General features: G+C 69.9%; 412 protein-coding genes, 1 tRNA gene, 1 other RNA gene, 10 pseudogenes and 1 riboswitch (2 of these 425 cut by a window edge). Of the genes and pseudogenes, 249 read left to right on the top strand and 175 right to left on the bottom strand.

The window, feature by feature from the left end:
* The 53 genes from HNR07_RS12330 to tnpC form a co-directional block, all read left to right on the top strand.
* Positions 1-87, top strand: partial view of an N-6 DNA methylase gene (locus HNR07_RS12330; RefSeq protein WP_184365098.1) — the final stretch only. 651 nt of this gene lie to the left of the window's left edge; the window shows 87 of its 738 coding nt (coding positions 652-738); its start codon lies beyond the left edge, outside the window; the stop codon is at positions 85-87.
* Positions 84-260: a hypothetical protein gene (locus HNR07_RS12325; RefSeq protein ID WP_184365097.1), complete on the top strand. Its 177-nt coding sequence runs from the start codon at positions 84-86 to the stop codon at positions 258-260. The genes HNR07_RS12330 and HNR07_RS12325 overlap by 4 nt, the downstream gene beginning before the upstream one ends.
* 200 nt (positions 261-460) lie before the next feature.
* Positions 461-937 carry a hypothetical protein gene (locus HNR07_RS12320; RefSeq protein WP_184365096.1) on the top strand — a complete coding sequence of 159 codons (477 nt, stop codon included), beginning with the start codon at positions 461-463 and terminating at the stop codon, positions 935-937.
* Positions 938-1,041: 104 nt separating this feature from the next.
* On the top strand, positions 1,042-1,500 hold the full coding sequence (locus HNR07_RS12315; protein WP_184365095.1) for a hypothetical protein: 459 nt from the start codon (positions 1,042-1,044) through the stop codon (positions 1,498-1,500).
* 231 nt (positions 1,501-1,731) lie between these two features.
* Complete coding sequence (locus HNR07_RS12310) at positions 1,732-2,295, top strand: GNAT family N-acetyltransferase (protein ID WP_184365094.1); 564 nt, start codon at positions 1,732-1,734, stop codon at positions 2,293-2,295.
* A 232-nt stretch (positions 2,296-2,527) separates the two neighbouring features.
* Positions 2,528-3,469, top strand: coding sequence for a DNA-processing protein DprA (locus HNR07_RS12305; protein WP_184365093.1), 942 nt, complete (start codon positions 2,528-2,530; stop codon positions 3,467-3,469).
* 37 nt (positions 3,470-3,506) lie between these two features.
* Positions 3,507-3,848: a hypothetical protein gene (locus HNR07_RS12300; RefSeq protein ID WP_184365092.1), complete on the top strand. Its 342-nt coding sequence runs from the start codon at positions 3,507-3,509 to the stop codon at positions 3,846-3,848.
* 139 nt (positions 3,849-3,987) lie between these two features.
* Positions 3,988-4,971 (top strand): PIN domain-containing protein, encoded by a 984-nt coding sequence (locus tag HNR07_RS12295; RefSeq protein WP_184365091.1) that lies wholly within the window; start codon positions 3,988-3,990, stop codon positions 4,969-4,971.
* A gap of 212 nt (positions 4,972-5,183) precedes the next feature.
* Complete coding sequence (locus HNR07_RS12290) at positions 5,184-5,480, top strand: hypothetical protein (protein WP_184365090.1); 297 nt, start codon at positions 5,184-5,186, stop codon at positions 5,478-5,480.
* Positions 5,471-5,878, top strand: a complete 408-nt coding sequence (locus HNR07_RS12285; RefSeq protein WP_184365089.1) for a transcriptional regulator — start codon at positions 5,471-5,473, stop codon at positions 5,876-5,878. The genes HNR07_RS12290 and HNR07_RS12285 overlap by 10 nt, the downstream gene beginning before the upstream one ends.
* Entirely contained in the window at positions 5,875-6,291 is a 417-nt protein-coding gene (locus tag HNR07_RS12280) for a hypothetical protein (protein WP_184365088.1), read from the top strand. The genes HNR07_RS12285 and HNR07_RS12280 overlap by 4 nt, the downstream gene beginning before the upstream one ends.
* Positions 6,288-7,382 carry a DUF6545 domain-containing protein gene (locus HNR07_RS12275; RefSeq protein WP_184365087.1) on the top strand — a complete coding sequence of 365 codons (1,095 nt, stop codon included), beginning with the start codon at positions 6,288-6,290 and terminating at the stop codon, positions 7,380-7,382. The genes HNR07_RS12280 and HNR07_RS12275 overlap by 4 nt, the downstream gene beginning before the upstream one ends.
* Before the next feature lie 69 nt (positions 7,383-7,451).
* The gene (locus HNR07_RS12270) at positions 7,452-7,979 is read left to right on the top strand and encodes a hypothetical protein (RefSeq protein ID WP_184365086.1); all 528 of its coding nucleotides are present in this window, start codon (positions 7,452-7,454) and stop codon (positions 7,977-7,979) included.
* 389 nt (positions 7,980-8,368) lie between these two features.
* Complete coding sequence (locus HNR07_RS12265) at positions 8,369-8,953, top strand: DUF4326 domain-containing protein (protein WP_184365085.1); 585 nt, start codon at positions 8,369-8,371, stop codon at positions 8,951-8,953.
* Positions 8,950-9,198, top strand: coding sequence for a hypothetical protein (locus tag HNR07_RS12260; protein ID WP_184365084.1), 249 nt, complete (start codon positions 8,950-8,952; stop codon positions 9,196-9,198). The genes HNR07_RS12265 and HNR07_RS12260 overlap by 4 nt, the downstream gene beginning before the upstream one ends.
* Before the next feature lie 3 nt (positions 9,199-9,201).
* Positions 9,202-9,492, top strand: a complete 291-nt coding sequence (locus HNR07_RS12255) for a hypothetical protein (RefSeq protein ID WP_184365083.1) — start codon at positions 9,202-9,204, stop codon at positions 9,490-9,492.
* A 97-nt stretch (positions 9,493-9,589) separates the two neighbouring features.
* Entirely contained in the window at positions 9,590-9,808 is a 219-nt protein-coding gene (locus HNR07_RS12250; RefSeq protein WP_184365082.1) for a hypothetical protein, read from the top strand.
* A gap of 194 nt (positions 9,809-10,002) precedes the next feature.
* On the top strand, positions 10,003-10,959 hold the full coding sequence (locus HNR07_RS12245) for a hypothetical protein (protein WP_184365081.1): 957 nt from the start codon (positions 10,003-10,005) through the stop codon (positions 10,957-10,959).
* Positions 10,960-11,059: 100 nt separating this feature from the next.
* On the top strand, positions 11,060-12,088 hold the full coding sequence (locus HNR07_RS12240; RefSeq protein ID WP_184365080.1) for a hypothetical protein: 1,029 nt from the start codon (positions 11,060-11,062) through the stop codon (positions 12,086-12,088).
* A 284-nt stretch (positions 12,089-12,372) separates the two neighbouring features.
* The gene (locus tag HNR07_RS12235) at positions 12,373-13,611 is read left to right on the top strand and encodes an AAA family ATPase (protein ID WP_184365079.1); all 1,239 of its coding nucleotides are present in this window, start codon (positions 12,373-12,375) and stop codon (positions 13,609-13,611) included.
* Between the two features lie 115 nt (positions 13,612-13,726).
* Positions 13,727-15,403: a hypothetical protein gene (locus HNR07_RS12230; RefSeq protein ID WP_184365078.1), complete on the top strand. Its 1,677-nt coding sequence runs from the start codon at positions 13,727-13,729 to the stop codon at positions 15,401-15,403.
* 159 nt (positions 15,404-15,562) lie between these two features.
* Entirely contained in the window at positions 15,563-17,485 is a 1,923-nt protein-coding gene (locus tag HNR07_RS12225; protein ID WP_184365077.1) for an AAA family ATPase, read from the top strand.
* Positions 17,482-17,685: a hypothetical protein gene (locus tag HNR07_RS12220; RefSeq protein WP_184365076.1), complete on the top strand. Its 204-nt coding sequence runs from the start codon at positions 17,482-17,484 to the stop codon at positions 17,683-17,685. Before HNR07_RS12225 ends, HNR07_RS12220 begins: the two co-directional genes overlap by 4 nt.
* A gap of 305 nt (positions 17,686-17,990) precedes the next feature.
* Positions 17,991-20,753: a UvrD-helicase domain-containing protein gene (locus HNR07_RS12215; protein ID WP_184365075.1), complete on the top strand. Its 2,763-nt coding sequence runs from the start codon at positions 17,991-17,993 to the stop codon at positions 20,751-20,753.
* 132 nt (positions 20,754-20,885) lie between these two features.
* Positions 20,886-21,122 carry a hypothetical protein gene (locus HNR07_RS12210; protein WP_184365074.1) on the top strand — a complete coding sequence of 79 codons (237 nt, stop codon included), beginning with the start codon at positions 20,886-20,888 and terminating at the stop codon, positions 21,120-21,122.
* Positions 21,123-21,488: 366 nt separating this feature from the next.
* Entirely contained in the window at positions 21,489-21,632 is a 144-nt protein-coding gene (locus tag HNR07_RS12205) for a hypothetical protein (RefSeq protein WP_184365073.1), read from the top strand.
* A complete protein-coding gene (locus tag HNR07_RS12200) occupies positions 21,629-21,778 on the top strand; it encodes a hypothetical protein (protein ID WP_184365072.1) in 150 nt (49 codons plus the stop codon). Before HNR07_RS12205 ends, HNR07_RS12200 begins: the two co-directional genes overlap by 4 nt.
* A gap of 229 nt (positions 21,779-22,007) precedes the next feature.
* Positions 22,008-23,111 carry an AAA family ATPase gene (locus HNR07_RS12195; RefSeq protein WP_184365071.1) on the top strand — a complete coding sequence of 368 codons (1,104 nt, stop codon included), beginning with the start codon at positions 22,008-22,010 and terminating at the stop codon, positions 23,109-23,111.
* Positions 23,112-23,173: 62 nt separating this feature from the next.
* Entirely contained in the window at positions 23,174-23,575 is a 402-nt protein-coding gene (locus HNR07_RS12190) for a DUF4314 domain-containing protein (protein WP_184365070.1), read from the top strand.
* Between the two features lie 237 nt (positions 23,576-23,812).
* Positions 23,813-25,024 (top strand): hypothetical protein, encoded by a 1,212-nt coding sequence (locus HNR07_RS12185; protein WP_184365069.1) that lies wholly within the window; start codon positions 23,813-23,815, stop codon positions 25,022-25,024.
* Positions 25,025-25,154: 130 nt separating this feature from the next.
* Positions 25,155-25,346: a hypothetical protein gene (locus HNR07_RS12180; protein WP_184365068.1), complete on the top strand. Its 192-nt coding sequence runs from the start codon at positions 25,155-25,157 to the stop codon at positions 25,344-25,346.
* A 62-nt stretch (positions 25,347-25,408) separates the two neighbouring features.
* Positions 25,409-25,861, top strand: a complete 453-nt coding sequence (locus HNR07_RS12175) for a hypothetical protein (RefSeq protein ID WP_184365067.1) — start codon at positions 25,409-25,411, stop codon at positions 25,859-25,861.
* A complete protein-coding gene (locus HNR07_RS12170; protein WP_184365066.1) occupies positions 25,854-26,285 on the top strand; it encodes a hypothetical protein in 432 nt (143 codons plus the stop codon). The genes HNR07_RS12175 and HNR07_RS12170 overlap by 8 nt, the downstream gene beginning before the upstream one ends.
* Positions 26,282-26,767, top strand: coding sequence for a hypothetical protein (locus HNR07_RS12165; protein ID WP_184365065.1), 486 nt, complete (start codon positions 26,282-26,284; stop codon positions 26,765-26,767). Before HNR07_RS12170 ends, HNR07_RS12165 begins: the two co-directional genes overlap by 4 nt.
* Positions 26,764-26,997, top strand: a complete 234-nt coding sequence (locus HNR07_RS12160) for a hypothetical protein (protein ID WP_184365064.1) — start codon at positions 26,764-26,766, stop codon at positions 26,995-26,997. Before HNR07_RS12165 ends, HNR07_RS12160 begins: the two co-directional genes overlap by 4 nt.
* 64 nt (positions 26,998-27,061) lie before the next feature.
* On the top strand, positions 27,062-27,190 hold the full coding sequence (locus HNR07_RS35565) for a hypothetical protein (protein ID WP_281386551.1): 129 nt from the start codon (positions 27,062-27,064) through the stop codon (positions 27,188-27,190).
* Positions 27,187-27,432 carry a hypothetical protein gene (locus HNR07_RS12155; protein ID WP_184365063.1) on the top strand — a complete coding sequence of 82 codons (246 nt, stop codon included), beginning with the start codon at positions 27,187-27,189 and terminating at the stop codon, positions 27,430-27,432. Before HNR07_RS35565 ends, HNR07_RS12155 begins: the two co-directional genes overlap by 4 nt.
* A 233-nt stretch (positions 27,433-27,665) precedes the next feature.
* The gene (locus tag HNR07_RS35900) at positions 27,666-28,040 is read left to right on the top strand and encodes an HNH endonuclease (protein ID WP_184365062.1); all 375 of its coding nucleotides are present in this window, start codon (positions 27,666-27,668) and stop codon (positions 28,038-28,040) included.
* Positions 28,037-28,432 carry a hypothetical protein gene (locus tag HNR07_RS12145; RefSeq protein ID WP_184365061.1) on the top strand — a complete coding sequence of 132 codons (396 nt, stop codon included), beginning with the start codon at positions 28,037-28,039 and terminating at the stop codon, positions 28,430-28,432. The genes HNR07_RS35900 and HNR07_RS12145 overlap by 4 nt, the downstream gene beginning before the upstream one ends.
* A 102-nt stretch (positions 28,433-28,534) precedes the next feature.
* Positions 28,535-28,768: a hypothetical protein gene (locus HNR07_RS12140; RefSeq protein ID WP_184365060.1), complete on the top strand. Its 234-nt coding sequence runs from the start codon at positions 28,535-28,537 to the stop codon at positions 28,766-28,768.
* Between the two features lie 100 nt (positions 28,769-28,868).
* Complete coding sequence (locus HNR07_RS12135; protein ID WP_184365059.1) at positions 28,869-29,558, top strand: hypothetical protein; 690 nt, start codon at positions 28,869-28,871, stop codon at positions 29,556-29,558.
* An 84-nt stretch (positions 29,559-29,642) separates the two neighbouring features.
* Positions 29,643-30,044, top strand: a complete 402-nt coding sequence (locus tag HNR07_RS12130; protein ID WP_184365058.1) for a hypothetical protein — start codon at positions 29,643-29,645, stop codon at positions 30,042-30,044.
* A gap of 224 nt (positions 30,045-30,268) precedes the next feature.
* A complete protein-coding gene (locus HNR07_RS12125; protein ID WP_184365057.1) occupies positions 30,269-30,520 on the top strand; it encodes a hypothetical protein in 252 nt (83 codons plus the stop codon).
* Between the two features lie 79 nt (positions 30,521-30,599).
* Complete coding sequence (locus HNR07_RS12120; protein WP_184365056.1) at positions 30,600-30,806, top strand: hypothetical protein; 207 nt, start codon at positions 30,600-30,602, stop codon at positions 30,804-30,806.
* Positions 30,807-30,872: 66 nt separating this feature from the next.
* Positions 30,873-31,214: a hypothetical protein gene (locus tag HNR07_RS12115; RefSeq protein ID WP_184365055.1), complete on the top strand. Its 342-nt coding sequence runs from the start codon at positions 30,873-30,875 to the stop codon at positions 31,212-31,214.
* A gap of 65 nt (positions 31,215-31,279) precedes the next feature.
* Positions 31,280-31,537 (top strand): hypothetical protein, encoded by a 258-nt coding sequence (locus HNR07_RS12110; RefSeq protein WP_184365054.1) that lies wholly within the window; start codon positions 31,280-31,282, stop codon positions 31,535-31,537.
* An 80-nt stretch (positions 31,538-31,617) separates the two neighbouring features.
* Positions 31,618-32,295 (top strand): hypothetical protein, encoded by a 678-nt coding sequence (locus HNR07_RS12105; RefSeq protein ID WP_184365053.1) that lies wholly within the window; start codon positions 31,618-31,620, stop codon positions 32,293-32,295.
* Between the two features lie 236 nt (positions 32,296-32,531).
* A complete protein-coding gene (locus HNR07_RS12100) occupies positions 32,532-33,365 on the top strand; it encodes a hypothetical protein (RefSeq protein ID WP_184365052.1) in 834 nt (277 codons plus the stop codon).
* A complete protein-coding gene (locus HNR07_RS12095; protein WP_184365051.1) occupies positions 33,362-33,709 on the top strand; it encodes a hypothetical protein in 348 nt (115 codons plus the stop codon). The genes HNR07_RS12100 and HNR07_RS12095 overlap by 4 nt, the downstream gene beginning before the upstream one ends.
* Complete coding sequence (locus HNR07_RS12090; protein WP_184365050.1) at positions 33,706-33,903, top strand: hypothetical protein; 198 nt, start codon at positions 33,706-33,708, stop codon at positions 33,901-33,903. Before HNR07_RS12095 ends, HNR07_RS12090 begins: the two co-directional genes overlap by 4 nt.
* Positions 33,896-35,374 (top strand): hypothetical protein, encoded by a 1,479-nt coding sequence (locus HNR07_RS12085; protein ID WP_184365049.1) that lies wholly within the window; start codon positions 33,896-33,898, stop codon positions 35,372-35,374. The genes HNR07_RS12090 and HNR07_RS12085 overlap by 8 nt, the downstream gene beginning before the upstream one ends.
* A gap of 37 nt (positions 35,375-35,411) precedes the next feature.
* Positions 35,412-35,861 (top strand): hypothetical protein, encoded by a 450-nt coding sequence (locus tag HNR07_RS12080; RefSeq protein WP_184365048.1) that lies wholly within the window; start codon positions 35,412-35,414, stop codon positions 35,859-35,861.
* 71 nt (positions 35,862-35,932) lie between these two features.
* A complete protein-coding gene (gene tnpC / locus HNR07_RS12075) occupies positions 35,933-37,372 on the top strand; it encodes an IS66 family transposase (protein ID WP_184360673.1) in 1,440 nt (479 codons plus the stop codon).
* Positions 37,373-37,379: 7 nt separating this feature from the next.
* On the opposite strand, the gene HNR07_RS12070 is transcribed toward tnpC, so the two are convergent.
* Positions 37,380-38,636 carry a pentapeptide repeat-containing protein gene (locus HNR07_RS12070; protein WP_184365047.1) on the bottom strand — a complete coding sequence of 419 codons (1,257 nt, stop codon included), beginning with the start codon at positions 38,634-38,636 and terminating at the stop codon, positions 37,380-37,382.
* A gap of 156 nt (positions 38,637-38,792) precedes the next feature.
* Between HNR07_RS12070 and HNR07_RS12065 the strand changes: the two genes are divergently transcribed.
* Positions 38,793-39,026, top strand: a complete 234-nt coding sequence (locus HNR07_RS12065; RefSeq protein ID WP_184365046.1) for a hypothetical protein — start codon at positions 38,793-38,795, stop codon at positions 39,024-39,026.
* 1 nt (position 39,027) lies between these two features.
* Entirely contained in the window at positions 39,028-39,828 is an 801-nt protein-coding gene (locus HNR07_RS12060; RefSeq protein ID WP_184365045.1) for a tyrosine-type recombinase/integrase, read from the top strand.
* A 78-nt stretch (positions 39,829-39,906) separates the two neighbouring features.
* Here HNR07_RS12060 and HNR07_RS12055 read toward each other — a convergent pair whose 3' ends face one another.
* Complete coding sequence (locus HNR07_RS12055; protein WP_184365044.1) at positions 39,907-40,779, bottom strand: methyl-accepting chemotaxis domain-containing protein; 873 nt, start codon at positions 40,777-40,779, stop codon at positions 39,907-39,909.
* Between the two features lie 445 nt (positions 40,780-41,224).
* Here HNR07_RS12055 and HNR07_RS12050 point away from each other — a divergent pair, with 445 nt between their 5' ends.
* The 5 genes from HNR07_RS12050 (at position 41,225) to HNR07_RS12030 (ending at position 43,332) form a co-directional block, all read left to right on the top strand.
* A complete protein-coding gene (locus HNR07_RS12050; protein ID WP_184365043.1) occupies positions 41,225-41,551 on the top strand; it encodes a hypothetical protein in 327 nt (108 codons plus the stop codon).
* A gap of 30 nt (positions 41,552-41,581) precedes the next feature.
* On the top strand, positions 41,582-41,803 hold the full coding sequence (locus HNR07_RS12045; RefSeq protein ID WP_184365042.1) for a hypothetical protein: 222 nt from the start codon (positions 41,582-41,584) through the stop codon (positions 41,801-41,803).
* A gap of 25 nt (positions 41,804-41,828) precedes the next feature.
* Positions 41,829-41,999 (top strand): hypothetical protein, encoded by a 171-nt coding sequence (locus tag HNR07_RS12040; RefSeq protein ID WP_184365041.1) that lies wholly within the window; start codon positions 41,829-41,831, stop codon positions 41,997-41,999.
* A 110-nt stretch (positions 42,000-42,109) separates the two neighbouring features.
* Positions 42,110-42,307 (top strand): hypothetical protein, encoded by a 198-nt coding sequence (locus tag HNR07_RS12035; protein WP_184365040.1) that lies wholly within the window; start codon positions 42,110-42,112, stop codon positions 42,305-42,307.
* A gap of 791 nt (positions 42,308-43,098) precedes the next feature.
* The gene (locus HNR07_RS12030) at positions 43,099-43,332 is read left to right on the top strand and encodes a hypothetical protein (protein ID WP_184365039.1); all 234 of its coding nucleotides are present in this window, start codon (positions 43,099-43,101) and stop codon (positions 43,330-43,332) included.
* A gap of 87 nt (positions 43,333-43,419) precedes the next feature.
* Here the strand turns inward: HNR07_RS12030 and HNR07_RS12025 are convergent, their stop codons facing one another.
* The 6 genes from HNR07_RS12025 to HNR07_RS12000 form a co-directional block, all read right to left on the bottom strand.
* Entirely contained in the window at positions 43,420-43,785 is a 366-nt protein-coding gene (locus HNR07_RS12025; protein WP_221318789.1) for an HU family DNA-binding protein, read from the bottom strand.
* Between the two features lie 84 nt (positions 43,786-43,869).
* Positions 43,870-44,217: a hypothetical protein gene (locus HNR07_RS12020; protein ID WP_184365038.1), complete on the bottom strand. Its 348-nt coding sequence runs from the start codon at positions 44,215-44,217 to the stop codon at positions 43,870-43,872.
* A gap of 38 nt (positions 44,218-44,255) precedes the next feature.
* The gene (locus HNR07_RS12015) at positions 44,256-46,031 is read right to left on the bottom strand and encodes a hypothetical protein (RefSeq protein WP_184365037.1); all 1,776 of its coding nucleotides are present in this window, start codon (positions 46,029-46,031) and stop codon (positions 44,256-44,258) included.
* Position 46,032: 1 nt separating this feature from the next.
* Positions 46,033-51,615: a hypothetical protein gene (locus HNR07_RS12010; protein ID WP_184365036.1), complete on the bottom strand. Its 5,583-nt coding sequence runs from the start codon at positions 51,613-51,615 to the stop codon at positions 46,033-46,035.
* Positions 51,616-51,805: 190 nt separating this feature from the next.
* Positions 51,806-55,846, bottom strand: coding sequence for a type IV secretory system conjugative DNA transfer family protein (locus tag HNR07_RS12005; RefSeq protein WP_184365035.1), 4,041 nt, complete (start codon positions 55,844-55,846; stop codon positions 51,806-51,808).
* A 115-nt stretch (positions 55,847-55,961) separates the two neighbouring features.
* Positions 55,962-58,052, bottom strand: a complete 2,091-nt coding sequence (locus tag HNR07_RS12000) for a coiled-coil domain-containing protein (protein WP_184365034.1) — start codon at positions 58,050-58,052, stop codon at positions 55,962-55,964.
* 442 nt (positions 58,053-58,494) lie between these two features.
* Here HNR07_RS12000 and HNR07_RS11995 point away from each other — a divergent pair, with 442 nt between their 5' ends.
* Entirely contained in the window at positions 58,495-58,704 is a 210-nt protein-coding gene (locus HNR07_RS11995; protein WP_184365033.1) for a hypothetical protein, read from the top strand.
* Between the two features lie 120 nt (positions 58,705-58,824).
* Here the strand turns inward: HNR07_RS11995 and HNR07_RS11990 are convergent, their stop codons facing one another.
* The 14 genes from HNR07_RS11990 to HNR07_RS11925 form a co-directional block, all read right to left on the bottom strand.
* On the bottom strand, positions 58,825-60,594 hold the full coding sequence (locus HNR07_RS11990; protein ID WP_184365032.1) for an AAA family ATPase: 1,770 nt from the start codon (positions 60,592-60,594) through the stop codon (positions 58,825-58,827).
* A gap of 284 nt (positions 60,595-60,878) precedes the next feature.
* Complete coding sequence (locus HNR07_RS11985) at positions 60,879-61,424, bottom strand: hypothetical protein (RefSeq protein ID WP_184365031.1); 546 nt, start codon at positions 61,422-61,424, stop codon at positions 60,879-60,881.
* A gap of 291 nt (positions 61,425-61,715) precedes the next feature.
* Positions 61,716-61,901: a hypothetical protein gene (locus HNR07_RS11980; protein WP_184365030.1), complete on the bottom strand. Its 186-nt coding sequence runs from the start codon at positions 61,899-61,901 to the stop codon at positions 61,716-61,718.
* 103 nt (positions 61,902-62,004) lie between these two features.
* A complete protein-coding gene (locus HNR07_RS11975) occupies positions 62,005-62,556 on the bottom strand; it encodes a hypothetical protein (RefSeq protein ID WP_184365029.1) in 552 nt (183 codons plus the stop codon).
* 135 nt (positions 62,557-62,691) lie between these two features.
* Positions 62,692-64,953, bottom strand: a complete 2,262-nt coding sequence (mobL, locus tag HNR07_RS11970) for a relaxase MobL (protein WP_184365028.1) — start codon at positions 64,951-64,953, stop codon at positions 62,692-62,694.
* Between the two features lie 96 nt (positions 64,954-65,049).
* Positions 65,050-66,087 (bottom strand): hypothetical protein, encoded by a 1,038-nt coding sequence (locus HNR07_RS11965; RefSeq protein ID WP_221318788.1) that lies wholly within the window; start codon positions 66,085-66,087, stop codon positions 65,050-65,052.
* Entirely contained in the window at positions 66,084-66,611 is a 528-nt protein-coding gene (locus tag HNR07_RS11960; RefSeq protein WP_184365026.1) for a hypothetical protein, read from the bottom strand. Before HNR07_RS11960 ends, HNR07_RS11965 begins: the two co-directional genes overlap by 4 nt.
* A gap of 46 nt (positions 66,612-66,657) precedes the next feature.
* Positions 66,658-67,368 carry a hypothetical protein gene (locus tag HNR07_RS11955; RefSeq protein WP_184365025.1) on the bottom strand — a complete coding sequence of 237 codons (711 nt, stop codon included), beginning with the start codon at positions 67,366-67,368 and terminating at the stop codon, positions 66,658-66,660.
* Positions 67,365-68,183: a hypothetical protein gene (locus tag HNR07_RS11950; RefSeq protein WP_184365024.1), complete on the bottom strand. Its 819-nt coding sequence runs from the start codon at positions 68,181-68,183 to the stop codon at positions 67,365-67,367. Before HNR07_RS11950 ends, HNR07_RS11955 begins: the two co-directional genes overlap by 4 nt.
* Before the next feature lie 77 nt (positions 68,184-68,260).
* Positions 68,261-68,947 (bottom strand): hypothetical protein, encoded by a 687-nt coding sequence (locus HNR07_RS11945; RefSeq protein ID WP_184365023.1) that lies wholly within the window; start codon positions 68,945-68,947, stop codon positions 68,261-68,263.
* Positions 68,931-69,908, bottom strand: coding sequence for a hypothetical protein (locus HNR07_RS11940; RefSeq protein ID WP_184365022.1), 978 nt, complete (start codon positions 69,906-69,908; stop codon positions 68,931-68,933). Before HNR07_RS11940 ends, HNR07_RS11945 begins: the two co-directional genes overlap by 17 nt.
* 159 nt (positions 69,909-70,067) lie before the next feature.
* Positions 70,068-72,425: a phage tail tip lysozyme gene (locus tag HNR07_RS34910; protein WP_184365021.1), complete on the bottom strand. Its 2,358-nt coding sequence runs from the start codon at positions 72,423-72,425 to the stop codon at positions 70,068-70,070.
* A 309-nt stretch (positions 72,426-72,734) separates the two neighbouring features.
* On the bottom strand, positions 72,735-74,036 hold the full coding sequence (locus HNR07_RS11930; protein ID WP_184365020.1) for a hypothetical protein: 1,302 nt from the start codon (positions 74,034-74,036) through the stop codon (positions 72,735-72,737).
* A 121-nt stretch (positions 74,037-74,157) separates the two neighbouring features.
* Positions 74,158-74,514: a hypothetical protein gene (locus HNR07_RS11925; RefSeq protein WP_184365019.1), complete on the bottom strand. Its 357-nt coding sequence runs from the start codon at positions 74,512-74,514 to the stop codon at positions 74,158-74,160.
* 415 nt (positions 74,515-74,929) lie between these two features.
* On the opposite strand from HNR07_RS11925, the gene HNR07_RS11920 reads away from it, so the two are divergent.
* Complete coding sequence (locus HNR07_RS11920) at positions 74,930-75,433, top strand: helix-turn-helix domain-containing protein (protein ID WP_184365018.1); 504 nt, start codon at positions 74,930-74,932, stop codon at positions 75,431-75,433.
* A gap of 247 nt (positions 75,434-75,680) precedes the next feature.
* Positions 75,681-75,872 carry a hypothetical protein gene (locus HNR07_RS11915; RefSeq protein ID WP_017611630.1) on the top strand — a complete coding sequence of 64 codons (192 nt, stop codon included), beginning with the start codon at positions 75,681-75,683 and terminating at the stop codon, positions 75,870-75,872.
* Between the two features lie 17 nt (positions 75,873-75,889).
* On the opposite strand, the gene HNR07_RS11910 is transcribed toward HNR07_RS11915, so the two are convergent.
* The gene (locus tag HNR07_RS11910; RefSeq protein ID WP_017611629.1) at positions 75,890-76,438 is read right to left on the bottom strand and encodes a hypothetical protein; all 549 of its coding nucleotides are present in this window, start codon (positions 76,436-76,438) and stop codon (positions 75,890-75,892) included.
* 258 nt (positions 76,439-76,696) lie between these two features.
* Here HNR07_RS11910 and HNR07_RS11905 point away from each other — a divergent pair, with 258 nt between their 5' ends.
* Positions 76,697-77,341 (top strand): recombinase family protein, encoded by a 645-nt coding sequence (locus HNR07_RS11905; RefSeq protein ID WP_017611628.1) that lies wholly within the window; start codon positions 76,697-76,699, stop codon positions 77,339-77,341.
* A gap of 77 nt (positions 77,342-77,418) precedes the next feature.
* Here the strand turns inward: HNR07_RS11905 and HNR07_RS11900 are convergent, their stop codons facing one another.
* The 3 genes from HNR07_RS11900 to merA all read right to left on the bottom strand — a co-directional run bounded on the left by HNR07_RS11900 (position 77,419) and on the right by merA (position 80,106).
* Positions 77,419-77,931 (bottom strand): hypothetical protein, encoded by a 513-nt coding sequence (locus tag HNR07_RS11900; protein WP_017611627.1) that lies wholly within the window; start codon positions 77,929-77,931, stop codon positions 77,419-77,421.
* A gap of 100 nt (positions 77,932-78,031) precedes the next feature.
* Positions 78,032-78,679: an organomercurial lyase MerB gene (gene merB / locus HNR07_RS11895; RefSeq protein WP_184365017.1), complete on the bottom strand. Its 648-nt coding sequence runs from the start codon at positions 78,677-78,679 to the stop codon at positions 78,032-78,034.
* Between the two features lie 26 nt (positions 78,680-78,705).
* The gene (gene merA / locus HNR07_RS11890; protein WP_184365016.1) at positions 78,706-80,106 is read right to left on the bottom strand and encodes a mercury(II) reductase; all 1,401 of its coding nucleotides are present in this window, start codon (positions 80,104-80,106) and stop codon (positions 78,706-78,708) included.
* A gap of 125 nt (positions 80,107-80,231) precedes the next feature.
* On the opposite strand from merA, the gene HNR07_RS11885 reads away from it, so the two are divergent.
* The 6 genes from HNR07_RS11885 (at position 80,232) to HNR07_RS11860 (ending at position 85,924) form a co-directional block, all read left to right on the top strand.
* A complete protein-coding gene (locus HNR07_RS11885) occupies positions 80,232-80,618 on the top strand; it encodes an ArsR/SmtB family transcription factor (protein ID WP_026118038.1) in 387 nt (128 codons plus the stop codon).
* 14 nt (positions 80,619-80,632) lie between these two features.
* A complete protein-coding gene (locus tag HNR07_RS11880; RefSeq protein WP_184365015.1) occupies positions 80,633-80,881 on the top strand; it encodes a hypothetical protein in 249 nt (82 codons plus the stop codon).
* On the top strand, positions 80,878-81,426 hold the full coding sequence (locus HNR07_RS35560) for a TlpA family protein disulfide reductase (protein WP_017611612.1): 549 nt from the start codon (positions 80,878-80,880) through the stop codon (positions 81,424-81,426). Before HNR07_RS11880 ends, HNR07_RS35560 begins: the two co-directional genes overlap by 4 nt.
* On the top strand, positions 81,426-82,319 hold the full coding sequence (locus HNR07_RS11870; protein WP_184365014.1) for a cytochrome c biogenesis CcdA family protein: 894 nt from the start codon (positions 81,426-81,428) through the stop codon (positions 82,317-82,319). The genes HNR07_RS35560 and HNR07_RS11870 overlap by 1 nt, the downstream gene beginning before the upstream one ends.
* Positions 82,320-82,504: 185 nt before the next feature.
* The gene (locus HNR07_RS11865) at positions 82,505-84,772 is read left to right on the top strand and encodes a Tn3 family transposase (RefSeq protein ID WP_184365013.1); all 2,268 of its coding nucleotides are present in this window, start codon (positions 82,505-82,507) and stop codon (positions 84,770-84,772) included.
* A gap of 105 nt (positions 84,773-84,877) precedes the next feature.
* Positions 84,878-85,924 (top strand): tyrosine-type recombinase/integrase, encoded by a 1,047-nt coding sequence (locus HNR07_RS11860; protein ID WP_061083622.1) that lies wholly within the window; start codon positions 84,878-84,880, stop codon positions 85,922-85,924.
* A 34-nt stretch (positions 85,925-85,958) separates the two neighbouring features.
* Here the strand turns inward: HNR07_RS11860 and HNR07_RS35555 are convergent, their stop codons facing one another.
* Genes HNR07_RS35555 through HNR07_RS11850 form a run of 3 tightly spaced genes read right to left on the bottom strand, consistent with a single transcriptional unit; the run spans position 85,959 to position 87,348 of the window.
* Positions 85,959-86,093 (bottom strand): hypothetical protein, encoded by a 135-nt coding sequence (locus HNR07_RS35555; RefSeq protein ID WP_017611624.1) that lies wholly within the window; start codon positions 86,091-86,093, stop codon positions 85,959-85,961.
* Positions 86,090-86,710 (bottom strand): methyltransferase family protein, encoded by a 621-nt coding sequence (locus HNR07_RS11855; protein ID WP_017611623.1) that lies wholly within the window; start codon positions 86,708-86,710, stop codon positions 86,090-86,092. The genes HNR07_RS35555 and HNR07_RS11855 overlap by 4 nt, the downstream gene beginning before the upstream one ends.
* A gap of 5 nt (positions 86,711-86,715) precedes the next feature.
* The gene (locus tag HNR07_RS11850) at positions 86,716-87,348 is read right to left on the bottom strand and encodes a class I SAM-dependent methyltransferase (protein ID WP_184365012.1); all 633 of its coding nucleotides are present in this window, start codon (positions 87,346-87,348) and stop codon (positions 86,716-86,718) included.
* Positions 87,349-87,391: 43 nt separating this feature from the next.
* On the opposite strand from HNR07_RS11850, the gene HNR07_RS11845 reads away from it, so the two are divergent.
* From HNR07_RS11845 to HNR07_RS11830, 4 genes are read left to right on the top strand one after another with little or no spacing between them, the layout of a single operon-like run.
* Positions 87,392-87,775 carry an ArsR/SmtB family transcription factor gene (locus HNR07_RS11845; protein ID WP_184365011.1) on the top strand — a complete coding sequence of 128 codons (384 nt, stop codon included), beginning with the start codon at positions 87,392-87,394 and terminating at the stop codon, positions 87,773-87,775.
* Positions 87,768-89,741, top strand: coding sequence for a heavy metal translocating P-type ATPase (locus tag HNR07_RS11840; RefSeq protein WP_184365010.1), 1,974 nt, complete (start codon positions 87,768-87,770; stop codon positions 89,739-89,741). The genes HNR07_RS11845 and HNR07_RS11840 overlap by 8 nt, the downstream gene beginning before the upstream one ends.
* The gene (locus HNR07_RS11835) at positions 89,738-90,253 is read left to right on the top strand and encodes a signal peptidase II (RefSeq protein WP_026118040.1); all 516 of its coding nucleotides are present in this window, start codon (positions 89,738-89,740) and stop codon (positions 90,251-90,253) included. The genes HNR07_RS11840 and HNR07_RS11835 overlap by 4 nt, the downstream gene beginning before the upstream one ends.
* Positions 90,244-90,834, top strand: a complete 591-nt coding sequence (locus HNR07_RS11830) for a cadmium resistance transporter (protein ID WP_184365009.1) — start codon at positions 90,244-90,246, stop codon at positions 90,832-90,834. The genes HNR07_RS11835 and HNR07_RS11830 overlap by 10 nt, the downstream gene beginning before the upstream one ends.
* A 112-nt stretch (positions 90,835-90,946) precedes the next feature.
* Here HNR07_RS11830 and HNR07_RS11825 read toward each other — a convergent pair.
* Positions 90,947-93,913: pseudogene (locus HNR07_RS11825) on the bottom strand (Tn3 family transposase); the annotation flags it as partial.
* Positions 93,914-94,057: 144 nt separating this feature from the next.
* Here HNR07_RS11825 and HNR07_RS11820 point away from each other — a divergent pair.
* Complete coding sequence (locus HNR07_RS11820; RefSeq protein ID WP_312894063.1) at positions 94,058-94,828, top strand: Tn3 family transposase; 771 nt, start codon at positions 94,058-94,060, stop codon at positions 94,826-94,828.
* A 6-nt stretch (positions 94,829-94,834) separates the two neighbouring features.
* On the opposite strand, the gene HNR07_RS11815 is transcribed toward HNR07_RS11820, so the two are convergent.
* On the bottom strand, positions 94,835-95,101 hold the full coding sequence (locus tag HNR07_RS11815) for a hypothetical protein (protein WP_017611609.1): 267 nt from the start codon (positions 95,099-95,101) through the stop codon (positions 94,835-94,837).
* A 122-nt stretch (positions 95,102-95,223) separates the two neighbouring features.
* The gene (locus tag HNR07_RS11810; RefSeq protein WP_184365004.1) at positions 95,224-95,541 is read right to left on the bottom strand and encodes a hypothetical protein; all 318 of its coding nucleotides are present in this window, start codon (positions 95,539-95,541) and stop codon (positions 95,224-95,226) included.
* A gap of 457 nt (positions 95,542-95,998) precedes the next feature.
* On the opposite strand from HNR07_RS11810, the gene HNR07_RS11805 reads away from it, so the two are divergent.
* Complete coding sequence (locus HNR07_RS11805; RefSeq protein WP_184365003.1) at positions 95,999-96,151, top strand: hypothetical protein; 153 nt, start codon at positions 95,999-96,001, stop codon at positions 96,149-96,151.
* 830 nt (positions 96,152-96,981) lie between these two features.
* A pseudogene (locus tag HNR07_RS11800) lies at positions 96,982-97,080 on the top strand (metal-sulfur cluster assembly factor); the annotation flags it as partial.
* A gap of 92 nt (positions 97,081-97,172) precedes the next feature.
* Here the strand turns inward: HNR07_RS11800 and HNR07_RS11795 are convergent.
* The 3 genes from HNR07_RS11795 to HNR07_RS11785 all read right to left on the bottom strand — a co-directional run bounded on the left by HNR07_RS11795 (position 97,173) and on the right by HNR07_RS11785 (position 100,621).
* Positions 97,173-97,880, bottom strand: a complete 708-nt coding sequence (locus HNR07_RS11795) for an MgtC/SapB family protein (RefSeq protein WP_184365002.1) — start codon at positions 97,878-97,880, stop codon at positions 97,173-97,175.
* Complete coding sequence (gene mgtE / locus HNR07_RS11790) at positions 97,881-99,278, bottom strand: magnesium transporter (RefSeq protein ID WP_312893763.1); 1,398 nt, start codon at positions 99,276-99,278, stop codon at positions 97,881-97,883.
* Positions 99,279-99,572: 294 nt separating this feature from the next.
* A riboswitch (M-box (ykoK) riboswitch) is annotated at positions 99,573-99,746 on the bottom strand.
* 116 nt (positions 99,747-99,862) lie between these two features.
* Entirely contained in the window at positions 99,863-100,621 is a 759-nt protein-coding gene (locus HNR07_RS11785; RefSeq protein WP_184365001.1) for a DUF2470 domain-containing protein, read from the bottom strand.
* Between the two features lie 408 nt (positions 100,622-101,029).
* On the opposite strand from HNR07_RS11785, the gene HNR07_RS34900 reads away from it, so the two are divergent.
* Positions 101,030-101,173 (top strand): hypothetical protein, encoded by a 144-nt coding sequence (locus HNR07_RS34900; RefSeq protein ID WP_246420274.1) that lies wholly within the window; start codon positions 101,030-101,032, stop codon positions 101,171-101,173.
* Positions 101,174-101,254: 81 nt separating this feature from the next.
* Positions 101,255-101,365: pseudogene (locus HNR07_RS35895) on the top strand (2,3-diaminopropionate biosynthesis protein SbnB); the annotation flags it as partial.
* On the opposite strand, the gene HNR07_RS34345 reads toward HNR07_RS35895, so the two are convergent.
* Entirely contained in the window at positions 101,344-101,538 is a 195-nt protein-coding gene (locus tag HNR07_RS34345; RefSeq protein ID WP_221320137.1) for a hypothetical protein, read from the bottom strand. The pseudogene HNR07_RS35895 and the gene HNR07_RS34345 sit on opposite strands and share 22 nt — an antisense overlap.
* 10 nt (positions 101,539-101,548) lie before the next feature.
* Between HNR07_RS34345 and HNR07_RS36295 the strand changes: the two are divergent.
* Positions 101,549-102,087 (top strand): annotated as a pseudogene (locus HNR07_RS36295) (IS1634 family transposase); the annotation flags it as partial.
* A pseudogene (locus HNR07_RS11770) lies at positions 102,087-102,339 on the top strand (IS30 family transposase); the annotation flags it as partial. The pseudogenes HNR07_RS36295 and HNR07_RS11770, both read left to right, overlap by 1 nt.
* A 68-nt stretch (positions 102,340-102,407) precedes the next feature.
* Here HNR07_RS11770 and HNR07_RS11765 read toward each other — a convergent pair.
* The gene (locus tag HNR07_RS11765) at positions 102,408-104,741 is read right to left on the bottom strand and encodes a hypothetical protein (protein ID WP_184365000.1); all 2,334 of its coding nucleotides are present in this window, start codon (positions 104,739-104,741) and stop codon (positions 102,408-102,410) included.
* A 689-nt stretch (positions 104,742-105,430) separates the two neighbouring features.
* Here HNR07_RS11765 and HNR07_RS11760 point away from each other — a divergent pair.
* Positions 105,431-106,372 (top strand): SGNH/GDSL hydrolase family protein, encoded by a 942-nt coding sequence (locus HNR07_RS11760; RefSeq protein ID WP_184364999.1) that lies wholly within the window; start codon positions 105,431-105,433, stop codon positions 106,370-106,372.
* Between the two features lie 249 nt (positions 106,373-106,621).
* Here HNR07_RS11760 and HNR07_RS11755 read toward each other — a convergent pair whose 3' ends face one another.
* The 6 genes from HNR07_RS11755 to HNR07_RS11730 form a co-directional block, all read right to left on the bottom strand.
* Complete coding sequence (locus tag HNR07_RS11755) at positions 106,622-108,289, bottom strand: IS4 family transposase (protein WP_184360216.1); 1,668 nt, start codon at positions 108,287-108,289, stop codon at positions 106,622-106,624.
* A gap of 1,237 nt (positions 108,290-109,526) precedes the next feature.
* Positions 109,527-110,699 carry an EAL domain-containing protein gene (locus HNR07_RS11750; RefSeq protein ID WP_376769976.1) on the bottom strand — a complete coding sequence of 391 codons (1,173 nt, stop codon included), beginning with the start codon at positions 110,697-110,699 and terminating at the stop codon, positions 109,527-109,529.
* Between the two features lie 205 nt (positions 110,700-110,904).
* Positions 110,905-112,143 carry a beta-ketoacyl-ACP synthase II gene (fabF, locus tag HNR07_RS11745; RefSeq protein WP_184364997.1) on the bottom strand — a complete coding sequence of 413 codons (1,239 nt, stop codon included), beginning with the start codon at positions 112,141-112,143 and terminating at the stop codon, positions 110,905-110,907.
* Positions 112,144-112,277: 134 nt separating this feature from the next.
* The gene (locus HNR07_RS11740) at positions 112,278-112,517 is read right to left on the bottom strand and encodes an acyl carrier protein (RefSeq protein ID WP_017582552.1); all 240 of its coding nucleotides are present in this window, start codon (positions 112,515-112,517) and stop codon (positions 112,278-112,280) included.
* Between the two features lie 82 nt (positions 112,518-112,599).
* On the bottom strand, positions 112,600-113,556 hold the full coding sequence (locus HNR07_RS11735; RefSeq protein ID WP_184364996.1) for a beta-ketoacyl-ACP synthase III: 957 nt from the start codon (positions 113,554-113,556) through the stop codon (positions 112,600-112,602).
* Between the two features lie 2 nt (positions 113,557-113,558).
* Positions 113,559-114,467, bottom strand: coding sequence for an ACP S-malonyltransferase (locus HNR07_RS11730; protein WP_221319391.1), 909 nt, complete (start codon positions 114,465-114,467; stop codon positions 113,559-113,561).
* Between the two features lie 331 nt (positions 114,468-114,798).
* Here HNR07_RS11730 and HNR07_RS11725 point away from each other — a divergent pair, with 331 nt between their 5' ends.
* Together HNR07_RS11725 and HNR07_RS11720 are read left to right on the top strand one after the other, a co-directional pair.
* Positions 114,799-116,100 carry a PucR family transcriptional regulator gene (locus HNR07_RS11725; protein ID WP_184364992.1) on the top strand — a complete coding sequence of 434 codons (1,302 nt, stop codon included), beginning with the start codon at positions 114,799-114,801 and terminating at the stop codon, positions 116,098-116,100.
* A gap of 302 nt (positions 116,101-116,402) precedes the next feature.
* Entirely contained in the window at positions 116,403-117,344 is a 942-nt protein-coding gene (locus tag HNR07_RS11720) for a hypothetical protein (protein WP_184364991.1), read from the top strand.
* Between the two features lie 234 nt (positions 117,345-117,578).
* Here HNR07_RS11720 and HNR07_RS11715 read toward each other — a convergent pair whose 3' ends face one another.
* A complete protein-coding gene (locus tag HNR07_RS11715; protein ID WP_184364989.1) occupies positions 117,579-119,279 on the bottom strand; it encodes an alkaline phosphatase D family protein in 1,701 nt (566 codons plus the stop codon).
* Positions 119,280-119,408: 129 nt separating this feature from the next.
* On the opposite strand from HNR07_RS11715, the gene HNR07_RS11710 reads away from it, so the two are divergent.
* From HNR07_RS11710 to HNR07_RS11670, 10 genes and pseudogenes are all read left to right on the top strand, one after another.
* Positions 119,409-119,819: a secondary thiamine-phosphate synthase enzyme YjbQ gene (locus tag HNR07_RS11710; RefSeq protein WP_184364987.1), complete on the top strand. Its 411-nt coding sequence runs from the start codon at positions 119,409-119,411 to the stop codon at positions 119,817-119,819.
* A 181-nt stretch (positions 119,820-120,000) separates the two neighbouring features.
* On the top strand, positions 120,001-120,426 hold the full coding sequence (locus tag HNR07_RS11705) for a DUF3052 domain-containing protein (RefSeq protein ID WP_017580909.1): 426 nt from the start codon (positions 120,001-120,003) through the stop codon (positions 120,424-120,426).
* Between the two features lie 134 nt (positions 120,427-120,560).
* Positions 120,561-121,028, top strand: a complete 468-nt coding sequence (locus HNR07_RS11700; protein WP_184364985.1) for a peroxiredoxin — start codon at positions 120,561-120,563, stop codon at positions 121,026-121,028.
* A 53-nt stretch (positions 121,029-121,081) separates the two neighbouring features.
* Positions 121,082-121,155, top strand: a tRNA-Val gene (locus HNR07_RS11695).
* Between the two features lie 337 nt (positions 121,156-121,492).
* Positions 121,493-121,720, top strand: a pseudogene (locus tag HNR07_RS36290) (DUF7662 domain-containing protein); the annotation flags it as partial.
* 93 nt (positions 121,721-121,813) lie between these two features.
* Entirely contained in the window at positions 121,814-122,422 is a 609-nt protein-coding gene (locus tag HNR07_RS11690; RefSeq protein WP_246420271.1) for a hypothetical protein, read from the top strand.
* Positions 122,419-123,123, top strand: coding sequence for a hypothetical protein (locus HNR07_RS11685; protein ID WP_221318786.1), 705 nt, complete (start codon positions 122,419-122,421; stop codon positions 123,121-123,123). The genes HNR07_RS11690 and HNR07_RS11685 overlap by 4 nt, the downstream gene beginning before the upstream one ends.
* Before the next feature lie 936 nt (positions 123,124-124,059).
* The gene (locus HNR07_RS11680; protein WP_312893760.1) at positions 124,060-125,019 is read left to right on the top strand and encodes an ABC transporter substrate-binding protein; all 960 of its coding nucleotides are present in this window, start codon (positions 124,060-124,062) and stop codon (positions 125,017-125,019) included.
* Entirely contained in the window at positions 125,016-126,086 is a 1,071-nt protein-coding gene (locus HNR07_RS11675; RefSeq protein ID WP_312893759.1) for a FecCD family ABC transporter permease, read from the top strand. Before HNR07_RS11680 ends, HNR07_RS11675 begins: the two co-directional genes overlap by 4 nt.
* Positions 126,083-126,877 carry an ABC transporter ATP-binding protein gene (locus tag HNR07_RS11670; RefSeq protein ID WP_184364979.1) on the top strand — a complete coding sequence of 265 codons (795 nt, stop codon included), beginning with the start codon at positions 126,083-126,085 and terminating at the stop codon, positions 126,875-126,877. The genes HNR07_RS11675 and HNR07_RS11670 overlap by 4 nt, the downstream gene beginning before the upstream one ends.
* Before the next feature lie 127 nt (positions 126,878-127,004).
* Here the strand turns inward: HNR07_RS11670 and HNR07_RS11665 are convergent, their stop codons facing one another.
* Positions 127,005-129,446: a M14 family metallopeptidase gene (locus HNR07_RS11665; protein WP_184364978.1), complete on the bottom strand. Its 2,442-nt coding sequence runs from the start codon at positions 129,444-129,446 to the stop codon at positions 127,005-127,007.
* A gap of 387 nt (positions 129,447-129,833) precedes the next feature.
* On the opposite strand from HNR07_RS11665, the gene HNR07_RS11660 reads away from it, so the two are divergent.
* Positions 129,834-130,454, top strand: coding sequence for a GyrI-like domain-containing protein (locus HNR07_RS11660; protein WP_184364976.1), 621 nt, complete (start codon positions 129,834-129,836; stop codon positions 130,452-130,454).
* A gap of 76 nt (positions 130,455-130,530) precedes the next feature.
* On the opposite strand, the gene HNR07_RS11655 is transcribed toward HNR07_RS11660, so the two are convergent.
* Positions 130,531-130,929 carry a VOC family protein gene (locus HNR07_RS11655; protein ID WP_184364974.1) on the bottom strand — a complete coding sequence of 133 codons (399 nt, stop codon included), beginning with the start codon at positions 130,927-130,929 and terminating at the stop codon, positions 130,531-130,533.
* Positions 130,930-131,528: 599 nt separating this feature from the next.
* On the opposite strand from HNR07_RS11655, the gene HNR07_RS11650 reads away from it, so the two are divergent.
* Complete coding sequence (locus HNR07_RS11650; protein WP_184364972.1) at positions 131,529-137,012, top strand: ATP-binding protein; 5,484 nt, start codon at positions 131,529-131,531, stop codon at positions 137,010-137,012.
* Positions 137,013-137,325: 313 nt separating this feature from the next.
* Here the strand turns inward: HNR07_RS11650 and HNR07_RS11645 are convergent, their stop codons facing one another.
* Both HNR07_RS11645 and HNR07_RS11640 read right to left on the bottom strand, forming a co-directional pair.
* A complete protein-coding gene (locus tag HNR07_RS11645; RefSeq protein ID WP_184364970.1) occupies positions 137,326-137,889 on the bottom strand; it encodes a dihydrofolate reductase family protein in 564 nt (187 codons plus the stop codon).
* Between the two features lie 182 nt (positions 137,890-138,071).
* A complete protein-coding gene (locus HNR07_RS11640; protein ID WP_184364968.1) occupies positions 138,072-138,992 on the bottom strand; it encodes a LysR family transcriptional regulator in 921 nt (306 codons plus the stop codon).
* A 150-nt stretch (positions 138,993-139,142) separates the two neighbouring features.
* Here HNR07_RS11640 and HNR07_RS11635 point away from each other — a divergent pair, with 150 nt between their 5' ends.
* Entirely contained in the window at positions 139,143-140,318 is a 1,176-nt protein-coding gene (locus tag HNR07_RS11635; protein ID WP_184364966.1) for an acyl-CoA dehydrogenase family protein, read from the top strand.
* Between the two features lie 228 nt (positions 140,319-140,546).
* Positions 140,547-141,764, top strand: coding sequence for an acetyl-CoA C-acetyltransferase (locus tag HNR07_RS11630; protein WP_184364965.1), 1,218 nt, complete (start codon positions 140,547-140,549; stop codon positions 141,762-141,764).
* 157 nt (positions 141,765-141,921) lie between these two features.
* On the opposite strand, the gene HNR07_RS11625 is transcribed toward HNR07_RS11630, so the two are convergent.
* The 3 genes from HNR07_RS11625 to HNR07_RS11615 all read right to left on the bottom strand — a co-directional run bounded on the left by HNR07_RS11625 (position 141,922) and on the right by HNR07_RS11615 (position 145,415).
* Positions 141,922-142,581: an SRPBCC family protein gene (locus HNR07_RS11625; RefSeq protein WP_184364963.1), complete on the bottom strand. Its 660-nt coding sequence runs from the start codon at positions 142,579-142,581 to the stop codon at positions 141,922-141,924.
* Between the two features lie 414 nt (positions 142,582-142,995).
* Positions 142,996-144,102 (bottom strand): cytochrome P450 family protein, encoded by a 1,107-nt coding sequence (locus HNR07_RS11620; RefSeq protein WP_184364961.1) that lies wholly within the window; start codon positions 144,100-144,102, stop codon positions 142,996-142,998.
* The gene (locus HNR07_RS11615) at positions 144,084-145,415 is read right to left on the bottom strand and encodes a cytochrome P450 (protein ID WP_184364959.1); all 1,332 of its coding nucleotides are present in this window, start codon (positions 145,413-145,415) and stop codon (positions 144,084-144,086) included. The genes HNR07_RS11620 and HNR07_RS11615 overlap by 19 nt, the downstream gene beginning before the upstream one ends.
* A gap of 520 nt (positions 145,416-145,935) precedes the next feature.
* Between HNR07_RS11615 and HNR07_RS11610 the strand changes: the two genes are divergently transcribed.
* The 4 genes from HNR07_RS11610 (at position 145,936) to HNR07_RS35890 (ending at position 150,670) form a co-directional block, all read left to right on the top strand.
* The gene (locus HNR07_RS11610; RefSeq protein WP_184364957.1) at positions 145,936-147,525 is read left to right on the top strand and encodes a flavin-containing monooxygenase; all 1,590 of its coding nucleotides are present in this window, start codon (positions 145,936-145,938) and stop codon (positions 147,523-147,525) included.
* Entirely contained in the window at positions 147,522-148,481 is a 960-nt protein-coding gene (locus tag HNR07_RS11605; RefSeq protein ID WP_184364955.1) for an alpha/beta fold hydrolase, read from the top strand. The genes HNR07_RS11610 and HNR07_RS11605 overlap by 4 nt, the downstream gene beginning before the upstream one ends.
* 51 nt (positions 148,482-148,532) lie before the next feature.
* Positions 148,533-149,375, top strand: a complete 843-nt coding sequence (locus HNR07_RS11600; protein WP_184364954.1) for an SDR family NAD(P)-dependent oxidoreductase — start codon at positions 148,533-148,535, stop codon at positions 149,373-149,375.
* Between the two features lie 68 nt (positions 149,376-149,443).
* Positions 149,444-150,670 carry a PucR family transcriptional regulator gene (locus HNR07_RS35890; RefSeq protein ID WP_184364952.1) on the top strand — a complete coding sequence of 409 codons (1,227 nt, stop codon included), beginning with the start codon at positions 149,444-149,446 and terminating at the stop codon, positions 150,668-150,670.
* Here HNR07_RS35890 and HNR07_RS11590 read toward each other — a convergent pair.
* The 3 genes from HNR07_RS11590 to HNR07_RS11580 form a co-directional block, all read right to left on the bottom strand.
* Entirely contained in the window at positions 150,618-151,022 is a 405-nt protein-coding gene (locus HNR07_RS11590) for a ParB N-terminal domain-containing protein (RefSeq protein ID WP_184364951.1), read from the bottom strand. The two genes, HNR07_RS35890 and HNR07_RS11590, sit on opposite strands and share 53 nt — an antisense overlap.
* Positions 151,023-151,135: 113 nt before the next feature.
* Positions 151,136-151,324 (bottom strand): DUF397 domain-containing protein, encoded by a 189-nt coding sequence (locus HNR07_RS11585; protein ID WP_184364949.1) that lies wholly within the window; start codon positions 151,322-151,324, stop codon positions 151,136-151,138.
* Positions 151,325-151,352: 28 nt separating this feature from the next.
* Positions 151,353-152,207, bottom strand: coding sequence for a helix-turn-helix domain-containing protein (locus HNR07_RS11580; RefSeq protein WP_184364947.1), 855 nt, complete (start codon positions 152,205-152,207; stop codon positions 151,353-151,355).
* Between the two features lie 259 nt (positions 152,208-152,466).
* On the opposite strand from HNR07_RS11580, the gene HNR07_RS11575 reads away from it, so the two are divergent.
* Entirely contained in the window at positions 152,467-152,907 is a 441-nt protein-coding gene (locus HNR07_RS11575; RefSeq protein ID WP_312893757.1) for an ATP-binding protein, read from the top strand.
* Between the two features lie 492 nt (positions 152,908-153,399).
* Here the strand turns inward: HNR07_RS11575 and HNR07_RS11570 are convergent, their stop codons facing one another.
* From HNR07_RS11570 to HNR07_RS11560, 3 genes are all read right to left on the bottom strand, one after another.
* Positions 153,400-154,353: an alpha/beta fold hydrolase gene (locus HNR07_RS11570; RefSeq protein WP_184364945.1), complete on the bottom strand. Its 954-nt coding sequence runs from the start codon at positions 154,351-154,353 to the stop codon at positions 153,400-153,402.
* Between the two features lie 246 nt (positions 154,354-154,599).
* Entirely contained in the window at positions 154,600-155,430 is an 831-nt protein-coding gene (locus HNR07_RS11565) for an ABC transporter permease (protein WP_246420269.1), read from the bottom strand.
* Positions 155,427-156,398, bottom strand: a complete 972-nt coding sequence (locus HNR07_RS11560; protein WP_184364943.1) for an ATP-binding cassette domain-containing protein — start codon at positions 156,396-156,398, stop codon at positions 155,427-155,429. Before HNR07_RS11560 ends, HNR07_RS11565 begins: the two co-directional genes overlap by 4 nt.
* Positions 156,399-156,511: 113 nt before the next feature.
* On the opposite strand from HNR07_RS11560, the gene HNR07_RS11555 reads away from it, so the two are divergent.
* Positions 156,512-157,624, top strand: a complete 1,113-nt coding sequence (locus HNR07_RS11555; protein ID WP_184364941.1) for a TetR/AcrR family transcriptional regulator — start codon at positions 156,512-156,514, stop codon at positions 157,622-157,624.
* A gap of 82 nt (positions 157,625-157,706) precedes the next feature.
* Here the strand turns inward: HNR07_RS11555 and HNR07_RS11550 are convergent, their stop codons facing one another.
* Positions 157,707-158,456 carry a serine/threonine-protein kinase gene (locus HNR07_RS11550; protein ID WP_184364939.1) on the bottom strand — a complete coding sequence of 250 codons (750 nt, stop codon included), beginning with the start codon at positions 158,454-158,456 and terminating at the stop codon, positions 157,707-157,709.
* 304 nt (positions 158,457-158,760) lie between these two features.
* On the opposite strand from HNR07_RS11550, the gene HNR07_RS11545 reads away from it, so the two are divergent.
* A complete protein-coding gene (locus HNR07_RS11545) occupies positions 158,761-159,981 on the top strand; it encodes a PP2C family protein-serine/threonine phosphatase (protein ID WP_184364937.1) in 1,221 nt (406 codons plus the stop codon).
* A 46-nt stretch (positions 159,982-160,027) separates the two neighbouring features.
* Here the strand turns inward: HNR07_RS11545 and HNR07_RS11540 are convergent, their stop codons facing one another.
* Complete coding sequence (locus HNR07_RS11540; RefSeq protein WP_184364935.1) at positions 160,028-160,828, bottom strand: cyclase family protein; 801 nt, start codon at positions 160,826-160,828, stop codon at positions 160,028-160,030.
* Positions 160,829-160,990: 162 nt separating this feature from the next.
* On the opposite strand from HNR07_RS11540, the gene HNR07_RS11535 reads away from it, so the two are divergent.
* The 6 genes from HNR07_RS11535 (at position 160,991) to HNR07_RS11510 (ending at position 168,270) form a co-directional block, all read left to right on the top strand.
* Positions 160,991-162,664 carry a glycoside hydrolase family 13 protein gene (locus HNR07_RS11535; RefSeq protein WP_184364933.1) on the top strand — a complete coding sequence of 558 codons (1,674 nt, stop codon included), beginning with the start codon at positions 160,991-160,993 and terminating at the stop codon, positions 162,662-162,664.
* A gap of 199 nt (positions 162,665-162,863) precedes the next feature.
* Positions 162,864-164,018 (top strand): FAD-dependent oxidoreductase, encoded by a 1,155-nt coding sequence (locus tag HNR07_RS11530; protein ID WP_184364931.1) that lies wholly within the window; start codon positions 162,864-162,866, stop codon positions 164,016-164,018.
* Positions 164,019-164,300: 282 nt separating this feature from the next.
* Positions 164,301-165,326 (top strand): iron-siderophore ABC transporter substrate-binding protein, encoded by a 1,026-nt coding sequence (locus HNR07_RS11525; protein ID WP_184371912.1) that lies wholly within the window; start codon positions 164,301-164,303, stop codon positions 165,324-165,326.
* 21 nt (positions 165,327-165,347) lie between these two features.
* A complete protein-coding gene (locus tag HNR07_RS11520; protein ID WP_184364929.1) occupies positions 165,348-166,364 on the top strand; it encodes a FecCD family ABC transporter permease in 1,017 nt (338 codons plus the stop codon).
* Complete coding sequence (locus tag HNR07_RS11515; protein WP_376769917.1) at positions 166,361-167,473, top strand: FecCD family ABC transporter permease; 1,113 nt, start codon at positions 166,361-166,363, stop codon at positions 167,471-167,473. Before HNR07_RS11520 ends, HNR07_RS11515 begins: the two co-directional genes overlap by 4 nt.
* Entirely contained in the window at positions 167,470-168,270 is an 801-nt protein-coding gene (locus tag HNR07_RS11510; protein WP_312893753.1) for an ABC transporter ATP-binding protein, read from the top strand. The genes HNR07_RS11515 and HNR07_RS11510 overlap by 4 nt, the downstream gene beginning before the upstream one ends.
* Before the next feature lie 23 nt (positions 168,271-168,293).
* Here HNR07_RS11510 and HNR07_RS11505 read toward each other — a convergent pair whose 3' ends face one another.
* From HNR07_RS11505 to HNR07_RS11495, 3 genes are read right to left on the bottom strand one after another with little or no spacing between them, the layout of a single operon-like run.
* Entirely contained in the window at positions 168,294-169,097 is an 804-nt protein-coding gene (locus HNR07_RS11505) for an SAM-dependent methyltransferase (RefSeq protein ID WP_184364926.1), read from the bottom strand.
* A gap of 58 nt (positions 169,098-169,155) precedes the next feature.
* On the bottom strand, positions 169,156-169,743 hold the full coding sequence (locus HNR07_RS11500; RefSeq protein ID WP_376769916.1) for a GbsR/MarR family transcriptional regulator: 588 nt from the start codon (positions 169,741-169,743) through the stop codon (positions 169,156-169,158).
* Between the two features lie 37 nt (positions 169,744-169,780).
* Entirely contained in the window at positions 169,781-170,413 is a 633-nt protein-coding gene (locus tag HNR07_RS11495) for a TetR/AcrR family transcriptional regulator (protein ID WP_184364924.1), read from the bottom strand.
* Positions 170,414-170,482: 69 nt separating this feature from the next.
* Between HNR07_RS11495 and HNR07_RS11490 the strand changes: the two genes are divergently transcribed.
* Positions 170,483-170,899 (top strand): VOC family protein, encoded by a 417-nt coding sequence (locus HNR07_RS11490; RefSeq protein WP_184364923.1) that lies wholly within the window; start codon positions 170,483-170,485, stop codon positions 170,897-170,899.
* Between the two features lie 189 nt (positions 170,900-171,088).
* The gene (locus tag HNR07_RS11485) at positions 171,089-171,703 is read left to right on the top strand and encodes a TetR/AcrR family transcriptional regulator (protein WP_184364921.1); all 615 of its coding nucleotides are present in this window, start codon (positions 171,089-171,091) and stop codon (positions 171,701-171,703) included.
* A 120-nt stretch (positions 171,704-171,823) separates the two neighbouring features.
* Here HNR07_RS11485 and HNR07_RS11480 read toward each other — a convergent pair whose 3' ends face one another.
* The 4 genes from HNR07_RS11480 to HNR07_RS11465 are packed head-to-tail and all read right to left on the bottom strand — an operon-like array spanning position 171,824 to position 175,655.
* Complete coding sequence (locus tag HNR07_RS11480) at positions 171,824-173,035, bottom strand: acyl-CoA dehydrogenase family protein (protein ID WP_184364919.1); 1,212 nt, start codon at positions 173,033-173,035, stop codon at positions 171,824-171,826.
* Positions 173,036-173,041: 6 nt separating this feature from the next.
* Positions 173,042-174,085 carry a phosphotransferase family protein gene (locus tag HNR07_RS11475; RefSeq protein ID WP_184364917.1) on the bottom strand — a complete coding sequence of 348 codons (1,044 nt, stop codon included), beginning with the start codon at positions 174,083-174,085 and terminating at the stop codon, positions 173,042-173,044.
* Positions 174,082-174,903: an SDR family oxidoreductase gene (locus HNR07_RS11470; RefSeq protein ID WP_184364915.1), complete on the bottom strand. Its 822-nt coding sequence runs from the start codon at positions 174,901-174,903 to the stop codon at positions 174,082-174,084. The genes HNR07_RS11475 and HNR07_RS11470 overlap by 4 nt, the downstream gene beginning before the upstream one ends.
* Positions 174,900-175,655, bottom strand: coding sequence for an SDR family oxidoreductase (locus HNR07_RS11465; RefSeq protein WP_017580973.1), 756 nt, complete (start codon positions 175,653-175,655; stop codon positions 174,900-174,902). Before HNR07_RS11465 ends, HNR07_RS11470 begins: the two co-directional genes overlap by 4 nt.
* Before the next feature lie 162 nt (positions 175,656-175,817).
* Between HNR07_RS11465 and HNR07_RS11460 the strand changes: the two genes are divergently transcribed.
* Both HNR07_RS11460 and HNR07_RS11455 read left to right on the top strand, forming a co-directional pair.
* Positions 175,818-176,099 (top strand): GNAT family N-acetyltransferase, encoded by a 282-nt coding sequence (locus tag HNR07_RS11460; RefSeq protein ID WP_184364913.1) that lies wholly within the window; start codon positions 175,818-175,820, stop codon positions 176,097-176,099.
* Positions 176,100-176,144: 45 nt separating this feature from the next.
* Positions 176,145-177,053: an LLM class flavin-dependent oxidoreductase gene (locus HNR07_RS11455; protein ID WP_312893750.1), complete on the top strand. Its 909-nt coding sequence runs from the start codon at positions 176,145-176,147 to the stop codon at positions 177,051-177,053.
* Between the two features lie 145 nt (positions 177,054-177,198).
* Here the strand turns inward: HNR07_RS11455 and HNR07_RS11450 are convergent, their stop codons facing one another.
* On the bottom strand, positions 177,199-178,158 hold the full coding sequence (locus HNR07_RS11450; RefSeq protein ID WP_184364911.1) for a quinone oxidoreductase family protein: 960 nt from the start codon (positions 178,156-178,158) through the stop codon (positions 177,199-177,201).
* A 157-nt stretch (positions 178,159-178,315) separates the two neighbouring features.
* On the bottom strand, positions 178,316-179,632 hold the full coding sequence (locus HNR07_RS11445) for an LURP-one-related/scramblase family protein (protein WP_184364909.1): 1,317 nt from the start codon (positions 179,630-179,632) through the stop codon (positions 178,316-178,318).
* Between the two features lie 272 nt (positions 179,633-179,904).
* Between HNR07_RS11445 and HNR07_RS11440 the strand changes: the two genes are divergently transcribed.
* Both HNR07_RS11440 and HNR07_RS11435 read left to right on the top strand, forming a co-directional pair.
* The gene (locus tag HNR07_RS11440) at positions 179,905-181,407 is read left to right on the top strand and encodes a carboxylesterase/lipase family protein (RefSeq protein ID WP_184364907.1); all 1,503 of its coding nucleotides are present in this window, start codon (positions 179,905-179,907) and stop codon (positions 181,405-181,407) included.
* A 209-nt stretch (positions 181,408-181,616) separates the two neighbouring features.
* A complete protein-coding gene (locus HNR07_RS11435; RefSeq protein ID WP_184371904.1) occupies positions 181,617-182,300 on the top strand; it encodes a GTP pyrophosphokinase in 684 nt (227 codons plus the stop codon).
* Here HNR07_RS11435 and HNR07_RS11430 read toward each other — a convergent pair.
* Genes HNR07_RS11430 through HNR07_RS11420 form a run of 3 tightly spaced genes read right to left on the bottom strand, consistent with a single transcriptional unit; the run spans position 182,278 to position 183,849 of the window.
* Positions 182,278-183,168, bottom strand: a complete 891-nt coding sequence (locus HNR07_RS11430) for an alpha/beta fold hydrolase (protein ID WP_184364905.1) — start codon at positions 183,166-183,168, stop codon at positions 182,278-182,280. The two genes, HNR07_RS11435 and HNR07_RS11430, sit on opposite strands and share 23 nt — an antisense overlap.
* The gene (locus HNR07_RS11425; RefSeq protein WP_184364904.1) at positions 183,165-183,638 is read right to left on the bottom strand and encodes a Clp protease N-terminal domain-containing protein; all 474 of its coding nucleotides are present in this window, start codon (positions 183,636-183,638) and stop codon (positions 183,165-183,167) included. Before HNR07_RS11425 ends, HNR07_RS11430 begins: the two co-directional genes overlap by 4 nt.
* Before the next feature lie 7 nt (positions 183,639-183,645).
* Positions 183,646-183,849, bottom strand: a complete 204-nt coding sequence (locus tag HNR07_RS11420) for a hypothetical protein (protein ID WP_184364902.1) — start codon at positions 183,847-183,849, stop codon at positions 183,646-183,648.
* A gap of 186 nt (positions 183,850-184,035) precedes the next feature.
* Here HNR07_RS11420 and HNR07_RS11415 point away from each other — a divergent pair, with 186 nt between their 5' ends.
* From HNR07_RS11415 to HNR07_RS11385, 8 genes are all read left to right on the top strand, one after another.
* Positions 184,036-184,539, top strand: a complete 504-nt coding sequence (locus HNR07_RS11415) for a 2Fe-2S iron-sulfur cluster-binding protein (protein ID WP_184364900.1) — start codon at positions 184,036-184,038, stop codon at positions 184,537-184,539.
* On the top strand, positions 184,536-185,525 hold the full coding sequence (locus tag HNR07_RS11410; RefSeq protein ID WP_184364898.1) for an FAD binding domain-containing protein: 990 nt from the start codon (positions 184,536-184,538) through the stop codon (positions 185,523-185,525). The genes HNR07_RS11415 and HNR07_RS11410 overlap by 4 nt, the downstream gene beginning before the upstream one ends.
* Positions 185,522-187,609, top strand: a complete 2,088-nt coding sequence (locus tag HNR07_RS11405) for a xanthine dehydrogenase family protein molybdopterin-binding subunit (protein ID WP_184364896.1) — start codon at positions 185,522-185,524, stop codon at positions 187,607-187,609. The genes HNR07_RS11410 and HNR07_RS11405 overlap by 4 nt, the downstream gene beginning before the upstream one ends.
* 64 nt (positions 187,610-187,673) lie before the next feature.
* On the top strand, positions 187,674-188,189 hold the full coding sequence (locus HNR07_RS34885) for an acyl-CoA dehydrogenase family protein (protein WP_246420268.1): 516 nt from the start codon (positions 187,674-187,676) through the stop codon (positions 188,187-188,189).
* 36 nt (positions 188,190-188,225) lie between these two features.
* The gene (locus tag HNR07_RS34880; protein ID WP_246420266.1) at positions 188,226-188,651 is read left to right on the top strand and encodes a hypothetical protein; all 426 of its coding nucleotides are present in this window, start codon (positions 188,226-188,228) and stop codon (positions 188,649-188,651) included.
* Positions 188,635-189,402 (top strand): PIG-L deacetylase family protein, encoded by a 768-nt coding sequence (locus HNR07_RS11395; protein WP_184364894.1) that lies wholly within the window; start codon positions 188,635-188,637, stop codon positions 189,400-189,402. The genes HNR07_RS34880 and HNR07_RS11395 overlap by 17 nt, the downstream gene beginning before the upstream one ends.
* Positions 189,399-190,010, top strand: a complete 612-nt coding sequence (locus tag HNR07_RS11390; RefSeq protein WP_184364892.1) for an SAM-dependent methyltransferase — start codon at positions 189,399-189,401, stop codon at positions 190,008-190,010. Before HNR07_RS11395 ends, HNR07_RS11390 begins: the two co-directional genes overlap by 4 nt.
* A complete protein-coding gene (locus tag HNR07_RS11385; protein WP_184364891.1) occupies positions 190,007-190,750 on the top strand; it encodes a glycosyltransferase in 744 nt (247 codons plus the stop codon). The genes HNR07_RS11390 and HNR07_RS11385 overlap by 4 nt, the downstream gene beginning before the upstream one ends.
* A gap of 184 nt (positions 190,751-190,934) precedes the next feature.
* Here the strand turns inward: HNR07_RS11385 and HNR07_RS11380 are convergent, their stop codons facing one another.
* Positions 190,935-193,355, bottom strand: a complete 2,421-nt coding sequence (locus tag HNR07_RS11380; RefSeq protein ID WP_184364889.1) for a Tex family protein — start codon at positions 193,353-193,355, stop codon at positions 190,935-190,937.
* A gap of 346 nt (positions 193,356-193,701) precedes the next feature.
* Positions 193,702-194,049 carry a hypothetical protein gene (locus HNR07_RS11375; RefSeq protein WP_184364887.1) on the bottom strand — a complete coding sequence of 116 codons (348 nt, stop codon included), beginning with the start codon at positions 194,047-194,049 and terminating at the stop codon, positions 193,702-193,704.
* 186 nt (positions 194,050-194,235) lie between these two features.
* Between HNR07_RS11375 and HNR07_RS11370 the strand changes: the two genes are divergently transcribed.
* Both HNR07_RS11370 and HNR07_RS11365 read left to right on the top strand, forming a co-directional pair.
* Positions 194,236-194,919 carry an ArsR/SmtB family transcription factor gene (locus HNR07_RS11370; protein WP_184364885.1) on the top strand — a complete coding sequence of 228 codons (684 nt, stop codon included), beginning with the start codon at positions 194,236-194,238 and terminating at the stop codon, positions 194,917-194,919.
* 37 nt (positions 194,920-194,956) lie between these two features.
* Positions 194,957-196,291, top strand: coding sequence for an MFS transporter (locus HNR07_RS11365; RefSeq protein ID WP_184364884.1), 1,335 nt, complete (start codon positions 194,957-194,959; stop codon positions 196,289-196,291).
* Between the two features lie 297 nt (positions 196,292-196,588).
* Here HNR07_RS11365 and HNR07_RS11360 read toward each other — a convergent pair whose 3' ends face one another.
* From HNR07_RS11360 to HNR07_RS11350, 3 genes are all read right to left on the bottom strand, one after another.
* The gene (locus tag HNR07_RS11360) at positions 196,589-197,452 is read right to left on the bottom strand and encodes a deoxyribonuclease IV (RefSeq protein ID WP_184364882.1); all 864 of its coding nucleotides are present in this window, start codon (positions 197,450-197,452) and stop codon (positions 196,589-196,591) included.
* A 60-nt stretch (positions 197,453-197,512) separates the two neighbouring features.
* On the bottom strand, positions 197,513-198,334 hold the full coding sequence (locus tag HNR07_RS11355; RefSeq protein WP_184364880.1) for an alpha/beta fold hydrolase: 822 nt from the start codon (positions 198,332-198,334) through the stop codon (positions 197,513-197,515).
* A gap of 181 nt (positions 198,335-198,515) precedes the next feature.
* The gene (locus HNR07_RS11350; RefSeq protein ID WP_246420265.1) at positions 198,516-199,919 is read right to left on the bottom strand and encodes an FAD-binding oxidoreductase; all 1,404 of its coding nucleotides are present in this window, start codon (positions 199,917-199,919) and stop codon (positions 198,516-198,518) included.
* Between the two features lie 62 nt (positions 199,920-199,981).
* Here HNR07_RS11350 and HNR07_RS11345 point away from each other — a divergent pair, with 62 nt between their 5' ends.
* From HNR07_RS11345 to HNR07_RS11320, 6 genes are all read left to right on the top strand, one after another.
* On the top strand, positions 199,982-200,956 hold the full coding sequence (locus tag HNR07_RS11345; protein ID WP_184364876.1) for a helix-turn-helix transcriptional regulator: 975 nt from the start codon (positions 199,982-199,984) through the stop codon (positions 200,954-200,956).
* A 4-nt stretch (positions 200,957-200,960) separates the two neighbouring features.
* Positions 200,961-201,833 (top strand): Nif3-like dinuclear metal center hexameric protein, encoded by an 873-nt coding sequence (locus HNR07_RS11340; protein ID WP_184364874.1) that lies wholly within the window; start codon positions 200,961-200,963, stop codon positions 201,831-201,833.
* Between the two features lie 112 nt (positions 201,834-201,945).
* Positions 201,946-202,707 carry a zinc ribbon domain-containing protein gene (locus tag HNR07_RS11335; protein ID WP_184364872.1) on the top strand — a complete coding sequence of 254 codons (762 nt, stop codon included), beginning with the start codon at positions 201,946-201,948 and terminating at the stop codon, positions 202,705-202,707.
* Positions 202,704-203,345 carry a histidine phosphatase family protein gene (locus HNR07_RS11330; protein ID WP_184364870.1) on the top strand — a complete coding sequence of 214 codons (642 nt, stop codon included), beginning with the start codon at positions 202,704-202,706 and terminating at the stop codon, positions 203,343-203,345. Before HNR07_RS11335 ends, HNR07_RS11330 begins: the two co-directional genes overlap by 4 nt.
* A gap of 54 nt (positions 203,346-203,399) precedes the next feature.
* Positions 203,400-203,783, top strand: an RNA gene (rnpB, locus tag HNR07_RS11325) — RNase P RNA component class A.
* Positions 203,784-204,191: 408 nt separating this feature from the next.
* On the top strand, positions 204,192-204,341 hold the full coding sequence (locus HNR07_RS11320; protein WP_184364868.1) for a hypothetical protein: 150 nt from the start codon (positions 204,192-204,194) through the stop codon (positions 204,339-204,341).
* Here the strand turns inward: HNR07_RS11320 and HNR07_RS11315 are convergent.
* The 3 genes from HNR07_RS11315 to HNR07_RS11305 form a co-directional block, all read right to left on the bottom strand.
* Positions 204,290-206,653 carry a SulP family inorganic anion transporter gene (locus HNR07_RS11315; RefSeq protein ID WP_184364866.1) on the bottom strand — a complete coding sequence of 788 codons (2,364 nt, stop codon included), beginning with the start codon at positions 206,651-206,653 and terminating at the stop codon, positions 204,290-204,292. The genes HNR07_RS11320 and HNR07_RS11315 overlap by 52 nt on opposite strands.
* Positions 206,654-206,977: 324 nt before the next feature.
* Positions 206,978-209,371: a hypothetical protein gene (locus tag HNR07_RS11310; protein WP_184364864.1), complete on the bottom strand. Its 2,394-nt coding sequence runs from the start codon at positions 209,369-209,371 to the stop codon at positions 206,978-206,980.
* A gap of 356 nt (positions 209,372-209,727) precedes the next feature.
* A complete protein-coding gene (locus tag HNR07_RS11305) occupies positions 209,728-210,321 on the bottom strand; it encodes a YbhB/YbcL family Raf kinase inhibitor-like protein (RefSeq protein ID WP_184364862.1) in 594 nt (197 codons plus the stop codon).
* Positions 210,322-210,609: 288 nt separating this feature from the next.
* Between HNR07_RS11305 and HNR07_RS11300 the strand changes: the two genes are divergently transcribed.
* Complete coding sequence (locus HNR07_RS11300; RefSeq protein ID WP_184364860.1) at positions 210,610-213,888, top strand: BTAD domain-containing putative transcriptional regulator; 3,279 nt, start codon at positions 210,610-210,612, stop codon at positions 213,886-213,888.
* Between the two features lie 59 nt (positions 213,889-213,947).
* Here HNR07_RS11300 and HNR07_RS11295 read toward each other — a convergent pair whose 3' ends face one another.
* Both HNR07_RS11295 and HNR07_RS11290 read right to left on the bottom strand, forming a co-directional pair.
* A complete protein-coding gene (locus HNR07_RS11295; protein ID WP_184364858.1) occupies positions 213,948-214,775 on the bottom strand; it encodes an ABC transporter permease in 828 nt (275 codons plus the stop codon).
* Positions 214,772-215,746: an ATP-binding cassette domain-containing protein gene (locus HNR07_RS11290; RefSeq protein ID WP_184364856.1), complete on the bottom strand. Its 975-nt coding sequence runs from the start codon at positions 215,744-215,746 to the stop codon at positions 214,772-214,774. Before HNR07_RS11290 ends, HNR07_RS11295 begins: the two co-directional genes overlap by 4 nt.
* A gap of 136 nt (positions 215,747-215,882) precedes the next feature.
* Here HNR07_RS11290 and HNR07_RS11285 point away from each other — a divergent pair, with 136 nt between their 5' ends.
* Together HNR07_RS11285 and HNR07_RS11280 are read left to right on the top strand one after the other, a co-directional pair.
* The gene (locus HNR07_RS11285; RefSeq protein WP_184371898.1) at positions 215,883-216,464 is read left to right on the top strand and encodes a PH domain-containing protein; all 582 of its coding nucleotides are present in this window, start codon (positions 215,883-215,885) and stop codon (positions 216,462-216,464) included.
* Positions 216,464-218,542, top strand: coding sequence for a PH domain-containing protein (locus HNR07_RS11280; RefSeq protein WP_246420263.1), 2,079 nt, complete (start codon positions 216,464-216,466; stop codon positions 218,540-218,542). Before HNR07_RS11285 ends, HNR07_RS11280 begins: the two co-directional genes overlap by 1 nt.
* 84 nt (positions 218,543-218,626) lie before the next feature.
* Here HNR07_RS11280 and sepH read toward each other — a convergent pair whose 3' ends face one another.
* Positions 218,627-220,087 (bottom strand): septation protein SepH, encoded by a 1,461-nt coding sequence (sepH, locus tag HNR07_RS11275; RefSeq protein WP_184364854.1) that lies wholly within the window; start codon positions 220,085-220,087, stop codon positions 218,627-218,629.
* Between the two features lie 572 nt (positions 220,088-220,659).
* Here sepH and HNR07_RS11270 point away from each other — a divergent pair.
* Positions 220,660-221,799 (top strand): hypothetical protein, encoded by a 1,140-nt coding sequence (locus HNR07_RS11270; RefSeq protein WP_184364852.1) that lies wholly within the window; start codon positions 220,660-220,662, stop codon positions 221,797-221,799.
* Positions 221,800-221,889: 90 nt separating this feature from the next.
* Here the strand turns inward: HNR07_RS11270 and HNR07_RS11265 are convergent, their stop codons facing one another.
* On the bottom strand, positions 221,890-223,188 hold the full coding sequence (locus HNR07_RS11265; protein ID WP_184364850.1) for a D-arabinono-1,4-lactone oxidase: 1,299 nt from the start codon (positions 223,186-223,188) through the stop codon (positions 221,890-221,892).
* A 132-nt stretch (positions 223,189-223,320) separates the two neighbouring features.
* Between HNR07_RS11265 and HNR07_RS11260 the strand changes: the two genes are divergently transcribed.
* The 3 genes from HNR07_RS11260 (at position 223,321) to HNR07_RS11250 (ending at position 227,740) form a co-directional block, all read left to right on the top strand.
* Entirely contained in the window at positions 223,321-224,352 is a 1,032-nt protein-coding gene (locus HNR07_RS11260) for a ferrochelatase (protein ID WP_184364848.1), read from the top strand.
* Between the two features lie 247 nt (positions 224,353-224,599).
* Positions 224,600-226,642: a S9 family peptidase gene (locus tag HNR07_RS11255; protein ID WP_184364846.1), complete on the top strand. Its 2,043-nt coding sequence runs from the start codon at positions 224,600-224,602 to the stop codon at positions 226,640-226,642.
* Positions 226,643-226,927: 285 nt separating this feature from the next.
* Positions 226,928-227,740, top strand: a complete 813-nt coding sequence (locus HNR07_RS11250; protein ID WP_184364844.1) for an inositol monophosphatase family protein — start codon at positions 226,928-226,930, stop codon at positions 227,738-227,740.
* 179 nt (positions 227,741-227,919) lie between these two features.
* Here HNR07_RS11250 and HNR07_RS11245 read toward each other — a convergent pair whose 3' ends face one another.
* Positions 227,920-228,084: a hypothetical protein gene (locus HNR07_RS11245; RefSeq protein WP_017581020.1), complete on the bottom strand. Its 165-nt coding sequence runs from the start codon at positions 228,082-228,084 to the stop codon at positions 227,920-227,922.
* Positions 228,085-228,777: 693 nt separating this feature from the next.
* Here HNR07_RS11245 and HNR07_RS11240 point away from each other — a divergent pair.
* From HNR07_RS11240 to HNR07_RS11230, 3 genes are all read left to right on the top strand, one after another.
* Positions 228,778-229,431 carry a response regulator transcription factor gene (locus tag HNR07_RS11240; RefSeq protein WP_184364842.1) on the top strand — a complete coding sequence of 218 codons (654 nt, stop codon included), beginning with the start codon at positions 228,778-228,780 and terminating at the stop codon, positions 229,429-229,431.
* Entirely contained in the window at positions 229,428-230,687 is a 1,260-nt protein-coding gene (locus tag HNR07_RS11235) for a sensor histidine kinase (RefSeq protein WP_184364840.1), read from the top strand. The genes HNR07_RS11240 and HNR07_RS11235 overlap by 4 nt, the downstream gene beginning before the upstream one ends.
* 520 nt (positions 230,688-231,207) lie before the next feature.
* Positions 231,208-231,504 carry a DUF4193 domain-containing protein gene (locus tag HNR07_RS11230; protein WP_013153901.1) on the top strand — a complete coding sequence of 99 codons (297 nt, stop codon included), beginning with the start codon at positions 231,208-231,210 and terminating at the stop codon, positions 231,502-231,504.
* A 320-nt stretch (positions 231,505-231,824) separates the two neighbouring features.
* Here HNR07_RS11230 and HNR07_RS11225 read toward each other — a convergent pair whose 3' ends face one another.
* Positions 231,825-232,100, bottom strand: a complete 276-nt coding sequence (locus HNR07_RS11225) for a DUF4235 domain-containing protein (RefSeq protein WP_184364838.1) — start codon at positions 232,098-232,100, stop codon at positions 231,825-231,827.
* Between the two features lie 217 nt (positions 232,101-232,317).
* On the opposite strand from HNR07_RS11225, the gene valS reads away from it, so the two are divergent.
* From valS to HNR07_RS11200, 5 genes are all read left to right on the top strand, one after another.
* On the top strand, positions 232,318-234,900 hold the full coding sequence (valS, locus tag HNR07_RS11220) for a valine--tRNA ligase (RefSeq protein WP_184364836.1): 2,583 nt from the start codon (positions 232,318-232,320) through the stop codon (positions 234,898-234,900).
* Positions 234,901-235,095: 195 nt separating this feature from the next.
* Positions 235,096-235,542: a dUTP diphosphatase gene (gene dut / locus HNR07_RS11215; RefSeq protein ID WP_221318784.1), complete on the top strand. Its 447-nt coding sequence runs from the start codon at positions 235,096-235,098 to the stop codon at positions 235,540-235,542.
* A gap of 60 nt (positions 235,543-235,602) precedes the next feature.
* The gene (locus HNR07_RS11210; RefSeq protein ID WP_184364832.1) at positions 235,603-236,430 is read left to right on the top strand and encodes a DUF3710 domain-containing protein; all 828 of its coding nucleotides are present in this window, start codon (positions 235,603-235,605) and stop codon (positions 236,428-236,430) included.
* 115 nt (positions 236,431-236,545) lie between these two features.
* Positions 236,546-237,286, top strand: coding sequence for a PIG-L deacetylase family protein (locus HNR07_RS11205; protein WP_184364830.1), 741 nt, complete (start codon positions 236,546-236,548; stop codon positions 237,284-237,286).
* 239 nt (positions 237,287-237,525) lie between these two features.
* Entirely contained in the window at positions 237,526-238,242 is a 717-nt protein-coding gene (locus tag HNR07_RS11200; RefSeq protein ID WP_184371895.1) for an alpha/beta hydrolase, read from the top strand.
* Between the two features lie 75 nt (positions 238,243-238,317).
* On the opposite strand, the gene HNR07_RS11195 is transcribed toward HNR07_RS11200, so the two are convergent.
* Complete coding sequence (locus tag HNR07_RS11195) at positions 238,318-239,478, bottom strand: serpin family protein (RefSeq protein WP_184364829.1); 1,161 nt, start codon at positions 239,476-239,478, stop codon at positions 238,318-238,320.
* Positions 239,479-239,725: 247 nt separating this feature from the next.
* Between HNR07_RS11195 and HNR07_RS11190 the strand changes: the two genes are divergently transcribed.
* The gene (locus HNR07_RS11190) at positions 239,726-240,541 is read left to right on the top strand and encodes a DUF3159 domain-containing protein (protein WP_184364827.1); all 816 of its coding nucleotides are present in this window, start codon (positions 239,726-239,728) and stop codon (positions 240,539-240,541) included.
* A gap of 10 nt (positions 240,542-240,551) precedes the next feature.
* Here the strand turns inward: HNR07_RS11190 and HNR07_RS11185 are convergent, their stop codons facing one another.
* Positions 240,552-241,301 (bottom strand): potassium channel family protein, encoded by a 750-nt coding sequence (locus tag HNR07_RS11185; protein WP_221319370.1) that lies wholly within the window; start codon positions 241,299-241,301, stop codon positions 240,552-240,554.
* A gap of 1 nt (position 241,302) precedes the next feature.
* Positions 241,303-241,989 (bottom strand): potassium channel family protein, encoded by a 687-nt coding sequence (locus HNR07_RS11180; protein ID WP_184364823.1) that lies wholly within the window; start codon positions 241,987-241,989, stop codon positions 241,303-241,305.
* Positions 241,990-242,218: 229 nt separating this feature from the next.
* Here HNR07_RS11180 and HNR07_RS11175 point away from each other — a divergent pair, with 229 nt between their 5' ends.
* On the top strand, positions 242,219-243,523 hold the full coding sequence (locus HNR07_RS11175; protein ID WP_184364821.1) for a class I SAM-dependent RNA methyltransferase: 1,305 nt from the start codon (positions 242,219-242,221) through the stop codon (positions 243,521-243,523).
* Positions 243,524-243,715: 192 nt separating this feature from the next.
* On the opposite strand, the gene HNR07_RS11170 is transcribed toward HNR07_RS11175, so the two are convergent.
* Entirely contained in the window at positions 243,716-243,904 is a 189-nt protein-coding gene (locus tag HNR07_RS11170) for a hypothetical protein (RefSeq protein WP_184364819.1), read from the bottom strand.
* Between HNR07_RS11170 and HNR07_RS11165 the strand changes: the two genes are divergently transcribed.
* Positions 243,888-244,340: a type I-E CRISPR-associated protein Cas6/Cse3/CasE gene (locus HNR07_RS11165; protein WP_184364817.1), complete on the top strand. Its 453-nt coding sequence runs from the start codon at positions 243,888-243,890 to the stop codon at positions 244,338-244,340. The two genes, HNR07_RS11170 and HNR07_RS11165, sit on opposite strands and share 17 nt — an antisense overlap.
* Here HNR07_RS11165 and HNR07_RS11160 read toward each other — a convergent pair.
* From HNR07_RS11160 to HNR07_RS11140, 5 genes are all read right to left on the bottom strand, one after another.
* Positions 244,310-245,317 (bottom strand): DMT family transporter, encoded by a 1,008-nt coding sequence (locus HNR07_RS11160; RefSeq protein ID WP_184364815.1) that lies wholly within the window; start codon positions 245,315-245,317, stop codon positions 244,310-244,312. The two genes, HNR07_RS11165 and HNR07_RS11160, sit on opposite strands and share 31 nt — an antisense overlap.
* Before the next feature lie 216 nt (positions 245,318-245,533).
* A complete protein-coding gene (locus HNR07_RS11155) occupies positions 245,534-246,997 on the bottom strand; it encodes a hypothetical protein (protein ID WP_221318782.1) in 1,464 nt (487 codons plus the stop codon).
* 47 nt (positions 246,998-247,044) lie between these two features.
* Positions 247,045-247,968, bottom strand: coding sequence for an ATP-binding cassette domain-containing protein (locus tag HNR07_RS11150; protein ID WP_312893746.1), 924 nt, complete (start codon positions 247,966-247,968; stop codon positions 247,045-247,047).
* Positions 247,965-248,771 (bottom strand): zf-HC2 domain-containing protein, encoded by an 807-nt coding sequence (locus tag HNR07_RS11145; protein ID WP_184364811.1) that lies wholly within the window; start codon positions 248,769-248,771, stop codon positions 247,965-247,967. Before HNR07_RS11145 ends, HNR07_RS11150 begins: the two co-directional genes overlap by 4 nt.
* Positions 248,768-249,358, bottom strand: coding sequence for an RNA polymerase sigma factor (locus HNR07_RS11140; RefSeq protein WP_184364809.1), 591 nt, complete (start codon positions 249,356-249,358; stop codon positions 248,768-248,770). Before HNR07_RS11140 ends, HNR07_RS11145 begins: the two co-directional genes overlap by 4 nt.
* A 203-nt stretch (positions 249,359-249,561) precedes the next feature.
* Between HNR07_RS11140 and HNR07_RS11135 the strand changes: the two genes are divergently transcribed.
* From HNR07_RS11135 to HNR07_RS11110, 6 genes are all read left to right on the top strand, one after another.
* Entirely contained in the window at positions 249,562-250,497 is a 936-nt protein-coding gene (locus HNR07_RS11135) for an LLM class F420-dependent oxidoreductase (RefSeq protein ID WP_184364808.1), read from the top strand.
* A gap of 364 nt (positions 250,498-250,861) precedes the next feature.
* Entirely contained in the window at positions 250,862-253,627 is a 2,766-nt protein-coding gene (gene acnA, locus HNR07_RS11130) for an aconitate hydratase AcnA (RefSeq protein ID WP_184364806.1), read from the top strand.
* Positions 253,628-254,626: 999 nt separating this feature from the next.
* Complete coding sequence (locus tag HNR07_RS11125) at positions 254,627-255,979, top strand: hypothetical protein (RefSeq protein ID WP_246420259.1); 1,353 nt, start codon at positions 254,627-254,629, stop codon at positions 255,977-255,979.
* A complete protein-coding gene (locus tag HNR07_RS11120) occupies positions 255,972-257,282 on the top strand; it encodes a hypothetical protein (protein WP_184364804.1) in 1,311 nt (436 codons plus the stop codon). The genes HNR07_RS11125 and HNR07_RS11120 overlap by 8 nt, the downstream gene beginning before the upstream one ends.
* A gap of 125 nt (positions 257,283-257,407) precedes the next feature.
* A complete protein-coding gene (locus HNR07_RS11115) occupies positions 257,408-259,651 on the top strand; it encodes a serine/threonine protein kinase (RefSeq protein WP_184364802.1) in 2,244 nt (747 codons plus the stop codon).
* Between the two features lie 54 nt (positions 259,652-259,705).
* Positions 259,706-261,841, top strand: a complete 2,136-nt coding sequence (locus HNR07_RS11110) for a serine/threonine protein kinase (protein WP_184364801.1) — start codon at positions 259,706-259,708, stop codon at positions 261,839-261,841.
* Between the two features lie 75 nt (positions 261,842-261,916).
* Here HNR07_RS11110 and HNR07_RS11105 read toward each other — a convergent pair whose 3' ends face one another.
* The 3 genes from HNR07_RS11105 to HNR07_RS11095 form a co-directional block, all read right to left on the bottom strand.
* On the bottom strand, positions 261,917-263,428 hold the full coding sequence (locus HNR07_RS11105; protein ID WP_184371889.1) for an AbgT family transporter: 1,512 nt from the start codon (positions 263,426-263,428) through the stop codon (positions 261,917-261,919).
* Between the two features lie 243 nt (positions 263,429-263,671).
* A complete protein-coding gene (locus HNR07_RS11100) occupies positions 263,672-264,262 on the bottom strand; it encodes a uridine kinase family protein (protein ID WP_184371886.1) in 591 nt (196 codons plus the stop codon).
* 171 nt (positions 264,263-264,433) lie between these two features.
* Positions 264,434-264,919, bottom strand: coding sequence for a hypothetical protein (locus HNR07_RS11095; RefSeq protein WP_184364799.1), 486 nt, complete (start codon positions 264,917-264,919; stop codon positions 264,434-264,436).
* A gap of 294 nt (positions 264,920-265,213) precedes the next feature.
* On the opposite strand from HNR07_RS11095, the gene HNR07_RS11090 reads away from it, so the two are divergent.
* The 8 genes from HNR07_RS11090 (at position 265,214) to HNR07_RS11055 (ending at position 276,261) form a co-directional block, all read left to right on the top strand.
* Entirely contained in the window at positions 265,214-266,389 is a 1,176-nt protein-coding gene (locus tag HNR07_RS11090; protein ID WP_184364797.1) for an ROK family transcriptional regulator, read from the top strand.
* Positions 266,390-266,666: 277 nt separating this feature from the next.
* Positions 266,667-267,812 (top strand): ABC transporter substrate-binding protein, encoded by a 1,146-nt coding sequence (locus HNR07_RS11085; RefSeq protein WP_184364795.1) that lies wholly within the window; start codon positions 266,667-266,669, stop codon positions 267,810-267,812.
* A gap of 131 nt (positions 267,813-267,943) precedes the next feature.
* Positions 267,944-268,744 carry an ATP-binding cassette domain-containing protein gene (locus tag HNR07_RS11080; RefSeq protein ID WP_184364793.1) on the top strand — a complete coding sequence of 267 codons (801 nt, stop codon included), beginning with the start codon at positions 267,944-267,946 and terminating at the stop codon, positions 268,742-268,744.
* Positions 268,741-270,018 (top strand): sugar ABC transporter permease, encoded by a 1,278-nt coding sequence (locus HNR07_RS11075; protein ID WP_184364792.1) that lies wholly within the window; start codon positions 268,741-268,743, stop codon positions 270,016-270,018. The genes HNR07_RS11080 and HNR07_RS11075 overlap by 4 nt, the downstream gene beginning before the upstream one ends.
* 441 nt (positions 270,019-270,459) lie before the next feature.
* The gene (locus HNR07_RS11070) at positions 270,460-271,725 is read left to right on the top strand and encodes a styrene monooxygenase/indole monooxygenase family protein (RefSeq protein ID WP_184364791.1); all 1,266 of its coding nucleotides are present in this window, start codon (positions 270,460-270,462) and stop codon (positions 271,723-271,725) included.
* Between the two features lie 39 nt (positions 271,726-271,764).
* Complete coding sequence (locus tag HNR07_RS11065; RefSeq protein WP_184364790.1) at positions 271,765-272,535, top strand: sulfite exporter TauE/SafE family protein; 771 nt, start codon at positions 271,765-271,767, stop codon at positions 272,533-272,535.
* Positions 272,536-272,821: 286 nt separating this feature from the next.
* On the top strand, positions 272,822-274,750 hold the full coding sequence (dxs, locus tag HNR07_RS11060) for a 1-deoxy-D-xylulose-5-phosphate synthase (protein ID WP_184364789.1): 1,929 nt from the start codon (positions 272,822-272,824) through the stop codon (positions 274,748-274,750).
* A gap of 65 nt (positions 274,751-274,815) precedes the next feature.
* Positions 274,816-276,261 (top strand): FAD-dependent oxidoreductase, encoded by a 1,446-nt coding sequence (locus HNR07_RS11055; protein WP_184364788.1) that lies wholly within the window; start codon positions 274,816-274,818, stop codon positions 276,259-276,261.
* 33 nt (positions 276,262-276,294) lie between these two features.
* Here HNR07_RS11055 and HNR07_RS11050 read toward each other — a convergent pair whose 3' ends face one another.
* Both HNR07_RS11050 and HNR07_RS11045 read right to left on the bottom strand, forming a co-directional pair.
* Complete coding sequence (locus tag HNR07_RS11050; protein ID WP_184371883.1) at positions 276,295-277,140, bottom strand: neutral zinc metallopeptidase; 846 nt, start codon at positions 277,138-277,140, stop codon at positions 276,295-276,297.
* Between the two features lie 618 nt (positions 277,141-277,758).
* Positions 277,759-278,532 (bottom strand): TetR/AcrR family transcriptional regulator, encoded by a 774-nt coding sequence (locus HNR07_RS11045; RefSeq protein WP_184364787.1) that lies wholly within the window; start codon positions 278,530-278,532, stop codon positions 277,759-277,761.
* 151 nt (positions 278,533-278,683) lie between these two features.
* On the opposite strand from HNR07_RS11045, the gene HNR07_RS11040 reads away from it, so the two are divergent.
* Together HNR07_RS11040 and HNR07_RS11035 are read left to right on the top strand one after the other, a co-directional pair.
* Positions 278,684-280,912 carry an MMPL family transporter gene (locus HNR07_RS11040; protein ID WP_184364786.1) on the top strand — a complete coding sequence of 743 codons (2,229 nt, stop codon included), beginning with the start codon at positions 278,684-278,686 and terminating at the stop codon, positions 280,910-280,912.
* 228 nt (positions 280,913-281,140) lie between these two features.
* Positions 281,141-283,360, top strand: coding sequence for an MMPL family transporter (locus HNR07_RS11035; protein WP_184364784.1), 2,220 nt, complete (start codon positions 281,141-281,143; stop codon positions 283,358-283,360).
* A gap of 9 nt (positions 283,361-283,369) precedes the next feature.
* Here HNR07_RS11035 and HNR07_RS11030 read toward each other — a convergent pair whose 3' ends face one another.
* From HNR07_RS11030 to HNR07_RS11020, 3 genes are all read right to left on the bottom strand, one after another.
* Complete coding sequence (locus HNR07_RS11030; protein WP_184364782.1) at positions 283,370-283,831, bottom strand: MarR family winged helix-turn-helix transcriptional regulator; 462 nt, start codon at positions 283,829-283,831, stop codon at positions 283,370-283,372.
* Positions 283,832-284,081: 250 nt separating this feature from the next.
* On the bottom strand, positions 284,082-286,175 hold the full coding sequence (locus HNR07_RS11025) for a 3-hydroxyacyl-CoA dehydrogenase NAD-binding domain-containing protein (protein ID WP_184364780.1): 2,094 nt from the start codon (positions 286,173-286,175) through the stop codon (positions 284,082-284,084).
* Positions 286,172-287,347: a thiolase family protein gene (locus tag HNR07_RS11020; protein ID WP_017581065.1), complete on the bottom strand. Its 1,176-nt coding sequence runs from the start codon at positions 287,345-287,347 to the stop codon at positions 286,172-286,174. The genes HNR07_RS11025 and HNR07_RS11020 overlap by 4 nt, the downstream gene beginning before the upstream one ends.
* A 217-nt stretch (positions 287,348-287,564) precedes the next feature.
* On the opposite strand from HNR07_RS11020, the gene HNR07_RS11015 reads away from it, so the two are divergent.
* Complete coding sequence (locus HNR07_RS11015; protein ID WP_246420253.1) at positions 287,565-289,370, top strand: ABC transporter ATP-binding protein; 1,806 nt, start codon at positions 287,565-287,567, stop codon at positions 289,368-289,370.
* 22 nt (positions 289,371-289,392) lie between these two features.
* Here HNR07_RS11015 and HNR07_RS11010 read toward each other — a convergent pair whose 3' ends face one another.
* The 4 genes from HNR07_RS11010 to HNR07_RS10995 all read right to left on the bottom strand — a co-directional run bounded on the left by HNR07_RS11010 (position 289,393) and on the right by HNR07_RS10995 (position 293,309).
* Positions 289,393-289,899 (bottom strand): FBP domain-containing protein, encoded by a 507-nt coding sequence (locus tag HNR07_RS11010; RefSeq protein WP_184364776.1) that lies wholly within the window; start codon positions 289,897-289,899, stop codon positions 289,393-289,395.
* Between the two features lie 164 nt (positions 289,900-290,063).
* Positions 290,064-291,086 carry a tetratricopeptide repeat protein gene (locus tag HNR07_RS11005; protein ID WP_184364774.1) on the bottom strand — a complete coding sequence of 341 codons (1,023 nt, stop codon included), beginning with the start codon at positions 291,084-291,086 and terminating at the stop codon, positions 290,064-290,066.
* Positions 291,087-291,299: 213 nt separating this feature from the next.
* Positions 291,300-292,550 (bottom strand): ribonuclease D, encoded by a 1,251-nt coding sequence (locus HNR07_RS11000; protein WP_221319358.1) that lies wholly within the window; start codon positions 292,548-292,550, stop codon positions 291,300-291,302.
* A 183-nt stretch (positions 292,551-292,733) separates the two neighbouring features.
* Positions 292,734-293,309 carry a DUF3000 domain-containing protein gene (locus HNR07_RS10995; RefSeq protein ID WP_184364770.1) on the bottom strand — a complete coding sequence of 192 codons (576 nt, stop codon included), beginning with the start codon at positions 293,307-293,309 and terminating at the stop codon, positions 292,734-292,736.
* A 348-nt stretch (positions 293,310-293,657) separates the two neighbouring features.
* Here HNR07_RS10995 and hemE point away from each other — a divergent pair, with 348 nt between their 5' ends.
* Positions 293,658-294,626, top strand: coding sequence for a uroporphyrinogen decarboxylase (gene hemE, locus HNR07_RS10990; protein WP_376769975.1), 969 nt, complete (start codon positions 293,658-293,660; stop codon positions 294,624-294,626).
* Positions 294,627-294,711: 85 nt separating this feature from the next.
* Here hemE and HNR07_RS10985 read toward each other — a convergent pair whose 3' ends face one another.
* Positions 294,712-295,755: a DUF4349 domain-containing protein gene (locus HNR07_RS10985; protein ID WP_184364767.1), complete on the bottom strand. Its 1,044-nt coding sequence runs from the start codon at positions 295,753-295,755 to the stop codon at positions 294,712-294,714.
* A 201-nt stretch (positions 295,756-295,956) separates the two neighbouring features.
* Between HNR07_RS10985 and hemG the strand changes: the two genes are divergently transcribed.
* Both hemG and hemQ read left to right on the top strand, forming a co-directional pair.
* Positions 295,957-297,456, top strand: coding sequence for a protoporphyrinogen oxidase (gene hemG / locus HNR07_RS10980; protein ID WP_184364765.1), 1,500 nt, complete (start codon positions 295,957-295,959; stop codon positions 297,454-297,456).
* Positions 297,453-298,166, top strand: coding sequence for a hydrogen peroxide-dependent heme synthase (gene hemQ, locus HNR07_RS10975; protein ID WP_184364763.1), 714 nt, complete (start codon positions 297,453-297,455; stop codon positions 298,164-298,166). The genes hemG and hemQ overlap by 4 nt, the downstream gene beginning before the upstream one ends.
* Positions 298,167-298,241: 75 nt before the next feature.
* On the opposite strand, the gene HNR07_RS10970 is transcribed toward hemQ, so the two are convergent.
* The 3 genes from HNR07_RS10970 to msrB form a co-directional block, all read right to left on the bottom strand.
* Positions 298,242-299,111: a CDP-alcohol phosphatidyltransferase family protein gene (locus tag HNR07_RS10970; RefSeq protein WP_184364761.1), complete on the bottom strand. Its 870-nt coding sequence runs from the start codon at positions 299,109-299,111 to the stop codon at positions 298,242-298,244.
* On the bottom strand, positions 299,098-299,766 hold the full coding sequence (locus HNR07_RS10965) for a phosphatidylserine decarboxylase (protein ID WP_184364759.1): 669 nt from the start codon (positions 299,764-299,766) through the stop codon (positions 299,098-299,100). The genes HNR07_RS10970 and HNR07_RS10965 overlap by 14 nt, the downstream gene beginning before the upstream one ends.
* 265 nt (positions 299,767-300,031) lie before the next feature.
* Positions 300,032-300,478, bottom strand: coding sequence for a peptide-methionine (R)-S-oxide reductase MsrB (msrB, locus tag HNR07_RS10960; protein ID WP_184364757.1), 447 nt, complete (start codon positions 300,476-300,478; stop codon positions 300,032-300,034).
* Positions 300,479-300,730: 252 nt separating this feature from the next.
* On the opposite strand from msrB, the gene HNR07_RS10955 reads away from it, so the two are divergent.
* The gene (locus HNR07_RS10955) at positions 300,731-301,144 is read left to right on the top strand and encodes a hypothetical protein (RefSeq protein WP_184371880.1); all 414 of its coding nucleotides are present in this window, start codon (positions 300,731-300,733) and stop codon (positions 301,142-301,144) included.
* Between the two features lie 146 nt (positions 301,145-301,290).
* Here HNR07_RS10955 and HNR07_RS10950 read toward each other — a convergent pair whose 3' ends face one another.
* From HNR07_RS10950 to HNR07_RS10925, 6 genes are all read right to left on the bottom strand, one after another.
* Positions 301,291-302,079, bottom strand: coding sequence for a GntR family transcriptional regulator (locus HNR07_RS10950; RefSeq protein WP_184364755.1), 789 nt, complete (start codon positions 302,077-302,079; stop codon positions 301,291-301,293).
* Positions 302,080-302,245: 166 nt separating this feature from the next.
* Positions 302,246-303,013: a pyrimidine reductase family protein gene (locus HNR07_RS10945; protein ID WP_184364753.1), complete on the bottom strand. Its 768-nt coding sequence runs from the start codon at positions 303,011-303,013 to the stop codon at positions 302,246-302,248.
* A gap of 122 nt (positions 303,014-303,135) precedes the next feature.
* On the bottom strand, positions 303,136-305,307 hold the full coding sequence (gene glgX, locus HNR07_RS10940) for a glycogen debranching protein GlgX (RefSeq protein WP_184364752.1): 2,172 nt from the start codon (positions 305,305-305,307) through the stop codon (positions 303,136-303,138).
* A gap of 240 nt (positions 305,308-305,547) precedes the next feature.
* Positions 305,548-306,288 carry a hypothetical protein gene (locus HNR07_RS10935; RefSeq protein WP_184364750.1) on the bottom strand — a complete coding sequence of 247 codons (741 nt, stop codon included), beginning with the start codon at positions 306,286-306,288 and terminating at the stop codon, positions 305,548-305,550.
* Positions 306,289-306,420: 132 nt separating this feature from the next.
* Positions 306,421-308,052: an acyl-CoA dehydrogenase family protein gene (locus HNR07_RS10930; protein ID WP_184364748.1), complete on the bottom strand. Its 1,632-nt coding sequence runs from the start codon at positions 308,050-308,052 to the stop codon at positions 306,421-306,423.
* 147 nt (positions 308,053-308,199) lie between these two features.
* Positions 308,200-308,868, bottom strand: a complete 669-nt coding sequence (locus HNR07_RS10925; RefSeq protein WP_184364745.1) for a pyridoxine/pyridoxamine 5'-phosphate oxidase — start codon at positions 308,866-308,868, stop codon at positions 308,200-308,202.
* A gap of 287 nt (positions 308,869-309,155) precedes the next feature.
* Between HNR07_RS10925 and HNR07_RS10920 the strand changes: the two genes are divergently transcribed.
* On the top strand, positions 309,156-310,337 hold the full coding sequence (locus HNR07_RS10920; RefSeq protein WP_184364743.1) for an MFS transporter: 1,182 nt from the start codon (positions 309,156-309,158) through the stop codon (positions 310,335-310,337).
* 60 nt (positions 310,338-310,397) lie between these two features.
* On the opposite strand, the gene HNR07_RS10915 is transcribed toward HNR07_RS10920, so the two are convergent.
* The 6 genes from HNR07_RS10915 to HNR07_RS36080 form a co-directional block, all read right to left on the bottom strand.
* Positions 310,398-310,850 carry an Hsp20/alpha crystallin family protein gene (locus HNR07_RS10915; RefSeq protein WP_184364741.1) on the bottom strand — a complete coding sequence of 151 codons (453 nt, stop codon included), beginning with the start codon at positions 310,848-310,850 and terminating at the stop codon, positions 310,398-310,400.
* Positions 310,851-311,032: 182 nt separating this feature from the next.
* Positions 311,033-311,815, bottom strand: a complete 783-nt coding sequence (locus tag HNR07_RS10910) for a sirohydrochlorin chelatase (protein WP_184364739.1) — start codon at positions 311,813-311,815, stop codon at positions 311,033-311,035.
* Positions 311,812-312,513 (bottom strand): phosphoadenylyl-sulfate reductase, encoded by a 702-nt coding sequence (locus tag HNR07_RS10905; RefSeq protein WP_184364737.1) that lies wholly within the window; start codon positions 312,511-312,513, stop codon positions 311,812-311,814. The genes HNR07_RS10910 and HNR07_RS10905 overlap by 4 nt, the downstream gene beginning before the upstream one ends.
* Positions 312,510-312,716: a hypothetical protein gene (locus HNR07_RS10900; protein ID WP_017545529.1), complete on the bottom strand. Its 207-nt coding sequence runs from the start codon at positions 312,714-312,716 to the stop codon at positions 312,510-312,512. The genes HNR07_RS10905 and HNR07_RS10900 overlap by 4 nt, the downstream gene beginning before the upstream one ends.
* Before the next feature lie 83 nt (positions 312,717-312,799).
* Entirely contained in the window at positions 312,800-314,497 is a 1,698-nt protein-coding gene (locus tag HNR07_RS10895) for a nitrite/sulfite reductase (RefSeq protein WP_184364735.1), read from the bottom strand.
* Between the two features lie 189 nt (positions 314,498-314,686).
* Positions 314,687-314,755: a putative leader peptide gene (locus HNR07_RS36080; protein ID WP_363319952.1), complete on the bottom strand. Its 69-nt coding sequence runs from the start codon at positions 314,753-314,755 to the stop codon at positions 314,687-314,689.
* A 137-nt stretch (positions 314,756-314,892) separates the two neighbouring features.
* Between HNR07_RS36080 and HNR07_RS10890 the strand changes: the two genes are divergently transcribed.
* The 3 genes from HNR07_RS10890 (at position 314,893) to HNR07_RS10880 (ending at position 319,292) form a co-directional block, all read left to right on the top strand.
* Positions 314,893-315,894: a YihY/virulence factor BrkB family protein gene (locus HNR07_RS10890; RefSeq protein WP_184364733.1), complete on the top strand. Its 1,002-nt coding sequence runs from the start codon at positions 314,893-314,895 to the stop codon at positions 315,892-315,894.
* 1,226 nt (positions 315,895-317,120) lie between these two features.
* Positions 317,121-318,572: a hypothetical protein gene (locus tag HNR07_RS10885; RefSeq protein WP_184364731.1), complete on the top strand. Its 1,452-nt coding sequence runs from the start codon at positions 317,121-317,123 to the stop codon at positions 318,570-318,572.
* A 30-nt stretch (positions 318,573-318,602) separates the two neighbouring features.
* Positions 318,603-319,292: a hypothetical protein gene (locus tag HNR07_RS10880; RefSeq protein ID WP_184364730.1), complete on the top strand. Its 690-nt coding sequence runs from the start codon at positions 318,603-318,605 to the stop codon at positions 319,290-319,292.
* 125 nt (positions 319,293-319,417) lie between these two features.
* Here HNR07_RS10880 and HNR07_RS10875 read toward each other — a convergent pair whose 3' ends face one another.
* Positions 319,418-320,617, bottom strand: coding sequence for an MFS transporter (locus tag HNR07_RS10875; RefSeq protein WP_184364729.1), 1,200 nt, complete (start codon positions 320,615-320,617; stop codon positions 319,418-319,420).
* Between the two features lie 295 nt (positions 320,618-320,912).
* On the opposite strand from HNR07_RS10875, the gene HNR07_RS10870 reads away from it, so the two are divergent.
* Together HNR07_RS10870 and HNR07_RS10865 are read left to right on the top strand one after the other, a co-directional pair.
* Positions 320,913-321,473: a GNAT family N-acetyltransferase gene (locus HNR07_RS10870; protein WP_026116601.1), complete on the top strand. Its 561-nt coding sequence runs from the start codon at positions 320,913-320,915 to the stop codon at positions 321,471-321,473.
* A 202-nt stretch (positions 321,474-321,675) separates the two neighbouring features.
* The gene (locus HNR07_RS10865; protein WP_184364728.1) at positions 321,676-322,992 is read left to right on the top strand and encodes a phosphoribosyltransferase; all 1,317 of its coding nucleotides are present in this window, start codon (positions 321,676-321,678) and stop codon (positions 322,990-322,992) included.
* Positions 322,993-323,187: 195 nt separating this feature from the next.
* Here the strand turns inward: HNR07_RS10865 and HNR07_RS10860 are convergent, their stop codons facing one another.
* On the bottom strand, positions 323,188-323,487 hold the full coding sequence (locus HNR07_RS10860) for a WhiB family transcriptional regulator (RefSeq protein WP_017588640.1): 300 nt from the start codon (positions 323,485-323,487) through the stop codon (positions 323,188-323,190).
* A gap of 827 nt (positions 323,488-324,314) precedes the next feature.
* Between HNR07_RS10860 and HNR07_RS10855 the strand changes: the two genes are divergently transcribed.
* From HNR07_RS10855 to HNR07_RS10835, 5 genes and pseudogenes are all read left to right on the top strand, one after another.
* Complete coding sequence (locus tag HNR07_RS10855) at positions 324,315-325,748, top strand: NF041680 family putative transposase (RefSeq protein WP_184360963.1); 1,434 nt, start codon at positions 324,315-324,317, stop codon at positions 325,746-325,748.
* A 75-nt stretch (positions 325,749-325,823) separates the two neighbouring features.
* Positions 325,824-326,719 (top strand): annotated as a pseudogene (locus HNR07_RS10850) (IS5 family transposase).
* Positions 326,720-326,933: 214 nt separating this feature from the next.
* Positions 326,934-327,335, top strand: a complete 402-nt coding sequence (locus HNR07_RS34335) for a hypothetical protein (RefSeq protein ID WP_221318780.1) — start codon at positions 326,934-326,936, stop codon at positions 327,333-327,335.
* Positions 327,336-327,369: 34 nt separating this feature from the next.
* Positions 327,370-328,794, top strand: a complete 1,425-nt coding sequence (locus tag HNR07_RS10840) for an IS1380 family transposase (RefSeq protein ID WP_312893591.1) — start codon at positions 327,370-327,372, stop codon at positions 328,792-328,794.
* A 150-nt stretch (positions 328,795-328,944) separates the two neighbouring features.
* Positions 328,945-329,901, top strand: a pseudogene (locus tag HNR07_RS10835) (IS3 family transposase); the annotation flags it as partial.
* 38 nt (positions 329,902-329,939) lie between these two features.
* Here HNR07_RS10835 and HNR07_RS34870 read toward each other — a convergent pair.
* Complete coding sequence (locus HNR07_RS34870) at positions 329,940-331,463, bottom strand: NF041680 family putative transposase (RefSeq protein WP_246420249.1); 1,524 nt, start codon at positions 331,461-331,463, stop codon at positions 329,940-329,942.
* 292 nt (positions 331,464-331,755) lie between these two features.
* On the opposite strand from HNR07_RS34870, the gene HNR07_RS10830 reads away from it, so the two are divergent.
* The 12 genes and pseudogenes from HNR07_RS10830 (at position 331,756) to HNR07_RS10775 (ending at position 346,534) form a co-directional block, all read left to right on the top strand.
* Complete coding sequence (locus HNR07_RS10830) at positions 331,756-332,163, top strand: YccF domain-containing protein (RefSeq protein WP_184364727.1); 408 nt, start codon at positions 331,756-331,758, stop codon at positions 332,161-332,163.
* A gap of 201 nt (positions 332,164-332,364) precedes the next feature.
* The gene (locus tag HNR07_RS10825; RefSeq protein ID WP_184371874.1) at positions 332,365-333,687 is read left to right on the top strand and encodes an AI-2E family transporter; all 1,323 of its coding nucleotides are present in this window, start codon (positions 332,365-332,367) and stop codon (positions 333,685-333,687) included.
* Between the two features lie 307 nt (positions 333,688-333,994).
* Positions 333,995-335,593, top strand: coding sequence for an ABC-F family ATP-binding cassette domain-containing protein (locus tag HNR07_RS10820; RefSeq protein WP_184364726.1), 1,599 nt, complete (start codon positions 333,995-333,997; stop codon positions 335,591-335,593).
* Between the two features lie 266 nt (positions 335,594-335,859).
* Positions 335,860-336,066, top strand: a complete 207-nt coding sequence (locus HNR07_RS10815) for a helix-turn-helix domain-containing protein (protein WP_026116603.1) — start codon at positions 335,860-335,862, stop codon at positions 336,064-336,066.
* Positions 336,067-336,136: 70 nt separating this feature from the next.
* Complete coding sequence (locus HNR07_RS10810; protein WP_184364725.1) at positions 336,137-336,979, top strand: enoyl-CoA hydratase/isomerase family protein; 843 nt, start codon at positions 336,137-336,139, stop codon at positions 336,977-336,979.
* A 401-nt stretch (positions 336,980-337,380) separates the two neighbouring features.
* Entirely contained in the window at positions 337,381-338,952 is a 1,572-nt protein-coding gene (locus tag HNR07_RS10805) for a DEAD/DEAH box helicase (protein ID WP_184364724.1), read from the top strand.
* 212 nt (positions 338,953-339,164) lie between these two features.
* Positions 339,165-340,772: an alanine/glycine:cation symporter family protein gene (locus HNR07_RS10800; protein WP_184364722.1), complete on the top strand. Its 1,608-nt coding sequence runs from the start codon at positions 339,165-339,167 to the stop codon at positions 340,770-340,772.
* 239 nt (positions 340,773-341,011) lie between these two features.
* Positions 341,012-342,094, top strand: a complete 1,083-nt coding sequence (locus HNR07_RS10795; RefSeq protein WP_184364721.1) for a permease — start codon at positions 341,012-341,014, stop codon at positions 342,092-342,094.
* Positions 342,091-342,969, top strand: a complete 879-nt coding sequence (locus HNR07_RS10790; protein ID WP_184364719.1) for a TIGR03943 family putative permease subunit — start codon at positions 342,091-342,093, stop codon at positions 342,967-342,969. The genes HNR07_RS10795 and HNR07_RS10790 overlap by 4 nt, the downstream gene beginning before the upstream one ends.
* A 230-nt stretch (positions 342,970-343,199) precedes the next feature.
* Entirely contained in the window at positions 343,200-344,630 is a 1,431-nt protein-coding gene (locus tag HNR07_RS10785; protein WP_184364718.1) for an ATP-binding protein, read from the top strand.
* Positions 344,627-345,643: pseudogene (locus tag HNR07_RS10780) on the top strand (AI-2E family transporter); the annotation flags it as partial. The gene HNR07_RS10785 and the pseudogene HNR07_RS10780, both read left to right, overlap by 4 nt.
* A 252-nt stretch (positions 345,644-345,895) precedes the next feature.
* Positions 345,896-346,534, top strand: a complete 639-nt coding sequence (locus HNR07_RS10775) for a TVP38/TMEM64 family protein (protein WP_184371871.1) — start codon at positions 345,896-345,898, stop codon at positions 346,532-346,534.
* Between the two features lie 56 nt (positions 346,535-346,590).
* On the opposite strand, the gene HNR07_RS10770 is transcribed toward HNR07_RS10775, so the two are convergent.
* The 3 genes from HNR07_RS10770 to HNR07_RS10760 all read right to left on the bottom strand — a co-directional run bounded on the left by HNR07_RS10770 (position 346,591) and on the right by HNR07_RS10760 (position 348,669).
* Positions 346,591-347,922, bottom strand: a complete 1,332-nt coding sequence (locus tag HNR07_RS10770) for an ABC transporter substrate-binding protein (protein ID WP_184364716.1) — start codon at positions 347,920-347,922, stop codon at positions 346,591-346,593.
* A 298-nt stretch (positions 347,923-348,220) separates the two neighbouring features.
* Entirely contained in the window at positions 348,221-348,436 is a 216-nt protein-coding gene (locus HNR07_RS10765; protein WP_246420243.1) for a helix-turn-helix domain-containing protein, read from the bottom strand.
* Complete coding sequence (locus tag HNR07_RS10760; RefSeq protein WP_184364714.1) at positions 348,436-348,669, bottom strand: hypothetical protein; 234 nt, start codon at positions 348,667-348,669, stop codon at positions 348,436-348,438. Before HNR07_RS10760 ends, HNR07_RS10765 begins: the two co-directional genes overlap by 1 nt.
* Before the next feature lie 153 nt (positions 348,670-348,822).
* Between HNR07_RS10760 and HNR07_RS10755 the strand changes: the two genes are divergently transcribed.
* Genes HNR07_RS10755 through HNR07_RS10745 form a run of 3 tightly spaced genes read left to right on the top strand, consistent with a single transcriptional unit; the run spans position 348,823 to position 349,939 of the window.
* Entirely contained in the window at positions 348,823-349,593 is a 771-nt protein-coding gene (locus tag HNR07_RS10755) for a helix-turn-helix domain-containing protein (RefSeq protein ID WP_184364711.1), read from the top strand.
* The gene (locus tag HNR07_RS10750) at positions 349,593-349,763 is read left to right on the top strand and encodes a DUF397 domain-containing protein (protein WP_184364710.1); all 171 of its coding nucleotides are present in this window, start codon (positions 349,593-349,595) and stop codon (positions 349,761-349,763) included. The genes HNR07_RS10755 and HNR07_RS10750 overlap by 1 nt, the downstream gene beginning before the upstream one ends.
* On the top strand, positions 349,760-349,939 hold the full coding sequence (locus HNR07_RS10745) for a DUF397 domain-containing protein (protein ID WP_184364708.1): 180 nt from the start codon (positions 349,760-349,762) through the stop codon (positions 349,937-349,939). The genes HNR07_RS10750 and HNR07_RS10745 overlap by 4 nt, the downstream gene beginning before the upstream one ends.
* Before the next feature lie 32 nt (positions 349,940-349,971).
* Here HNR07_RS10745 and HNR07_RS10740 read toward each other — a convergent pair whose 3' ends face one another.
* The gene (locus HNR07_RS10740) at positions 349,972-350,892 is read right to left on the bottom strand and encodes a LysR family transcriptional regulator (protein ID WP_184364706.1); all 921 of its coding nucleotides are present in this window, start codon (positions 350,890-350,892) and stop codon (positions 349,972-349,974) included.
* A gap of 268 nt (positions 350,893-351,160) precedes the next feature.
* On the opposite strand from HNR07_RS10740, the gene HNR07_RS10735 reads away from it, so the two are divergent.
* Positions 351,161-352,315 (top strand): acyl-CoA dehydrogenase family protein, encoded by a 1,155-nt coding sequence (locus HNR07_RS10735; protein ID WP_184364704.1) that lies wholly within the window; start codon positions 351,161-351,163, stop codon positions 352,313-352,315.
* Here HNR07_RS10735 and HNR07_RS10730 read toward each other — a convergent pair.
* Positions 352,312-353,106: a 4'-phosphopantetheinyl transferase family protein gene (locus tag HNR07_RS10730; RefSeq protein WP_184364702.1), complete on the bottom strand. Its 795-nt coding sequence runs from the start codon at positions 353,104-353,106 to the stop codon at positions 352,312-352,314. The two genes, HNR07_RS10735 and HNR07_RS10730, sit on opposite strands and share 4 nt — an antisense overlap.
* 102 nt (positions 353,107-353,208) lie before the next feature.
* Here HNR07_RS10730 and HNR07_RS35550 point away from each other — a divergent pair, with 102 nt between their 5' ends.
* The 5 genes from HNR07_RS35550 to HNR07_RS10710 all read left to right on the top strand — a co-directional run bounded on the left by HNR07_RS35550 (position 353,209) and on the right by HNR07_RS10710 (position 356,068).
* A complete protein-coding gene (locus HNR07_RS35550) occupies positions 353,209-353,343 on the top strand; it encodes a hypothetical protein (RefSeq protein WP_281386451.1) in 135 nt (44 codons plus the stop codon).
* A gap of 54 nt (positions 353,344-353,397) precedes the next feature.
* Positions 353,398-354,204, top strand: a complete 807-nt coding sequence (locus HNR07_RS10725; RefSeq protein WP_184364700.1) for a DeoR/GlpR family DNA-binding transcription regulator — start codon at positions 353,398-353,400, stop codon at positions 354,202-354,204.
* A 208-nt stretch (positions 354,205-354,412) separates the two neighbouring features.
* Complete coding sequence (locus HNR07_RS10720) at positions 354,413-355,231, top strand: polyprenol monophosphomannose synthase (protein ID WP_184364698.1); 819 nt, start codon at positions 354,413-354,415, stop codon at positions 355,229-355,231.
* A 113-nt stretch (positions 355,232-355,344) separates the two neighbouring features.
* A complete protein-coding gene (locus tag HNR07_RS10715) occupies positions 355,345-355,611 on the top strand; it encodes a hypothetical protein (protein WP_184364696.1) in 267 nt (88 codons plus the stop codon).
* A gap of 160 nt (positions 355,612-355,771) precedes the next feature.
* On the top strand, positions 355,772-356,068 hold the full coding sequence (locus HNR07_RS10710) for a hypothetical protein (RefSeq protein WP_184364694.1): 297 nt from the start codon (positions 355,772-355,774) through the stop codon (positions 356,066-356,068).
* A gap of 8 nt (positions 356,069-356,076) precedes the next feature.
* Here the strand turns inward: HNR07_RS10710 and HNR07_RS10705 are convergent, their stop codons facing one another.
* The 3 genes from HNR07_RS10705 to HNR07_RS10695 all read right to left on the bottom strand — a co-directional run bounded on the left by HNR07_RS10705 (position 356,077) and on the right by HNR07_RS10695 (position 361,295).
* A complete protein-coding gene (locus tag HNR07_RS10705) occupies positions 356,077-357,678 on the bottom strand; it encodes an MFS transporter (protein WP_184364692.1) in 1,602 nt (533 codons plus the stop codon).
* A 116-nt stretch (positions 357,679-357,794) separates the two neighbouring features.
* Positions 357,795-360,524, bottom strand: coding sequence for an ABC transporter permease (locus HNR07_RS10700; protein WP_184364690.1), 2,730 nt, complete (start codon positions 360,522-360,524; stop codon positions 357,795-357,797).
* A 6-nt stretch (positions 360,525-360,530) separates the two neighbouring features.
* Positions 360,531-361,295 (bottom strand): ABC transporter ATP-binding protein, encoded by a 765-nt coding sequence (locus HNR07_RS10695; protein WP_184364688.1) that lies wholly within the window; start codon positions 361,293-361,295, stop codon positions 360,531-360,533.
* Positions 361,296-361,638: 343 nt separating this feature from the next.
* On the opposite strand from HNR07_RS10695, the gene HNR07_RS10690 reads away from it, so the two are divergent.
* From HNR07_RS10690 to HNR07_RS10665, 6 genes are all read left to right on the top strand, one after another.
* Positions 361,639-362,964 carry a sensor histidine kinase gene (locus HNR07_RS10690; RefSeq protein WP_184364686.1) on the top strand — a complete coding sequence of 442 codons (1,326 nt, stop codon included), beginning with the start codon at positions 361,639-361,641 and terminating at the stop codon, positions 362,962-362,964.
* On the top strand, positions 362,939-363,598 hold the full coding sequence (locus HNR07_RS10685; protein ID WP_184364684.1) for a response regulator: 660 nt from the start codon (positions 362,939-362,941) through the stop codon (positions 363,596-363,598). The genes HNR07_RS10690 and HNR07_RS10685 overlap by 26 nt, the downstream gene beginning before the upstream one ends.
* Positions 363,599-363,705: 107 nt before the next feature.
* Entirely contained in the window at positions 363,706-364,155 is a 450-nt protein-coding gene (locus HNR07_RS10680; RefSeq protein WP_184364682.1) for a hypothetical protein, read from the top strand.
* Positions 364,156-364,405: 250 nt separating this feature from the next.
* Positions 364,406-365,110: a beta-ketoacyl-ACP reductase gene (fabG, locus tag HNR07_RS10675; RefSeq protein WP_184364680.1), complete on the top strand. Its 705-nt coding sequence runs from the start codon at positions 364,406-364,408 to the stop codon at positions 365,108-365,110.
* 58 nt (positions 365,111-365,168) lie between these two features.
* Positions 365,169-365,933 (top strand): enoyl-ACP reductase FabI, encoded by a 765-nt coding sequence (fabI, locus tag HNR07_RS10670; protein ID WP_017581126.1) that lies wholly within the window; start codon positions 365,169-365,171, stop codon positions 365,931-365,933.
* Positions 365,934-366,106: 173 nt separating this feature from the next.
* On the top strand, positions 366,107-366,868 hold the full coding sequence (locus HNR07_RS10665) for an SDR family NAD(P)-dependent oxidoreductase (protein ID WP_184364678.1): 762 nt from the start codon (positions 366,107-366,109) through the stop codon (positions 366,866-366,868).
* Between the two features lie 25 nt (positions 366,869-366,893).
* Here the strand turns inward: HNR07_RS10665 and HNR07_RS10660 are convergent, their stop codons facing one another.
* The 4 genes from HNR07_RS10660 to fxsT form a co-directional block, all read right to left on the bottom strand.
* Positions 366,894-367,286: a hypothetical protein gene (locus tag HNR07_RS10660; protein ID WP_246420240.1), complete on the bottom strand. Its 393-nt coding sequence runs from the start codon at positions 367,284-367,286 to the stop codon at positions 366,894-366,896.
* A 100-nt stretch (positions 367,287-367,386) separates the two neighbouring features.
* Complete coding sequence (locus HNR07_RS10655; protein WP_184364675.1) at positions 367,387-368,445, bottom strand: hypothetical protein; 1,059 nt, start codon at positions 368,443-368,445, stop codon at positions 367,387-367,389.
* A gap of 128 nt (positions 368,446-368,573) precedes the next feature.
* Complete coding sequence (locus HNR07_RS10650) at positions 368,574-369,881, bottom strand: CapA family protein (protein ID WP_246420238.1); 1,308 nt, start codon at positions 369,879-369,881, stop codon at positions 368,574-368,576.
* A gap of 329 nt (positions 369,882-370,210) precedes the next feature.
* Positions 370,211-372,805 carry an FxSxx-COOH system tetratricopeptide repeat protein gene (gene fxsT, locus HNR07_RS10645; RefSeq protein ID WP_184364673.1) on the bottom strand — a complete coding sequence of 865 codons (2,595 nt, stop codon included), beginning with the start codon at positions 372,803-372,805 and terminating at the stop codon, positions 370,211-370,213.
* Between the two features lie 473 nt (positions 372,806-373,278).
* On the opposite strand from fxsT, the gene HNR07_RS10640 reads away from it, so the two are divergent.
* The 3 genes from HNR07_RS10640 (at position 373,279) to HNR07_RS10630 (ending at position 376,107) form a co-directional block, all read left to right on the top strand.
* A complete protein-coding gene (locus HNR07_RS10640; protein ID WP_184364670.1) occupies positions 373,279-374,973 on the top strand; it encodes an nSTAND1 domain-containing NTPase in 1,695 nt (564 codons plus the stop codon).
* 42 nt (positions 374,974-375,015) lie between these two features.
* A complete protein-coding gene (locus HNR07_RS10635; RefSeq protein WP_184364668.1) occupies positions 375,016-375,573 on the top strand; it encodes a hypothetical protein in 558 nt (185 codons plus the stop codon).
* Positions 375,574-375,657: 84 nt separating this feature from the next.
* Positions 375,658-376,107 carry a pyridoxamine 5'-phosphate oxidase family protein gene (locus HNR07_RS10630; protein WP_184364666.1) on the top strand — a complete coding sequence of 150 codons (450 nt, stop codon included), beginning with the start codon at positions 375,658-375,660 and terminating at the stop codon, positions 376,105-376,107.
* On the opposite strand, the gene HNR07_RS10625 is transcribed toward HNR07_RS10630, so the two are convergent.
* The 4 genes from HNR07_RS10625 to HNR07_RS10610 form a co-directional block, all read right to left on the bottom strand.
* Positions 376,104-377,228 carry an AAA family ATPase gene (locus HNR07_RS10625; RefSeq protein ID WP_184364664.1) on the bottom strand — a complete coding sequence of 375 codons (1,125 nt, stop codon included), beginning with the start codon at positions 377,226-377,228 and terminating at the stop codon, positions 376,104-376,106. The two genes, HNR07_RS10630 and HNR07_RS10625, sit on opposite strands and share 4 nt — an antisense overlap.
* Entirely contained in the window at positions 377,212-378,000 is a 789-nt protein-coding gene (locus HNR07_RS10620) for an RNA ligase family protein (RefSeq protein WP_184364662.1), read from the bottom strand. Before HNR07_RS10620 ends, HNR07_RS10625 begins: the two co-directional genes overlap by 17 nt.
* Before the next feature lie 66 nt (positions 378,001-378,066).
* Entirely contained in the window at positions 378,067-379,350 is a 1,284-nt protein-coding gene (locus HNR07_RS10615) for a DUF2786 domain-containing protein (protein ID WP_254417169.1), read from the bottom strand.
* Between the two features lie 125 nt (positions 379,351-379,475).
* Complete coding sequence (locus HNR07_RS10610) at positions 379,476-380,273, bottom strand: SAM-dependent methyltransferase (protein WP_184364661.1); 798 nt, start codon at positions 380,271-380,273, stop codon at positions 379,476-379,478.
* Between the two features lie 274 nt (positions 380,274-380,547).
* On the opposite strand from HNR07_RS10610, the gene HNR07_RS10605 reads away from it, so the two are divergent.
* The gene (locus HNR07_RS10605) at positions 380,548-382,149 is read left to right on the top strand and encodes a cytochrome P450 (protein ID WP_184364659.1); all 1,602 of its coding nucleotides are present in this window, start codon (positions 380,548-380,550) and stop codon (positions 382,147-382,149) included.
* 11 nt (positions 382,150-382,160) lie between these two features.
* On the opposite strand, the gene HNR07_RS10600 is transcribed toward HNR07_RS10605, so the two are convergent.
* The 4 genes from HNR07_RS10600 to HNR07_RS10585 form a co-directional block, all read right to left on the bottom strand.
* Positions 382,161-383,348, bottom strand: a complete 1,188-nt coding sequence (locus HNR07_RS10600; protein ID WP_184364657.1) for an alpha/beta hydrolase family protein — start codon at positions 383,346-383,348, stop codon at positions 382,161-382,163.
* A gap of 176 nt (positions 383,349-383,524) precedes the next feature.
* On the bottom strand, positions 383,525-384,193 hold the full coding sequence (locus HNR07_RS10595) for a LutC/YkgG family protein (protein ID WP_221318777.1): 669 nt from the start codon (positions 384,191-384,193) through the stop codon (positions 383,525-383,527).
* A complete protein-coding gene (locus tag HNR07_RS10590) occupies positions 384,190-385,626 on the bottom strand; it encodes a lactate utilization protein B (RefSeq protein ID WP_184364655.1) in 1,437 nt (478 codons plus the stop codon). Before HNR07_RS10590 ends, HNR07_RS10595 begins: the two co-directional genes overlap by 4 nt.
* Positions 385,623-386,363: a (Fe-S)-binding protein gene (locus HNR07_RS10585; protein ID WP_184364653.1), complete on the bottom strand. Its 741-nt coding sequence runs from the start codon at positions 386,361-386,363 to the stop codon at positions 385,623-385,625. The genes HNR07_RS10590 and HNR07_RS10585 overlap by 4 nt, the downstream gene beginning before the upstream one ends.
* 165 nt (positions 386,364-386,528) lie before the next feature.
* Between HNR07_RS10585 and HNR07_RS10580 the strand changes: the two genes are divergently transcribed.
* A complete protein-coding gene (locus HNR07_RS10580; protein ID WP_184364651.1) occupies positions 386,529-387,233 on the top strand; it encodes a FadR/GntR family transcriptional regulator in 705 nt (234 codons plus the stop codon).
* On the opposite strand, the gene HNR07_RS10575 is transcribed toward HNR07_RS10580, so the two are convergent.
* Positions 387,211-387,522 carry a hypothetical protein gene (locus tag HNR07_RS10575; protein WP_184364649.1) on the bottom strand — a complete coding sequence of 104 codons (312 nt, stop codon included), beginning with the start codon at positions 387,520-387,522 and terminating at the stop codon, positions 387,211-387,213. The two genes, HNR07_RS10580 and HNR07_RS10575, sit on opposite strands and share 23 nt — an antisense overlap.
* A 163-nt stretch (positions 387,523-387,685) precedes the next feature.
* On the opposite strand from HNR07_RS10575, the gene HNR07_RS10570 reads away from it, so the two are divergent.
* The 5 genes from HNR07_RS10570 to HNR07_RS10550 all read left to right on the top strand — a co-directional run bounded on the left by HNR07_RS10570 (position 387,686) and on the right by HNR07_RS10550 (position 394,335).
* On the top strand, positions 387,686-388,531 hold the full coding sequence (locus HNR07_RS10570; protein WP_184364647.1) for an ion transporter: 846 nt from the start codon (positions 387,686-387,688) through the stop codon (positions 388,529-388,531).
* Positions 388,532-388,671: 140 nt separating this feature from the next.
* Complete coding sequence (gene pgi, locus HNR07_RS10565; protein WP_184364644.1) at positions 388,672-390,366, top strand: glucose-6-phosphate isomerase; 1,695 nt, start codon at positions 388,672-388,674, stop codon at positions 390,364-390,366.
* Between the two features lie 321 nt (positions 390,367-390,687).
* Positions 390,688-391,005: an SH3 domain-containing protein gene (locus HNR07_RS10560; protein ID WP_184364642.1), complete on the top strand. Its 318-nt coding sequence runs from the start codon at positions 390,688-390,690 to the stop codon at positions 391,003-391,005.
* A 428-nt stretch (positions 391,006-391,433) separates the two neighbouring features.
* Positions 391,434-392,453, top strand: a complete 1,020-nt coding sequence (locus HNR07_RS10555; protein WP_184364640.1) for an ABC transporter permease — start codon at positions 391,434-391,436, stop codon at positions 392,451-392,453.
* Positions 392,454-392,523: 70 nt separating this feature from the next.
* A complete protein-coding gene (locus HNR07_RS10550) occupies positions 392,524-394,335 on the top strand; it encodes an ABC transporter substrate-binding protein (RefSeq protein ID WP_184364638.1) in 1,812 nt (603 codons plus the stop codon).
* Positions 394,336-394,815: 480 nt separating this feature from the next.
* Here HNR07_RS10550 and HNR07_RS10545 read toward each other — a convergent pair whose 3' ends face one another.
* The 3 genes from HNR07_RS10545 to HNR07_RS10535 all read right to left on the bottom strand — a co-directional run bounded on the left by HNR07_RS10545 (position 394,816) and on the right by HNR07_RS10535 (position 397,858).
* Positions 394,816-395,340: a GNAT family protein gene (locus tag HNR07_RS10545; protein WP_184364636.1), complete on the bottom strand. Its 525-nt coding sequence runs from the start codon at positions 395,338-395,340 to the stop codon at positions 394,816-394,818.
* A gap of 9 nt (positions 395,341-395,349) precedes the next feature.
* Complete coding sequence (locus HNR07_RS10540) at positions 395,350-396,930, bottom strand: asparagine synthase-related protein (RefSeq protein ID WP_184364634.1); 1,581 nt, start codon at positions 396,928-396,930, stop codon at positions 395,350-395,352.
* Between the two features lie 514 nt (positions 396,931-397,444).
* Positions 397,445-397,858: a hypothetical protein gene (locus tag HNR07_RS10535; RefSeq protein WP_184364633.1), complete on the bottom strand. Its 414-nt coding sequence runs from the start codon at positions 397,856-397,858 to the stop codon at positions 397,445-397,447.
* A gap of 556 nt (positions 397,859-398,414) precedes the next feature.
* On the opposite strand from HNR07_RS10535, the gene HNR07_RS10530 reads away from it, so the two are divergent.
* Positions 398,415-399,560, top strand: a complete 1,146-nt coding sequence (locus tag HNR07_RS10530; protein WP_184364631.1) for a helix-turn-helix domain-containing protein — start codon at positions 398,415-398,417, stop codon at positions 399,558-399,560.
* 11 nt (positions 399,561-399,571) lie between these two features.
* The gene (locus tag HNR07_RS10525) at positions 399,572-400,156 is read left to right on the top strand and encodes an HD domain-containing protein (RefSeq protein WP_184364629.1); all 585 of its coding nucleotides are present in this window, start codon (positions 399,572-399,574) and stop codon (positions 400,154-400,156) included.
* Between the two features lie 188 nt (positions 400,157-400,344).
* Here HNR07_RS10525 and HNR07_RS10520 read toward each other — a convergent pair whose 3' ends face one another.
* The 5 genes and pseudogenes from HNR07_RS10520 to HNR07_RS10500 all read right to left on the bottom strand — a co-directional run bounded on the left by HNR07_RS10520 (position 400,345) and on the right by HNR07_RS10500 (position 405,107).
* Complete coding sequence (locus tag HNR07_RS10520; RefSeq protein ID WP_184364627.1) at positions 400,345-400,683, bottom strand: hypothetical protein; 339 nt, start codon at positions 400,681-400,683, stop codon at positions 400,345-400,347.
* Positions 400,684-400,711: 28 nt separating this feature from the next.
* On the bottom strand, positions 400,712-401,512 hold the full coding sequence (locus tag HNR07_RS10515) for a DUF2637 domain-containing protein (protein WP_184364626.1): 801 nt from the start codon (positions 401,510-401,512) through the stop codon (positions 400,712-400,714).
* Positions 401,500-401,937, bottom strand: a complete 438-nt coding sequence (locus HNR07_RS10510; protein ID WP_221318775.1) for a hypothetical protein — start codon at positions 401,935-401,937, stop codon at positions 401,500-401,502. The genes HNR07_RS10515 and HNR07_RS10510 overlap by 13 nt, the downstream gene beginning before the upstream one ends.
* 359 nt (positions 401,938-402,296) lie before the next feature.
* A pseudogene (locus HNR07_RS10505) lies at positions 402,297-402,494 on the bottom strand (leucine zipper domain-containing protein); the annotation flags it as partial.
* A 252-nt stretch (positions 402,495-402,746) separates the two neighbouring features.
* Positions 402,747-405,107 (bottom strand): TPR repeat region-containing protein, encoded by a 2,361-nt coding sequence (locus HNR07_RS10500; protein WP_184364622.1) that lies wholly within the window; start codon positions 405,105-405,107, stop codon positions 402,747-402,749.
* Positions 405,108-405,360: 253 nt separating this feature from the next.
* Between HNR07_RS10500 and HNR07_RS10495 the strand changes: the two genes are divergently transcribed.
* Positions 405,361-406,374, top strand: a complete 1,014-nt coding sequence (locus tag HNR07_RS10495; RefSeq protein WP_184364620.1) for an ABC transporter permease — start codon at positions 405,361-405,363, stop codon at positions 406,372-406,374.
* A 16-nt stretch (positions 406,375-406,390) separates the two neighbouring features.
* On the top strand, positions 406,391-408,289 hold the full coding sequence (locus tag HNR07_RS10490; RefSeq protein ID WP_184364619.1) for an ABC transporter ATP-binding protein: 1,899 nt from the start codon (positions 406,391-406,393) through the stop codon (positions 408,287-408,289).
* 32 nt (positions 408,290-408,321) lie between these two features.
* Here HNR07_RS10490 and HNR07_RS10485 read toward each other — a convergent pair whose 3' ends face one another.
* Positions 408,322-409,005 carry a TetR/AcrR family transcriptional regulator gene (locus HNR07_RS10485; RefSeq protein WP_184364618.1) on the bottom strand — a complete coding sequence of 228 codons (684 nt, stop codon included), beginning with the start codon at positions 409,003-409,005 and terminating at the stop codon, positions 408,322-408,324.
* Positions 409,006-409,163: 158 nt separating this feature from the next.
* Here HNR07_RS10485 and HNR07_RS10480 point away from each other — a divergent pair, with 158 nt between their 5' ends.
* The 4 genes from HNR07_RS10480 to HNR07_RS10465 all read left to right on the top strand — a co-directional run bounded on the left by HNR07_RS10480 (position 409,164) and on the right by HNR07_RS10465 (position 411,336).
* The gene (locus HNR07_RS10480) at positions 409,164-409,553 is read left to right on the top strand and encodes a hypothetical protein (protein ID WP_184364617.1); all 390 of its coding nucleotides are present in this window, start codon (positions 409,164-409,166) and stop codon (positions 409,551-409,553) included.
* 211 nt (positions 409,554-409,764) lie between these two features.
* Positions 409,765-410,127, top strand: coding sequence for a GntR family transcriptional regulator (locus HNR07_RS10475; protein WP_017581154.1), 363 nt, complete (start codon positions 409,765-409,767; stop codon positions 410,125-410,127).
* Between the two features lie 176 nt (positions 410,128-410,303).
* Positions 410,304-410,831 carry a hypothetical protein gene (locus HNR07_RS34865; protein ID WP_246420236.1) on the top strand — a complete coding sequence of 176 codons (528 nt, stop codon included), beginning with the start codon at positions 410,304-410,306 and terminating at the stop codon, positions 410,829-410,831.
* An 88-nt stretch (positions 410,832-410,919) separates the two neighbouring features.
* Positions 410,920-411,336 carry a hypothetical protein gene (locus HNR07_RS10465; protein WP_184364616.1) on the top strand — a complete coding sequence of 139 codons (417 nt, stop codon included), beginning with the start codon at positions 410,920-410,922 and terminating at the stop codon, positions 411,334-411,336.
* Between the two features lie 103 nt (positions 411,337-411,439).
* Here HNR07_RS10465 and HNR07_RS10460 read toward each other — a convergent pair whose 3' ends face one another.
* From HNR07_RS10460 to HNR07_RS10450, 3 genes are all read right to left on the bottom strand, one after another.
* The gene (locus tag HNR07_RS10460; protein ID WP_184364615.1) at positions 411,440-411,790 is read right to left on the bottom strand and encodes a hypothetical protein; all 351 of its coding nucleotides are present in this window, start codon (positions 411,788-411,790) and stop codon (positions 411,440-411,442) included.
* A 165-nt stretch (positions 411,791-411,955) separates the two neighbouring features.
* Positions 411,956-413,374, bottom strand: a complete 1,419-nt coding sequence (locus tag HNR07_RS10455; RefSeq protein ID WP_184364614.1) for an RNA polymerase sigma factor — start codon at positions 413,372-413,374, stop codon at positions 411,956-411,958.
* 527 nt (positions 413,375-413,901) lie between these two features.
* A complete protein-coding gene (locus HNR07_RS10450) occupies positions 413,902-415,206 on the bottom strand; it encodes an AMP-binding protein (RefSeq protein WP_184364613.1) in 1,305 nt (434 codons plus the stop codon).
* Positions 415,207-415,394: 188 nt separating this feature from the next.
* Between HNR07_RS10450 and menB the strand changes: the two genes are divergently transcribed.
* From menB to menD, 3 genes are all read left to right on the top strand, one after another.
* Positions 415,395-416,234 (top strand): 1,4-dihydroxy-2-naphthoyl-CoA synthase, encoded by an 840-nt coding sequence (gene menB / locus HNR07_RS10445; protein ID WP_017581160.1) that lies wholly within the window; start codon positions 415,395-415,397, stop codon positions 416,232-416,234.
* Positions 416,231-417,202: an o-succinylbenzoate synthase gene (locus tag HNR07_RS10440; RefSeq protein ID WP_184364612.1), complete on the top strand. Its 972-nt coding sequence runs from the start codon at positions 416,231-416,233 to the stop codon at positions 417,200-417,202. The genes menB and HNR07_RS10440 overlap by 4 nt, the downstream gene beginning before the upstream one ends.
* Positions 417,203-417,374: 172 nt before the next feature.
* Positions 417,375-419,093, top strand: a complete 1,719-nt coding sequence (gene menD, locus HNR07_RS10435; protein ID WP_184364611.1) for a 2-succinyl-5-enolpyruvyl-6-hydroxy-3-cyclohexene-1-carboxylic-acid synthase — start codon at positions 417,375-417,377, stop codon at positions 419,091-419,093.
* Positions 419,094-419,155: 62 nt separating this feature from the next.
* Here the strand turns inward: menD and HNR07_RS10430 are convergent, their stop codons facing one another.
* Both HNR07_RS10430 and HNR07_RS10425 read right to left on the bottom strand, forming a co-directional pair.
* Complete coding sequence (locus tag HNR07_RS10430; protein WP_184364610.1) at positions 419,156-419,773, bottom strand: Uma2 family endonuclease; 618 nt, start codon at positions 419,771-419,773, stop codon at positions 419,156-419,158.
* Between the two features lie 162 nt (positions 419,774-419,935).
* The gene (locus tag HNR07_RS10425; RefSeq protein WP_184364609.1) at positions 419,936-420,955 is read right to left on the bottom strand and encodes an ABC transporter substrate-binding protein; all 1,020 of its coding nucleotides are present in this window, start codon (positions 420,953-420,955) and stop codon (positions 419,936-419,938) included.
* Positions 420,956-421,155: 200 nt separating this feature from the next.
* Between HNR07_RS10425 and HNR07_RS10420 the strand changes: the two genes are divergently transcribed.
* The 3 genes from HNR07_RS10420 to HNR07_RS10410 are packed head-to-tail and all read left to right on the top strand — an operon-like array spanning position 421,156 to position 424,138.
* Positions 421,156-422,208 carry a FecCD family ABC transporter permease gene (locus tag HNR07_RS10420; RefSeq protein WP_254417149.1) on the top strand — a complete coding sequence of 351 codons (1,053 nt, stop codon included), beginning with the start codon at positions 421,156-421,158 and terminating at the stop codon, positions 422,206-422,208.
* Positions 422,205-423,302, top strand: a complete 1,098-nt coding sequence (locus HNR07_RS10415; RefSeq protein WP_184364607.1) for a FecCD family ABC transporter permease — start codon at positions 422,205-422,207, stop codon at positions 423,300-423,302. The genes HNR07_RS10420 and HNR07_RS10415 overlap by 4 nt, the downstream gene beginning before the upstream one ends.
* On the top strand, positions 423,299-424,138 hold the full coding sequence (locus HNR07_RS10410; RefSeq protein ID WP_184364605.1) for an ABC transporter ATP-binding protein: 840 nt from the start codon (positions 423,299-423,301) through the stop codon (positions 424,136-424,138). Before HNR07_RS10415 ends, HNR07_RS10410 begins: the two co-directional genes overlap by 4 nt.
* 82 nt (positions 424,139-424,220) lie before the next feature.
* Here HNR07_RS10410 and HNR07_RS10405 read toward each other — a convergent pair whose 3' ends face one another.
* Positions 424,221-425,201, bottom strand: a complete 981-nt coding sequence (locus HNR07_RS10405) for a glycerophosphodiester phosphodiesterase (RefSeq protein ID WP_254417148.1) — start codon at positions 425,199-425,201, stop codon at positions 424,221-424,223.
* Positions 425,202-426,073: 872 nt separating this feature from the next.
* Here HNR07_RS10405 and HNR07_RS10400 point away from each other — a divergent pair.
* Together HNR07_RS10400 and HNR07_RS10395 are read left to right on the top strand one after the other, a co-directional pair.
* Positions 426,074-428,095, top strand: a complete 2,022-nt coding sequence (locus HNR07_RS10400) for a PhoX family protein (RefSeq protein WP_184364604.1) — start codon at positions 426,074-426,076, stop codon at positions 428,093-428,095.
* 192 nt (positions 428,096-428,287) lie between these two features.
* A complete protein-coding gene (locus tag HNR07_RS10395) occupies positions 428,288-429,529 on the top strand; it encodes an IS701 family transposase (RefSeq protein ID WP_184364603.1) in 1,242 nt (413 codons plus the stop codon).
* Positions 429,530-429,649: 120 nt separating this feature from the next.
* On the opposite strand, the gene HNR07_RS10390 is transcribed toward HNR07_RS10395, so the two are convergent.
* Positions 429,650-430,099, bottom strand: coding sequence for a GNAT family N-acetyltransferase (locus tag HNR07_RS10390; RefSeq protein ID WP_184364602.1), 450 nt, complete (start codon positions 430,097-430,099; stop codon positions 429,650-429,652).
* Between the two features lie 79 nt (positions 430,100-430,178).
* Positions 430,179-431,462 (bottom strand): isochorismate synthase, encoded by a 1,284-nt coding sequence (locus HNR07_RS10385; protein WP_184364600.1) that lies wholly within the window; start codon positions 431,460-431,462, stop codon positions 430,179-430,181.
* Between the two features lie 350 nt (positions 431,463-431,812).
* Here HNR07_RS10385 and HNR07_RS10380 point away from each other — a divergent pair, with 350 nt between their 5' ends.
* The 6 genes from HNR07_RS10380 to HNR07_RS10355 all read left to right on the top strand — a co-directional run bounded on the left by HNR07_RS10380 (position 431,813) and on the right by HNR07_RS10355 (position 437,451).
* Complete coding sequence (locus HNR07_RS10380) at positions 431,813-433,444, top strand: glycoside hydrolase family 10 protein (protein WP_184364599.1); 1,632 nt, start codon at positions 431,813-431,815, stop codon at positions 433,442-433,444.
* 207 nt (positions 433,445-433,651) lie between these two features.
* The gene (locus HNR07_RS10375; RefSeq protein ID WP_184364598.1) at positions 433,652-434,053 is read left to right on the top strand and encodes a TOBE domain-containing protein; all 402 of its coding nucleotides are present in this window, start codon (positions 433,652-433,654) and stop codon (positions 434,051-434,053) included.
* Positions 434,046-434,915 carry a molybdate ABC transporter substrate-binding protein gene (gene modA, locus HNR07_RS10370; RefSeq protein ID WP_184364597.1) on the top strand — a complete coding sequence of 290 codons (870 nt, stop codon included), beginning with the start codon at positions 434,046-434,048 and terminating at the stop codon, positions 434,913-434,915. Before HNR07_RS10375 ends, modA begins: the two co-directional genes overlap by 8 nt.
* The gene (locus tag HNR07_RS10365; RefSeq protein ID WP_376769915.1) at positions 434,912-435,769 is read left to right on the top strand and encodes an ABC transporter permease; all 858 of its coding nucleotides are present in this window, start codon (positions 434,912-434,914) and stop codon (positions 435,767-435,769) included. The genes modA and HNR07_RS10365 overlap by 4 nt, the downstream gene beginning before the upstream one ends.
* On the top strand, positions 435,766-436,896 hold the full coding sequence (locus HNR07_RS10360) for an ABC transporter ATP-binding protein (protein WP_184364596.1): 1,131 nt from the start codon (positions 435,766-435,768) through the stop codon (positions 436,894-436,896). Before HNR07_RS10365 ends, HNR07_RS10360 begins: the two co-directional genes overlap by 4 nt.
* Positions 436,897-437,112: 216 nt before the next feature.
* Positions 437,113-437,451, top strand: coding sequence for a DUF3040 domain-containing protein (locus HNR07_RS10355; protein ID WP_184364595.1), 339 nt, complete (start codon positions 437,113-437,115; stop codon positions 437,449-437,451).
* 138 nt (positions 437,452-437,589) lie between these two features.
* Here HNR07_RS10355 and HNR07_RS34330 read toward each other — a convergent pair whose 3' ends face one another.
* The 5 genes from HNR07_RS34330 to HNR07_RS10335 form a co-directional block, all read right to left on the bottom strand.
* Positions 437,590-438,444, bottom strand: coding sequence for an IS3 family transposase (locus tag HNR07_RS34330; RefSeq protein WP_312893595.1), 855 nt, complete (start codon positions 438,442-438,444; stop codon positions 437,590-437,592).
* Positions 438,441-438,761, bottom strand: a complete 321-nt coding sequence (locus HNR07_RS34325; protein WP_221318717.1) for a helix-turn-helix domain-containing protein — start codon at positions 438,759-438,761, stop codon at positions 438,441-438,443. Before HNR07_RS34325 ends, HNR07_RS34330 begins: the two co-directional genes overlap by 4 nt.
* Before the next feature lie 264 nt (positions 438,762-439,025).
* Positions 439,026-441,725 carry a penicillin-binding transpeptidase domain-containing protein gene (locus HNR07_RS10345; protein ID WP_184364594.1) on the bottom strand — a complete coding sequence of 900 codons (2,700 nt, stop codon included), beginning with the start codon at positions 441,723-441,725 and terminating at the stop codon, positions 439,026-439,028.
* Positions 441,726-442,111: 386 nt separating this feature from the next.
* Positions 442,112-443,458 (bottom strand): FAD-dependent oxidoreductase, encoded by a 1,347-nt coding sequence (locus HNR07_RS10340; RefSeq protein WP_184371847.1) that lies wholly within the window; start codon positions 443,456-443,458, stop codon positions 442,112-442,114.
* Positions 443,459-443,736: 278 nt separating this feature from the next.
* Positions 443,737-444,420 carry a lysophospholipid acyltransferase family protein gene (locus HNR07_RS10335; RefSeq protein WP_184364593.1) on the bottom strand — a complete coding sequence of 228 codons (684 nt, stop codon included), beginning with the start codon at positions 444,418-444,420 and terminating at the stop codon, positions 443,737-443,739.
* 358 nt (positions 444,421-444,778) lie between these two features.
* Here HNR07_RS10335 and HNR07_RS10330 point away from each other — a divergent pair, with 358 nt between their 5' ends.
* On the top strand, positions 444,779-445,432 hold the full coding sequence (locus HNR07_RS10330) for a cyclase family protein (RefSeq protein ID WP_184364592.1): 654 nt from the start codon (positions 444,779-444,781) through the stop codon (positions 445,430-445,432).
* A gap of 12 nt (positions 445,433-445,444) precedes the next feature.
* On the opposite strand, the gene HNR07_RS10325 is transcribed toward HNR07_RS10330, so the two are convergent.
* From HNR07_RS10325 to HNR07_RS10315, 3 genes are all read right to left on the bottom strand, one after another.
* Positions 445,445-447,532: an FUSC family protein gene (locus tag HNR07_RS10325; protein WP_184371844.1), complete on the bottom strand. Its 2,088-nt coding sequence runs from the start codon at positions 447,530-447,532 to the stop codon at positions 445,445-445,447.
* A gap of 96 nt (positions 447,533-447,628) precedes the next feature.
* Complete coding sequence (locus tag HNR07_RS10320; protein WP_184364591.1) at positions 447,629-448,834, bottom strand: coiled-coil domain-containing protein; 1,206 nt, start codon at positions 448,832-448,834, stop codon at positions 447,629-447,631.
* Between the two features lie 188 nt (positions 448,835-449,022).
* Positions 449,023-449,565, bottom strand: coding sequence for a GNAT family N-acetyltransferase (locus HNR07_RS10315; RefSeq protein ID WP_184364589.1), 543 nt, complete (start codon positions 449,563-449,565; stop codon positions 449,023-449,025).
* Between the two features lie 316 nt (positions 449,566-449,881).
* Here HNR07_RS10315 and HNR07_RS10310 point away from each other — a divergent pair, with 316 nt between their 5' ends.
* Positions 449,882-450,811 (top strand): LysR family transcriptional regulator, encoded by a 930-nt coding sequence (locus HNR07_RS10310; protein ID WP_184364588.1) that lies wholly within the window; start codon positions 449,882-449,884, stop codon positions 450,809-450,811.
* 211 nt (positions 450,812-451,022) lie between these two features.
* Here HNR07_RS10310 and HNR07_RS10305 read toward each other — a convergent pair whose 3' ends face one another.
* Positions 451,023-451,943 (bottom strand): LysR family transcriptional regulator, encoded by a 921-nt coding sequence (locus tag HNR07_RS10305; RefSeq protein ID WP_184364587.1) that lies wholly within the window; start codon positions 451,941-451,943, stop codon positions 451,023-451,025.
* A gap of 71 nt (positions 451,944-452,014) precedes the next feature.
* Between HNR07_RS10305 and HNR07_RS10300 the strand changes: the two genes are divergently transcribed.
* The 3 genes from HNR07_RS10300 to HNR07_RS10290 all read left to right on the top strand — a co-directional run bounded on the left by HNR07_RS10300 (position 452,015) and on the right by HNR07_RS10290 (position 455,230).
* Positions 452,015-453,043, top strand: a complete 1,029-nt coding sequence (locus tag HNR07_RS10300; RefSeq protein ID WP_184364586.1) for an EamA family transporter — start codon at positions 452,015-452,017, stop codon at positions 453,041-453,043.
* A gap of 187 nt (positions 453,044-453,230) precedes the next feature.
* Complete coding sequence (locus HNR07_RS10295) at positions 453,231-454,466, top strand: serine hydrolase domain-containing protein (protein ID WP_246420234.1); 1,236 nt, start codon at positions 453,231-453,233, stop codon at positions 454,464-454,466.
* Positions 454,463-455,230 carry a TetR/AcrR family transcriptional regulator gene (locus tag HNR07_RS10290; RefSeq protein WP_184364585.1) on the top strand — a complete coding sequence of 256 codons (768 nt, stop codon included), beginning with the start codon at positions 454,463-454,465 and terminating at the stop codon, positions 455,228-455,230. The genes HNR07_RS10295 and HNR07_RS10290 overlap by 4 nt, the downstream gene beginning before the upstream one ends.
* A gap of 5 nt (positions 455,231-455,235) precedes the next feature.
* Here HNR07_RS10290 and HNR07_RS10285 read toward each other — a convergent pair whose 3' ends face one another.
* Together HNR07_RS10285 and HNR07_RS10280 are read right to left on the bottom strand one after the other, a co-directional pair.
* On the bottom strand, positions 455,236-455,556 hold the full coding sequence (locus HNR07_RS10285) for a transcriptional regulator (protein ID WP_184364584.1): 321 nt from the start codon (positions 455,554-455,556) through the stop codon (positions 455,236-455,238).
* Entirely contained in the window at positions 455,553-455,978 is a 426-nt protein-coding gene (locus HNR07_RS10280; RefSeq protein ID WP_184364582.1) for a hypothetical protein, read from the bottom strand. Before HNR07_RS10280 ends, HNR07_RS10285 begins: the two co-directional genes overlap by 4 nt.
* A gap of 296 nt (positions 455,979-456,274) precedes the next feature.
* Here HNR07_RS10280 and HNR07_RS10275 point away from each other — a divergent pair, with 296 nt between their 5' ends.
* Together HNR07_RS10275 and ltrA are read left to right on the top strand one after the other, a co-directional pair.
* Positions 456,275-457,168, top strand: coding sequence for a tyrosine-type recombinase/integrase (locus tag HNR07_RS10275; RefSeq protein ID WP_184364581.1), 894 nt, complete (start codon positions 456,275-456,277; stop codon positions 457,166-457,168).
* A gap of 640 nt (positions 457,169-457,808) precedes the next feature.
* Complete coding sequence (ltrA, locus tag HNR07_RS10270; protein ID WP_184361336.1) at positions 457,809-459,056, top strand: group II intron reverse transcriptase/maturase; 1,248 nt, start codon at positions 457,809-457,811, stop codon at positions 459,054-459,056.
* Positions 459,057-460,502: 1,446 nt separating this feature from the next.
* On the opposite strand, the gene HNR07_RS10265 is transcribed toward ltrA, so the two are convergent.
* A protein-coding gene (locus tag HNR07_RS10265) for a bifunctional DNA primase/polymerase (protein WP_184364580.1) crosses the window boundary here: on the bottom strand, positions 460,503-461,373 show its 3' end. Its footprint extends 1,307 nt past the window's final position; the window shows 871 of its 2,178 coding nt (coding positions 1,308-2,178); the start codon falls outside the window, past its right edge; its stop codon occupies positions 460,503-460,505.

Genomic DNA, 461,373 nt, shown 5'->3' with positions numbered 1-461,373 from the left:
GGATGGGGCCCACGGCTGCAACGCCGGTCCGACCTCAATACCAGCGCGGACACCGGCTCGACATCGCCGGCAGAGGAAGAGAAATGATAAAGCGCATCATCCTCACACGATCACAGCTTGAGGAGTGGGCCGGCCGCCCGCTCAGCGGTGGTGATCTCGACCGACTCGCTTCAGCGATCGTGCATTCGTCGATATCCGAAGTTATCAACGAGATCGTCGCAGGATTCGACGACGATGAAGGCTCTGATGAGCGTGGTTGAGAGGTGACGGGCCCGCCTAACGGCGGGCACGGGTCAGAGTCGATGGGATCGGGGCGCAGGGCGTTCCGATCCCATCGACTCTCGTTCGAGCGCACCCCAGCGAAAAATCCGCGCCCCAGTCGCGGGCTTCGCCGTTTCCCGATGGTCGTCGCTGAAAAACCTGACGATCAGCCCAATGATTTTTCGAAGGGGCGCCTACCATGCCTGGACCCACCTGCCTGAACTGCCTCAACCACCCCGGGTGGGCCGCCGACGCCCCCAGAGCCCGTGAGGAGCCCACTAACCACTGCCGGTCCTGCCTCGGCTCCGGCTGCGACCAGCGGTGCCCGCTGGTGCCTGAGGGCTTCTGGGCCCAGGTCGATCATCAGCTCGCTCGTATCCGCGGCCAGAGGGTATCCACCTTCGACCAGGTCCGCGCGGTGCTCCTCGACGAGTGCTACGACGCCATCATCGCCGAGGTCAACTGCAACTTCGTCCGCCGCTTCTCCACCGACCAGGCGTTCTTCGCCGGATCCGGGGGAGAGGAATCACTGCTCGAGACCCTCAGCGAAGCTGGCTGGGAGACGACCGCGGTCGAGGCCCCCTACCACTACGTGATGACCCACCCCGGCACCGACGAAACGCTCACGTACATCGAAGGGGATCTCGAGCGCGGCGGCGCCATGCTCCGCAGTTGATCAACCCATATAGCGCCAGGGAGGCAGTCCACCGACACGGTGTCGTTCCAATGTCTCTTCGACTGCACCCCGGCCCTCTCGCTCACTCCACGAAGGAATCAGCTGTGTCTCTCCACATCGATGCCGTCCACAATCCCAAGGTTTCGAAGACCACTGAAGAAGAGTTCGCCGAGGAGACCGGCGGCCAGTACGAAGGTGAAGGTGACGCCGAGATCCTCGTCCTCGAATACGACGAGGCCGTGACGATCGAGGGCGACCTTGAGCAGTTCGCCTGCAACGTCTGGGCCGCCGTCTTCGGCCAGCAGCCGAACCCGCCCCATGGGCATCTGCCCCTCGAACCCGCCGAACCGCATCCCTGCCCGGTCGAGTACGGCGTGACCTGGGCCATCCAGCAAGACGGCAACTCGCCGATCGAGGCCGCGATCGCCGTCTGGCAGAAGTACTTCCGCCGCGGCCCGCTCCAGCCCAGCGCTGACGAGGCCTGCGTGTTCACCGTCGTCGACGGTGACCGCCGGGTCGACATCGACCTCAGCGACGAGCGCTTCGCACCCTACTGCGACTGAAAGACATCTCACGTGCTTATACACCGCCTTCGACCGCCGAACTATCGGCACCAGCCCCAACGGACCCGTCTTCGAAGTGGTCCCCTTCAGTGACCCGTCCCCGGGCGTGATCAAGCTCTACGCCCTCACCCCCATCGATCCCCTGCTTACCCCGGCCGCCGTCTGGCTGGACGAGCACACCCAAGCCCCGCGGTGACCCCACCTGCACGCCGAAGGAAGGAAGGCCCCGTCATGGACCTGTACTTCGTGCACATCCCTGACACCGGTACCGGGCCCGACCAAACCCATGAACTGCTCGCACTGACCTGCGACGAACAGGGTCGCCCCGGGGCGGGGATCGTAATGACGATGAGCACGGCCGCTGCACGTCAGATCGTCGATGGGCAGATCGGCGCGATCCGCTGGCGCCAGGCCAGCGGGGAGGCCAGCGAGATCTATGTGAAACCGACGATGCGCCGCCAGGGGGTGGCGACCGCGCTGTGGAGAACCGCGCGCAACCTGCACCTCATGGCCACCGGCGGACGCCCCCTGCGGATCTCGGGGCGCCGTACGGTCCTGGGTGACCTGCTGGCCCAGCGGGTGGGCGACCCGCCGCCCCTGGACGAACTCGTCCTGCCCATGACCCCTCGCGAGGAGACCGCAGGCGCAGGGCAACACCAGCTGGCGCCCGACGACATCGCCGCAGCCGTGGACCGGTACCGCTATCTGGGTGTACCCGCGCGCCTGTTGCGCGCCTACTGCGCTCCGACTGCCGAACAGGCCTGGACCCAGCGCTCCCGCGCCCGACGCCGATAAGCCCGTCGCCTCTTCCCTGCCGTCCCTGCCCTTCTCCTCGGTGGAAGCGGCCATGCAGGTTCCCAAGCTCGCCGCCCGCCAGTACTGGAAGCGCACCCTGCACGCGGAAGCGGCTCCGTATCTGTAGATCCCACATCGACGAGCACGGCGACCAGGTCGACATCGACGACCCGGTCAAGATGAAGGCCGAGCGGCGCTGAGCAGACCCTTCCACCGACAAGGACTTCCACTCATGAGCACACCCTCCGACACCGTTGCCCGCGCGACGATTCTCCGGCTCGCGAGCTTCGACGAGGCCGGAATCATCGGCCAGGCGCTGACTCACACCGGCGGCTTCGACGTGGTGGCAAAGCTGTTGACCGCCGACGACCCTCAAAGGGTCCCAGTACACCTCCCGTACCCGATAGACAAGCAGGCCGTCGAGAAGCTGCGCTCGGCCTTCGCCCGCACGAACGGCTGGGACGCCGGCGCCGTCGACGTCGCGGCCATGGCCAAACACGACGCTCGACTCATTGCCTCCGACTCACCCGAGTACCCAGCACGGCTGAAGGACCTCGGAGCAGATGCGCCGATCGCGCTGTGGATGACCGGCCCTGGTCATCTCGCCGACGCCGTCGAGAAATCCGTTACGGTCACCGGAGCTCGCGCCTCGACCGCATACGGTGATCATGTGGCCGAAGAGTTGGCGCACAGTCTCGTCCGCTCGGGCACCGCCGTGACCTCATCGACCGGCTTCGGCATCGACGCCGCTGCGATGCGCGGAGCGCTGATGGCCACTGACTCCAGTAACGAGCTGCCGCGCGCACTCGCTGTCCTGCCCCAAGGCCTCGACATCATCTACCCGCAGGGCAACGCCTCGCTACACCATCAGATCACTGGCAGAGGAACGCTCGTGACCGAAGCCACGCCCGGCGCCCAACCGACGCGCACGATGTTCCTCCGCCGCGCACGGATCCTCGCCGCCCTCTCGGAGGCCTCGGTGATCGTCGAGGCAGGCTGGCGCTCGAGTGCCTTGGGAGTGGCCGCGCGAGCACACGAACTCGGCCGTGCCGTCGGCGCTGTGCCCGGTCCTACGACCTCGGCAGCATCAGCTGGCACGCATCGGTTGATCAAGCAGGGCACCGCCATGCTCGTGACTGATGCCGACGACGCCCTGGCGGCGATCGATCGATGATCACATCCGACCATTGAATCATGGGAGAATGGAGGGTATGGGAACCTACGATACCTTCCTCGATGCACCGAAGGGCGAGGAACACCAGAGCAAAGCCTTCGGTAAGGGGTTGCGGACATTCCGACCAGGTGACGCCGTCACCCCTCAACGAGCACCGCTGAGTAAGGAGGACTACGACGCCTGCAATGCCGGCGAATGGAACCCCGTCATTCTCGGCCTGAAGTCGACCACCCTCCAGTCACGCGTGGAGCACGCCACCAGCGAGAAGTACATCGACGTCGCGGAGGGCATCTACACCGGAATCAGCTCCGAGCGAGACATGAACATCCCACTCATCGACCATTACGGTCGGCTGATCGACAGCGGCTCTGTCGACTGAGACGCCAGGTGGGCCACGAAGCCCCAGTGCTCGACGATGCTAAGGCCACTTTATGCACCTAATGGCAATGGCATTGATGAGTAAATGAGTAATTTAAATAGAGGATAGAGCGGCGAGTCCTTGAAGGAGTGGGGTTACGATGACCAGCACGAATCGGAGCCCTGCGCAGGACTCGCCGACGAAGACACCTATCGTCTACGACGTCAACGTCCTCGTCGACGCCTACCTGCAAAACCCCGATCCCTACAACTGGCCGAGGCTGCCGCCCAAGACCCGGTCTGCGGCCGCCGACTGCGTCGGGGTCACGGACCAGAACGCCGGATTTAGCCTGTGGCTCTCGCCGCACATCCTCAACAACACCAGGCGCGTTCTCATCGACAAGGGGCGCGTCTCCGAACACAGGGCCGACGAGTACCTCGACGTCCTCGAGGAGATCGCCATCGCCTCCGGCGGAGATGTCGTCGAGCCTCGACCAGTGCCCGAGGAGAAGGTCCTCGACTGCACCGACCACGAGGACAACTACATCCTCGACCTCGCCCATCTGGCAGGAGCCGAGATCGTCGTCTCCCATGACGCCGATCTCACCTCAATGTCCGGCTGGCGGGGCACCCCGATCCTGCAGCCGCATGTATTCGCCTCGCACGTCGACGGCGCATGGCGTCTCAAGCAACATCAGCTGCCTGAGAAGACGATCACCGAGCGCATGCAGGAGCGTGACTACCGGCGGGCCACGCGCACGGCCAACACCACCGCCGCGATGCTCGACCATCACCCCAAGGAGTTCCACCGCGACCGCGAGCGTTTCGATGCCGACCTCGATCGGCTCGCCGAGATTGTCGACGGCTGGAACCCCGGCAGCGAGCAGATGAAGAAGCGCATCGCGGTCTGGGAGAAGAACATCACGACCTTCGAAAAACGTGTGGCCGACCTCGACGACATCGTCGAGGGTAAGCCCGAGATCGCTCACTCGGCGCTGGCCGACCTCGGTTCGAAACTTGACTTCGCCCTCGACCGCCTTGACCCGAAACGGCAGGCCCGGGGGCCTTCCCTCGTCGACGAGTACAAGTCCAGCCCCGATCCGCAGGCGCAGTCGGGAGATGACCAGCTCCAACCGGGGAGCTGACCCGCGCGCAGAGCGACGCCAGGTGCCGCCCCCACCGCCATTTCTGGAGGCTGGCACCCGGAGCCAACCGCGAGTCACGTGCCCCTGCTGTATCACCCTCGCTGAGCGCTACGGTCACGCCGAGGTAGTCGCGTGGGTCCTCGACCCGGCAAGCTGACGTTCCCCATCCTGCGCGTTCAGCACCACACCCCTGCCGATGAAGGAGTCGTCTCATGAACAACGACGACACTGAGACCGGCACCGCTTACACCCACGACGGGGTCGCCTACGAGATGGACCGTCTGGGCATCACCCACCCCGGCCAGTGCGGGGAGTGCGGCGAGTACGCGGTCTACGGCGACGGTCCGCGACTCGCGCGCAGGGTCGCAGCCAACTCAGCATGGCCGCGCTCCAGTCGGCCTTCTATCCCAATGGAATTATTTCCATTAGCATGGGTCCTCGTCGCTGTGTCATCCGATGCAGCGCGCGGCCCCGCGCAATTGACGAAGAAGGACGAATCGTGCCCCTGACCCTCGCGCACAGGCTTGAGAAGTTGTTCGCCGACACCGCTGGCGACAAAGGCCGACCCGTCACCCTCCAGGAGATCGTCGACAGGATGAAGGAGCGAGGCATAGCCCCGATGTCGCTGAGTTATCTGCAGCAGCTGCGCTCAGGACAGGCCACCAATCCGCGTGTCCAACACCTGCGCGCCCTTGCCGACGCATTCGGTGTTCCCCTGTCGTACTTTGTTGAGGAGGAAGAAAAGACTGATGCCGCCGAGGCCAAACTGACCGAGGCCGAGCGCAACATCGCTTTGAGGGTCCACGGTCTGAGCAGTGGGGCGCTCGCGTCCATCAGTTCGATCATCGACATCGCACGCCGCAGCGAGCAGCTCGACGATGTCCCGGGGGAAGAGGACGAGCCATGACAGACGACCCGCTGAGACTGATTACCTGGCCCGACCCGATCACGATCGAGTCCCTAGGCCAGGCCATCGGCGATCTCCACGGGCTGAGGGTCGTGGTCGAGCCGATCCCGTCGCGCCTGCGCCACGCCCAGGTCACGGGCCTGGTCGTCGTGGTGGGAGAGGTCGCGCACGTCTACTACGATGATGACCTCCCGCCGCTCAACCGGCTCCAGGCGGTCATGCATGAGTACGCGCACATTCTTCACCACGACGTCGTCGCCAGAGCCCCTGCGGTGTGCGCACGCACCACGTTCAGCGATCCCAAAGAGGCACGCGCCGAGGTCACAGGCATGGAACTGCTGGCCGAGGTGAGGTTGCGGCGCAAGAGGTTCGACGTCCTCGACTTTCTCGGCGGGGCCGACAGGCGTTCATGACCTCGGTCATCGTCCTGGCCTGTACGTTCAGTCTCGTCCTCGTTGTCCACCTCATCCATCGCCGACCGAGTCGGCCCGGACGGCTCCTGTGCTGCGGCAGCGGCATGCTGCTCGCCGCCACTGTTCTGCGGGAGATCGACGCCTTCGAGATATGGCTGACCGCTGACCTCATCATGCGCCTCCTGATCATCAGCCTTCAGCACGTCGCCGTCCTCCTCGTCCTCTCCTTTCGCGACGCTTCCTCCGAGAGCCGCTGGCCCTGGCTGGTCTACGCCTGCGCGGCACTTGCCAGCCTGTCCCAGATTGCCCTCTATTTCTCCCTTCCAGAGCCGGTCGACATCGCCATCCACGGCTTTCCCGAGCACGGAGGCGACGCCGTGACGATCGTCTACCACGGTCTTTACCTCGTGACGATGGTCGCCGCTGCGGTCATCACCCTCCATGCCTGCGCACGGGTAGCTCTGTCTTCCCGGCACCCGATCATGGCCAGGCTCGCCCTCGGCGTCGTCGGCTGCGGCATCGTCGTAGCCTGCGCCTTCGCTGTCCTCTCCTGCGCCCACCTCTTTGACCGTGAGATCGATAACGACACTCTGGTGCGTGACTGGCTGTATCGCCTCTCCGTCGTCATCATCCTCGCCGGGTTCGTCCTCGGTGGCATGCACAAGGGGCTGAGCAAGCTGCGCCATAAGGTCCTCGGACGTCTGGCCGACGAGGTGGTCGGCCCGCTCTGGGCGCAGGTGACCACGCTGCACCCGGACGTGGTGCTGCCCTTGCCCTGCGATCACCACGCCGACCCGCGGGCCAGGCTCACCCGCCTGATCATCGAGACCAACGACGGTCTGGGGCTTATTCGTAGAGACGAGGACGAGGCCCTGAGCGCCATCCACACCAGGCATCCCGAGGATCCGCGACTGTCGGCCGCCCTCCTCCTCCACCTCACCGGAACCGCCCCAGCGGAGCCGGTGAAGACCTCGACGTGGGCGATGCTACGCCTCGTGCTGCCCGCCGATCCGATGCTCAAGGATGCCGTCTTCGAGCTCTACGCCATCCGCGACAGCCTCGACACCAGCTCAGAGTGGCTCGCCGCCTGAAGGATAGGTTCTTAAAGGTGATTTTCCTCATGTGTGGAAAAGTTTCCACCTGTGTGAAAGTCTCGGATCATGACAGACCACCCCCCGACCCCCAACGGAGACGAGTTCGCCGGCTTCGCCGAGGCCAAGCGGCTCTTGTCATCTCACCACGGCCGGGCCCGCACGCTCGAGCGGCTTGCCACCACTGACTTCTTCGACGATGAGGCAGTCGTCGCCGTCCACGTCGACAACATCGCCCGCGCCGACAGGGTCTTCCTCACAGCTTTCGATGCCGAGGGGCAGCGAGTAGGTAGCGACGTCCTCTACACCGACGAGCCGGACCAGCACCTTGACCTCACCCCAGAGTTCGACCACCTCGTGACCGGGCTGGACATGCCCGCCGGTTCCGAGCTCGCCGCCCTCGCCGCCGCCGAGGATGGCTGGATCATCGACATGGAGGTCCTCCGCGGCTACGACCCCGTCGCCGACCGTCGCGGTACCCAGAAGGCCATGGTCCTCGCCCACCTCGCCGACATGCTCGACGCAGGTGAAGCCCGCGGCTTCATCCTCGGCTCTTCAGAGCCTCCGGATGAGGACCAGGGAACCCGTGACCCCTAGAAAACCCTGACCGGCTGTGTCCAGTGCTCGGCCACGAAGGGCCACCGGGGCGACAAAGGCGGGCTCAAGGAGGACGTGGACTACAAAGTCATCGACGTCTCTGTCGGCGATGCCGCTTATGACCACATCACGGCCGTCCCCGGGTTCTCTCAGACCCCCGTCATAGCACCGACCGTCAGGACCTGGCCGACTTCGCGACCCTCGCGTGAGCCCGGCCCTACTCCTGCAGACCTCGACCCCTGGAGCCACCGGCTCAGGGGTCGTCTTCGTCAAGGGGGTCGCCCACCTCGGCGCGCAGGAGCAGGACCGACTCACGTCGGTCCCGGGTGACGAGATGTTGGGGCGAGCCCCGACCGCTCGCCGCATTCCGTGATTGACCAGGAGGTCGCATGACCATCGCCCGTCTGCATGCGCCGGGCCGCCTCTGGCGGATCAAGGACCGCGACAGGCCCACCGACGCCGTCGACATCGGTCCCGGATCGCCATGGGCGACCCCGTTCAGGGCCCGGCGCGACGGCACGCGCCAAGACATCGTCGAGCAGTTCGACAAGTGGGTTCTCCACGCCCCGGACAAACGCGCGCGGTGGATCCGCGAGCACGTCGGTGAGCTCGCCGGCCGCGACCTGTTCTGCACCTGCCCCGCCGGGCACTGCCACGGGGGAGTGCTGCTCACCCTGGCCCACCTCAAGACCTGTCGCCCCGGCCACGTCCCGGCTGTCGACGCCCCCGGCCTCTGGCTTCGGGTGACCTTCTGGGACGACCAAGGGAGCCTCTGCCGGTTCCGCCTGCGGGTCACCGACCCCGGCCCCGCGGGCACTGTCCTGGAGGCGTCCGGCCCCATGCGCTGGATGGTCGGCAACTCCTGCGCTGTCATCGGCGACTGGATCCGCGCCCGCTCCGGCTCCGCCGTGCGCATGGCCGACGTCCACGCCCAGCTCGCCCCTGTTGTCAAGAAGAAGGCCCTCGCATCATGACCGGTGTCTTCGACCCTGAGCTCGTCGAGCTCACCATCGCCTATAGGCACGGCGAGGTCGGGGTCTACAAGATCGGCGGCGGCACCCTCGTCCGCTCCTACGGCGGCCTGTGGGGCTACCGGCTCACACGTGGCCCGAGCGCCGAGGTCGTCGCGTCCGGTGAGGACCTGCGCACCGGGGCGCCCAAGACCCACGACCAGGCGGCACGGATCGTCCTCGACATCTGCGACCGACAGGAGCAGTAGCCCATGGCCCTCCCTCTCCGCGCATCACAGGTGCCCGTCAAGTACGAACGGTCCCGCGAAGCGCACAGGCCCGGCCGGACCATCTACGAGGTCTCTGGGTCCGGCCTGTACCGGGTGACCGAGGCCAGCCGCGGTGAGTTCGACGTCGCCACGCTCACACAGTTCGGCTGGACCGATCTCATCCGCCTCGATGAGAGCGACGACGTCTCCACCGCCCTCGAGGCGATGCAGGCCTGGCTCGACATCCAGACCCCGACACTGCGGCCCGACGACGGGGACACCCCTCATGGATGAGCCCGATCTGGCCGTCTCCGCTGCCCAGGCCGTCATCACGGCGCACGCGCTCAAGTAGATCGACGACGAGTCGTCGCTGGAAGCGCTTGATCCGGCGATGGGGAAGCGTATCTCGCACAAGAAGGCTTGGCGCGAGATCCTCGCCGCCGCTCTCAGTATTGGCGGGGCCTTCGGCCTTGTCACCGCGAGGATCGAGCTGCTCGGTGACTCCCAGCTCGGCTCCCCGCAGGACTACTCGCCTGACGGCCTCGCCGCGATGAAAGTCGAGATCGAGCACCTCCGAACCCTGAGCGAAGTGCTCGGCGCACTGCGCTGAAGCCGCACTCCCATAATTGGATCCACCTCATCCATCGGCCGACCGGATCGCACAATCGCGATCCGGTCGGCCATTTTGCATCCACTCATGCACGATCAAATCTTGATAGAGTGGTTTATTAAATAATAATGCAATGATCATTAATTTCATTGAGCGCCTAACCACTGGCTACCCAGCAGAAAGTTGAATCGCACATGGCCAACAACACCATCCGCGCCGACCAGCTCACCGAGGGCTCTGTCGTCACCATCCGGGGCAAGCTCACCTTCGCCCGCCTCACCCGCCGCATCGAGGGGAAGGAGCTCGCGCTCGCCAACGCCCGCCGCCGCCAGGCCGGAATGAAGTACGACATCACCAGTCCGTACACCACCGCCACCATCGGTGGCGGAGTGCAGGTCATCTATGCCGACCCCAACAACCCGACTCTCGAGGAGCAGTACGTCGCCGAGCGCTGCTACATCTCGCAGAAGAAGCCCGAGGACGGCCTCAGCTACTCGATCGACTCCAAGGGCAACAACCTGCCCAGCATCGGGATCCCCGGTGAAGGTGGCTTCGTCCAGGACTTCAGCGGCCAGGAGCTCGCCCGCGGGCTCGACGTCACTCTCGTCCTGGAGGTGTACAAGGCCAGAGACCAGGAGAACCGCGGTCTGGGACTGACCCACGTGCTCGTCAACGAGGCCCCTCGCTACTACACCCCCGGCGGCGTCGACGAGGCTCAGCTGAAGGCGCGCGGCATTACCCTGGCCCAGCCGATGCAGGCCGTGCCGTCCAACGAAGCTACTCCTGTCGGTGAGGCCGAGCCCGTGGGCACCGAGGTCGACGAGGCCTCCGGTCTGTCCTTCCCTGCTCCTCAACCGGCCGGTCAGGTCCAGCAGACCCCGGCCCAGTCGGCTCCGTTTGCACAGCAGGTCGCTCCGGCCCCCGTCGCCCAGCCGCAGGTCCTCCAGCAGGCGCAGGCGCAGCCCGTCCCGGTCCAGGCCGAGGAGACCGCCGAGCAGAAGCTCGCCCGCATCGAGGCCGAGAACGCCAGGCTGCGCGCCGAGAACGAGGCGGCCAAGGACGTCGCCTCGGCCATTGGGACTCCGGACCCGAGCAACCCCTGGGCCCCGCAGCAGCCCCAGCCCCAGGCCGGGATCGCCTACAACGGCTGAGCGGACGCACCCATGACCGATCGACGAGGCCCCGTTTTGCACACCAGCGCGGGGTCTCGTCTTTTTTCCCCTGACCCACCGACACACGAAGGCAGTTGATGTGACCGTCGATCCGCTCGCGCTCTTCCCGGAGTTCTACGCCAACCCAACCATCCAGACCTTGGCCCCCGTTCGGCGCTGGACGGTGTCCGGGCAGCTCGGCGACGACCCCGCCTCCGGGCACAAGGCACCGATCGACGTCCGCCATCTCCTCGAGGGCTGCCGTCCCGAGTGCCGGCACGACGGCCCTCTGCGCGGGGCCTTCGCCCTCGACTCAACCTGCCTGATGAGCCTCGGCGAACTCGTCGCCGCCCTGCCCAAGGCGGCCAACCACGCCTACTACCTACAGTCGCACAGCGACGGTGTCGTCGTCGTCGACGTCGAGCCCGACTGCCCTTCCGACCTCGCGGCCGACCTGCTACGTCTGCCCGGCGTCCTCTGGGCCGAAACATCGATGTCGGGGCGCGGCTACCACTTGGTCATGCCGCGGCCGAAGAACCTCCACGACTTCCCGCACGCCGCCCACAAGCGCGTCCTGCGCCAGAGGAACGGATGGTTCGAGATCCTCCTCGACCACTGGATCACCTTCACCCGCAGGCCCGTGGAGACAGGGCGCGCGGGTGACGGGCCGCCAGCCCGTTTCGCCTCGCTCGAGGACCTCTACGCCGCCCTGGCCGAGAACGCCCGCGCCAGCGCTGCCGGGTCCGCCGGTGAGATCGTCACCGACGAGGAAATGCCCGACATCCCCGGCGCGCACGACATCGTCGCCGCGGCGATCGCCGGCTCCGAGGACCGGCGCAAGGACCTGTCCGACTTCGACCACGACCGCTCCCGCTGGGAGTTCTCCGTCCTCGGCACGCTCTACGCCGAGCAGGTCCAGGCGATGAACCTCCATGCCGGTATGAGGCAGAGGAGCTACTCGGCCAGAGACCAGACCTGGCTCCTCTACACCGCTGCCGTGGAGGTGCTGCCCAAGCGAGCGAAGCACACAGAGACGCGTAACGGGCGACCCTATTTGCTCGACCGCGCCGCCTCGCTGGTCGCCGATCGGCAGACGCGGGCGCAGGAGCGCTCCGTCGGAGATGTCTGAACGCTGCTGGCTCGGCTTTGCGCAGAGCAGGGGTTGGATCGCGAAACGCGATCCGGGGATGGAGGCGGTGCTGGGGCAGGACCGCACCGCCTCACGGTAAAGGTCTTCGTTCTCGACCACAGAGACGAACCCGTCATGAGCGGCTCCATGGCCTCCGCCAGCCCGCTGACGTGATCTGCGAACGGTACTCCGAGAACGCCCGTGCTCTGCCTCCGGCCCTTTGCCCGCGACGCCCGTCCCGATGGTCCAAGAAGCCCCTCTCCCCATGATCAAAGGAATGCACTGTGAAGTTCAACGACACCCTGGCCAAGCTCGTCCGGCAATCCCTCGAGGTCGGCGCGACGCCTGCACTGATGGGTGAGCCCGGCATCGGCAAGAGCTCTTTCGTCGAGGACCTCGCCTACAGCATGAACACCAAAGCCTTCGTCCTGCCCTGCAACCAGCTCGCTGACAAGGCCGACCTCACCGGCGCGCGCCTCGTGCCCTACGTCAAGGACGACGGTACCGACAGCTACAAGCAGGTTTTCTACCCCCACCAGGTCATCCAGGAGGCGATCGACTACGCCCAGGCCAACCCTCGCGAATGGCCGATCCTCTTCCTCGACGAGATCAACCGCACGACCTCGGACGTGACCTCTGGCGCGCTCACCCTGGTGACTTTGCGCCGCATGGGCCATGTCGAGCTCCCGAAGAACGTGCGCATCGTCGTCGCTGGCAACGACAAGGGCACCGTCACCACGTTGGACGAGGCGAGTCTGTCCCGGTTCGCCATCTTCCACGTGGAGCCCGACGCCTCGACCCTGATGTCTGTCGTTTCGAATCTGAACCCGTGGGTGAAGAAGGTGCTCACGCAGTACCCGGCGCTGGTTTTCCAGAAGTCCACGCCGAACGCGATCGTCGCCGATGGTCAGGACGAAGACGACGACGGCAACGTCACCATGGCCGAGCTGTTCGATGGCGGCGAGGAGATGAACCAGCTCACTACGCCTCGCACGATCGACTACCTGTCGAAGTGGCTGAACGCAGCCGACCGCCAGGACCTGGCCAGCCATCTGGCGACCCCAGTCCAGATCGGCGGGCGCGAGACCTCCGAGCTCAACGAGATCATCGAGGCCTACACCGGCGACACCATGTTCACCACCCAGGTGGTGGCCACCATCGCCGAGGACCTCGCCTCGAACTCGGGTCCGGCCGCCGCCAACAGGGTCAACGTCCCGAAGCCGAACTGCTACGCGGAGCTCAAGGCCGCGGGCACGGTCACGGATCTGGCCAAGAAGATCGCAGAGCTCACCGAGAAAGAGATCTCTGGCGCGTTGCTGTACGCCCTCAAGGAGAACTCGGACAATGCCCGCCTGATCGAGCAGCTGGCGCAGACCGCCACCCGGATCGAGCCGGAGCACACCCGCACCCTCATCGAGATGGTGACCAGCGATCAGGTCGACCGCCAGAATCTGGAGGCCTTCCTGGACATCGACGCGCCGCTCGCCAACGCGACCAAGCCCGTCCTGTCGGCATTCCTCTGATCGAGGCTGCACTGCGGAGCGGGGAGCGGCTTCAGCCGCTCCCCGCCCTCGCCGGCGGCCCGCAGAACCAGCCGCGCATCGCCGCAGCCCTTGACCTCAGAAGGAGACCACCACGATGACGATTACCGTCACCAACCAGAAGCCGGCCGTGCTCGACGCAGTCCACACGATCACGTGCACCGGCGACTACGACCCGATGCCCGCCCTCCAGGAGGCGCTGGTGGACCCGCTGCTCAAGCCGCTAAGCCCGCACGCGCCCGCCTCGATCGTCGACGGGTCCGGCACGGACCTGACCGACGGCGTCCCGGACATCCTCCTGTCTTGCTTCGGCGACAGCGTCAACACCAGCGCCGAGAAGGTCGCCAAGGAGCTGCTGGGCCAGACGATGGTCAACTACGATCAGGCCACGCCCCTGCCCGTCGGCGAGCTCTTCGCCGTCCAGGCGGGGCAGCGGAACAAGATGCCAGCACCCGGGCCCCGTGTGATCTACACCGCCCAGTCCGACGTGATCCCTGCGGCCAAGGGACTGCTCGCTGGCTCGGCCGACGAGAGCGAGTTCTTCGCCTCGCTGGCCTACGCCTTCCACCCGGAAACGCTCGGGTTCTGGTTCCAGTCCGCCGCTGCCTTCGACGGCTTCAAGGTCTGGCTGTCCACTCAGGCCCAAGCCCTGGGCGGCGTGAGCTCGCCGGTGCCGGCGAGAACCCTGAAGCTGGTCGGCGACTTCGCCAAGCTCTCGCTCCAAGGGCTCACCGAGTCCCTGCAGCTGCGCAAGGACGACTCTGACGGCAACGACGAGCTGTCCTTCCCGCGCTTGCTGATGCACATGCTGATGACCTACGTCGGCCAGCAGCGCGGCCAGACTCCCGACGTCGGAGTCCTGCCGTTCACGGTCGGCGAGCTGTTCTGCCCGAAGTCCGTGGTCCTGGTCAACGTCGAGGCGCACGCCCGCGCCTCCGCGTCCAAGGTCACGGGGGAGTGGAACCTCATCAACCAGTCGCTGGCCTCGCCGGTGAGGGTCGTCTCGAACTCCGCGCTGTCCAAGCTGACCTCGCTGCCGCGGGCCGCCGCCAAGGCCGCGGCGATGGGAGCGAACCAGCACCCGGGCCAGCCCGGCTCGCGCTCCGCGCAGGTGAAGTTCCGCAAGGCCCCACCCACGAGGCTGGACCTGTTCAAGGACATCACCCGCGTGCTGCGCCGCATGGGCAAGGTCAACAAGTCGCAGAACGTCTACCGCACCATGAAGACGACGTTCCTCAAGGCCAACCGCCGCGACCCGGACGACTTCAACAAGCCCGGCCGGATCAGCTCGGTGCAGTACATGCCCGACCTGCACGTCTACATCGACACCTCTGGGTCGATCTCCGAGGAGAACTACCAGGAGGCGGTGATGATGCTCATCCGCATCGCCAAGAAGCTCAACGTCAACCTGTACTTCAACTCGTTCAGCGACATCCTCTCGCAGGAGACGCTGCTCAGGGTGGAGAACAAGTCGCTGCGCCAGATCTGGAAGGAGTTCCGCCGGGTGCCCAAGGTCACCGGCGGCACCGAGTTCAAGCAGGTCTGGGACTACATCAAAGCCTCGACGACGCGCGAGCGTCGGTTGAGCCTGATGATCACCGACTTCGAGTGGCCGCCCCCGTCGGCCCGCGTCGACCACCCGGCGAACCTGTACTACGCACCGTGCTCGGCCAAGGACTGGACCCTCATGGTCCAGTCCGCCACGGATTTCGCCGACGGCATGCACCACATCGACCCGTCGATCCGCCAGAAGCTGCTGGGCATGGTGCTCTGACTGGCCCAGCGCACGGCTGCGGCCCGCAGCGCATCCTGATCCGGCAGGCAGCGCTGCGGGATCGGCCACCCCATTTCTCATCCGTCCGCACCCACCGCCTGGATCGCTCGCGCCCCTCAGCGCCACCTCGACCCGGCACCCACCGAAGGAGGCCCCGCCATGGGACTGTCCAACTTCACCCAGGGCAACGACGACGCGAACAGCAGCGGCCCACCGACCAGCGGCATCGGCGTCGGCATGGGCGGCCCTTTTGCCCCGGGCGGCCAGAGCGAGGACACCGCCGAGGAGCTGCTCGTCGACTACAACGAAAAGTTCAAGAACGCCGACCCGACGCTCTTCCGCGACACACTCATCGAGCAGACGCTGGCCACCCTCATCAGCAAGAACAAGCCCAACGTCCTGCTCAAGGGCTTAGCTGGCGTCGGCAAGACCAAAATCGTCGAGGATATCGCCCGCCGCATCGCCCTCGGCGACTCGCTCATCCCGGACCTGCTCAAGGACTGCACCATCTACGAGCTGCCGGTGACCAACATCGTCGCCGGCTCCGGCATCGTCGGTCAGCTGGAGGAGAGGGTCCAGGCCGTCGTCGACTTCGCCTCGGACCCGAAGAACAAGGCCCTCCTGTTCATCGACGAGATCCACCAGATCACCGGCGGATCGAGCTCGCACAGCGAGCCGACCAACCGCAAGATCAGCCAGATCCTCAAACCGGCGCTGGCCCGCGGGCAGATGAGCGTCATCGGCGCGACCACCTCGAACGAGTCGCGGGCCTTCGACGAGGATCCGGCCTTCGCCCGCCGCTTCACCCAGCTCATCGTCGACGAGTTGACCGTCGAGCAGACGCTCGCGGTCCTAGGTACCGTCCGGCCCGGCCTGATGGCGCACTACCGCCACCAGATCGCAGTCTCTGACGACGTGCTGGCCGAGACGGTCAAGATCGCCGAGGCGAACTCGAAGGCCAGCGCCCACCGGCCCGACAGCGCCATCACGCTGCTCGACCGTTCGATGGCCGACCGCGTGTTGGAGCAGAAGAAGCTCATCACCCAGGCCGAAGCCGCTGGCAACCGGGCCTTGGTGGCGACCCTGCGGGCGATTCCCCAGGTGCCTCTGACGGCCACGCGCGTCCTCGACGTCGCCAAGTCACTGATGACAGGCAACGCCCAACGCCCAGACTTCGACGCCGCGACGCTGCGCGCGACGCTGCTCGATCGGCTCCAGGGCCAGGACGAGGTCTTGGAGAAGGTCGCCGACCGCATCGCGCGCGAGGAGCTCGAGCTGTTCCCGACGAAGACCCCGCTCACGTTCCTGTTCGCTGGCACTTCGGGCTCGGGCAAGACCGAGACCGCGAAGATCCTCGCCGAACAGATGACCGGCCAGGAGCCGATCGTGCTCAACATGACGGAGTACCACACCCCGTCCTCGACCGCGAAGATTATCGGAGCGCCTCCGGGTTACATCGGGTCCGACTCCAATCAGGAGCTACCCTTCGACACGCTCGAGTCCAACCCACACCGCGTCGTCCTGCTCGACGAGTTCGAGAAGGCCGACATGGCTGTGCAGCGGCTGTTCCTCTCAGCTTTCGACGAGGGTTACATCCGCAATGCGCACGGGAAGCTGCTCGACTTCTCCAAGGCCGTCGTCATCGTCACGACCAATGCGGCCCGCGAAGCTCTCAGCAGCAGCTCGATCGGCTTCATCTCAGGCCCAAGGGTCATCTCGCAGCAGAACCTGAACACAGAGCTCGCCAAGCACTTCGAGCCCGAACTGCTGGGGCGGTTCTCGCTGATCGTGGGCTTCAACCAGATCGACAAGGTCGCGTTCCGGCAGATCATGGCCGCCGACTACGAGAGCCAAGTGGCACGGATCGTCGACGCCAAGCCAAGGCTCGCCCAGGCCCTGCCTGCTGCGATGCCCGACGATGAGCTGCGGGCCCTGGCCGAGACCGCCTACGTCGATTCCCAGGGAGCCCGGCCCGCCGGCAAGGCGGTCCGGACCTGGATCGAGGACCGGCTCATGGCAGCTCAGGCTGCGAAGACCCAGACCAGCGCGGCGATCGCCCGCACGATCGACCAACACGAGTGATCACGACTATCTCCACCGTCAAGTCCGAGGACAGGGTCAAGCAGATCGCCGAGGTCGGGCGCCGGAGTGTGTACTCCGGCGCCCACTGCGATGACTGCCACGAGCTGGGCCGCATGCTCGGCCTGCTGCGTACCGAGGCCTCGGGTCGCATCGCCAAGGCGATCCCCGAGCCGTTCGCCCTCGTCGACCGCCGCGACTGACGCCGCCGATCCGTCCTGCGGAGGGTAAGGCGGATCCACATGATCCCCATGCACTCGGGTGTGCACGGGACGGACAGGGGCCTTACGGCCCCTGCGGGTGGGTTGAGAGGAGCAGAGCCCAGGCTACCTGGCGGCCTGGGCTCTGCCTCTGACGTGCTCTTTCTCGCCACTCACTCTTCTCTGATGATTTATCTAATGCCTTTCTTTGTGCATTTATGGCCCCATCAAAATGATGAGTGCAATCATCTTTCCCTTTGGTCAACCCTCGCTGACCCACCCGCCGCGTTCACCTAAGGACGACCCCCATGCCTCTGCTGCTTGACGACCTCGACCTGACGAAGACCAAGAAGGTCGACGCGAAGTTCTTCAGCTCCAAGCTCAACGGCTCGGGCAAGAAGACCGGCCGCCTCCACCAGGGGCTGCGCCCCCTCGACACGACTAGCATCGAGACCCCGGCCCGGATCGAGCTCAAGACCACGACTACTCAGCACGACATCACTGTCGTGACCGTGCCGCTGGCCGGCATCACTCGCCGCGCGCTCGAAACCCTGCCCACCGCGACGCTGCCGACGCCTGACGTGGACGAGCGCTTCGTCGTCGAGACCGACTCCGACGACTGGGAGGCCGTGTTCGACATGACCCCCCAGGCGCTGGTGCTGCGCGAGGACAAGTCCTCCAAGCCGATCAAGCACGAGCTCACCATCCAATACCGCACCGAGCTCGTGCTCATGCGCGTCGGCATGATCGAGCCCGAGCGCGTCGTGCGCCTGACCGAGGACACCAACCTCGCCGTCACCGACGCCGCGGTGATCCTCGATTGGGACGCCAGCCCGATGGAGACGGCCGCTGGCGCGATCTCCCTGGCGCTGGGCCGCCTGGGCATCGCCGCGACGAACCTCAACGCCCTTGACGCGTGGATGAACGAGTACCCGATCCACGACCGGATCGTGCGCCTGGCCGAGACCTGGTCCTCGGAGGCCATCGCCGCCGAAGTCGACGCCTACATCGCCGACGTCACCTTCCCGGACAAGGAGGTGCTCAACGCGCTGGCCATCCAGCTGCGCTACCTCGAGAACTACAGCGTGCCGCTGGAGGCCTACGGTCGCATCCACCGGGCGCTGACTGCGGCCTTCGACTCCGACGTCGCCCAGGTTCTGGCCAAGCAGAACCTCAACTTGCTGATGAACCACACCTTGGCCGGACTCGACACGATCAAGCCGCAGCTGGCGCGCCTGGTCCCGCCCGACCCGCCTCCGGCCCTGCCGGAGTACCTGTCGCCGCAGCAGGTCGCCTGCGTTTCGACCACCGAACCGCTGGTGATGGTGCGTGCCGGCGCGGGCACCGGCAAGTCCTCGACGATCATCGAGCGCATCGCCCATCTCGTCGCCTGCGGTGTGAACCCGGTCGACATCACGGTCCTGTCGTTCACCAACGCCGCCGCCGACAACATCAAGGAGCGCAACCCCGATGTGGGGTCGATGACCATCGCGGCGATGATCAACGACATCTACCAGCTCAACCACTCCGGCCACGACATCTCGAGCATCGATACCATCATCAACTCGCTCGAGATCTTCTTCCCCACCGACCAGGTCGCCGCAGACTTCCGCGCGCGCCTGCTCGACGTGGACAAGAACAAGATCGGGGCAGCGACGTCGCTCAACACCTTCGTCGAGCGCCACTACGACCGGGTCATGGCCATGCTCGACGCCATCGGGCAGACCTCGCTGGAGCTGGAGATCATCATTTGCTACCAGCGCATCGACGAGATGGTCGAGCCCACCCACGTGGCCTGCCGCCACCTCATCATCGACGAGGTCCAGGACAACTCGGTCTTCGAGTTCATCTACATGCTCAAGTACGTGGCCAAGCACCTCCAGTCGCTGTACATCGTCGGCGACGCGAGCCAGACCCTGTTCGAGTTCCGCTCGGCCAACCCCCGGGCTCTGAACACGCTCGAAGGCTCGGGTGTGTTCGCCACCTACGAGCTGACGACGAACTACCGGAGCAACCAGGAGATCCTGGACTTCGCCAACGTCGTCCTCAGCGAGCTGGAGACCAACCAGCTCGCACAGATCCAGCTGCGGGCGAACTCGCTGGAGGCACCGACCAAAGCCTCGTTCGAGGAGAAGGTCAGGCTCGACTACGTGCACCTGCCCCAGATGCGCGGGTTTCTCTCCAACGAGCTCAGCCCGCTCCTGGCCAACCGGGTGCTGCCGCAGTACGTCGATCCCTGTCTGGCCCGCGGCGAGCAAGTCGTCTTCCTGGCGTTCTCCCGCCGTGAGGTCGCGCTCATGCAGGCGCTGCTCGAGTCTAGGTACCCGGACAGGCACGTCGCCTCACTGGTGTCCGAGCGCGTCTTCGCCACCGACATCTTCTCCAAGTACATCAAGTTCTTCTGGAACGACGTCCTGCAGGTGCCGCCGAACAACGCCACGTTCGTCGTCACCCAGGGCATCCGGGACAACATGGAGAAGCTGACGAAGAACGTCGGCAACCCGAAGGTCGAGCGCGCCGTGCTCGAGCTCGTCTCCAAGTGGTGGCTGGAGAACGGCGCCACCACTAACGCCTGGGTCAACCTGGTCCACCAGGGCTCCATGCCGTCCACCGAGTTCTTCACCCGCCTGCGCGACAACCTCCTGGCCTTCGAGATCGCCCAGAACGCGGTCAAGAAGTCGCTGACGGACGCCCGCAACCGGGCGCGCAAGGAGAAGAACCTGGGCGAGAAGGTCGACCTGGTCGTCTCGACGATCCACGGCGTCAAGGGACTCGAATTCGACAACGCCGTGATCCTGCACAAGGACGACAAGACGATGGCCCAGGACGTGCGCAGGCTCTACTACGTCGCCTTCACCCGGGCGAAGAAGACCGAGTACGTCCTGTCCTACGGCACCACGGACAAGCCCGTGATCGTGTCGACTCACGAGGCCATCGGCAACCTGCTCGTGGAACGGGAAGCTCAGGCCGCCGAGCGCGAGAAGCACGCTCGCGCCCTGGCACTGGGCATCGACCCTGACCTCGTCGACGACGAGGAGACCGCGGGCGTGCCCGTGCCGCAGTCGGTGTGATCCGCCGCCGACGAGCTGATCGTCCTCGCACGACAGGTCATCACCGAAGGCGGCTGACCCAACACGGGGGACGCCCTCAGATTGGTTGAGGGCGTCCCGCACCACCAGCCTGGCACACCACCGGAGGAGCTGATGGGCATCACCTACGACGCCACCCCCCGCGAAGCCTCCGAGCTCGACGCTCTCAGAAAAGACCGGGAGGATGGGGCCACCACCAGGTACGGGATCCTCCGACCCGGAACAACCCCGCACATCCTCGAGGGCGCCGTCGGGCTCGGTACCCGTTGCGGAGCCACCGTCGACTTGTACCTGCCCGCCCGTGACGCCACCAAAGTCTGCAAGAAGTGCACCAAGAGCGAGCCCCGATGACCAGCTTCGCCACCCTGCATCCCACCCCCGACCACAAAACCACGACCGCCCGGCAGGTTGCCGGATGGTACACCGCTGAGGCCCTGTGACTGCTTGGGTGTGCGGAGCGCCGTCGCGAGCTTCACGGCCCTGGTGACAGCCCTTACCTGCACCTGCTGTCCCTGTCCGTCGCGACCATCGACAAGGCCTACCTGCTCTATGCGCTCAGGCCAATGAACGCCGAGGAGGCAACACGCGAGGTGCTGAAGGCTGCCGGGTCTGGAGACGACTACGCCAACACTTCCTGGCGCGTTGCCGTCTGGACTGGCCACAACCCCAGCAAGGCCCGCCGTGCGGGCTACAAGTCTTGACCCGAGCGGGCCCCGGATGCGGCAGACACCCGGGGCCCGCACCCACCGTACCGAGCACAAGGAGTGCCCCGTGCACTGCGACCACTGCGACCACTGCGGCCTCGAAGGTCACACCCGGGACGCCCACGACTTGTTCGACCTCGAAGGGCGCGACGCATGAACCGCACCGGCCTCACCTGGCTGGCTGGCGCGGCTGCGGTCGGCATCGTCGCCGCGGTGATGACCGTCGCGCTCGCCACCAGCAGCATCTACATGTCCACCACGCACCATCCGGTACGCACCGGGCTCCCGGCGAGCCTGAACTAGGTCATCACCGATTAAGGCGACGGCCACGTCGTCGAGCACTTCCTGTCCCCGGCGGGGTGCCAGCAGTCCCTCGTCGAGCGCGCCAAGCAACTCTTCGGCTCCCCGGGCGACGTCCCGGCCATCATCCTCGACGAGCCCGACGGCGTCTACCCGCCCACCGGCCACCTCATGCCGGTGCGCTGAGCGTACGCCCTCCGAACACCCATACCTCCTGCGAAAGCGAGTACGTATGCCCGCCACCACGATCGTCTCCTCCGGAGGCGCTCTGCGCCTGTACGGCGACTCGGTCCAAACCTTCGACCGGCTCCCCGTCTCGACCTACACGATCCGATTCTCGGAAATGACCGGCTACAGCCTCCACAAGACCGAGCCTCTGTCCCCGGGCGACGAGGCCGTCTACGGCGGCCACGCCGCGCGCGTGAACCGCATCGCCGCCGGTTACGCCGCGATGGGCCGCTCGCTCGGCGTCATTCTCTCCGGCGACAAGGGCATGGGGAAGTCGCTGATGATCCGCATGCTCGCCGAGAAGATGCGCGAGGAGCACAAGCTGCCGACGGTCCTGGTCCAGCACTCGACGCCCGGCCTCGCCTCCTTCCTCGACGAGCTCGGCGAGTGCCTCGTCGTCTTCGACGAGTTCGAGAAGGTCTTCGCGCCGGTCGATGACGACGAGGCCGCGCAGAATCAGTTCCTCTCGCTCTTCGACGGCCTCTCGACGACGAAGCGCCTCTACGTCCTCTCGGTCAACTCGCTCCACCGCACGAGCGACTACCTACTCAACCGCCCGGGCCGGTTCCACTACCACATGCGCTTCGCCTACCCAGGGCCCGAGACCGTCGCCGAATACCTGCGCGACCAGGTGCCCGGGATCGCCGAGGCGGAGGTCTCTGCGGTCGTCGAGTTCTCGCGCAAGGTCGACCTCAACTTCGACCACCTGCGCGCCATCGCCTTCGAGCTGAGACTGGGGGAGGACTTCGCCGCGATCATCGGCGACCTCAACATCAAGCGCACCAGCCGCCGGGGCCAGGATCCCGTCCACGTGGTCATCTCCTGGCCCGACGGCGACACCGACGAGATCGTCGGAGAGCTCGACCTCTTTGACCGCGACGCGCTGCAGTCGATCGAGAGCTGGCGCTTGGACCTCGAACTGCGCTTGCGGATGCGTGACGCCCTTCCCACCCCGGACGGCTACGCACTGCCCGCCGGTGCCTTCGAGCTCATCGACAAGCGCACCGACCAGGAGCGTGCCGAGGCGGGAGAGGGCGACAAGGGGCCCGACCTCGCGGGTGCGTCGGTGTTGCTCCAGCGGCCGCCGAAGCATGCGATCGACTTCTAGTGCGCAGTCACTCAACTCGCCCAGTCCCTGCCTGCTCACGCCACTCACAACGAGGAGGACCCGTGTCTCCGAAACTTGTGCGGCCCGGCGATCGCGTCCGCCTCATCGGCATCGTGACTGAGGACACGAGATCGCTGCCGGTCGGCACTGTCGGCACGGTTCTCTCCGTCCATGCCGACGCTGGCCAGATCCACGTCGACTGGGACTCCGGCCGAGGCCTGAGCCTGCTCACCACCGGCCCCTACGAGATCGTCGATGACCGTCCGAACTGCCTCAACTGCAAGGGCACGGGCCGGTCCGAGCGCGGTTGGACCGGAGGTTCGTCGCCCGACGGCGAGACCTGCCCGGACTGCCGCGGCACCGGTGTCGATGCCACGCCCTACGGCGTCGGTTACGACCACTGCCCGCACTGCGGCGTGGACTGGAAGCAGTCCCATGACTCCGGTTGCCGGACCCTCCACTGAAAGAGCAGGTGCTTCATGCCGCGCCCCGTTAACCCCTACGCCCGGGCCTATGCTGACTTTCGCAGGAACACCGAGCACCACGAGCTCCACGTTCTCCATGACGACGGGCTGTATCGCCACCTACGCGTCCAGGGCCCCGGAACCCGGATGTGGTCCTGAGACGTCACGACCTGGCCGGGGCACCTGGCCACCTCCGGCGACATCGCCAACGGCCACGTCTTCGCCCGTGAGCCCGACATGCTGGAGTTCTTCTCGCACGCAGCCAAGAGCGAGGGTCACTACACCGACGGCGCGCCATCGATCAGCGTGGGCTACTGGGCGGAGAAGATCCAAGGTCACGGTCTCGTCGACGTCAAGACGTACGACCCCGACTCGTTCCTGCAGCAGGTGCGCGAGCACCTTGAGGGGCACGACGAGATCGGCAGCGAGGCTGGCGAGTTCCGCGACCGCCAGATCGCGTTGCTGACGCGCATCCACGAGCTGCGCGGCCTCGACGAGGACGCGCGGGCACAACTCTTCGACGCGCACTGGGCCGCCGAGGAGAGCTGTGCCGCCCTCGGCGGGCGTCGAATGACCAAGGTTGAAGGCTCGACGCTGCGGCAGGAGCGCCACGAGGCGGCCCGCTCCGCCCTGTCCGCCCTCTGGAGCGTCGACGGGATCGACGACGAGACTTTCGACGCCCTGGTCGAGGAGCACGACTACAGGGAGCTCGCCGACGTCGAGGTCCCGCGTCTGACGCCAGCCGAGCGACGAGAGGAGATCCTCGACGACGCCAGGCGGCACGCCGACAGCGAACCGGAAGCCCGCATGTGGCTCGCCGAGCATGAGGACGAGGTCGGCTCCGACACCTGGGAGTGGGACCTGCGCGAGTACGACCCTCACTTCCTGTTCGCCTGCTACGCGCTCGACCTCACGGCGCGCCTGTGGAACGAGCACGTCGAGCGCCGCGGTGTCAATGACACCTACGTGCTCGTCCGTAAGGACCGGGTGCAGAATCGCCCGGCTCAGCCGGTGATCGACGTAAGCGTCCTCGACCATGGAGTGCCCGACGCCTCGATGGTCGCTGACGCCCTTGATGCCCGCGAGCGGACCATGGCGGTGCCCCAGGCCCGCGAGGAGCTGCGCGTCACGGTCCACGAGCTCACCGAGCTCGTCCGGGAGCACGGCGACGAGAGCGCCCGTGCTCGCCTCGATCAGGCGATCGACCGAGAGATGGCCGCCTCCGAGCGGGCCCTTGACCACCGAGAGATTCTCGCCTACTGGGCCGCTGTGCGTTCCGAGCGCGAGGAACGGGCCCTGGCCCGGCCCTGGTCCGTCCCCGCTCACTCAGGAGCCACCAGGACCACCCTCCTCCGACGAATCCTCGACAGGCTCGGGCTGTGGCAGCCTCCCCCGGTCGAGTCAGTCGAGCAGCCCCCGACCCGCGATGCCGAGCGCGCGCAGGACTGACTGTGCCTCGGCGACCGCCTCCTCGATCCCAGGAGCTGCTCATGGCACCGAGTCCCGACGCGCTCATCGTCCTCGCGGCGATCCTGGACGGCCGCTACTCCCAGGTCCACCGGCAGTTGCGCGGTACCGGGTGATCGGTGCGCACGGCATCGCCGGTGAGATCGGCTTCCACGACTCCGTGGAGGACGCGGTCCTGCACGCCTTGGACTACCACTACCCGTCGCCCGAAGGGGCGACCACGGAACGCACTGACGCCGCTGGTCCCATCCTTCAACAGGACCAGCGGCGTCAGTGTCGACCGCCCAGGCCGGGAGCGAAGTAGAGACCCGTGCCCGGCCTGGGCGCGCTTGTCCCACCCGACGAGTCAGGAAGGCAGCAGTCCCAATGTACGAGAACAACCCGCTGTGCGAAACCACTTCGGTCCAGACGCAGCACGAGGAGCGGGGGTATGACTTCCTCCCGGCGAACCTCGCCGACATCCCCGGCAAGTTCGATCAGGAGGAGCTGGCCCAGGCCGAGACGGTCATCCACCTGCACTACTCGGCGTTCCTCGCCGACTGGTGGGTGGCCGAGGTCTGGCAGGACCGCGACACGCAGAAGTGGATGGCCTACGGATACTGGCGTCCGGCTCCCGACGCTGCGGCGCTGTGGGAGTGCTTCTGCCTCACCGATCTGGAGCGCCTGCTTATCCCCAGGACCGCCGACCCCGCCCTCCAGGTCGGCGATGTCAGCACCGGCACGGCCCCGCGGTTGATGGTGAGGCGCGACCTGGAGTGGACCCCCGCCCCCGCTCACGAGGTCGTCCCCGGTGTGGAGCTGGAGGAGCGCCGTGTCTGAGCTGACCCCTGCACACCTGCACGCCCCTGTACTGCCGCCGACCGTCTTCGGTGACGGACACGAGTGGATGGAGAACCTGCGCTTCGGTTGGAAGCCCGTCCCCGCCTGGGGGCTCGGCATGTGGGACCTCGGCAAGTGGCCGCTGGTCATCGTCGTCCACCTCAACGACAAGCAGAACGGCGTCTACGCGGTGGCTACCTACACCGAAGGCGACATCACCTGCCAGGTGTTCACCGACCGGGCCGAGCGCGACGCCGCGACCGACGAGATCGCGGCCGAGCACTGGAGGCTCACCGGGGAGGGCCCGTTCGACCTGCCCCCCGAGGGCAAGCCGTTGCTGTCCCACCACAGGGGTCTCTTCACCTGGGACCGCTACCACGCGGAGAAGGACCAGCTTCCTGAGCCGAAGGAGGGAGGCCAGTGAGCGAGCACCCCACGTCCGGTCTGGTCACCGTGTGCGCGACCTGCGGTGAGCGCATCACCACGATCGAATGGAAGCAGTGGGGTGAAACCTCCTGGGAGTGGCGTCACGGCAGCGACGCCGACCACGAGGCCGTCCCCGCCCCGGCCGACCTGTCCGAGGCGGTACGCCGGTGCGACTTCTGCTCCGGCCTCAACCCCCAGTGGGTCTTCGTCACGGCCCAGATGTTCGAGACCCTGCACCTGTTCGAGGACAGCTCAATCGTGGAACGGGACGACGGTGCCTGGTCCGCGTGCGTCGCGTGCAAGCGGCTGGTGGTCAAGCGCGACCTCGACCGCTTGGTCCACCGGGCAATGATCCTGATCCGCCGCTCCTTCCCCGACCAGGGGGAGGACTTCTACGCGAACGCGAAGAAGGAGCTGCGGGACTTCCACGGGGCGTTCCTCACAGCCGGTCCCGGCGAGCCCAAGAGGATCGACTCATGAAGGCCACAGCGGTGTCCAAGGTCCTCATCGACCATGCAACTGACCGGGTGACCCTCGGCCTCACCGGCGACGACGGTGACATCGAGATCACCGTCCCCCTGGCCAGGATCCCGACCCTGGCCGCTTCCCTCATCTACGACGGCGAGCTGGCCGTGCATGTGGACACCGACACTGCTGCCCTCGCGCTCGCGTGCCTGAACCGGGTGCGCGAGGTCCATGCCCAACTCTGACCCCGACCGACCCCGGTCACGTCGCGCGCGTGGCCGGGGCCACCCCACGAGGAGAAGGCACACCATGGTCAAGATCAACAACGACCAGCGCGTCGAGGGGGACGTCATCCTCGGCGCCTACGGCTCGCATCGTGAACGGGACATGGCCTTGGAGAACTACCACCTGTGGCAGATGGGCAGGAAGAACACGTGAGGCCCAAACGCATCCGCGTGGTGTTCACCGTCGAGGCTCCTACTGACCGTTGGCAGACCGAGGAACTGAAGACGCTGATCGCGGTGGCCATCACCGAATCCGTGCCCGAGGAAGTACCCGGAGCGAAGATCCGCTGGCACTCGCTCGGTGGTTCCAAGCCCGAAGTCGTTGAGACGGCTGAGATGCACGGGCGATCAGTTCGGCGTCAGATGGAGCTGGACGCGAACGACTACTGGGCCTAATGGGCCCGCTGGCCCCGTCCGCGAGGAGACCTCCTTGTCGGACGGGGCATCTCAGACCTGGCCCCTCTGACGGACCTTTGCCCATCACCGCCCCGGCTAATCCCGCGCGGTCCGTTCGGGGCCTGCTGGAGGTCAAGTCGAAGCAGCGCCTGGGGCCCACCGCAGGTCCGACCTTGCCGCAGAGAGTCGTCGACCACGTCACCGACCGCCCACCTCGATCCCAGGAGCCGCCCGTGGCACCGAGTCCCGACTCGCTCATCGTCATCGCGGCGATCATCCTCGTTTTCGTCCCGCTCGCCGTCATCGCCCGCGCGATCGGTCAGCGCCGCAGGTGGCGCGACCCCCATCGCCTGTTCACCTGGGAACAGAAGAAGATTCTCCTCACCCGAGCCCGCTGGCGCTGCGAGCACAAACACCCCCTGTGGTTGCGCTGCCGGGCGACGACCGGGCTCCAAGCCGATCACATCGTCCCGTGGAGCAGGGGAGGAGCAACCGCGATCGCGAACGGAGCCGCTCTCTGCCAGCGGCACAACGCCCGCAAGTCGAACCGCATGCCGTCACCTCTCTATCGGTGGCGGCTGCGCCAGCGAAGAAGGAAGTACTCATGACCGACGGAGACAACTCGCAGTTCATCAGGACGAGCAGAGCTCATAACTTCGCCCACATCGTCCACTCTGCAAGGGAGCGAATCACCGGCGAGCTCGACTACGCCACCAAGGCCTACGTCACCGATGGCGGAACGTACGTCATCTCCTCGACGACCATGATCAACGACGACGAGCGCCCCCACGACCTCGTCGCCGTCCTGCCGCTACCCATCGAGGACACCCGAGTCGTCGTCCTGCGTCCGACCGTCAACCCCGATCTCGTCGACGTGCTGCGCGAAGAGCTCGACCCGCAGGACGACGACTCGGGGACCAACACTCTCCGCCTTGAGTTCGAGGACCCCGAAGCGCTGAGGCACACCCTTGAGCACATCGGTGACCCCGACGCCCCGTGATGATCACTGCCAGCGTCGCCGTCGTCGATGGCCAGACCCACGAGTTGCGGGACCGCTTCGACGCCTCCCCGAGCTCGCCTCTCGCCAACAAGGAAGACTGACATGCCCGAGTCCACTGCGTACACCCACCACCAGATCTCCGCAGCCCTCAACCGAGCTGTCGAGGACATCTCCGATGCCGCGAGCCTGCCCGAGGAAGGCACGATCGACGCGCTCAACCTCCTGGTCAACGCCGCAATCCACTACCTCGAGCATCCCGACGACGGGCTCGCCCAGGTGGTCGAGGCGGGCTACGACGCCACTCCCGACGAGGTCATCGGCTGGATCTCGTCCTGATCGACCCAGCAGGCCCCCACAACTCGAGCGGGAATCACCACGATCGCCGATCCCCCACCGCCGCGCTTGCCTGCGCCTGCAGGTCACGAAGGAGGACACCGTGCCTGACTACACCGTCTACCTCTTGGACAGCCAGATCGCCGCCTCGCGCGTGCTGCGCGTGGGCGCGGCCGCCGACCGCATCGCACACGTGTGGACCAACACCACCGCGCACGAGGACATCACTGCTCACCCGACCTCCGCCATCACCCCGTTGCGAGCCCTGGTTCAGGTACTGGAGGAGCTGTGCTGGCCCGCCGAGAGCGCGGCGATTCTTTCGACCTCGTTTCCCACCATCACCCTGGAAGCCCAGGGTGTGGTGGCCAGCCCGCAGGTGGACCGCGCCCTGGTGGCCGAGTTGATCGCACGGACTTATGTCCTGGGTGCCCACAATCATCTGTACATGGCGGTGGGAGCCCGAGGCGTGATCGCCACCTACGGCAAGCGGACCCACGTCGAGGACGTGATCGAGGACAGCGGTGAGCAGCTCACGCTGATGTCGGCGTGCTCGATGGACAGGTATGACCCTCAGGCGCCTCTGGCCGAGCTGTGCGTGAGCACGCGCTTGATCGACCCTGCCACGGGCGAGCCCACCGATGAGCTGGTCGACGTCCTCCAGGACACGGCCGAGGTCGAACTCGGTCTACTGCCCCTGGGGCAGGCTTGGGACGCCGACCAGCGCTGGAAGCTGGTCGGCCCCTGCGGCATGTGCGCGGTGGAGTCCAACCCGCGCTGCCGGTTCTGCGCCTAGAACACCGACCACACGACAGAAAGAACACTGCAAAAGCGAAGAAAGCAGAAATGCCGCCCGCGAAACCGAGCGAAGGAGGATCCCATGTGCGACACCGAAGCCGTGGTGTGCAGCTGCGTCTACGAGTTCATCGAGGCCGGATTCGGTCCGCAGATGCCCGAGCCCCCCGCGCCGAAGCAGCGCCCCCTCGACATCCCTCGGCGCCTGATGGGCCTGGGCGACGTGCTCATCCTCGGCGACCCCTGGGGTGACAGCGGCCACGAGGAATGGGAGATCGTCCACACCACCCCCGACCACGCCTACTACGAGCACAGCGAGGTCAATTCGCAGGCGGACCTCAGCGACAACCACGTCCACCGGTTCCGCCGCGACGACCGCCCGATCCGCACGCTGAGCCCGAAACTCACCGGTCACTACAACATCCACGCCCCGGGCAATTCACTGGCCACCGAAGGCCTTGGGCACGCGCACTCCTCGCCTGAATAGGTGTGCGACGACCAGGACCGGCCCATGCGCCCACCTGTGAGCACCAGTCGTCACATCCACTTCCGCTGCCCCTCCCCCTGGTGGGGCTTCACGGCGGGGTTCGCCTCCCCAGGACTACCCCCGCGTTCTATGCGGAGTCCGCCTCGAACAGCTCGACATCCTCCACAACGCCGACTTCGTCACGCCCCCAGTCCTAAGAGTCCATCAGCCGAACGGAGATCCCTGTGAGTAACAAGACCGAGCGCACCGACCTGACCAACCTGGCCCTCAAGGAGTGGGGCACTGTCGTGGAGATCCTCGCCGAGCGAGGCGAGGTCTGGCCCAACACCGACTGCACCCGCTGGGGGCCGGGGTTGACCAGGGCGATGGATCGATCCCAAACCCTCACCGAGGCCTGCGCCATCATCGGCGCCGACGACGCCCGCGACCTCGGGCGCCTGTCCGACCTGTACGACCGCATTCACGGTCGCCTCTAAGCACCCACCCCCCTGATGTCGGGGCGCGTCCACCATCGCGCCCCGACACCGATCCCCTCCCTGACGAAAGGTCGATCCCATGTGCTCGGAGTACGTCGACACCCCCGAAGTTCGCTACCTGCCGGGCGACTTCCCCGGCGCAACCCCCCGCAAGGCCCACGTCGTTGAGGAGCGCGGAGACCGCACACTGATCTGCTGGATCTCCTACCCCGCCACCGGCGCTACTCAGGAAGTGAGCGCCTCCTCGGTGTACACCGACTTCGCCGCCGCCCGGCGTGCCGACTGATCCCTCGGGCAAACTCCCGACTCCCAAGGGGGCGCGCCCCATCCCAAACCAACACCAGAAGGCACCGTGGACACCACGCACAAGCGCAGCGAAACCGGACAACGGTTCGAGTGCAATGTCAGCCCCACCATCGGGTCCATCAGCTCAGACAGCCTCGACTCCGTCGACTGCGCCGACTGCCTGCGCCTCGTGGCCGTACGCGCAACGACCAACAACGTGGAGTTGGAGGCGAAGTACGAGCGCGCCCGCCAGGACCGTGAGCGCTACTGGAGCCAGCTCCTCGCTGCCCGCGCGCTTTCAGAGCAGCGTCGCTACGCGCTGCACTACGTCATCTACCCCGACGAGGGCCGCACCGTGCACCCCACCACGGGTCGCCTGCAAGAGCTCGCCGAGCCCGACGCGGAGTAACCCAGGGCTCCCGGGGCGGACCTGCGCCGTGAATAAATGCACAATCTGCACAAGAAAGAGCCGATGTGAGCACGTTCACCACCCCCCGTGACCTGATGTTTTCCCTGATCGCGCACCGGATGAGGACCAGCCTCGAAAACCGGTGGATGGACACCTCGATTCAGGACCTGCCCTGGTGCGGCCGCTGTCACATCGACATCGACCCCATCACCAGCCAGTGCGAGTGCTGGGACGACAACACCAACGCACCTCTCACCCACTGGCCCAGCCAGGCGAAGGGTGCCAACACCCCGCCTTACACCCAGCCCACGCAAGATCGCTGATTCCCGGCCACCGTCTCGCCCGGGGAGGGTGGCCGGGGGCCACCTCCACCACCCCACCAGGGCCGAACAGGAGACACGACATGGCTGACGCCGATTCCGAACTCGTCCACCGCATCAGCTTCGAGCTCGGGCTCGGGGCCGATCAGCTGACCCTGCTGACAATCCTGCTCGACCCCACCAACGACCCGTATGAGTCGGCGACGAGCGCCCAAGACATGCTCCACGAGTTTGAGGCCTTCACCGGCGACGATCTTTTGGAGGTGCACGCCGTCGCCGAGCGCCTGCGCGCTCACCAGGACCGCGCCCAGGGCCGGACGGGTGCCCTCGAGTTCGAGTTCTTTTGCGACGGCGAAGGAAGCATCAATGGTGTCAACATCATGACCGCGCTGGGCAGCTCCGGCACCTGGTTGGCTATCAGCAAAGATAGGGAGTCCCTCTTCGCCGACCGCTACGAGCTGCCCGGCCTGCCCGCTGCTCTCAAGCTCGCCGAGAACATCACCGACGAGTACGAGCGCCTGATGGAGATCGCCTCGCGCATCGTCCTCACCGAGGCACCCGGTCGGCCCACGGCCCTGTCTGAGCTGCCCGACGGCCTCTACGCCTCTGGCGAGCACACCTGGCAGAAGACCGGTGCTGACTGGACCCCTGTCCTGGAGCCCGGTCAGAGCCCGAACGACGTACCGGCCGGGCCGGATCCCCACGGTCTCAAGCGAGTCCAGTGGGCGCATTCACCGGTCAACGCCGTTGCCGACGACTGATCCATCGCCAAGAAGGGCCTGAATCCCGCCAACGATTTCGCGCTTGTGGCCGACCATCTGCCAGGGCGGTACCAACTCGGCGAAGTCCGCGATGAGACCGACGAGGTCAACGGTCGTATCACCGATCCGCAACAGATCAAGGCCGTCCAGTACGCCCGTACTCTTTCACCGACCGGGCCCAGACCTACGCCGACGTGGAGTGGCAAATCGGCGATCAGTTCAAGCCTCGACTGTCGATGCTCGAAGCCATCGCGAAGGTCAACAACACCCCCGTCGACCAGGCCCGCCTAGACCTGCTGCACCTGCGCACGAAGCACAACCGCAGCGCCTACCGGATCATGTCGGCCCTCAAGAAGCTCGGCCGCGATGACGCCCGACCCAACCTGCCCGAGCGCATCGCCGCCCTGCGCGCGAAGTGCCTCGACCTCCAGTCACAGTTGAGTGCCCCTGGCTACCACGGCGACCTAGACCGCTGGAACCTCGCGGCCTGCCCCCCGCCCGCCCCGCAGCACGGGGCGGGCCCACCCGCAGAGAAGACCTCCTGCCACACCGACCCCACTACGGGAGCCTGTCGTGCTCCGCTCCTGGGGGCCGGGAGACGTCCATCATCAAGCTCCCCTACCGGGACGACTGGGACTGCCCCGACACCGCGCCAACGAGAACTTGTCGAGCACCAACCTGCCCACCCTGCGCAAAACGATCGGAGACAGCCGATGATGACCGACCGCTGGCGCACAGGACGCCGCAACCCCCACGCCCTCGACCCGCACACACAATCTGACGGAACCCGGCCCCTCCTGGCCGACGACGGCGAACCCATCGCCCACGTCCGCTACTGGGCGGGCGGCCTGCACGACGACACTGGCAGCGCCGAACAGACCGGCCACCACCTCGTTCTGTGGACCCGCCGGGCCGCGTACACCACCGCGCGCCTGCTCGAATACACCGACCAGGCCATGGGGGACACGGCACCGTACCCGCGGCACACCCCGGACGGTGCCGTGTGGAACGAGACGGTAGCCCTGTGCCGGGCGCTCCTCAACGAACCCCGGCAGGAGAGCCGCCGGTGACCGACGAAGAAGTCCGCCAGCTCGTTGTCCACCCGGCCCTGTGGCCCACCCTCACCGACTGGCTGAACAGCAAGGGCCTGGACGTCACCCAGATCAGCCCGGCCGGTGAGGACCTGGCCACGTACACCGTCAGCCCCCGCACTCTCGGCCCGGCGGTGTGCCGGTCGCTCCGCTGTCCCCGGCCGGTGGTCAACTCCGCCGGGTTCTGCTGCCACGGCTGTGCCGCGCATTCCCGGTTCGGTGGGGAACTGCTGCACGGGGCCCGGTGCGATGACGCGAACCCCGCAGTGAAGGGTATCCCCGCCGACCGCGAGAACCGCGCTCCCCAGAAGGACATCCCTTGACGATCCCTGACCCCGCGAAGGTCGACGAGTACATGCGGACAGCCGAGCAACAGCTCCGCAACACCGACTTCCACCGCGGTGACGCCGCCGAACGCTCATCTGTGGCCCACGTCTGGCTGGACATGGCCAGACTCCAGCACGAGCGCGTCCGCGACTACGCGACCCTCACGAAGGAGACCTCGACCGATGTCTGACCCCACCGCCCCCAGTGACGAGGGCGCCCGCGCCGACATCCTCCGATGGGCCGCCCACCAACTCCGCCAGGTCCCCGTCGAGTGCACTGCCCTGACCGGCCCGGTCTGGTACGGGGCGGGGTGGAAGGACGCCACTGACCACCTGGAAGACCTGGCGGACGGGGAAGCCCACACCCCAGGTGATCATGACGAACGCTCCCCCCTGTACGAACGGATCGCCGCGGCCGTGCTCACCGTGCCCATCCGGCTCGGCCCGGCCACCATTCGCAACGCCCAGGCCGGGCAGAACGTCACCCGTCTGTCCGGCAGCGAGGCCGACCATGTCGCCCAGGTGGTGATGGACGTGCTCGCGAACAGGGCCGACACGCCGGGGGAGGGGCATGACCCGCGGACCGAGGTCGAAGCGCACTGGGGTGGTGAACCGGAACAGCTCATCGCCGCGTGGGAGGCCGACCGGGTTCAGTGGCGGTCCCTGGTTCGGGAACTGGAGGAAGAGAACCAGCGGCTCCGGAAGCAGTCCGCCCAGCGGTGGACGGCGTGGCGGTCCGCGTGCGCCCGCGCGAAAGAAGCCCGCGAGAACGAGCAGATGGAACGCTACTTCGCCCGCGAGTTCGGCGGGGACGTGATCCGGCTCCGCCGCCAGCTCACCCAAACCGGGGACTGGCGGGACGCCTACAACGAACTCTGCTCACGGCTCGCGTTCCACCTGGGCATGGTGAACCCCACTGGGGTGGGCGACCGCCAGGTGGAGGAACGAGTCCGGGACCTGAAAGCGGATGCCGCGACCGCCCGGGAAGCTGGCCGCCGGGAGGGCATGGCCGAGGTCGTCGCGCACCTGGACGACGTGGCTGCCGGTGCCCGCGCGGGGAAGGCCGCCGCCCACCCGGAACGCGCCGAACGAATGGGGCCCACCCGGTGGTGCCTGGTGACCGGCACAGCGCACTGGCTCGCAGCCCAGTACGCGCACGGGGAAGGGCTGCCGGTGCCTGACGCGACTGCCCGTGTGAAAGGGCTGGAGGCTGAGCTGCGCTGGGAACAGGGCCGCCACGCCTCGGAGGTGGTCAACCTCCGCGAGGAAGCAGCCGGGTGGAAACGCTGCTACGTCGCCCGGGAGCGGTGGGCCCACCAGCTTCAGCGTGAACTGTACGACCTGAAGATGACCAGCCGCCGCCGGGAGCTGACCCTGGTGGACCGGCTACGGCGCCGCGGTGAACACCTCAACCGGGTGCGGACCAACCACACACTTGCTGAGCTGGGGCTGGCACACCTGGCCGGTCTGCTGGACTGCGCTACCCGGTTTCAGGTCGGCTCGGCCGTCATCACCCCGCACAGGCAGGGGTGGCGGTGCGCGTGGCCGGACCCTGCCTGGCCCAGCGACCTTGACCAGGCCCCGGCCCTGACCGAGGACTTCCCGGATCTGCTGGGCGCGATCATCCACGCCGACAACCTCCAGGCGCCCGACCGGACTTGAGCAGATCGGCCTGGCACACCCGCAACTGTTGGTGTTCGTGGAGATGACGCTGCTTCTGGCCTCGGCGATGTCAGTGGTCGCCCGCATCAGCCGGGGCCTCAGTACCCGTTTCTTCTCCATTTTCGGTGGAGTTCGGTTGCCACCGATCAGGAAGTACGACGACTCCTGGCTTTCCGCTTGCAACCACTTCGAGCAGATTGGTGGGGCACACACCTACAGTGTGAAGGAAGCGCACCTCCCCGCGGATGAATCTCGCCTGGTCGAAGGACACCGTCCCGCTTCTGAACCCGGCCTGGTCGAAGGACACCGATCCGCCTCTGAACCCCGACCGGCGGAAGGAAACCGTTCCGGCGGCGAACTCGGCCCGGTCGAAGGACACCGTTCCGCTGGTGAATTTGGCTCCGTCGAAGGAAACCCTTCCTCCGGTGAATTTGACAACGTCAAGGGAAACTCTCCCTCCTGTGAACTCGGCGCTTTCGAAAGGTGACTGTTCAGGTCTCTCGGGCGGGTTGATCGGTTTGCCTGCGCGGCACGCGCCTAGCCTGTAACGATGAGCCCGTGACCTCCTCCGACCAGCCCGCGCCCTCCTACGAGGAGCTCGCCGCGCTGGTCGTTGAGCAGGCAGCCACGATCACCCAACTCCGCGCTGATCTGTCCCAAGCCAACGAGCGCATCGCCGAGCTTCAAGCCCGACTGGACAGCGACTCCACGAACTCCTCCAAGCCTTCCTCCACGGACCCCTTCGTCAAGCCGAAGCCGAAGTCCCAGCGCCGCCGCACCGGCCGCAAACCCGGCGGGCAACCCGGCCACCCAGGCCAAACGCGCGCCCAAACCCCGGACCCCGACCACGTGCTGGAACACCACCCCCACACCTGCGGTGGGTGCGGAGGAGACCTGGCCGGATCCGAGCAGACCGGGCTGGTGCGCCGCCAGGTCGTGGACCTGCCCCCCATCAAACCCACGGTGACCGAGCACCAGATGATCGAGCACACCTGCGCCTGCGGGGAGCGCACCCGAGCCAGCGCCCCCGAGGGGATCAACGCTCCGGTCCAGTTCGGAGCGAACGTGCGCGCGATGATCTGCTACCTGTACCTGGGCCAGTTCCTGTCCGCCAAGCGCACCGCCCAAGCCCTGTCGGACCTGGTGGGATGCCCCGTGTCGGCGGGCACAGTCGTGGACACCGCACGCCGGGCCGCCACCGCGTTGGAGGCCTTCACTCGCGCCGCCACCGAGGAGATCGCTTCCGCCCAGGTGGCGCACTTCGACGAGACCTCGCTGCGGGTGGGCGGGGGCCTGGTGTGGGTGCATTCGGCCTCCACCGGCAAGTGGAGCCTGCTGAGCGCCCACCCCAAACGCGGCACCGTGGGGATGGACGCCGCCGGGGTCCTGCCCGCCTTCGCTGGGTTGGCGGTCCATGACGCCTGGGCCCCCTATGACACCTATAAGGGTGTGGCCGCTCATGTGTTGTGCAACGCCCACCTGCTGCGCGAGTTGCAAGCGGTCCAGGACGCGGCTGGGGAGGGGGTGTGGTGCTGGGCCGGGCAGGCCGCTGACGCGCTGCGTCAGATGAAGCGCCTGGTCGATGCGCACCTGGCCACGGTCTCCTCGCTGGAGGGAATCGACACCGTGCGTTTGGACGGGCTGGGTCACCAGTGGCGCAGCGCGGTGGCCATCGGCCTGGCCCAGACTTCGGGCCGGGAGTCCAAGCTGGTGGCCAAGTTCCACGCGTTGGCCAGGCGGATGCGCGACCGGGAAGCGGATTACCTGCGGTTCACGGTCGATGAGCGGGCCCCGTTCGACAACAACGCGGCCGAGCGCGAGGTGCGGATGGTCAAGGTCCGCCAGAAGGTCTCGGGGTGCTTACGGTCCCTGGCCGGGGCCGAGTGGTTCTGCGCGGTGCGCTCCTATATCGCGACCGCCGCCAAGCACGGTATTGGCATGTTCGACGCCCTGGTCCACCTGGCCCAGGGCGAGTGCTGGATGCCCGAAACAGCTTGAGTCTTCTTCAGGACACCTGAACAGTCACTTCGAAAGAAACAACCCCGTCGGTGAATGCGGACCCGAAAAAGCCAACCTTCCCGCCTATGAACTCGGCTCGGATAAAGGACACCCTCCCTCCGACGAACTTAGTATTCCGGAAAGACACCGTTCCGCTGGTGAATTTGGCTCCGTCGAAGGAAACCCTTCCTCCGGTGAAATGAGCCCCGGACAGGTTGCCACCATCAAAGACAACACCGCTGAAGTCAAAGTTCTTGCCACGCCAGCGCGTGTCCTTCAGCAAGCGGTCACCGATGATCCGGATGACTGTGTGCCGCACCTCGCGCAGCCCGCTGAAAGCGAGGCGTTCGGCCCGGTTGTCCTTGACCTCCTGGAGTGAAGTGTTGCTCGGCAGGAGGGTTTCTCCAGTTGCTTCGGCTTCCGCGATGTCCTGTCCGTCTAGATCTCCCCTCCACCGTTTTGGAGGCGGGTCGTATGGCATGCGCAGGTAGGCGCACAGCACGTCGATGACCATCTGCACCAGGTCCTCGCGCCCCTCGGGGGCGTCGTCGGCCAGGTGGGCGAGGGCATGAACGCCAGCCAGGCGGACCGCTGCGTGTTCACTGCCTAGTTGCTCGCTGGCCGTGGTGAAGCGTTCGGTGAACAGCTTGGTGGTCTCGCGATCGGAGGCGCGTTCAGCGCGCACGTTGGCTGCTTCGGCGCGGACGGCGTCGGCTTCGGTGGTGCGCTGGCGCCGGTAGTGGATCACCAGCAGTGCTACACCGCCCAGGCCCGCCACCACGGCGAAGGCCCGGGTCGCGATCGAGTCCAAGGCCCTGGGCGGTAGCTGGTCTGGGGGAAGCGGGGTAGGCGCACCCATCACCCACCATGCCCCGGCGACGATCAGCGTCACCAAACCGATCGCCACCGCCCAGGCCACGCCAATCACCGACGCCAGTCGAGCCTCCTCGACCCACTTACGGAGCCCCAGGGGCATCCCATGCAGGATGGCCCAGATGATCCCGATCAGCGCGGCCGTGCACAGAGTGAGCCGCCCGGCGTGGGGGAGGGACCAGAACGCGTCCCACCCACGGGCGGCCAGCGGCCAGCCCGCCACCACGAAGACGACCAACCCTACGACGACCACAGAGCAGCGAACCGGGTTCTTCTGGACACGCGTGACCAGCGCGTCCCGTCTACGGGCGAACTCAGTCAGGGCGAGCCGGGGGCGGGTCCGCGCGAGGGGCGGAGGAGTGTCGGGTGAAGGCGGGGTCTCGGGGGGCATGACGGCACGGTAGCCAAACCCCCGCAGTCCTGGGGAGGTATCGCCGGAACTGGCCACCGAAGCTGGTAGGGGCAAGACGGCCTGTGAGAGCGAGGCCAACACCCCTCACCTGCGGATGTGCCGAGTGTGGGGTTACCGGCTGAAATTATCGAACGTATGGACGAAAAACCCCCGGAGTGCACCACGCTCACCCCTGGCCCTGTACCCGCCCGACTGCCCCAACCCAGCGGATTCATCCACAACCTCCGCCGGTTCACCGCGTGGCTGTTCGGCATGGTCGCCCTCACCCTGTGTGGAGCAGGCATCTGGCACGCCGACTGGACATACCTGTGGCTGCCCGTGCCCGCCATCGTCGCCGCCCTGGTCACCGACCCCGGAAAGGGCATGTGACATGGCCGGAGCACTCATCATCGGCGCCCCGATCCTCGCCGGTCTCGTCATCACCCTTGCCTTGTGGGGCCACCACACGAGCCGCGCCCGCGACCGTGGTACGGGCCTGCGCATCGAGTACTCCTCCGACACCCCCGGCGGGCCCCTGAGCTTCGCGAGCATCGCACCCCTGGGCGAAGCCACTGTACTCGTGGGACTGATCACTCAAGAGCGCCACGCCATGCTTGTGCGTATGGTGGAAGGCAGCGTTGATGAGACCGAAGCCAGGCCCTATACCGCCCCGACCAGGACGGATAACCCCATGACCACAGGCCACGAGGTCCCACAGGTCCGAGCACTCGCGCCCGATGAGATCGGCCGCTTCCTGAACGCCGTCTCACACCTGCCCCAGGCTCGGGACCGCGCTATCTGCCGCCTGCTCCTCCACGCCGGGCTGCGCACGAGCGAACTCATCGCCCTGAACACCCACCACGTCCATCAGAAGGTCGTCCATGTTCCCGCGGTCAAGACCCCCGCCAGGGTCGTGACGATCACCGACGAGGCGACCCTTACCGACCTCTCCGCCGTCTTGGACGAACGTGAACCCGACTCACGGATCATCCACCGCCTCTTCATCACCCACGCCGGAGAGCGGATGTCCGCAACCATGGTGGCGAACCTCATCCGCCGCACTGCCCAGCACGCAGGCCTCAAAGCAGGCCCGGCCACGCTGCGTCACACCTACAGGGAAACCCTGGTCCGCGGGGAAACTTCGCCGGACGTGGTGGCTGAGCGCATGGGGCACGCCCCGGCCCTGACCTGACAACCCCACGGAGGACACCAAAAGCCCGCAATGACCGGTGCCGCTCAGCGACCGTCCCGCTGAGCGCCACCTCTACGCCTACAACTCGCCACCCAGGTGGCCGAGCATCGGCGCCTCATCGTGGACCTTCTCGGTGCCCCGAGCGGTCTTCCACTGCACATACTCAACCACTCGCTCCATGATCATCCGGAACTGGTCGATCTGTCGGTCATCCGTGTAGTCGGATTGAACGCCCATGAAGTCATTGTTAGAAGCGAGCATGGGAAAACGCCTCGGTTCGGCACGGGCTCGCGCTCGATCCCGCTTCTGCTCCTGCAACAACGCGATGCCTGCCTTGCGTTCGTCGTATTCCTGCTTAGCGTCAGAGAACTCAAACTCCAGGAACCCGCCTCCGAGCACCTCATCCGCATTCACTCGACGCTCCTGCTCGTAGTACCTCACAGTGGCTTCCACCTTGTGAGCGGTGTGGTCGCCCTTGTTCGTCAGCCGGTACACACCCGGCTCCACGAACTCGCCTTCCCAGCGCACGTCGTGCCGCTCGGTTTCCCGCTCGTTTTGCTGCTTGAACAGGTCGTTGGCTTCCTTTGCGAGGTCGTTCGCTGCCCGAGCGATGTCGTTCGCCTCGATCGCTGCTTCCTTCGCTCCCTCGCCCGTGGTGAGCGCTCGCTCAGCGACCTCGTTCGCCTGCCGAGCGAGCGCTTCCATCCGCTCAGCGATCCCGTTCGCCTTCTCCGCGAGCGTGTTCGAGCCACGAGCGATCCGGTTCGCTTCCTCGGCCGCCGCCTTCGCGTCCTCAGCGACCTCCCGAGACGCCTTGTTCTGCTTGAGCACCCACAGCGACACCAGGATCGCAGCGAGGGGCATCAGGTCGGTCCATGTGAACGTCGACCTCGCCCGCCCCCACACCGTCACCGCAACGTCGCCCAGCCAGGCGAGCACATCCGCGCCCACAGCACCTCCACGTGTCCTATGCCCGCACTCCAGCAGGCCGAGCATCAGGCTAGAACGCCACGGTGACACCCCTACACATACTGCGCATTCCATGCGCCCCAGGGCATGACAACTGTGAACACGGTGTCCTATGGCTACTCTGAGGCCCCCTCACCCCCTTGGCGTGGCCGGACGGCACACGAAGCGAGGCCGGACCGGATGGGTCATACCGAGGAGAACGCCCTGGAAGACGCGATTGAGGAGGGTGAAGACGAAGAGGAGTAATGGAACACCTAGCCCACCCTCTGGCCCGCCCACCCGGCCGAAACTGGATCAACGAGGCGATCAATGAATGGGAGGACGGCGCCATCAGCATCCGAGCCGTCCTTACCGGTGCCTACCAGCAGTGGATCGGCAACGACTACCCCGCCCCTGACCCGATCGCACAAACCCTACGGAGACCCCAATGCCGCGCACCGTCGACCACATCGTCCACACCCACCAGATCGCCCGCCAACGCCTCGCCCAGGGTCTTCCTGTCTGGGCCCGCGACATCAACCTGCGCGACGTCTTCCATAACGAACGCCTCACCTTCGAGGAAGGCCGCGACGCCATCGTCAAGCGCCTCAAGAACACCCTCTTGTGCCAGCAGGCCGACGTCGCCGAGTTCAACGGCGTCTACGAAACCATCAACGACCTCGGCCACGCCGAAGACCAGGAAGAGTTCGACGGCTGGCGGGACGAGCTGTACGACCTCGCCGACACCGACCGCGTCAACATCCGCACCCGCTGACCCGCCTGACAACGACCCAAGGAGAACCCGATGCTGCGTAACACCGACCACATCCAGCCCGGCCGCGAATTCTACAACCTGCACCCGCTCGACCAGACCCACCTGCTGGTGGCCGCCTACGACGGCGGCGATCGTGTCGACGTCACCGACACCAATGGGAAGCGCCCCCGCAACATCCTCGCCTCCAGCCTCCGACCGGACACGACCAAGCCCAACGGCGAGCCGTACAAGACCGGCTACGCCCCCGCCTGACCGCCTGACCAACGAAGGAGACCGCATGGCACGCAACATCACCAGCGACGGTTACCGCTTCTACATCAACGGCGAACCCTCCAACGCCGTCGTCGCCCACAAGGCCCTCGTCGAGGACCTCGGCATGGCCGACCGGGCCGAGCGCATAGAACTCCTCGTATCCATCAAGCAGATCCCCCAGGAGACCCCTCGATGAGTGCCCGAACCGCAAGCGTCTGCATCCTCACCTGCGACCACCCCGGCTGCCCCCGGATGGTCGACCAGCCCGAAACATGACTACTGCCCCGAGCACGGGGAGGAGAAGCCGTGAACGCCTACACCCCGCAGGCTGGCGACCTCGTCCGTGACCACGACGGTGAAATCTGGTTCGTGTTCGCGTGCGAGGCGTACCCCGACAACCTGTACGGCATCAACGCCCACTACGACCCTGGACTGGCCGGACAACCCATCCACGCCTTGGAAACCAACTGGGGGCCGCTCCGCCTGGAACACAGGCCCACCTGACCTCGCCCACGACGAAGGCCTCCCCTGCGCTCATCAGCCACACCCGGCCCTGCCGGGCCACCTACCAACTTACGGAGCGCCACAGGTTTCGCCTTAGCGATCGTGTCCGCACCACCATCACCCTCACCTCCGCCCCGGGCTTCCCACCCGAGCACGCCATCCCTGCGGGCTCCCTCGTAACCATCACCAGCATCAACGACCGCGGCGAGTACATCGTCGTGATCGACGACCACGTCTACACCGAGGGTCTGAACTTCTCCGCGGGCGAGATTGAGGCCATCTGATGCCCATCTGCATCACTCCGTCCGGTCACACTTCACTGCCCCGGCGATCAGGGATGGGTATTACCCAGTGGTCACCCATGCCCTAGTTGCACTGCCCTGAAGCCCCGGTACCATTCACACCTCGTTGAGTCCATGGTTGATTCCTCTTCTATATAATGCCCATTTAGTGGATCATTGAATGTATGGAAGGATGGGTGATGAACCAGGATGAAATCGACGCCGACGGGGGAGGGGGCAGCCGAGCGGGCCGTCGGGCAGAGGAGCCCGAAGCAGCGGCTGCGCTGGCCGCTGGCCGCCATGATCGTCGTCGCGTTCGCGTGGCGTCTGCTACGTGGTGGTGCGCATCGACCTGCTCGCCCCACTCCTGGCCTAGGTCCCTTCGGTCAAGGCCTTCGTGGCCTGGTGCATCGAGGATCCCTGGTGCGATTGGAGGGCCGTCATCGTCTTTTTCCTGTCCAACCTCGGCATTTTCGCGATCCTCGAAGAGGACCTGGGGGTGAGGTTCTGATGCTCCGCAATTCCCGCTTCATCGTCGGCCTCTGTGTACTGGTTGGCGTCTCCATCGCAGGTGTGATCGCCTGGGTCACCGGCTTCTTCTCCCGCCTCGCCGCCGACGTCTGGGGCCGACTCCTGGACGCCATCGACGGCTTGAGCGCCAGCGGCCTCCTGGCCGCTGTCGGAGTCGGCGCCGCGATGCTCGCCATCGTCCTCATCGCCGTCATAGCCATCACGGACCACTGAGTCCGCTCAGAACAGGTAGGAGCCCCGAGGGATCGTTCCTCGGGGCTCCGTTTTTCTCTCTGTCGGTTGAGTGGCTCTCCGTGGCCCTCACACCACGGCGAACTCGCGCCGGGTCTCCGTGATTCCGTCGAGCACGCCGTGGCAGGCGTCGAGGCTGCGGTTGACGCTGCGCGAGGCGGAGAACTTCAGCACCGAGTAGTCGCTGACGCTCTCCTTGCCGAAGCGGACCTTGTGCCCCTTGTGGTCCTGCCTGTAGAACCGACCGAAGCCATTGAGCACGACCACGTCGCCTCCGGCCACGGAGTCGATGAGCTCACCCATGAGCGCTTGGTGGGCCTGGCTCATCGTCTTGATCGACAGCCCCGACCTCCTCGCCGCGCGTGAGATGAATTCGCGCTTGTTGATGCGCCGGCTCGTCCCTGTTTCCATGGCCTGCCCACTGCTCCTCGACATCGCATCCTTCCCTGAAAGCCAGTCTGTCCGACTCGAATGACGATGCGCAGGACCCCCAAAGTCCTGTTCATCGTCGATGAATAGTCATTCCATCTCCGGCCCCAAATCGCTGGACTGCTTGTCACGGTACGACACCGACTCGACCCGCACCTCGCCGTCATCTCCCGTGATCACGCGGTCCTTCCTGTTGTCGAAGGCCTCCTGCTCCTTGATTCGATGAGCGGCCTGGAGCCGGGCCTGCACATTCATCTGCCCGAACTCCATCATCGAGCTCAGCGACTGCTTTAACCCCGTCTTCATCACCCCCTGCCGCCGCTGCATCGCCTGGCGCTGCTGGGACCACCGGGCCCGGTCGTCAGGCTTGACGTAGCCGAACATCTCAGCGAACTTCGAGCCCCGCTCGTTGCGCTGCTGCATCGCGTCTTCCGACATCTCTCCTACCTCTCCTCTCGCGCTTCATCCCCGACCCCTCAGACCGGCTGGGGATCCTCATGGGCGGTGTCGTAGTCCCGAGCCGACTCATACGCCGGGCCCCCGTCGGCTCCGGCGTAGTACTGTCGCGGCTTCGCCTTCATCGCAACGATGAAGTCCCGCGGATTGTCCGCGGCGTCCTTGAGCACCGCCTTCCAGTCGGAGCCGAACCGCTTGTGCATGAGGTCCTTGACCTCCGGGCACTGCTCGGCGACCTCGTCCATGGCGTTGGCATAGGCCATCGAGTACGCCGCCCGCTGGGCCTCAGGTTCGACGCCGTCGACGGTCATCGTCGCCATCATCACCTCGGATTGCTCGACGGCCATGCGCACGCCGGCGGGGGCCCCGCGCAGGTCCATGCCCTGCATGCGTCCGGCAAAGCCAGCCATGTACCCGATGGTCATCTCCCGAAAGTGCTTGCCGTCGGCCCTGCCGTCCTTCATGTCCTTGCTCACCGCGTCGGCGAACGAGATCCGCATCGTCTCGGAGATCGCCGAGCTGTGCTCATCGCGCGTCATCGGCGGGCGCAGGGAGAAGGTCGCCTCACGCGGCATCCTGGCCCCGATGTGGTTCACCCAGCCCCCGCGCCACTGCTCATCCCGGACCCCGGTGGCTTCGTCGATGCGGTAGTCCTTGATGATTCGTCCATGGGCGGTGCCCTTGAACATCGTCCACAGCTCCGGCTCGTGCTCCATCCGCGCCCCGACCATCTTCTTGACCCGGTCGACGACGTCCTGGCGTTCGAGGCCGTCGTCCTCGAACTGGGCCCACAGGTGCGAGCGCAGCTCCTTGTAGGACTGGTAGATCTCCTGCGATTCCGTCTCCGGGTTCCGCATCTGGACGAAGGCGTTCTCCATCAGACCCAGCTCCGTCAGAGCCGCCGACTCCGGGGTGTAGAGCTGCCGCTGGCCGCGCTCACGATAAAGCAGGTCGTCGTAGCGCTTGCGCCACTTCCTCGACAGCTGGGCGCGCGCGTCGGTCGAGCCGACCAGCCGTGCCCTCTTCTCCTCGTCGACGACCCCGCTGAAGAAGTCCCGGCGGCGCTCGATGCCCTTCTCGACCGCGCCGACCCTCGAGCGGGTCTTGGTGTCGATGCGGTCCTGGATCTTCTCCCTGAGCCGGTCGACGTGCGGGCGGACCTGGTCGCGGAAGTCTTCAGACAGCAGCGCCATCGACATCATCATCCCCACGGCCTGGATGACCGAGTTGGTGTTGACCCCGCGCGAGAGCGGGCGCAGACAGCCCTGCACCATCATCTGCACGTAGACCTGCTGCATGGCGTCGAGCTGCTTGGCCGCCTTCTCCTCGGTGAAGCCGGGCACGAAGATCTGCGAGCGCCTGAGGGAGTCGAGGTACTCCTCTCCGGCCAGCCTCGCTTCGCTGCGCAGCTTGAACAACTGTTCGCGCTCGCTCGCCTTCGGGTCGTCGGTCGCCGCCCGTTCCTCGTCCCTGGCCCGCTGCTCCTCGTGAACAACGATCGTGGCCTGCACGCTCTCGCTGAAGAACTCTCGCGCCTTCCTCCTGCTCTCCTCCCAGGCGCGGCGGGCCCTCTGGCCGGTCGTCGGCCGCTCCTCGGTGGACTCGGCATCGATCGGTGCCTCGTCGGCCGGTCCCGGCCTTGGGGGGTAGACCGTTCCGGGGCCGGGGGGCGGCTGCGCCTGGGTCCTCTCGGCCGCCCACTCGTCGGCGTCGATCCGCCCCTGCCCGTCTACGGTCATAGGCGTGCGGCCCACCGGCACCGTTTCCACGTCTCCCAGGCGCTTGCGCTCGCTCATGTCACAACCCCATTCCTTCGTCGTGCTCGCCTGCCACGGGCTGCTTGATGTCGATCGAGGGTGTGTACTCCGGCCGGCCGCCGACGACCACGGCCTGGGCTGAGCGGCGATTCACCTGGCGTGTGCGCGCCTGGTCGACGCTGTCGGCGAGCACGTCGCGCTTGAGTATGGCTCTCTTCACCGCCGGTGCTTCGACGCCCGTCTCGGCCTCGGTCGACCAGGTCCGCGCTCGGGCCGTGGGGGCCGGGGCGAACTGCTCGTTACCCGGTCCGTCGTAGACGTTCTCCCGGGCTGCGGCCGCGGCCACAAGGGTCTCGAAGTCACCGCCGTAGGCCATACGGTCCATGACGGTGCCGACCAGCGATTTGTCTTCCTCGAGGTTGCGCACCAGGCCCGTGTCCGAGTCGGTGAGGGCCTCGGCCACCCGCTGGACGTACTCGGGGTTGACCCGCACGTTGAAGCCGTCGGGGGCTTCGTAGAAGGTCTGGAACTGTTCGGCCCACTCCGCGGTGCTCGCCCGCACCGGCTCGCCCTCGACGAACTCGGGCTTCCACTGCCCAACGCCGACGTGTTCGAGCTTTCGGCCCCGCCACAGATCGCGCCCCGGGCCCTGGAGCATCTCGTACTTGTGTCGAGCCTCGTCCGCGTCGTGCTTGGCCTGGAGAATCGACTGCGTCACCGGGTAGGTGACCTCGAGGACGGCCTTGAGGTCCTCCCCCCTCAGCGCGCGCACCGCCCGCTGGCTGTAGGATCCGCCGAGGCCGGTGCCGTGAGCCTTGATCGCCGTGGCGAACATCGATGCCTCTTGGTCGGCCTTCGTGATGCCCGGCTCCCCGTGGTCGACGTCGTGCCAGTCACCGGCGTCGTCGACCCGCAGGCCGAACTTCTCGGCGTAAGAAGCCAGTTTCCCGAGGCTGCCCTTGGCCCCGGTGTCGACGCAGACGGCCTTGACGCTCTCGACGTGGTTGTAGGCGCTGGAGAAGTCCAGGGCCGAGCCGAACTCGCGTGACTGGGCACTGCGGTAGAGGTTGGAGAGCTGTTCGGTGACGTCGAGGCGGCGGACGGCGATCGACTCGGCCGACTCTCCGCCGCGCTCGGCGGCCAGCAGCAGGTTCGCCTCCGACCTCAAGATGTTGAACTCCTCGGCCAATTCTGGGGCCTTCGACACCGCGACCTGGGTGTCGAGCGCGACGTGCATCGCCAGTGGGTGCGTCCCATCAGGGCCGACGACGCCGGTGTCAAGCAGGTTCGCCGACACCGAGAACTTGGCCATCGCCTCGTCCTTGGCCGCCTGTGAGTGGAGCTTGACCACCGCCACGGCGTCGCCGTCGAAGTCGCCGTCGAAGCATTTGTCCATCACCGGGTTGATCGCCGCGCCGGTCAGCCGCTCGTCGAGAGCCACGCGCAGGTAGCGCACGCCCGAGTCGCGCAGGACAGGGTCGCGCCAGACCAGGGCGTGATCGCCCTCTTCGAGGCCGAGCCGGGCTGCCTTGTCCGGCGACAGCGCCACCTGATCGATGTCCAGCCTGGGGTCGGCCGTCCACACCATCGTCGCCGAGTCCGACAGCCGCGAAGCCATCAGCCCGGTCTTGAAGACGTTGTTCTTGCCGGTGAGTACCCGCGAGGTCACATCGGTGGTGATCGCTTCGAAGGAACGCTGGGCCCGCTGGACAGTCGTTGACATGTCCGCCAATAGCTTCGAGCGCTTGTCGTTGGTGAGTTGCTCGTTCGCGAGCTTCTCCTGCATGAACCGGTACCGGCAGGACTCGACGAAAACCTGCTGGTAAGACCGGGTGTAGTCGTGCATCACCGAGGTTCCGTCATCGAACTCCTGGCCGCTGCGCAGGTGCGAGGAGAGCACGGGCAACTTCCAGCTGGTCACCGAGGCCTGTTCGGTCTGCTCGCCGGTGGGGAAGGTCAGGGCGAAAGGCAATTCGAGGTCGCCCCCGCGGTCGCCGATGAGGTCGCCGAAGGACTTGCGCATCGCTGCGGTGTTCAGCCCTGGCGTCCGGGTCGATCTGCCTGGCTTCGTGCGGACGAGCTCAGGCATCGGGATGAACCGGCGCGCCGGCGACTCCTCGCCGGGCTCGGCCTGGCCGACCACCCGCAGCGCTCCGTCGGCGTCCATGTCGAGGCCCGCCACCCGCAGGTACTCGCGCACGTTCGACTCCGGGCCGGTGTTGTGCCCGTAGAACTCCCGCATGATCGCCGGGCAGCCCTTCGACCCCAGCGCCCATGCGAGCTGACTCGAGGCTTTACGGCCGTGTCCGGCCTGGATCGCCTCGTCGTCGTAGATCTTCGTCTTTTCGTCGACGGCCATGTGGGTGACCACGAAGCGCATCTGGCCCACACCAGCCTTGGCCGCAACACTCGAAAACTCGCTGAGCCTCTTCCCGCGCATCGCCGGAGCCTTCAGGGTCTCGACGTCGCCGGCCATGAGCTCTCGGGCCGATCCTGCGTTGCGGCGCGAGATCAGCGAGAACGGGCTCATCACCACGTCCATCTGCGGGTTCTCGCGAAACCATGCGACCTCCTCGGCAATATCCTGTGCCTCGGCGTCCTCGATACTCATCGACCGATCGACGACGAGCGAGACCACGCCCTTGTTGCCGTGCAGGTCGGAGAGCTTGTCGCCGACAACGAGGGGGCGCAGCTGCCCTTTGGCGCCGCGGATCTGGTGGGCCGCGGCGAACTCCTTGGACACGACGATCGGGTCGTCGGCCGTCCAGCCGCCGAAGGTCATCATCGCCGTGCCCGCAGGCTCGGTCACCTTTGACGACTGCATGATCGTCGAGGCCGTCATCTGCTGACGGTCGAAGGGGTCGTAGGCCAAAGTCTCCAGCTCGGACCGGGTCATGAGTGGGGCGCGGGCACCGGTGAGGGTTTCTGGGTCGCCGGGTACGATCGAGCCGTCGGGGGAGACCTCAGCGTCGGTCGTGAGGTAGCGGACGATGCCCTGGTTGGTCGCCCCGCCGGTCATCACGGGGTCGAAGTAGCCCTTTGGTGCAGGGACGCGGTTAGCGCCGGTACCGGTGAGCACCGTCATGTTCCGCCCGCCGGTGAGTGCCCAGGCGTCGAAGTGGTTGTCGTCGGCCGGGTCGGTGCGGTCCCGCCCGGCCCGGTACTCGGCGTAGACGGTCGAGCCGGCCTTGACCTCATTGCTGTAGCGGATTCGTTTCGCCTCGGTCGACAGGATCGTCTCGATCCACGGGTCCACGCGGGAGCTGACCTCGCCAGTGGCGGGGTCGATGCTCAGCACGGTGGCTCGCTCGATGAAGTCGGTTGGGTACTTGGTGCCGTAGAGCTGCGAGTAGACACCGTTGAGACTCGATGGCTCGCCGACATCGCTGCGGGTGGCCACGAGGTCGCCGGCGATCTGGTGGGCGATGCGCTCGTGGACGAGCTGTTCGTAGCCGCGCAGCACTGTACGCTCCTCGACCGAGGTCGGCCGCTGCCCTGGCGTCGGGGCCCGAATCCGTGCCTGGTAACCAGGCACGATGAGCGCGTTCTCGCCGGAGGCGAACCGCGTGACGATCTCGCCGTGGTCACCGACGTCGAAGACCTGCCCGATCTGGCCCGACACCGGTACCCGCGACCCGCCGCGGCGCTGCTTCTCGGCGGTGTAGGAGATCACGCCCTTGTCGTCGATGAGGATCGGGCCGGGCGCAGTGCCCGAGCGGGCCAGCGAGTCGTGGACGGTCGTGCCGACGCGCTGGATGAACTCCGACGGGTGAGCCTCGATCGGCACGGCCGTCTCGGCGTTGAAACGGACCATCCGGTCTTTGAACCGCGTGGTCTGGAAGCCGGTACCCATCATCTCGGCCGGATCGACCTCGGCCCGGCGCAGCGCCGCGGCGAGGTTGTCGAGGTTCGACCACTGGCCGACCGAGCTGGTCATGTACTTGGCCACTCGGCTCGGGTCGAAGCGCTGGTCGACCCACTCACCGTCGATCTGGTGGGTCTCGGCCTCCCAAGTGCCGATGAGTTCGAAGGGCACGTCGGCCGCGTGGTCACGGATGACCTCCTCGGGCGAGCCACCGTAGACGAGGTTGCCCAGGCCAGCCTCGGCGGACTCGCCAATGGCCTCGAGCCTGTCGGCGTACATCTCCTCGGTCGCACCCGGTCGCAGCAGCGAGGTCTGCTCTCCGGTGAGCACGTCCCAGTAGGAGCGTTGGATCGCGGCGACCTCGGCGTCGGCTGAGTACTCCGGGGGTTCGAACTCGACGAGGTTGAGGCCTTGCGAGCGCTGGGCGTGGAACGAGTCGATGATGCCCTCGACGTCGAGGGCCGACTGGAGGTTCACCCGCGCCGACTCCACAGCCGCCCGGCCGTAGGCCTCGGCCGACTCGGTGTCGACGAAGTAGGTCGGCAGTGTCCGCGAGGTGTTCTCCCGCCGCAGCAGGACCTTCGAGCCTGAGCCGCGCGCGTAGTCGTCGACGACGAACATCGACTCCTTGTCGGTGTAGTAGGCATCGGGGACCTCGACAGGGCCCGAGCGGCTCGACTCGGTGTGCGTGGCGCCCAGCACCCCGACAGTTGCTCCCGGGATGTCTTTGCGCCCGACGGACTGCCCCTGGGCGAAGCGCAGTAGGGCAACGGCCTCGTCGGGGCTCGCCGAGTGCAGGGCCACGCCGCCCTTGACCCAGTGGTTGGTGCTGTAGCGCGAGACCAGGCCGTTGTCGTAGATGCGGGCCCCGGCGAAGTCCTCGGACTCTCGGGACTCGGTGAGGCGGATCTCCAGGCCCGTGTCCGCCAGGACGGCCTTGATCTGGCCGGGGTTGATGTCACGGACGACCTCGTAGGCGGTGCCCTGGGCCTTGAGCTCGTCGAGCACGGCCACGGAACGGGCCACGGCGGCCTGGGACATGAAGCGGTTGCGGTCGATGCGCCCGGTGTGCGGATCCCGTCCGCCGTCGAGGACCCAGCCGCGGACCTGGTTGTACTCGGCCTCGCTCATCTTGTCCATGAAGGCGGTCAGCCCCGAGGCGTCGTCGTAGATCATCGCCCGACCAGCCTCGACGGCCTTGCCATCATCGATGCGCCACAGCATCGCGTTGCCGTGCTGTGGGGCCGCGACCCGGCCGACCTCGCCGCCGGTCATCTTCGTCACGACCTCGTCGGGTAGATAGGACAGCGCGGTGCCCCCACGCTTGACCGTCGCCCGCTCGGCCCACTCGGGGTCGTAGGGGCTGATCGGCAGCCGCGCCGACTTCGGGTTCGTCTCACCGCCGACGCCGGTGGCCCGGCTGAAGTCCCGCTGCAGCGCTCGGTAGCGCTCGTCGGCAGCGGAATGGTTGCCGAACTGGGGCTCGTAGTCGCGCACCGACTCGCCCAGTGCCTGATCGATGGCGCTCAGGCAGTCCCGGATACCCAGCTTGGGATGGGCCAGGCGCTGTGCCGTCGCTGGCAGACCCTCTGCCTCAGGGATCTCCGGGAGCCCGGCGAGGATCCCGTCGACCCGGGACCGGATGGCTTTGGCCTGGGAGATCGGCACGATCTCCGACGTCTGCTCGCGAGCGTGGTCGATGGCCTGGTGGAAGACGAATTCGTAGAAGTACCTCCGCAGGCCGTGCGCAGACTTCATGTCTCTGCCTCCTCTGGGGCTACGGGTTACATGATCATGTATAGCCCATTCGACTGACCATTGACAATCATCGGTGACTGCTTTGAATAAGCATCTCAGTCACTATTGATCGCCGATCCCCCTAAGCCCCAGAGACGACCGAACGCCCCCGGCCGCGTCCAGCCCGGGAGCGCCCCTCATCGACACCGCGCTACGCCGGATGGGTCTCCTGGCGCATCTCAACGGCCATGGCCCGGTCGAACGCCCCCTCGGCGAGCACTTCCCACGACTCCAGTGAAGCGAGGTACTGGTAGAAGGCCGCGTGGATCTTCACTGTCGCCAGGCTGCGCAGGTCTTCCTCGGTCAGCTCCTGCTCGGCGAAGGCCCTGGAGTCCTTGTCATCGAGGTGCCCGTTGATCCGCTGGGCCGCCTCGGAGTACGTCGCCGAGCGCACCGGCGAGATGTAGGCCACCGACCCGTCGGCGCTGCGCAGCTCACCATCGCCGCCGACCGAGAAGTGCTCATCGTCGTGCTGCATCTCGAGCATCACGTGCTTGTAGGCCTCGGCCAGCGGCACGTCGAGCGTTTTGAGCTTGGCCGCGCCGTTGCGGTGTACGAGCATCCCCTTGCTCACCAGCCCCTCGGCGTAGATGAGCTCCTCACGCCTGGACTCGTCGGCCTCGAGGTCGTGGACCTCGGCGGCCAGCTCGACGTTCTCGATCCACTGGTCGTCGTCGGTCATGATCGAGGCCTCGTAGTCGTCCGGGTCCATCATCACCGCCGCATCGGGGTCCAGGCCCTCGTCCTTGGCCGCCAGGCCGCGGATGATCTCCATAACCTCGTCGGCGTAGAGGTCGGGATCGAGACGGGCGATCTCGATGTCCTCATAGCCGTAGGCGTCCTGGTACTGCTGCTTGGCCTCGGCGGCCCACATCGCCTGGGAGATCCGCTTGTCCAGCAGCTTCTTGAAGTCCGGCTGATTGAGCTTGACGTCGAAGTCGACGGCCGTCGACAGGGTCGGGATCGTCTGCAGTGTGTACTCGTCGTGGCCGGCGTGACGGATCGTGTTCTTGAACAGCCGCCAGCTCATCGGCAGTATCGTCTCGTTGCGGTTCCACACCGGCGCGTCGCCGGCGCGGAAGACGATGCTGTTGCGCTCGGGGATGAAGTACATGTCGTTGAACTTGATGAGCGGCTCCTCCTGTGCGCTCATCGTGTATGACACGGCCCCCTGCGTCTTGCCACCGATGACCTTGTTCATGTCCTGCGTGATCTGCTTGGAGTCGCGGTAGACCCGATGGGTCTTGCCGCTCATCTTCTCCAGGGTCTCGAGCATCGAGTCGTCGGTCGACTTGAGGAAGATGATGTTCGAGGTGTTGCCCTGGACGATCTTGTCCACGGAGTCCCCGTAGACGTCGCGCAGCTGCTGCAGGGTCTGAAGGATGAGCGTGAACTGTTGCTCTTGGCCGAGGCCGATGGACAACATCGTTTGGAAGCTCTGGATACCCTCGCCGTCACTGGACAGGTTGCCGAGTTCGTCGAGCATGAACCGGGTCTTGTACAGCGGCTTCTGGTTGCTCTTGGTCATGTAGCTCTTGTCGAAGTTGAGGTCGACGAGCTGTTTGATGAGGATGAGCACGATCTGGGCGTACTGGGTCAGGTGCGGCGGTGTCACCAGGAACACCGCCTTGGTCTTCTCCGAGTACCGCACCATCGTCTGCTGGATCGCCCGCGCCCTGCCCTGGACCCGCTCGGGCACGACCGAGTCGGCCAGATTGAGCTTGTCCTGCGGGTACGTCGTGTTCGACGGCTCGAACGACAGGATCGTCCCGTTGGCCTTGCCGCCCTCGCGTACCGGGCGCAGCTCGCGGATGACGCCGTCCTTGACGATCTTCTCGCCGGTGACCTGTTCCTTGACGAAGTGCCGGCCGTTGAGCGAAAGCTGGTAGCTCTTCTTGAAGTGGAAGTAGAAGGTGCGCACCAGCATCTGCTTCTGGGCGTCGACGAGCTCGAGCTTGACCCAGGCCTCGTCGGTGGGGAACTTTCCCTCGAAGTAGTACCGGGCCCAGCCCTCGGGGGTGACGACGTCCTGATGCTCGAAGTCCTTGCCCAGCGACTCGGAGAACATGGGGTCGGAATAGGCCGACCACTTCGCCAGCATCTCGCGCATGAGGTTGTCGCGTTTGAGGTAGTTCTGCGAGAACCGCACGCCCATCCGCCGCGGGAAGGACAGACTGCCGAGGTCGGTCGTCTGCGACGGCCGACCCGAGGTCAGGCGCGAGATCGTCGGGTCGGAGAAGAACGACATCGCGGTCAGGGCGATGCCGTAGACGCTCGCGATCATCTTCTCGGCTCCGGCCATCGCACGCAGCGCGTTGTCGGCGTTGCCGATGAGGGTGCGCACCGTGTTGGTTGGCAGGGCCGCCGTGGCGTTGAAGTACAGCGTGAGCATGTCCTGCTCGGGCTTGCCCTCCCACAGCGGCGACTGCGCCTCGACCCGGCGCTGTTCGGCCTGCAGGCCCTCCTCGTCGTTGTCGAACTCGCCCTTCTTCACCCGCTTCTCGAGCTCGACCTCCGGGTTCTTCATCTTCTTCGACGTCAGCTGGACGAACATCTGGTAGCAGTTGTAGAGCGTGACCTTGCCCCACATCTCGTCGAGGCGCTGCTCGAGGACCTCCGGGGGCATGTCGGTGGCCATGGTGAACTCGCGCAGCTCCCGCTCCTCCTCCATGTAGACGTCGATGAGGCCGTAGGCCGCGCGTTTGAATGAGTTTCCGGCGGCCTTGGGCCACACCGGATCCTCCCCGCCGGAGACGGGGAAGAAGACGTCGCTGATGTTCTCCACGTACTGGGCGCACTTGGTCGACTCGCCCTCTCGGGCGGCGTCGGCGGCCATGCCCAGCGGGTTGTTGATGTTCGTCTTCACCGGGTTGATGAGGTTGAACTGGACCGGCTCAAACCCGCGCATGACGAAGGGCACGTAGTTCTTGACCAACAGCTCGCCCTTGGGGTCATTGATGATCATGTTCGACGGCCGCTTCTCCCGGCTCCACATGTCCAGGGTCGGCTCGATGATCGTCTGGCCTTTGCCGCCTCGGGTGATCGCCAGGACCATGGTGTTCACCGGAGCGGTGTCGACAATGTAGGCCCCGGCCGGGCGCTGGACCTCGTAGTCGGGGAACGTCCAGTCGTCCTTGATCAGGTCGGCGACGGTCTTGTATTTCCCGAGTTTCTCCCGCGCCTTGCCGTCCGGGTTGTACGGGATGACGGTGGTGTCGAAGCGCTTCCGCAGCGGCTTGCCGTCGCCGCCCTTGACGTCGGGGACGCCGGATGCTTCGAACAGGGCCTCGCCGAAGTCTTCGTCGATGAGTGGGACGGTCCGGGTCTTGACGTTGCCGTCGGTGTCCTCAAGGGGGTCGCCGGCGTAGTAGAGGATCTCGCCGTCCTCGTCGATGATGTCGTCCTCGGCCCGCTCGACGAGATCAACGGTACCCAGGCCCTTCTTCTTGAGCATGGTGTGGCTGATGACTGACGAGACCTGCACGGCCGAATGCGCACCGGCGTCGGGGAAGTAGTCGAACTTCTCCATGATCTCTTCGGGCAGCGCGATGTGCTGGTCGTTCTGGTGCTGGTTGATGTCGTCGGTGTCGTGCATGAGGTTCTCGGCGCTGACCCGTCGGGTCACCAGGGTCGAGATGACCAGGGCCACGGCCAGTCCTGTGCCTACCGTCATGAACAGCTTGAAGCCGGTCACGGTTGCCAGCTGGGCCCCGACGGTCGTTGTCGCGGGCTCATCGGTGCCCCTCGTCTCGGACTCGCCCTGGTACGAGTCCGGCTTCGGCACCTCTTCGGCGCTGCCGTAGCACTTCCCGCCGGGGGCTGGCGATCCGGTCTCGTCGGTCTGCTTGTAGCAGGTCACCGACTTTCCGCCCTCGCTGACCTGGGTTTTGACGTAGTAGGGCTGTTCGGCCGGAGCGCCTATGCTGACCCCGCTCAGGGCGCCGGAGACGCTGATGAAGAGAGTGGCCAGGATCGAGTAGACCAGCCATGCCAGCGCGAAGACGGCGGTGCCGGTGATGGCCGCCCCGATGAATCCTGGGGTGCGCGAGCGCCGGGTGCCCAGTGTCGATCGGTCGAGCTGCTGGCCACCGTGTACGTCCCTGTTGCTCAGCGTCTCGTCCGGCCGTCTGGCCCTGATCTTTTCCCAGGTGGAGGCGGTGGGCCGCTTGGCCCGCAGTGCTTTCAGTCCCATGGCGTGCGAATCCTGTCCTGCGTTCTCGGATGCCCTTCTGATGCCGACGGCGGTGCTCCGGGTGGACCGGGCACCGCCGTGGCTTTCCGTCCCGTGTGCTTCGTTGCCCCTGCCCTCAGTTGGTCACGAGCGTCCCTGCGATGAATCCGACCCCCAGACCGAGGATCACGCCGCCGACGATGATGCTCAGGATGAGCCAGCTCGCGTGCCGCTGAAGCACCGCGAAGCGCTCGAGATTCTTGTCGGCGGCGTCCCGATCGGCCATGACTGCCTGCAGACGTCGCTCGGCGAACTCCGTGGCGCGGTTCTCGATCGCCGCGTTCTCCTCGCGCAGGGCCTGGACCTGCTTGGTCAACGTCTCGGTCTTGGCTCGCTCCACCGACAAGTCCTTGCCCCACTCGGCGTCGCGCTCCTTGATCTTCGTGATCGCCGCCTGGTGGGCGAGGTCGAGTTCTTCCTCGGTCCGGCGAATCCGGTCGGCGTGCTCGGCTCGTTGGGCCTCGAGCGCGGCGGCATGCTCGGACCGGGCCGCAGCCAGCTCGTCGGTGCGCGCCAGCTGCTCGGCCAGGGCTTCGGTCCGGGCGATGTCATCGCCGCGGTGATCGGCGACGATCCGGCCGATCTCGTCCTTCCAGCGGTCCAGACGATCCTGCTCGGCAGCGAGGTTCTCGTTCTGCCGCTCGGCGAGCACCTTGAAGATCTGCGTCTGGCCGACCTGGAGCTTGAGGCTGGCGTCGTTGCGCCGGATCCGCAGGATCTCCTGCAGATCGTGGGTGTAAGCGTTGCTCATCTCCCGATCGATCTCGACGACCGCATCGGCTTGCTGCCTCTCGACCCGGGTCTTGTTGCGTTCCCGGTAGTGGGCCTCGGCGTCCTTCGCGGCCTTCTCCGCGAGCACCTTCACGTGCTCCTCGTAGCCGGTGACGATCCGGGCCTTGGCCTTGCGGACCTTCTCGTCCTTCTCCGAGACCCTCTCGGCATGCTTGGCCTCGATGCTGTCCATGAGCTGCTTGTAGCGGCTGTCCTCGCGATCGGTGGCCACCACGCGGATGACCTGCTCGATGTGCGTGGACATGAGATTGACGTAGAGGGCTCGCAGCTCGTCCTCGTGCTGATAGCGCAGACCGGCCAGGTCGGCGTTGGCCTGCCGACTGAGCTGGGCGACCTGGTCGCCCAGCCACTCGCTCGCGCCCTCGGGCACCTCGAGCTGGACAGCCGGGGCCCCGATCGAGAACGTGCGGTTGAACTCGTCGAGTCGAATGCCCAGATCCAGGTCCTCGGGCAGGAAACGCCGAGCCAGACCGTCGCGGACGGTCTCCTGATCGTCGGCGTAGACGCCCTCGGTTGCCTCGGCAGACATCGGTTCGTCCACGGCGGTGTCGTCTTCGTCGATCTCTTCGATGCCGAAGCCCTCGTCCCCGGGGCCCTCCGTCGCCACGGAAGCTTCGGAGGCCGGTGCGGGCTCGCCGATCGGCTCCGGCTCGGGGACCTGGAAGTCGGGCTCTTCGTCGGTGTCCAGGTCGTCGAAGACCGGCGCATCATCATCGTTATCAGTGGGGGAGTCGTCCTCGTTCGGCGAAGCGAAGATCTCGTCGCTGTCCTCGTCCGCGGGCGTGTCCACGATGTCCGTCGCCTGCGTCGGATCAGAGGCCGGGGCATCGGCGGGGTTGGCGCCCGACAGCCCCGAATGGTCGGCCCAGGCCTGCCGTCCCACCGCCTGCTCGAGGCTGAGGGTGCCAGCGGCGATCTGCTGTGTCTGCGGGAAGGTCGCATCACCGACGAACTCGACGTGCAGGTCCCCCTCACCGGTCTCCCAGACCACGGCCCAGGAGTACTCAGCTTCTGTGAGCAGCGAGTACTCGTCCATCCGCTGGAGCGTGGAGACGGTTGGGATGACGCCGAAGACCTCTTCAGCGAGCATCTCTGCGGTGGCGACGGTCTCGATCGCGTCATTCTCGATGAGTTTGATGATCGAGCCCTTGGCCTCGTCTCGGCTCTGGCGGCGGCTGAGCCCGCCGACGGCCTCAGAGGACAGGCCGAGCATCACCCAAGCGGTCCCGGAGGGGAAAGCGAACTTCTCGTTCTTCTTGAGCAGGTCCACGACCCCCGCCGTCGCGGTCTCGTGTACGACCGAGGACAGCAGTTCGTCCGGCTTCTTCTTGCGCTCTTTCTTGCGTTTGGCCGCCGTCATGCCCGGAATGGCCATGGATGTCGATCCCCTCACTGGACGAAACATAGTACGACTGGTTGATTAACGATCCTATCGTTCGCGTCAGTCAATGGACAATGAAAGATCCATTGCATGGCGTCATGGGATGAGCGACGTTCTGCTGTGCGTGGCCCCGAGCCGCACCCTTGATGGATCGGTCAGCCACGCCTTGAACGGCCCCGCCCACACCCTGCATCTGCGCGAGAGCCAGCCGCCGAGGCCATCGCCCTGGCTGTCCACCGCGAGAATCCCTGCACCGCCGAACAGCACGGCTTCCTGTGGCACATCCACGACGCGTGCGACGACTTCACCATCGATCGCGAGTGGCTCAGGTCACGCTTGCGAGGTGTCACGAAGCACCGCTCTCAGGGGTCCCCCTTGGGGAGCCGTCCTCACCGAACGCTCCACAACCATGAGTGCCGACAAGGAAGGTAAAAGCATGAGTGCACTTGACGCCCACAGGCCGACCCAGAGGGAGATCGAGGCTCTCTACAGTCGAGCCGCTCGTGAGACAGGGGACAAGTGGGTGCGCCAGCTTGTGGGCGTCGACCGGCCGGTGTCCGAGCAGGAGGCTGAACAGGCCCTGGAAGATCTGTTTGCCCGCTGGGTGGGCCTGGCCCACGCTCACAGGCCCACCGGGGAGGGGTAGACCTCACACATGGGAACGACCTGCCCTCACGGTGCACACCGTGAGGGCAGGTCGTTTCACGCGGCACGACTACCTCGCCGGCCTCAGGTGAGAGGGAGGCAAGACGCCGACCTGCGAAATTCAGCCTCGATGGGCGCTGACGACGATGCGCGCATCGGACTTGAGTAGGTGCTTGTGGTCGCTAACGAGTTTTCCTGCGACCTCGACCCGGACCCGTCGTTCGGCGGGGTGCTCGTTGATGAACGTCGCGATGCTAGTGGTCACCTCGTCGGTGAGCTTGGCGACCGCGGCGCGTGCGCCGCCGGCGTCGGAGTCCGACTCGCCTTTGTCTTCGACGAGGTATTGCAGCACCTTCTTGGAGACGTCGACCCGCACGTTGTGCTTGACGGCGACCTCCTGGACGACCCCGCGCAACTTGCCAGCGACGATCTTCTTCTGGGTCTCCTCGGACAGCGGCTGGAAGGGCACGATCGCGTCAATGCGGCCCAGCAGCTCGGGTGGGAAACGGTTGCCTCCGGTCGTCTGCGAGATGGAGCGCCGGATGAGCTTCTGATACTCGACAAGGTTCTCGCCGGAGCCGGTGTCAGAGGAGGCGTAGTTGGCGATCGTCTTGTAGATCTCGGAGCCTGCGTTGGTGGTGAGCACGATGTAGGTGTTGAGGAAACTCACGGTCCGGTTGTTGTCGTCGGAGAGCCGACCGTCGTCGAGGACCTGGAGCAGGATGCGCGTGACGATCGAGTTCGCCTTCTCGATCTCGTCGAAGAGCAGCACGGAGTAGGGCCGGTCCCACACCCGCTTCGTCAGCTCCGAGCGGAATACCGCGTAGGACTCCTCGCTCGCGTACTCGGTCATGTCGAATCGGATGAGGTGTCGCTCGTCGTCGCCGAAGATGAGGTGCGCCAACTGCTTGACCGTTTCCGTCTTACCAGTGCCTGTACTCCCAGTGAACACAAAGGAAGCTCTCGGCTTGCTCTTGTCATTGAGGTCGGCCACCGACAGCTGCAGACGACGGGCGAGCATGCTCGTGGCAAGGTCCTGGCTAAACACCCGTTCGTCAAGCTCGGCCTTGATCCTCGCCCCGTCGACGCGGACGTCGACGTTGTTGCCCGTCGACTCCATGATCACGTCGGCGAGCAACTCGCGGTCCATGGCCCGACCGGTGATCCGGTGCCAGCCGACCATCGAGTCGAGCACAAGGATCGACTTGCGCGGCTGAGAGCTGGCCGGGACGTAGCGCTGGGTGTACTCGTAGATCTGCTGGAAGATGTGGTCGTCGTAGAACTGGTCGGCGACACCGTAGCGCCCGGCCATCCCCTTGAGGATCTTGACTGTCGTCGCCTGGTCCGGCTGGGAGAGGTTGATGCGCTGGAGGCGCTCGACGAGCGGCTGATTCGACGAGATGTGCTTGTGGAACTCCTCGTAGGTCGTCGCCGCGATGATCCGGATCCCGCGCGTTCCCGAGGCCGCCAGCACCGGTTTGATCGCCTCGGTCGCGGCGTCGGAGAGCTGGATGATCTGGTGGAACTCGTCGATGAAGAGCACGAGCTCTTCCTGTTCGACCCGGTGGAACTCCTCGGCCTCGTCGAAGAAGCGCTTGAGCAGGGCGGCCATCTGCTGGCCGTCGCCTGCCTCGGCGATCATCCGCGCGGGGTCGACTTCGAGGTAGCGGCGCTGCGAATCCTGGACCGACACCGCTTGGACGAGTGCGGTCTTGCCCGTGCCGGCCTCGGCCAGCAGCAGCACGTTCGACAGCTCGGGCCGCGCCATTCCCGCCATGACCTGCATCTGCTCCCGCTTGCGGCCGACGATCTCGCGCTCGGCCGGCTTGAACGGGTCCGACAGCTTCGACAGGGTCGGGTAAGCCGCATCACGCCTCTCGTCGTTGAACATCTACCGGATCGCCCCCGACCGTCTGACTGTCTTAATTGAAACACCAGTAAAAACACTATCGCAATAGACCATTAGGATGACTCTATAAAAGAATTCGTGGAGCGACTCCCCGGGGTCCTTTGGGTGGTCCCCAGTCCTGCGCCTCAGCCGCCGCACTCTCGGCCGAGGCCCTGCTGGCCCTGGCCCTCGAACCGGTAGTCTTACGTCTCCGAGACCGGCCGACCTGCCGATCGCGTCCGCGAAGCGGTGTCCGACAGCCACTCGTCGGTCGCTTCAGGCTCGGCCTAGGCGCGGGCCCGGTTCGCCATCTCCGCACGCACATCGCAGTAGGCGCCGGTGGCCGCTCCCTTTCTCGCCGCGGCGGCGCCCTTGGTCTGCGCATCGGAGGCACGCGCTCGGTCAGCGGCGGTAGCCGCGTCCCTAAAGCTCTCGGACTGGACCGGCTGGCCGACCTTCGAATCCTTGATCCGCTGGCTGACCGGCGGCTTCTTCGTCGGCACTTCCGCGCTGTCCGGCTGGGCCAGCCGCGCCTTGCCGCTCACCTCGGCCTGCTCGATCTCCCTGGCCGTCCGCACATCCTTGGCGAGCTTGGCGTTGACCGCGCCCCCGACGACTCCGCCCAGCGGCATCGCCGTGGCAAAGGCTCGACGCGGGTTCCCGGCCTTCCTCGCGGTATTGGCCTGGCTCACGCTCGCCCCGGCAGCCGCTCCGATCGCCGTTCCGGCTCCCGTGCCCAGGCCCGGCACGACCGATCCCGCCTTCGCCCCCAGCTTGCTGCCGGCGACCCCTCCCTTGAGGCCCGCCGACAGCATCTGCTTCTCGGTCTCCACCCGCTCGGTCCGCGACGGCTTCTGGGACCGGCCCCGTCCCGGAGCCGGGCCGTAGCCCGGCATGTCCCCGGCCCTCGCCCCTCGGTCCGCTCCCGCCCCGGAGCGTCCGTAGACAGGGACGTCGCCCGTCCTTTCCTCGCGCCTGGCTGCGCGCGCGGGCGGGGGAGCCCTCGCATCCGTACCGTAGATGGGCACGCTGCCGGTCTTGGTCTCATGGCGCGCCCCGGTCGCGGGTTCTCCGTAGATCGGCACGTCACCGGTGTCGATTCCTGCCATCGTCTCCACACTCCTTCACTCGCCGAGGCCCGGCCTGCGCTCGTTGGCCACCTGCTGAGGGGCGGTCTCGTCGATCTCGAACTTGTACGGGCAGGTCTCAGACACCAGGGCCTGCTCGGCTGACGTGGGATGCACCGAGTCGTCCAGTAAGACCTTCGCCGCGTCCATCAGTGACGGCATCTCGATCTGTTCGGGTCCCATGTCGTGTCTCCTCCCACAGGCATCAGCCCTTCGAAATGGGCGAAGACCCGCACCCCGGGAATGCACCCCGGTGCGAGCCTTCCGTTCGTGAGCCCGGTCCCGATCAGCCGATCGAGGGCTCCGGCTCAGCGACCGAGGCCGCGGGGGCCGGGATCGCTTCGGGCTGGGCGGTCTGCGCCTGCTGGGCCTCGGCGGCCTTCTCGGCCTGACGGGCCTGCTTGGCCGCCTTCATCGACTCGAACTGGTCGTTGAGGGTGTTCGGCTCCATCTTGAAGTCGGACTGGCCGATCTCCTTGTTGGTGTTGATAATCAGGCCGCCCTTGGCCGGCATGACGCTGGCCTTGACCGCGAAGGCCGCGCCGATCGGCTCGCCGTCCTTGTTGGTCACAGGCTCGACGTTGGGCCCGGCGGCGGCCTTGATCTTCTCGAACTGGTCCATCGAGTAGCCCGCGCCGTTGTTGTAATACGTCTTGCCGTCGCGCTCCTGCTTCCGCGAGACCAGGTGGAGGTTGCTCTGGCCGGGGCCGCGAGGGTCCCTGTGGTCGACCATCGCGTCGAGGAACTGGCTCTTGCCGTTCTTGGTGACGTTGTTGAAGTGGGTCTTGACGATGAGGTTGATGTTGGTCATCGCGCCTTCGCCCGGGAGGTAAGCCATGATCGTTCCCCTTTACGCCTGTCAACAGGTCGGTCGTGATCAGTGACGTCGTCCGAGTCGATCAACTGAGTCGCCATCGAACACTTGTCACGATAGTACTATGATAGATCATTGGCAACCATTGAATGATGACTTTTAGTCTTTCGTCGGGATCAATCTAGAGGAGTCGTGCTGACGATCCTGGTTGGCATCAGATGGTGCGGCACTCGCTTCGAGTACGGCCTGGTCCACCCGGGCAGTAACCCGCACCGCCAGCTCTGCATCGAGCGAGGACGCCTTCGACCGGCGTGCAGCCTCGGCCCCCTCCTGCTCCGCCCGCAGCTCGGCGATGCGCGAAGGTAGAACGAACCTGCCCCTCTCGGCCCGCCCCGCCGACAGCGCCCGCGCCGTGTGCGTCATCGCCGCCACGTCGTCGACAGGCAACTCGACGATCGTCGCCGACTGCCCCGAGCCCTCGAGGTAGTCCATCGCTGCCAAGACCAGCTGTCTCCGAGTCCGTGCCGCGGCCAGGAACGCCCGCCCGGCCCTTTGCCCGACCTCTACATCGGAGACGAAGTCGTAGCCGAGGTGATGGAGGTCAAGGGCCTTGACCTCCGCGAAGTCGTGGCTGGCCCCCTCGACGATGACCGCCTCGTCGGTGACGGCATCGGCCCTGGTCTCGTCGACGCCGATCTCAAGAACGAGACCCGAGCCCGACAACCGGCTGCGCAGATCGGCGACCCGCTCGTCGTAGACCCGCTTCATCGTCGCGATCCGGCCGTCGAGGACGGCCCGCCCAGCCCTGCCCTGGGTCAGGTGCCGACCCCCGGGCTGGTCATAGACCTGCCGGCCGATCTGCTCAGCCTCCTCGCCGTCCTTCATCCGCGCCAGCGAGGCGTCGGCACGCAGGCCCATCAAAGACAGGAGCCGGGCACCGTAGTCGGAGAGGGTCTGCTGCTCCTCGTGCCAGGCGCTGGAATCAGCGAGGAAGGGCAGGAAGTGCTGGTACTTGGCCATCACCTGCTCGTGCCAGCGCTGCTCGAAGCGGTAGTGGTCGTAGAGGGGGCGCGAGTGCGCTGCGGCGACGTCGATGGCGTCCGAGCGCTCCCAGCGCAGGGCGAGCCTGCGGTTGTGCTCGGCCTGGCGGCGGTGGTGGGCCAGGCGCGAGGAATAGCTGCGCAGACGGAAGCCGAAGGAGATGAGGTCGTCAGCCCTCTCGCCCTGGGCCTGCTCGTCGGCGGCAGCGACGGCCATGCGCTCGTAGTCCATCCCCATGAGCTCGAGCATCGGGGTGCGCACCGTCAGCTCCTCGGCGGACATAGCTCGCAACAGCTGGTAGACGCCGTTGACGGCGCGCTCGACGATCCGGGATCGGCCACGATTGATGAGCGCCTGCCACTGCTCGGTCGACAAGTCCTCGTTGGCCCGTCGGTTGTCGGCGTAGTCGCGAATGCGCTCCATGGCCGCTGGCATCGGCGAGCCGGGGCGGGCCAGCTGCTCGGTTACCAGTTCAGTCACCAGCGCATTGGCCTTGCGCATCGACGCCGCCCTCGACCCGGCTCGCCACAGGCTCCGGTCGACCGGCAGACAGGCGAAAACGAACTGCGGCAGGGCCTCGGACCGGATCCGATCGTGGGCCCAGCGCTTGATGTAGGTCGTGACATTGCGCCGCTCATAGCCGACCGCGCTGGACAGGTGGACCACGGGCTGCTTCTCGTCGAGCCAGGCGTCGATGCCCCGGCGCAGACGGGCCTTGTGCCGGTCGAGCAGCTTGCCTTTTTGCGTGCCGTCCTTGGCCCGCCGCCCCGGCCCGGCGTCGACCATGGCCAGGTGGCAGTGGACGTGCTCGGTATCGACCTGCACGACCCCGACGTAGCGGAGGTCGTCGTAGCCACCGGTGCCCGAGGCCATCCTCTCAAGCCCGTGCATGATCGCCATTCGCAGCTTCATCTGGTCGAGATGGCCGCGGTAGTCACCGGCCTTCTCACAGTGGAAGTCGGGATCCACGATGCCCTGGCGCTTGAGATAGGCCTCGTCGAAGGACAGCACGGTCTTCATCACCGTGTGCCCACCCTCGAAGAGGCGCTGGATGTCGGCGCTGGCGGACCCCAGCTGCTCGTCGGACAGGGACACCGAGCCGTGGCCGAAGGCCACACCCCCATTCCCCTGAGCTTGGCGCATCTCGTACTTCGCCTCCCGGCGCGAGGGCATCCGCTCCACCGCCGAGTCGCGTGCCATGTAGCGCAGAATGAAGTCGTCGGTGCGCAGACGCTGGATCGGTGCCAGGGACTCGGTCGCCCCTTCTCGGGCCATGTACCGGGTCACATACGCCCCCGGCGTCCCCCCGCGCGAGCCCTGGCCTCCGGGCAGGGGGACGCTGAACTCGTTGACCACGACGATGTCCGTCTTCAGTGACATGGCCCTAGTCCTCCCCTTGATAGGACCAGCCCCGGCCCACGAATGAAGTCCACGTGTTCCGGGGCTGGTCGGTCTGGTGTCGCGCCCGTGCGAACCTCAGTACTCCCGCCCGCCCTCGTTCGACGCCTGATCGAGCTCGGCGGCGCGGGCGGCGACCTCTGCCTTACGTCGCTCGAGCGAGGACGGGCCGGTCGCGGGGAAGACCTCGTCGCCGGAGCCGAAGTCGACGTCTCCCGGACCCGCCTCGATGACCGGCCCACGCACCGGCGACGGGACCATCCGCTCGGCCCTTTCCCGGTCGCCGTCCCTCTCGTCCCCGTCGCTCTCGACCAGTGAGGACGCCACCTGCTGGGCGTAAAGGTGCTCGGGCGTGCCCTCCTCTGCGGCCAGTCCGGCCTGGAACGCCTGGCGCTCGGCCTCGATGGCCTTCTCGATCTCCTGCCTACGCCCGGCGAACTCGTCCACGGCCGTGAACTCGGCGACAGCCTCACCGACCTCGCGGCCAGACTCGACGTCGTAGACGTCCTCGCCGAAAAGGCTGTCGAGCTCGCCGGAGCGGATGTCCACCGTGCGCTTGTCGGCGACCTCGACCCCAGAGCGGGAGAAGTCGTCGAAATAGGCGGCCAGGTCGTAGCCGGAGGTCTCCAGGCTGGCGGGCAGGTCGCCGCGGCGGTGGACGTGGGCGAAGACGACCGGCCACTGGCCGCCGTCGACACCGAGGTCGGGGGAGAGCACGACCGCGTCGATCTCAGCTGGCAGCTCCCATTCCACGCCGGTGACCCGTCCGTCAGGCACGCGGAAGCCGGGCTGGAAGTAGCCCTTCTGAGCCAGGTGGACGAGTTGGGCGTCGTCGAACTCATAGAACACGTCGATCTGCTCTGAGCCGACCGGATACGTCAGCTCGGTCAGCCCGTGGGGCATCCCCTCGGGCAGTGCGATGGTGCGGATCTCACCGATACCGTGTAGGTAGGGTCGGTATTTGTGGTCCGGGCCGTGGTGGGCCAGCTCGATCGTGTCGACGAGCACCCCGACCGTGGCCGGAATCCGCTCGAAGCGCTGGGTCTGGACCCCTCTCAGGTTGAGCACGCGCTCGGCCCACACGTCGGCCATCGTCAGCCCTGCAGTTCGCATCATTTCCTCCGCTTGCTTCCACTGCTCGTGGTGGTCTTCTCCCGCCCCGGGCGGGCACGCTCAGGACCGTCGCCCTCGGACTCCAGCTGCGCGCGCATCCGCTCGATCTTTCGTGTCCCGGCCCGCCACAGGGCCCGCATGATCGCGATCTCGCCGATCATGAGCATCCCGACGACGAACAACAGCGGCACCAGCCACACCGCAATGAGGCCGTCGACGCCCACGCCGGGCCCGGCCGCTCCCGACTCCATGTGCAACCACGCGCCCAGGGCGGGCACGAGCGAGGTGGCGGTCGTGAATATGAGCAGCCAGTCAAAGACGAGGATCGAGGCGCGGATGAACCCGGCCTTGGCCCAGTGCATCTTCTTTGTCGCCCGACCCTTGGGCTTGTTCGCCCCCTTGAGGTCGTCGAGCAGTCGCCTGCCCAGGCTCGGGCGGGGCTCTTTGTCCGGCAGTTCCGAGCGGGGTGTGTAGTCCGTCTCCTCGGTATCGGCGGTCGTCTCGGTGCGCGCGGCGGTCAGTGTCATCGCGTCCTCGCCCTTTTCGTTCTTTGTCGTCTTGGGTGGGCGTCCCTCAGTCCTCGCCGTGTCCTGCCGAGGGTTCGGTCGTCGGCTCAGCACTCTCGCCCTTCGTCGCCTGGTCTCCGTCCACAGCCTCGAGCCCCGCCCGGCTCGCGTTCGAGGCTCGGTAGGCCACGGCCTCGGTGAGCGCGCCATCCTGCTTGGTCGTCGCGGTCACAAAGACGAACTGGGCACCGCCCTGGCACGGCTCGAGCCGTGCCAGGGCGGTGTAGCTGTAGTCGAGGCCGCTGATGCCCGCGGCCCGGATGTCGAGGTCGGTCAACCGGAAGTGCCGACCCTCGCCCGTGGCCATCCACTCGGGCAAGAACTCGGTGAGTGTGCGCGAGTCCGGTCCGAGGACGTCCCAGCGGGCATCGAGGCTGATCTGTTCATCGCGCACCGACCTAGACGACGCCGGTGCCTCAGCCAGCGAAAGCACGAAGGTCCTGATAACCCTTTGATCGCGCTTGATCCTGTCCGCGTCGATCCCGCCGAGCTCAGCGAGCAGCTCGGAGTGCCTGGCAGCCAACTCGCGCTCGGCCCCCTCCTTGTCCTCGACCAGTCCGGCCTTGATACCTGCGGCCTGCTCGGTCGACGAGGCCTGGTCGCTGGGGCTCAGCGTCATGACCAGGCTGGCCGCGGACAGTGTCAGGAGGCCGGCGCAAATGCTGAGGAAGACGGTGTTGGCGTGCTTCTTCATCCAGGCGCCCAGGTTCTGCTTCATCCCTGCTTCACCTCCATGCTGCGGGCTGCGCCCTGGACCGTCATGCCGGTGCGGACCTCCGAGAAGGTCTGGCCGGTGAGGTCGTAGTCCGCCGACGCCCAGGCGAGCACCGCCGGGTCCTGGCCCTTGGCGGGGTGGCGCTCGATGGCCTGCCAGGTCACCGGGATCATCCCGTCGATCTCGACAGTGGCCGGGGTCGACGCGATCCACTTGAAGCCTGAGTCGAAGCTGGCGGGGATGCCCACGGCTTCCGGCACCGAGGCGTCGGAGGCGAGCAGGTACCAGGGGTCAAGCGCTGAGGCGTCGACCGAAGGTGTGAACAGGGGAGTGAGGTCGCGGCGGGTCGAGGCCACCAGCACGGGGTCGAGCACGCCGCCGGCGGCCTCGATCCGTGGTGTGAGCTGTCGGTAGTCGTTCTGTAGGGCCGCGACTCGGTCGGCCGAGGCCATTGCCTTGAGGAGTCCGCGCTCGGCGTCTCGGCCCTTGGGCAGCTCTTCAGCGCGGGCCTCGGCGAGGTGGATCTCCTCGCGCAGGTCGAAGATCTCCTTCGTGTCAGCTCTGCTCATTTCGGGACCGGTCGAGCCAGAGGAGCCGAAGGCGAGCACGCCAGCAACGAGGGCGATCACGACCATGATCACTCCGGCCACCACGGTGCGGGTGGCCAGCAGCTCTTCGTCGTCCTGCGAGCGTTTGTCTCCGTCCGACCCCGGCTTCGCCTTGACTTGCCTGTTAGCGGGCGTGATAAACGTCCGCCGCGGAGCGGCCTCGGCCAGGTCCTCATCGGCGGCGGTCTTCTTCGCCTTTGTTGACTCCATTTGTTCCTCGACTCACTTTTTCACTCATTTGCCAGGTTAATCGCATAGACATCAATCATTTAATGCTGGATGGCTGGTCATCGACTCGCCTGAGTTCTCTCCGAGGGAGGGGCGCTCGTGAGTGCGGTGACCTCTCCCTCGTTGTCGACGGTGATGCGCAAAAGCATCCGCCTCGCCTCGGTCGGCGTTGTGCCGTCGGAGCCAGGGCGCACGTTGCTCGAGCTCACGTCGATGTCGGCCACCACGGTGTACTCGTAATCCGTGCCGGTGACCCTCATCGGGTCGACGTTGACGTTCTTGCCGAGGGAGAAGACCAGGCCCACGGCGTCGATGTAGTACTGGCTCGTGCCGTCGACGACGGTGCGGGTTGCCGGCGGCATGAATTCGGTGAGGAAAGGGCCCTTCTCGTCGAGGCCGAAGCTGTCGACGAGGTTCGCCCGGGCCGCCTCATAGGACTCGCCGTCGTGCCAGGTGAAGGCTGTGGCGAGCACGTCGTCGATGACCGCACGGTCGGCGACCAGCCTCGACTTCGTCACTCCGAGGGCCTCGTAGGTGTTGGCCTCGGCGGCTTCGTCCTCGGCGGCCCGGGCCGTGGCCAGCTGCCTTTCGAGGCCAGCGATCTCCCCGGACTGGGCGTCGAGCTCGCGGCTGCGCTCCATCTGCTGCAGTCCCGCCCCGATGCACGCGGCCACGAGCACCGTGGCGGTTATGAGCACCCAGAGATTGCGCCGGAGGAACCCCGGTCGGTCAGTCGTCGGCCGCACGCTCACTTTGTCCCCCGTCCTTCCTCGGCGTGATGCTGGACTCGTCGGTGCTCAGGTGCTCGGCGCCGGCGGTGGTGACGACGAGAGCGAGATTGACGAACGTGCCCGTCTCGCCGTCGAAGTCGGCGCTCGCCCACGCCAGAATGTCCTCGGTCTTCGTGTCGGTACACGTCCACACCGCGTGGGCCAGGCTCTCCTCACCCACGACAGGCATCGCCGACTCCACGGCCCAGGTCGAGGCGGACTCCGGCGACGGAGTGCGCCCGTCATGGCGGACGTACCAGGCGTAGCGGGGATCGATCGTGCCCGGGCCGTGTGAGACGGCCGTTGACCACTGGTAGGCCTCGGCGTCGTCGAGGACGAGGGTCTCGTCGGCGAAATATGGTGCCAGCGCTCGGCGGTGCTCGGCCACCCCCTCCATCTCCGGACTCGGAGCGCCGTCGCCGGGTGTGGGGGCCGACGCGGCCCTGAGGTAGAGAGCGATGAAGCCCTGCTGTTCCTTTGCGACCGACTCGGCCTTCTCGGAAACGTCTGTGGCCAGGGCGGTGAGTGCGGCCTTGGACTCCTCGTCGTTCCGGGGCTCCTCGGCGTGGGCGACTTCCTGCGTCAGTGATGCGATCCGCTCGGAGTTTTCGGCCTGCTGGGCCCGGTAGCCCTCCTCGGACACGGCCGCGGCCGCGAGCAGGGTGAGGATCAGAGTGCCGATGGTGGCCACGCCTGCTTTGCGCAGGGCACGGGCGTTGTCCTCGGGCGTGCGCGCGGCCAGCTGCGCCCGCTTCTCGATGGCCCAACCGTCAAAGGTCGACTCCAGCTCTGCGCCGCTCACCCTCCGCACCGGCCTGCGGTTGGCCGCGATGGCCTTCAGTTTCGCCCTCACCGACAGGTCACGGTCTGAGAGGGCCCCCTCGCCCTCGCCCTCGCTCTCGTCCGGCTGCGGGTCGGCATCCCCGTCTCTACTCACACTCGATCCTCCATGACCATCCGTCCTCATTGAAAGATGACTTAATTATATCGTGAAAGATCATCAGAATCCGAGTGGTGCGATCATTCGGCATCGAGATGCGAAAGGGCCCGTGACCGCTCGAAGCGATCACGGGCCGAAGACACGGCCTGTACTCGATCAGACCTTCACCTCACCTCCCTCGATGCGGTCGGAGAGATCGGTGAACGACCAGCCGGCGTTCTTCCATTCGCTGGCCTCGACCCACCGGGCACGGCCGGGGAAGGCACAGTAGGCGGCCTCGCCGATAAGGATCCGATCGCCGTCGACGCCGAGGACAATGCCCGTGTGACCGGCAGTCGAAGAGTTACCGTGGGAGAAGACCGAGTACGGGGTCGGCGTGTTCGAGGCCTTCGTGCCCAGCAGCTGAGCCATGACACGGGCGGTGTCTTTGCCGTTGTTGCTCGCGTACCCCTTGTCCCACCGCGCGTACTTGTGCGCGAAGTACCACGAGAACGAGGTGCAGTTCTGCACGTAGGAACCGTTGCACTTGAACGGTCCGCCTCCACCGGCGAACACCTCGCCCAGGACCTCGTCGGCCTCCTCGATGTACAGCTCCATGAGCCTCTCGGCGTCCTTGAGGTCAATACCGCCGTCCTCAAGACCGACCGTGCCCCCGCCTCCGCCTTCGCCCTCGCCGTCGGAGTCCCCGCCGGAGCAGGAGACGGTCGAGACCGGGGCGACGTCGGTGACCGAGCCGGACGAGTTCCAACTCACATGCGGGTGGTCCATGTGGTTCTGCGTCGGAGAGCCGCGGTCCTCCATCGGCTGCCAGTCGGTGTCGCCCGCGCTGAGGTTCCAGATCCGCTGCTGCCAGATCACGTACCGGACGTTGCCGAGCTCCTCGTGGTTGTCGATGACGTACTGGGCCAGCGCGTCGCCGGTCTTCTTGCCTTCGCCATCGAGTGCGACCATGAAGTCCACGGCCAGTCCGACGTGGTGGCCGTGGGCGTCATCGTCGTACGAGCCTCCGCCGCTGCGGTAGCCGCCAGTGCTCTGGATGCCGGATCCCGGCCCGTCCTTGAACTTCGAGTAGATGAGGTCAGCGGCCTTCTGCACATGCGGCTTGACCGGACCGAAGTCGCGCTGCTCGGGGCTGTCGCTGACGGGCTCGACGTCGATCGAGTCGGATCCGGTGCCCTCCTCCCAACCATCCATGGCTTTGAACCACTTCTCGGCCGCCTCCTGGCGAGCGTCGAGGGCGGGCACGCCGGCCCGCTCCCACTCAGTGAGGAAGTACTCGGCCGCCTCCGAGGGCGAGCCCTTCTTCTCGGAGACCATGCCCTTGACAATCGCCACGTCCGAGGGGTTGTCGCCGTCGGGATCGGTCATGAACGACAGCTGGATCTCCATGTCGTACCACTGGCCGCCCGCCGCCTCGGCGTACTCCAGCAGCTTGGTGTGACGGTCGGCCGTCCACTGGCCCAGGCCGATCCCGTAGTTCGTCCCGCCGCCGTCGAGCTTGGCCTTCTTCTTCGGGCCTAGGTCGTAAGGCTCGTCATAGATACCCTCGACGCCGGTCGGGTCGAGCTCGGATTCGATTTCCCAGTTGCCAAGGATCCCGGCGATGTTCTCGTCGGGCATGCCCATACCCGAGAGCACCTTGTACACCGCCTGGGCGTGCGCCTCCTGGTCCGGGTCGATGTCGCCGACGCTGATCGGGCCTGACCCGGTGTTGACAATGCAACTGTGAGAGGAGCGCTCACCCCCGTCTCCGTGCGCCGCCGCCTGGGAGTCGATGACGGCGCTGGCGAGCATGCCCGCCACCAGCGCGATCGCCGCGACCACGGCCACCACTGCCGATGCGGTCGCCACTGCAGGGGCGATGGTGATACCCACGACCGTCACGACGACGCTGGCAATGGCCGAGCCGATCGCGCCGAAGACGCCGCCGATGACCGCTCCGATCATCTGCGGAACCGACAGCACCCAGGCCAGCACCGACTGCAGGAAGCCCAGCGCCGCCGCGGCCACCTGCATCGTCAGCATCTTCAGCCACTTGAGCAGGGACATGAGTGCGATGAGGGCCCCGGCCGGAGGAGCGGCGGCGATACCGCCCGCCACCGCGACACCCTTGGCGGCCTTCGAGCCCGGGGATTCCTGGTCCTGCTGCTCGCGGGCATAGCCGGTCCCGCCCGCGCCGAGGGCCTTCTTCCCACCCTTGATCACGTCCTTGCCGCCCTCGACCGCGACGCCCTTGGCCGCGCCGATGACAGCGCCGGGCAGCGCCCCGACGCCGCCTGCGGCCGCGCCCTTCTGGGCACCGCCGATCGCTCCGGAGACGGCCGAGCCGGCGTAGCGTCCCGCCGTCCTGCGCCCCTTGGAGTCGCCGTCACCCTCGATCGCCTTCTGCGCGGCCGATCCCGCGAGGTTGGCGCCAGCCCCGTCGAGACCCTTCGATGCCTTATCGGCCTTGCCCAACGCCTGAGCGCCATCGGCAGCCTTGGCCGCCGACGCACCCTCCCCCGCGGGCTTCACGCCGTTCGGGTCCCCATCTCCTGGCAAGGGCTTCGATCCGGCCCTGTCGGAGGGACCGGAGCCCCCGGTCGAGGCTGGGGCTGCTGGGGCGGGCCCGAGGCTCTTCGCTCCTCTCCCTGCTCCGCCGGACTGCGCCTGCTGAGGCCCCGATTCCGGCGACGTGCTCGACCGAGATCCCCTGGGCGAGGAGGGTGCGGGAGCCTTGCCGTCAGAAGCCGACGTATTCTGCCCTGGACCGTTCGCCTCGTCCGTGCCCTCCGGCCGCTGCGTGGCCATCGATGCTCCTTTCTGGCTCCGTCGGGCCGAGGGTCAGTAATTGATGAAGAAGAGCTCCTCGTCGCTGTTGACCGAGCTGTTCGACTGCACGTCGCGCAGGTCGATGTCGAGGGCCAGTAGGTCGAACAGGAGGCTCGACTGGTACTCGTTCTTGGCGGAGTAGTAGTCGGCGTAGGCCTGCGAGAGGTTGTTCATGACGTTGGTCAGCGGCCGCATGGTCACGTCCGAGGTGCGGTAGTCCTGCACCAACGAGGACCCGTCCGAGAGCGTCCACTCGATGTCGCCCACTCCGAAATCGCGCTCGTCCGTGCTCTCGACCGACTTCTGCGACAAGAACTCGCCATAGCTCTGACCGACCGGGACCAGGACGTCGAGGTAGCCGTCGTAGACATTGCCCGACCGCCAGTTGAAGTCGAACCCTCCGGGCACGACAGTCTTCGTCGTCAGCGCCAGGTTCGACTTGCCGTTCTCCGACTCGGACTTGGACTCACCGGTGACCGCGTCGCCAGCGATGAGGTCGGGCACCTGCGGCGGGCGCAGGAAGAGGCCGTCGACTTTCGTCGTCTCGAGGTCCGTGGTGTAGGAGTCGATGCGCGACAGTGCGGTGCGCATCTCGACGAGCTTGGAGTCCAGGGCTTCGCGCGCCGTCTGCTCGTCCGACTTCAGAACCACGTCGTAGAAGGCCCGGGCCGGGTCGAAGGTCGCCGCGTCGAGCGAAGCGATCGTCTCCGTCTTCCGCGCTCCGGGGTTGAAGAAGACCCGCCACTGATCGTGCTGGGCGAAGGAGTTGTCCCCGGCCAGCTCGTCGGCGGGCTTGTCGTCGGCCTCCCTGAACGACAGTTCCTGGTTGGCCCGCATCGTCAGGTTGAGCACCTGCTCGGCGAAGGGTTCGTCGGCCTCGAGGAGGACGCCGACGTAGCCGGTGGAGCCGAAGACGTGGAAGGACCAGGAGATACCCGGCGTCGAGACCGTCTCAGTGTTGAGATTCTCGTCCGAGCCCATGAGGAAGCCCTGGTAGTCGTCGGCGTTGTAGGAGATCTTCGCGCCCTTGTTGAAGTGCATGATCAACAAGGCCTTGTTTCCCAGCTCGTTCGTGTACACCCCGTCGACGTCGCCCTTGAGCTTCGTCTTCGACGTCGTGAACGTCGGGGTGTACAACGAGGTGTCGGTCAGGGCCTCCTTGCCGGAGTTCCAGGCGGCGAAGGCTGACCCGCCGAAGACGGCCACCGCCGTGACTGCGAAGATCCCGCACACCACACCGAAGCGCTCCATCGTGTGGTGCGAGTCGAGCTTGAACCTTTTGCCGAAGGCAATGATCGTGTCTTTGAACGCCATGTCCGTCTACACCCCTGCGCCGCTTTCCCTCTCGATGCGCGAATGACGGATCGAGTCGGCTGAGGCCGCATGGCCCCGACCGACCCGCCCCGATCACTGATGGCCTGTGTCGTGGTCCCGGTCAGTCCCAGGTGGAGATGATGACGGACCCGCCGCCGAGCTCCTCGATGGTTTGCTGGCCGCCGGACCCAACGGTCTGGACGATGTTGAAGCCGCCGGTGAAGAGAGCGCCGCCGACGAGTATCAGGAGCGCGATCTTGCCCCAGCCGGCTTGCTGCTGCTCCTTCTGCGGGCTGGCGATGAGTTTGAGGAGGAGCACTACGCCGCCCCAAATGAGCCCGATGCAGCCGAACAGGATCAGCACGGAGCCGCCCCAGCCCTGGATCGTGCCGGTCGCGTTCTCCAGAAAGCTGCCGATGTCCCAGGCCGCGCTCGGCAGCGGGATGGTGTGCACCCCCGCTTCGTTGATCGTCGTCATGACGTCTTCCTCTCGCCTTTCCGTCTCCGATGCACACCTGACAGGCCACCGACTGACATAGACGATTTACTCGCTTCATTGGCAAGCGTGTAATGACCACATGATCGCGTCTGTCTATCATTCGATTGGTCGAGGGCGGGTGGGTGCTCCTCGGCCACATCATCGGTCGTCTCGCTGTCATCCTCGTTCATGTGTGCGTTCTCAATCGCGAATCTACACCATTCGAATGGTGATCAATAGTCGATCTAGATGGTTCTGCCCAATCGGCAACATGTTGATCGAGGCGGTGGGGTCTGCTGGGTCGGTGTGGACGAGGTGGTAAATCAGTGCGATCGGCACACGAGAATGTGTGTACAGTGCGATTTGCTCACTGTCGTGCCGCCTACGCATCACCCTTGAAAGAGGCCATCAACCGATGACACCCATGCCGTCCGACTTCTTCGCCCGCCGCCTGCGCACTGAGCGCGAGCGCGCCGAGATCAGCCAGGCGGAGCTCGCCCGGCGCATGGCCGTGGTCCTCGGCACCAAGGTCGACCCCTCGGCCGTGACCCGCATCGAGCAGCAACAGAGGGCCGTGCGCCTCGACGAGGCCGTCGCCGCCGCCCAGGCCCTCGACTTGCCCCTGGTGATGCTCCTGGTCGAGGACCCAGCGGAGGAGAACCAGCGGCGTCTGCACGAGTACCTCACCGAGCTCGCCGCCGCAGAGGGCCAGTGGAGCCGCTCGCGGGCCGAGATCGACCGGCTCACCGTCGCCATTAAGGCGCTAACCGACGAGCGCATCCAGCTGGCCCGCGCCCAGCCGTCCACGCCCCCGCTCGACCCGGAGCTGGCCGAGGCCATCGATGCCCGCGTCCCCCTCGAGGAGAACGAGGGCCGCGGCTGGAAGCGTGAGGGGCCAACTTGGGGGGACGAGGACTGAGGCCTACAGCTCTAGTCTCATCACGGAGTTGCGCGCCACCGGGTTCAGCTCGCGGTCGTAGACGTCGACCGTCTCGGCCTTCTTCCATCTGTCGGCGGGCATAATTTGGGGTCCGAGTAGGAACGGAACGGTGAGTCCCGACAACTGTCACATCTGTTGACACTCGGTGGAATGGTCAAGTCGGTGGGGTAGGTAAGGGGGCGGATCTGGCGGGGGCAATGGGCTGGTCGGCGGGTAGGTAGAGGTCATGAGCAGGCACACCGAGATGGACAAGGACGCTGCCGCTCGCATCCAGTCCGCCGCGGCCAGGGAACCCGACAGCTCCTCGGCTCGCTCCGGGTTCGATGCCCGAGCCCAGTCGGCGGCCGACCGCCGACAGCACGAGCAGGGCGAGGACGACCACGAGGAGGCGCCGCCCCGCCGAGCCGCTGACTGCTGAATCCGCGCCTTCTGCTGCTACGCGCCGGTGTTCGTGGACTGGAGTTCGGCGTCGAGCCAGGTAATGAAGGAGAGCACGGAACCGCCGAAGTGCTCGCGTACCCGGGCCTGGATGGCGCGCAGCTCGTGGCCGGGGACGAAGTCGTGCGTGGTGCTCTGGTCGCACCCGCAGGCGCAGTCCCGGGTACGGAACTGCGCCTCCTCGGGCAGATCGCCGTAGGCGATGCTGTTGCGGGAGTCGTTGGCGAGCGGGTCGGGCTGGTTGATGTAGCGGTCGTACATCGGGTGCCCTGGACCGAGGAGATCCCCTTCGAGGGCCTTCTTCGGTCCGAGGCCGGTCATGTGGGCGGTCACGTCCGTGATCCCGGCGACAGCGCGAACGAGGTCCTGCCCCACGATGACCGCGAATCGTTCACGGCTCACCACTTTCAGGTTCAGCCGCCACAGCCCCCGGCCGGCCTCCCACGCCTCGGTCTCGGTCATGCGCGGGAAGTAACCGATCGCGTCGCGCCCGAGCGCATCGTCGGTCTGCCGCTCGTAGTCACCGAGCCTGATCCGGATCGCCATACCGCCTCTTAACTCTTGCATCCTGCTGCGAGCTACAACGGTTGTAACTATGCCGTGGCACCCATGCAAAGTAAAGATGCTTTCAGGAATCGACGGCAGGTAGACATTTCCGTCGCGTGGGGATGCCTTCAACAAACGATCGTTTTCTGAAGCCTGCGGCGGACGGGCGCCGAATGCCCCCACGGCCTTCAAAAACCCCTTCAGAAACCGAGGGGGTTCAACAACCTCCCCGGGCCGTTTTCTGAAAGGATCGCGGGCATGGACACCTCTCCGGACCTGTTCGCGGCCGAACCGGTCGTACTCACCGAGATCCGTATCGGCTACGCCCGTGTCTCCACCGGATCGCAGAAGCTCGACCGCCAGATGGACGCGCTCACTGCGGCCGGGTGTCGCCGGATCTTCGCCGACAAGAAGTCAGGGCGCACCGACGAGCGCCCCGAGCTGAAGGCGTGCCACGCCTTCCTCAACCCCGGTGACACCCTCGTCGTCCCTTCGCTGGACCGCTACGGCCGCTCCCTCCAGGACCTGGTGACCATGGTCGCCGAGCTGCGCACCCGCGAGATTGGGTTCACCTCCCTGCACGAGCGGCTCGACACCACCACCCCGGGCGGGCGGCTGGTCTTCCACGTCTTCGCCGCGCTGGCGGAGTTCATCCGCGAGCTGATCGTGGCCGGGACCCGCGAGGGTCTGGCCGCCGCACGGGCCCGGGGCCGGGTGGGTGGCCGACCGAGTGTGGTCGATGCCGACCTGATCCGCGCGGCCCGCGACATGCTGCCCAACCCCGAGTACTCGGTGACCTCCATCGCCCGCCTGCTCGGCGTCAGCCCGGGGACGCTGTACAACCACATCCCCGACCTGAAGGAACTGCGCGCCCAGAGCGCTCTGCGTACGGGTGGGAGCTGAAGCGGGGGTGCGCATCGCCGCCCTTCGGGCGGTTCATGTCCCGGGCGGGGGCGCCTGGCAGCGGGGCGTGGTGCCGATCAGGGCCGGCTGCGGGTCAGGCACCAGGCCGTCTCGGTGACGGCGGCCACGGCCAGGCCGAAGGCGAGGTGGGCGGCGAACCCGCGGGCATGGGTGATGAGCGGATAGTCGCGGTTGGGCGCGGAGAAGCCCAGTAGCGGGGTGAGCCCCTCGTCCACGATCAGTGACATGGCCGCACCCGAGGCCAGCCCGGCGCTGACCGGTCCGATCGGGGTGGTGCGGCGGATCAGGGCGTAGACGGGCGCCCAGGAGACGGCGAGCCCGTAGTGGAAGGCCATCCCCGCCCGCTCCTGCGCCTGGCCCTCCAAGTGGATACCGAACAGGGCCAGGGTCTTGTCGGCGGCGATGCCGAACGGCGGGCCGGGCCGCACCTCGTCCTCGCGCTGGCGGTCGGCGTCGCTCTCCCACTCGTACAGCTTCATGCTGACCGGTTCCATCACCTTGGTGGCCAGGTAGCCGGCCACCGGCGCGATGGCCAGGTCCTTGGCCAGCTCCGTGATGGGCTTCTTCATCGCTGTTCCTCCTGTTCCTGCTGCCGGATCGGACCGGGGAGTTCAAGGAGAGGGGTAGGCAGGGCCCGGCGGACGTGTGTTGCCGGGCCCGGGCCGGGTGTCAGCAGCAGCACCCGTCCTGGTCGGGGTCCTTCAAGGTGGTGGTGAACCGGAGGCCGAGCGCGAGGGCCTGCTCCACGGGTACGGCGGTGGCCTCGGGGTGCTCGGCCAACCACGGCCTGGTGGCCTCGGCGGAGGCGAAGAAGTGGACCTGGTCGCAGAAGGAGGAGCGCACGAAGGTCACGTCGTCGGGGACCAGGAGGGAGACCACCGCGGTGGCGGGCTCCACGCGGGTGATCCTGTCCGGTTCCACGGTCAGCTGTACCAGGGTGCCGGTGGCGTGGCAGGGGGAGGCCACGTGGGCGGTGCGGCCCAGGACGGCCGGGAACATCAGGGTGTCCAAAGCGCACCAGGTGTACAGATGCCGTCCGTCGACCTCGAAGCGGTGCGGAGTGGGGTTGAGAGTGAGGCCGCTGCCGACGATGCGGCCGGCGTCGTCGTACTCGGTGTCGGGCAGCGTGGCCAGCGCCTCACGCACCTCCTCTCTGGAGGCGTCGGTGGCGGCGGAGAGCTGGCCGGTGGTGACGGGTCGGCCCTGGCTGAGGAGCCGGAGCAGGGTAGACCACAGCCAGGGGCGGGCCCGTGCGTGGTCGGCGGTGCTGAAGGCGGTGGTGAGGCGGTCGGCGATCTGGTCGGACGTGGTGTCCATGACGGGGTGCCTTTCGTGGCCGCGCGTCAGGAGGCGCAGCAGGAGAGCAGGGCGACGTCGCGGGTGAAGGTCTGGGCGGCCAGCTTCAGCCCCTCGGCCATGGTCAGGTACGGGCACCACGTGTTGGCCATCTGCTCCACCGTCATCCCCGCCTGCACGGCGTAGACCGCCGCGGCGATCACATCGCCCGCTCCTTCGGCCACCGCGGTCACGCCCACCACACGGCCGGTGTGGCGCTCGGCCACGATCTTGACCAGGCCGCGGGTGTCGCGGTTGACGATCGCGCGGGGGACGTTCTCCAGGGGCAGGACCCGGCACTCGCAGTCCAGGCCCGCCTGCTCGGTCTGGGCGTCGGTCAGCCCGACACCGGCGATGGCGGGGCTGGTGAAGGTCACCCGCGGCAGGTGGCGGTAGCCCAGCACCCGGTCGGCGCCGTCCAGGGCGTTGTCGGCCACCACCGCCCCGTGCGCTCCGGCGACGTAGACGAACTGCGGGTGCCCGGTCACGTCCCCCGCCGCCCAGATGCGGGGGTGGGCGGTGCGCAGGTGGGCGTCGACCACGACCTCGCCGCGCTCGCCCACCCGCACACCGACTTCCTCCAGCCCCAGGCCGGTGGTGGCCGGGCGGCGGCCGGTGGCGATGAGCACCTCGCCGAACTCCGACTCCTGGCCGTCGATGGTCGCGATGACGCGGTCGCCGGTGCGGCGGATGGCGCTCACGGTGGCGCCGGTGCGCACGGTGATGCCCTCGTCGGCGAAGATGCCGGCGATGGCCTCACCGGCCTCGGGCTCCTCGCCTGGGGCCAGGCGCTCCATCATCTCCACCACGCTCACCTTGACTCCCAGGCGGGCGAAGAGCTGGGCCTGTTCCAGGCCGATGTAGTTGCCGCCCACCACCAGCAGCGAGGACGGCAGTGCCTCCAGTTCCATGGCGGTGGTGGAGGTCAGGTATCCCGCCTCTTCCAGGCCCTGGATCGGGGGTGCCCAGGGGGCCGAGCCGGTGGCGATGACGTAGTGGGCGGCCTCCACCCGCTGTGTTCCGCCGCCGGCCAGCTCCACTTCCAGTGCCGGGCCCTGGGTGAAGCGGGCGTGGCCGGCCACGATCTCCCAGCCGTACTCGGCGGCCAGGCCGGTGTACTTGTCGGCGCGCATGCCCTCCACCAGGGCGCGCTTGCCGCCGATCAGCTCGGCGAAGTCCACCTCCTCGGCGCTGGTACGGATGCCGGGGAACCGGCCTGAGGACAGGGCGACGTGGCGCGCCTCGGCGGCGGCCAGCAGTGCCTTGGAGGGCACGCACCCGGTGTTGACACAGGTCCCGCCGACAGTGCCGTGCTCGACCATCACCACCGAGCGGTCCTTGCGCCGCGCGGCGATCGCGGTCGCGAACGCCGCCCCGCCCGAACCGATGACCGCCAGATCAAAAGCCATGACCATGCCTCCCTGTACGTCGGCTACCCAGCCGACCTCGTCTTATTCGCTTTGACGGATGTATTCTGCCAGCATAGTATCCGCCCAAGCGAATAGATCAAACGATGTGGAGGGACGTGTCCCCCGTGGACGACACCACGACCCCGACCCAGGCACCGACCACACCACAGGCGCTCTTCCCCGACCCGGGCACGGGTGTGGAGGTGGTCGCGAAGTTCTTCCGAGCCCTGGGCGACCCCACCCGGCTGCGACTGCTGGAGTTCCTGCTGCACGACGAGCACACCGTCACCGAGTGCGTGGCCCACGTGGGCCTGTCCCAGGGCCGGGTCTCCGCCCACCTGGGATGCCTGGCCGACTGCGCATACGTGTCCGTCCGACGCCAGGGCCGCCGCGCCTACTACCGGGTCGCCGACCCCCGGGTGGCCGACCTGGTAGTACTCGCGCGCGCCCTGGCCGCCGACAACCGCACCGCCCTGGCGTGCTGCGAACGCATAGACGCCCACCACCACTAGCAAGGAGGCCGACCATGCGCTCCTACCTGGGAGTGATCGGCGCCGTCGCGGCCATGGCCCTGTGCTGCGCCGCTCCCGTGCTGATCGCCGCCGGAGGGCTCGGGCTGCTCGGCGCCGCGGCGGCCAACCCCTACCTCATCGGCGCCGCCCTGCTCACCCTTGCTGCTGGGGGCTGGTTCATCTGGAGCCGCCGCCGCAGAAGCGATGACGCCGACTGCTGCCAGCCCCCCTCCGCTCCGCACCGCAAGGACCCCTACCAGTGACGACACTTTCCTCCACGACACGTGGCCCGCGCCGCGCCGCCGCCACGATCGCGCTACTCACCGCTGTTCTTGTCGGCGCCGCCGCCTGCGCGACCTCGGAATCGGCCGGGTCCGACGGGCCCTCTGCTTCGCCGGCCCCAGCCCAAGCCGAGCCCGTCACCCTGGCCACCCTGGAGGGGGAGGAGGTCACCGTGCCCGCCGACAAGCCGGCCGTGATGTTCTTCTTCACCGTCAACTGCGGAAGCTGCGCCCAAGGCGCCGCAGCCCTGGGCGAGGCCCACGCCCAAGCCGCCGAGCAGGCCGATTTCCTGGCCGTGGACATCGACCCGAACGAGCCCGCCGAGTACATCACCGAACTCCTGGACACGGTCCAGGCCGCGGACGTGCCCGCCGCCACCGACACCGACGGCGCCCTGTCCAGCACCTACGAGGTCACCGCGCTGGGCACCCTGCTCATCGCCACCCCTGACGGGCAGGTCGCCTACCGGGCGACCGACCCCTCGGCCGAGCAGATCCTGGCCGCGCTCGAGGAGGTGGGCGCCTGATGGGTGCACTGCTGGCCCTGGCCTTCGGCGCGGGGGTGATCGCACCGCTCAACCCGTGCGGGATCGCGCTGCTGCCCGCCTACCTGACCTACCACCTGGACGTGGCCACCCGCTCCGGCCGCGGTGGCCCGCCCGCCGCCGGACTCAAGGCCGGGGCCGCCCTCACCGTCGGCTTCGCCGGAACCCTGGCCGTCCTGGCAGGGGCGGTCAGCCTGGGGGCCCGCTCCCTGCTCACCCTCGCCCCCTGGGCGGGCCTGGCCACCGGCACCGTGCTGGCCGTGCTCGGCGCCCTGATGCTGATCGGCATCCGCGTGCCGCTGCGCCTGCCCGGCCTCGCCGCAAAGAGCGGGAACGCCCCCGCCGGGACCGGCCGTCTGGCTTTGTTCGGCGTTGGTTACGCGGTCGCGTCCATGGCCTGCACCTTCGGGGTGCTGCTGGCCGTCATCGCCCAGGCCAGCGCCGTTTCCAGCATCACCGCCCTGCTGGGGGTGCTGGCCGCCTACGTCGCGGGGGCGGCCGTGCTGCTGATGCTGTTGGCGGTGTCGGTGGCCTCGGCCGGAAGTGCGCTCACCCGCCGCATCACCGGCCTGGCCCGCTACACCGGCCGCCTCAGCGGCGGTGTCCTGCTCCTGAGCGGCCTCTTCCTGGCCTACTACTGGTTCCCGGCCGCCACCGGGCGGCCGTCCAGCACCGGGCTCGGGGTCGAGCGGTGGGCAGCACAGCTGTCCGGCTGGGTCCAGGCCCACCAGACCGCCGTCGTCGTCCTGGCCGCCGTTGCCGTCGCCACCGCGGTGGCCTCGTCCTTGGTGACGCGTCTGCGTCACCGGAAACAGGGACCCGAGGACTGCTGCACACCCACCAACCCCGGCTCTGACGCCGAACAGCACCAGTAGTCCCCGGTCACCGGCAGCACGGCGACGCCGCCACCGAAAGGCCAAGGCGAGCTCTCCCGCGCCGCCCCCGTATCCGGCAGATCACGCCGAATCGGACCCAGACAGGTCCCGGCCTGGGACAATCCCCGTGCCGAGTCCGCCCGCCGCCCCACGGAGGTGGCCCGTTCCACGGAAGACACCCCCTCATGCCGGTCAACTTCCTCACCACCGCCCAGCGCGAGCGCTACGGCCGCTTCAACACCGTCCCCGACGAGTCCCAACTGGGCGCCTTCTTCCACCTGGACGCCGACGCGCGCCGCCTGGCGATGGGCGCCTACGGGCCGCGCAACCAGCTCGGCCTGGCCCTGCAACTGACCACCGTGCGTTTCCTTGGCACGTTCCTGGACGATCCCACCGAGGTGCCCACCGCCGTCGTGGACTTCGTCGCCGAACAACTCGGCCTGACCGCTGATCACCTCAAGGGGTACGGGGAGAAGAAGGGCCGCTGGGACCACCAGAAGCTGATCCGCGAACGCTACGGCTACACCCTCTTCGGCCCCCACCAGTGGCTGTTGCTGGGCATCTGGGCCTACCGGCGCTCCTGGTCGGGCAACGAGCGCCCCAGCGTGCTGTTCGACCTGGCCACCAACCGCCTGGTCGAGGCCAAGATCCTGCTGCCCGGCGTGACCACCCTGGAACGGCTCATCGCCGGTGTGCGCGAGCGCGTGGCCCTGCGCCAGTTCAAACTCCTGTCCGCCGCCCCCACACCCGAGCAGCGCACAACCCTTCAGGCCCTGGTCAACGTGGCCGAAGGAGGGCGCGTCTCCCAGCTGGACCGCTACCGCAAGAGCCCCACCGACATCAGCGGCAAGGGCGTCGTCAAAGCCCTGGACCGCTACGCCGCCATCCGCTCCCTGGGCGCCTCCGCCTGGGACCTGTCCTCGGTTCCACCGGGACGGATCGTGGCCCTGGCGCGCTTCGCCAAGGCCGCCCGCGCCCAAGCCGTCGCCCAACTCGCCGACGACCGCCAGATGGCGACCCTGGTCGCCTTCGCCGCCACCCTGGAACCCGCCGCGGCCGATGAGGCCGTGGAGGTGTTCGACCTGCTCATCGGCGATCTGATCCGTACCGCCGCCCACCGCGCCAACCGGGCCCGTATGCGCTCCATCAAGGACCTGGACGCCGCCGCCCTGGTGCTGCGCGAGGCCTGGCTCAAGGTCGTCGACTCCTTCAAGGACCCCGACAGCGACGTGCGAGCGATCGTGGCCTGCATGGACACCGCGCGCGTGGACAACGCCGCCACCACCGTCGGCGACCTGGCCCGCGAGCCCGACGAGGACGCCCAGGCCGAACTGATGGAGCGCGCCGCCACCATCCGCCGCTTCCTACCCAAGCTGCTGCGCACCCTGGATTTCGACCACGGCGAGAGCCCCGCCGGCGCCGACGTGATCGACGCCTTGGACTTCGTGCGGAGCCTGCCCCGGCGCCGCACTCGCGTCGACCCCACGATCGTGCCCACCAAGTTCCTCACCCCCGCCTGGCAGCGCCGCGTCTTCCCCACCAGCGGACCAGGCGCCGGTGAGTTCGACAAGGACGCCTACACCGTCGCCGTGGCCGAGCGGCTGCGCGAGTCGCTGCGCCGCCACGAGGTGTTCGTGCCCGGACTGGGCAAGTGGGGCGACCCCACCGCCGGGCTGCTGGCCGGATCCGCGTGGGAGGCCGCCCGGGACGGCCTGTGCCGCGACCTGGGCCTGGCACCCGAACCCGGTGTGGACCTTCACCGGTGGGCTGATCGGCTGGACGGCGCCTACCGCCAGCTCGCCGATGGCCTGGCGGCCAACCCCTCGGTGCGCATCGAGCAGCGCGAGGGCCGCGACCACCTCGTGCTGTCCGGCCTGGACGCCCTGGACGAGCCCGCCTCACTGACTGCCCTGAGAGAGAGCGTGGCTGCCCGCATCCCCGTCGTGGACTTCCCCGAGGTTTTGTTGGAGGTCCACTCCTGGACCGGGTGCCTGGACCGGTTCACCCACGTGGGCGGCCAGACACCCTCCCGCAAGGACGACATGATCACCTCCATCGCCGCCGTGCTGTGCGCCCAAGCCATGAACGTCGGCATGCGCCCGATGGTCTCCGAGGCCAGCGAAGCCCTCTCGCTGGACCGGCTGTTTTGGACCGAGCAGAACTACATCCGCGCCTCCACGCTCACCCCGGCCAACGCTGACCTGGTCGACTACCACTCACGTCTGGACATCGTGGCCGCCTGGGGCGGCGGCGAGCTGGCCTCCGCCGACGGGCTGCGCTTCATCGTCCCGGTCAAGACCATCAACGCCGGTCCCAACACCAAGTACTTCGGCAAGGGCAAGGGCGCCCGCGGGGTGACCTACTACAACTTCACCTCCGACCAGTTCACCGGCTTCCACGGCATCGTCATCCCCGGCACCCCCAAGGACTGGTACTACATGGGGTGTCGGTAAGGAGCGCGTCACCAAGTGCCAAGTAACCCGCGAGTAACTTAGTCGACGCTTGCGGCGGATGCCCGTACTTCTGGAAATCAGCGTTCCCGGAAGTAGCCTGAGGACATGATTTCTGGAAACACACCTCCTGTCGGAGGACAGCCCCCGGTTTCCACTTCTGGAAACACACGCACCGGCCGGCCGCGCCGAACCCTCGACCTGCCCGACGACCTGGCGGATGAACACCGCGCCTTCGGCGAGAAGCTGGCCGCCTCCACCGATTTGGGGACGGCCACCCGCGACAAGTACCGGCGCAACGCCGCCCACTTCCTGGCCTGGCTCGCCCAGGCGCGCGAGGCCGGCGCCCTGGACGGCGACCCGCTGTGCGATGCGGCCGCGCGGGACTGGGCGGTGCGCGACTACCGCCGCACGTTGAAGAACACCCGCACCGCCCGGGGAACCCACCTGTCGGCGGCCACCATCAACAACCGCCTCGCCGCCATCGACGCCTTCTTCGCCCTGCGCGGCTCGGGACGGCCCGACGTGGTCCGCGAGCACCTGGCCCGCCCCAGCGCTCCACGCGCGCTCGAGGCCCGCGCCAAGCTGAGGTTCCTGCGCACCGTGGCCCGCGACGCCTCCGCCCGGGACCGGGTGATCTGCCACCTGGCCTACTACACGGGGTTGCGCATCGCCGAGATCGTCGCCCTGGACGCGGCCGACATCCGCCTGTCCGCGCGCCGGGGCAGCGTGCGGGTGCGCGGCAAGGGACGGTTGGGCGGCAAGGACCGCACCGTCCCGCTGCACGCCGAGGCCCGCGCCTCCCTCGAACTCCTCCTGGACGAGCTCGGCCGCCCTGCTGCCGGTCCGCTGGTGCGCAACCGCGACGGCCAGGCGCTGTCGACGCGGGCGGCGAACGCGGTGGTGTGCGAGTTGGGGTCAGCGGCCGGAATCGGACCGGGCGACGACGGGGAGGCGTTCGGCCCACACGTGCTACGGCACACCTTCGGCACCGACCTGGTGCGCGGCTGCGGCGACCTGGCGAAGGAGCCGGTGGACCTGGTGACCGTGGCCGAGTTGATGGGGCACGCCGACATCAACACCACCCGCCGCTACGCTCTGCCCACCGAGGCCGACAAGGCCGCCGCCCTGGAGGTGCTCACCGTCGACCGGTGAGGCCCGCAGCGCCGCACGATGCCTCATGCGTGCCCTAGGACAGCAGGAAGGCGCCGACGACCACCAGGGTGGCGGCGCTGATGGCCACGACGAGGACCAGCGCGATCGTGCCGGTGCGCTCTTCTTCGGGGGTGGGGTCCTGGTCGCTCGGGGTGCAGCAGCCGCTCATCGGGGTCCCTTCGTGGTGGTGTGGTCGGTGAGGCGGCCGATCCCGGGCAGGAAACGGCCGGTGCGCGCGGCGTAACCGGAGTAGGCGGCGCCGTGGATGCGCCGCAGGTAGGGTTCCTCGATCGCCCTGACCTGCATTTGAACGCCGATGAGGACGGCGGCTGCGCCGAGTACGGCGATGGGGTTGGGGACCGTCAGGGCCAGGCCCAGCGACATCGCGGTGTAGGCGGTGTAGATGGGGTTGCGGGCGATGCGGAACGGGCCGCCGGTCACCAGGTGCGGGCGTTCGGTCTCATCGGGTGTGGTTCGCCAGGCCTGGCCCATGGCGAGCTGGGTGGCGAAGGTCCCCGCCACGCCCAGGGCGGCCAGGGCCGCGCCGGCGGTGCGCAGGGCGGGCTGGTCGAGGCCGGGCAGCGGCGTGAGGCCGGCCAGTTCGGCGATGGGTGCGGCGACGCCGGTGGCCAGGCTGCCCAGTGCGAGCGGGAGTCGGGCGGCCCAGGCCAGCGGGCTGGCCGGGCGTCGGATCCCGGTGTCGGTGCCGTGGCGTCGTTGGAGTTGCGTCTTGGTCGCGGTCAGGACGATGAAGACGCCGTAGAGCACCAGTGCGGTGATGGCCATCGTGCTCACCTGCCCTTTTGGGTGCGGGTGGCGACGCCGAGGAGGTAGTCGCTACCGATGCGGGTGCGCCAGTTCTCGCCGATGTGCAGGCCGTGGCGGGGCAGCTCGGCGAGGAACTCGCCCGCGCTGAACCGGTCGGCGGTGGGGTGGTCGAACAGGGCCTTGTAGGTGGGGCGGGCCAGGGCGGTGGCGGTGACCTCGTCGAAGAAGAACCGGCCACCCGGTGTGAGAACGCGGGCGACCTCGGCCAGGGCCTCTCTCCAGTTCGGGATGTGGTGGATGATCGCGAAGTCGAACACCGCGTCGTAGGAGGCGTCCTTTCCGCCGTCGATGGGGCCGAAGGCGGCGGCCAGGTCGGTGGCCGAGCCGCGCGCGAGGTAGACGCGCTCGCCGTGGCGCTGAAGGCGGCGCCGTGCTTTGGCCAGCATTTTGGGGTCCAGGTCCACGGCGTCCACGGACGCGGCGCCGAAGGTGTCCAGGATGAGTTTGGTGCCGTATCCGGGTCCGCATCCCAGCTCGGCGGTGTGGGCGCCTGGCGTGCGCCCGCCCAGTTCGACCAGCACTGCGGCCTCGTAGTGCTGGAGCAGGCGCCGGGGCGGTGAGTCGATCAGTGCCGACTCCACGCGGTTCATGAGCATGCCCACACCTTTCAACATCGCCAACATGGGATATGATCGCTATATGACGATGAATAGCACGGATGGATGCCAAGCCACAACCGCGGGCATAGGCGCCGCCGAGGCCCTCTTCCACAGTCTCTCCGACGGCACCCGGCTGGCCATCGTGCGCCGCCTGGCCCAGGGCGAGGCGCGGGTGTCCGACCTGGTGGAACAGTTGGGACTGGCCCAGTCCACGATCTCCAAGCACGTGGCGTGCCTGCGCGACTGCGGCCTTGTCGACGGGCGTCCCGAGGGGCGGCAGGTGTTCTACTCCCTGACCCGCCCCGAGCTGCTGGACCTGCTGGCCTCGGCCGAGATCCTGCTGGCCGCGACCGGCAGCGCGGTCGCACTGTGCCCCAACTACGGAACCGACAGCACGACGATGACGGAGGTGCGCGGTGAGTGACGCGTGCGGATGCGGTGGCGAGGAGCCCCGCGCAGGGGAAGCAGCCGAAGAGCACGAACCGGAGGCGTTGTGGCAGGTGAGCGAGATCCGCTTCGCCGCCGTCGCCGCGGCGCTGCTGCTGGCCGGGTACGGCGCGGGCTGGGTCGGCGCCGGCGACCTGGTGGGGTTGGTTCTCAAGGCCGCCGCGCTGGCGGTCGCGGGGTGGACGTTCGTCCCCTCCACCGTGCGCCGCCTGGCTAAGGGCAGGATCGGCGTGGGCACGCTGATGACCATCGCCGCCGTTGGCGCCGTGCTGTTGGGTGAGGTGGGCGAGGCCGCGATGCTGGCGGTGCTCTACACCATCGCCGAAGGGCTGGAGGAGTACTCCGTGGCCCGCACCCGCCGCGGCCTACGCGCCCTGCTGGACCTGGTCCCCGACCAGGCCAGAGTGCTGCGCGACGGAACCGAGCGCACCGTCGACCCGGCCGAGCTGGTCGTGGGCGACACGCTGGTGGTGCGCCCCGGGGAGCGCCTGGCCACCGACGGCCGTATCGCCTCCGGGCACACCAGCCTGGACACCTCGGCCATCACCGGCGAGTCCGTCCCCGTCGAGGCCGGACCCGGGAACGAGGTGTTCGCCGGCTCCATCAACGGCACCGGCGTCCTGGAGGTGACCGTCACCTCCACCGCGGCCGACAACTCCCTGGCCCGCATCGTCTCCATCGTGGAGGCCGAGCAGTCCCGCAAGGGCGCCGGACAGCGCCTGGCCGACAAGATCGCCAAACCGCTGGTGCCCGGGGTGATGATCGCCGCCGCCCTCATCGCCGCCCTCGGGGCGCTCTTCGGTGACCCGCTGATGTGGATCGAACGCGCCCTGGTCGTGCTGGTGGCCGCCTCCCCCTGCGCGCTGGCCATCTCCGTCCCGGTCACCGTGGTCGCCGCGATCGGCGCCGCCTCCAAGCACGGCACCCTGGTCAAGGGCGGCGCCGCCCTCGAAGCCATGGGCCGGGTCAAGACCGTCGCGTTGGACAAGACCGGCACCCTGACCCGCAACCGCCCGGCCGTCATCGAAACCGCCCCGGCGCCCGGCCACACCGCAGAGCAGGTACTGGCGGTGGCCGCCGCGCTGGAGGAGCGCAGCGAACACCCCCTCGCCCGCGCCATCCTGGCCGCCGCCCCCGCACCCCAGCGGGCCGAGCACGTGGAGGCGGTCACCGGAGCCGGGCTCACCGGAACCCTGAACGGCCGCAGTGTCCGGTTGGGCCGACCGGGCTGGATCGAGGCCGACCCACTGGCCGGGGACGTGAAGCGGATGCAGCACGCCGGGGCCACCGCCGTCCTGGTCGAGGACGACGGCGCGCTGCTGGGCGCCATCGCGGTGCGCGACGAGCTGCGCCCCGAGGCGGGCGAGGTCGTGGCCTCCCTGCGCGGTGCGGGCTACCGGGTGGTGATGCTCACCGGCGACAACCACGCCACCGCCACCACCCTGGCCGCCCAGGCGGGCATCGATCCGGGTGACGTGCACGCCGAGCTGCGCCCCGAGGACAAGTCCCGCATCGTCGGCCAGCTACGCGAACACGGCCCGGTGGCGATGGTCGGCGACGGCGTCAACGACGCACCCGCCCTGGCCACCGCCGACCTCGGGATCGCCATGGGCGCCATGGGCACCGACGTGGCCATCGAGACCGCCGACGTCGCTTTGATGGGCGAGGACCTGCGCCACCTGCCCCAGGTCCTGGGCCACGCCCGCCGCTCTCGGGTCATCATGTGGCAGAGCGTGGGACTGTCGCTGGCCATCATCATCGGCCTGATGCCCCTGGCCCTGTTCGGCATCCTGGGCCTGGCCGCGGTCGTGCTGGTGCACGAGGTGGCCGAGGTCGTGGTCATCGGCAACGGCATCCGCGCCGGACGCACCCGCCGCCTGGGACTGGCTCCCGGTGGTCCCGCCACCGCCGCACCACGCGAGCGTGCGGGGGCGACGGCGTGAGGCCGACGACACCGACTGCGGCCGGCACGCTCCCCCGTTGGGGCGTGCTGGCCGCCGCCCTCACACTCACAGCCGCCGACCTGGCCCTGAAGGCCCTAGCCGAAGACCGGCTGACCGGCGGGCCCGGACCACAACTCCTGGGGCTGCTGGAGTTGCGCCTGACCTACAACCCCGGCGTCGCTTTCAGCCTGGGCGCGAGCATGCCCACATGGGTCATCGTGGCCCTCACCGGGCTCATCACCGCCGCCGTGGCCGCCTACGCCTGGCGCACCGCCCCTACCACCCCGCTCGCGGGCCGCGTCGGTCTGGCCGGGATGTTGGGCGGTGCGCTGGCCAACCTCATCGATCGCGGCCTGGACGGTGTGGTCACCGACTACCTGCACAGCGGCTGGTGGCCCACCTTCAACCTCGCCGACGCCTTCATCGTCGCAGGGGCGGTACTGCTCGTGCTCACGTCCGCCCGCCAGGGCGCACCGGCACCGCCCGGTAAGGACTCCGACCCGTGGACCTGATCATCATCGCCCAGGCGGCCGGCCTGTTCGCCCTCACCAACATCGACGACATCGTGGTGCTCGCGCTGTTCTTCGCCCAAGGCGCAGGGCAGCGCGGGGCCACCGCCAAGATCGTGGCCGGGCAGTACCTGGGCTTCATCGCGATCCTGGTCACCGCGCTGGCCGCCACCTTCGGCGCGAGTTTCCTGCCCGAGGAGGTGCGCGCCTACTTCGGGCTGCTGCCGCTGCTGCTGGGCCTGCGCGCGGCCTGGAAACTGTGGCGCGGCGATGACGACGATGAGGCCCCCGACAGCGACAACGGCCCGGCCCTGCTCACCGTCGCCACCGTCACCTTCGCCAACGGCGGCGACAACATCGGCGTTTACGTCCCCGTCTTCGTCACCGTCGGCTACGCCAGTCTGGCCGTCTACGCGACGGTCTTTCTGATCCTGGTCGGTGTGCTGTGCGCGGCCGGCAAGTTCCTGGCCACCCGCGCCCCCATCGCCCGCGCGCTCAGCCGCTGGGGCCACATCCTGCTGCCCTTGGTCCTCATCGTCCTGGGCGTGATCATCCTCGTCGAGGGCGGCGCCTTCGGACTGTAGGCACGCCCGCCGACTCCCGCACCCGGTTCGGACGCCGTCCGCGCTGACGTGCAGGGTGGTTGCGCTCCTCCACCGGGCGAGCCCCCAGTGTCTCGCGGTCCTGGTCTCGGTCTCAGCCGCCCAGGGCCAGGCGGTTGCCCATGTTCAGGCGAATGTCGCCGTAGGGGTTCATGTTCGAGGAGAACAGCGGAGTGAGCCCGCGCCGGTCCTCGGCCGTCAGCGCGTTCTCCCATTCGGGTTCGGCCAGCACCTGTTGGAGCATCAGCGTGTTCACGTACACCAGGCACGATTGCAGGATGTGCAGGGCGAGCATGGTCAGCTCCTGCTCCTCGCGCCGGTTGGAGGACAGCTCACCGGTCTTGCCGTAGAGGATCTCGCCGTGGATGCCGTGGGAGTTCTCCACCACGTTCAGCCCCGACCCCACCTCGTACTGCACGTCGCGGTCGCGCAGGTAACGCGCGCAGAACGCGGTCTTTTCCGCCCGTCCCACCTCCAGCATCGCCGCGTAGGTGGGGTGGGAGGCGTTGCGGGTGAAGCGGCGCAGGATCGCCTCGGTGGAGGCGGTGCCCAGCCGGATCGCGGTGGCGTACTTGATCATCTGGTCGTACTGCTGGGCGATCAGGCCCCAGCGGATCGGCCGGGTCATCGCCGGACGCAACAGCGGGTAGGTTTCCAGGTCGCCGCGGTCGGGCTGGTAGAGCTTGACGCGGTTGATCTGCTTGATGCGCGGCAGCAGCTTGAACCCCAGCAGCCGGGTGATGCCGAACCCGATCTCGGACTGGCCATGGGAGTCGACGTAGTTGGCCTCCACGTTCATCGAGGTGCCGTGCCGCATCGCCCCCTCCACCATGGCGTGCACCTCCGAGGCCGAGCACGACAGCAACTGGGAGTGCACGGCCATCGACCTCTCCTCGATGTGCCAGTAGATGAGCACCCCCCGGCCCCCGTACCGCGAGTGCCACTCCGTGAACAGGTTCTGGTCGAACGCCTTGACATGCGTGGAGTCCGACCCCACCGCGGTCGACCCCTGCCCCCAGATCGCCTCCGAGCGGATGGCGAAGGTCGCGTTGGCGATCGCGCGGGCGGCGCCTCGGGCCCCCTCGATGGTGAAGTAGCGGCGCCGGATGTAGCGCAGGTCGTCCTCGGAGTAGGCGTGCTCGCCCGCGGCCGCCCGGCGCAGCCCGGTATTGGTGCCATAGGCGTAGATCACCAGGATCAGGCGCTCCCACAGCTCCTCAGTCGTGATGGCCTCGCGGGTGCCGACCCCGGTGAACGCCTCCAGCATCCCGGTGCGCAGCGCGGTCTCCTTGAGCATGTCCAGCAAAGGGACCACACCCCACTTGGCGCGCACCGCCTTCTTCAACCTGCGCAGGTTGCGCGGCTCGGCGCGCGCCTCCAACGGGGAGAGGCTGATCGCCCCCGTCTTGCGCTCGGCGACCTCTACCCAGCCCAGACGGGGCAGCGCGTCATTGAGCCCGGCCAGCTCGGTCACCATGTCGCCGTGCAGGCGGGAGATGAACTCATCCGGGTCCAGGGGCTGGTTGAGCTTGCGGTAGTTCTCCACGCGCTTGTCGGCGAAGTCGGCCGGGAGGTCCTCATCCGGGTTGCGCCACCGGTCCGCGCCCACCACCCAGATCTCCTTGCAGCGCAACTGCTCGCGCAGCCTCTGGAACACCCCGCACTCGTACACGGTGCGCAGCACCCGCGACCGGCCGCGCTGGTCGGTGCGGTGCAGCAGCTCGCGCAGCTCGAAGGGGATGACCCCGTCGACGGGGACGTGCTCACCGGCGTCGTAGTAGGGGCGGTTGTTGGCCACCTCCCGGTAGCGGCAGATCAGCTCCAGGGCCTTGACCAGCGGGCGGTGCACGTCGTTGGAGGAGTGGAACTCCAGCACGTCCAGGAGCTGGAGCAGCCCCACGCGGTAGTGGTTGGAGTAGGAGGACTTGAACACGCGCTGCTTGTGCTGGCGGTAGCTGGTGCCCTTGGACCGGAACTCGGCCAGCAGGTCCTTCAGCGTCTGCTCGCCGCCGGCGGCCGGGTAGACCACCTCGCGCACCAGCGACTCGGGCGAGCCCACGGAGGCCTCGGCGATGCGGAAGAGGATGTCCTCCTTGCCCGAGACCCGCTTGAGGTCGCGGACGAACTCTTCGGTCACGACCTTCTCCGCGCGGGCGTTGATCTTGTGCACGGTCGAGATCACCAGATCGACCAGGGTGTCGGTGATCTCCCGCTCGCGCGAGAACAGCAGCGCCCCCAGCAGGCACACCTTGATCTGGTGCGGGTGGCCGCGCAGGTGCGAGGGCGCCTCGGCCGCCGCCCGATCCCGCCACGCGGCCACCATCGTGGCCGGGAGGCGCGCGAAGGCCCGGTGCGGCACCCCGACAGCGCGCACCGCTTCCAGCTTCGTCTTCTCCGCGATCAGCGTCTTGAGGCTGACATTGCCCGGGGCGTCCTTGATCCGCGCATACACCTCGGGGCCCTCCCCTGCCGCCGGCGCCTCGTCGGGGTCGTCGCTGGCCTGACCGATCAGCGTGAGCATCCGCTCCACGACCTCGGCGGGCACCTCGCCCACCGCGCGGGCCATCATCTGATCCTCGGCCTGGCTCAGCGCCGAGCGCACGATCCGCTCGATGCGGGTCTTCTCCGGCGGCTCGATCAGCTCCTCTTTGCAGTGCTCCAGCAGGCGCTGGCGTACCCGGTCGGGGTTGCGCTCCTGGTCGCACACGTTCTCGGCCAACCACAGCGTGACCTTCTCGGCGTCGGGAACCGAGCACTCGCCGAAGCCGGTGAACTCGCGGATCTCGGTGCGGTTCCGCTTGGCCGAACGCCCCTGCCAGTCGTAGAAGGCGATCTCGGAAGGCTCGACCTTGACCTGCCTGGCCACGTGGACGACGGCGTTGTCGGGCACCTCACCGCGGCCGCGCGGGAACCGGCCGCGCCAGAGCAGGAAACGCAGGGTCAGCGCGAACCCGAGCCGGGTCGCCCCGGACTTGTTCCGCAGCAGCCTCAACTCGTCGGCGGTGAGGGTGAAGGCGTCGAGGAGTTCGTCCAGGTCCAGATCACGCGCCACCCGACCGTCCCCTGCCCGCTCGTGTCCCTGGCCGAGCGGTACGCCCGGCTATCCACGATCTTCCGGGGCGCTGGGGCTGGTTGTCCGGAGAACCCGTAAGTTACTCGCGGGTTACTTGGCACCTGGTGACACGCTCCTTACCGACACCCCTACATCCTCGAAGGGCTGCTGGAGCAGGAGACCTCGTTGCGCCCCACCGAGATCACCTCCGACACCGCCGGGGCCTCCGAGATCGCCTTCGGCATCTTCCGCCTCATGGGCTGGCAGTTCTCCCCCCGCTTGGCCGACGCCGGATCAGCGACGCTGTACCGCACCGACCCCGCGGCCGATTACGGCCCGCTCAACAACCTCACTCGCACCCGGATCAACACCGGCCTTATCACCGACTCCTGGGACGAACTGCTGCGGGTGGCGGCCTCCCTGCGCTCCGGGGCGGTCAAGGCCAGCGAACTGTTCCGCTACCTGGCCGGAGGCGGCACCCCCACCCCGATCGGCCGGGCCCTGATGGAGCTGGGACGCCTGGACCGCTCGATCTACCTGGCCTCCTACTTCGACGACGAACTCCTCAGGCGCCGGGTCAACACCCAGCTCAACCGGCAAGAATCCCGCCACACCCTGGCCCGTAAGATCTTCCACGGCCAAAAGGGCGAGCTGCGCCAGCGCTACCGTGAGGGCATGGAGGACCAGCTCGGCGCGCTCGGCTTCATGGTCAACGTCGTCATCTTGTGGAACACCGTCTACACCGCCCGCGCTATCGAGCAGATCCGTGCCGAGGGCACCCGGGTGCACGCCGCTGACATCGCCCGCCTCAGCCCTCTGGGCAGCGAACACCTCAACATGCTGGGCCGCTACAACTTCAAGCTCGCTCCCGAGATCGGTGCCGGGCGGCTGCGCCCGCTGCGCGCACCCCGCCCCGGCCAGTAGGGCCTCTCATCCCGCGGTGTTCTCGCCCGCTGCTGCGAGGGTGCGCCGTACCTGCTCGTGGGAGACGGACGAGAACGCCGCGATCCGGCGCAGCCCCCACCCTTCGGCCCGGGCGTCGCCCATCGCCGCGACCGTCGCCTGATCGAGGGCCCCATCCAGGGCGGCTCGCAGCTCGGCGAGCTTGCGCAACCGCACCGCCGGGGCCAGGTGGGCGAACTCCGCGCACACCCGTTCCACGTCGGCTCTGACGAAGGCCACCGCGTCACCGTCCATGCCGACAGGGTGGTGTGCCCCGCCACGGGTGTCAACAGATGTGACAGTTGCCGGGACTCACCGTTCCGTTCCTACTCGGACCCCAATTTCCTCCGGGCTCGCACCGTTGCGCCTGGCCTGGGTCACGTGCCCGGTTCGCAGGGAGTGGAAGTCGTAGACGTCCGGGTCCATGTCGGCCTCGGCGCTGCTGGTGCGCAGCACCTGTGCAGGGCTTCGCCGGTGATGCCGCGGCCGTGGATGGCCGCCGACCTCCGATTCCGGTAGGTCGCCCGCAGCAGGGGAGAGGACAAGGCCAGGTCCGCGTTGCTGAGGAGGCTTGGGCCGCCATCTCTGCCGTGCATGTGCTCGTCGAGTTGGTGGCCGAGCAGCAGCCGCATCGTTGCTCGCCGGGTGCCGTCGGCGACGAGCAGGGCGGCCCGGCCCAGCGGTGGAGCACGCACACCGCGCACGTGCTCTATGCGCTGCTGAAGGGAAGGACGACGACGTCGGGGTCGGGGTTGTCCTGGTCGGCCTGTGGCGCCCCCACCCTGTCGTGAACCCCCTCGCTTCGGTGGAGCTCGAGGCCTTTGGCCGCTAGGCCCGTGGCCTCTGACCGTCGCAGAGCGCTGGCGAAGTCGAGCCAGATTGCCAGGGCGTCGCGAACGGTCGATACGCTTGCCGGGTAGACGTCGTGGTGCATCGCGGCGATGACCCTCACGGCGTCGTCGAGCAGCAGCGGCCGTTTCCGCCTCGGTCACATCGCCCGCAGCTTCGCCAGGCCGCGGACCAGTCTGCTGACCCTGCGGTGGGCGGTCGGAGCGAGCACGCGCGAGCATAGAGCCGAAAACCACGCCCATGCCGACGAGGTCCTCGCCCAAGTCGCGGATGCGCTCGCAGAGTTCGGATAGCCTCGAAGGTATGGGATTCGACTGGGAAGGCATTCTCGGCGCGCACGGCGCGAGCCTGGCCGAGGCCTACGACGAGGCCACCTCCGCCGAGGTCTACGACGAGCCGATGGCCGAGTTTGAGGACTACGGCCCGATGCTCGTCGTCGGCGAGGACAACGCCTGACCCGGACCCCCTACATCGCGTCGAGCTTGCGCACCGAGTCGCGCAGGGCGTCCTCCCCGACGCGCACGTAGTGGTTGAGGACCGTGGCGAGCTTGTCCCTGAGGTACTGCGCGACGACCTCCCACGACTCCTCGAGCTCTTCGTGGAACCACTTCGTCGCTGCGTAGTGGCGCAGATTCCGATAGACGATTGTGCGCGGTCATGCATTCTCGGGATCGTTCTCGTCGACCCACTCGCGGATTCTGTGCCAGTAGAAGCAGCAGCTGCGCCGAGCGATGTTCGCCGCGGTCTTCATCGTCCCGACCAGCCACGGCGGCCTGAGCTTGAGTCGTCACCAAGCACTGAGACTGACCCCGACCGAGCTGAGTCGATCACGCACCGATGTCGGGGAGGCGACTGACCCGACCTCATACCCAGCATGCGCGGTCTGGCCCTGGCTCGATGTCGTCAGGACCAGCCACGGGTGATCACACAGCTCTGTCCGTGCCCTCGGTCACACAGCTCTGTCCGTGCCCTCGGTCATACACGAGATCATGATCATTGTCATGCCCGACCCGATCCGAACCCAGACTGGTGCATGTGCCGGGGCCTGCTGCTGGCCATCTATTGCTGGGGCTGATCGACCCGTACTTCCCGGATGCACACCCGCCATCGCTGTCCATGCGCCCTTGACTTCAGAATCGGACATCACCCGTGATCACCCATCATCTCCAGAGCGAACCACTCCGCGCATCGTTTCCGGGCACTGTGCGGGATCCTGTGCGGTATTTGGTCCACACCGGATCACCGTCACCACGTATGGTCAGGTAAGAGGCATATTGGGCGATCCCGAGGTCAAGATCAACTGGGTCTGGATGCCGCCGTGGGGTCCGGACAAGATCACCGACGACGGCCGGGACCAGCTGCGCATGCTGGGCTTCAACGTCTGACCTGATCAGCGTGGGTAAGGGCCGGGGCCCTGGGAAGACTCCCAGGGTCCCGGCCCTTCTTACCGGCCGCAGGTGCGCCAGAGGAGGCAACCTCAGAGGAAGGGCTCCTCGACGACCTTCCAGTGCACGGCGCTGACCCCGGGCTCCAGGCTCAGTCTGCTGATGGCCTGCTCCAGTACCGCGTCCTGCCGGCCGGTCGCGGTCAGGTCGGCCTGGACGGTGACCATGTGCCGGTCCTCCTCCAGATGGCGGCTGTCCAGGGAACGCAGGACGAATCCGCTGCCCGACAGGGCCTGGAGCAGCAGGGCCCGTACGTGCGCCTCCTGATCGTCCCTGCACACCACGCGCAGCCGGTATCCGGTCAGGACTTCGCTGGTGGCGTCGGCTGGACGGCTCTCCAGCCTGCGTGCGATCGGGCGGAGGACCACGTTGGCGGCCACCACCGCCAGCGCCCCCATGAACGCGCCCAGGTAGACGCCGCTTCCCGCCAGTACTCCGACCGCCGCGGCGCACCAGATCGTGGCCGCGGTGTTGATACCGCGTACGTTGATCCCGTCGCGCAGGATCACGCCCGCACCCAGGAACCCGATTCCCGAGACGACCTGGGCCGCGATGCGTGTCGGACTGACCTCGTCGACCGTGTTGACCGCGAGCAGCACGAACAGGGCTGATCCGACGGCCACCAGCGCGTTGGTGCGCAGCCCGGCCATCCGTGCGCGCCACTGCCTCTCGACTCCCACCAGGGCGCCCAGTATGAAGGCGCACCCCAGCCTGAGGGCGAACTCCCACCATTCCAGCATCTACCCCACCCCCAACAGGAGTCCGGCGAGTCCGAAGTAGACGGCCAGCCCGGTGAAGTCCTTGATCGTGGTGATGAAGGGGTCAGCTCCGGGAGCGTGGTCCAGTCCGAGCTTGAGCATCAGCCACGGTAGGGCGAAACCCAGGAACGTCGCCAGGGTGACCGAGGTGAACAGTGAGAGGCCAACGGCCACGCCGAGCATGGGGATGTCGTTGGGCGCCCCTTGCCAGAAGTAGGCGGCGGCGCCGCCGATGCAGGCGATGATCACCGCCATCACCAAACCCACGCGCACCTCGCGCAAGAGCTGGCGTCCGAACCGGGAGGGGTCGATGTGGCCCAGGGCCAGGCCGCGGGCGAAGATCGTGGTGGACTGGGTTCCGACGTTGCCGCCCATGTCCATGATCAGGGGCACGAAGATCGCCACCGCCACGACGGCGGCGAGCACGTCCTCGAACTGCTCGATCAGCCCGCCGACCGCGAGTCCTCCGGCCAGGGTGACCATGAGGAAGGTGATGCGCACCCGCACCGGGTAGAGGATGTTCCCGCTGGTGAGCCGTTCGCTGCGCAGCAGTTCCTTGGCGTGCGCGGGGTCGCCCATCCCGGCCTTGCGGTACATGATCTCGGAGGTGTCGTCGTCCAGGGCGTCCATCGCGTCGTCGAAGGTCAAGGAACCGACCAGCCGCTTCTCGGAGTCCAGGACCGGCAGCGCGCCCAGGTCGCGGCGCTGGAGCAGGCGCGCGGCGACCGCGGCGTCCTCGGTGGTGGACACCGACACCTCGGCCAGACGGGCCAGGGAGCCCACTTCGGCGTAGGGCTCGGCCTTGACCAGCTCGGCCACGCTGATCAGACCCAGGTAACGGCGGTCCGCCGTGGTGACGAAGACGGTGGTGACGTCCTCGGGCCCCAGCCGGGAGCGGCGGATCAGCCCCAGGGTTTCGTTGACCAGGGAGTACGGGCGCACGGCCAGGTAGGAGGGGTTGGCCATCCGGCCGGCACTGTCCTCGGGGTAGGCCAGCAGTACACCGACACGTGCGCGGTCGGTGGAGGTCATCGAGGCCAGCAGGCGGCGGGCCACGGCGGCGGGTGCCTCACCGATCAGGCGGGCCTGGTCGTCCACGTCCAGTTCGGCCAGGGTCGTGGCGGCCTCGGAGTCGGTCATGGCCTGGAGCAGGCGGACCTGCTCGTCCTCGCCCAGCAGGTCGAAGACCTCCACGGCCCGGTCCTTGTCCAGGAGCCGGAAGGCGAGAACGTGTTCGGTGGGGGGCAGCAGGCGCAGCATGACCACGACCTCGTCGGGGGTCAGATCGGCCAGGGCTTCCTTGGCCCTGGTGAGCTCGCGCTTGCGCAGGCGTTCGGTGAGCATGGTGTGCACGGGGTCGTTCCCTTCGGGTGAGGGCACACCGGCCCACCCGAAGGGCACGTCAGGGCAGCGTCGCCGCGTCTGTCGCGCAGGGCGTGGAGTACGTGATGTGTTCGGGTGGGGGCGTGCGCCGGATGGTTGCCGCCGGGGGTGTGGATCGGCCACGGTGGCGTTGCCCGGTACTGTGACCGGGCTCGGAATCGCCGCTGGTGGAATCGGGTTCTCGACCTGGCATCGCCCTCACCTCCCTACGCCGTCGTCCGTACACACGAAAAAGACCTCCCGACGGGAGGCCTGAGGGCTCGAGTGAGGGCACCGGGCAGCTACGCACCGGTACTTTCCCAATGTCGAGCTTCAGCACTGCGTGCCTAGGGGCCACCGGGGTGGTCCCGGTCCGCGTTAGGTCAAGCCTTGATTCGGCAGGACCAGTTGACCCATTGGGGTCTCTCGACCTTTTTGGGCAGCGGACGCATACGCACGCAGGAGCCTCACCTAACGGGACACCTGCTGTTGATGCGCCCCGAAGGTAACCGACTTTCCAGGAAAAGTCCAATGCGCGCCGGGCTCCACGACCACACCGCGCCTGTCTCGGGCCGGGTGCTCCAGGGCCTCCTCGCCCGTCATCAGTGCTGGCGCTGGTCGAGTCCGGCCATCTCCTGGACCTCGTGGGCGACGTCGTGCGGGGTGCGGGCGGGCCTGCGGAAGGGGATGCGGACGTCGTGGTCGCCGTCGGGGCCCTCCAGGCGCAGACGCAGGCCGTGGCGGTCCACGCCGAGCGGGCGGGGGCGGCCCGGGGGCAGCTGGGTGCCGCAGCGGGTGACCAGGGCCCACAGGACGTCGGGGTGGTCCTCCTCCAGGTGGCGCAGCCAGGGGCCCTCCCATCGTCCGAAGGGGTCGGCGGCGGCATCGGTGAACTCCTCCGGGTGCAGCAGGTGGCAGCCCTCCTGGTCGGAGTGGACCACCAGATGGGGGTTCATGACGACCATCGTGCGGCCGTGGCCCAGGTCCAGCAGGCGTTCGTCGGCGTCGTCGGCCAGGACCGAGAGCGCGCGGTCGCGGGCCTCCGAGAGCGGGGGGACGGACAGGTCGCCGCTGATCCACAGCAGGGAGCGGGTCGGGTCGCGCAGGTCCACCGGGGCGGTGTCGGTGAACTCGACGGTGGCCTCCAGGCTGCCCTCGCCGATCTCGGCCAGGACGCGGTGCTGGTCGGGGACCAACAGCGTGACCTCGCCCTCGAAGGTGGTGTGACAGACGGCCCCGGTCAGGTGCAGGGAGACCTCAGCGCTGGTCACCGTGGCCGGGTTGGGGCGGGAGAGCACGGAGCGCGCCCGTTCGGCGGGGGAGGGCGTGAGGGAGTTCGGGTACGGCAGCAGGAGGACCACCTCAATCTATTAGGTAAGCCTAACCTACATGATGGGTTGACCTGGGCAACAGTCCGGGGCGCGCAGAGTCGCCTTGGAGTGGGCTTTTCGGGTTCCCGGCGAAGGTCTCGGCGGAGGTGTCGGCGGAGGTGAAAGTACTCTCGAACGCGCTCGTCTTTGTTCCGTTCTTGGTTGATGGAGCGAATGTTCATCCAGATAGATAACTGTTGACAGTGTGTGGGTTGAAACCCTTGGGGTGGATGTGGAGCAAGGGGCAATTGTGGCCTATGTGTCGTCCCTTTTTGTTGGGGTCACCTGCTTTAGGGTGTCGACCGAACAAGTGTCTCCTCGCGCGGACCCGTCGTGCCGTCAGGACGCGGATGAGGGGGCGCGAACAAAACGCACCGGTTATACAGGGAGACCAGCTCGATGGTTCGCCTACCCGACTTCTCCGTCATCTCCGGCTCCGAAGTCGCCGAGGTCCTCGAAGGGGAGGAAGGGCTGGTCACCCGCACGGTGGAGAAGGGCTACCTCAGCCACGATGACGGGGACACCGTGAACCCGGACTCCTAATTCCTCCGGTTTCCCGCGCGGCCCCCGTCGCGGATTACCGCCCTCCCGGCATCGCTGTGAGGACAGGACCGCGTACACGGGATCAAGTGGATATCGAGTTTCCCGGAGAACGTCGGGAGCGGAATCCCCAGGGCATCAGCGGTACTGATCCTCAACGACGCCGAGACCGGTTACCCCTTCGCCTGCCTGGAGAGCTCGATCATCAGCGCGGCGCGCACGGCCGCCTCAGCGGCCCTGGCGGCCGTACGCCTGAGCGCCTCCTGGCGGACCCGGGTCGGGCGCGGGCGGCACTCGACGAACTCCGCTCCGCGGTGGCCGCCGAGCGCGAGCGTCAGGACGCGGCCCTTGAGGGGGTGGCGCGGCACTGCTCTCGACGGCAAGTCCAAGGACTCGCGCGATGACCTGCCGCAGATCGTCATCGGCATGGCGGTGACCCGGGAGGGAATCCCAGTGCGGATGTGGTGCTGGCCGGGCAACGCCTCCGACCAGACGCTGATCCGCCAGGTCGAGGACCAGATGCACGAGGCGACGCTGTCCAAGATCGTGTGGGTGACCGACCGCGGCTTCTCCTCCGAGGCCAACCGCCGCTACCCGCGCCAGGGCGATCACGCCTGCGTCATCGGTGAGAAGCTACGCTCCGGATCACCCGAGGTCAAGGCCGCCCTGTCGAGGCAGGGCCGCTACACCGAGATCGGGTAGAACATGCGGGTCAAGGAGGTGCGCATCAGCGACACCTACCGGTTCGTGATCTGCCGCAACCCCCCAGGCGGCCGAGCGTGATGCGCACATGCGCCAACAGCTCGTGACCCACCTTCAGGAGCTGATCGCCCGCAGCGATGCCCTCAGCGTTTCCAAGCGGGGGCGAGCTGCGCGGGAAGATCGCCGACAAGCCCGGTCTGAACCGCTACCCGCGCACCAGGCGTTCACCACTGCCACTGAACATCCCGGTCTACTTCTGCGATCCGGCCAGCCCTTGGCAGTGTGGTTCCAACGAGAACACCAACGGGCTACTCCGCCAGTACTTTCCCAAGAGCACTGATTTGTCGGTGCACACCAGCGGGCACCTGCAGGCCGTGGCCGTCCAGCTCAACGGGCGCCCGCGCAAGACGCCCGGCTGGGGTACCCCAGCCGGGCGTCTCGCTAAGCTGCTCTCGACGAGCAACTGACCTCACGTGTTGCGACGACTCCTGGAATCCACCACGTTCCGGTGCGGCCCCTCCGTGTGTCCGGCTGGCTAGTGCGTGGCGAACATGGCCGAGCGCAGTTCCCCGGCGATGTCGTCGTCCCCGCGCAGGGACAAGGCGTCCAACAGGGCCTGGGGGTCGGCCAGGGACTCGTCGCCGTTGTCGGTGATGCGCCTGGACAGGATCCGCAGCGCCTCGTCCGGGGCGGCCGGGGCGGTGTAGCCGATCAGGTGCAGGGCACGGGCGGCCGGCGGGTGCGCGCTGAGATCGCCCGCGGGCAGCTTGCGCGCGTCCAGACGGTCGCCGGAGACCGTGATGAACATGCGGTCGCCCGGCTGTGCGGCCTGGCGGCGCAGCAGCGGCCGCAGGGAGTCGAAGGCGGGCTGGTCACGCCAGACCAGGACCAGCAGGTCCGCGCCGGGCGCGGTCAGGCACAGCAGCCGACCGGGCTGGAGGCCCAGGTGGGTGGCGTAGCCGGTGGGCACGGCCACCGGTGCGCCGTTGAGGTGGTCGGCGGTGATGTCGATGCGGTGCCACCAGCGCCCGTCCGGGGCGCGGAAGCAGCGGGCCGACAGAGCCGGGTCGCTCGCTCCGGGGCGGGCCGGGGCCGGGTGCGCCATGGCCGGGACATGGGGCTGAGCCATCGGCGCGGGGGCGCGGCCGGGAGGGAAGGCACCCTGGCCGGGGCCGGGTCTTTGCTGGTGCCCCTGCGGTTCGAGGCCGGGCGCGGCGGGCTCCACGGGTGCGGGGCCCTGCGCCTCGGGGCGTTTGCGGATCGGCAGCCCGTTCTCGGTGGTGGCACCACCGAGCTCCTCAGGGGCATGGCCGCCGCTGGGCGCCTCCATGGGTACCGAGGTGTCCACGTACACGTGCCCGTCGCGCAGGCTCACCCCGGGGGTGCTCAGCAGCCAGGCGCGCAGCTCCTGCTGGCGGATGCCGATCCGGCTCAGCCGCAGGCCCGCCTCGGTGAGGTTGGGGGCGTCGCCGAGCAGCTCACGGGTCTGCCAGCGCAGCCGGTTGGGGTCGTCGGCGATGAGCCAGCCGTTGTGCATGCGCCGGTCGGTGAACAGGGTGATGATCACGCGCCACAGGGGGGTGTGCAGCGTGGGCACCTCCACCGGATGGTCCGGGTGCGCGTTGATGAGGCGGTCGATGGTGGTCGCCGAACCGAGCTGCTCGGACAGTTCCCGCAGGTGCTTGGTGACGGCGGCCCCTTCCGGGGAGCCCAGCCAGCGCAGCAGGCGCTCCTCCACCTTGCGCTGGGCGCCGCGGATCTCGGTCACGTCCACCGCGATCTGCTCGGAGAGCACGCGGATGCTGATCGGGTCCGTGGCGAAGAGCCGCTCGGCGGCCACCGTGCGCTCCAGGTCGGGCCAGGAACGGAACATCTCCTCGACCTGGTCCACCAGCGGGTGCTGGCCCAGGACCGGCGCGGGGCGCTCCTCCACCTGCTCCGGGGCGGGCGCCTTGGTCCGTTTGAAGCTGGGCCGGCGCAGGGTGCGGCCGGGGCCCAGGAGCGAGCTGCGGAACTGTGACCGCAGATCGCCCACTTCGCCGGACACGGCGCCTTGCGCCTGGTCGTTCGCGGTGTCGGCGCCCAGGGCCGTGCCCGGGAGCATCGCCGCGGAGCTGACCATGCCGCCGACCGCGGCGGAGGCCTCGGCCATGGGAGCGGCGGAGGGCGCGGGGAGCTGTTGCTCGGCCGAGGCCGGATCCTGGTCCCGCTGGGCGCGCAGGGCCCGCAGGGTCCGGATCGCGCGGGTGGCAGGGGTCTGTGGCGGGTTCGTGCCGTCCTCGGCAGGTTCGGCGAGGTCGGGCGAACCATTCGCCCCGGTCGCGGAGTTCAGGTAGTCCAGCGCGTTGCGGACGTGCTCGGGCGCGGACTCGGGGAGCCAGTGCGCGATGGTGCGCACGGCCTCGGTCATCAGCGCGGGGGAGGGGGTGGGACCGGAGGGCAGCTCACCGCAGGGCTGCAGGGCGCGCCAGGCGACCGTGCTGACGATGTCGAGGACACCGCAGTTCGGCAGGCGCCAGCCGTGCATCTCCTGGGGGCTGGCCGAGATCAGGCGATCCCAGTCCCCGGCGGTGGCGGCCACCGCGCCGCGGACCGGTTCGGCCAGGTCGGCACAGTCCACCGGCTGGGTGCGCAGGCTCGGCAGGAACTCGGAGAGGGCGATGTGCCCCCACTGTTCCACCGCGAGTCTGGCCAGACCGTTCGCCAGCCAGGGCGGTCCGGCGATGTCGAGGACACGGGCGACGGGCAGCGAGTGCCACCAGCCGTCGATCAGACGGTCATGGTGGAGCAGGGGTGCCACGTCCGGCGACCTCGACCACCGCAGCGCGGGTGCGAGGTCGACGAGGCAGATCGGAGAGACGGCGTTCATCCGCTGGGGACCTCGACCTCCTGGTGTCTGCACGTGAATTGGGGAGGAACCGCACGGGCCTTCGGTTCGATGCTCCACAGTACGCGCCCTTGACCCGGAGGAGGACAGGTCTTGAACCGACTCGGCTGATTCGTGTGGGGGCACGGCGGGCCGAGGGACAGGGGTGCCGTGAGCACTTCCCCGAGATCGTACGTGCCCCGGGCCCACATGGGTAGCCCCAGGCCCCCCGGTCCGCCGATACCTGGGGGTGACCTCACCGTGTGATCACCGTGACGGAGGAGATCTACGTCAAAAAACGGTCAAGAGTTGTGATCTACCTCATAGTAGACTTCTGGCTCATCAGGCCCGTGCCGGGCGTTGTTTCTGTCGGTGCCTCCCGCGGCACGACCCACCGCTGTTCCGGCGCGGTTCGTGGCGGGGGCTCCGGTGAGGAGGGGCGCCGGAGAGCTCCGACATACACAAACCCGGCGCGCTGATGTCGGTCGCGGGTATGCTGGATGGGCACTGTCCTCGCCCGAGCGACCCTCGTCCGGGTGGCCGCCGCGCGGCCGACCCCGGGGCCGACGGTGCTCGGACATTCGGGCCAGCGGACTCCGCGACCCGCCAAGACTTCCGTTCCCGCGCACCCCGGCGCTGTGCAGGCGTGGGACGGTCGATCCGGATGATTGGTTGACGTGACAGACCTTGAGATGAATCCCCCCGCCGCCGCGCCCGTGGGCAGACCGGAGCTGATCCGGTCCTACGTGGCGATCGGTGACAGCATCACCGAGGGGATGGAGGACGACAGCGGCCCCGGCGGCGAGTACCGGGGGTTCGCGGACCGTCTCGCGGACCACCTGGGCACGCTCTCCCCGGACTTCCGCTACGCCAACCTCGGCGTGCGCGGACGCCGGATGAAGCACATCTTCGGCGAGCAGCTCGAACAGACCCTCGCCTGGAAGCCCGACCTGGTGACCGTCCTCGGCGGCGGCAACGACGTCCTGCGCCCCGGGGGCGACCTGGACGAACTGGCCGAGACCTTCGAGTGGGGCGTGCGGCAGCTGCGCGACGCCGGTATCCGAGTCGTGATCCTGGCCGGGCACGACACCGGGTGGATCCCCGTACTGCGTCTGTACCGGGGACGCATCGCGGTGTTCAGCATGCACATGCGGGCCGTGGCCGAACGCACCGGAACCGAGATCGTCGACCTGTGGGCGCTCAACGCCCTCAACGACCCCCGGGCCTGGAGCGACGACCGGCTGCACCCCAACGGCGCCGGCCACCAGATCGTCGCTGCCCGGGTCGCCGACCTGCTCGGTCACCCGATGGGCCCGCCCGAGATCTGGGCCGACCCGTGGGCCACCCCGCCCCAGCAACTGCCCCGGATCCTGCGCCGCCGCGAGGGCCGCCGCTGGGCCCGTCAGTACCTCGTCCCGTGGCTGCGCCGCCGGGCGATGGGCCGCTCCTCCGGTGACGGTCTGCAGGCCCGGCGCCCCGTACTGGACTACCTCCACGACGAGGAGACCCGGGAGCAGCTCCGCGAGCAGCTGCGCGAGGTCGGCGCGGACACGCACTACAACGACTACTCCGCGGACGACACGCCCCCGACCAGCAGCCCGTCGGGCACCAAGGGCCCCGAGCCCCTGCGCTGACCGGCACGCCGCGAACGCGAACACCGCGAGGGGCCCGCACCTGACATCCGGATGCCGTTGGTTAACTCCGGTGTGGGGTCTGGGCGGGGGCTGGGGGTCTGTGTGGGGTCTGGGGCCGGTGATTCTGGTTGCCGTTCGGGTTGGGGTTGTGGTTGGGGTTCCCCCGTTTCCCGCCGCTTGATGGTGGCCGTCTACGCTGCGCGCGTCAAGGTCGTACGTCCTCGCTTCGCTGCGGGCAATGCCGTTTAGTTAAGGGACAGGCTGAGCTGTCAACCCCGAACTCGCCCACCGTGGCGCCAGGGTGTAACGGCCTCGAGCGATCCGTTGCAGGAACCCTTCCTGGACCCACACGCCCATCTGCGTGGCCAGACTCCGGTAATGGGGATAACCCAAAGCCCGAGCCACCTCGATCGGGCTCCAACCTCGGTCTGGACCAGAACCCAACAGGCGCATCGTGCGCTCCTTGGACCCACCAGGGCGGATTCCAGGTGCCAGCGGTTGAGCTGCGGACTGTTTGGGGCCCACCACGGCCCCAGGCGCAGGGGCCAAGATCTCCAACTCCACTTTCTGCACCTGGTGGGTGGCGAGCGGCCGCTCGGGATCGGCGTAGCCGTAACGCAACTGAGGACACTTGACCTTGCGCGCGCTGATCCGAGCACGGCGGGCCGGGAGCAGGTTGTCCAACACCGCCTGAACGATGCTTCCGCCCCGGCCGGGATCGTCATCGTCGGGCAGCACCTGCTGGGCAGTGATGACCTGACATCGGGCGGTGTTCAGGGCAGTGGTGAACCCAGCCCGATCGGCGTGGGTGCCCGGCCGGGACTCCACCGCCTCGACCATGGCCATGCGCAGCGCTTGGTAGAGCGCCAACAGGGCCCACACCTCCTGCTCCAGGCCGACCGGGTCCTGGGAGCGCAACACGCGACGGTGCAGCAGGGTATGGCGCAGGGAGTAGAAGGCCGATTCGATCTCCCAGCGTTCGTGGTAGAGGGCCAGCAGCTGTGGGGCGGGGTCGGTGCGGTGGTCGAGCAGGGTGGTGGCCAGCCGGTACACGCCCCTGGCCTGCTGCCCGTCCTGGGTGGTGGCGGTGATGCGGGCTTCGATGACGCGGAGTTTGAGCCCGTCCAGGTGGGTGAGGTAGGAGCCGTCCGGTAGCAGGGTTTCCACCCGGGGGCGGCGGCGTGGGTGCAAACGGATCAGGAGTTGGGCTCCGGTGGTGGCGAGCTCGCCCAGGAAGGTGTTGCCTTGGTAGGCCTGGTCGGCCAGGACCAGCATCTGGGGGGTGAGCAGGCCCAGCAGGGGGCGGGCCTGGTCGGGTTCGCCGCTGGGGGCTCGGGTCAGGGTGGCTCCCAGCAGGGAGCGGGTGCCGGTCTCGCACAGGGTGGTGATCTGCAGGCGGGGGTAGCCTTCCACGCCTTGCTGGTAGTGGATTTTGCGGAGCCAGGTGAGGTTGCGTTCGCTGTCAGGGGCTTTGATCGAGTGGCAGGCGTCAAAGGCCACGGTGCGCCAGTGCCGGTAGCGGGTGCCGGGGGTCGCGGGTTGGGCCAAAGGAACCGCGAGGGTCTCGAAGAGGGTTTTGAACGGGCCGGCTCCCAAACGTCGGCGTAGGTGGCTGAGGGCGGATTGGCTGGGGCGGGGCACGGGTAGGCCGTGCAGGCCTGCGACGAGGGTGTCCCAGACGCGGGCGTATCCCAGGTGGGGGAACAGGGTGAGGGCGAGCACGAAGTAGACGCCGACCCGTGAGGGCAGGCGGCGTAGTCGTTGTTGCTGGGTGCGGGTGTGTTCCAGGGCGGCGTCGATGAGGTCGAAGGGGAGGTAGCGGGTGAGCTCGCCCAGGTGGCCGGGGGCGTAGATTCCAGCGGCCACGGTGATCGTGCGGGTGGCAGAGGTTGTGGTGGTGGCATACTGGTCGGGCAACGGGGCCTCCGGGCGCAGGTGGATCTTGGTCGATTTCCTGCTTCTATCGGAGGTCCCGTTCTTTGTGCTGGGTGGTTGCGGGTGGTGTTACAGGCTTGACATCTGGCCTGAAGCGCTAACTAAACGGCATTGGTCGGAGCGCTTCGCTCTGTGGGGCGCTCCGCCTTGACCCGCTTCGCTGCGACGGCGTTTGGCGGCTATCGGGAAACGGGGGAGGAGTGGTCCGGGGTGGTAGACGGGCCCCAAAGGGGCCCAAGGGCCCAAGGGCCCAACTACCTCGGCCTTCGGCCGGTGCCTTCCCCAGCCCGGAGCGGATCGGATCGCGTGTCGCGGCCGGTCAAGGTCAGCGACGAAAAGCGGCAGCGAGCACGGCGGGATCCTCCGGCCCGCGCGGATCGGATCGCGTGTCGCGGCCGGTGACCCGTGCCAGCGAACACCGTGAGCGGCCCGCCAGGCCCCCCCGGGCACGGTTTCGGTCCCTTTTTCAAAGATGATCTTGCTACCAGTAGCAAGTTCGGCGCTGATTTCGCTTCTGGTAGCAAGATCATCGGGGATGAAGGGGTTTTGGAAGCAGCGGACACCCCCAGGCGCGGGTTACGGACACCCCAGCTTCCCCCGGAGCCGACACCACAGCGCTGACCCCAACCCTCTCCACCGGCTGGTCCGATGGCACGCATGACCGGCCGCGACACGCCTCGCCGGTCCGCGCAGAGGTGAGGAACCTGCTGCCTTCGCTGCCGCTTTTCCGTCCGGGCGCATGATCGGCCGCGACACGGCCAGGCGTTGTGCGCAGGGCTGGGGGAGGCACCGGCCGAAGGCCGGGGTAGTTGGGCCCTTGGGCCCCTTTGGGGGCCCGTTGGCCCCCCGGACCACTCCTCCCCCGTTTCCCGATAGCCGCCAACCGCCGTCGCAGCGAAGCGGGTCAAGGTGGAGCGCCCTGCGGGCGAAGCCCTTGACGCGACTACCTTGACGCGCGCAGCGGAGACGGCAACCATCAAGCGGCGGGAAACGGGGGAACCCCAACCCGAACCGCAACCCCAACCCCCGCCCCGGATGCTCTACCCAAGCCCGAGCCTGACACAGAGAAGCCTCCCCATGTCAGCTTCTCAGCTTCTCCGCTTCTCTGCTTCTCAGCTTCTCCACTTCTCCGGGCCCCGATGCTGCGGATTCGCCAACAGCATCCGATCCATCCGGTGCGGGCCCCGTCGTTTTCATGAGCCTGGGCGGAGGCCGTGGCTCACTGCCGGGACAGGGACTGGATGAGATCGCTGACGTGCACGATCCCCATGCACTGGCCGTACGGGTTGGTCACGATCAGGTCGTCGTAGACGCGTTCGCGGTCCTGCCCGGCCACCCGAAGCGCCGCGATGGCCGACATCCACGCCGGAACCGTCCGGGGTGACTCCGACAGCCGCAGCGCCGGGCGCTTGGCGTGCAGCGCGTGCCCGTAGCGGCCGGTCACCGAAAGCAGGAACCGGGTCCGGTCGATGACTCCTATCGGCCGTTCCCGGTGGTCGATGAGGACCACGCTGTTGAGCGCGGTGTCCCCGGTGAAGGCCTCCATGACGTGCTCGCCGGTGGACTCGGCGTCGAAGTCCAGCGGCGGCACCATGAACTCGGTGACCCGGGGGCCGGAATCGGTGTCGTCCAGGGAGGTGGCCGCCGGCTCGGGTACCGGCGTGATCTTCTCCCCGGGCTTCCAGGTGGGTTCGGTGAAGAACGCCCCGCTGCCCAGACGTACCCCGCACTCACGCAGCCGGACGATCTCCTCGGCCCGCGACACCCCCGCCGCCATCGCGTACACGCCGCTGCTGCGCCCGATCCGGGCCAGCCCTTCCACGATCCCGCCGTGTCGCTGGTCGCTGTCGACCCCCTTCACCAGGGCCGGGTCCAACCGGATCAGGAAGGGCGTGGCCTCAACGACCAGGTCCGGCCGGGCCATCGCGGTACCGAAACCGCACCGGAAGCCCAGTGCCCGCAGGTTGGCGACCCCGGCCAGTACGGTGGCCCTGGGCAGCTCCACCAGGTCGGGGGTGAGCATCAGGGTGACGTCGCGCGGGCGCCGACCGGCCCGGCGCAGCCCGCTCTCGACCAGCGCGGCCAGGTCCGCCCCGTCGACGAGTACGGACGAGGGCAGCGGCAGCACCAACGGCAGCAGGCTCTCGGCGCCGAACCCGGCACGTACCAGGGAGGCGAGCCATTCGGCGACGAGCACGGCCGTGCGGCCGCTTCCGTCCGGCAGCCCCAGGCCCTCGGGGACGGGGGAGACGACCTCCACGGCCACGACGGCACCGGAGTCCAGGTCCACGACGGGGCGGAAGGAGGGGCTCCGCCGTTTGCGCGGCCCGTCCTCGACGGCACCGGGGGCCGGGTGGGTGTGTGAGGGAGGAAGGGTGGGCACGGCACCCATGGTGACGCGTGGGCCCACGGAGCTGAAGCCCCGGGCGCGGCTGTTCAACCGTTGTTGAGCCGCGGGCCGCCGGACGTTCACGAGCCCACAACGGCCCTCACGCATACGACAGCGGGCGTCACCGTGCGGTGACGCCCACTGCGATGGAACCGGTGCCGCCCGTGCGCGGCTCAGGCGAAACTAAGGCATGCCCGGCGGACCCGCCCTAGGCGCGGCGGAAGGCCACGGCGATGTTGTGGCCGCCGAACCCGAAGGACTCGTTGATGGCGGCGACGTCTCCGGCGGGCATCTCCCGGGGCTTGTCGCGGACGATGTCCACGGCCACGTCGGGGTCGAGCTCGGAGATGTTGATGGTCGGCGGGATCAGGCCCTCGTGCAGGGCCAGGATCGTCGCGATCGACTCCACCGCGCCCGCGCCGCCCAGCAGGTGGCCGGTCATGGACTTGGTGGAGGTCACCGCGACCTGGTCCGCGGCGGCGTCGCCCAGGGCCGAACGGATCGCCCGGGTCTCCCCGACGTCCCCGGCGGGGGTGGACGTGGCGTGCGCGTTGACGTGCACGATGTCGCTGGGCTTGAGGTCGGCGTCGGCCAGGGCCTGTTCGATGGCGCGGGCCTGTCCGGCGCCCTCCGGGTCGGGCATCACGATGTCGTGGGCGTCGTCGGTGTAACCCACACCGGAGGCGTGGGCGTACACGCGCGCACCGCGCTTGGCGGCGTGCTCGGCCGACTCCAGGACGAGGATGCCCGCGCCCTCACCCATGACGAAGCCGTCGCGGTCCTTGTCCCAGGGACGGGACGCGGTCTGCGGGTCGTCGTTGCGGGTGGACAGGGCCCGCATGGACGCGAAGGACGCGATGTTGAGCGGGTGGATCGCGGCCTCGGTGCCGCCGGCGATCACCACGTCGGCCCGCCCGGCGCGGATCATGTCCACACCGTTGGCGATGGCCTCGGCGCTGGAGGCGCAGGCGCTGACCGGGGCGTGGGCCCCGGCGCGGGCGGTGAACTCCAGGGCCACGGCCGCGGCCGGGCTGTTGGGCATGAGCATGGGCACGGTGAACGGGGAGACCCGCTTCCAGCCCTTCTCCCGGAAGGTGTCGTACTGCTCCAGGATGGTGAGGATGCCACCGATCCCGCTGGAGACCACCACTCCCAGGCGCAGGGGGTCGATCTCGGGGGTGCCCGCGTCGGCCCATGCCTCCTGGGCGGCGATGAGGGCGAACTGCTGGGTCCGGTCGAGGCGGCGCAGCCGGGGGCGCGGGAGCTTCTCGGAGGGCTCCTGCGCGATCTGCCCGGCGAAGTGCACCGGAAGCTTCTCGTGCCAGTCCTCCGGCAGCATGCTGATCCCGGAGCGGCCGTCGAGGAGCGCGGACCATGTGGTCGCGACGTCACCCCCGAGGGGGGTGGTGGCGCCGAGGCCGGTGACGACGACATCGGTCTTGGACATGATCCGATCGCCCTTCTCGTGGGTCGTTCCCGGCGGTCGTGTGCCGGGAGGCGTGGCGGGTGGTTGGTGCGGGTGTCCGTGGTGGGGACGGGCGGGCCGCCGCGACCTGGTGGGTCGGCGACGGCCCGGACGCGCTACTTCTGGATGAAGTTGATGACGTCCTGGACCGTCTTGAGGTCCTTGAGCTGGTCGTCGGGGATCTCCACGCCGAACTTGTCCTGCGCGGCGACGGCGATCTCCACCATGGACAGCGAGTCGATGTCCAGGTCGTCCACGAAGCTCTTCTCGGGCGTGACATCGGCAGGCTCGGTGCCGACGATCTCTTCGACGATCTCGCCGAGGCCGGCCAGGATTTCCTGCTCGCTGAGGGCCATGTCTTGTTTCTCCTTGCTTGACGTGTGTGGTGTCGGGAAACGCTTCCGTGTGCGAAGTGCCCGGGCCTTGACGGAATTCGGATCAGGGGATGCGGATCACCTGTGCGGCGTAGACCAAGCCCGCGCCGAATCCCAGGGTGAGCACGGTGCTCCCCGACGGCAGTTCCCCGCGCTCGACCATGCGCGAGAGCGCGAGAGGGATCGAGGCGGAAGAGGTGTTGCCCGCGGTGACGATATCGCGCGCCACAAGCGCTTGGGGCGCCCCCAGCTTGCGCGCGATGGACTCGACGATCCGCAGGTTGGCCTGGTGGGGCACGAAGGCGGTGAGCTCGGAGGGCTCGACGCCGGCCCTCTCCAGGGCTTCCAGGGCCACCTTGTACAGCTCGGTGGTGGTCCACCGGAAGACGGCCTGGCCCTCCTGGTAGAGGTACTTGCCCTCACGGAGGTAGATCTTGTCGGCGCGCTCGCCCGAGGAACCCCACACGACCGGGCCGATCCCGTGGTCCTCGGCGGCCGAGACGACCGCGGCGCCGGCGCCGTCGGCGAAGATCACGCAGGTGGACCGGTCTTGCCAGTCGACGTAGTCGCTGAGCTTCTCCGAGCCGATCACCAGGACGTTGCGCGCGCTGCCGACCCGGACCGAGTCCGAGGCCAGGTTGAGGGCGTAGACGAACCCAGCGCAGGCGGCGTTGACGTCGAAGGCGCCCGGGGCGACGATGCCGAGCTTGGCGGCCACGGTGGCCGCGGTGTTGGGGATCTGGTCCTGCACGGTGCAGGTCGCCACGATCACCAGGTCGATGTCCTCGGGGGAGAGCCCGCCGGCGGCCAGAGCCTTGCCGCCCGCCGCCACGGCCATGCTCGCCACGGTGTCCTCGGGGCCCGCGATACGGCGCTCCTGGATGCCCACGCGGCTCTGGATCCACTCGTCGGTGGTCTCGACGCGGGCCTCCAGGTCGGCGTTGGTCACGACCCGCGACGGCTGGTACTCGCCGAAGGAGCGGATCGCGGCGCCGCCGGGGGCGCTCGGGGCGTTGAACATGGTCAGCCTTCCTGCTGGACGCTCGCGGAGGAGGTGGTCCCCGCGTGCTCCTTGATGAGGGCGCCTGCGCGCTCGAGGTCGTCGGGGGTCTTCACCGCGAGGAGCTCGATACCGCGCAGGGCGCGCTTGGCGAGGCCGGTGAGGGTACCCGCGGGGGTCAGCTCGATGAGCGCGGTCACCCCGAGGTCGGCGAGCGTCTGCGTGCAGGCGTCCCAACGGACCGGGGAGGAGATCTGGGCGACCAGCCGCTCCAGGTACTCCGAGCCGCTCTCGACCACGGCGCCGTCGGCGTTGGACAGCAGGCGCACGCTGGGATCGGCGGTGCTCAGCCCGTGGGCGGCCGTGCGCACCCGCTCCACGGCCGGGGCCATGTGCTCGGTGTGGAAGGCGCCCGCCACGGACAAGGGGCGCAGGCGGGCCCGCTCGGGCGGGTTCTCGGCGAACGCGGCCAGTTGGGCGGTGGTGCCCGCGGCCACGATCTGCCCGGAGCCGTTGTCGTTGGCGGGGGTCAGCCCGGCGGCCTCGATGGCGGCCAGGACGTCCTCGCGCTTGCCGCCCAGGACCGCGGTCATGCCGGTCTCGGTGCGGGCGGCGGCGTCGGCCATCCCGCGGCCGCGCTCGGCGACCAGCGCCAGCGCGTCCTTGGGGGAGAGCACGCCGGCGATCGCGGCGGCGGTGAACTCGCCGACGCTGTGCCCCGCGGTGGCGTCCACCAGCGTGGGGGAGGCGGGCAGCGGGGGCTCGGGCGCGGCCAGCGGACCGAGCACGGCGGAGGCCGCGGCCAGGCCGGCGCTGACCAGCAAGGGCTGGGCGACGGCGGTGTCACGGATCTCATCCGCGTCCGCGGTGGTGCCGTAGCGCACGAGGTCGAGACCGGTCACCTCGGACCACGCGGCGAACGTGTCGGCCATGCCGGGGAGTTCGAGCCACGGGGAGAGGAAACCGGGAACCTGGGCGCCTTGGCCGGGAGCAACGATTACAAGCACGACATCTACCTTGCCCTGTAGGAGATCACCAGTTGGATAGGGAGGGACACGAAGTTAGCGGGGTACCGTTTGTAGGTACTCCACAAAACGCTGTCCGTGGTGTGTCCACAAGCCCGAAACGGGTGGAGGAGATCACTTTCCGACGGTACGCGCAGCCCCGCGCGGGCGCTCCGCGGACCCCGGTCGACCTGCGGGGTGACGGCCGACACGGGGGTGAACCCCGGGCCCGGAGAGGCGGGGATGCGAACCTAGACGGGTGAACACCGAATCCCGACCGACCGAGGACGGCGCCAGTGCGCCGACCGGGTCCGAGACCCCACAGGACCAGATCCCACCGGAGCACACCCCGGCGGGGCAGACGCTGCCGGAGCAGGCCCCGCCCGAGCAGATCCGCGCCGAGACCGTCCGGCGTCTGGAACGCTCCATGGGGGTGCTCGGCACCGCCGCGGTCAGCCGCATGGAGGAGAAGCTCGGCTGGTTCCGCCGGATGTCGGCCCAGGACCGCTCCTGGATCGGCCTGGTGGCCCAGTCCGGGGTCGCCGCCTTCGTGGACTGGTTCCGCAACCCCGAGCGCGGCCGTCCGGCGATCACGGTGGAGGTCTTCGGCACCGCCCCGCGCGAACTCACCAGGTCGGTCTCCCTCCAGCAGACCGTCGACATGATCCGCGTGGTCATCGATGTGGTGGAGAGCCAGGTCGACGACCTCGCCGCACCCGGCGGCGCACAGCAGCTGCGCGAGGCGATGCTCCGTTACACCCGCGAGGTGGCCTTCAGCTCCGCCAAGGTCTACGCCCGCGCCGCCGAGGCCCGCGGGGCCTGGGACGCCCGGCTCGAAGCGCTGATCGTCGACGCCCTGCTGCACGGCGACCAGGTGGAGGGCCTGCAGACCTGGGGTTCGGCGCTGGGCTGGTCGCACACCCCGGTGATCGCCGTCGCCGGCGACCTCGGCGACGAGGGCGGGAACAAGGTCCTGGACGACCTGCGTTCGGCCGCGCGCCGCCTCGGCTACGACGTCCTGGCGGGCATGCAGGGACGCCGCGTGGTCGTGGTGATCGGGGTGGGTGACCGCTACCCGGCCGAGGAGCTCCCGGCCGCGGCCGCCGAACCCCTGGCCGGGCTCTTCGGGAGCGGGCCCGTGGTGGTCGGCCCGGCCGTGCCGGACCTGCACGCTGCGGGGACCTCGGTGCGCGCCGCGGTGAGCGGTCTGCGGGCCGCCGTGGCCTGGCCCGACGCGCCCAGGCCGGTGCTCGCCGACGACCTGCTGCCCGAGCGCGCGCTGGAGGGCGACACCGAGGCCCGCCAGCAGTTGGTGACGGAGGTGTACCTCCCCCTCCAGGGCGCGGGCTCCCCGCTCTTGGACACGTTGTCGGTCTACCTCGAACACGCCTCCTCGCTGGAAGCGACCGCGCGCATGCTCTTCGTGCACCCGAACACGGTGCGCTACCGCCTCAGCCGCATCTCCGAACTCACCGGGCACATCCCTTCGGACGGTCGCGGCTCGTTCGTGCTCCGGGTGGCGGTGGCACTGGGCAGGTTGTCCGAAACCCGAGGCGGATGACTCGGATGACCGTTATCGGCGTGAGTACTGGTGAGACCTCCGCCACGTCGTAATCTGATCGTTGCCTGTCATATGGGTTGCCTTATGGAAGTTTCACCAGCGTCGGGTATGTGTGTAACTGACCGTGTGCGCCCGGGGACTACGCGAAAAGGGATAGCTTTGATACGGGCGGGTTGCAGGTGGAGCCGGAAGACGACGAAAACCCTCGGGCGTCGCTCCCCGCACCGCTCCGTCACGACGTTCTTGGGGGGTCCAACGCTGTGGTCGAGCGACCGAGGAAGAGGTTCCGGATACTACGCCCGGTGATCGATTTCGTACTCCAGCCCACGCAGGAGGGAGAGCTGCGCAGGCGGGTGCTGTTCTGGCTCCCCGCGCCGCTCCCGGTGATCGGGTTGGTGTACCTGCTGGTGGGCGGGGCCTTCTCCGCCGCCGGGTGGACGATCCTGCTGGCGGCCAGCGTCGGTGTGGGAACACTGCTGCTGGCGATGATCGTGCAGCCCACGCCGCTGCCGGAGGGCCTCGCGCCACCGGTGTCGGCCCGGCGTTCCCTGCACCGCTTCCGCCAGTTCACCCAGCTGCGGGTGGCGTTGGCACTGGTGCCGATGGCCATCGGCGCGTGCGCCGCGGTCGCGGGCGGCGGCATGTACCCGCTGTTCGCCGCCCTGGCCCTGGCCTGGCCGCAGCTGCTACTGGCCATGCCCACCTTCTTCACCATCACCAAGGCGCGCCGAGCCATGGAGGCCTGGGGCACCACCGCCTACCTGTGGCACGCGCTGTCCCGCCCGGCCAAGGTCACCTGGCCGATCGCCACCCCGATGGCCCGCTCCTACCGGGCCTGGCGCACCGACCGGGCCCGCCGCCTGGCCCAGCAGAAGGAGCAGGACCAGCAGCAGGAGAAGGCGTGGAAGGAGGCCGTGGCGCAGGAGAAGCTCAACCCGACCGAGACGGCCGCCCCCGCCGAGGACGGGCACGGGACCGAGGACGGTCCGCAGCTTCAGCGCACCCGTAAGCTCCACGCGCTGCCGGAGGAGGTCGGGGACCAGGACAACGAGCCCACCGCGCTCATCCCCAAGCCGCCCGAACCGGCCGAGACCGAGGACGCCCCCTCGTCGGACTCCGGGCCCCGCGGCACCGTCAACCGGGCCGCCCGGCACATCCTGGACCAGGGCGGAGCGCTCGGGTTGAGCGTGCGCAACCGCCGCCGGGGCCACGCCAACCGCCGCCCGCCCTCGCACAAGCCCTAGGACCACGGGCCCGGACCCGTCCGTGCGCCCTGGAACCACCTGTGGCGGCGTTCCGACCCGGAACGCCGCCACAGGTGCGTCGGCCCGGATCAGTACCCGGGAAGCGCGCCCGGGGCTGCCCGCAGACCCACCCCCGCATCCCCGGTGATCCTGCTACCAGGAGCGCTGAGCCGCTGAAACCCGAGGCGCCGAACTTGCTCCTGGTAGCAAGATCATCTTCAGAAGGGGACCTGATCAGACCCGGACGCGGCGGCGGATCTCGGGGAGCGCTTCGCCACCGCCCTGGGGGCAGTGGTACCAGCGCGCCTCGGCCTCACGGCCGTCGAAGGCCACCTCGCCGATGGTGTTGCCGAAGTAGGGGCGCTCGGCCAGCCGCCAGGACAGCGGGCTGCGGCGCACCCCGGCCAGCCGGGTCATGATCTTCCCTGCCAGGTGGAAGGGCCAGCTCGCGGACAGCGCGGCCGCGCGGCGGAAGTTCGGCGGGAGCTGGTTGCACAGCGCGGAGGAGACCAGCTGGGTCACCCGGGAGGTCGTCTGCCCCTTCCGGGCCCGGGCGCGCGCCAGGTAGGAGAAGTGGACGTCCCCGCTGAGCAGCAGGACGGTGGCGGGGGCCGGGCCGCGTCCGCCGCGGGCCACCTCCAGCACGGCGTCGGCGAGCCGGTGGAAGGAGTACTGGAAGGCGCCCCAGTGCTCCAGGTCCAGGGCCTGGCGCAGCTTCTCCGCGGGGCCGCGCGCCGCCGCCCCCCAGGCGCCGCCGCAGACCGCCTCGTTCCAGGCCTCCAAGTGGTGCACGGAGGGCGGCAGCAGGATCGGGACCGTGGAGGCCACCACGAGGTGCTCGGGGCCGCCGGTGAGGTGCTGGTCGAGCCAGTCGTGCCCCTCCGGCCCCAGGATGGACCTGGAGCCGTCGTGGGGGTCTCCCTCGCCCAGGGCCCGCCCGCAGCGGGTGTCGGCCACCAGGACGCGTACGCCGCCGATGTCGTGGCGGTGGCTCCACCGGTAGGAGGCGGGGTCCTCGTGCGCCCGCCAGGCGAAGGAGTCCAGGGTGTCCCCGGCATCGCTACCGCGATCCCGGTGGTCGCGTACCACGGCCCACAGCGGGTCCTTGTCGCGTGCGTCGGGGGAGAGGTTTCCCACGTGCTGGTACACCCAGTAGGCGCCGAGTCCGCTGGTCATCCGGGTACGCCACCACGGGTGGTCGTCCATGGAGCGCCGCCAGGCGGCCGAGGTGTTCCAGTCGTCGCGGATGTCGTGGTCGTCGAAGACCATCAGGGTGGGGACGGTCGACAGCAGCCACCGCACCTGGGGGTCGGACCAGGCCTGCCGGTAGAGCTCGGCGTACTCGTCGTAGCGCACGACCTCGTCCTCGGGCGCGTCGTCCCCGGGACCCTCGCCGCGCACCCGCCCCAGCCGTGCCTGCCGGAGGAAGGCGCGCATGGGCTCCTGGAGTTCGTCGGCGTAGACCTGGTCGCCGATCAGCAACAGCGCCAGGTTCTCCCGGGCCTGGCCGTCCACGGCACCCAGACCCTCCCGGGCCAGTCGGCGCGCGGTGGCACGGAGCATGTCGGGACCGTAGCGCACCAGGCCCTCGGGTGTGTCGCCGGTGGGGGTGTGGCAGGAGCCGTACAGCAGGCGCGCGGGCGCGTCCGGGGCCAGAGTGCGCAGAACGCTCGGCGGCAGCGGGCTGTCGGGTTCGGGCCAGACCCGGTCCTCGGCGAGGAAAACCTCGTACGGAAGGACCGAACCGGGGGCCAGACCCTCGATTTCGCACACGGCGTAGTGGTGTCCGTGGACGGTGAAGGTCCGGGCGGCCGCGACCGCCACGCCGTCCACACGGATCCGTACGTCACAGGGCGCGTCAGTCTCCACCCACACCGTCGCCGTAGTGGGTCCCACATGCCGGAGCACCGGCCCCAGACGTAACGAGACAGTCACCCTTTTCCCTTCTTTGCACCAGTTTCACATACACCGACGACGAGTATGGCCGCTCCACGGCGCCCCCGACCATCTCCAAGCTGACCGGGGATGGTTGCACCGCGGGCCCGGCTGCGCGAAGGTGTCGCTATGCGGACACAGATCCTTGAGCTGCACACCGGCGGATCGGAGAGCATCACCGACATCACCGCGCAGTGCGGCGACTTCGTCGCCCGCAGCGGCGGCGACGGCCTACTCAACGTCTTCGTCCCGCACGCGACCGCGGGTGTGGCCATCATCGAGCTGGGAGCGGGGTCCGACGACGACCTCCTCGCCTCCCTCGACGACCTGCTACCGGCCGACGACCGGTGGCGCCACAAACACGGGTCCCAGGGGCACGGGCGTTCGCACGTCATGCCGGCGTTCGTCGCGCCACAGACCACGGTGCCCGTCCTGTCCGGCAGACTCGAACTGGGGACATGGCAGTCCATCGCTGTCGTGGACCTGAACGTGGACAACCCGGACCGACAGGTGCGGTTGTCCTTCCTAGGGTCCGGATGACGCGGATTCGACGCGTGCCGGGTTCGGCCGCGCGTTGACGGGAGATGCCACTAGCGTGTGAACTAGGCCATCAGCGATGGTTACGGACCCACGTGACGGGCGACGAAAAGGCCCGGCATCGTTGTGACAACTGCTTCGTGCAGGCAAGATTGAGAAAAACCATCTGTGGAGGAGAACTTTCGTGAGCGCGACCGCGGGCCAGGCACAAAGCGAACGCGGCTTGGCTGACCGACTCGGATTCAAGCCGGGTCAGGTGGTGCAGGAATTCGGCTTCGACGACGACGTCGACGAGGGGCTGCGCGCATCCATCGCCGAACTCACGGGCGAGGCGCTGGTCGACGAGGAGTACGACGGCGACGTCGACGCGGCACTGCTGTGGTGGCGGTCCGACGAAGAAGGCGACCTCACCGACGCTCTGATGGACACGGTGACGACCATCGCCGACGGGGGGACCATCCTGGTCCTGACCCCGAAGGCCGGCCGTGATCTGCACGTGTCCCCGAACGACGTCGCCGAGGCGGCCAACACATCGGGCCTTTCCCAGACCAGCGCGGTGAGCATCGGCGCGGACTGGTCGGGCACCCGCCTGGTCGTTCCCAAGCGGTGACGGACAGCACCCTCACCGGGTGAGACGTCCGGTGCCGCGCGCCCCAGCCAGAACGGGCGCGCGGCGCTGAAGGGCGCCCGCTGACCGGCGGGCGCCGACTCCGGCCTGTACAGCCGACGAACACGAACGCGAGCATGACCGACACCGCCACCGCGGGCAGCCGCGCGCCCGAGATCACACTCCAGGACCAGTACGGCCAGGACACCGTCCTGAGCTCCCTGCGGGGCGGCCCCGTGCTCGTGGTCTTCTACCCGCTGGCCTTCTCCGGCGTGTGCTCCGGCGAACTCGCCGACCTGCGCGAGCACCACGCCGAACTCAAGGCCCTGGACGTCACGGTCCTGGCGGTGTCCGTCGACTCCACCTTCGCCCTGCGCACCTGGTCCGACCGGGAGGGCTTTCCCTTCGCGCTGCTGTCCGACTTCTGGCCCCACGGCGCCGCCGCCCGGGCCTACGGGGTCTTCGACGACCAGCGCGGCGTGGCCCGCCGGGGCAGCTTCCTCATCGACGCCGAGGGCACCGTCCGCTGGACCGTCCACACCCCGGCCGGTCAGCCCAGGGACGTCGAGGAGTACATCGACCAGGCACGCCGCCTGGCCGGATAAGTCAGGCGCGAGTACCACCACAAAGCGGTATGATCGCTCGCGACGCACAAACGGGGCGCGTAGCTCAGTTGGTTAGAGCAATTGCCTTACAAGCAATAGGCCAGGGGTTCGAGTCCCTTCGCGCCCACTCCACTCCGGAACGATCCTGCTCGGGGGCCTTCGGCCGCCTCGCCGGGTCGTTCCGTCGTTTCCTCCGGGGGACGACCCCGGGCCCCCGGTGCGAGGCTTCGCCTCGCGGGTTGTAGTTGGCTTGCCCAGGGCCCACTCCTCACTTCGAAGCGCCCGCGAGGGCGCTTTCGTCGTTTCACGGTGCTGGCCATCACCAGCCGCCAGCCATTGGCCTCGATGGCGGTGGCGACCAGCTCCGGTAACCGTTCTGTGTAGTTCGCGCTGAATCGCCCTGCCCGGGGGCGATCTCCATCCACGATTGTCATGACCCGGCAGTCGGACCAGGAGCGCGACTCATGGCACAACGAGCGACGTATGCCCGGCTCACCGAGTACCTACGCGGCAGCGCGCGGGACGTGGTGACTGTGGCGTGGGACGAGCTGGACGAGGTCGTGGGCGGCCTTCCCGCCTCGGCCGTCAACCACTATCCGCGGTGGTGGCACGGTGATCGCTCACATACGCGGGCGTGGCGGCGTGCGGGATACGAGCTGGGCTTCGTGAAACCCGGGCATTCGGTGACCTTCCGAAGGAAGGGGAAGCCCCATGTTCCTCAGGGGCGGGGTTCCGCGCGATCGAGTCCGTGTGCGGCAAGTCGATCGAGTACAGAGCTGCCCCCGTTGGATCCCCGTAGTGCCTTGCTGGTCATCGCCTGTTCATCGGCCAAGGCCCCAGGAGGGCGCCCCCTCGCGGAGTTCGGCGGTGATGCCGGCTGGCCCCAGGAACTGATCGAGGCCCGTGCCCGTGTGCTCGCCCAGGCTGGAGCGGACGACGGCCGCCTTCTTCCCGCGTGGCGGCGCTATACCGGCCACTTCTACCAGCATGCCGGGCCCGCGTTGGCCGAGGCGGTCGCCAGTGGCCGGGTGCTGATCATCAGCGGCGGCTACGGCCTCGCACGGGCGGACGAGCCCATCGCGCGCTACGACCGCCCCTTGCGGCTGGCGGACTGGTCGCGGGGACTACTCGAACGAACCCTCGTCGCGGAGGCCCGCCGTGTCGGTGCGCGGTCCGTCGTCGGCTTTCTCGCAACCTCGAGCGACTACGCGAAGCTGTTCCGTCGTGTCGACTGGCGCGCGTCGGGCGCACAGGTGGTGCTGGCCACCGTCGAGGGAGTTCAGGACGGAGCGCAGGCGCGCGTGCCGCGGGCACTGGGCCAGGCCTTCTCCGCGTCCTGGCGAGAGGAACCCGGCGACCAGCCGGCCGGACTGACATGGGAGCCGCTGACGTGAGTACCACGCGACAACGCCACATCGACGAGTTCTACGCGCTGCTGGACGACCTCGCCCGCGTGGTTGGCGGCCCGCGCCTGCTGCGCGACTGCACCGGCCGCGATGCTTGGCCCAGCCACGGCGTCTACTTCTTCCTCGAGGAGGGCGAGCGGCTTCCCTCGGGCAAGCACCGAGTCGTCCGAGTCGGAACGCATGCGCTGACCCCCACCAGCCGGACCACCCTCTGGAAGCGGCTCGCCCAGCACCGGGGCAACCGTTCTGGCGGCGGAGACCACCGGGCGTCGATCTTTCGCCGCCATGTCGGGGCGGCGCTCATCGGCCGCGACGACAGCCATGACGGCCTCCTGGAGGCGTGGCTGGCCCCGTCCCGGAGTCCTGCGTGGACGAGCCACGAAGCCGAGGTCGAGCGGCGGGTCAGCGAATACGTCGGCCGCATGCCGTTCCTCTGGCTGCCGGTGCCCACGGGTGCCGACGGGAACAGTGACCGGGGTTTCGTCGAACGCAACTGCATCGCCCTGCTCTCTGGGGCCTCGGGCACGCTCAAAGCCCCGAGCCGGACATGGCTCGGGTACCACGCGGTCAGCCCCAAGGTGCGAGCCTCGGGGCTGTGGAACGTCAACCACGTCGAAGAGTCCTACGACCCCGCTGTCCTCGACCTCATCCGCGACCTGGTGCGCCGCTGCGGAGACCAAACCGAGTAGAGGCAAGGCAGCCGTTGGCACGCAGCCGGTCGACCGCTCCCGGAGAAGCCCGGGAGAACCGTCAGAGGCGAGGCCAGCGAGCAGACGCGGCCCTCGCCAGGCGGTCAGAGTGCAGGTCGGCAGGAGGCCGGTCCCGACGGTGGGACCTTCTCCTGCTCGGGCGCGGCAATCATGCGGGTGTCGGAGTAGGGGATGAAGACCTGATTTCTCCATACCTCGTTCGCGCAGCCTCTTGCGCACCGTTGCGGGTGTGGAGCTCAGCTCCCCGGCCTCCCCGCCCCGGATCTGCTTGGCGGTCTTCTTCCTGTCCCGCACGCGCACCCGCCCTGAGCCGTCGCAGAACCGCGCGGCCGGGCGGGAAAGCTCCAGTACCTGGCCTCGCCGGGGGTGTCGCCCCTTCTCGGCCGGAGCGCTCAGCGGTCCTTCCACGCCCGTTCCAGCAGGCGCTTGACCGTCGCAGGTCCCCCGCTCGGTGCGTCTGATCACGGCGCTGATCGCAGGGCGCAGCGGCCGGTCGCCCCCGCTCAGGGTCACCCGCTTGACAAGGTCCACCCGGCACGCGTTCGTGTCGGTCGGGGTCACCGGGCGGCTGCCCTCGGCGTTCGAGCCCTCGACGACCCGCCACGAGAACGAGTGCCCTCACGCGTCACCCGCGCGCGGTAAGCGCCCGGGTGTGACTGGAGATAATCCTTGCTTTTTTCTGTGTGTCCTTCCTCTTCGGGGCGTTCGTCACATTGACGGTGTTTGGCGCAGATAACGAACAATGAACTTGAGAAGGTTAGGCTAACCTAGCCCGCGTTGCGAGAAGCGGCTTGTCGGATCGGCGGGCCAGATCAAAGGGTGGGGCCAGTGAAAACTACGGTGCGAACACGATTCGCTACTTTTGGTGTCGTCGGTTCGCTGCTGGTCTCGGCTGGTTGCGGAGCCTCCGAACCCGTGCCCGAACACACCGCCCTCGCCGGTGAGAACGCCACGACATATCCCCTGGCCGTGGAGAACTGCGGTCAGGAAGTCACGTTCGACGCCGCTCCGCAGCGGGTCGTCTCCCTCGACCAGGGGTCGACCGAGATCCTGCTGTCCCTCGGGTTGGCGGAGCGCATGGTGGGGACGGCGTCGTGGACCGACCCCGTGCGCGAGAACCTCGCCCAGGCCAACGGCGAGGTGCCCAGACTGGCGGACGAGGCACCCACGTATGAAGTGACCCTGGACACCGACCCCGACTTCGTGACGGCGTCGTTCGGACGCCACTTCGCCCAGGGCGGAGTGGCCGAGCGCGGCCGGTTCGCCGAGGCGGAGATCCAGACGTACCTGTCGCCGACGGACTGCGACGGTGAGACGAGCATCAACGGCGGCGGCACCCGCACCAACCCGCTGACGCTCGACCCCCTCTACCAGGAGATCCGCGAACTCGCCCGGATCTTCGACGTGCCGAGCCGGGGCGAGGAACTGGTCGAGGAGTTGGAGACCCGGCGCCAGGCCGCGCTGGAGGACATCGGCGCCTCGGACCCGAGCGTGGTGTTCTGGTTCTCGGACCTGAAGACGCCCTACGTCGCCGGAGGGAGGGGGTCGGGGAACGTCCTGGCCGCCGAGGTCGGCGCCACGAACGCGTTCGCCGACCTCGACGACGACTGGCCGGCCACCACCTGGGAGGTCTTCGTCGACCGGGACCCCGACGTCATCGTCCTGGGTGACCTGAGCCGCGAGCGGGCCCCCGGTGACCAGCTGCAGGAGAAGATCGACTTCCTGCGGACCGATCCGGTCACGAAGGACCTCACCGCGGTCCGGGAGGAGCGGTTCGTCTCCCTGCGCGGAGCCGAGATGAATCCGTCGATCAGGATCATCGACGGGCTGGAGGGCCTCGCCGAAGGACTGCGTTCCCTTGAGGAGACCCGGTGACGCTCAGCCCCTCCCGGCCGGAGTCCGGCTCCCTTCCGACACTTCCCGACCGCTCGGTGCCGCGGTTCCTGGGGGTGGCCTCGGGAACGCTGGCGCTGCTGTTCGTGTCGGTCGGGGTGGCGATCACCCTGGGGCCCGCCGACGTGTCCCTGGTCAACGTGCGCGACATCGTGCTCAACCACCTCGGGATCACCGACGTCCCGGTCCGGGTGTCCAAGGACGCGATCGTGTGGAACGACCGCTTGCCCCGGTCCCTGGTGGCCGCCGCCTGCGGCGCCGGACTGGGTCTGTGCGGTGTGATCCTGCAGTCCCTGCTGCGCAACCCGCTGGCCGACCCCTACGTCCTGGGGATCTCCTCCGGGGCCTCCACCGGCGCCGTCGTCATCGGGATCCTGGGGATCGGCGGCACCGCGCTCGGTGTCTCCGGGGGTGCGTTCATCGGCTCGGTCACGGCCTTCACCATCGTCCTGCTGCTCGTGGGCATGACCGGCGGAGGCAACGACAAGGTGATCCTGGCCGGGATCGCCGTCACACAGCTGTTCTCCGCGCTGACCTCCTTCGTCGTCTTCGCCTTCGCCGACTCCGACCAGGCCCGGGGCGTGATGTTCTGGCTGCTCGGCTCCCTGGAGGGGGTGCGCTGGAACGACGTGGTGCTGTGCGGCCTCGTCGTCCTCGCCGGAACGGTCTTCTGCCTCCTGCGGGCTCCGGTCCTGGACGCGTTCGCGTTCGGAGACGACGTGGCCTCCTCCCTGGGCGTGTCCGTGCGACAGGCCCGCATCACCTTCATGACCCTCACGGCGCTGCTCACCGCGACGATGGTGAGCGTTGCCGGTGCCATCGGGTTCGTCGGTCTCGTGCTCCCGCACGCGGCCCGCTTCCTCACCGGCCCCCTCCACGCCCGCCTGGTGCCCGTGACCGCGCTGGCCGGAGCGGTCTTCATGGTGTGGGTCGACGCGGTCTCGAGGGTGGCCTTCGCCCCCTCACCGCTGCCCATCGGCGTCGGTACCGCCCTGGTCGGCGTGCCCGTCTTCATCGTCATCATGTTCCGTCGTAGGAGGACCCTGTGACACTCCGGACCCGAGAGGTCACGTGGAGCCGCGGCGGCCGGCTCGTCGTCGACGGCGTCACGCTGAGCCCGCGCCCGGGCGAGACCATCGGGCTGCTGGGCCCCAACGGCTCGGGCAAGTCCTCTCTGATCAGGCTGCTCTGCGGTGCGGTGCGGCCCACCTCCGGCGCGGTCGTACTCGACGGCACCCCGCTCACCGAACTAGCGCGGCGGGACGCGGCCCGTGCCATCGCCACCGTCACCCAGCACGCCGACACGGTCGTGGACATCGTGGTGCGGGACATCGTCGCCCTCGGCCGCATCCCCCACCGGGGCGCTTTCGGGGGCGACCGGCAACGGGACTCCGAGGCCGTGGCCGACGCGCTGGAGCGAACCGGGCTCACCCACAAGGCCGGGGAGCTGTGGCACCGGCTCTCCGGCGGCGAGAAGCAGCGCGTTCACATCGCCCGTGCGCTGGCCCAACAGCCTCGGGAACTGCTCCTCGACGAGCCCACGAACCACCTCGACATCCGCTACCAGCTCGATCTGCTCCAACTCCTCACCGAGCTGCCGGTCACCACCGTCGTCGCCCTCCACGACCTGAACCTCGCGGCGATGTTCTGCGACACGCTCATGGTGCTCAAGAACGGTCGCGTCGTCGCGGCCGGTCCCCCCGACGAGGTCCTGACACCGGAGCTCATCGCCGATGTCTACGAGGTCAACGCCGCCGTCCGGATCGATGACCAGACCAACCGTCCGCTGGTCACCTTCCGCCCGGGCCGGGTTCCCGGCGGGGCCCCGGCGCGCAGCTGACCCGGGGCGGCACGGCCCCCTACCCGGGGCGGTGTTCGGTCCCGGTGGGCTCCGTGCCGGCGCGGCAGGGCCCTGCCCGGGGCCTGGGAGTCCCGGGCAGGGCCGTATCCTCGCCGGTGCGGTCGGGTCAGTCGGTGATCGTCCAGGTCCCCCTGCGATGGTTGCGGGCGTTGCCGTCGGGGTCGTAGCCGCCCTCGGTGTTACCGGCGATGTCCACCACGAACCAGTGGACGGTGGTGGTCTCCTCGATCAGCAGGGTCTCCAGCTCCCCGCGCACGCCCGTGAGCTCCAGTTTGGGCGAATCGAAATCCGGACGGCTGCCGTCCAGGGTGTAGTGGATCTCCGCGGGCTCGTTCGTCTCGAACGCGACCTCCACCGGGCCGGAGTGCTCACCCGGGCGCGGCGAGACCGAAGAGCGCGGGCGGTACCGGTCGTTCTGGTACTCCAGCGCCACCTCCAGCATGGTGTACAGCCCGTTGGCGTACTCCATGCCCTGGGCGTGGGCCTCCTCCCACGGAGGTTGGAAGCCCGCCTGGCCCAGCTCGAAGTTCCAGGCGAAGACGCCGTTCTCGTACCAGAGGTGGTCGCCGGAGTTGCCCGCGGCCGAGTACAGCACGTCGATGATCGGGCCGGTACGGGCCGGGGTCACCACGGTGCCCCGGTGCTCCTTGATCGCGGTCAGGATGCTCGCCGAGGACTCCCAGAAGTAGGCCTCCTCCATCGCGGACGGCCGCGGCGTGGGGACGCGCCCCTGCGCGACGTAGGCACCCGGCGACCACATGAAGTAGTCGCCCGAGGAGTGGATGTTCATCGAGAAGTCGATGTTGTCGTGGGTGTCGACCAGCCATACCAGGTTCTGGTTCTCCGGCTGGGACAGCGGCCCCAGCTCCTCCGGCCCGGCGAACGTGGTGCTGGTGCAGTTGAAGGACGCTCCCGCGTAGCCGTCCCACAGGGTGTAGGCGCCGTAGTTGCGGTTGTTGTCCACACCCCACTGCGCGCCCCGCTCCACGGCCCACTGGTCGCGCGCGCCGTCGGTGTCGCAGTAGTTGGTCATGTTCTTGCGGTGCATCGGAACGTCGTAGAACGAGTAGTTGGCGCCGTCGGGGTTGAACGAGGGCATCAGGAAGATGTCCAGCTCGTCCACCAGCTCGGTGGTGGTGTCGTGGATGCCGTAGTTGCGCACCAGGCGCTCGGCTGTCTCGATGGTCACCAGCGGGGTCTGCCATTCCCGGGCGTGCTCCTGGGCGTAGCCGAGCACACCGGTCTTGGAGCCGTCCCGGGTGGCTCCGATGCGCAGTGCGTAGACCGGGGCGGGTTCACGGGAGACCTCGTCGGGGGCGTTGAGGAAGTCGCTGGCCCGCACCTGTTCGGCCCGCACCACCCCGTCCCCGGCGTTGCCCCGGAAGGTGAAGGCCCGGACCAGGTCACCGGCCCCGGCGTTGACCGCCTCCACGACCTCGGCCGCGGTCGTGGTGATCGCCCCGCCGCCGTCGGTGGCCAGGGACACGGCGATCTCGTCGCCCTCCACACCGACCGACAGCTCGGACCCGGGTTCGCCGGGGTCGAGCAGATCCACGACGAGGTCGTTGCCGCCCTCGTGACCGTAGGCGAGCGACTCCACGATCACACCGCGGTCGGCGTTGCGGCCGTTCACCTCCACCCCGAGGATCGCCTGGGCGTGGCGGCGGTAGCCGTTGGTCAGGTGCGGCAGCTCGATGACCTCGGCGATGTCCGGGTACTCGTCGGCGATCTGGTGGATGCGCTCGTACAGCTCACCCGGGGTCATGTAGGCGTTGAGGAAGTCCGTGTAGGGCAGCGGGTCCCCGGGCCGGTCAGGGTCGGGCAGCCACTCGTCGACCTCCGCGACCGTGGTGCCGCCGTGCGGGCTGGTGACCCGGATCCGGTCGGGCCTTTCCTGCACCGGCGCCTGACCGCGGTGGTACATGTACACCCCGACGTCGACGAAGGGGTTCAGGGTCTGCGTACCGCCGTCACCGATCTCGGTGCCGGGCCCGGCGTCGCGCTCCACGGTCAGCTGGAAGCTCCCGTCCTGCCCGAAACTGGAACCGACCTCCACGGACAGGAAGGAACCGTTGCGGCTCTCGAAGTAGTCCGCCCGTAGGATCCGCAGGTCGTCGGAGTCGGAACCGGATTCGGGGCTGGAGAACGTCCCGACCCCGCTCTCGGCCCGCAGCTCCTCGATGGCGGCTTCGCGCTCCTCGACGCGCTCCTGGGCGTCGGACTCGGTGTAGACGACGTCGCCGAAGGTGAACCCGGCGTCGTTGTAGGTGTCCAGGTCGAAGGGGCCGATCACGGCCTGTGCGACGAACCCGTGCTCACCGTCCGGGTCCAGTTGGGCGATGTCACCGCCCAGCTCCACGAGCTGGTCGAGTTGCTCGCGGTCGTTCAGGAAGACCTCCACCACGGAGACCTCGTCGAGTTCGAGAGTGGTCGCGCCGGGTTCGGCCGTCGCGGGCACCGGGGTCGGCAGCAGCAGTGCGAGAGCCGCTCCGACGACGATCCCGGTGCGTGCGCCGCGCCGCGACCGACTCCATGTCACGTGTCCCATCCAGGTCCTCTGCGCTCAGCGCGGAGCAGGCGGGTGGCCCGTCATCCGCGACAAGTGGCGCCACCGCCGGTCGGGCGGTGACGGACGGGCACGATCGGACCGGCCGCGGGACCACAGGGCAGCACTCACACCGTCGGGATCAACGTGTTCTACGCGGAGCTAGGGGAGGTGGGGGATAGGGGACACGGGGGAAGTGCCCGGGGTGGACGGCGCGGCCGCCGTCACGCACCCGAATCTGGCTGTCGGTCCGAGGCTGCCGTGGGGCCGGGGCCGCGTCAAGGACGGTAAAGCGAAAAATGTGAGCGGAGGGCTTGCACGGCTGGGAGCGGCCCCGTGAAACGATTGAGCGGCGGGCCGAGCGATGGACCGAGCGGGGGCGGGCGGCCGATGACCGACAAGATCGACTTCAAGAGGAGCCTTGACTCCTACCGGGCCAGACACGGCCAGTTCCGGATCCTGGAGGTCCCCGACCTCCAGTACCTCATGGTCGACGGCCACGGTGACCCGAACACCTCGGCGCTGTTCAGCGAGGGGATCGAGGCGCTCTACCCGGCGGCCTACAAACTGAAGTTCGCCAGCAAGCGCGAGCTCGGCCGCGACTACGTGGTCCCGCCCCTGGAGGGCCTGTGGTGGGCCCGGAACATGGACGCCTTCACGGCGTCGCGGGACAAGTCGAAGTGGGACTGGACGCTGATGCTGATGGTCCCGGACTGGATCGGCCCGGACATGTTCGCCGCCGCCGTCGAGCGGGCGGGGCGCGAGAACCGCCCGGCCCGGCTCGACGACGTCCGGCTGGAAGCGCTCTCCGAAGGCCGCTGCGTGCAGACGCTGCACCTGGGCCCCTTCGACGACGAGGCCGCCGTGCTCGCGCGCATGCATGAGGAGTTCATCCCGCAGAACGGGCTGCGCATGGTCGGCAGGCATCACGAGATCTACCTCAGCGACCCCCGCAGGACCGCGCCGGCCAAGCTCCGTACCATCCTTCGGCAACCGGTCACCGGACTCTGACCGGCGGGCAGGGGCCGGTATGACACCACCCGCCCCTTGCGCGCAGACGCGCGGGAACCGTTTCCTCGAACCGGCCTCAGGGGGCAACGGGAATATGTGCCACTTCGATTCTGATTCCGTCGGGGTCCTCCACGAAAACAGCGAAGTAACCTTCGCTGTACTCAGGGTATTCTCGTGGTTTGTGGACCACGGTCCAACCGCCGGCAACAACGGCTTCGTGCACCCTCAGGACGCTTTCTCTCCCCGCTACCGAGAAGGCGGCGTGGTGCCAGCCGGGGCGCCCGAGCGTGTGCGGTGAGGAGTCCTCTCCCTCGACCTCGAAGAGGAGGATCTCGGGATGGGGGCCGTGCCAGGTGCTGAGCTTGTCGTTGCAGGGGCCCCTCTCGTAGCCCAGCGGTAGCAGGACCGCGTCGTAGAACCGGCGGCTCTCGGTCATCCGGGAAGTGGTCAGAGCCAGGTGGTGCAGCATGGTCATGCTGCTAATTTAGCATGTTGATTCAATGATTCATGACAAATGTCTTTCCGTGGAATTCCCGAGGTTTTTATCGGAAGTCCCTTTTTTGGAAAAGGGGCCGGGGGAATCCCTGGCTCCGTGCTCGCCGACGCGCGACGTCCCCAGCCCCGGGCGGATCCACCGCAGCGGCCTTCGTGGCACGGTGTCCACGACACGAAGGCGCCTCGACGGTTCCGACCGTCGGGGCGGTGCGGGAACGGGTCCCGCTGCGGGTATCGGCGGCCAGGGCCCGGTCCGCGGTTCCAGGGCCTTCCTGGCGGGCGGGTGGCCGACGGCCCGTGGATATCGGTCTTCTCGAACCCGTCTTCCGGCTGCCCCTCCGGATGGGTCCCAGGCGCCCCCGCACCCGCCCGGTTGTGGCAAACCTCGCGTCCGCTGCCCGCCAGCGGCCCCTGGCCGGGGACTTTTTGTGGAGATCCCACAAAGCTGGGGCTCCGGCGTGAGCAATTCGGGACATTGGTGTACCTGGAGGTAATCCACCAAGCTGGAAGCAGGTGCAGGCGGCGCTCCGAGACCCGGAGGTCGCCTTCTGCGTGTTGGTACTTGGGAGGGGCATACCGGTGTTCAGTCGTGTCGCCATCGTCAACCGTGGAGAGGCCGCGATGCGGCTCATCCACGCCGTTCGGGATCTCTCGGCGGAAACCGGGGCCCGGATCGAGACGGTCGCCCTCTACACCGACGCCGACCGCAACTCGACCTTCGTCCGTGAGGCCGACGTCGCCTACGACCTGGGTCCGGCCTCGGCCCGGCCCTACCTCGACCTCGCCGTCCTCGAACGCGCCCTGCTGGAGACCGGGGCCGACGCCGCCTGGGTCGGTTGGGGCTTCGTCGCCGAGGACCCGGCCTTCGCCGAGCTGTGCGAGAAGATCGGCGTCACCTTCGTCGGTCCCAGCCCCGAAGCCATGCGCAAACTCGGCGACAAGATCGGCGCGAAGCTGATCGCCGAGGAGGTCGGTGTCCCCGTCGCCCCCTGGAGCCGCGGTGAGGTCTCCACCCTGGAGGACGCCCTGCGCGCCGGGGACGAGATCGGCTACCCGCTGATGCTCAAGGCGACCGCCGGCGGCGGCGGCCGCGGTATCCGCATGGTCGCCTCCTCCGAGGACCTGACCGACGCCTACGAGCGCACCAGCCAGGAGGCCCTGCGCGCCTTCGGCTCCGGCGTGGTCTTCCTGGAGCGCCTGGTCACCGGCGCCCGCCACGTCGAGGTTCAGGTCATCGCCGACGGCCAGGGCACCGCCTGGGCCCTGGGAGTGCGTGACTGCTCGGTGCAGCGCCGCAACCAGAAGATCATCGAGGAGTCCGCCTCCCCGGTCCTGGAGCCCGAGCAGGCCGCCGAGCTGAAGGCCTCCGCCGAGCGCCTCGCCGTGGCCGTCGGCTACCGGGGCGCCTGCACCGTCGAGTTCCTCTACCACCCCGGTGAGCGGCTCTTCGCCTTCCTCGAGGTCAACACCCGCCTCCAGGTCGAGCACCCCATCACCGAGAGCACCACCGGCACCGACCTGGTCCGCCTGCAGTTGCACGTGGCCGCCGGCGGCAGGCTCGAAGGCGCCCAGCCGGAGGAGTCCGGCCACGCCGTGGAGGCCCGGCTCAACGCCGAGGACCCCGACCGCGACTTCGCTCCCTCCCCGGGCCGCATCGCACGCCTGAACATGCCCGCCGGCCCCGGCATCCGGGTCGACACCGGCGTGCGAGAGGGCGACAGCATCCCCGCCGACTTCGACTCGATGATCGCGAAGATCATCGCCTACGGCCGCGACCGCGAGCAGGCGCTGGGCCGACTGCGCCGCGCCATGGCCGAGACCACCGTCATCATCGAGGGCGGCGCCACCAACAAGAGCTTCGTGCTCGACCTGCTCGACCAGCCCGAGGTGATCGACGGCAGCGCCGACACCGGCTGGATCGACCGGGTACGCGCCGAGGGCCGCCTGGTCACCCACCGCCACTCCGCCGTCGCCCTGGCCGCCGCCGCCATCGAGGCCTACCGCGACGAGGAGGAGGCCAGCCGCCAGCAGCTGCTGTCCACCGCACACGGCGGCCGCCCGCAGGTGCAGCACGACTCCGGCCGCCCCCTGGACCTCAAGCTCCGCGGGGTCGGTTACCGGGTGAGTGTGGCCCGGGTCGGGCACAACCGTTTCCGCGTCGGCGTCTCCGGCGGCGGCGACGTGTACCCGGCCGACGTCGAGATGGAGCGCTTCGACGCCCACAGCGGCCACATCGTCGTCAACGGCGTCCGGTTCCGGTTCGTGTCGGCCACGCACGGACCGGTCCACCTGGTCGAGATCGACGGCGTCACCCACCGGGTCAGCCGCGACGAGGGCGGCGTGGTCCGTTCCCCCGCTCCCGCGCTGGTGGTCGCCACCCCGCTGGCCGTCGGCGACGAGGTCGAGGCGGGCGCGCCCATCCTCGTGCTGGAGAGCATGAAGATGGAGACGGTGCTGCGCGCGCCGTTCCGCGCCCGCGTGCGTGAGTGCCCCGTGGCCGTGGGCGGCCAGGTCGAGACCGGCGCCCCGCTGATGCGCCTGGAGCCGCTCGGCGACGACGCCGCCGAGGACACCGGAACCCAGGCCGAGACGGTCGAGATCGACCTGCCCGCGCCGCTCCCGGCCGCCTCCGCCGCCCAGCGCGCCGACCAGGGTCTGAACGACCTACGCGGTCTGCTGCTCGGCTTCGACTTCGAACCCGACGAGCGCGAGCGTGTGCTCAAGGACTACCTCACCGCCCGCTCCGGGACCGGTGTGCAGCCGGTCGAGGGCGAACTGGACCTGCTCACCGTGTTCGCCGACCTGTCCGAGCTGAACCGCAACAAGCCCGGCGGCGGCGTCGACGCCGAGCAGGACAGCCGCGTGCACAGCCCGCGCGAGTACTTCCACAGCTACCTGCAGAGCCTGGACGTGGAGCGCGCCGGGGTCACCGAGGACTTCCAGGGCAAGCTCACCCGGGTCCTCGCCCACTACGGCGTCACCGGCCTGGACCGCACCCCGGAGCTGGAGGACGCGGTCTTCCGGATCTTCCTCGCCCAGCAGCGCATGGGCGGCTACGTCACGATCGTGTCGGAGCTGCTGCGCCGCTGGCTGGCCGACGCCCCGCCGCAGGAGGAGCTCGGCGAGCGCGCCGGTCTCGCCCTGGAGCACCTGGTCGAGGCCACCCAGGTGCGTTACCCCGCCCTGTCCGACCTGGCTCGCGGCGTGGTGTTCCGCTGGTTCACCCAGCCGCTGCTGCGCCGCAACCGCGCCAAGGTCTACGCCGCCGTCCGCGACGACCTGCGCCACCTGGACCGCGACCCGAACGCTCCGGACCGCGCCGAGCGGATCCAGTCCATGGTCGCCAGCTCCGAGCCGCTGGTCCGGATCATCGGGCAGCGGATCGGCCGCCCCGGCAAGGACCACGCGCCGCTGCTGGAGGTGCTGACCCGCCGCTACTACGGCAACCGCGGCCTGTCCGAGGTCACCGCTCGCCAGAGCGCGGGCTGCCAGGTGGTCACCACCGAGCACACCAACGGGCACGGGGTGACCCGCGTGGTCACCACCGCCGTGGACATCACCGCTCTGCCCGAGGCGCTCGGCGCGGTCGCCGAGCTCGCCGCCGACGCCGCCGAGCACAGTCTGGTCGCCGACCTGTACCTCACCTGGGAGGGCCAGCCGGACGCCGACGCCATGGCGGTGCGGCTCGGCCAGATCCTGGCCGAGAACCCGCTGCCCAAGGGCGTGCGCCGGGTGACCGCCACCGTGGCGGGGACCAGCGGTGCGGTCATGCACCACCACTTCACCTTCCGGCCCGAGGGCGGCTCCCTGGTCGAGGACCGGCTGATCCGCGGCCTGCACCCGCAGATCGCCCAGCGCCTGCAGCTGCAGCGGCTGCGGGAGTTCGACCTCACCCGACTGCCGTCCGCGGACGAGGAGGTCTACCTCTTCAAGGCCGTGGCGCGCAGCAACCCGTCCGACGAGCGCCTGATCGCGCTGGGCCAGGTCCGCGACCTGACCCCGCTGCGCGACCACGACGGTCGCCTGGTCGCCCTGCCCGCCGTGGAGGGCACGCTCGCCGCCTGCCTGGACGCCATCCGCAACATCCAGGCGCAGCGCCCGCACAACAAGCGCTTCGACACCAACCGCATCCTGATGTACGTGTGGCCGCCCACCGAGCTGAGCATCGACGAGCTCAACGCCCTGATGGAGCGTATCCTCCCGACCACCGACGGGGCCGGTCTCGAAGAGGTCCAGTTCGTGGCCCGCCAGCGCACCGACCAGGGCGAGCTCACCGAACTGGCCGTGCGGATCGGCCTGGACCCGGGCAACGGCGCCAGCGTGCGCGTCGAGGAGCCCTCCACCGAGCCGGTCCTGCCGCTGGACGACTACCGCCAGAAGGTGCTGCGCGCGGCCCGCCGCGGCACCACCTACCCCTACGAGCTGACCGGTATGCTCACCGGGCCCGACGGCAGTTTCGTCGAGCACGACCTGAACGAGGACAACATCCTCGTCCCGGTGGAGCGGCCCCGCGGGCAGAACTCCGCCGCCATCGTGGCCGGTGTGGTCACCACACCCACCGAACGCCACCCCGAGGGCGTCACCCGAGTCGTCCTGCTCGGCGACCCGACCAAGGCGCTGGGCGCGCTTTCGGAGCCCGAGTGCGCGCGGGTGATCGCCGCGATCAACCTGGCCGAGGACATGCGGGTTCCGCTGGAGTGGTTCGCGCTCTCCGCCGGTGCCCGGATCTCCATGACCTCCGGCACCGAGAACATGGACTGGGTCGCGGCCGCGCTCAAGCGGATCGTGGAGTTCACCCAGGACGGCGGCGAGATCAACATCGTCGTCGCGGGCATCACCGTCGGCGCCCAGCCCTACTGGAACGCCGAAGCCACCATGCTCATGCACACCAAGGGCATCCTGGTGATGACGCCGGACTCGGCGATGGTGCTCACCGGCAAGCAGTCGCTGGACTTCTCCGGCGGTGTGTCGGCCGAGGACAACTTCGGTATCGGCGGCTACGACCGGGTGATGGGCCCCAACGGCCAGGCCCAGTACTGGGCGCCGAACCTGCCCGCCGCCCGCGACGTGCTGATGGCGCACTACGACCACACCTACGTCCTGCCGGGCGAAGCGGCGCCGCGCAAGGCCCTCACCACCGACCCGGACGACCGCGACGTGTCGGACTTCCCGCACACCTTCGAGGGCAGTGACTTCACCACGGTCGGTGAGATCTTCTCGGTCGAGCACAACCCGGACCGCAAGAAGCCCTTCGACATCCGTACGGTGATGCGGGCCCTGGCCGACCAGGACCACGCGGTCCTGGAGCGCTGGGCGGGCATGGCCGACGCCGACACCTCCGCCGTCCAGGACGTGCACATCGGCGGCTGGCCGGTATGCCTGATCGGTATCGAGTCCCGCTCGGTCGCCCGTCGCGGCTTCCCGCCCACCGACGGCCCGGACACCTACACCGCGGGCACCCTGTTCCCGCGGTCGTCCAAGAAGACCGCACGGGCGATCAACGCCGCCTCCGGCAACCGACCCCTGGTCGTGCTGGCCAACCTCTCCGGCTTCGACGGCTCTCCGGAGTCGATGCGCAAGCTCCAGCTGGAGTACGGCGCGGAGATCGGCCGAGCCATCGTCAACTTCGAGGGCCCGATCGTCTTCTGCGTGATCTCCCGTTACCACGGCGGTGCGTTCGTGGTCTTCTCCAAGGCGCTGAACCCGAACATGACGGTCCTGGCCCTGGAGGGCTCCTTCGCCTCCGTCCTCGGCGGCGCCCCCGCCGCCGCGGTGGTCTTCGCGGGTGAGGTGAACAAGCGCACCGCCACCGACCCGCGTGTCACCGAACTCCAGACCCGGGTGTCGGAGGCCAGCACCAATGAGAGGGCCGAGCTCAGCGCAGAGCTCACCGAGGTCCAGTCCGCGGTGCGGGCGGAGAAGCTGAGCGAGGTCGCCACAGAGTTCGACGGCGTCCACAGCATCCAGCGCGCGGTCGAGGTCGGTTCGGTCGACGAGATCATCAGCGCCGCGGAGCTGCGCCCGAAGATCATCGAGGCCATCGCCAAGGGTATGAAGCGCTAATCCCGGACAGCGAATGTGAGTGGCCGGTCCCGAGCGGGACCGGCCGCTCACGTGGTTTCCAGGGGCCCGAAGCGGTCCTTGGTCTGTCATGATGTGCGCCTGGGGGCCAGAAACCATCGGGCCCGCAACAAGGTCACGCGGGGATAACGCTCCGCGTCGTCGCAGTTCGTTAAGTGTGAGCCCCGTGCATGCGGGGATGAACCGCCGTGACCTCCGAGACCAACAGCCACCTACACGTGAGCCCCCCGCGCGGGGACGATTCCCTAGCTGAGATTCAGGACTATCTCCGTAGAGGCCGGTGGTCGTCAGCCCCTCAGCGCAGGACGTCGAAGACCTGCTTCTGCACGCCGTTGGAGTACACCTCGTGCTCGACCAGCTTCAGCTTGGTCAGGTCCTTGTCGGCTTCGCTGAACAGGCGCTTCCCGGAGCCGAGGAGCAGCGGGAAGACCAGCAGGTGGTAACGGTCGACCAGCCCGGCGTCGGCTAGGCCCCGCGCGAGTTCGGCGCTGCCGTGCACGGAGATCGGCCCACCCTCGGTCTTCTTGAGCTCGGCGACCTCGTCGAGCGTGCGCAGGACGGTGGCGGGCCAGCGCGGGTCGTCTTCGGTGAGCTTGCTGGAGACCACGTAGCGGGGCATGGAGTTGTAACCCGCGAACTCCTCCATCGAAGGCCATACGGGGGCGAACGCTTCGTAGCTCCGACGCCCCAGGAGCAGCGCGGCGGCCTCCTCCTGTTCGCGGCTCTTGATCTCGTAGGCCGCCTCGTCCATCGGGACCGCGTTGAAGGTCCAGCCGGAGTTACGGTAGCCGGGCTCTCCGCCCGGTGCCTCCATGACGCCGTCGACGGACACGAAGGCGGTGATGATCAGGGTGCGCATGCTCGATTCCTCGCTGGTCGGTTGCCTGACATCCTCTCGTCGTACGGTGCGACCCGTATTCGACACCTCAAGCGGACTTTTTCGAAGTTTTCTTGTGGCACCGAGAATGGCACGGGCGGCGGTCCGGCCTCTGGCCGCTTCGGCCTGTTCAGGGCCGCTGCGGGCCGACGGTCCGGCCGCAGTCAGGGAACCTCCACGCCCACCAGGTGCTCCGGGGTGGGCAGGGCCTCCTCGGAGGCGAGCAGTACCTCGCGCAGGGCGGGGCTCACCGCGTCGCGGCGCCAGGCCAGACGCGCGTAGGAAGGGGTGAACTCCTCCGCCAGCCGCACCAGGCGGATCCGGTCCCGGGGCACGTTGGCGACCGCCGTGTCCAGGGTGAAGCTCAGCCCGACCCCTGCGCCCACCAGCGCCATCAGCGTCCACGAGTCCGACGCGACCTGGACGATGTCGGGGGAGAACCCCGCTTCGTAGGCGGCGCGGATGAACGTCTCGCGCACGATCGACCCGGGGGCCGCCGGCAGCGCCACGAAGGGTTCGTCCCGGCACTCGGCGATGCTCACCGTCTCCCGCTCGGCCAGCCGGTGGTGCTCCGGGACGACCAGCACGTAGTGCTCCTCGGCCACGACCCGCTGCGCGATCTCCGGCGGCCGCACGCTCCACCGCACCAGCGCCAGGTCCAGTTCGCCGTCGATCACCGAGCGCAGCGCCTCGTTGGCGTAGGTGGTGCTGCGCAGCCGGAGCTCGATCCCGGGGCGCCGCTGGCGGACCAGCCTGCTCAGGTCGCCCACCAGCAGATGCGAGGAAGGACCGGCGAAACCCAACCGCACCAGTCCGGTCTCACCTCTCCCGGCGGATCGGACCGCGCTGCGTGCCACCCGACAGCCCTCCAGCACGTCGTTGGCGGGTCCGATGAGTGCCTGCCCCGCCGTGGTCAGGTGCACCGAACGGGTGGTGCGCACGAACAGCTGGGCGCCCAGGTCGCGTTCGAGCTGCTTGATGGCGCGCGTCAACGGGGGTTGGGCCATGTGCAGGCGCTCGGCGGCACGGCCGAAGTGCAGTTCCTCGGCGACGGCGAGGAAGGCCTCCAGATGGTGCAGGTTCATGCAGGGCAACCTATGTCACGCGACCTGTGCCGCCGGGTGGCCCTCTTCACCCCGGAGGCTTCAACGCCTCCGGATTATTCCATCTGAAGCAACAATGCGGCGACATCAGGTATTGGACTCGTATGAGAACTGTCCGCCATCATCGTGGCCATGAGTTCCGAGACCGAGGTCACCGCCGAAGACTTCACCGACGTCCGCGCCCAGGTGCGCGACTTCGTCCGTACGAAGGTCGTCCCGCGTGAGAACGAGATCCTGGCGACCGACGCCATCCCCGAGGACATCCGCAAGGCCGCCGCGGACATGGGTCTGTTCGGGTACGCGATCCCCCAGCGCTGGGGCGGACTCGGTCTGAACCTCGTCCAGGACGTCGAGCTGGCCATGGAGTTCGGCTACACCTCGCTCGCCCTGCGATCGCTGTTCGGGACGAACAACGGCATCGCCGGGCAGGTGCTCGTCAACTTCGGCACCGACACCCAGCGAGAGCGCTGGCTGGAGGGCGTCGCCTCGGGGGAGGTGATCGCCTCCTTCGCCCTCACCGAACCCGGAGCGGGTTCCAACCCGGCGGGTCTGCGCACCAAGGCCGTGCGTGACGGCTCCGACTGGGTCATCGACGGCGGCAAGCAGTTCATCACCAACGCCCCGCTCGCCGGTCTGTTCGTCGTCTTCGCCCGCACCCGCGAGCCCGGCCCCGAAGGCAACGGCATCGCCGTGTTCCTCGTGCCCGCCGACGCCCCCGGCGTCACCGTGGGCCCCAAGGACGCCAAGATGGGCCAGGAGGGCGCCTGGACCGCCGACGTCACCTTCGACTCGGTGCGGGTGGGCGATGACGCGCTGGTCGGCGGGGACGAGAAGGTCGGCTACAAGGCCGCGATGAGCTCACTGGCCCGGGGCCGGGTGCACATCGCCGCGCTGTCGGTCGGCACCGCCCAGCGCGCCCTGGACGAGTCGGTGTCCTACGCGGCCGCCAACACCCAGGGCGGTGTGCCCATCGGTGACCACCAGCTGGTCCAGGCCATGCTCGCCGACCAGTACACCGGCGTGGAGACCGGGCGCGCGCTGGTCCGCGACGCCGCCGCCAAGTACGTGAGCGGCGAGGACCGCCGTATCGCACCGTCAGTGGCCAAGCTCTACTGCACCGAGATGGTCGGCAAGGTCGCCGACCTGGCCGTCCAGGTGCACGGCGGCGCCGGGTACATGCGCGAGGTGCCCGTGGAACGCATCTACCGCGAGGTGCGGTTGCTGCGCCTGTACGAGGGCACCAGCGAGATCCAGCGGCTCATCATCGGAGGCGGCCTGGTCCGCGGGGAGAAGGAGAGACTCCAGTGAGCACAGCGCCCCGGGCCCCGGACCGGGCTCCCGGGGCGCCGCCGTGGGGAGGGGTGCTGGTCTTCTGGCTCGAGAAGGCGGTGGCCGGAGCCCACCGGGCGGACGGACTGCTTGTTCCGGCTCCGACCGCTCCCGCGCCCCGGCCCGCTGTTCCGGCCCCGACCGCTCCCGCGCCCCGGCCCGCTCACCCCGAACCCCCGCCCTGTTCGAGAGAGAAAGGCGTGACCCATGCGTGAGGTCGTCATCTGCGAACCCGTCCGCACCCCCATCGGCCGTTACGGCGGGGTGTTCAAGACCGTCACCGCCGTGGACCTGGGCGCCCAGGCCCTGACCGGGCTCCTGGACCGTACCGGCATCGACCCCACCGTGATCGACGACGTCATCCTGGGCCACTGCAACGGCAACAGCGAGGCGCCCGCCATCGGCCGCGTCGTCGCCCTCGACGCCGGACTCCCGGTCACCGTTCCCGGCCAGCACCTGGACCGGCGCTGCGGCTCCGGCCTGCAATCGGTGGTCAACGCCGTCATGGGGGTGCTCAGCGGAGCCCAGGACCTGGTCGTGGCGGGCGGGGTGGAGAGCATGAGCAACGCCGTGTTCTACTCCACCGACATGCGCTGGGGCGGGGCCCGCGGCGGCATCACCGTCCACGACGGGCTGGTGCGCGCCCGCGAGACGGCGGGCGGTTCCCGTTACCCGGTGCCCGGCGGCATGATCGAGACCGCCGAGAACCTGCGCGCCGAGTACGGGATCACCCGCACCGAGCAGGACGAGCTCGCCGTCGCCTCGCACGCCCGCGCCGTCGCCGCCCAGAGCTCCGGGGTCTACGCCGAGGAGATCGTTCCGGTCACCGTCCGCGGACGCAGGGGCGAGAGAGTCATCGACACCGACGAGCACCCGCGCGCCGACACCAGCGTGGAGAGCCTGGCCGAGCTCAAACCTCTCATGGCGGCCCAGGACCCCGAGGCCACCGTCACGGCGGGCAACGCCAGTGGGCAGAACGACGCCGCCGCGCTGTGCGTGGTCACCACCCGGGACAAGGCCGAGGAGCTGGGACTGCGCCCGCTGGTGCGGTTGCGGACCTGGGCCGCGGCCGGGGTCGCGCCCAGGGTGATGGGCATCGGCCCGGTCCCCGCCACCGACCGCGCGCTCGAACAGGCCGGTCTCACCCTCGCCGACCTCGACGTCATCGAGTTGAACGAGGCCTTCGCCGCCCAGGCGCTCGCCGTCATGCGCGAGTGGAAGTTCACCGCCAAGGACCTGGAGCGCACCAACGTCCACGGGTCCGGGATCTCGCTGGGCCACCCGGTCGGCGCCACCGGCACCCGTATGATCGGCACGCTCGCCCGCGAACTCGACCGCAGCGGGGGCCGTTACGGGCTGGTCACCATGTGTGTCGGCGGCGGTCAGGGGCTGGCCGCGGTGTTCGAGGCGGTGGGGGACCGGTGACCCGCCACGTCACTGGCGTCACCGAGCGAGGTCCGGCGGCGGCCAGGGCCTCCGGCCACCGGCCGACGCCTGCCCGAGGACGCCGGGCTCCGACCCGACGCCCGTCTTCCACGCGGTCCTGGTCCGGCCCCGCCCCGCGGCGGCGCGGGGCGGGCGCTCACTCCTGTGCGGGCGGTTCCTGTCCGAGGTAGAAGGCTGTGGTCCGGTCCCTGGCCGCCTCGGCCTGCGCGCGCGGGGTACCGAACTCCGCGCTCACCTCGCCCCAGCGTTCACTGCTGGCGGTGACGAACCTGCGGCCCTCGTCCGTGGCCTCCCAGCCCTCCTCCTCCAGCGCCTCCGCCCCGGCGTGCAGGTGCTGGGCCAGTCCTAGGAAGGCCAGGTCCCAGCCCACGCCGGTCGCGCCCGGGCCGAACCGCTGCCAGAAGTCCGCCTCGGTGTCGGCGTGCTCGGTGTGCTTCAGTGTCAGCCTGGCCCCGTCGCCCTCGGGGTCCACCCGGACGGTGATCCAGCTTGTTTCCCCGTTGAACTCCCAGGTGGCGCCGAAGGAGTGGGGTGCCGTGCAGGCCTCGATCGTGCCGCTGGCGTTTCCCTCCACCTGGTAGTCCCCGCCCAGGCGGAGGTCGCCTGTGACCGGGGCGAACCAGAGGCGGAGGCGCTCGGCCGAGGTACACGCTTCCCACAGGTCCTCGACCGTGGTGTCGTATCGCTGGCTGAGCGTGGTCATCAGCGTCTGCTCCCCGTCACGCTTCCCGGTTCTCAGCCCTCGGGACACGGCTCCGATCTGCCCGTCCACGTCGACGGTTCCGCTTTCGCTCATTCTTCCTCCTGGACGCTTCGTCGCTGCTTCCCCGGCCGGTTCCGGGCTCCGGCGCGGTCAGGCACGGTGCCCGCGACCGGCGAACGGGCCCGGGAGCCCGTCCACCGGAGGCAGCGCCTGGGCGCCGATCCGGTGGAGGCGCCCCCTACCCCGTACCCCCGTGACCCCGGCGCGTGGTCGTGTGAACCCGCGTTCGGGTCCTACCCGGAGGCGGTGTGAATCAGCGGGCCTGTCGGCCCCGAATTGTTCGGGCCGATCACCGGGGGTTCTCCAACGTCGAAGCCGTGCGGGGTTGCGGGCCGGTGGCTGCCATTCGCGCAAGCGCGTGCGGGGCACCGCTCCAAGGCCGGGAACGGGAGCGCCCCGCGCACGCCCCCGGCCGGGGGCGTGCGCGGGGCGCTCCTGCGAAACGGCTCAGCCCAGGACCACTGGCAGCCGGGCAGCGCCGCGGGAGACGATGGACGGGGACTCGGGGACCTCCTCGCCCTCGGCCAGACGGATGTCCGGGAACCGGGAGAAGAGCGCCTCCAGGGCGGTGGTCCCCTCCAGTCGGGCCAGGCCCGCGCCCAGGCAGAAGTGCGGCCCGTGCGAGAAGGCCAGGTGCCCGCGCTGCTCACGGCGCAGGTTGAAGACGTGCGCGTCCCCGCCGTGCTGCTCGGGATCGCGGCCCGCCGCCCCGAAGCCCATGAGCAGGGCCTCACCCTTGGGCACGCGCACCCCGCCCAGGGTGACGTCCTCGGCGGTGTAGCGCAGCGGCAGGTACTGGATACTGGCGTCCCAGCGCAGGGTCTCCTCCACTACGTCGGCCCAGGACGCCTCGCCGCTCCGGACCAGCGCGAGCTGCTCCGGGTGGGTGAGCAGGGCGTGCGCCGCGTTGGCGATGAGGTTCATGGTGGTCTCGTAACCCGCGCCGATCATGAGGATCAGGGTCCACACGAGCTCGGTCTGTGAGAGCTTCTCGTCGCCCTCGGCACGCGCCTCCAGCAGGGCGCTGGTGAGGTCGTCGCCCGGGTTCTTCGCCTTCTCCTCGGCGAGCTCGGCCAGCAGGGCGAGCATGTCCGCGTTGGTCTGCGCGGCCACGTCCGGGGGCGTGGTGGTGTCGAAGACCCGGTGGATCAGCGTGTGCAGGGTGTCGCGGTGCTCGGCGCCGACCCCGAACAGCTCGGAGATCACCGTCATGGGCAGCGGCAGTGCCAGCGCGGCCTTGAGGTCGACCGGGTCGGTCCCGGCCCCGGAGTCCGCGGCGGCGTCCAGGAGCTCGGTGACGATCTCCTCGACGCGCGGACGCAGCAGCTCCACCCGGCGCGGGGTGAACGCCTGGGAGACCAGGGTGCGCAGGCGCCGGTGGCGGTCGCCGTCCGCGGTGAGCATGTTGTCCGGAGCCACCCAGGAGATGAGCGGCCAGTCCATGGGGATCTCACCCTGAGCCCAGGGGCGCCAGTGCCGTGCCTCCTTGCGCACGCCGGGGTGGGCCAGCGCCTCCATGATGACGTCGTGTCCGGTCAGCGCCCGAACAGCCACGCCACCAACGATCTCAACTTCGACGACGGGGCCTCGGCCGCGGAGCTCGGCTGTCTGTCGGTGGAGGTCGTAGGGGTGGAGGACGGGGATGTCTGTTGCCATGGAGGTGTGGTGCCTTTCGGGGAATCGGGGGTGAACGCGACCGGCAGCCGGGACAGCGCCAGTGCGAAGGGGGCGGGGCGCCGCTCGACGTCGTCCTGTGTCGCCCGCAGGCCGGAGAGCCGTTTGGTGAGGGTCTCCACCCCGACCTGGGCGATGGCGTAGGCGAAACCCTGGGCCGGGCAGCGGTGCGGGCCCGCGCCGAAGGCCAGGTGCGCGCGGTTGCCCTGCTCGATGTCGGGGCCGCCCCCGGACATCGAGGCGTGCGCGGCCGCGTACCCGAGCAGGATCGGCTCGCCCGCCTGGATCAGCGTTCCCGTACTGACCCGCACGTCCTTCACCGGGTACAGGACTGGGTAGTTGTTGACCGGCGGGTCGCGCCAGAGCACCTGGTCGATCGCCTCCCCGACCCCCACCCGGGCGCCGCGGAACGCTTTGCGCACCTCGTCGTCCACCAGGAGCGTGCGCACGGTCCCGGCGATCAGGTTGGCGGTGGGTTCGGCCCCGGCCCCGATCGTCACGACGAGCTGGGCCAGCAGCTCCTCGTCGCTGAGGCCGGCCCGGTGCTGGAGCATCCACGTGGTGATGTCGTCCGCGGGCTCGGCGTGCTTGACCGAGATCGCTTCGGACAGGGCGCGCTCGTACTCGCCGTTGGCCTTGACCGCGTCGATGCCGTCCCACAGGTCGCTGAGGGAGTTCAGCACGCGTTCGCCCACGTCGCGGGAGAAGCCGAAGAGCTCACACAGCACCAGCAGGGGCAGCAGGCGCGCGTACTCGGAGACGAGCTCGGCGTGGCCGCGCGCGACGAAGGCGTCGATGAGGGTGTCGGCGTGCCGACGCGTGATGTCCCCGACCCGGCTCTCGGGGACCTGGCCCAGGGAGTCGACCACCACGCGCTTGAGGCGGGCGTGCTCCTCGTCGTCGGAGAACAGCAGGTTGGGCCGGTGGGTCATCATCGCCACGACCGGGGCGTCGTCGGGGATGCGGCCCTCGCGCCAGTCGCGCCACAGGCGCGAGTCGCGGCGGAAGGTACGGGTGTCGCGGCACCAGGCGGTGATCAGCGCGTAGTCGGCGACGACCCAGGCCTTGATGCCGGGGAAGATCTCGGCTGGGAAGACGGGGCCGTGCTCCTGGACCATGCGCTGGTTGACCGCGTGCGGGTCGGCGTGGAAGTCGGCGGAGTGGAGTTCGGCGTACGGACAGCGGGGGGCCAAAGCGATCCTGTCATGGGAGGGTACGAGGCGCTCAGTCTAATATCCCAATGCGGACTTTCGGCATCTTGGGTCGCACCCGGAACACCTGCCCCGCAAGGATTCCAGGCCCCGGTGCCGGTCCGAGGCCCCCGTCGGCCCGGTCAAGCAGGGACGGCGCTGAGCGCTCCGGCCGTAGGGGAGCCGGGCAACACCCCTTCGGGGCCCTGGACGCGGTCCCGCGCCCCGAAGGGGTCCGGGCCGTCGGGGAGGCCTTCCCTGAGCTGGACGTCGTCGCCACTGGCGGCGTCGGCATCGCCGGCTCTGGTGCCCGACTCGACCCGGGCGCCGCCGTGGTCGCGCTCCCCTCTCCGCCCGCAGTGCCCGCACCTGGGACACCGAACGGACGGGGCGCAGGTTCATCCGTGTCTGCCCTGGTGCACAGAGCACCATGCAGAGCGCAATCTGGTGCGGATTGCCACTGGCTGCCCGGGTGTCCATGCTTCACGATGGTGAAGTCCGCACGCCGTCGCCTGGAGTCGCCATGTCCCCTGCCTCACCTGACCCGGACCCCGCCACCGCCGAACGCGCCGCCGAACACCTCGACGTCCTGATCGTCGGCGCCGGGATCTCCGGCATCGGGGCGGGTCGCTACCTCAGGGCAGAGCTCCCCTCGAAGTCCTTCGCGATCCTGGAGGCGCGGGCGGCCTCCGGCGGCACCTGGGACCTGTTCCGCTACCCGGGCATCCGCTCCGACTCGGATCTGCACACCTTCGGATACGAGTTCAAGCCTTGGCGGGACGAGGAGTCCATCGCCTCCGCGCCGCGGATCCTGGACTACCTGCGCGAGACCGTGGCCGAGAACGGCCTGGACCGCCACATCCGGTACCACCACAAGGTGATCTCGGCGTCCTGGTCGAGTGAGCAGGCGCGGTGGGCCGTCCTGGTCGAGCGCACCGACAGCGGCGAGCAGGCGACGCTGACCTGCTCGTGGCTCTTCGCGGCCGGCGGCTACTACCGCTACGACCAGGGTTTCACCCCGCGCTTCGAGGGTCGGGAACGCTTCCGGGGCGCGATCGTGCACCCGCAGCACTGGCCCGAGGACCTCGACTACGCGGGCAAACGGGTGGTGGTCATCGGCAGCGGAGCCACCGCCGTCACCCTGCTGCCCGCGATGGCCGAGACCGCCGCGCACGTGACGATGCTGCAGCGCACCCCCTCCTACATCATGGCGGTGCCCAAGAAGGACGCCATCGCCAACGCCCTGCGCAGGTTCCTCGGCCCCGAGCGCGCCTACGCGCTGACCCGGCGCAAGAACATCGCCCAGCAGCGCCTCGTCTGGTCCTTCTGCCAGCGCTACCCCAGGGCCGCGCGCCGGTTCATCCGGTGGGCCAACACCAGGCAGCTGCCTGAGGGCTATCCGGTCGACGAGCACTTCAACCCGCCCTACGACCCCTGGGACCAGCGCCTGTGCGCGGTGCCCGACGGGGACCTGTTCAAGGCCATCCGGGAGGGGAAGGCATCGGTCGTCACCGACCGGATCAGCACGTTCACCGAGAACGGGGTGCTCCTCGAATCCGGCCGCGAGCTGGCGGCCGACGTCATCGTCACCGCCACCGGCCTGAACGTGCAGGCGTTCGGCGGGATCGGGATCACCGTGGACGGCGAGCGGGTCCGCCTGCCCGACACCGTCGCCTACAAGGGCATGATGCTCTCCGGGGTGCCCAACCTGGCCTACGCGATCGGCTACACCAACAGCTCCTGGACCCTGAAAGTGGGCCTGTTGTGCGAGCACTTCTGCCGTCTGCTGGCGCACATGGACGCCCACGGCCACGACGTCTGCCGCCCGGAGGTCTCCGACCCGGCGATGCCGACCCGGCCCTTCCTCGACTTCGACGCGGGCTACGTCAAGCGGGCGATCGACCAGCTGCCCCGGCAGGGTGATCGGATGCCCTGGCTGACCTCGATGGACTACCGATCGGACGTCAAACTGCTGCGTGCCGACAGCGTCCTGGACCCGGAGCTGCACTTCGGCCGGGCGGGATCCGCGACTGACCCCGCGCACACCGACTCCGCGCACACCGACTCCGCGCGCACCGACTCCGCGCGCACCGAGACGGCGGCCACCCGATGAGCATCGAGAACTCTGAGCCGGTCCCCGCGGACTCCGCCGAGGACCGGTTCGTGGACCTGCCCGGCGGCATCCGGATCTGTTACCGAGTCGACGGCCCCGCCGACGGAATTCCGCTCCTGCTCATCGCGGGCCTGGCCCTGGACCTCACCTCCTGGCCCCAGCGCATGGTTCAGGGGTTCACCGACCGCGGGTTCCGGGTGATCCGCCTCGACAACCGCGACGCGGGCCGCTCCACCCGGATGGCCGCGCCGCCGCCGGGGCGGCTGCGCCAGCTGCTGGCCCGGCCCCGGGCGGACGCCTACGATCTCACCGACATGGCCGCCGACACCCACGGCCTCCTCGACCACCTCGGAATCGACCGCGTCCACCTGGTCGGCATGTCCATGGGCGGCATGATCGCGCAGACCCTCGCGGCCCGGCACCCCGACCGCGCCGCCACCCTGACCTCCATCTTCTCCACCACCGGCGACCGCCGGGTGGGCCAGCCCGCCCCCTCGACCCTGATCCGGATGGCCAGGCCCGCGGCCCGTACCGCCGAGGAGTCGGTGCAGCGGCACCTCTCCCTGCTCGCGCACATCGGTTCGAAGGCGCACCCGCCCGACGAGCACCTGGAGCGGACCTGGGCGCGCGCCGTCTGGGACCGCCGCGGCGGTCCCCGCAGCGGCGCGGAGGTGGCCCGACAGATCGGCGCCATCCAGGCGTCCGGCGACCGCACCGCGCAGGTGCGCCGGATCACCGCGCCCACCCTGGTCGTCCACGGCGACGCCGACCCCATGGTCCACCCCAGCGGCGGCCGCGCCACGGCCAGGGCGATCCCCGGGGCCCGGCACGTCCTCATCCCGGGCATGCGCCACCACCTGGCCCCCGGGGTCCTCGACCATCTGGTCGACCTCACCAGCGGCCTCGCCCGCAAGGAACGCGCCACCAGGGCCAAACGCGAAAGCCGTAAGAGCTGAGCGCTCCCAGCTCCCCGCACCTTCCGCATCCCCCGTCGAAGGAACCCCACCATGAAGAACCTCGCCAACAAGGTCGCCGCGGTCACCGGAGCCGGATCCGGGATCGGGCGCGCACTCGCGCTGGCCCTCGCCGCCCAGGGCTGTCACCTCGCCCTCTGCGACGTGGACGAGACGGGCCTGGACGAGACCGCCGCCCTGCTCGCCGGTTCCGGGGTCACCACCACGACCACCGTGCTCGACGTCGCCGACGAGCGGGGCGTGTACGCCTGGGCCGACCGGGTCGTCGCCGACCACGGACGGGTCAACCTCGTCTGCAACAACGCCGGAGTGGCGCTGTCCGGCACCGTCGGCGGGGTCGGTCTGGACGACTACCGCTGGATCATGGGCGTCAACTTCTGGGGCGTGGTCTACGGGACCAAGGCCTTCCTGCCCCACCTGGAGGCCTCGGGTCAGGGGCACGTCGTCAACGTCTCCAGTGTCTTCGGGCTGAGCTCCCAACCCCTGATGAGCGGGTACAACGCCAGCAAGTTCGCGGTGCGCGGGTTCACCGAGTCCCTGCGCCAGGACCTGAAGGTGGCTGGCTCCCCGGTCTCGGCGACCTGCGTGCACCCGGGCGGGATCAAGACCAACATCGCCAGGACGGCCCGCCACGACGACAGCGTCCGCGAACTCACCGGCAAGAGCGGCGCTGAGGCCGGGCGGGAGTTCGAGAAGCTCTTCATCACCTCACCGGAGAAGGCGGCCGCGGCCATCCTGCGCGGGGTGCGCCGGGACCGGCCCCGCGTGCTCATCGGCGCCGACGCCCGCGCCCTCGACGCCCTCGTCCGTCTCCTGCCCACCGGCTACCAGCGCCTCTTCACCGCCGCGGTGCGCTCGCGCCGCAGCAGGGGCTGACCAGCAGGAGCTGACCACAAGGGGCAGAACACCTCATCCAGGGCAAGAGGGCGGTATAAAATCCACCGGTGAAAGACGACTGGGAAACCCCCTCCCCACGGGCGCGCGAAGTCATTCGCAAGGGCGCCGAACAGGCGCTGGACCCGAAGGCGGAATGGCTCGACGAGCTGTTCGACGCGGTCCGGCACGCCAGCGGCACGTCGCCCGCGCACGTGGACCCGGTGCTGGAGGACGGCGCCCGCCGGGCCAACCTCTCCAACCTCCTGCACTGGGCGGCCGCCAACATCCAGCGCCCGGGGGCCCGGGTCAGCGCCAACCTGAGCCCTGAGCTATTGGAGTCCGTCCGGGACATGGTCCGCCGCGACCTGGACGAGAAGGCCCTCGACATCTGGCGGCTGGGCCAGAACGTCGCCTGGCGCCGCTGGATGGAGATCTGCTTCGGCCTCACCTCCGACGCCGGGGTCCTGCACGAGGTGCTCGCCCTCACCTCGCGGTCCATCTACACCTTCATCGACGACACCATCGACGCCGTCAGCGAGGTCATGCGCCAGGAGCGGCGGGAACTCAGCCAGGGCACCCACTCCGAACGGCTCACCACCGTGTCCCTGATCCTGGAAGGCGCACCGGTCTCCCGTTCCAGCGCCGAATCACGCCTGGGCTACCACCTGACCGGCAGCCACCTGGCCGCCATCATCTGGGGAAACGACGTCACCGGCGACCAGCTCGAACAGGCCGCCGAGCAGGTCCTGGCCGCCGCCGGAACAGCGAGGCGGCTCACCCTGCTCGCCACCGGTTCGTCGATGTGGCTGTGGCTCCCGGTCTCCACCGCGCCGCGCACCGAGGACCTGGAAGCGGGACTCGCGGCCGTTCCCGCGGTCCGGGTCGCCCTCGGCCGCCCGCGGTCGGACCTGGACGGTTTCCGGCAGAGCCACCTGGAGGCCGCGGCGGTCCAACGCATGATGGCCCGCCTGGGCACCTCCCGCCGCGCGGGCGGTTACACCGACGCCCAGCTGGTGGCGCTGCTCAGCCAGGACGTCGGCCGGGCGGACGAGTTCGTCGCGGACACCCTCGGCGAGCTGGCGTGTGCCGACCCCGTCCTGCACCTGACCCTGCGCACCTACCTCGACCAGCAGTGCAACGCCGCCCGGGTGGCCGAGCGCCTGTACACCCACCGCAACACCGTGGTCCGGCGGCTCGCCCGCTGCGACGAACTGCTGCCGCGCCCCCTGGCACACGACCCGGTCAGCGTCGGCGCGGCCCTCCACCTGCTGTCCTGGAGCGGCCCGAAGGAGTGAGGGGCCGGGGCCGTGCCGACTCCAAGGAGTGCCGAAGGACCGCCAGGTCGTCGGGGCGCATGGGTCTGGCGTGCTCGGGTCGAGGAGAGAGGGCTTCTGCGAACAGGGCGACGGGCACCGATTCCAGGCCGAGTCGTAGAGCTACCGCGATCCTGTGGTTTCCGTCGAGGGTGCCGAACTCCTCGTTGAACCCGAGGTTGAGAGGTGTCAGGATTCCGTGCTCCTCGATGTCCGAGGTCAACGCATCCAGGTGGCGCGGTGTGTCCACGAGCGCGGAACCGACACGTTCGCGGTCGACTGCTCGGTATCGCGCGACCAGGGCGGTGGGCAGGTGAACGGGGGAGATCGCCATGCGTAGATCATGCACGATGGCGGGACGGTGGTGTGCGGCGCGGACATCTCCGTGCCACCTCGTCCTTCGAGGGGAGGGGCACCCCGAGTTATGTGTCGGGGTACCCGGTCGCGTTAGCCCTGGAGAGTGTTCAGCAGGTTGGCCCACTCCCTGCTTACGAAGGAGAGATGGCCGTGCTGGCGGTGTTTGGTGTCGCGGACCAGGACGCTCTGCCCTTCCGCGACCTCCACGCAGTTCCCCTGGCCTCCGGTGTAGGAGGAAACGTGCCACGTGGGCAATGTGGGGTCTTCAAAGGACTTCATGTCACCATCCATCTTGTCTGTGGTGCTGCTAGTTGATGCGCTGAAGCGCGTCCTTGATGAGGCCTTCCGTTGCGGCCGCGGGTGCCGCGTCCTGCCGAAGACTGTTGAAGATTCGGCTGTGCAGGGAGATCTCATCTTCCGCTTCGAGGTAGATCGCCCCTCCCGAGTACTCGACGTAGGCCAGGGCGTAGTCCTTGTTGACCACGGTGTAGTCGAGCAGCACGAATGAGCCGTAACTGGCTGCGTGAGCACCAGAGGCAAAAGGAAGGACCTTGATGCTGATGTTGTCCCGCAGGCTCATCGCCAGCAGGTACTCCAGCTGCTCTTGGTGGACTTCGGGGCCGCCCACCTGACGAAGTAGCGCCGACTCGCTGATGACCACCATTAGGTTCGCCGGATCGTCTCCGGTCAGCTTCTCCTGTCGGCGTTGGCGGAGGTTCACCGCATCCTGAACCTGCTGCTCGGCTGAGGGGACCTGGACGTCCTTCTCGACGAGTGCCCGTGAGTACTCGGGGATTTGCAGGATGCCGGGAATCAGCTCCGGCTCGTACGTGCGGATCCGGTGTGCGGCGCTCTCCACACCGACGAAGAGGCTGAACCAGTCGGGGAGAGCTGACTTGTAGCGCTGCCACCAGCCGGGCTCTTTGGCGGCGTAAGCCAGGTCGGCGAAGGATTCGAGCACGTCCGCCGGAACCCCGTAGTGGGTCATGAGGAGGCGGGCGTCGCCGGGGGAGATGGTGGTCTCCCCGCGCTCCACACGGGACAGGGTGGCCTTGCTGAAACCGGCTACGGCTGCTGCTTCCGCTGAGGAGCGCTTGCCCCTGGCTTCCCGGAGGAAGTTGGCCAGACCGAGTCTGGCCACCATCGGGCTCCCGACTGACACCAGTACTCCACCTCTCGGTGCGGATATGCGACCGGATCAGTCTCGCGCATCTGGCGGACGGCGACAACTTTCTGCAAATCTCTCTGTGAGATTTTCAGTAAGAGACTTGCGATCAGTTGTGTCTCAGTGCACTATCGAAGCTAGCAGGGAGTGACTGGGTGCATACCGGAGTCGAAGAAACCTGTGCTGTGTCTGGTGATGGGTGGAGGGCGTTATGGGTGCTGGTCGGAAAGTCGGACCTCGGCGGCCAGGTGGTGGGGTGGGGCTGTCGTCGGCGGCGTTTTGCTACATGGACGGCAACGAGCAGGTGGTGCGGCGGGTGCGCTCGTGGCTGACCCGGGACGAGCGGCTCCAGGGGGACCGCGGGTTCTGGGTGGCGCTGGTCGGCAGCGAGCTCGCGACCAACGCGGTGCGGCACACAGCGAGCTGTGAGAAGTACGGGCGGATCGGGGTCTCGATGGAGTTCCTGGGGCACACGACCGTGCTGCTCGGGGTGCTGGATCAGGGGCGCAAGTGGGGCGGGCCCCGGTTGAAGCCGCGAGTGATCGAGCGGGAGCCGGGGGAGATGTACCCGGGCGGGCGCGGGCTGTGGCTGGTGGACCGAATCTCTGAGTACTGGTGGTGGGAGGGGCGCCCGGACCAGCCCTTGTACATGCGGGCGATGGTCCACCTCGACCGGGAACCCGACCTGGACGGTTAGAGGAACACGGGTGCGGATCGCGGCTCAGGCCAGCGCGGCGGGAAGCGCAGCCTCGGTGCACAGGGGCCATTGACACCCGCGCGCACGCTCTGGGCGATCGACGCACCCCCGGAAAGCACAGTGCCCGGGTCGGTGCACCAATCACCGGCCCGGGCTGATCAACCACCTGAACAAGACAGGGGATTGACCATGGAGAACTCTAGCGGAGGAAGGCACCGCAAGCCTCGGCAGACGATGGCCTCGCGGTTGTGGTGGGTGTTCGCCTCGGCGGTGGCGTGGGCGTTGTGTCAGGTGATCGGGGCTCCGACCAGGACCGAGCCGGTGAGGGTGGCGTTGGCGCCAGTGCCTCGGAGGTTGGAGCTGGCGGGGGACAACGGGCGGGACTGGGAAGACCCGGACCAGATGGCGGGGGCTCTGGTACGGCCCTATCTGTTGCGCAGGTGAGCACAGGAAGGGAAGGCCCGGGGGGTGATCCGGGGTCTCCCCAACGGCTCAGAGGGTGGCGAGGAAGTCCAGGAGGGCCTTGTTCACCTCGTCGGGGCGCTCCTGCTGGGTCCAGTGGCCGCAGCCCGGCAGGGTGATGTCGGCCTGCAGCTTCGGGACGATCAGGGGCAGCATCCCGCGCAGCTCCGGTACCCCCTTGAGCACGCTGACCATGTCCTTGTCGCCCACCATGTACAGCGCCGGGACCTCGATGCGCAGCCCCTGGAAGGCCGCCATCAGGCTCTGGTTGCGGTCGATGTTGCGGTACCAGTCGAGCGGCCCGGTGAAGGCGTCCGGCGCGGAGTAGTCCTCGGCGAAGGCCTCGATGTCCTCGGTGGTCAGCCAGTCGGGCAGCCCGTCGGGCTCGGGCATGGCGTCCAGCAGTTCACCGCCCTCGGGGACGAGCCACGGGGTGGGCTCGTTGGCGCCCGAGGCCCCGACCAGCAGACGGCGCAGGGTCGAGGCCGGGTCAGCGGCGAGTTCGGCGTCGGCTCTGCCGGGTTCCTGGAAGTAGGCCTGGTAGTAGCCGTCGCCGTAGGTGCGGCGGGAGGACTCGATGGACGGCATCGCGGTGGGCGGCAGCGGCGGCACGCTCAGGCCCACCACGCCGCGGACCAGGTCGGGGCGGAGCAGGGCCGTCGTCCAGGCGACCGGCGCGCCCCAGTCGTGGCCGACCACCACCGCGTTCTCCGCCCCCAGCGCGGTGATCAGCGCGGTGACGTCGCCGACCAGGTGCGGCAGCGTGTACTCGTCGGCACTGGCGGCGCGGTCGCTGCGGGCGTATCCGCGCTGGTCGGGCGCGACCACCCGGTACCCGGCCCCGGCGAGCGGCCCGAACTGGTGCCGCCAGGAGTACCAGCTCTCCGGAAACCCGTGCAGCAGCAGGACCAGCGGCCCCTCGCCCTGTTCGGCGACGTGCAGGCGAAGCCCGTTCACCTCGACGTGGTGGTGCTTGACGCTCAACTCGACTCCTCTCGTGCCCCGTCCGGGAGGTCGGAACGGGGTACTGGACCGGCGGAGTCAGCGTAGGGGAGCGTGGTGAACAAGGACAGATGCGGTGCCCGTTCGCGTGCGTGGGGATCGCGGCCCGGGGGACTGTCCCCTGTCCCCCGGGCCGCTCACGGTTCGGGCCCCTGATCCGAACCGTTGACCCGAACCTAGGCCGGGCGGTCGGGGCGCACCATCCACAGGGTTTCAGGGTGGGCGGGGTCAGCGTTCCCGGTTGAAGGCCCACACCGCCAGGGGCGCGAACACCGCCGTCAGACCAGCGGACCAGGCCAGGGTGAGCGCGACCGAACCACCCGCCGGGGTTCCGGTGAGCAGGGCCCGTGCGGCGTCCATAGCGTGGGTGACCGGGTTGACCTCCGCCCAGGTCCGCAACCAGCCCGGCAGCGTCTCGACGGGGGCGGCCATGCTGGTGCCCAGCAGCAGCGGCAGGATCGAGATGAAAGTGACCGCCATGACCCCGTTCTCGTCGCGCAGCAGCACCCCCAGGAACACCATCACCCAGCTCAGCGCGAACCCGAACCCGATCGCCAGGGTGCAGGCGGCGATCGCGGAGGGCAAGTCGGTCCCGACCCGGAACCCCATCAGGAAACCGATCGCGAACAGGATCAGCACCGTGACCAGGTAGCGGACCAGGTCGGCCAGGACCGAGCCGAGCAGCGGGGCCGAGCGGCCGATCGGCAGACTGCGGAAGCGGTCGTAGACGCCCTTCTTCATGTCGATGTTGATGGTCAGCCCCGAGGAGAGCATCCCGGCGACGCCCGCGCCCATGACCAGCACCCCGGGGAAGAGGTACTGCAGGTAGGCGTCGGTGGAACCGGACACCGACCCGCCGAAGAGGTACACGAACAGGACCATGAACAGCGCCGGGGTCATCACGCCGTTGACCAGCGACCCCGGGTTGCGCAGGGACTTGGCCAGGCTGCGCCGGGCCAGGACGAGGCTGTGCCGCACGAGTGGCGCGGGGCGCCCACTCGGTGCGGGGCGGGGTACGGAAGTGATTCGGGCCGGGGTGTCACGGGCCGAGGTGCTCATGCGCTGGGCTCCACTGTGCTGGTTTCCTGCGGTGTGTTCGCGGCTGTGCCGGTGAGGGCGAAGAACACCTCGTCGAGGCTGGGCAGGTGGAGGGAGAACTCGGTGACCGAGACCCCCTCCGCCCGCAGGCCGTCCGCCATCTCCCAGGCCAGTGAGTCGCTCGCCACCGGGACGGACAGGGTCTGCCGGACGCGTTCGGGCTCTCGGCCGGTGACCCGTTCCATGACGGCGGCGGCCGCCCCGATCCGGGCGGGGTCGGCGGGCCGGAGGGAGACGGCCTGGCCGCCCACCACCCGCTTGAGCTCGGCGGGCGTGCCGTCGGCGATCACGCGGCCGTGGTCGATCACCGCGATCCCGTCGGCCAGGGCGTCGGCCTCCTCCAGGTACTGGGTGGTGAGCAGGACGGTGGTGCCCTCCGCGGTGAGCTCGCGGACCATCCGCCACAGCTCCTCGCGCTTGCCGGGGTCGAGCCCGACGGAGGGTTCGTCGAGGAAGACCACTCGGGGCCGCCCCACCAGGCTGGCCGCCAGGTCCAGACGGCGGCGCATCCCGCCGGAGTAGGTGGCGACCGGGCGCGTGGCGGCGTCGGTGAGCTCGAAGCGGTCCAGGAGCTGGCCCGCACGGGCGAGGGCCTCGGTGCGGCGCAGGTCCAGGAGCTGGCCGATGAGCACCAGGTTGGCCCGGCCGGTCAGCTCCTCGTCGATCATCGACTGCTGTCCGGTCAGCCCGATCAACCGGCGCACGCCGGCGGCCTGGCGCACCACGTCGAAGCCGCCGACGGCGGCGGTGCCTTCGTCGGGCCGGGCGAGGGTGGCGAGGATGCGGATGGCGGTGGTCTTCCCGGCGCCGTTCGGACCCAACACACCCAGCACCGAGCCGGGGCGGGCCGCCAGGTCCACCCCGGCCAGCGCGGTAGTCCTGCCGAACCGTTTGACCAGACCCTCGGCTCGGAACGCGTACTCAGTCATGGCTCACGCCGCCCTCCAATGAGTTTCAGATGTTCATGTCATTCGAATGTTGAGAGTATCCGAGTGGTGCTGGTATCTCAACGTAGGATGGGTGCACCGCGGCAAGGAGGAAGATGGTTCGGCTCAGCAGGGTGCAGCAGCAGGAACGCAACCGGGCACGCGTGCTCACGGCGGCACGGGAGGAGTTCGCCGAACGCGGTTTCCGCGATGCCAAGATCGACCGCATCGCCGACCGCGCCGAACTCACCCGGGGCGCCGTCTACTCCAATTTCCCGGGCAAACGCGCCCTCTACCTGGCCGTTCTGGCCGAGGCCGCGGAGGCGGCGGAGCGCGCCCCGCAGGGTGAGGCCGCCGATCCGGTCAGCGCGTCCGAGGCCTTGGGCGCCTTCGCCCGCGCCTGGGTGGCCCGCCTGCCCCTCACCGGGGCCGACGAGCGCATGGGAGCCGAACTCACGGCCGAGGTCACCGCGGACCCCCGAGTGGGTCGGGTGTACGCGCAGCTCACGTCCTTGCAGGCGGTCCTGGTCGGGCTGGCCCTGGAACGCCTCGAAGCCGCTCCCGAGTCCGGCCAGCGCAGGGTCCGGGTCGCCGAGAGCGTCCTGACCACCCTGCACGGGGCAGGACAGCTCGCCGTGGCCGCGCCCGGGTTCACCGACCCCTTCACCGTGATCCGCTCCTGCGAGCGCCTGGCCGGGCTGGACCTGGACGACAGCTGGCCGCTCCCGCACATCGCCCACATCCCGGCCGCTCGCCCCGTGGACGAGCCCTGGTCGGGACCCAGTGCCCTGGACGTCCTGCACCAGGAGTCTGTCCGGATCGACGAAGGGGTCGTGGTGGTGCTGGGCCTGCACCGGCTGGAAGCCGTCGAGGAAGCCCTGCGCGCCGCGCCCGAGGACGTGCCGGTGACGATCGTGCCGGTCACCGCCGAGTCCGCGGAACTCCTCCCGCTGGTCCGCCTGGTCCTGGCCGAACTGCGAGGCGGGCTTTCACGGTCCTTCCCCGCTCGGACCTGGGCGCGGCCGCGGATCGTCCTGGATTCCGGGCTCGCTGCCGCCGCCGGTGCGGTCGAGTTCGACGACGACACCGAAATCGCGCTCCGTCTGCAGGGAGGCCGGATCGTCGCCCGCTCGCAGGGGCGGGGAGCGGCCCACGCCGTGGCGGCCTTCAGCCCGGAGGTGGGTACCACCACGCAGGACAGTTCGGCTGACACCCCTAGCCACCGCTGAGCTTGAGGAACTGCCGGGTCCGGAACGGCCGCTGGGTCCAGGCCGGTCCACTGATGTCGGCCTGGTGGCCGGGCCCCGCCCCTCATGGGTCCGGCTCACGGCCGCCCGGAGCGCGCGGCGCCGCCTCCTCCACGGTGCCGTCTGCCGCCACCGCGCTCGCCGCTTCCTGCGGGGAGAACCCGGCGGTCAGCCAGGCGGCCACGTCCTGACGCGGTACCCCCGCGTCCCACCAGGTGCGGAGCAGCTTCTCTGCGTCTCTGCCCGCCTTCGCCGACCGGGCGGCCTCCTCCGGGGCGAGGCCGAGCGCGCGATAGAGCACCGCCTGGGTGGCGTTCACCCCGGTGCGCGCCCACGGCAGCGCTTCCAGGCCCCGCCAGCCCGCGTCCAGGTAGGCGCGGGCCCGGGCCGGTGGGACCCCCGCGCGCAGCAGCGCGGTCATCGTCTCGGCCTGCGCGTCGTCCAGGTCCAGATCACGGTCGCGGTGTCGCCGGAACAGCCGGGCGAACAGCCTCCGGGGATGCGGGCGCTCCCCGGCCAGGTGTCGTTCGGCGGCCTCCGCGCGGTCGTATCCCAGCTCGTGCCAGCGCACGGCCTCGCCCGGTTCCATCCCGGCCCGCAGCGCCGGGCCGACGGTGTAGGGGGTCAGCCCCGCCGCCCGCCAGGCCTGTGCGGGCTCGGGGCGGTACACCCCGCGCTCCCGCCAGCGTTCGGCGGCGTCCAGGACGAACCCGGCGTCGATCCATCGCCGTGCCTCGGCCACCGCGAAGCCCCGCGCGGTCCAGGCGTGCAGGTCCTCGGGTTCGGGCGCGGGGTCGTCGAAGGCGACGTTCACGGCTCCTCCGTGGGTCGTGGGCCTCTTCGGGTCCCTCCGGAATCTCGTACTGTCAACTTAGGTTGACCGCGCGGGAAAGTCAACCGAAGTTGACTTTGGCTGGCTGGTGCGGGTGGGAAATCCGTTTTGACCTGCTAAGGGACACGCAAGTCGAACACTGGGCCAGCAGCCGTGTCGGTGCGACACTGAGGGCTGCGGCGAGTGGGACCCCGAACGGGTGCCGAGGCCCGCCTGCGGTCGAGGGGCTTGGCGCGGGGAGGAAACACGGGTGGCGGCCGGACGGCCGGCCTAAGGGGGTGAGCGCGTGGAAGAGGACGGCGAAGCGGTGACCCCGCTCGGCGAGAGCGAACGCCTGTTCCAGGACCTCGTCAGATCCGTGCACAAGAGCGGGCCCAACGAGGTCCTGGAGGCCGCCGACCGCTACGGTGCGGCGATCGGTCTCAGCAAGATCACCGTGCACCTGGTGGACCTGCAGCAACACCTGCTCGTCCCGCTCACCGGCGGCCCCATCCTCGACGTCGACTCCACCGTCGCCGGGGAGGCCTACCGCTCCGACACCCTGCGGCTCGTCGAGGGCGGTGCCGATGCTCTCAGTCTCTGGCTCCCCCTCAAGGACGGCGCGGACCGCATGGGCGTGCTGCACATCCGTACCGCCTGCCTCGACGAACCCACACTCCGGCGCTGCCAGACGCTCGCCTCGCTGCTAGCACTGGTCATCACGTCCAAACGCGCCTACAGCGACACCTACGTCCGCCGTACCCGTGCCCGCGACGTGCAGCTGCGCACCGAGATGCTGCGCGCCTTCCTACCGCCCCGTACCCTCGGGACCCGCCGCGGGATCTCCACCGCCGTCCTCGAACCCGCCTACGAGCTGGGCGGTGACGCCTTCGACCACTCCATCACCCGCAATACCCTGCACGCCGTCATCCTGGACGCCATGGGCCACGACCTCGCCTCCGGGCTGACCGCCTCGGTCGCCATGGCCGGGGCCCGCAGCGCCCGCCGCAACGGCGCCGACCTCGCCGAACTCATCACCAACGTGGAACGCGCCCTGGTCACCTGGCTGCCGGAACGCTTCTGCACGGCGATCTTCGCCAACCTGGACCTGTCCACCGGCCTGTTCTCCTGGGCCAACTGCGCCCACCCCGAGCCGTTGCTCATCCGCGACCGACGCCTGGTCGAGGGGGCGATGGAGCGCGACCCCGAACTCCCGCTCGGCCTCGACGGCATCGTCCCCGACGCCGCCCCGCGCACGGTCCACGAGATCGCTCTGGAGCCCGGCGACCAGGTCCTGCTCTACACGGACGGGGTCACCGAGGCACACGACAGCGAGGGCAGGATGTTCGGGCAGGAACGCTTCACCGACTTCGTCATCCGGGCGGCCTCCGCGGACGAACCCGCCCCCGAGACCCTGCGGCGCCTGATCCACGCCATCCACGACCACCAGCGCGGCAGTTTCACCGACGACGCCACCATCATGCTGCTGGAGTGGGCCCCGGACGGTGTGGATCGGCTCCACCGCTGAGCCTCCGGCCCCGGTGAGATACCGGGGCCGGGTCACCGGCGTCAGTTCACCACAGGGCGAGGACCCGACTCGGACCGCCGGAGGCGTCCAGGCCCGGCAGTACCCCCACCGTGATCATCGCCCCGCTCGGCGGCAGCTGCTCCAACCCGGTCAGGGCCTCCAGCCCCCACCGGTCGGCGCGGCCCACCACCTCGTGGGCGCCGAACTCGGTGGAGTTGCCGGGGTCGGTGCTCAGCGTGTCCACCCCGGTCCCGGCGATGGCCCGCTGGGAGACCAGGAACTCGCAGGCGTCCGCGGAGAAACCGGGGAAGTGCCACGAGCCGTCCTCCGCCACGCCCCGGACCCGCCCGTCGCCCTCCGCCCAGCGGGTACTCCACCCCGAACACATCAGCACCGCGGCCCCGGCCGGGATACGGCCGTGGAGCCGCTCGAAGGCGTGGACGTCGTCAACGGTCACCGTGGTGTCGGGGTCCTCGGCGGCCCGCGCGCGGATGTCGATCACGGCGGCGGGCGCCACGAGCTCGCCCGGGTCGATGTCGGGTACCAGCCGCCCGCCGCCGATCACGTGTCCCGGGGCGTCCAGGTGGGTGCCGGTGTGCTCGGACATGCTCCACCGCTGTACGTAGAACCCGAACTCGCCCTCGGGCGCGGGCGGTGCGAGCGTCTCCCGGACCGGCTTGTCCTCGTCCCAGGACGGCATGCCGGGGGAGAGGGTGTGGCTGAGGTCGACCACCCGCCGAAACCCCTTCGGCCAGGGGCGCGGGGTGAGCGGCGGGGTCGGCGGTCCGGCGGGAGCGGAGCCGTCGGAGCGGGCCCTGACGGTCTCACCGGTTCCGTGCAAGCACATGGTGTCCCCTTCGTCTGCGTGTCCCCGCGGATGCGCCCGCGGGAACGACCGGGGCAACCCTAGACTCCCCGCAAGCCGCCCCGAAAGCCGCCGCGATTCCCCTCCCCAAGCGGGGCCAGGAGCGGTTGAATGGTGAACCGGACCCGAGCGGAGAAGGAACCCATGCCCGAACCCAGCGCCGACTGGTGGAAGTCCAGCGTCGTCTACCAGATCTATCCGAGCAGCTTCAAAGACAGCGACGGCGACGGTGTCGGCGACCTGGCCGGGATCGTCGAGAAACTGGACTACCTCAAGCTCCTCGGCGTGGACGTCGTGTGGCTCTCGCCGGTCTATCCCTCGCCTTGGGACGACAACGGCTACGACATCAGCGACTACACCGGCATCGATCCCCGGTTCGGCACCCTGGAGGACTGGGACCGGCTCCGGGACGGGCTGCACGAGCGCGGGATGCGCCTGGTCATGGACCTGGTCATCAACCACACCAGCGACCGGCACCCCTGGTTCACCGCCTCGCGCGAGGGCGACGAGGACAAGAAGGACTTCTACTTCTGGCGGCCCGGGCGCGACGGCGGCCCGCCCAACAACTGGGGTTCGGTGTTCTCCGGTCCGGCCTGGACCTACGACCAGACGCGCGGCGAGTACTACCTCCACCTGTTCAGTCCCTCCCAGCCCGACCTGAACTGGGAGAACCCCCGGGTGCGCGCGGCCGTGCACGAGGTCGCCCTGTGGTGGCTGGCCCGGGGCGCGGACGGGTTCCGGATGGACGTGATCAACTTCGTGTCCAAGAACCCCAAGCTCCCGGACGGGCCGGTGGCCGGCGACTACGGGATCTTCGCCGAGCACGCGATCAACGGGCCGCGCCTGCACGAGTTCCTGCACGAGATGCACGAGAGGGCCTTCGCCGGGCGCGACGTGCTCACCGTGGGGGAGATGCCGGGGGTGAGCGTGGAGCAGGCCCGTATCCACACCAATCCGGTCAACCGCGAGCTCGACATGGTGTTCCAGTTCGAGCACGTGGATCTGGACCACGGACCGGGCGGTAAGTTCGACCCTCGGCCGCTGGACCTGGTCCGGCTCAAGGCCTCGCTCAACCGCTGGCAGGTCGGCCTCAACGACCGGGGCTGGAACAGCCTGTACCTGAACAACCACGACCAGCCGCGCGTGGTCTCCCGCTTCGGTGACGACGGCCGTTACCGGGTGGAGTCGGCGACCGCGATCGCCACCACCCTGCACATGATGCAGGGCACCCCGTACGTCTACCAGGGCGAGGAACTGGGCATGACCAACGCCCACATGGACGACATCGCCGACTACCGCGACCTGGAGACCCTGAACTACCACCGCACCATGGTGGAGACCGGCAAGGTCGACGCGAATGCGGCCATGGCGGGGATCACGAGGATGAGCCGGGACAACGCGCGCACTCCCATGCAGTGGACCGCCGGTGCGAACGCCGGGTTCACCACCGGGACGCCGTGGATCGGGGTCAACCCCAACCACATCGGGATCAACGCCGAGGCCGCCGTGGCCGACCAGGGTTCGGTCTTCCACCACTACCGGCGCCTGATCGCCCTCCGCAAGGAGCACCCGGTCATCGTGCACGGCAGCTTCACCCCGCTGCTGGAGGAGGACCCCCGGGTCTACGCCTACACCCGGACGCTGAACGGCCAGGTGCTGCTGGTGCTGGCCAACTGGAGCGGCCAGCGGGCGGAGGCGGAGCTGCCCGGGGACCTGGCTGCGGCCGACGCCGAGCTGCTCCTGGGCAACCTCCCCGACCCGGGGCCGGTCGCGGCCCCGCTGCGCCCCTGGGAGGCCAGGGTCCACCTGATCCGCTGAACCCTGATCCGCCGGCCGACCGGCGGTCTGGCCCGCCCGCGGCCGTTGACCGTCGAACACGACCCGCCCCGGGAGCGGTTCCGGGGCGGGTCATCGGAGCGGTCCGCCCGGCCGACGCGCCCCTGACCGACATCCTGGTCCGTTATGTTCGGTCTGTCGGCAACGTGCTGGCAGCCGAACGTTCAGGGGTGGGTCTTTGATGCGTGTCGTCATCGTCGGAGCTGGAGTGGGCGGTCTGGCCCTTGCCCGCGGCCTCAGCGACCAGGGCCATGAGGTCGAGGTCCACGAGCGCGCCTCCGGGCTGCGCAGAGGGGGCGCGGGGCTCGGACTCCACGCCAACGGGGTCGCGTCCCTGACCGCACTGGGCGTGGACGTCTCCGGAGTCGGCCGCCGCCTGGACAGCCTGGAGAACCGCGACTCCGCGGGCCGTGTGCGCTACACGGTCGACCTGGGCGCGGTGCGCGAGCGCTACGGCTTCGAGAGCCGGGCCGTGCCCCGGCGCGCGCTGATGGAGCTCCTCGCGGACGGACTTCCCCAGGGCACGGTGAGGTTCGGCCGTGTCTGCACCCGGGTGCGGCTGAACCCGGACGGTACGGTGAGCGCGCTCTTCGGGGACGGCACCAGCGCCACGGGCGACGTGGTGGTCGGTGCGGACGGAGTCCGCTCGGCCGTGCGCCGCGACCTGTGGGACGGCGACCCCGCCCGCCCGACCGGGTGGGCCAGCTGGCAGGGGCTCACCCGGGTCCCCGTGGAGCTGGCGGCGGGCACCCGCGCGGCGGTCGTCCAGGGGCGCCAGGGCCTGTGCGGGATGATGCCCGCCGGCGAGGGGCTCGTCCAATGGTGGTTCGACGTGCGCTGGCGGCCGGACACCCCCGTGCCCGGGGCTCCGGCGGCCGTGCTGCGCAGGCTCTTCGAAGGGTGGGACGATCCGGACGTGAGCGCGGTCCTGGAGCACGCCCGTGACGAGGACCTCGCGCTGTTCGAGCACGTCCGCTACCGGATGCCCAGGAAGGTCTGGGGCCGGGGCGGGGCGACCCTGCTGGGCGACGCCGCGCACGCCTTCTCGCCCTCCACCGCCCAGGGCGCGAACCAGGCGCTGGAGGACGCCCTGGCGCTGTCCCGGGCATTGGCGGAGCAGCGGGCCGGGACCGATCCGGCGGCCGCGCTGCGCCGGTACGAGCACGCCCGGAGGGGGCCGGTCGCCCTGGCCTCGCTGGCCTCGGGCGCGGAACTGCTCAAGCGCTTCGGGCCGCCTCGCCTGCTGGGGGCCGAACGGCTCGGCGCCTTGGCGACCAGCCAGTACATCGGTTACCTGGGTAGGGCGAGCAACGCGCTCACCGACCGCACTTCCTGAGCCGTCCGCCGGGGGCGTGGGCGTCGCGCCGCTGGTCCACGCCGCCACGCCCGGGCGCGGGGAGGGGGAAGCAGGCACGCGGCCCCGAACCGGGAGGGAACGCCCCTCCCGGTTCAGTTTTTTTGAAATGACTCGAAGTGAGGTTAGACTAACCTTCGTTGAAGTCGGGGTCCTCCCGTTTTGCGGTCCCTCCGTGCTGCCCTCCTCCGAGGGATCCCCCTGCACGCCACCGGCCCGCCCGCAAGGGTGCGGCCGCTCCCCGTGACGAAGAAAGCAGTGAGCATGCATCCCACCCTGCGCCGCGTCGGCGGCAGCGGACTCACCGCTGCCCTCGCCCTCGGCTTGGCCGCCTGCGGCTCCGGTGGCGAGGACGCCCCCGCGGGCGGCAGTGCCGACGGCACCTTCCCCGTCAGCATCGAGAGCGCCCTGGGCACCGCGGAGATCCCCGAGCGCCCCGAGCGCGTGGTCACCCTCGGCCAGGGCTCCGCCGAGACCGCCATCGCGCTGGGCACCGTGCCCGTCGGCGTCGAGAGCTACGAGTGGGGCAGCGACGACACCGGATACCTCCCCTGGATCCACGAGGCCGTCACCGAGGCCGGTGAGGAGCTGCCCGAGCAGTTCGCCGGGGCCGACGGCATCGACTTCGAGGCGATCATCGAACTCGCCCCCGACGTCATCCTCGCCCCCTGGTCCGGGGTGACCCAGGAGCAGTACGACATCCTCACCGACATCGCGCCCACCGTCGCCTACCCGGACCTGGCGTGGAGCACGGACTGGGACGAGCAGATCGAGATCATCGGCCAGGCGCTCGGCCAGCCCGAAGAGGCCGAGGAGCTCATCACCGGGATCGAGGAGCGCTTCGAGGAGGCCGCGGCCCAGAACCCCGAGTTCGCCGACCTCACCTTCTCCTACGTCTACAACACCGGACCGGGCACCCTCGGCGTCTTCCTGCCCGACGAGCAGCGCGTGGCCATGGTGCGCGGCCTGGGACTGCGGGTCGACCCGGTCGTGGAGACCTTCCCCGAGACCGAGGGCACCGACTCCGCCCTCATCGGACTGGAGAACGCAGACCAGCTCTCCGACAGCGACCTGATCTTCACCTTCTACAGCGACGAGGACAACCGCGCCGAGATCGAGTCGCAGGAGCTCTACCAGGCCATCCCCGCCATCGGGAACGGCGCCGTGGTCGCCAGCGACGACAACTCCTTCGTCACCGCCTCCTCCATCATCAATCCGCTCACCGTCCCCTGGGCCCTGGAGCGCTACGTGCCACTCATCGAAGAGGCCGCCCAGAAGCTCGACGACTAATCCCACCCGGACAAGGCGATCGTGCAGACGAACACGGCTCCGCCCCGGGCCAGGCCCGCCCGCACCGTGCTCGTACTGGGCCTGGGCGCGGCGGCCCTGGCCGGGGCGGTCCTGCTCAGCCTCGTCGCGGGCAGTAGACCCACCTCGCCCGTCGAGGTGTGGCAGGTGCTCTTCGGTGAGGCGGACCCCTACACCACCACGGTGGTGGAGAGCCGCGTGCCCCGCACCCTCCTGGGGATCGTGGCCGGAGCCGCTCTGGCCCTGGCCGGAACCCTCATGCAGGGTGTGACCCGCAACCCGCTGGCCGACCCGGGCCTGCTCGGCGTCAACGCCGGCGCGGCCGCCGCCGTGGTCACCGCGACCGCGCTGCTCGGCCCCGCCTCGACCACCGCCACCGTCTGGTGGTCCCTGCCCGGCGCCCTCCTGGCCGGATTGGCCGCCTACACGGTGGGAACCCGCGGCGGCGACGGCGGCATGGTGCGCCTGGTCCTGGCCGGGGCCGTGGTCTCGGCGGTGCTGCACGCCTACGTGCAGGCCGTCACGCTGAGCATGCCCGAGGTCTTCGACAGCTACCGCTACTGGGTGGTGGGCTCCCTGGCCGGGCGCGGATACGACGTGATCCTCTCGGTCCTGCCCGTCATCGGCCTGGGCGTCCTGCTCGCCCTCCTGGTCATGGGTCCGCTCAACGCCCTGGCCCTGGGGGAGGAGGCGGCCGTGGCCACCGGCGCCAACGTCCTCTGGGCGCGCTCGGGCGGCCTGGTCGCGGGCACCCTGCTCGCAGCCGGGGCCACCGCCGCGGCGGGCCCCATCGCCTTCGTCGGCCTGGCCGTCCCGCACGTGGTGCGCGGCCTGGTCGGGGTGGACTTCCGCCACCAGGTGCCCTTCGCCCTCCTGGTCGGTCCCACCCTGCTGCTGCTCTCCGACGTGCTGGGGCGCACCCTGGTGCGCCCCATGGAACTCATGGTCGGCGTGGTCACGGCCTTCGTCGGCGCGCCCGTCCTGCTGTACGCGGTCCGGAGGATGAGGGCGAGTTCGTGAACCACCCGAACCGAACCCGGGCGGGACAGCCGCGCACGGAACCTGCCTCCGAACCCTGGTCCGGGCCGGAGCCGCGCCCCTCCTTCCCCGTCCTGCGCCTGGGCGGTCACGTCGCCTTGCCGGTGCACCCGCGTTCGGTCGTGGTCGGCCTCGTACTGCTGGTCATCCTGCTCGCGGCGGCCGCCGCCACCCTGAGCCTGGGCCGTCTCGGCGTGCCGCTCACCCAGCTGCCCGCCGTCCTGTCCGGCCGGGGCGAGGCCACCCACCTGTTCGCCCTCGAACGCCTGCGCGGTCCCCGGCTGGCCGTCGCCGTGGGCACCGGGATCGCCCTCGGCCTGGCCGGTGCGCTCTTCCAGTCCGTGACGCGCAACCCGCTGGGCAGCCCCGACGTGATCGGACTCGGCGCGGGCGCCGGTGCCGGTGCCGCCTTCGCCGCGCTCATGCTCCCCGGGATCGTCCCGGTGCCGATCGGCGCGCTGGCCGGGGCCGCCCTGGCGATCGTGGTCGTGGCCTCGGTGACCGGCACCGGGCTGCGCGACCCCGGGCGGCTGATCGTCGCGGGGATCGGTGTGGCCGCCATGGCCCAGGCCTTCACCCACTTCGTGGTCTCGGTGATGGCCCGCGACCAGGCCAGCGTGCTGGCTTCCTACGTCAACGGCAGTCTGGGCGCCCGTTCCTGGGACCACGCGACCACCATCTGGCTCACCCTGGCGCTCGCGGTGCCGTTCGTCCTGGCCCTGGCCGGACCGATCACCGTCAACGAGATGGGCGACGAACTCGCCGACTCCCTCGGTGCCCGCGCCTCTGCCAACCGCACCGCCGCGGTCGTGCTCTCGGTGGTCCTGTCCGCGGCGGCGGTGAGCGTGGCCGGGCCGATCGCCTTCATCTCCCTCACCGCCCCGCAGATCGCCCGCAGGATGAGCGGCGCTCCCGGCCCCAACCTGGTTCTGTCCGCCCTGGTGGGGGCGGTCCTGCTGGTGGCGGCCGACCTGGCCGTGCAGCACGCGCCGATCGGCGAGGGCCTGCCGGTCGGCGTCTTCACCCTGGCGATCGGCGGCCTCTACCTGGGCTACCTGCTCATCCGTGAATGGCGAAGGGGAAAACTGTGAGCAGTACGAGCACACCGGTGCTGACCGCGAAGGGCCTCACCCTGGGATACGGGGCCGACCCGGTCGTGCGCGACCTCGATCTCACCGTGGCCGAAGGCGAGTTCACCGTCATCGTGGGCCCCAACGGCTGCGGAAAGTCCACCCTGCTCAAGGCGCTCGGCCGGGTGAACAGACCCGAAGCAGGAACAGTTCTCCTGCACGGCCGCGACATCCGCTCCCAGCGTCCCAAAGCGGTCGCCCGCCAACTGGCCCTGCTCCCGCAGAGCCCCCTCGCACCCGAGGGCATCACCGTCCGCGCCCTGGCGGCGCGCGGCCGCTTCCCCCACCACACCCTGCTCAGACAGTGGAGCCCGCGGGACGAGACGGCCATCGCCCGCGCCCTGGAACTCACCGGGCTCGGCGACCTCGCCGACGTCCAGGTGGGTTCGCTCTCCGGCGGCCAGCGCCAGCGCGCCTGGGTGGCGATGGTCCTGGCCCAGGACAGCGCCACCCTGCTGCTGGACGAGCCGACCACCTACCTGGACATCGCCCACCAGTACGACCTGCTGGAGCTCTTCGCCGACCTGCACCGGCGCGGCCGCACCGTGGTCGCGGTCCTGCACGACCTCGCCCAGGCGGCCCGGTTCGCCACCCGCCTGGTGATGATGGACCGGGGAGCGGTGGTCGCCGACGGCACGCCCGGGGAGGTCGTGACGGCCGAACGCGTGGCGGCGGTCTTCGGCCTGGCCTGCGACGTGGTCCCCGACCCCCGGACCGGCACCCCGTTGGTCATCCCGCACGAGCGCGCCCTGGGCTGAGTCCCCGCCGAGCCGGATCCGGGTCAGGGCTTGCGGGCCACCGCGCACAGCTCCGCGATCTCACGGTCGACGCCCACGTCCACCGGGGCGGGCCGCCAGAGGGTGCAGGCCACGATGCCCGGCTCCACCGGCTCCAGACCGTCGAAGAACGAGCGGATCTCCTTCGCGGGACGCAGGTTGTAGGGCAGCGGGGCGTTCTCGTTGTACTGGCGGTGCGCCTCCACGGAGGAGGGATCGGTGTCGGTCCCGTCGGCCAGTACCAGGTAGCTGCCGGAGGGCAGTTCCGCGAGCAGGGCGGTGATGATGCCGCGTGCGGTCTCGTAGTCGGGCAGGTGCCCCACGATCCCCATCAGGATCAGCGCGACGGGCTGGTCGAAGTCCAGGGTGCGCCGTGCCTGGGCCAGAACCCGCTCGGGCTCGCGGAAGTCGGCGTCGACGTACTCGGTCACACCCTCGGGTGTGCTGGTCAGCAGTGCCCGGGCGTGGGCGAGGACGAGCGGGTCGTTGTCCACGTAGACCACCCGCGACTCGGGAGCCGCCCGCTGCGCCACCTCGTGGGTGTTGTCGGCGGTGGGCAGTCCGGTGCCGACGTCCAGGAACTGGCGGACGCCCGCTTCCTCGACCAGGTAGGTGACGGCCCGCCCGAGGAACGCGCGCTGGAGTCGGGCGATCTCGACGATGTCCGGGAAGACCTGCTTGACCTGGTCGCCCACCGCGCGGTCGGCGGGATAGTTGTCCTTGCCGCCGAGCCAGTAGTTCCACACCCGCGCGGAGTGGGGGACCTCGGGGTTGATCTCACGGGCGGTCTGGGGGTCGGTGTTCGCCATCGGGGGGCTCCGGAAGTTGGTAGGCGGCCCGGCAGGGCCGGGTAGACACCGGATAACCCTAGTCCCGTGGGTCCTGCCGGTCCGGTGGGCCTTCCGTCCGGTTCCGCGTGCTCCTCCGGGGGCGGGCCGCCTTGTACTCCTCCCAGTGTTCGAGGAGAACGTCGTGGTAGCCGTCCAGCCAGGTCATGTAGTCGTACATGTTGTGCAGCCGGGTACGGGAGGACTCGCCGAGGCCGGGCAGGCGCTCCAGGGCGGAGGCGGCCAGGTCGCGCTGCTGGCGCAGGTAGGAGCGTTCGTTGCGCAGGAAGCCGCCCCACACGTCCTCGTCCATGCTGATCAGCCGGGAGCGGCTGTCGGGCGCCTCGACCAGGGTCACGAAGCCCAGCTCGCGCAGGCGGCGCACCGACTGGGAGACCGAGCCGCGGCTGACCCCGGCACCCTCGGCGACCTCCTCGGCGCTGACCGCGTCCCGGTCGGCGACCAGCAGGAATCCCACGATCCGGCCCTCGGCCTTGGGGCGTCCCTGGGACTGCCAGTAGGCGGCGAAGCGGCCGACGAAGTCGTCGCGGAACGCCTGCGTGCCGTCCCCGGCCCCGTCCACCGCACCCGCGTCCAACGCCTGTTCCCCCTTCGCTCCCCGCGCCATGGGGGCCACGATATCGCCCGTGGTGACGGCCCCGGCGTCAGTTGTCCCGGTCGCGCAGGGACTCCAGCATGCGGGACAGCGGCGACCACACGTCCTCCAGGGCCTGCTCGCCCTCCTGCGCGCCCCCCGAGTCGGCCAGCCACAGCGCGGCCTCGTTCATGGCCCCGGAGAGCAGGCGGGCCAGCGGGGCGACCGGCTGCGGGGCGAGGAGTCCCGCTTCGATCAGCGAGGTCAGCGCCTCGGCCAGGTGGCGGGCGGAGGAGGAGTCGTCGAGGGCGCGCCACTCACGCCACCCCAGGACGGCCGGGCCGTCCACCAGCATGATCCGGCGTACGTCCGGTGCGGTGCTGGTGGCGAGGAAGGCCCGGCACCCCGCCGTCAGCTGCTCCCAGGGGTCGGTGCGGGCGTCGGCGGCCTCGGCCACAGCGGCACCCACTTCCCGCTGGACCTGTTCCAGGACGGCGCGGAACAGGGCGGCCTTGCCATCGAAGTGGTGGTAGAGCGCGCCCTTGGTGACCTCGGCCGCGGCCACGATCTCGGCCAGCCCCACCCCGCCGTAGCCGTGTTCGGTGAACAGGCGGCGGCCCTGCCGGATCAGGCTGCTCCTGGTACGGGCCCGCTGCTCGGCTCTGGCCCCGGTGTCCTTGGGCAACGCCCCTCCTCTTGACATACCGAAGGTACGTGAATAGCGTAACTCAACATACCTTTGGTATGTGAAAGTAGTCCTTGAAAGGTGCTCATGAAACCCAGCGGCTTCTATCCCGTCCTGTGCACGCCCCGGCTGTCGGAGAGCCACGCCTTCTACCGGGACTGGTTCGGCTTCGAGGACGTCTTCGTCAGCGACTGGTACGTCAGCCTGCGCCGTCCCGGCCCGCCCGCTCACGAACTCGCCCTGCTGGAGGCGGGCCACCCGACCCTGCCCGAGGGCTTCCGTGCCTCCTCCGCCCAGGGGGTGCTGCTCAACTTCGAGGTGGCCGACGCGGACGCCGAGTGGCGGCGCCTCGTGGTCGAGGGCGGTCTGACCCCCGTGCTCGAACTGCGCGACGAGGACTTCGGCCAGCGGCACTTCATCGTGGCCGACCCCGCCGGGGTCCTCGTGGACGTCATCACCCCGATCGCCCCCACGGAGGAGTTCGCCGCACAGTTCCTCGGGTAGTCATCCGGGCGGGCGCCCGACCAGTCGTCCGGGCCGGACCGCCTCGCCCGGTTCCCCGAGCTCACTGGATTCCCTCCGCATCCCCTCGGGCCCTCCCGTGCGCACGCACGGGTACCATCCGGTCGGTATGCTGGCTCGGTCGGTAGTCGAATCGCCACCGGGGGACGGGGGCACGAGGTGAGGCGGGACATGGCACGAGGACAACGAACGGCCGAAGCCGAAGCCGGGCGGGGTTCGGTGCCCGAACGCCTCTTGCGCGCCGCGACCCGGCTCTTCGCCGAGCGGGGTTTCGAGAGTACCTCGGTGCAGGAGGTCGTGGCCGCCGCCGGGGTCACCAAGGGCGCCATGTACCACTACTTCGGGTCCAAGGACGACCTGCTCTACGAGGTCTACGGCCGCGTCCTGCGCATGCAGACCGAGCACCTCGTGGAGATCTCCTCCCGGGACGCCCCCGTCGCCGAGCGCGTCCACGCGGCCGCCTCCGACGTCATCGTCACCAGTATCGCCAATCTCGACGACACCAAGATCTTCTTCCGGTCCATGCACCAGCTCGCCCCGGAGAAACAGCGCAGCGTGCGCGCCGAACGCCGCCAGTACCACGAGCTCTTCCGGTCCATGGTCGAGCAGGGGCAGAGCGAAGGGGTCTTCCGCTCCGACGTACCCGCCGACCTGGTCGTGGACTACTTCTTCGGTTCCGTGCACCACCTGGGCACCTGGTACCGCCAGGACGGCCAGCTCACCGGCGACGACGTCGGCCGCCACTTCGCCGACCTGCTCATCGCGGGCCTGCGCCCGCAGAGCTGACCCGCAAGGGCCCGGACCGCACCACGAACACGGGAGAGGGACCGGGACGGTGGGCGCCCCGGTCCCTCTCCCGTGTTCGTTTCGTGCGGCTTCGCTACGCCACAGCGCCTCGTGAGTCCTCTACGAGTACTTGCGCAGCTCGGCGCGGGCCAGGGAGCGCAGGTGCACCTCGTCCGGGCCGTCGGCCAGGCGCAGCGAGCGCACCCCCGCCTGCCAGCCCGCCAGCGGGGTGTCCTGGCTGACCCCGGCGGCGCCGTGGGCCTGCACGCACTTGTCCAGGATCCACTCCACCGTGCGCGGGGTGGCGATCTTGATCGCCTGGATCTCGGTGTGCGCGCCCCTGTTGCCCACCGTGTCCATCAGGTAGGCGGTCTTGAGCACCAGCAGGCGCAGCTGCTCGATCGCCACCCGGGCCTCGGCGATCCACTCGCGGACCACGCCCTGCTCGGCCAGCGGACGGCCGAAGGCCACCCGGTCCAGCACCCGCTTGCAGGTCAGCTCCAGGGCCCGCTCGGCGACACCGATGGAACGCATGCAGTGGTGGATACGGCCAGGGCCCAGCCGGGCCTGGGCGATCGCGAACCCCTCGCCCTCGCCGCCGATCAGGTTCGCCGCGGGAACGCGCACGTCGTCGAAGAACACCTCGGCGTGGCCGCCGTGGTCGCTGTCGTCGTAGCCGAACACGCTCATACCGCGCCCGATACGCAGCCCGGGGGTGTCCCGCGGCACCAGCACCATGCTCTGCTGCCGGTGCCGTTCGGCGTCGGGGTCGGTCTTGCCCATCACGATGAGGATCTCGCAGGCCGGGTTGAGCGCCCCGCTGATGTACCACTTGCGTCCGTTGACCACGTACTCGTCACCGTCGCGGACGATGCGGGTGGTGATGTTGGTGGCGTCGGAGGAGGCCACCTCGGGTTCGGTCATCGCGAAGGCGGACCGGATGCGCCCGTCCAGCAGCGGCTCCAGCCACCGCTTCTTCTGTTCGTCGGTGCCGAACATGGTCAGCACCTCCATGTTCCCGGTGTCCGGGGCCGCGCAGTTCAGAGCCACCGGTGCCAGGTGCGAGCTGCGCCCGGTGATCTCGGCCAGCGGGGCGTACTGGAGGTTGGGCAGCCCGCCGTGCTCGGGGTGACCGGTCAGGAAGAAGTTCCACAATCCCTGCTTGCGGGCCTCGGCCTTGAGGTCCTCCACCACCGGCGGGATCGCCCAGGGGTCCTCCCGCTCCGCCAGCTGGGCGGCGAACACCGGCTCGGCGGGGTAGACGTGTTCGTCCATGAAGGCCAGGAGCCGCTCGCGCAGCTCCTCGGTCCGGGCGTCGAAAGCGAAGTCCATCGGTCCTCAGTCCTCCTTGAGCATGGTGTGGGCGCGCTGTACCAGCGGTGCGACGACGTCGCCGATCCCGTCGAAGCCGGCGCCCACGGTCAGTCCCCGGCTGTGCCGGAAGTGGATGCCCTCGGCGATCACCGCGAGCTTGAAGCAGCCGAAGGCCACGTACCAGCCGAGTCGGGACACGTCCCGGCCGGTCGCCGCCGCGTACATCTGCACCAGCTCGGGGGAGGAGGGGAAACCCTCGGCCGAGGTGGCCGGTCGCGAGCCGCCGATGACCGGCTGCTCCCGGTAGACGAGCATCAGCCCCAGGTCCACGAGGGGGGCGCCGAGGGTGGCCATCTCCCAGTCCAGAACGGCGGTGAGCCGCCCGTCGTCGGTGACCAGCACGTTGTCGAGCCGGTAGTCGCCGTGCACGATCGCGGGCGCGCCCTGCTCGGGCAGCCTGGCCGCCAGTTCGTCGCGCAACTCGTCGATCCCGGGGATGTCCCGGCTGCGCGAGGCCTCCAACTGCTTGCTCCAGCGGCGCACCTGGCGCTCCAGGAAGCCCGCCGGGCGGCCGAAGTCGCCCAGGCCCACCTCGGCGGGTTCCACCGCGTGCAGGTTGCCCAGGGTCGTGATCAGCCCGTCGGCGACCTTGCGCGCGCCCTGCGTCCCGAGCGGGGCGATCTCGTCCAGGGTGCGCAGGGGCGTGCCCGCCACGTGTTCCATGACGTAGAACGGCGCGCCGAGCACCTCGGTCTCCTCGCACAGCACGTGCGTGCGCGGTACCGGCACGGAGGTGTCGCGCAGCGCGGTCATCACCCGGTACTCGCGGGGCATGTCGTGGGCGGTGGCCAGCACGTGCCCCAGCGGCGGGCGGCGTACCACCCAGGAGCCGGTGCCGTCGGTGACCGCGTAGGTCAGGTTGGACTTGCCACCCGCGATCACTCTCCCGCCGAGCGGCCCCGAGACCAGCCCGGGCAGCTCGCGGTCCAGGTAGGAACGCAGCCGCTCCAGGTCCAGTCCGGGTAGTTCGGCGTCGGAGGGGCCGTCACCGGAGATCTCGTCGTTCATGCCTGCTCCTGCGTGCCGAACACCTTGGCCTGCAGGCGCCGCATCCCGGCCAGCCAGGCGTCGGTGTCAGCGGCCCGCGCCGCGTAGTAGTCAGCGACCTGGGGGTGCGGCAGGATCAGGAAGCGCCCGTCGGCGAGCCCCGCGATCACCGCGTCGGCGACCTCCTCCGGCGTGATGGCGTCCCCGGCCAGGATGGCCCGGCCCTCCGACCCGCTGTCGTCGAGCATGTTGGTGCGCACACCCAGGGGGCACAGGCACTGGGTGGTGATGCCCCGGTCCCCGTAGGTGGCCGACATCCACTCGCCGAAGGCCAGGGCGGCGTGCTTGGTCACCGAGTAGGGCGCGCTGCCGAGCATGCTGAGCAGGCCCGCCGCGGACACGGTGGTGAGCAGGTGGCCGCGGCCGCGCTCCAGCCAGCCCGGGACGAGTTCGCGGGCCGCACGCACGTGCGCCATCACGTTGACCTGCCAGGACAGGTCCCAGTCGGACTCCAGGGCTTCGGGGCCGCCGCTCACGGCGACCCCGGCGTTGGCCACGTAGAGGTCGATTCCGCCCAGGTGCGCCCCGGCCTCGGCGATCAGGGCGGTCACGCCCGCCTCGCTGGCTGCGTCCCCGGGCACGGCGATTCCGCTGATCTCCGCGGCCACGGCCTCGGCGGCGCCCGCGTCCAGGTCGTTGACCACGACCCGTGCCCCGGCAGCGCCCAGGCGGCGGGCGATCGCCGCGCCGATCCCGTTGCCGCCGCCGGTCACCACGGCTCCGACATCCGTCAGCTGCGTGCCTTTCGGCTGCGTGTTCTTGAGCTCCACGCCGGTCACACCCCTCCGGTCAGGGTGACGCCGCCGTCCAGCACCAGGGTGCGGCCGGTGACCCACGCGGCGTCCTCGGAGAGCAGGAAGGCGACCGCGCCCGCGACGTCCTCGGGCAGGCCCAGGCGGTTCAGCGGGTAGGCGGCGGCGACCTTCTCCTCGCGGCCCTCGTACAGGGCCTCGGCGAAGCGGGTCTTGACCACGGCCGGGGCGACGCCGTTCACCCGGATGTTCGGCCCCAGCTCGACGGCGAGCTCCTCGGTGATGTGGCTGAGCATCGCCTTGGTGGCGCCGTAGAAGCCGATCCCGGGGGCGGGCTTGATCCCGGCCACGGAGGAGACGTTGACGATGGCGCCGCCGTGCTCGGCCAGCCAGGCCTTGTAGACCTTCTGCACCCAGGAGATCGCGGAGAGCGCGTTGACCTCGAAGATCTTGCGGGCGGCGTCCAGGTCGAGATCGACCATGCGCCCGTAGACCGGGTTGATGCCGGTGTTGTTGACGAAAAGGTCGACACTGCCGAAGGCCTCCAGGGTGGCGGCGATCGCCGCGTCCTGGTGCTCGGGGTCGTCGGCGCGGCCGGGGATCCCGATGGCGTGCTCGGGGCCGCCGAGGGCCGTCACGGCTTCCTGGAGGGGCTCGGGCTTGCGCGCGGTGATGCACACGCGAGCGCCCTCGGAGACGAGCCGTTGGGCGATGGCCAGGCCGATGCCGCGGCTGGCACCGGTGACGATGGCGGTGCGCCCGTCGAACCGCGAAGTCATACGTACTCCTTAGACCGACTGGTCGGTATGTCACGGAGACTCTATGTCCGTCAGGGCGCGTGCCGCAAGGGGGACGCGGGCAGGTCAAGGGCGAGAATGGCTCGGACGCGGGCGAGGCCGCCCGTACCCTACGGCTGTACCCCACACCCAGGAGGTTCCGGCATGGCAACCGAGGTCACCGACATTCCCGACAGGCGCCGATACGAGGTCAGGGCCGACGGCGAGGTCGCCGGGTACGCGGAGTACATCCTCACCGAAGGCCTCATCACCTTCACCCACACCGAGATCGACCCGGCCTTCGAGGGGCAGGGGATGGGCAGCACCCTGATCCGCGAGGCGCTGGACGACGTGCGCGCCCGTGGACTGGCCGTGCTTCCGCTGTGCCCCTTCGTCAAGGGCTGGATCCAGCGGCACCGCGACTACGCGGACCTCGTCTACAAGTGATCGGTCATGCAGACGGGGCGAGTGAGTGAGGAAGGAGGCGCGAACGTGAGCGTGGACTACGGGCGTGAGATCGCCTTCGGGGTCTTTCCCTCCCCGGACGCCGGGAGGGAGGCGCTGCGGCGGACCTGGGCGGTGGTCGAGGCCGCCGAGCGCGGCGGACTGGACTTCGTGGGGATTCAGGACCATCCCTACCAGCGACGGCACCTGGACGCCTGGAGCCTGATGGCCACGGTGCTGGCGCGCACCGAACGCCTCCGGGTCTTCCCCGACGTCGCCAACCTGCCGTTGCGCCAGCCCGCGGTCATGGCCAAGAACGCGGCCAGCCTGGACGTGCTCTCCGGCGGCCGCTTCGAGCTGGGGCTGGGTGCCGGGGCGTTCTGGGAGGCGATCGAGGCCATGGGCGGTCAGCGCCGTACCCCGCGCGAGGCCGCCGACTCCCTCCTCGAAGCGATGCAGGTGATCCGGCTGATGTGGTCCGACCGGCGCTCGGTCCGATTCGAGGGCGAGCACTACCGGCTGGCCGGGGTCAAGCCGGGCCCGGCACCGGCGCACGACATCGGGATCTGGCTGGGGGTGGGCGGCCCTCGCATGCTGCGGGCGGTGGGCCGGGGTGCCGACGGCTGGGTGGTCTCCCACGCCTATGTGGGGCCCGAGAAGCTGCCGGCGATGCACGAGCGCATCGACGCGGGCGCGGCCGAGAGCGGACGCGATCCGGCTGCCATCCGCCGGGTGTACAACCTGTGGGGCACCATCACCGACAGCACCTCCGCGGGGCAGGGTCCGTTGGAGGGTCCGGTCGAGCTGTGGGTGCAGACCCTGGCCGAACTGGTGCTGGAGCGGGGCATGGACACCTTCGTGCTCGGTCCGGCGGGGGAGTCGGCCGCACAGGTGGAGCTGTTCGCCCGGGAAGTGGTACCCGCCGTCCGTGAAGCGGTCCGCGCGGGGCGGGCCTGACCGGGGTTCGGTTCCGGCCAGCCCCCGGGCCGTCCGCTGTCTCTCCGTTCCGGGGCGCGGCGAGCCACCCGGAACGGAGAAACCGGACAAATGAAAATCTACTTCGTAAAGGTGGGCGTTCTAGGGGCGATGATCCATCGGATGACTACAGCGACGGGTCGAGGGTCAGCTTGCCGACCGTGCCGCGGGACCGCAGGTCCTCGTGGGCTCGGCGGGCCTCGGCCAGAGGGTAGGTCTGCCCGAGGATCGGCCGGAGGCTGCCCTCGGCGACCATCGTGAAGAGTTCGTTCATCGCCTGACCGACCACGTCCCCCGGCAGCAGGAAGGCGTGTGGCAGCCACATGCCGCCCACGGTGGTCGAGAAGCGCATCAGGTTGGGCAGCTTCACCGGAGAGGGCAGCTCGCGCGAGGCCATCCCGTAGAAGCCCAGCCGTCCGAACGGGGCCAGCGCCCGCATGCTCTCGTCGGTGACCCGGCCGCCCACCATGTCCAGGATGATGTCCACCCGGCGGCCCTCGTTGGCCTCGATCAGCGCGGCGGTCATGTCGGGGGCGGCGGAGTCCACCACGGCGTCGGCGCCCAGCTCCAGGGCGAGCTTGCGCTTCTCCTCGGTGCTGGCCACCGCGATCACGCGGCCGGCGCCGAACTGCTTGGCCAGCTGGACCGCGAGCGTGCCCACGCCGCCGCCCGCGGCGTGCACCACGACCGACTCGCCGGGGGAGATCCGGGTGGTCTTGCGCAGCAGTAGCCAGGCCGAGGTGCCCTGGACGATCAGGGCCAGGGCGGCCGCGTCGGAGACGCCGTCCGGGATGTCGTAGGCGAGGTTGGGGTCGACCACGGCGCGCTCGGCGTAGCCGCCGCTGCCGCTGAGCAGGCCCACGACGCGGCGGCCGTCGGCGGTGTGCCCGGCGACCTCGCCACCGGGGACCATGGGCAGGCTGGAGGGGGCCAGGTAGCTGTTCTCGGCCTGGTGCGTGTCGGCGAAGTTCACCCCGATCAGGGAGACGTCGAGGAGGAGTTCGCCCTGGCCCGGCTCGGGGTCGGGGAGTTCCGTGGGTACGAGGACCTCTGGTCCGCCGAACTCGGTGATCTGGATGGCGCGCATGGTGGACCTTCCTGCTGGTCGGCTGTGGAGGGGAATCATACCGACCGGATGGTATGCGTAGTGGGCGAGGGTCCCTCGTCCGTGAAGCGCTGGACGAGGAACCCCGGATGTGACGCTGGTGGAGCTGCCCGCGGGTGGGGCCTGTCCACTGATGTGCCTACCTGCGGCGGCTGCCGCCGGACCGGCCGCCGCTGGACCGACTACTGCTGGACCGGCCGCTGCTGGAGCGGCTGCTGAAGCCGCCACCGGAACGGCTCGCCCCGCCCCTTGAGGACGTGCTCCGCGAGGACGAGCGGCCCGAAGCGGACGTGCCGCGCGAGGCCGAGCCGGACCGTGAGGTCGACGTGCCACGGGAGGAGGTGCCCCGCGAGGAGGAGGCGGATCGCGAGGAAGAGCCCGAGGGGCGGTTGATCCCCGAGGAGGAACGCAGGCCACCGCCGCCGCTCCCGCTGCCGGTCATCCCGTCCCTGGCGCGCCTGGCCGTGGTGCCCTGGGAGGCATCGCGCTTGAGCCTGGCCGCTCGGGAGGTACCGCCACCGCCCTGGGCGCGTCCCTGGCGCTCACGGCGGGCCGCCGCCCCGGTGGAGGGGGCCTCCGACCGTGACGCGAACCCCGCCCCGCCGCGGCGTTCCACCCGCGGTGTGCGGTTGACCCGGGGCGCGGGCGCCTCCGAGCGGGAGGAGAAGGTGCGGTATCCGGCCCGGGAGCTGGTCGCGCGCTGGCGGACGGGGACGTAGCCCCGGCGGCGCACCGGCTGCCAGGTGTGGACCACCAGCGGCGGACGCCTGCGCCGGGCGGCGACGTAGCCGCGCCGGGGGTGGTGCCAGTGGTGGCGGGGCTGGTAGCCGTACTCGGGGTAGCGCCCGAAGTCGGCGTAGTTGGAGTGGTAGAACTCCGGCTCGCGCTCGTGCAGCAGGACGTCGATGGTGATGGCCGCGCCGATGACCAGGCGGCGCAGCGGCCAGGGCAGGTCGTAGGCGAACTCGAGCGCGTAGCGGTCCTCGGTGGTGAAGAACTGCCCGCCCAGGCCGGGGTGCTCCTTGCCGATCCGGGCGATCTCGATCCCGGCGTGGTCCAGGACGGTGAAGTCCCAGCCGCTCCAGTCGCCCCGGATCTCGGCGACGGTGTGACCGCGGGGGTCGTTGAGCCGGAAGCGCGAGCCCATGAAGGAGCGGTCCTGGACGATGCTGCCGTAGGGCTCGTTGTGCGGGCCGCTCACGTGGATGTAGGGACGGCCCCGGTCCCAGGGCTTGTCCAGGGTCAGGAGCGGGTGCCCGTCGGGCGCGTAGATCGTGAACCGGTGCGGCAGCTGGGAGCTGCGCCGGTGCGTGTTCGACCACGAGGTCATGTGCTCGTTCACGTACGCCAGCGGCTGACCGGCCTCGCTGAGGACTTCGTAGTGTCCCTCGGAGGAGAACAGATGGCGGGGCTGTTCGACCAGCAGCACAGGGGCGGTGAACAGGGGTGCGTGCATGTGGGGCCTTTCCGGCGCTCTCGCCCGGCCGGGCGGAGGGGTCGGTGGGGTTCGGGCCAGTTGGGGTCAGGACAAGCAGGCTCAGGCGGGGAGGGATTCAGGAGAATCCAGCTGAAAACCTATCGTCTGGCTTCGACGCCCGCGCCCCCTTCCCGGTTCCGGTCCCCGGCCGGGGCTTGCGCGGAGAAACCTAACGATGTTAGGTGGATGCAGCGCCGACCCCGGGCCCGGCCGTGAAGGCCGCATCAAGGCCGACCCCCAAGGAGGAACACGTGGACGCCGAGTACATCGTGAGGACCGCGAACGGACCGGTTCGCGGAACCGTCTCGCCCCGCTCACAGGACGGGCGGATCGTGGTCCACCGGGGCATCCCCTACGCCGCCGCGCCCTTCGCAGAGCACCGCTTCGCCGCACCAGCGCCCGCCCCCGCCTGGGACGGGGTCCGCGACTGCACCGAGCCCGGACCGCCCGCGCCCCAGGGCACCCAGCTCATCGGCGCCGCGCCCTGGAGCCCGGACACCTCCCTGGACTGCCTGGTGCTGAACGTGTGGTCTTCCACGGAGGCGGGGACGGCGGCCCCAGTCCTGGTGTGGATCCACGGCGGCGCCTACATCGTCGGATCCGGTGCCGAGGCCACCTACGACGGCACCCGACTGGCCGAGGCCGGGCTGGTGGTGGTCAGCGTCAACTACCGGCTCGGCTTCGAGGGCTTCGGACACGTTCCCGGCCGCCCCGACAACCGGGGGCTGCTCGACCAGGCCGCCGCGCTGCGCTGGGTGCGCGACAACATCGCCGCCTTCGGCGGTGACCCCGGCAACGTCACCATCGCGGGGGAGTCCGCCGGTGCCGGTTCCGTGGTCTGCCTGATGGCCTCGCCCGACGCCCGCGGGCTCTTCCACCGCGCCGTCGCGCACAGCGTCCCCGGGGACATGCTCACCGTCGACACCGCCCGCGCGGTCTCCGAGGGCGTGGCCAAGGCCGCCGGGGTGCCGCTGGAGGCCGAGTCCCTGGCGGCCCTGGCCCCCGAGAAGATCCTGGCCGCCACCGACGAGGTCCTCTCCGGCAGCGGAGAGGGCAGCGGGGGCGTGCGCACCAAGGCGTTCACCTGCTACGCCCCCGTGGTCGGCGGCCCCGAACTGCCCGAGGCCCCGCTGGCGGCCATCGCCCGCGGCGCCGCCGCCGACGTGACCCTGCTCGTGGGGCACAACACCGAGGAGTACCGGCTCTTCACCGAGCTCGGCCAGAAGGTGGAGATCGACGGCGAGGCGGCCCTCGCGGTCACCGCGAGCCGCCTCGGCCTGGGCGAGGGGGCGGTGGCGGCCTACCGGGCGGTCCATCCGGAGGCCTCCCTGCGCGAGCTGTTCACCGAGATCCGCGGCGACGCCATGTTCTGCGAGTACTCCGTCCGGCTGGCCGAGGCACAGGCGGCGGCGGGCGGCAGCGCCCACTTCTTCCGCTTCGCCGCGCAGAGCCGCACGATGGAGGGGCGCCTGGGCGCCTGCCACGCCTTCGACCTGCCCTTCGCGTTCGGGAACCTGGACTGCGACCTCGCGGTGTTCCTGTGCGACGGCGAGCCGGACGAGGGCTACCGGGGGTTGTCCGAGCGCATGGTGGGGGCCTGGAGCGCCTTCGCGGCCACCGGAGACCCGGGGTGGCCCGCGGTCCGGCCGGACGCGACGGTGGTGCGTGTCTGGGACATCGAGGACTCCCTGACGGAGGGTGACGCGTCCGCGGTGCGCGCCCTGTGGGCCGACGTGTCCCTCGATCCCAGGTAGGAGCCCCGGGCGGCACTCCGACGTGCCCCGACGGGCCCGGTGCGGTAGCCCCCGTCACACAGGGTTTCCCCGCTCTTGGAGGTAGCGGACACACGGCTCGGTAACATGCGGTTACGGGGATCGGTACTGGTGTGACGGGGGTTGTTTTCGTGGTGGATGACGTGCCGGAGGCGTTGCTGGCGGCCCGCGACGATGTGGCGCGGTTTCTGATGTCCTACAAGTTCGCCATCGACACCGTGATGGCCAAGGTCAACATCCTCAACGAGGAGTTCCGCTACACCCACGACCACAACCCGATCGAGCACGTCAGCTCCCGGCTCAAGAGCCCGGCGAGCATCATGGAGAAGGCGCAGCGGCGCGGGGTGCCCTTCGACCTCAACGAGATCCGCGGGGCGATCCTCGACATCGCCGGTATTCGGGTGACGTGCAGTTTCGTCTCGGACACCTACTCGATCCGGGACATGCTGACCGGGCACGAGGACATCAAGGTGATGGAGGAGCGCGACTACATCCGCTCTCCCAAACCCAACGGCTACCGCAGCCTGCACCTGCTGGTGGAGACCCCGGTGCGGATGTCGGACCGGACCGTGGACGTGCCGGTGGAGATCCAGATCCGCACCATCGCGATGGACTTCTGGGCCAGCCTGGAACACAAGATCTACTACAAGTACGGCAAGTCGGTCCCCGAGCGGCTGTTGGACGAGATCCGCGAGGCGGCCGAGACCGCCAACCGGCTGGACGTGACCATGGAGCGCCTGCACGGCGAGGTCCGCGAGCAGGGGGACCGGGCCAGGACCACGCTGCCCGGACCGGAGGAGCTGCGCAAGCTGCCGCTGGCCGAAGAGCTCCTGCAGGCGCTGGCCGACCGGGTCAACTCCGAGCGCTCCGACTGAGGAGCGGGGCGAAGAAGCCAGCGAGGGCGTCGGCGACCCGTTCGGGCTGGCCGTCGTTGTCCGCCGCCAGGTGACCGAGCCCGGCGAACTCCACCCGCCCGGCGCCGGGCAGGCCGTCCTCAAGGGCGTCCAGGGCCTCGCGGAGGTAGCGGGCGCTGCGGGAGCCGCCGAGCAGGAGGAGCCTGGCGCGCGCGGTCGCGGCGGCCTCGGCCAGTCCGGCGGACTCGCGCACCATCCGGGCGTCCGCGCCCATGGTGGGCAGCAGGTCCCGGAGCGGTACCCCGGCACCGGCCTGCCGGACCTGTTCGGCCTGGGCGCGCAGCCCTAGGCGCAGGAGCGGAACCAGCACGGTGCGGGGCACGAATCGGAGCCAGGGCGGGTCCTGGGTGCCCCGTACGACGGTCGCCATCGCCGCGGCTGGCCGGCCCTGTGCCATCTCGCGTTCGTAACGGGGCAGCCAGGCGGTGGGGGAGAAGGCACCCACCGCCAGCGGTGGTTCGTACAGGGCGATCCGTTGTTTCCTCGGTGCGGTGAGCCCCCACCTGAGGACGGGGACCGCACCCGCGCTGAGCCCGAAGACTCCGCGCGCCCCGGTGTGCTCCACGAGCGCGGCCACGTCCCCTGCGGCGCGTTCCAGGCAGAACCCGGGTCCGTGGGGGCCGCTGAGTCCGCGTCCGCGCAGGTCGGGCAGGTACACGGTGAACCGGTCGCTGAGTGCGGAGCCGAGCCGCAGCAGGTTGTGCGAGGACATCATCGAACCGTGCCAGAGCACGATCGCCGGTCCGCCGCCCAGCCGCCGGTAGCCGATGAGGGTGCCGTCGCGGGAGGTCACCGAGCCGGTCTCGTGCGCGGGGAGGGACGCGGTCATCGGGTCTGCTCCTCGAGTCGCGCGCGGATCGCGTCCCGGTCCACGTCCAGGGCGTCCAGCAGGGCGCACACCGGATCGGGGCGGGTGCGGTTCAGCAGCCCGCGCAGGACGTGTCCCAGACCGATGCTCTCCTTCCCCGCCTCGGCGCGCAGCCCCTTGAAGACCGCCTTGGCGGCGGGGGTCAGGGACAGGCGGTCGCTGGCCCGTCCGGGCAGGACCGGGCCAGGGGAGTGGGGCGTGATCCCCAGCGCGGCCAGGGCCTGCCCGTCCAGGTGCTCCAGCGCACGGCGTGCGCTGGCCAGGTCCACGCCCGCCCCCGTCCCCAGGGCCCGTGCGGGGGCGGAGCCCTCGTCGCGCAGGAGTGCCAGGAGCACGTGTTCGGTGCCGACCTTGCGGTCGCCGCGGAGCAGGGCTTCGGTACTGGCGTCCAGGTAGACCTGGCCCAGGCCGGTGCGTGTTCGGGCTGCCACGGCTGACTCACCTGCCGTACTTGGTGTGGATGGACTGCCGGGTGACCCCGAGAGCGTTGCCGATCTGCTGCCAGGACCAACCCGCCCGGCGGGCGGCGGCCACCTGGTTGGCCTCGACGCGTTCGGCGAGACGGCGCAGGGCCAGGGCAGCGCGCAGTCCGGTCTCGGGGTCCTCGGCGGCTGCCTCGTAGGGTGCGGGAAAGGTGTTCATGATGTCAGTCTGAGCTGACATTCCTAGGTGTGTCAAGTCAAGCTGACATATCGGGTGTGGGAATCCTGTTCCGTGCACAGGGCAAGAGCGGGCAAAACCTGGTTTCGGCGCACCCGCGCCGGGTTAGGCGAGGAGTGGACGAAGGCCCTGACCGGGGCCGGGCCGCGCCGCGGAAGGTCGTCACCGTTGGACACCACCATCACCCTGTACGTGGACGGTACGGAGCACTCGTTCACCGTCGACACCCGAACCACGCTCTTGGACGCGCTGCGCGACCGGCTGGGAGTGACCTCGCCCAAGAAGGGCTGTGACCACGGCCAGTGCGGTTCCTGCACCGTCCTGCTGGAGGGCCGCCGGATCCTGGCCTGCCTGGCTCTGGCGGTCGCCCACGACGGGGCGCGGGTGACCACCGCCGCCGGTCTGGCGGACCGGGGAGAACTCCATCCGCTCGCCCGGGCGATGATCGACCACGACGGCTTCCAGTGCGGATACTGCACCCCAGGACAGATCTGTTCCGCGGTGGGGATGCTGGCCGAGGGCAAGGCGGGATGGCCCAGCCACGTCACCGCCGACCTGACCGCCGCCGTCGAACTCGACGACGCCGAGATCCGCGAGCGCATGAGCGGCAACCTCTGCCGCTGCGGAGCCTACCCCAACATCGTCGCCGCGATTCGGGAGGCCGCCGGGTGAGGCCCTTCGACTACGCGCGCCCCGCCCGCGCCGCCGAGGCCGTCGCCGCGGTGGCCGCCGACCCCGGAGCGCGCTACCTCGCCGGCGGAACCAACCTCGTCGACCACCTCAAACTGGGCCTGACCGCGCCCACCGCCCTGGTCGACGTGCGCGACGCCCTCGACGACCGGGTCCAGACCCTGGCCGACGGCGGGGTCAGGATCGGCGCCGGGACCCCCAACAGCGACCTGGCCGCCCACCCGGACATTCGCCAGCGCTACCCCGTACTCAGCTCCGCCCTGCTGGCCGGGGCCTCCGGTCAGCTGCGCAACATGGCGACCACCGGCGGAAACCTGTTGCAGCGCACCCGGTGCGCGTATTTCCAGGACGTCACCACCCCCTGCAACAAACGAGAGCCCGGATCGGGCTGCTCCGCTCTGGAAGGCCACGGCCGTGACAACGCCGTCCTGGGCGCCTCGGAGTTCTGCGTGGCCACCCACCCCTCCGACATGGCGGTCGCCCTGTGCGCCCTGGAGGCGAGGGTCAGGGTGCTGGGCCCCGACGGGGAACGCGTACTGCCACTCGAAGGCCTCCACCGGCTGCCCGGCGCGGCACCGGATCGGGACACCGTCCTGACCCACGGCGAGCTCGTCACCGCTGTCGAACTCCCGCCCCCCGTCCAGGACACCCGCTCCGCCTACCGCAAGGTCCGCGAGCGCGCCTCCTACGCCTTCGCCCTGGTCTCCGTGGCCGCGCTGGTCCAGGTGCGCGACAGCCAGTTCGTCGACGCCCGCATCGCCTTCGGCGGACTGGCCCACGTTCCCTGGCGGGCTCATCGGGCCGAGGAGGTGCTGCGCGGCAGACCCGTGACGCAGGAGTCGTTCCACGTGGCGGCCGACGCCGAACTCGCCCAGGCGCGCACCGGTCGCGACAACGCCTACAAGGTGCCGCTGGCCGTCAACACACTCGCGTCAGTCCTGCGCGAACTCACCGAGGAGGCTCGATGAGCACACCACGGCCCCCGGCGGTCGGCGAGCCGATGGCCCGTGTCGAGGGCCGCGCCAAGGTCACCGGCACCGCGCCCTACGCCTACGAGCACCCCACCGCCGAACCCCTGTACCTGCACCCCGTGCTCTCGACCGTGGCCCGGGGGCGCGTCACCGCCGTGCACACCGCCGACGCCGAACTCCTCAAAGGCGTGCACGCCGTGCTGACCAGTGAGAACGCGCCGCGCCTGGCCGACACACAGGATGCGGAGTTGGCCGTCCTCCAGAGTGAGGAAGTGTCCTTCCGGGGGCAGATCGTCGCCGCGGTCGCGGCCCAGACCCCCGAGACCGCACGGGAGGCGGCCGCACTGGTGCGCGTGGACTACGAGGAACGGTTCCATGACGCGGTCCTGCGCCCTGACCACCAGGACCTGTACACACCCGACGAGGCCGACACCGGGGTGCCCGCCGACACCCGCCAAGGGGACGTCGACGCCGCCCTGGCCCGGGCCGTGGTGGTGGTCGACCAGACCTACCGCACACCCCGCGAGCACAACAACCCGATGGAGCCGCACTGCACGGTCGCGTTCTGGGAGACCCTCCCCGACCGGCTCACGCTGTACGACTCCACCCAGGGCCCACACACCGTCCGAGCGGCGATGGCCACCGTTTTCGGCCTGCCTCCGGAGAACGTGCACGTGGTGGCGCCCCACGTCGGCGGGGGTTTCGGCGCCAAGGGCTCAGCGAAGGCGCATAACGTCCTGGCCGGGCTCGCAGCCCGGGCCCTGCCCGGCCGCACCGTCAAACTGGCTCTCACCCGGCGGCAGATGTTCAGCCTGACCGGCTATCGCCCGCCCACCGTCCAGCGCGTCCGGCTGGGCGCCGACTCCGGCGGACGCCTGGGTGCGCTGGCGCACGACGTCACCGAGCTGACCTCCCGGACCAAGGAGTACGCGGAGCTGAGCGGGCTGTGCTCGCGGATGATGTACGCCGCGCCCGCCCGCGCCACCTCGCACCGGCTGACCGCCCTGGACGTGCCGGTCCCCTTCTGGATGCGCGCCCCCGGCGAGGCGCCCGGCATGTTCGCGCTGGAGACGGCCATGGACGAGCTGGCCCAGGCATGCGGGATCGATCCCGTCGAACTGCGCGTGCGCAACGAACCCGGTACGGACCCCGAAACGGGGCGGCCGTGGTCGGGCCGCCACCTGGTGGAGTGCCTGCGTGAGGGAGCCGAACGCTTCGGCTGGCACGGGCGCGACCCCTCGCCCGGACCGCACCGGGACGGCCAGTGGCTGGTGGGCACCGGGGTGGCCTCGGCGGTGTACCCGCGCTTGACCAACCCGGGATCGGTGGCCGAGATCGAGTACGCCGACGACGGCCGCTACACGGTGTCCATCGGTGCGGCGGACATCGGTACGGGAGCCTGGACGGTGCTGACCCAGATCTCCGCACAGGCGCTGGACTGTCCCGTGGAGCGGGTGAGGCTGCGGATCGGTGACTCGGACCTGCCCAGGGCCACCGTCGCGGGCGGTTCCTCGGGGACCTCCTCGTGGGGGACGGCCGTCCACGCGGCCGCCCGAGCCTTCCGGGAGGAGCACGGCGAGGAGCCCGAGCCGGGGGCACGCGCCCGTGCGGCGGCGCCGGAGAACCCGGACCTGGAGCGCTACGCGATGTACTCGTTCGGCGCGCACTTCGCCGAGGTGCGGGTACACGCGGACACCGGAGAGGTGCGTGTGCCGCGAATGCTGGGCGTGTACTCGGTGGGGCGGGTGATCAACCCGCGCACGGCGCGTTCGCAGCTGGTGGGCGGCATGGTCATGGGGCTGTCGATGGCCCTGCACGAGCAAGGCGTGGTCGATCCGCGCTTCGGCCACGTGGTCAACGGTGACCTGGCCGGGTACCACGTGGCCGCCAACGCCGACGTGGGCGCGGTGGAGGCGCACTGGCTGGAGGAGACCGATCGGCACCTGAACCCGATGGGCGCGGCGGGGGTCGGTGAGATCGGCATCGTGGGGATGCCCGCGGCCATTGCCAACGCCGCCCACCACGCGACGGGCGTGCGGGTGCGCGGGCTGCCGCTGACCCCGGACCGCTTCTTGAACTGACCGGGGAACCCGGGGGCCGAGCTGTGCGGACGGGGCAACAGGGCGAGCAGGGGGGTAGGGGAACATGCACGGACACGGGTCCAGTGTCGCGCAGGAGCTCATCCGGGCCCTCGGAGCCGGGGAGCTCGATCTCCCCCTGCCGGGTGCGGGCCGCACCCGCGAGCGCTGGCGCTGCCTGCGCCGCCTGGCCGAACGCGACCTCTCCTTGGCCCGGTTGGCGGAGGGGCACGCCGACGCCGTCGCCATCCTGGCCGAACTCGGTGGTCCGCCGCCCGCACCCGGTCAGGTGTGGGGCGTGTGGGCAGCGCACCCGCCCGGCACCGTCCTTCGGGCGGTGCCCTCCAACGGCCGGTGGAGCCTGCACGGCACCAAACCCTTCTGCTCGGGCGCGCACACCTGCACCCACGCCCTGGTCAGCGCCGAGACCGAAGCGGGCCGGCGGCGGCTGTTCACGGTGGACACCGGCCGGGCCGAACCGCTTCCCGACACGTGGGCCAGCGCGGGCATGGCTGCCAGCGACACCCTGACACTCAGCTTCGACGACGTACCCGCCGAGCCTCTGGGAACTCCCGGGGCCTAAACCGAACGGCCCGGATTCCACCACGGCGGCGCGGGCGTGGCCGCGTGCTGGTTCGGCGGCGCGCTGGCCGTGGCCGCGCCACTGGCCGAACGCGCCGCCCGGGATTCCGCCGACGCCCACACCCGCACTGCCTTCGGAGCGGTCGACCGCGACCTGCACGCCGCGGGCGCGGTGCTGGAACTCGCGGCCGAGGAGATCGATGCCGACCCGCTGGACCACAAGGGGCATGCGGCCCTGCGCACCCAGCGCGTGCGCGCCGTAGTCGCGCGTGTGTGCGGCGACGTCCTGCGCAACACCGGGGAGGCCCTGGGTGCGGGGCCGCTCGCCAGCGATGTCCGTTACGCCCGAACCGCGACCGACCTCGCGGTCTACCTGCGTCAACACCACGCCGATCGTGACCTGGCAGCCCTGGGAGGCCGGGCCACGGGAGAGGAGGGGGACACACATGGCCTCCGATGGTGACACCCACGAGGACGTGCACCCGATCGACGCCGAGGGAACCCCTGAGCGCCTCTGGCGCGAGTGGGGCGCTCTGGAGACGCTTCCGGCCCTGGAACTGAGCGCAATCACGCGGGCGGTGGTGGTCGCGCCACACCCCGACGACGAGACCCTGGGCTTCGGGGGAGGGCTTGCCCTGCTGGCCGCCCAGGGCGCCGACGTCACGGTCGTGGCCGTGACCGACGGAGAGGGGTCTCACCCGGGGAGCAACGCGTTCTCCAGAGCGGGGTTGGTGGCCGCACGGGCCGCGGAGCGCGGGCGCGCCCTGTCCTCCCTGGGGGCGCGCGGTGCCAAGGTCCGGCGGCTGGGCCTTCCCGACGGGGAGGTGACCGCGCACGAAGGCGAGCTCACCGAGCACCTGGCCGTCCTGTGCGCCGAAGCCGATCTGTGTGTGGCTCCCTGGGAGGGCGACCTGCACCCCGACCACGAGGCCACGGGGCGCGCCGCCCGTGCCGCGCTCCGGGGTCGGCAGACGCGGCTGCTCTCCTACCCGGTGTGGATGTGGCACTGGGCGAAACCCGACGATGAGGCGGTGCCCTGGTCGCGGGCGTACCGGATCGACCTCGCGCCCGACGTCGTCCACCTGAAGGAGAGCGCGGTGGGTGCCTTCGCCACCCAGGCCGCCCCACTCGGCGACCGCCCCGAGGACCGGGCTGTCCTGACTCCCGGGATGCTCGCCCACTTCTCACGCGAGCACGAGGTGGTCTTCCGGTGAGCGTCGGCGACGCGTACTTCGATGCCGTGTACGCGGGGTCCCAGGACCCGTGGGGGTTTCGCACCCGCTGGTACGAACAGCGCAAACGCGACCTGACCCTGTCCAGCCTGCCCCGGGAGCGGTACGCGCGGGCCTTCGAACCGGGGTGCGCGATCGGTGTGCTGACTCGGGGGCTGGCGGCCCGCTGTGACGAGATCCTGGCCTGGGAGGGCGCACCGGAGGCGGCGGCGCGGGCCCGCGCGGACCTGGCCGACCTCCCCCATGTGGAGGTGACCCGGGCCAGGGTGCCGGACGCTTGGCCGCAGGGTGCCTTCGACCTCGTGGTCCTGTCCGAGCTGCTCTACTACTTCGACGACCGGGACCTGGAGACCCTGCTGAAGCAGACCGTGGACTCGCTCGCGGCGGAGGGGACGCTCGTCGCCGTGCACTGGCGGCACCCGGTCGAGGACCACGTCCGCTCCGGCGACGACGTGCACCGCTGGGCCAGCGCACGGACCGACCTGGTCCGGACGGTGCAACACGAGGAGCGGGACTTCCTGCTCCAGGTGTACGAGGGCGCCGGGGCGGGCCCGCCGCGATCGGTGGCCGAGCGGGAGGGGCTGGTATGACCGTCGCGGTCGCCGTGGTGGTGCCGGCCCACGACGAGGCGCGCTCGATCGTGCCCTGTCTGCGAGCGGTGCGGGCGTCGCTGCGCCTGAGCGGGGTGGCCGAACGGGACCGCCACGTCGTCGTGGTCGCCGACGACTGCACCGACGTCACCGCGGTCCTCGCCCGGAGGGAGGGCGCCCACGTCGTCGAGGTGGCCCACCGCAACGTGGGCGCCGCCCGTCGCGCGGGCACCTCACGGGCGCTGGAACTGACCCGCGGCTGGGCACCGGAGGAGGTGTGGCTGGCCACCACCGACGCCGACACCCTGGTACCCGCCCACTGGATCCCCGCGCAGCTGGCCCTGGCCCGGACGGCGGACGCGGTGGTCGGCACCGTGGAGGTGCGGGACTGGTCCGAGCACCCGCCGTGGCTGGCCGAGCGCTTCGCCCGTACCTACCCGGTGGCGCGCACCCGCGAACACCCGCACGTGCACGGCGCCAACATCGGGGTCCGAGCCTCGGCCTACCTGGCCTGCGGCGGGTTCCCCGCGCTGGCCTGCGCGGAGGACCACGCCCTGGTGAACGCGCTGGTGGCCGGTGGCCACCGGGTGAGTCGGCCCCGTGGCCTGGCCGTGGTGACCTCTGCCCGGCGGGCCTCCCGCGTGGTCGGGGGGTTCGGGGACCACCTGGGCGCGTTCAGCGGTCCGGGTCCCCGCCGTTTCGGGGCAGCGACGAACCGAGGGGCCCCGGGCCCGGGTTGAGGTCTTGGCGCGGCTCCTGGGGCGGGGCCGAGGGGCTGTCGTCCTCGGCGTCCACCACGTAGGCGGTCAGCGAGCTCACGGTGTCGGCGACCCCGCCCGCCCTCGGAGCCTCCGCGGGTAGGTCGGGGAGGAAGGAGGCGGAGGGGTCGCGCCCCGCGCCCCCTTCCCTACACCCGATGACGGTTCAGCCCTTGGTCAGACCTGCTCGGCGCAGCGCGTCGGCCATCGCGCCCGAGGGCGCCGGAGCGTTGTCGCGTCCACCGTTACCGCGACCGCCGCGGTTCTGGCCGCCGTTGCCCCCGCCCCGGCGCTGTTCGCCGCCGCGGCCACTGCGCCCACCGCCACCGCCCTGGCCGCCGCGGTTGCCACGTCCGCCCTGGTTCCGGCCGCCCTGGTCTGGGCCGCCGGGAGCGGGGGCCTCGTCGTCCAGGCGCATGGTCAGCGAGATCCGCTTGCGCGGGATGTCGACGTCCTGCACCTTGACCTTGACGATGTCGCCCGGCTTGACGATGTCGCGCGGGTCTTCCACGAACTTGCGCGAGAGAGCCGACACGTGGACCAGCCCGTCCTGGTGCACGCCCACGTCCACGAACGCGCCGAAGGCGGCCACGTTGGTGACCACCCCCTCCAGGATCATGCCCTGCTCCAGGTCGCTCAGCTTCTCCACGCCCTCCTTGAAGGTTGCGGTGGTGAAGGCGGGACGCGGGTCGCGGCCGGGCTTGTCCAGCTCGCTGAGGATGTCGGTGACGGTGGGCAGACCGAACTTGTCGTCGACGAAGTCCTCGGGGCGGATGCCCGACAGCGCCTTCTTGTCACCGATCAGCGAGGGCAGGTCGGTACCGACTCGGTCCAGGATGCGCCGCACCACCGGGTAGGCCTCGGGGTGCACCGCGGAGGCGTCCAGCGGGTCGTCGCCGTTCGGCACCCGCAGGAAGCCCGCGCACTGCTCGAACGCCTTGGGGCCCAGCCGCGGCACCGAACGCAGTGCCTCACGGGTACGGAAGGGGCCGTGGGCGTCGCGGTGCGCGACGATGTTGCGGGCCAGGGTGGACGTCACGCCCGACACCCGGGTCAGCAGCGGCACCGAGGCGGTGTTGACGTCCACGCCCACACCGTTCACGCAGTCCTCGACCACGGCGTCCAGCGAGCGCGACAGCTTCGTCTCCGCCAGGTCGTGCTGGTACTGGCCGACACCGATGGACTTGGGGTCGATCTTCACCAGCTCGGCCAGCGGGTCCTGCAGGCGCCGGGCGATGGACGCGGCCCCGCGCAGGGACACGTCCAGGTCCGGCAGCTCCTCGGAGGCGTAGGCCGAGGCCGAGTAGACCGAGGCGCCCGCCTCCGAGACCATCACCTTGGTCAGCTTGAGCTCGGGGTGGCGCTTGATCAGGTCGCCCGCCAGCTTGTCCGTCTCACGCGAGGCGGTGCCGTTGCCGATGGCGACCAGCTCCACGTCGTGCGCGGCGCACAGCCGGGCCAGGCTGTCGATCGCCCCGTCCCAGTCGCGGCGCGGCGCGTGCGGGAAGACGGTGTCGGTGGCCACGACCTTGCCGGTGGGGTCGGTGACGGCGACCTTCACCCCGGTGCGCAGACCCGGGTCCAGGCCCAGGGTGGCGCGGCTTCCGGCGGGGGCGGCCAGCAGCAGGTCGCGCAGGTTGGCGGCGAAGACGTTGACGCCCTCGTCCTCGGCCTGCTGCCACAGGCGCATCCGCACGTCGATGTCCAGGCGGACCAGGATGCGGGTGCGCCAGGCCCAGCGCACGGTGTCCTGGAGCCAGCGGTCGGCGGGGCGGCCCCGGTCCACGATCTCGAAGTGGGACGCGATGGCGTTCTCGTAGGTGCTGCGCGGCACGGTGCCGTCGGGGCCCGCCTCGGGGGTCTCCTCCGGCTCCAGGTTGAGCGTGAGGACCTCCTCCTTCTCACCCCGGTACATGGCCAGGACGCGGTGCGAGGGAAGCGCGGTCAGGGGTTCGGAGAAGTCGAAGTAGTCGGCGAACTTGGCCCCGGCCTCCTCCTTGCCCTCGCGGACGGTCGAGCCCAGGCGGCCCTTCTCCCACAGGCGCTCGCGCAGCGTGCCGGTGAGGTCGGCGTCCTCGGCGAAGCGCTCCACCAGGATCGCGCGGGCCCCGTCCAGGGCGGCCTTGGCGTCGGCCACACCCTTGTCCGCGTCCACGTAGGCGGCGGCGGCCTCCTGCGGGTCCTGGTTCGGGTCCCCGATCAGGCCCTCGGCGAGCGGTTCGAGACCGGCCTCGCGGGCGATCTGGGCCTTGGTGCGGCGCTTGGGCTTGTAGGGGAGGTAGATGTCCTCCAGACGGGCCTTGGAGTCGGCCGCGTTGATGCGGGCCTCCAGCTCGTCGTCCAACTTGCCCTGGGAACGGATCGACTCCAGGATCGCGCTCCGGCGTTCGGCCAGTTCACGCAGGTAGCGCAGGCGTTCCTCGAGGGCGCGCAGCTGGGCGTCGTCCAGCGCTCCGGTCGCCTCCTTGCGGTACCGGGCGATGAAGGGCACGGTCGACCCGGCGTCGAGCATCTCGACGGCGGCACTGACCTGGTGCGCGCCCACGCCGAGCTCCTCGGCGATGCGCTGGTCGATCGTGGGTGTCACAGGGGTCCTCACGAGTAAACGTCCACTCTCTGGCTGTTCGGTGCGCGGACATTCTCGCGATGCGGGCGGGCGTTGTCACCCCGGCGCGTCGCTGTCCGCGCTTCCAGGTTCCCGCACGATAGCCGGTGCTCGGTCCCGGGGCGGGGCGAACCGGGTCGGGGTCTCGGCCTGGGAGGGGCCCGGGCGGAGCCCGCGTGGGACCCCGGCCGGGAGCCGGTCGGGGGCGGACAGGGGCTGGTGGGGATTCGGGTGAGGGGCGGCTGGGGGAGTGCGGGACCTGCTCGGGGTCCGGACAGGAGTTGGCCGGGATCCGGGCAGGTCGTGCCCCGGCCAGGGTCGGCAGGGATCAGGGGTTGGTGCCGTCGAGGTAGTCCGGGGCGTAGTACTCGTCCACGGGCATCGGGCCGCGGTAGCCCTGGCACATGCACTGGCGGTAGGTGGAGTTGGCCTGGCCGGTCCAGCGGCCGGGGATGACCACCTGGGTCTGGCAGCGCTTGGTCTCCTGGTCGTGGAAGACCAGGTGGTGGCCGCAGCCGCAGAGCGGTTGGGGGGTGCGCTGGCCCTGGGCGGGGACCGGGGGCGCGATCTGGTGCTGCTGGAGTTCCCGCCTGGCCTCGCGCCGGGCGGTGCGTCGGCCCGCGAAGAAGCTCACGGCCGCGATCGCCGCCCCGATGACCATGAAGAACGGTTCCATGCGGTGACACCCTCCTCTGCTCCCCGGGGCTCCGCATCCCCGCGGACCCGTGTCCATTGTCGCCCATCGGACGGTTTTCCAGGGGGTGGGGTTCCCCGGGAGTCCTGATACCCGGCGCCGAAAGTTTCCCAAAGAAATCTCTGCAAAAGTATGTTTGCAAAGAAGTCTTTGCGATACGGTTTCGGCATGAGCGAAGAGGAAGAGACCGAACAGAGCCCTCCCAACCCCAAGCCGATGGAGATCGGGGCCGAGGCCCTGCGGGGGCTGGCCCACCCGCTGCGCGCCCGGATCCTGGACGAACTCTCCGTTCAGGGACCTGCTACCGCTACCATCCTGGGCAAACGCCTGGGGGAGAGCAGCGGGTCCACCAGCTACCACCTGCGCCAGCTCGCCCGATTCGGGTTCGTCGAGACCGATCCCGAGCGCTCGGGCGGCCGCGACCGCTGGTGGCGGGTCCGCCCCGGCGGCTGGTACATGAGCGGTACGCGGTTCCTGCGCAGCCCCGCCACTCGCGAGGCCGCCGAGATCGTCCTGGACGGCTACTACCGCGGGCGCCAGGAACGAGCCGAGCGCTGGCGGCGCGTCACCCGGGAGCACGGCGACTCCCCGAGGGTGCGCCGCTGGAGCGACGCGTACCAGGACTCGGTCTCCCACCTGCGGCTGACCCCCGAGGAGGCCGAGGAGTTCGCCGGGGAGATCAACGCCCTGGTCCGGGAATGGGCGCGTCGTTTCCAGGGGCGCACCGCCGAGGAGCACCCGGACACCGAGGCGGTCGAGCTGCAGACCGACCTGTTCCCCAACCTCACCGACCTCCCCGATCGGGAGGCGGGTCCGAGCGAGAACGGCGAAGCGGGCGATCCCCCGCAGTAAGAGCCACCTGAACCCACCCCCCCTCAGGAGCACCACAGTGGCCACCGCACCCACCAGCACCGCACCCACCACGACCACAGCCCCCGCCGACCCGCCGCGAGACCAGCGCCTGGGCGCGACCTTCCACCGCTTCTGGGGCGCCGGGGTCTTCACCAACCTGGCGGACGGCATGATCCTGGTGGCCCTGCCGCTGATCGCCGTCACCCTCACCCAGGACCCCCTGCTGGTCGCCGGGCTCACCGCCACCCGCTTCCTGCCCTGGCTGCTGCTGGCACCGGTCTCCGGGCTGCTCATCGACCGGGTCCACCGCATGCGCGCCATGGCGGTGTCCAACACGGTCGCGGCGCTGACCATGGCCGCCCTGGCCGGTGCGATGTTCACCGGACACCTGTCCATCTGGCTGCTGTACGCGGCGATGTTCGTGGTCATCGCCTGCGAGACCGTCTCCGATCCGGCCAGCCGCATCACCGTGGTCCAGCTCGTGCCCGCGCGGCTGCTGGACCGCGCCAACAGCCGGGCGGAGGGCGGCCGCCTCGTCGCCCAGGACTGCCTGGGCCGACCGGTGGCCGGGTTCCTGTTCACGGCTGGAGCAGTCGCGCCGCTGCTGGGTATCGCCGGTTCCTACGCGTTGTGCGCGGTGCTGCTGTGCACCATTCCACTGGTGTGGCGCCGCCATGTGCCCCCGCCCGGCCCCGACCAGGGTGAGGACGCTGACGGCCAGGAACAGCAGGGCTTCCTCCGCTCGCTCGGCGAGGGGTTCCGCCTGGTCTTCACCGACCGCATCCTGCGCGGCAACATGCTCTGCAACGCCGGGGCGATGATCGGCGTCAACATGACGGTGGCCGTGCTGGTGCTCTACGCCCGGGAGGACCTGGGGGTTCCGGCCGCGCTGTTCGGGATCTTCCTGCTCTCCACCGCCTTCGGCGGGGTCCTCGGCTCGCTCGCGGCCTTTCGACTCCTGGTCCGGTTCGGCCGCCGCGCGGTCGTGACCGTCAGCTACGCCGGGATGGGGGTGTTCCTGGTGGCGACCGGTCTGATGAACAGCCCCTACCTGGCCTTCGTCACCCTGGCCGGATTCAGTTTCTGCGTGGTCGTGTCCAACATCGGGGGCAGCCTCTACTTCCAGACGGTGGTCCCGGACGCGGTGCGCGGCCGCATCTCCGGAGCCAGCAAGACGATCGGTTGGGGTCTGGCTCCGGTCGGCGCGTTGCTGGGTGGCCTGCTCGGCCGGGTTGACCTGGCCCTGCCCTACCTCGTGGGCGGAGTGCTGGTCATCCTGACCACTTTCCTGGCTCGGAGGATCATCGCCGACACCGCGCGACTGGCCGACGAGGCCGCTGCCCGGCTCTCAGCGGAAGGGGACCGCTCGTGACCACCGAACCCGGGACCGCGAGGCCTTCGGCCAGGAGAGGCTCGGCGGCACCTTCCACCGCTTCTGGGCGGCGGCGGTGTCCACCGACTTCGGCGACGGGCTCCTGGCGGTGGCCCTGCCGCTGATCGCCGCCGCCCTCACCCAGGATCCCCTGCTGATGCCCGGTCTGACAGTGGCGCGTTTCCTGCCCTGGCTGCTGCTGGACCGGGTCGACCGCCTGCAGGCGCTGGTGGTGGGCGGTCTGCCGGGTGCTCCCGGGCCCGGCCGGAGCCGATCCGTTCCGAGGGGACGGGCGGCTCAGGCTTGGGCGCGCAGCTTCTTGAGGGTGGCCACGTCCTCGGCGTGCGGACCCTCCGGGCCCGGGGTCTCCAGGGTGATGGGGATCCCCGCGGTCACCGGGTGGCGGAACAGCTCCGCGAAGGGCTCGGCGCCGATGTGGCCCCTGCCGATGTTCTCGTGCCGGTCCTTGTTGCTGCCGCACGGCGCCTTGGAGTCGTTGCCGTGGATCAGCTTGAGCCGGTCCGCGCCGACCACCTCGCCGAAGCGGTCCAGGGCCTGGCGCATTCCCTCGACGGTGGAGATGTCGTGCCCGGCCGCGAACAGGTGCGCGGTGTCCAGGCACACGCCCACGTTCGGGTGCCAGTCCAGCGCCTCGAAGTAGGGGACGAGGTCGTCGACGGTGGCGCACAGGACCTGCCCCTGCCCGGCCATCGGCTCCAGCAGCAGCGGGGGCACGTCCTCACCCAGGCGCTCCAGCATCGGCAGCAGCCGTTCGCGGGCGCGGGCCAGCCCTTCCTCGCGGGTGCCCGAGACGGCCGAGCCGGTGTGCATGACCGCGCCCAGCGCACCGATCTGCGCGCTGCGGCGCAGGGCGTGTTCCATCGAGGTGATGGACTTGGCGGCGGTCTCCTCGCTGGGGGTGCCCGGGTTGATCAGGTAGGGGGCGTGCACGAACACGGGCAGGTCGGCGCGCTCGCGCATCAGCGCGTCCTGGGCCGGGTCGCCGCCGTTGGTGGCCCACCCGCGGGGGTTGGACACGAACACCTGGACGGTCTCGGCGCCGATCTTCTCCGCGTAGGCCAGACCCTTGGTGGCCATGCCGCCCGCGACCGGAACGTGCGCTCCGACCGGGGACTGGGGTCGCTCTTCGGTGTTGTTCATCGCCGAACCACTCTAGGCGCGGGCAGGCGGTGAGTCGGGCGTGCCCCTGCTCACAGGGCCTCAGCGGCGGTCGCGGAGTTCGGTGAGCAGGGCGGGCAGTTCCCAGAGCACGGTGATGTGGCCGTGGCCGGGCAGTACCCGCAGGTCGGCTCCGGGGACCAGGGCGGCGGTGTGGGTGGCGTGAGCCAGGGGCACCACGGTGTCCTGATCTCCGTGCGCGACCAGGAACGGCGCTTTCACCGCGGCTGGATCGAAGTCCCAGGGCCGGCCCTGCACCCAGGAGTCCTGGGCGTAACCGCCCACACCCTGGGCGAAGGCGTCCTTGGCCGCGGCGGCCAGGTGCGGCACGTGCCGGGTGGCGAACAGTTCGAGGTCTGGTGCGGGCAGGTCCGAGGGTCGATCGCCGAGGTTGTCCTCGGCCCAGGCCAGGGCGGACTTCTCGTCGGGCAGGCGCATCATGGTGCACTCGTCCTCCCGGTAGCCCTCCCAGGCCGGTTCCCACGAGAAGTCGGTGACCCCGCCCAGTACGACCGTGCCGAGCAGCCGTTCGGACAGGAGCGCGGCGGTGACCACCCCGTAGGGACCGCCGGAGGAGTGCGCGGCCACCAGGAAGCGGTCGATCCGCAGGGCGTCGGCCAGGGCGGCCGCATCCTCGGCCCAGTCGGTGAGCGTGCGTCCCGGGGCGGGGGAGGAGCCGCCGTAGCCGGGGCGGTCCGGGGTGATCACCCGCAGCCCGGCCGCGCCGAACTCCTCGTGCTGGTCGCCGAGGTTGCGGCGGCTCATCGGGGCACCGTGGAAGAACAGGACGGGGGTGCCGCCGGGGTCGCCGATGTCGGTGTAGGCGACCGTGCGGCCGTGGAGTTCGACCGTGGTGTCCCGCATGTGACGCGTCCCCGCTCTCGTTGACCTTTCCTGAACGCTAGGCGCTGCCCGCCGCGGCCCGCAAGGAGATTCGGGCGGGATGCGCGGTGCGGCGGAAGGCAGGTGCGGGCGAGGGCGTCCGGTGCGGTCGTGGAGTTCCACGGGCAGGGCACGGCCGGGCCCGGGCCCTGCCCGTGGAGGATCAGGCCGTGCCCGTGCCAGGGGCCGCGATCGGACGGTTGGTGTGGATACGCCGGTTCGGGTCGACCCGGTCCCGGATCCGCGCGAGCCTCCGCAGGGTGTCGGGGGCGAACATCGCGCGGACCTCGTCCTCGGCCACCGCGCCGAAACTCAGGTTGCTCGACCGGCCCCGGGTGTGGTCGGCGAAGAGCGCGGCGGCCTCGGCGCGCAGGGCACGCGCTCGGTCGGTGTCGGGTTCGGTGAAGGTGAGCACGCTCAGCGCGTAGGCGGCGTCCCGGTGGCCGACCGCGTCGGGAACCTCGGGCGGCCGGGCCAGGGCGCCGCCCAGGTGGCGCAGCCAGACCACGCTCATGAACGGGCGGTCGGCGGCGGCCAGCTTCTGGAGCTCGGCCAGGGCCTCTGAGGGCAGGGAGTCCACCAGGAGCCCCTCACCGCGGAAACCGGCCGGGTCGTCGTGGTCGTCGAACACCGCGCCGGACTCGGTGTAGGGGAGTTCGCGCAGGGTGTCCATCAGGACCGGGGCCAGGGAGTACAGCGGCTCGGCCAGGGCCGGGCCCTTCTCCGGCGGCCCCGACCAGGCCAGGGAGACCTGGACGATCAGCCGTCCGCGCATGGGTTCGGGTACGCCCTCCATGTCCGGGTAGACCACGGCCGACACCCCGGAGGTGAGTTCGTCGGGTGTTCCCTCGGCCCACCGGCGCCAGCCGTCCAGGGCCCGCGGGGTGTCGGTCGCGTCCAGGTACAGGCTGCCCCCGTACAGGCGGGACACCGGGAACAGGGCGAGCTCCATCTCCGTGACCAGCCCGAACGAACTTCCGCCGCCGCGCAGCGCCCAGAACAGGTCCGGTTCGCTGTGGGCGTCCGCGCGTCGCAGGCGCCCGTCGGCGGTCACCAGGTCCAGGCTTCGGACGTGGTCGGCGGCGTACCCGTACCGGCGGCCCATCAGGCTCAGTCCGCCGCCGAGGGTGTAGGAGACCGCGCCCACGCCGGGTGAGCTGCCCGAGAGCGGGGAAAGCCCGTGCGGGACGGCGGCGTCGATCACGTCCTGCCAGGTGGCTCCGGCTCCGACGGCGGCCGTGCGGTGCCCGGGGTCGATCCGGACCCGGTCCAGGCGCCGGGTGTCCACCAGGACTCCACCGCGCAGGCCGGTGCCGTGGCCGTGCCCGGTGCGCTGGGCAGCCACGGGGAGCCCGAGTTCGGCGGCGACCGCCACCGCGGCGCGCACGTCCTCGGCGTCGGAGGCCTCCACGACCGCGTCCGGTGCGTGCCGGTCGACCCGCTGTACCCCGGACCGGGCCCGTTCGTGGCCGGGGCTGCCGGGGGCGTGCACCGGTCCGCGCACCCGTGCCCGGAGCCGGTCGAGTAGGTGTGTCTGTTCCGTCGTCTGTTCCTTGTTCTCGCTCATACGGCCACCGTAGGAACCCATGCGGTCACATCCCGGCCGCAATGGCTGGCAGCATGGAAAACATGAGTGAGCGGAGTGGTGAGGGCCGGGAGGACGGGGAATCGGTGCGGGGCACCCTGCCGCAGCGGTTGCTGCGGCTGCTGTCGCTGCTCCAGGTCCGCCGTGAGTGGAGCGGAGCCGAACTCACCGAACGGCTCGGGGTCAGCGCCCGCACCCTGCGCCGCGACGTGGAACGCCTACGCGACCTCGACTACCGAATCGAGGGCACCCCGGGTGTGGCGGGCGGGTACCGGCTGGCCTCCGGGCAGGACCTGCCGCCGCTGCTGCTGGACGACGAGGAGGCGGTGGCGATCGCGCTGGCCCTGAGCACCGCCACCGGGTTCGAGGACAGCGCGCTGCGAGCGCTGGCCAAACTCGAACGGGTCCTGCCCGCCCGGCTGCGCCCCCGGCTGGCGGCGGTCAGCGGTGCGGCGTCCGTGGTCCGGCACCCCGGAGCCCAGCGGGCGGATCCGACCGTGCTCGGGGTGCTGGCCTCCTGTCGCCACGACCGCGCGGTCACCGACTTCACCTACCGGGACCGGGCCGGGAACCGGAGCGAACGCCGGGTCGAACCCCACCACCTGGTCTCGCACGGCGGCCAGTGGTACCTGATCGCCCACGACACCGACCGCGACGACTGGCGGACCTTCCGGGTGGACCGGCTGCACGAGGCGCGCCCCACCCACGGCCGCTTCGAGCCCCGGGAGCTGCCCGCGCCCGATCCCGCGACCTTCCTCACCCGGCTGTTCGCCCGGGGCACCTACCGGTACACGGTCACGATGACTCTGGACCTGGCCGGGGAAGAGGTGCGCGGGCGGTTGTACGGGCCCCTGCCCGGCCGGATCGAGCCCCGCGGCCCCGAGCGCTGCGAGGTCCGCCTCAGCGCGGACTCCCTGGACCTGGTCTGCCAGTACACGGCCGCGGTGCTGTCCCTGGGGGCGACCGCCGAGTGGGACGCCCCCGCCGAGGTCACCACCCGGCTGTCGGGAATGCTCTAGTCTCTTGGCCGTGAACACCTCGACCGCGCAGCCAGTCACCCTGTCCGACGTCACCGCCGCCTTCGAGGAGGTCTACCCGCCGCGGTGGGCGGCCTCCTGGGACGCGGTCGGTCTGATCTGCGGCGACCCCGCGCAGACGGTGGAGAAGATCCTGTTCGCGGTCGACCCGGTGGACGCCGTGGTCGACGAGGCCGTGACCTGGGGCGCCGACCTCGTCATCACGCACCACCCGCTGATGCTGCGCGGGGTGACCAGCGTGGCCGCCGACACCCCCAAGGGTCGGATCGTGCACCGCCTGATCCGTTCGGGGGTGGCCCTGTACACCGCGCACACCAACGCCGACACCGCCGCGCCCGGGGTGTCCGACGCCCTGGCCCGCGCGGTCGGGCTCACCGGACCGCTGCGCCCGCTGGAGCCCGACACCACCGACCCCGAGGGGCGGCGCGGTATCGGCCGGATCGGTGAACTGGATGAGCCGCTCGTCCTGCGCGACTTCGCCGAGCGGGTAGCCCGGGGGCTGCCCGCCACCGCTGGCGGCATCCGGGTGGCCGGTGACCTGGACCGGCTCATCAGCACCGTCGCGGTCTCCGGTGGGGCGGGTGATTCCCTGCTGGGTGCGGCCCGCGCCGCCGGGGTCGACGCCTACGTCACCTCCGACCTGCGCCACCACCCGGCTTCGGAGTTCATCGAGGAACCGGGCGGGCCCGCGCTCGTGGACACCGCCCACTTCGCCAGTGAGTGGCCCTGGCTGGAGGACGGAGCCGCCCGCCTGTCCGACGCGCTCGGGCGCACGGGCGGTCCGAATGGGGCTAACGTGGAGATCCGGGTGTCGACCACTGTGACGGATGCCTGGTCACGGACCTTCCAGCGCGTGTAGCGCACAGTGAGCGCACATACGGACCACGTGTGGCAACTGCTCGACCACCACAACTGCACAGGGCGCGGGCGGCCTCCCCGGCCTCCCAACCGCGATTCTCAGGAGACCCCAAGTGAAAGCCGAACCCGCCGCTCAGGCCAGACTGCTCGACCTCCAGGAGCTGGACACCCAGCTGGAGCGTCTGGACCACCGTCTCCGGAGCCTGACCGAGATCGCTGAGGCGGCCCAGCTCAAGGAGCGCGTCGACGCCATCGACGCCGAGCTCATCACCGCCCAGACCAAGGCCTCCGACGTCGAGCGCCACCAGCGCAAGGCCGAGAGCGACGTCGACCAGGTGCGTTCCCGCGCCGACCGCGACGCCAAGCGCCTGGAGTCGGGGCAGATCACCAACGCCAAGGAACTGCAGAACCTGCAGTCGGAGATCGAATCCCTGGGCCGCCGCCAGGCCGAGCTGGAGGAGGTCGTCCTGGAGGTCATGGAGCAGGCCGAGGGGCTCAGCGCCGAGGTCGCCCGCCTGACCGAGGAGCGCGAGGCGGCCGTCGCGAAGTTCACCGAGGTGACGGCGCGTCGGGACACCGCCGCCGCCGAGATCCAGTGGGACCGCACGCGTGTCGCCCAGGACCGCGAGCGGGTCAGCGCGGAGATCCCCGCCGACCTGCTGGCCCTGTACGACAAGCTGCGCGCCCAGTACGACGGTGTGGCCGCCGCCCCGCTGCGCTACGGCCGCTGCAACGGCTGCAAGCTGGCGCTGAGCACCGTCGAGCTGAACGAGATCCGCGCCACCGCCGCCGACCAGATCGTGCGCTGCGAGGACTGCCGCCGCATCCTGGTGCGCACCGAGGAGTCGGGTCTGACCGCCCCCGTCGTCGAATGAGCACCGGCTGGGGCGGGCCGGACACCGAGCCGACCCGCCTGGTCCTGCTGCGGCACGGCCAGACCCCGCTGTCGGTGGAACGCCGCTTCGCCGGGCGCGGGGACATCCCGCTCACCGACGAGGGTCACGCCCAGGCCGAGGCGGCCGCGCGCCGCCTGGCTGGTTGGGGGATCGAAGCGGTGGTCTCCTCACCGCTCCTGCGTGCCCGGCAGACCGCGGGGTACGCGGCGGACCTCCTCGGCCTCGCCGTCGAGGAGGACGAGGGGTTCGTGGAGACCGACTTCGGCGCCTGGGAGGGGCTGACCTTCGCCGAGGCCCGTGAAAGCGACCCCGGGCAGGTCGGCCGGTGGCTGTCCGACCCCGAGACGGGCCCGCCCGGAGGTGAGAGCTTCGCCGAGGTCTCGCGCCGCGTCGGCAAGGCCCGCGACGCCCTCCTGGAGCGCCACCGCGGCCGCCGCGTCCTGGTGGTCAGCCACGTGACCCCGATCAAGGTCGCCGTGCAGCAGGCGATGCTCGCCCCGATCGGCGCGCTGTACCGGATGCACCTGGATACCGCGTGCCTGACCGAGGTGGACTGCTACGCCGACGGACCCCAGGTGGTGCGTTCGCTCAACGACACCGCACACCTGGGAACCTAGGGCCCTTGGGGGCCGCCGTACCCCGGTGGGACCGGTAGACTGACCGGCAGAGGGGGAGTCGGCCAGACGGTCGCGGATCCGCGTCCAGCGCGGGTTCGAGGAAAGTCCGGACTCCACAGGGCAGGGTGGTCGGTAACACCGACCCGGGGCGACCCGCGGGAAAGTGCCACAGAAAACAGACCGCCACCGCTCGCGGTGGTAAGGGTGAAACGGTGGTGTAAGAGACCACCAGCGGTCGGAGTGATCCGATCGGCTAGGTAAACCCCACCCGGAGCAAGGTCAAAAAGGGAACCTCTGGGTTCCCGCGCGGATGTTCGAGGGCGGCCCGCCCGAGTCCGCGGGTAGACCGCACCGAGGTCGTCGGCAACGGCGGCCCCAGATGGATGACCGTCCGGTTCTCAGAACCGACAGAATCCGGCTTACCGGCCGACTCCCTCCTCTCTTCCCTTCGCTTCTCTGCCCCTCCCCTCCCCTCCACTCCACTCCCCGCGCCCGCCGACGGGACGACGGAGCGGGTGCCAGCGGGTGCCAGCGGGTGGGAGCGTCCGGAATCCGGTCTGGTGTGTGTCCGCTGCTTCCGAAACCCTCTCACCCCCGGTGATCTTGCTACCAGGGGCAAGTTCGGCGCCGAACTCGCCCCTGGTAGCAAGATCATCCCTGAGAAGGGGGCCGGATCCGGGTACGGGGTTGCAGCTCGGCGGTGATGGTCTGATCCCCTGGGGCACCGGTAGATTGGGGCTGCGCTCCGTACCCCGGTCGCTTCCCGGAGCGCGAACGCCCGCGGGCCGACGTTTACCGGGGTCGACGGCCCGACGGGGCATCCGCGTTCACGGGAATGGGTGACTCTTGTTCGAATCCACCGCCTTCTGGGTGGTCCTCTTCGGCCTGCCGATCCTGGCTATCGTGGTGATCATTCTGCTCGCCGCGTACCAGGCCTCAGGTGTTCAGCAGGACGGGCGGGACGACGCACCCGACGACGACTCGTCCAACGGCTGATCCGGTGCCGCGCCCCCACGCGGGTGCGGCACCGGATCGGGCACGTCCTGGACGCTCTGGACGGGGGAGAACTCCCCGCTCCCGGCGTCCAGCAGGTGCACCCTGGCGGTCTCCAGGTCGTAGTACATTCCGGACAGGGTCAGCTCACCCGACTCCACCCGTTCGCGGACGGCCGGGTAGCCCATGAGGTTGCCGAGCTGTTCGACCACGTTGGCCTGGGACAGGCGGCGCAGCGCCTCCGCGGCGGGCAGTCCGGCCAGTTCGCCCCGATCCGCGCCGGCCCGGCGCAGGCTCCCCTGGCCGTAGGCCAGCCAACGGCGGATGTGGGTGGTCTGGGCCTCCTCCGGACCCTGGTGCGTCTGCTCCGACAGGGCCTGCATGGCGCCGCAGTGCGAGTGGCCGCAGACCACGATCGAGGGCACTCGCAGGACGTTGACCGCGTACTCCACCGCTGCTCCCACGGAACCGTCGGAGCTGCCGTGCGAGGGGACCAGGTTGCCCACGTTGCGCAGGGTGAACAGGTCGCCCGGACCGCTCGCGGTGATCAGGTTCGGTACCACCCTGGAGTCCGCGCAGGTGATGAACAGGGCGGTCGGGGACTGGCCGTGCGCGAGGCGGCTCATCACCGAACGCATCCGGTCCGCGGTGCCGGCGTGGTACTCACGGGCACCGGCGGTGAGCAGCCCCAGCGGGTTCGGTGCCAGATCGGCCCCCGATTCCCGGCGCATGTCCCACGGGGCCCACCAGCGGCCCTTGGGAATCGTCTTGGCGACCGGCGCCGAGTTGGTGGAGCTGCGCGCGTACCACTTCTCGTGGACCTCGTCGATGTCGACGCTGCCGCCGGTGCGCTCGTGGTCCACCCGCCAGGCGTGGATGGCCTCGAAGGCGGCGTGGTCCATGAAGTCCACGTGCAGGTCCAGGTCGACCTTGGCGCCCTCGGGCACGGTGCGCAGCACGTGCGCCAGCCGGGGCACGCCCAGGAAGGTGAGCGAACCGTGCACGGTGACGTGCACGCGGTCGGCCCGCTCCTCGGTGACCACGGTCAGCTTGGTCAGGCGGCGCAGCGCCATGATCATCGCCAGCGCGAAGCCGATGAACACGCCCTCCAGCAGGCCGAGGAAGACCACGCCCAACAGGGTCACCAGGTAGACGCTGGCCTCGTGGTGCCTGCGCAGGTTGCGCAGGTGGGCCAGGGACACCATCTGCACGCCGATGAACACGAGCAGCGCGGCCAGGGCGGGCATCGGGATGAGCTCGACCACGTGCGCGAAGAAGGCGACGAACAGCAGGATCCACACACCGTGCAGGATGGTGGAGAGCGGGCTGCGGGCCCCGGCCCGCACGTTGGCCGTGCTGCGCACGATGACACCGGCGACGGGCAGACCGCCGAGGGCGCCGCTGACGGTGTTGGCCGCGCCCTGGCCGCACAGCTCCCGGTTGAGCTGGACCCGGCGGCCGTTGTGCAGGCGGTCGATCGCGATCGCGGCCAGCAGCGACTCCACGCTGGCGACCATGGCGACCGCGGCCACCGCCAGGGCGATGCCGTGCCACTGGCCGGACTCGGGCAGCATCGGGCCGTTCCAGGCCTCGGAGAGCGAGGCGGGCAGGGCCACGGTCTCCACCTCCCAGCGACCCATGGTGGCGATGGCGGTGGCGGTGCCCACCGCGACCAGCGCGGCGGGGACCATCCCCGGCCGAACCTTGCCGATGGCCGGCAACCGGTTCCAGCCGAACATGATCGCGACGGTGATGACGCCGACGGCGACGGCGGCGGTGTGGTTGTGCGCGATCTGCTGGGGCAGGTCGGTGATGTTGGCCAGTGCGGAGCTCTGCGGGGCCCCGCCGAGGACCACGTGCAGCTGGGCGAGGGCGATGGTGACGCCGACCCCGGCGAGCATGCCGTGCACGACGGCGGGGGAGACGGCGAGGGCGGCCCGCGCGATGCGGAAGGCCCCCAGCGCGAGTTGGACCAGCCCGGCCAGCAGGGTGATCAGGCAGGTGACCCGCCACCCGTAGGTCATGATCAGGTCGGCGACGATGATGGTCAGACCGGCGGCCGGGCCGCTGACCTGGACCACGGATCCGCCGACCAGGCCGGCGACGATACCGCCGACGACGGCGGCGATGATCCCGGCGATCAGTGGGGCGCCGGAGGCTACGGCGATCCCCAGGGACAAGGGGACGGCGATCAGGAAGACCACGAGGGAAGCGCCGACGTCGGCGGCGATCCCCTTGCGATCCGTGTGGGTCCCGGGCAGCGGGGAGGTGGCCTCCTGCCGGCCGGGTGGTGCTCCCTGGGCGTCGTTGCGCATGGTTACTCCGTTCGGGTTGGACCAGGCATGTGTATGCGTCGGCGCACGTGGACGGGAGTGTCCGGAAGTGGGGGTGCGCGGCTGAACGCGTGACGACAACGGGACCGCGAAGGGTGCTTCGTCAGTAACTAACTGTAGTCAATGCTGGTGACTATGTGTTACATACTGTTGTGCTCTTGGTAACCAATTTCCCGACTTCACACGTCCCCTGGACAAACAAGGACAGAAAAAACCGAGGTGGCGGGGGTTGTCCCGCCACCTCGGATGTGTGAAGTGGTGATGCCTGAGCCTCGATGCCCGAACCGGGGCCGCTGGGACCGCCCCCTAGCGGAAGCGGCCGTCCTCGTAGCCGCCTTCGTAGTAGTCCGGGCCCGGGGCGGGGCGACCGTAGGGGTCCTGTCCGCCGTAGCCGTCCTGGCCGTAGGGGCCCGGTCCCTGCTGCTGCCGGGGGCCGCCCTGGCCCTTGTTCTCGTGCGGTGGCTGCCAGCTGTCCAGCGGCGGGTAACCGTAGTCGGGTTCCGTGGGCTGCGGCGGGAACCCGCCGCCCAGGACGTCGGAGTACCCGCCGGGGGCGGCGGGCCCGGCCGGTCCGCCCTGCTGAGCGGGGTACGACGGGTGGCCGTAGGGGTCGCTCTGCTGCGTGTGGCCCGGGTAGGCGGTGGGGAGGTCGCCGCGGAGCTGACCGGCCGGGTAACCGCCGGTCGGGTAGCCGGGCCCCGTGGAGTAGGCCGGACCGGCCTGGCCGCCGGACGGGGCCGGCGGCAGTGCGGAGCCGTGGTCGAACGGCGAGGGCTGACCGGGGTTCTGCCCCCCGCCCGGGACCGTCGGACGGTTTGGTGCCCCGAAGCCGCCGGTGTCCTCCTGGCCGCCCCACAACGGCGCGTTGCCACCGCCGTGCGCGCCCTGACTGCCGATTCCGGGCTGGTAGCCGGGTCGGTTGTGGGTGCCGCTGTCGAAGGAGTTGCGCTGGTGGGTGCCGCCGTCGTTGCCCATGCCGCCCTGGTAGTCGGAGCGGGAGAACGAACCGCTGTCGTAGGCGGGGCGGGTGTGGGTGCCGGTGTCGTCGCCCGTTCTGCCCTGGTACTCCGGCCCTGCGGGGCCGCCGTGGTTGCCGCTTCCACTCTGGCCGCCCAGCCCGCTCTGGTAGTCGGAGCGGGAGAAGGAGTCGGTGTCGTAGTCGGAGCGGGAGAACGAACCGCTGTCGTAGGCGGGGCGGGTGTGGGTGCCGGTGTCGTCGCCCGTTCTGCCCTGGTACTCCGGCCCCGCGGGGCCGCCGTGGTTGCCGATTCCGGGCTGGTAGCCGGGTCGGTTGTGGTTGCCGCTGTCGAAGGAGTTGCGCTGGTGGGTGCCGCCGTCGTTGCCCATGCCGCCCTGGTAGTCGGAGCGGGAGAACGAACCGCTGTCATAGGCCGGGGCGGAGCGGAACGACCCCGACGAGTAGCCGCCGCTCAGGGGGCCGGTGTCACCGGGCAGCGGATGCCCGGGCACGTGAGGGCCGCCCATCGGCTGGCCGGGGGCGGGCTGGGCACCCGTACCCGTACCCGGAAGCGTTCCGCCGGTCGGGCCCACGCCGCTGGAGGGCCCGCCGTAACCGCCCATCGAGGACAGGTCCGGGCGCTGGTGGGCGCCGGTGTCCATGCTGGACCAGATGGGTGAGCTCAGTTCGTCGCCGGCGGTCGAAGCCGGCCGGAAACCCGGGTCCAGAGGGTCGGGGGAGGCCGGGCGCTCACCGCTGCCTCCGGCACCGCCGGAACCCGGGCCGCTGCCCAGGGGCGGGTAGTCGGAGCGGTTCATCGACCCGCTGTCGTAGGGCGAACGCCCGTCACCGCCCTGCGGCGGGTCGCCCAGGGGCGCGCCGCTGAGGGGGCCACCGGCGAGCGGGTCACGCCGCTCCTCGGGGCGCAGGGGCTCACGGCCCTCGAACGGGTCTCCGGTCGAGGGCCGCTGGGGATTCCAGCTGCCCGGGCCCAGCGGATCGTCCTCCCGAGGCGCCGAAACCACGGGGGATACGGGGGGCTGAGCCGGAGCCAGACCCTGGGTGGGCGGCAGCGCCGCGCGCGCCGGGGCCTGCTCCGGCGGGGACTGCCCGGGCCTCTGCGGAGGCTGCTCCTGGTGGCGCGGTGCAGGGTCCGGCTGCGCGGGCGCAGAGCTCTGGCCCAGGCTGGCCAGCATCGCCAGATCAGAGTCGCCGGTGGGCGTTCCGCGCTCCCCGGACGCGGGCGGCAGGGCGTTGGCCCCGCTCGACGGGTCCTGGATGACCATCGTGTTCTGCTGGTCCGGCCGCTCGGGTTCGTCGTCGTAGTCGTCGTAACCGTCGTCGTAGTCGTCCGCGTGACCCTCGGCGCCCCCGCGCCCGCCCGAACGGGGCCGGCCGGAGTCCTCGTCACTCAGGCTGGACCAGAAGTCGTTGTCGGAGAGCCCGTCGGAGTCGTCGTCATCCCAGTCCACCCCGCGCTGCCGCCTGCCCTTGGGGCGCCGCTCCGCATTGCCCCCGCCCTGACGCGACCTGCGGGCCCGACCCCGCGGGGCCGCCTCGTCGCCCTCCGGCTCCTCGCGCCTGTCGTCCCGGTCGCGGTCCTCGACGTCGTCGTACTCGTAGTCATCGTCGTAGTCGTCCTCATTCGAGCCGAGGCTCAGCGCACGCATGCCCAACAGGAGGAGCACGAGGACGGCGAGCACGACGATGACGGCGATGATGATGATGACGGTGACGTTCATGTGTACGCACTACCTTGGGGAGGTTGGCCGCGCCCGGGGAGCGCCGGGGGCCGGCCGGGCGAGGTCCGGTCGAGGTGAGGTGGCGGCCCGTGCCCGCGTGGTTCCGGCGCACCGAGCCCGAAGGGCTGGAAGGGTGCGTCCGCCGGTGGTCCGACGCGGTCTCGGATCAGGGTGCCGCGGGGCGGCTGGGTGGGAATCGGTCATCTGAAATGGGGTGGGGGGCACAGGGCCACTGTATGTGCTGTCGTGCGTTGTGTGCAGAGGGCGACAGGGGCTTCCTCAGTTAATTCCGTTGACACCGGGCGGGTGTGGTCGGCCGGATTCGGGCTGTCGAAAAGCACCCAAGGTGCCCCAGGTCACTCGCTGCTGGTGACCAGTGTTCCCCTGGCCACGGCCTGCTCGGCGATGCCGTCCAGAGTCAGGCTCAGCGCCGCCCCCTCGGGCAGGTCCAGGGTCCCGTCCAGTGCGTACACGGTGAAGCGGTACTCGTGCACGTCTCCCTCCTCGGGGCACGGCGCCCCGTAGGCGGAGTCCCCGAAGGTGTTCTGGCCCAGCTTCGCGTTGCCCGGAACGGTGTTCTGGCGCAGCTCGACCAGCTGCGGGTCCAGGTCGTAGACCATCCAGAACACGACGGCGGCACCCGGGTCGTCCATCACCAGCGCGATCGAACCCACGTCGTCGGGCAGTCCCGACCAGCTCAGCGGCGGCGAGACCGGTTCGCCGTCGGCCTCGCACGTGTACGCGCTCGGGAGCGGCTGGGCCTCCTGCATCATCGGGCTGGTCACGTTGATGTCGGTGGGCATCTCGGCGCGCAGCTCCGAGGACATCCCGCAGCCGGTCGACGCCACCAGGGCGGCACCCGCCACGAGCGCTCCCACGCGGGCTCCGGGGGACGTTCGGGGTACGCCGTGCGCGGCGGTGGTCCGGAGGGAAGACAAGACCGGGGACAATGGGGCTCCTGCTGCACTTTCGGGCCAAAAGGCGAGACTCGCTGTACACCGGACACGACACCGGAGGGTCCGGGACGGTCACGGTGGAATCGCGTTCACCGGCTGCCGCGGCGGGCACCGGAACACGCTCCTGAGCGAACCTTACTGTGATCGGCCGCGACCACGGGATTCCGGAGCGCCGCCGGATCCGCGTCGCGCGGCCTCCGCCCGCGCCGGTGCCGCTGGTGCCGCTGGTGCCGCGCACGATATCGGCGGGCTTTCTCCCCGCGGATCGGAGATCATGGGTCGGTGCGGTTCTCTATTCTGGGCCCCCTCCAGGTGCACGACGCCTCGGGGCACCCCATCACCATCGGCGGCGCCCGCCTGCGCGCCCTCCTGACCCTGCTGCTGCTCCGCCCCGGCCAGCAGGTGGCCACCGAACAGCTCACCGACGCCATCTGGGGGGAGGACGTCCCCGCCGCCGCTGGCAACGCCCTCCAGGCCCTGGCCTCCCGCTTGCGCCGGGCCCTGGGGGAGGGGGCCCGCCTGCACGGTGACGCCTCCGGGTACCGGCTGGAGGTCGACCCCGGCCAGGTGGACCTGCACGAGTTCGAGCACCTGGCCGGGCACGGACGGGAACGGCTCCTGGCCGGCCGCCCCGAGCAGGCCGAACGCGCGCTGTCGGCCGCGCTCGATCTGTGGCGCGGCCCCGCCCTGCCCGACCTCACCGCCCGGGGCGTGGCCGAGCACGTCGCCCTGCGCCTGTCCGAGGCCCACCGCACCGCGCGCGAGGACCACCTGAGCGCACGCCTGGACCTCGGCCGCTTCGTCGCGGCACTGCCCGAGGCGGAGTCGCTGGCCGCCGGGGAACCGCACCGTGAACGCCCCGCCGAACTGCTGATGCGCGCCCTGGCCGGCAGCGGGCGCACCGCCGACGCCCTCGCCGCCTACGAGGGTTTCCGGGACCGGCTCGCCGAGGAACTGGGCCTGGACCCCTCCGAACACCTTCAGCAGGTCCACCTGAGCCTGCTCCGGGGTGAGTTCTCCGCCGGTGGACCCGCCACCGAGCCGCCCCCGCCGGCGGTCGTTCGCCTGCCCCGGCCGCTGACCAGCTTCGTGCCCCGAGAGGCCGAGGTACGCGCGGCCGTCACCCGGTTGTCCGGCTCCCGGCTGGTCACCCTCACCGGCCCCGGAGGCGCGGGTAAGACCCGCCTGGCCGTGGAGGCCGCCGCCACCCTGGTCGAGCACGCCCCCGAACTCGCCTCCGGCGGGGTCTGGTTCGTCGGGCTCGCCCCCGTGCGCCAGGGGACGGATCTGCCCGACGCCCTGGCGGCCGCCCTGGAACTGCGCGGACAGGCCATGATCCAGACGCGCACCGCCATGGCCCCGCAGACTCCGCTGGACCGGGTCCTCTCCTTCCTGAGCGAGCGCTCCGCACTGGTCGTGCTGGACAACTGCGAACACGTGGTGGACGACGCCGCCCGCCTGGTCGAGGTGCTCATGTCGCGCTGCCCGGACCTGCGCGTACTCGTCACGTCCCGCGAACCCCTGGGGGTCGGGGGCGAGAGCCTCCTGCCGGTGCCCTCGCTTTCCCCGCCGCCGAAGACCGCCGGGGTGGAGGAGGCCCGCTCCTACCCCGCCGTGACCCTGTTCACCGAACGCGCGGAGTCCGCGCTCCCCGGTTTCACCGTCGGACCCGACAACGTGGCCCACGTCGTCCGGATCGTCCGTGAACTGGACGGCATGCCGCTCGCGCTGGAACTTGCCGCGGCCCGGCTCCGCGTGATGTCGCCCGCCCAGCTCGCCGACCGCCTCTCCGACCGGTTCCGCCTGCTCACCGCGGGAAGCCGGTCAGCCCTGCCCCGGCACCGGACACTGCGCGCGGTGGTGGACTGGAGCTGGGAACTCCTCGGCGAACCCGAACGCCGCCTGCTGCGACGCCTGGCGGCCTTCCCCGGCGGGGCCACCCTGGAAGCGGTCGAACAGGTCGGCTCCGACCCGGGCGGCCCGCACGGGGTCGTCGCGGGCCACGATGTCTGGACGGTCCTGTTCGCCCTCGTGGACAAGTCGCTGGTGGTCGCGGAGACCCCCGACCGCGACGACGTCCCTCCCCGCTACCGGCAACTGGAGACGATCCGTGCCTACGCGGCCGAGCGCCTGACCGACAGCGGTGAGGAGGAGCGGGTCCGGGACGCGCAGGCCCGCTACGCGCGCGACCTGTGGCGGCGGGCCGACCCCGAACTGCGCGGCCCCGGGCAGCGGGCGTGGCTGGCCCGGCTCGGCGCGGAGGCCGACAACTGCGTGGCGGCCTTCCACTGGGCGGTGGAGCGGCGGGACACCGCCCTGGCCCTGGACCTGGTGGAGTGCTCCCAGTGGTACTGGACCCTCGACGAGCGCTGGGAACAGGTCAGCCGATGGGCGCGCCAGGTCGTGGAACTGGTGGGGGACACGCCCCCGCCCGGACACGAGACGGCCTACGCCAGCTGTCTGTTCCACATGTCGGGGGAGATGGGGGCGGGCCGCGCCGTGGTCATGGAACGGCTCGACCGGGTGGACAAGATCCTGGCCGATTCGGGACAGCGCGCCGAGGAGCACCCCGTGCTCGTCCTCAGCCTCGTCTACCGGGCGATGACGGACGGCCGTCCGAGCAGCCGGGCCCGCACGCGTCTGGAGGAGAGTGTCGGACGCCAGGACGATCCCTGGACCCGGGCGATCACGTACCTGATGCTCGCCCTGCTGGACGCGGTCTTCGGGGAGGCCGAGCGCGCCCTGGAACGGGCCACGGCCGCGCTCGGCCAGATGCGCGAACTCGGGGAGGTGTGGGGGCAGAGCAACGCCCTCGTCCAGCTGGTGGACGTTACCCGCTTCACCGACCTCGAACGCTGCCACCGCCTGCTCACCGAGGGGATAGAGCTGGCCGGGGACAGCGGCCTGGACGGGACGTTGGCCATGTTCCACACCCGCCGGGCCCAGATCCTCACCGACATGGGCGAGGTGGAGGAAGCCGAGCAGGACCTCAAACAGGTCGCGGGGAGTTCGGTCGAAGAGACCCACCTGGTGTCGCTCCGGCTCACCCAGATCATGTGGCTGCGCGCCGCGGGCCGCAGGGACGAGGCGCGCCGGCTGATGGACGAGACCGAGCCCGCCGTGGCCGCTCTGGGCGGGTTCGCCCCGGCCTACATCGAACCCAGCTGGCGGATCCAGTCGGCCTACCTGGCCTGGGAGGAGGGTGATCCCGACCGGGCGTGGAAGGACGCGGGCCGGGCCTGGTGGCTGTCCCGGTACGGACTGGGCAGTGTCAGTTCCGATGTCCTGGACGCCTTCGCGGTTCTGACCGCGGAGGAGGACCCGGAGCGGGCCGCGCTCATGCTCGGCTACGCCGCCCGGCTGCGCGGGGTCGCCGACACCACCACCCCCAAGGTGCGGCGGGTCCGTGAACAGCTGCGGGAGCGTTTGGGAGAGGAGGGCTTCACCCGGCTCACGGGCGAGGGGGAGGGCACCGAGCGGGAGGCGGCCCGCAGCCGGGTGGCGGAGTGGCTCGCCCCGATCGTGCCGGACGATGTCGACCTCGGCGACTGGGCGTACTGAGCACGCCGGTGTGTCGGCGTGCCCAGCACACCCCTCGCACACGGGGGTCTACCGCGGCCTCAGGTGCGGCGGCGGTAGGCCCACACGGCCAGCGGGAAGAAGATCGCCGTGATCACGACGGTCCACACCAGCGTCCAGGCGACCGGCCCGGCGACGTCACCGCCGAGCATCAGTCCGCGCATGGCGTCCACCACGTGGGTGACGGGGTTGTTGGCCGCGATCGGCGCCAGCCAGCCCGGCATGTCGTCGGGCGAGACGAAGGTCGAGCTGCCGAAGGTCAGCGGGAACAGCAGGATCATCGCGAAGGACTGCACGGCCATCGGCGTGCGCACGATCATGCCCACGAAGGCCGACATCCAGCACAGCGCGAACGCGAAGAGCAGCACCAGCGCGCTGGCCAGCAGCACACCGACGGCACCGCCCTCGGGGCGGAATCCGATCGCCAGGCCCACCACCATCACCATCACCACGGTGATCGCGTACCGGACCAGGTCGCCCAGGATGGCGCCGATCAGCGGAGCCGACCGCGCGATGGGCAGGGAGCGGAAGCGGTCGAAGATCCCCTTCTCCACGTCCTGGCTCAGGCTGAAGCCCGTGCCCATCGTGGCGAAAATGACCGACTGCGCGATGATCCCCGGCATGAGGAAGTCGCGGTAGGTCTGCCAGTCGCCCATCATCGCCTGTCCGAAGACGAAGACGAACAGGGTCACGAACATGACCGGCTGCAGCATCAGCCCGAAGACCTCTTCGGGGTTGGCCTTGATCTTCAGGACGCTGCGCCAGGTGAGCTGAAGCCCGTGCTGGACCGTGGCCAGCGGGGTGATGTTGGCCGGAGCCACCGTCACACCCTGCTGAAGCGTCCGGGGCCGGGTCGACACGGCACTCATGCGGGGGTCCCTTCGTTCGCGGGCCGGCCCGCGGTCTCGTCTTCGGCGGTGTGGCCGGTCAGGGCGAGGAAGACCTCGTCCAGGCTCGGCTTGCGCAGGGAGAGCTCGGCCACGGCCACGCCCTGCTCGTCCAGGCGGCGCACGGTCTCGGGTAGCACGTTCACGTCGGTGACCGCGACGCTGACGAGCAGACCGTCCGCGGTGGCGGGGGTACTGGTCACGGCCTCCACGATCCGGGTGGCCAGCGGCAGCTGGCCGGGATCGACGGTGCGCAGCTGCAGCACCTGGTTGCCCGCGTGGTTCTTCAGCTCCTCGGGCGTGCCCCGGCTGATCACCTTGCCGTGGTCCAGCACGAGGAGGTCGTCGGCGAGCTGGTCGGCCTCCTCCAGGTACTGGGTGGTGAGCAGCACGGTCACCCCGTCGCCCACCAGGTCGCGCACCACCTCCCACAGGCCGTTGCGGCTGTGCGGGTCCAGACCGGTGGTCGGCTCGTCCAGGTACAGCAGCGCGGGGCGGCCCACCAGGCTCGCCCCCAGGTCCAGGCGGCGGCGCATCCCGCCGGAGTAGGTCTTGGCGGGGCGGTCGGCGGCGTCGGACAGCCCGAAGCGCTCCAGCAGCTCCTTGGCCCTGGCCCGGGCGTCGGCACGGCCGAACCCGAGCAGGCGGGCGATGAGCACCAGGTTCTGGGCACCGGTCAGCTCGGCGTCGACCGCCGCGTACTGGCCGGTCAGCCCGATCTGGCGGCGGACCTCGTGCGGCTGGCTGACCACGTCGAAGCCGCCCACGGTGGCGTGCCCGCCGTCCGGTCTGAGCAGTGTGGACAGAATGCGGACGGTCGTGGTCTTCCCGGACCCGTTGGGCCCCAGAACGCCTAGCACGGCGCCCGTCCTGGCCGTCAGGTCCACTCCGTCCAGGGCGGTCTTGCCCTTGAAGTGCTTGACCAGACCCTCCGCGCGGATGGCGTCAGTCATCAGTCCTCCGTTATCAGCGTCTGTTCACAAGTGTGCCGACCTGCACTGACAAAACGCTGACAGCCCGGGTCGCCCCGCCCTGACACCATCGGTGTCCAACGCTGGCAGGACACCAACCCCTAGACTCTTGCCTGTGATGAACACCCCGCCGCACGACGCCATTCCTCCCTCGGAGGAGCCCTCCGAACCGCCCGCGTCGACCGAGGTCGCGCGATTGCGGCCACCGTTGCGGAGGGTGAGCGGACGGGCGATCGGGGTGTGGACCCTGCGGCTGATCTTCGGGTCGCTGTTCAACCTGGTCCTGCTGAGCCTGGTCGCCTGGGCGGTCAGTTCGGCCCCCTGGGGCTGGATCCCCGGGTGGGCCTCGGAGAACGCCCGGGTGTTGCCGGTGGCCTACTTCGTGTACGCGCTGGCCAAGATCGCGATCGTGCCGTCCTGGCGCTACCGGGTTCACCGCTGGGAGGTCAGCGACGACGTCATCTACACCCGGGTGGGCTGGATCAGCCGCGCCTGGCAGCTGGTCCCGGTCAACCGGTTGCAGACCGTGGACCACACCCAGGGGTGGCTGGAGCGGGTCTTCGACGTGGCCACGCTGAAGGTCCAGACCGCCTCCTTCGCCGGTTCCTCGACCATCGAGGGGCTGGACTCCGACGAGGCGCGCAGACTCAGCGAAGAGCTGGCCCTGCGCGCCGGGACCCTGCGGGACGACGCGACCTGATGGACCGATACCACGGACAGCCCGAACCCGACCCGGACCCCTACGGCTCCGACCCGGATCCCTACGGCTCCGACCCGGACCCCGTCGGCCCCGCCCCCGCCGATCCCGCCGATCCCGCCGGACCCGCCGAGCCCGAACCGGGCGGAGCGGGTGCGGGAGCCGGTGGTTGGGTTGCGCCGGGCAGTACCTCCTCCACCGCCGCGGCGCCCGAGCCCGGGCCGGGGGCCGCACCCGCTCCGGGGGCCGCGCCGTGGTCCCCACCCGGGGCGGGGACCGTGCCAGGCGCCACGCATGGGGATCCGCCCGGCGGCCATGCGTACCCCGGGCACCCTCACCCGGAGCATGCCGGGCCACCCGCTGCCCAGGGCCCGACTTTCACCGAAGGCCCGCACGCCTACGGTGGGCAGCCCCGTTCCTGGTGGGGTGAGACCCCGGGTGAGCCCGTGCCCGGCTTCGGCGCCGAGAGCGCCCGGCAGCTCAGCCCGCGCAGCATGGTCGTCGGGCCGATCAACCAGCTCAAGAGCCTCCTGCTGCCCGTCCTCGCCGGTCTGGTGATCGGCGGGTTCAACCCGTGGCTGCTGACGGCCACCGGGATGGGCGTCATCGCTCTGCTGGTCGGCGGGCTGGTCACCTGGAAGACGTTCCGCTACGAGGTGGGCGAGGACCGGATCGAGATCCGCAAGGGCCTGATCCGGCGTTCGCGCCGCACGATCCCGCTGGAACGGGTACGGGGAGTGGACGTCACCAGCACCCTGCTGCACCGGATGCTGGGCGTGGCGGTGGTGCGGATCGAGGCGGCCGCGGGTTCGGTCGGCGACACCGAGGACGGCAAGCTCGACGCCGTCTCCACGCAGGAGGCGGAGCGGCTGCGCCGGGTCCTGCTGCACCGCAAGGCCGTGCTCACGGAGAAGGAGGCGGGGGAGGCGGAGGCCACCCCTGAGGCACCGGGAGGGGAAGGCGAGAACGGTGTCCCGGCCGCCGCGCACACGCCCCTGGACGCAGACGTCGCCGACGACACCGTCACCCACTTCACGATGCCCCGGTCCTGGTACCTGTACGGGGCGCTCAGCCTGGGGTACCTGCTGACCCCGTTCGTGGTCCTGGCCACCCTGTTCGGCATGGTCCAGCAGTCGGCCGGGCAGTTGGCCACCGACTACTTCGTCGACTGGGTGACCAGCACGGACCGCGCCTTCCTGATGGTGTTCGGGACGGCGGCCGTCGGGGTGCTGGTGCTGTTGATGCCGGTCTTCGCGGTGGCCTCCTACGCGCTCACCCACTGGGGTTTCTCCCTGAAGGAGCGGGACGGCTCCCTGGTCGCTGAGCGGGGCCTGTTCACCCGGCGCAGCGTCACCCTGGAGAAGCGGCGGATCCGCGGGTACGAGCTGCTGGACAGCCCTCTCGAACGTACGCGCGGGGCGGTGGGGCTGCGCGCCATCGTCACTGGGCTGGGAGACGCGGCCACGCGGGCGGTCCTGCTGCCGGTCGGCCCGCGCTCGCGGGTGGAACCGGTGCTGGACCGGGCTCTGGCGCTGTTCCGCGCGCCCCTGACCCGGCATCCCCGGGCGGCGCTGTACCGCCGTCTGACCCGGGCGGTGCTGCCCTTCGCGGTGGTGGCGGCCGCTGCGGCGGCTCTGGACATCACCTGGCTTGTGGTGACCGCCGCAGTGCTGGCCCTGCTGGGCGTACCGCTGGGCATCGACCGCTACCGCTCGCTGGGCCACGGTTACGACGGCGAACACGTGAGCGTACGTTCGGGATCGCTGTCCCGTTCGCAGGCCACGGTGGAGCGGTCGGCGGTGATCGGGTGGACCTGGACCCAGACCCTCTTCCAGCGCCGCTCCCGCCTGGCCGACCTCCAGGTCACCGTGGGCGCGGGCACGGGCGGCTACACCGCCCAGGACGCCGCCCTGGACGAGTCCGTGGCCTTCGCCGCGCGGATCACCCCGGAGATGGTGCGCCCCTTCCTGGCCCAGCCGGAGGACGAGCCGCGCCCGAGCGGACAGCGGGCGAGCAGTCGTGGCCCGAGCACTCGGGACCCGGGTGGCCAGGGAGAGAACGGACCAGGCCACCGGGAGTGAGCACGAAGGGGAGGGCGGTCACCGCGCGGTGACCGCCCTCCCCTTCGTACTCTCACGTCTGCTCGTTCGTTCTCTCAGGGCTGTTCAGTCGTTCTTCTTGGAACCGAACATGATCTCGTCCCAGGACGGCACCGAGGCGCGGCGTCCGCGGCCCTTGCGTTTGGCCGCTCCGCCGCCGGGCGAGCCGTTGGCCGCGGCCGGAACGGCCGGGGCCGTGGGCGGGGCCTGCTCCGCGGCGCGGCGCGGTGTTCCCTTGTCGTTGAGGTCGATGGTGGCCCGGCGGCGGCGCGGACGCTGCTGCTGGGTCTCCTCGGCGGCCGGGGCCTCCTCGGTCTCGGCCTCGGGCTCGGGGCCCGGGGCGGGTCGGGCATCCAGCCAGTCCGGCGCCGCGGGCCGCTGCCGGGGCTCGGGGCGCCTGGGTTCGGAGGGCTCAGAGGCCTCGTGCGCGACGGGACCGGGCTCCTCGAAGAACTGCCTGCGGGGTTCGGTCTCGTACCGCTCGGGTTCGGGCTGGCGGGGCTCGTGTCCGCGGGGCTCGGGGCGCGCGGGCGGTGCCTCGACCGGGTCGGCGAAGCGCTGGTGGGCAGCCGGCTCGGACCGGGCCGCGGCGGGCCGCGGGGTCTGCGGCAGCGGCGCCGCGGGCGGGGCCTCACCACGGCGCTCGGCGAATCGCTCGCTGGGCCGGTCCAGAGGCCGGCGGGGTGCGGGCTCAGGCTCCGGCGGGGCCTGGCGCTGGCGCTCCTCCCGCAGTGGCACCCCGAACTGGTCGGTCTCGGGTCGGCGCGCGACCGGACGCAGCGGTTCGTCCAACGGCGTGTCCTGCGCGGGCGACAGGCGGCGCGGGGCGACGTGGTCCGGGCGTCGCTCAGCGGCGGACTGGGCGTCCAGGCGGGGCAGGTCGGCGGTGGCCTCGTTGCGGCGCGGGGTGAAGGGTGTGACGTTCGTGCTGGGAGCGGGTGCCGCGTCCAGGGGTTCGTTGGAGGAGAACCGGGCGGCCTCCTCGTCAGCGGGCGTGACGCTGTTGTGTCTGGGCTCGTACAGCCAGTGGGCGACACGCTCGTCGCCGCCGTGCAGGAAGACCAGCTTCAGCTGCCAGGAGCGGTCCTCCCGCTTCCACGAGTCCCAGGCGGCGTCGCCGGTCTCCAGCTGGTGGGCGCCGATCCTCTTGGTGACCAGGTCGCCCAGGGAGGGGCCCGGCGAGGCGTCGTTCGGTGAACGCACGGTGGCTCGCTGGGCCTGCTGCGCGATGTACTCGCGCTCCTGGAGGACGGGTCCCTCGAACCAGCGCACCCGTTCGATGGGTATCCCGGAGATCTCGGAGATGGCCTCCGCGGTCTCGCCGGACCGGATGCGGGCCTGGATTTCCTTGGGGCGCAACGGATTCTCCACTTCGATCTCGTACTGGCCGAGCCGGGAGAACTGGCCGCGTACTGCGGCACGGAGGCGGTCGTCGACGGGCAGCATGAAACGGGTGCCACGGCCGGTGCTGGCGAGCACCAGGTAGGTGCCGTCCTCACTCACGGCCACGAGGCGAAGCTCGTGCATCGCCCTCCCTTTCGCGTCCCGTCGAGGGTTGGTCTGGCGGACCGTCCCCCGCGTTCTCCAAGTCTGGTCGGCCGACAACTGTTCGGCCAGTACCGCGCCCGGCATGTCCGAACTGTGCCCGCCTCCCGGCCCGTGGTGGGCACCACGGTGGGAGCTGCCCCGGGGTTCCGGGGCCCTCACGGTCGCTTCCGCTGCCAATCTTGACACGCTGAACCTTCCGCGACCGGGAGCGATCGTGGGGGAATGTCGCCGATCCCGCGCGAAGGCTCCGCGGTGATGGTATCCCGGGGACCTCGAATCACCCCAGGTCTGGGAAAAACTCCGATCTCGGACCAGGTCCAAACTTGACGTCTCCTGCCGTTCGCAACTCGACACGCCGATGGATGCCACACAGTGATCCTTCTTATTTCATGGCGTTATCAGTGACCAGTTCCCCTTATGGTGAAGTTTCCACTTATGGGCTTTATGTGGAGTTAGGGGCTTGCGGGAGCATCTGCCCCATCACACGCCCATCCCACGACCATGAGCCGCACCTCCCCCGTGCGCGGCCGACACCAAGGGGGGACCGCACCATGCCAAGACCCGACCACGGGGACGAGTTCGAGGAGGAAGGGGCGGGCGCGCAGGAGGACAAGGGCAAGAAGAAGCGCATCGACCTGAGCGTGGCGCAGGTCGCCGGGGCCGGTGTCGCGACGCTGACCGCCGCCACCGCGGCCTCCTACCTCAACGTCTACGGCACCGTCATCGGTACCGGCGTCATGGCGGTGCTCAGCACCTCTGCGGCCCCCGTGATCCAGCACTGGCTCACCCGCAGCGGCGAGCAGGCCAAGGAACTGGCGGAGAAGAAGACCGCCAAGCAGAACGGCGTGCGGGCCCTGGTCGACACCGAGGCCGAAGCCGCTGCGGAGGAGGCCGCACGGGACGCGGCCGAGGCCGGAACCGGCCCCACGGGTTTCGACACCGGAGCCACCCGGGTCGCGGACCCCGACGCCCCCAACCCCTTCGGTTTCCCCGCCGACCCCGACGCCACCAGGACGATGGCCATGCCCGTGGTGGGGCTGGACCTGCCGGGGCAGACCGTCGCTCACGGCTTCGGCAACCCCAAAGACCCCACGCAGGCGGGCGGACCGCCGTTCGCCGACGCCACCGAACTCCTGCCCCAGGTCGGCGACCCCGGCGACCCCGGCGATACGCGGTACCCGGACGGCTCGGCCGAGGACGCGGACGGCGCGATCGGCGATGAACGCCCCAAGCGCGGTTGGAAGACGGTCGTCATCTCGGCCGCGGTGGTGTTCACCCTGGTCATGCTGGTGATCCTGGCTTTCGAGCTGCTCACCGGGCGCTCGTTGACCGCCTGGACGCAGGGCCAGGACGAGCCCACCTCTCCTTCGCTGTTCGGCGGCCAGTCCTCGCAGGCGCAGGACGGGGAAGAGGCTCCGCAGACCACCGAGGGGGATCAGCCGGAGACGGGGAGCGGGACCGGAACCCAGCCACAGGGGACCGACGCTCCCGTGGAGTCCGAGCCCATCGCGCCCCCGGGCGAGCCTCAGCCCGAGGCGCCCGGCGGCGGTGCGACCGACCCCGCGGAGCCGCCAGCGGGCGGCGGGGAACCGGCGGAGCCGGGCGGCGGGGAGGCGCCCGACCCCGGGACGGAGCACCCTCCCGAGGGTGACGCTCCCGCCGAACCCGCCCCGGTGGCCCCCAACGGCTAGCCCCGGCGCACACGGTCTCCGGTACACGCGAACCGTCCCCCGGCCCTCGACGAGACGAGGGCCGGGGGACGTTGCGTCAGGGGTGACCCGTTAACCGAACACCTTGTCCAGGTAGGCGTTGCCGAAGCGGCGGTGCGGGTCCACCCGGTCGCGAACCGCCAGAGCGTCGTTCAGGCGCGGGTACACGCCCTCCAGGTACGCGCGGTCGCGGGTGTGCAGCTTGCCCCAGTGCGGCCGTCCGCCCACCGAGGTGAAGACCGCCTCCAGGTCTGCGAAGTAGGCCTCATAGGGCGTTCCCTTGTACATGTGCACCGCGACGTAGGCGGTCTCGCGCTCGTAGGCGGTGGACAGCCACACGTCGTCGGCCGGGGCGAAGCGCACCTCCACCGGGAAGCTCACCCGGTGGTCGCCGCGGTCCACGATCGACCGGGCCTCGCGCAGCACGTCCGCCGCGTGCTCGGCCGGGATCGCGTACTCCATCTCCACGAAACGCACGTCGCGCACGGACGCGAACACCTTGTGCGATACGTCGGTGTAGGTTCGCGCGGACAGCGCGCGGGAACTGATCTGGTTGACCTTCGGCACCACCGAGGGGAAGCGTCGGCATACCCGGTTGATCCGGTCGAAGAGGGTGTTCGACAGGAAGTCGTCGTCCAGCCAGCTCTTGAAGGCCGACAGCGGAGCGGCTGGCCCCTGCGTGATGTTGTTGCGCTTGGTGTTGGTGTTCCCGGTGTGCGGGAACCAGAAGAACTCGAAGTGGTCGTTCTTCGCGCGCAGCTCGGGCAGGCGCTCCAACACCTCGTCCAGGGGCATGGGCTCCTCCTGGGCGTGCAGCAGGAATGCCGGGCGGACCGCGAAGGTCAGCGCCGTCACCACGCCGAAGGCGCCCAGACCCACCCGGGCGGCGTGGAACAGGTCCGGGTCGCGCTCCGCCGAGCACTCGACCACGGAGCCGTCGGCCAGTACCAGCTCCAGTCCCACGACCTGACTGGCCAGTCCGCCCGCGTCGCGTCCGGTGCCGTGGGTGCCGGTCTGCACCGCGCCGGAGACGGTCTGCACGGCGATGTCGCCCATGTTGGCCAGGGCCACGCCGTGCGCGGCCAGGGCGTCGTTGAAGTCGCACAGGGGCAGCCCGGCCTCGACCGTGGCGGTGCCCGCCACCGGGTCGATCGACCGCACACCCGTCAGGGAGGTGGGGGCCAGGAGCAGGCCGTCGGTGATGGCCACGTCGGTGAAGGAGTGCCCGGAGCCGACCATGCGCACGCACAGGTCGTCGGCGTCCGCCGACCTGACCGCGGCGGCGACCTCCTCGGTGTTGTTGGGGGTAGCCGTTCGGCGTGGGCGGGCCTGGTGGGTGCCGGCCCAGGTGTGCCACAACACATCAGTCATGCGGTGACATTACCCATCAGTCACTTATGTGACCAGACCGGGAGTGTCCCTGGTCACGGAAGGTACGAAAGTCCCAACACTCAGGGCGGGGGCGGATCGAGGAGGTCCCCGGGAGCTGGTTTCATGAGGTGCATGAGGCCTTACGACGCGTTTTTGCTGATCTCCTTCGGTGGCCCGGAGGGCGAGGACGAGGTCATCCCGTTCCTGGAGAACGTCACCCGCGGGCGCAACATCCCCCGCGAGCGGTTGGCGGAGGTCGGTGAGCACTACTTCCTCTTCGGTGGAGTGAGCCCGATCAACCAGCAGTGCCGGGACCTGCTCGCCGCCATCACCACCGACTTCGACGCCAACGGCATCGACCTGCCGATCTACTGGGGCAACCGGTTCTGGGAACCGATGCTCACCGACACCCTCGCGCAGATGAAGAAGGACGGCATCCGCCGTGTGCTGGCGCTGCCGACCTCCGCGTACTGCAACTGGTCCAGCCGGACCGCCTACCACGAGGACATCGAGCGAGCCCTCGCCGGCCTGGGCGAGGACGCGCCCGAGGTCGACCTGATCCGCCCCTTCTACGATCACCCCGGGTTCATCGAACCCCTCGTGGAGTACACCCAGGCGTCCCTGGACAAGCTCCCCGCCGACCAGCGGGAGGGCGTGCGCCTGCTGTTCTCCGCGCACTCCATCCCCAGCGCCATGGCCGAGGCCAGCGGTCCTCCGGGGCACGGCTTCGGCCCGGAGGGCGCCTACGGGGCCCAGCTCGCCGAGGCGGCCCGTCTGGTGGTCGAGCGCCTGGACCGCGCCTACCCCTACGAGCTCGTCTACCAGAGCCGCAGCGGCCCGCCCAGCCAGCCCTGGTTGGAGCCCGACGTCAACGACCGGATGGAGGAGCTCGCCGAGGAGGGCGTGCCCGCCGTGGTGGTCATCCCGCACGGGTTCGTCTCCGACCACATGGAGGTCAAGTTCGACCTCGACGTGGAGGCCCGCGACACCGCCAAGAAGCTGGGCATCGGCTACGAGCGCGCGCTCAGCCCCGGCACGCACCCCGCGTTCGTGTCCATGGTGACCGAGCTGGTCCGCGAGTACACCGGCCGCGGAGAAGAGCACAAGCTCGCCTCCCTGCCGCCCTGCGCCGGAGGAAGCGGTCAGTGCTGCAAGCAGCGCTGACCCGGTGGAGCGCAAACGGCCGCGATTGGCCTAGCGCCTGTTCCGAGCGCTCTCCTGACGCTCGGTGAACCCGCCCGCGTCCGGGACGGCGCCCTCGCCGCTGTCCCGGACGCGCTCTCCGGGAGAGGCTGAGTCAACAATGTTGACGCCCTTGACGTGGGGAAACGTGAAAAGGGGTGGTGACCGGGTTCACTGTCCCGGATAAGGTCGTCCCAGACCACAAGTCGACGGTTTCTGGAGATTCCCCTTGGTTCGTTCCTGGTATGAACTGCCGGAGTACGTTCGCCTGCGCCGCGTGAACGGGCTGCGCCTGTCCCCGGACGGCACCCGCCTCGTCGCGCCCGTGAGCGACATCGCCCCCGACGCCAAGTCCTTCCGCAGCGCCCTGTGGGAGATCGACACGGCTCCCGAGTCCGAGGGCGGGCGCGCCCCCCGGCGCCTGACCCGCTCCACCAAGGGCGAGTCGGGCGCGGAGTTCCTCCCCGACGGCTCGGTACTCTTCAGCACCGGCCGAGCCGACCCCGAGGCCAAGGGGGAGGACAAGCCCAAGTCCGCCCTGTGGCTGTTGCCCGCCGACGGCGGCGAGGCCCGCCAGGTCGCTTCCCGGCCCGGCGGCGTGGGCGCCTTCACGGTCGCCCGCGACTCCGGACTGGTGGCCTTCACCGGAAGGGTCCTGCCCGGGTCCGAGGACGACGAGGCCGACACCGAGGCCCGCAAGGCCCGCGAGGAGGCCGGGGTCACCGCGATCCTGCACGAGGCCCTGCCCGTGCGCTCCTGGGACAGCGACGTCGGCCCGGACCACCCCCGCGTCTTCACAGCCACCCCGCCCGAGGACGAGGACGCCCGCCTCGGCGAGCCCCGCGACCTCACCCCCGACGCCGGCCTGTCCCTGCTGGGCGCCTCCCCGGCGCTCACTCCGGACGGCTCCACCCTGCTGACCAGCTGGTCCGTGCCCACCTCCGGCGGCTCCCGCCGCGATGAGGTCGTCGCCATCGACGTCGCCACCGGCGAGCGCCGCACCATCGCGGGCGGTCCGGACGCCGGCTTCGAGTTCGGCTCGCCCGTGCCCTCCCCGGACGGCACCAGGGTCCTGGTCCACGCCAACGACGAGGGCAGCTACGACGGCGAGCCCCGCAACGCCACGCTGTGGATCACCGACCTGGCCACCGGCGAGGGCCGCGACCTGCTGCCCGACCACGAGCTCTGGCCCCAGGGCTACGCGTGGTCGGCGGACTCCAGCACGGTCTTCCTGGTCGCCGACGAGAACGGCCGCCGCCCGGTCTTCCGCCTGGACGTGGCCACCGGCGCGCTCACCCGCATCACCGGCGACCACGGCGCCTACAGCGCGCTGAACCCGTCCCCGGACGGGCGCTACGTCTACGCGCTGCGCGACGCCTGGGACGCTCCGCCCGCCCCGGTCCGGCTGGACGCCGACGCCGTCGACGGCCAGCCCGTCCACCTGCGCACTCCCGGCTCCGAGCTGACCATGCCGGGCACGCTCACCGAGATCGAGACCACCGCGGACGACGGCACCCGGATCCGGTCGTGGCTGGTACTGCCCGAGGAGGCCTCGGCGGACTCGCCCGCACCGCTCATGCTCTGGGTCCACGGCGGTCCGTACATGAGCTTCAACGGCTGGTCCTGGCGCTGGAACCCGTGGCTGCTGGCCGCCCGGGGCTACGCGGTGCTGCTGCCGGATCCCGCGCTGTCCACCGGCTACGGCCAGGACATGCTCCGCCGGGCCTGGGGCCAGTGGGGCCCGCGCACGCACGCCGACGTCATGGCGATCACCGACGCCGCCGAGGCCCGCGAGGACATCGACGCCGAGCGCACCGCCATGATGGGCGGCTCCTTCGGCGGCTACATGGCCAACTGGATCGCCGGGCACACCGACCGGTTCAAGGCGATCGTCTCGCACGCCTCCCTGTGGCAGCTGGACGGGTTCAGCGGCACCACCGACTACCCGCCGGTGTGGGAGAACGAGTTCGGCACCCCGCTGGCCCAGCCTGAGCGCTACCAGCTCAACTCGCCGCACCTGCACGCTGACAAGATCCGCACCCCGATGCTGGTCATCCACGGTGACAAGGACTACCGGGTGCCGATCGGCGAGGGCCTGCACCTGTGGCGCGACCTCCTCCTGCACGGGGTCGACGCGAAGTTCCTGTACTTCCCGGACGAGAACCACTGGATCCTGAGCCCGGGCAACGCCCAGATCTGGTACCAGACGATCTTCGCCTTCCTGGACCACCACGTCCACGGAAAGGAGTGGACCAAGCCCGAGCTGCTCTAGCTTTCGCGGCTCGCGGGAGCGCACACCCGAGAGGGTCCCGGCGGGGGCGGGGTCCAACGGTGGTCGCAACACCCCGGCCCCGGGGGGTTGCGACCACCGTGTCGTTTCTCCAAGCGGGAACCGGACCGGCCGGTCAGCCGTGGCCCCTGCGTCCCTCGGGCGCTCCGCCGTTGGGAACAGTGCCGCGGTGGGGACCATCGACTGAGGGGAGCGCGGCGTAGAGTTCGTTGGCGGAAGCGTCCAGGCACGACCGGGCCCGGGCGGCCACGAGCGGAAAGGGCACCAGTGAGCACCATCCAGTCCCCACACGACCCGGAGAAACTGCGGGACCTGGCCGTCGCGGTGGCGGCGGAGGCCGGAGAGCTCGCGGCCAAGGGGCAGGAGGGCATCACCGTCCTGGACACCAAGTCCAGCCCCACCGACGTCGTCACCGAGATGGACCGGGCGACCGAGGACCTCATCAGGGACCGGCTGCTCGCGGCCCGCCCGCACGACGCGGTGCTCGGCGAGGAGGGCGGCGGCATCGAGGGCAGCAGCGGGGTCCGCTGGGTCGTCGACCCCATCGACGGCACCGTCAACTACCTGTACGGGAGCCCCGACTGGGGGGTGGCCGTCGGCGCGGAGGTCGACGGGCAGGTCGTGGCGGCCGCCGTCCACCTGCCCGTCCACGGGCAGATGTTCGAGGCGGTCCTGGGCGGCGGGGCCAGGCTCGGCGGGCGGGCCCTGCGCGCGCCCGAGGCGGTGCCGTTGGACCGGGCGCTGGTCGCCACCGGCTTCGGATACTTCCCCCAGCGCCGCCTCCAGCAGGCGAAGGTCCTCACCGAGGTGATCCCGCTGGTGCGGGACATCCGCCGGGGCGGTTCGGCCGCGGTGGACATCACCGGGATGGCCACCGGCCGCTACAACGCCTACTACGAGCGCGGGCTGCACCTGTGGGACTGGGCCGCACCGGGCCTGGTCGCCAGTGAGGCCGGGCTGCGGGTGGGGGGTCTGCGCGCCGGGCCGCCCAGCAACGATCTGGTGATCGTCGCCCGCCCCGGCCTCTACGAGGAGCTGGACGCGCTGCTGGCCCCGCTCGGCGCCGACACGGACGGCTGACCCCGGGCGAACGAGAACCGGGAACACGCCGGGGTCGTGAACACAGGAAGGCCCCGGGCGCGGGGAGCGCCCGGGGCCTGGGGGAGACGGGGTCGGAACACCCGAGCGGTTGCCCGCCCCGTCCCTGCGCTGCCGGTCCCCGGCCCCTCAGGGGCAGGGGACGGCGTCGGCCGCTCCGGTCAGGAGTGGGCGTCGACGCCGTTGCGAGCCGCGATGCGGTAGAGATCCTCGAGCTCCGACGCATGGGTGTCGGCAAGGAAGTCGTCCCCGGCGGCCTGCGCCGATTCGAGCGACCGATAGGTCTCGCTGATACGGACCTTGATCTCCGCCATGAACTCGCCCATTGCACCTCTTCCAGGGGTAGGCACCGGGACATGGTGATGCCCCGGTGTAATCCGTATGCGCACGCCTTCGCGTCCGCACGAATCGAAGTCGTCACGACCCTGTGACATGCGTGCTCGTCGCGGTCCGGGAGGGTGCCCGGTGTCCACGCGTGCGTCTCCTACCTCTACCGCACTGTGATCCACGTCAAACGCCCACCCCCCGCGCGTGATCCTTCCGTAACTTCCATCGACGGCGGAAGGTCATTCCGCAGGGTGGAAAAGTCCGCCTCAGGGGTGATTCGGGCGTCGGGGTGCCCGGTCGGACCCGGGGCGGCTCGCGTGCTTGGGGTGAGTGATGTAAAAGAGTGTCACAAGACACATTTCCCGAATGGGCCTTGTGCTTACTTGTTTCTTATTCTTGATGTGTCAGATTTGAGATGTGCGGGGTTGAGCCGCCGCCGACGGTTGGGGGATTCGTCGGCGGCGGCCGCCCCGTGCTCAGGGGAGTTGCGAAGCTCCCGGTTCAGCGCCCGTGTCACACGGGGTCGAGGAGAAGGACTCTCCGGAGTCCACGGGTTTACCGTCTCCTTACCTCCACTGTGAGAGAACGGTTGACGCGGCCGGGACCAAGAACGCCGCTGCCGGTGTGTTGGGGGATGCGCCGGCAGCGGCCCCCTTTTTGTTTCCAGACACCGACGCTCTAGAGGGACAACGTTGCGCGTACTCGTGGTCGAAGACGAACGGGTCCTGGCCGACGCAGTGGCCGTCGGACTGCGACGGGAGTCCATGGCGGTCGACGTCGTCTACGACGGGGACGCCGCCCTCGAGTACACCGCGGTCAACGACTACGACGTCGTCGTGCTGGACCGCGACCTCCCCGGCACCCACGGCGACGACGTCGCCCGCTCCCTGGTCAACGAGAGCTACAACGGCCGCATCCTGATGCTCACCGCCTCCGACGGGGTCCAGGACAAGGTCGATGGCCTCACCCTGGGGGCCGACGACTACCTGGCCAAACCCTTCGCCTTCGCCGAGCTCATCGCCCGCGTGCACGCCCTGGGACGCCGCTCGGCACCGCCGCTGCCGCCCGTCCTGGAACGGGGCGGCATCACCCTGGACCCGGCCAACCACCAGGTGCACCGCGAGGGCCGCGAGGTCCCGCTCACGCCCAAGGAGTTCGCGGTCCTGCAGGTGCTCATGCGCGCCCAGGGAACCGTGGTCAGCGCCGAGGGCCTGCTGGAGAAGGCCTGGGACGAGAACGCCGACCCCTTCACCAACGTCGTCCGGGTCACCGTCATGACCCTGCGCAAGAAACTCGGTGACCCGCCGGTCATCCAGACCGTCCCGGGGGCGGGGTACCGCTTGTGAGACCGGGGGAGCGCCCAGAGCCAGGGCAGGTCGAACCCACGCGTCCCGGGGACACGGGGACCTGGCGCAGCCTGAACTCCGTCGCTCCGGGCGGATCCGGCGGGGAACGCTCCACCGCCCACGCCACGGTGCACCGCTTCACGGACAACCTGAGCCTGCGCGCCCGCCTCACCCTCATCTACGGGATGCTCTTCTTCGCGGCGGGCTCCCTGCTGGTCCTGGTCAACTACCTGGTCGTCGCGGTCCTGCTCAACGCGCTCCTGTCCGAGGAGAGTCCCGCCGAGCTGATCGAGAACAGTCACTACATCGAGCAGGTCCTCACCCACGTCACCCGGTTCTCGCTGCTCGCGCTGTTCCTGGTGGGGCTGCTCGCCGTGGCCCTTGGGTACGCGGTGGCGGGCAGGGCGCTCTCACCGCTGCAGAAGATCACCCGCATCGCACGCAGGCTCTCCGAACGCTCCCTGCACGAACGCATCGCGCTGTCCGGGCCCGACGACGAGATCCGTGAGCTCGCCGACACCTTCGACGGCATGCTCGAACGCCTCGACCGGGCCTTCGACGGGCAGCGGCGCTTCGTCGCCAACGCCTCCCACGAGCTGCGTACGCCCCTGGCGATCAACCGCACCCTCCTGGAGGTGGCCCTGAGCGCGCCGGACGTCTCGCCGGACCTCAGGACCGTCGGGCAGACCCTCCTGGAGACCAACGCCCGCCACGAACGCCTCATCGACGGCCTTCTGTTCCTGGCCAAGAGCGACCGCGAACTCGAGGTCAAGGCCAGGGTCGACCTCAGCGAGGTCGTCACGACGGTGCTCAGCCAGCTCAGCGGGGCCATCGACGAGTCCGGGCTGTCGCTGCGCCAGGACCTGCGGCCCGCCCCGGTGACCGGCGACCCCGTGCTGCTGGAGCGCCTCGTGGCCAACCTGGTCGAGAACGCCCTCAAGTACAACGTCGACGAGGGTGAGATCACCGTGCGCAGCGGTATGTACGAGGGCATGCCCGCGGTCCAGGTGGAGAATTCGGGCAAGGTCATCCCGGCCTACGAGATCGAGGGGCTCTTCGAACCGTTCCGCCGCGGCTCCGGCGACCGCGTCGGCTCGGGCCGCAGCGCCGGTCTGGGCCTGTCCATCGTGCGTTCGGTGGTGCGCGCGCACGAAGGGGTGGTGACCGCCTGGCCCCGCGCGGGCGGCGGTCTGGTCGTCACGGTCTGCCTGCCGGTGCCTGCGGGCAACGGCACCGAACCCGCCGAGCGGCGTTAGGGCGTCTTCGCCGAACACGCCCCGTGATCTCTCCGACGGGCAGGTCCCGGGGCACGACTACGCCGGGGGTCGAGCTGCGTACCGCCCCGCTTCGTGGTATCTATACGTGTCCGAAGACACGCCCACCCCTGTCACGAGCGTCAAGCCGGGGTGGGTATGCTTCCCCGGGCGTGGACACGGAGGGAATCCCTCCTGACGTGGGCATGTCTTGCTTTTTGGCCCGTACTCGGGGGAGTGTTCCATGCTTGTCCGGTATGTGGGCGCAAACGTGTTTTCAGGTCTACGAGGCGCCTGACGTTGGGTAGTACAGCAGGGAACGACCTGTGAGGGGCCGCTGAACCTTGGCCGCCTCCGGTCACAATCTCGTGAAAGTGCTGCTGACCAGTGAACTGTGACCCGGGAGGGGGCACAGATCACCGACATCGGGAAAACTCATCGGCCGATCCGGGCACAACGAAGGTCTCTCAAGCGTTACACCCGCGCGACGAGGCACTAAACGAGGGGGATGGAGTTAGCAGAGATGGCGACCGACTACGACAGCCCGCGCAAGACTGACGAGGACATCAACGAGGACAGCCTCCAGGAGCTGCAGGCGCGGCGCGTGGACAAGGGCACCGGTACCATCGACGTCGACCCCGACGAGGTGGCCGAGGGCATGGAACTGCCCGGTGCCGACCTGTCCGGCGAGGAACTCGCCGTGCGCGTGCTTCCCCGCCAGGCCGACGAGTTCACCTGCTCGCGCTGCTTCCTGGTGCACCACCGCAGTCAGCTCGCTGAGCAGCGCGCCGGTCAGCTGGTCTGCAAGGAATGCGCCTGACGCTGACGGCGACGGGTCCGCGCACGGCACCCAGGGGTCCCCGAGGACGCCGTGGGGTACGGGGGCGGGACCTGTTCGACCGTCGGTGAAGAACCGGTGGGCACCCGAGCACGACCGGTGAGCGCCCGAGCCGCGATCCGATGCGTCCCCTCCGGGGGCGCATCGCGCGTCTTTCGGGGTGGAGCGAGGCGACGGCGCGCGAAGCACGACGGTGGACGGCCGACCGCACACGGGGCCCCGAAGAGGGGAAGCAACCAGTGCGGTGGGCCGCCCACCGTCGTCGTGATTACCGGGTCCAAAGCCCCGGACGAGGGCGGGCCTCAGACCTCCAGGTCGCGCCCGCTGGAACCGCCCAGCTGCTTGCGGGCGGCGCGGACGGCCAGCACCCTGGCCACCTCGACGCCCACACCCGCCACCACGGCCCAGCTCAGGGCACGGCCCAGGCTGACGTCCGGGGACTCCAGGTCCGTCGGCGGTTCCTCGCCGGTCGCACGTGTCCAGGCGAAGGTCAGAGCCTTGCGCGTGACGAACTCGGCCGCGAAGCCCGCAACCAGTCCGATGACGACCGGTGCGACCTCACCGTCCTTCTTAGCCATGTGAATCGTTCACCGTTCCCTTGTGCGTACGATGATGCGCGCGGCTGCGCGCGAAGACGCGGCGTCTACGTGAGGAATCCTTTCACGCTGGCCCGCACCCCCGCATCGGCGGCCGCCGATGCGATTCACGCGGGCGCGGTCCGGGCCACCCCGTATTCCCTGACGGGGGCGCAAAAGCGGGAGCGACCAATGGTTGCGGAGGGCTAACATTGCCGTCATGACCAACCGCTCTCATTCCTTCCGCATGCCCGACAAGCCTTCGCTGGACGGTATCGAGGCGAAGTGGGTCGACGTATGGGATGAGTCCGGCGTCTACCACTTCGACCGCACCCGCAGCCGCGAGGACGTCTACTCGATCGACACCCCGCCGCCCACGGTCTCGGGTTCGCTGCACATCGGACACGTGTTCTCCTACACGCACACCGACACCGTCGCGCGCTTCCAGCGGATGAACGGCAAAGCCGTCTTCTACCCCATGGGCTGGGACGACAACGGCCTGCCCACCGAGCGCCGGGTCCAGAACTACTACGGCGTCCGCTGCGACCCCTCGGTCCCCTACGACCCGGACTTCCAGCCGCCGGAGAAGCCCAACCCCAAGCGGCAGATCCCGATCTCGCGCCGCAACTTCATCGAGCTGTGCGACATCCTCACGGTCGAGGACGAGAAGGTCTTCGAGTCCATCTGGCGCCGTCTGGGGCTGAGCGTCGACTGGCGGCACACCTACGCCACCATCGACGACAACTCCCGTGCCGCCGCCCAGCGCGCCTTCCTGCGCAACCTGGCCCGCGGCGAGGCGTACATGTCGGAGGCACCCACCCTGTGGGACGTCACCTTCCGCACCGCCGTCGCCCAGGCTGAACTGGAGGACCGCGAGCGCCCCAGCGCCTACCACAAGGTCGCCTTCCACAAGCCCGACGGCACCCCGGTCCACATCGAGACCACCCGCCCCGAGCTGCTGGCCGCCTGTGTCGCGCTGGTCGCCCACCCCGACGACGAGCGCTACCAGGACCTGTTCGGCACCACCGTGTCCACACCGGTCTTCGGCGTCGAGGTCCCCGTCAGGGCGCACCGCCTCGCCGACCCCGAGAAGGGGTCCGGTATCGCGATGATCTGCACCTTCGGTGACACCACCGACGTCACCTGGTGGCGCGAGCTCCAGCTGGAGACCCGCCCCATCATCGGCTGGGACGGCCGCGTCATCGCCGATCCGCCCAAGGGCATCGACTCCGACGCCGCCCGCGAGGCCTACTCCCAGCTGGCCGGGGCCACCGTCCACACCGCGCGCGAGCGCACCGTCGAGCTCCTCAAGGCCAGCGGCGACCTGGTCGGCGAGCCCAAGCCCATCACCCACCCGGTGAAGTTCTACGAGAAGGGCGACAAGCCCCTCGAGATCGTCACCACCCGCCAGTGGTACATCCGCAACGGCGGCCGGGACGAGGACATCCGCGCCCAGCTCATCGAGCGCGGCCGTGAGCTCACCTGGTACCCCGAGCACATGCGCCAGCGCTACGAGAACTGGGTCGAGGGCCTCAACGGCGACTGGCTGATCAGCCGCCAGCGGTTCTTCGGCGTCCCGTTCCCGGTCTGGTATCCGCTGGACGCCGACGGCAACCCGAACTACGACCAGCCGCTGCTGCCCACCGAGGACCAGCTTCCCATCGACCCCAGCTCGCAGACGCCCGCCGGGTACACCGAGGACCAGCGCGGCCAGGCCGGCGGGTTCATGGGCGACCCCGACGTCATGGACACGTGGGCGACCTCCTCGCTGTCCCCGCAGATCGCCTCGGGGTGGGAACGCGACCAGGACCTGTTCGAGCGGGTCTTCCCGATGGACTTCCGCCCGCAGGGCCAGGACATCATCCGCACCTGGCTGTTCTCCACCGTGGTCCGCGCCCACTTCGAGAACGGCAGCCTGCCCTGGAGCACCACCGGCATCTCCGGCTGGATCCTGGACCCGGACCGTAAGAAGATGTCCAAGTCCAAGGGCAACGTGGTCACCCCCGTCGCGCTGCTGGAGAAGTACAGCTCCGACGCGGTCCGGTACTGGGCGGCCAGCGGCCGGCTGGGCACCGACACCGCCATGGACGAGGGCCAGATGAAGGTCGGCCGACGGCTGTCCATCAAGATCCTCAACGCGAGCAAGTTCGTCATGTCGGTCGCCGGTGAGAACGCCACGACCGACCCCGCGCAGGTCACCGAGCCCCTGGACCGGGCGATGCTGGCCGCGCTGGCGGACGTGGTCGAGGAGGCCACCGCGGCCTTCAACGCCTACGACCACACCCGGGCCCTGGAGCGCACCGAGCGCTTCTTCTGGGACTTCTGCGACGACTACCTGGAGCTCGTCAAGACCCGGGCCTACGACACCGAGTCCGCCGAGGGCGCCTCCGCGCGCGCCGCGCTGCTCATCGCCCTGGGCGCCCTGCACAAGCTGTTCGCGCCCTTCGTCCCCTTCGTTACCGACGAGGTCTGGAGCTGGTGGCAGGACGGTTCGGTGCACGCCCAGAGCTGGCCCGAGGCCGCCGAGTACCGAGCCGCGGCCGCCGGCGGTGACCCGGCCGTCCTGGCCGCCACCGCCGAGGTCCTGCGCTCGGTCCGCAAGGCCAAGTCCGAGGCCAAGCTGTCCATGCGCGCCGAGGTCGACAACGTCCGGGTCCGCGGCAAGCAGGCCGAGGCGGCCCGCGCCGCCGCCGCCGACATCACGGCCGCCGGTCGCGCCGCCGGCATCGACTTCGAGACCACCGACGACGGTGAGCTCAGCGTCGAGGTGACGCTCGCCGAACCCGTCGAGGCACCGGAGTGAATCCGGAGTGACCACCGGTGACTCACCAGCGGTAACGGAGCGACAGCGCTGGTGGCAGCGCTGACGGGGCGGGCCCGAGCACGTTCGGGCCCGCCCCGCCGTCGTCCGCGGCCACACCGGCCCGCGCGGCACCGAGGCAGCACCCGGGGGGCGATAGGCTCGGCGAATGTGAGTACCTCATCCAAAGGCGGACGGTTGCCGATCACGGTCCGTCGCCTGGACCCCGGCCTCCCCGTACCCGAGTACGCCCACCCGGGTGACGCGGGCGCGGACCTGTACGCCGCCGTCGACGTCCATCTCGAACCCGGAGAACGCGCCACCGTCCCCACCGGTCTGGCCATCGCCCTACCCGAGGGCTACGCGGCCTTCGTGCACCCCCGGTCCGGGCTGGCCGCCCGGCACGGGGTCACGGTCGTCAACGCCCCGGGCACCGTCGACGCCGGATACCGGGGCGAGATCAGGGTGACCCTGCTCAACACCGACACCAACACCCCGGTCAAACTCGCCCGGGGCGACCGGATCGCGCAGATGGTGATCCAGCGCGTGGAGCGGGCGGAGTTCGTCGAGGCGGACGAACTCCCCGACTCGGTGCGTGGTGCGGGTGGTTTCGGTTCGACCGGGGGCCACACCGCACAGCGGTGAACGTCCCCCGACTCCCCGGTGTGATCCCGGGACCTACGGAAGAAGCGGAGAGGTGAAGGCGTGTTTGGACGCCGCCGCAAGAAGCGGGACAAAGAGACCGACAGAGCCGCGGAGACGGAGGCCCGGCCCAAGCGGCAGGGTGCCGCCGGCGCGGTCTCCTTCGACAACGAGATCGAGCCGGAGCGTGCTTCGGGCCAGCCCGTCAAGGACGAGGACCAGTACCGTCGGACCGGCCCGTGGGACTCCTCCGAGGACGCCCCCGAGGCCAGCCGGATGGACCTGGGCAGCATGCTCCTGCCGATGGAGCAGGGCACCGAGATCCAGGTGAACGTCGCCCAGGACAAGCAGAACAAGCAGAAGATCATCGGGGTCACCCTGGTGCGCGGCAAGACCGCGCTGCAGGTTCAGCCCTTCGCCGCGCCCAAGTCCTCCGGTCTGTGGGACGAGATGCGCGAGGAACTGCGCGAGCAGGTCACCAAGCAGGGCGGCAAGGCCGAGGACCACGACGGCACCTTCGGCCCCGAGCTCCAGGCGCTCATCCCCATCAAGGGGAAGAAGACCGAGGACGGCAGGCAGTTGGGGCAGCGGGTGCGCTTCATCGGCGTGGACGGTCCGCGCTGGGTGCTGCGCGGCGTGATCCGCGGCGAGGGCGCGACCAAGCCCGAGATGATGTCCGAGATCGAGCAGATCTTCGCCAACATCGTGGTGGTGCGCGGCGACCAGCCGGTACCGCCCAGTGAACTGCTGCAGATCACGGTGCCCAAGAAGATCCAGGAGCAGATGGCCGCCGCCGCCCAGCAGCGCGCCGCTCAGCAGGCCGCTCAGCGCGGCAACGCGGGCAGCTCGCCCAACGGCTCCGCGAGCGGACCCGCGCCCAGCGGTTCCTGAGGAATCCCGCTGGACCCGGTGAAGTCGGGGGGGGCTTTCGGGAAAACGGGTTCTCGGGAGAAACGGCCTGTGGACAACCGTGTCCGGGGGTGCGCCGTTCCGTACTGTGTGTTTCATGGCACAGACGACGCAGAACAGCGCTCCCCGGCCGCTCCCCGAGGACTGGGACCGGCTCCTGGCGGTGGTGGCCCACCCCGACGACCTGGAGTTCGGCGCCTCCTCGGCGATCCACCGGTGGACCCAGCAGGGCAAGGACGTGGTCGAGCTCCTGGTGACCAAGGGCGAGGCGGGGATCGACTCGATGGACCCGGGGGCGTGTGCGCCCCTACGGATGGCGGAGCAGCGCGCCTCCGCGGAGGCCGTGGGCGCGGCCACGGTCGAGTTCCTCGACTTCCCCGACGGCACCCTGGAGTACGGCCTGCCGCTGCGCAGGTCCCTGGCCGGGGCGATCCGTCGGCACAGACCGGACGTGATCGTCTCCATCAACTTCCGTGAGCACTTCGGCGGGGGCAGCTTCTTCAACCACGCCGACCACCGGGTCCTGGGCCCGGCTCTGCTGGACGCGGTCCGCGACGCCGCCAACCGTTGGGTGTTCACCGAGCAACTGGTCGAGGGCCGGGAGCCCTGGGACGGTGTGCGCTTCGTGGCCTTCGGCGCGGCACCGGACCCCACCCACTTCGTGGAGTTGAGCGAAGAGAACCTCGCCGCCGGCATCGCGTCCCTGGACGCGCACGAGGTGTACCTGGCCAATCTGGACGGTTTCGATCAGAAGACCTTCCTGCGGGAAGGTGCCGTGAGCTCGGGTGAGTGGGCGGGCGTACCGCTGGCTACCTCCTTCGAGGTCTTCGACACCTGATCCCCGGCGGCCGGGTCCCGATACCCGGCCGTGCCGGGGGCGACCGTACCTGAGCGCGCCGTGTCCGCGGTGCGCTGTCTCTCCACGGCTCCGGGGCCTCCCGGAGCCCGAGCCCCGGAAGGACGGACATGACCGTAAGCGGTGGCGGGGGCGCCCCGGAGACCGAGAACAGCGGCGGGGGAGCGCGCCGGGGCCGGAGCAGGGGCGTGCGCGTCCTGCTGTGGACGCTGGCCGTGCTCATGGCACTGGTACTGGTCGCCGGGGCGGCCTTCCTGGTCTGGGTGCTCACCCCGCACCGGGCCGAACCCGGACCCCTGGCCGAGGCCGGGGAGGACCCGGCGGTCGTCGTGGAGCGCCGGGAGGGCGCGGTGGTGCTCGCCCCGGCCGAGGACCCCTCGGGGACCGGAATGGTCTTCTACTCGGGGGCGCGTGTGGAGGCCGACGCCTACGCGGCCGTCTGGGCCCCGGTGGTGGCCCGGACCGGCGTCACAGTGGTCCTGCCCGACCTGCGCCTCAACCTCGCCCTGCTCGACTCCGCCCGAGCCGAGAGCGCGGTCGAGGCGGCACCGGAGATCTCCGAGTGGTACCTGGGCGGGCACTCCATGGGCGGGGCCTTCGCCGCCCAGCACCTGGGTACCGGGGACGGGGACGTCGAGTGGGCGGGGCTGGTCCTGTGGGGCTCCTACGCCATCGAGAGCGCTGACCTCGCCGACCGCGACGACCTCAGAGTGCTGTCGGTGGCGGGTGGCCGCGACGGCGTGCTCATCCCCGACGAGGTCGAAGAACGCAGACCCAACCTGCCCGAGGACGCCGTCATCGAGGTGATCGAGGGCATGAACCACGCCCAGTTCGGCGCCTACGGCGACCAGGCGGGCGACGCGGAACCGGAACTCACCGACGACCAGGCCCACCAGGCCCTGGCCGAGATCACCGCCACCTTCCTGGAGGCTTCCTGACCGTTCAGGGTCCTGCCAGGCTGGGGAGGTGAAACGGACCTGGGCCGCGAGGTGCTCGCCCGCCCATCGTCTCGTTCAGGCGGTGGGGGCGCCTCGGCGGTCGGTTTGGGCGGGCCCCGGGTCCACGGGGTCGGTGATCCGGCCGGTGAACAGGATCGCGCCCCGGCGGCGCAGGACGAACCGGAAGGGCTGGTCCACCAGGAACTCCTTGGGCTTGGGCGGGATCACGGCCGACATCACCATGACGGCGGCGGTGGCGGCGGCGCCCTCCGCCCCCTTCTCGTCCACGCGCAGCACGGCCTGGTGCACGATGGCGTCGACCTTGATCGGTTCGGTGCTGATCCCGCCGAAGTCGGCGGAGTCGGTGGCCAGGGTGCGCACGTGCGCGGGGGTGGCGGCCAGGGGCTCGAGCAGCGCGGTATCGGTCTGCACGGCGAAGCGCGGCAGCGCCAGGCTCACCTCCTCCTGCCTGCGTGCCCTGTAGAGGCCTCGCAGCGCTTCGGGGGTGAGGGGCGGGGCGTCGGCCCGCTCTGCGCCGGGGGAGTCGGGGATGATCACGTCCAGGGCCAGCCCGTGCTCGCCCTCCAGGGTGACCATGCGCAGCCCCGCGTGTTCGGCGTGGGTCATCCGCCCGGTGCGCCGCATGGTCGGGACGCGGTGGGTGCCGCCCGGGGCGTGGAAGTCGCGCTCACGCGTCTGGGCCGCTTCGAAGGGCTCGGCCCACAGCATCTTCACCCACAGGGCGTTGACCAGGAGCAGGCGGACCTCGGGGTGCACGGTGCCCGGTGAGAGCAGCTCGGGGATCAGACCCTGGGTGACCTGTGAGACCCGGTCGTTGACCTTCGCGCGCACACCCTCGGCATTGTGCCGGAAGTCCACCCGGTCCACCTCGGCGTCGGCCTGGGCGCCGACCCGCTCCTCGAACTCGGTGCTCAGCGGAAGGTCGGCGGGCACGTACAGGCCGTTCAGGGTGGCCAGGTCCAGCCCGTCGGCAGCCTCGACCGCGGCGTTCAGGGCGTCCAGGTGCCCCACGGGGTCGGAGCTGGCCGGGGCGACCAGGGCCGCCAGTTCACGCAGGGTGTCGCCGCCCGCGCCGGTGGCCAGCAGACCGAGCACGGCCCCGACCGAGTAGGGCGACCACACGTGCGAGGCGCCCTTCCCGGTCAGCTCCGGGTCCAGGGCGAGGGCGAAGCGCAGGTGCTCCTCGTGGGGCTCTTCCGTCCTGGTGGTCTTCACACTGGCTCCTCACGAAAGCGGGCGGGCCGCCAGCGTACGGAAGAGCGCCGACACAAAGCCAGCGCCCGTGGTGAGAACCGGGTGAGAAGTGGCACGCCGCATTGGCAGACGAAGCGGGACAAGGCGGTACGGGGAGGGCCTGCGGCGTCCCGGAAGGCCGCTCCCGTGCTGTGACGGGTCGCATAGGGTGGTGCATCATGGCTGGCGGCCGCGGACGGCCGTACGGCGAAACCGGATCAGGAGCGGGATGACTGAGCAGCAGCGGGCCTCCGAAGACGCGACCCAGGCCGAGGGCCGGGCGGGCAGTGGCCCCGTCGTCACCGAGGGAACGGTCGAGGCGCTGGTCCGGACGAAGCTCGCCGAGGCCCTGGGCGGCAAGCGCGGCATGGTCGAGACGGCCATCCCCACCCTGACCTTCACGATCTCCTACATCGCCAGTTCCGAGCTGCGGCTCTCGATCATGCTCGGTGTGGGCGCGGCCCTGCTCCTGGGCGTGCTCCGGCTGGTGCAGCGCTCCTCGGTGCAGTACGTGATCACCAGCCTCTTCGGTATCGGCCTGGCCGCGGTCTTCGCGATGCGCAGCGGCAACGCCGAGGACGCCTTCCTGCCCGGCATCATCTACAACGCGGTCTACGCCGTGGTGCTGAGTATCTCGGTGCTGGTGCGCTGGCCCGCGATCGGCCTGATGATCGGCCCGTTCATCGGGCACAAGGAGGACTTCACCTCCTGGCGGAGCAACCCGGCCGTGGTCAAGCTGGCCTCGCGGCTGACCTGGCTGCTGGTGCTGCCGTGCGTCATCCGGGTCGTGGTGCAGTACCCGCTCTGGCTGGCCGCGTCCAACGAGTGGGCCAACACCTTCGCCCTGCTGGGCCTGTCCAAGGTCGCGATGGGCTGGCCGCTCCAGGTGGCGGCCTTCGCGGGCATGGTGTGGATCCTGGCCCGCGGCCGCACCCCCCTGGAGAACGGGGTCACCGAGTCCGGTGCGACCAAGGACGGTGTGGCCGCGGACAGCGCTCGGGCCGCGGACGCCGGTCAGGCCGGGTCCGACCAGCGGGAGCGGTAAGACCGGTGGTTCAGGCCTGGGCCCCGGGGGACGCGGCTTCCTCAGCGGTCCCGGAACCCTCGGTGCCCTCAGCGTCATCGGGAACGGTGCCGTCCGCCGGGCCCAGCAGCTCCTCCAGGGGGCCCAGGGCCTCCGGCTCGGCCAGGAAGACCACGGTGTTGCCCACGGACAGCGTCCGCTCGGGGTCGGGCGGGCGAACCCCGCCCGAGCCGACCACCGCGACCAGGGCCACGCCCGCGGGCAGCGCGCCGGTCAGCTCGCTCTCGACGCTGCCCACGAACGGGCTGGCGGCGTGCAGCACCGACTCGGCGATCTCCGCTCCGGGCAGCGGGGGCAGGGTGCCCTCCTCGACGTAGTCCTCCTCCTCGGCGACCCCGTCCACCAGGTCGGCGATCAGCCGGGGCGGGGAGACCGCCAGGTCCACCCCCCAGGAGTCGTTGAACAGCCACTCGTTGTCCGGATCGTTGATCCGGGCGATCACCTGCTCCACCCCGAACTCGGTCTTGGCCAGCAGGGACACGACGAGGTTCACCTTGTCGTCGCTGCTGGCCGCGATGACCACGTCGAAGTCGCCCAGCCGGGCGTCCTCCAGGGTGGCCAGTTCGCAGGCGTCGGCAAGCAGCCACTCCACCTGGGGGAGGTCGTCGACACCGATGGCCCGGGTGTCCCGGTCGATCAGCAGGACGTCGTGGCCGCTGCCCGCCAGTTCCGTGGCGATGGAGCGGCCCACGCTCCCGGCTCCCGCGATGGCGATCCGCATCTCACCCACGCCCCGTCTCGTCCTCGTGACCCTGGTCCAGCCGTTTGGCCAGATCGCCCATCTCCCGGCTGTGCGCCACCACGTGCAGCACGTCGCCCGCCACGAGGGCCTCCTCGGAGCGGGCCAGCGCGATACGCCCCTCCCGCACCAGGTAGACCACGCGCAGTGGGGAGTCGGCCTCCAGCTCGGCGACGGTCCGACCCGCCCAGCGCTCCGGCAGGCTGAGCTCGTTCATGGTCAGGCTGCCCGAGGCGTCCTGCCACTCCGGCGCGGCGGTGAGCTGGTCGTCGCCGGGCACCACACGGCGCAGGATGGCGTCGGCGGTCCAGCGCACGGTCGCCACGGTGGGGATGCCCAGGCGCTGGTAGACCTCGGCCCGGCGGGGGTCGTAGATCCGCGCCACCACGTTCCGCACTCCGAACGCCTCGCGGGCCACCCGGGCGGCGATGATGTTGGAGTTGTCGCCGTTGCTGACCGCGGCGAAGGCCGCAGCGCGGTCGATACCGGCGCTGAGCAGGACCTCGCGGTCGTGACCCACCCCGCGGACGGCGTGTTTGGCCACGGTGGTGCGGAGCCGACGGAACGCCTCGGGGTCCTGGTCGATCACCGCTACCGTGTGCCCCAGGTCCACCAGCGTGTGCGCCAGTGTGGAACCCACACGGCCGCACCCCATGATCACGATGTGCACCTCGTCCGAACTCCCGTCGTGCCGGCTCTCCACCCCGCGGGCACGGAGTCGTCCACGTGCCCCGACAGCTCCACCTTGACACACAACACCCCCGAGCGCGTGACCGCCCCGTCCGCACAGTGCTCGGACCAGCACGTGTGGTGCCCGAAGACCGGTAGATTGGGGTCGGTTGGTGGCTGTGCGCGCAGGGTCACCCGGAACTCCGACCCGACCAGCTGAGGACACCGCCATGACACGTGTGGGCAACGAGATCGAACTGACCGTGGACGACGTCGCCCACGGAGGATGGTGTGTGGGCCGCCTGGACGACCAGGTCGTCTTCGTCCGCCACGCCCTGCCGGGGGAGCGGGTCCGGGTCCGCGTCACCGAGCAGACCACCCGATTCCTGCGCGGCGAGGCCGTCGAGGTCCTCACCGCCTCCCCGGACCGGGTCGAGGCGCCGTGTGTCTTCTCCGGCCCAGGTATGTGCGGTGGCTGCGACTGGCAGCACGCCAGCCTGGACTCCCAGCGCCGGATGAAGGCGAAGGTCGTCACCGACCAGCTGAGCCGGATCGCCGGGATCGACCGCGAAATAGTCGTCGAGGAGCTGCCCGGCACCCCCGACGGCCTGGGTTGGCGCACCCGGGTGCGCTTCTCCGTGGACGAGGACGGAAACGCCGGTCTGCGCCGCCACCGTTCCCACGACATCGAGCCGGTCGACAAGTGCCTGATCGCCCACCCCGGCGTCACCGAACTCGGTGTCACCGAGGTCAAGTGGGAGAACATCAGGGACGTCGAGGCCGTAGCCTCCACGACCCGCGCCGATCGCGCGATCGTGGTCACCCCCACCACCGCCAAGCTGGGCGAGCTGCCTGAGCTCAAGGCCTTCAGCGCCGTGCTGCGCCGCTTCAAGGGCGGCCGGGTGCAGTCGGTGCGCGGCCGCAAGGGCGTGCGCGAGGACGTGGCCGGTCGCGAGTACCGGGTCGGCGCGGGCGGGTTCTGGCAGGTTCACCCGGCCGCGGGTGAGATCCTGAGCGCCGCCGTCATCGAGGGCCTGGAGCCCAAGCCGGGCGAGACCGCCCTGGACCTGTACTGCGGTGCGGGCCTGTTCACCGGCGCGCTCGCCGAGGCCGTGGGCGCCGAGGGCCGCGTGATGGGCGTGGAGAACGGCGAGCACGCCGTTCGCGACGCCCAGTACAACCTGAAGGACCTGCCGCAGGTGCGCGTCGAGCGCGCCGACGTGGCCAAGCAGATGCGCGAGTGGGCCGACGTGCGCGCCGACGTCGTGACGCTCGACCCGCCGCGCGCCGGTGCCGGTGTCGAGGTCGTCCGCAAGGTGGCGGGTATGAAGCCGCGCCGGATCGCCTACGTCTCCTGTGACCCGGCGACCCTGGCCCGTGACCTCGCCGAGTTCGGCCGTTCCGGTTACCGCCTGGTGGGCCTGCGCGCCTTCGACGCCTTCCCGATGACCCACCACGTCGAGATGGTCGCGGTCCTGGAACCGGTCAAGCTGGCCCGCCGCCACCGCGAGGCCGCCGAGGCCGAGCAGGACTAGTCAACCGAGAACGCGAACGGGAGGGCCCGGGACCGCGTACTGGTCCCGGGCCCTCCCGTCTTCCAGTGTGTCGGCGCGTCCGTGTGTCCGTGCGTCACGGGTACGTCATCGAGGTGCCGCCCGTGCGCCGGACGGCTTCCGGCGCACGGACGGCTTCCGGCGCACGGACGGCTTCCGGCGCACGGGCGGGTGTCACAGCTCGGAGCACTGCCCCGTGACGGAGCCCGTGACGTCGTTGACCGCGCCGAAGTCGGTGGCGGCCAGGTTGTTGCCGGAGCAGGACAGCGAGCCCCGCACGCTGTTGCCCGCGAGGACGGGGCCGTAGCCCTGCGGGTCGCCGGGCCAGCTCTCGGCCGACACCTGGGTGTTGCCGTTGAGCACCAGGGAACCGGAGAGCACCGAGCCCAGGACGGTCACCTCGGCGGTGGTGCCGGTGACGGACACCGCGCCGCGGACCTCGGTTCCGGTGAGCCGGACGGTGCGGGCACCGGCGGCGGACAGCCCGCCCCGCAGCGAACCGCCCTCGACCACGAGGGAGGCACCCTCGGCCACGGTGACCTGCCCGCGCACGTCCGCGCCGTCGAGGCAGAGCACGCCCTCGTCGACGCTCAGTCCGTCGGCGACCGTGTCGGTGCGGGTTTCGGTGCACTGCAGTTCCGCGCCCGGGACGACCGTCGCCCGGAAGGGGCCGCGCGTCGTACGGTCCGAGATCAGAGGAGCCCTCACCGTGACCGATCCCGAGAGGCTGGTGGAGACCATGGGGAACGGGATCGGTCACGGGCGCGCCTACGGCTGCGGGCTTCTCCTGACCCGCTGATCAGTCGCTGTCGCGGCCGCCTTCGTCCACCGGGCGGGCAGCGGAACCCTCAGGACGGCCAGGCCCAGGGCCAGGATGACCAGGCCGGACCAGGAGACCAGGGGGAGGCGCTCGCCCACCAGGGCCACGCCCAGGACCGCCGCGACGGCGGGTTCGGCGAGGCTGAGGGTGGTCGCGGTGGCGGCCGGGGTGTGCCGCAGGCCGTGCCCGAACAGCCAGTAGGCGAGGAACACCGTGAACAGGGCCAGGTGCAGCGCCACCAGGGCGCCGTTGACCGTGGCCAGCCAGGCGGTTCCGGTGGCCAGTACCACGGGCAGTACCAGGACGCCGCCGCCCGCGAACATCGTGCCCATGACCGCCCCCGAGGTGTGGCCGCGCCGGATCAGCTTCTCGGCGATGATCGCGTACAGCGAGTAGGAGAACCCCGCGACCAGGGCCAGGAGCACACCCGTGGGGTTCACCGGGGTCGGCGTTCCGGTGAGCTCGGGGCCCAGGACCAGCACCGCGCAGCCCAGTACGGCGGCGACGGTCGCCGCCGCCCAGCGCGCGGTGGGCCGGGCACGGTCCACGCACCAGGCCAGCAGCCCGGAGAAGACCGGTGCGCTGCCCAAAGTGATCACGGTGCCGACCGCCACCCCGGCATGGGCCACCGCCGGGTAGAAGGACAGCGGGTACCCGGCGACCGCGGTCGCGCCCAGCAGGAGGAGGCCCCGTGTACGGGCACGGGTGCGGTCGTCGGAGCCGGTGAGCAGGGCGGCTGTGGTGCCCCGGCCCACCAGGAACAGCAGGATCCCGCCGAGGACGAGCCCGGCCGAACCGATCGCGGCCGGGTGCGCGCCGGCGGGCGCGAAGGAACTGGCGGTGCCGGTGGTGCCCCACAGGACGGCGGCGCCGAGGATCGGCAACGGGCCGCTGGTGAGGCGGGTCAGGGTGGGGTTCGGCCGCTGCGCGACCGTGGGAGTGGTGTGTTCTGGCACGTTCGTGCTTTCCGTCTTGACGCCTGGGAAACGGTCAGTTGCCGGGCGCACGACGGAGACGGCCGCTCACCGTGGCGGTGGGGCCGTGGATTCCGGGAAGGTCAGCGGGTGCGCCCGGTCAGGCGCACAGCGGCGGAAGGACCTTGTGCCAGTAGTAGTTCACGCCCCCACACTAGCGCCCCGTACGGTAACGCCGTGAGCCGGGGCGCTCGGGGCTCAGGAGCACACGGGAAGGGGATCGCCCCACCACTCGTCGATCTCCTCCTCGGTCCAGTAACTCGTTTCCCAGTCCGGTTCCGGAAAACCCGGTTCTCCGGGCGCGGGTAGGTCGAACAGGCCCGCCAGTACGCCGGCCCCGGTCTCCGGGGAGGTCACGGTGTCCCAGTGCTCGTCCACCACCGACCCGACCCGCTCTCCGGGCATGTCGAGGAGGGCGTGCGCCAGGGCCAGGTCCTGCGGCGCGGGGTTGAAGCTCAGCAGCGTGTTGTCCGCGGTGAAGACCCGTTCCTCCCGGGGGCTCTGCTCGTCGGCGGCGGCCAGCCACGCCGCCACCACCAGTCGGGACTGGCCGCTCGCACCGCACGGGTACGCGTCCATCTGGAAGAGTGGCAGGCCGACCAGCAACGCGGCGGCGTCGGCCACCATGACGTTGGCGGAGTAGGGCTGGTCCGTCTCCCATTGCTCACCGACGATGATCGACTGTGCGGGGGGTGCCAGGTTCAGGTCGTTGCGCATACCGCTGCCCGTCTGCCACACCGCGAGCAGACGGTGGCGCTCCCGCTCGGGCACCCGGTCCAGGACGGGGGACAGTGCGGCGTGCCAGTAGGCCACCCACGACTGGTAGCCGGGCAGGGGGCAGTAGGCCACCCCGTCCCTCGTGCGGCACGAGGGGGCTTCCGCGCCGTGCAGTTGCTCGAACGAGATGTCTGACTCGTAGGTGTAGGTCCTGTTCCCGTGCACGACCGTCCCGGTGATCACCACCGCCAGCAGCAGGCTCACGCCCAGCGGGACCGGCCGCAGCCCCCGGCCTGAGCTCTTCCGGACCATGGCCAGGCAGACGAGGGCGGCTGTCAGCAGGACGGCGTACGCCAGGTAAAGCAGGCCGAGGAGGGTCACTCCGGGGTTGGGCATCTGGAAGGGAACCATCGCCGAGGAGACGATCCAGCTCATGCGCGAGACGATCACGTCCGCCCTGCTGCCCATGGCCGTGAACGAGTACAGCAGGTACGTCGGGATGAGCATGGTGAACAGGACCAGGGGCGCGAAGGAGCGCGTCCAGGCCGCAGCGGCCACCGCTGCCAGGGGGCCGAACCAGCTGGACATGAGGACACCGGCAAGGGTGAACGGACTCATCACACCGGAGACCGGGAGCGGTGCACGTAGCAGGTAAGCGGCGATCAGGAGCCCCGTGCACGCCGACGTGAGGGCCACGGCCGCCAGCGACAACGACAACAGACGGGTGCGTGCGGCCAGGGGGAGCGCCAGGTCGGTCGAGTGCCGCACCTCGCGCAGCGCGGGGAAGCTCGTCACCACGAACATGATCGCGGCCACGCCCATGGCGTTCATCGAGGACTCGTAGTAGAGGTCGGTCACCGTCGGAACACTCGGTACGTAGGACGTCGCCCCCTGGAACAGGAGCGTCAGGGGCACACCGACGAAGAAGACCGGGCTCGACAGCATGTGCCGCAAGTTGAACCGGGTCAGCCCCCAGAAGGTCCGGAAGCGACTCACCGGACGCTGCCCCGTGCGCCGGTGATCAGGAGGTAGGCGTCTTCCAGCGAGGGTTCCACCGGGACGCGCTCCGTCGAGTCCGGGTTGCCGACACCCTCTGGTACCAGCACCCGGTAGCGGCCGTCCGCCAGTCGCCAGGAGGTCACACCCTCGGCGGGCCGCGAACCCTGCTCCCACACCCTGCCCCGGGCCCGGGCGACCAGTTCTCCGGGGGTTCCGTCGAAGATCACCCGGCCCTGGTCCAGGCACAGCACCCTGCGGCACAGCGCCGACACGTCCTCGATCTGGTGGGTGGACAGCACCACGGTGCTGTGAACGGCCAGCTCGGAGACCAAGTCGCGGAAGCGGATGCGCTGTTCGGGGTCCAGCCCGATGGTGGGTTCGTCGAGCAGCAGGAGTTCGGGGCCGCCGAGCAGGGCCGCGGCCAGTCCCAGGCGCTGGCGCATCCCCCCGGACAGGCGGCGGACCCTGCTGTGCCTGCGGTCGTACAGGTCGACCTCGCGCATGGCGCGGCGTACCTCGTCGTGGCGTTCGCGGCGCCCGCCCAGCTCCTTGAGGACCGCCATGTAGTCCAGCAGGCCGAACACGGTGAAGTGCGGATAGAAGGACGGGAACTGGGGAAGGTAGCCCATCCGCCGGCGGATCTCGGTGCGCTCGGCCGACCGCTCCGGGTCGCGGCCCAGCACCCGCACCCGGCCGCCGGTGGCCTCCAGGTCGGTCGCCAGACAGCGCATCAGGGTGGTCTTGCCCGCTCCGTTGCGGCCCAGCAGGCCGGTCACCCCCGGGCCCAGGTCCAGGTCGATCCCGTCCAGGGCCCGGCGGGTCCCGTAGCTGCGGACCAGCCCCCGCACGCTGACCCGGGCCGTGCCCGGACCGCTACCGCCCACTCCGCTGTCGCTGATGTCGTTCTCGGTGCTCACGCGGCCCTCAACCTGATCAGGAGGACTCCGACCAGCAGGGTGAGCGCGGCGGCCCACACGGCCTGGGCGGTGGGGGCGAACAGCACGAACGGGTCGAGGCCGTCGGCCGCGCCCAGCAGGGCCAGTGCGAGCAGCCAGCCGGCGCCGACCAGGCCTCCGGCGCTGCTCGGCGACATCCACCGGCTGAGCACCAGGCACCCGGCCACCATGGCCAGAGCGGGCAGGAGCCAGAAGACCGCCTCCCGCAGGGTCGAGACCGAGGGCATCAGGAACGCCGCCGCGGTGCACAGCGTCAGCGCGGGCACCAGCACGGCGGCGGTGCGCGTGAACAGCAGCCGGTACCCGGCCAGCGGAGTGACCGAGGCGAGGCTGTGCGCGGGGTCCACACCCCGGCCGTAGGCCAAGGCCACCCCGATCAGGGGGACGACCGGCGCGGTGAAGGCGAACAGCAGCGAGCCGCGCGGCAGCTCGTGCGCCACGGTCAGGGCCATGACGAGGACGAGCACGGTGGCGGTCAGCCAGGCTCGGTACAGCTGCGGGGTGGCAGCCAGCAGCTTGGCGGTGCTCTCGTGCAGGCCGACCGCGGTCAGCAGGTGTTCGACGGGGCCTCGCCGGGGCTGATCGACCACGTCGCGCAGGTCGGCCCAGCTGCGTTCCAGCCAGGCCTCGTCGGCGGGCAGCAGGGAACGGCAGCGGGCGCAGCGGGTCAGGTGGGCTTCGACGGACATGGCGGTGACGCCGTCGGCGGTGTGGCTCGCGTACTGGTGGAGTTGGTCGTGGGTCAGGTGCCAGCTCGTGCTCATGTGGTCAGTGCCTCCCGTAGCCGCGCCTTCGCGCGCATGACCCGTGTCTTCACGGTTCCCTCGGGTATCTGGAGGATCTCCGCCGCCTCCCGCACGGTCAGGCCGTCCAGCACGGTGGCCTGGATCGCGGCGCGCAGTTCGGGGGAGAGGTCGTGCAGGGCGGCGCCGAGCGGGCCGTGCTCGATGTTGAGCAGCACGGTGTCCTCCGCGGACGCGTCGCCGATGGTCTCGTACGGTTCGGTTTCGTTCTCGGCGATCCACCGGTTGGAGCGTTTGCGCAGCTGCGAGATGAGCTGGCGGATGGCGATGGTCCACAGCCAGGCCCCGGCGTCGTCGTCGCCCGGGCGCGGGGTGTAGGACCCGGCGCTGCGCCACACCGCCAGGAAGGTCTCCTGGAGGGCGGCGTCGAGTTGGTCGTGGTCGGAACAGCGGTAGCGCAGACGGGCGCGCAGCCAGGGTGCGTGCCTCCGGTGCAGGATCTCCAGAGCGTCGGTCTCCCCGGCGGCCACGGCTGAGAGCAGCACGGTGTCGGTGCTGTCGGGTCCGTAGACGGGGACGCGGCGTCGTGCGCGGCGGAGAAGCTTCACGTTGACTGCTATCGCGAGGGGGCGGCGGAACGGTTCTGCGGGCGGGGCGCGGTTCTGCGCGCTGTCCGCCAGGCGTTGTCCAGGCGGCGCGCTGGCGTCGCACCGGTATCGTCCGCCTGTGGCCACGGCGCTGACCACGGCTTTTCCACGGTACCCGCGCGGCGGTTTCGGAAAGGCCGGTGGAGTGGGAGAAACTGGGGCGTATGCGCCTGAGGATCTTCCTTGAGCCCCAGCAGGGGGCCACCTACGAGGACCAGCTCGCCGTTGCCAGAGCCGCCGAGGACCTGGGCTTCGACGCCCTGTTCCGCTCGGATCACTACCTCTCCATGGGCGATCACGTCAGCGGGCTCCCCGGGCCCACTGACGCGTGGATCACCCTGGCCGGTCTGGCCAGGGACACCTCCCGGATCCGGCTGGGCACCCTGATGACGGCGGCGACCTTCCGCCACCCGGGGCCGCTGGCCGTCTCCGTCGCCCAGGTCGACCGCATGAGCGGCGGCCGGGTCGAGTTCGGTTTCGGCGCGGGCTGGTTCGAGCAGGAGCACGCGGTCTACGGGATCCCCTTCCCCGACTCCGCGCGCGAACGTTTCGACCGCTACGAGGAGCAGCTCGACATCATCACGGGGTTGTGGTCCACCCCGGTGGGGGACACCTTCCGTTACGAGGGCAGGCACTACCGGCTGGCGGAGGGGCCGGCACTGCCCAAACCGCAACAGGGCCCGCGTCCGCCGGTGCTGATCGGCGGTACCGGCCTGAAGCGCACCCCGCGGCTGGCGGCCAAGTTCGCCGACGAGTACAACGTGCCGTTCTCCTCGCTGGAGGACACGGAGAAGGCCTTCGGCCGTACGGCCGAAGCCGTGCGGTTGTCCGGCCGCACCGCGCCGATCGTGTACTCGGCTGCCCAGGTCCTGTGCGCGGGGCGCGACGAGGCCGAGGTGTCCAAGCGGGCCGCCCGGATCGGCCGCGAGGTGTCGGAGCTGCGTCAGAACGGTCTGGCCGGCAGCCCCGACGAGATCGTGGACCGGATCGGGCAGTTCGGCGAGGCGGGTGCTGCGAGGATGTACTTGCAGGTCCTGGACATGTCTGACCTGGACCACCTGGAGCTGGTGGCTTCGTCGGTGGTCCCGCAGCTGGACTGAGCCCTCGGGCGGGACCGGACTGAAGGGGGCCGAGTGTCGGGGGTGCCCGCGGGGGCTGGGGGCCCACCCGATAACTTGATATCGAGATACAAGTGAGATACCTTGACGTCAAGATAACAGCGGGGTTCCCCCCGACCCGCTCCCGGTTCGGGTGTGTGAGGTCGACCGCTTTTCGGCGCCGCGCCCCGGACCCTCGGACGTCCGCGGCCTGCGGGTCGCGACCCGCGACGATGTGGCGTCGTCGCAGGTCAAAGCGGCCCTGAAGGATGATGGAGGCGGCGGGGGTGTTCACCCGTGAACCCCGTGCCCCGGTGATCCGGTTAGGGCGGCCTCAGTAGGTCCCGCGTCCACCCCATGGGGGAGGATGCTGGGGACAAAGTGGCGAGATCAGGAGGCAGACACCGTGTCCGCGAACAGCTTCGGCGCCCGTGACACGTTGCGCGTTGGCGACGAGTCGTATGAGATCTTCCGGTTGGACGCCGTCAAGGGCTACAGCCGACTTCCCTACAGCCTGAAGGTGCTGCTGGAGAACCTCCTCCGCACCGAGGACGGTGCGAACGTCACCGCCGAGCACATCACGGCCCTGGGCAACTGGGACGCCAAGGCGCAGCCCAGCCAGGAAATCCAGTTCACCCCCGCGCGGGTGATCATGCAGGACTTCACCGGCGTCCCCTGTGTCGTCGACCTCGCCACCATGCGTGAGGCCGTCCGCGACATGGGCGGTGACCCGGACAAGATCAACCCGCTCGCCCCCGCCGAGCTGGTGATCGACCACTCCGTGGTCGTCGACCTCTTCGGTCGCCCCGACGCCTTCGAGCGCAACGTCGAGATCGAGTACGAGCGCAACTACGAGCGCTACAAGTTCCTGCGCTGGGGCCAGACCGCCTTCGACGAGTTCAAGGTCGTCCCGCCCGGCACCGGTATCGTGCACCAGGCCAACATCGAGCACCTCGCGCGGGTCACGATGGACCGCAAGGGCCAGGCCTACCCCGACACCTGCGTCGGTACGGACTCGCACACCACCATGCAGAACGGCCTGGGCATCCTGGGCTGGGGCGTCGGTGGCATCGAGGCCGAGGCCGCCATGCTCGGCCAGCCGATCTCCATGCTCATCCCGCGCGTGGTCGGCTTCAAGCTCAAGGGCCAGCTCAAGCCCGGCACCACCGCGACCGACCTCGTGCTCACCATCACCGAGCAGCTCCGCAAGCACGGTGTGGTCGGCAAGTTCGTCGAGTTCTACGGCGAGGGCGTCGCCTCGGTGCCGCTGGCCAACCGCGCCACCATCGGCAACATGAGCCCGGAGTTCGGTTCCACCGCCGCGATCTTCCCGGTCGACGACGAGACCATCCGGTACATGCGCCTGACCGGTCGCTCCGAGCAGCAGGTCGCCCTGACCGAGGCCTACGCCAAGGCCAACGGCTTCTGGCACGACCCGGCCGTCGAGCCCGAGTTCTCCGAGTACCTGGAGCTCGACCTCGCCGATGTGGTCCCCTCCATCGCCGGTCCCAAGCGCCCGCAGGACCGCATCGCGCTGTCGGCGGCCAAGCAGACCTGGCGCCACGACATCAGCGACTACGTCTCCGACGACGCCGACGAGGCGGGCGAGGAGTCCTTCCCGGCCTCCGACGCTCCGGCCCAGTCCGCCAACGGCGCCCGCCCGCACAAGTCCGTCAAGGTCACCATGGCCGACGGTACCGAGACCGAGATCGACCACGGCGCCGTCGTCATCGCCGCGATCACCTCGTGCACCAACACGTCGAACCCCTCGGTCATGCTGGGCGCCGCCCTGCTGGCCAAGAAGGCGGTCGACAAGGGCCTGTCCCGCAAGCCGTGGGTCAAGACCTCCATGGCCCCGGGCTCCAAGGTCGTCACCGACTACTACGAGCGCTCCGGCCTGACCCCGTACCTGGACAAGCTGGGCTTCAACCTGGTCGGCTACGGCTGCACCACCTGCATCGGCAACTCGGGCCCGCTGCCCGAGGAGATCTCGCAGGCGGTCCAGGACAACGACCTCGCGGTCTCCGCGGTCCTGTCCGGCAACCGCAACTTCGAGGGCCGGATCAACCCGGACGTGAAGATGAACTACCTGGCCTCGCCGCCGCTGGTGGTCGCCTACGCGCTGGCCGGGTCGATGGACATCGACATCACCACCGAGCCCCTGGGCGTCGGAAACGACGGCAAGCCCGTCTACCTGGCCGACATCTGGCCGACCGCCGAGGAGATCCAGGAGGTCATGGACTCCGCGATCGCCTCCGACATGTACGCCTCCGCGTACTCGGACGTGTTCGCCGGTGACGACCGCTGGCGCGAGCTGCCCACGCCGCTCGGCAACACCTTCGAGTGGGAGGCCGACTCGACCTACGTCCGCAAGCCCCCGTACTTCGAGGGCATGGGCCAGACGCCCGCTCCGGTCACCGACATCTCCGGCGCCCGCGTCCTGGCCAAGCTGGGCGACTCGGTCACCACCGACCACATCTCCCCGGCCGGTGCGATCAAGCCGGGCACCCCGGCGGCCGAGTACCTCAAGGCCAACGGTGTGGAGCGCCGCGACTTCAACTCCTACGGTTCCCGGCGCGGCAACCACGAGGTGATGATCCGCGGTACGTTCGCCAACATCCGCCTGCGCAACCAGATCGCGCCGGGCACCGAGGGCGGCTACACCCGCGACTTCACCAAGGCCGACGCGCCGGTGTCGTTCATCTACGACGCGGCGCAGAACTACGCCGAGCAGGGCACCCCGCTGGTCGTCCTGGGCGGCAAGGAGTACGGCTCGGGTTCCTCGCGTGACTGGGCGGCCAAGGGCACCAGGCTGCTGGGCGTGCGCGCGGTCATCACCGAGTCCTACGAGCGCATCCACCGCTCGAACCTGATCGGCATGGGCGTCATCCCGCTGCAGTTCCCGGCGGGCCAGTCCGCCGACTCCCTCGGCCTGACCGGCGAGGAGACCTTCTCCATCACCGGTATCACCGAGCTCAACGAGGGCCGCGTCCCCAGCACGGTGAAGGTCACCACCGACACCGGTGTCGAGTTCGACGCCGTGGTGCGGATCGACACCCCGGGTGAGGCCGACTACTACCGCAACGGCGGCATCCTGCAGTTCGTTCTGCGTCAGCTGATCGCCAAGCAGTAGTTCCCCAGACCGCCGCCCGCGCCCAACAGGCGTGAGCGCGGTGCATCGAGGGCCGCCACCGTCCAACCGACGGTGGCGGCCCTTCCCCGTGTGCGCCGCTCTGTTCCTGGACCTGCTCCGTTTCCCCGGTGTCCCCCTTCTGCCGTCGGCTGCCCTGGTCCGGGTGTTCCTCGCCGTGCCGGGAACTGCGCGTGATCCCCTGCTGCCGCGCGGGGAGCGCCGCGGCTGCCCTCGGCCTGACCAGCGGTGGAACAGCTGCCCGCCCCCTGCCCCGGGTTCCGGCCCGGCCAAAAGCTCCAGATATGCTCGAACACATGCCCCCGCCCTTCAGAAGCGGTCGCCCACCGCTGCTCTCGGCCGTGGCCAGACGAGCCCTCACGCTGTGCGCCGCGGCGCTGTTCGCCCTCCTCGGAGCAGCTCCAGCGGCCTGGGGCGAGCCCTCCTCCGACGCTGTCGAGGCCTACGAGAGCTCCCTGACCCCGGCCGAGTACTACGCGGCGGAGCTGGCCGAACGCCCCGAGGGGGCCGCCGTGGTCGTCGACGACGTCCTGTCCGGCCAGTACGACACGGCCGAGTTGGAGGAGGAGCTCCACACACACTTTTCGACCCTCGACGTCCCCTACCACGTGATCGTCAGCCCCTTCCCCGGCGGCGGGCAGCAATGGAGCGCCCGCTCGGTCCTGGCGCCGCTGGCCGACCGGCACGGGCACGACGGGCTGTACGTGCACCTGCGCCCTCAGACTCACGCCCAGGAGGCCCTGGTACGCGGCTACGACCTACCTGCCGAGGAGAGCGTGCGCGCGCTGTACGACGACCCCAGGGTCGAGTACGGCACCACCATCGACGAGGTCGCCGCCGTCATCGTCGACCGGCTCCGGGGCCAAGCCCCCCCTGCCCGGCACGGGCGGGCCGGGCCCGGCCGACGCGCGGGAGGGCGAGCCCGGCGCGCTCGCGGCCTTCTGGGAGGCGTTCCTCGACGACGTCGACCCCACCCACTCGGTGGGAGCGGAGAACCTCGGTACCCTGTCCGGGCTGGCCTCGGGGTTTCTGCTCGCGTCGGGCGGGTTCTGGATCTGGTGGCGGCTCCGCCAGGGCCGGACGGCTCCCCGCGAGGTGCCCGTGGTGGCCGTTGTCGCCCTGGTCCTCGGTGGGGCGGCGGTCGCCGGCCCCTACGCCTACATGATGAGCGTCCCCGAGGGCGGTGTCGAGGTCGTCGACGACTCCGCGCTGACCCGCTCCGAGCCGCCCTACGTCTCCGGCACCGACCGGGTCGAGCGCCTGCTCGCCGAGGTCGGGTCCGCGCCCCTGTACGCCGCCGAGCTCCTTCCGATGGACCGAACCGGGCTGGCCGCCACCGCCGAACGCCTGGAGGGCTCCCCGCTCCCGGTCCGCGCCCTGGTCGTGACCATGGACGGATCCGACGAGTCCGGGGGCGACCCCGAGGTCTTGGCCTACGCCCTGTCCGCGCTCACCGAGGAGGAAGAGGCCCTCTACCTGGTCGCCACCGCGGGCTTGCGCGACGAGGTCGAGATCGCGGCCGGATCCACCGGGTTGGGTATCGATCCCTTCGCCCTGAGACGGGCCGCCCGGGAGGTCTCCGAGCCCACACCCGCCGAGGCGATCGAGGCAGTCCTGCCCGCGATCGAGGAGGTACCCACCGACCCCGGCCGGCCCGACGCCGCCCCGCCGTTCGCGAACAGCTACGTGTACGACCCCGGGCCGCGCTCGGAACGCTTCTTCGGCGACGGCTTCCTCCCCTGTCTGCTGGTAGTGGGTCCGCTGTTCTCCGGGATGCTCTTCGGCGCCGTCTTCCTGGCGGTCTTCTCCGTGCGCCGGGTACGCGGACAGGGCGGCGGCCCCCGGACTCGGATGAGCGCGCGCGCCCTGCGCAAGCTCGCGATCGCCCAGACCCGGGCCATGGTCCGGGAGCTGGAGCGGGCCCCGGAAGGGCTGGTGCCCGCGGCCGCCATGCGCGACGCCGACGCCGCCTTGGTGGTGCTGCGCCGCCCCGTGGACGCCCTCGACCTGCTGGGCGCCGCGGTCCTGGCCGGGCGGGCGCGTGCCGCGATCGCCGGGGACGTGCAGCGGAGCAGGCGGCCGGTCTGCTCGGTCAACCCCCTGCACGGCCAGGCGCGCCGCCAGGGCCAGGTCCTCGTCATCCGCGGCCGCCGCCCGCTGTGCGACGCCTGCGCGGACCTCCCCGACGGCGACCGGTCCCGCCGCGTTCTGGAGCTGCACGTGGACGGCGCTTGGGTGCCGCACCTGAAACTGGACCGGGTCTGGATCCGCACCAACTACGGATCGACCAACCGAGACCTCATCGACGGGATCCTGGAGGAGAAGGATGCGTAGACCCCCGACCCTCACCGCCGCGGTCCCGGCCCTGATCCTGGCCCTCCTCCTGACAGCGGTCCCAGCCCCCGCCGCGGCGCAGGAGAGCGTCAACGCCGCACAGGTGATCGCTGACTCCCTGACCCGGTCACCTGTCCACGTGGACCCCGCCTACGCCAGTGCTCTACCCGAGGACGTCCGGGAGGAGACCGCCTCCCTCATCGAGGCCTCGGACCTGCCGCTCTACGTGATCGCGGTGCCCCTGGCGGAGGGAGACACCTGGAACGGCGACTCCGAGACCCTGACCAGCCTGGTTCACGATCGTATGGGCGCAGGCCGGGCCCACTACCTGGTCTTCGACAACGGTCGTATGCGCGGTCAGGACTTCGGGTCCGACCACCACAGCCCCGCCCACTTCGCTTCCCTCACCTCCTCCTACGCCACGGAATTCAGCGCGAACCCGAGGGAGCTGGTCGAGGTCTCGGTCCAGACCGCCCTGTCCGACGATCCGGAGGGCGCCTTCACCTCGGCCAGGGACGCCTACGAAGAGCAGAGGGAGGACCTTCCGGATCCGGAGCCCCCGGCCCCGGGTACGGACGGCCGACAGGCAGAGGACGGTGCGGGTCCGCCCGGCTGGTCGTGGCCGGCCATCGTCGCCCTGGCGCTCCTGCTGGCCGCGGGCCTGGCCTGGCGGGCCCGCCGCGCCCGGGTACCCTCACTCCCCGCGCTTGCCGTCACCCAGCACGCGGGGTTCGACAACGCGGACCGCGCCGAACTGGACCGCCTCGTGGAACGGGGGGCGAACGACCTGGTCGAACTCGGTGAGCGGTTGGGCCGTCTCCGTGCGGAACCCAGGGGTGAGGAGGCCAACCGTCTCCTCCAACACGCTCTGGACGCCCGCGCCGCCGCGGCCAGGGTCCACGACCGTATGCTCGCCACCGAACCCGCCCTGCCCGACGCGGTCGGTGTCCTGGTCCTGCTCGACATGGCGGAGGACGCCATCCTGCGCAGCCGCGCCAGGTCCCGGAAACCGAGGGCGCACTGCTACGCCAATCCGCTGCACGGAACCAGCACCCGGCGCACCGAGTGGCGCGAGTTCGGGGGTACCCGCAGCGTCCGGGTGCCGCTGTGCTCCGAGTGCGCCCAGGCCGTCCGGGACCGCAGCCGCCCCCGTGTCCTGCCCGCCCGGTACCGGGGGAGCGAGGTGCCCTACTACGAGGTGCCCGCGGACGAGAGTGTCTGGGCGGCCACCGGGTACGGCGCTCTGCGCGATGACCTGGTCGAGCGCGTCCTGCGCGGCGACCACTCGGGCAGCCGGAGGTAACGGCCGGGCATCGGATCGGGAGATGCCGGAACCGGGCCCCTGCACGTGGAGTCAGTAGCCTGTGGCACCCTGACATGGCGTCCCGGCCGGGACGCCGAAAACGCTTATGAGAAACGGGGCGGGCTGTGGACGAGCCTCAGAACCAGGACACGGAGGCCGAGCGGGTCGGTGGCTACCGGCTGCTGCGTTCCCTGGGGCGGGGCGGTTTCGGTGAGGTCTTCCTCGGCGAGGCCGAGGACGGGACCAGGGCGGCGGTCAAGATCCTGCACGCCAGCTGGGCGGGCGACGCGGACATGCGGCGCCGGTTCGCGGCGGAGGTCGAGCAGGCCCAGCGGGTGAGCGGCTTCTGCGTCGCGGAGATCCTGGACGCCGACCCCGCCGCCGACCAACCGTGGATCGCCACCGAGTACATCGAGGGCCCCACCCTGCAGGCCTCCGTCGAGAAGGACGGACCGCGCTCGGGGACGGAGCTCCAGCGCCTGGCCGTCGCCACCGCGACCGCGCTGGCGGCCATCCACGCCGCTGGCGTGGTGCACCGGGATCTGAAGCCGGACAACATCATGCTGGCCCAGGACGGGCCGCGGGTGATCGACTTCGGGATCGCCCGTGCGGTGGAGTCCACCTCGGTGACGGCCAGCGGGGTGGTCGGCACGATCGGCTACATGGCCCCCGAACAGCTCGAAGGAGCCCGGCTGACCGCGGCGGTGGACGTGTTCGCCTGGGCTTCGGTGATGGTCTTCGCGGCGACCGGCCGGGAGGCCTTCCACGGCCCCACCCAGGCCGCGCGCATCGCCCGCATCCTGGGTGGAGAACCGGACCTGGGCGGACTCGAGGGCGCCTTCGCCGACACGCTCCGCACCTGCATGGCCAAGGACCCCCGGGAGCGGCCCGACGCCGAGGCCCTCATGCGGCAGCTGATCTCCGCCCCCGCCGCCGGCGCGCCGGCCCGTGCCCCGCGGCCGATCGGGGACCACGCGGCCACCGCGGTGGTGTCCTCACCCGACGCCGCCACCCGGGTCGGGGTCGAGGGGACCAGGGTCGCCGAACACCCGCCCGCCGGTGTCGTGCCGGTCGATCCCACCAGGGTGGCCCCGCCCGCCAAGGTCGACCCGACCCGTGCCTACACCCGGATGGCCCCGGCTGACGCCACATCCCAGCAGGCGCAGTCCCAGCAGGCGCAGCAGTCCCATCACTATCCGCAGCCCCCGCCGTTCACGCCCGACAGCCGGACTTCGGGCCCGTACACCCCGGTGCCCGGCCACACCGGACCGGTGCCGCCCTACCACTTCGTCGGTGTCCGCTTCCTCGACCCCGGCAGCCTGGCCGAGGCGATGCAGCGCAACTGGGGCGCCGCCGTCCAGGTCTTCAGCGACCCCGTCGAACGCGCGGCCCTGGGCGCCTGGATCGTGGACGACCTCGGTGACACCACCGTCGACCGCGCCCTCTTCCGCCGCGAGGTCCGGGACGCCAACCTGGCGGTCGCCTCCTTCGTCGCCCAGATCCGCCCCGACCTGTCCCCGGTCTTCCGGGGCCGGGGCATCTCCCTGGCCGAGCTCCGTGAGCTCTTCGCCGATCCGCGCCCCCTGCTGACCGGTGCGCCGCTGGCCAACGAGATGGTCCTGCTGGCCCGCCCCGAACTCCTGCGGCTGATCAGCGCCCACCACGGACCCGAGTCCGCGGAGTACCAGCGGCTCGCCGAACAGCTGGACCGGGCCGAGCGCGCCGGGACCCTCCTGCACCAACAGCTCGCCCAGCAGCTGGAGGGATGGCGTTCGACCACACCCAACGTCAACCCCGCGCTGGTCCTGGCCTTCCTGCTCAACCCCGGCCAGATGGTTCCGCCGACGGACAACGGCGACCCCGGCGTCGCCGAGTGGGTGGACATCCTCTGGCAGCGAGTCATGAACTCCGACGTCCCGGACAACGCCGGGTACGCCGCCGCGATCCACGGGTCCATGGGCACACTCCAGGCGCTGTCCCGCCAGCGCCGGTACTGGGAGAGCCGCTACTCCGAGGTGTCCACCGCCCATGAGGCCCTCCTGGGCAAGGTACGGCTCCAGGAACGGCTGGGAAAGACCACCCGTCTGAGCAAGTTCGCCCTGCTCGGCCTCCCCGTCGGTTTCGTCATGTACCACATGGGCGGGGCCGGTGAGTTCTTCGGCAACCTGGTGATGTGGGTGGGACTGATCGCGGTCCCGGTCCTGCTCGGCGCCATCGCCACCAACGTGGTGCTCTGCGGCCCGTCCGCCCGCCGGCGTCAGCGGGCCATGGAACTGCACAACACCGTTCATCAGCTGCCACAGCTCACCACCGGAGTGGAACGCATCCGCGCGGACCTGGCCCAGGCGCGCAGACTCACCGCCGGCTGAGGTCAGCGCTCAGGTCCGGAACACGTAGACAAGTGAAGAAGGAAGGATGGGCTCGTGGACGAGACCACGGACGTGGCCTCCTCTCCCCGGAGGGTCGGTCCGTACCGCCTGACGCGTTCGCTGGGCAAGGGCGGTTTCGGTGAGGTCTTCCTCGGCGAGGCCGAGGACGGGACCAGGGCGGCGGTCAAGATCCTGCACGCCAGCTGGGCGCGTGACACGGACATGCGGCGCCGGTTCGCGGCGGAGGTCGAGCAGGCCCGGCGGGTGAGCGGCTTCTGTATCGCGGAGATCCTGGACGCCGAACCCGAGGCGGACGAACCCTGGATCGCCACCGAGTACATCGACGGCCCCACCCTCCAGCGGGCTGTCGCCGAGGACGGCCCCCGCACCGGCACCGAGCTCCAGCGCCTCGCGGTTTCCACCGCGACCGCGTTGGCGGCCATCCACGCGGCGGAAGTGGTGCACCGGGATCTGAAGCCGGACAACATCATGCTGGCCCAGGACGGACCCCGGGTGATCGACTTCGGGATCGCCCGTGCGGTGGAGTCCACCTCGGTGACGGCCAGCGGCATCGTGGGGACGGTCGGGTACATGGCCCCCGAGCAGCTGGAGGGCATGCGCCTGACCGCGGCGGTGGACGTGTTCGCCTGGGCTTCGGTGATGGTGTTCGCCGCGACCGGGCGGGAGGCCTTCCACGGTCCCACCCAGGCCTCCCGGATCGCCAGGGTGCTGTCCGGGGAACCTGACACCGGGGATCTGTCCGGTCCGCTGCTGGAGGCCGTCCTGGCCTGCCTGGACAAGGACCCGAAGCGGCGTCCGGACGCCGCTTCGCTCTTGCACCAGTTGGTCGCGGGCACCGCGGCTAAGCCCGTGGGGACGGCGGATCCGGAACCGGGTCCGCCGGTGGCACCCACCCGGGTGGCGGGGGCGCCGGTTCCGCTCACCCGTCAGTACACCAAGGCCGCTCCGAACCCCGCTCCGCGGCGCCCGGCTCCAGAACCCGCCCCACCGCCCACCCCGCCGCGCACCCAGAGCTCCTACGTCGCCCCGCTCTCACGCGCTGCCCGCGCAAGCGGGGGAGAGGCTCCGCCGTACAGCTTCGTCGGGGTCCGCTTCACTCGGATCGAGGGGTTGGCCGCCGCTATGCAGCAGCACTGGTCGGCCGCGGTGATGGTCCTGGGCGACCCCGCCGAACGCGCCATGCTCGGTTCCTGGGTCATGAACGACATCAACGACACCAAGGTGGACCGTTCGCTGTTCCGCCGGGAGGTCCAGGACGCGAACCTGGCGGTGGCCTCGTTCATCGCCCAGGCCTGTCCGGAGCTGCCGCCCCGATTCCGCGGCCACGAACTGACGGTGAAGCGGCTGCGGGAGCTGTTCCATGATCCCCGCCCGCTCATCACCGGTGGCCACGAGGCCAACGAACTCATGCTGCTGGCCCGGCCGCAGCTGCTGCGGCTGATGGCCCAGCACCGGAGTGACGACGCCCCGCGACTTGCCCAGCTGGCCCAGGAGATCGAAGAGGCCGAAGGGGCCGGAGCCGCCTTCCACCGGGAACTCGCCCACCACCTGAACGGCTGGCGCGGGTTCGAGTGCAGGGTGGAGCCCGCCCTGGTGCTCGCCTTCCTGCTCAACCCGGAACTCGTGGTGCCACCGGACTCTGGCGGGCTGCCGGGGGTGGCGGAGTGGACGGGGGCGCTCTGGCCGCGCGTGGACCTGTCCTCGGGATCTCAGAAGATGGGTTCGGCCGCGGCCGTCTACGCCTCTCTGCCCAACATCGTCACCCTGGTCCAGCAGCGCGACGCCTGGAAGCGACGGCACGAGGCGCTGCACAACGAGCACAACGCGCTGGTCGCCACGGCCAAAGCGGAAGGGGAGAACACGTCCCTGAGGACGTGGCTCGGGAGCGGGGCGATCTTCTGCTTTGTCGCGTCCATTCCCGCCGCCGCGGCGGCGTCGGGTTCGGGTTTGGGCATGATGCTCTTCCTGACGTCCTGTGCTCTGGGCGCGGCCTGGCTGGCCGTGAGCCTTCAGGAGACCAACCGTTACGGGAACGCGCGCGTGCGCCACGCGCGGAACCACCGGATGCGGAATCTCCCCGACCAGGGCTGGAATCTGATCCAGGTGATCCGCAGGATGGACACCGACATGCAGAGTGCCCGCCAGATCTGTTCTCGCCCGCCCCAGTAGCGTTACTGAACCGCGCAAACGGCGGAGCCGCCGTGGTCGGGTGACCACGGCGGCTCCGTGCGGTAAGCCAGCTGTCTAGTAGGCGTACGGCGTCCCCGGGCCGAGGGGGATGCCCAGGCCCCACCAGAGGAAGAAGAACAGCGTCCACGAGACGAACACGGTGATGCTGATCGGCAGCGTCAGCGAGATCATGGTGCCCACGCCCGCGTCCTTGCGGTACTTCTGGAGCAGACCGAGCACCATGATGAAGTAGGCGCTCATCGGGCTGATGATGTTGGTCGCCGAGTCCGCGATGCGGTACAGCGCCTGAGTGGTCTCGGGGCTGATGCCCATCAGCATGAACATGGGGATGAACACGGGCGCGATGAGGGCCCACTGGGCCGAGCCGCTGGTGATGAAGATGTTCAGGACCGCGGCGAGAACCAGGAAACCGATGAAGAGCAGAGCGGGGGGCACCCCCGTGGAATCCAGGAAGTTCGCTCCGCTGATCGCGATCACGTCGGCCATGCCGGACCAGGAGAAGTAGGCGATGAACTGGGCGGCGGCGAAGAAGAGCACCAGGACGGGGGCCAGCTCGCGGACACCGACGGCCATCGCGGGCGGCACCGAGGCCATGGTCGGCAGTGAGCCGGTGGTTCGTCCGTAGACGATGCCGACGAGGAGGAAGGCGATGGCCAGGACGAAGGCGACACCGCTCAGCAGCGGGGAGCTGAGGACGCCGCCGTCCTCTCCGCGCAGCGGCGACGCGGGGGGAGCCAGCACCGCCGCGATCAGGCCGAAGTACACCAGCAGGGTCAGGCCCGCACGGCGCATGCCCTTGCGCTCGCTGTCGGTCAGGAGCATCGACCCGAGGTCGCCGATCTCGGCGTCCTCGTCCTCCCGGGTGTTGCCGGACAGCTTCACCAGGACCAGCTCGGTCAGCAGCGTGATCACGATCGCGAGGAAGATCGCCGAGACGAAGGTGAAGAAGAAGTTCGCCAGGGGATTGACCACGTAGTCGGGGTCGATGATCTGGGCGGCGCTGGTACTGAGCCCGGACATGAGCGCGTCGGTCAGGGTGATGGTCAGGGCCGCGTTGTATCCGGCGCTGACCGATCCGAAACCGACGACCAAGCCGAGGATCGGGCTGCGCCCGACGGCCTTGAACACCATCGCCGCCAGCGGGATGTACACCACGTAGGCGGCGTCCGAGGCCACACTGGCGCTGATACCGGTGAGGACGACCGCGAAGGTCAGCCACTTCTTCGGTACCCGGGTGACGCTGCCGCGCAGAGCCGCGGTGATCAGCCCGCTCTGCTCGGCGACCGAGACGCCGATCATGACGGCCACGATCAGCGGAAGCGGCGGGAACGCCGCGAAGTTGCTGATCGCGTCGCCGATGATGAAGTGGATGCCCTCGGTGCTCAGGAGGCTGGTGACCGAGACGGCCTCACCGTCGGCCGGTGAGACGACCGAGACGTTCAGCGCGCTGAGCACGACACTGGCGAGGATCACCAGCCCGGCCATGATGACGAACAGCCAGAACGGGTGCGGCAGTTTGTTGCCGACGCGTTCGATGGCGGAGAGGGCGCCGATGGTCAGGCGCATCCTGCGGGTGGGGGTCTTCGCCGACCCGTCCTGCGTCGTAGTCAAGATGTACATCCTTGGAAAACCAGCGGCCCCGAAGGTCACGGGAGCGGGTTCAGGAGGGTGAGTGAACCCGACAAACGGCAGCTTTACGGTCAATTGGCTCAAAACTGCACTTGTGGTGCAGGTGACAGTGAACCATGACTCTCAGAGTGGTGTGACCATGACACGGCTCTGTGTCCGCGAGCGGTCTGTGGCCCCGCCTCAGCCGTTGTCCAAACGCAGATCTGCGCGCTCCCGGGGCGGATCCACGGCGTACAGGGCATCCTCCTGGCGGGCCCACCAAGCCCGGTACGGCGCGTACAGGGCGGCGTCCTCCCGGTGGTCCAGCCGCTCCGAACGCGTCTCCTCGGGCACCTCCACCCACACCAGCAGATCCACCAGGTCGCGCACGGGAGCGGCCCCCGAACCGCACCCCTCCACGATCACCGTCCCGCCGCCTTCGACCAGCCCGGCGGGCAGACCCTCCCGCTCCGCCCCGAAACCGCCGCGCTCCCAGTCGTAGCGGCGCCAGGACGCCGCGCGCCCGCGCGCAAGAGGGATCAGCACCCACTCCGCGAGCAGCACCGAGGACTCGGCCAGACCGCCCCAGCCCGGATAGAGGTCCTCCATCGTCAGCAGCGCCACCGGCTCACCGCGTCCGGCCAGAGCCAGGCGCAGCTTTTCGGCCACCGTGCTCTTGCCCGAACCCGAACGCCCCTCGACCGCCACCACCCGCACCGCTGGGCCGCGCCGAGGCGCGGCCAGAACGGCCCCGGCCACGCGCTCCGCCCACCCGGGCCGGTCGGTACTCACCTCAGCGCTCACTGTTCCTCATCAGTGTCCAGGAGTGGCGGCTGCCGCCACTCCTCCCCGGTTCTGCGCGCACCCCGAACGGTGTCGGGTGCGCTGGTTGCCCGCGTTCCTCTCCCCTTGGCCCGGGTGCGCGCATCGGGTGCGCGCTCCGGGCCGGGGTGGCGGGGTCCCTCACGCCCCGGGGGTGTCCGGTTCGGTCTGGGCGGTCCGAGGCCCGCACCCATCGCTCCGGTGGGTGCGGGGCGGTGCCGTCCGACGCCGGATCGGATACCCCTGGGCGCGCCGCCCGATCGCGATGCTCGCAGTATCGTGCCGGGACGTCTTCCTTCTTCTGCTGGTGGTGGGTTTCTGCCAGTGCTGGGCTCCCCCCCGGGAGGCGTAGGCCGCGTCCACCGCGACGACGAGAGCGGGGCCAGGTGGCGTTCGCGCCGACCACGTCCCCCGGTCGTGGCCGGTCCCGTCCGCGCAGCGGGCCTTGAGATCGGCGCAGGCCAGCGATGCCAGGTGGGCGCCGCCAGCCCGCAGTACCTGCTCATCGCCTCCGGTGAGGTCTTCGAGGCGGGTGCGCACAGCCACCCCACCCGGCCCCGGGGTCGAGCAGGGGGCGGCGATCGGCCGCAGGGCCCGCTCTTTGGCCTTGGCCACCGGTTCGCTCACCCCCACCCCACGGATCGTTTGTGTGTTCGAGGAAAACGCTAGCCGTCCCCGGGGACGTGTGTGGGGGAAGCCGGGAAACTCCTTGCCCCGGGGGTTGGGCGTGTCCACTCATGCGCGTTCACGCACACGTGTGTGACCGTGTTCGCGAACAGGTGGGAACCCTCGCCCTGCCCGAGATCCTAGGGCGTGTTACCACGGGTACCGAGGTCCTGAACTCCGTTCAATGCTTGTAACATTCCTCCAAACAAGGACCAGAGCGCGAAGAGCGAAGAACCGCGGACGAAGGGGGACGTGGTGACCGACACCGGCACGACCCCCGGGTCCCAGTCCGCCCTGCGGCAGGCCAACGAGCGGCGCGTCGTGGACGTGCTGCGCCAGGACGGCACCCAGACGCAGGCCGAACTGGCCCGCGCCACCGGCCTGTCCGCGGCCAGTGTCTCCAACATCGTGCGCGGTCTGCGCTCGGCCGGGACCGTGTCGGTGCGCAACACCTCCTCCAACGGGCGCCGGGCGCGGGCCGTCACCTTGCTGCGCCCGCCCGGAACGGTCGTGGCCGTCGACTTCGCGGTCGACCAGATCCGGGTGGCGGTCGGGGACAGCGACGGCAACATGCTGGCTCGCGAGAGCATCGCCTACGAGGTCACCGCCGATGCCGGACGCTCGATCCGCCGGGCCGCGTGGCTGACCGAGACGACCCTGCTGGGGGCCCGGATCGACCTGGGTACGGTGGCCTCGGTGGTGGCCTCCGTCCCCGGCCCCATCGCGCCCGACACCGGTGAGGTCGGCGCCATCTCCTGTCTGCCCCGCTGGGCGGGCTTCCGTCCGGCCGCGGCGCTGGAGCAGCGGCTGGGCCTGCCGGTGCTGGCCGAGAACGACGCCAACCTCGCGGTGGTGGCCGAACGCAGGGCGGGCGCCGCGCAGGGCGCCGAGCACGTCATCCAGGTGGTGCTGGGGGAGGGGGTCGGCGCGGGCATCATGATGTCCGGTCAGCTCTTCCGGGGCGCGGGCGGTACCGCCGGCGAGATCGGGCACATCGGGCTCGACCCGCGCGGGCAGGTGTGCCGCTGCGGTAACCGCGGTTGCCTGGAGACCTTCGTCGGTACCGGTTACCTGCTGAACATGCTGCCCAGGAACCACGATCTGGCCCCCGGGCCGGACCGTGCCCGGTTGAGGGGCGTGGTCGCCTCGGCCCTGGGGGAGGATCCGGGCAGTCGGCGCATCATCGCCGAGGCCGGGACGGCTCTGGGGCAGGGGGTGGCGATCATGGCCAACCTGTTCAACCCGGACCGCGTGGTGGTCGGCGGTGACCTGGCCGAGGCCGGTGCCCTCCTGTTGGAGCCCATGCGCCGCGCGATGGAGCTGGGGACCCTGGGCGGTGCCCTGGCCCAGCTCGAACTGGTCACCAGCGCCCTGGGCGAGGACGCCGCGATCCGTGGCGCACTGCTCACGGCCGCTCACAGTATGCGCTGAACCCGGGCTGTTCCGGGGCCGAGCCCGCGCTGAACGCGGAGTGAGCCGTCAGGTCGCGAAAGCAACACTGAACCTTTACCCGTGTGCTTCACACGAGGTCACATCCACCTTCAAGCGCTCTGACCTGCGGCTTTAATGTGTTTATGTTGTGAAGCTAACACTCGTGATGTTTCGGTTATGTGTTCATGAGTTGACGACAAGGTGGCGTCGGGGTTCTACTTCACATCATCAGTCGCGAGTTCCCACCCGCGCAGGTTCCGTAAGAGAGGTCCCCCGCGTGACTACTAAGCGCCCTTACTCCCGACGTTCGGCTGCCTTCGGCATCGCCGCCGCCAGCACCGCGCTCGCGCTGTTCACCAGCGCCTGTGGTTCGCTCACCACCGGTGCCGAGGAGGGAGAGACCCAGACGCACAGCCTCGACGAGGGCTTCCACGTCGGTCTGTTGCTCCCCGAGCTCCAGACTGCGCGTTACGAGGCCTTCGACCGGCCCTACTTCGAGGAGGCCCTCGAGAACCTGTGCCCCGAGTGTGAGTTCTCGTACGCCAACGCCGACCAGGACGTCGACGAGCAGCAGACCCAGGCCCAGGCGATGCTGACCGACGGCGTCGACGTGATCGTGCTCGGCGCGGTCGACTCCGAAGCCGCCGCCGGTACCGTGAACGAGGCCCGCAGCCAGGGTGTCCCGGTCGTGGCCTACGACCGCCTCGCCCAGGGCGGCGTGGACATGTACGTCTCCTTCGACAACCACCGGGTCGGCCAGGTCCAGGCCGAGGCGCTGCTGGGCGCCCTCGACCAGGCGGGCACCGCGGGCGACGGCCAGATCGTCATGATCAACGGCTCGCCCACCGACCCCAACGCCGGCAGCTTCAAGGCCGGCGCCCACGAGATCTTCGAGGGCCAGGTCGAGATCGGCCAGGAGTTCGACACCCCGGACTGGTCGCCGGACGAGGCCAACAGCCAGATGGAGGGCGCCATCACCTCCCTGGGCCTGGATGAGATCGTCGGCGTCTACTCCGCCAACGACGGCATGGCCGCGGGTATCATCTCGGCTCTGCGCAGCGCGGGCGTCTCGGTGGAGGACCTTCCGCCGGTCACCGGCCAGGACGCCGAACTCTCCGGCATCCAGCGCATCGTCGCCGGTGAGCAGTACATGAGTGTCTACAAGGCCATCCGTCCCCAGGCCGACATCGCCGCCGCCATGGCCGTCTCCCTGGCCACCGGCGAGGACCTCGACGCGGGCGAGTACTCGATCACCGAGGTCGAGGACGCCAACGGTGAGAAGGTCAGCGCGATCCTGCTCGACCCGGTCTCTGTCACCGTGGACAACATCGGTGACACGGTCGTCTCCGACGGCTTCTACACCATCGAGCAGATCTGCACCGACGACTACGCCGACTTCGACTTCTGCCAGGAAGCCCTCTAACAGAGTCCGGTGCAGCGGCCGCCCCGCCCGTTCGGGGCGGCCCGGGCGCGACGCCCCGGGGGACGGAGCGAGTCGGACCCGTCCCCCCGGGACGAGCCCGTCCCCTCGGGACGAGAAAGAGAAACAAGCACATGAGCACACCCGTCCTGGAACTGTCCGGGATCTCCAAGACCTTCGGGGCCGTCAAGGCCCTCACCGAGGTCGACTTCCAGGTCGATCCCGGAGAGGTCGTCGCCCTGCTCGGCGACAACGGCGCCGGCAAGTCGACCCTCGTCAAGGTCATCGCCGGCGCCCACCCCGCGGACAGCGGCGGCACCATCTACTGGGACGGCGAGCCGGTCACCATCGGAGCGCCCGCCGACGCCCAGCGCCTCGGGATCGCCACGATCTACCAGGACCTCGCGCTGTGCGACAACCTGGACATCGTCGGCAACCTCTTCCTGGGCAACGAGCGCCTGCACTTCCCCGGCACCCTCGACGAGGTCGAGATGGAGCGCCGGGCCGTGGAACTCCTCGACTCGCTGTCGGTGAGCATCCCCAGCCTGCGGGTCCCCGTCGCCGCCCTGTCCGGCGGTCAGCGCCAGATCATCGCGATCGCCCGGTCCCTGCTGGGCCAGCCCCGCGTGGTCATGCTCGACGAGCCCACCGCCGCGCTGGGCGTCGCCCAGACCGCTCAGGTCCTGGACCTCATCGAGCGCCTGCGCGACCAGGGGCTGGGTGTGGTCCTGATCAGCCACAACATGGCCGACGTCCGCGCCGTCGCGGACCGGGCGGTCGTGCTCCGCCTGGGCCGCAACGCCGGGGACTTCCCCATCGCCTCGACCAGCTACGAGGAGATCGTGGCTGCCATCACCGGCGCCTCGGACAACCCGGTGACCCGTCGCTCCACCCGTACCGGCTCATCGGCCACGGCCACGAAGGACAAGGAATGAGCCAGCAGACACACGTTTCCCACGGCGCCGACGGGGCCCAGCCGAAGAACGGTCCCCGGCGCGACCCCCGCCTGCTGGCCACCGCCGCCTCGCCCAGCGGCTGGCTCCAGGCCCTGCGCCGCAACATCAAGGGCGGCGAACTGGGCGCGGTGCCGGTCATCGTCGGCCTGCTGCTGATCGCCGTCGTCTTCCAGTCGATGAACGACCGGTTCCTGTCCCCGCAGAACCTGTCGAACCTGACCGTGCAGATCGCCGCCGTCGGCCTGATGACCACCGGCGTCATCATGGTCCTGCTGCTCGGCGAGATCGACCTGTCCATCGGTTCGGTGGCCGGTCTGTCCGCCGGTGTCCTGGCGGTCCTCGCGGTCCGTCACGGCTGGTCCGAATGGGCCGCCATCGGCGCCGCCCTGACCGTCGGCCTCGTGGTCGGCCTGATCCACGGCGTCATCTTCGCGAAGATGGGGGTACCGGCCTTCGTGGTCACCCTCGCCGGCCTGCTCGGCTGGCAGGGCGTGCACCTGTACCTCATGGGCGGCGACGGGAGCATCAACACCAGCGCCAACGGTCCGATCGCGATGCTCACCCAGACCTACTTCGTCCCGGTCGTGGGCTGGTTCCTGGTCGCGGTGGCCCTGGTTCTCTACCTGCTGTCGGTGCTGACGGCCGAGCGCAAGCGGCGAATCGCCGGTCTGCCCTACAAGCCGCTCAGCGAGGTGCTCTTCCGCGCCTTCCTGCTGGCCCTGCCGCTGGTCGGCGGCGTGTGGATCCTCAACCAGTTCAAGGGTGTCCCGCTCGCCTTCCTGATCTTCGTGGGCTTCGTGGTCGTGCTGGACCTGGTGCTGCGCAAGACCCGGTACGGCCGCATGGTCTACGCCGTGGGCGGCAGCTCCGAGGCGGCCCGGCGCGCCGGAATCAACGTGGACCTGATCCGGATCTCCGTCTTCGGCATCGCCTCCACCCTCGCGGCTCTGGGCGGCATCATGCTGGTCTCCCGCAACTTCGCGGCGAGCGTCTCCACCGGCGGCGGCGCCGAGCTGATGATGGCCATCGCGGCCGCGGTCATCGGCGGCACCAGCCTGTTCGGCGGTCGCGGCAACGCCTACTCCGCCCTGCTGGGCGGACTGGTGCTGGGCGCCATCACCTCGGGCCTGCTGCTGCTCCAGATGGACACCTCCGTGCGGTTCATGATCACGGCGGCCGTCCTGCTGATCGCGGTCGTCCTGGACGCGGTCTCCCGCCGCGGTCGCAAGACCCACGCCAGAGGCGGTGCTTAGCGCCTCTCCCCACTCCCTCCCGGAGGAGAGCGGCGGTTCACCCCGGGCCGCCGCTGGGCCCGGGCCGGTTTCCACTCCCACCGGCCCGGGCCCCTTTCTTGTTCTTGTGTGAGGTGTGTCGCTTTCCCCGCGCTTCGAGTGAGCGGCGCGGCCATCCGGGCCCCCGTTCCGGGGCGTACCGGAGCCTTCCGCGCAGCCGGGTTCCTGAAGGGGCCGGTGTTGGCCGTGCTGACCTGCGCGGACGGGCCCGAGGCCGCCAGAAGTCCGTTTTCCAGGCCGAACAGCCGCTGTGAGCTGGGGCACTCGGCGGGGCCAGGGCCTTGGCCCCGCCCCCGTAGGGCCGAAAGTCCCAAGGTCAGGGGCGGAATCGGCGCTTTCCGGGGCGCTGTTAGTTTCGCCGCGTCACGACAGCCACCCCCTGTTAACGCAGCCAGGAGAACCATGCGCAAGATCCTCGTCGTCGGTGCCGGGCAGTCCGGACTCCAGCTCGCCCTCGGCCTGCTCGCTGAGGACTACGACGTCACCCTGGTCAACCCGCAGGGACCCGAGGAGATCCGGACCGGACGGGTGCTGTCCACCCAGTGTCTGTTCGGTCCGGCCCTGCGCCGCGAACGCCGCCACGGCCTGGACCTGTGGGGGGACCGGGCCCCGCGGATCACCGGGGTGGGCGTCCGCGTGGCCGGGCAGGGCGGGGGAGCGGCCCCGGACCTGGACTGGGTGGGACGCCTCGACGAGCCCGCCCGGTCCGTGGACCAGCGGCTGAAGCTGGCCGCCTGGCTGGAGCTGTTCGTGCGGGGCGGCGGCCGCGTGCTGCGGCGCCGGGTCGCGGCCGGGGAGCTTGCCGAGCTCGGCGCCGGCCACGACCTGGTCATCGTCGCGGCGGGTCGCGGGGAGCTGTCCGAACTCTTCCCCCGGGGCGAGGGTCGATCGCCCTTCAGGGAGCCCCAGCGCGCCCTGTCGCTGGCATACGTCACCGGGGCCGAGCCGCCTCCGGGCGGCGGTGTGCTGGGGCGTACGGTCGTCCCCGGGGCGGGCGAGCTGTTCACCCTGCCCACCCTGTCCCTGAACGGTGTCTGCCAGGCCCTGATGGTGGAGGCCGTGCCGGGCGGGCCGCTGGACCGGCCCCTGGGTCGCGGGGCGACCGGCGAGGACGTCCTGGCCGGGCTGCTCGACGTCCTGCGCGTACACGCCCCCTGGGAGTACGAGCGCTTCTCCCGGGCCCGGTTGGCCGACCCCATGGCCGCCCTGTACGGCGGTTACACGCCGGTGGTGCGCCAGCCCGTCGCCCGACTGGCCGACGGCACCCTGGTCCTGGGCATGGCCGACTCCGTGGTCAGCAACGACCCCGTCACCGCGCAGGGCGCCAACATGGCCTCGTTGTGCGCGGACGTCTACCGGAGGGCCGTCGTCGACCACGGCGGGCGCCCCTTCGACGAGGCCTTCATGCGCGCGGCCTTCGCCGCCTACTGGCGGCACGCCCGCCAGGTCACCGCGTGGAGCAGGGTCATGCTGTCCGGTCCGCACCACGTGTGGGAGCTGTACCGGCTGGCGGAGCGGCACCAGCCCACCGCGGACCGGTTCGCCAACTCCTTCAGCGAACCCATCGGGCTCATCGACTGGTTCCTGCACCCCGAGCGGGCGATCGAGTACGCGGACGCCGTCCGGCGCACCCTGCCGACCCGGTCGTCCCATGTCCCTATCTCCTAATCCCGACCGGGGTCGCGGAGTTATAGCGTCGTGCCCCTCATGTTCGCTGATCTCCTCACACCCACCGCCCACGGACTGTTCGGCCAGATCGACGCGTGGGTCTTCCTCCTCGTCGCGGCGGCCGCGGTCCTGGCCGGGGCCGCCGTCCAGAGCATGGTAGGCCTCGGCCTCGGGCTCGTCGCCGCCCCGGTGATCTCCTTCCTCGACCCCACGCTCATGCCCGGATCACTGCTGATCGCCGTGATCATCCTCCCGATGCTCACGCTCCTCCAGGAGCGGCGGCACGTGGACTGGCGGGGCATGGCCTGGGGGCTGCCCGCCCGGGTCCCCGGAACCCTGCTGGGGGTGTGGGTCGTGGCCTTCCTCGAACCCCGGGCCCTGGCCGGGGTCGTCGGGGTCATGGTCCTGCTGGCCGTCCTCCTGTCCGTGTGGGCCTTCCGGGTGCGCATCACCCCACTCTCGTTGGTCGCGGCGGGCTCCCTGTCCGGCTTCGCGGGCACCGCCACCTCGGTGGGAGGCCCGCCGATGGCCCTGCTCTACCAGCACGAACCCCCCGAGCGGGTGCGCGCCACCCTGGCCGCGTTCTTCCTGTTCGGCGGGGCCATCTCACTGCTCGCCCTGGGGGTCGGCGGCCAACTCGACGAGCGCACGGTCGCCGCCGGAGTGGCCGCGATCCCCTTCGTCGGCATCGGCTTCCTCGTCGGTAACCGGATCCGCCGCTGGGTCGACCCGGGCAAGCTCCGGGTCGCGCTGCTGTGCGTGGTGACCGTCTCCGCGATCGGCCTCCTGGTCCAGGCCGCCCTGGGATAGCTTCAGCATCCGGGTGGCCAGCGGTAACCGCGCTTCCAAAAGGGAGTAACCTACGCCGAAACACCTGTGGCGGGAGGTGTCTCCCGTGGTTTTCGCCCCAGGGGGTCAACCGCTTCTTCCGGGGTACCGTCAAGGCCGTGGCCTCGGGGGCCATCCGGGTATGAACCGTGGACGCAGGCCCATAAAATCGGGTAGGTATACCTGCCGGTAGCCAACACCGGCCCACGTCAGGGGCCGGGTACGGCAAACGTAAGCGGACACGCTGGACGAGGGGACTGACGAGACAGTGACACTGTTCGAGTCGATACACAATCCGGAAGCGCTCAAGAAGCTCCCGGCCGACCAGCTCCCTGCGCTGGCCCAGGAGATCAGGGACTTCCTGGTCGACTCCTGCTCCCAGACCGGTGGCCACCTGGGTCCCAGCCTCGGCGTCGTCGAGCTGAGCATCGCGCTGCACCGGGTCTTCGACTCACCGAAGGACCCGATCCTCTTCGACACCGGCCACCAGGCCTACGCGCACAAGGTCCTCACCGGCCGCCACGACTTCAGCAACCTGAAGTCCGAGGGCGGCCTGTCCGGCTACCCCTCCCGCGCCGAGTCCGAGCACGACTTCATCGAGAACTCCCACGCCTCCACCGCCCTGTCCTACGCCGACGGCATGGCCAAGGCCAACGAGGTCCAGGGGCGCACCGACCGGACCGTGGTCGCCGTCATCGGTGACGGCGCCCTCACCGGTGGTATGGCCTGGGAGGCCCTCAACAACATCGCCGAGAAGAAGAACCGGCGCCTGGTGGTGGTCGTCAACGACAACGGCCGCTCCTACTCGCCCACCATGGGCGGCCTGGCCGACCACCTGGCCTCGCTGCGCATGACCCCCGGCTACGAGCAGGCCCTTGACCTGGCCAAGACCACCCTCAACCGCACCCCCGTGGTCGGCCAGCCCCTCTACGAGGCCCTGCACGGCCTCAAGAAGGGCCTCAAGGACACCATCCAGCCGCAGATCATGTTCGAGGACCTGGGCCTGAAGTACCTCGGTCCCATCGACGGGCACGACGAGCCCGCGGTAGAGAAGGCACTGCGCCGCGCTCGCGACTTCGGCGGCCCGGCGATCGTCCACGTCATCACCCAGAAGGGCAAGGGCTACGCCCCGGCCGAGAACCACGACGAGGACCAGTTCCACGCCCCCGGCCCCTTCGACATCGGCACCGGCAAGGCCAAGCCCGGCCCCAAGGTGGAGAAGTGGACCGGCGTGTTCGCCGACACCATGGTCGAGCTCGGCGCCGAGCGCGAGGACATCGTGGGCATCACCGCCGCGATGCTCCACCCCACCGGCCTGAACAAGTTCGCCGAGGCCTACCCGGACCGGATCTTCGACGTCGGCATCGCCGAGCAGCACGCCGCCACCGCCGCCACCGGCATGGCGATGAACGGCCTGCACCCGGTGGTCGCCGTCTACGCGACCTTCCTCAACCGCTGTTTCGACCAGGTGCTCATGGACGCCGCCCTGCACCGCCAGGGCGTCACCTTCTGCCTGGACCGCGCGGGCGTCACCGGCAACGACGGCGCCAGCCACAACGGCATGTGGGACATGTCCATCCTCCAGGTCGTCCCCGGCCTGCGCCTGGCCGCCCCGCGTGACGCCGCCCGGCTGCGCACCCTGCTGCGCGAGGCCGTCGCCGTCGAGGACGCCCCCACCGTCGTGCGCTACCCCAAGGGCGCCGTCGCCGAGGAGCTGCCCGAGATCGGCAAGGTCGGCTCCATGGACCTGCTGCGCCGCGCCACCGACGGCGGACACGCCAAGGACCTGCTCATCGTCGGCGTGGGAACCATGGCCCAGGTCGCCGTCGAGGTGGCCGACCGCATGGCCGACCAGGGCATCGGCGTCACCGTCATCGACCCGCGCTGGGTCAAGCCCCTGGACGAGGCCCTGGTGGCCGAGGCCGCCGAGCACTCGGTGGTCGCGGTCGTGGAGGACAACGGCCGCACCGGCGCCGTCGGCGACGCCGTGGCCCGCCTGCTGCGCGACCACGAGGTGGACGTGCCCGTGCGGACCTTCGGCATCGCCCAGGAGTTCCTGGACCACGCCAAACGCGACCGCATCCTCCAGCAGCAGGGCCTGACCCCGCAGGAGCTGTCCCGCAAGCTCACCGAGACGGTCTCCCGCCGCGGCGAGGGCGGCAAGCCGCACCGCGAACTGGCCGACGAAACCGCCTGACTCGGGCTTTTCAGCCATACTTCTGGCAGCACCGGGGGCAGCCCCGGTGCTGCCAGAATGGGTTCATGACCTCTCCCGAACCCGAGCACCCCAGTTCTGAGCAGCCCGCCGCCGAGGACGCGACTCCGCTCAGGGTGGCCGTGATCGGCTCCGGCCCGGCCGGGGTCTACGCCGCCGACGCCCTCGTCCGCCAGCGCCGCGTGCCGGTCCGGGTGGACATCATGGACCGGCTGCCCACCCCCTACGGGCTGGTGCGTTACGGCGTCGCCCCCGACCACACCAAGATCAAGGGTGTGGCGCTCACTCTGCGCAGGATCCTGGAACACCCGCACGTGCGGTTCGTCGGCGGGGTCGAGTTCGGCGCCGACCTGACCCGCGCGGACCTGGCCCGCACCCACCACGCCGTGGTCTACGCGACCGGTGCCAGCGTCGACCGGCGCATGGGGATCCCGGGAGAGGACCTGCCCGGCAGCCTCGCCGCCACGGACTTCGTCAACTGGTACTGCGGCCACCCCGACAACGAGTGGGACCGGTTCGCGCTGGACGCCGAGGAGGTCGCGGTGGTCGGGGCGGGCAACGTCGCCCTCGACGTCGTCCGGATCCTGGCCAAGACCGCCGACGAACTCCGGCACACCGACATCCCGCAGGCCGCCCTGGAGGTGCTCGCCCAGAGCCGGGTACGCACCATTCACGTGCTGGCCCGCCGCGGCCCGCTCCAGGCCAAGTTCACCGCTCCCGAGCTGCGCGACCTGCTCGCCCTGCCCGGTGCGGACGTGGTCGTGCGCCCGGACCAGGTGGACATCGACCCCACCGAGGTGGGCACCGACAGCGCTGGCCGCCCCGAGCTGCGCGAGGTCTCCCGGGCGGCGCGCACCAACCTCAGACTGCTGCGCGAACAGGCCGGGCGGGCCCCCGAGGGGCGTCCCCGCCGGGTCGAACTGCACTTCTGGACCCGCCCCGAGGAGATCCTGGCCGGGACCGCGGAGGGCGGGGCGGCGCGGGTCGAGGGCCTGCGGGTGGAGCACACCCGGCTGGACGCCGACGGCCGCCTGGAGGGGACCGGGAAGTACAGCGTTCTGGACGTGGGCATGGTGTTGCGCTCGGTCGGCTACGCGGGGGTGCCGCTGGCCGGTGTGCCCTTCGACCGGGGCGGCCACACGGTTCCGCACGAGGCGGGCCGGGTCCTGGACGCCGAAGGCCGGGCGGTGCCCGGGGACTACGTGGCCGGGTGGATCAAGCGGGGCGCCACCGGCGTGATCGGCACCAACAAGTCCGACGCCGCCGGGACCGTCCGTGCCCTGCTGGAGGACGCTCCACGACTGCGCGAGGCGGTGCCGGATCCCGTCGCGCTGGAACGGGTCCTGGACGAACGGGGTCTGGCGCACAGCGACTACGAGGGCTGGCTGCGCATCGACACCGCCGAGGCCGGACACGCCGAAGACCTGGGCCGGGGTGAGCGGGTCAAGCTGCGCGGCTGGGACGCCTACCGCAAGGCCCTGGAAGAGGGCTGAGGGGAGCGGGCGGGGGCGCGACGCGGGAGGCGGTCAGGTGACCTCGTTCTCGTCGGCCCCGTAGGTGTTGCACCCGCCCACGGTCGCGCTGGAGTAGCCCGCCTCCAACCACAGGGCGCGGTTGGCCGCGGTGCCGTGGGTGTCCAGGTCACCGCCGCCGTTGAAGTGCAGGTTGACCACGTCCAGGGCGTCGCCGCCGGGGTCGGTCAGCCCGCGCAGCCCCGCCCCCGCCATGCACTCGGCCTGGAGTTCGGTCCGGCGCAGGGTGTCCAGCTCGTCGTCCTCGCTGCCCGCGGTCCGGCGCAGGTCGTGGGAGACGCTCAGGATGCCCGTGGCGTATTGCACGTGGTGGGCGTACTCGTGTCCCATCAGCGCCAACCACACGTCTTCCTGGTGTGCTTCCGGGATCTGTTCACCGACCTGGCGCACGTTGGGCAGGACCACGGTGATCAGCCCCCGGTCGCTCTCGTAGTAGGCCAGGGTGAAGGAGTCCTCGGTGTCGGTGTCCAGGGGCTCGTCGGTGACCGTGATCTCGGGGAGGTCGGGGACCAGGCGGAGCTCGTCCATCACCGGCGCCCACAGCTCGTTCAGACAGACCCCGGCCTCGTTGGCGAACGCCTCCCAGGAGTCGTCGGAGCCGGTCCGCAGGGCGGGCAGGGGGCAGTCGATCGGCTCGGGCATGGCGACGTCGTAGAGCGGGTGGTCGACGAGGTCGATCTCGGCCGGGTTGGGTCGGGCGTACAGGCCGCTGTCGTAGAAGGTGGACAGGTCGGCGCCGCCGGTGGGCGTTTCCTGTCGCGGGGTGTTCACCACGATGGCGACGCTGGCGATGAGCGCCACCAGGGCGACGGAGGCGGCGGCCAACGCCCCGGCCAGCACGGCCCGGCCCTTGTCGCGCCGCGGCCGCGGCGCGGGGTACCAGGGCTGGGGCGCCCACTGCTGCCCCCACTGCTGGGGCGGCGGCCACTGGTACTGGCCCGGTCGCGGAACCCAGTGTTCGCGGGGCACCGGTTGCTGGGGAACGGGCTGGTGCTGAACCGGCTGCTGCGGAACGGGGTGCTGGTGCATCGGGTGCGGCTGCTGCCGCCCCCACTGCTGGGACGGCGGAGGCCCCGGCTGCGCAGGCGGCTGCTGTGGAGCGGGGGCGGGCCGCGAAGGCGCGCCCGGAGCCACCCAGCCCTGCGACTCGGTGGGGTCGGGGCGCACCGGAGTGCGCGGCGGTCGCGGAGCCTGTGCGGGACGCGGCGGCTGCGGCGGCCGGCCGCGCGGGGGAGGGGAATCGTGCCGGAGGGTTCCCGTGTGCTCGGGCGGTCGCTGGTGGGTGCCGGTCCGGTCCGGCCGGGGAGCGTTCTCTCCGGGCCGCTCAGCGCCGGTTCGGTTCTCCACGGGCTCGTCCTCGTCTTCGCGCCAACACGGGTACGGCATGCCGGATTCGTACCCACGAATCCGGCAAGTGCCGCAGACCTCCAGTATGGGGCTTAAACGGTCAAGCCGGTGTTAGACGCCCTCCACCTTCCGAGGCGGGGAGTAGCGCACCCCGAGGTCCTTCGCCATGTTCTGAAGCTCGGACTCGAAGAATGGTTCCATGTCACCCACGACAAAGCTCAGGTGTTGGAACACTTCCATGCAGACCACCCCGTAGAGGCGCACCCAGCAGGCGGTGAGCACCATCACGGCGCCCTCGGAGATGTCGGGCGAGGTGAAACCGACGGTGTCCGCGAAGGAGCGCAGCTCGGGGCGGAGCGCCTGCGGGATGTCCTCGTCCGCGGGGAGCGGGAAGCGCTCCTCGGAGACCAGGCGGTCGAAGAGCGTGAAGAACGTGGACCCGAACCGGCGCCCCGATTCCAGGGCGACGCCGATGTCGGCCGACGGGTCCAGCCGGGTGCGCGGCCCGAACATCACCGAGTACTCGGTCCGGTGGGTGATGGCCCAGTTCCGGAAGGCGCGCAACGACGCGAGGATGCGTCCGTCGGTGTCCTCCACGGGCATCCCGGCGTCGGCGGCGGCCACCGCGTCCGCCAGTTCCTCGTACATGTCCGCCGTGATCGCCACCAGGAGGGCGTCGATCCCCTCCACGTAGCGGTACAGGCCCGGAGCGGTCATGCCCATCTCCCGGGCGATCGCGCGCAGGGAGACCCCGACGACCCCGTGCTCCACGAGGTGTCTGCGGGCGATCGCCTTGATCTCGGTGAGTGTGGCTTCACGCACACGTTCGCGGCGGCTCAGGGTTCCCCCGGTCCGTTGGTCGCTTGTGACCGGCGGTTTCGTCATGTGCTGCGGTACACCCCGTCTCACGCGCCAGGGTCGTGGCGCTCTGGTTCCACTCGGCGATATTGACATCGTAACGCCTGCACGCTTAAGTAAACACCGTTAGCAAACAGTGTTCACGAATATGACGACCGTTCGCTTCAAGGGGGCGCCCATGCCGACACACACGGGGTTCTTCGGCCGACTCGGGCTCGGTGCCCACCGGGGCAGATGGTGGATCCTGGCCCTCACGGGGCTTTTCACCGCCTTCTCCGTGGTGTGGGGACTCGGGGTCTTCTCGGACGTCAGCGAAAGCGGCTTCGAGGATCCGGGATCCGAGTCCTCCCAGGCCATGGGCGTGCTCCAGGACGAGCTCGGCCACTCCGACATCGACATCATCGCCGTCTACCGCAGCGACGAGATGCGGGTGGACAACCCGACCTTCGCCCAGGCCGTGCAGCGGATCGCCGACGACCTGCCCGAGGACCTGGTCGCCGACTACGACGTCTACCTCGACGAGGGACTCGAGGACATCGAGCGCGGCATCCTCGTCTCCGAGGACATGCACGCCACCTACATCCCGATCACCCTCACCGGGCAGACGCACGAGGAGCGCCTGCACCAGTTCGAGGCGGCCGCCGAGGCACTGGAGTCCGGCCCCCTGGAGAGCCACCTGGGCGGCCCGATCGCGGTCGAGCACGAACTCTCGGAGACCGCGGAGAGCGACATCATCCGCGCCGAGCTCATCACGCTCCCGCTCCTGCTCCTCCTCCTGGTCCTGATCTTCGGCGGCCTGGTCGCCGGGCTGGTTCCCCTCGCCGTCGGCGGCCTGGCCATCCTCGGCTCCCTCACCGTCCTGCGCGCCCTCACCTCGGTCACCGACGTGTCGGTCTTCGCCATCAACGTCGCCACCCTGCTGGGTCTGGGCCTGGCGATCGACTACGGCCTGTTCATGGTCAGCCGCTTCCGTGAGGAGCTGAACAGGGGCCGCGCGGTCCCCGACGCCGTCCGCCGCACCGTCGACACCGCCGGGCGCACCGTCGCCTTCTCCGGCGTCATCGTCGGCATCGCCTTCGCCGGTCTGCTGTTCTTCCCCCAGCCCATCCTGAAGTCCATCGGTTTCGGCGGCATCGCCGTGGTCGCCCTCGACCTCATCGCGGCCCTGGTCTTCCTGCCCGCCCTGATGTCGGTGGTGGGCCGCCGCGTCGACCGGCTCAAGCTGCCCCTGCCGCGCCGGACCGTCACCGGCGCGATCGACGAGAACGCCGGGGCCTGGGCCAAGCTGGCCCGCGCCGTGATGCGCGGACCCGCGGTCTCACTGGTCGCGGTCGGCTGCGTCCTGGTCGCGTTCACCTCCGGCCTGGCCTCGACCGAGCTCGGCTCCACCGACCAGCGCTATCTGCCGGCCGACGCCTCCAGCCGGATCGGTACCGAGTCCATGGGCGACGACTTCCCCGCCGGTCAGGTCGGACGGCTGCACGTTGCGGTGGTCGGCGACAGCACCGGGGAACAGCTCGACGAGTACGTCGAACGCCTCGACGCGCTGCCCGGCGCGGTCCGCACCGAACTCGCCCGCACGGGGGAGGGCGTCGCGCACGTGGAGGTGGTCTACCAGGGCGCCACCGACGATCCCGGGACCAAGGACCTGGTGCGCGACGTGCGCGCCGAGCCCGGCCCGGAGGGTTCGCAGGAGACCCTCGTGGGCGGGGCGGCCCCCATGCAGCTGGACAACCTGGACGCCATCGTCGAGCAGGCGCCCAAGACGGTCGGTTTCATCATCGGCTCCACGCTGCTGCTGCTCTTTCTCGCCTTCGGCTCCATCGTGCTGCCGATCAAGGCGGTGCTCATGGGCGCGCTGTCCCTGGGCGCTTCGCTGGGCGTGGTGATCTGGGGCTTCCAGGAGGGGCACTTCGCCGGTCTGCTCGGTTTCGAGGCGGTCGGCACGGTCGACCCCACGTACCTGGTGCTGATCATGATCGTGTCCTTCGGTCTGGCGATGGACTACGAGCTGTTCCTGCTCAGCCGGGTGCGGGAGGAGTACCTGCGCAGCGGGGACAACACCCGTTCGGTGGCGCTGGGGTTGCAGCGCACCGGCCAGATCATCACCAGCGCCGCCCTGCTGCTGGGCGTGGTGCTGGTGGCGATGGGCACCTCGGGGCTGCTCTTCCTGAAGATCATCGGCATCGGGCTCGCGCTCGCGGTCCTGGTGGACGCCACCCTGGTCCGGGCGATCATGGTGCCCGCCACCATGCGCCTGCTCGGCGACTGGAACTGGTGGCTGCCGCGCCCGCTGCGCTGGGTGCACGACCGGATCGGCATCTCCGAGGGCGGTGAGGACGAGGAGGAGCCCCCTTCCGTCACCAGCGAGAGCGAACGGCGGGAGAAGGTCCCCGCCGGGGTCTGACCGCTCCCCGGTCTCGCGCCGGCCCCACCGGTCTCTGGCCGGCCTCCCACCCGACCGAGTTCCAGGCCCTCAAGGCCCCGTCCGGCTACCCGCCGGGCGGGGCCTTTGTGATGGGCATCTCTTATTATCGCTCTACTGAATCATATGTAGTGCATACGATATGGTCGAAGTATTGATTTGGGAACGGTGCACCTGCCCCGGCGCCATACGCACCCTCCAGGAGATCCCATGGCCACCACACCCACCACGACCCCGCCACCGAGCCGGCCGGGCCCCACGGCCCCCGAACCATCCGCGCCGCCCCTGCTGGCCCGGCTCGGCAGGGGAGTGGCCCGCCGCCCCAGCCGCATCCTCCTCCTCGCCGCGCTGGTCACCCTCACCGCCCTGGTCCTGGCAGCGGGCACCCTGGACCGGCTCCAGCTCAGCCGATTCGAGAGCCCCGGATCGGAGTCCCTCCAGGTCGAGCGGGCCTTGGAAGAGAACTTCGGCACCGGAAAACACCACTTCCTGCTCCTGGTCACCGCACAGCAGGGCACCGTCGACGACCCCGGGGTGGTCGAGGCCGCCACCGCCCTGGAAGAGGAGCTGGCCGCCCGCGACGGGGTCGCCGAGACCGCCTCCTACTGGTCGCGTGAAGGCTCACCGGCCATGCGCTCCGACGACGCCACCCAGGCCCTGATCACCGTGCGCATGGCGGGCACCGTCACCGAGGCCCGCACCGCCCTGGCCGAGATCTCCCCGGACTTCACCCGCGCCGACGACGAGATCCGCGTGGAGGTCGGCGGCGGCGACGAGATCTTCCGCCAAGCGGCGGCGCAGGCCCAGAGCGACTTCGTGCGAGCCGAGATCATCATCCTGCCGTTGGTCTTCGCCCTGCTCCTGCTGCTCTACCGACGGGCGTCGATCGCCGGGCTCACTCTGGCCATGGGCGTGTACTCGGTGGTCACCACCCTGGCCCTGCTGCGCGGGGCCGCCGCCCTCACCGAGGTCTCCACCTTCGCAGCCAACCTCACCCTGGTCATGGGCATCGGGCTCGGTGTGGACTACAGCTTGTTCGTGATCACCCGCTTCCGCGAGGAGCTGGCCCGGGGGCTCAGCGTGCCCGAGGCGGTGGAACTCGCGGTGGCCCGCGCGGGGCGCACGGTCATCTTCAGCGGGCTCACCGTGGCGATCGCGCTGTCCTGCCTGATGCTCTTCCCGTTCCCGTTCCTGCAATCCTTCGCCTACGCCGGGGTGGGCGTGGTCCTGACCTCGGTGATCGCCGCCCTGGTGATCCTGCCCGCCGCCCTGACCAAGGTCGGGCACCGGGTCCGCCCCCGCAGCCGGCCCCGCGCGGACAGCGGCTGGTGGCACGCCAACTCGCTGCGTATGATGCGCCGCCCGCTGCTGTACGGGGTGCCCGCCCTCGGCTTGGTCCTGGTGCTGGCCGCCCCGGTGGCCGGGCTCGACTTCGGCCTGCCCGACGCCCGCGTCCTGCCCGAAGGGCACTCCAGCCGGGACGTCCAGGAGCAGATCGAAGCGGGCTTCGGCCAGGAGGAGATGGACGCCGTCCACGTCCTGGTCGACTCCGCCACCACCCCGGAGCAGGCCGACGCCTACGCGGCCGCCCTGTCCCGCGTCTCCGGGGTCTCCCAGGTCGACGCGCACACCGGCACCTACCAGGACGGACAGCTCACGATCCCGCCCGGAGCCGTCGCGGAGCGCTACGTCTCCGACGGGGCCACCTGGTTCTCGGTGGTGCCGACCATGGCCGCGCTGGAGGACGCTTCGGGGCTCATCGACGACCTCCGCGATGTCCCGGCCCCGACCGACACCGCCATCGGCGGCTACCCGGCCGACCTCACCGACTTCAGCGACGCCCTGCTGGAGCGGGCGCCCCTGGTGTTCGGGATGGTCCTGCTGGTCACGTTCGTCCTGCTGTTCCTGATGACCGGGAGCCTGCTGCTACCGCTCAAGGCGATCGTGCTCAACGTGCTCAGCCTGGCGGTGATGTTCGGCGTCATCGTCTGGGTGTTCCAGGAGGGCAACCTCTCCGGCCTCCTGGGCTTCACCGCCAACGGCACCCTGGAGGTGACCTTCCCGATCCTGATGTTCTGCGTGGCCTTCGGCCTGTCCATGGACTACGAGGTGTTCATGCTGGCCCGGATCAAGGAGGAGTACGACCTGACCGGCGACACCACCTCCGCGGTGGCCGCCGGACTCCAACGCAGCGGCCCCCTGGTCACCGCGGCCGCCGTCGTCCTCGCGGCGTCCTTCGCGGTCTACGCGACCTCCAGCGTGTTCTACCTGATCATGCTGGCCATCGGTACGGCCGCGGTGATCCTGGTCGACGCCACCCTGATCCGCGGCGTCCTGGTCCCGGTCACCATGCGCCTGGCCGGCCGCGCCAACTGGTGGGCGCCCCGCCCCCTGCGCCGCGTGCACGCCAGGCTCGGCCTGAACCACTGACCCACTGACCTACTCGGTCTTGGTCACCTGGGGGTGCTGGCCGATCAACCGCCCGGACAGCTCGTGCAGGACCTGGCGTTCCTCCTCGGACACCCCGGCGAAGAACTCCCGCTCGGTCCGCTCCACCGCCGCACGGGCGTCGGCCAGCACCTGCAGCGCCCGGGGCGTCGGCGTGACGATGTACCGCCGCCGGTCATTGGGGTTGCGCACCCGCTCCACCAGTCCCAACCGCTCCAGCTCGTCCACGACTCCCACCATGACGTTGGGATCGATTCCGAGCGTGCGGCTCAGCTCCCGCTGCGAGGGCTCGGCCATCGTCGCCGCGGTCGCCAGCACGTGGAACTGACGCGCGCTGACCTCCATCGCCTCGAACACCGAGGCCGTGGCCGCCTGCACCAGCTCACCCAGCTTGATCAGCCGGAACCCGGTCAGGTGCCACAGGGGAGAGCCCTCCTCATTCGCCTCGCTCATACAGGCATCCTACGTCCGACCGACCATAGGCTCAGGGGATGGTGAGCCGGACGTAGGAATTCAGTCCGCGAAGTGCTCAGCGTAGATCTGCTGTTCGGGAGAGGTTGCCACGCGGCATAGGTTACACAGGGTTGCTAATAAGTATTTTCCCGTAGTCGGAATGCATTGATAAGTCGTTTACGTGGGGAAATGCAAAAAGGGCCCGAACTTCCTTCCCGGAAGTTCGGGCCCTCAAAGGGCTAGCTCAGACCTAGAAGGCCTTCGGGTCGCCCTCGTGGAACGGCTTGCCGTTCACCGCGGTGGAGACGCCGACCTTGTCCAGGTACGGGGTGATGCCGCCGGTGTGGAAGGGCCAGCCCGCACCCGTGATCAGGCACAGGTCGATGTCGGCGGCCTCGGCCACGACACCCTCGTCCAGCATGATCTGGATCTCCTTGGCCAGGGCCCGCAGGGCCCGGTCCAGGATCTCCTTCTCCTCGGACGGGCTGTCGCCGCCCTTGAGGAGCTCCTTGACCTCGGGGTCGATGGTCAGGTCCGGGGCGAAGATCTCCGTCTTGCCCGCCTCGACCACGGCCTCCAGCTGCGGCGAGACCGCGAAGCGCTCGGGGAACGCGCTGTTCAGGGTCTCGGCGACGTGCAGACCGACCGCCGGGCCGACCAGCTGGAGCAGCATGAGCGGCGACATCGGCAGACCCAGGGGCGCGACCGCGCGGTCGGCGACCTCGGGCTCGGTGCCCTCGGCCACGGCGCCCAGGACCTCGCCCATGAACAGGGTGAGCAGGCGGTTGACGACGAACGCCGGAGCGTCCTTGCACAGCACCGAGGTCTTCTTCAGCTTCTTGGCGGTGGCGAAGGCCGTGGCCAGCGAAGCGTCGTCGGTCCTGTCGCCGCGGACGATCTCCAGCAGCGGCAGGACGGCGACCGGGTTGAAGAAGTGGAAGCCCACGACCCGCTCGGGGTGCTTCAGCTTCGACGCCATCTCGGTGATCGAGAGCGAGGAGGTGTTGGTGGCGAGGATCGCCTCGGGGGAGACCACGGCCTCCACCTCGGCGAACACCTGCTGCTTGACCTCCATCTTCTCGAAGACGGCCTCGATGACGAAGTCGGCGTCCGAGAAGGCGTCCTTGGTCAGCGAACCGGTGACCAGGGCCTTGAGGTGGTTGGCCTTGTCCTGGTTGACGCGCCCCTTCTTGAGGAGCTTGTCGACCTCGCCGTGGACGTAGTCGACGCCCTTGTTCAGGCGGTCCTGGTCCAGGTCGGTCATGACGACCGGCACGTCCAGGCGGCGCGCGAACAGCAGGGCCAGCTGACCGGCCATCAGGCCGGCGCCGACGACGCCGACCTTGGTGACCTTGCGGGCCAGCGACTTGTCCGGGGCGCCGGCGGGGCGCTTGGCGCGCTTCTGCACGAGGTCGAAGGCGTACAGGCCGGCCTTGAGCTCGTCGCTCATGATCAGGTCGGCGAGCGCCTGGTCCTCGGCGTCGAAGCCCTCGTCGCGGCTCGCGGTCTTGGCGGCCGCGACCAGCTCGACGGCGCGGGCCGGGGCCGGGGCGGCGCCGTGCAGCTTGCCCTCGACCACGAAGCGGGCCATGTTGACCGCGTTGTCCCAGGCCTCGCCCTTGTCGACCTCGGGGCGCTCGACCTTGACGTCACCCTTGAGGACCTTGGCGGTCCAGCGCAGGGACTCCTCGACGAAGTCGGCCGGGTCGAAGATCGCGTCGGCGATCCCCATCTCGAAGACCTGCTTGCCCTTGATCATCTTGTTCTGGGCCAGCGGGTTGTCGACGATGAGCTTGAGGGCCTTCTCGGCGCCGATCAGGTTCGGCAGCAGGTAGGTGCCGCCCCAACCGGGGACGAGGCCGAGGAAGGCCTCGGGGAGCGCGAAGGCCGGAACGCCGGCGGAGACGGTGCGGTAGGTGCAGTGCAGCGCCACCTCGACGCCGCCGCCCATGGCCGCGCCGTTGATCAGCGCGAAGGTGGGTACGTCCAGCTCGCCGAGCTTGCGGAACACGTCGTGTCCCAGCTTGCCGATGGCCTCGGCCTGCTCGCGGGTCTGGATCGCGGGGACGCCGGTCAGGTCGGCGCCGACCGCGAAGATGAACGGCTTCCCGGTGACGGCCACGGCCACGATGTCGGTGCGCGCCCTGGCGGCCTCGATCGCGGCGTCCAGGCTGAGCAGGCCGCCGGGGCCGAAGGTGTTCGGCTTGGTGTGGTCGTGTCCGTTGTCCAGGGTGATCAGGACAGCGGTGCCCGCGCCGTAGGGGAGCTCGACATCGCGGGAGATCGCGTTGGTGACGACCTCGTCCTTGAAAAGCTCGCGGGCTTCTTCGATGGCGGTGCTCACTTGCCCCCCTCGTAGTTGGTGTTCTCCCACAGGATGGTCCCGCCCATGCCCAGGCCCACGCACATGGTGGTGATGCCGTAACGGACGTCGGGACGCTCGGCGAACTGGCGCGCGAGCTGCATCATCAGACGACCGCCGGAGGAGGCCAGCGGGTGGCCGATGGCGATCGCGCCGCCCCACGGGTTGACGCGGGCGTCGTCGTCGGCGATGCCGAAGTGCTCCAGGAAGGCGAGCACCTGGACGGCGAAGGCCTCGTTGATCTCGATCAGGCCGACGTCGTCGATCGTGATGCCCTGGCGGGCGAAGAGCTTCTCGGTGGCCGGGACCGGACCGACACCCATGACCTCGGGCTCGACACCGGTGAAGGAGAAGTCGACCAGGCGCATCTTGGCGTCCAGGCCCAGCTCCTCGGCGACCTCCTCGGCCATCAGCAGGGTGCCGGTGGCGCCGTCGTTGAGACCGGCGGCGTTACCGGGCGTCACGTTGCCGTGCGCGCGGAACGGGGTCTTCAGGCCAGCGAGCGACTCCATGCTGGTGCCGGGGCGCGGCGGCTCGTCCTGGGTGGCCAGACCGAAGCCCTTCTCCGCGGAGCGGACCAGGGTCTCGACCAGGTCGGGCTGGATCTTGCCGTCGGCGTAGGCCTTGGCGACCTTCTCCTGGCTGCGCACCGCGTAGGCGTCGGCGCGCTCCTTGGTGATGGTCGGGTACCGGTCGTGCAGGTTCTCGGCGGTGTTGCCCATGACCAGCGCGGACGGGTCGACCAGCTTCTCGGAGATGATCCGGGGGTTGGGGTCGACGCCCTCACCCATGGGGTGGCGGCCCATGTGCTCGACGCCACCGGCGATCACGACGTCGTAGGCACCGAAGGAGATGCCCGCGCCCGCGGTGGTCGCGGCGGTGAGCGCGCCGGCGCACATGCGGTCGATGGAGTAACCGGGGACGCTCTTGGGCAGCCCGGCGAGGATCGCGGCGGTGCGCCCGAGGGTCAGGCCCTGGTCGCCGATCTGGGTGGTGGCGGCGATGGCGACCTCGTCGACGCGCTCCGGGGGCAGGCCCGGGTTACGGCGCATCAGTTCGCGGATGACGCGGACGATCAGGTCGTCGGCGCGCGTCTCGGCGTAGAGGCCCTTGCCTGACTTGCCGAACGGGGTGCGGACCCCATCGACAAACACGACATCGCGGGCAGTTCGCGACACGATGGCCCCTCCTTCTCCAAGCGTTGGTGGACTGTATGGGGCCCATGCTACTCGCCAGTAACAAATAGTGCGAGCGGCGGGGCCGATCACTTCTCAAGAAGGGGGCATCCCCTACTTTCGGCGGTTGTGGCCGCTACCGCCAACACGGTTGGCTGGAGGGAGATTCCGTGCGTAGGAGATGAAGGGGGCAAAGATGCCGCGACCGGACCCGGAGCACGTCGCGCTGCTCAGGCAGGCGCCCAAAGCGCCGCTGCGCCGCCTGTGGGAGTACGCGCGCGTGCACTGGCGGATGCTGGTCCTGGGCGGTGTGCTCACCTTCCTCGGCGGGATCACCGGACTGGCGCAGCCGCTCATGGCCAAGTACGTCATCGACGCCCTGGGCGGGGGCGGCTCCGTCTCCGGCCCGATCCTGGCCCTGCTGGCCGTGGTGCTCCTCGGCGCCGTCATCGGCGCCCTGGGCGCCTTCGTGCTGGAACGCACCGGCCAGAGCGTCGTGCTCGGAGTACGCCGCAACCTGGTCGGCCGCTTGGTCCGACTACGCGTAGGAGAACTCGACCGGCTCAAACCGGGTGACCTGGTCTCCCGGCTGACCGCCGACACCACCCTGCTCCGCTCCGTCGCCACCAGCGGCATCACCAACCTCTTCACCAGTACGGTTCTGCTGGTCGGCGCCATCGTCATCATGGCGTTCCTGAGCCCGACGCTGCTCCTGATCACCCTGGGAATGATCCTGGTGGTCGGTGTCTTCATGGGGGTGATCCTGCCGAGGATCGGCCGGGCCACCCAGGCCGCGCAGGCCTCCCTCGGTGAGATGGGCTCGCTCCTGGAGCGGATCTTCGGCGCCTTCCGCACGGTCAAGGCCTCCTCCGCCGAACGCGCCGAGATCGAGCGCCTGGACGTCGCCGCGGTGGAGTCCTGGCGCAAGGGCGTCGCCGTGGCCGGGTGGACCGCGCTCTCGGGCACCCTGGCCTCGCTCACCATCAACGCCTCGTTCCTCGTGGTCCTGGGCGTGGGCGGCGGCATGGTGGCCGCGGGGACGATGAACGTCTCCACCCTCATCGCCTTCCTGCTGCTGCTCTTCTACCTGATGGAACCCATCATCACCCTGGTGAACTCGGCCACCGAGCTCCAGACCGGCCTGGCCGCCGTCCGCCGCATCGACGAGGTCGCCGACCTGGACCGGGAGAACCCCGAAGGCAACCGCACCGAACCCCTCTCCGCCCGCCCCGCCGAGCTCTCCCTCACCGACGTCACCTTCCGCTACCACCCCGACCTGCCGCTGGTGCACCACGGCGTGAGCTTCGAGGCCTCGGGTGCGGGCCTGACCGCCCTGGTCGGACCCTCGGGCTCGGGCAAGACCACTGTCTTCTCCCTCGTCGAGCGCTTCTACGACACCACCTCCGGCAGCGTGCTCCTGGACGGCACCGACGTCCGCGACTGGCCCCTGGAGGCGCTGCGCGCCCAGATCGGCTACGTCGAACAGGACGCCCCGGTCCTGGACGGGACCCTGCGCGCCAACCTCACCATGGCCGCGCCGCACGCCACCGAGGCCGAACTCCACGAGGTCGTCCGAACGGCCCGTCTCACGGACCTGGTCGACCGCCTGCCCGAGGGCCTGGAGAACCCGATCGGCCACCGGGGCGTCACCATCTCCGGCGGCGAGCGCCAGCGCGTGGCCATCGCCAGGGCGCTGCTCCGCCGCCCCCGCCTGCTGCTGATGGACGAGGCCACCTCCCAGCTGGACGCCGCCAACGAGGGCGCCCTCAAGGCGGTCATGCTGGAGGCGGCCCGCAGCACCAACGTGATCGTGGTGGCGCACCGCCTGTCCACGGTCACCAGCGCCGACCGGATCGTGGTCATGGAGACCGGCACGGTCCGCGCGGTGGGCACCCACGCCGAACTGGTCGAGGGCGACGACCTCTACCGGGACCTCGCCGCGGGCCAGCTCCTCACCCCCGAAAGCCCCGACATCCCGGAGGGGGCCAGCGCGAGCTCCTGAACCCTGGCTCGCGCACCCCGGGTCAGCTCTCGTGGCCCAGGAAGGTGGTCGCGAAGCGGTCGACGTTGAGGCGCAGACGCTGGATGCGCTCCTCGCGGGTGATGGTCTCCGCGGGCTGGATCAGCGGGGACTCGCGCTTGCCCCGCACGTAGAGCGGGCAGGCGAGGTCGGCGCACACGTACAGGCCGACCGTGTCGCCCTGCTTACCGGCCTTGCCCGGTTTGGGGGCGCTGAACAGGCGCACGCCCCCGGCGGGGTGCACGGTCACGCAGAACGAGCAGGTCATCGACTTAAAGAAGTTCGCCCTGCGGTTGCCCGTCGGCAGCCGCAGGGCGACCCCGAGCGGGTCCTCACCGGAGTCGATCACGAGGTAGGCGCGGTTCGGAGCCTTGGGGTCGGTCCAGCCGAGGAAGTCCATGTCCTCCCAGTCCAGCAGCGGCATGGCTGTTGGGAAGTGCATCCGCTTGGCCTCGCCCTTGGGGCAGTTGACGAACGAGGAGCGGATCTCCTCGGTGCTGAGCTCGCGCATCGTTCTCTCCGGTCAATGTGTGCGACCAACGGACGGATCCTGCCAGGCCAGGGCGGCTCGCGCGAATGGTTTTCGCGCCTGGCCACCTTGTTCCCCCGAACCTTCCGCGCACACGCGTGAGGGCCGGGACTTCCGTGGGGAGTCCCGGCCCTCGTTGCGCTGTGTCAGAGCAGCGCGTCGGCCTCGCGGTGACGGCCCGCGGCGTTGTAGGCGCCCGCCAGGTCCCGGCGCAGCCGCATGGTGAGTCGGCGCACCTCCGGGTCGCCGGAGGAGTTCAGCGCCACGCGGTAGGCCTCGCGGAGGACCTCGACGGCCTCATCGGCCCGGCCCGCCTGCGTGTAGGCGCGGCCCAGCCGGTGGTGTACCGCGAGGGTGTCCAGGTGGCCCTTGCCCAGGCGACGGCGGCGCCCGGCCAGCACCATCCGCAGCTGCGAGATGGCCTCCTCGTAGCGTCCGGCCATGCTCTGCGCCGCGCTCATGCCCAGCCGGAGCTCCTCGCGGCGCTCGGTGGAGGCGACGTCCTCGACGGCCCGCGCGTAGTGGGCCACCGCGGCGTCCACGCGGCCGCTGCGCCGGTAGCACACGGCCAGGCGCATGCGCGCCTCCACCGTGTCCTCGTCGGCCGGGCCGAACTGGTTCTCCCGCTGGCTGAGCAGGGTCTCCCACTGCGCGGCGGCGTCGGCGGGGCAGCCCACGTCCTCCAGCGCCCAGGCCAGGTTCTCCCGGATGATCTCGGTACGGGGGTGGTCCTCGCCGTAGACCGCCACGGCTTCGCCCAGGGCCAGCTCGAACTGCTGCACGGCGGCCTGGCGCCGACCCATCTGCGCGTACTTGGTGGCCAGGTTGTTGCGGGCGGTGATGGTGTCCGGGTGCTCGGTCCCCAGTCGCTCCACGAGCGACTGGAGAGTTCGCTCCAGGGCCGCCGCGCGCATCCCGGCGGTGGGGACCTTGGTTCCCGAGACCTGGGTGCCGGAGGCGGAGGACGCGGGGCGCTGGGGCAGCGCCCGGTGCGAGGTCTCGGTGGGCACCCCGCCCGCGTGGGTCGGGACCTGCTGGGGCAGGGGCGCGGTCCGCTCCGCCAGGAGCTCTTCCCGCTCCTGGGGAGTGGGTATGGCGGCCTCGGTCGCCTTGACCTTGGCAGAACGCGTCAACCCCGTCTCACGCAGCAGCGCACGCCAGAACGACAAGCAGACTCACCACATTTCCCTGATCACACGTACCGGGGCCTTGTGGGCCCGCGGTTCGTTACATACCCGTAGAAGAAGCCGAACGGCCCCGAGATTCCAGGGCACGTTTCTATAACTTAATCGGACAACGGGCTACGGAACAGGCATGAACCGCCCCTGTATGTGTGTGACTTCAGTCACCTTTGGATTCAAAATGACTGAAAGGGGTATTGATCAGCTTTTTTCCGCGTCCCGCAGGGCCGTGGCCAGCGGTTCCGCCGTCAAGCCGACCTGCCAGTTCCGTGCGCCACGCGTGCGTAGGAAATCGCCCACGGAATCCGGGTCCACGGTCTTCGGGGGCGCCCAAGCCAACCTTCTGACGGTGTCCGGCAGTAGAAGGTTCTCGGTCGGCATCACGACGTCCTCCGCGATACCCGTCACCGTCGCCCTGGCGGCCTCCAGCCGGCGCGCCGCCTCGGGGGCGCGGTCGGCCCAGCGGTTGACCGGCGGCGGCCCGTCTCCGGGGGCGTTGGGCCGCGGCAGCTCGGCCTGAGCCATGTCACGGGCCCGGTTCACCGCCTTGATCCACGTGGTCAGGTAACGGCGGGCCAGTTTGATCCCGTACTGCCGGATCTTGGCCAGCTCCGTGGTGCTGCGCGGCATCGCCGTCGCCGCCTCCACGATCGCCGCGTCCGGCAGCACCCGGCCCGGGGAGATGTCCCGTTCCCGGGCGATGCGGTCACGCTCGTACCAGAGCTCGCGGACGGCGGCCAGGGCGCGCTGGTTGCGGACCTTGTGGATGCCCGAGGTGCGCCGCCAGGGATCGGCGCGCGGCTCCTTGGGCGGGGCGGCCAGCACGGAGGAGAACTCCTCCTGGGCCCATTCCAGCTTGCCGGTCTCGGCGAGCTCGGTCTCCAGGGAGTTGCGCAGCTCGATGAGGATCTCCACGTCCAGCGCCGCGTACCGCAGCCAGTCCTCGGGCAGCGGCCGCTGGGACCAGTCCACCGCCGAGTGCTCCTTGGCCAGGCGCACGTCCAGCAACCGCTCCACCATGAACCCGAGCCCGACCCGCTGGTAGCCCAGCAGCCGCCCGGCGAGCTCGGTGTCGAACAGCAGGGACGGGCGCAGGTTGACCTCGGACAGGCACGGCAGGTCCTGGTGCGCGGCGTGCAGCACCACCTCGGCTCCGCCGACCGCGGAGTTGAGGCCGCTCAGGTCGGGGCAGGCGATCGGGTCGATCAGCGCCGATCCGGAGCCCTCCCGCCGCAGCTGCACCAGGTACGCGCGCTGCCCGTACCGGTAGCCCGAGGCGCGCTCGGCGTCCACGGCGACGGGGCCCGAGCCGGCGCTCAGGGCCGCGATGACACCGGCGAGGGCGTCGGCGTCCGCGGTGACCTCAGGCAGGCCCTCGCGTGGTTCCCGAAGTAGAGGCGCCCTCTCCGCGTCGTCGTTGTCTGGTTCGCGGGGTTCTGTCTTGGAGTTCAACGCGTTCGCCACACCACTACGGTATGCGCTGTCGCCACCGAACGCAGATACGGGCCGTTTCGGCATCGCTGGGCGTTACGGGTCCGCCGGGCCCCGAGCCGCCCCCCGCAGGGCCGCCCGATCCCAGCTCGGAGGGTGTTGATCGGTACGACTCAAGGCACAATTCAACGCCCGCGCCGTGGCTCAGGGGCGCGACCGCTGCCGGGCGATGTCGGTGACGTCCAGCGGGGGAAGGCCCGAAGCGGAGGCCAGCAGCGCCAGCCAGGCGCTCATGTGTCCGGACAGGTCCGCCGACTCCGGGGTCCACGAGGCGCGCATCTCGACCTCGGTGGTGGCGCCCTCGTGCGCCTTGGTGCCGAACCCCTCGGTGGTGGCACGGGTGACCGTGCCGCTCAGCGTGTGGTGGGTGGCGCCGTTGGTCTCCAGGGCGTCGGTGAGCCAGCTCCAGGCGACCGGGCCGAGCAGGGGATCGGTGGCGATCTCCGACTCCAGCTCGGAGTTGGCCTGGCAGACCACCCGGAAGGGGCCGGGCCAGTCGCGGGTGCCCTCGGGGTCGTACAGGACGATCAGCCGGCCCCAGGCGATCTCCTCGCCCTGAACCGTGACCTCGGCCGACACGGCCGAGGAATAGGGAGCCAGCCGCTGGGGAGAGGGGATCTCCCGGACGGTGATCTCGGGGCGGATGTGAGGAGAGCGCAGGGCCTCGACCGCTCGCCGGAACGTTTCCTGAGCGTTCTCGGCGCTACCGACATCGGGCATGATGGAAACGTCAGCCTTCATATTGTGGTGATCACGTCCTGGCGGGGGTCGCCGGGACGTGTCCCGCCGATGGTGTGATGGTGGGCACGGATTCGACCGTGGCACGAGTCACCGGCGGGCGGTCGTAGTTCCCCCGGCGTGTCGGGCTTTTGTGATGATCTTGGGACCGCGGAGCCGCCAGCGGCGCCGGTTCGCGGTCTGCGCGCCCCCGGCCCGCCCCGCCGGAAGGACCCCGCTCCGGCGATCCGAGTGAGACCACCGGGACGGGCATGGCACGATTCAAGGGTGACGCTTCAAGACTCTCCATTCCTCCGCGCCTGCCGGCGCCTCCCGGTGTCCCACACACCGGTGTGGTTCATGCGCCAGGCCGGGCGCTCCCTGCCCGAGTACCGACGGGTCCGCGCTGACGTGCCGATGCTTGAGGCGTGTGCGCGACCCGACATGATCACCGAGATCACGATGCAGCCGGTCCGCCGGTACGACACCGACGCCGCGATCTTCTTCAGCGACATCGTCGTACCGCTCAAGGCCATCGGGATCGACCTGGACATCAAGCCGGGTGTCGGCCCCGTGGTCGACGACCCGATCCGGGACGCCGACGGGATCAAACGCCTGCGCGATCTCGAGCCCGGCGACATCCCGTACGTCACCGAGGCGGTCGGCCAGCTCGTGGGAGAGCTCGGCGACAAGCCGCTGATCGGTTTCGCGGGCGCTCCGTTCACGCTGGCCTCCTACCTCATCGAGGGCGGGCCGTCGAAGAACCACGAGCACACCAAGGCGCTGATGTACGGCGAGCCCGAGCTGTGGGACGAGCTCATGCGCCGCCTGGCCAACATCACCCTGGGCTTCCTGCGCACCCAGATCGAGGCGGGGGCCAGCGCGGTCCAGCTCTTCGACTCCTGGGTCGGCGCGCTGAGCGCTGAGGACTACCGCGCCTCGGTGCTGCCCTACACCTCGTGGATCTTCGGTCAGCTGACCGAGTACGAGGTGCCGCGCATCCACTTCGGTGTGGGCACCGGCGAGCTGCTGAGCCTGCTCAGCGAGGCCGGGGCCGACGTCGTGGGCGTGGACTGGCGGGTGCCGCTGGACAAGGCCGCCCAGCGGGTCCAGCCGGGCACGGCGCTCCAGGGCAACCTGGACCCCGCGACGCTGTTCGCGCCCTGGGAGGTCGTCGCCGACCGTACGCGCGACATCCTCTCGCGGGGCCGCGCCGCCGACGGCCACATCTTCAACCTCGGCCACGGTGTGCTGCCCAGCACCGACCCGACCGTGCTCGAACGCCTCACCGCCTTCGTGCACGAGGAGACCGCCAACTAGGCGCTCCGCGCGACAGGCACGACACACGACGCGCCGGTGCCCGGCCCCCGCAGCGGGAGCCGGGCGCCGGCGTCGTTCCGCTCGGTCAGCGCTGGTCCTCGGGGCCGTTCGCGTCTGTTTCCGGGCTCGTGTCCGCCGTCGCGGAACCGCTCTCGGAACCCTCAGCGGCGTCGCCCGCGGGCACGGCCGCGTTCCGCGCCCGCTGGTCCCGGCGGGCCCTGCGGCGCTGGCGCCACAACCACAGCGGCCAGGCGCCGAGCACCGCGGCCACCACGGCGAAGGGCAGCAGCCAGCCGGCGATCACGGCCAGACCCTGCCCCAGGGTGACCAGGGCCAGCCAGCCGCGCTCCAGCCCGCCGAGGAACCCGACGGAGTCCCGGGAGGGCTCCTCGACGTAGGTGGCCGGGGGCTGGAGGGTCAGGTGCACCGTGGAGTAGGCGGTCTGGTTCTCCAGCGAGTCCAGCCGCGCCTGGAACGCCTCCAGGTCCTCCTGGCGCCGTTGGATCTCGCTCTCCACGCGCAGCAGGTCGTCGACGTCCTCGGCCTGCTCCAGGTAACCGCGCAGGGTCTCCAGGGCGGCCTGGGAGGACTCGATGCGGCTCTCGACGTCGGCCACGTCCTCGGTGACGTCCTGTACCGACCGCTCCAGCGTGGAGCGGTCGCCCAGCTCGGCCAGCGCGTCCAGGGAGCTCTCGTAGTCATCGTTGGGGACGCGCAGGGTCAGAGCGCTCTCGGGGGTGCCGGCCGTGGGCGTGGAGAGGCGCTCCTCGGCCACGTAGCCGCCCGCCTCGACCGCCAGGGCCTTGGCCAGGTCGGAGGCCTCGGCGACGTCCTCCACGCGCACGGTCATCTCGGCGATGTGGATCAGCTGCCGGTCCGTGATCTCCACGTCCGAGCCCACGTTGCCGTCCGCCGCGTCCGAGGCTCCCTCCTCCGTGTATCCGGCCTCGGCGTCGGCCTGTTCCTCGGGCATGGCGAGGCCGGCGGAGTCCGGGGCGGCGCCTCGGCTGGCGCTGCCGTCCGTCAGGTCGTTGGAAGCACCGCAGGCGGCGAGCAACAGGGCGGCCATACCGGTGGCGACGGTCGTGCGGGCCACACGGCCCGCACGGGGGAGGGCTGAAGTGTCCATGATGCTTCGACGCGACCCCGAACCCGGGCGTTTCGTCCGGTCGGTAACGAGAGCGCAACGGATCGAACCCCTCCCGGATTCGCGCCGCGCCCGGGCGCCGGACCTGGACCCTCGGGACCTCCGGCCGAAACCCCACCGCCGGAGGTCCCGCTTCGGGGACGGCGGATCACCGTGACCCGCGGCATCTGGGAAGCTGGTGGCATGCCGCAAGCACCGCATGTCGTCGTGATCGGAGGCGGGGTCTCCGGACTCACCGCCGCGCACCGCCTCAACGGCCGGGGGATCACCACCACGGTGGTCGAGGCCGCCGAAGCCCCGGGAGGAAAGCTCCGCGCCTCGCCCGTGGCGGGTGTGTCCGTCGACGCCGGTGCCGAGGCCGTGCTCGCCCGCCGCCCCGAGGCCCTCGACCTCTTCGCCGAGCTCGGCCTGGACGACCAGGTGGTGCACCCGGGCCCGGGAGCCGCGGCCATCTACAGCCGGGGCCGGATCCGCTCCCTGCCCAAGGGCCAGCTCATGGGCGTGCCCGGCGACCTGCGCGCCCTGGCCCGCAGCGGGGTGCTCTCCCCGGCGGGGACCCTGCGCGCCGCGCTCGACCTGGTCTGGCCGCGCACGCCGGTGCGATCCGACGTTCCCGTGGCCGCCTACGTGGGCACCCGCATGGGCCGCGAGGTGGTGGACCGGCTGGTCGAACCCCTTCTGGGTGGCGTGTACGCGGGGCGGGCCGACGAGCTCTCCCTGGACTCCACCCTGCCGCAGATCGCCCCGATGGCCCGGCGCGACCGCTCCCTGATGAACGCCGTGCACACCAGCCTGAGCGGCCGGGGCGCCGCGCCCACCAAGGCAGGACCCGTCTTCGCCTCCCTGCGCGGTGGGGTCGCCTCGCTCGTGGATGCCCTGGTGTCCCTCCAGAAGGATCTGCGCACCGGTACCCGAGCCGAGGCCCTGGAGCGCCTCCCCGAGGGCTGGAGAGTGCGCCTGGAGGGTGCACAGGGGGCCCAGGCGGAGACGCTCGACTGCGACGCGGTGCTGCTCGCCTGCCCCGCCCCCGAGGCCGCCCGCCTGCTCGCCGACACCGAACCCGCCGCCGCGCGGGAGCTGCGCCGGACCGAGTACGCGAGCATGGCGCTGGTGACCTTCGCCCTGCCGGCCTCGGCCTTCCCCGCGACGCTCACCGGCACCGGCTTCCTGGTTCCGGCCGGTGAGGGCTTGACCATCAAGGCCGCCACCTTCTCCAGCAACAAGTGGCCCTGGCTGGCCCAGGAGCTGGATAGGGTCAACCCGGGTGAGGACCTGGTCGCCCTGCGCTGCTCCATCGGCCGGTTCCGGGACGAGAACGCCCTGCGCCGCTCCGATGAGGAGCTGGCCGCAGCGGCCCTGGCCGACCTCGCCCGCGTCACCGGACTGCGCGGATCCCCGGTCGAGACCCGCGTCACCCGGTGGACCGACGGGCTGCCCCAGTACGCGGTCGGCCACGCCGCCCGGGTGGAGCGCGTCCGCTCGGCCGTGGGCAGCCGTCCCGGACTCGGGGTGTGCGGCGCCGCCTACGGGGGAGTGGGCATCCCGGCCTGCATCGCCGACGCCGGCCGCGAGGCCGAGCGCCTGGCCGACGCACTCACCGACCACAACCACACCGACCGCGGCGCCCCGGGCGCCGCCGGACCGAACCAGCCCGGACCGAACCAGCAAGGAGTCAACCCGTGACGGGGCAGCAGAACAACGAGGCCGTCGCCCAGGACGGCACCGACCTCAACAAACTCATCCGCTACACCATGTGGTCGGTCTTCAAGGTCGACAGCCTGGAGGGTGTGGACCGCGGCGCGGCCGCCGAGGAGCTCCAGAGCCTGCTCGACAAGGCCGCCGCACAGGGCGTGACCACGCGCGGCAGCTACGACGTCCAGGGCTTCCGGGCTGACGCCGACATCATGTTCTGGTGGGTGGCCGACACCCCCGAGCAGGTCCAGGGCATCTACTCCGAGTTCCGCCGCACCCGCCTGGGCCGCGTCAGCACTCCGGTGTGGTCGGTCGTGGGCCTGCACCGCCCGGCCGAGTTCAACCGCGGCCACGTGCCCGCCTTCCTGGCTGGGGAGGAGCCGCGGGACAACATCTGCGTGTACCCGTTCGTGCGCTCCTACGAGTGGTACCTGCTGCCCGACGACGAGCGCCGCGCCATGCTCGCCGAGCACGGCCGCATGGCCGCCCCGTACCCGGACGTGCGCGCCAACACGGTCTCCTCGTTCGGTCTCAACGACTACGAGTGGCTGTTGGCCTTCGAGGCCGACGAGCTGTACCGCATCGTGGACCTGATGCGCCACCTGCGCGCCGCCAAGGCCCGCCTGCACACCCGTGAGGAGCTGCCCTTCTACACCGGGCGGCGCAAGAGCGTGGCCGAGCTGGTCGACTCCCTGCCGTAACCGGCGGCCCGACGGGCGACAGACAGAAGGGGGCCCGCACTCAGGTGCGGGCCCCCTTCTGTCTGCGCGGATTCCCTATTCGGAGGGCCGCTCGGCGTGCCTGTCGACTGGATGCTCGACGAGCTGCCCGGCGGGGGCGGGCGAGCGCCGGGTCGCGATCACGTAGAAGGGGAGCGAGAGGATGGTGAGCAGCACCAGGGCGCTCATCAGGTAGATGAGGGCCTCACCGGCGGGCAGGCCCAGGCCCCAGGCGGCGATGAAGGCCACACCCGTGGCGAGCATGCCCAGCACGACGTAGGCCTTCTTGCCGCGCGGCTTGGGGTACTCCATCCGGCTCACCATCAGCCAGGCGACGAGCAGTACCGCGGCGACCCCGGCCAGGACCGGCGGGTCGAGCAGCACGATCGTCACCACCGCCATGGCCCCGAACGGGCACGGCAGACCGGTGAAGTAGTTGGAGTCCGGCGCCTGGCAGGAGAACCTGGCCAGTCGCACGATCACCGCGAGCAGCACCGCGCCGCCCGCCACCACCGGCAGCACCGAACCGCCCAGCAGCACACCGGCACCACCCGCGATGGTGCCCCACACCACGAAGAAGAACGCCGGGGCGAACCCGAAGCTGATCACGTCGGCGAGGTTGTCCAGCTCGGCACCCATCCCGCTGCCGCCCAGCTTGCGGGCGACCCGGCCGTCGAGCACGTCGAGGGCGGCCGCGACCATCATCAGTCCCACGGCCGTGGCCATGGCCGACTTCGGCAGCGCTCCGGCGGCGCCCCCGGCCATGTGAGCGGCCTGGGCCGTGGCCAGCGCCCACACGGCGAGGAAGCCGCACAGGGCGTTGCCCAGGGTCAGGTAGTCGGCCACGCCCAGACGGAGCCTGGGCGCTTCCCCGGGGGCGAAGGGGGTGGACCGCTCGGCGGCGGGGGCCACCTCAGTCGGCGTCAAGACGGGTTTCTCCGGCGCGGACCTTCTGGCCGACCTCCACCGCCGGGGTGACCCCGCGCGGAAGGTAGACGTCGACACGTGACCCGAACCGGATGAGGCCGATCCTCTCGCCTTGTTCGACCTTCTGCCCCGCAGCGAGATACGGGACGATACGCCGGACCAACGCGCCGGCGATTTGAACGACCGTGATCTCACCGATCTCGGTTTCAAGGGTCCAGATGACGCGCTCATTACGCTCGCTGTCCTTGTCGAAGGCGGGGCGGAAACCCCCGGGGCGGTGTTCGACGCCGGTCACCACACCGGCGAGGGGGGCACGGTTGACGTGCACGTTGAGGGGGTTCATGAACACCGCGACCCGGGTCCGCCCGTCGGGCTGGGGGTCGAGGCTCTGTACGACGCCGTCGGCCGCGGACAGCACCCGTCCGGTCGCCGGTCCCCGGTTCGGGTCCCGGAAGAACCAGGTCATCCCCGCCGCGAGGGCGATCACCGGGACGGCCGCGACGGCCCCGACCGGGGAGCGCCGGGCCAGGAACGCGGCGGCTCCGGCCGCGCCGAGCGCCGGTACCAGCCAAGGGGCCGAGCCCTGGGCCATGCCCAAGCGCGGTCTGGCCGCGGGTCGCGGGGAGACGGAGGAGGAAGGTGAGTCGTCGGTCATCGAGCGCTTTCGTCGCGGGTCGGTCTGGTCGCCCGCACATCGGTTACCGCTGTGAGGGGTGAACCCGGCGCTGGCCGGGTTCTCTTGTGCGCGGCCACCGGGTGGGGCACCCCCGCCGCGCGCGCCCGTCCGGTCGGCACTGGGGCCGAACTTCGGTGCGCTGGTGAGATTATCCCTGATCCCGCGGGCACGGGGGTCAGGCTGGCTCCGGATACGGCCCGTTCGGGTGGAACGGCGGGGACCCGGAACCAGGATGCTATGCCACCTACTCCCCGGGCTCCAGGGTGAGAGCGACCGAGTTGATGCAGTAACGGGCGTCCGTAGGGGTGTTGTACCCCTCTCCGTAGAAGACGTGACCCAGGTGGGAGTGGCAGGTGGCGCATCGCACCTCGGTCCGCACCATTCCGAGCGACGCGTCCTCGTGCAGGGTGACCGCGTCGGAGTCGGCCGGGTCGAAGAAACTCGGCCACCCGCAGTGGGAGTCGAACTTCTCATCGGAGCGGAACAGCTCGGTGCCGCATCCCCGGCAACGGTAGACGCCGGTGGCCTTGGTGTCGACATACGCCCCGGACCAGGGGCGTTCCGTGCCCGCCTGGCGGAGTACCGCGTACTCCTGCTCGGTGAGGCGCTCGCGCCACTCCTGGTCGGTCCGGGGAAGCCCCCTGGGCGCCCCGGCATCGCTCTTCGGGGTCTGGTCCGCTGCGTCAGCCATGGTGACGACGCTACCTGGAAACGTGCTCGGATGCTGACAGGGGGCCACAAGGCCAGGAAAGCTCCTTATCCACAGTGGCTAGGTAAATCCTCCCCAAAGGCCACATACCCCTAACTTCACCCTTGATGACGTTCGGTGCACAGATGTGCGGGTACGGGCACTGGCAGGGGTCAGTGATCGAAGTGCACTGAGGCAGGTGGCATGGCTGTTACAGCTCAACAGGCACTCGGAGTGAGCAGGCGACCTCTGCGCGTGGGCAGGATTCGATACGGACTGTGGTGGCTCGACCAGGCCACCGCGGGGGCCCGTTCGCGGGCCCGCGCCGTCACCGGCGGCGCGGCCACTGTGGGCCGGGAGCTGCGTTGGGCCGCGGAGCTCAGTGCCCGATCCACTCTGGCCGGGATCGACCACGCGCGGCCGGAGCCCTGGAACGACCGCAAACTGCTGGTGTTCGTCACGGTGATCGCCGTCGGCGCGCTGGCGGTGGCGCTCGTCCTGGGGGTGGGGATGGCGCACTGGGCGATGACCTCGTCCAACGCCATGCTCTTCGCGGCGGCCGGGGCCGTGGCGGTGGGACTCGCCTTCCTACCGCTGGCGTACCTGGTCTTCGCCTCCAAGCGGAGGCGTCGCCTGAGCACGGTCAGCCCGAGTGCGGACGATCGGTAGGAGACAGCCGGACGACGAGTCCGGACACGAGGGATACGAGGAGGAGGAGCGTCCCCAGGGGGCGTCCCTCCTCCTCGTACTGCTGTGCAGCGGAGAGCGGTGCGGGGGCCGGGCTGGCTCAGGGCCCGGCGTCGGGGGTGCGGGGATCAGGCGTCGAAGTCGTACTGCAGCACGTAGGCGGAACCGTCCATGGTGATCTCGTTGAACTCCACGGGCCGGTGGTCGGCGGTGAGGGCGGTGCGGGCCACCTCCAGGACGGGTGTCCCCGGGGACAGGGCCAGCTCCTGCGTCTCCTCGGGGGTGGGCATGCGGACCCGGATCTCCTCGGTGAAGTGGGCCGGGGCGTGCCCGAGTTCGGCCAGTCGCGCGTAGATGCCTCCGGGGCCGCTGTCAGGGGCCCGGACTCGGTGGGCGGCGGGGGAGTCCTCCCGGCCCGCCCACAGCTGCGGTGACAGGTGGGAGACCGCGCTCTGCACCGGTCTGCCGTCCACGAGGTAGCGCCGGGAACGGCGCACCACCGTGGTCCCCTCGCCCAACTCCAACGCCCGCAGGACGTGGCCCTCGGGGACGATCTCGTCGATGACCAGCCCCTCCACCTCGTATCCCCGGGTGTCGCTGTCGGTCTGCCAGATGGCCCGCCCGTTGCCCCACAGGTCGCGGGACAGGCGCCGGGCGCCGTGTCTTCGCAGGGGGCGGAAGGCGCGTACGTAGATGCCCGAGCCGCGTACGGCCACGGCCAGGCCCTCGTTGATGAGTACGGACAGCGCCTGCCGGGCGGTCGCCCGTGCGACGCCGTGGCGCTCCATGAGGGTGTTCTCCCCGGGAAGGCGGTCGCCGTCGGCGTACCGTCCGGAGCGGATCTGTCCTCGTAGTTCCTCGGCTATCTCCCGGTAGACCGGAGGGGACCCGTTTTCGGACGTCGGCACTACGTTCATCCTCTCGCCCAGGGGACCACACCGGTGAGCCCCGTTGACACGGTGTGTCCAGTCACAGCGTTTTCCGTGGGTGACACACAACGGGTATGTCCGGTTGCGGGATGGTTCATGCGTCATTGTGTGGTGGCCGAAACCGAGCGGTTATGGGCGCTGCCCGTGCGGCGCTCTATTCCCTCAGGTAACGCGTGAACAGGTTGCCCTCCGCCTCCAGAAGGTGCGCCATCCGCACGGGTGTGCTCTTGGCCGAGACGTGTTCGGGCGCCCCGGGGGTCCCCGGGGCGCCGGTGACGATCCGGGGCGATCCGGAACCCAACAGGTGCGGACTCACCGTCAGGCACAGCTCGTCCAACAGGCCCGCCTCCACGAAATCGGCCAGCAGGTGCGGCCCTCCCTCGGTCAGTACCCGGTACAGACCTCTCTCGGACAGGGCGTCCACGACGTGACCGGGGCTGACCGAGACCCCCTCGACCACCACCAGGTCGGCGTGCTCGGCCACGAACGCGCGGCGTTCGGCGGGGGAGTCCGCGACGGTGAACACGATGGTGCGCGCGTCCTCGGGGGCCGTGGTGAGCAGTTCCTCGTCGATCGCCAGTGACCGCGAGACCACCGCGATCCGCGGGGTGGCCGGGCGCCCCGCGCGCAGCTTCGCCCACACCTCGCGCGGCCGCACCGGCCGGTAGCCCTCCTGCCGGGCGGTGGCCGCGCCGACCACGACGACGTCGCACAGCCCGCGCAGCACGCCCATGACCCTGCGGTCGGGGTCCGAGGACAGGTCGCGGCTGCGTCCCGAGGGTCCGACCGCGCCGCCGTCGGCGCTGGCGACCATGTTGGCGCGCACCCAGGGCCGGTCCAGGGCCGACGGGTAGGCGTAGGCCTGGGCCAGGTCCACGTCGTCGCGGCCGGGGACGGGAAGGAGTTCGCGGAAGTTCGACATGGTCACCCAGGTTAGGGCGTGTCCCGGGACACGGCGAAGGGCCGGGAACCCCGCGGGTCCCCGGCCCGCTCGCGTCGGCTCGGCGCCCTCCCCGAACGCCTCGGCGGTCGGCCCTCAGGTCGTCAGCCGTGCCGGTGCGAGACGCGCCGCAGCAGCACCAGGGCGCGGTCGATCACCCGTACCGGGCCGCCCGCCGTCACGAACGGCCGACCCCCCACGTCGGGCTCGGCGGTGTCCAGCACGGTCTCCCAGGCCATGCCGTACTCGGTGCCCGGAAGCTTGAACTCCACCGACTCCGGGCCGCTGTTGAGCAGCAGCACGAAGGAACTGTCGCGGATGCGGCGCCCGCGCGGATCGGGCTCGGTGATGGCGTCCCCGTTGAGGAACACCCCCAGCGCGCGGTCGCCGCTGTTCCAGTCGTCACCCTCCATGGACGAACCGTCGCGGCGCAGCCACGAGATGTCGGGCAACCCGTCCGCACCGGACGTGCCCGTGCCCCCCGCCGTATTTCCCGCCGGGCCCTCCACCGGGCTGCCGCGGAAGAAGCGGCGGCGTCGGAAGACCGGGTGCTCGCGCCGCAGCCGGGCCAGCTCGCGCACGTAGTCCAGGAGGTCGTTGCCGGGGTACTCGCCGGTGAGCCCCGCGCCCTCCCAGTCGATCCAGGCGATCTCGTTGTCCTGGCAGTAGGCGTTGTTGTTGCCGCCCTGGGTGCGCCCTATCTCGTCGCCGTGCGAGAGCATCACCACCCCCTGCGACAGGTACAGGGTTGTGAGGTAGTTGCGGATCTGTCTGCGGCGCAGGGTGAGGATCGCGGGGTCCTCGGTGGGCCCCTCCACCCCGTGGTTCCAGGAGCGGTTGTCGTCGGTGCCGTCCCGGTTGTTCTCGCCGTTGGCCTCGTTGTGCTTGTCGTTGTAGGAGACCAGGTCGGCCATGGTGAAGCCGTCGTGGCAGGTGATGAAGTTGATCGAGGCCACCGGGCGGCGCCCGTCGTCCTGGTACAGGTCGCTGGAGCCGGCCAGCCGCGAGGCCAGCTCGCCCTTGACCGGTTCCCCCCGCCAGAAGTCGCGGACGGTGTCGCGGTACTTGCCGTTCCACTCGGTCCACAACGGCGGGAAGTTGCCCACCTGATAGCCGCCCGGGCCCACGTCCCAGGGTTCGGCGATCAGCTTCACCTGGGAGATCACCGGATCCTGCTGGACGATGTCGAAGAACGTGCTCAGCCGGTCCACGTCGTGGAACTCGCGGGCCAGCGCCGAGGCGAGGTCGAAGCGGAACCCGTCCACGTGCATCTCCAGCACCCAGTACCGCAGCGAGTCCATGATGAGCTGCAACGAGTGCGGGTGGCGCACGTTCAGGCTGTTGCCGCAGCCGGTGTAGTCGAGGTAGTAGCGCTGGTCCTCGTCGCTGACCCGGTAGTAGCCGAGGTTGTCGATGCCCCGCCAGGACAGGGTGGGGCCCATGTGGTCGCCCTCGGCGGTGTGGTTGTAGACCACGTCGAGGAGTACCTCGATGCCCGCCTCGTGCAGCGACTTCACCATCGCCTTGAACTCCTGCACCTGCTGGCCGCGCGAGCCGAGTGCGGCGTACCCGCTGTGCGGGGCCAGGAAGGCCAGGGTGTTGTACCCCCAGTAGTTGGTCAGCCCGCGCGCCACCATGGCGTGTTCGGGCACGAAGTGGTGCACCGGCATCAGCTCGACCGCGGTCACCCCCAGGGAGGTGAGGTAGTCGATCATCGCCGGATGGGCCAGCCCCGAGTAGGTGCCCCTCTGGTGTTCGGGGATCTCCGGGTGGCGCATGGTCAGCCCGCGCACGTGGGTCTCGTAGATCACCGTCTGCGAGTAGGGCGTGCGGGGGCGGGACTCGTTCCCCCAGTCGAAGAAGGGGCTGACCACCACGCACTTGGGCACGTACTTCGCGCTGTCGGCCGTGTTCTTGCGGTCCGGGTCGGCGAAGTGGTAGCTGAACAGCGACTCGTGCCAGGTGAGGTTGCCGTTGAGCGCCTTCGCGTAGGGGTCGGTGAGTAGTTTGTTCGGATTGCAGCGCAAGCCGTGCTCGGGAGCGTAGGGCCCGTGCACGCGGTAACCGTACTGCTGCCCCGGGCCGATCCCGGGCAGGTAACCGTGCCAGACGAAACCGTCGTATTCGGTCAGGGGTATTCGGGTCTCCTCGCCGTCGTCGTCGAACAGGCACAGGTCCACCTGTTCGGCCGCCTCGGAGAAGAGGGAGAAATTGGTGCCGGAACCGTCGTAGGTCGCACCGAGCGGATAGGAACTACCTGGCCAGACTTCCACCATGGGCGTCGTCAGTCTCTTGGTCTCGGGGCCCAGGAGGGCGTTTTTGTTGGTGACGACTTCTTTCTTCCGCCCAACGTGCCGAAGTATGCCGACGTGGGCCGATTATCGCTCATCGGCAGAGCTGTCCGCGATTTTATTTATGGTTTATTACAGAAAAGACCGTTTTGTGTTCCGGTGATTTCCGGGGTGACCGTGTGGCGGGGCGCGGCAACCGCCGTGCGCTTTCGTTGCCTGAGCCTGTCAGCCCGATGCCCTCCTCACCCGTAGAACCCCCGCCATCGTGCCCAGGAAGGCAAAGGTCAGGATCACGTAGACCAGTGTGCCGATGGCCAGGAGACTGATCCCCGCGTCACTGAGCGGAAGCGTCTGTACACCCGCGTCCGGTTGTCTTCGTGCTTCGTCCGCTCTGCTGCCCGCAACCACCAGATAAGCGATCTGGGCGACGGCGCTCATCGCGCAGAGCAGAGACGCCGTCAACCAGACCCAGGGCGGTCCCACGGTCCTCGGCGGGATCCGGTCCGGGCGGCGCGAGCGGATCAGGGCGGCCAGGCGCCGTACGTCCCCCACCTGCTGGGTCAGGTGTACCTTGCCGCCGTCGGCCAGGTACACCGTGCAGCGGAAGGCCTCTCCCGGCTTGGCCTTCTCATCGGTGCTGCTCCATGTGCCCCGCACCTCCTCCCAGGGCCATTGCCGTTGCCCGTGCCGGCGCAGGTGTACCAGCCCGCCCTCGCAGAACTGGAAGCGTTCGTCCGGGCCCGCGCGCAGGGCGTTGAAGAGAAACAAGGGGCCCAGGGCGCCGCAAGCCAGGAGGAGGCCGATGAAGACACCCTGCCGTCTGCCCTCGCCCCGCGCGCCGGTGGCCGTGTCGGTATCCCCGGACAACCCCGCGAGCAACACCAGGAGCGCGACGAACGCGACCCCGATCATCACGTATCCGTACACCAGGGTGCGCCTGTTGTCGACCGGATGCTGGCTGATCATCCTGCCCATACCCGAGCCCGGCACGCGTGTCCCCTAACCGTCGAGGAGGTCCTCCCACGGATTGAACTACGGGTGCGCCGACTCCACCAGAAGGGTCTGCCGAATCGTGATTTCGGAACCGGGCCGGGATACTCAACCGCGCGGGCGGGCCCGGTCCAGGATCAGTCCGGTGTCCACACCCCTGGGCAGTGTCCCGAACACGTGGCCCCATTCCCCGCCCAGCCGCGAGGCCGTGAAGGCCTCGGCCACCGGGGTCGGCGCGTAGCGCAGCAGCACCGACGCCTGGAGGGCGAGCGCCATCAGCTCCACCACCGACCGCGCCCGGTACTGGATCTCGTCCAGGTCGCCCAGGACCTGCCCCAACCGCTTCAGCGCGGCGTCGTAGTGGTCGTCGGAGCCCGCCGCGGTGTCCAGCTCGGCCATGAAGGCCTCCACCGACTCCGGCGACTTCGCCATCGCCCGCAGCACGTCCAGCGCCGCCACGTTGCCCGAGCCCTCCCAGATGGAGTTGAGCGGGGAGTCCCGGAACAGCCGGGGCATACCCGACTCCTCCACGTACCCGTTGCCGCCCAGGCACTCCAGCGCCTCGGCGGCGTGTACGGGCTGGCGCTTGGTCACCCAGAACTTGCCCACGGCCACGCCCAGGCGCCGGAAGGCGGCCTCGCCCTCGTCGCCGCGCACCGAACGGTCCACCGCACCCGCCAGCCGCGTCATGAGCGCCGTGGCGGCCTCCGACTCCAGCGCGAGGTCGGCCAGGACGTTGCGCATCAGCGGCTGCTCCACGAGCGGTTTGCCGAACGCGCCGCGCGACCCGGCGTGGTTGAGCGCGTGCACCACGGCGGCGCGCATCCCCGCGGCGGAGCCGATCACGCAGTCCAGACGGGTGCTGTTGACCATCTCGATGATGGTGCGCACGCCCCGGCCCGGCTCGCCGACCACGTGCGCGAGCGCACCGTCGTACTCCAGCTCCCCCGAGGCGTTGGACTTGTTGCCGAGCTTGTCCTTGAGCCGCTGGATGTAGAGCCGGTTACGACTGCCGTCGGGCAGGACCCGGGGCACCAGGAAGCAGGTCAGGCCCTCGGGCGCCTGCGCCAGGGTCAGGAAGACGTCGCTCATCGGGGCGGAGGTGAACCACTTGTGCCCGGTGAGCAGGTAGTGGCCCTCGCTGGTGGGCACGGCGCGCGTGGTGTTGGCGCGCACGTCCGAACCGCCCTGCTTCTCGGTCATCGACATGCCCGCGATCAGCCCGCGCTTGGTCAGCGGCGGACGCAGTCCGAAGTCGTAGGCGCGCGCGGTCAGCAGCGGCTCGTACTGTTCGGCCAGGGCGGGGGAGCGCCGCAGCGCGGGGACCGAGGCGTAGGTCATCGAGATCGGACAACCGTGGCCGCTCTCGGCCTGCGACCACAGGAAGAACTTGGCCGCGCGCGCCACGTGGGCGCCCTCGCGTTCCTCGGCCCATGGGGCGGCGTGCAGGCCGTGCTCCACCGCCTGGTCCATGAGCACGTGGTACGCGGGCTGGAAGTCGATCTCGTCGACGCGGTGGCCGTAGCGGTCATGGGTGCGCAGGACCGGGGGGTAGGCGTTGGCGGACTCGCCCCAGGCGCGCACCCGCTCCGAGCCCGCGGCGTCGCCGATCTCGCGCACGTCGGCCTCGGCCCAGGCCGCCCCCTCGCGGCGCAGGCCCTCCAACAGGGCGGGGTCGTCGGCGGCGCTGTAGTCTCCGAGCGGAGTGGCCTGGTTGAACACCTCGTGTGTGGCGGGCATACCGGCTCCGTTCCTGGGTTCGGGGGCGTTGGTGGGAGGCCTGGGCGGGCGGCTGGGAGGTGCGGGAATCCTATCCCCGCCCCGCACACCGAACAGAACCAGGTTCGGTATCGCCAGCGCAATACCCGGCTGGCGCTTAACACCTGTTCAGGGCCACAGGAGCTCGCGCTCCCAGGGTGCGGTCGTGTCCTCGCGGCGGTACCGCAGCCGGGTGTGCCGACGGTCGGGGTCGGCCTGCCAGAACTCGATCTCGGTCGGCGCCAGCCAGTACAGGCCCCAGTTGTCGGGTACCAGGTCCGGTTCGGCCACCAGCCGGGCCCGGCTCTCCTCGGCCGTGGAGCGGACGCTCTCCAAGCTGTCCAGCGGCTGGCTCTGCCGCCCGTGCAGCCCGGCCACCCGCCCCTCCAACGGGCGCGCGGTGAAGTCGGCGGCCCGCTCCTCGGGTCCGGCCAGCGCGACCGGGCCCCGCAACCGCACCTGGCGGCCCTGCGGGCCCCAGAAGAACAGCAGCGCCGCCCGCGGGTTGACCGCCAGCTCCAGCCCCTTGGCCGACGTCGTGGTGGTCGCGAACCACCAGCCCTCAGGGGTGAGGTCCTTCAGGATGAGGACGCGCGCCGAGGGCGTACCCTCGGCGTCCGCCGTCGCCACCGTCATCGCGTGCGGCTCGTGCACCCCGGCCTCGATCGCCTCACCCAGCCACTCCACGAACAGTCCCACCGGGTCCTGCGGAGCCTTGGCCGGATCGAACTCCGCGATCGGCCCCGCGAATACCCGCAGCCCCCGCAGCATGTCCCGGATTCCGCCCTGCTCGGTCATCACGTGCTCCATCCGGTCGGTGTCAGTCCCCCGAACCTACCGAGCGCGGCAGCCCCCGGTCCGTACGGGGCCCGGCGAGCCCCCGGTCCGTACGGGGCCCGGCGGAGTGCCGTCACCGGGCGCTGGAGCGGGACCGGGGAGCTCTCCGCACTCCAGTACCTCGGCCACCCGTCCTTCGAGCTCATCGCGCCGCCCGGCCGACAACACCGCCGGACCCGGCCCCGTCCCCCGGCTGGCCCCGTCGATACGATGCCCGACGCCGTAGGGCACGGCGGGAGGGGGAAACGATGGCGGGCGCGGGAACGGGCGGGCGCGGGCGGTGGCTCTGGGCGCTGCTGGGCAGTGTGGTGCTGACCCACACCGCGCTCAACCTCGTCCGGCCGCTCATCTCCTACCGGACCATCGCGGTGGGCGGCGACGCCGTCGAGGTCGGCCTGGTCACCGCCGCCTACGCCCTGCTGCCCCTGGTCATCGCGGTGTCCCTGGGCCGCTTCACCGACCGTGCGGCGCGCATCGCCTGGCTCGCCGGACTGGGGTCGCTCGTCCTGGCCGTCGGCAGCCTGGTCCTGGCCGCCTCCGGAGGACTGCTCGCCCTGGCTCTGGCCAGCACCGTCGTGGGCGTGGGCCACTTGTTGTGCATGGTCGCGGCGCAGGGCCTCATCGCCCGCTACTCGCGCCCCGAGCACCTGGACCGCGATTTCGGCTGGTTCACCGCCGCGGCCTCCCTGGGGCAGCTCATCGGACCGCTGATCTCCGGCGCGGTCCTCGCCGAAGCCTCGGGCCCGGCCCTGCTCCCGGCCACCTCCACCGCGCTGGTCGTCGCCGGGGTGGTCGCCGCCCTGGGCGTCCTGCCCCTGCTGCCTCTGGTCCGGCTGACCCCGCCGCGGCGCACCGCCGAGCAGAAGGCGGCGCCCCCGGTGCCCACCCGGGACCTGCTGCGCCGCCCCCGGATGCCCTCGGCCCTGCTCACCAGCCTGGCGCTGCTGACCGCGGTGGACATCCTCACCGCCTACCTACCGCTCATCGCCGAGAGCCGCGGCATCTCCCCGATGCTGGTCGGCGTCCTGCTGAGCCTGCGCGCCGGGGCCTCGCTGCTCTCCCGGCTGACCCTGCCGTGGATGCTGCGCCGCTGGTCCCGTCGGTCGCTGATCATCACCAGCACCGCGGTGGCCGCGGTCGCGCTCACCCTGGTGGCGCTGCCCCTGGGCGGTTTCACGGCCCTGGCGGCGGTCCTGGTCGTGGGAGGCTTCCTCCTCGGCATGGGCCAGCCCCTGACGATGGCCCAGGTGACCACCCTGGCCCCCGAGGGCGCCCGCGGCGCGGCCCTGGCCCTGCGCATCTGGGGCAACCGGCTGGGCCAGGTCGCCATCCCGGCCGCGGCAGCCGGGGTGGCCGGAGCGGTCGGAGCCCCGGGCGCGCTGCTGTTCTCCGCGGCGGTCCTGCTCACCGCCGCCGTCACCACCGGCTGACCCGGGCCGTCCCGGACACGGGGAAGGGCGCCCGCCGCGGGCGCCCTCGAAGGTGACGGGTCAGGACCTGATCGCGCTCTTGTCCTGTTCGGGGAGTACGGTCCGGCCCTGGTCGGGTGTGCTGTGGTCGACCGTGATCTTGCGGGCCCTGGACTGCTCCGCCACGGGGATCCGCAGCGTGAGGACCCCGTCTGCGTAGTTGGCCTGGATTCGCTCGGTGTCCAGGGTGTCGCCGAGGAAGACCTGTCGGGTGAAGGTCCCGGTCTGGCGCTCGTTGACCAGCAGCTCCAAGTCCTCCCTCCGCAGTCCCGCGCGCTCGGCCCGCACCGTCAGCACGTTGCGCTCGACCTCCAGGTCGATGCTCTCGTGGTTGACGCCGGGCAGATCGAAGTGGATCACGAAGTCGTCGCCGTCGCGGTAGGCGTCCATGGCCATCGCTGCCGGGCGGCCGTTCTCCATGAGCCGCTGGGCGATCCGGTCGAATTCACGGAAGTGGTCGTTACGCATCAACATCACTGTCGTCACCTCCACCTATCTACTTCAGAGCCAATGACTTGATGCGATCACGCTCAATTTTATTGCCTGCCTCGGGCGCCGTCAAACCCCGTGTTCCGTCCGGCGTCCGGTTGCGGAAACACGAAGAGACGGCCCCGGGAGAGGGCCGCCTCTTCGTGTTCTGTCGTTGCCGTCGTCCGCTACACGGCGGCGTGCCGTGCCGCGACCGCCGCGTCGTAGCGCTCCAGCACCACCCGGGCGAGCTCGGGTACGTCGCCGAGCGCTTCGGCGACCACCGAGGCACCCGCGGCCGTCGACTGGTCGCGCACCCGGTCGGAGAAGAACCCGTGCGCCAGCAGGTAACCGCTGACCGCCACCCGGGCGTGGCCGCGCTCCAGTAGGGACCGCACCGCCTCGCCGGGGGTAGGCTCGGCAGCCGAGGCGTAGGCCGCCACGACCTCACCCCACGGGCCACGCTCGGCCAGCTGACGGGCCACCGACTCGATCACCGCGTTGGCCCCGGCGTCACTTGAACCCGCCGCCGCCAGTACCAACGCGGTCCCCGGTTCGGCGTGCGCTCCGGCCTCGGCCAGGCGCCGCTCCACCGCGTCCAGCAGCAGCGGGTGCGGGCCCAGGGTGTCGGCGTAGTGCACCCGCAGCCACGGGCTGCGCTCACGGGCCCGGGTGAGCACCGCGGGCAGGTCCACCTTGCTGTGGAAGGCCGCGGTCAGCAGCGTGGGCAGCACCACGACCTCACCGGCGCCGCCCGCGGCCAGCTCCTCCAGGGCGTCCTCGGCGCTGGGCGCCACGTGGTCCAGGTAGGACAGCCGCACGTCCAGTTCGGGGCGTAGCGCCCGCACCCGCTCGAAGACCGCCGAGACCGCCTCGGCCGACCTCGGGTCCCGGCTTCCATGGGCCACCGCGAGCAGCGGAACCGACGGACGTCCCCCCGGCGCCCGCTCGCCCGCGTTCACGGCGCTCATGTGTGGATTCCGCACTCGGTCTTGCCGCTGCCCGCCCAACGGCCGCTGCGGGGGTCCTCGCCCGGCGCCACCCGGCGGGTGCACGGCTCGCAGCCGATCGAGGGGTAGCCGTCGTACTGGAGCGGGTTCACGATCACGCCGTTCTCGCTCATGTAGGTGTCCACCTCCTGCTGGGTCCACCGGGCGATCGGGTTGATCTTGGTCATCTGACGCCGCCGGTCCCACTGCACGATCGGGGTGTCGCGGCGGGTCACCGAGTCCTCGCGGCGCAGCCCGGTCAGCCACGCCGAGTACGGCTCCAGCGCCCGCTGGAGGGGCTCCACCTTGCGAAGGTGGCAGCAGATGCCGGGGTCGCGGCCGTGCAGTCGCGGGCCCAGGGCCAGGTCCTGCTCGGCCACGGTCCGCCTGGGCTCCACGGTGATCAGGTTGACGTCGTAGACGGAGGCCACGGCGTCGCGGGTGCCGATGGTCTCGGGGAAGTGGTAGCCGGTGTCCAGGAAGATCACGTCGATCCCCGGAGCGGTCTTCGAGGCCAGGTCCACCATGAGCGCGTCCGCCATGGAGGAGGTCATGCACAGTTCGGAACCGAAGGTCTCGGCCGCCCAGGCGATGACCTCCTGGGCCGAGGCCTCCTCCAGCTCCAAGGCGGCCCGCTCGGCCAGCTCGGGGCCGCCGGTCTGGGTGATCGTGGCGTTCATTCGTTGCCTTCCGTCGGTCTGGAGGGGGCGCCGCCCGCGGAGAACGAGGCGGAGCGCAGGCCCACGTACTTGACCCGGAAGACCCGGGCACAGGACAGGCAGGCCCAGGGGTAGCCCTCACCCTTGACGGCGGCGCCCTCCTCGGGCATCAGGTCCTCGTCGCCGCAGTAGGGGCAGTAGTAAGGCGCGGCCCTTTCGGACATGGCGCACCTCTTCCTTCCGGTAGGGGCCCGGCCCCCGTGGCGCCGGGGGCCGGGCGGACTTCACGGGCCCGGGGTCCGGGTCCTCACTTCAGGTCGGCGTCGTCGGCGCGGCCGACCCAGGCGGCGAAGTTCTCGCCTTCCTCACGCTGCTCCTGGAAGCGCAGGAGTACCCGCTCGACGTAGTCCGGCAGATCGTCGGCGGTGGTCTTGAGCCCGCGGATCTTCTTGCCGAAGGCCTGGGTCAGACCCATCCCGCCGCCCAGGTGGATCTGGTAGCCCTCCACCTGCTCGCCCTGGTCGTTCATGACCAGCTGGCCCTTGAGGCCGATGTCGGCGACCTGGATGCGCGCGCAGGAGTTCGGGCAGCCGTTGACGTTGATGGTCACCGGCTCCTCGAAGTCGGGGAGACGCTTCTCCAGCTCGTCGATGAGGGTGGCGGCGCGGCCCTTGGTCTCCACGATCGCCAGCTTGCAGAACTCGATGCCGGTGCAGGCCATCGTCTGGCGGCGGAAGACGCTCGGGTTGACCTGGAAGTCCTCGGACTCCAGCGCCGCGGTGATCGACGGGACCCGGTCCTCCTCGATGTCGAGGATGACCAGCTTCTGGTCGGCGGTGGTGCGGATGCGGTCCGAACCGTGCTCCTCGGCGATCTCGGCGATCCGCAGCAGGGAGGTGCCCGAGACGCGGCCCACCTTGGGCGCGAAGCCGACGTAGAACTTTCCGTCCCGCTGGCGGTGCACGCCCACGTGGTCGCGGCGCACCCCCGGGTCCAGCACCGGAGCGGGGCCGTCGGGCAGCGCGTAGCCGAGGTACTTCTCCTCGAGGACCTCGCGGAACTTCTCCGGACCCCACTCCTTGATCAGGAACTTGATCCGGGCACGGGTACGCAGGCGGCGGAAGCCGTAGTCGCGGAAGATCGAGCAGACCCCGGCCCAGACCTCGCTCACCTGGTCTGGGCGCACGAACGTGCCCAGGCGCTTGGCGAACATCGGGTTGGTGGACAGGCCGCCGCCCACGAACAGGTCGTACCCGGCCTCACCGGCCTCGTTGTGCACACCCACGAAGGCGACGTCGTTGATCTCGTGGTTGACGCAGTGCACGGAGCAGCCGGACATCGACGACTTGAACTTGCGCGGCAGGTTCGAGTACAGGGGGCTGCCGATGTGCTCCTCGTAGACCTGCTCGATCTGCGCGGTGGGGTCCAGGACCTCCTGCTCGGCCACCCCGGCCAGCGGGCAGCCCAGGATCACGCGCGGGGTGTCACCGCAGGCCTCCATGGTGGACAGCCCCACCGACTCCAGCTTGTCCCAGATCGCGGGCACGTCCTCGACCCGGATCCAGTGGTACTGCACGTTCTGCCGGTCGGTGATGTCGGCGGTGTCGCGCCCGTAGTCACGCGAGATCTCCGCGACGGCGCGCAGCTGGGCGGCCGAGAGCTGGCCGCCGTCGATGCGCACGCGCAGCATGAAGTAGCGGTCGTCGAGCTCCTCGGGCTCCAGCACGGCGGTCTTGCCGCCGTCGATGCCCGGGGCGCGCTGGGTGTAGAGGCCGAACCAGCGGAAGCGCCCGCGGAGGTCGGCGGGGTCGATCGAGTCGAACCCGGCCTTCGAGTAGACGTTGACGATCCGATCGCGGACGTTGAGCCCGTCGTCGTTCTTCTTGTTCTCCTCGTTCTTGTTCAGCGGCTCACGGTAGCCGAGGGCCCATTGGCCCTCGCCACGGCGTCGCCGTGGCTTGGCTGCCGTCGCGGCCTTGCCGGGCTGCGCGGAAGAGGGAGGCATCGCGGGTGTCTCCGATGGGGTCGCGGGGTGCTCACGGTCCCGGCGCCCGCACCGCTGGCCCGTACGCACCGCACGTCATCGTGGCTGGTGATACGGGTGAATTCCGCGTGTGTGGGAGATTCGAAGAGGGAGAGCGCCGGGGCCGCGCGCACCCCTGTGTCACGGGTGCGTCATAAAGGCGGCGAGGAGTTATCCGACGCTGCAACAGATGGCGCTGCTGACCCGAAGAAAGTCCACGTGGCGGCGCACGCGGAGCATGGGGTCAAGAACAGCGGTCATGTTTCGAGAATGGCACGGGGATCCGGTCCTTGTCCAGGTGTGCCCATCCAGGCGAGATGTGAGTCACGTCATGCTCGGCGGGTGCCGCCTGCTCACGGGACCGATAACGTTCTCCTGTGGTGGGTTTCTGGGAGGGCCTGTGGCGAATGTGCGACGCCTGGCTGCGTCGTCATCCCGTTTTCCACAACGGGATGCTCCTCGTGCTGCGCACCACCAGGGCGTTCTCCCGTGACCGGGTGATCGGCCTGGCCGCCGAGTCGGCCTTCTTCGCCCTGATCTCCCTGCCTGCCCTGCTGCTCTGCCTCCTGGGCGCCCTGGGGCCGCTGGCCATGGTGTTCGGCGAGGAGCTCGTGGTGGAGATCCGCGAGTGGATGCTGGACCTGGCGGCGCGCGTGCTCACCCCCGCCACGGTCGAGAGCGTCGTGGAGCCGTTGGTGGACGACTTCCTCGGCGGCGTGCCGGGCGGGGTCCTGTCGGTGACCTTCCTGGTGTCCCTGTGGTCGGGGTCGCGGGCGATGAACGTCTTCATCCGCTCCATCACCATCTCCTACGGCCTGGACGAGCTGCGCACCTGGCTGGGCCAGCGGGTGCTCGCCTTCTTCGCCTACCTCGGCGGGCTGCTGTTCGCGGTCCTGGTGCTACCGGTGCTGGTGGCCGGGCCCAACATCATCCACGAACTCCTGCCGATCACGGTGGGCCGCCTCAACCTCTTCTACTGGCCGATCGTGGGCCTGCTGGCGATCGCGGCGGTCACGCTGCTCTACGCGCTCAGCATCCCGGTGCGCACCCCGCTCTGGCGCCATCTGCCCGGCGCCGTGCTGGCCACCCTGGTGCTCCTGGCCGGCTCGGCGGGTCTGCGCGCCTACCTGGACGCCTCCTTCGGCCAGGTCACCATCTACGGGTCCTTGGCCGCGCCGATCGCCATCCTGGCCTGGCTGTACGTCATGGCGATCGCCGTGTTGGCGGGTTCGTCCCTCAACTCCGAGATCGACGCCATGTGGCCCACCGCGCGCACCGCGGCGGCCCGCGCCGAACTCGCCAACCGCCGCTTCGAGCGCGCCGACCGGATCGCCCAGCGCCGTGAGCAGGCGGTCATCGAAACCCTCAACGGCCGCTGACCGCAAACGGCCAGATTCCCTGCCCTGTCGTTTTTGTCGGTATTTTCGCGGTGTCCGGCGGGAAGCCGCGAACCCGCAGCCCCGAGCCCGTACCTCCTCTGAAGGGCCCCATGCGATCCCGGATGCTGTTGGCGAAACCGCAGCGTTGGGGTCCGGAGAAGCGGAGAGCCTGACATGGGGAGGCTTCTCTGGGTCGGGCTCGGGCCCGGGTAGGGCATCCGGGGTGGGGTCTGGGTGGGGCCTGTGTGCGGACTGGGGTCTGCGGTTCGGGTTGGGGTTCCCCGTTTCCCGCCGCTTGATGGTTGCCGTCCACGCTGCGCGCGTCAAGGCCGACAACGAAAAGGGGCAGCGAAGGCGCCAGTCCCCCAGGCCCGCGCGGATCTGGTCGCGCGTCGCGGCCGGTCATGCGCGCCACCGGACCCCGGGTGGTGAGGGTGGGGTTCAGTGCTGTGGCCTTGGCCCCGGGCAAGCCGGGGTGGCCGTAACCCGCGCCTGGGGGTGTCCGCTGCTTCCGAAACCCCCTCATCCCCGGTGATCTTGCTACCAGGAGCAAGTTCGGCGCTGACTTCGCTTCTGGTAGCAAGATCATCTTTGAAAAAGGAGCCGAAACCGGGCCCGGGGGCCTGGCGGGCCGCTGGTGCTGTTTCGTTCTGGCCCTTTGCCCTGTTCCCGATCGCGGCCCTGGTCTTCGCCGTCCTGACCGTGATGTTCGGTGGTGACCTCAGGTTGGTCGCCTCCGGTGGTCACACCGCCTTCAGCCTGGCCTCTCTGGGGCTCTTTGCCGTCGTTCGACAGTGGCTCGGTGAACAGTCGGTGCTGAGGTCGGAGCCGGGGTGAGGGATGGGTGGTTGCGGGGCTCCCGAGAGTACTTGTGGCCGGATCCGGCCATTCTGGGCGTGAACCAAGTCGCATTCTGGGGTGTCCATACCGACGTCTACGTAGCGAACTGGACGCCTTCGACGGTCTGGTTCTGGAGTCACAGCAGGTCAGCGGAGGTGGGGTGGGAAGCCGAGTGGAAGCGGTACTACCGGTGTCCGAATCCTTGGCGAAGGTACGGAGTGAACACCCTCTGGGACGGTCAGTATCATCACGTGCAGCATTGACTACTCGTGTGCCGTTACCCCCTGCTTGGTCACTCCGCCCGAGCCGCGAACGACCGTCACCGCTGATCTTCCCCTGCAGTCGTACACGAACAGGTTCACGTTCCCCATGCCTTCGGAGGCACCATGAGCCGGGCGTCCCGTCCGGGGCACTCCCGGCCCACCGCAGTCATCGTCATCGCGCCCGATGAGAGCAGCGCCGAGATCGTCATCGAGGGGCACCGCCAGGTCGTGTCCGGGCTCGCGCCCCACGAGACCAGACGTGCGGCCCTGGACGTGGCCACCGGTTACGCCGCCCACATCGGGCAGCCGGTGCTCGTCGACGCCCGCGACGCCAACGGCTACTGGCGCCTGATCGCGACCCCGGACGGGGTCGTGCAGCCCGCGGAGCCCACTGCCCCCACGCAGCCTCCGGTGCCGGGGCAGGTGCCCGCTCCGCAGAACCAGGAGAAGGGGAGGAAGAGCGGCAAGCTCCTGGTGCTGGGGGGTGCCGTCGCGCTCGTCGTGCTGCTCCTCGTCGGAGCCGGTCTGGCGATCCCGCGGCTCCTTCCGGGCTCTTCGGACGCCGCGGAGGAGGGAGAGGTCGACGAGAACGCCATCCCGCTGGAATACCCGGCCCCGCCGGGGTTCGAACCGGTGGTGGAGCTGAGCGAGGAACTCGCCCCGGACACCCAGCCCGCGGTCAGCCGGGACGGCTCGGTGCTGGTCTACGTCGACCCCGAGGAACGCCTCAACCTGATCGACGCCGACGGTTCACGCCTGTGGTCGGTGGACCTGCCCTTCGACGCGGCCGCCGGGCTCGGCGCGCCCCGCTTCGTGGACTACGGCGGCGAGAGCACCATCGTGATGGAGACCGCCGACACCCTGTGGTTCTGGCCCGAGTCGGGCGGCACGGCCACCAACGTCGAACTCCCCGAGTCCGGCTCCGCCCGGTACGCGGGCGACTCGGTCCTGGTCCGCGACGACGATGCCGCCTACCTGGTCATCGACGGTGAGCTCGAGGAGATCGAGGCTCCCGGCAGCTCGGTGCCGATGCTCGCGGCGGATGACCGGGTCCTCACCGCCGTCGTCAGCGGCCCGTGGAACTGGGTCAGTCCCGGCGAAGAGGATCCTGAGGTGGTCCACGCCCAGCGCCCCAGCGAGGCCGGTGAGATGGAGGCCGTGATCACCGCCCTGCGCGAGTACGTCATCGTCCGTTGGGAGCCGCTCCGGGGAGATGGTTCGATCCTGGCCTTCCACGACCGTGGGGACGGTTCGGTGCTCGGCTCCGCTGTGATCGAGGAGGACGCGCTGGAGGACGTGAGCCACCTCTCCGCTCCGGTCGGCCTGGACCTGGTGGTCTACGGCCCGGTGCTGTTCGACCCTCATTCCGGTGAGACCGCCGTCGTCCCGGGCTTCACGCCCGAGATCTCTGTCGGCGACCTGGTCTTCGGTGAACTGGACGGGAACCGGGTGGCGCTGGACGCCTCCGGCGAGCCCTCCGAGGTTCCCGAGGACGCAGAGACTCCGCGCGGCCTTCTCGGCGACCGCGCGGTGGTGGTGCATGAGGGTCACCTGTATGCCATCCCCCCTGAGTAGATATCTACACAAGAGAAAGAAAGGAGTGGGATGTCCCCCAACAAGCGGGTACTCACCGTCACCGCGGCCAGCCTTCTCATGGCAGGCTTCTCGGTTGCCCCGGCGTTCGCAGCCGAGACCCCGGACGGGACCGTCCCCGAGACCACCCCCGAGGTGTTCGAGGAGACGGCCCAGGCTCCGGAGATCGAACTGGTTCCGGTCGTGGAGAGCGCCGTCGAGGACGTCGTCTCCATCCTGCCGCTGGACCTGTCGCCGGACGAGGGCGAGAGCCCCGCGCCGGTGGACCCGGACCCGGTGGATCCGGACCCGGTGGATCCGGATCCCGGTGAGGGCGAGAACCCCGGCCCGGTGGACCCGGACCCGACGGACCCGGTGGACCCGGACCCGACGGACCCGGTTGACCCGGGCCCCACGGACCCGGTTGATCCGGACCCGACGGACCCGGTTGACCCGGGCCCCACGGACCCGACGGACCCGGACGCTGGCACCAACCCGGGTGATGACACCCAGGCCCCCGGTGACAGCGCCCCCGGCACCACCCCCGGTTCCTCCACGCCCAGCGCTCCGGCGCCGGCCACGGGGAACGCCGCGGGTTCCAGCGAGAACCTCGCTGCGACCGGTGTCGACATGTCGGGCTTCGTGCTCGGCGGCGCCGTCGTGACCGGTATCGGCGCTCTGGCCCTGTGGGCCGGCAGCCGTCGTCCGGGCATGGCTGAGTAACAGCGCGTCCGGTCCCGCACTCCCGTGGGGCTGACGTGTGCAGGGGCCCCGTCCACCAGAGGAATCTGGCGGGCGGGGCCCCTGCGTCGTCCGTGCCCGGGTCCCGGTCCCCGCGTCCTTCTCCGTCAGGTTCGCGGTCGCAGAGCCGAGGCGAGGAGGAAGGCCGCCACCCCCGCGCCCGCGATCGCCCACAGCGCGCTGCCCAGGGTCACCGAGTCGGCGAGGAAGCCCACCAGCGGCGGGAAGGCCAGGAAACCGGCCCGGCCCAGCCAGCCCACCACCGTCACCCCGTCCCCGGTGCGCACCCCGGGGACGTTCCCGGCGGCGGCCAGGGTGAGCGGGAACAGCGTGGACACACCCAGGCCCATTACTCCGAAACCGATGATCGTGGTGGCCGGGTGCGGCAGGAGCAGGGCGAAGGCCAGCCCGCCCGCGGCCAGTAGACCGCATGCGTGCCCCACCGTAGCGGCGCCGAACCGGTCGGTCACCCGGTCCCCGATCAGCCGGCCGACGGTCATCATCGCCTGGCAGGCCACGAAGGGCATCGCGGCCAGGAACAGCGGCGCGCCCAGTTCGCCGGTCATGTACACCGCGCCCCAGGACGCCGCGGAGTCCTCGATTCCCCCGGCCGTCATGAGCAGCGCACCCAGCATCAGGAGCAGGACGAACCCCTTGGCGGGGACGCGCGAGCGGCTGCCGTCGTGGCCGTTGACCCCGTCCTCGCGCTCGCTGTTCTCGGGGCCGGGCAGCAGCATGCGGCTCACGGTGAGGTTGACGGCCACCAGCAGCACCGTCACCCCGCCCAGGTGCCACAGGATGGGTACCCCGGCCCCGGCCATCGCCGCGCCGAGCAGTCCGCCGCAGACCGCGGCCAGGCTCCACACCGCGTGGAAGGTGTTGATGATGCTGCGCCGGTAGCGTCGCTGCACGCGCAGACCGTGGGAGTTCTGCGCCGAGTCGGTCCAGGCGTCCGCGGAGCCCAGCACGAACAGCGCTCCGGCGAGCATCCACCAGTTCTGCGCCAACGCGATGAAGGGAAGCGCGCCCAAGGAGAGCAGGCTGGTCCCCACCGCGGTTCTCCCGCTGCCGAACCAGTGGATCAGCGGCCCCGCGAGCATTCCGGTCAGGATCGCCCCGAAGGGCATCGCGGCGATCGCCAGCCCCAGCTCCGCGTTGGTCAGGCCCAGGCTGTTCTTGATCACGGGCAGCCAGGGCACAGCGTTCGTGTAGGTGAAACCGTTGACGAAGAACAGGGTGGAGACCGCGATCCTGGCGCGCCTGGCCTCGCGAGGGGGTGCGGTGTATGTGTCGGTCGGCGCGTTCACGGTCGGCTCCCGGAGTCGTTTCGATGCGTGCGGATGTTATCGGGACCCACGAGGGGACGACCAGTGTTTTCCAGGCGTACTGCGCGCCCGGGCTTGCCTTTGGCGACGGAGCCGTTTTACATAGGGGTTCTGCCCTCGTCACAGTGAAGCCCCGATCACCCCTCCCGCACTCCGACACGGCCCCTGCCCACGGCCGGCCCCGCGGCCCGCTCCCGCGTAGGCACCCCTGCCCGCCGACTCCCTCACACCGGGACGCGCCGTGCCCCGACGGTCCCGGTCGGAACCGGAAGATCACATGATCAGAACGAGCGCGCTGCGAGAAACTCCGACTCTCACCGGGAAGAGCGTACGGCTGGTCCCCCTGGGCCCCGAGCACACGGACGCCTATTTCGCCGCGGGACTGGACGAGGAGGTCCGCAGGCTCACCGGTACCCACGGCCACCTCACCTACGAACGGGCCCGCGAGTGGTGCGAGAGCCGCGAGGGCCGCAGCGACCGGCTGGACCTGGCCATCATCGCCCCCGCCGACGGCCGCTACCTCGGTGAGCTGTCCATCTACGCCGTCTCGCCCGAGAACGAGACCGCCGGGTACCGGATCGCCCTGTCGGCGATCGAGTTCACCGGCCAGGGGTTGGGCAAGGAGGCCACCCAGCTAGTCCTGGAGTACGCCTTCGAACAGATCGGCCTGCACCGGGTCTGGCTGTACGTGTACGCCTTCAACATGCGCGCCATCGCCGTCTACCGCTCCTGCGGCTTCTACGTGGAGGGCCGACTGCGGGACTCCCTGCTCTGGGAGGGCCGCCGACACGACGCCCTGCTGATGGCCGTCCTCCGCACAGGGTTCAGGGGGCGTTGAGGCGGCGCTGCCGGAGCGCCGAGGGAGCACGAAGCGGGCGCGGCGGGGCGGCCGGGGACAGCGGACCCGGGCGGTTTTTGCCACCGCGCGGGGTTGTAACCCGCGCACGGCGGGGTATGCCGGTACCACTTTTCCAGCGGCTCACTGTCAGACAGCCGGAAGGAGCGGCGCCGGGTCCCGCGGACCTGGCGCCGGTGCGGACATGAACCCGGTACCCGTTTCCCTGCCCTTCACCGACCGGTCCGAGGCGGGACGACGCCTCGCCGAGCGGGTGCGTCCCCACGCCGTCAACGACCCGCTCGTGCTCGCGCTGCCCCGCGGCGGGGTTCCGGTCGGGGCGGAACTGGCTGAGCGCCTGGCCGCCGATTTCGACGTGCTCCTGGTCCGCAAGATCGGTCTGCCCGGACAACCGGAGACGGGTGTGGGCGCGATCGCGGAGGACGGGCACGTGTTCTACGACGACCGCGCCCTGGCCCGGATGCGGGTGCCCCGCCAGGCCCTGTCCGACACCGTGGCCTCCGAGCGTGACGAACTCGACCGCAGGAAGCGCGCCTACCGAGGGGTGCGCCCGGCCCCCAGGATCGCCGGACGCGACTGTGTGGTCGTCGACGACGGTGTCGCCACCGGGGGTACCGCCCGGGCCGCCCTGCGGATGGTGCGCCAGGCGGGCCCGGCGCGCCTGGTCCTGGCCGTGCCGGTCGCCGCGCCGGAGGCGTTGGCGGCGCTGCGCGAGGAGGCCGACGCCCTCGTCGTGCTCACCGCCCCGGACAACTTCCGGGCGGTGGGGGAGTGGTACCGCGACTTCGGCCAGCTCTCCGACGGTGAGGTGATCGCTGTCCTGTCCGAGCGCGAGCGCCTCCATCGGCGGCCCGACGTCGCCAGGGCGGTGCGGATCCGGGCGGGACAGGTCTACCTCGACGGGGACCTGACCATGCCGACGGCGCTGCGCGGCGTGGTGGTGATGGCGTTCGGCCAGGGTCAGAGCGACCCCCGTTGGCGGGCTACCGCCTCGGCGATGCAGCGCGCGGGCTATGCCACCCTGCTGCTGGACCTGCTCACCGCGGACGAGCAGGGCGCCGACGGCGCCGCGGGCGGTGAGACGGAGACCCGCGTCCTGGGTGAGCGGTTGGGCGCCGCGGTGAACTGGTTGCGGCGCGCCACCGACGCGGCCAGCGAACCGTTGGGGGTACTGGGTTCGGGCGCCGCGGCCCCGGCCGCGCTGCTGACCGCCGCCGAACGGCCCCAGGACGTGGCGTCGGTGGTGGTCCACGGTGGGCGCATCGACCAGGCCGAGCCGAGACTCGCCGAGGTGCGGGCACCGACCCTGGTCCTGTTGGAGAGCGCCGACTCGTTCGTCCGGGAGCTGGGTGAGTGGACCCGGGGCCGACTGGGCGGCCCCTCGGAGCTGAGGGTGATCTCCGGGGCCGAACGGCTGCTCCGGGGCGACCTGGGCTGGCGCCAGGTGGCGGTGGAGACGCTGGGCTGGTTCGACCGCACCCTGTCCCAGCGGCCGGAGTGAACCGTCAGCGCCGCTCGGGGTGATTCCCGCGGCCCGGATGATTCGGGGCCGGGAAGACCACTGCCCAGGTGATCCTTCGGCGGATACTGGGGACATCGGGCGGGAGAAAACCCGCGGCGCCCTCGACGTACTACGTCGGGGCGCCACGGGTTATCGGGGCCGGGGCCACCGGGAGAGATCCGCTCGGCGGAATCGTCAGGCGGCGTTGGCGCGGCGCATCCGGCGACGGCGCTCGGAGGCGCGCTCGTCCTCGTTCAGTCCGCCCCAGGTTCCGTACTTTTCCGGACGCGAGATCGCGTAGTCCAGGCAGTCGGTCCGAACCGGGCAAGCCGCACAGATCTCTTTGGCCTTGCGCTCCCGAATCTCCCGCTCCGGCTGGCGTTCGCCATCGGGGCCGAAGAAGAGCACAAGGTCCTCGCCCCGGCACGCGGCGGCATCCTGCCACCCCCAGCTCGGGCGGGGGCGCAGCGCGGCCTGCCGACGTACCTGAGACATGCTTGAACCACCTCTACTGAAATCACTAGTAAGCTGTCTGAAAAAGCTTCAGTCACCAAAAGTTGGTCATGCGGCGTGAGTCACCCCGCACGACGCAAACGTCGAGCGGTGGTGGCGTTGTTCCCCGGTGTGGCTGAGACCACGAGAAGCGCCATCACAGAGGCGATGCCTGCGGATGATGGGGTGCTCTCACGCGAACGGCCGCGGAGGCGGTGACAGCCTCCGCCTGAGCCGGTACGTAATCATGCCATCCCCACTCCCGATCCTGCACGGGGGGTGGGGAAATTACTCATCCAACCGTTACCGAAACCTGATGCTTGGCGTCCGGTCTCTGGTTGTCTGTTGGATTTTGTCGCACTTCGCCAGATCTTCCGTCTTGCGAAGGACACAGCACATCGTATGGGGCGATGTCCCTCCTGCCTAGGGGGTCCTCCTGATACGCCGATCACATTGCGGTCTAACCATGCTCTCGAGATTGGGTGTGACCGAATGTCCTCACTCAGGGCGACCACGGCCAGGTGCCCCACCGGCTTCCCCCGCTAGGCTCGGCGTGTCCCCTGGGCCCCGCGCGACACGTCGGTTCCCCGCGGCCCCCGAGTTCCCGCGGAGTCCCCCCGCCGCCTCCCTCCGCCCCGAACGGCGCACCGCCGCCGCGAGCCCCCGCCGCGGCCGCTCCGTACCGTCCCCTAGCTTGGCGTTTAACCTCGAGCCCGTGACCGGATACCGTCCCGGTCACGGGCTTCGTTGTTTCCCGGACAGCACAACGGCCTTCGCGTGATCATGTGCTTCAACCACGAACACACCTGATCACAACGAAGGCCGTCACCATGAGTCTGCTGCACCAGCACACCCCTGTCGAGCCACTGTCGACATTGGCCCGATTCCGCTCCCAGTTCCACGCCTGCCTGACCACACGTGCTGACGCCCTCTTCGAGGTCTGCGAAGCCCTGGTCAGCACCCCGACCCCCGTGCGCCACCTGGCACAACTCTCCCTGGAGCCCGAACACCACCGCGGCCACGGCTCGGCCTACGCCGCCCTGGCCCACGGAAGCATCGACACCACCCAACTGCGATCGATCCTGGCCTCGCTGCCCCTGCCCCGCTTCCACGGGCGCATCGTGTTGGCCTGCGATGTCTCCCCCTGGCTGCGCCCGGACGCCTGGACCAGCCCTGACCGGGCCTGGTGCCACACCTACGGGCGCGGCACCGGCCAGGCCGAGATGGTCCCGGGCTGGCCCTACTCCATGATCGTCGCACTGGAAGAGGGCTCCACCTCCTGGACCGCGCCCCTGGACCTGCGCCGCCTGCACAGTGACGAGGACCCCACCACCGTCACCGCCCACCAAGTCCGCCAGCTGATCGCCCGATTGATCAGGGCTGAACACCACCAGCAGGGCGATCCCGACATTGTGGTGGTGGTTGACGCGGGCTATGACAGTCCTCGTCTGGCCTATCTGCTCGCTGATCTGCCCGTTCAGGTGGTGGGCCGGTTGCCCTCCAACCGGGTGCTCTACGGCCCAGCCGAGCACCGACCGATCTCAGCCAACGGGCGCCCGCCCAAACACGGGGCTGCCCTACGGATGGCCGCCCCCGATACCTGGCCCGAGCCGGAGACGGTGACCACCGCTGCCACCCGCCGCTACGGCAGTGCCACCGCGCGCTCCTGGGATCGGATGCATCCCCGGCTGACCCACCGCTCAGCCTGGGCCGAGCACCCCGGTGAGCTACCGGTGATCGAGGGCACCCTGGTGTTGTTGCAGGTGCAGGCTTTGCCCTCGCGGCGCGATCCCAAACCGTTGTGGTTGTGGTCCTCAGCCACCGGCATGCGCTCAGAGCAGGTCAGTCAGATGTGGTGGGCTTATTTGCGCCGGTTCGACATCGAGCACACCTTCCGCTTCCTCAAACAGTCGTTGGGGTGGAACGCACCCCGGCTACGGGACCCGCGATCGGCGGACCGGTGGTCCTGGCTGGTCGTGGTGGCCTATACCCAGCTACGTCTGGCCCGGTTGTTGGCGCGTCAGGTCAGATTGCCCTGGCATCGGCTGGTGGAAGCGGACCGGATGAGTCCGGCGCGGGTGCGTCGGGGGTTTCGGTACATTCGCGCTGACCTGCCGGTGTGTGTGGGTGCACCGAAATCCTGCGGGCCTGGTCCGGGGCGTCCGGTGGGGAGCCAGAACAAGCGTCCAGCTCCCCGATACGGGGTTCCCAAGAAGAACAAAACGGGCACTACGGGGCACCCCGGAGCCAAGCAAGCAGGTTAAACGCCAAGCTAGGGCCTGTTCCGCGGATCTTGGTTCTCGAATCTGTGGCTCTGAGCGTCGGTGTACAACCGGTATATGAGCCGCAGATTCGAGCTCACTGACCAAGAGTGGGACCTGATCAGCCCCCTGCTACCCCCGATGACGCCCCAACGCGGAGGCCGCTGGCGTGATCACCGCCAGGTCCTCAACGCGATCATCTACCGGACCCGTACCGGTATCCCCTGGCGTGACCTGCCCGAACGCTATGGCCCCTGGACCACCGCCCAACACCGGCTCCAACGCTGGGAAGCTGATGGCACCTGGGCCCGCATCGAACAACACCTCATCGACACCGATGAGGACACCGACCTGGACGCCCAGATCGACTCCACCGTGGTGCGTGCCCACCAACACGCCGCCGGAGCGCGAAAAGGGGGAAGAGTCCTGAGGACTCACGAGTCGCCCAGGGCCTCGGAAAGTCCAGGGGAGGTTTGAGCACCAAGATCCACACCATTTGCGAGGGCAACGGAAAACCCCTGGTCACCACCCTGACCCCGGGTCAGGACGCCGACACGTTGCAGTTGCCGGTGCTGGTGGGGCTGGTGCGGATCAACCAGCCCGGGCCCGGTCGTCCCCGCACCCGTTTGGAAGGGCTGGCCGGGGACAAGGCCTACAGCTCCAAGGCCAACCGGGACACCCTGCGCACCACGCGGACCCGGTGCACCATCCCCGAGCGTGAGGATCAAAAGACCAACCGCCGCAACCGCGGGTCGGCCGGCGGTAGACCGCCCGACTTCGATCGGGAGGTCTACCGCCAACGCAACCGGGTGGAGCGGTTGATGAACCGGCGCAAGCAGTACCGGGCGCTGGCCACCCGGTATGACAAGCTCGCCACGACCTACCGGGCCACCGTGCGCGTCGCGGACATCCTCATCCGGTTACGCGCACGACCCGACCGCTCCACCCCACAAGATCCACGGAACACGCCCTAGCTTGGCGTTTAACCTGCTTGCTTGGCTCCGGGGTGCCCCGTAGTGCCCGTTTTGTTCTTCTTGGGAACCCCGTATCGGGGAGCTGGACGCTTGTTCTGGCTCCCCACCGGACGCCCCGGACCAGCCCTCTGTGTCAGGCTCAAGTGGGACACCAAGGGATAACCTTCACTAACTGGCACAAGCAGGGCGAGAACAGGCAACCACCACCGTGACGATGACCAACCACGACCTCCACACCAACGATGAAGGGCCTCGAGCCACCCGGCCCAAGCGCCGGACCTTCACCCACGCCTACAAGCTGCGGGTCCTGGAGGAATACGACACCGCACCCGCCGGCGAGAAAGGCGCCCTGCTGCGCAGGGAAGGACTCTACGACTCCAGCATCCAGCTCTGGCGCAAACAGAGAGATGGCGGCGAACTGAGCACCTCACCGGCCGGGGCGACTTCCAGAAAGAAGACACCTGAACAGGTCGAACTGGAACAGCTGCGCCGGGAGAAAGCCAAACTTGAGCGTGACAACGCCCGGATGTCCAACCCCGGCTATTCAGCGGAATTGGGAGGACCGACCCCTGACAGCACGAAAGGTGCCCCTACCTGCAAAGATGTGACTGTCTAGGAAACATCACAGCAGAATCAGGAGCACCTTTCTGGTGCACGAGCCTACCTGGGACCACCGCCTGTCCGTGACCGCCAACAGCACCAACCTCGTCGGGCATGCCGGAGCCGTCCTGCTCCGCCAGCTCGCCGACCGCACCGGCCTCACCCGGGCCCTCGCCACAGCCTTGCCCACCAGCACCGCCAACGGCTGGCGGGACCGGGCCACCACCCTGGTCCACCTGGTCATCGCCATCGTGCTCGGCGCCCGCAACCTCTCCGAAGCCGAACGCCTGGGCCTGCACCACCGGCCCGTGTTCGGCCCACCCACTTCCGACTCCACCCTGCGCCGCGCCCTGAACGTCCTCGACGAGAGGGCCCTGGCGGCGATCGCCAAGGCCCGGCGGCAGATCCGCCGCCACGTGTGGACGCTGCTGCACCTGCGCCCCGGCGGGTTCCCCCAAGTGAAGGTCGCGGGCAAACCCCTGAAGGGATGGATCGTGCTGGACGCCGACGCCACGATCATCACCACCACCTCCAACAAGGAAGGGGCCGCACCCACCTTCAAGTCCAGTTTCGGGTTCCACCCCCTGGCCGCCTGGTGCGCCAACACCGGCGAGTGCCTGGCCATGCTGCTGCGCCCCGGCAACGCCGGAGCCAACACCGCGAGCGACCACATCAACGTGCTCACCTGGGCCCTGGATCAGGTCCCCGGCTCTTCCCGGGCCAAGATCCTCGTCCGTATCGACGGAGCCGGCGCCACCCACGACCTCCTCGAGTACCTGGAGAAGCTGAACACCAGCCGCAGGACGGTGCGCTTCACCGTCGGGTGGAAGATCACCACCGCGGACGAGGAGGCGATCGCGAAGATCCCCGAGAGCGCGTGGGAGAGCGCCGTGGACCAGAAAGGCGACCTCCAAGAGGGCTATGAGGTCGCCGAACTGACCGGGCTCAACACCCGCGAAGGCTGGCCCAAGGGGATGCGGCTCATCGTCCGCCGGGTACGCCCCTCCCGCCGCCACACCGCCAAGCTCACCGCCATGGAGAGGAAGACCGGTTGGCGCTACGCCATCTGCGCGACCAACATCAAGCGGATGCATCGGGTGCCGGGCTCCCACCAGGCCCAGTTTCTGGACGCGCTGCACCGAGACCACGCCGAGGTCGAGGATCGGGTGCGCACGAACAAGGCGATGGGGCTCGCGTTGTTGCCGTCATCGTCCTGGCAGGTCAACCAGGCGTGGGTGCTCGCGGCCAACCTGGCCGCGGATCTGGACGCCTGGCTGCGGTTGCTCACCCTGCACGATGCGGAGGACCTCGCGGATGCCGAGCCTGAGAGCATGCGGTTTCGGATCTACCACCTGCCCGCCCGTCTGGCCCGCCACGCCCGCCGCCGCTTCCTGCGTATCGAACGGTCCTGGCCCTGGGCGGAGGCGTTCACTACCTGCTGGCAGCGGTTGACCGCTCTGCCGACCCTCACCTGAGGATCGGGACCTGATCCGACGAGCAGCAGGAAGGAGGGAGCACGCAGTTCCGGGGTTCGTGGAGCCCGGCGCGCACCGCGGCGTCACGCGAGGGCTCGTTCCTGCCCGGACCAGGGACACCATGGGCGAAGTGCCGGATCAGAAGACGCGATCAGACCCCTGACGAATCCGGGCCAAGAAGCTGACCCAGACCGAGGCAGCCATGGAAATCCTGGGAAAAGCACACGCGCTCTTGGAGATCGTGTCCGAGAGCGCGGACTCGGAGAACTCGTAACCGAGGTTCGCGAGAACACACGAATCCAACTCGAACCGCATACCGGCGTCAAAGAGTCCTGTCGCCTGTCGGGCATCAACCGCTCGACCCACTACCGCAACCGGGACCGAAACCCCTCCGCCCCGACCGAACCCGCCAGGACGCCTCCCCCGAACCGGCTGGAGAGCGAAGAACGCGAACACATCATCGCAGTCCTCAACAGCACGAGGTTTCGGGACAAAGCTCCCTGGCAGGTGTGGGCGGCCCTGCTGGACGAGGGCACCTACCTGTGCTCGGTGGCCACGATGTACCGGCTGCTGCGCGAACGCGGCCAGAGCCGGGAGCGGCGGGCCCAGGCCACCCACCCGCCCAAGACCAAACCCGAGCTGGTGGCCCACGCCCCGAACCAGGTGTGGAGCTATGACATAACGAAACTGCGTGGACCCGGCCCGGGCAGGTTCTTCGATCTGTACGTCATGATCGACATCTACTCCCGGTGCGTGGTGCACTGGGAAATCCACACCAGAGAATCAGGCGAGATCGCCGAAGGGTTCATCGCCAACTCCATCGCGGCCAACGGCCAGATCGCCGCCGAAGTGATCCATTCCGACCGCGGTACCGCGATGACATCGCAGCCCGTTTCCGAGCTGCTGTCCATGCTCGGCATCACCAAATCGCACTCCAGGCCGAAGACGAGCAACGACAACCCCTACAGCGAAGCGCATTTCAAGACGCTGAAGTACTGCCCGGCGTTTCCTGACCGGTTCGGGTCCATTCAGGGAGCCCGGCGGTTCTGCCGCAGATTCTTCCAGTACTACAACCACGAGCACTACCACTCCGGGATCGGGCTGCACACTCCTTTCACGGTGCATATCGGCACCGCGCACGCGATTCAGGACAAGCGAGCGCAAGCCATTGAGGCCTTTCGCGCGGCCAATCCGCAGCGGTTCACCCGCAGGCCTGTGCTTCCTGCTCTTCCCGAGGCCGCGTGGATCAACGAGCCGGACATCGTGCCTACCGCACAGCACAGCGCTGACCTGCGTGAAGCGGCCTGACGATCACCTGCCCCTGTCCGATTCGACTTGACACACTCCGCAGGCCCGCAGGATTTCGGTGCACCCACACACACCGGCAGGTCAGCGCGAATGTACCGAAACCCCCGACGCACCCGCGCCGGACTCATCCGGTCCGCTTCCACCAGCCGATGCCAGGGCAATCTGACCTGACGCGCCAACAACCGGGCCAGACGTAGCTGGGTATAGGCCACCACGACCAGCCAGGACCACCGGTCCGCCGATCGCGGGTCCCGTAGCCGGGGTGCGTTCCACCCCAACGACTGTTTGAGGAAGCGGAAGGTGTGCTCGATGTCGAACCGGCGCAAATAAGCCCACCACATCTGACTGACCTGCTCTGAGCGCATGCCGGTGGCTGAGGACCACAACCACAACGGTTTGGGATCGCGCCGCGAGGGCAAAGCCTGCACCTGCAACAACACCAGGGTGCCCTCGATCACCGGTAGCTCACCGGGGTGCTCGGCCCAGGCTGAGCGGTGGGTCAGCCGGGGATGCATCCGATCCCAGGAGCGCGCGGTGGCACTGCCGTAGCGGCGGGTGGCAGCGGTGGTCACCGTCTCCGGCTCGGGCCAGGTATCGGGGGCGGCCATCCGTAGGGCAGCCCCGTGTTTGGGCGGGCGCCCGTTGGCTGAGATCGGTCGGTGCTCGGCTGGGCCGTAGAGCACCCGGTTGGAGGGCAACCGGCCCACCACCTGAACGGGCAGATCAGCGAGCAGATAGGCCAGACGAGGACTGTCATAGCCCGCGTCAACCACCACCACAATGTCGGGATCGCCCTGCTGGTGGTGTTCAGCCCTGATCAATCGGGCGATCAGCTGGCGGACTTGGTGGGCGGTGACGGTGGTGGGGTCCTCGTCACTGTGCAGGCGGCGCAGGTCCAGGGGCGCGGTCCAGGAGGTGGAGCCCTCTTCCAGTGCGACGATCATGGAGTAGGGCCAGCCCGGGACCATCTCGGCCTGGCCGGTGCCGCGCCCGTAGGTGTGGCACCAGGCCCGGTCAGGGCTGGTCCAGGCGTCCGGGCGCAGCCAGGGGGAGACATCGCAGGCCAACACGATGCGCCCGTGGAAGCGGGGCAGGGGCAGCGAGGCCAGGATCGATCGCAGTTGGGTGGTGTCGATGCTTCCGTGGGCCAGGGCGGCGTAGGCCGAGCCGTGGCCGCGGTGGTGTTCGGGCTCCAGGGAGAGTTGTGCCAGGTGGCGCACGGGGGTCGGGGTGCTGACCAGGGCTTCGCAGACCTCGAAGAGGGCGTCAGCACGTGTGGTCAGGCAGGCGTGGAACTGGGAGCGGAATCGGGCCAATGTCGACAGTGGCTCGACAGGGGTGTGCTGGTGCAGCAGACTCATGGTGACGGCCTTCGTTGTGATCAGGTGTGTTCGTGGTTGAAGCACATGATCACGCGAAGGCCGTTGTGCTGTCCGGGAAACAACGAAGCCCGTGACCGGGACGGTATCCGGTCACGGGCTCGAGGTTAAACGCCAAGCTAGGGGAAGGACCAGGGTGCCGGGAAAGGAACAGGGCATGGTGCGCGGGCGTCCCAGACGATAGAAAACAGGGTGCGCTCGACCATCCGCCCGGTGCGGAGGAGGCGCACGCCGTCCCGGCCTCGAGCGGGACCGAACCAAGGAGACGAACACCGTGGCCCTCGTGCGGCTCATCCTGAACATCATCTGGTTTTTCGTCGCTGGATTCTGGCTGGCCCTCGGCTACGTCATCGCCGGGATCATCTGCTGCATCCTCATCGTGACGATCCCCTTCGGCGTCGCCTCCTTCCGGATGGCCGGCTACGCCATCTGGCCCTTCGGCCGCGACCTCGTGCGCAGGTCCGGCTCCGGCGGCGGCGCCACCTTCATGAACGTCATCTGGCTGATCGTCGCCGGCTGGTGGCTGACCATCGGGCACATCGCCACCGCGCTGGCCCTGGCGGTCACCATCATCGGCATTCCGATGGCATGGGCCTCGCTCAAGATGATCCCGGTCGCGCTGGCCCCCTTCGGCAACGAGATCGTCCGTAGCGGTCAACCCCGGGAACCGTGGCGTTTCTGACGGATTTGATCTCTCCCGACTGATATCTCACGATTGATCTCCCGCGGGGTCCGGCAGAACCAGCGGGCCCCGCGGCGCATCCCCCAGACGCCCCCGCAACACAGACATCCCCCGGAACAGTGTCGACACGTGGCCGCCGCAGGACCGGCCACCGCGCAACAACCAGAGAATGGAGTCCATGTGCAAGCCCAACGGCCGGGAGTGTGGGCGCTCCTGAACAAATGGCTCGTCGCCCGCAGAGCCCGCGCCGAGCGCCTCGCCCAACTCGAGGCGCAGGAGGAGGCCAGATCCGCGGCCCAACCTCCGGTCGAGGAGCAGGCCGCCGAGCAGGAGGACGTCGGCGCCGGCGACCTGCTTCGGGTGGTCAGCGACGTCGCCTGGCGGATGTTGATCATCGGTGTCGTGGCGGGCCTGCTCGTCTACGCCGTCATCTACCTGCGGATCATCACCCTGCCGGTCATCATCGCGGTGTTCATCACCGCGCTGCTCATGCCGATGGCCAACTGGCTCCGGTCCAAGGGGCTGGGACGCGGGACCTCCACCGCGGCCTCGATCCTCACCGCGCTGGTCGTGCTCGGCGGGGTGATCACCTTGATCATCCAACCCGCCATCCAGGGCATAGACGGCCTGATCGCCAACGTCTCCAGCGCGTTCATCGGACTCCAGGAGTTCCAGCTCGACCTCCCCTTCGGGTTGGACGCCGACCCGGCGCTGCTGGCCAACATGTTCACCAACGCCTGGGACCAGATCCAGGGCATGATCACCGAGAACACCCAGGAGCTGGTCAGCGGCGCCTGGACCGCCGGTGCGGCCGTGGTCCAGGTACTCATCAGCCTGGTGCTGATCATCGCCCTGACCGTGTACTTCATCCACTCCGGCGACAAGCTGATGGACTGGTTCGTCACGCTGCTGCCGCCCAAGTCCCGCCCGGGCATGCGCCACGCCGGCGGTGTCGCCTACGGGGTGATGGGCCGCTACGTGCGCGGAGTGGCGGCGGTGGGTGTCGTCGACGCCGTCGGCATCGGCATCGTCCTGCTCATCGTCCTGGACGTCAACCTCGCCATCCCGCTGATCGTGCTGACCTTCGTCGGCGCCTTCCTCCCGATCATCGGCGCCTTCCTCACCGGGATCCTGGCCGCCCTGGTGGGCCTGGTCGCCGAGGGGTGGCCGACCGCCCTGATCATCGCGGTGGCGGTCATCGTGGTCCAGCAGGCGGAGAGCAGTGTCTTCGCGCCCCGGATCTACGGTCAGGCGTTGGAACTGCCCGCCCCCATCGTCCTGATCGCCATCACCGCGGGCGGCATCCTGGGCGGCGTCCCGGGCATGTTCCTGGCCACCCCGGTGGCGGCCGTGCTCGCCGCGCTGCTGCGCAACCGCCCGCCCTCCCACCACGAGGACGGGGAGAACTCCGGCGAGGACGACGGGGACGGGAACAAGCCCCCCGCCAAGGAAGCGGCCGCCGTCGTGGTGGTCGCCCCGCCCTCGGAGCAGCCGGAGAAGAAGGACGACCCCGCCAAGGAGTGACCCCCCGAGGGAGTGAAACAGCGGAGTGAGTTCGCCCCCGTTCGCGCCCCCGCGGGAATGCTTCGCGCCCCCGACCCCGTTGTGCGGTCGGGGGCGCGACCGTGTTCCTGGCCCTCCCGTACGGACCCGCACGTGAAAACCCCTCGCGCCGCCCCTCGCCCCAGCCGTTAGTCTGGGTCGGTCGGTCCGAGGACACGTCCATGCGCGGCCCCTGCCGCGAGACCACCGCCGAGCCGCCCTTCCGGGTCGGCGCCGTGCGGATCCCGACCGCCCGAACCGCCACACCACTGTTGAGGATGCCCCACCCATGTTGATCGCCACCGACCTCGAACTGCGCGTCGGACCTCGTCTCCTGCTGGAGCCGACGACCTTCCGTGTCGCCGCGGGGGACCGGATCGGACTGGTCGGCCGCAACGGTGCGGGCAAGACCACCATGACCAAGGTGCTCGCGGGGGAGGGTCTGCCCACCGGCGGCAAGGTCTCCAGCTCGGGCAGCATCGGCTACCTGCCGCAGGACCCGCGCACCGGCGACCTCGATGTCATCGCCAAGGACCGCGTGCTGTCCGCGCGCGGGATCGACGAGGCCCTCAACGGTCTGCGCGAGGCCGAGAAGAAGATGGCCAGCGACCACGAGAAGACCCGGAACAAGGGCGTGCGCCAGTACGCCCGCTGGGAGGAGCGCCTCCACGTGCTGGGCGGTTACGCCGCCGAGTCCGAGGCCGCCGCCATCGCCTCCAGCCTGGGCCTGCCCGACAAGGTGCTCTCCCAGCCGCTGCACACGCTCTCCGGTGGTCAGCGCCGCCGGATCGAGCTGGCGCGCATCCTGTTCAGCGGTGCGGACACCCTGCTGCTGGACGAGCCCACCAACCACCTGGACGCCGACTCCATCGTCTGGCTGCGTGACTTCCTCAGGCACCACCAGGGCGGGCTCATCGTGATCAGCCACGACGTGGAACTGGTCGAGCACGTGGTCAACAAGGTGTTCTATCTGGACGCCAACCGCAGCACCATCGACATCTACAACATGGGCTGGAAGCTGTACCTGTCCCAGCGCGAGGCCGACGAGCGCCGTCGCCGCCGCGAGCTGGCCAACGCCGAGAAGCAGGCCGACACCCTGCGCAAGCAGGCGGACAGGTTCCGGGCCAAGGCCTCCAAGGCGCGCGCCGCGCAGCAGATGCTCAACCGCGCCGACAAGCTCCTGGACGGGGTCGCGGGGGTGCGCCAGTCCGACAAGGTCGCCAAGCTGCGCTTCCCGGACCCGGCGCCGAGCGGCCGCACGCCGTTGATGGCCGAGGGGCTGTCCAAGTCCTACGGTTCGCTGGAGATCTTCGCCGGGGTGGACCTGGCCATCGACCGCGGCAGCCGCGTGGTCATCCTGGGCCTGAACGGCGCGGGCAAGACGACCCTGCTGCGCTTGCTGGGCGGGGTGGAGGAGCCCGACTTCGGGGAGGTCGTCCCCGGGCACGGACTCAAGCTCGGCTACTACGCCCAGGAGCACGAGACCCTGGACGTGGAGCGGAGCGTGCTCGAGAACATGATGAGCGCGGCCCCGAACCTGCCCGAGGTCGAGGCGCGTAAGACCCTGGGTTCGTTCCTGTTCACCGGGGACGACGTGAGCAAGCCCGCGGGTGTGCTCTCCGGTGGTGAGAAGACCCGGCTGGCCCTGGCCACCCTGGTGGTCTCCAGCGCCAACGTGCTGCTGCTCGACGAGCCCACGAACAACCTGGATCCGGCCAGCCGCGAGGAGATCCTGGCGGCGCTGCGCAACTACAAGGGCGCGATCGTCCTGGTGACACACGACGAGGGCGCTGTGGAGGCGTTGCAACCCGAGCGCGTCATCATGCTGCCCGACGGTGTCGAGGACGTGTGGAACGCCGAGTTCGAGGACCTCATCGCACTGGCCTGATTCTCCGGTCCTGATTCTCTTGGCCTGATCCGGGCCTGAGGACAGCGGCCTGACCGGGGCGGTCCGTGTGACCACGGGGACGGGGTGGACGCCCAGAGCACTGGGAGGTTCACCCCTCTTCTTTTCGGACGTGGTTAGTGGTTTTCCGAAACCCGCTGCTTTCGGCGTGGCGCACGATGAATGTGGCGTCCTGTGAGCGGGATGTCCGATCATGGCTGTGGTTCCGGGCCGGTGGAAACCCCACCGCCGTCGAAGGGGAGAGAACTGTGACTGACGCGTTGAGAAAGGGCACCCGAGTGTCGGGGGCGGACCGTTCCGAGCTGGCCTCCCAGCTCAGGCGCCGTTATGACGAGGGCGAGAGCATCCGCAGCCTGGCGGCGGCGACCGGTCGCTCCTACGGGTTCGTGCACCGGCTGCTCAGTGAGGCCGGGGTGGAGCTGCGCGGACGCGGCGGCGCGACACGCAAAGCCTGATCCCGCTGCGCAACCAGGGTTACTGGCGAGTAGGGTCGGCTTGTTGTCAACCGACGTGACGGAGGAACCCATGGCACAGGACGCGCGGGAGCCCGGGAAGCAGGAGCTGCCCACCGAGGAGGAGCTCACCCGGGCCGGGCTCAGGCTCGCGGTGGAGGGGGCGGTCGCCCGCATCACGATCAGCCGTCCCGAGCGCCGTAACGCGATGACCGGACGCACCTGGACGACTCTGGCCCACATCGGCCAGGCGCTCCCGGGTGATGTCCGAATCGTCGTCATCGCCGGAGAGGGCGACATCTTCTCCGCCGGGATCGACCTCAACATGTTCACTCCCGAGGGGGTGGACGGTGAGCGCTCCATCGTCGCCGGGCTGGCCGACGGCTCGGCCGACGAGGCCGACCTGGACGCCTACATCTCCGAGCTCCAGCAGGGCTTCCTCTGGCTGCGCCGCCCCGACCTCGTGACGATCGCCGCGGTGCGCGGCCATGCCATCGGCGCCGGATTCCAGCTCGCCCTCGCCTGTGACCTGCGCATCCTTGCCGACGACGCCAGGTTCTGCATGAAGGAGCCCGCCCTGGGCCTGGTGCCGGACCTCACCGGCACCAAGCCCCTGGTGGACATCGTCGGCGTCCACCGCGCCACCGAGATCTGTCTGACCGCCCGCAAGGTCGGTGCGGAGGAGTCCCGCGAACTCGGCCTGGCCACCCTGGTCGTCGGTGTCGACGAGCTCGAGGGCGCCGTGGACGACGCCGTCGCCGGGCTGATGGCGACCAACCCCGACGCGGCCGTCGCCACCAAGGCCCTGCTGCAGCAGGCGGCGGGCAACACGCTCGAGGAGCAGTGCGCCGCCGAGCGCAAGGCTCAGGTGGGCCGTCTCACGGCCCTGGCCAAGGCCATGGCGCCCGGCGCCTGACTCAGCGGCCCATCCGCTCGTGAAGGTGGTCTGACCTCGGCCGGGGCCTGCCCCGGGCCTCGGGGGCGGGGTTGGAGGAGACCGGTATCACCGGTGAAAAACCCCCATCCCGTCCCCGATCCAGCATGATCTCTAGTAAGCTGCTCCAAGCGGTCGATGAATGCCGCGCGCATCCGAGCGCGCCGGGCCGCCAAGACGCGGAGAGCGTGTCGACCCGCTCGACATCACTCTTGACCCGAAGAGCACACGAGCCCCACTTTGGTAGGGGCCGCTTCCGCGTGTGATCAGGCGCGTTTGTGTGATTTCTTCGCTGGGTCCGGCTGTGACCGTGTGGAGCCTTCCTCGAAACGCTGCCAAACGATGAGGAAGGTACACGTCACTTGACGACGGACACTGCCGTAATGCCTGCTTTCGACTCTTTGGGTCTTCCCCAGGACATCGTCGACGAGCTGGCTAAGAACGGTGTGACCAACCCGTTCCCGATCCAGGCCGCGACCATCCCCGACGCCATCGAGGGCCGTGACGTCCTCGGCTGCGGGCGCACCGGTTCGGGCAAGACCCTGGCCTTTGGCCTGCCGGTCCTGATGCGCTGCGCCGAGCGCCGCGCCGCCGCCAACCGCCCCCGGGCCCTGATCCTGGTCCCCACCCGCGAGCTCGCGCACCAGGTGCGCGACGCCCTGCGCATCTACGCCCGCGTCCTGGGCGTCAAGGTCGGCGACGTGGTGGGCGGCAGCTCCTACACCCGACAGATCAACGAACTGCGCCGCGGCGTCGACCTGCTGGTCGCCACCCCGGGCCGCCTCACCGACCTCATCGACCAGGGCGCCTGTGACCTGGGCGACGTCGAGATCTCGGTGCTGGACGAGGCCGACCAGATGTGCGACATGGGCTTCATGCCGCAGGTCAGCGAGCTCCTCGACATGGTGCGCCCCGACGGCCAGACCCTGCTGTTCTCGGCCACGCTCGACGGTGACGTCGACAAGCTCGTGCGCCGGTACATGAACGACCCGCAGACCCACTCCGTGGACCCGCCGGTCTCCCAGGTCACCACCATGGAGCACCACCTGCTCAAGGTGCTGCCCCGCGACAAGAACAAGATCGTCGCCCAGATCGCCGCGCGCGAGGGCCGCACCATCATGTTCGTGCGCAGCAAGTACCGCGCCGACACCATCAGCGAGCAGCTGGCGGAGGCGGGCGTGCCCAGCGCCTCCCTGCACGGCGGCAAGACCCAGAGCGTGCGCACCCGCACCCTGGCCAAGTTCCGTGAGGGCAAGATCCAGACCCTGGTCGCCACCGACGTCGCCGCCCGCGGCATCCACGTCGACGGCATCGACATGGTGGTCAACATCGACCTGCCCACCGGCCACAAGGACTACCTGCACCGCGGCGGCCGTACCGCCCGCGCCGGCTCCTCGGGCTCCGTGGTCTCCCTGGTCGCGCCCAACCAGCGCCGCATGGCCCGCCGTCTCATCAGCGACGCGGGCGTCGACGCCAAGCAGCACCTGGTCAACCCCGGTGACGAACTCCTCTCCGAGGTGACCGGCGCCCAGGAGCCCAGCTGGGAGCCGTGGATCGAGCCGCCGGAGCCCGTCCGCGAGCGTCGCGGCCGCGGCGGCCCCCGTCGCGGTGGTTACCGTGGCGGCGGTGGTGGCGGCTACCGCGGTGGCGGTGGCGGTGGCGGCGGTTACCGCGGCGGTGGCGGCGGCGGTGGCTACCGCGGCGGCGAGCGCGGTGAAGGCGGTTACCGCGGTGGTGACCGTCGCGAGGGTGGCGGCGGCTACCGTGACGACCGTCCCCGTGGCGAGGGCGGCGGCTACCGCGGCGGCGAGAGCCGTGGCGAGGGCGGCGGCTACCGCGGCGGCGACCGTCGCGGTGGCGGCGGTTACCGTGGCGGGGACTCCCGCGGCGGCTACCGCGGCGGACCCCGTCGCAATGACCGCAACGACCGCTACGACTCCGCTCCGCAGCGCTAGCCAACGCGCGGTGGCCTAGCCACCAGCGGTGACGCAGTACCAGAAACACCCCGAGGCGGGTCCGGCCACAGGCCGGGCCCGCCTCGTCATCGTTTACGGTCCTTTACTGCCCCTTCGCGTGTTCCAGGTGACCAAAATCCCTTCTGGCGTGGACAGTTGTCCGCAAACCCCGATCCCGCACGCGGGACCACACGCCGCCTGAAGGGGAACGCGTGACCGTCCTCAACGACATCCTGGTCGCCCTCAACGACTTCTTCTGGACCTTCTTCCTCATCCCGCTCCTGGTCATCCTGGCCATCTACTTCACCGTGCGGTCGGGGTTCGTCCAGATCCGTCTGCTCCCGGAGATGTTCCGCGTCCTGCGCAGCAGCCCGGGCCTGGCGCCCGACGGCAAGAAGGAGATCTCCTCCTTCCAGGCCTTCGCGCTCTCGGCGGCCTCCCGGGTGGGCACGGGCAACATCGTCGGCGTGACCCTGGCGATCATGCTCGGCGGGCCCGGCGCGGTGTTCTGGATGTGGCTGATGGCCGCGGTCCTGGGCGCGGCGTCGTTCGTGGAGTCCACCCTCGCCCAGCTGTACAAGGTGCGCACCAGCAGCGGTTTCCGCGGCGGCCCCGCCTACTACATGCTCTACGGCCTCGAACGCCGCTGGATGGGCGTGCTCTTCGCCATCATCATCACGGTGACCTTCAGCCTCATCTTCAACTCCGTGCAGGCCAACAGCATCGCCGGGGCGATCGGCACCACGGTCACCGAGTTCGGCGGTCCCAGCGGCTTCTGGATCAACGCGGCGATCGGCCTGGCCCTGGTGCTGCTCACCGCGGCGGTCATCTTCGGCGGGGTGCGGCGCATCGCGACGGTCGCCCAGGGCCTGGTCCCCCTGATGGCCATCCTCTACATCCTGCTCGGCGTCGCCGTGGTCGTCCTCAACATCGAGGCGGTCCCGGGGGTCTTCGGGAGCATCTTCGCGCACGCCTTCGGCTTCCGAGAGGTCGCCGCCGGCGGTGTGGGCACGGCGATCCTGTGGGGACTGCGGCGCGGCATGTTCTCCAACGAGGCCGGTCTGGGCTCGGCGCCCAACGCCGGCGCCACCGCCTCGGTCTCCCACCCGGCCAAGCAGGGCCTCGTGCAGACCCTGGGCGTGTACTTCGACACCTGGCTGATCTGCTCGGTGACCGCGTTCATCGTGCTCCTGTACGGCACGGAGTTCGACCCGGACGTGGCGGCGATCGAGGTCGCCCAGCTGGCCCTGCAGAGCTCTCTGGGCACCTGGTCGATCCACGCCCTGACGGTCATCCTGTTCCTGCTGGCCTGGACCTCGGTGCTGGGCAACTACTACTACGGCGAGTCCAACCTCCAGTTCCTGGACGCCACCCACCAGCACATGACCTACTTCCGCTACGCGGTCCTGGCCTCCGTCTTCCTGGGCTGCGTCGCCCCGCTGGCCGTGGTGTGGAGCTTCGCCGACATCTCCATGGGCGTCATGGCCACCGTCAACCTGCTGGCCATCGCCCCGCTGTCCACCATCGCCTTCCGCCTGCTGGCCGACTACAGCCGCCAGCTGCGCAACGGCCTGGACCCGCAGTTCACCCTGTCCAAGATGCCCGACCTGAAGAACGTGCACTGCTGGGGCGAGGCCGGCGGCCCGCTGCCCGACGCGGTGGACCGGGGCGAGGGCCTGGCCGAGGGCGACCCGGAGCCGCAGTTCACCCCGGAGGTGGACGGCGCCGAGGGCAGGCACGGCCCGGACTGGGACCACACCGCCGCCGGTGCTTCCGGCGAGCACGGGGACGAGGACAAGGGCTCGAATCGGGACGACTAGGGTCGGTACTCCGCGTCGAAAACGCGGTTCGGTCGGGACGCCGTTCCCGGTTTCATGTCCGCTGACGGTAGGGGCGGGCTACGGTCGGCGGGCGTTGGTGTCTTGGGTCACACTTTGCCGCCGTTTCCTGTGTGCGCCAACCCCCGGTTGTCCACAGGTCGTCTCCTCATGACCCAAACGAAAATCATTTTCGGTTACTATGCGAAAAGTCCCCAACCGAACCCCGACGGAGTGCCCCTGTGTCCGAACGGACCGCATCGGAGCGCGGATCCGCGCCCGATCCCGACGCCTCGCTCGGTGACTCGATCGCCGGCGGCTGGGACAACCGAGCAGATGAACTACCGCCCGCCGAATGGGGGCGTGAGAAGAGCACGCGCAGAACCGGAACGGTCTGGCTGTTCGCCCTGCTGATCACGGCGATGGCGGTGGCCCACTCCTGGCTCACCGACGAGCTGACCAGCCAGGCCTTCCTGGCCTGGGCCACGATCTTCACCGCGATCAGCTTCCAGGCGCTGCCCTTCCTGGTCTTCGGGGTCGCCCTGTCCGCGGGGCTGGTCGCGTTCGTGCCGTCCTCGGTCTACCAGAAGTTCATCCCGAAGAAGCCGGGCCGCGCGGTCCCCGTCGCGGGCGCTTCGGGGGCCCTCCTGCCGGGCTGTGAGTGCGCCTCGGTGCCCATCGCGGGCAGCCTGATCAAGCGCGGCGTCGCCCCGGCGGCGGCGCTCACCTTCCTCCTCGCGGCGCCCTCCATCAACCCGATCGTCATGATCGCCACCGCCGTGGCCTTCGCCGGGCAGCCGGAGATGGTCCTGGCGCGGTTCGTGGCCTCGCTGCTCGCCTCGGTGGTGATCGGCTGGATCTGGGTGCGCTTCGGCAAGGCCGACTGGCTGCGCCTGCCCTCGCGCACGCACGCCCCGGGCGCCTCCAAGTGGCAGGTCTTCCGCGAGTCCATGCTGCACGACATGATGCACGCGGGCGGCTACCTGGTGGTCGGCGCCCTGGCCGCCGCGACCCTCAACGTCATGGTGCCCCGCGAGTGGCTGCTGGCCGTGGCCGAGGCCCCGATCATCTCGGTGCTGGTCCTGGCCCTGCTGGCCATCCTGCTCTCGATCTGCTCGGAGGCCGACGCCTTCGTCGCGGTCAGCCTCACCGACTTCTCGCCCACCGCCAAGCTCGCCTTCATGGTCATCGGCCCGATCGTGGACCTCAAGCTCATCGCGATGCAGGCCGGGGTGTTCGGCTGGCGCTTCGTCGCCAGATTCGCCCCGATCTGTCTGGTGGTCGGCCTGCTGAGTACGTTCCTGATTGGAGCTCTGATCTTTTGAACCGCATCGCTCAGGGGCTCACGCTCGTTCTGCTCGGCGCCGCTGCGCTGACCGCGACGATCCCCACCGACCTGTACCTGAACTGGGTCAAGGGGGCCTTCGGGCCCTTCCTGATCGCCGCCGGTGTGGTCATGGTCGTGCTCGGCGCCCTGGTGATCACGGCCGAGGTGCGCGGCGAGGGCCAGGCGCTGGACGAGGAGCCCGCGGTCCCCGAGGACGCCGCCGAGGAGCACAGAACCGTGGCCGCCTCTGTCGAGGCCCACGAGCCGCACGAGGGCGGCTCGGACCGCTCCGAGCTGGACCGGGCCGCCGCGGAGTACGGCGGCGGTTCCGGGCACGACCACGGCCACGACCACTCGCGGGCCCCGCGCGTGGCCTGGCTGCTCCTGCTGCCGGTGGTCGCGGTGTTCGTGATCGCGCCGCCCGCGCTGGGGTCGTACACGGTGGAGAGCACCGGCGGCTCGTCCGGTCCGCCGCCCCGGGACGACCGCGCTTCCTCCAGATTCAGCGACAACCTCACCGACGCCGCCCCCGGCGACGTGGTCGAGCTGGACATCCAGCAGTTCGTCCTGCGGGCCTGGGTGGACGAGAACCGGGAGATGGCCGGCCGCGAGGTCGAGCTGACCGGCTTCGCCGTGCCCGTACAGGACGGGGAGGGCTGGTACCTGGCCCGGCTCCAGATGGCCTGCTGCGCCGCGGACGCGGTGGTCAACAAGATCCTGATCACCGACCACCCGGCGCCGGAGGCCGACACCTGGTGGCAGGTGCGCGGCACCTGGGTGGAGCCGGAGGGCGACCTGTACGAGGTCGCCCAGCACGAGATGGAGACCCTTTCGGTCACCGAGGTCACCAATCCGCCGGAACCGTACGAATAGGAACACCCCGGACGAGGGCCGCACGGAATAGCCCGTGCGGCCCTCGCCGCTTCCGGTCCCGCTGTTTCCGCAACGGCTGTTTCGGTGGCTGTTTCCGCGGCTGTTTCAGCCTTCCTCGGTGCGGAAGGGGTGAATCGTCCGGATCGGGATCTTGTCCCCGTTCCGGTACTTCGGTCGCCACACCGGAGGTAATTCGACAGTTTTTTATTGCCCTGAGTAACAATGGTGGGGTGGCAGAACGGCAGGAACGATCCCGGGGACCATGGCGCGCCCTGCGTCCGCGCACTATCCGTGCCCGGGTCACCGCCGGAGCCGTCGCCATGCTTGCGCTGGTCCTCTGTGTGGCCCTTACCGCCGCCGCCCTGCTGATCCGCGAACTCACCCTGAGCCAGCTGCGGGAGCGGGCCGCGGAGGGTGCGCGACACGTGGTGGATCACATCATGACGGAGCGTTACGACGGTCCGATCCCCGCCTACGAACCCATCACGCGCTTCCAGGTGATCGACTGGCAGACCGACGAGGTCCTGGCCGCCAGCGACACCCTCCGCGGTGTCCCGCCCCTGACCGAGCACGATCCGGAACCCGGCGATTTTCGGTTGGATGACATCACCTGCGGAATGGTCGCGGGAGACCAGAGCGGAGACTGCTTCCAGGTGGTGGGATACGCGGTCACCGGTTCCGCCTACGGGGACGACGTCCTGGTGCTCGCGGCCACCCGCACGCCGCTGATCCTGGCCGAGAACGTCCTGGAGATGGTACTGCTGGGGACCTCGGTGGCCCTGCTCTTCGGTACCGGGATCATCATCTGGTACGGGGTGGGGCGCGCACTACGCCCGGTGGAGCAGATCAGCGCCGAAATGGACCGGTTGTCCGTCAGCGATCTGCACCGGAGGCTGCCCGTGCCCAAGAGCGACGACGAGATCGCCCACCTGGCCCGCACCGCCAACTCCAGCCTGGCCCGACTGGAGGAGGCGGTCACCCGCCAGCGCCGCTTCGTCTCCGACGCCTCCCACGAGTTGCGCAACCCCATCGCGGGCATGCGCACCAAACTGGAGGTCGAACTCTCCGACCCCGAACCCGACCAGCGCGCGCGGGAACGGCTCCTGACCGGGCTGCTGTCCGACACCGAACGGCTGGAGAACATCGTCTCCGACCTCCTGGAGCTGGCCCGCCTGGACACCGACGTCGCGATGAAGCGCGAGAAGGTCGACCTGTCCGACCTGGCCGAGGGGGAGTTCTCCGGCAGACGCGGGTCGGCCGAGGTGCTCGTGCACACCTCCGGTCCGGTGTACGCCTACGTCAACCGGCTCCGTGTGGTCCGGGTGCTGACCAACCTCGTGGCCAACGCCGAACGCCACGCCAACGGCCGCATCGACATCATCGTCCAGCACCACCAGGGCGCCGCCGTGGTGGAGGTCCACGACGACGGCTCGGGCATCCCCGTCAAGGACCGCGAGCGGGTCTTCGAGCGCTTCTCCCGGCTCCCGGAGTCCAGGGAACGCGACCCGGGCGGCAGCGGGCTGGGGCTGCCCATCTCCCGGGAGATCGTGCAGGCCTACGGGGGCACTCTGGTCGCCGGGCACAGCGACCTGCTCGGCGGCGCGCTGTTCGTCCTGCGCCTGCCCGACCCGTCGAACCCGCCCTCCGAGCAGGACCGGTGACGGTCGGGAAGGAGGCGGCCGACACCGGGAACACCGGGAACACCGGGAACACTGGAGAGCCCAAGGCCGTCGCGCCCCCGCAGGGCCCGGCAGCCGGACCCGAGAAGGAGCAGACCGGGCCCATCCCGGCCCCCGGAGGCGCCGGCGCCGGTGAGAACCCGCTGCGCTGGCTGAGCGGCGGCGGACCGAACCGCCCCAACTACTTCCTGGTGGGCTTCGTCGGCGCGCTCGGCGTCCTGGTCGCCTGGCTGCTGGTGAACGCCCTGATCAGCGTGCGGGCGGTGCTCGTCTACATCCTGGTGGCGCTCTTCCTCGCCATCGGCCTCAACCCGGTGATCGAGTCCCTGCGACGGCTGCGGCTGCCGCGCTGGGCGGCGATCGTGACCGTCTGCCTGGCGATGCTCGGCTTCCTGGCAGTGTTCGTGTGGGCGATCATCCCGCCGCTGACCGAGCAGGTCAGCTCCTTCGCCGCGAACCTGCCGACCGCCTTCGACCGCCTGCAGAACTCCGCGTTCTTCCGCGACCTGGACCAGCGTTACGACGTGCTGGACCGGGTCGAGGCCATGCTGACCGGGGACGACTTCGGCCAGCAGATCTTCGGCGGCCTGGTCGGGGTCGGACAGGTGGTGTTCAACTCCCTGTTCGCGACCTTCACGGTGCTGATCCTGACGCTGTTCTTCATGGCCTCGCTGCCCGGCATCATGAACGTCTCCTACCGCTTCGTGCCGCGCTCGCGCCGGGACGGGGTCCGGGAGATCGGCGACGAGATCGTCCAGCGGATCGGCGCCTTCATCGCCGGTCAGCTGGTGGTGGCGGCCTTCGGCGGGGTGGTGGCCTTCCTGTTCCTGTGGGCGATCGGGTCGGCCTACGCGCTCACCCTGGCCCTGGTGGTCGCGGTGACCGCGCTGATCCCGCTGGTCGGCACCACCATCGGCGCGGTGGTGGCCTCCCTGGCCGTGGCCATCGGCGACCCCTGGATGGGGCTGGTCACCCTGGCGTTCTTCCTCGTCTACCAGCAGATCGAGAGCTACGTGATCTCGCCCAGGGTGATGCGGCACGCGGTGGACGTGGTCCCCCACGGTCAACATCACCGCCGCTCTGGTCGGCGGCGCCCTGCTGGGGCTGGTGGGCGCGCTCCTGGCGATCTCCACTGCGGCCGCGCTCACCCTGGTGGTGAAGAAGGTGGTCTTTCCCCGGTTGGAGCGGCGCTGAACGACACCGAGCAGGGCCCTAGCCTGGGACGAATGGACAAGAAGTGGGGCTGGCTGTGGCGCGGGGCGCTGCTCGCGGGCTGGGTCGGCCTGCTGCTCTGGGCGATCCTGTACGGGCCCGACCTGGAGACGGTACGGGCCTGGACCGCCGACGCCGGGGTCCTGGGCGCGGTGGTCTACCTGGCCGCCTACACCCTGGCCGTGCAGGCGCTGGTGCCGCGTCCGGCGCTGAACATCGCGGGCGGGCTGCTGTTCGGCCTGGCCGCGGGGGTGGTCCTGGCCCTGGCCGGGGGCGTGCTGGCCGCGTTCGTGCAGTTCATGGTGGCCCGCTACGTGGCCGGTGACGCGCTCGCCCGCAGGCTCCCCGAACGCGTGCGGACCCAGTTGGAGGGGCTGGTCGGCGGCCGGGCCCTGCTCGCGGTGATCCAACTGCGACTGATTCCGGTGATCCCGTACCAGATGGTCAACTACGGTTTCGGGCTGACCGGACTGCCGGTCGGGCCGTTCGTGCTGGGCACCGCCATCGGGTCGCTGCCCGCCACCGCCGCGATGGTGCTGGTCGGCACCGGCGGGATCGACCTGGGCTTCCCGGTGGCTGTGGCCACCGGGGCGGCGGCCATGCTGCTCGGCCTGGCCTGGTGGCTGCGCTCGCGCAAGAAGCGCAAAAACGCGACGGGTGCGGGTCAGAACTGACCCGCACCCGTCTTCACCGGGGGCGTTCCGGGCACACCCGGTGTTTGTGCTGCGTGTTATTCGCTGCCGTTACCACTGCCGCCGAAGAGCGGGACCTCGTCCGGGGTGGGCCGGTCCAGCTCGAAGGGCTCGATCTCCCCGCCGTCGCTGTCGGTGATGCGGGGCTCCTGGAGGATCTCGGGCTTCTCTCCGGCGTTGTTCTGGACCACCATGACGCCCGCGTAGCCGCTGTGGTCGTCCTCGGTGGCCACGAAGGGCACCATGCCCGGTCCGGCCCATTCCTGGGCGTGCAGGGTCTCCCGGAGGGTTTCGCGGTTCAGGTCCGGGCCGACCTCCATGAGGAGCTGGGCGAGCAGGGTCGCCTGCACCATGCCGTACACCGTGGTGTCGGTGAAGGGAGCGCCGTCGTTGTACTCGTCGTGGATCTCACGGTAGAAGGCGGTCCAGGGGTCGTCGGTCTGGGCCGCCATCGGGAGGAACGCGGTGATGATGAGGCCGTCGGTGAAGGCCTCCGGCGGCACGTCCTCGGCGGGGGTGCCCTGGGCGTGCTCGGCGATGAGTTCGGAGACGATCTGCACGTCGCCGCCGAAACTGGGCGCGACCCACTGCGGCTCGTAGCCGATGGCCTGGGCGTTGAGGATGGCCAGGCCGAGGAAGGCGGGGATGCAGTAGCAGACCGCGACGTCGGCGCCGGATTCCTTCAGCGCGGCGATCTGGCCTTCCAGCTCGGGGACGCCGGGGTCGTAGGACTCCCAGGCCACGATGTCGTCGATCAGATACTGCTCGATCCCCGAGTGCGAGGCGGGGCCGACGTCGTCGTTCTGGTAGAGCAGGCCCACGTCCTTACCGGGGAAGTTCTCCGCGATGTAGGCGCCCTGGACCTTGGCCTCCTTGGAGTAGTCCACCTGGAAGCCGTAGCTGTAGGGGTACTCCTCGGGCTGGTCCCAGGCCAGGGCCCCGGAGGAGACGAACAGGTCGGGGATGCCCTCGGCGTTGAGGTCGTTGATGACCGCCTCGTGGGTGGGCGTGCCCAGCCCGCCCAGCATGGCGAATATTTCGTCGTCGTCGATCAGGCTGCGCGTGACATCCATGGTCTGCGCGGGGTCGAAGGCGTCGTCCTCGACCCGGTAGTCGATCTGCCGACCGTGGATGCCGCCGTTGTCGTTGATGTAGTCGAAGACGGCGCTCGCCCCGGTGGAGACGTGCACGAAACCGGGGGAGGCCGGTCCGGTGAGTGGCTGGTGGGTGCCGATGACGACGCTGTCATCGGTGACCCCCATGGTGACGTCGTCCGCGGCGGTGGCGTCGTCAGCCGAATCGGGGTCGCCGCACGAGGCGACGAGAAGGGCGACGGCGAGAGCCGCAGCCGCTGTTCCCAGTGATCGCATGTTGGTGTCCTGAACTCGGTTGTGCCTTCGCAGCGGGAGGCCTGTCTGGCCCGTGGGGGAAAGCGGCTTCGTAGCTCGGGAGCGGGTGCGGGGGGCGGGTCTTCCTACTCGCCAGTACGTTACCGGTTGGTAAATATCATACGAACGTGATTCACCACTGCAACCGTCGGTAACGCCAAAACCTCCTTTGGCCGGTCGACATCCCCTGTCCCATCGCCCATGCCGGGCTTTTGACGAGGGCAAACGAACAGGGCGCCACCCACATGGGTGACGCCCCGTCGGGGGGATGCTGTCCGGTTCAGGTCTCAGGGTTGCCTCGCTCCTCCATGAAGGCGAAGACGTCTCCGGCGTTGAAGTATCGCCAGCCGCGCAGGTTCTTCAGGGCGGGGAGCCTGCCGGAGCTCTCGAGCTTCTTGACGGTGGTGGTGCCGACTTTCAGTACGACGGCGACCTCCCCGGTCGTGAGGTACATGCTCGGGTCGGTGTCCATCAGGTATTCGCGACTCTCGATCATCAGCGGTCCTCCATGTAGATCCCCGCGTACTGCCTGATGATCTGGTCGACCGCGTCCCCGGGGCTGTGCCGATCCACGAACTTAGGTTCTCCCGCCGGAGAGGGCCAGCAGAACCACGCTTCGTTACAGGTGACGTCCACCCGCTGGCGGAGATAGGGGTCGTTGACGACGAGGGTGTTGCCCTCCCGGTAGGTCAGGAGCTGGCGTGCCTTGAAGGCCTGCTCCAGAGCCACGAGGGGTTGGGTCGAGGTTTTCGGCTGTGCCCGAAGGCGTCCGTTCGCATCCACGAACCCAGCGTCATGCCCGAGGCCCGTGTTTCACAGTTAGTGATCTATAACCCCAGCGGACCTAGTTCTAGGTAGAACAATCTGCGTAGCGTTTGAAACATGGTGGAACAAGAATTTGGACAATACCTGAAAAAAGAGCGCAAACGCGCAGGTTACACGCTTCGCGGACTCGCGAAGGCAGCGGGAACTTCTGCTTCCACTCTCTCCCGCTGGGAAAACGACCACAGCGTCCCGGTCCGCAGGGACGTGTTGAAGCTGGACGAGGCGCTCGGCCTGAAGGGTGCACTTTTCCGAAAATGGGAGTTTTATACCTCTCCGTCTGCTCTGCTCCCCTGGATGCTGGACGCAGGGAAACTGCAGGAAGCCGCGACTGCGATCACTTGCATCTCTCCTGCCCTGCTTCCCGGGTTGTTGCAGAGCCCGCTGTACGCGGAGGCGGTTTTCAAGGAGGGGCAGCCTCTGTGGTCCGCCACTGAGATCGCGCGCGTCGTCGCGCTCCGCGCGAACCGGTACGAATACCTCAGGGAGCGCAACAATCCCGAGATCACCGCAGTAATTCCCGCCGCTGCGCTGTCGATGCTCCCCGAAGTGATCCGTCGTGAGCAGGTGCAACGCCTGCAGTGGTTGATGGATGACGGAGTTCGGTTTCACCTGGTCCCGCCGCCCCGGATCATATTGGGGGTGACTTCCCCGCTGTTGCTCGTGCGGCTGGAAGATGGGACACGAGCGGCTTCCTCTGATCACCAGAGCGGTAACGTGGTCTTCGACGCGAGCAGTGGGTTGGAGCGGCTGTTTGAGATCGAGCGCCGTGTGTTGGCGGACGCTCTCCCCTTGGAACAGTCTCGGCAGTTGTTGAAGGAGATGATCTAGTGTCCAACGGTTGGCACAAGTCCAGTTACAGCGACTCGGGTTCTCAGTGTGTCGAGGTCCGGGAGCACGAGTCGGGCGCGGACGTGCGGGACACGGTCAACCGCGAAGCGGGCCACCTGTCGTTCCCCGCTGCCGAGTGGCGCGCGCTCGTGGAAGGGCTGGTCCGATGACGGGCAGCTGGCACAAGTCGAGCTACTCCCACGATGGGGGGCACTGCGTCGAAGCACGTGAAACCCCCAGCGGCGCGGATGTGCGCGATACCCAGAACCGGGGTGCGGCGACGCTGTCTTTCCCCTCTGCTGAATGGCATGCGCTGCTGATGGCTGAGGCTCGCGCGGCGCGCTGACCTCAGCCCTCATCCCCTCAAGCTGTGGGCCCTCACTCGGTTGGAGTGGGGGCCTCCTTCAACTCACCTCTGTTGAGCAGCTCGCGGGCCAGGCGAGCGATACGTGCGGATGCCTGGTGCACGGTGCTGTCGCGTCTCCACACCAGGAGATGCCTGAGCTGTATCGGGGCTCCATCCAGCTGTCGGACCACGACACCCTTACCCGCGTCGAAATCGGCCTGGCAGGGGGCGATCGCTCGGCGATCGGCGATCAGGTCCCGGATCTCCGACCTCTCGTAAAGCCGGTACGGCACCTGCGGACTGAATCCCGCCCTCTGACACGCCAAATAGAAACACTCGGGCCAGCCGGTCCCATCCGGGGGAGTCAGCGCCCACGGCGACTCAGCCAGGTCCTCCAGTTGGATGAACGGCTTCTCCGCCATCGGGTGCTCCTCCCAGAGGGCCACGTGCAGCGGATCCACGGCGAGCATCGCCCAGGCGAGCGGCCCATCCGAGGGAAGGTCACGATCCACGTAATCCATGGTCGTGCCCAGGTCCAGCCTTCCGGCCCGCACAAGGTCGGTCACCAGTTTGGGCGAGTACTCCGTGCGCACATGCACCGGAACGTTCGGGAAGATCTCCGGAAGACGCGCGGACAGCTCCACGGTGAGCGGCCCGACTCCGCCCACGCGCAGAGTACTGGGGGAGGCCCCGCGCGCCGTGATGTCGTTCAGCAGATCATCCATGGACAGCAGGACCCCGCGCGCCCGGACGAGGACGAACTCGCCGAGTTCGGTCGGCCGCACCCCCGAGCGCCCCCGATGAAACAGGGGTCCGCCCACCTCGCGTTCGATCCGCTGTAGCTGGGTCGTCAGGGCAGGCTGTGACGTGGACAGCGCCGCGGCCGCCTTGGTCACGCTGCCGGTATCGGCCAGCAGGCAGATCGTTCGAAGGTGGCGGAGTTCGAGGTCCATGCGTGGAATCTAAGGCGCGGACACCCCCCGTGTACAGACGCGCGGGCCAGAACGGACGCGTTGCACACCCTGTGCAGCGCGAACCCGCACGACGGGCTTCCGTGTTCAGGGGATCCGGGTTCCGGGCCACCTGGTTGGTGTCCGGCACGGCACATTGGGATAAGGTGCCGTGCGTCACCATATAGTTGGACGACCTACTAAATTCGCGGCGACCCCGCGATGCCAGTCGGTCCGAGGCGCACCTGGGCGCGCAACCGTGGGAGAGGTCATGGCGGTCGAACGCACACTGCACACACCCGAGGCCGAACAGCTCCTGGAGCTGACCGGGGAGATCGTGGACAAGGAGATCGCCCCGCGTGCGGCCGGGGACGAGGAGAACTCCGTCTTCCCCCGCGACGTGTTCGCCACCCTGGGCGAGGCCGGACTGCTCGGACTGCCCTATCCGGGCGAGTACGGCGGCGGCGAACAGCCCTACGAGGTCTACCTCCAGGTCGTGGAGGAGCTCGCCCGCGGCTGGCTCGCGGTAGGCCTGGGCGTCAGCGTCCACACCCTCTCCTGCTACCCGCTGGCCGCCTTCGGCACCGCCGAGCAGAAGGCCGCCCACCTGCCCGCCATGGTCGGCGGTGAACTCCTGGGCGCCTACTGCCTGTCCGAGACCGCCTCGGGATCCGACGCCGCCGCCCTGGCCACCCGCGCCGAGCGCACCGATTCCGGTTACCGGGTCAACGGTGCCAAGGCGTGGATCACCCATGGGGGACAGGCCGACTACTACGCGCTCTTCGCCCGGACCGGCGCTCCGGACTCGGGCGCCCGCGGTATCAGCTGCTTCCACGTTCCGGCGGACACACCGGGTCTGGGTTCGGCCGCGCCCGAACACAAGATGGGCATGCGCTCCTCACCCACCGCCGGGGTGCTCTTCGACGACGTCGAGCTCGATGCGGACGCCCTGGTGGGGGAGGAGGGCCGGGGCTTCGGGATCGCCCTGTCCGCACTGGACTCCGGTCGCCTGGGCATCGCCGCCTGCGCCGTGGGCCTGGCCCAGGCCGCCCTGGACGCCGCCCTCGCCTACTCCCGCCAACGCCGCCAGTTCGGCAGCGCCATCGGTGACTTCCAGGGGCTGGGCTTCATGCTCGCCGACATGGCCACCCAGATCGCGGCCTCCCGCGAGCTCTACCTGTCCGCCGCCCGCCTGCGCGACGCCGGGCGCCCGTTCAGCAAGCAGGCCGCCATGGCCAAGCTCCTGGCCTCCGACACCGCTATGAAGGTCGCCACCGACGCCGTCCAGGTCTTCGGCGGCTACGGCTACACCCGGGACTTCCCCGTCGAGCGCTACATGCGCGAGGCCAAGGTCCTGCAGATCGTGGAGGGCACCAACCAGGTGCAGCGCCTGGTCATCAGCCGCCACCTGGCCAAGGAGGGCTAACCGCGCAGGAGGTCTGCGGTGCGCTCAGGGGAGTGCACCGCCAGCTCCACCGGGCGGTCGGTCAGCACCGCCAGCGCCGAACGGTACTCCTGGCCCCGGTCCAGGTCCGACAGCCACGCGGCACCGGGTCCGCCGCCGCCCTCCCAGGACAGCAGCCGCGCCTCGGTGTGCGGGGGACTGACCGAGACCCTGCGCAGCCCCCCGGACAGGCCCAGGCCGGTCGCCTTGAGCAGGGCCTCCTTGCGCGCCCAGTAGCCGAAGAACGCTCCGGCTCGGCCCGGCTCGGGCAGGGCGCGCCACTGCTCGTGCTCGGCGTCGGCCAGCGTGTACCCGGCCAGACCGTCCAGGTCACGGGCGTCGGAGATCCGCTCCACGTCCACACCGACCGGCACCTCGCGGGCCAGCGCCAGGGCCACCCACTCACCTGAGTGGCTCACCGAGATCTCCCACCCCCGGGCGGCCCCGGTGGGTACCGGCTTGCCGTGGGGTGCCCGCTCACCCGTCCCCGAACCCTGTTCCGGGTGCCCGTCCGCGCCGGTCCGCGACTTCTCCTCGCACGAACGGCAGCGAAGGTCGAAGGTGACCTTCTCTGGAGCGCAGCCGGTGAGTTCGGCCAGTGCCAGGCGGGCCAGCGAACGCCCCAGGAGGTGGCGGTCGCGGTCGGCTTGGAGCCGGAACCGGGACTGGCGGGCGAGTTCCTCGCTGTCCAACAGGCGCAGCAGACGTTCGCTCGCGGCGGAGGTATGGGCCCACCACACCGTGGACTCGAGGGGCGCGGGGCTGAGGGTCATGCCCCCATTGTGGCTGATCTTTGCGGGGGATCGGTGGTGTGAGCCGCGGTGAAACGGGGCATTCGGTAAGTGGCAGGTCAGCCCGCCCCCTTGGAGGCTCAGATGTCTGTCGTCATGTTGTTCGGCGCCGGAGCGCTCATCGGCCTCGTGGCCCTTACCGCGGTCATCCTGGTGACCCTCCTGACGGAGAAGCCGCAGACCGACGCATCGTCCACCGAGGACCGGTCCGTACTCTAGGACGGCGCGGTTCCCCTGCCGTGCGTCACACACGGAAAGGGTGGGCCTGTACCCATGGCCGAGGAGAGCCGTCCGGCGTTCGCCGCCGAGCGCCGGGAGCGCATCCTGGAACTGGTGCGGGCCAACGGCAGCATGTCCCTGCGGGACATCGCCGCCAAGGTGCGTGCCTCGGAGGTCACGGTCCGCCGTGACGTACGCGCGATGGAGGCCGAAGGGCTGCTGGACCGCCGCCGGGGCGGTGCCGCACTGCCCGGCCGGATCGGCCACGAACAGAGCTACACCGGCAAGAGCGGCCAGTGCGCCGCGGAGAAGGCCGCGATCGCGACCACCGCCGCCCGCCTGGTCCGCCCCGGAGACGCTGTCACCATCGGCCCCGGCAGCACGGCCGAGGCCTTCGCCCGGGCGCTCCTGGGCCACGGCGACCTCACCGTGGTCACCAACTCCCTGCGGGTGGCCGACGTCCTGGCCGGGGCCGCGGGGGTCGAGGTCATGATGACCGGCGGTACCCTGCACGCGCCCATGCGGGCCCTGGTCGGAGCGGCCGCCGAAGCCTCTCTGACGGGGCTGCGGGTCAACCGCGCCTTCCTGTCGGGCAACGGCGTCAGCGCCGACCGCGGCCTGAGCACCCCCAACCCCGCGGTGGCCGGTGTCGACCGGGCCCTGTCCGCCTGCGCCGAGGAGACCATCGTGCTGGCCGACCACACCAAGGTCGGCGCCGACACCATGGTGCCCACCGTCGCCCCCGAGGAGATCGCCCACCTGGTCACCGACAGCAGCGCCGACCCCGAGGTCCTGATGACCCTGGAGGAGGCCGGCGCCTTGGTCCACGTCGCCGTGGTCGCCGACGCACGCGGCCAGTGACCGGTGCGGGTCGGTCCGGCAGGCGCGTTCCACCGCTTGGCTGTGGGAGGAGCGCGTACCCTACCCTTCACGCCTATTGTGCGGTGAGCACCTTATGCGTGATCCTGTACACACCCCCTACTCGCCAGTACCGAACCCCCGTCACCCCCCCCCGTACCCCTCCACCGCAGTCCAGCACCGACGTCCACGTACTCAGGAGCCGCCGCGCATGCCCTCCCAACCGACGCCCCCGGAGCACGCCTCCGCCGCCCCGGTGCGGATCACCCCCGAGCCGGTGGCGCTGCCCGAGCCCTGGCGGAGCTCGGCGCTGACCGTGGTGGTGCCCACCTACGACGAGGCCGGGAACCTGCCCGTCCTGGTGGCCCAGCTCATGGCGTTGGACCTGCCTCGGCTGCGGATCGTGGTGGTGGACGACAACTCACCGGACGGCACCGGGGAGATCGCCGACAAGCTCGCCGTGGAACACCCCGGACGACTCTCGGTGGTCCACCGCACCCGCAAGGACGGCCTCGGCCGCGCCTACGTGGAGGGCATGACCCGGGCCCTGGCCGACGGCGCCGACCACGTGGTGCAGATGGACGCCGACCTCAGCCATCCGGTGGGCTACGTACCCCAGCTGCTGGGCACCCTGCACTCCACCAACGCCGGCGTGGTCATCGGCAGCCGCTACGTGCCCGGCGGCAGCCTCTCCGCGGCGTGGGGACTGCGCCGCCGCCTGCTGAGCGGGTGGGCCAACACCTACGTCAAGACGGTCCTGTCCATCCCGGTCCAGGACGTCACCGCCGGTTTCAAGATTTGGCGGGCCTCGGCCCTGGAGGTGCTGGACCTGGCCAGCATCGAGAGCACCGGTTACGCCTTCCAGGTCGAGATGCACTACCGGGCCTTCCGCCGCGGCCAGAAGATCATGGAGATCCCCATCCACTTCGAGGACCGGCTGGTCGGCCAGAGCAAACTCGACGGCGCGGTCGCCCTGGAGGCGGCGCTGCGCCCGCTGCGCCTGCGCCGCGCGGAGAACGCCCGCCGCTGACCCGGACCGGACCCGGGTTCGCGCCATCCTCTCCCCGGAGCCGTGTCCCCTTTCGTCCGCCGCCCCTGAACTGCGATCATGCGAGTGTCAGGCCAGCGAGCGAGGGGGACCACATGTCCGAACAGCCCTACGACGTCGACGCCGACATGGGGGAGGACCCCGAGGAGAGCGAGATCGCCCTGGCGGAGAGCCGCCAGAACCCGGACGCGCCGGTCTACGGCTACACCTTCGAGGACGAGAGCTCCGCCAGCGAGCGGGGCATCGACCAGGAGGTCCGGGAGGAACGCGACGATGTCATCCCGCGTGAGGACTTCGACATCGACGCCCCCGGCGCGGAGAGCGAGGCGATCCACGAGGTGGACGAGTCCGACCAAGCCTGAACCGAACACCGCGAGGACCCCGGGGCGCCAGCCCCGGGGTCCTTTTCCCGTCTCCGTCCCGAACGTTCTTCACAAAGGCACAAGTTTCTTCGTTGGAGCGCGGAATTGAGTGATCATCGAGGTCAAAGCGGGGAAGATCCTGGGAAAGGAGGCGGACACAGTGACCGAACAGCCCTACGAGGTGGACCTGGACCTGGGGGACGACCCCCAGGCGAGTGAGGTCGCCCAACGAGAGCGGGTCCTTGACCCCGACCACAACATCCTCAGCTACGACTTCGTCGACGAAGACAGCCGGGGACGGCTCGGCATCAACGACGGAGTGCGCGCCGAGCGGCTGGGCCGCGCCATCCCCCGGCAGCGCTGGGGTGGTGACCGCAGCGCCGAGGAGGAGGCGCTGAACGTGGTCTCCGACCCCAACGCCGTCAACGATCGCCCCCCGGAGGGCTACGAGAGCTGACCGGCCCCCTACTCGCTCAACGGGTCGTCGGCGCCGCTTCCGGCGGTCGAACCGGGGCAGGAGCGCAGCGGAGGACCGGACACACCGCAGAACCGCGGCGGCTGCGCCCGGTCGAGCGGCTCCGGGGAGCTGGCCCCCTCCGGCGGGGAACCGCGATCGGCCGCTTCGGCAGCCTCGGGCATCCCGCCGCGCGGCAGCAGCAACGCGCACAGCGACGCGAGCACGCACAGCACCACCAGGATCAGCATCGCCGTGCCGAAACCGTCGGCGAGCGCCGAGGCGTCCCCGTCCGCCCCCGAAGCCCCACCGCTCGAACCGCCGATCCCGGCCAGCACCGGCACCGCGGCCACACCGATCAGCTGCGCGCCACGAGCGAACGTGTTGTTCACCCCCGAGGCCAGCCCGGCGTGCCGCTCCGGGGCCGAGGCGAGCACCGTCGCGGTCAGCGGGGCCACGGTCGTGGCCAGGCCCAGCGCCACCAGCAGGACCCCCGGCAGCACCCCGGTGAGGTAGGGGGCGTCCTCCGTCAGCCGGGACAGTAGCCAGAACCCGGCGGCCAGCAGCAGCGGCCCCACCACCAGCTGGAGCCTCGGCCCGATCCGCGCGGCCAGCTCGCCCGAGCGGGCCGACAGCAGCAGCATCAGGACGGTGATCGGCAGAGAGGCCGCCCCGGCAGCGATCGGGGAGTAGCCCGACACCTCCTGGAGGTAGATCACCAGCAGGAACAGCAGCGGCCCCAGCGAACCGTAGATCAGCACGGTCGCCGCGTTGGTCACGCTGAACGGCAGGGACCGGAAGATGCCCAGCGGCAACATCGGGCTGGAACTGCGCGCCTCGGCGAACAGGAACGCGGCCAGAGCCAGCACACCCACGGCCACGGCGGTCCACACCGCCGGGGTACCGCCCACCGCACCCCACTGGATCAGCGCGTAGGTGATCCCGGCCAGCGCCACCACCCCCAGCAGGGCGCCGCTGTAGTCCAACCGCTGGGCCGCGGTGACGTCCCGGGACTCGGGAACCTTGAACCAGGCGATCAGCAGCACCACGACCGCGATCGGCAGGTTGATCAGGAAGATCAGCCGCCAGTCGCCGATCTGCACCAGCCAGCCGCCCATGAAGGGCCCCACCGCCGCGGCCACACCGGTCAGCCCCGACCACGCGCCGATCGCCCGCGCCCGGTCGTCCTCACGGAAACCCGCCTGCAGGATGGCCAGGCTGCCCGGGGTCAGCAGCGCGCCGCCCACCCCCTGGAGCACTCGCCCGGCGACCAGCCACTCCAGGGTCGGCGCGAACGTGCACAGCGCGGAGGCCAGCGCGAACACCGCCACCCCGACCATGAACAACCGCACCCGGCCGAACCTGTCGGAGAGCGAACCGCTGAGCAGGATCAGCGCGGACAGCGTCACCATGTAGCCGTTGACGATCCACTGGAGCCCGGCCAGCCCGGTGTCCAGGTCGCCCTGGATGGCGGGCAGCGCCACCGTCACGACGGTCGAGTCCAGGAACGCCATCCCCGAACCCAGCACCGTGGCGGTCAGCATCCACCGGGCGGCGGGCGTCCCCCACGCCACCCGCCCGGCGGTGACCGGTACCGACGCCGAACCACTCATACGACAACCTTCCCCGGGACTACGGACACAGTAGGCGCGGGCCCCACCCGTAGGTGAGGGCCCGCGCCGATTCCCCGTCGCTCTGTTCGGTCTTGACCCCGGGATGCGGGCCGGGTCTACTCGCTGGCGAGCGCTCCGGTGATCGAGGTTCCGGCTGCCCGGCGGGCGGGCAGCACCGCGGCCAGCAGACCGGCCAGGACCGCGATCGCGATGAACACCGTGATCTGGGCGGTCGGGATGCTGAACACCAGGCCCGGCAGGATCGCGGCACCGGCCGCCCAGCCGAACAGCACACCCAGGGCGATACCGATACCGGCACCGATCAGGCACAGCAGCACGGCCTCGACGCTGAGCATCCGGCGCAGCTGGCCCTTGGCCAGCCCCAGCGCCCGCAGCAGCGCGGATTCACGGGTGCGCTCCAGGACCGACAGCGCCATCGTGTTGGAGATACCGAACACCGCGATGATGATCGCCAGGCCCAGCATCGCCGCGATCGTGTAGAAGGCGATGTTCATCATCTCGGAGAACTGGTTCTTCATCTCCGCGACCGACATGACCTGGACCATCGGGTAGTCGTCGACCGCCGCGTAGACGGCCTCGCGAACCTCGGCCGGGTCGGTGCCCTCGGCGGCCTGGATGTGGAGGTAACGGCCCTCCTCGACGGAGGGGAAGGCCGCGGTGAAGTCCGTCGGGGTGATGACCGCGCCCCAGAAGGCCGCACCGTTCTCCAGGACCGCGGCGACCTCCAGGTCGAGGTCGCCTCCCGGAGCGGGCAGGGTGATCGTGTCGCCGACCCCCGTGCCGTCCGCGTAGCTCTCGGTGAGCAGAACCTTGCCGGTCCCGAAGTCGTCCAGGTCGCCCTCGACGGTCTCGGCCCGCATGTCGACGCCCATCTCGGCCCCGAAGTACGCGGACACGGGCAGCCCCATGCTGTCGAGATCAGTGAAGTCGTCCAGGTAGGTGGAGCGCTCGGAGATCACCTTGTCCAGGAGGGGGCTGGCGGACAGCTTCTCCTCGACCTCCCTCGGAACCAGGGGGGTTCCGGTCTCCTCGTCGACGGCTTCGCCCTCGACGGCTCCGCCCTCGTCGACGGCGCCTTCCCCGCTGCCCGGACCCTCGGCGGCTCCGTCCTCGGGAGTGCCCTGTGCGGTGTCACCCTCTTCAGGGGCGCCCTGTTCCAGCGCCTCCTCTTCGGCGGCCTCCGCTTCGGTGCCGGCGGTGGTCGCCGGGCCGTCGGGTGCGTACTGGGCGCTCACCTGGTAGTCCACCGGGAAGCTCTCGTCCAGCTGCTTGGTCATGGTGCTCTCGAACGACGCGCTGATCACCGAGTATCCGGTGATGAGCGTGGCGCCCACGGTGAGGGCGATCATCGCGGTGGCGGCACGGCGCGGGCTCCGGGTGGAGTTGTCCACCGCCAGCATGCTGGGCACACCCACACGGCGCAACGGGATACCGATGACCCGGACGATCCCGCGCACCAGCAGCGGGCCGAGGACCACCACACCGACGAAGGCGACCAGGGCGGCACCGGTCACGACGAACAGTCCGTTGGGGTCGGGGCTCATCGACTGGGAAAGACCGACCAGAGCTGCGGAGACGGCGAAGGCCACCAGACCGAACACCACACGCATCCATCCGGTGCCCTTCTCCAGGCCGGCGGCGGTGGCGCTGGTGCGCAGGGCCGCCAGCGGGGCCACGCGGGTGGCGCGGGTGGCCGGGATCAGAGCGGAGAACACCGTCATCAGGGTGCCGACGAGCAGGCCGACGATCACGGCGGTGGGGCTGACCACCAAGGAGGCGGTGGCGCCGGTGCCCATCAACTGGCCGCCGAACCGGGCCCCGAGCGCGCCGATTCCGGTACCGGCGAGCACACCGAGCACGGAGGCGAACAGGCCGACCACGAACGACTCGGTGAGTACGGAACGGAAGATCTGGCCGCGCTTGGCGCCCACGCAGCGCAGCAGGGCGAGTTCGCGCTGGCGCTGGGCGATGAGGATCGCGAAGGTGTTGTAGATGACGATACCGGCGACGAACATCGCGATGACGCCGAAGAGGAGCAGTGCGATGCGCAGGATCGCGGTCTCGGATCCGGACGCCTCCGCCATCGCCTCGCCGAACTCCGCACCGGTCTGCACGTCGGTACCGGTGACCGTGGCGACCGCGGCGGCGGCGTCCTCGTCGGTGGTGCCCTCGGTGGACATCACGTTGATCTCGGAGTAGCCGCTGGCGCCGGTCATCTCCTCCACGGTGTCCTGGGCGAAGACGACGGCGCCGCCGTAGCTGTAGCTGGGGTCGACACCGAAGTTGACCAGACCGGTGACGGTGAACTCGCGGCTGTCCTGGTCGGGGTCGAGCACGGTGACGGTGTCGCCGACCTCGAAACCGGTCTGGCTGGAGGTGGAGGTGGCCAGGGCGATCTCGTCGTCGGCGGCGGGAAGCTCTCCCTCGCTCGCTGAGAACCGGCTGGTCTCACCGAGCCCGATGGCGGCGGGCGGAGTGAAACCGAAGGCACGGCCCTCGGCGTCCAGGAGTACGGCCTGGCCCCGGACCAGCCCGTCGGCGTCGGCGACCTCGGGCAGGGCGCGGATGTCGTCGAGCACGGCGTCGCCGAAGGGCACGGGGTCCAGCGGGAAGCCGTCCTCGTCCTCGCCCTCCTCCGCCTCGGGGACGGCGATGGCGTCGACGCTGGTCGCCGACCCCATCACCGACTCCTCGTAGCTGGCCTCGAGGGTGTCGGCGAAGACCAGGGTGCCCGAGACGAACATGACGCCGAGCAGGATGGCCAGGACGGTGGTGACGTACCGGGACTTGTGGAGTCTGAGCCCGGCGAGTGTGGTGCGCAGCATGGGGGCTCAGGCCTCCAGCTTCAGCAGGTGCTCGGAGACGGTCTCGGCGGTCGGTTTGAGCACCTCGTCCACCAGTTGGCCGTCACGCAGGAACACCACCCGGTCGGCGTAGGAGGCGGCGACCGGGTCGTGGGTGACCATGACGATGGTCTGGTTCAGGTCCTTGGCCGAGTCGCGGAGGAAGGCCAGCACCTCGGCGCCCGAACGGGAGTCCAGGTTGCCGGTGGGCTCGTCGGCGTAGACGACCTCGGGTGCGTTGAGCAGGGCGCGGGCGACCGCCACGCGCTGCTGCTGACCGCCGGAGAGCTTGGCGGGCAGGTGGTCGAGCCGGTCGCGCAGCCCCACGACGTCGACGATGTGGTCGAAGCGGGCCTGGTCGACCTTGCGCTTGGCGATCTGCGAGGGGAGCAGGATGTTCTGCTCGGCGGTGAGCATCGGCAGCAGGTTGAAGGACTGGAAGATGAATCCGATGCGGTCGCGGCGCAGCAGGGTGAGTTCGCCGTCGCGCATCCCGGTGATCTGGGTGCGACCGAGGTGGACGGTGCCGGAGGTGGGTACGTCCAGCCCGGCCAGGCAGTGCATGAGGGTCGACTTGCCCGACCCGGAGGGGCCCATGATGGCGGTGAACGCGCCCCGGTGGAACTCCACGTCCACGCCGGCCAGGGCGTGCACCTGGCTGCCGCCGGTGTCGTAGGTCTTGGTGAGTCCTCTCGCCACCACCACCGGCGGGGCTTGGACCGGGGCGGCGGGCTTGAATACGGACTCGGTCACGGGAGAACTCCAGAAGTCGGGAAGTGGTGGTGCCGGCGGGGCGCAGGAGCCCCGGTCTTCTCGGCGTGTTCTCCACGCTAGGTCCGCCCCCGCCCCCGGCGCCTCGGCCTCCGGGCTGAACCCGGTATCGGCCAAAGGCATGACGCGGTGGTGGTTCGCGACTCCTTCGTGCGGGTGCACCACCGACTTTCGTAGGGGGTGGTGTCGACCCCCGGTGCGCTGGTGAGTGCCAGGAACCCCTGTGAACTGCGGAGATGTCGGAGGGTCGACGATCGGACCACCGGTGCTCAGGGGCGGGAGCACCGATGCCCTCTGTTGGGAGCGCCGCCGTAGACTCTGGCGGATGAAGATGTGGGTGCGGGATCGTTTGCGGGACTTCGGCGTCTTGCTGAGCCACAACTGGCACTGGTGGTGGGACCGGCGTCTGCGTGTGGCCGACTGGTGCTACGCCGTCTTCACCCTGCCGTTCAGCGGCCTGATGATGGTGGCTGGGACCGGCGCCGCCTCGGGCCTGCTGACCGGGCCGATCGCAGCGGTGATGGGTCTGTTCTCGAACGCCCTGGTGGCCCTGCCGCTGGTCTTCCTGCTCTTCGTGGTTCCGGGGGTCCTGGGCTCGGCGGCGATGCTCTGGCGCCGCAGCGAACCCAAGTGGCTCATGGTGACCGGGGCGCTCATGATGGCCCTGTACGCCAACCCGATCCCGCTCATGGTGGGCCTGTATTCCTATCCGGCCCACTTCAGCGAGCGCAAACCCCTCGTCAGCTGGTTCGTGCTCGGCCTCCTGACCACCGGGATCATCTACCACCAGACCCCGGTCGCCTTCGTGGTGCTGTCCGTGTTCTACCTGGTCCTACCAGTCATCGCCGGCCTGTGGATCGGCACCCGCCGCCAGCTCATCGACCGCCTCAAGGAGCGGGCCGAACGCCTGGAGCGCGAACAGCACATGATGGCCGAGCAGGCCATCGGCGCCGAACGCACCCGTATCGCCCGTGAGATGCACGACGTGGTCGCCCACCGGGTCAGCCTCATGGTCCTGCACGCGGGCGGCCTGGAGGTGTCGGCCACCGAACCGCGCACGGTCGAGGCCGCCGGGCTGATCCGCACCACCGGCCGCGAGGCGCTGGCGGAGCTGCGCGGCATCCTGGGGGTCCTGCGCGACGACGGCACGGACACCGCGCCCACCGCGCCCCAACCCGTCCTGGACGACCTGGAACGCCTGATCAACGAGTGGCGCGGGGCCGGGATGCGGGTCGACCGTGAGGAGACCGGTACGGTCGGACCGCTGCCGACCGCGGTCCAGCGCACCGCCTTCCGGATCGTGCAGGAGGGCCTGACCAACGCCGCCAAACACGCCACCGGCGCCGCTGTCCAGGTGTGGCTGCATTACGGTGAGGACCGCCTGGAGGTCGAGGTGGTGAACGACCCCGTCACCGGACCGGTGCACGCCCCGCCGCGCAGCGGGTACGGCCTCACCGGGCTGCGCGAGCGCGTCGTGCTGGCCGGGGGCGAGCTCAGCGCCGGGGCGTGTCCGGACGGCGGGTGGCGGATGCGCGCTATCTTGCCGGTGGGGGAGGAGGGCCCGGAGGAGGCTCCCACGCCCGAACCGCACACCACCGAGGTTGAGGAAGAAGAGGGCGCCGAAGGTGATCCGCACACTCCTGGTCGATGACGAACTCCTGGTCAGGTCCGGGCTGCGGATGATCCTGGAGGCCGACCCCGGCATCGAGGTGGTCGGTGAGGGCAGTGACGGGGAGCAGGCCGTGCGTCTGGCCGAGGAGCTCACCCCGGACGTCGTGCTGCTGGACATCCGCATGCCCGGCACCGACGGACTGGCCGCGGCCGCCCGGCTGAGCGAACTGCCCGACCCGCCCAGGGTGGTCCTGCTCACCACCTTCGACCTGGACGAGTACGTGCACGGCGCGCTGCGCGCCGGAGCGGTCGGCTTCCTGCTCAAGGACACCCCGCCGCGCGAGCTGATCAACGCCGTGCGCACCGTGCACGAGGGGCACGCCATGCTCGCGCCCAGCGTCGCCAAGCGCATGCTCGAACGCTTCGCCTCGCCCGCCCCCACCGATTCCGCGGCGGGGCGCACCGAGGCGCTGCGCCGGCTGTCGGTGCTCAGCGAGCGCGAACGCCACGTGCTGGTGGCGGTGGCCGAGGGCAAGTCCAACGCCGAGGTGGGACGGGCCCTGAGCATGCGGGAGACCACGGTGAAGGCCCACGTCAGCCGCATTCTGGCCAAGCTGGAGATGTCCAACCGGGTACAGGCCGCGATCCTCGCCCACGACGCGGGCTGGGCCTGACGGGTTCGCTGCTCGACCGGGCCCTACCGCTGACAGGGCCCGCTGGATAGTCTCGGGGCACGTCATCCCCATGGCCCGCGGGCAGGGTCGTCAGAAGGACGTGCACCATGCGACCACCGTCGGAGTGGACCGAGCGGGTGAGCCACGCAGCCGCCGCGCTGGCCCTATTCGTGATCGGGACGGCGGCGGGCACGGCCGCGGCCGAGACCGGGTCGCCGACCCTCTTCATCGGGTACGCCCTCGCCCTGGCCGCCGGTTTCGTCGCGCTGGGCGCCCACGGGATCGTCTTCACCGGGGCCTTCGACTGGCGGGCGCACGACAGCGCGGCCAGCCTCAAGGCCCTCCTGCTCGCGGCGGCCGAACCCTACTCCGGACTGCGCGCCGCTCTGGGCGTGCTGGCCCTGGTGGGGGCGCTCACGCTCATGGGCGGGCAGTGGCCCGGCTGGGTGGTGCCGCCCGCGCTGGGGCTGCTGTGGCTGGTCGTGGGCCTGCCCCTCAACGGCGGCGCCCAGAACGGTCCGGCCGGGGCCGCCGGGGCCGCTGACCAGCCCGGGTGACCGGGTTCACTCCGCCTCCGCCTCCGCGCTGGATCCCCGCCCCACCGGGCCCTGTCGGCCGCGTGTGATCTCCTGGAGCGCCCCGATCGGCCCCGTCGCGCACCTCGGTTGCGTCTACTGGCGGGTAGCTCGGTAACCTGCAAGGCGATCCGCACCCAGAACACGCACCCCTCGAGCCCCCTGAAACTGCGTACCCCTGAAACCCGAACACGTCGCGGCTGTCGAGCAGCCGCAGAGAAGAGGAGCCCCTATGTCGCGCTCGGTACTGGTCACCGGTGGCAACCGAGGGATCGGTCTGGCCATCGCCCGTGAGCTCGCGGCCGGTGGGGACGACGTGGCGGTCACCTACCGGTCCGGCGAGCCCCCGGAGGGGCTGCTCGGCGTGCGCTGCGACATCACCGACACCGCCCAGGTCGACGCCGCCTTCAAGGAGGTCGAGGAGGCCCAGGGCCCGGTCGAGGTGCTCGTCGCCAACGCCGGTGTCACCAAGGACCAGCTCCTCGCCCTGATGAGCGAGGACGACTTCTCCTCAGTCCTGGACACCAACCTCACCGGTTCCTTCCGGGTGGCCAAGCGCGCCGTGCGCGGCATGATGCGCAAACGCTTCGGCCGCATCGTGCTGATCTCCTCGGTCGTGGGCCTGCTCGGCTCCGGCGGCCAGGCCAACTACGCCGCCTCCAAGGCCGGGCTGGTCGGCTTCGGCCGCTCCCTGGCCCGCGAGCTGGGTTCGCGCAACATCACCGTGAACGTCGTCGCCCCCGGTTTCATCGAGACCGACATGACCGCCGCCCTGCCCGAGGACCGCCAGGCGGAGATCAAGAAGAACGTCCCGCTGGGCCGTCTCGGCTCCACCGACGACATCGCCAAGACCGTCAGCTTCCTCGCCGGCCCCGGCGGCGGTTACGTCACCGGCGCCGTCATCCCGGTCGACGGTGGCCTGGGCATGGGCCACTGAGCCGGCCGGAGCATTCACCCCACCCGCCCCAGCCACAGACAGGACGGACCACCCGAACATGGGAATCCTCGAAGGTAAGCGCATCCTCGTCACCGGTGTGCTCACCGACTCCTCCATCGCCTTCCACGTCGCCCGCCTCGCTCAGGAGCAGGGCGCCACGGTCGTGCTCACCGGCTACGGCCGCATGGGTCTGGTGCAGCGCATCGCCAAGCGCCTGCCCGAGACGCCCCCAGTCCTGGAGCTGGACGTCACCGACGACGAGCACCTCGCCAGCCTGGCCGAGCGGGTCGGCGAGCACGTGGACGGACTCGACGGCATCGTCCACTCCATCGGCTTCACCCCGCAGGACGCCCTGGGCGGCAACTTCCTCAACACCGAGTGGAGCGACGTCGCCCAGGCGATGCACACCTCCACCTTCTCGCTGAAGTCGCTCACCACCTCCCTGCTGCCGCTCATGGGCAACGGCGGCTCGGTGGTCGCCATGGACTTCGACAACAGCGTCTCCTACCCCATCTACGACTGGATGGGCGTGGCCAAGTCCGCGCTGACCTCCACCGCCCGCTACCTGGCCCGTTACGTGGGGGACAAGAACGTGCGGGTGAACCTGGTCTCGGCGGGCCCGCTCAGCACGATGGCCGCCCGCAGCATCCCCGGTTTCGAGGAACTGGCCAAGCACTGGCCCGAGCGCGCCCCGCTGGGCTGGGACGTCACCGACCCCGAGCCCGCCGCCAAGGCGGTCGTGGCCCTGCTGTCGGACTGGTTCCCGGCCACCACCGGCGAGATCGTGCACGTCGACGGCGGGTTCCACTCCACCGGAGCCTGACCCGGGCAAGGCCGGCCCGCCTGTGGGCGGCGTCCCCGCCGGGACGCCGCCCACAGGCGGGTCCGGGGCGCCGCTGTGTCTCAAACAGCGCCGAGTCCCGGGCACCGGTACGATCTGCCCGCCGGTACCCGCGCGGGTACCGGCCGCACGCGAGAGCTCGGAAGGTGGACGCAATGGATCTGGGACTGTCGGGGGCCAAGGTCGTGGTGACCGGGGCGACCAGGGGGATCGGCCGCGCCATCGCCCAGGTGTTCGCCGAGGAGGGCGCCGACCTCGCGATCTGCGCACGCACCCCCGAACCCCTGGCCCGGGCGGCCCGCGAGCTCTCCGAGACCGGCGCCAAGGTCTTCACCCGGGACCTGGACGTCACCGACCACACCGCGCTGCCGTCCTTCGTCGACGACGCGGCCACGGCGCTGGGCGGCCTGGACGTGCTCGTCTCCAACGTCTCCGGCGGCAGCGCGCCCACCCCCGACCAGTGGGAGCGCGGCTTCAACGCCGACCTCATGCCGTTCGTGCGCCTGGCCGAGGCGGCCAAGCCCCATTTGTTCGGCTCCGACCGCGGAGGGTCGGTGGTGCTGGTCTCCACCACCTCGGCCCTGCACGTGACCCGCCCCGCGGGGGCCCGCTCCTACGGCGCGGTCAAGGCGGCGCTGAACCACCACGCGTCCTCACTGGCCCGCGAGTGGGCGCCCGACGGCGTGCGGGTCAACACCGTCTCTCCCGGCCCCGTCGAGTTCCCCGGCGGCGGCTGGGAGCGGCGCAGGGACAGCGAACCGGAGTTCTACGAGAGCATCCGCGAACGCATCCCCTACGGCCGCCTGGGCCGCCCGGAGGAGGTCGCCCGCTCGGTGGCCTTCCTCGCCAGCCCGGCCGCCACCTTCGTCACCGGCCAGAACCTGGTCGTGGACGGCGGCTTCCTCGACCAGGTCTGACCACGCGGGGGAGGGCTACGCCGGCTCAGGCCTCCTCGGCGGAGACGGTCCGGCCGTCCTGCGCGTAAACGACCCTGAGCTCCGTGCCGTCCCGGTGCCGCTGGGAGCGCCCCTGCGCCCCGATCCCGAAGTCGGACTCCTCCGCCACCGCGCCGGGCGGCACGTAGGTGAGGATGTCGGGGTGGTGCCCGGTCACCACCCACCCCTCCGCGGTGTCAGGGTGGATGACACCGAAGTCCCCGGCCGGGGTGCCAGCCCGGACCGGGCCGTACTCACGCAGGAGCTCGAGGGCCTGGGCGTGCAGGTCCTCCCCGGGCTCGGTCAGGACCACGCAGGTGCCGTGCTCGAACAGCACCCAGGTGGCGTGCGGATTGATGAGCAGTCGACGCCAGGCATCGACGAGTGCGCTGGTCTCCATACCGCCGAGACTGGCACGGGGGTCGGACATTCCGGGGCCGAGGTGGACACCGCGTCCGCCTCGGCCCCGACAGTTCCGCCGCTGGACTGGTTCCTTGTCGTCAGTCGGGCAGCCAGGGCACCGGCTGGGCCACCGGCACCTCCACACCCGCCGCACGCAGGTGGCGGGCGACGTAGTGGTCACCGAGCCCGGAGGTCCGGTAGCTCCCCTGATCGATCTCCTGCACCGCGTCGAGGCAGACCAGTACCTCCAGTGCCCGCCGCACCTCTTCCTCGGAGGCCTCCGGCTCCGCGACCGCGCCGGGGCCGCAGGCGCTGACCAGCTCCTCGGGCGTCCGCGCCTGGCCGGACAGGAACAGTTCGGCCAGCACCAGGAACGGGACGGGTCCGGGCAGTGCGGCCATGGCGGCCAGCGCGTCCGCCCAGGCGTCGGCCGCGGCCCCGGGCAGCTCACCCGCCCAGGCGTATGCGGCGGGGCCCGGCATCGCGTGCTGATAGGTCGTGCGCACCAGTCCCGCCGACCGGGCCACGGCGAACAGGAAACCCACCTCATCGGGGGCGGCGTCCAGGGCCTCGGCGGCCTGGCGGACGTCCTCCTCGCACAGGGCTTCGTGGTCGGTCTCCGGACACAGGAGCCGGTTCGGTTCCACCCAGGCGGCCAGCCGGGCGGCCCGGTGCAGGGTCGGGCAGGCCCCGGCCCGCGCGTCGAGTTCGGTCACGGGCGCGGGAACGTAGGCGGGCAGCGGGACGGGTTCCTGTCCTTCCTGGTAACCCAGGCGGTCCAGGAGAGGGCCGGCGGCCGCGGTCAGGGGATCGGACTCGGACCGCACCGGGCCGTCGGGGCTCAGATCGACCCGCTCGACGGCGGCGCGCAGCCGACGAGGGCTCTCCGCGGACTGCAACCTGCCGGAGAGGACCAGGTGGTCGCACCAGGCCAGCCAGGTCCCCCGGAGACTATCCGGCAGTTCGCCCCGCTCGCGCAGCAGGGCGGCGACCTCGTGCACGTCGTCCACGGTCCAGTCGCCTGGGTCGTGCGCCCCGCAATCGTGGTGGACACCGAGCAGGAGGGCCAGGTCGTCCACCTCCAACACCGGCGGAGGCTCGGCCTCCCCGGCCCAGTCGACACAGGCGGAAATGGCGGGCAGGAGACGCTCAGTCATGGTGGTCACCGAACGGGAGCGGGCGGCCGAATCCAGTTCAGGCTAACCCTGTCGGGCGCTCCCGCATGGGAAAACGTCGAAATCCGTCATCGTCTGGCCCATGGTCCGGAGGCCGTGCCGGGGCGTTGTCACCCGATGGGGCCGAAGTCCGGGTCCTCGCTCACGCCGAGGCCGTCGACGTAGTCCATGATGCGGTCGTGGGCGGCCTGGTAGACCTCGCGGTCGCTCTCGGGCAGGGACACGTCGGCCAGTGCGTCGGCCAGGTTGACCAGGTGCAGTCCGGGGTCGAGCTCGACCCAGGTCGGAATGGCCTCCAGCGGGCCGCTCTCCCACTCGCCCGGGGCCGTCTCGGTGAACTGGATCCGGGCCATGACCCCCTCGCGGCGGGAGTCGATGGGCGGGGTCTTCTGCCCGGCGATCTGGTTGCCCATCCCGTAGACCACCCAGTCGTCCCCGATCCGCTCCATGGGCTGCACCACATGCGCATGGGTGCCCAGGATCAGATCGATGTCGTCGGAGGTGACCAGGTCGGACAAATCCCGCTGGTATTCGTCGGTCTCGTGCGAGTACTCGGTGCCCCAGTGCATCGACAGCACCACGATCTCGGCCCCGGCCTCGCGGGCGCGCGCCGCTTCATCGAGGATCGCTGTTTCGTCGATGAGGTTGCCCATCCATTCCTTGCCCTCGGGCGGAAGGAAGCCGTTGAAACCGTAGGTGTAGGACAGGTGCGCTACCGGTACCGGTTCCCCGCCGTCGGCCGGTGCCACCTCGTAGACCTGCGGGAGGAGGGCCTCATCCTCGGTGCGGGCGCTGCCCGCGGCTCCGAGGCCGGCTGCCTCCAGGCCCTCCAGGGTGCGCACGACACCGCCCTCGCCCATGTCCAGGGTGTGGTTGGAGGCGGTGGAACAGCCGTCGTACCCGGCCGCGGCGATCCCGTCCGCCACCTGGGGCGGGGCGCTGAACACCGGATAGCCGGTAAAGGGACCCTCAGCCGGGGCGAGCGGGACCTCCAGATGGCACAGGGCCAGGTCGGTGCCGGTCAGGACCGGGGAGATCCCCTCGAACATCGGCGCGAAGTCGAACTCCCCGCCTCCGTCACGTTTGGCCTGTTCCCAGACCGAGCTGTGCACGAGGATGTCGCCCGCGCCCAGGACGCTCAGGGTCCGGGGCAGCGGTTCTTCCCCTTCGGCCCCCTCTCCGGGGGTGGCGCCCACGGCGGTGTGCTCGGGCTCGGGAACGTTGCAGGAGGTGGCCGCCAGGGTCAGTGCGGCGATCGCGGCCAGGGTGGGTCCAGGAGGACGGCGGTGCTGGTTCGCGGCCCTACGGCCAGGGCAGGAGTGGCGCCGCTTTTCCCCGGGACTGCTGAGCGCGCGGTGCCGCGGGGTGAGGATGCGGAAAGGAAGTGACGGAATCGTGAGCGGTGTACGTCGAAACAAGGTCCTGCTACCTCTCTCGGGGCAGGGCACATCGCCGTTCCGCCAGCCGAAACGGTCACTTCCTCGACGGATGTGCCGTTTGGGTCCCGTGGAACGGGAAGGATTCCCGGTGCTGGCCGACACGCCCCGCCCCCTGGGGGAGCGGGTCTTCGGGTCAGCCCTTCCGCGCCGTCGCGCGGGGCTTCAATACCCGAGAGTGCGGTTTGTGGATGTCCAAGAGGAGTGCAGGGTTCGGTAAACGCGGGAATTCGCGCGGACTTCACGCCCGCCGGTCGAGACCGGTGATGAAGGACGGTGATTCTGTTCCTCGCGGTACGCTCGCAGCCGGTTCAGAGCAGGGGCGGGTCGAAGTCGGCGACCAGCCTGCGGCCCTGGGCCATGGCTCCGGCGAACGGGTGCTCCCGGCCCAGCGTGCGCAGGTAGCCGTCGAAGGTGCGCTCGGCCAGTTCCTCGGCCTCCTCCGTCTCCTGCTCGCCGCGCAGGTCCAGGACCAGGTTGGCGGCGCAGGCCAGGGTGCTCGGGTGCTCCTCGCCCAGCAGGGAGCGGTAGCGGCGCAGGGTGCCGCGGCCCAGCCGGGTGGCGTTCTTGCCCTCGCCGAGGGCGGCCAGATCGCCGACCAGGTTGGTGGCGGCCGCCAGCGTGTAGTGGTGGTTGCGGCCGAGCCGGGCCTCCAGCGCGGTCAGCGCCGACTCGTTCATCGCACGGGAACGCTCGGGGTCGCCGGTCAACCGGTACAACAGGGCCACGTTGCTCGTGCAGCCGTGCTTGTAGGGGTGGTCGGGCCCGTAGGCCTGGGTGTAGCGCATGTCGGTGTCCTCGGCCAGTTCCAGGGCACCGGCCAGCTCACCGGTCATCCGCCACAGGTTGGCCAGGCACATCGCCGCGGCCAGGGTGCTCGGGTGGTTGATGCCGTGCAGGCTCAGGCAGCGCGCGTGGGCGTCCTGGCCGAGTTCGAGCGCCTCGTCCAACTGTCCGGACAGCCGTCGGGCGATCGCCAGGTCCACCTGGGCGCGCAGTGTTCGGGGGTCCTCCATCCCCAACTGCCCGCGGCCGTAGGCGAGAGCGTCCTCGCCCAGGTCGCAGGCCTCGGTGTAGTCCCCGATCAGCCGGACGGCCTGGGCCAGGCCGGTCCAGAACCACAGCAGGGTGGGCGATCCGCCGGTGGGGGCGCTGCGTTTGAACATCATGTAGGCGCGCTCGTGCCTGCTCCGGGCCTCGGCGAAGTCACTGGTGAGCGCGTAGCCCAGGGCCAGGTTGTTCATGGCGAGCAGGGTGGCGGAGTGGCTCGGACCGAAGACCTCCTGGTGCTGGCGCAGCACCTCCTCGTCGTGCTCGCGCGCCTGCCAGAAGTCACCGCGGGCCCGGTAGTCGGCGCCCAGCCCGGAGAGTACCGACAGCGTCTCCGGGTGCGCGTGGCCCAGCGTGCGCCGCATCCGGGGCAGGATGGCCCGGTTGAGGTCGTGGGCCTCGACGTAGCGCCCCAGGTCGCGGAGCCGGTTCGCGTACTGGGCCTGGGCCTCCAGTACGAACGGGTCGTCGGTGCCCGAGACCGCGGACCACTGCTCGATGAGGTCGCGGGCGTGGCGGCTGGCGGTCTCGTAGTTGCCCGACACGTACAGGAACCTCAGCATGTCGAGCGCGAAGCGCCGCACCTCGGGCAGGTCGGACTCGGCCACCCTGGCCGGACGCATGTGGGAGAGCAGTTCGAAGTAGCGCGTCTGGGCGGGGGCGTCGGTGAAGTTCGCCGGGGCCGCCGCGCTGAGCAACGACCACACCTCGAGCCGGATCTCCTGCCGGGTCCGCTCATCCAGCTCCTCGCGCAGCAGTGCCTGGACCAGCCGGTGCACCTGAAGGGTGCGGTTGGCCCCGTCGAGCCGGATCAGGGCGTAGCGGCCCAGCTGGCCGATGGCCTTGCTGAGCCGGATCGGGTCGGCGAGGAGTTCTGCCATCTCCGGGCGCACGCGGCCGTTCTCCACCGGGAAGAACAGATCGCGGGGGATCGGCTCCGGGCCGAAGAAGGCGCAGCAGCGCAGCAGTTCCATCGCCTCGGGCAGGTTCTCGTTGAGCTTCTCCACGGACAGCTGCCAGGCCGCGGTCATCGGTTTGGGGTACTCCGGCGGTTTGCCCTCGCGCAGCAGCAGACCGGTGCGCTCGGCCAGCAGGCGCAGGTACTCCTGGGTGGACATGCCCGTCTCGGCCTGGAGGGCGCCGGCCTGCTCCAGGGCCAGGGGCAGGTGTCCCAGGGCCTCGGACAACTCGACGGCCTCCTCGGCGGTGATGCCCCGGGGGATGCGCTTGCTGAGGAACTCCACGCTCTCCCGCTCGCTGAACACGTTGACCGGGATCGTCTCGGCCACTCCCGCCCACCGGTGGTTGCGGGTGGTGATCAGTACGTGCCCGGGCCCCTGTGGGATGACGTCGGTGAGTTCCTCGGGTTCGTCGGCGTTGTCGAAGACGAGCAGCCAGCGCGAGTACGGTTCGCCCTTGCGCAGGGCCTCCAGCACCCCGTTGGCGGCGTCCTCGACCCCGGTCACCGCCGGGCCGGGCAGGCCCAGGTGCGGCGCCAGATGGGCCAGGGCGGAGTGCACCAGCCCCGGCTGGTCGGCGAGGATCCACCAGACCAGGTCGTACTCGCCGCGGTAGCGGTGTGCGTACTCCACGGCCATCAGGGTCTTGCCGACGCCTCCGTAGCCCTGGAGCGTGTGGGGTACGACCGGGTCGGCCTGGGCTTGCGGCACCACAGCGGTGACCTGGTTGAGCAGGCCCGCGTGCAGTGCGCGGATCTGTTCGTCGCGTCCGGTGAAGTTCTTGTGGCGCGGGGGGACCCTGCCCCACACCTCCGGGTACCTGCCCGCGGCCGGTTCGGCCCCCTCCGGGAATCGGTTCTCGCCCTGACCGGGAAGGTTCCCTTTGGTAACCGTCACGCGATGTCCTCCGGTTTCACATAGGCCCCATCAGAAATTCTGGTAATCGGCGGCCGTAAAGTCCCTGGTGTTGTGTTGTATCAGCGGATGTCGCTCTGGGTGGTCGTGTGACTAATCAGCGTAGGCGAAGATGTTGGAGAGGGACAGGTGCGTGGTGGAAACTTCGTACGTCAAACCGAAAAGCGCATCCGTGAAAAGGCGGCCCCACGGCCCTTGCCCGACCGATTGTGGAGGGTCGGGCAAAAGGCCTGAACACGGGGGAAGCTGACGTGGGAAGTTCGATCCCGCCGCTACGACGGGGCTGGTGGGCGCGGGTGAGGTGCCGTCGAGCGGTCGCGCGGGCGCGCGGGAGGTGCAGCGAGAAGGACACAGAAATGTCGCCGGGTCTCGAAAGGGGCCCTGTTTCATGGCACCATGGACAGCGCTGTTTCGAGCCAGGACAGTCCCCATTCTCGCTGGCCGGGAGCCGCTTCATGATACGAGCCGCCGTCGGGCGCGCGCCCGGACCTTTCGTCGGGGCGCGGCCTTTCCTCGCCCAGGACCGGGATTTCTTTCTCGGCCGTAGGGCGGAAACCGAGGAACTCGTGCGTTCCTGGTCCCGGTGCCGGCTCACCGTGCTCCACGGCGACAACGGGGTAGGCAAGACCTCCCTGGTCAACGCGGGGGCCTTCCCCGCCCTCACCGATCGCGGCAGCATCGTCCTGCCCCCGGGCGAGCTCTGCTTCGACCCGGCCTTCCCCGCCGCGGTCCTGCCCGGCCAGAACCCCTACACCCGAGCTCTGCTGGCGCTGTGGAGCCCGTCGGATTTCCCCACCCGCACCCCGGGGACGTCGATCACCGACTTCCTGCGCACCCACGAGAGCACCGACCGGCAGGGCCTGCCCCGCCCGGTCTTCGCCGCCCTGGACCAGACCGAACTCCTCCTGCGCCGCTCGACCGCACCCGAGCAGCCGCGCAAGGACTTCCTGGACGAGCTCTTCACCGCCCTGGAGCACCGAACCGAGCTGCGCCTGCTGTTGACCGTGCGCACCGAACACCTCGACGAACTCCGCCGCCTGGTGGACAAACGCGAGGTCGAGCACGCCGAGGTCGGACTGGTCCCCTTCGGCCCCGGCACCGCCGCCGACGCGGTCGCCCGCTGCCTGGCCCTGGTCGGTTCGCGTCTGGCTCCCACTGAGCCCGGGCGCCTGGTCGAGGAGGCCCGCACGGTCCGCGACCCGCGCGGGCGCCACCCCGCCCGCTCGGACACGGTCGACCCGTCCCTGCTCCAGTTCCTGGGGCTGGCCCTGTGGGAGGGAGCGGCCGGGTCCGGCACCACCCTGGTTCCGGACTCCGGCACCGAGATCGACCACGTCCTCACCGAACGCCTGGCCGCGGTCCTGGAGGAGGTGGCCGCCGAGCACCTCGTACCGCCCGACGTTCCGCACGCCTGGCTGCGCAGGGTGGTGGCCGCGGGGGAGAGGGGCGTGGGCCGCCCGGCCTGTGAGGACACCGGCAGCGCGCTCACCCCCGGTGTCGTGCACGCTCTGGAGGACCGCCACCTGGTCACCCCCAACCGGGACGGATCCGCCTATCTGTTGCGTCACCCGCGGCTGGCCCGACCCCTGATGGCGCTGCCCCTGACGCCCTACGCGCGGGGGTTGTCCCCATGGGCCGAGCGGGACCGGCTCGACATCGCCCGCGCCGCCCACACCCGGGGACAGGCGGAACTGGCCGCCGAACACGCGCGGCGGGCGCTGCGCGCCGAACCCGTTCCGGGGCCGAGGACGCGCGCGCTGCTCACCGCGCTCCTGGGCGACCTCGCCTTCGAGCGGGGCGACCACGCGGCCGCGGCCGGGCACTACGCGGACGCCGCACGGGAGCGGGAGTCGGTCGGTGACGGGGCCGCGGTCTCCCGGCTGCTGGTCGCCGAAGCGCGCAACCGTCTGCTGTCGGGGGATCGTTCGGCGGGTCTGGCCCGGCTGGGCGCGGCGGAGGAACGGGTGCACGCCGACCCCAGCCTGCGCACCGGGATCGGTCAGGTGCTCTGGCTGGCGGGGCAGGCGCAGTCGGCTTTGGACGTGCTGGAGGGGGCCATGGCGGGTGGCGGCGGGATCAGCGAGGCGCGGCGCACCCGGGGGGAGATCCGTGCCGAACAGCGCGGGGCGGCCGGTCAGGGGAGGTTCTGAGGCAGGGGCTGAAGGCAGTAGCCGAGGAGGGAGTACCCGAGTTTGGACACCACCGTCCTGGTGGCACTGATCACCGGTCTGATCACCGCGGCCAGTACGTTGGGGGCGACGGCGCTGACCGCCTACCGGAACGCGAAGGTCGAGCGCTGGCGGGCCGAGCACACCCTGGCGCGGGAACGGGAACGGCGCGAGTACGAGCGGGACCGGACCCGGGCCCGAGAGGTGCGCGACCGTCTCGAAGCGGTGCGCGGCAGTGTGCTGCGGCTCGACCTCAGCATGCGCTACATCGCCCAGATCCGTGCCCACGGGCCGCCCAAGCAGGGCGGCAACGATCTGCCCGAGCAGGTGCGCCAGGCCCGTACCCACCTCTATGAGGCGGTGATCGCGGTGGAACGTATGCGCGACGTCCTGCCCCCCGACCGCCAGGACCGGGTCGACGACCTGCGCGACGCGGTGGACCAGGTGTTCCACCACGTCCAGGCGCGGACGGGACGGAGCGTCGAGCCGGTGCACCGCAAGCTCATGACGGGTCTTCGGGCCCTGGCGGCGAGTGTTCCCGCCGAGCGGACCGCGGTCGGGCCCGATGCTGAAGACGACTGACCGCCCCCTCCGGAGCCGCCCGGTTGACCTCAACCGAGGTTGAGGTCGCATCATCACAGGAGCCGACCCGACCCGAGGAGAGCCGTGCCCGAGCCCGACAGCGTTCCCACCTTCCTGCCCGCACCCGAACACCTGCGCCGGCGCCTGGCCGAGGACCGCAACGTCTGGCTGTGCACCCTGCGCGCCGACGGATCGCCCCACGTGGTCCCGGTGTGGTTCGTCTACCTGCGCGAACGCTGGTGGATCGGGGTCTGCACCGCCTCGGTCAAGGTCCGCAACGCCCTCCGGGACCCCCGGGTGTCCCTGGCGTTGGAGGACGGCGACGCGCCCGTCGTCGCCCAGGGGCTGGTGACCGTGCACGAGCGCTTCCCCGGCGACGTGCTCGCCGCCTTCCACGACCGGTACGACTGGGATCCGCGCACGCCCTACGGCGCGGACCCTCGCCGGTCCCTGCTGGAGGTCGGCGTGACCCGCTGGTTGATGGCCGGGACCGCGCCCGACACTGTTCCGAACCGAGAAGTGGCGGGCCCCTAGCCGGTCACGGTCCGGGCCAGGTGGTGTGCCTCGGTGGGGTCGGGGCACTCCCAGCGCCGCACCAGCCGCTCCACCGCCGCGGCCGGTACCGGCGCCGACCTGCGGCGCATCCGTTCACGGAGCACCCGGGGCGGGGCCTCCAGGGCCACGATCTCCACCCGGGCCCGGTAGTCGGCGGCCAGGGACACCGCACGCGAGCGAAGGTCACGCGAGACGTGGGTGGCGTTCCACACGAACGGTCGGCCCGCACGCAGGTGCTCGCGGGCGCGCTCGGTCGCGGCGACGGCCACCGGGCGCTGGTCGGCGGTCGGCTTCACACCCAGCTCGGCGCGCAGCACGTCCAGGCTCACCACCGGCAGGTCCGGCCGGTGCGTCCGGATCCAGTGGTCCTTGCCCGCCCCGGGCAGCCCCGACATCACCGTCACGGTCAGCCGGGTGTCGTCGTGCGCCGCGTAGTCCGGGTCGCGGTCGGGCCTGCGGAAGAACCAGAACCGCGCGTGGTCGGAGGGGAAGTCGCGGGGGCGGTCCAGGCAGCGCTGCTCGGCGCAGTACTCGGCGTACAGACCGATGCTGTCCAGGACCTCGGCGGTGTCCCCGCACTCCCGGCCCAGGATGTCGGCGGTGGCCAGCAGCACCAGGTCGTCGTTGCGGGCCAGCAGGCTCGCGCGGAACGCGATCCGGCGCAGGTCGGGGCGCTCCAGCGCCCAGAAGGGGACCTGGTGGTGGCGGACCAGCGCCGCCACGTGCTCGCGCCACTCGACCGGTGCCCCGGCCTCCCACAGGATCCGGCGGGCCAGCAGGTCGCCCCGGCGGGAGTGCCCGTGCGCGGTCACCCGTCCCTCCTCGTCGCGCCGGGTGCACAGGGGCTTGGCCACGTCGTGCAGGAGCACCGCGGCGAAGAGCCGGACCCGCTCCCCGGCGGGCCGGGCCCGCCACTGCGGCAGCCCTGCCAGCGCCTCGCACGCCATCCGGGTGTGCACCTCCACGTCTCCCTCGGCGTGGTGCACCGGGTCCTGCTCGACCCCGGCCAGGTTGCGCACCCACGCGAAGGCCTCCCGCGCCCGGTCCCAGTCCAGGTCCCAGTACGGTGGCGCCGGGCACAGCTCATCGAACACCCGCATACAGCACCTCCGGGTCGGCCAGGGCGTTGGCGATCAGGGGCCGGTCCAACCAGTGGGCGCCCGCGTCCAGGACGGCGGTGGTGAACTCCGGCCGCACCCACTTGTAGCGGTCGACCGTGTGGTCGCCCTCCTCGACCTTCACGTACAGCCCTTCCATGAGGTCGGAGCCGTCCGTCTCGGCCAGGGCGCGCCCGGGGTCGGCCCCGCCCGCCCGCGCGGCCTCGGCCAGCGCCCGCCGCCACCCGGGGGTGCGACAGGTGGAGGCCCCCACCAGCCGGGTGAGTTCCTTGATCGAGGTCAGCGGACCCTCGTGCAGCACGGGCACCGACACCACGGGTGTCCCGGCCAGTAGCTCCCGCCTGCGCGCGGTGGACAGGAACACGCCCTCCCGGGTGTCCAGGACGTCGAACTCGCAGAAGTAGTGCGGCAGCGCGTCGTAGAACACCGTGTGCCTGGCGTACAGCCACTCGCCGTAGAGCACGTACCGCTCACCCAGCCGCGGCCACAGGATCGGCGCGACCGCCGCGGCCCAGGCCTTGAACGGCGCGAACTGCCGCTCCCGGGGACCGCCGGTCAGGTAGTGCCCCCGGCTCTGGAGCCGCAGCTCCCCACCAGGGCCGAAACTGATCCCGGCGTTGGCGCCGTCCAGCTTCTCCGCCACGACCAGGTGCCTACCGGCCAGCCGCTCGAACGGCGCGGCCGGCAGGTCGTGGTCACCTGGTTGCAGCCGCGACCCTCGGATGTGCCGGGTGCGGGGGTACTTGCGAAGCATGCGTCGGTTCTACACAGCCCGCGCACGCCGTGGCCACTGGTTTTCCCGAACCCGGGGCGCCGGGCCTCAGGCCAGCCTGGCGCGTGTGGTGCCCAGCGAGGCGGCGTCGGCCGCCGCGCGGCCCTCGTGCCAGCCCTCGGAACTGGAGGGGCCGCGCACCCGGGACGTGGTCAGGGCGCCGAAGGCCTCGTCCACGGCGGCCTCCACCGCCTTCTCCCGGGCGGCGAACACCGGCACCAGGTCCGTGCCGGTCTCGGCGGTGACCGCTTCCTCGGCGGCGCGCGCCGACTCGGCGAGCCGCTCACCGACCCGCACCGCGAACGCGGACATGAACGAGGACCGGAAGTCCTTGCGCGCCCCGCGCCCGGCCCGGTCCCGCTTCGAACCGCTCACCCGCATCGCCGACTCGGCCTGCACCAGCAGGGACGTGTACAGCAGATCCACCGCCTCCACGTCACCGGGGAAGCCCATCACGGTGCTCAGGCCCAGCTCCCGGTGCCACACGGCCCGGCAGTGGTTGGCCTCGGCGACCTCGTTGAGCAGTACCGCCCGGTGCTCGTCGTAGGGGGAGTCCACCGGGAGCCGGCGGGCCGCGGCTGCCTCGGGCTCCTCGGGGTCCTGCTCCAGCAGGGCGAGGTCGATGCTGTGCCGCGCCATCATCTCCTGGGCGCGGGCGGTCAGCGCCTCGGCCTCCTGCGGGAACTCGGTGGACTCGGCCTTGGCCAGCAGCGCGCGCACGCGTTGCAGGCGCCCCCGGTCCACCGGCGCGGCGCCGCGTCCGCCCGGGCGGAAGGTGCCGGGGGGCGGACCCAGCCGTCGCATCGGCGGCAGTACGCGCAGCAGTGCCAGCAGCCGGAGTATCACCTCGACCGCCTCGAACCTCAGCAGTCCGTGCTCGCCGCTCAGCCGGGCCAGGTGTGCCTCGGCCGCGGCCGGGCCGCTCACGCCCAGCGAGCGCACCTGCTCGGTCCAACGCGGGTCCACCGAGGCCGCGGAGTGACGCTCCAGGTCGGCTGTGACGGCGTCCGCGCACACGGCCGCGGCCAGCGGACCTGACTCACGGGTCACGTGCCGGACCGTCTCCACGGGCTGCCAGCCGCGCGCCCACGCGTCGGCCACCGAGAACAGCAGGGTGTCGAAGAGCGCACGCCCCGCCGCCCCGGCCCAGGCGGGGTCCTCCACGTCGGCCAGCCGGGCCGCGGCCAGGTCCACGCCGCCGCCCTCCTGCCCGCGCACCAGGGCGTCGACGGCGCCGGTGACCACCTCCACGGGGGTGTCCGAGGGGCCGGGGCCGGCCCATTCGGCTGTCGCCGTCCGCGCGTCGCCGCGTCTGCGGCTCTTCCTGCTCACGGTGGTTCTCCCCGGTCGAAAGCTGTTGGGCCCGCAGGCTTGGTGAGCCCCTGTGGAGCCGACTGGCCATCCTACCGGCCGGTCACTCTTGGCCCCGAACCGGGAAGAACCGACGTCCGTCCAGGTCAGGGCTTGCGCGCCACACCGCCGTACTGGGCGGCCTCGCGGACGTCGCCGACCTCGGAGGACTCCGGGCGCCAGAACGGGAGGGAGACCACACCGGGCTCCAGCAGCTCCAGTCCCTCGAAGTAGGCCTCGACCTGCTTCGGGCTGCGCAGGTGGATGGGCAGCGCCGCGTTCTCGTTCCAGGCCACGGCCGCGTCGATGATCTGCTGACTGGTGTCGGTGCTGTCGTTCAGGGCCAGGAAGCTGCCGGAGGGCAGGGCTTCCATGTAGGTCCGCACCAGGGCGTAGATGTTCTCGTCGACCGGGTAGTGCACGAGCGTGCCCATGAAGGTCAGCGCGATCGGCTGGGTGAAGTCCAGGTGTTCGCGGGCCTGGGCCAGCAGGGGTTCGGGGTTGAGGAGGTCGGCGTCGATGTAGTGGGTACTGCCTTCGGGCGTGCTGGTCAGCAGGGCGCGGGCGTGGGTGAGCACCATCGGGTCGTTGTCGACGTAGACCACCTTGGCGTCCGGGGCGGCGGCCTGGGCGACCTCGTGGGTGTTGTTGGCGGTGGGCAGCCCGGTGCCGATGTCCAGGAACTGCCTGATGCCCTCCACCTCGGCCAGATGGGTGACCGACCGGATGATGAACTGGCGGTCGGCGCGGGCGATGTCGGCGATCTCGGGGAAGGCCTGCTCGATCTGTTCGCCCAGCTCGCGGTCGACCGGGTAGTGGTCCTTGCCGCCGAGCCAGTAGTTCCACACCCGTGCGGAGTGGGGGACGCTCGTGTCCAGCGGGGCGGAGGGGGTGGTGTCCGTCATGGGGGCCTTCCGGCTCGGCGTCGCATCCTGGAATCAGCGGAAGTATCCACCCTCCCGGAGGCCCCGGGCAAGCACGGGATCCCTTCGCCCGCAGGGGTTTTCGTGTTCGGATCCGGGTGCTTTCCGGGCGCTGTGCCGTCTTGGTCCGACTTCGCCTGTGGTGGAACCCGGTGCCCGACACCGAAAGGTGCGCCTTTCCTCGCGGAAGCACTCCGGAAACATCGGGGACATAGCGTCGCCCCAACCGGGCCACCTACCAACTTACGGAGTCTCCATGAGCCAGGGAACCGGGTCCACCGGCGGCAGCGACGCCGCCACCGGCGGGTCGGAGGGCACCGCTTTCGGCGGGTCGGGGGGAGCCGCGCGCTGTCCCTTCACCGGGGAGGGGGCGCTGCCCCTGCACCGGGGGCCGGACCGGGGGGAGGCGTCCGCCGCGGAACTGCCCTGGGAGCAGCTGCGCTCGCAGTACGGCGGGCTGGTCCCGGTGGAGATCGCCCCCGGGGTGCCCGGCTGGCTGCTGCTCGGATACAAGGAGAACCTCCAGGTCCTGCGGGACCAGACCTACTTCTCCGCCGACCCGCGCCCCTGGAGCCCCAGCGGGGTTCCGCCCGCCCGCAGCGGGGCGCTCAACCGCGACGGAGACGAACACCAGCGGCTGCGCGTGCCCATCGTGGACGCGCTGGCCTCGGTCGGAACCCCGCAGCTGGTCCCGGCGGTGGAGCGCGCGGCGGTGCACCTGATCGGCCTGGTCGAGTCGGCGGGCTCGGCCGACCTCATCGGTGACTACGCCGCCCCGCTGCCCGCGCTCATCCTCAACGAGCTCTTCGGCCTTCCCGACTCCTACGGGCACCTGCTGGCCGACCTCACCGCCCGGCTGTGGAGCGGTGACCCGGCCCGGGCCGAACCCGCCGCCCTGGCCGTGCGCTCCTACTTCGAGGGGTTGGTCGCCCGTAAACGCGCCGATCCTGGGCAGGACATCACCAGCCTGATCCTGGAGCACCCGCACGGCCTCACCGACGACGAGGCGGTGGAGGCGCTGTCCCTGCTGTGGGAGACCGGGCACGAGCCCACCACCCACCTCATCGGCAACGCCCTGCTCAAGCTGCTCGAAGACCCGAACGTGTGGACCGCCTACCTGGGCGGCACGCTCACCCCGGAGGACTTCGTCGACTACGTCATGTGGACGGACTCCCCGATCCGCATGCTCGCCGGGCGCTACTCGACCATGGACATCGGGTTCGCCGGGGCCCGGATCCGTCAGGGCGATCCGCTGCTCTTCGGGTTCGCCTCCGCGCACACCGACCCCTCGGTGTCCCGGGTTGCCGACGACGCCATGGCCCTGGCCGGAAACCGCTCCCACCTGTCCTGGGGCGCCGGGGCCCACCGCTGCCCGGCCACCGCCTTCACCCGGGAGCTGGTGCGCACCGCCATCGACACCGTCGTGGACCGGATGCGCGGCATGGTGATGGCGGTCGAGTCCGCCGAACTGCGCTGGCGCGCCTCGCTGAGCGTGCACGGCCTGGAGGAGCTGCCGGTGTGGTTCACCCCGACCGGGGAGCGCGACCAGCGGGGGGAGCGGCCCGAGGAGTCCAGGCCCGAACCCGTGGTCACGCGCTGGGTCCGCCGCAGGAAGCGCAAACCCGCCGGTCAGGGCGCCCGTTACCAGGCGCCGCTGCCCAGGGGTGGCCAGCCCGAGGACGGCGCGGCCAAGAACGAGACGCCCGCACCGGCCGCTCCCGCGCGGACCGCCAAACCCAGGCCGCGCCGGGCCGCGCCCCGAGGGGCCGGGGCGCGCTACCAGGCACCCTTCGCCGAGGAGACGCACACCCCCGACCCGCTGGAACAGCTCCTGCACACCTGGCGCCCCAGGGGCTGACCCCGCAAGCGTCACCGCGTCCCGGGATCCACCACGACCAGCTCGGGGTGGACGCTCTCCGGGTCGTCCAGGAGCGGCTGCTCACCGCCGCGCAGGTGGTGGTCGAAGTAGGCGGTGGCGTAGGCGCGCACCAGGTCCAGGCCACGCTCGACCGGGAGGTCGCCGAACTGTGCCCGCCACTGCTCCGAGCCGAGGGTGTCCCGCAGCCCGAGCTGCTCCATGAGCACACCGCGGTCCAGCACGTTGGAGTGTCCGGAGCCGGTGACCTCGATCCACTGGCGCCAGCCGGTCAGGCCGGCCCAGCGCTCGCCCCAGCCCTCCCAGGGCCGTCCCTGGCCGTTGGCGAGCAGCGCCAGGGGCTTGTCGATCCCGCCTTCGGACTGCGCCGGGTAGTAGGGGCCGTCCAGATTCAGCCCGGCGTGTACGCGGTCCTCGGTGAGCAGGGTCTGCGCGGTCGCGGACCCGCCCCAGGAGTGCCCGGCCATCCCGGCCCGTCCGGTGTCGAGGAGGTCGGACCACCGCCAGGTCCCACCCCGCTCCAGTTCGTCCAGGAGGAAGGTGACGTCGTCGGCCCGGTTGACGGCGCCCTCCTCCCACCGCTGGGTTTCGCAGGCCCCGCACCGCTCCACGAGCCCGTCGGGGAACTCCACCGCCGCGGCCTCGTGGCGGTGGTCGACCCCGGCCACCGCGAAGCCGTGGCTGGCCAGCTCCTCGGCGAACGCGGACGTCCAGGTCCTGGACATTCCCGCGCCGGGGGAGAACACCACCAGCGGCAGGCCACCGTCGGTGCGCAGCGGAGGCACGTCGGCGACGGCGTTGGTGCGCACCCGGGTCAGGGTGTCGGCGGGCAGGTGGCCGTACCCCTCCTGGGCCAGGACCGCCTCGGACTCGGCCTCGGTCAGGTAGGGCGCCGTACGCCCGGCGTCGGTCCGGGCCGGGTACCAGAGCGTCACCACGAGCTCCCGGTCGCCGCCGAACCAGATGTCCTCTCGGCCGGTGTCCACCAGGTGCAGGTCGGTGGTGCCCACGGGGGAGGGGCCGGTGGGCTCGGGCAGCGACGCCGGGGGAGCGGCCGTGGTCTCGACCGCGTCGGCGGGTTGGGCCGCGACCGCGCTGCCGGTCACGACGGTGATCGCCGCCGTGGCCAGGGCCAGGGCCGAGGTCGGCACCGGGGGAACGGGACGCGTGGGGTAGCGCATCGGGGAACCTTTCTGCCGTGGACTCTCTGCGTTCCCCGCAAACGCTAGGAAGCGGGGCCCGGTCCGCACGAGGGTGCGTACCGTAGACCCCGCTGAGCGCAGACCGGAACCCGCGCGGTGGGGCAGGCCCCACCCGGACCCGCCCCACCCGCGGGCTCACTCCGCTTGGCCCGCCGTCAGTCGGCGGACTCCACGACGAGTACCTCCAACGTGCGCGGCCCGTGCACGCCCTCCACCCGGTTGAGCTCGATGTCACTGGTGGCCGAGGGTCCGCTGATCCACGTGAGCGGGCGCTCGGGGGCCAGCAGCCGCACGGCCTGGGGCACCCCGTCCACCACCTGCTCGGCGCGCACCACGCACAGGTGGTAGTCGGGGACCAGGGTGACCGCCCGGCGGCCCTGGTCCGGGCCGGCGTCCAGCACGATGGTGCCGCTCTCGGCGATCGCCACCGCGCACCCGGTCACCACCCCGTCGCAGCCGTCCAGCTCGGCCACCGACAGCGGAGCCCCCGGGGCGTCGACGATCCGCCGCGCGGACACCGAGGCGAACCACTCCTCGGGAACCCCTTCGGGGACCGCCACCCGCTCCGCCCCGCGCCGCTCCAGCGCGGCCGCGATCCGCCCCGGCAGCTCGGCCGCCGAAACCCGCTCCACCAGCGCCTTGTAGTCCAGCAACCGGTCCACCAGCACGTCCATGGTGGGGCCCTCGGCGTGGCTGTCGGCGTAGTCGCGCTCCAGCGCGCGCTCCACCGGTTCGTCGGCGGGCACGTCCGCCAGCGCCTCCCGCACCCGGGCCAGCACCCTTTCCCGTGATCCGCCCGCGCCGACCTTGTTCACTCCGCTCAACGCCCTTCCCCCTCCCGCTGGTCGCGCTTGTTCCACCACTGCCGGAACGACTGCCCGGGCACGTCCGGGAGGTCTCGGGTGTCCGTCCACTTCCCGGCCATGCCCGGCAGGTGCCGCGGCAGGTTCCCGCCCACCGCTCCGGCCGCGCGCTGCACCGCGTCCAGTGCCCTGGCCGAGCCGAACACCGCGTCGGCCCCGGCCATCACGGCCTTCTCGCCCGTGTGCCCCGGACCCCGTGCCACCTGCTCGCGCAGGTGCACCAGGACCTCGGGGATGTCGATGGCCACCGGGCAGACGTCGTAGCAGGCCCCGCAGAGCGAGGACGCGTACGGCAGCGCCTTGTCCGTCTCCGAGGACATCCCCTGGAGCTGCGGGGTGAGGATCGCGCCGATCGGACCCGGGTAGACCGAACCGTAGGCGTGGCCGCCGGTGCGCTCGTAGACCGGGCAGATGTTCAGGCAGGCCGAGCAGCGGATGCAGCGCAGCGCCTGGCGTCCCACGGTGTCGGCGAGCACGTCGGTGCGCCCGTTGTCGAGCAGCACCAGGTGGAAGTTCTGCGGGCCGTCGCCCGGGGTCACCCCGGTCCAGGTGGAGGTGTAGGGGTTCATCCGCTCGCCCGTGGAGGAGCGGGGCAGTAGCTGCATGAACACCTCGAGGTCGGACCACGCGGGCACGATCTTCTCGATGCCCACCACCGAGATCAGCGTTTCGGGCAGGGTCAGGCACATGCGTCCGTTGCCCTCGGACTCCAGCACCACCAGCGTCCCGGAGTCGGCCACCGCGAAGTTGGCGCCCGAGACCGCCACCTTGGCGCGCAGGAACAGTTCGCGCAGGTGGACGCGGGCGGCCTCGGCCAGTGCCCTGGGGTCGTCGGTGAGCCCGGGCGGGGCGGGCACCCCCCACTCGGCCATCTGCCTCAGGAAGACCTCCCTGATCTGCGCGCGTCCCAGGTGGATGGCGGGCACCAGGATGTGGGAGGGCAGATCCTCGCCCAGCTGCACGATCAGCTCGGCCAGGTCGGTCTCGTAGGCGGTGATCCCGGCCGCTTCCAGCGCGTTGTTCAGCTCGATCTCCTGGGTGGCCATCGACTTGACCTTGACCACCTCGCGCTCGCCGGTCTCGTGCACCAGGCGGGTGACGATCGCGTTGGCCTCGGCGGCGTCGGCCGCCCAGTGGACGGTGCCCCCCGCCCGCTGGACCGACTCCTCCAGCTGCTCCAGATAGTGGTCCAGGTGGCGCAGGGTGTGCGTCTTGACCCGCTCGCCCTCCGAACGTAGCCGCTGCCAGTCCTCGCCCAGTTCACCGACGACCGCGTCGCGTTTGCCGCGGATGGTGCGGGTGGCCTTGTGCAGGTTCTGCCGGGTGCGGGAGTCGCCGACCGCCGCGCGGGCGGCCTCGGGAAAGGGCGGAAGGCCCAGGAACGTGGCGCTCATGCGTGCGCGTACTCCTTCTCGGTACTGGCCAGGATCTCGGCGATGTGCGCGATGCGCATGCCGGAGCGCTGACGGGACAGGGTGCCGCCGATGTGCATCAGGCAGGAGTTGTCCACCGCGCACAGGACCTCGGCGCCGGTTCCGACCGCGTGCCGGGCCTTGTCGAAGCCCATCGCCGCGGAGACGTCCGCGTTCTTGACCGAGAACGTGCCGCCGAACCCGCAGCACTCGGCGGCCCCGGGAAGTTCGAGCAGCTCCAGGCCGCGGACCGCGCGCAGCAGTCGGTAGGGGCGGTCGCCCAGGCCGAGGAACCGGAGGCCGTGGCAGGTGGGGTGGTAGACGACCTTGTGCGGGAAGTAGGCGCCCACGTCGGTCACCTCCAGTACGTCCACGAGGAACTCGGTGAGGTCGTACACGCGCGGGCCCAGGTCGGCCATCTTTCGGGAGAGCCTGCTCCCGCTCCCGCCCAGCTTGGGGTAGTTGTCGCGGACCATCGCGGCACAGGACGCCGAGGGGACCACGACCGCGTCGGCGTTGCCGAAGGTCTTGGCGAAGCGCACCGCGAGCTTGGCCGCGGGGCGCCGGTAGCCGGTGTTGTAGTGCATCTGCCCGCAGCAGGTCTGGTCGGGGGGAAAGACCACCTCGTGCCCGAGCCGTTCCAGGAGGCGCACCACCGCCCGTCCGGTGTCGGGGAAGAGCGTGTCGTTGACACAGGTGATGAACAGCGCGATCCGCATGGGCCTCCTTCGCGACCCGGCCGGTCTGCGCCCAGCCCAACGGGGCCCAGCCGGGATCAAGTGGTCCGACCACTTTTGCATGATCATCGAGAAGGAGGCAAGGGGGCATGAGTGGAAGGAGCCGGTAGAATCCCGGTGTGATCAGTCCAGGCTTTGGAGGAGAGGGTGGTTGACGGCGTGCGGACCCCGGTCGCCCAGCGGACCGTCGAGCAGATCAAGGCGATGATCTCCGACGGAGAGGTAGGACCAGAGCAGCGTCTGCCCACCGAACGCGAACTCTCCGCCCGGCTCGGGGTCTCCCGCGGGACCGTGCGCGAGGCGATCCGCTCCCTGACCACCCTCGGCGTTCTGGAGGCCCGGCACGGCGCGGGCGTCTACGTCACCGCGCTGCGCCCCGCCGACCTCCTGGAGGCCTTCTCCGTGCTGGCCGAGGTCTCCCGCGACGAGACCCTGCTGGAGGTCCTCCAGGTCCGCCGGATGATCGAACCCGCCGCCACGGCCATCGCCGCCGCCCGTGCCACCCCCGACGACCTGGCCCGGATCGGCGCACTCCTCGATCGTATGGAGGAGGACTTCCCCGCCTGCGCACCCGCCGAGCACGGTGCTGCCGACCTCGGTTTCCACCAGGCGATCGTGGCCTGTGCGGGTAACTCCACCCTCTCGGCCATCCACGCCGGACTGTCCTCGCGCACCTTCAACGAACGGGTCTGGGCCGGCCACGGCGAGGCCGGGCTGGTCGAGACCCTGCACGAGGACCACCGGCGCATCCACGAGGCCCTCCTGGCCCGTGACCCCGAAGCGGCCCGCGCGGCCGCGGCCGCGCACGTCCTGCGCGTGGAGCGCTGGCTCAGCCTTCGAGCCGCCGGTTGATCCGCTCGGCGTACTCCTCCGCCCTGAGCAGCCGGGCCAGCTCTTCGCGTCCGGGCCCGGGGACGGCTTCCCCGTCGGACTCGGGTGCCTGCTCGGGAACCTCCTGACGGAGCTCGGCGTCTATACCGAGTGCCTCCCGGTCCTCGATCTCCTCGATCCGGTAGTCCTCGGGACGCTCCTCCAGGTACTCCGCCACGGCGGTGTCCTGGTCCGGGGCGCCCACGTCCAGCTCGGCGTCCACGTCGTCGATGTCCTCGGCGTCTCTGTCGAAACCTGCGGATTCCGTCACCGGCGGCCCCCTCGCCTCGGTTTCCTTATCTCGATCATGCCTGGTCGGGGCAGTAGGCGCCAGTAGGGAAGACACCCGGGGCGACGAGTGCGAAACGGGGTGCGATTCCCGGCGATAGGCTTTTGCGCTGTTATCCGACACAACGAACGGAGTCCCTCCCACCGTGACCGTGCGCGAACGGGTCCGCAAGCTCGTCGACTCTTCCTGGTTCCAGGGCAGTGTCGTCACCCTCATCCTCGTCAACGCTGTGATTCTGGGGATCGAGACGTCGCCCCGGCTCATGGCCGAACACGGCGACCTGCTGCACGGGACCGACATGGTGATCCTGACGCTCTTCGTGGTCGAGCTGTCCCTGAGGGCCTACGCGCATCGGGGAGCCTTCCTGCGAGACCCGTGGAGCTGGTTCGACATGGTGATCGTGGGACTGGCCCTGATGCCCTCCTCCGGCCCCTTCGCGGTGCTCCGCGTCCTGCGCGTCCTGCGGGTCCTGCGGCTGCTCTCGGTGATACCGACCCTGCGGCACGTCGTGGCGGGGCTGTTCCGGGCCCTGCCCGGAATGGCCGCCATCCTCTTCCTGGTGGTCCTGCTGCTCTACGTCTCCGGCGTGATGGCCACCAAACTCTTCCAGGACGTCTCTCCGGAGCACTTCGGAGACCTGCCCACCTCGCTGTTCACGCTCTTCCAGATCTCCACGGCCGACAGCTGGTCCGCCATCGCCAAGGACGTGATGGAGCACCAGCCGCTCGCGTGGATCTTCTTCGTCACCTTCGTCCTCGTCTCCACCTTCGTCGCGCTGAACCTGTTCGTTGCGGTCGCGGTGGAGGCCCTGGAGAAGGACACGGACAGCGAGGCAGAGGGAGGGACCGGGCCGGGTGCGGGGGCCGAACCGGGGTACGGGCCCGGAGGGGGTAACGGCCAGGAACAGATCCTCGCCGAACTCCGCGCCCTGCGCGAGGAGGTCGCCTCCCTGCGCGGAGAGCGCCAAGGCAGCGCTGAGCACGCTCCCTGATGCTCTGACCCGCACGGAAGAGCCCATGGTTGGCGGCTTTCATGGGAGGGTAGAGACTCAGCCGCACACGGCGGACGCGGCGTTCGGACCGAGCACTCCGGCGCCGCGCCGACCGACCATGGACGACGAGGAGCGACCGGATGTCTGCGAGTACACCCCTCCCTCGAACCGAGGACGTCGGAAGCCGGTCCGGCATCCCCCTGGACCGCCGCGAGGAGTGGGCCCGGCTGTCCGAGCACCGTGACCGGTTCGGCGCCACCCACCTGCGGGGCCTGTTCGCCGACGACCCCGCGCGGGCCGACCGGTACACGCTCGGTGTCGGAGGACTGCACGTCGACTACTCGAAGAACCTCGTCACCGACGAGACCCTGCGCCTGCTCGCCGAGCTGGCCGACGCCACCGGGGTGGCCACCCTGCGCGACGCCATGCTGCGCGGCGACCACATCAACCTCACCGAGGACCGCGCCGTCCTGCACACCGCCCTGCGCGCCCCGCGCTCCGCCGTGATCAGGGAGAACGGCCACGACGTGGTGCCCGAGGTGCACCGGGTCCTGGAGCGGATGGCCGCCTTCGCCGAGCGCGTACGCGCCCGCACCTGGCTGGGCCACACCGGCAAACCGGTGACCCGGGTGGTCAACATCGGGATCGGCGGCTCCGACCTGGGCCCCGCCATGGCCTACGAGGCGCTGCGCCCGCACACCGACCGGGGGCTGGAGTTCCGCTTCGTCTCCAACGTCGACGGCACCGACCTGCACGAGGCCCTGGTGGACGCCGACCCCGGGCGCACGCTGTTCGTGGTCGCCTCCAAGACCTTCACCACGATCGAGACCGTCACCAACGCCGAGGCGGCCCGGGACTGGCTCCTGTCCGGGCTGGGGGAGGAGGCGGGCTCCGACGCCATCGCCAAACACTTCGTGGCTGTCTCCACCAACGCCGACGAGGTCGCGAAGTTCGGCATCGACACCGCCAACATGTTCGAGTTCTGGGACTGGGTGGGCGGCCGCTACTCCTACGACTCGGCGATCGGGCTGTCCCTCATGGTGGCCCTGGGGCCGGAGCGGTTCCGGGAGATGCTCGCCGGCTTCCACCTCATGGACACCCACTTCGCCACCGCGCCCGCCGAACGCAACCTGCCGTTCCTGCTGGGCCTGCTCGGCGTCTGGTACGGCGGCTTCTTCGACGCCCAGTCCCACGCGGTACTGCCCTACAGCCACTACATGTCGAAGTTCACCGCCTACCTCCAGCAGCTCGACATGGAGTCCAACGGCAAGTCCGTCCAGCGCGACGGCCGCCCGGTCAACTGGCAGACCGGCCCGGTGGTGTGGGGCACCCCCGGCACCAACGGCCAGCACGCCTACTTCCAGCTGCTGCACCAGGGCACCCGGTTCGTGCCCGCCGACCTCATCGGTTTCGCCCGACCCGCCCCGGACCTGCCCGAGGGGCTGGTGCCCCAGCACGACCTGCTGATGGCCAACCTCTTCGCCCAGGGGCAGGCCCTGGCCTTCGGCCGCACCTCCGCCGAGGTGGCCGCCGAGGGGGTGCCCGCCGACCTGGTCCCGCACCGCACGTTCCCGGGCAACCGGCCCACCACCACGATCCTGGCGGGCCAGCTCGACCCGTCGGTGCTCGGCCAGCTCGTCGCCCTCTACGAGCACAAGGTGTTCGTGCAGGGCGCGGTGTGGAACATCAACTCCTTCGACCAGTGGGGCGTGCAGCTCGGCAAGGTCCTGGCCAAGCGGGTCGAGCCCGCCCTGACCGAGGGCACCGAGGTCCCCGACCTGGACCCCTCCACCGCCGCACTCGTCCGGCACTACCGGGACCTGCGCGGCCGCTGACCGGACTTCGGGGCGTGTGTCAGACGGACGTGGCACGCGCCCTTTCTGTGTGTCCGGGGCGCCTTCCGCGCGCGAGGAGAACCGTCAGGCGAAAAGGATGAAGGTCTTTTCGGAAGATGTGCGGGTTCTGTCCGCATGTGGCCGGTGCCGATGGCCGAATGTGGCCCGAGGGGTGTTGATGGAGTCCTTCTTGGTTATCGTCACTATGGATCCAGATGAAAGTTAAAGAATAAACTTTCGCTGACATCCGTCCTCGGACGATTTGCTCCCGAAGCCGAATGACCGGAGGAATATCCCTTGCGAGCCAAGAAAAACGGACGTGTGTCCCGAGTCGCCGCGCCCCTGGCCCTGGCTGCGGCCGCTGTGTTCGGCGGCGCCTTGCTGACGGCGGTCCCCGCCCAGGCCCAGCAGCAGGACGCGGCGGCACAGAGCGTCTTCTGTCCGTACCGAGTGACCGTGAACGTGGCCAACGTCCGTTCCGGCGCGGGTACCAGCCACAGCTTGGTGCGGCACGTCTACCGGAACAACGAGTTCTTCGCGACCCAGTCGCAGACCAACGGTTTCCGAATGATCAGGCCCGGGGAGTGGACCGCCTCCTCCAACCTGACCAGAACCGGCGGTAACTGCATGACGACTTAGGGGCCGCAGAAGTTCCCTGGCTGAGAATGGCCTGCCAGGGTGGGGCGGGCTTTTCTCGGGAAGAGCCCGCCTGCTCATTTCATTATGGTTTCTCATTCCGGATTTTCGTCAGCCCCGGCCTGGTTCGCTGTGCCATGGTGAACCATTGCTGGCCTTCCCTGGCCCCTGCCGCCCGGAGCGAGGAGCCAGGGAAGGCCTCGACGTGTGCGCCGGCGACCGTCCTGGCGGTCAGGCCCTTCTCGTCCCGGCTGCGCGGCGGATTTCCTTGAGCGGTCCACTGAGGCAGGAACCGCCCGGAGTGCCCGCTTCTCCCGCCGTGCGAAGCGGGACTCCGGTCGTCGGCGCGGAAGCTGGAAACCCCCACGCCACTCGTGCAAACTCTGCGTAGTGATGGAGATGCGCTCAGAGATAGCAGGAGGCAGTGGTACATGACCGCGCCGATGGACGTGCCTGAGTCGTCCCAGCACGCCGAGCCAGAAGCGGTCGTAGCGGGGGCCAAGGGCGCGGCCAGCCGTTCCCTGCGCCAGATCGCCTGGCAGCGCTTCCGCAAGGACAAGGTCGGCATGACCGGCGGCGTCGTGGTCGTCCTGCTCATCCTGGTCGCGCTCTTCGCGCCCGTGCTCACGGCCCTGTTCGGGTACCCGCCGAACCAGTTCAACCAGGGCCTGGTCGACCCGCTCACCGGAGGGGTCCTGCGCGATCCCGACGACCCGGCCCAGGGCCTGGACCCGTGGGGCGGTATCAGCGCGCAACACCTGCTGGGCGTGGAGCCGGTCAACGGCCGCGACCTGTTCAGCCGTATCGTCTACGGCGCCCGGACCTCACTGCTCGTGGCCACCGTCGCCACCGTGGTGTGCGTGGTCATCGGCACCGTCCTGGGCATCCTCGCCGGTTACTTCGGCGGCTGGGTGGACGTGGTCATCAGCCGGACCATGGACATCTTCCTGGCCTTCCCGCTGCTGCTCTTCGCGATCGCCCTGGTCGGCGTCATCCCCGACGGCGCCTTCGGCCTGGCCGGGAACAACCTGCGCATCGGCGTCCTGGTGTTCATCATCGGCTTCTTCAACTGGCCCTACATCGGGCGCATCGTGCGCGGGCAGACCCTCACCCTCAAGGAGCGCGAGTTCGTCGAGGCCGCGCGCAGCCTCGGCGCGGGCAGCACCCACATCGTCTTCCGCGAGATCCTGCCCAACCTGGTCACCCCCATCCTGGTCTACTCCACCCTGCTCATCCCCACGAACATCCTCTTCGAGGCGGCGCTGAGCTTCCTGGGCGTGGGGATCAACCCGCCCATGGCCACCTGGGGCGGCATGTTGGAGAACGCGCTGCGCTTCTACACCACCTCGCCGCACTTCGTGATCATCCCGGGCCTGGCCATCTTCATCACCGTGCTGGCCTTCAACCTCTTCGGCGACGGACTGCGCGACGCCTTCGACCCGCGCTCCTGACGACTGACGCACCCGCCCCGGGGCCGTGCGCCGCACGGCCCCACCCCAGAACCCGACCAGGAGGCTTCAGGTGACCACCCATCACTCCACGTGCCAGGAGCCGCCCAGGCGGCGGCGCGGCGCGCTCCGCCGCACCACCGCGCCGGTGGCCGCGGGAACCGCCATGGCACTGCTGCTGGCCGCCTGCGGCGGCGGGGGCGTAGGCGGCGGCGGGGTGTCCGACGCCGAGTTCAACGAGGGCGAGACCGCGATCGTCAACCCCTCCGACGAGACCGGCGGCACCCTGCGCTACGCCATCTCCGCCGACTTCGACTCGCCGGACCCGGGCAACACCTACTACGCGTTCAGCTGGAACTTCTCCCGCTACTACGCGCGCACCCTGCTCACCTACACCGAGGCCCCCGGCGAACAGGGCATCGAGCTGCAGCCCGACCTGGCGGAGGAACTGCCCCAGGGCAACGACGACTCCACCGAGTGGACCCTGCGCATCAAGCAGGGCCTGCGCTACGAGGACGGTTCGGAGATCACGGCCGAGGACGTCAAGTACGCCATCGCGCGCAGCAACTTCGGTGACCAGGCGCTCCCCAACGGCCCCAAGTACTTCGTGGACCTGCTGGCCGACAGCGACGACTACGAAGGCCCCTACGCCAACGACGACGACCCGCTGGCCGGGTTCGACGGCATCGAGACACCCGACGACCACACCCTGATCTTCCACCTGAACAAGAGCTTCGCCGAGTTCCCGTACGTGCTCATCCAGCCGCAGACCGCTCCGGTGCCCGCCGACGCCGACCGCGGCGAGCAGTACCAGAGCCAGGTGGTCTCCTCGGGGCCCTACAAGTTCGACGGGGAGTACCGCCCCGGCGTCTCCCTGCACCTGGAGCGCAACGAGGAGTGGGACGCCTCTACCGACCCCGTCCGCCGCGCGCTGCCCGACCGCATCGAGGTGGAGCTGGGCGTCGACCAGAACGAGATCGACCAGCGCCTGGTCAACGGCGAACTCGACGTCGACCTCGGCGGTACCGGTGTGGGCCCCGCGATGAAGGGCACCGTCATCACCGACGAGGACCAGCGCCACAACGTCGACAACCCGCAGACCAGCACCCTGCGCTACCTCAACATCAACACCGTCATGGAGCCGCTCGACGACGTGGCCTGCCGCCAGGCCATCATGTACGCGGCCGACCGGGACGCGCTCCAGCGCGCCTGGGGCGGCGACACCGGCGGTGACATCGCCACCCAGATCATGCCCGGTTCGCTGCCCGGCGCCGACCCGAGCATGGACCTGTACCCGTCCGACGACAACAAGGGCGACCTGGAGATGGCGCAGGAGAAGCTGGAGGAGTGCGGCCAGCCGGACGGCTTCTCCACCGCGATCGGTGCCCGAGCCGACCGCCCCGCCGACGTCAGCACCGCCGAGGCGCTTCAGCAAGCCCTGGCCCGGGTGAACATCGAGACGGAGATCAAGCAGTACCCGTCCGACACCTACACCAACACCCAGGCCGGTTCGCCGTCCTTCGTCGCCGACAACGACCTGGGCCTGACCGTGTACGGCTGGGCGCCCGACTGGGCCAGCGGCTACGGCTTCATGAGCAAGATCCTGGACGGTGACGCCATCCAGGACGCCGGTAACGCGAACATCTCCGAGCTCGACGACGACCAGATCAACGAGTGGTTCGACGAGGTCGTCGCGGTGGAGGACGCCGACGAGCGCGCCTCCATCTACACCCGTATCGACGAGCGCGCGATGGAGGAGGCCGCCATCCTGCCGGCCGTCTTCGAACGCACGGTGCTCTACCGCCCGGCGAACCTGACCAACGTCTACTACCACGCCGGGTACTCGATGTACGACTACATGGCGCTCGGAACAACCCGGGAGTAGAAAACAGCAGGCAAAACCTAGTTTGCCGTGGGTCGGTAGCGTTCCTCTACCCCCCTGTGGGACACCTGTGGGGCAGAAGTAGGGGGCTACCGGCCCGCTTCGCGTTTTTTCAGAGCCTGATCCAACGGCGCCACGAGCGACCACTCGGACCACCACAGCCGCTCATCCAACGACTCCTCCCACAGCTCCTCAAGGTCTTCTCTCAGCCGCTTTCGGCCCGTCTCCGTGGGGTGCTTGTAGGTGCCCGGAATTGCCGTCTCAAAGTGCCCCATACGCTTATCTGCCAACCCTGGCGGCACACCAATCTCGTCCAACCACGACCTGTGCGAATGCCGGGTCAGGTGCGGCGTCGCCTCCGGATGCAACGGTGCCCAGCACGTCACCACCGTCCGCCCCTCCACGAGACTGTACCCCTCTGGTTAGGGCGGGAGACATGGACCTGGAACGTCGCCCGGTTCCTCCGTCTCATCGTTTCTTGGATCAGGCAGTGGCCTGGGTGGTCAGGCCGAGCGCGTCGAGGTCGAGGCGTTCCGTACGACGAGCCATCAGGTACAGGTGTCCGGCGCTTCGGTCCTGCTCCTTGACCAGGCTGTAGCCCTGGGTCTCGTAGTACTTGACCAACTCGGGGAAGAAGCACCCGCGCCGTACCCACTGGAGGCCCTGCCGCGCTGCTAGGTCGACCGCCCACAGAGCGATCACCGTTCCCGGCTTGTGCTCCCGGTAGGCCGGATCAGTCACGGTTGTGAACAGGTACAGGGCCGGTTCGGCGGCCTCTTCGAGCGTCCAGTCCTTCGGGGGCGCCTGGGTCATGACCGTCGTGCACCCAACGATCCGACCGGCGTCTTCGAGAACCCACATGAAGCCGCTTCCGGCCTGCCCGGCGAGGTCGTCGACCATGCCCCGCCAGGTCTCCAATCCGCGTGCCTCCTGCCAGGAGCAGCGTGCACGGATCATCTCGGCCACCCCGGGGACGTCACCCTCGGTGGCCAGTCGCATGACGAACATGGGGTCCTCTCAGGAGTTCAGGAAGGCGGTGGCGGACATGTGCAGGCTCAGGACCTCCAGGAGTTTGGAGTCCTGCTCTTCCCGGTAGCGGGCAGAGGTCAGATGCTCGACCGCGGTTCGCAGCCCGTCCGGGTCGACCAGGCCCTCATCGAACAGGGGCGACCCTTCGGTCAGCATACGAGCGAACAGGGCGGGCGCGTGGGTGATCAGGGAATGCTCGATGACCTCGGCGAATGACTCACGCTCGACGGGGTGAACGACGTCCTCGCCCATCCCGATCGCTCGAAGGCGCTGGCGCTGCACCTGCTTCAGCTCACGCCACGCGAACGGGAGTTGTTCGCCGAGTTCGACCATGACCGGATCAGCGAACGGGTGTACCGGCCACAGCCCGTGGCGCAGGAGCACCGGGGCGTTGCTCTCCAGCGACAGCAGGGTCATGGAGTTGACCCGGGCTGGGGGCGCGATCCCGTCGTCGGCGAACTCCAACGCGGCTTGGGCGCGCCGACCCACCCACGGCAGGATCTGAGCATCGGTGATCTCTCCCAACCCCAGGTGCGGCTCCTCCTCCGGGGTGAGGGCCACCATCTCGTCACCACCCAACCCCGTCACGACGGTGCGGGCACCGGCAGCGGACAGGGACCGGGCCATCTGGACGAACGGGTAGTGCAGCGGGTCCTCGGTTGGGCTGATCACGTCACCCCCGACCCATCGGCAGCCGGGCGCCAGGGGCGGGTGTTTCATGGCGTCGATGACGATGTCGGTGTCGGCGAACTTGGCCTGGGAGCGCATCTCGGCGCGGCGCCGGATCTGCTGTTTCCGTCCGGGCCCGCCGATCAAGAGCGTGGCCGTGGGCAAGAGTCCGGGGTGACGTTCGGCCGCGCGGGTGGCCACGGTGCCTGAGTCGAACCCGCCGGTCAGGTGGAACAGGGTGGTCTCCTCGACCCAGGGACGGCGGTCCATCGCGGTGTCCATGGTGTCCACGAACGCGCCGAGGACGTCGGCGTCAGCCGCCAGTTGGCGGGGTTGCCGGTGCAGTGCCGGTTCGGGGTAGCTGATCCACAGGGACCCGCCGAAGTGCGCAACGGCGCGTTCAGTGAGTCGGTGCACGCCCCGGAACAGTGTGTCGCTGGAATAGCGGGGCCGGTAGATCAGCAGCCGGGCCGCCTCGCGGGGGTTGATCCCGGTGACGTGGTCGCGTAGGTCGGCCATGTCCCAGGACCCGAACAGGGATCGGCCGTCGTCGGCCAGGTAGAGGGGGGTGGTTCGGGCTGATCCGGCAGTGATTCGGGCGGGCTGGGCGGGTTCGGTCTCCAGGAGCACGAAGTCGGTCGGCCACTCGGTGACGGACTCGCGCGCCTGGTCGTATTCACCGGGGGTGAGGGTGCGGACTTCGGGGTCGCAGGCCGGGCGGTTGGCGACGCGCTCCCGAACGATGATCAGGGTTCGGCGTCCATCGGTCGCGCCCAGGTGCTCGAGCATCGGGTGGTCGAAGGGCTCGATTCGGCTGTGCTGGTCGAAGGTGCCGTAGCACGCCCCGGACCAGGTCCAAGCCGGATTCTCGCTGTAGGGGGTCAAACGCAATCGCAACATGGAGTGCTCCGGGGCGTGCGTCGGTTCAGCGGGTTAGGTGGTTAGCGCTTGGTGGTGTCGTAGGTGTGCGCGGCGTCAGAGGACCCCGAGCTTTTCTTGTACTCGTGGGACTGCTCAGGGCTCTGCACAACGTTCCGGGGAGGGGTGGTGAACATTCTGTTCACTGTGGGCGGGGCAGGCGGGGCCATGAAATCGTCCATCGGATTCTCCATTAAGGCAGTGGGCTACCGCTCTTCAGGTGGTGGCGCCCGGCGAGAGGTGTCGCCCCCGGGTAGAGGACGACATCGGTCCGCGCCCCCGCCTTTCAGCCTTGACTTACTCGGCGGGTGCCCGGAGTACTAGGAACTGTCGGGACCGAGCCCCCACGGGGTGCCCCACCCGTATGTGGAGGCGCGGCCGTCTGACGGGTCTACCAGCTCGTGCCGCTGCACCGTCCCTTCATGGACTATGGCGCGACGCCTGAGTCCGCGCGCCCGATGGGGTTACACCCCAAAGGGCCCGGACGCGCGAGGGTTTAGTGGGTTGTCAGGATGCCGCGCCGTTGCCAGTGGCCTGCTCTCATCCACGGCTCCTGCGCTGGCTTCCAGGTGGGGTGTGTGCCGGGGACGCGCGCCCACCACATGTCCAGGTCGCGCATGTCTCGGAGCCGGAAGGCGCCGCGTGCCCATGGTTGGGTGAGAGGGGTTTCCAGGTCGCTCTCACTGGTTCGTGCAGGAATTTCGTGGACACACCAGTCCTCTCCGAGGTGCACGCGGATGGCCGCGACCACCCGGTCACCGTCCCTGATTTGCAGATCGACGGTGCCGGCCGCTTCCACCACCGGGTGCAGGCCGTCGTGTTGCGCTGCGGTGATCAGGCTGGAGGCCAGGTCCATGGGGGTCTTCGAGTACTCGTTCGAGCGGGGTCGGGCGTTGGGCGAGTAGGACACGGATGAGTTGGGTGAGCGGTGCGAGGTCGGGGCGGAGCGGCGGTTGGCACCGCCACAGTCGCACCGGGGCTCTCACAGCGGCCTCCCCAGGGCGGGCGAGCGCTGCCCCCACGTGCCGGGGCGTCTCATCCGCTCCTCCAGCTCAGCGGGGGAATCACACATCAGAGTGGGCTCCACACCAGCCATACGGGCAGTGGCCATCCACGACCCGCCGTTGGACCGCCACACTGCCCATTCCCGGCACCAACGGGCTTTGAGCCGCTTCAGCTCCGCAATCTCCATCCGGGCGAGTAGCCGCTCCACCGTCGCCGCGGTGACAAGCTCGACAACATCCACGTGCGAAGCCACCCACCGCCCCGGGTCGTCGCTGGCGTGAGTGACGTGCCAATCGGGGTAGTTCGCTGCAAGCTGTTCGTAGGCGGACACCTGATCCACCGTCCTCACCGCCGTCGCCCCACATTCAAGATCGGTCTCTGTACTGTGGTTATGACGCTACGGACACACCCCAGCCCGGACCACGGACCGGGAGTACGAGTCACCCCCCACCGGAGCCCCCATGGCCAAGCGCACACCCCCCTCTACCCGGACTGCCAGTCAGGGTTCGCTCCCACGGGCGGATGCTGACCGTGAAGGCCGGGTATCGGGGTACGTACTCAAGACCATCCGGCAGACCGTCGGCTTCACCCAGGAGCAGCTCGCTGAAAAAGCCCGGGTGGACGTGTCCACGCTCCAAGGGTGGGAGTCCGGCCGACGGCCACTGATGTCGGTGTCTGCGGGCGCGTACCTGAAGCTGCGCCACCTCCTTCACCGGCTGGGGGCATCGCCCCGGCTCCTTTCCCAGCTGGACACAGGGATAGAAGCCGACCGGTTCATCGGGTACATGCTCGCCGCGGACGGCCTCATCGACCTGGAAAACCACCCGTTGGCGACATGGGTGATCACCAGGCCATTCACGGAGCTGGTGGCATGGCCGTTCACGGGCGCGGTCCCGAACGAGCTGAAGGAAGCCGCACCGATACGCCGACGTGGCCCGTCAGGGACCGGGCCGGATCTGGCCGTGGATGAGCGCCGCCACATGGTCGACCACCTGCGGGCCGCAGCGGAGCAGGCCGCGAAGGACTCAGTGGAGGGTGCGCTGCTTCGGCGGCAAGCCCACTACGTGGCGGGGTTCGACAAGTCCTCGGAGACCATCGAGTGGCTGGCGGTCACCCAGCGGGCGGAGCAGCGTCGGTTGGGCAACGAGGTGGAGTGGACTCCGTCATGGGCTGTGGTGCGTTCGGGGGCGCACACGTTGGCTCGGGTGGGGGATGAGGGGGCGCTGCCGTCGTTCATCGATGTGCACATCTCCACGGACGCCTGCGAGATCGCGAATCTCAACTACTGGGCGTACTGGTTGGGGGAGATCGCGGACCCGCAGTTAGCGGACACGTTCATGGTGGAGCTCGACCTGGACTCCTGGCACGGTGACCGGCTGCTGAAGCACCTGATGGGCCGCCTGACCCCCGACAACGTGTACGTGGACGTGGTCTGCCACACCTTGTGGGCGCTGATCATCCGTAAGCCGGGCCTGTTGGGGAAGAAGATTGCGGATGACCTGGTGGGCGCGGTCAGCAGGATGCTGCAGGAGGGTGTCATTTCGGCGCAGTCGAAGCGCGAACTTGAAGAGGTGTCCTACGCTCTTCGCACGGTTCAACGGCGCTAGAAGGGTCCCTGATGGGCGAGCAGCAGGACGTGCGGGCACTGGACTACCTGTACGAGGTGGGGTTGCTGAAACGCTACAAGCGCACGGGGTGGCTGATCGCTGGCGTCCCGGACCCGGAATCGATCGCGGACCACTCGCATCGCACCGCCGTCACCGCAGCGGTCATCGCTGGGCTGGAGGGCGCGGATCCAGAGCGGGCGGCGTTCCTCGCCCTGTTCCACGACACCCAGGAGACCCGGCTCACCGACATCCCCTACATCGGGAAGCGCTACCTGAAGGCGTCCCCCAACAGCGAGGTGACTGCGGATCAGGTCGCGGGGATGCCGGAGGGGTTGGCCCGTCTGATCGCCGGCGCGGAGGAGGAGTACGAGGCGCGCGAGTCGGTGGAGGCGCGATGCGCGAAGGACGCCGACAAGCTGGAGTGCCTGTTGCAGGCGGTGGAGTACCGGGAGCAGGGCACGGATACTCGGGCGTGGATCGACACGTCGTTGGCGGCGTTGAAGACCGACTCGGCGCAGCGGCTCGCGAAGCTCGCGTTGGATCGGTCGCCGTTGGCGTGGATGCACGAGGCGCGGGACTCCAAGCCCCCGAAGTAGCTGGACGTGAAATCGGGCCCTGCCAGATGGCGGGGCCCGTCGTCATTCACGCTCTGCCGCTTCGGACAAAACATCCCGCTGATGCAGCCTCCACTGGAAGCCCGCTTCATCAGTGAAATCCACAAATGTCTTCAGGTCCTTCACCTTGAAGTGGACCCAATAGAAGCGAGCTGACTTCCCTGGAGGGATCATCGGCAATTCGCATTGTTGTCGCACCACCACACTGCGTTTGCTGTGTCTGCTCGTAGAGCGCCAGCCAGGGTGCCGCTGTCGTCGGTGCGCGCTACTGAAGCGGGGACTTCGGCGTTGCCGAAGTTGGGCCTGGCCATGGTATATCCGGCTTCGTAGGCGTCCCAGTCATGGCCGCTGTAGCGCTCCTGGTTTGCTGCGAACCCAACCTTTGGGGTGTCGTCCTCGCGGTTCTGTATAAAGATTCCGACGAACATCGCCAGTACTCCGGCGAGGATGACGAAGAGCAGGGTCTTCTTGGTTTGGCGTGCGGGGGTGTTCTGGGGATTGTTGCTCATGGGAGACTTTCGCGGTTGGGGGTGTGGTTTAGCGGGTTTTGATTTTGGCATGTGGGGCCCGGTGTGTGTCGGGTCCCGTTCGTGTTGGGGTTAGTCCCTGTCGAGTTTGCGGAGTGCCCGTTGCTCTTGCTGGTAGAGCACCCAGAGGACGATGGCGGTTGCGGTCATGGTGGCGGCGAGGGCTTCGAGGCTCACGTGTTCTCCTTGGCGGTGTCGCGGCGAGCGCCGGGACCTCCTCCAAGGGTTCGACAGCGTCCTGAACGCCCACCACGGGGGACAGGTCCACCGCCGGGGTGTCGGGGAGGGCCACGGTGTAGGTACCGGGCTCCACGACACCCGCGCGGGCAGCAGCCTCGGCCTCCTTGACGATCCGCCGGTTCTCGACCTCACGCCGGTGATTAGCGATCACCTCCGGCACCCGGGCCGCCGCCTCCTCGACCCTGAACCCACGCTTCAACCGGATCGCGACGTCCGCCGGAACCTTCCACGACCAGAACGGGCCGAACTCGCGGCGGAGCTGGCGGACGCACTCGGCTCGGGTCATGTGGGTTTCCAAACCGGTCTCCCACTTCGGGAGGTTCCACATGTGGGTGCGGCGGGTGATGCCGAACGACCCGACCGGGTCCCAGATCCACCGCGCTTTGGGGACCTGGCGGCCGGTGTCGGTGTTGGCCTTCTTCCACGCCCGACGCCTGTACTTCGGGGTGGTCTCCCACAGGTACCCGGCGATCAACGGCAGCACGGTCCACGCAACCTGTGCGGGGAGGTCGCGGTTGGCGGCGTGCGCCCACTGGAACCACGCCGACCCGGCGACGATCAGCCCCACCATGATGCGGGGCTGGTGGCTTTCGCGCCTTCCTCCGCGAGCCGGTAGGAGATGAGGCCGAAGTACGCGGCCATGCCGTCCAGTGCGAAGAAGAACAGGTACGGCCACACACCGGTGGGGCCCATGTCGTCGCGGGCGAACGGGATCAGGCCCTGCATGATGAGGCCGCCGACAACGAATACGAAGCCGAACACCAGCAAGTTCTCAGCGGTGTTCTCGCGTTTGGTCTTCTGGTCGTCGGTGGGCGGGGTACGGAGGGCGGTCCAGGCGGCAGGGAGGCCGCAGGCGGCGAGGCTTCCGGCGCGGGCACGGAGAGTGGGGGTGGCGCGGGTCCGCCGTCGGTACTCGCCGTACCCGAGGAGCACGCTGGCGGACACGGCGAGGATGATCTGTGTGACGGGTGGGAGCCCGGCGAGGTATTTGAGCACGGCAGCCACCGATGGTGGGGGCGCCGTGGATAATATCGGTCACGGCTCGATCTCCTGGAGCTGTCAGGGTTCGGGTGCCTCAACTGGTGTGCCATCACCGGCGGAGGCTTGTTGTTTTCTAGCTCCTGGCGAGGGGTGTCGGGCGCGGGCGTGGGGCAACTGTGGGGCGAACTCCGAACAAGAAGTTGCGTGGAGCCGCACTCAACTGCACCGAATTACACGAACCCGCAACCCTGTGGCCAGTGCATATGCTCTCCAGCCTGGTCTTTGCACCCCTCAGCCCCACGCTTCATGAAGTACGATTACATGGCGCTCGGGACAACCGGGGACCAGGCGGTATGTGGGAGAGGCTAGGTACGCGGGCGGCTGGAGCGGTCGCCCATCCCGGCCTGGCCGTGGGTACGGTAGCGGTCGGCCCAGGGCCTGGTGGTGCTCACGCTGGTCTGGAAGCGTTCGGCGGCTCTGCGCAGTGTCCACCCGTCTTCGACCACGCAGCGAGCCAACGCCAAACGTCCGGCGGGTGTGAGACGGGCGTTGGCATGGGTATTGTGGGCCACGGAGGGCCTCCTGACCTACTTCAGGTGTTGATCTAGACAATCCACACCTATGTCGGAGGCCCTCTCTTGCTGTCAAATCACTGCCGGGCCATACTCAACCTCCGTGGTCAGCGCAACTAGGAACCAGCGGTGAGAAGCTGGCCGACCGCGGGCCGGTAGCACACCGCTGCCCCTTGGGGGTCACCTACGGGGCAGAGCCAGGAGGGCTGCCGGCCTTCTCCGTGGGGCGCTTGCGGGTGCGGGGAACCAGGCTCAGCCGTTCCCCCGGTCGAGCCACTGCCCACGCCGTGTGTTGAAGGTGTCGATGTAGGTGTTGACGGCTTCCCCCGCCGTCCTGTGGTCGGATCCCGGCCATGTCTGGTCGCCCATCTCGGCCAGGACGTCGTCGACGATGCTCCCGCCGTCAGGGTGCTTCCAGTCGTCCGGGTCGAACGGGATCCTCCGTTCGGAGCCCGAACCCTCGACCACCTTGCCCGGGTACTTGTCCTCGATCCGGTCCATCACGCTCGGATCCTGCTCCACCAGGGCCTGGATGGCGATGCTCGTCATGAACTCCTTCTCGTACGCCTCGTTACTGATCGGGACGTGGGAGGTGGCGTTTGCGCCTTTACCATCCGACCAAGCATCCTCCACGACGTGCTTGAACGCAGTGGCGACGACGTTCGGCGTCTTGGCGTCCACCATGAGGGCGGCAGCCAGGTCCAGCGCCCTGCTCTTCGCCTTGGCGGCTCTCGCGGCGGCTTCCTCGTCGTTCTCCTGCCGGTTCTCGGCCTCGTTGATCAGCGCCTGCTCCACCAGCCCGGTGAGGACACCCGTCCTGGCCCCTGCTTCGGCGTTGGTGTCTTCGGTGTAGCCGTACATCGCCGCGACGGACATCGCCCGGACCTCCCCGTAGAGGCGTCCGGCGGTCTCAGGGTCGCCTACCGCCAACTGGGTGAAGGCCAGACGGGCGTCCTTGGAGAACCTGAGGTCGTCGTTGTCGTTCATCCCCGTCTCGACGGGCTTGTGGGGGTCGAGTCCCGCGGTGTGGCCGAAGGTGTCGGAGTAGCTGATGAAGAGGTCGGCGAAACCGTCGGCCAGGTCGGGATTGAGCTGAGTGGCGGAGACGTTCCTCCACTCGACCCGGTCGTCGCCCTCCCCGTACTGCACGCTGTGCTTGGTCTGGCCCAGGGCTTCGACCAGGTTCTCGTTCTCCATGAGCTTCATGAACTCGACCATGGCTTTGTCCTGTGCGCCCTCCGGGATTCCCCGCGCCTCTGCGACGCCGTCCTCGAGGGTGATCCAGTCGGTGAGCCCCCGCACGGCCTTTCCGCCGTCCTCCCACTTGTTGGTGTAGAGGGCTTCCAGGGCGACTTCCGGGGTCAGACGACCCTGGTGGTGCTCATGGTGCTCGTAGGTGTTGCCCTCGAAGTCCTTTCCGGTGAGGATGATGTTGCTGGCCTCGGGGTTGCGCGTGGCTACGTCGATGATGGTCTGGTCGCGTTCCGCCACAAGGTGTTTCGCGCCCTGGTTGTCGTCGAGAGCGACGGTGCCCAGGAGCGTGGTCGAGAACTCGGTTCCGCCCTTCATCCCGGGACCGGCATGGTCGAGGAGGTCGGCCAGGGCCGTGAAGTCGTCGCTCCAGGCCTTCCACTCTTTCGTGTCGTTGACGCCCCAAAACAGGCCGGTGAACTCCTTTCTCCCCGCCGCGGCCTCCTGGACGTCGGAGGGGAGCCGGGACATCCCGCCGCCGACCGTCTCGTTGGAGAGCACGAGCAGGCCGTTGGCCAGGGTGCGCTGGATCTCCTCCCGCTTGCCTGCGTCGAGCTCGCCCCTGTCCTCGAACTTCTTGGTGAAATCCAGGAAGCCGTCGTAAGTGCTGATCTCGCCGAACGCGGCGTAGAAGTCCTCCTGGAACTGGAGTTCGGCCTCGCTGAGCTGCAGACCGTTCTCCTCGGCGTACTGGGCCCGGCGTACCAGGCTCTGGAGCAGCGGGAGGCCGAAGTCCTCCTCGAGTTTTTCCAGATCGTGCTCCGAAGTGGGAGCGCTGAGCACCCACCTCGCGAGGAGTTCGGGGGAGATGGCCGAGACCAGCATGTAGTCGACGTCTCCGCTGCTCTGGTAACCGACCTGCTCGTTCCTGCCGAAGTACCCGCCCTCGGCCAATTGGCGGACGCGGTGCGGGAGGGGGCCGTCCTGGAGGATGTCCTCGGTCTCCTCGCACCGCTGCACGAACTTGGTCCACGCGCTGCGCGCCTCGTTGTCGTACACCATCCGGATGCCCCGGAGCGCTGAGGACTCTTCCTGCTGGGAGTTGATCTCGGTGCGCAACCGGGCTTTGATATCGGTGATCTTGTCGGTGTACCAGTCGGTGTCCGTGGCCGCCTTGTCGAGTACCCCGTAGGCGTGGACGCAGGCCAGGAGGGAGCTGCTCCAGGCCCTCTGGTTCTCGGTCGCGATCTCCTTGATGCCGTCGCCGAGCAGGTCGCTGAACTCGTCACCCGCAGGAGAGGTGATGGATTTGTACCCTTCGGACCTTCCCGCGATCTTGGCGTGCAGCCCCTCGAATTCGTCCCGGGCCTCGGTGATTTTGGTGGAGTCGAACTCGCACTCGGTGTACTTCAGCAAAGACACGTCTGTGGCTCCCGTTTTTCCCTAAGCCAGACCGCTCCCGGCTTGCCACGGCTCTCCGTTATTTCTTGGATGCACGAAGGGCGCGGAGAGTTGGCAACGTTCTTTCCGCTCTTGGGTCAGAGCTCCCCGGCACACGCCGCAGGCAGAGCGTGATCGGTTGATTGCATTGGGTTACGGTTTGGGTTTGGGGTGGACTCTGCTCCGCTCCGAACCCGGGCCCCGGGCCTTGGCTTCGACAGAGAAAGCACGCGCCTTGCTGACCTACATCCTGCGCCGACTCGGAGCCGGTCTGCTCCTCCTGGCCGTGGTCACCATGGTCACCTTCGCCATCTTCTACGTGGTGCCCAGATGGGCGGGGCGGACCACCGAGCAGCTCGCCACGATGTACGTGGGCCGGGCCCCCACCCCCGAGGCGATCCAGGCCACCATCGAACGCCTGGGTCTGGACCAGCCGATCGCGGTCCAGTTCTGGGAGTTCGTCCGGGGCATCTTCTTCGGCGCGCAGTACCAGTTCGGCCGGGACACCATCGAGTGCGCCGCACCTTGCTTCGGCTACTCGTTCCAGACCTATCAGGAGGTCTTCCCCGAGATCATCGCCCGGCTGCCGGTGACCGCCTCCCTCGCGATCGGCGCGGGCGTGATCTGGCTGGTCGGCGGGGTCGCGGTGGGCGTGGTCTCCGCCGTGTGGAAGGGCAGTTTCTTCGACCGCCTGGCGATGGGCGTGGCCCTGGCCGGGGTCTCCCTGCCGATCTTCTTCACCGGTCTGCTGGCCCTGGCCTTCCTGGTGCACTCCTGGGGGCTGTTCGCCACCCCGCGCTACGTGCCCTTCACCGACGACCCGCTGGCCTGGGCCCAGGGCATGATCCTGCCGTGGCTGACCCTGGCCTTCCTGCACGCGGCCATGTACGCCCGCCAGACCCGGGCGGGCATGTTGGAGACCCTCAACGAGGACTACATCCGTACCGCGCGCGCCAAGGGCCTGAGCGAGCGCAAGGTGGTGCTCAAACACGCGCTGCGCCCCACCCTGACCCCCATCGTCACCATCTTCGGCCTGGACCTGGGCCTGGTGCTGGGCGGCGCGGTCCTGACCGAGCAGGTCTTCTCGCTCAACGGGATCGGCCGCTACGCCGTCCAGGCCATCACCCAGAGCGACCTGCCGGTGATCCTGGGCGTGACCCTCTTCGGCGCGTTCTTCATCGTCATCTGCAACCTGATCGTCGACCTGGTGTACCCGCTCATCGACCCGCGCGTGCGCATCCACAGCTGAGAGAGGCGTTCTTTCGATGACCGAAACCCCCGCGGGGACCCCGGCCGGCTCCCCGTCCGCCTCCTCCGCCGATCCCGTCGTACGCGTGGACGACCTGCGGGTGACCTTCCCGACCCTGGACGGGGAGGTCCGCGCGGTGGACGGCCTGTCCTTCGAGGTGCCCGCGGGCGGCGCGCTGGGCATCGTGGGGGAGTCGGGTTCGGGTAAGAGCGTGACCTCGCTGGCCCTGATGGGCCTGCACCGGGGCAGTCGCGCCCGGATCACCGGCTCCATCGAGGTGGCCGGGCAGGACGTGGTGACCGCCAGTGACAAGAAGCTGCGCTCCATGCGCGGCAACGACATCGCGATGGTCTTCCAGGACCCGATGCAGTCGCTGCACCCGCAGTACACGATCGGCAACCAGCTGATCGAGGCGCTGCGCGTGCACCGTCCCCAGGTGTCCCGGTCCCAGGCCCGCGACCGGGCGCTCGGGTCGCTGGAGCGGGTCGGCATCCCCGAGGCCGCCAAGCGGATCAACTCCTACCCGCACGAGTTCTCCGGCGGTATGCGCCAACGGGTACTGATCGCGATGGGTCTGATGTGCGACCCCAAGGTACTGCTGGCCGACGAGCCCACCACCGCCCTGGACGTCACCGTGCAGGCCCAGATCCTGGACCTGCTGGACGAGCTGCGCCGCGACCTGGGCATGGCGCTGATCCTGGTCTCGCACGACCTGGCCGTGGTGGCCGGATCGGTGGACGAGGTCGTGGTCATGCGCAAGGGCCAGGCCGTGGAACGCGGCGACGTGCGCAGGGTGCTGTCCGCGCCCGAGCACCCCTACACCCAGGCTCTGCTGGCCGCGGTGCCGCGGGTGGAGGTCTCCCGGGCCGAGCGCCGCGCCCAGGACCGCGCCGAGCGGGCGGAGAAGGCACGCCAGGAGGAGCGCCGCGTCTCCGGCGGGGCCGAGGAACGCGAGAGGGAGACACCCACCGGAGCCACCGAAGCGCCCCGGCCCGGAGACGAACGCGGGGACGCCAGCCAGGCCTTCTCCGCCTTCACCCCTTCCACACCCGCCGTGGACGGGGATCGCGGCGAACCTCTGCTGCGCGTGCGAAACGTCGCGCAGAGCTTCAGGGTCCGCGGCGGCCTCTGGGGTCGCGCCACGGACTTCTGGGCGGTCAAGGGGGTCACCTTCGACCTGTTCAAAGGCGAGACCCTGGGCATCGTGGGCGAGTCCGGTTCGGGCAAGAGCACCCTGTCCCGCATGGTCATGCGGCTGCTGGAGCCCACCGAGGGCACCGTGGAATTCGAGGGCCAGGACATCACCCACCTGTCCGAACGCCGAATGCGCCCGTTGCGCCGCGAGGTCCAGATGGTCTTCCAGAACCCCTACTCCTCGCTGAACCCGCGCCTGACCATCGGCGAGAGCATCGGCACCGCGCTCCGGGTCCAGGGCGGCACGAACACCAGGAAGATCCGCGGTCAGGTCCAGGACCTGCTGGAACGGGTCGGCCTGGAACCCAGCCACTACAACCGGTTCCCGCACGCCTTCTCCGGCGGCCAGCGCCAGCGCATCGCCATCGCCCGCGCGCTGATCCTCAAGCCCAAGCTCATCATCTGTGACGAGCCGGTCTCCGCGCTGGACGTGTCCACCCAGGACCAGGTGCTGCGCCTGCTCTCGGAGCTGCAGGACGACTTCGGCCTCACCTACGTCTTCGTCGCCCACGACCTCGCGGTCGTGCGCCAGGTCAGCGACCGCGTGGCCGTCATGCGCCAGGGCGAGGTGGTCGAGCTCGGGGACAGCGACAGCATCTACGAGAACCCGCGGAGCGACTACACCAGACAGCTGCTGACCGCGGCCCCGGTCCTGGACCCGGACGAGGCCCGCGAACTGCGCGCCGAGCGGGTACGGGTACGCGCCCAGGGCGGCGGCTGAGCACCTGTGAGGCGTGGCTCGGGCGGAAGGGCTCAGCTGGAAAGACCGCGCAGGAGGGCCCGCAGACCGAACCGGAACCGGGCCAGGGCCTCGGCCTCATCCGGAGCGTCCTCCCGCCCCTCGTGCCGGACCTGGTGGGCCACCGAACCCAGGCAGTAGGCGTTCAGCGCGTCACAGGCCGGGGACACGTCCGCCTCTGCCAGCCCGGCCTCGGTGAAGGCCGTGTGCAGCAGCGCCCGGGTGTCCTCCTCACCCAGGGTGTGCGGGGCGCGGTGCATCAGCAGGGAGAGCGCGCCGGAGTAGGCGAGCAGCCGGGTCCGGTAGGCCTCCGCCCAGCCGGTCAGCCGCTGGTCCCAGGGCTGGTCGTCCACCTCGGCGGTCCCGACGGCCTCCGCCAGGCTCCCCTCGGCCGCGCCTTCGGCCTCCGGAGAACCGGCCGCCCCTTCGGTGGCCAGCTCCTCGGCGGCGACCTCCTCCGGCGGACCCTCGCCCTCCCGCAACCCGCTGACCACCCGCGCCGTGGTGACGTAGGCGGCGATCGCGTTGAACAGCTGCTCCTTGCCCTTGGGGAAGTGGTGGTAGATCGCCATCGCCTCCACGTCCAGGGCGTCACCCAGGCGGCGCATGGACAGACCGCCCAGGCCGCGCCCGGCGATGATGTGGAGGGCCTCCACGATGATGCGCTCACGGCTGAGACCGGCGTAGTTCCTGCTCACTCTGGTGCCTTCCGGGGGACAAGGGGGCCGACTGTGCAAAGTTGGCAGCTCCGGGGCCGTGACGCCAGTACCGACGCACAGCCCGGCTCGCCAGATGATCTTCGTCACCCATAGGGTTGCCTCGACACGGCTGACGGTACTCCCCACGGAGAGCGGACATGCGACTTGCCAAGCAGGACATGACGAAGGCGCGGGAACACCTCGCCCAGGACGAGGAACGGGCCGAGCGTCTGCCCGAACTCCTGAGGTCGGTGGTCGAGGCCGAACGGGCCCTTGACAGTGCCCGTGAAGCGGGCGCCCCGGTCGAGGAGGTCCACGAACGCGGCGTGGAGCTGGACACCGCGCTCACCGAGGCGATGCGGGCAGCCTACGCGCAGGAGCGGGTGCTGGTCGGCGTGAAGGGCTACGACGACCGCATCAAGCGCCGTAAGCGCCTGGCCCGGCCCGAGATCAAGCAGGCCACCCAGGTAGCCGAGCGGCTGCTCACCGCCCGGGAGGCCCACCGGCTGGACGGCATCCAGCGGGTGCCCCGGTCGCCGGTGGCCTGACCCCGGCCCACACCGGACGCGGTCGCCCCCGGTAGTCCTGACAACCCCACGGCTCACCCCCGTGGGGTTCTTCGCGCCGGTCCCCTAGCTGTTCTGCGCCTGTTTCCCGGCGGGGGGTTGTTGAGGGAAAGCAGGCGGGGGATAGGTTGGGGGAACGCCCGGCCCGCACCGGGTGCGCAGTCGGCAAGCCAGGTGGGGAGCGAAGAAGGGCATGGCGGATTTCATCCGCATTGATCCGGCGTCGAAAGTTCCGCCCTACGAACAGATCCGGGCCGTCGTCGCGATCGCGGCGGCCAACGGCGAGCTCCCGGTCGGCTACCGGTTGCCGACCGTCCGCGCACTTGCCGGGCAGCTCTCGGTCGCGGTGAACACCGTCGCCCGGGCCTACCGGGAACTCGAACAGGCCGGAGTGGTGGAGACCCGGGGCCGCTCCGGCACCTTCGTGGCCGCCGCCGGTGACGACCAGCGGGCCGAGGCCCTCGCCGCTGCCAGGGCCTACGCCGAGGTCATCAACCGGGTCGGCCTGGAACACGACGAGGCCGTCGAGATCCTGCGCGCCGCCCTGGAGGGCTGAAACCCGGCCGGTACGTCACGACGCGCGAGTGGCCCGTGTGGTTCCGTCCCTGCCCGTGATGACCGTAACCGGACGAAAACCCGCACAACGCACCTGAACGGCGTTACCGAACGCTACTGTTCTAGTGCGTCGCCTTCCCCCGGTGGCGTCGAACGACTACCCCCAAGGAGGCGCCGATGAGCAGGAGATCTGGCGGCGGACGGTCATCTGGCGGCGGACGCTCGGGCGGAGGACGTTCCGGCGGCGGTCGCTCGGGTGGCGGTCGCTCGGGCGGCTCCAGCAGCTCACGCGGTGGTGCCGCACGGCGCGGCGGCGGTTTCAACTCGCGCGGCAGCAGCGGTGGAGCCAGCCGTTCCGGCGGCGGTTTCAACTCGCGTGGCAGCAGTAGCGGCGGTGCGGCGCGATCGGGCGGGGGTTTCAACTCCCGCGGCAGCTCCTCCGGGTCCGCACGCGCCCCCAGGCCCGCGCGCGCTTCCAGGAGCACGCGTTCCTCGCGTGCGAACCGCAACGACCCCACGTACGTGGCGGCTCCCGCCTACAGCACACGCCCCCGGAACCGCTGGTACCGCGGCCGGAACCGCCACTACTACAACGACGGTCCGGACTTCTCCCCGCGCCGCAGCGGTGGCCTCGCGAGCCTGGTGGGATGCCTGGTGGCCGTCGTCGGCCTTCTGGTCATCCTGGTGATCGTCGCCCTGCTGTGATCTGACACCTGGCCGATCCGGCCCCGCGGCCCCCCGCTCGAAGCCGAACCCTCCCACAAGTCCCCCGAGAAGGAAACGAGCAGTACCTGTGTCCCACCCCCGAACCCTCACCCGTGCCCTCCCTCTGGCAGCCACCGCCCTGGCCGCGACGCTGGCGATGACGGCCTGCTCCGGAAACCGGGCCGAGATCGACGCCGCCTGCGCCGACATCCAGAGCACGATCAGCGGCGTCGACTCCGCCGCTGAGAGCATCCGGCAGGACATCCTGGTGGACGACATTCCCTATCAGGACCAGCACGCCGACGAGCTGCACGAGCACATGCTGGACGTGGAGCGTCTGGAGGAGGTGGCCCGCGGCGCACTCCGTGAGGACGCGGCGGAGCGTGCCGACGCCGTGAACGCCGTTCTGGAGGAGCTGGACTTCGGCGACTACGACGGCCTGGAGGAAGCTCTGGACTGGACCGCGGACACCCACGACATGATCCTCGACGCCTGCGGTTACTAGCGCGATCGAGCGGCGGCAGAAGGTAGGACGGGGGCGGGGACCGTGTCGGTCCCCGCCCCCGCCTCGCTTGCTCGACCGGACGGCGGGTGCGCGCGAGGAGTCCTCAGCGGCGCAGGCCGGCCACGGAGATCAGGTAGAAGGCGATCAGGCCCGCCCACACGAGGAAGATCCCCGCGGGACCGGCCATCCCGGCGCCGATGGCCGTCGCCGGGATACTGACGCCCAGGCACACCAGGGACAGGACCATTCGCACGTTGTTGGCGGCCAGTCCCCGGCGGGTCTCGTTGGCGCCCGTCTGGAGTGCCACGTGGTGTTTCACGCGCTCCTCGATGGTGTGGTCGACGCGTTCGACGAGGGAGGCGGCCACCGCCTCGTCGTATTCGGGGCCCAGCTCGCGGCTGGCGCGCAGCGCGGCGGCGATCTCGTCCTGCTGCCGCCGGGGGTTGTTCGTCATCTGGCCATGCTCGCACCGGCGGCCGTGCGCGAACAGCCGGTGAACGCGGTTTTCGGGGGACACCAGGGGAAAACCGGGGTTGTCCCTGAGTCCGGCCGGGGCCGGACACAGCGGTGGAGCCGCTCCCCGTGAGGGGGCGGCTCCACGGTCGTCTTCGCTGTTTCCCTAGCTGGCGAAGTCCAGCAGCTGCTGGGCCCGGCTCGGGTGGCGCAGCTTGGACAGCGACTGCTTCTCCAGCTGCCGGATCCGCTCCCGGGTCAGCCCCAGGTGCTTGCCGATCTCGTCGAGGGTGCGCGGTCGGCCGTCCATCAGACCGAAGCGCAGGGACATGATGGTCGCCTCGCGCGGCTCCAGGTCCGAGAGCGCGTTGCGCAGCTGGTCGGCCATGAGCTGGCGGTCGACCACCTCGGAGGCCTCCGAGGCGTCCACGTCCTCGATCAGGTCACCGATGCGGGTCTCGCCGTCCTCACCGATGGTGGAATCGAGGCTGATCGGCTGGCGGGTGACCCGCAGCAGCTCCTCGATCTGGGTCGGGGTCTTGTCCAGCTCCAGCGCCAGCTCCTCGGGCGTGGGCTCGCGGCCCAGTGCCTGGTGCATGTCGCGCTCCAGCCGGCTCACCTTGCTGAGCAGCTCCAGAACGTGCACGGGCAGGCGGATGGTGCGCGCGGAGTCGGCGAACCCGCGCTGGATGGCCTGGCGGATCCACCACATGGCGTAGGTGGAGAACTTGAAGCCCTTGGTGTAGTCGAACTTCTCCACGGCGCGGATGAGGCCGAGGTTGCCCTCCTGGACCACGTCCAGCAGCGACATCCCCCGGTCGCTGTACTTCTTGGCCACGGAGACGACCAGGCGCAGGTTGGCCTCGAGCATGTGGGACTTGGCCTTGCGGCCGTCCTCGGCCACCCACTCGAGCTCCTCGCGCTCGACGTCGGCCATCTTGGCGGTCTCGTCGATCTCGCCGTGCAGCCCGAGCCGGTACTCGGCGTAGAGTCCGGCCTCGACCCGCTTGGCGAGGTCCACCTCCTGCTCGGCGGTGAGCAGTTGGCGCCGCCCGATCGCCTTGAGGTAGGTGTGGACCGAGTCGCCCATGGCCGGTGACTGGTCGTCGAGGTCGGCCTCACCGGTTTCCGGATCGGTGGTGGCCTGGGTGGTCTCGGTCTTCTTGGTGCGCCGCGTGGTGCGGGCCTTCCTCCGGGTGGAGGGGCCCTTGCGCGGAGCGCCCTTGCCGGATGCGGCCTTGGGTGCCTCGTCGGTGTCGGGCACCGTCGCGATGAGAGTGTTTTCCAGCACGTCGTCCTCGGCGTCAGGGTCGGCCACCAGCGCGGAGTCCTTGCCGTTCTCGCCCCCGTTGGCGAGTCGGACCCCGTTCTCGGTGAGTTCACGCAGGATGGAGCGGCCGTCACTGGAGGTGACTCCGGCCGCGGAGAAAGCGGTACGTAGTTCGGAGAGGGACAGGTGTCCCTGAGCGCGCCCCTGGGTGAGCAGGTCGGCCAGCGCCGTGTGGGCGGCGCGGCCCTCGGCCGGAGCGTTGTCACCGGGGGCTTCGACCTCGGGGCTCGAAGCGGCTAGGGCAGTGCTCGTCATGTGGGCACCTCCCTCCCTTCCAGGACGTGTGGCACGTGGCGGAGGGTTACCGCCGACTGGACGCGCCAATATGTCCAACGTGTCGGCGAGTCAAATGTTCCCTGTCTCGATTGGATATCGGCGAGGGTGGCATAGATCACTGTGTCATGAGTGGCGGAATGCGGGCCCGTGCGGGTAAAGGAACGCGCTCGGCTTCGGCGCTCGGACCGCCGCGCACCAGGCGTTCCGGGCACGGGGGAGCGGACGAGTGGACCGATGGCTGCCGCCAACCGCGGACCTCCTTGGAAGAGGGGCCGAAGAAACCGGATACTCAAGTAGACGCCAGGGAGCTTTCGGAAGTTCCCCGCCTTCCGGACAAGGTCCTCCAGGGGCCAGGGTCCCACGTGTACGGACCGCACCGGTAAACGCCGGTTTGCGACCGCCCCCCTTCACCGTGACGCCTCTTGCTGCCAGAAGCGAAATCAGCGTCGATCTTGCTACTGGTAGCAAGATCACCGGGGTGAGAAGCCCCTGGTTCGTGCCGGTGTCTAGGAACGGGGCCGGCGGAGCGCGACCAGATCCGGTTTGCCCGAGGCCAGCATCGGCAGAGCGGGGCGCAGGTCCAGCTCTCTGGGGGCGGCGTAGGCGGGCAGCCGTTCGCGTACCCAGGCGCGCAGCGCCGCCAGCGTCGGCGGGGCCTCGGGGTCGGTCGGCACCACCACCGCGCTCACCCGCTCGCCCCACTCGGGGTCGGGGCGGCCCACCACCACCGACTCGGCCACCTCCGGGTGCGCGGCCAGGATCGCGTTCACCTGGCCGGGGACCACCTTGTGGCCGCCGGTGTTGACCACCTCGTCCATCCGGCCCAGAACGCGCAGTCGGCCCTCGGCGTCCACACGTCCCAGGTCGTTGGTGTGCAGCCAGCGGTTTCCGTCGGAGTCCACGGCCAGCCCGGCCTCGTCCTCGGACGCGGCCCGGATGCCTTCCAGGCACGCGCCCGGCGGCAGCCGGTAGTCGGTCAGCAGGCCGGGGCCGCCGAGTAGGACGCGGCCGGGCTCTTCGGGGTCTTCGGAACCAGCGGGCCGGGCGATCCGGACCAGGGTCCCGTCCAGGGGGACACCGTCGTACACACACCCGCCGCAGGTCTCGCTCATCCCGTAGGTGGTCACCACGCGCCCGCCCGCAGCACGGGCCTCCTCCAGCAGCGAGGGCTCCGCGGCCGCCCCGCCCAACAGGATCGTGCCGAACACCCTCAGGTCCGCCCCGGCGGTCAGCAGCCGGCGCAGCTGCGTGGGCACCAGGGACACGTGCGGGCGCAGCCCGTGCGCCAGTTCCAGCACCGCGTCGACGTCGAAGGCGGCGTGCACCGCCTCGGTCCCGGTGACGATCGCGCGCATCATCACCTGCATGCCGGAGATGTGCCCGGCGGGCAGTACGCACAGCCAGCTGTCACCGGGAGCGGCGCCGATCCGGGCCACCGAGGCGCGCGCCGAGGCCAGCAGGGCGGCCGCGGACAGCTCCACGCCCTTGGGTTGGCCGGTCGATCCGGAGGTGGTGATCAGCAGCGCCGCGTCCGACCCCACCGGGGCGCCCCCGGCCAGGTCGGTGATGCCGTCCGGGGTGCGCAGCGACGACGGGCGCATGGCGGCCAGCAGCGCGTCCACGCGGGCGTCGGGGGTGCCGTCGGGGACGGGCAGCAGAGCGGGGCCGGTACCGTCCAACGCCTCGGAGAGCAGCCGGTTCAGGTCTTCGGGGGAAAGCCCGCGTACCGCCTGGAGGGCGCGACCTGCCGGGAGGGCGCGATCGCCCTCGCGGTCGGTGAACGGGGACCGGGGTTCGCTTGCTTGTGCCACGGTGCCCCAGCGTACGCCCGTTCGCGCGAGGCGCCGTCCGACCGGCCCGGGCCGTAGCCCACCGCCGGGGGCGTGCCCGTGCGTCCCGGCCCGCCTGGCAGAATGCGTAGGGTTGACGCTTGGGTAGCCCGGTCGCACGACGACCGGCACCCACACCGTCCCCATCCCCGTGAGGAGAAGCAGAAGCCGTGAGCAGCGTGATCGACTGGCAGCGGTCGGGCGAGTATTCCGACATCATCTACGAGACCGCGGAGGGCATCGCCAAGATCACGATCAACCGCCCAGAGCGGCACAACGCCTTCCGTCCCCAGACGCTCTTCGAGCTGCAGACGGCGTTCAACATCGCCCGGGACGACTCCAGCGTCGGTGTGATCATCTTCACCGGCGCCGGCGACCAGGCGTTCTGCTCCGGCGGGGACCAGAAGATCCGGGGCGACGACGGCTACATCGGCGACGACGCCGTGGCCCAGCAGGGCATCGGCCGCCTCAACGTGCTCGACCTCCAGGTGCAGATCCGCCGCCTGCCCAAGCCCGTGATCTGCATGGTCGCCGGTTGGTCCATCGGTGGCGGCAACGTCCTCCAGGTCTGCTGCGACCTGACCATCGCGGCCGACAACGCCAAGTTCGGGCAGACCGGCCCCCAGGTCGGCTCCTTCGACGGCGGGTACGGCTCCTGGCTGCTGGCCGAGACCGTGGGCCTGAAGAAGGCCCGCGAGATCTGGTACCTGTGCCGCCAGTACAGCGCCCAGGAAGCGCTGGACATGGGCATGGTCAACACCGTCGTGCCGCTCGCGGACCTGGAGAAGGAGACCGTGCAGTGGGCCCGCGAGATGCTGGAGAAGTCCCCGCTGGCGCTGCGCATGCTCAAGGGCGCGATCAACGCCGTGAGCGACGGCGCCGCCGGGATGCAGCAGTTCGCCGGTGACGCCACGATGCTCTACTACATGAGCGAGGAGGCCCAGGAGGGCCGGGACGCCTTCAAGGAGAAGCGCCGTCCGGAGTTCGACAAGTTCCCGCGCCGCCCGTGACCGCGGCCTCGGAACCTGCCCCGGCGGGGACCCCCGCCGGGGGGCGGGCCTTCGCGATCGCTCTGCGCAACCGCTTCCGGGGCATCACGGTCCGTGAGGGAATGCTGGTGCGCGGCCCCGCCGGGTGGGGCGAGTTCTCGCCCTTCGCCGAGTACGGGCCGCTCGAAGCCTCCCGCTGGTGGGCCGCCTGTCACGAGGCGGCCCACCGGGGCTGGCCCGAGCCGCTGCGCGAGCGGGTGCCGGTCAACGTCACCGTGCCCGCCGTGGACCCCGAACGCGCCGCGGGGATCGTGGCCGCGGGCGGCTGCGCCACGGCCAAGGTCAAGGTGGCGGAGAAGGGCCAGGACTGGCGCGAGGACGTGGCCCGGGTCGAGGCCGTGCGCGCCGCGATCGGACCCTCGGGCCGGGTCCGGGTGGACGCCAACGGCGCCTGGGACGTGGACACCGCCGTGCGGATGACCCGCGAACTGGACCGGTTCGACCTGGAGTACGTGGAGCAGCCCTGCGCGGACCTGGACGGACTCGCCGCGGTCCGCCGCCGGGTGGACGTTCCGGTCGCCGCCGACGAGTCCGTCCGCCGCGCGGAGGACCCGCTCAAGGTGCGCGCCGCCGACGCCGCGGACATCGTGGTGCTCAAGGTCCAGCCCCTGGGCGGCGTCCGCGCCGCGCTGCGGCTGGCCGAGGCCTGCGGTCTGCCGGTGGTGGTCTCCAGCGCCGTGGAGACGTCCGTGGGACTGGCCGCCGGGGTGGCCCTGGCGGCCGCCCTGCCCGAACTGCCCTACGCCTGCGGACTGGCGACCATGCAGATGCTGACCGCCGACGTCACCGCCGATCCACTGCTGCCCGAGGACGGGTTCCTGCCGGTCCGGCCGGTGGCCGTGGACGAGGTGGCGCTGGCGGCGGTCGAGACCGACCCCGCCGCCTGGCGTGCGCGGGCGGCCGAGGCCCGGGTCGCGGGGGCCACCTGAACTCGGCGGTTGTACACGCTGACGGGGGCGGCTGACCTGGTGGGCAAGAGATCACAGCCGGGTTTGCTCGCCTCCGGCCACCTAACGGGGTTCACTGGAAGGGCCGGGGTCGTGCGGTCGGGTCGGACCGCGCGGTGATACTGGTACACACCCTGACGAACGAAAGATTTTGATGAATCCGTCTACCGCCCTGGCGCGGGTCCTCGTCGACGAGCTCGCCCGCTGTGGGCTGGCCGAGGCCGTCGTCGCGCCCGGGTCGCGCTCGACGCCCCTGGCCCTGGCACTGGTCGCCCACCCCGGTATCCGGGTTCATGTGCGGGTGGACGAGCGCTCCGCCTCCTTCCTGGCCCTGGGACTGGCCCGTGCCTCGCGTCGGCCGGTGGCGGTGGTGTGCACCTCCGGTACGGCGGCCGCCAACTTCCATCCGGCGGTGATGGAGGCCGACGAGAGCGGGGTTCCGCTGCTGGTGCTCACCGCGGACCGGCCGCCGGAGCTGCGCGGTACCGGAGCCAACCAGACGGTGGACCAGATCGGTCTGTACGGCGGTGCCGTGCGCATGTTCGCCGAGGTCGGCACCCCCGACCCGGTCCCCGGCATGGTGGCGTACTGGCGTTCGCTGTGCTGTCGCGCCTGGGGTGCGGCGATCGGTGGCCGCCCCGGCCCGGTCCACCTCAACGTGGCCTTCCGTGAGCCGCTCACCCCGGACGAGCCCGCCGTCGCCCCGACCTGGACGGCCCCCCTGGACGGGCGTGGGGACAACGGCCCGTGGATCTCCCGGCCCGGCCCCCTGACCGAACCCGCGCCGCTGGTCCTGCCGGACGTGGAACGCGGTGTGATCGTCTGCGGTGACGGTGACTACGACCCGGTGCCGTTCCTGGCGCTGTCCGAGGTGACCGGCTGGCCGCTGCTGGCCGAGCCCACCTCCAACGCCCGCCGGGTCGGCGCCGTGTCCACCTACCGCCAGCTGCTGGCCTCGCCCGGGTTCGCCGCCGAGCACACCCCCGAGCTGGTCGTGAGCGTGGGACGGCCCAACCTGTCCCGGCAGATCCTGGCCTACCTGCGCCGCGCCGAACGCCACGTGGTGGTCACCGCCGGAGCGCTCGGTGACCCGGCCGCGAGCCTGGCCAACGCCTTCTCCGACCCCGCGCGTACCGCCACCGACGTGGTGGCGGCCGTCGCCCCGCCCGCCGGCCTCAGCTGGGAGGAGCCCCGCCGCACCGACTGGTCGCGTGCGTGGGAAAGGGCCGAGGCCGCCGCCCGCGAGGCAGTCGACGGGGTCCTGGACGCCGACGAAGCGCTCTCCGAACCCCGCCTTGCCCGCGACCTGGTCTCTCAGCTGGCCGCCGGATCCCTGCTCTTCGCCGGTTCGAGCATGCCCATCCGCGACCTCGACGCCACCATGCGCGCCCGCTGCGGCTTGCGCCTGGTCGGCAACCGCGGGGTGAGCGGGATCGACGGCACGGTCTCCACCGCGATCGGCGCCGCCCTGGCCCACCAGTCCGAGGACGGCGGCCAGGCCTACGCCCTGCTGGGCGACCTGGCGATGCTGCACGACCAGAACGGCCTGATCATCGGCCCGGGCGAACCCAGTCCCGACCTGGCGATCATCGTGGTCAACAACGACGGCGGCGGTATCTTCTCCGGCCTGGAACAGGCGGGCCACCCCGATTTCGAGAGGGTGTTCGGCACTCCCCACGGCGTCTCCATGGAGAAGGTCGCGGCCGTCGCCGACCTGCCCTACACCAGGGTGGAGTGGGCCACCGACCTGCCCAAGGCCCTCCTCGGCGAGGGCCTGCGCATCGTCGAGGTCTGCACCACCCGGGCGGGCAGCGCGGCCCTGCGCCGCCGTATCCAGGACGCGGTGGACACGGCGGTCAACGCCCTGCCCTGACGGGGCGTCCACACGCACAGGGGCGGCACCGATCGATTCGGTACCGCCCCCCGTTCGTCAGGTCAGCGGTTCACAATGTCCGTCAGGTCGAACTCCCACCCCAGGGGAGCGGAGGTCCTGAGCGTCTTTCGGTGGACGGTCGGCTTGCCGTAGCCCCCCGAGGGGCTGGCCGGGTCCTTCTCGTACTCGTAGACCACCGCGTCGCCGCCGTCCTGCTCGATCCGCCAGTAGAAACGCGCGCCAGCGCGGGCGTAGAGCTCGGGCTTGCGCTCGCGGTCCCTGATCTGCGACTCCGGGGAGACCACCTCGACCGCCAGTTCGACCGCTTCTGGCGGGAACCAGGTCTGTTCCAGTTCCCGGAACGCCGCGGAGCGGACCAGAAGCGGGTCAGGCTCCGGCCGCTGCCGCTCGGCTAGCTTGATGGAGAACTCTCTCGCCACCCGGAGCCCGTCGGGAACATGGGTCTTGGGGGCGCCCTCCAACAGTTGGAGGACCAGCATGTGGAACAGCTTCTGCGGGCGCACCAGCACCAGGTTTCCGTCGATGAGTTCGGTATGCGGCGGAAGATCCGGGATGCGGTCAAGGTCGTCAGCGGTGAAACCGTCCTGCGGCGGCATGGGGAGGACCACGGCGTCTTCGAACTCTGGCGCCTGTTGCTCGGCCACTGTCGGAGCGGACATGTGACTGCCTTCGGCCGTCGGATCGTTCTCGCCGCTCACGGTAGCCGTCCCCGTTGTCCCTGGCGGTGCTTTTCGCGGATTGCCCCACCCCGAGCATGCACCAGGACCCGCGGAAGTTCGCCCACCACGGGCCCGGAGAGCCGGTTTCAAGGCCGCTACGGGCTACCGCTGGGGGGCGACGCCGAAGATCTCGGCGATGTCGTCCAGGACCGCGTGGGCGGAGATCAGGCCGACGCCGGACATCCAGTAGGCGTCGTCGACCTCGGTCTTCTCGCCCTCCAGCTGGTCCCACAGAGGATTGGTGACGTAGTCGTCCTTGGCCTCGTCGACCTCGCCCGCGCCGTCGTCGTAGGTGGCCACCAGGATCTGGTCGGCGTCCAGGTCGAGCAGGCGCTCGGGGCTGTGGTAGGTCGCGATCTCCGTGGAGCCGGTCTCGGTGTGCTCGCTGGCGGGCAGGCCGAGGTCGTCCAGGACCACGCCGATGTAGGAGTTGCGGGTGTACAGGCGTACGCCCTCCGCGTCGCCCGCGAAGCGGACCACGGACACGGTGGGCAGTTCGCCGCCGTGGGCCTCGGAGATCTCCTCGCCGATGGCGGCCGCTCGGTCCTCGAACTCGGTGAGCAGGCGCTCGGCCTCCTCGGCCTGACCCATGGCCTCGCCGGTCAGGAGCAGGTTCTCCTTCCACGAGGCGCCGGTGTCCACGGACATGACCGTGGGGGCGACCTCTGTGAGCTGTTCGTAGCCGTCGCCGTGCCGGACCTCGGCGGACAGGATCAGGTCGGGCTCGGCCTGCGCGACCAGTTCGGGGCTGATCTCCCACAACAGGCCCACGGACTCGGCTCCGGAGGCGTCGCCGGTGTTCCAGCCGCTCTCGAACAGGTACTCGGGCAGCGCGTCCTGGTTCTCGGCGATCTGGGTGTAGCCCACCACGTTGCCGCCCAGGGCCAGGGCGGCGTCCACGTAGGTGAAGTCCAGCGGCAGGACCCGCTCGGGCTCCGTGGGGATCTCGGTCTCTCCCATGGCGTGCTCGACGGTCAGCGGGAATCCCTCGGACGCCTCGCGGCCGTTGTCGGTGCCGCCCCCGTCGGGGCCGCTCGCGCCGCAGGCGGTGAGCAGAGCCAGGGAGGAGGCCGCGGCCAGGGCGGCCAGGCCCGAACGGCGGGGGAGAGCGAGGGTGGTCATGGTCGGGGCTCCCGAGGAGGTGAAGGTGGTTCCGGTGCCGTCCTACCGCGACGAACTGCCAGAACGTGACAAAAGACCAGCGAGTGTGCTTCGCGGGTGTGGAACGTGGCAAACTTAGATCATCCAAGTATGGCCAGGCAAACCTAACTTAGGGCTGCCTGGCTTTTGCCTTGGGGATCACGTTCATGAGAGGAGACCCGGTGAGCCAGCGCGTGGAACCGGCCGCCGCCGCGTCCGGGCGTTCCGCCGTCGCGGCCCGCAGGTCCCGTCGCGTCGCCGGGCTGGTGCTGCTTGTCGTGTTGCTGGCGGCGGCCGTCTCGGCCAGTGTGCTGGTGGGCGCGCGCACCCTCGACCCGGCCACCGTGTGGCAGGCCCTGACCGCCGACGCGGGGCCCGAAGCCAACACCATCGTCAACGAGATCCGTGTGCCCCGCACCGTGCTCGGTCTCCTGGCCGGGATCAGTCTCGGCCTGGGCGGAGCCCTCATGCAGGGCCACACCCGCAACCCCCTGGGCGACCCCAGCATCCTCGGGGTCACCTTCGGCGCCGCCCTCGCGGTGGTCACCGGCATCTACTTCCTCGGTATCACCGCCCTGCACACCCAGGCCTGGTTCGCCTTCGCCGGGGCTGGCGCGGCCGTGGTCCTGGTCTACGCGGTCGCCTCCGTGCCCGGGCGCGGCCCCACCCCCGTCACCCTGGCACTGGCCGGAACCGCCGTGAGCTGGCTCGCCTACTCCGTGGCCTCCGGCATGGTCCTGCTCGACCAGTCCACCATGGAGAGCTTCCGTTTCTGGCGGGTGGGTTCCCTGGTCGGCCGCGACCCCTCGATCATCCCGCAGATGGCCCCCGTCGTCCTGGTCGGAACCGTGCTCGCCCTGGCCAACGCCCGCGCCCTGAACGCCCTGGCCCTGGGCGAGGACACCGCACGCGCCCTGGGGTTCCAGATCGGCCGGGCCCGGCTGGTCGGCCTGGTCGCCATCACCCTCCTGACCGGCATCACCGTCGCGGCCTGCGGCCCCATCGCCTTCGTCGGGCTGATCGTGCCGCACCTGGCCCGGGGGATCGTCGGCGCCGACTACCGCTGGCTGATCCCCTACTCCGCCCTCATGGGAGCGGTCCTCCTTCTGAGCGCCGACGTCCTGGGACGCTTCCTCGCCCCGCCGGGTGAGCTCCAGGTCGGGGTGGTCCTGGCCCTGGTGGGCGCGCCCTTCTTCATCCACATCGTCCGCCGCCGGAGGTTGTTCGCGCTGTGACCGCCACACTCGAACCCGCATCCGGGCGCGACCCCCTGGCGCGCCGGGCCAGGGCGGTCACCCTGGGACCGCTCGCGATCCGGCTCCGTCCGCGCCTGGTCGCCGTCTGTGCCCTGACCGCCCTGGCCATCGTGGCCCTGACCGGACTGAACCTGTCCGTCGGCGACGTGTTCGTCGCCCCCGGCCAGGTGTGGGCCAACGTCGTCGGCGCCAGCTACGACGAGTACTTCACCATCTGGCGGGTCCGGATGCCGCGCGTGGTGGTCGGCCTGCTGGCCGGAGCCGCGCTGGCCGCCGCCGGGGCCATCACCCAGGCGATCATGCGCAACCCGCTGGCCAGTCCCGACCTGCTCGGGGTCACCCACGGCGCCAGCGCGGGCGTGGTCGCGGTGATGGCCTTCGGCGGCAGCTACGGAATCATCAGCGGACCGCTCGCCCAGATCGGCGTACCCGCCGTCGCCCTGATCGGCGGACTGGCCGCCGGGGTGCTCTGCTACGGCCTCGCCTGGCGGAACGGGATCGACGGCTTCCGCCTGCTCCTGGTGGGTGTGGGCGTCTCCACGGTCCTGATGAACCTCACCGTCTGGATGCTCACCCTCGGCGAGGTCAACGACAGCGGCCGGGCCATGGTCTGGATCGCGGGTTCCCTGAGCATGCGGACCTGGGCGCACGCCGTTCCGGTCGCGATCGCCCTGGCCGTCCTGCTGCCGCTGGCCCTGGTCGCCGCGCGCACCCTGGACGCCCTGTCCTTCAGCGACGACGTCACCCGAAGCCTGGGCGTGCGCCTGGAACCGGCCCGCACCGGCATGCTGGTCCTGGCCGTGCTGCTGGCGGCCTTCGGCACCTCGGCGGCCGGACCCATCCTGTTCGTGTCCCTGGCAGCCCCGCAGATCGCCCTGAGACTGGGCCGCACCGCGCGCCCGCCCGTCCTGCTCTCGGCCCTGGTCGGTGCCGCCCTGGTGGCCGCCGCCGATCTGGCGGCCCGCAACCTCTTCGGCACCGTCCAGCTCCCGGTCGGCATCGTCACCGGCTGCCTGGGCGCCCTCTACCTCGTGTACCTGCTCGTCCGCGGCAACCGAAAGGTCCAGGCGTGACCACTCAGAAGACCCCTCCCGCCCCGGCCACGGCATCGGACACGCCCCCCACACGGCTCGGTGCCCGCGGCCTCACGCTGGCCTACGACGAGCGCGCCATCGTCGACGGCCTGGACACCGACATCGTCGGGGGCACCGTCACCTGCGTGATCGGCCCCAACGGCTGCGGAAAATCCACGCTGCTGCGTGCCCTGGGCCGCCTCATGCGCCCGCGCGCCGGAGTGGTGGAGCTCGACGGCCGCGACATCCACCAGGTGCCCACCCGCGAGGTCGCCCAGGTGCTGGGCGTCCTCCCGCAGCAGCCGACCGCGCCCGAGGGCCTCACCGTCGCCGACCTCGTCGCCCGCGGCCGCCACCCCTCCCAGCGCTGGTACCGGCAGTGGTCGGGCGACGACCACCAGGCGGTGTCCGCCGCCCTGGAACAGACCGGTCTGCTGGAGTTCGCCGACACTCCGCTCCAGGAGCTGTCCGGCGGTCAGCGCCAACGCGCGTGGATCTCGATGGTCCTCGCCCAGGGCACGGACCTCCTCTTGCTGGACGAACCCACCACCTTTCTGGACCTGGTCCACCAGGTGGACGTCCTGGACCTGGTCCGCGACCTGCACCAGCAGGGCGGCCGCACGATCGTGATGGTCCTGCACGACCTGAACCTGGCCGCTCGCTACGCCGACACGATCATCACCATGCGAGACGGACGGGTGGTGGCCAGCGGAACCCCCGCCGAGGTCCTCACCCCCGAACTCCTGCGCGAGGCCTTCGACCTGGATGCCGTCGTCACCGAGGACCCGGTATCGGGCGGCCCCCTCATCGTTCCGGTCGGCCGCGCGCGACACTGAGGCTCACCGGTCGGGGCCCTCACCCGGAGACCGATCGCGGGCTTCGTCCCGGCCTGACGGAGCCCGCGCCGTCTGGCGGGGGTTAGGCGACGGCTGAGGGGGAGCCGTCCAGGACCTCCAGCAGCACGTCGACGTAGTCGGTGATGATGCCGTCCACACCCCAGTCGATCGCTCGCTGCATGCCCTCGCGGTCGTTGATCGTGTAGGTGTGGACCTCCATGCCCGCCTCATGCACGGCTTGGACGTAGTCGCCGTCGATCCGGTTGTGGTTCGGATTGACCTGGTCGGCCCACGAGTAGTCCTCGAGCTCGTCCACGGGCACGACCCCCAACAGCCCGTGCGGGACATGGCGCGGGTAGAGCTCGCGTGAACTCTCCACGACCTCCCAGTTGAAGTCCTGGATCGCCAGGCGGTCATATCCGGGCTTCCCGGGCAGCGACCCCGGCGAGAGGAACCACGGGTTCCTGTGGAGGACCTCGGCGATGTCCACCTCGATGCCGGGGTGGTTCGCGGACGCCTTGATCTCCAGGAGGAAACCGAGGCGCAGCTTCTTCATGAGGTCCAGCCCCTCCTGCAGGGTGGGCACCGGCTCGCCCTCGAACTCCTCGCCGAACCAGGATCCGGCGTCGAGCTCGCGGATCTCCGCCAAGGTGAAGTCGCCGACAGCGTAGGAGTCCCGGTCCGGATAGACCTCTTCGACGTTCGTGGTCCGGGTCAGGTCCACGTCGTGCATGAAGACGAGCTCACCGTCCGCGGTGCGCTGCACGTCGGTCTCGACGGTACTCGCGCCGAGTTCGGCGGCCACCTCGATGGCCGCGAGGGTGTTCTCCGGAGCGTAACCGGATGCTCCGCGGTGGGCGACGTCCAGGACATCCGGGCCGTGCGGCGGACCGGGGGGACCGGCGGTCGCGGAGTCGGCGCTCGCCGCACCCGCGAAACCGAAAACGGCCATCGCGGATCCGGCGGCCAGGGCCGCGGCGCAACGCAGCGCGGTTCGGCGCATCACATCGCTGCTGGGACGGGGGTGGGGGTAACCAGCAATGATCCGGGAGGTATCAGGCACAGTGCTCCTCTGATTACGGCAGGACAAAATGACCCGGTGTTCTTCGCCCGGATCCGCCTCCGCTGCCAATCCTGTTTTCTCTCGGCCGGGCAGTCCGCCAAGAAGCGAACAACCCGGACGCGGTAGGAGATCGCCCGGGCATTCGCAAATCAATACCCGGAACGCACTTCCCACCGTCGCTCCATTGATTGACACCGGCGTGTCCTGTGGGAGAACTCCGTCTGGAGGAGCGGGGAACGCCCAATCGTCCCGACCCCCGTGCGGTGCGTCCATGGAGAAGGCGGCCGTGGCCGGGCCAGCCACGAACTGCCTTCGCGCGAGGAGCGGGCACTGGTGTCCACTGCCTCTCGTCTCTGTCAGGTCGGCGGTTGCGGACGTCCGTCAATTCGAGCCCCAGCTCGACGGGCATGGAAGTCGCCGGCGTCCCGGGCCGCCTCATGCGCCCGCGCGCCAGCGTCGTGGAACTCGGCGGTCGCGACGTCCCCGGGCCCCGCCGGGGACGTCGCCCGGCTGCTGGGCCGCCACCCCACCACCGCGACACGGGGAGCACGTCAGCGCGCGCCTGGGTGGAAACCGCGAGGAAACACGCGGGGCCGACCTGGGCGAGGCTGGTGGACGTTCGTGAGCGGGTAGGCGAGGATCACCACAAGGTCCGACGGTGAGTGTTCATGCAACTACTCTATGCGACTATTCCTGACATCCGGGGGGAGTTGTAGGTGCGTTCACCCGGGTTTCACCGGAGAGTGTGAAACCTCGGCCAGGGTCGTGAGCGACCAGGCAGGACCTCCTGCACGATCGCTTCCGCGCCCCTGAGCGGAGCCCCGCAGCCCGTGCCGGGGCGCGTGAGCGGTCACGATCCCCGAGGAGAACGTGTGACCCCATCCGCGCCCCGCCGCCGACTCCTGCCCCTGCTCGGAGTCGGGGGTGGACGTTCCCCCAAGACCTGCGAGTACCGCTGTGGCAACGCCTGTTTCCACCCCGCGCCCAACAAGAGCGACAACGCCTACTTCGGTGACATCTTCCAGGGCGTGCTCTCCCGCCGCACCGCGCTCAAGGGCGCCGCGGTCGGCGCCGGGGCCAGTGCCCTGGGACTGGCGGCCCTGAGCCCGGCCGCCGCGGAAAGAGGCCCCAACCGTCCGCACCCCTCGCCGCGCCCCACCTTCAAGAGCGTCCAGCCCAACAACCTGGACCAGGTCTCCGTTCCCGGAGGCTACGACCACCACGTCATCATCCGCTGGGGCGACCCGGTGCTGCCCGGAGCTCCCGAGTTCGACTTCGAGAACCAGACCGGCGAGGCCCAGGCCCAGCAGTTCGGCTACAACTGCGACTACGTCGGCTTCTTCACCCTCGACGACGACCACGGGCTGCTGTGGGTCAACCACGAGTACACCAACGAGGGGTTGATGTTCGCGGGCTACTCCGGCGGCGGGGACGCCGACCTGGAGTGGATCCGCGTGGCGATGGCCGCCCACGGCGGCTCGGTGGTCGAGCTGGAGCGGGTGTACGGCACCGGCCAGTGGAAACTGGTGACCGAGGGAGCGCGCTCCTTCAACCGCCGCATCACGCCCGACACCCCGTTCCGCGTAGCCGGTCCCGCAGCCGGGCACCAGCTACTGCGCACCGAGGCCGACCCTGAGGGAACCCGTGTCCTGGGCACCCTCAACAACTGCGCGGGCGGCATGACGCCCTGGGGCACCATCCTCAGCGGCGAGGAGAACTTCCACCAGTACTTCGTCGGCGCCCCGGCCACCGAGGCGAACTCCCGCTACGGCCTCCGGAGCGGATACAGCGGCCGACGCTGGGACCGCGTCGACGAGCGCTTCGACCTGGCCAAGCACCCCAACGAGGCCAACCGCTTCGGCTACATCGTGGAGATCGACCCGCACGACCCGGACTCCACCCCAGTCAAGCGCACCATGTTGGGCCGGTTCAAGCACGAGGGCGCCAACGTCAACCTCACCGAGGACGGCCGGGTGGCCGCCTACATGGGTGACGACGAGCGCTTCGACTACATGTACAAGTTCGTCAGCGCCAAGAAGTTCGTCGAGGGATCCCGCAAGCACAACATGACGCTGCTGGACACCGGAACGCTGTACGTGGCCCGTCTGGAGGGCAACAGCCCCGAGGAGGAGATCGACGGTAGCGGCACTCTGCCCTCGGACGGCGAGTTCGACGGCACCGGTGAGTGGATTCCGCTGTGCACCGACACCGAGAGCTTCGTCGAGGGCTTCTCCGTGGCGGAGGTGCTGATCCACACCCGCCTGGCAGCCGACAAGGTCGGTCCCACCAAGATGGACCGCCCCGAGGACTTCGAGCCCAGCCCGGCCACCGGCAAGGTCTACTGCGCCCTGACCAACAACAGCGCTCGGGAGCCCGGCCAGGCCGACGAGCCCAACCCGCGCGGCCCCAACAAGTACGGTCACATCCTGGAGATCATCGAGGACGGAGCGGACTCCGCCGCCACCACCTTCACCTGGAACGTGCCCATCGTCTGCGGGAACCCCGAGGACGAGGACACCTACTACGCCGGGTACGACAAGTCCAAGGTCATGCCGATCTCGGCCCCCGACAACGTGGCCTTCGACAAGCAGGGCAACCTGTGGATCGCCACCGACGGCCAGCCGGGGAGCCTGGGCATCAACGACGCCCTGCACGTGGTTCCGATGGAGGGGCGCTTCCGCGGCGAGCTGAAGACCTTCGCCACCGTCCCGTTCGAGGCCGAGACCTGCGGGCCGCTGATCACCGAGGACCAGAAGACCGTCTTCCTCGCCCCGCAGCACCCGGGTGAGAACGGCACGGTGGAGGCGCCCACCAGCGTGTGGCCCGACGGGGACTTCCCGCGCCCGTCGGTCGTGTGCGCCTGGCACAAGGGCGGCCGCGACATCGGTACCTGATCCCGGCCCCCGGGGGCGTGCGGCCGGCACGCCCCCGGGGCCGGTTTGCTTACCAACCCGGGATGATCTTGCTACCAGAAGCGAAATCGGCGCCTTGGACTGGTAGCAAGATCACCGGAGTTGAGGGGGATCCTTCTAGTAGTACTTTGTTAAGTACCTGATTTTCCAGCGTGGCTCCGCCATGATGGACGGGTGGACCTGGACGCTGTGGAAGAACTCCGCGAAGACCTCGACGCTTTCTGCGCCGAGGTCTTCGCCTCCATCCCTCGCCGTGATAGCCGTCAGTGGGGCGGGTGTTACCTGCGTGGACTGATGCTGGACGGACGCCGTAAGTCCATCCAACCCATGGCCGAACGGCTCCCTGACGGCAATATGCAGGCATTGCAGCAGTTCGTGGCCTCCTCCCCCTGGGAGCACACCCCGGTCCGGCGTCGGATCGCCACCAAGGTGAGCCAGGCCATCAACCCCGATGCGTGGGTGATCGACGACACCTCCTTTCCCAAGGCCGGGAACCACTCAGCGGGGGCGGTGCGCCAGTGGTGCGGTGCTTTGGGCAAGAAGTCGTTGTGCCAGGTGGGGGTGAGCCTGCACGCGGTCACCGACGCCGCCTCGGTCCCCTTGGACTGGCGGTTGTTCCTGCCCAAGGAGTGGGCTGATCCGGCCGATGCCCGCCGAGCCAAGACCGGCATCCCCGACGGAGTGGGGCATCGGGAGAAATGGCGTCTGGCCCTGGACATGATCGACCAGGCCCGCTCCTGGGGGCTCCAGGACCAGGTAGTAGTGGCCGACGCGGGATACGGGCAAAACCACGCTTTCCGCGAGGGGCTGGCCGAGCGTGGTTTGGACTACGTGGTCGCGGTGCGTGAAGACGTCAACGCCCACCCCGGCCAGGCGGTTCCCCACCTCCCTGAACGGCGCAAAGGCAGGGGATGCCCGCCTCAGCCGCGCTACCGCACCCCGGCCCGCTCGCTTAAGGAGCTGGCTCTGGAACAGGGGCGTGGTGCGTTGCGGCGGTGCACTTGGCGGCAGGGGTCTCGTGGATCGATGCGGGGCCGGTTCCTGGTCATGGCGGTGCGTCCCGCTGGGGCCGCAGCTCACAAGGCCGCACTGGAGAAAGCGGGCGGCCGGTCGGGGTGGGACGGGGTGTTGCCGCCCGAGACGCTGATCGCTGAATGGCCGCCCCATCACGAAGCCCCGACTGATTACTGGTTGTCCAGTCTGCCCGCGGACACCGTGTTGCGGCACCTGGTGCGTCTGGCCAAGATCCGGTGGCGCATCGAGCACGACTACCGCGAGCTCAAGCACGGTTTGGGGTTGGATCACTACGAGGGGCGGACCTGGCGGGGCTGGCACCACCACGTCACCCTGGTCACCGCTGCTCAGGCCTTCCTCACCCTGCGAAGACTCGACCCAAAAACGCAGACGTCGGTCTGAGTCTGTACCAGGTCCTGGAGGCGCTCCAGGGGGTGCTGCTGTGCTGGACCGGCGTGTGTTCCACCTGCCAACGGCCACTCGCACAGCAGCACCCACCCGACACGAGTTAACAAAGTACTACTAGAGCACCCGCTCGAAACACAGTGAGGTGGGCTCGTCCGCGTAGGCCCCGAAGGGGGCGATGGGCGTGTAACCCGACCTCGTGTAGAAGCGCACCGCGTCCGGTTGGCGGTCGCCGGTCTCCAGCCTCAGGCACTTCCAGTCCTGACCGCGCGCCCATTCCTCCAGGGCGTGCAGCAACACGGTGGCCGCCCCTGAGCCGCGGCTCTCCGGCAGCACGTACATCCTCTTGACCTCGCCGACCCCGTCGCCCAGGTCGCGCAGGCCGCCGCAGCCCACGGCGGTTCCGGCGTCGTCGCGCACCACCGCGAACACCGCGATGTCGTCGGCGGAGGGCGGGGTGCCCGGTTCGGAGTCGGGGGTGCCGTAGCGTTCGGCGATCTCCCGCCGCTGGCCTGCGCGTAGTTCGGCGGCCTCGGGATGGTCCCAGGGGACCGGCTCAACGTTCATGCGCACGAGCATGCCGCAGCGATGTTTCCGTCATGTGAAAAGTCGTGCCGCCCCTCGGGCGGGGCCCAGCCCGAGGGGCTCAGGCCCCGGGGTCGGTGAGGGCCTCTCGCATCACCCGGAACTTGGACTCGGCCTCGGCGACCTCCGAGGCGGGGTCCGAACCCGCCACGATCCCGCCGCCCGCGTACAGCCGCGCGCGTGAACCGTCCACGTGGGCACAGCGCAGCGCGATCCCCCACTCGGAGTTGCCCGCGCCGTCGAGCCACCCCACGGGCCCGGCGTACCCGCCCCGGTCCATGCCCTCGACCTCGGCGATGAGCCGCATCGCCGTGCCGGTCGGGGTGCCGCCCACGGCGGCCGTGGGGTGCAGCGCGGCCACCGCGTCCAGCGCCGAGACCCCGGGGGCGAGCCGGGCGTGCGCGCGGGTGGCCAGGTGCTGGACGTTGGCGAGTTTGAGCAGGTGCGGCCAGGCGGGCACCACGAGCTCCTCGGCGAGCGGCTCCAACGCGGTGCGCAGCGAGTCCACCGCCAGCCCGTGTTCCTCGATGTCCTTGGCCGAGGCCAGCATCTCCTGGCCCAGCTGGTGGTCGGCCCCGGCGTCCTCGCCCCGGGGGCGGGTCCCGGCCAGGACCAGGGAGGTGAGCTGGTCACCCTCGCGGCGCAGTAGCAGCTCGGGGGTGGCCCCGACCATGCCGCCGACGGAGAAGGTGAAACAGGCGGGAAAGCGCGTGCGCAGCCGCTCCAGCAGCACGCGGACGTCGATGGGGGAGTCCGCCTCGGCGAAGGAGTCCCGGGCCAGCACGGCCTTCTCCAGCTCCCCGGCACGGATGCGCTCGACCGTTCCGGCCACCGCGCCCATCCACTCCTCACGGGTGAGCGACCCGGGCCGCCACTCCACGGGCCCGACCGGTCGGGGCGCCGAGTGGGGGCGCAGCAGCTCCTCGGGGTGCGCGCCGGGTTCGTCGGTGACGGTGGTCAGCCAGGTACGCCCCTCCCGGCGGCCCACGACCACGCGCGGCACGATCAGCGCCGAACCCCGCGAGGTGGGCGTGAACGTGAACGTGCCGAAGGTGACCAGGCCGGTGCCGGGCAGGTTCACCTCGTCCTCGACCTCGGCGTGCTCCAGCAAGCCGTGCACCCAGGCGGTCGCCTCGACGAACCGGGTGGTGTCGGTGGGCGGGGTGCCCTCGGGCTGCGGCGCCGGGTCCAAGCGGGTGGCCTCACCCCAGCCCACTATGCCGTCGTCGCCGGTCAGCCAGGCCAGAGGGGTGCCGGCGGGCAGACGTTGGACGAGGCTGTCGGCCCGGTCGCGCAGGGGGACGGTACGGACGAACAGCTTCGGTGGGCTCAGCTCGGTGTTCACGGGACCCGATTCTAGGACCCGGGGTACGGGCCTCCGGCCATGCCCTCGGGGGGTCGCGCTCCGCCCGGTTCCCTTCGCCGTGGCCCGGAGTGCGCCCTCCTCCACGCTCTGTTCCCGGCACGGATCGCAGGGGGAGGGGATTCTTTGCTCTCCGGAGGGTGTGGGGAGCCCGAGGCCCCTAGCCAACGGTGCTTCGTTGACCTGCGAAAACATTCCCGTGGGACATGATGTGCGACGTTATCCACACATTGGCCGAATCGTGTCCGAAAATTGACATCTTCGTCTACTCTGGGTCGCGGCGCGGCGCCAGGGGGACGGCGGTGCGCGAACTTCTCAGAGGAGAACTGTTGATGCGTTCCATGGCACGGGCCGTGACCACGCCGCGCGCCGGGGCCCGGTGGGCGGCGGCAGCCGCCGCGACCACTGTGCTGTTGGCCGGATGCTCCACCAAGGAGAGCGGTTCCGAGGCCGACACCCCCGCACCCGGCGGAGAGGGCATCGCCGCCCCCGCCACCTGCGGCACCGACGGCGACAAGCGCGAGATGCGGGGCGCTTGGCTCACCACCGTCCGCAACATCGACTGGCCCTCCGAGCCGGGCCTGTCCGCCGACGAGCAGAAGGCCGAACTCGACCAGTGGCTGGACGAGTCCGTCGAGATGGGCCTGAACGCCGTCTTCCTGCACGCGCGGCCCACCGCCGACGCGGTGTACGACTCCGAGCTGGAGCCCTGGGCCCGCTACCTCACCGGTGAGCAGGGCGGGGACCCCGGCTACGACCCGCTCGAGTACGCGGTCGAGGAGGCCCACAAGCGCGGCCTGGAAATGCACGCCTGGTTCAACCCGTACCGCGTGGGCCTGCAGGACCCGGACATCGAGAACCTCGCCGACGACCACCCCGTCAAGCAGAACCCCGACTGGCTGGTCGACTTCGGCAAGGAGGCCTACGTCGACCCGGGCAACCCCGAGGTCCGCGAGTGGGTCACCGCCGTCATCATGGACGTGGTCGAGCGCTACGACATCGACGGCATGCACTTCGACGACTTCTTCTACCCCTACCCGCAGGACGGTGCGACCTTCGACGACGACGCCAGCTGGGAGGCGCACGGCGGCGACTTCGACGATCGCGGCGACTGGCGCCGGGACAACGTCGACCAGCTCATGCGTGACGTACACGGCCAGATCCAGGAGACCAAGCCCTGGGTGAGCTTCGGCGTCTCCCCGTTCGGCATCTGGCGCAACGACGCCACCGACCCCAGCGGCTCGCCCAGCTCTGGTCTGCAGTCCTACGACGCCCAGTACGCGGACACCCGTACGTGGATCCAGGAAGGCACCATCGACTACGTCGCTCCCCAGCTGTACTGGGAGCGGGGCTTCTCCACCGCCGACTACGAGGCCCTGACCGACTGGTGGGCCAACGAGGTCGAGGGCACCGACGTCGACCTGTACGTGGGCCAGGGCGCCTACCGCCTGGGTGAGAGCGGCTGGACCGGCGACGACGCGCTGAGTACCCAGCTCGACTACTCGAGTGAGAACGAGCAGGTCATGGGGGACATCTACTTCTCCATCAAGAGCATGCGGGACAACCCCGACGCGGTGAACCACCTGCTGGACAACCACTACGCCCAGCCCGCGCTGCCCCCGGTGATCGACTCGCCCGAGGGTGAGGGGCCCCGGGTCGGCGCGCCGACCGGGGTCACCGCCCAGGCCGGGGACGAGACTGTCGAGGTCGAGTGGCAGGCCATCGAGGGCGCCCGCTTCTACGCGGTCTACCGCCTGCCCGCCGAGGCCGCCCAGGCCCTGGAAGGCGGCGATGACGAGGCCTACTGCGCTGCGCTGGCCCCGGAGAACCTGGTCGGCATGACCGGTGAGTCCGCCCTGACCGACAGCTCTCCCCTGGAGGACGGCGCCGGCTACGTGGTCACCGCCCTGGACGACTACCGGGCCGAGGGGCCGGTCAGCGAGATCGCGGACCCGCGCAGCTGACCGACAGGCCACACGGGGCCACGCGGCACCACCGGACAGAGCAGCAGGCCGAACGGGCCCGCTCCCACACACGGGGGCGGGCCCGTTTCCGTGCGTCCAGCTGTCGGATCAGCACTGTCACATCCACCAAATGACCGGTGAAAAAGTTATGATTTGCTAGGCATAGAAACATAACCCCCTTGCATTTGCGAGTAGTAGGTTCTCCACATGCCGACCTTCCAGATCAGCGAGGCCGCCGACCTGCTCGGTGTCAGCGCCGATACCGTACGCCGCTGGGTCGACTCCGGCCGTCTGGCCGCCACCCGCGACGCCTCCGGACGCCGCCAGCTGGACGGTGCCGAACTCGCGGCGTTCATGCGGGCAGGGGCCGACGACGACCCCGGCCGTCGTGTCTCCTCCGCCCGCAACCGCTTCCAGGGCCTGGTCACCAACGTGATCCGCGACCACGTCATGGCCGCCGTCGAGATCCAGGCCGGACCGCACCGGGTGCTCTCCCTGATGAGCCGCGAGGCCGCGGACGAGCTCGGCCTGGAGGTCGGAAGCCTGGCCACGGCCGTGGTCAAGTCCACGAACGTCATCATCGAGACCACCGGAGAACACCATGCGTGAGACCGCCCCCAGCCGTCCCGCACACCGCTTCACCGGTCGCCGCCACGGACCGGCCACCGGGCTCGCCGCCGCCAGTGCCCTCGTCGTCGTCCTGACCGCCTGCGGCGCCGAGGACACCGGGCCCGGCGAGGCCGCTGAGGAGAACGGGGACGGCGGCGTCCTGAGCGGTGAGCTCACCGTCATGGCCGCCGCCTCCCTCACCGACGTCTTCGCCGAGATCGCCGAGGACTTCGAGGAGCGGTACCCCGACGTCGAGATCACCCTCAACTTCGCGGGCAGCAGCGAACTGGCCCAGCAGATCAACTCCGGCGCGCCCGCCGACGTGCTCGCCGCCGCCGACACCTCCACCATGGAGCAGGTCGTGGAGGGCGAGGGCCTGGACGCCGACTGGGCCGCCGAGAACGGCGAGAACGGGCTGGTCTTCGCCACCAACACCCTCCAGATCGCCGTACCGCCGGAAAACCCCGCCGGGATCGAGAGCCTGGCGGACCTGGCCGGGGACGACGTGCAGGTGGCCTTCTGCGCGGAGGAGGTGCCCTGCGGTTCAGCCACGGCGGCCGCCCTGGAGGCCTCCGGCCTGGACGTCACCCCGGTCACCTACGAGGAAGACGTCCGCTCGGTGCTGACCAAGGTCGAGATGAACGAGGTCGACGCCGGACTGGTCTACGTCACGGACGTCACCTCCGCCGAGGGCAGGGTCGAGGGCCTGGACTTCCCCGAGGCCGAGGAAGCGATCAACGGCTACCCGATCGGCGTGCTCGCCAACTCCGCCGACCCCGAGCTCGCCGCCGCCTGGATCGAGGCGGTCACCTCCGCCGGGGGCGCGGCCGTCCTCGACGACGCGGGCTTCGGTGCCCCGTGACCAGCGCCGCACCCAGCCGGTCCGGGAGCGCCGGGAGCGCGCCCACACCGCGCACGCGCGCCTCCCGGGCCAAGACCGGCCGGATCCCCTGGATCCTCGTACTCCCCGCGGTCGTCGGTGTCCTCTTCCTGGTCCTGCCCTTCGCGGGGATGCTCATCCGCGCGCCCTGGACCACCATGGGCGCCCGCATCACCGACCCCGACGTGCTCGCCGCCCTGTGGCTGTCACTGTCCACCGCCACCGTGGCCACCGTCGTCTCGCTGATCCTCGGCGTCCCCTTGGCCTGGCTGCTGGCCCGTACCGAGTTCCCCGGCCGCCGGTTCGTGCGAGCCCTGGTCACCGTCCCCCTGGTGATCCCGCCGGTGGTGGGTGGTGTGGCCCTGCTGATCGTGCTGGGCCGCAACGGGCTGGTCGGCCAGTACCTGGACGCCTGGTTCGGGCTGACCCTGCCCTTCACCTCCGCCGCCGTGGTCATCGCTCAGGTGTTCGTGGCCATGCCCTTCCTGGTGATCAGCGTGGAGGGCGCCCTGCGCGGGGCCGACCGCCGCTACGAGGAGGCCGCGGCCACCCTCGGCGCCAGCCGCGTCACGATCTTCACCCGCGTCACCCTTCCCATGGTCCTGCCCGGTATCGGCGCCGGAGCGGTGCTGTGCTGGGCGCGCGCCCTCGGTGAGTTCGGGGCGACCATCACCTTCGCCGGGAACTTCCCCGGCACCACCCAGACCATGCCGCTGGCGGTGTACATGGCCATGCAGCGCGACCCCGAGGCGGCGATCGTGCTCAGCCTGGTTCTGCTCCTGGTGACCCTGGTGGTCCTGGCCGCCCTGCGCGAGAGGTGGATGAACGCCGCATGAGGCCGACAGACCAGACAGCCGACCCCGCCGCGAATCCGGCCCCCACCGTTCCCGCCCTCGATGCCGAGCTGCGCGTGCGGCGCGGCGACTTCACCCTCGACGTGAGCCTGACCGCCGAACCGGGGGAGATCCTCGCCCTGCTGGGCCCCAACGGCGCGGGCAAGTCCTCGGCGCTGCGCGCCCTGGCCGGGCTGGTCCCGCTGACCGGCGGGCGCGTGCTCGTGGACGGCGCGGACGAGACCACCACCACAGTCGAGCGCCGCCCCATCGGCATGGTCTTCCAGGACTATCTGCTCTTCGAGCACATGAGCGCGCTGGAGAACGTCGCCTTCGGTCCGCGCTGCCAGGGCGCGGGCAGGTCCGAGGCGCGTGCCCGGGCCGGTGAGCTGCTCGAACACATGGACCTGGGCGCGCACGCCCAGTCGAAACCCCGGCAGCTCTCCGGCGGGCAGGCCCAGCGGGTCGCCCTGGCCCGCGCGCTGGCGGTCCGCCCGCGGCTACTCCTGTTGGACGAGCCGATGGCGGCGCTGGACGCCAGCACCCGTATCGACGTCCGGTCCCGCCTGCGCCATCTGCTGGAGGACTTCGACGGTGTGACGGTGCTGGTCACCCACGACCCGCTGGACGCCATGGTGCTGGCCGACCGCATCGCGGTGATCGAGTCGGGGCGGGTCGTACAGCGGGGCGAGCCCGCCGAGGTGGCGCGGCGGCCGCGGACCTCCTATGTCGCCCGGCTGGTCGGGCTCAACCTCTTCCAGGGGCGGGGCGAGGGGGAGACGGTGGTCCTGGAGGGCCAGGACCCGGGCGAAGCCGCGGAGGAGCGGACCTGCGACGGTCCTGCTCTGGTGACGGTGCGCGAGCCGCACCACGGCCCTGCCCTGGTGGCCTTCCCGCCGCGCGCGGTGGCCCTGTACCCGGAGCACCCGCACGGCAGCACGCGCAACGTGTGGCGGCTGACCGTGGACGGGATCGAACGCTTCGGCGACCAGGTCCGGGTACACCTGGACGGGCCGCCGTCCCTGGTCGCGGACATCACCCCAGCGGCCCTGGCCGAACTCGGACTTTCTCGAGGCGACACGGTCTGGGCGGGGGTCAAGGCCTCCGAGGTCGAGTGCTATCCGGGTTGACCCGCTTGACCTGGGCTGACCCGGGTCTCAGGACCCTCGTCCCCCACCTGGTGACATAGGGCTCTCGCATGCTGGAACAAACTGGGCTTTTCTGTCCCAACCGCGAAAAACAGGTACGGAAATCCTGTGGACACTTGGATATCCGACCCTCACCCGGGGGAGACTGTAGGACACCCGGTGACGACAGTCCTTCCCCCTGCGGTCGAGGAGGGTTCCATGTCCCTGAGAGAGCACGAGCGCAGAATCCTCGCGCAGATAGAGAAGCAGCTCAGCGAGGATGCTCCTGAGCTCGCCGGACGCCTGGAGGCCTTCGGAACCGACGACCCCGACGCCCCGGCCGACCCGGGGCTGCGGAGCTGGAAACCGTGGGTCGCCTGCGGGCTGATCGCGGCGGTCACCGCGGGGTTGCTCGTCCTGCTGTTCGTGCTCACACCGAGCGCACCGCAGCCGGAGAACCCGCGGCCCGCCGAGACCTCGCAGAACACCGTGCCCGACCCCGTGCCGGAGGGCGACGCGGTCGACGGCCCACCCGAACCCGCCGAACCGGTCGGCTGACCCTCGCGCCCGCGTCCCCGGGATCCGGCAGGAAGCCCGGCGGGCTCGGGCCACGGATGTGAGCGTACGGGAAGGGCCCCGCCCGGAGCACCGGTGTATCTGAACTGGTCCCCGATAGTTGGACCGGCTAACTAAAGGTTAGGCCGCCAGGGCCTGAGCTCGGTACTGCACCGGGCTCAGGCCCTCAAGATAGCTATGGACGCGTTCGTGGTTGAACCAGGCGATGTACTCATCCAGCCCTGCGGTGAACTCCTCGACGGTCTCGAACTCGGAGTGGGTGAAGAACTCCTCCTTCAGGTGACCGAAGAAACTCTCGATCACCGCGTTGTCCAGACAGTTGCCCTTGCGCGACATCGACTGAAGACCGTCGACCCCGGCGAGCAGCCGCCGCCAGGACACGTGCTGATACTGAAACCCCTGGTCGGAGTGGACCAGCGGGCTCTGACCAGGGGGCAGGGTCTTCAACGCCTCCCGCAAGGAGGTGTTGGTCAACTCCAGGTTCGGTGACAGAGCGGCCGTGTAGGAGATGATCTGCCGGTCGAACAGGTCCATGACCGGTGACAGGTAGACCTTGTGGCCCGCGACGGCGAACTCGCTCACGTCGGTCACCCATTTCTGGTTCGGCCCCTGCGCGGTGAAGTCACGCTCCAGCAGGTTCGGCGCCACCTGGCCCGCCTGGCCCCGGTAGGAGCCGTAGGGCTTCTTGCGGCGCACCCGGCAGACCAGGCCCAGCTGGTTCATGAGCTTGAGTACGGTCTTCTTCGCTACCCGCCACCCCTTCTTGAGGAGCTGGTCATGGATCCGGCGGTGCCCGTAGCGGCCCTTGTTCTTGTCGAAGAGCTGCCTGATCTGGGCCTTGAGCGCTGCGTGGGGATCCGGGGTTTGGAGTCGGGCCTGGTGGTAGAAGAACGTGGAGCGGGCCAGCCCAGCAACCCGCAGCAGCACGTCCAATCGGTGTTCGGCCTTGAGGGCGACCACAGCGTGAACCCTCACTCTGGTGGATGTTCCCTCAAGGCCCGCACTTTTCCCAGGTAGGCGTTCTGGGCACGCAGGAGCTCGTTCTCACGGCGTAGTCGTTCCAGCTCTGAGGCTGGCTCTTGTGGTGCGCTCTTGGGCGGGCGTCCTCGCTGCTTGGGGCGTAGCCCTTCTGAGCCCTGGGTGCGGTAGGTGCGCACCCACGATTCCAGCAGCTTGGGTGAGGACAGTTCCAGTTCCTTGGCCAGCTCGGTCTTGGGCTCGCCCGCCAGGAGGCGGCGCACCGCCTCGACCTTGAACTCGAAGGAGTAGGACTTCTTCGCTTGTTTGGTCACCAGCGCTCCCGGGCCGTGGATCCGCCACCGTCGGTACAGGCTTCGGACCGCCCATCGCGAGACCCCCAGAGAGGCCGCTACCGCGTGATCGGCTCTGCCTTGCTCGAACAACGCTATCGCTTGGTGGCGTTGGTCCTGGGTGAGTGAGCTGTTCGCTCTCATGGGACTGCTCCCTGGTCGATGGAACTGGATTTCCAGTCCAACTTCCAGGGAGCAGTTCAATCCGGATGCTCTGGACGGGGCCTTCACCGCCTCTTCGGTCCCTCAGAGGGCATTGGTGAAATCGGCGGCCAGCGGACCGGCCACGGACCCGCCGCCGCCTCCGCCCTCCACCACGATCGCGAAGGCGACGTCGCCCTTGTAGCCGACCATCCAGGCGTGGGTGGGCAGCTCGTCGTCCTCGTCCGGGGTGCCGTACTCGGCACTGCCCGTCTTGCCGTACACCTCGCCCTGGAAACCGGCGTCCTTGGCGGTGCCTTCGGTGATCACGGCGCGCATCATAGGCCGGATGGCCTCCGCGTTGGCGATCGGCTTGGGCTCGGGCGGGTCCTGCCTGGCGGGTTCGGTGACCAGTACGGGGTGGCGCCAGGAACCGTCGGCGATCGCCGACGGCACCGTCGCCATGTGCAGCGGTGAGGTGAGGACCTGGCCTTGGCCGATGCCCTGTGCGCCCATCATGACGACACCCTCAGCGACGGGGAAACTCGGTTCGAGCGTGGTCACACCGAGGTCCAGAGGGGAGTTCATGCCGAACTGCTCGGCGCTCGCCTGGAGGCTGTCCGCGCTCAACCGCTGGCCGATCTCGTGTACCAGGGCGGTGTTGCAGGAGGTCGCGAACGCCTCGGTCACCGACTGCTCACCGTGCTCGGCGCCACCGGCGTTGACGAACGTCCAGCCGCCCGGATCGTACTCCTCGGGGCAGTTCATGGTGGCGTCCGCGGACAAGCCGTTGTCCAGCAGCGCGCTGTAGGTGACGATCTTGAAGGACGAACCTGGCGCGTACTGGCCCTCGAAGGCCCGGTTGAACCCGCCGGGCACGTTCACCACCGCCAGGATCTCACCGGTGGAGGGGCGGATCGCCACCAGACCGGCGGGGTCCTCGGCGTCGATGATGGCGTTGGCCGCGGCGCTCTGGACGGTCATGTCGATGCTGGTGGTGATGGGCTCGCCGTCGGACCCGTCCAGGGTCGCGACGGTGTTCTCCTCGGTGGCCTCCAGGGAGTCACGGTCCTCGGCCTCGGCGGCGTCCACCATCACGATGGTGGTCGCGGCCTCACCGGCCAGCTGCTCCTCGTAGCTGCGCTGGAGCCCGCTCTTGCCGATGGTGTCGCCGACGCTGTAGGCCGGGCCGAGCCGCTCGACGTCGTCCTCGTCGGCCTCGCCCAGCTCACCCACGATCATCTGCAGGGAACCGGAGATGTCCGGGCTGTCCAAGCGGGTGCCGTCGGCGGCCTGGATCTGGCCGCGCTCGCCCCATACGGCGGTCCGGGCCAGGACCTGGCCCTCGCCGAGTCCGGGGTAGGCGACCTCGGGCGAGAACTCGACCAGCCACTCGCCGTCCTCCCGCACCAGCGGGAGCTCACCCTCCCAACCCCAGTCGTCGGCGTTGGTCAGCGACACGGTCACCTCGTAGGGGGCGCTGCCGGTGCTGCCCTCCGTGGTGGGTGCGCCGACCTCGACCGCGACCCCGTCCACGCCCAGTCCGGTGTCGATCCCGGCGAGGGTCTGCTCGGCGTCGCCACCGGTGGTCACCGCGGCCAGGCGCGCGTAGTCCTGGTCCTCCCAGGCGGCCTTGTACTCGGCCGTGGCCTCCTCGGGTTGGGGCAGCGTGTACACGTACCACCCCGCGGCGCCGCCGGCCAGTGCCAGCACGAGCACGGTCGCGACCACACCGATGATCAGCCCGCGGCGGGACTTCTTCCGGGGCGGCGGCGGACCGGGGTCGTAGTCGTCGTAGTCGTCGTCATAGGGGTCGTCCGGGCCCTGGGGGCCACCGGGGCCACCGGGGCCGCCCCGGCCGCCGGAGGCCGTGCCACCCGGACCGCTGTAGAGGAACCCGTAGCTGTCGCTGCGGTTCTCACCCTCACCAGGGGCGGGCCCGGCGGGCGGCTCCGGAGCGGAACCGGGGTAGGGGGTGTCGCCCGCGTAGGCGGGCTGACCCCCGTACGGGGTCTCCCATGCCTCGGGGGAGGCCCCGGCGCTCTGCTTCCCCTGCTCCTCGTAGCCCTGCTGCCCGTAGCCCTGAGCGGCCTGGGCCCAGTCCTGCTGCTGCCCGGCACCGGGGTCGTTCCAGCTCTCCTGGGCGGGTTTGGGCTCGACAGGGGTGCCCCACGGCTCGCGGGGTTCTTCGGCGGGTCGTTCCCAGGGTTCGGGGGAGGCCTGCGGTTCCACCGGGGTGCCCCACTGTTCCGGAGGAGGCTGTGCCCCGGACGGTTCGTTCCAGCTCTCCTGGGACTCGGAGGGCTGTCCCCAGGACTCCTGGGCGGACCGCGGTTCCACGGGGGTCCCCCAAGGCTGGGGGGAGGCCTGCGGTTCCACCGAGGCGCCCGAGCTCTCCTGGGCGGGTTTGGGCTCGACGGGGGTACCCCAGGGCTCCTGCGGAGTCTGCGGTTCCATCGGCGGCGTGCCCCAGGACTCCTGGGATCGGGACCCCTGCGACCGGGGCTCCTCCTGGGCCTGGGCCGGTTCGTTCCAGCTCTCCTGGGCGGGTTCGGGCTCCACCGGGGTACCCCACGGCTCACGGGGCTCTTCGGCGGGGGTGCTCGTCCCGGACGCGGGAGGGGCTTCGGGCTCCGCCGGGCGCGGGCGGTCGAAGCTGAAGTTCCCGGTCTCCGTGGGGCGGGCCCCGGGAGGCCGCTGGGGGATTCGGTAGGGGTTCTCCGGGCGCGACCGATGCGCCTGTGTACCGTCCGAATCCTCGGGCGGCTCGGAGGAATCCGGCTGCCGGGGGGACCGTTCGTCCACGCCTGACCGTCCTTCGCTACGTTTCCTGGGGATACCACGATGCCCCGCTCCCACCTCGGTGGGAGCGGGGCACGAGGATGATGGTCGGCATGGCGGTCGCCTCTCGGCGCGGGGCACAACGGGGCTCCTGGCCGCCCGGTCTGCCCGCCCGCCTGGGGCGGGTGCCGGACGCGGTATTCCGCGAAGGCAATAGTTGAGGCCCGGGGGACACTTGCTACCACACCGACCAACAGTGACTCTAACCCATACGTCCGGGGAGTTGTTCCACGAATTATAAGAGAGTCACATGCGCAATCTCACGGTGCAGGACAGCGCGAATCGGGTAAAGACAAAGGGCCGGTCCCGCAAAGGGGTACGGGACCGGCCGGGAAGATCACACGAGGCCGTCAGGCCTGGCGTGCGATGCTGGTCTGTTCCTCACGGGTGAGCAGCTTGAGGCGCTTGCGGCCGCGTTCGGCGCCCAGCTCCTCCTCCCTGGCCTCGATCAGCTTCCAGCCCTCCCAGGTGGTGTACTCGACACCGCGCTCGGTGAGCAGGGCCTGGAAGGCCACCGGGTCCGGCTCGACGGCCGGGGTGAAGGAGTCGCGGTCGGCGACCAGGTTGGTCACGGTCTCCAGGGCGTCGCCCTTGGTGTGGCCGATGAGGCCGACCGGGCCGCGCTTGATCCAGCCGGTGGCGTAGACGCCGTCCACGTGCTCCTCGTCCAGGTCCAGGACCCGGCCCCCGGAGTTGGGGACGACGCCGCGTTCGTCGTCGAAGGGCAGGTCGGCCAGGGGCGAGCCCAGGTAGCCGATGGCGCGGTAGACGGCCTGGACCTCGGTCTCGACGAACTCGCCGGTGCCCTTGACGTTGCCGTCGCCGGTCAGCTCCATGCGCTCGGTGCGGATGGCGGTGACCTTGTCCTCGCCCAGGAGCGCCACGGGCGAGTGCAGGAAGTGCAGGTGCAGGCGGCGCTCGGCGCCGCGCTCGTCCCGGATCGCCCAGTTCTGCAGGACCTTGACGTTGGTCTTGACCTGGTTGGACTCCTCGCAGGCCTTGAGGCTGCCCTCGTCCATCTCGAAGTCCTCGGCGTAGACCAGGACCTCGACGCCGGGCTGCTTGTCCAGCTCGCGCAGCTCCATGGGGGTGGCCTTGCACTGGGCGATGCCGCGGCGGGCGAACACGTGCACGTCGGTGATCTGCTTGGCGCGCAGACCCTCGTAGACGTTGTCGGTGATGTCGGTGGTCAGCAGGTCGTCGGCGTCCTTGGCCAGGATGCGCGCGACGTCCACGGCCACGTTGCCCGCGCCGATCACGGCGACGCTGGTGCCGTCCACGTGCCAGGACGGGTTGACGTCCGGGTGGGAGTCGTACCAGAAGACGAAGTCGGCGGCGCCGTGGCTGCCGGGCAGGTCGACTCCGGGGATGTCCAGCGGGCGGTCGCGGTCGCTGCCGGTGGCGAAGATGACCGCGTCGTAGTGGCGGCGCAGGTCCTCCAGCTTGAGGTCCACGCCGTACTCGATGTTGCCGTAGAAGGTGATCTCCGGCTTGTCGAGGATCTTGTGCAGCGCACCCTGGATCTGCTTGATCCGGGGGTGGTCGGGGGCCACGCCGTAGCGGACCAGGCCGTAGGGCGAGGGCAGTTTGTCGAGGATGTCGATGCTGACGGACGTGCCGCACGCGGACAGGGTCTCGTCCTTGGTGAGCAGGTCCGCGGCGTAGATTCCCGCCGGGCCCGCACCCACGATTCCCACTCGCAGTGGTCGCGTCATCGCACAGCTCCAAGTCTTCGCGCCAGGGTCGGACGCCATAGGTAAGGCTTGCCTAATGTAACCGATGTGGCCACCGGAAAACCCCACTATAAGGGTAGGGAATTCTGCTCGCCCCGCCGGGGAGGCAGAAAGTCTGCGGATCGCCGCTCGAGGGCTGCGATTCAGGCAGGAGGCCGGGTTCGGGCTCGCCGAAAGGGCCTTCAGTGTGGGGTCAACGCCCCGTCAGGGCCGAATCAGCCCCGGGTCAGCTGTGGGGAAAGTCACTGCTGCTCGAGTTCGGCCTTGACCGAGGCAGCGTATCGGGCGATCTGCTCCTGCCCGGACAGTTTGGCGATCGCGTCCATGATGGCGTCGGTCGCCTCCCGCCGGGGTTTGGCCTTGTCCGCCCCGCCCTCCCAGGGGGAGAGGTCCACCGGTTCGCCGAAGCGCACGCCCACGCGGTTGAACGAGGGGACCTTGCGGCCGGGCGGCAGGATGCGCTGGGTGCCGGTGAGGGCGACCGGGACCACTGGAGCCCCCGTGCTCAGTGCCAGCCAGGCCAGGCCGGTCTGGCCCTTGTAGAGGCGGCCGTCGGGGGAGCGGGTGCCCTCGGGGAAGATTCCGAAGACCTCGCCGCCGTTGATCACGTCCAGGCTGTTGTTCATCGCCTCCTGGGAGCTCTGCCCCGGTCGGCGGTCCACCGAGACCGGGCCCAGCGCCTTCAGGGCCCGCGCCACGATCCTCTTCGCGAACGTGCTCTCGTCGAAGAGCTCCTTCTTGGCGATGAAGCGCACCGGCCGGGGGCAGGCCACCCCGATGAAGAGGGGGTCGATGATCGACAGGTGGTTGGCGGCCAGGATCACCGGACCCTGGTCGGGGACGTGCTGGGCGCCCTCCACCTTCTGCGGCCACACCAAGCGGCTGGCGGGTGCGACGACGGCCTTGGCCGCTCCGTACAGTGACACTATGAAGTCGCCCCTTCTCGGTGGGTCGCGGATGCGCGCGGGATCTACGGGATGTGCGGGGTGCGTCGGCGCGACGCGGGGGTTCGGGGGTCCCGGTCGTGCCACCAGAGCTTATCCGGGTCCGGCGGGAGGGTGCGGGGTCGAGGCCCCACAAGATCAGTGCCCCGTACCACTGCCGTGACCTACGCCACACGCGATAGAGTGATGGTCTAGACCTCTGATCCAGGTCAGGGGGCAGGGCGCGCTCGGTGGATGCCGCCCGTTCGCGAGCGGTGCACCAGTTCCACTGGAGCGACGCGCAGCGGGGTAGGTGTCCACCGAGCACGCCCTGAGCCGGACGCGAGCGAGGAAGACAGCCATGCCGAAACTGGTCGATGTCAGCCACCAGATCACCGACGGGATGACCACCTGTCCGGGCTTGCCCGAACCGGTGATCGAGGAGAGCACCACCGTCGCGGGAGGTGTACCCGGACACGGGAACAGCAGCGGCCGAGTCACGATGGTCGGGGCGACCGGAACCTACGTCGAGATGCCCGCCCACCGCTACCGGGACGGGGCCGACCCGGCCGACCTGGACCTGGAACGCGTGGCCGACCTGCCAGGCGTGGTGGTGACCGCCACCGGCGACCGCCAGATCGGCCCCGAGGCCTTCGCCGGGCTCGACCTGCGCGGCCGCGCCGTCCTGGTGCGCACCGGCTGGGACCGCCACTGGCGCACCGAGGCCTACGGGCGGTCCGACCACCCCCACATCACCGAGACCGCCGCCAAGGCCCTCGTCGCAGCCGGGGCCACCCTGGTCGGCATCGACTCGGTCAGCGTCGACGACACCTCACCCGCCGCCGAGGGCGCCCGCCCCGCCCAGGCCGCCCTGCTCGCCGCGGGCATCCCGATCGTCACGCACCTGTGCCTGCTCGACCAACTCCCCGCGGACGGCTTCTCCTTCTACGCGGTCCCGGCCAAGGTCCGCGGACTGGCGGCCTTCCCCGTGCGGGCCTTCGCTCTCACCGACTGACCCGGCCGGGGATCACAGGTCGGCGTCGACGTCCTTCTGGGCTCGGCGCCGCTCGCGTTGGGCACGGCGTTCGGCCTCCTGCTGGGCGGCACGCTCGTCCTGGGCGACGGCGCTGGTCATCGAGTTGGCCAGCGCCCGCAGCTCCATGTTGATCCGGGGGTAGGCGGGCAGGCGCGGCAGGGCGCCCAGGCGCGGGGTACGGCGCTCCTCCATCGAGGCGATGAGTTCGTGGAAGGCCAGGTCCACCCGTTGGAGGGTGATCGTGCCCGCGGGCTCCGGGCTGCGGTCCTGGGTCAGCGCCGCCAGAGCCAGGTAACCGATGCGCTGAGTGGCCACCACCACCGGCCACAGCGGGCGGGTGGAGGCGGCGCGGGGTACGTCGCCGATGGCGCTCTCGTACACACCGCGCAGGTTCACCAGGGCGGCCCGCATGTCCCGGCGCAGCTGGTAGCGGCGCTTCTCGGTGATCTCCACGTCCTGGTCCAGCACGGCCATCATGCACTGGCGGGTGCTCTCCAGGACGCCCGAGATGGCCTGGGGCAGGCGGGCCGCCGAGGCCTTGCGCCACAGCAGCAGCGCGCCCAGCATGCCGAAGGCCGAACCCACCAGGGTGTCGATGATCCTGGACCCGGCCAGTTCGGCCACGGGGTAGGGGTTGGCGGTGTAGGACAGCATCAGCGCCATCGGGGTGAGCAGCACCGAGCCGTAGAAGAAGTTGCGGCCCACGACCAACTGGGTGGCGCCCTGGAACAGCCCGGCCAGGAGGATCACCGCGGCCAGCGGCAGGTCGAGCGTGAGCAGCGCGACCCCGCCCAGCACACCGAGCAGGGTGCCCAGGGAACGCTGCACCGAGCGGTTCATGGTCAGCACCACGTTGCCGCCCTGCAGGACCGCGGTGGTGGTCAGGGCCACCCAGTAGTAGTGGTCCAGGCCCATCGACAGACCGAACGCGCCCGCGAGGGTCACCGTCAGCCACATGCGCAGCGCGGTCGGGCGGATCAGGGAATCGCTGCTGGTCAGGCTGGAGCGCAACGAGCTCCACAGCGCGGGGTAGCGGTCGTCGTGCAGGTTGGCGGTGCGCTTGTTGTCCTCTTCCTCCTCGTCGTGGCCGCGGCGGGCGGCCTGGGCGGCCCTCGAGAGCAGGTTGTACAGGCGCGCCTCCAGCGAGCGCGGCCGCATGCCCCGGCGCAGCTCGTCCAGTGAGTCCGGGTCGGGCGCGCTGCCCGGGTCGGCGACGGCCAGCGCCATCTGGTCGGCGAAGTCCGCGGCCTCCTCGGGCAGCGTGGTGGGCCGGGCCATGCACACCTGGGTCGCGGCCAGGTGGATGTCGGAGACCCAGCGCAGCAGGGCGCGCAGCCGGGCCGCCTCGGAGGTGGTGCGGTAACCGCGGGTCTGGCCGAGCAGCACGATCCGCCAGGCCTCGGCCAGGGCCACCGAGGCCGAGTGCTGTGCGTGGTCGAGCTCGGGCGTACCGACCGATCGCAGCAGCGCGGCCAGCGCCCGGTAGGCCCCGGCCACCGCCTGGTACTCGGGATGACGGGCGCGCAGCGGGGCGCCCGACATCGACACCGCCCAGCCCACGGCCGCGCCCAACGCGGCGACCAGCGCGTGCAGCGGCACCTCGGCCAGTCCGCCGGGGGCGATCGTGGAGATGGTGGCGACCAGGACGAAGAACATCGTGCCGGGCTTGTCCACCCGCCAGGCGGCACATACCCAGGTGGCTGTCCCGGCGGTCAGGCCGATGGACACCACCGCCGCCCACGGCGAGAGCGAGGCCGCGAGTGAGTTGAGGGTCACCGCCGCGACGAAGCCCAGCCCCACCAGGCCCAGGGCGGCGGCGCGGTAGGCGTAGGGGGTCTTCTTCTCGTACAGGACGGTCATGGATCCCAGGGCGGCGAGGGTGCCGATCTGGGGGCCGAAGATCAGCGAGGCGAGGGCGAAGGAGACCGTCATCGCGATGGTCGCCTGGACAGCGGTGGTCCAGGCCCAGGGGCCCGCCTCCAGGCCGAACACCGCTTTGAGGTCGACGCGCGGGCGCGGCCGCTCACCCACCGTGACGCGCTCCGGGGCCTTGGCGGCGTGGTCCCCGCCCAGGTTCATCGGACCGGTCTCACCAGTGGTTCCCAGATCTCGCACGAGGCCATCCTAAGCCGAAATACCGGGACGAAAGGGCACGTAGGTCACGGGTGTGCGGGCTCATGAGCTCTTGGCGACGGCTTGCGCACGGTCTCCGCCCGCTCGCTCCAGCTCACTCTCGGCCCGATCGGCGCGCTCCAGGGCACGGTCACGGGCCTCCTCCGCCACCGATAGGCGTGCGGCGGCGGCCTCGCGGGCCTCGGCGAGCGTGAGTTCGGCGTTACGGCGCTGGGCGTCCAGTTCGGCGGTCAGGCGTTCGCGGTCGGCTGTCAGCCGGTCCAGCTCGGCGGTCAGGCGGGCGCGCTCGGCCTCGGCGGCGGCACGGTCGGACTCCAACCGCTGGTGGGCGCGTTCCAGTTCGGCACCGAACCGGGTGCGCTCCTCCGCCAGGACCTGGGCGTCGCGGGCGGCCTGCTCCTCGGCGCGCTCGGCCCGGGCCAGGGCGCCGCGTTCGGCCAGCTCCGCCTCGTCCCGGCGGCGGGACTGTTCGGCCGCTTCAGTGCGCAGGCGCTCGGCCTCGGTCCGAGCGCGTTCCAGGATCCGGGCGGCCTCGGCGCGCTCTCGTTCCAGTTCGGCGCGGGCGCGTTCGGTGGTCTCTGCGATCCGGTGTTCGGCGGCGGCCAGTCCGGAGTTGGCCTCTGCCACGGCCGCGTCGCGTTCCGCGATGGCGGTGCGGGCGAGTTCGGTCTGCTTGTCGCGCTCGGCCTCGGCGGCGTCCCGGCGGCTCAGGGCCTCCTCGGCCATGCGCTCGGCGTCCTGGGCGGCGCTCACGGCGGCGGCCGTGGCCTCCTCCGCGGAACGCCGGGCCGCCTCCGCCTCGCGGCGGCGGTTCTCCGCCTCCAACCGGGCGGAATCGGCCTCCGACACCTGGCGGGCGGCGGCCAGCCGGGCCGCCTCGACCTGCGCCTCGGCGGCGGCCGGGTCGGACATGGTGGCGAAGGCCCGGGTAGCCGAGTCCAGGGTCGCGCCGAGCTGTTCGGCCTGCACGGCGAAGCGGGTCAGGAGGTCGTCGGCGCGCAGACGGGCCGCGGTGACGGGCTCGGCGCCCTGTGCGGGCTTAGCGGCGGTGCCCTCCTCCTGTTCGGAGCGGACCGCCTCCTCCGCGTTCTCCGCCTCCTGGGCCAGGCGCTGGCGTTCCTTCCACGCCCGCCACCGGGTGTGTTCGGGCAGGTCGCAGTATTGCGGCGGTCGTCCGGGGGAGGAACCGCGAGGGACCGGGCGGGTACAGCCGGGGAAGATGCAGGTGCTGGAGTCGGAGGAGGCCACGGGCCGAGCGTAGCGCTTCGGGCCTGGGCCTTGCCGAGCCGCGCGGAGCGGGTGTGTCGCTCGGAGCCGTCTGCCCGGGTACGGAGAAGTCCCCGCGCGGGACGTGGGTATGACCGCGCGGGGACTCGTTCTGGGCGGCGTCACCGGGCACCGGCCACCGGTACGCCGGGAAACGCCCGGGGGAGCGGTCAGTCGTGGGCGCCGAAGCCGTCCACGCGGCAGACCATCGTGGTGACGAAGGGGCGGAAGCCCTCCTGCTCCAGGAATCTGATGTCCTCCGAGGCCGTGGCCAGCGCGGAGAACTCGATGTCCCGGATGCCCATGGCGGCGAGCTGGCGGCGCACCTCCTCCAGGAGCTTGGAGCCGACGCCGGCACCGGTGTACTCGGGGTCGATGGCGAAGGTCTGCACGACGGCGACCCGCTCACCGCGGTCCCAGCTGCCCTGGGCGTTCTCACGGATGGTGACCATCGCGTACCCGGCCAGATCACCTTCGTGCTCGGCCAGGATCGCCATGGTGTCGGGGTCGCGCAGCCAGTTCAGGTACTGGGCGCGACGGCGCCGCCAGGACTCGTCCAGGCCCACCGCGCTGATGATGTCCTCGAGGTGCGGGGCGGTCACCGTGTGCTGCTGGTGCAGGGCACCCCACAGGTCGGCGAGCTCCTCCACCTCGTGTGCTCCGAGGTAGCGGAAGCCAAGGACGCCGACGTTCGTCGAACGAGGTTTGGTCATCAGCGAAGTTTGCATGTTCTTCTCACCCGTTCCACCAGCATTGGGTGCTGATCCCCTGGGGGGCGCATTCTGCGTCCCCGTGGTTGAGCTGCTGGGTCTGACTGTACGTGCCGGTATCGGCCGGAACGGGTGCGACACGAAGAAAAAGCGCGCGCGACATCACTAGAGAGAAAGAATCTTGAATCTTTCTTTTCTGGACTTCGCGGTGAGGGTGGTGGAGGAGGGGTGGACGGTGTGTACGGAATCACCTCCTGAGAGTGGGTTATCTGTCCGAAACTCCGTCGAAACCTGGCCGTTCTGTCATAAATTGGAGGACATGATCGACGTTCGGCGGTTGCAGCTCCTTCAAGCCCTTGACCACCACCGCACGGTGGCAGCCACGGCGGAGGCGCTCAACGTCACCCCGTCGGCGGTCTCCCAGCAGCTCGCCGCCCTGGCCAGGGAGGCCGGGGTTCCCCTCGTCGAACGCCAAGGCCGTCGTTTCCTGCTCACCGGCGCCGCCCGGGTCCTGCTCAAGCGCGCGCACGTCATCTTCGCGGAGATGGAGCGCGCCACCGCCGACCTGGCCGAGTACGCCGACGGCGACCGCGGGGTCGTCCGGGTGGGCTCCTTCTCCACCGGCATCAGCGACCTGGTCGCCCCCGCCCTGGCCCGCCTGCGCGGCAGCCACCCCGGGTGGAACTTCGAGGTCGTGCAGGCCGAGCCCGAGGACAGCGCCGAGATGGTGCGCTCCGGCCGCCTGGACGTGGCCGTCACCATGTCCAGCAGCCACCTCCCGGCCGCGGGTGACCCGGACTTTCGCAGCGACCCGGTCATGGTCGAGCTCTTCGACGCGATCCTGCCCTACCAGCACCCCCTGGCCACCCGTACCAGCCTCCATCTGGCCGACGACCTGGCCGGGGAGGACTGGATCATGTCCGCGCCCGGCACCGCCTGGCACGCGTGCGTGACCGCTGCCGCCAACCAGGCGGGGTTCCAGCCGCGGGTCGTGCACACCGTCGACGACTTCAGCGCCGTGTTCTCCATGGTCCAGGCGGGGCTGGGGGTCGCCCTGATGCCGCGCCTGGCCTGGACCGGGCTCAACCACCCGCAGATCGTCGTACGCGGGGTACGCGAGACCGCCCGCCGCCACATCGTCGTGCTCTCCCGGGCCGGGGCCACCCCAGAACCCCTGCTCACCGCGATCCGCGAGGCCGCCAGCAAGGTCCCGGTCCCCTCGGTCGGCCCCTTCGCCATCGCGGGCTGAGCCCCTGCCTCCTCTCACCGAACCCCGCTCTCGGTTGACGCTTCCCTGGGCGCGGCCGGTCCTGCATCTGGTCGGCCCTGCACGCGGTCCGTCCTTCACGCGGTCCGTTCCGCGTATGTTCGGGCCCGCGTGCGATCAGGCCCGTGCGCGGTCGGGCCCGTGCCCAGGCGGGTTCCTGCGCAGATGGGCCCGTCTGGGCAGGTCCCGGCGGTCAGAACGGGAGCGGTGGGACGTCGTTGAGCACGTCCTCCGCGGCCTGGTGCAGATAGGCGGCGACCACGCGGATCGGCCGCCAGGCCCAACCGCCGGTGCGCCCGGCCAGGTACACCTGGCGCACCCCGCCCAGCTCGCCCAGCGGTGCGTGCGCGACCCCGCGCCGGGTAGTGCTCGACAGACGGGGCACCACGCCCACTCCCACTCCGGTGGCCACCAGCTCCTCGAACAGCTCCAGGGTGTCCACGCGGTGCCGGATCCGGGGGGTGAACCCGGCGTCGGCGCACATGCGCTGCAGCAGGGCCTCCTCGTCACCCCGGTAGGGGCTGGCGATCCAGGAGGCGTCCGCGAGCTCACGCAGCCGGCGCCGGGTCAGCGTCCGGCTGTCCGCGCCCTGGGAGGGCTGGGAGAGCAGCAGCCCCTCCGTTCCCACCGGGTACACCGTCAGCGTGCCCGGGAATTCTCGGGGGAGAAGGCTGTACTGGTACACCACCCCCAGATCCGCCCCGCCGTCCTGCAGCAGACCCAGCGCCTGGTCCGACTCGTACTCGGTCAGGCGGATGTCTATACCGGGGTGGTCGCGCCGCAGCCGGCGCAGTGCCGGGAGCACGATCGGCGCCGCTGACGTGTACATCACCAGGTCGACGCGGCCCACCGGCTCGGTGTCGCCGTCGAACTCGGCCTGGGCCGTCTCGACCCGCGCGAGGATGTCCACGGCGTGCTCGGCCAGTCGCCGGCCAGCCGGGGTGAGCCGTACCCGCCGCCCGTCCGGGACGAGGAGCGGGACACCCGCCTCCTTCTCCAGAACGGCGAAGTGTTTGGAGACGGCGGAGGTGCTCATGCCTGTGACCTCGGACACGGCGGCCATCGTGCCGAATCGTTCCAGTTCGACGAGCAGGCGGAGGCGCGTGAAATCCATCAACCAAAACTACATGCTTCATCAACCATCAGTTCGTGGACAGAAACGAACGATGTCGGTGCAATAGTCGGGTGATCCCCTCATTCCTCTCTTCGTCCCGTCGTGCCCGGATTCAGGTCCCGGCGCCGCTGATGCTGCTCATCGCCATGTTCACGCTGCACACCGGCAGCGCCCTGGCCGTGACCGCCTTCGCTCAGGCGAGCCCGGCCACGATCACCTGGCTGCGGCTGACGTGGGCGGCGCTGCTGCTCCTGGTGCTCGGCGGTCCCTCCCTGTGGCGGGCCGTGCGCGCGGCGACCGCCCGTGAGCTGGGGGCCGTGGTGATCCTGGGCACAGCGAGCGCGGGGATGATGCTGTTCTACTCCGAGGCGACGGCGCGGATCGAGCTGGGCACCGCCACCTCCATCGAGTTCCTGGGCACCCTCGTGGTCGCCGTGGCGGCCATGCGCCGCCGCCGCGAACTCGTGTGGATCGTCGCCGCCGTGGTCGGCGTGGTCTGCCTGACCCGCCCCTGGATGGGCGATCTCGACCTGGTCGGCGTCGGCTTCGCGCTGGCCGGAGCGGTCTGCGTGGTCGGCTACATCGTGCTCACCCAGCGGGTCGGCTCCGGTTTCAAGGCCGTGCACGGCCTGGCCCTGGCGATGACCGTCGGCGCGCTGGTCACCGCGCCGCTGGGCGCCCCGGCCGCGATCGCCGAGCCCGATCTCGGGCTGATCATGTTCACGCTGCTCATCGCGCTGCTCTTCCCGATGGTGCCGTTCCTGCTGGAGATGATCGCCCTCCAGCGGATGAGTCGGACCGCCTACAGCACCTTCTCCAGCCTGGAGCCCGCCGTGGCCCTGGTGATGGGTCTGATCATCATCGGTCAGGCGCCGGTCGCCGTGCAGCTGGTCGGAATGGGGCTCGTGGTGGTCGCCGGGATCGGCGCCGCCCGGGGCGACCGGAGCGCCAAACCCGCCGTGCCCGGGCGCGGGTCCGCGAAGGCCGCGAGGTCCGTGAAGGCGGTACGCGCGCGGCACAGCAAGACCGGCCCGGGGACGAAGGACGGCGTCCCCGGGTCACCCGACCGGGAGGCCCGCCTGCCAGAGCGGGTCGCCTGAGGCCGGTCCTTCGCCGCGCGCCCCCGAGGGGCGGACGCAGCGCGGCGGAGGACCGCCGATCCGTCACCCCGGCCCCTGGCCGGGGTCGACCGAACCCGCGCACCACTCTGTGCGCGGGTTCGCTCTTGCCTTTTTCGTTCCAGTGGTGTCACCATTGGAACGAAAAGACGGCGAGGAAGGGTGAGCGATGGAATCGAGTCGGTCCCGAGCGATCAGGAGCCTGGCGGCACTGGCGGCCGCCACCGGGCTGGGTGCGGGCCTGGGCGCCGGAGCCATGTGGCTGTGGCGCAACCAGGCCGAGGTCGTCACCCGGCGCCCGATCAACGAGTGGACGTTCACGCACATGGACGCGCTCATGCCCACCCAGGAGGTCCCCCGCTCCGGGGCGCCGCGCCCGCTGCCCCGCGCGGCTCGGCCGCTGCCGGTGGTCTACGAGTACGGTGGCCGTCGGCGCACCATGGGTGAACTGCACGACGCCACCAACACCACCGGTTTCGTGGTCGTGCACAGGGGCGTCCTCGTCCACGAGACCTATCCCGGGCGTTTCGCCGGCCCCCACACCCGGTTCCAGCTCTTCTCCCTCACCAAGTCCGTGACCTCGGTCCTGGTCGGGATGGCCCTGGCCGAGGGCGACATCGGTTCCCTGGCGGACCGGGTCGCGGATCACCGCCCCGACCTGGCGGGCACCGCCTACGCCGAGGCGACCGTCGAGGACCTGCTCCGGATGAGCAGCGGCGCCGGGGACGAGTACCTGGAGGACTACCCGGATCCCTCGGCCACGATCAACGACTTCGAACGGGCGGTGACCGGCGGCGGTTCCCTGCTGGCCGTGCTCAAGGGGGTCCCGGCCACAGTGCCGCCGGGCACCCGCTTCAACTACTCCACCCTGGACACCCAGGTGCTCGGCTGGGTGCTCGAGGCCGCCGTCGGCATGCCCATCGCCGAGTACGCGGCCGACCGCCTCTGGGACCGGATCGGCGCCGAGGACGACGCCTACTACTTCCTGACCCGCGAGCGTCCGCGCACCGCGCTGGCCGGCGGTTCGTTCAACGCCACCGTCCGGGACCTGGCCAAGGTCGGCCTGCTCATGGCCCGGGACGGGGTCCACGACGGCGAACGGCTCCTCCCCGAAGGGTGGGCCGAACGCGCTCGTGGCGCCGGGGAGCCCCACCTGGAGGTGGGCAAGCTCGGGCCGACCGGCCTGCCGCACTACGGCTACTCCGACCTGTGGTGGACCCTGGGCGGTGAACGGCGGGCCTTCACCGGCCTGGGCATCCACGGCCAGTTCCTGTGGGTCGATCCCGACGCCGACGTGGTCATCGTCAAGACCAGCGCCTGGCCCACCGCCGACGACCACGACCGCGACGCCGAGACCGTGGCCGCCCTGCGCGCGGTGGTCGCCTACCTGGAGGATGGCCGATGAGCGCAGGAGAGGTGTCGGGCACCGGTCCCGATGCCGAGCCCGCTCACGGGGCCCCGGCGACAGGGCGGCCCGCCGCGCGGCGCGGCCGCCCCCCGTCGGCCGGGCTGACCCCGGACGGCATCCTGGACGCTGCCCGCACCGTCATCGAGAACGACGGTCCGGACGCCCTGACCCTGCGGCGGCTGGGCAAGGAGCTGGGCTCCAACCACACGGCGGTGCTGCGGCACTTCGACGGCAAGGACGCCATCCTGCTCGGGCTGGCCGAACGCCTGCTCGACGAGGCGCTGCGGGACTTCACCGCGGCGGACGCCTGGCGGGAGACCCTGGCCGACCTCGCCCGACGCATCCGGTGGGCCAGCCTGGCACATCCCCGGGTGGCGGCCCTGGTCTCCACCCGGGTCACCCGCGGACCGGCGGAGCTACGGGGCAGTGACGCGGTCGTCGGCGCACTCCGGCAGGCCGGTTTCGCCGAACGGGACGCCGCGACGTACTACCGGGCGCTCACGGAGACGGCCTTCGCCCTGAGCTCCTACGAGGCGGGTTTCCACTCCCTGGACCGGGAACAGCAGGAGGAGGACCGGTCGGCCTGGCGGCGCTCCTACCTCACTGCCTCCGCGCGTGAGCACCCGAACCTCGCCGCCGTGTCGCCCTTCCTCCCGGACGTCGACGAACGGGACCACTTCGAGGTGGTCCTCGAACTGCTCCTGGACGCGCTCGAACTGCGCGCGGCGCGTGCCCGGGACACGGCTGCGACGGAAGGGTAACGGGTTCAGTCGGAGTCTGGCAGAGGCAGATCCAGTCCCTCGGCGATGTCGCGCAGCGCCTGGACGTGCTGTTCGAAGGCCTTGCGACCCTGGGAGGTCAGGGACAGGGACGTCCGGGTGCGGCGGCCGACCCGGAACTTGGTCACGCCCACGTACTCGGCCTCCTCCAGGGTCGCGATCTGCTTGGAGAGCACGGAGTCGCTGACCTCCACCAGGTCCCGCAGGACCCGGAACTCGATGCTGGTGGCCGAGGCCAGCGCCGCGACGACGGAGAACCGGACGGGGGAGTGGATGACCTCGTCCAGCCGGCTTCGGGGATGGCTCAACGTGTACTCCGGCTTCCACGCACGGTGAGGTAACCGGCGACCAGCGGCGGGACGGCGGACAGCAGGGCTCCGACGGCCCACCAGGCCGGGACACCCGGGAAGTATTGGTTTCCCGCCAGCAGCACGACGCCGTAGACGGCGCCCCACCCGAGCATCGCGAACCCGTGGATCCAGGCGAACCGGTGTGGCGTCACAGGACGGGTGGCGGACCAGACCAGGAGTGTCAGGACGGTCAGGCCGAACAGGACGCCGACCACCACGGCCGCCGGTGTGTCCGGAAGAAAGCCGAGGGTCAGCAGCAACACGACGGCCGCCGCCGCGAACACGGAGGAGAAGGTCAGGTACCAGCGTCCCATCGTGCGCACCCTCGCCCTCATCACCCCGGCCTCTTCCAGGGCGTCCAAGGCTTCGTCCCTGCGCATCCGCGCTCCCTCCGCCGCCGTCATTTTTCCATCGTGTCATTCACTTTCCACCATGGCAAGTAAGAATCCCGCGAAGGTTCCCCCACCGGCCAGGAACGTGGCATGACGGGTCCCACCCGACGGCATGGCGCTCCAGGGCGCGCCGGGACCTCCGAATGCACTAACTTGGTCCAAATCATGGCGGCCAAATCTTCCTGCGTGCCCATGAACCGGTGCTCATGTGCACTGTGCTACCTGCGAAAACGACGCAGCGTGACGCAGCCCGGAACCCCGTTTAATCGGGAGACGAACGCGTCATGCCTACGCTGTCATCACTGGTCAGTGAGTTCCTAGAAGCCCGCACCGTCGACGGGCTCAGCACCCACACCATCAAGCACTACCGAATCTCCCTGCGTCACTTCACGACGTACGCGGGTGGAGACACCACACCCGAAGACGTCACCCGGAAGACCGTCCGGGGGTTCCTCGCGCACCGGCGGGAAGCGGGTGACGCTGCTTCCTCGCTGGCGTCACGTCACGCCGCGCTGTCGACGTTTTGGACGTGGTTGGTCGAAGAGGAAGAAGCGACCGTCAACGTCGTCAAGAAAGTCGCCCGACCCAAAGACAAGATCAAACCGGTTCCGCTGGTCACCGAAGAAACCATGCACGCGCTGCTGAAGGTCGAAGCCCGCAGTACGTTCCTGACGTTCCGGAACCGCGCTCTGTTGTACGTCCTGTGGGATACCGGGGTGCGAGTCGGGGAACTGGTGTCGCTGAACCTCGAAGACATCAACTGGGATTCCCAGATCCTGACGGTGCGAGGAAAGACCGGAGAGCGTGTCGTTCCCTTCGGTAAAGCGACCGGGGTCGCGCTGCGACGATTCCTCCGACGCAGGGAGCAACACCCCGGACACGAAGACACGCGGTTGTTCATCGGTGCGCGTGGCGCGCTGGGGGAAGCCGCTGTCTTTCGGATGCTGCGAAGCTACGGAAAGGTCGTCGGAGTTCCGGGGCTTCACCCGCACGCGTTCCGCCATACCTGGGTTCACAACCTCCTTGAAGCGGGAGCGACGATTCTTGATGTCCAGATGCTCGGAGGGTGGAGTTCCCCGGAACAAGTCCTGAAGCGCTACGGCCTCTTCGGGAAGCAAGCCCGCGCTATCCGTGCGCACCGCCGCTTGTCTCCCGGTGACCGGTTGAGCGGCATGTAGCAGGTAGGAGACGAAACCCCCGGCTCGTGATGGGTCGGGGGTTTCATCATGGTGTGCCCAGCATGGGCAGTTGCTTGGAGGTGGAAGTCCTCTAGAGGAAGCGGCAGTGCTAACTCTGAGCCGGAGGCAACGGCGTCACCGCGAGGTGGGGTCGGGAGGAAGCCCGAGGCGAAACCCTGCACTGAGGAACACGAACCGCATACAAGGCAGTCCGGTCGGGGTGAGCCAGCCATGGATGGCGAAGCCCGTCACTGCCAAGACGGCCGGGGTGTAGATGCGGCAGGCGTAGGGGGAAAGTAGCTGTTCTTACCTGGGGAGGTCTGTCCGGGTGTCGGTTGTGCTGAGTATGTCGCCGCGCCGACGGCCGCGACCGCAAGGGAGCGGCTGACCGGGCAGAAGTCAGCAGAGGTCGTAGTACCAGCCGGGATCGCTCGTGGGCTGGGAAGGGCCGAACGTCAAATGGGACAGAGGAACCGGTGCCGCTCGTGCTGGTCACACAGATCGCAGCCACCCCGCCGAAGGCGGGCCTGCGGTGGGAGGGGACGGTGCATTTCCGTTGAGTACCGCCGTAGAGCGTAGTGACCTGTCGGCGCGGCCTGGAGACGATGTCCACCACGGCCAGGGGGATCTGTGGCAGCGAATGCTGTCCAGCGCGAACCTGGCCGCGGCGCTCGAACGGGTCGAGACCAACCGGGGTGCCCCGGGTGTGGATGGAGTCACTACCGCTGATCTGCGGGGATGGCTGCGCGAGCACTGGGAGGGCGTTCGGGAAGAACTCGACGCGGGGAGATACCGGCCCTCGCCGGTCCGCCGGGTGATGATCCCCAAGCCCGGGGGCGGCGAGCGGATGCTGGGTGTTCCCACGGTGCTGGACCGTTTGATCCAGCAGGCCATCGCGCAGGTCCTCACCCCGATCTTCGACCCGGAGTTCTCCGGGTCTTCGTTCGGGTTCCGTCCCGGCCGGTCCGCCCATCAGGCGGTGCGGGTCGCGCGGCGGGCTATTGAGGACGGCCACCGATGGGTCGTGGACATCGACCTGGACCGGTTCTTCGACCGGGTCCAGCACGATGTGTTGATGGCCCGGGTGGCGCGCAGGGTTGACGACCGCAGGGTGCTGCGACTGATCCGGTCCTTTCTGGAAGCCGGGATCATGGCGGACGGGGTCAAGATGCCGAGCGCGCAGGGGACCCCGCAGGGGTCTCCGCTTTCGCCGGTCCTGTCCAACATCATGCTCGACGACCTGGATCGGGAGCTGTGGCGTCGCGGTCACCGGTTCGTGCGCTACGCCGATGACATCCGTGTCTTCACGCGTAGCAGGCGGGCCGCTCACAGGGTGCTCGACTCGATCACGGTCGTGGTCGAGCAGCGGTTGAAGCTGAAGGTGAACCGGGAGAAGTCGAAGGTGGTTCCGGCATCCGTCGCGACGTTGCTGGGGTTCGGTTTCTACTTCACCCGGGCCGGGGTGCGTATCCGGGTCGATCCCAAGGCGCTCAGGCGCTGGAAGGTGCGGATCCGGGAGCTGACCTCGCGCCGGTGGTCGGTTGCGATGGAGTATCGCATCGGCCGGTTGAACCGGTTCATCGTCGGGTGGATGGGTTACTTCCGGCTCGCGGACACCCCCAGGGTGTTCCAGGGGTTGGATGAATGGCTCCGCCGCAGGATGCGGCAGGTCCGTTGGAAGGAATGGAAGCGGGCCAGGACCCGCCGCCGGATGTTGCGCTCGCTCGGTATCTCGGATCGTGTGGCCCGGGACTGGGTGATCAGCAGCAAGGGGTACTGGCGGATCGGTGGCTCGGTCGTCCTTCAGCAGGCGCTGCCCAACTCCTACTGGGAGGGCTTTGGTCTGCGGATGCTCAAGCCGACCTGGCAGCGGTTGAGATCAGTTTGACGAACCGCCGGATGCGGGCCCGCATGTCCGGTGGTGTGGGGGGAGGGCCGGGCGACCCGGCCCTCCTACCCGATTCCGCGATTTTGCTCGGATCGCGAGTCCGCGAGTATATATAACACTGTGTAATTTAATAATTACAATCCAACACACACTCGCAGGGGCGCGCGCCTGCGCTCCCCGGGGGAGACTGCCGACGAAGTCGTCAGGCTGAGCGTGACCCGCTGGGAGTGTGGGAGGAAGCAGGCGCACCACCAACCAGATTCTCTACTCATAAGGTAGGAATAGTCGGTAAACGACTGTGCGGTTACGGTATCGAACTAGAACAGTGTTCGGTTGGCGCAACCGACACCCCGAACAGCCATTTTGAAGAACGCTAACGATCTTCGGTTTATTCCCACCCTGGTCAAGATTCCCCTAAGGCTCTCAGGTGGCCCTGTGAGCGGCGCACCCGGTGTTTGCTAGTCCTTACGCCAGGGGGATGCTGTGAGGCTGTGAGCGTTGTCCTGAGAGCGCCTGATTACACCCGCTGGGGGTCAATGCTAGGGCTACTCTCCCCGGGGTGCTGGGGTTGCCTGGTCACGTTCCCCGGGGTGCGATTACAACCAAGGTAATCGGGTGACGACGCATCGGATCATCGGGTCATCCTATGTATCAGGGTAAGAGAAAGCCCCTGGTGTCAGGTCACCAGGGGCTAGAGGTCGGGGGACTTGCCTCGTGCTGACGCACGAGCCTTAGTAGGCGTTGGCGTGGTGCCTGGCAGTGATGCCGCACTCACGGGCAATCGTCCTGTGAGGCAGGTACGGGGACACGCCATAGAGACCTTGAAACCGGTCAAGGTCTCCGGTCTGCCTGAACTGGTCAAGGTCGCGTAGGAGTTGCTGGTAACGGTCTTCCCGCTGTAGGTCGGGCTTGCTGGTGAACAGGTTTCTAAGAAGAGTGAGCATGTCGGGTGTAACACCTGGGAATAGCTGCTTATTCCCTTCCACGGGCAATTACTTAGGGGTATAGCCACTTTACCTATTGTGACAGGGGGGCAGGGTGCGGATTCTACAGCGCACCATTTTTTGAAACCTAGTGGTGTTTTAGCAGGTCAGAGGGTTGGAATGAATCCGCGGGCTTGCTAATAGCATTTAGGGGAAGCGATCTTGCATTACCGCTGCGGCCAAAAAGTAGGTCGAAGGTAGGTTCTGAACCTGCCTCTTTTTCGCAGGTCAGATGCTGTTTTGGGGTAGGTAGGTCGGGTAGGTCGAACCTGCCTACCCCACTCAGCTTTTCATTGTGGTTCTTGTGACTTACCTTACTAAAACTAAGATATTGGGTGGAAATGATGTCACAGGGCGGGAGAGGTAGGTAGGTTCCGACCTACCTACCTACCTCCCCCTAAAACCACTGCTGACCTGCGGATATATGGTAGGTTCTGCGACCTACCTCCGACCTACCTTTTTGCTACGGCTTGTTCGGACCAGGGAAGTAAGCGCCGTCATCCTCAACGATCCAGCCTTCATCAATAGCAAGGTTGATCGCTTCCTTGAAGACTTCTACCTGCCCCTTGGACAAAGCATTCTTCAGCTTACCCGGAGTGAATCGACCGGACTTGTGGACCTTCTCGCCAATCGCTTCCGAAGCCCTCTTCAAGGTGGGTTCAGCCTGGTTACGAGCAAGCTGCAAACGACGCTCACGCTCAATCGCCTTGCGGGTAGAAACCTCTTCCCGCTCTTCTCGGGATTCGGCGTTTCGTTCAACGACGTTGTCACGCACCGCGCAAGAGGTCTGCCACATCACTTCGGACAGCTCCCAGTCTTCGTGGGTGACATTCCCCCGACCGTCCAACAAAGCGAGCAAGGCGGATAGCTTGGCTCGAATCAACGGTTCGTGCGAGTCGAGTTCCGGGGGAGCTTCGACCTCACCCGTGGAAAGCTCCCAGAACCGTTCGTATAGCATTTCCTGAAGGTCTTGCGGAAGCGACATAATCGGCTCGAAGTGGGTTCCGTCAACGGAAACGTCATCCCCGCGCAGCTTGTATCCCTTCAGCTGTCCAGGGTATTCCCGGCGTTCACGGGGAATGCTCGGGTCGGTGGCGGAAACCCAGATGAAGCGCTGGGGCAATCCGCTTTCTTCCTCGGACAGAAGCACACCCGCAGCGTCAAACTGGTATCCGACAACAAAACCCGCAGAGTAACTTCCGTCAGGAACGATCCGCGTCGTCTCAACGGTAGCGTTGGACTGTCCGATAAGGTCACCGACAAACGCGCTGCACAAAGTGGGGTTGATAGTCGTACCGCTACGCTCAACCATCTTGTTCAGGGCACGTCCTTCG

It is taken from the genome of Nocardiopsis metallicus (assembly GCF_014201115.1).
In the GTDB taxonomy this organism is placed as follows: domain Bacteria; phylum Actinomycetota; class Actinomycetes; order Streptosporangiales; family Streptosporangiaceae; genus Nocardiopsis; species Nocardiopsis metallicus.
This window is presented reverse-complemented; position numbering and strand designations above follow the sequence as displayed.

Bases quoted from the DNA above. Each gene is read 5' to 3' on its own strand.
- HNR07_RS10665 (WP_184364678.1), top strand. From the start codon at position 366,107: ATGGATCTGGGACTGTCGGGGGCCAAGGTCGTGGTGACCGGGGCGACC.
- HNR07_RS11295 (WP_184364858.1), bottom strand. From the start codon at position 214,775: ATGAGTGCCGTGTCGACCCGGCCCCGGACGCTTCAGCAGGGTGTGACG.
- HNR07_RS11655 (WP_184364974.1), bottom strand. From the start codon at position 130,929: ATGACCATGCTGCACCACCTGGCTCTGACCACTTCCCGGATGACCGAG.
- HNR07_RS12015 (WP_184365037.1), bottom strand. From the start codon at position 46,031: ATGAGCGAGCGCAAGCGCCTGGGAGACGTGGAAACGGTGCCGGTGGGC.
- HNR07_RS10805 (WP_184364724.1), top strand. From the start codon at position 337,381: ATGCCTGCTTTCGACTCTTTGGGTCTTCCCCAGGACATCGTCGACGAG.
- HNR07_RS11310 (WP_184364864.1), bottom strand. From the start codon at position 209,371: ATGAACGTCACCGTCATCATCATCATCGCCGTCATCGTCGTGCTCGCC.
- HNR07_RS12195 (WP_184365071.1), top strand. From the start codon at position 22,008: ATGCCCGCCACCACGATCGTCTCCTCCGGAGGCGCTCTGCGCCTGTAC.
- HNR07_RS11315 (WP_184364866.1), bottom strand. From the start codon at position 206,653: ATGCGCAACGACGCCCAGGGAGCACCACCCGGCCGGCAGGAGGCCACC.
- HNR07_RS10525 (WP_184364629.1), top strand. From the start codon at position 399,572: ATGGGCGAGCAGCAGGACGTGCGGGCACTGGACTACCTGTACGAGGTG.
- HNR07_RS10770 (WP_184364716.1), bottom strand. From the start codon at position 347,922: ATGCGATCACTGGGAACAGCGGCTGCGGCTCTCGCCGTCGCCCTTCTC.
- HNR07_RS12020 (WP_184365038.1), bottom strand. From the start codon at position 44,217: ATGTCGGAAGACGCGATGCAGCAGCGCAACGAGCGGGGCTCGAAGTTC.
- HNR07_RS12305 (WP_184365093.1), top strand. From the start codon at position 2,528: ATGAGCACACCCTCCGACACCGTTGCCCGCGCGACGATTCTCCGGCTC.
- hemG (WP_184364765.1), top strand. From the start codon at position 295,957: ATGCCGCAAGCACCGCATGTCGTCGTGATCGGAGGCGGGGTCTCCGGA.
- HNR07_RS10625 (WP_184364664.1), bottom strand. From the start codon at position 377,228: ATGCGGGTGTTCGATGAGCTGTGCCCGGCGCCACCGTACTGGGACCTG.
- HNR07_RS11865 (WP_184365013.1), top strand. From the start codon at position 82,505: ATGCCGGTCAACTTCCTCACCACCGCCCAGCGCGAGCGCTACGGCCGC.
- HNR07_RS12025 (WP_221318789.1), bottom strand. From the start codon at position 43,785: ATGTCGAGGAGCAGTGGGCAGGCCATGGAAACAGGGACGAGCCGGCGC.
- HNR07_RS11635 (WP_184364966.1), top strand. From the start codon at position 139,143: ATGAGTTCCGAGACCGAGGTCACCGCCGAAGACTTCACCGACGTCCGC.
- HNR07_RS10690 (WP_184364686.1), top strand. From the start codon at position 361,639: ATGAAGATGTGGGTGCGGGATCGTTTGCGGGACTTCGGCGTCTTGCTG.
- HNR07_RS11395 (WP_184364894.1), top strand. From the start codon at position 188,635: ATGGCCTCCGATGGTGACACCCACGAGGACGTGCACCCGATCGACGCC.
- HNR07_RS11815 (WP_017611609.1), bottom strand. From the start codon at position 95,101: ATGGACGGTGACGCGGTGGCCTTCGTCAGAGCCGACGTGGAACGGGTG.
- HNR07_RS10660 (WP_246420240.1), bottom strand. From the start codon at position 367,286: ATGGAGACCAGCGCACTCGTCGATGCCTGGCGTCGACTGCTCATCAAT.
- HNR07_RS11765 (WP_184365000.1), bottom strand. From the start codon at position 104,741: ATGAACGCCGTCTCTCCGATCTGCCTCGTCGACCTCGCACCCGCGCTG.
- HNR07_RS12005 (WP_184365035.1), bottom strand. From the start codon at position 55,846: ATGGGACTGAAAGCACTGCGGGCCAAGCGGCCCACCGCCTCCACCTGG.
- HNR07_RS12000 (WP_184365034.1), bottom strand. From the start codon at position 58,052: ATGGCCATTCCGGGCATGACGGCGGCCAAACGCAAGAAAGAGCGCAAG.
- HNR07_RS10740 (WP_184364706.1), bottom strand. From the start codon at position 350,892: ATGGACCTCGAACTCCGCCACCTTCGAACGATCTGCCTGCTGGCCGAT.
- HNR07_RS11900 (WP_017611627.1), bottom strand. From the start codon at position 77,931: ATGAAGAAGCCCATCACGGAGCTGGCCAAGGACCTGGCCATCGCGCCG.
- HNR07_RS10925 (WP_184364745.1), bottom strand. From the start codon at position 308,868: ATGACCGAGCAGGGCGGAATCCGGGACATGCTGCGGGGGCTGCGGGTA.
- HNR07_RS11565 (WP_246420269.1), bottom strand. From the start codon at position 155,430: ATGAGCACCTCGGCCCGTGACACCCCGGCCCGAATCACTTCCGTACCC.
- HNR07_RS11055 (WP_184364788.1), top strand. From the start codon at position 274,816: ATGACCTCTCCCGAACCCGAGCACCCCAGTTCTGAGCAGCCCGCCGCC.
- HNR07_RS10305 (WP_184364587.1), bottom strand. From the start codon at position 451,943: ATGGATTTCACGCGCCTCCGCCTGCTCGTCGAACTGGAACGATTCGGC.
- HNR07_RS12200 (WP_184365072.1), top strand. From the start codon at position 21,629: ATGAACCGCACCGGCCTCACCTGGCTGGCTGGCGCGGCTGCGGTCGGC.
- HNR07_RS11880 (WP_184365015.1), top strand. From the start codon at position 80,633: ATGCGCTCCTACCTGGGAGTGATCGGCGCCGTCGCGGCCATGGCCCTG.
- HNR07_RS11420 (WP_184364902.1), bottom strand. From the start codon at position 183,849: ATGAACACCTTTCCCGCACCCTACGAGGCAGCCGCCGAGGACCCCGAG.
- HNR07_RS11265 (WP_184364850.1), bottom strand. From the start codon at position 223,188: ATGACTGATGTGTTGTGGCACACCTGGGCCGGCACCCACCAGGCCCGC.
- HNR07_RS10360 (WP_184364596.1), top strand. From the start codon at position 435,766: ATGAGGCCGACAGACCAGACAGCCGACCCCGCCGCGAATCCGGCCCCC.
- HNR07_RS10480 (WP_184364617.1), top strand. From the start codon at position 409,164: ATGCGACTTGCCAAGCAGGACATGACGAAGGCGCGGGAACACCTCGCC.
- HNR07_RS11855 (WP_017611623.1), bottom strand. From the start codon at position 86,710: ATGGCCATCACCGCACTGGTGCTCTACGGCGTCTTCATCGTCCTGACC.
- HNR07_RS34335 (WP_221318780.1), top strand. From the start codon at position 326,934: ATGACCAACCACGACCTCCACACCAACGATGAAGGGCCTCGAGCCACC.
- HNR07_RS10455 (WP_184364614.1), bottom strand. From the start codon at position 413,374: ATGACGAGCACTGCCCTAGCCGCTTCGAGCCCCGAGGTCGAAGCCCCC.
- HNR07_RS10745 (WP_184364708.1), top strand. From the start codon at position 349,760: ATGACGGGCAGCTGGCACAAGTCGAGCTACTCCCACGATGGGGGGCAC.
- msrB (WP_184364757.1), bottom strand. From the start codon at position 300,478: ATGGCTGACGCAGCGGACCAGACCCCGAAGAGCGATGCCGGGGCGCCC.
- HNR07_RS11155 (WP_221318782.1), bottom strand. From the start codon at position 246,997: ATGCTGTCGAGCCCGGTCTTCTTCGTCGGTGTGCCCCTGACGCTCCTG.
- HNR07_RS10915 (WP_184364741.1), bottom strand. From the start codon at position 310,850: ATGTTGATGCGTAACGACCACTTCCGTGAATTCGACCGGATCGCCCAG.
- merA (WP_184365016.1), bottom strand. From the start codon at position 80,106: ATGGCTTTTGATCTGGCGGTCATCGGTTCGGGCGGGGCGGCGTTCGCG.
- HNR07_RS11375 (WP_184364887.1), bottom strand. From the start codon at position 194,049: ATGGAACCGTTCTTCATGGTCATCGGGGCGGCGATCGCGGCCGTGAGC.
- HNR07_RS11105 (WP_184371889.1), bottom strand. From the start codon at position 263,428: ATGCGCCTGACCATCGGCGCCCTCTCCGCCATCGAACGCGTCGGCAAC.
- HNR07_RS11070 (WP_184364791.1), top strand. From the start codon at position 270,460: ATGCGCAAGATCCTCGTCGTCGGTGCCGGGCAGTCCGGACTCCAGCTC.
- HNR07_RS11485 (WP_184364921.1), top strand. From the start codon at position 171,089: ATGGCACGAGGACAACGAACGGCCGAAGCCGAAGCCGGGCGGGGTTCG.
- HNR07_RS12160 (WP_184365064.1), top strand. From the start codon at position 26,764: ATGAAGGCCACAGCGGTGTCCAAGGTCCTCATCGACCATGCAACTGAC.
- HNR07_RS11205 (WP_184364830.1), top strand. From the start codon at position 236,546: ATGGCACAGACGACGCAGAACAGCGCTCCCCGGCCGCTCCCCGAGGAC.
- modA (WP_184364597.1), top strand. From the start codon at position 434,046: ATGCGTGAGACCGCCCCCAGCCGTCCCGCACACCGCTTCACCGGTCGC.
- HNR07_RS11910 (WP_017611629.1), bottom strand. From the start codon at position 76,438: ATGGCGATCCGGATCAGGCTCGGTGACTACGAGCGGCAGACCGACGAT.
- HNR07_RS10605 (WP_184364659.1), top strand. From the start codon at position 380,548: ATGAGCCAGGGAACCGGGTCCACCGGCGGCAGCGACGCCGCCACCGGC.
- HNR07_RS11345 (WP_184364876.1), top strand. From the start codon at position 199,982: ATGAGTGAGCGGAGTGGTGAGGGCCGGGAGGACGGGGAATCGGTGCGG.
- HNR07_RS12105 (WP_184365053.1), top strand. From the start codon at position 31,618: ATGGCTGACGCCGATTCCGAACTCGTCCACCGCATCAGCTTCGAGCTC.
- HNR07_RS10310 (WP_184364588.1), top strand. From the start codon at position 449,882: ATGATCGACGTTCGGCGGTTGCAGCTCCTTCAAGCCCTTGACCACCAC.
- HNR07_RS12045 (WP_184365042.1), top strand. From the start codon at position 41,582: ATGCTGCGTAACACCGACCACATCCAGCCCGGCCGCGAATTCTACAAC.
- HNR07_RS11560 (WP_184364943.1), bottom strand. From the start codon at position 156,398: ATGACTGAGTACGCGTTCCGAGCCGAGGGTCTGGTCAAACGGTTCGGC.
- HNR07_RS12230 (WP_184365078.1), top strand. From the start codon at position 13,727: ATGACGATTACCGTCACCAACCAGAAGCCGGCCGTGCTCGACGCAGTC.
- HNR07_RS10295 (WP_246420234.1), top strand. From the start codon at position 453,231: ATGGAATCGAGTCGGTCCCGAGCGATCAGGAGCCTGGCGGCACTGGCG.
- HNR07_RS10715 (WP_184364696.1), top strand. From the start codon at position 355,345: ATGTCCGAACAGCCCTACGACGTCGACGCCGACATGGGGGAGGACCCC.
- HNR07_RS11760 (WP_184364999.1), top strand. From the start codon at position 105,431: ATGAATCCCCCCGCCGCCGCGCCCGTGGGCAGACCGGAGCTGATCCGG.
- HNR07_RS10640 (WP_184364670.1), top strand. From the start codon at position 373,279: ATGATACGAGCCGCCGTCGGGCGCGCGCCCGGACCTTTCGTCGGGGCG.
- HNR07_RS10935 (WP_184364750.1), bottom strand. From the start codon at position 306,288: ATGATCAGCCAGCATCCGGTCGACAACAGGCGCACCCTGGTGTACGGA.
- HNR07_RS11435 (WP_184371904.1), top strand. From the start codon at position 181,617: ATGTCCTACAAGTTCGCCATCGACACCGTGATGGCCAAGGTCAACATC.
- HNR07_RS11845 (WP_184365011.1), top strand. From the start codon at position 87,392: ATGACGATGAATAGCACGGATGGATGCCAAGCCACAACCGCGGGCATA.
- HNR07_RS11065 (WP_184364790.1), top strand. From the start codon at position 271,765: ATGTTCGCTGATCTCCTCACACCCACCGCCCACGGACTGTTCGGCCAG.
- HNR07_RS11280 (WP_246420263.1), top strand. From the start codon at position 216,464: ATGGACCGATACCACGGACAGCCCGAACCCGACCCGGACCCCTACGGC.
- HNR07_RS12060 (WP_184365045.1), top strand. From the start codon at position 39,028: ATGGCCGGAGCACTCATCATCGGCGCCCCGATCCTCGCCGGTCTCGTC.
- HNR07_RS12250 (WP_184365082.1), top strand. From the start codon at position 9,590: ATGGGGAAGCGTATCTCGCACAAGAAGGCTTGGCGCGAGATCCTCGCC.
- HNR07_RS10950 (WP_184364755.1), bottom strand. From the start codon at position 302,079: ATGAACGTAGTGCCGACGTCCGAAAACGGGTCCCCTCCGGTCTACCGG.
- HNR07_RS12040 (WP_184365041.1), top strand. From the start codon at position 41,829: ATGGCACGCAACATCACCAGCGACGGTTACCGCTTCTACATCAACGGC.
- HNR07_RS10325 (WP_184371844.1), bottom strand. From the start codon at position 447,532: ATGAACCTGGGCGGGGACCACGCCGCCAAGGCCCCGGAGCGCGTCACG.
- HNR07_RS11585 (WP_184364949.1), bottom strand. From the start codon at position 151,324: ATGAAGTCCTTTGAAGACCCCACATTGCCCACGTGGCACGTTTCCTCC.
- HNR07_RS12300 (WP_184365092.1), top strand. From the start codon at position 3,507: ATGGGAACCTACGATACCTTCCTCGATGCACCGAAGGGCGAGGAACAC.
- HNR07_RS11490 (WP_184364923.1), top strand. From the start codon at position 170,483: ATGAAACCCAGCGGCTTCTATCCCGTCCTGTGCACGCCCCGGCTGTCG.
- HNR07_RS12030 (WP_184365039.1), top strand. From the start codon at position 43,099: ATGCTCCGCAATTCCCGCTTCATCGTCGGCCTCTGTGTACTGGTTGGC.
- HNR07_RS12210 (WP_184365074.1), top strand. From the start codon at position 20,886: ATGGGCATCACCTACGACGCCACCCCCCGCGAAGCCTCCGAGCTCGAC.
- HNR07_RS10905 (WP_184364737.1), bottom strand. From the start codon at position 312,513: ATGAACGCCACGATCACCCAGACCGGCGGCCCCGAGCTGGCCGAGCGG.
- HNR07_RS11850 (WP_184365012.1), bottom strand. From the start codon at position 87,348: ATGCTCATGAACCGCGTGGAGTCGGCACTGATCGACTCACCGCCCCGG.
- HNR07_RS12260 (WP_184365084.1), top strand. From the start codon at position 8,950: ATGACCGGTGTCTTCGACCCTGAGCTCGTCGAGCTCACCATCGCCTAT.
- HNR07_RS10700 (WP_184364690.1), bottom strand. From the start codon at position 360,524: ATGCTGCGCACCACACTCGCCGGGCTCAGACTCCACAAGTCCCGGTAC.
- HNR07_RS10965 (WP_184364759.1), bottom strand. From the start codon at position 299,766: ATGACCGACGACTCACCTTCCTCCTCCGTCTCCCCGCGACCCGCGGCC.
- HNR07_RS10545 (WP_184364636.1), bottom strand. From the start codon at position 395,340: ATGTTCGTCATGCGACTGGCCACCGAGGGTGACGTCCCCGGGGTGGCC.
- valS (WP_184364836.1), top strand. From the start codon at position 232,318: ATGACCAACCGCTCTCATTCCTTCCGCATGCCCGACAAGCCTTCGCTG.
- HNR07_RS12280 (WP_184365088.1), top strand. From the start codon at position 5,875: ATGACAGACGACCCGCTGAGACTGATTACCTGGCCCGACCCGATCACG.
- HNR07_RS11730 (WP_221319391.1), bottom strand. From the start codon at position 114,467: ATGGCCGACACGTTCGCCGCGTGGTCCGAGGTGACCGGTCTCGACCTC.
- fabI (WP_017581126.1), top strand. From the start codon at position 365,169: ATGGGAATCCTCGAAGGTAAGCGCATCCTCGTCACCGGTGTGCTCACC.
- HNR07_RS10735 (WP_184364704.1), top strand. From the start codon at position 351,161: ATGGCGGTCGAACGCACACTGCACACACCCGAGGCCGAACAGCTCCTG.
- HNR07_RS12065 (WP_184365046.1), top strand. From the start codon at position 38,793: ATGGACGAAAAACCCCCGGAGTGCACCACGCTCACCCCTGGCCCTGTA.
- HNR07_RS34870 (WP_246420249.1), bottom strand. From the start codon at position 331,463: ATGAGTCTGCTGCACCAGCACACCCCTGTCGAGCCACTGTCGACATTG.
- HNR07_RS10730 (WP_184364702.1), bottom strand. From the start codon at position 353,106: ATGACCCTCAGCCCCGCGCCCCTCGAGTCCACGGTGTGGTGGGCCCAT.
- HNR07_RS10945 (WP_184364753.1), bottom strand. From the start codon at position 303,013: ATGTCGAACTTCCGCGAACTCCTTCCCGTCCCCGGCCGCGACGACGTG.
- HNR07_RS10555 (WP_184364640.1), top strand. From the start codon at position 391,434: ATGACCGCGCCGATGGACGTGCCTGAGTCGTCCCAGCACGCCGAGCCA.
- HNR07_RS11190 (WP_184364827.1), top strand. From the start codon at position 239,726: ATGACTGAGCAGCAGCGGGCCTCCGAAGACGCGACCCAGGCCGAGGGC.
- HNR07_RS10315 (WP_184364589.1), bottom strand. From the start codon at position 449,565: ATGACCAAACCTCGTTCGACGAACGTCGGCGTCCTTGGCTTCCGCTAC.
- HNR07_RS10490 (WP_184364619.1), top strand. From the start codon at position 406,391: ATGACCGAAACCCCCGCGGGGACCCCGGCCGGCTCCCCGTCCGCCTCC.
- HNR07_RS10680 (WP_184364682.1), top strand. From the start codon at position 363,706: ATGCGACCACCGTCGGAGTGGACCGAGCGGGTGAGCCACGCAGCCGCC.
- HNR07_RS11270 (WP_184364852.1), top strand. From the start codon at position 220,660: ATGCCAAGACCCGACCACGGGGACGAGTTCGAGGAGGAAGGGGCGGGC.
- HNR07_RS10520 (WP_184364627.1), bottom strand. From the start codon at position 400,683: ATGAGCAACAATCCCCAGAACACCCCCGCACGCCAAACCAAGAAGACC.
- HNR07_RS10390 (WP_184364602.1), bottom strand. From the start codon at position 430,099: ATGAACGTTGAGCCGGTCCCCTGGGACCATCCCGAGGCCGCCGAACTA.
- HNR07_RS12185 (WP_184365069.1), top strand. From the start codon at position 23,813: ATGCTGGAGTTCTTCTCGCACGCAGCCAAGAGCGAGGGTCACTACACC.
- HNR07_RS11860 (WP_061083622.1), top strand. From the start codon at position 84,878: ATGATTTCTGGAAACACACCTCCTGTCGGAGGACAGCCCCCGGTTTCC.
- sepH (WP_184364854.1), bottom strand. From the start codon at position 220,087: ATGCACGAGCTTCGCCTCGTGGCCGTGAGTGAGGACGGCACCTACCTG.
- HNR07_RS10275 (WP_184364581.1), top strand. From the start codon at position 456,275: ATGCCTACGCTGTCATCACTGGTCAGTGAGTTCCTAGAAGCCCGCACC.
- HNR07_RS11975 (WP_184365029.1), bottom strand. From the start codon at position 62,556: ATGGCTTACCTCCCGGGCGAAGGCGCGATGACCAACATCAACCTCATC.
- fabG (WP_184364680.1), top strand. From the start codon at position 364,406: ATGTCGCGCTCGGTACTGGTCACCGGTGGCAACCGAGGGATCGGTCTG.
- HNR07_RS10655 (WP_184364675.1), bottom strand. From the start codon at position 368,445: ATGACTGAGCGTCTCCTGCCCGCCATTTCCGCCTGTGTCGACTGGGCC.
- merB (WP_184365017.1), bottom strand. From the start codon at position 78,679: ATGGACACCACGTCCGACCAGATCGCCGACCGCCTCACCACCGCCTTC.
- HNR07_RS11925 (WP_184365019.1), bottom strand. From the start codon at position 74,514: ATGACGACGATCAACGAAGCGGGGGTGCACACCATCCCGCTGCCGAGC.
- HNR07_RS12010 (WP_184365036.1), bottom strand. From the start codon at position 51,615: ATGAAGTCTGCGCACGGCCTGCGGAGGTACTTCTACGAATTCGTCTTC.
- HNR07_RS11045 (WP_184364787.1), bottom strand. From the start codon at position 278,532: ATGACGAAACCGCCGGTCACAAGCGACCAACGGACCGGGGGAACCCTG.
- HNR07_RS10355 (WP_184364595.1), top strand. From the start codon at position 437,113: ATGTCCCTGAGAGAGCACGAGCGCAGAATCCTCGCGCAGATAGAGAAG.
- HNR07_RS11075 (WP_184364792.1), top strand. From the start codon at position 268,741: ATGAGCCAGCAGACACACGTTTCCCACGGCGCCGACGGGGCCCAGCCG.
- HNR07_RS11530 (WP_184364931.1), top strand. From the start codon at position 162,864: ATGCGTGTCGTCATCGTCGGAGCTGGAGTGGGCGGTCTGGCCCTTGCC.
- pgi (WP_184364644.1), top strand. From the start codon at position 388,672: ATGTCTGCGAGTACACCCCTCCCTCGAACCGAGGACGTCGGAAGCCGG.
- HNR07_RS11185 (WP_221319370.1), bottom strand. From the start codon at position 241,301: ATGCGGATCGCCATCGCGGGAGCCGGGAGCGTGGGCCGCTCCATCGCC.
- HNR07_RS11590 (WP_184364951.1), bottom strand. From the start codon at position 151,022: ATGGCGATCTCCCCCGTTCACCTGCCCACCGCCCTGGTCGCGCGATAC.
- HNR07_RS12070 (WP_184365047.1), bottom strand. From the start codon at position 38,636: ATGCCCCCCGAGACCCCGCCTTCACCCGACACTCCTCCGCCCCTCGCG.
- HNR07_RS11445 (WP_184364909.1), bottom strand. From the start codon at position 179,632: ATGCACGCACCCCTGTTCACCGCCCCTGTGCTGCTGGTCGAACAGCCC.
- HNR07_RS11015 (WP_246420253.1), top strand. From the start codon at position 287,565: ATGCCGCGACCGGACCCGGAGCACGTCGCGCTGCTCAGGCAGGCGCCC.
- HNR07_RS11360 (WP_184364882.1), bottom strand. From the start codon at position 197,452: ATGAACAACACCGAAGAGCGACCCCAGTCCCCGGTCGGAGCGCACGTT.
- HNR07_RS11030 (WP_184364782.1), bottom strand. From the start codon at position 283,831: ATGAGCGAGGCGAATGAGGAGGGCTCTCCCCTGTGGCACCTGACCGGG.
- HNR07_RS10820 (WP_184364726.1), top strand. From the start codon at position 333,995: ATGTTGATCGCCACCGACCTCGAACTGCGCGTCGGACCTCGTCTCCTG.
- HNR07_RS11535 (WP_184364933.1), top strand. From the start codon at position 160,991: ATGCCCGAACCCAGCGCCGACTGGTGGAAGTCCAGCGTCGTCTACCAG.
- HNR07_RS11960 (WP_184365026.1), bottom strand. From the start codon at position 66,611: ATGACACTGACCGCCGCGCGCACCGAGACGACCGCCGATACCGAGGAG.
- HNR07_RS11660 (WP_184364976.1), top strand. From the start codon at position 129,834: ATGACCGACAAGATCGACTTCAAGAGGAGCCTTGACTCCTACCGGGCC.
- HNR07_RS12140 (WP_184365060.1), top strand. From the start codon at position 28,535: ATGCCCGAGTCCACTGCGTACACCCACCACCAGATCTCCGCAGCCCTC.
- HNR07_RS11735 (WP_184364996.1), bottom strand. From the start codon at position 113,556: ATGTTCAACGCCCCGAGCGCCCCCGGCGGCGCCGCGATCCGCTCCTTC.
- HNR07_RS12295 (WP_184365091.1), top strand. From the start codon at position 3,988: ATGACCAGCACGAATCGGAGCCCTGCGCAGGACTCGCCGACGAAGACA.
- acnA (WP_184364806.1), top strand. From the start codon at position 250,862: ATGCTGGGGACAAAGTGGCGAGATCAGGAGGCAGACACCGTGTCCGCG.
- HNR07_RS11540 (WP_184364935.1), bottom strand. From the start codon at position 160,828: ATGTGCTTGCACGGAACCGGTGAGACCGTCAGGGCCCGCTCCGACGGC.
- HNR07_RS12290 (WP_184365090.1), top strand. From the start codon at position 5,184: ATGAACAACGACGACACTGAGACCGGCACCGCTTACACCCACGACGGG.
- HNR07_RS11225 (WP_184364838.1), bottom strand. From the start codon at position 232,100: ATGGCTAAGAAGGACGGTGAGGTCGCACCGGTCGTCATCGGACTGGTT.
- HNR07_RS10610 (WP_184364661.1), bottom strand. From the start codon at position 380,273: ATGACGGACACCACCCCCTCCGCCCCGCTGGACACGAGCGTCCCCCAC.
- HNR07_RS10895 (WP_184364735.1), bottom strand. From the start codon at position 314,497: ATGCCTCCCTCTTCCGCGCAGCCCGGCAAGGCCGCGACGGCAGCCAAG.
- menD (WP_184364611.1), top strand. From the start codon at position 417,375: ATGAATCCGTCTACCGCCCTGGCGCGGGTCCTCGTCGACGAGCTCGCC.
- HNR07_RS11080 (WP_184364793.1), top strand. From the start codon at position 267,944: ATGAGCACACCCGTCCTGGAACTGTCCGGGATCTCCAAGACCTTCGGG.
- HNR07_RS11260 (WP_184364848.1), top strand. From the start codon at position 223,321: ATGAGGCCTTACGACGCGTTTTTGCTGATCTCCTTCGGTGGCCCGGAG.
- HNR07_RS11980 (WP_184365030.1), bottom strand. From the start codon at position 61,901: ATGGGACCCGAACAGATCGAGATGCCGTCACTGATGGACGCGGCGAAG.
- HNR07_RS11370 (WP_184364885.1), top strand. From the start codon at position 194,236: ATGAGCGAAGAGGAAGAGACCGAACAGAGCCCTCCCAACCCCAAGCCG.
- HNR07_RS11135 (WP_184364808.1), top strand. From the start codon at position 249,562: ATGCGCCTGAGGATCTTCCTTGAGCCCCAGCAGGGGGCCACCTACGAG.
- HNR07_RS10865 (WP_184364728.1), top strand. From the start codon at position 321,676: ATGAACCCGGTACCCGTTTCCCTGCCCTTCACCGACCGGTCCGAGGCG.
- HNR07_RS10375 (WP_184364598.1), top strand. From the start codon at position 433,652: ATGCCGACCTTCCAGATCAGCGAGGCCGCCGACCTGCTCGGTGTCAGC.
- HNR07_RS11740 (WP_017582552.1), bottom strand. From the start codon at position 112,517: ATGGCCCTCAGCGAGCAGGAAATCCTGGCCGGCCTCGGCGAGATCGTC.
- HNR07_RS11990 (WP_184365032.1), bottom strand. From the start codon at position 60,594: ATGTTCAACGACGAGAGGCGTGATGCGGCTTACCCGACCCTGTCGAAG.
- HNR07_RS12085 (WP_184365049.1), top strand. From the start codon at position 33,896: ATGTCTGACCCCACCGCCCCCAGTGACGAGGGCGCCCGCGCCGACATC.
- HNR07_RS11640 (WP_184364968.1), bottom strand. From the start codon at position 138,992: ATGAACCTGCACCATCTGGAGGCCTTCCTCGCCGTCGCCGAGGAACTG.
- HNR07_RS10280 (WP_184364582.1), bottom strand. From the start codon at position 455,978: ATGCGCAGGGACGAAGCCTTGGACGCCCTGGAAGAGGCCGGGGTGATG.
- HNR07_RS11200 (WP_184371895.1), top strand. From the start codon at position 237,526: ATGGCACTGGTACTGGTCGCCGGGGCGGCCTTCCTGGTCTGGGTGCTC.
- HNR07_RS11230 (WP_013153901.1), top strand. From the start codon at position 231,208: ATGGCGACCGACTACGACAGCCCGCGCAAGACTGACGAGGACATCAAC.
- HNR07_RS11035 (WP_184364784.1), top strand. From the start codon at position 281,141: ATGGCCACCACACCCACCACGACCCCGCCACCGAGCCGGCCGGGCCCC.
- HNR07_RS11610 (WP_184364957.1), top strand. From the start codon at position 145,936: ATGTCCCCTGCCTCACCTGACCCGGACCCCGCCACCGCCGAACGCGCC.
- HNR07_RS12265 (WP_184365085.1), top strand. From the start codon at position 8,369: ATGACCATCGCCCGTCTGCATGCGCCGGGCCGCCTCTGGCGGATCAAG.
- HNR07_RS10910 (WP_184364739.1), bottom strand. From the start codon at position 311,815: ATGAGCGCCGTGAACGCGGGCGAGCGGGCGCCGGGGGGACGTCCGTCG.
- HNR07_RS10620 (WP_184364662.1), bottom strand. From the start codon at position 378,000: ATGCTTCGCAAGTACCCCCGCACCCGGCACATCCGAGGGTCGCGGCTG.
- HNR07_RS35555 (WP_017611624.1), bottom strand. From the start codon at position 86,093: ATGAGCGGCTGCTGCACCCCGAGCGACCAGGACCCCACCCCCGAAGAA.
- HNR07_RS12050 (WP_184365043.1), top strand. From the start codon at position 41,225: ATGCCGCGCACCGTCGACCACATCGTCCACACCCACCAGATCGCCCGC.
- HNR07_RS10380 (WP_184364599.1), top strand. From the start codon at position 431,813: ATGCGTTCCATGGCACGGGCCGTGACCACGCCGCGCGCCGGGGCCCGG.
- HNR07_RS11245 (WP_017581020.1), bottom strand. From the start codon at position 228,084: ATGGGCGAGTTCATGGCGGAGATCAAGGTCCGTATCAGCGAGACCTAT.
- HNR07_RS34900 (WP_246420274.1), top strand. From the start codon at position 101,030: ATGGTTCGCCTACCCGACTTCTCCGTCATCTCCGGCTCCGAAGTCGCC.
- HNR07_RS11965 (WP_221318788.1), bottom strand. From the start codon at position 66,087: ATGATGCGAACTGCAGGGCTGACGATGGCCGACGTGTGGGCCGAGCGC.
- HNR07_RS11920 (WP_184365018.1), top strand. From the start codon at position 74,930: ATGACACCCATGCCGTCCGACTTCTTCGCCCGCCGCCTGCGCACTGAG.
- HNR07_RS11750 (WP_376769976.1), bottom strand. From the start codon at position 110,699: ATGGGTGCCGTGCCCACCCTTCCTCCCTCACACACCCACCCGGCCCCC.
- HNR07_RS11120 (WP_184364804.1), top strand. From the start codon at position 255,972: ATGCGTAGACCCCCGACCCTCACCGCCGCGGTCCCGGCCCTGATCCTG.
- HNR07_RS10920 (WP_184364743.1), top strand. From the start codon at position 309,156: ATGGCGGGCGCGGGAACGGGCGGGCGCGGGCGGTGGCTCTGGGCGCTG.
- HNR07_RS10705 (WP_184364692.1), bottom strand. From the start codon at position 357,678: ATGAGTGGTTCGGCGTCGGTACCGGTCACCGCCGGGCGGGTGGCGTGG.
- HNR07_RS12245 (WP_184365081.1), top strand. From the start codon at position 10,003: ATGGCCAACAACACCATCCGCGCCGACCAGCTCACCGAGGGCTCTGTC.
- HNR07_RS11950 (WP_184365024.1), bottom strand. From the start codon at position 68,183: ATGGAGTCAACAAAGGCGAAGAAGACCGCCGCCGATGAGGACCTGGCC.
- HNR07_RS11385 (WP_184364891.1), top strand. From the start codon at position 190,007: ATGACCGTCGCGGTCGCCGTGGTGGTGCCGGCCCACGACGAGGCGCGC.
- HNR07_RS11290 (WP_184364856.1), bottom strand. From the start codon at position 215,746: ATGACTGACGCCATCCGCGCGGAGGGTCTGGTCAAGCACTTCAAGGGC.
- HNR07_RS12175 (WP_184365067.1), top strand. From the start codon at position 25,409: ATGTACGAGAACAACCCGCTGTGCGAAACCACTTCGGTCCAGACGCAG.
- HNR07_RS10930 (WP_184364748.1), bottom strand. From the start codon at position 308,052: ATGCCCGCCACACACGAGGTGTTCAACCAGGCCACTCCGCTCGGAGAC.
- HNR07_RS11905 (WP_017611628.1), top strand. From the start codon at position 76,697: ATGGACACCTCTCCGGACCTGTTCGCGGCCGAACCGGTCGTACTCACC.
- HNR07_RS11870 (WP_184365014.1), top strand. From the start codon at position 81,426: ATGGGTGCACTGCTGGCCCTGGCCTTCGGCGCGGGGGTGATCGCACCG.
- HNR07_RS10765 (WP_246420243.1), bottom strand. From the start codon at position 348,436: ATGATCGAGAGTCGCGAATACCTGATGGACACCGACCCGAGCATGTAC.
- HNR07_RS10460 (WP_184364615.1), bottom strand. From the start codon at position 411,790: ATGACGAACAACCCCCGGCGGCAGCAGGACGAGATCGCCGCCGCGCTG.
- HNR07_RS11430 (WP_184364905.1), bottom strand. From the start codon at position 183,168: ATGACCGCGTCCCTCCCCGCGCACGAGACCGGCTCGGTGACCTCCCGC.
- HNR07_RS11915 (WP_017611630.1), top strand. From the start codon at position 75,681: ATGAGCAGGCACACCGAGATGGACAAGGACGCTGCCGCTCGCATCCAG.
- HNR07_RS12320 (WP_184365096.1), top strand. From the start codon at position 461: ATGCCTGGACCCACCTGCCTGAACTGCCTCAACCACCCCGGGTGGGCC.
- HNR07_RS10540 (WP_184364634.1), bottom strand. From the start codon at position 396,930: ATGTTGCGATTGCGTTTGACCCCCTACAGCGAGAATCCGGCTTGGACC.
- HNR07_RS11495 (WP_184364924.1), bottom strand. From the start codon at position 170,413: ATGTCAAGAGGAGGGGCGTTGCCCAAGGACACCGGGGCCAGAGCCGAG.
- HNR07_RS10330 (WP_184364592.1), top strand. From the start codon at position 444,779: ATGCCGAAACTGGTCGATGTCAGCCACCAGATCACCGACGGGATGACC.
- ltrA (WP_184361336.1), top strand. From the start codon at position 457,809: ATGCTGTCCAGCGCGAACCTGGCCGCGGCGCTCGAACGGGTCGAGACC.
- HNR07_RS11995 (WP_184365033.1), top strand. From the start codon at position 58,495: ATGAGTGCACTTGACGCCCACAGGCCGACCCAGAGGGAGATCGAGGCT.
- HNR07_RS11795 (WP_184365002.1), bottom strand. From the start codon at position 97,880: ATGCTGGAATGGTGGGAGTTCGCCCTCAGGCTGGGGTGCGCCTTCATA.
- HNR07_RS11955 (WP_184365025.1), bottom strand. From the start codon at position 67,368: ATGAAGCAGAACCTGGGCGCCTGGATGAAGAAGCACGCCAACACCGTC.
- fabF (WP_184364997.1), bottom strand. From the start codon at position 112,143: ATGTCCAAGACCGATGTCGTCGTCACCGGCCTCGGCGCCACCACCCCC.
- HNR07_RS10600 (WP_184364657.1), bottom strand. From the start codon at position 383,348: ATGCGCTACCCCACGCGTCCCGTTCCCCCGGTGCCGACCTCGGCCCTG.
- HNR07_RS11525 (WP_184371912.1), top strand. From the start codon at position 164,301: ATGCATCCCACCCTGCGCCGCGTCGGCGGCAGCGGACTCACCGCTGCC.
- HNR07_RS11450 (WP_184364911.1), bottom strand. From the start codon at position 178,158: ATGCGCGCCATCCAGATCACCGAGTTCGGCGGACCAGAGGTCCTCGTA.
- HNR07_RS11500 (WP_376769916.1), bottom strand. From the start codon at position 169,743: ATGGCGCGGGGAGCGAAGGGGGAACAGGCGTTGGACGCGGGTGCGGTG.
- HNR07_RS10430 (WP_184364610.1), bottom strand. From the start codon at position 419,773: ATGTCCGCTCCGACAGTGGCCGAGCAACAGGCGCCAGAGTTCGAAGAC.
- HNR07_RS11600 (WP_184364954.1), top strand. From the start codon at position 148,533: ATGAAGAACCTCGCCAACAAGGTCGCCGCGGTCACCGGAGCCGGATCC.
- HNR07_RS10530 (WP_184364631.1), top strand. From the start codon at position 398,415: ATGGCCAAGCGCACACCCCCCTCTACCCGGACTGCCAGTCAGGGTTCG.
- HNR07_RS12325 (WP_184365097.1), top strand. From the start codon at position 84: ATGATAAAGCGCATCATCCTCACACGATCACAGCTTGAGGAGTGGGCC.
- HNR07_RS11460 (WP_184364913.1), top strand. From the start codon at position 175,818: ATGGCAACCGAGGTCACCGACATTCCCGACAGGCGCCGATACGAGGTC.
- HNR07_RS10720 (WP_184364698.1), top strand. From the start codon at position 354,413: ATGCCCTCCCAACCGACGCCCCCGGAGCACGCCTCCGCCGCCCCGGTG.
- HNR07_RS35550 (WP_281386451.1), top strand. From the start codon at position 353,209: ATGTCTGTCGTCATGTTGTTCGGCGCCGGAGCGCTCATCGGCCTCGTG.
- HNR07_RS12255 (WP_184365083.1), top strand. From the start codon at position 9,202: ATGGCCCTCCCTCTCCGCGCATCACAGGTGCCCGTCAAGTACGAACGG.
- HNR07_RS10900 (WP_017545529.1), bottom strand. From the start codon at position 312,716: ATGTCCGAAAGGGCCGCGCCTTACTACTGCCCCTACTGCGGCGACGAG.
- HNR07_RS11505 (WP_184364926.1), bottom strand. From the start codon at position 169,097: ATGGCGAACACCGACCCCCAGACCGCCCGTGAGATCAACCCCGAGGTC.
- HNR07_RS10585 (WP_184364653.1), bottom strand. From the start codon at position 386,363: ATGCGGATCGCGCTGTTCATCACCTGTGTCAACGACACGCTCTTCCCC.
- HNR07_RS10885 (WP_184364731.1), top strand. From the start codon at position 317,121: ATGAGCCGGGCGTCCCGTCCGGGGCACTCCCGGCCCACCGCAGTCATC.
- HNR07_RS12100 (WP_184365052.1), top strand. From the start codon at position 32,532: ATGCTCGAAGCCATCGCGAAGGTCAACAACACCCCCGTCGACCAGGCC.
- HNR07_RS10515 (WP_184364626.1), bottom strand. From the start codon at position 401,512: ATGGTGGGGCTGATCGTCGCCGGGTCGGCGTGGTTCCAGTGGGCGCAC.
- HNR07_RS11175 (WP_184364821.1), top strand. From the start codon at position 242,219: ATGACACGTGTGGGCAACGAGATCGAACTGACCGTGGACGACGTCGCC.
- HNR07_RS10880 (WP_184364730.1), top strand. From the start codon at position 318,603: ATGTCCCCCAACAAGCGGGTACTCACCGTCACCGCGGCCAGCCTTCTC.
- HNR07_RS11040 (WP_184364786.1), top strand. From the start codon at position 278,684: ATGCCGACACACACGGGGTTCTTCGGCCGACTCGGGCTCGGTGCCCAC.
- HNR07_RS10870 (WP_026116601.1), top strand. From the start codon at position 320,913: ATGATCAGAACGAGCGCGCTGCGAGAAACTCCGACTCTCACCGGGAAG.
- HNR07_RS34885 (WP_246420268.1), top strand. From the start codon at position 187,674: ATGCACGGACACGGGTCCAGTGTCGCGCAGGAGCTCATCCGGGCCCTC.
- HNR07_RS11665 (WP_184364978.1), bottom strand. From the start codon at position 129,446: ATGGGACACGTGACATGGAGTCGGTCGCGGCGCGGCGCACGCACCGGG.
- HNR07_RS12205 (WP_184365073.1), top strand. From the start codon at position 21,489: ATGCGGCAGACACCCGGGGCCCGCACCCACCGTACCGAGCACAAGGAG.
- HNR07_RS11645 (WP_184364970.1), bottom strand. From the start codon at position 137,889: ATGCGCACCCTGATCATCACCGCCTTCGTGTCCGTCGACGGCGTCATG.
- HNR07_RS11480 (WP_184364919.1), bottom strand. From the start codon at position 173,035: ATGGACTTCGCTTTCGACGCCCGGACCGAGGAGCTGCGCGAGCGGCTC.
- HNR07_RS11625 (WP_184364963.1), bottom strand. From the start codon at position 142,581: ATGAGCGAAAGCGGAACCGTCGACGTGGACGGGCAGATCGGAGCCGTG.
- HNR07_RS11145 (WP_184364811.1), bottom strand. From the start codon at position 248,771: ATGAGCACGAGCTGGCACCTGACCCACGACCAACTCCACCAGTACGCG.
- glgX (WP_184364752.1), bottom strand. From the start codon at position 305,307: ATGGTGGAAGTCTGGCCAGGTAGTTCCTATCCGCTCGGTGCGACCTAC.
- HNR07_RS10855 (WP_184360963.1), top strand. From the start codon at position 324,315: ATGAGTCTGCTGCACCAGCACACCCCTGTCGAGCCACTGTCGACATTG.
- HNR07_RS12275 (WP_184365087.1), top strand. From the start codon at position 6,288: ATGACCTCGGTCATCGTCCTGGCCTGTACGTTCAGTCTCGTCCTCGTT.
- HNR07_RS11330 (WP_184364870.1), top strand. From the start codon at position 202,704: ATGAGCACCGGCTGGGGCGGGCCGGACACCGAGCCGACCCGCCTGGTC.
- HNR07_RS11405 (WP_184364896.1), top strand. From the start codon at position 185,522: ATGAGCACACCACGGCCCCCGGCGGTCGGCGAGCCGATGGCCCGTGTC.
- HNR07_RS10475 (WP_017581154.1), top strand. From the start codon at position 409,765: ATGGCGGATTTCATCCGCATTGATCCGGCGTCGAAAGTTCCGCCCTAC.
- HNR07_RS11355 (WP_184364880.1), bottom strand. From the start codon at position 198,334: ATGCGGGACACCACGGTCGAACTCCACGGCCGCACGGTCGCCTACACC.
- HNR07_RS11475 (WP_184364917.1), bottom strand. From the start codon at position 174,085: ATGAACGACGAGATCTCCGGTGACGGCCCCTCCGACGCCGAACTACCC.
- HNR07_RS11010 (WP_184364776.1), bottom strand. From the start codon at position 289,899: ATGCGCGAGCTCAGCACCGAGGAGATCCGCTCCTCGTTCGTCAACTGC.
- HNR07_RS10810 (WP_184364725.1), top strand. From the start codon at position 336,137: ATGGCACAGGACGCGCGGGAGCCCGGGAAGCAGGAGCTGCCCACCGAG.
- HNR07_RS11285 (WP_184371898.1), top strand. From the start codon at position 215,883: ATGAACACCCCGCCGCACGACGCCATTCCTCCCTCGGAGGAGCCCTCC.
- HNR07_RS34865 (WP_246420236.1), top strand. From the start codon at position 410,304: ATGAGCAGGAGATCTGGCGGCGGACGGTCATCTGGCGGCGGACGCTCG.
- HNR07_RS35565 (WP_281386551.1), top strand. From the start codon at position 27,062: ATGGTCAAGATCAACAACGACCAGCGCGTCGAGGGGGACGTCATCCTC.
- HNR07_RS11630 (WP_184364965.1), top strand. From the start codon at position 140,547: ATGCGTGAGGTCGTCATCTGCGAACCCGTCCGCACCCCCATCGGCCGT.
- HNR07_RS11465 (WP_017580973.1), bottom strand. From the start codon at position 175,655: ATGACTTCGCGGTTCGACGGGCGCACCGCCATCGTCACCGGTGCCAGC.
- HNR07_RS10290 (WP_184364585.1), top strand. From the start codon at position 454,463: ATGAGCGCAGGAGAGGTGTCGGGCACCGGTCCCGATGCCGAGCCCGCT.
- HNR07_RS10985 (WP_184364767.1), bottom strand. From the start codon at position 295,755: ATGGACACTTCAGCCCTCCCCCGTGCGGGCCGTGTGGCCCGCACGACC.
- HNR07_RS10590 (WP_184364655.1), bottom strand. From the start codon at position 385,626: ATGAGCGCCACGTTCCTGGGCCTTCCGCCCTTTCCCGAGGCCGCCCGC.
- HNR07_RS11350 (WP_246420265.1), bottom strand. From the start codon at position 199,919: ATGAGCGAGAACAAGGAACAGACGACGGAACAGACACACCTACTCGAC.
- HNR07_RS12215 (WP_184365075.1), top strand. From the start codon at position 17,991: ATGCCTCTGCTGCTTGACGACCTCGACCTGACGAAGACCAAGAAGGTC.
- HNR07_RS11700 (WP_184364985.1), top strand. From the start codon at position 120,561: ATGACCGACACCGCCACCGCGGGCAGCCGCGCGCCCGAGATCACACTC.
- HNR07_RS12310 (WP_184365094.1), top strand. From the start codon at position 1,732: ATGGACCTGTACTTCGTGCACATCCCTGACACCGGTACCGGGCCCGAC.
- HNR07_RS11805 (WP_184365003.1), top strand. From the start codon at position 95,999: ATGGGATTCGACTGGGAAGGCATTCTCGGCGCGCACGGCGCGAGCCTG.
- HNR07_RS11605 (WP_184364955.1), top strand. From the start codon at position 147,522: ATGAGCATCGAGAACTCTGAGCCGGTCCCCGCGGACTCCGCCGAGGAC.
- HNR07_RS10995 (WP_184364770.1), bottom strand. From the start codon at position 293,309: ATGCCCGATGTCGGTAGCGCCGAGAACGCTCAGGAAACGTTCCGGCGA.
- HNR07_RS10755 (WP_184364711.1), top strand. From the start codon at position 348,823: ATGGTGGAACAAGAATTTGGACAATACCTGAAAAAAGAGCGCAAACGC.
- HNR07_RS11710 (WP_184364987.1), top strand. From the start codon at position 119,409: ATGCGGACACAGATCCTTGAGCTGCACACCGGCGGATCGGAGAGCATC.
- HNR07_RS12270 (WP_184365086.1), top strand. From the start codon at position 7,452: ATGACAGACCACCCCCCGACCCCCAACGGAGACGAGTTCGCCGGCTTC.
- HNR07_RS11930 (WP_184365020.1), bottom strand. From the start codon at position 74,036: ATGGCGTTCAAAGACACGATCATTGCCTTCGGCAAAAGGTTCAAGCTC.
- HNR07_RS12225 (WP_184365077.1), top strand. From the start codon at position 15,563: ATGGGACTGTCCAACTTCACCCAGGGCAACGACGACGCGAACAGCAGC.
- HNR07_RS12130 (WP_184365058.1), top strand. From the start codon at position 29,643: ATGTGCGACACCGAAGCCGTGGTGTGCAGCTGCGTCTACGAGTTCATC.
- HNR07_RS11555 (WP_184364941.1), top strand. From the start codon at position 156,512: ATGGTTCGGCTCAGCAGGGTGCAGCAGCAGGAACGCAACCGGGCACGC.
- mobL (WP_184365028.1), bottom strand. From the start codon at position 64,953: ATGTCACTGAAGACGGACATCGTCGTGGTCAACGAGTTCAGCGTCCCC.
- HNR07_RS10725 (WP_184364700.1), top strand. From the start codon at position 353,398: ATGGCCGAGGAGAGCCGTCCGGCGTTCGCCGCCGAGCGCCGGGAGCGC.
- HNR07_RS12145 (WP_184365061.1), top strand. From the start codon at position 28,037: ATGACCGACGGAGACAACTCGCAGTTCATCAGGACGAGCAGAGCTCAT.
- HNR07_RS10860 (WP_017588640.1), bottom strand. From the start codon at position 323,487: ATGTCTCAGGTACGTCGGCAGGCCGCGCTGCGCCCCCGCCCGAGCTGG.
- HNR07_RS10425 (WP_184364609.1), bottom strand. From the start codon at position 420,955: ATGACCACCCTCGCTCTCCCCCGCCGTTCGGGCCTGGCCGCCCTGGCC.
- HNR07_RS12120 (WP_184365056.1), top strand. From the start codon at position 30,600: ATGTGCTCGGAGTACGTCGACACCCCCGAAGTTCGCTACCTGCCGGGC.